A 452,567-nucleotide genomic window follows, 5' to 3' on the forward strand; every position below is an offset into this window, starting at 1 on the left:
GAGCCCACTTTGTTGGGTGACTGCGTACCTTTTGTATAATGGGTCAGCGACTTATATTCAGTGGCGAGCTTAACCGAATAGGGGAGGCGTAGCGAAAGCGAGTCTTAATAGGGCGTTTAGTCGCTGGGTATAGACCCGAAACCGGGCGATCTATCCATGGGCAGGTTGAAGGTTGGGTAACACTAACTGGAGGACCGAACCGACTACCGTTGAAAAGTTAGCGGATGACCTGTGGATCGGAGTGAAAGGCTAATCAAGCTCGGAGATAGCTGGTTCTCCTCGAAAGCTATTTAGGTAGCGCCTCGTGTATCACTGCTGGGGGTAGAGCACTGTTTCGGCTAGGGGGTCATCCCGACTTACCAAACCGATGCAAACTCCGAATACCAGCAAGTGCGAGCACGGGAGACACACGGCGGGTGCTAACGTCCGTCGTGAAAAGGGAAACAACCCAGACCGTCAGCTAAGGTCCCAAAGTCATGGTTAAGTGGGAAACGATGTGGGAAGGCTTAGACAGCTAGGAGGTTGGCTTAGAAGCAGCCACCCTTTAAAGAAAGCGTAATAGCTCACTAGTCGAGTCGGCCTGCGCGGAAGATGTAACGGGGCTCAAACCATGCACCGAAGCTACGGGTATCACTTAGGTGATGCGGTAGAGGAGCGTTCTGTAAGCCTGTGAAGGTGAGTTGAGAAGCTTGCTGGAGGTATCAGAAGTGCGAATGCTGACATGAGTAACGACAATGGGTGTGAAAAACACCCACGCCGAAAGACCAAGGTTTCCTGCGCAACGTTAATCGACGCAGGGTTAGTCGGTCCCTAAGGCGAGGCTGAAAAGCGTAGTCGATGGAAAACAGGTTAATATTCCTGTACTTCTAGTTATTGCGATGGGGGGACGGAGAAGGCTAGGCCAGCTTGGCGTTGGTTGTCCAAGTTTAAGGTTGTAGGCTGACTGCTTAGGTAAATCCGGGCGGTTAAGGCTGAGAACTGATGACGAGTGCTCATTAGAGCGCGAAGTGGTTGATGCCATGCTTCCAAGAAAAGCCTCTAAGCTTCAGATAACTAGGAACCGTACCCCAAACCGACACAGGTGGTTGGGTAGAGAATACCAAGGCGCTTGAGAGAACTCGGGTGAAGGAACTAGGCAAAATGGCACCGTAACTTCGGGAGAAGGTGCGCCGGTGAGGGTGAAGCATTTACTGCGTAAGCTCATGCCGGTCGAAGATACCAGGCCGCTGCGACTGTTTATTAAAAACACAGCACTCTGCAAACACGAAAGTGGACGTATAGGGTGTGACGCCTGCCCGGTGCCGGAAGGTTAATTGATGGGGTTAGCTAACGCGAAGCTCTTGATCGAAGCCCCGGTAAACGGCGGCCGTAACTATAACGGTCCTAAGGTAGCGAAATTCCTTGTCGGGTAAGTTCCGACCTGCACGAATGGCGTAACGATGGCGGCGCTGTCTCCACCCGAGACTCAGTGAAATTGAAATCGCTGTGAAGATGCAGTGTATCCGCGGCTAGACGGAAAGACCCCGTGAACCTTTACTATAGCTTTGCACTGGACTTTGAATTTGCTTGTGTAGGATAGGTGGGAGGCTTTGAAGCGTGGACGCCAGTTCGCGTGGAGCCAATCTTGAAATACCACCCTGGCAACTTTGAGGTTCTAACTCTGGTCCGTTATCCGGATCGAGGACAGTGTATGGTGGGTAGTTTGACTGGGGCGGTCTCCTCCTAAAGAGTAACGGAGGAGTACGAAGGTGCGCTCAGACCGGTCGGAAATCGGTCGTAGAGTATAAAGGCAAAAGCGCGCTTGACTGCGAGACAGACACGTCGAGCAGGTACGAAAGTAGGTCTTAGTGATCCGGTGGTTCTGTATGGAAGGGCCATCGCTCAACGGATAAAAGGTACTCCGGGGATAACAGGCTGATACCGCCCAAGAGTTCATATCGACGGCGGTGTTTGGCACCTCGATGTCGGCTCATCACATCCTGGGGCTGAAGCCGGTCCCAAGGGTATGGCTGTTCGCCATTTAAAGTGGTACGCGAGCTGGGTTTAGAACGTCGTGAGACAGTTCGGTCCCTATCTGCCGTGGACGTTTGAGATTTGAGAGGGGCTGCTCCTAGTACGAGAGGACCGGAGTGGACGAACCTCTGGTGTTCCGGTTGTCACGCCAGTGGCATCGCCGGGTAGCTATGTTCGGAATAGATAACCGCTGAAAGCATCTAAGCGGGAAACTAGCCTCAAGATGAGATCTCACTGGGATCTTGAATCCCCTAAAGGGCCGTCGAAGACTACGACGTTGATAGGTGGGGTGTGTAAGCGTTGTGAGGCGTTGAGCTAACCCATACTAATTGCCCGTGAGGCTTGACCATATAACACCCAAGCAATTTGCTTAAAAACGCAAATTGACGGTGTGAAGACGATACAAACCGAAAATTCGGCAAACACACAAATTATCCGCAACACCATCACATACCCAATTTGGAGCTGCGCTAACGCGACGCTCCACCCGAATTGCTTGACGACCATAGAGCGTTGGAACCACCTGATCCCATCCCGAACTCAGTAGTGAAACGACGCATCGCCGATGGTAGTGTGGGGTCTCCCCATGTGAGAGTAGGTCATCGTCAAGCTTAAATTCCAAACCCCCTACTCGTGAAAACGGGTAGGGGGTTTGTTTTTGCGCGCGGAAAAGTTAGGCGAGGGCACAGGCCTCTATAGGCGCCTCGTTTCCAGTAAGGAAATTTCGGCCGACTTGGCGGTCGCCCACAGAGCGGGCCCAGCCATTCAGCTCCGCTCTCTATGGAAGTCCGAATTCGATAGCAAGATTCAGCATGCCCCCCCGGTGGATCCCCTGATACCGTACGCTCAGCGACCAATGGTGAGCTATTCGATGAGTTCCAATCTCGACAAACAGACCCGCATCGCCCAGACGCTCAGCGACCCGCGTTGGCTCGCCGTGCAAGCGCGAGACAAAGCCGCCGACGGTCAGTTCGTCTACGCAGTAACGTCCACCGGCATCTACTGCCGTCCTTCCTGCTCGGCGCGTCACGCGTTACCCCAGAATGTGCAGTTCCATCTCGACTGCTCCTCAGCCGAAGCCGCTGGTTTCCGCGCTTGCCTGCGCTGCAAACCGAACCAGAGGTCGCTTGACGAAACGCAGCGCGCGTTGATTGAGCGCGCCTGCCACACGATCGAAAAAGCCGATACGCCGCCGACGCTAAACCAACTGGCGGGCGACGTTGGACTAAGCCCCTACCATTTTCACCGCCTGTTCAAATCGATTACCGGCGTCACGCCAAAAGCCTACGCCAATGCGCATAGAGCGAACCGGGTTCGTGATCAACTCAGTAAGAAAGGGTCTGTAACCGACGCTCTGTTCGAAGCAGGTTTCAATTCCAGCGGACGCTTCTACACCATCGCCAACCAACTCCTAGGCATGACTCCGAAAGCCTACAAATCGGGCGGTGCCGACGTGCGCATTCGCTATGCCGTTGGCGCCAGCTCGCTCGGTGCGTTGCTGGTGGCGCAAAGTGAGCGCGGCATTTGCGCGATTCTGTTTGATGACAACGCGCCCGCGCTCGAAGCTGACCTACGCCGCCGATTTCCCAATGCTCAGATCGAAGCTGCCGACGACGCATTCAGCCAAACCCTTGCCGAGGTCATCGCCTTCGTCGAAGCGCCGGGCCAGGGGCTGAGTTTGCCTCTGGATATACGCGGAACAGTGTTTCAGCAGCGCGTGTGGCAGGCGCTCCAAACAATTCCCGTCGGCAAAACCGCTAGCTATCGAGACGTCGCCGAAGTTATTGGAACGCCTCTGGCTGTTCGTGCCGTCGCCGGTGCCTGTGCAGCTAATTCTTTGGCTGTGGCGATTCCCTGTCACCGTGTCGTTCGCAACGATGGCGGCATTTCAGGCTATCGCTGGGGTATCGAGCGCAAGCAAAAATTGTTGGAGAAGGAGCGCGAATAAGCTGGGCGGGCGGTCAAAAACGGGTGTCAGGAATTCGTTTCTACCTATGTTTAGCGCAGCTAGTGGATTGATTTGGAAAGAAAAAAGTCAGCAATCATTCGTATCGATGGTGACTATTGGGACCTTTCACTTCTACGAAAAATCTCGGTGAGTACCATAGGCTCCGTACCCACTTACCAGCCCCTGCAAGGAGCCGAAAAATGAAAAGCCAAGTATTCGCCAGCCTGATCCTGGCCAGCCTCTCCGCCAGTGTATTTGCTCTGCCATCCGACCAACCTCAGTTCACGTTTGACGGTCAATTCGTTCACTCCTCGATGGTTGCTGAAGGCGGCGCTGACCGTTCCGCTGCAAACCGTGTAGCCGAAGGCGGTGCTGATCGTACTGGCGCAAACCGTGTAGCTGAAAGCGGTGCAGACCGTACCGGGGCAAACCGTGTAGCCGAAGGCGGTGCAGACCGTACCGGCGCAAACCGTGTAGCTGAAGGCGGTGCAGACCGTACCGGTGCAAACCGCGTAGCTGAAGGCGGTGCGGACCGTACCGGCGCAAACCGTGTAGCTGAAGGCGGTGCAGACCGTACCGGAGCAAACCGTGTAGCTGAAGGCGGTGCGGACCGTACTGGCGCAAACCGTGTAGCTGAAGGTGGCGCTGATCGTACCGGTGCCAACCGTGTGGTTTGACGGTTCGCGTTACCTCACCTGAAAAGCCCGGCAAACCACGCCGGGTTTTTTTATGGGCGGGTTATTAGTGCCTTTGGATGCATTCATTAAATAGCTGGAGAATTGGCAAGTTTCGCTGGCTATGCCGCAGCAACATGATCAGCTCGCGGTGAAACGTCAGGTCACCCAGTTCGATGATTCGTACCTTAGTGCCCAACTCGAGCCACAGCCCGGCCAGAGGAATCAGCGTAACGCCCAGGCCGCATTCGACCATCTTCACAATCCCGTCCAACTCATCCAGCTCTAGCGCCACCTGAACATCCAAACGCTGCTCACGTAAAAAGCGGCTCACTAACCGTCCTCCAAACGAGGTCCGGTCATAACGCACCAGCGGGTGCTCGCTCAGAATCTGCAACGGGTCGTCGCCATTCACGCTCTCCGGCACCACCAGCACAAACGGTTCCTGGCGAAGCAACTGGGTGTGCAGTTCTTTGGGCAGCGGGAAAGGCGGGCGAATCAAAATGGCCACATCCAGTTCGCCGGCATCCACCTGACTCAGTAAATTAAGCGAAACGCCCGGAACCAGCTTCGGTTCTACCCTCGGCGCAGCCTGCCTTAATCGCAGCAGTGCGCTAGGCAACAAGCCAGTCTGTACGCTGGCAATTGCACCGATTCGCAGCTCGCCGCTGCATTCCCCCGCACTGTCTACGGTGGCCATGCGGCTGAACAGCCCCAGCATTTCGCCAGCCATGGGCAGCGCACGTTTGCCGGCCGCGTTGAGCACGGCCTGCCGTCCGGTGCGATCAAACAACGACTGATTGAGGGCGCGCTCCAAGTTGCGTATTTGCGCGCTAACCGCCGACTGCGTGAGGCCGATGTGCATGCCCGCCGCCGCAAAGGTGCCGTACCGCGCTACGGCGAGAAACGTCTTAAGTTCGCGCAGCATTGGCTCGGCTCGTCTGTGGAATTGATCGAAATAATTTGTGCTCGGTGCAAAAAATACCGTCTTTCAATTCATAACTACAAGGCTAGACTCAAACCTGAGCAGTTATTCCCACGTTTTGTTGAGGCAATTCGCATGAGTCTTTCCCCCTTTCATTTGGCTATTCCGGTGTTCGATCTTCCCGCTGCGCGCCAGTTTTACGGTGAAACCTTCGGTTTGGCAGAAGGCCGCTCCAGCGAGAAGTGGGTCGATTTCAATTTCTTCGGCCACCAGTTGGTGATCCACGAGCACCCGAAAACCTCCTCCCAAGAACAAGTCATGACCAACGAAGTTGATGGTCACGACGTCCCCGTGCCGCATTTCGGCGTGGTGCTGGGTTGGCAGGAGTGGGAAGACTTGTCCAAGCGCCTGCAGGAAAAAGGCCTGATGTTCGTGATTGAGCCGCACATCCGCTTCCAGGGCCAGGTTGGCGAGCAAGCCACCATGTTCCTGTTCGACCCGTGCGGCAACGCGTTGGAGTTCAAGGCTTTTAAAGACATCGGCCAACTGTTCGCCAAATAGCCGGGCTTGCACCTTCGCGATATCCTTGGCGCCCTCAACTAAGCCAGGACCCGCTCCCCATGAAAGACCAACTCGTAGAACTGATCAGCAAAATAAGTTCGGGGTGCATGGGCGCCGAGGAAATCGACAAGATCGCGGACGAAGCGGCGCAAGCCTACGCCGATCCGGCTGCCTTTCTGACGGCTAATCCGGATATCAACTACGACGACACCTTCCCCATCCCGCTCGGCGAATGGGTAGTAGTGGGCAGCCTTCCGGAAACGGTGCTGTTTCAGGCAGACACCTATCCCGACCTGCTGCAACAGATCATCGACTCGTTTGGCAAAGAAGTGACGTTCAACATCAAGCCCAAACAACTGCAGAAAACCGAACCGCTCACGGCGATGAACCGTATTCAGGTGCAGCTCAGCGCCTTGAGTCCGGAAACCAAAGGGTATGTGTTGGTGGATTTCAGTCAGCCGCTGGACGACGAGATGCAAGCAGTGTTGGTGTACACCACCGATCTTGAGCGGGTTTTAGAATTGGCCGCAGCGGTAGGCATTGCTGCGGCAGGTTCCTACGAAGCGTTGCGAGTGGCGGTACACGTTTAAACGGTGTTGGCCTCATCGAGGTGAAGCCTCTCCCACAGGACGACGGTCGTGCGGGAGAGGGCTCCGTAACGTCAGCCTCGTCGACTTAGCTCACCAGCAGCCAGGCGCCAGCCCCAGCCGATACCGCGCCGGCAATCCGCACCAGCGGCGCGGCAGCGGATGGCAACACGCGAACCAAGCCATACCCGGCGGCATGCAACGCCGCAGTCGCCGCCACAAAGCCGGCCGCATAACCCCACGGGCTCGCCACTTCAGGCAGTTCCAGGCCATGCGCCACGCCATGGGCCAGTGCGAACAATGCCGTCAGCGCCATGGCCACGGCCACTGGAGGCCGCACGGCTACAGCCACCAGCAAGCCCAGCGCCAACACGGAAGCGGCAATACCAGTTTCCATAAACGGCAACTGCAGCCCTTCGAATCCCAACAGACCGCCCAGCAACATGGTGCCGACGAACGTTACCGGCAGCGCCCAGCGCGCCATGCCTTTCTGTTGTGCCGCCCATAGCCCCACAGCCAGCATGGCGAGCAAATGGTCGAGGCCGGTGATCGGGTGAGCGATGCCGGCGAGCAGGCCGCTGCTGTCGTGCCCAGGGTGGGCGAATGCCACGGCGGGGGACAGAAACAGCGCGAGGCTAAACAGGGCTTTACGCAGATTCATGTGAGCTCCTTTTTATAAAAACGGCGGACGTTTCAGGCTGCGGTGAGCAGACCCTGTTTTTCGATAAAGGCGATGATTTCGTCGAGGCCCTGGCCGACTTTCTGGTTGCTGAACACGAAGGGCTTGTCGCCGCGCATCTTCTTGGTGTCGCGCTCCATCACTTCGAGCGACGCGCCAACCATCGGCGCCAGGTCAACTTTGTTGATTACCAGCAAGTCGGATTTGCAGATGCCGGGGCCGCCCTTGCGCGGCAGCTTGTCGCCCGCCGAAACGTCGATGACGTACAAGGTCAGGTCGGACAATTCCGGGCTGAAGGTGGCCGACAGGTTGTCGCCGCCCGATTCGACGATGATCAGGTCCAGGCCAGGAAAGCGACGATTGAGCTGGTCGACAGCTTCCAGGTTGATGGAAGCATCTTCACGAATCGCGGTATGCGGGCAGCCGCCTGTTTCCACGCCGATGATGCGTTCTGGCGCCAGCGCTTCGTTTCGTACAAGAAACTGCGCATCTTCCTGGGTGTAGATGTCGTTGGTCACCACGGCCAGGTTGTAGCGTTCGCGCAGTGCCAGGCACAGGGCGAGGGTGAGCGCGGTTTTGCCGGAGCCTACCGGGCCACCGATGCCGACGCGTAGAGGTTGGCTGTTCATGTGTGTCTGTTCCTTTTGGCGATCAAGAGCGGAAGAGGCGGCTGTACTGGCGCTCGTGCGCCATGCTGGCCAACGCCAGGCCAAAGGCAGCGCTGCCTCGTTGTTCGGGTGAGCTGTGTTGCGCTTGAGCGTGGGCTTGCTGCAGCAAGGGCAGAAGCTGCGACGTCAGGCGCTGGGCGGCTTGTTGGCCTAGCGGCAAGGTTTTCATCAGCACCGCCAGTTGGTTTTCCAGCCAGCCCCAGAGCCAGGCGGCCAGCGCATCGTCGGCGCTGATCGCCCAGGCTCGTGCGGCCAATGCCCACATCACGGCCAGACCAGGCTCGGGTTGTTTGGCGAGAAAGCCACGGGCGTCGTCATCCAGTTCCGGCAAGCCTTCAAGCAGTTGCTTGAGCGAATAGCCCATTTGCCGACTTTCTTGCTGCAGCTCACGGGTTTCGCGACTGGCGCGGTGTTGCTCGGCCAGGGCGGCCAGCGCGGCCCAATCGCCTGCCAGCGCAGCGGTGCAATGGGCCAGCAATAGTGGGGCTTCGAAACGCGCAAGGTTGAGCAGCAGCTGGTCGGCGATCCAGCGCTGAGCGCTGTCCTGGTTGCACACCTGCGCGCGCTCCACCGCCATTTCCAGCCCCTGCGAATAGCTGTAACCGCCAATTGGCAACTGCGGGCTTGCCAGGCGCATTAACGCCCAGGCCGGACTCAGCGGGCCAATGTTCACGTGCGCACGCCAAATTGGTGCAGGCGCGGCGCGTAGCTGAATTCTTCGTCGCCGGCGTGAGAGTGGTGATGCCCGCCGCCGTAAGCGCCTTGCTCGGGTTGGTAAGGCGCGTCGATCAGCTCGACGGTGGCGCCCAACTGCTCGAGCATCGCTTGCAGCACGTAGTCCTCCGGCAAGCGCAGCCAGCCATCGCCCAGTTGCAACGCGACGTGGCGATTGCCCAAGTGGTACGCGGCGCGGGTCAGTTCGAAGGCATTGGCGCAGGTAACGTGCAGCAACCGCTCAGGGCTGGCGCTGACACGCACAACGCGCCCGTCTTGTGCCTGAAGAAACTCGCCATCGTGTAGCGCCGGCTGGCCACGCTCCAGGAACAAGCCGACGTCTTCGCCGGAGACCGCAAAGCAGCGCAGGCGACTTTTACTGCGTGCGGCAAAGCTCAAGTGCAGTTCGGCGTCCCAGCTCTGCTGTGGCTGGATACGGGAATGGATGACCAACATAACGGTGTACCGGCAGATTCAATAACGGGTGCAGAGCAAGTGCGGTGCCAAACCCGCCAACGCCCGCAGCGGGCGGGATGGGGTAAAAACTGGGGCAGTGGTCAGGTTTTATTTGGTGCGGGCGGTTCGCACGCGCACTGTTATGGTGCGGTGTGAGGCGTGTAGGAGCGGCGTTAACTACCGAGCCGCCGCAATCGCCACCGCCGCTGCGGCGGTGCGGGTTTCGACGCCGAGCTTTACGTAAACGTGTTCCAGGTGTTTGTTCACGGTGCGCGGGCTCAGACCGAGAATGTCGCCGATGTCGCGGTTGGTTTTGCCGCAGCTCACCCATTGCAGCACCTCCACTTCCCGTTCCGTCAGCTGAAAGCGCTGGGCCAGCGCTTCCTGGGTTTGCGCCTGGGTCGGCGCAGCGCGCAGGGCGGGTACGCTGCGGGCCGATTGCAAGCTGCGGGCGGTGCGCAGGTGGGCGGCGACGCGGGCGAGCACTTCGTCGGGGCGGATCGGTTTGGTCACGTAGTCGATGCCGCCGGCCGCGAAGCCTTCCACCACGTGTTCGCTGTCGCACAGGGCGGTCATAAATAGCACGGGGATGTCGGCCAGCTCGGCTTGCGCCTTGATCCGTCGACAGGTTTCGAAGCCGTCCAGCCCCGGCATCATCGCGTCCAGCAGCACCACATCCGGGCGACGGCGCTGCATGCGTTCCAGGGCGCTGGCGCCGTCGAGGGCGACCAGCACCATATAGCCGGCCATGTCCAACGCGTCGGATAACAACGCCAGGTTGTCTGGCGTGTCATCGACGATCAGCACAATGCCCTGGTCGGCAGGGGGAAGGGCGGCAGTGAGCGCGTTCATGGCGTCTCCTCGGCAGGCGCGTCGGTGGGGTGGGTGAGGTGTTGCAGGGCGTCTTTTACCCGGCGATTGAATTCGTTCAGCTGGAAGCGTTTTACCTGCGCACGCAGGCTCTGCGTGTAGGTCGCGCTCACCGGTTCGTGTTGGTCGAGCCAGTCGAGCTTTTCCAAAATGCCTTTGATATAGCCCAGCTCGCCCAGCTCGTAGAGTTCAGCCAAGGCGCCGGCCGACGGCGCTACCAATGCCTGCGCAGGCGCGGCGACCACGTTGGCGCGCTTCACCCAACGCAGGCCCAGGTACGTCTGAATTTTCTCCAGCAAGGCGGGCGTATGTACCGGCTTGGCGAGGTAATCGTTGCAGGCTGCGGCGACGCTTCGCTCGCGGTCGTCGGCAAAGGCGTTGGCGGAAATGACGATGATCGGCGCCAGGGACAGCGCGTTGCGCCGGATCAGCCGGCTGGTTTCCCAGCCATCCATGTGCGGCATCGACAGGTCCATCAGAATCAGATCCGGGTTTAACAACGCCACCTGACGAATCGCTTCCTGCCCGCTGGCGGCCTGGGCGATATCAAAACCCAGCGGCTCGAGCATGCCGGCAAGAATGCGGCGGTGCTCAATATGGTCGTCCACCAGCAGAATCAGCCGGCGTGGGCCCTGATAACCAATGATGTCGTGCTCAACGTGCACCACCGCCTGCGGCACGCGCACTTCGGAAAGAAACAGGCGCACCTGAAAACAGGTGCCTTGGTCTGGCACGCTGCGCACCGACAACTCGCCGCCCATCAACGAGGTGAGCATGCGCGTGATGGTCAGGCCCAGGCCCACGCCGTTGTCCTGGCGCATCAGGTCGCCGCGCTCGAACGGCTGGAAAATCCGCTCGATTTGCTCCGGCGCAATGCCGATGCCGGTGTCGACGATTTCAAACGTCGCCGTCTCGCGCATATAGCTCACGCGCAAACACACCTCGCCGCTGTCGGTGAAGCGCACGGCGTTGCCGAGCAGGTTGATCAGAATTTGCCGCACGCGCTTTTCGTCGCCGCGCACCACGGTCGGCATACGCCCTTGCTGCTCCAGGCGAAAGTGCAGGCCTTTCTCTTCGGCCTGCGGCGTGAACATGCGCTGAAGGTCGTGGATAAATTCGGGGAAAGGAATTTCGCTGAGTTCCAACTGCAACTTGCCCGCCTCAATTTTCGCCACGTCCAGCAGCCCATCGATCAGCGAGAGCAGGTGCGAGCCGCTGCGGTAAATGGTGGCCAGGGCATCGTGATGCTGGCCGGGCATGGCGCTGTCGCGTTGCAGAATCTGGGTGTAGCCAAGAATGCTATTGAGCGGCGTGCGCAGCTCGTGCGACAGCCCGGTCACGTAGCGGCTCTTCGCCGCATTCGCCGCTTCGGAGGCCTCTTTGGCTTTTTGCAGCGCCTCGTCGGTACGGCTGTGGGCTTCGATTTCCTGCATCAGCAGCACGGTTTGCCGGTCCGATTCTTCCTGCGCCACGCGCCGGCTTTCGCGGGTCAGCACCACCCACCAGGCGAGGATGCCGGCGAACACCGTGAGGGTGAGAAAGGCTTTGAGAAAGGCCAGGTACAACGTCTGTTGCACCTGCGGCGAGTGCGGCAGCAGGCTGTGGGACACCTGGCTGTAAATCATCAGCAGGGCGCCAAGCAGCAACGCCACCAGCACCAGCAGCAGCCCGAGGTACTGCGCCAGGCGGCTGTGCAGGCGCGGAATCGAAGCGCGGGGGAACAGCCAGCGCACAAAGTTATCCATTTGGTCGACCAGCCGCGCCTGCGGCTTGCAGGCGTCGCCGCAGCGGGCGTCGAGCGAACAGCACAGCGAGCAAATCGGCGTGCTGTAGGCCGGGCAGAACGCCATGTCCGGCGCTTCGAAAGCATTGCTGCACAACCCACAGTGCAACTGCGCGACCGGCCCGGCGGGGTAGAGCAGTTGCGGCGCGCTGCTGCGGGCGATGTAGAAGCGGCCCTTGGTCAGCCAGGCAATCAGCGGCGCGGTGACAAAAGCGGTGCCCAGCGCCACCACCGGCGACGCCGCTTCCAGCATGGCGCCGAACACACCGCCATGGGCCAGCACCGAGAGCAACGAGGCCACCAGCATGGCGCCGACGCCGACCGGGTTGATGTCGTACAAATGCGCGCGCTTGAACTCGATATGGCGCGGCGACAAGCCCAGCGGTTTATTGATGACCAGGTCGGCGACCACCGCACCAATCCAGGCGATGGCGACGTTGGCGTACAGCCCCAACACCTCTTCGATGGCCTCGAACACCCCGAGCTCCATCAACATCAAGGCGATCGCCACGTTAAACACCAACCACACCACGCGGCCCGGATGGCTGTGGGTGACGCGGGCGAAGAAATTCGACCACGCCAGCGAGCCGGCGTAGGCGTTGGTCAGGTTGATTTTTACCTGAGACACAATGACGAACAGCACCATCGCCGCCAGCGCCAACTGCGGCGAACCGAACACGTAGCCGAACGCCACCAGGTACATCTGCGTGGGCTCGGCGGCGCGCTCCATGGGAATTTCATGCTGCAACGCCAGGAAGGCCAGAAACGCCCCGGCGAGCATTTTCAGCGCGCCGGGAATAATCCATCCGGGCCCGGCCATCAGCAATGCGGCCCACCAACGTTTGCGGTTGGCGGCGGTTTTTTCTGGCAGAAAGCGCAGGTAATCGACCTGCTCACCAATCTGCGTAATCAGCGCCAAGGCCACGGTGCAGGCGGCGCCGAACGACAGGAGATTGAACGCGCCGCCTTCCCCTTCGCGGCCGGCAAAGCTGGTCCAGTCGCTCAGTGCTTCCGGATTTTTCCACGCCACAAACAGATACGGCAGCAGCAACAGCACAATCCACAGCGGCTGCGTCCACAGCTGCAAACGGCTGATCAGCGTCACCCCGTAAGCGGCCAGAGGAATCACCAGCACTGAGCAAATCACATAGGCCAGCGCTAACGGAATGTGGAAATACAGCTCCAGCGCCAAGGCCATGATCGCCGCTTCCAGGGCGAAAAACAGAAAGGTGAAGCTGGCGTAAATCAGCGAGGTGATGGTCGAGCCGATATAGCCGAAACCGGCGCCGCGGGTGAGCAAATCCATGTCCACGCCATAGCGCGCGGCGTAGTAGCTGATGGGCAAACCGGTGAGAAAAATCACCAGGCTCACCGCGAGAATTGCCCACAGCGTATTGGTGAATCCGTAGCTCAGCGCCAGCGCGCCGCCGATGGCTTCCAGGGCCAGAAACGACACCGCGCCAATCGCCGTATTGGCTATGCGCCACTCCGACCATTTGCGAAACGAGCGCGGGGTGAAGCGCAGCGCGTAGTCCTCCATGGTCTCGTCGGCGACCCAGCTGTTGTAGTCGCGGCGAATCTTGACGATGCGCTGGGTGCCGGTGGGTTGCACGTCGGGCTCCTGAAGCTCGGAAGGAAAAGGCCTGCGGGGTGCCGAGCAACTTCCATGCCCCGGCCCGTTTACGGCCTGCGCCCCCGTTAATACGCGCGCCTGCTGCGCCTGGGCTTTTGTCTGGCTGCGTGGCGTGCGACTAGCTTGCACCAGGCCGGGGCAGGCGGCTGTACGTCAGATGACGTATGCGCTTACGTCAACCTGCGTATACCGCCGCCACGCTGCTGCGCCCCATCCTTGCTGCAACCCCAAGCCGGTACCCGAAAGGCGAGCCGGGGAGGCCAACTACCAGAGGAGCAGCATCATGGATTCACGATTGACGAGCTTTCTTCCCCGTCGGCTGGCGCTCGGTGCGGCGGCACTGTCGCTGCTGGCGGCGAGCGTGTTCAGCCAGAGCGTGCTGGCGGATGCGGCCAATACCACGGGCCTGGCGGTTACCGACACCACGGTCACCGTCGGCCAGCTGCACTCGGCCACCGGCACCATGGCCATTTCCGAAACCGGCGCCATTCAGGCCGAACGCCTGGCCATCGACCAAATCAACGCCTCGGGCGGCATTCTCGGTCGGCAGATCAAAGTGATTCAGGAAGACGGCGCCTCCGACTGGCCGACCTTTGCCGAAAAAGCCAAGAAGCTGCTGGAGAGCGACAAGGTCGCCACGGTGTTTGGCTGCTGGACCTCAGCCTCGCGCAAAGCCGTTTTGCCAATCTTCGAGAAAGACAACGGCTTGCTCTACTACCCGACGTTTTACGAAGGCCTCGAGCAGTCCAAAAACGTGATTTACACCGGCCAGGAAGCCACCCAGCAAATTCTCGCCAGCCTCGACTGGATCGCCAAAGAGAAGGGCGCGAAAACCTTCTACCTGCTGGGCTCGGACTACATCTGGCCGCGCACCTCCATGAAAATCGCCCGCAAGCACATCGAAAACGTGCTCGGCGGCACCGTGGTTGGCGAAGAGTACTACCCGCTCGGCAACACCCAGTTCGGTTCGCTGACCAACAAAATCAAACTGAAAAAACCCGACGTGGTGTTCGCTGCCGTGGTCGGCGGTTCCAACGTGGCCTTCTACAAACAACTGAAAGCCGCCGGCATCACCAGTGACAAACAAACCCTGCTGACCCTGTCGGTTACCGAAGACGAAATGCTCGGCATCGGCGGCGAGAACATGAAGGGCTTCTACTCGTCGATGAAGTACTTCCAAACCCTGGATAACCCCAACAACAAGAAATTCGTTGAGGAATTCAAAGCCAAGTACGGCAAGGACTCGGTGATCGGCGACGTCACCCAGGCCGGCTACCTCGGCCCATGGTTGTGGAAAGCCGCGGTGGAAAAAGCCGGCAGCTTTGATGTGGACAAAGTAGTTGCCGCCTCGCCTGGCATCGAACTGACCACAGCGCCCGAAGGCTACGTGAAAGTGCACGACAACCATCACCTCTGGAGCAAGGCGCGCATCGCCCAGATTCAGGCTGACGGTACGTTCAAGGTGGTGCATGAGTCGGAGCTGATTGAGCCGAATCCGTTTCCTAAGGGTTATCAGTAGGGGCTGAAAGTCCCCCCTCACCCTAGCCCTCTCCCACGGGGGGAGAGGGGACCGACCTGCGTTGCGTTTATGACGGCGTAACACCTGTCCGCCCCCTCGCCCCTCCGGGGAGAGGGCTGGGGTGAGGGGCGGGGTTGCCCGGTCGCTTCGCGCTTTCATCCCACCACCCATCAGGAGTCCACTCATGGAATGGCTTACCGACTTCGGCGCAATCGCCGTCATGCAGGGGTTCAACGGCTTGTCGGTGTTCTGTGTCCTGCTGCTGATGGCACTCGGCCTGGCAATTATTTTCGGGCAAATGGGCGTGATCAACATGGCCCATGGGGAGTTCCTCACCGTTGGCGCTTACACCACGTACGTGATTTCCACGCTCACGTTGCACTATGTACCGGCCTTGCAGCCGTACTACTTTTTCTTCGCGATCATCGCCTCGTTCTTTATCGCCGGCGCCCTCGGGTGGCTGGTGGAGTGGGCGATGATCAGCAAGCTGTACCACCGGCCGCTGGACACGCTGCTGGCCACCTGGGGCCTTTCGCTGGTGATGCAGCAAGCCTTCCGCTCGATCTTCGGCGCCCGTGAAGTGGGCGCGGAAATGCCCGAGTGGATCATGGGCTCATGGAGCCCCACGGCAGCGGTGGATATTCCCAAGAACGGCCTGTTTGTCATGGCCCTCACCGCCGCGCTGACCGCCACCATCTTCCTCATGCTGTACCGCTCGCGTTGGGGTTTGCAGGTGCGCGCCACCATGCAGAACCGCGTCATGAGCCGTGCCGTGGGCATCAATACCAAGCGGGTCGACCGCATGACCTTTGCCCTCGGCTGCGGTGTAGCGGGGGTGGCTGGCGCTGCGTTCACCACCATCGGTTCCACCGGGCCGACGGCGGGTTCGCTGTACATCGTTGACACTTTTCTCACCGTGGTTTTCGGCGGCGCTGCCAGCCTGGTGGGCACCATCGCCTCGGCCTTCACCATCGCCCAGGCGCAATCGATCATGGAATTTTTCCTCTCGGGTTCGATGGCCAAGGTGCTGACGTTGTCGGCGGTGATTCTGATTTTGATGCTGCGCCCGCAAGGGCTGTTTTCAATCAAGGTCAGGAAGTGAGTTGGTTGGCGAAATGCACGAATACACGATAGGAAACCGCCCATGAAAAACGCATACGAAAGCCTGCTTGGTGGCAAGCAGGGGGCCATTGGCCTGTTGGTGCTGGCTACGCTGATATTGGTGGTTTTCCCGCTGCTGCTCGACACCTTCCGCCTGAACATGGTCGGCAAATACCTGACCTACGCCTTCGTCGCCGTTGGCCTGGTGTTGTGCTGGGGTTACGGCGGCATTTTGAGCCTGGGCCAGGGCATTTTCTTCGGCGTTGGCGGCTACTGCATGGCGATGTTTTTGAAGCTCGAAGCGTCCGATCCCGAGAGCACCAAAATTCAATCCACACCCGGCATTCCGGACTTTATGGATTGGAACCAGATCACCGAACTGCCGATGATGTGGCAGCCGTTTCACAGCTTCAGCTTTGCGCTGTTGGCGGTGGTGGCGGTGCCGACGTTGCTGGCGCTGATCATTGGCGTGGCAATGTTCAAACGACGCGTGGGCGATGTGTATTTCTCCATCGTTACCCAGGCGATTGCGGCGATTCTAACCATCCTGATCATCGGCCAGCAGGGGCTCACTGGCGGCGTCAACGGCATCACCGATTTGAAAACCCTGCTCGGTTGGGACATCCGCCCGGACAGCTCGAAAACCATCCTGTATTTCGTCAACGCGTTCCTGTTGTTGGGCTGCGTGTTGCTCGGGCGTTTCATCCTCACCTCCAAGCTCGGCCGCCTGCTCATGGCCATGCGCGACAAGGAAGAACGCGTGCGTTTTTCCGGCTACGACGTGGCCAGTTTCAAGATTTTCGTGTTTTGCGTGGCGGCGGCGTTTTCGGCCATTGGCGGGGCGATGTTTGCCTTGCAGGTCGGATTTATGTCGCCGAGCTTCGTGGGCATCGTGCCGTCGATTGAAATGGTGATTTTTGCCGCAGTGGGCGGGCGCATGTCGCTGCTGGGTGCGGTGTACGGCACCTTGCTGGTGAGCTTTGGCAAAACCTATTTCTCCGAGAGCTTCCCCGAGCTGTGGCTGTACCTGATGGGCGGGCTGTTTATCGTGGTGGTCATGTACTTCCCCAACGGCATCGCCGGGTTGTGGGAAAGCCACGGGCGCAAATGGCTGTCGCGTTTTGCCCTGGGCAAAACACTGTTCGGCGTGCCGCAGACCAAAGCCCGTGTGTTTGCCGTCAAGCCTGAACCAAAAACCGCACCGCGCGAACTGGAGACCACGCCATGAACAGCCCCGCCGGATTTCAAGCGGCCAAACCGGTATTGGCCATCGAGGGGCTGACGGTTTCGTTCGACGGTTTCAAGGCCGTGAACGACCTCAACCTGTACGTCGACCGCAATGAAGTGCACGTGGTTATCGGCCCCAACGGCGCCGGCAAAACCACGGTGCTGGACCTTATCTGCGGCAAGACCAAATCCACCGCCGGCAGCATCGAATTTGAAGGCCGCGAACTGACCAAAATGCGCGAGTACGACATCGTTCGCGCCGGCGTCGGCCGCAAGTTTCAAAACCCCTCGATCTACGAAAACCTCACCGTGTTCGAGAACCTGGAAATGTCGTACCCGGCCGGGCGCAAAGTGTTCGGCGCGCTGTTCTTCAAGCGCAGCGCCGAGGTGATTGCGCGGGTGGAGGAGGTGGCCGGTGAAATCTTCCTCAGCGACTTCCTCGACAAACAGGCCGACCTGCTTTCCCACGGCCAGAAGCAGTGGCTGGAGATCGGCATGTTGCTGATGCAAGACCCGGCGCTGCTGATGCTCGACGAACCGGTGGCCGGCATGAGCGTGAGCGAACGGGTGCAAACCGCCGACCTGCTCAATCGCATCAGCCAAGGGCGCTCGGTGCTGGTGATTGAGCACGACATGGAATTTGTGAAAAGCATCGCCCACCGCGTGACCGTGCTGCACCAGGGCAAGGTGCTGGCGGAAGGGAGCATGGAGGCGGTGCAGAGTAATCCGAAGGTGATTGAGGTTTATCTGGGGCATTGAGGGCGAACAGCCCCTCACCCGCCCTTCGGGCACCCTCTCCCGCAAGCGGGCGAGGGGATTGGACGCAGACCGCGTTTGAGCTCCCCTCTCCCGCTTGCGGGAGAGGGGCTGGGGGTGAGGGCCGGGTATTTCATCTATTGCGAACAAGAGGCACACCCTATGTTCACCATTTCCAACCTGGTGTCCGGCTACGGCCAAAGCCAAATCCTTCACGAGCTGAACCTTGATGTGGAGAAAAAAGAAATCGTCGCGGTCATGGGCCGCAACGGTATGGGCAAGACCACGCTGTTCAAAAGCCTGATGGGCGTGCTGCCGCAGTGGGGCGGGCAAATCTCGGTAGACGGGCACGACGTGTCGAAGCTGGAAACCCACCAGCGCGTCGAGCACGGCATCGCCTATGTGCCGCAAGGCCGAATGATTTTTTCCCACATGACCGTGCTGGAAAACATCCAGACCGGCCTGCCCGCATCAGCCAAAGGCAAGGTGCCGGACGACCTCTACGCGTTGTTCCCCGTGCTGCACGAAATGCGTTCGCGCAAAGGCGGCAACCTCTCCGGCGGCCAGCAACAACAACTGGCGATTGCCCGCGCCCTGGCCACCAACCCCAAGGTGCTGCTGCTCGACGAACCCACCGAAGGCATTCAGCCCTCGATCATCAAAGACATCGCCCACAAGCTCAAAGAAATCCGCAACCTGCGCGACCTGACCATCGTGGTGTCCGAGCAGGTGCTGAGTTTCACCATGGAAATCGCCGACCGTTTTCTGGTCATCGAAAAAGGCAAATTCGTAGTCGAGGAAACGCGCGATAACGTGGATGAAAAAACCATCAGCCGGTATCTGTCGGTGTGATTGCCTATTCCACGAATCGCGGCTGAAGCCGCTCCCACAGGTGCGCGTACAACTGTAGGAGCGGCTTTAGCCGCGATGTTTTTCGCACGTCCGAAAATCCGCTGTAGCCCCCGCCATTCAAGCCCCGCACGCATACGTCATCCAACGTATTTATCCATTTCCCCAGCCGAACAAGACTAGCTCCGTACCCCGGCGCTTCACCGCGCACCACCCTCACAAGGTCCAGGAGCTTCGTCATGACCGATACGCTGATCAAGGTTGACCTCAACCAGGCCGCCACCGAAAACGAGCAGATTCACAACCGCTGGCACCCGGACATTCCAATGGCCTGCTGGGTCAAGCCGGGCGACGATTTCATTCTGGAAACCTATGACTGGACCGCCGGCGCGATCAAGAACAATGACGACGCCAGCGACGTGCGCGATGTGGACCTGACCACCGTGCACTACCTCTCCGGCCCGGTGGGCGTGCACGGTGCCGAACCTGGCGATTTGCTGGTGGTGGACTTGCTCGACATCGGCGCCAAGCCGGATTCGCTGTGGGGCTTCAACGGCTTTTTCTCCAAGCAGAATGGCGGCGGTTTTCTCACCGACTACTTCCCCGAGGCGCAGAAGTCCATCTGGGATTTCAAAGGCATGTTCACCAGCTCGCGGCACATTCCGGGCGTTAACTTTGCCGGCCTGATTCACCCCGGCCTGATCGGCTGCCTGCCGGATCACAAAATGCTCGCCGACTGGAACAAGCGCGAGCAGGAGCTGATCGACACCAACCCCACCCGCGTGCCGCCGCTGGCCAACGCGCCGATGGCGCCCACCGCGCACATGGGCAAGATGAAAGGCGAGGCGCGCGACCTGGCCGCCCTGACCGGCGCGCGCACCGTGCCGCCGCGCGAGCACGGCGGTAACTGCGATATCAAAGACCTGTCGCGCGGCTCGAAGATTTTCTTCCCGGTGTATGTGGACGGCGCCGGGCTGTCGGTGGGCGATTTGCACTTCAGCCAGGGCGACGGCGAAATCACCTTTTGCGGCGCCATCGAAATGGCCGGCTGGGTGCACATGAAAGTCGAGCTGATCAAAGGCGGCATGGCTAAGTACGGCATCAAGAACCCAATCTTCAAACCCAGCCCCATCGTGCCGACGTACAACAATTACCTGATCTTCGAAGGCATCTCGGTAGACGACGCCGGCAAGCAGCATTACCTCGACGTTAACCTGGCCTACAAACAGGCCTGCCTGAACGCCATCAACTACCTGACCAAGTTCGGCTACTCACCGGCCCAGGGTTACTCGCTGCTGGGTTCGGCGCCGGTGCAGGGGCATATCAGCGGTGTGGTAGATATTCCGAACGCCTGCGCCACCTTGTGGCTGCCGACCGAGATTTTTGAATTCGACATCAACCCGAATGCCTCCGGCCCGACCAAGTACCTCGATGGCAGCATCGACTTACCCAAAGCGCCGGACAAATGAGTTTCGTCGCCTGGGCTGTGCCGGGGCCGGGCGGCGTTGGCATGGTCCAGGTGATGAAACCCTGATGTAGAGAACGTTGTTTTCAGGTCTGGCCAATCGCGGCTAAAGCCGCTCCTGCAGAGGGTGCGGTTTGTAGGAGCGGCTTTAGCCGCGATTGGCCCTCAAGGGATAACCCAATGCCCATCTACGAATACGACTGCGCCGACTGCGGCGACTTTACGATGCTGCGCCCTATGGCCGACCGCGATGAGCCGTGTCTGTGCCCGGCCTGCGGCGGCACCAGCAGACGGGTAATTCTTTCGGCGCCGTGCCTGTCGACCATGGCCGGCAGCCAGCGCCGCGCCCACGCGGCCAACGAGCGCAGCGCCCATGCGCCGCAAACACTCGATGAGTACAAGCAAGCGCGCAAACATCCGGCCGGTTGCGGCTGCTGCAGCGCCAATAAACCCTTGGCGCCGACCAAGGCCAATCCTCACGCCATGAAAGGCAAACCGGCCGGGCGGCCCTGGATGATCAGCCATTGAAGGACCATTTATCAGGTAGTGGCGGTTTGCCGCCCCTACACGGCTGGCGGCGGCGTAAATTCGCCACCCTCAGCCAGCAGCACGCCGTCGAAAGGCTCTAGAAAGGGGCCGTGGGTTAAGCTGGCAGCGGGTATGTGTCTTGCTAAGGTTAGGTAACGACTCATACCACCAATAAAAACAGCTGTTGGAACCCCTATGCCCAGAGCCTCCCACCATGCGCTGCGCGGCACCTTCCGTGCGTTGCTGTCATCCGAATTCTGCTACCACACCGCCTCGGTGTTCGACCCCATGTCCGCGCGCATTGCCGGCGACCTCGGTTTCGAAGTCGGCATTCTTGGCGGCTCGGTTGCCTCCTTGCAGGTACTGGCCGCGCCGGACTTCGCGCTGATTACCCTGAGCGAATTTGTCGAACAGGCCACCCGCATCGGTCGCGTCGCTAACCTGCCGGTGATCGCCGATGCTGACCACGGCTACGGCAACGCGCTGAACGTGATGCGTACCGTGAAGGAACTTGAGCGCGCCGGCGTCGCCGCGCTGACGCTGGAAGACACGCTGCTACCGGCGCAGTTCGGGCGCAAGTCCACCGACCTGATCCCCGTGGAAGAAGGCGTCGGCAAGATTCGCGCAGCGCTGGAAGCCCGTGTCGATGCCGCGCTGGCCATCATTGCCCGCACCAATGCCGGCGTGCTGTCGGTGGATGAAGTCATCAGCCGCACCCTGGCTTATCAGGCCGCCGGTGCAGATGGCATTTGCATGGTCGGCATCACCGACTTCGAACACTTGGAACGCATCGCCGAGCACCTGACCGTGCCGATCATGCTGGTGACTTACGGCAATCCGTCGTTGCGCGACGATGCGCGCTTGGCCAGCCTGGGCGTGCGCATCGTGGTTGACGGCCACGCCGCCTACTTTGCCGCCATCAAAGCCACCTACGATTGCCTGCGCGAGCAACGGCAAGTGGTGGCCAGCGACCTCAGCGCTTCGGAGCTTTCGCACAAATACACGCACCCGGAAGACTATTTGCTCTGGGCGAAGGAGTTTATGGAAGTGAAGGAATAATTCGACCGTTCATGCAGCTCCATGCCGCTTGAGCTTGTAAAAAAACACCCGCGCGCCCATATCTTTCTCTAACGCAAACGAGCGGGAGACAGATCATGGCCGGCGGTTGGGCAAGTGATGGAGCCGTACAAGAGCAGATCGACAGCAGCATCGAAGACGCCATCGCGCGTGCGCGCAGCAATCTGCCCAAGGGCGAAAGCCTCAAACACTGCGAAGAATGCGACGCCGCCATCCCCGAGGCGCGGCGCCAAGCCATTCCCGGCGTACGCCTGTGTGTCGCCTGCCAGGCGGAACACGACAAGGCAAACTTGGCCAGCGCCGGGTATAACCGTCGCGGTAGCAAAGACAGCCAGCTTCGCTAGAAAAAACTACTGCGCTCGGTTAAGCGGCGTTGAAGGACAATGAAAAAATGCTCATTGGCTCAATGCCAACTGCGCTTTTTTCATTGCCCTTCGCCTTGCTTTCCCTTCGCTCGCTACGTTTTTTGGTCTTCCCCCATATTGAGTGCGCTTGGGCGTTACGCTTAACCGAGCGCAGTAGTTTTTTACCGGAGTGACGATGGACTTTAAGGACTACTACAAAATTCTGGGCATCGAGCCCACTGCGGACGAAAAGGCGATCAAAGCCGCCTACCGCAAGCTCGCGCGCAAGTACCACCCGGATGTGAGCAAAGAAAAGGACGCCGAAGTCCACTTCAAGGAAGTGGCCGAGGCCTATGACGTGCTCAAGGATGCCGACAAGCGCGCCGAGTTTGATGACCTGCGCAAGTACGGCCAGCATGGCCGGCCGTTTGAGCACCCGCGCGGTCGGCAGCCGGGCGCCGGGGCGTTTACCGATGCCTACGGTGGCGATTATTCCGACTTTTTCGAGTCGATTTTCCGCCGCGGCGGTGGCGCCGAGCAGGCGCGCAACCGTGCTCGCAAAGGCCAGGATGTGGAAATGGAGCTGCCGGTGTTTCTTGAAGAAACCCTGACCGGCGAGGCCAAGAAAATTTCCTTCCAGCTCCCCGCCGCCATGGGCCAGCCGGCGCAGAGCAAAAGCCTCAACGTGAAGATTCCCTTCGGCGTCACCGACGGCGAGCGCATTCGCCTGAAAGGGCAGGGTGGGCCCGGCAGTGCCGGCGGGCAGCCGGGCGATCTGTACCTGAACGTGCGCTTCGCGCCCCATCCCTTGTTTGATCTTCAGGGCAGCGACCTGGTGCTCACCGTACCGTTGGCGCCATGGGAGGCCGCGCTTGGCACCAAGGTCGAGGCGCCGACGTTAAACGGCCGCATCACCCTGACCATTCCGGCCAACAGCCAGAGCGGCCAGCGCCTGCGCATTAAAGGCCGAGGCTTGGGCACCAAAGCCGGAGAGCGCGGCGATTTGTATGCGCAGCTCAAAGTCGTGATGCCCAAAACCACCAGCGACGATGCGCGCAAACTCTGGGAGAAACTGGCGCAGAAGGTCGACTTCGATCCCCGCAGCGAATGGAGCAAATGAGCATGAGCCACCCATTAGGCATGCAAGAACTTTGTCAGACCGTGGCGATTCCCACCTCACTGCTGATGGAAATCGTCGAGCACGGCATTGTCTATCCCGCTGGGCACGGCCCTGACACCTGGCAGTTCGACCAGCACGCGCTGATCACCTGCCGCCGCGCTGCACGGCTACAGCGCGAGTTGGAAATGGAATGGTCGGGCATCGCCCTGGCGTTGCAGCTGCTGGACGATCTGGAGCAGGTGCGCCGAGAAAATCGCCAACTGAAAAGCCAACTCGGCCGTTTTCTCAGCGAGTAGCGGCGCGGCTAGAACAGCGACCGCTCCGCCTTGAACATGAAGTAATCCTCGCAATAGCCGTTGTGCCCCGAATACGCCACGCACTGCGGCCCACTCAAGGTTGAACCGCTGTACGACAGGTTCAGATCAATGCCCGCCCATGGGCGCGACAGGTTCAGGGACCAATCATTGAACACCCGCACCAGCCCGCCATCGCCGTAACTCACCGCGTCGTCCAACGTGTGGTTGGCGTACTTCATCGACAGGTTCATGGCCAACGGCGGATTCAGCGCCAAGTCCATTAACAACGTGCTGTCGGCGCGCCCTGGGGCCTGGCTGAAAGCCGCGCCGAAGCGGCTGTCGAGGAGGGTCAGGCCGGCGTAATACTCGTTGCTGTCATTGGCGCTGAAGCCGGGATGGCTGTAGCGGATCAGGCCCATTTCATAGCCGAAGCGGTTGTTGAACGGGCGCTTGAAGCCGCTGTAGGAATCGAGCTCTAGCTGGCTGTCACGGGCGATGCCCATGCTCGGCGACCATTGGCCCAGGTACCAGCCGCTCTCGTGGGTCAGGTCGAGGCCGCCTTGGAAGGTGCCGTTCTGCGCCGGCTGCACCAAGCCCTGCGCCATGCTGCGGGTGGGCGTGGTGCCCAGTTGTAAATCGTAGGGGCCCAGTTCGCGTTCCATCACCTGGCCGTGGGCGGCGGCGCAGGCAAACAGTGTGGCGGCCAGCAATGTGGCTTTTAACGAAATCATCAATGTTCACTCCAGATGTTGAGTAAGGAGTGGCTTGCACGCTGGCAGGGGCGCTCAGCCTGTAACGACAGCGGTTGGCACGCTGGCGTTACCCGTGTTTTTGTCGCCTGCGGTGGGCTCTCTGTGGAGCTTTTTCTCGCGCGGAACCGCAGGCTAGAGCGGTCCGAGAGTACCGCCATGCGCCACAAATGGACCGCCATTCGTCGATGGACGCGGAAAAATCGACGGGCTGTCGAAAAGGCCACTACCCAGGCGCAAAGGCGCTGGCTAGACGCTACCAAGACGCTAGTAGGGGTTGTATCGGCCGAAACGCCCCGGCACGATGCTTGCCACCCTAACGATCTCGCCTTCTTCCTTTGTCGTCTGGAGCGGTCATGTTTTCCCAGATTCTCTCAACCCTGATGCCGGTGTTTTTGATCACCGGCTGCGGTGCGCTGTACGGCCATCTGCGCAAACCGGACATGCGCGGCCTTAACACCCTCAACATGGAATTGCTGGTGCCGTTGCTGGTATTCGCCGTGCTGGCCGACAGCAAGGCGGCGCTGCAGGACTACGCCAGTCTGGCGCTCGCCGGGGCGGGGATTGTGTTGGGCTCGGGGCTGGTGCTGTGGCCGTTTGCACGCTGGCTGAAGCTGGACCTGCGCACCTTTCTACCGCCGATGATGTTCAGCAACACCGGCAACATGGGCTTGCCACTGATGGCCCTGGCATTCGGCGAGAAAGCGCTGCCGGCGGCAGTGGTGCTGTTTATCGTGGAAATGCTGCTGCACTTCACCGTCGGCCTGCGCATGCTCGACCCCGCCACGCCGCTGTGGCGCCTGTATCGAATTCCCGTGGTGCTGGCGACTATTGCTGGTTTGGCCATCAACCTGAGCGGTCTGCACCTGCCGCACTGGCTGCTGGAATCGGCCACCATGCTGGGCACCACCAGCGTGCCGCTGATGCTCTTCGCCCTTGGCGTTCGCATGCTCGATGTCGACTTCAGCGCCTGGAAAATCGGCCTGCTCGGCGCGATTGCGTGCCCTGCGAGTGGCTTGATTCTCGCCTGGCCACTTATCCAACTGCTCGACCTGCAAGGCCTGCAACTGGCCTGCCTGTGGGTGTTCGCGGCGCTACCGCCAGCGGTACTCAACTACATGCTCGCCGAGCAATACCACCGCGACCCGCACAAAGTGGCGTCGATGGTATTGATCGGCAATCTGGGAAGTGCGGCGGTTATGCCCGTGGTGTTGGGCCTGCTGTTTTCCGCCGGCTATGGCGCGCCGGTGATGGCGCCGTAAATGCTTAGCGCTTAGGCAACATCACGGTAAACGTGGTGCCGTCTTCGTGGTTTGAACTCACGTTGACGGTGCCGCCGTGGGCGAGCACCACTTCGTTGACGATGAACAAGCCCAGACCCAGGCTGGTCTCGCCGGCGCGGTCGCTGGTGCTGCGTACGAGCGGGAAGAAGATCGTGGAGATGGCGCTCTCCAGAATGGGCTCGCCCTGGTTGTGCACCACCAGGGTCACGCTGTCGGTTTCACCGATCAGGCGCACGGTGATCGGCAGGTTGCTGGCACCGTGTTGCAGGGCGTTGCCGATCAGGTTTTGCAGCAGCTGTTCGATCCGGCCCTGATCCCATTCGCCCTCGGTTTCACCGCTTACTTCAAAACGCAGATCGCTCAGTGGCTGGCCGGCGCTGGCTTCGTCGATAGCCGCCTGGCAAAGCAGGCTCATGTTCACAGGCGAACGCACGATAGGCAGGCTGTTGCCCAGCCGGCTGCGCACGAATTCCAACAGGTCGTTAACCATGCCGCTCATGTGCCGGGTGCTGTTGCGGATGCGCTGCACATGGCTGCGGGCTTTTTCGTCCAGGCCCTGCTTGGCGGCCAGCAATTCGCTAGACATGCTCACCGCCTGCAACGGCGCGCGCAGGTCATGACCAAGAATGGCCAGGAAAATATCGCGGGAGTGATTGACCTGCTCGGCGTATGCCGCCGTGGATTCGGCCAGCGCTTCGTCGATCGCTTCGTTGAAACGGATCAGGTCGCGCATATGCACCAATTCCATCTGCACCAGGCTGTCGGTCCACAAACGGATAACACTGGCGCGCAGGTGGCGGAATTCGGACGTCATTTGCACCAAGTCAAAGCCAACCTGATGGCGCAGCTCGCCGTGGCTGGCGGCCGCTACGTCAAGGCTCGGGGTTTTGTCCGGCCCTTCGCCCATGGCTTTGGCCGCGCTTTCCATGCGCGTTTGCGCGGTGTTCATGTCGCGCGCGGCGGCCAGCAGAATGGCCTTGGCATGGTCCCGCAATTCGACCTTATTCATGCTGTCGGCAGCGGGACGAATGGTCATGGCAAAGGCCTCCCATTCATCGACGATGCGGTCAACGGTGGCGACGATAAACTCGGCAAGACGCATGGCTTGAACACCCCGGACAGCTACGACGATGACGCATATTAGCCGCTTTCGTTGCGCTTGCTAGCGGCGTTTTGCTGGCGTCGGTTTTCAGCGTTTTACTTCGACCAGACGGTCATTTTCCAGGCGCAAGATGATGACCACCGGCAGGCTCGGAAAGTTGGGTGAATCGTCTTCGGTATTGGCCATGGCGGGGATACTCAAGGTGACGGCGCCGCTGGTTTCGTCGCGACTGGCGGTAGCCTTGAGGTCATCAACCGAGCGGCGCATGTCGCCACCAATTTGCATCACATCGATCAGGCGGTAGTGCGGGTCGCCGGCCTCGTTGGCATCGGGCTCGAACACCGCCAGGTACTGGTTGTAGCTGTTGCCCATGGAAAAGCCTTCCACGGTGAACACGGCCAGCGTCAGGTAATTGTGGCTGCCCAGGTCAAGGTCTTGTGCCAGGGTCGCTTCGGGGTAGCCGGTGGCGAAACTGTCGCTGAGTGCAGCCACCAGATGTTCGACCTGGGTGGTCAGCGCTTTGGGTGGCGCTTCGGGTTTGGTTTCGGCTTCACCTTCGGCGTGGGCCAGAACGCAGAACATCGCCAGAACGGCTGGCAGCAGAGCGAGTTTCATACCTGAATATCCGCGAAGAGAGGGGTGGCGGATGGTAGAGCATCGCGGCTAAAGCCGCTCCCACAGGGTGCGCGATTTCTGTAGGAGCGGCTTTAGCCGCGAGATGTTGATCTGCTGCGTCTGATGTACCTACAGCGTCGTCGCCTTAAACGTATCGCACCCACTCACCTTGCCGCCTTCATACCCCGCCTTAAACCAACGCACCCGCTGCTGCGAGGTGCCATGGGTAAACGAGTCCGGCACCACGTGTCCGCGTGACTGCTGTTGCAAACGGTCATCGCCAATCGCGTTCGCCGCATTCAAGGCTTCCTCAAGGTCACCGGGTTCCAGCCAATTCAAGCGTTGCTGCGCATGAAACGCCCACACGCCCGCCAGACAGTCGGCTTGCAATTCCTGGCGGACCAGCAAGCCATTGGCGCCTTCCATTTTGGCGCCGCTCTGCCGCGCGCTGTCGACCTTGGCCGACACCCCCAACAGTGTTTGCACATGGTGGCCGACTTCGTGAGCGATCACGTAAGCCTGGGCGAAATCGCCGGCTGCGGAGAAGCGTTGAGCCATTTCTTTGAAGAAGTCGAGGTCCAGATACACCTGGCGGTCGCCTGGGCAGTAGAACGGCCCGGTGGCTGAATCGGCGAAGCCGCAGGCAGAGTTCACGCCGCCGCGAAACAGCACCAGGGTGGGGTCCTGATACTGCTTGCCGGCTTGTTGGAAGATGGCGCGCCAGGTGTCTTCGGTGTCGCCGAGTACCGAGCGCACGAACTCGGCTTGTTCATCATTGGCCGGCGGCGCGTGGCCTTCGGTTTGGGTCGGGGCGGTAGACACGCCGGCCTGGTTGGCCAGTTGCCCGAGGATTTGCATCGGATCTTGGCCGGTGACCAACCCAAACACCACGATGATCGCCACGGCGCCGAGGCTCAGGCCTTTGCCGCCGCCGATGCGCATACCGCCGCCGCCACCGCCGCTGTCGCGGGCATCCACTACGTTGTCGCTGCGTCGGCCTTTCTTCCAGAGCATGGTGTTTCTCCTTTGTGTGGCGCTTGAGTGTTGCCAGTTAAAGGTGCTCGCGCCAGGCCGACGGTCTGTTACATCACTTGCCGTCGTAGTGGGTCAGCACCTGCTCGGCGCCATTACTCTGCACACCGATCACATCATAGGCATCACGAACGTCGCCATGTTCCATCCCTGGTGAACCCATCGGCATACCGGGGGCTGCCGCGCCAATCAAATCGGCACGGGCGCGCAGTTTGAGAATGTCGCTGGCGGGCACGTGGCCTTCCACAAATTTGCCGTCGACGGCGCCGGTGTGGCAGCTGCCAAGGTTATGGGGAACGCCGAGTCGGGTTTTGACCGCGCTCATGTCGGTTTCCACATGGTCGGTGACTTTGAAGCCGTTGGTTTCCAAATGGCTGATCCAGGCTTTGCAGCAACCGCAATTGGCGTCGCGGTGAACATCGATAGCGATGGGCTCGGCGGCCTGCAGGGTGCCGGCGAACAAGAGAGAAGCGAGAGCAAAACGGCGCATGGCGGTGACTCCACAGGAAAAGGTGCCGTGCAGCATAGTCGCTGGCTGCGCTTGTCCTAAGTGGGCTGCTGTTTATAGATATGTCAGACCCAGCGGCATTGCGGCTGGGTATCGTCCTGGCGAACGACTATGCTGCGGCCTTCCCAAAAGTTGGAGCGTTCCGATGCTGTTTGCCCGCGTGTTTCTGCTGCTTCAGGCCTTGGTGTTGGGTGGGTTCGGCGTGGCGTATTTCGTGTACCCGCAAGAGATGGCCAACCTCACCGGCATGCTGCTGATGCAAACCGCCGCCGTCGTAGATGTGCGCGCTTACTACGGCGCGTTGCAACTGGGGCTTGGCGTATTTCTGTTGTCTGCCGCCTTTCGCCCTGCCTACTGGCGCCCGGCGCTGAGCATGCTGACGCTGCTGTTCGCCGCGCTCGCCCTGGGGCGCGTTGCCGGGTTGTACCTGGACGGCTTGATTGGCCAGACCTTCAACTTCTACGCGCTGGGTTACGAAGCGGTGTCGGCCGTGTTGGCGTATGTCGGGTTTCGGCGCTTGCCGGCGTAGCGGCAAGTCCGGTCATCCTGCGCAAGAGGACGCACAAACTTTCGTCATCGTACGAAAATTGCTGACACATCCAACATCTGGATCCCGAATCGTCGGACCGCCGCCTTCGCGGGGGGGACGGAGGTTTTTCTCAAGACCTCCGCAAGACGACGCACAAAACCCCGTCATCCTCGCGCAGGCGGGGATCCAGGCTCGTTCAGGAGATGAAGCTTGAGCGGCTGACCGCAGCCCTCTCCCCCAGCCCCTCTCCCGCGAGCGGGCGAGGGGAGCCTAACCGCGCGCGATCACGCCAACACCACATTCCCCACCGCCGGCAACGGCAACAACGGTGCATGCGGATCCTTGGCAATCGTCTCCCGCCAGCTCTCCATCCACTCGCCCGGCTCGTCTTCCCACACAGCAGCATGCAGCCGCGCCAGGGCCACCGGGTCACTCAGCAAAGCCATACGCGCCGCGCCGTCCAGCTGTTTCGGCCCGACCTCCAGCGCATGGCGCACCTGCTCCGTGCGCTGCCATTGCAGCGGCTCGGCCTGGCGATGGCGAGCGGTGGCTAGGGCGTAGGCGAGGGCGTTTTGTTTGGGGTCGACCACGGCGTGCACGAAGCCGTTGTGCAGCGCGTGCCAGTTGTTTTCGTGGTTGTACTCATCGGTAGCCACGAGCTCGCGCGGTGGCTGGTATTCCTCGGGAATCAGGAATAGTTGTTCGTCTTTGGCCTTCAACCCCAGGCCCACGCGGCTGGACAATACGGACAGCGGAATCGACAACATCAGCGACCCCACAATCGGCGCCAGCCACCACAGAAAGCTCGGGTTCAGCCACGCCACCAACGCCGTCCACACCGCACCGAGCGCGGTTTGCGGACCATGGCGCAGCGCCGCCTCGCGCCAGGTGGTGGAACCGTCGTCACGGCTTGGCGAATGCCAGACCGCCTCCCAACCGAGAAACGCGGCCAGCACAAAACGCGTGTGAAACAGCATGCGCACCGGCGCCAGCAGGATGGAAAAGAGCATCTCCAACAGCATCGACATGGTCACCCGCAGCCGACCGCCGTAGGCTTTGGCGCCCTTGGCCCAGACCAGCACCACGCTCAGCAGCTTGGGCAAGAACAGCAGCACCACGGTGGTGGAAAACAGTGCGATGGCTTTTTCCGGATGCCATTGCGGCCACAGCGGATACAGCTGGCGCGGCTCCATAAAGTACTGCGGTTCCATCAGCGTATTGGTCGCCAGCAGCGCGGTGGACAGCAGCAAGAAGAAGAACCACAACGGCGCCGACAGGTACGACATCACGCCGGTTAAAAACACCGCGCGGTGCACCGGGTGCATGCCCTTGACCATAAACAGGCGGAAGTTCATCAGGTTGCCGTGGCACCAGCGACGGTCACGCTTGAGCTCATCAAGCAGATTGGGCGGTAGCTCTTCGTAGCTGCCTGGCAGGTCGTAGGCGATCCATACACCCCAACCGGCACGGCGCATCAGCGCGGCTTCGACGAAGTCGTGGGACAGAATGGCCCCGGCAAACGCACCCTTGCCCGGCAGCGGCGCCAAGGCGCAGTGCTCAATAAAGGGCTTCATGCGGATGATCGCGTTATGGCCCCAGTAATGCGATTCACCGAGCTGCCAGAAGTGCAGGCCTGCGGTAAACAGCGGCCCGTACACGCGGGTGGCGAATTGCTGAATGCGCGCATACAAACTGTTCATGCCCGAGGCACGCGGGGCGGTCTGGATGATGCCGGCGTCTGGCGTGGCTTCCATCAAGCGCACCAGGCTGGTCAGGCATTCGCCGCTCATTACGCTGTCGGCATCGAGCACCACCATGTAGCGGTAGTCGCTGCCCCAGCGGCGGCAGAAGTCGTCGAGGTTGCCGCTTTTGCGTTTTACCCGACGGCGGCGACGGCGGTAGAAGATCCGTCCAAAACCTTGCGTCTCGCGGCACAGGTCGAGCCAGGCCTGTTGCTCGGCCACGGCGATGTCGGCGTCGTTACTGTCGCTGAGCACGAAGAAGTCGAAGTGCGCCAAATCGCCCGTAGCCGCTACCGACTCATAGGTGGCCCGCAGCCCGGCGAATACACGCGCAACATCCTCGTTGCAGATCGGCATGACGATGGCCGTGCGCGCCTCGGCAAGTATCGGTTCGTTGCCGGCGCTGGCACCGGAAATGCGGTACTTGTCGCGCCCGGTGAGCAATTCCAGAAAGCCCATGAGCGCGGTCCAGAACCCGGCCGACACCCAACAGAACAAAATGCCGAACAGCAGCAAAATGCTGCCCTGCAAGAAATACGGCAGCACCTGGGTGACCGTTTGCACAATGGTTTGCTGGCGCACTTCTTCCCATTCAAAAAACGCCCAGCCTTGGTACGGCATGATGCCTTTCATGTACCAGCCGGCGACCAGCGTTTGCCCCAGCATCAGCACCGACAGAATGTAACGACGAACAGAACCCACATGCCGCCAGCGCGCCGACGGCAGTTCACGCTTGGGCGCACGCGGCGGATTTTCGCGGCCGCGAAACGTTCGCCAGGCGCGCACCAGCACATTGGTGCGCCAGGGCTCGGGAATCACCCGCGTGCGTTTGATCGGCGGCGTAGCCTTCAGGCGCACGCGGCCCTCGGCATCGGCGTCGAGCATTTGCGCATCGGTGCTGAGCAAGGTCAGCCGCTGCGCCACGGAGGCATGCACGGCGGCTTCGTTATCCACCACAGGTTGTGCGGCGAGACGCTGGTGCACTTCCAGCAGCGAGCGGCTGTCGCTGAGCTCGGCGCGTTGCGCTTCGCTCAGCGGCAGATGCGCCAGGTACTCGCGCACGGTGGTGGCGGCTGGCTTATTCATCGGCGGGCAACTGGTTGCTCCAGGTTTCCGTCAGCACTTGCACGGCTGGCGGGGCGGGCGGCACGTCGTTCGCAGACGCGACCGGTGCGGGTGCGGCGGCGGGTGTCGCTGCGGTCGGTGCGGCGGCGGGGCCATCGCTGGTCGCAGCGGCGGCTACAGCTACCGGAGCGGGCGCAGGTGCTGCTGGTGCCGCTGGCGCCTGGTCTTCATCCACCGCAGCCGGCACCTCAACAGGCAGATCGCGCACCAAGGCCGCGCGCATTTCCACTGGCTTGTTTGGGTCGTTCACTTTGAAGCGCAGCGTCAGGCGCCAGCCCTTGGTTTCAGGGTTATAGCGCACGTTGTTTTCCATCAGCTTGGCGTTGTCATCCAGGCTGATCTGGCTGCGCACCGGCGCATCTTCCAGCAGGGCTTTGAGGGCTGGGCCTTCGAAGTCGACCAAAAAGGCGATGCTGCCATCGGGCTCACGAATCAGGTTCGACTGCTTCACATCCCCCGTGGAGCGCAGCGTTTGTTTAACCGAGGCCAGCTCCTGCGAGCCCAGCGCTTTTTCATCGTTGCTCCAGTGCAAGCGGTAGCTGAAATCAATCGGCTGGCCGGCCTCGGGCAGCGACTCGGGTTTCCAGAAGGCCACGATGTTGTCGTTGGTTTCATCGGCGGTGGGAATTTCCACCAGGTTGACGGTGCCCTTGCCCCAGTCACCCTGCGGCTCGATCCACGCGCTTGGGCGCTGGTCGTAGCGGTCGTCGAGGTCTTCGTAGTGGGAAAGGTCGCGACCGCGTTGCAGCAGGCCGAAGCCTTTCGGGTTTTCCACGGCAAAGCTGCTCACGCCCAAGTGCTTGGGATTATTCAGCGGGCGCCAGATCCATTCATCGTTGCCGGTGTGAATCGACAGGCCGTTGGAGTCGTGCAACTCGCGGCGGTAGTTCAGGGTTTTCGGCGGCTGGTTGGCGCCGAACAAGTACATGCTCGTCAGCGGCGCAACGCCCAACTGCGCCACGTTTTCGCGCAGGTACATACGGGTTTTCACATCCACCACCGAGTCGGTGCCCGGGCGCAGCACCAGGCGATAAGCGCCGGTAGCGCGCGGCGAATCCAGCAGGGCGTAAATCACCAACTGCTTCTCGCCGGCCTTGGGCCGCTCAATCCAGAACTCCGTGAAATGGGGGAATTCTTCGCCCGAGGGCAACGCCGTATCAATCGCCATGCCGCGCGCCGACAAACCATACGTCTGGTCTTTGCCGATCACGCGGAAATAGCTGGCACCGAGCAGGGTCATGATCTCGTCCTGCTTGTCGGCCTTGTTGATCGGGTACAGCACGCGAAAGCCGGCGTAACCCAATTGTTCGGTGGCCTTGGCGTCGAACTTGAGGTCGCCAAAATCGAACCGGCTGGGGTCGTACTTGATTTCGTTCACCGTGGTGGCGGTGACTTCGTTGATCTTCACCGGCGTATTGAAGTGCATGCCCTGGTGATAGAACGACAACTTGAACGGCGTCTTCAGGTCTTGCCACTCGGCTTTTTCGGGGCGGAAGCGGATCTTCTGGTAATCCGCGAACTTCATCTCACTGAACTCGGCCGGCAGGTTGCTCTTGGGCACCACATACTTTTGCGCGGCGAGGTCTTTGGCCTTCTGCGCCACATCGTCCAGGTTGAATGCCCAGAGCTGTCCGGCAGCCATTAACGACACGAGCGCCGCCATGGTGGTGAGGGAATGGCGCAGTCGTTTGCGCTTACCGGTTGCTGCGTTTGGGGTGCTGAAGGTCACTGAGGGCTCCTCGCCGAGATCCATGGTTGCCTACCTCGCCGTGGGCGTGACAGGCGGGAAGGCGAGACAAGGTTCCGACTGTGGTTTTTTTCAGATGGTTCCCGGGCGGCGCGTCAAGGACGGGCTTGTGCCGCGCCTGCGGCTTCGTTCGGGCAAAAGCGAAACGCCATGATGCGAGCAATGACGGGGCCTGAAGGCGGGATGGCGTTTTGCTTTTTGACGCGATGAATGGTCGCCCGCCAAGCGGTTGGGGAAAAAAGCTGAACACATCAGTTTTTCGCTCAGTCGTAACCCATAGACGCAGCCAACTGCGCCGCCGCCCATGCGCGGCCCGCTGATTACCGTGAGGCTTCTATGAGTACGACTCTGACTAGCGAAGGCCTGGAACATGAGCGCGACGATCTGTTCGCGCTGCACACCCTGCGTTTCAACATCAATGGCGAACAACGCCGGGTTCAGTTGCAGGCCTGGACCACGCTGTTGGACATGCTGCGTGAGCAACTGCAACTCACCGGCACCAAGAAGGGCTGCGACCACGGGCAATGTGGCGCGTGCACGGTGTTGCTCGATGGCAAGCGCATCAACAGCTGCCTGACGTTGGCGGTGATGCACGACGGCGCCGAGCTGACGACTATCGAAGGCGTGGCCAATGGCGAGGAGCTGCATCCGCTGCAGCGCGCGTTTATCAAGCACGACGCCTTTCAGTGCGGTTACTGCACGCCCGGGCAAATTTGCTCGGCGTTGGCGATGGCCGGAGAAAACCGCGCCCACAGCACCGACGAAATTCGCGAGCAAATGAGCGGCAATCTCTGCCGTTGCGGGGCCTACAACAACATTCTGGCGGCCATTGAAGAGGCGCTGCCGGCTTGTCGCGGCGGGCTGGAAGCCAGCGCGCCGGCGCTGGTCAAGAAGGGGGACGCGGCATGAGTCCCTTCGCCTATGCCCGGCCCACGGCGCTGGATGAAGCTCTGCGCTTGGCCGGGCCGCACGCGCGCTTCATTGCCGGTGGCACCAACCTGCTCGATTTGATGAAAGAGAACGTCGAGCGTCCGCAACGCTTGATCGATATCACCGGCCTGCCGCTGCACGAAGTCACCGATACGGTGGACGGCGGCTTGCTCATTGGCGCCTTGGTCAGCAACAGCGACCTCGCCTGGCACCCTCGCGTGGAGCGCGATTACCCGTTGCTGGCGCAGGCGATTCTGGCCGGCGCTTCACCGCAGCTGCGCAACATGGCCACCACCGGCGGCAACCTGCTGCAACGCACGCGCTGCCTGTATTTCTACGACACGGCCACGCCATGCAATAAGCGCGAGCCGGGTTCCGGTTGCAGCGCGCTCAAGGGCTTGAACCGTAATCACGCCATTCTTGGCGCCAGTGAACACTGCGTGGCGACCCATCCTTCGGACATGTGCGTGGCCCTCGCCGCCTTGCAGGCCAAGGTGCACGTAGCCGGGCCGCAAGGCGCGCGGGTGATTGCCTTTGCGGATTTTCATCGCCTGCCGGGCGATGAGCCGCAGCGCGACAACGTGCTGGCGCAGGACGAGCTGATTACCGCCATCGAACTGCCCGCGGCTGGTTTCGCCGCCCACAGCCATTACCTGAAAGTGCGCGACCGTGAGTCGTATGCCTTTGCCTTGGTATCGGTGGCGGCGGCGCTGGATATCGACGGCCATGTGATTCGGGAGGCGCGTATTGCCCTGGGTGGCGTGGCGCACAAACCGTGGCGCAACCCGGACGCCGAAGCGGCGCTGGTGGGCAAACCGGCGACCCCGGCGAACTTCCGTTTGGCTGCCGATTTGCTCCTCGACGGTGCCAATGGCCTGGGCCGCAATACCTTCAAAATTGAACTGGCGCGCCAGGCTGTGGTGCGTGCCCTCAACGATGCCGCGAAAGCAGGGGAGGCCGCATGAGCGCCACCGTCACCGCCCTTCACACGCCGCTGGAAGCGCCCATGGGCGTGCCGCTGGATCGCGTCGACGGCTACGCCAAAGTGACCGGCGAAGCGCGTTATGCAGCGGATTTCCACACGGCCGAGCTGACCTACGGCTGGGTCGTTTCCAGCCCCATCGCCCATGGCCGAATCGTCGATATCGATGCCCGCGCCGCCCTGGCATTGCCGGGCGTGTTGCTGGTGCTCAGCCACCTGAATCGGCCGGAGCTTGCTAGCTACGACGAGGCGTATATGGACGCCGACGCGGGCGATGGTTCACCGTTTCGTCCGTTCTATAACGACCGCATTCTCTACAGCGGCCAGCCGGTGGCGCTGGTGGTGGCGAAAACGCTGGAACAGGCGCGCATGGCTGCCGCCCAGGTGCACGTTGAATACCGCAGCGAGCCCCATCACACCGATCTGCGCGAGCAGTTGGGCAACAGTCACAAAGCCCCCGCCGAGTTGCCCGAACCGCGCGGCGATGTCGACGCGGCGCTGGCGCGCTCCACCGCCCGCGTCGACGTGGAATACGAGACGCCGATCGAGCACCACAACCCCATGGAGCCTCACGCCTCCACCGTGGTGGTGCAGCCCGATGGTGGCCTGCTGATTTACGACAAAACCCAGGGCACGCAAAACTGCCGCACCTTTGTCGAGCAAGTGTTCGGCCTGGAGCCGGGCAGCGTGCGGGTGGTAGCGCATTACGTGGGCGGCGCCTTTGGTTCCGGTCTGCGTCCGCAATACCAATTGACCTTGGCCGTGATGGCCGCGCTGAAGCTCAAGCGCTCAGTGCGCGTGGCACTCACTCGCCAGCAAATGTTCACCTTTGGCTACCGGCCGCGCACCATCCAGCGCCTGAGTCTGGGCGCCGATGCCAGCGGCAAGTTGCAAGCCATTCGCCATGAAGCCATCGCGCAAACCGCCAGTTTTGAGGACTTCACCGAGCACCTGGTCGAGTGGTCCGGCATGCTTTATCACTGCGATAACGTGGCGCTCGACTACCACTTGGTGCCGCTGAATGTGTACACGCCCTTAGACATGCGCGCGCCGGGCGCCGCCACGGGCGTGTTGGCATTGGAATGCGCTATCGACGAGTTGGCGTACGCCGCCAACGTCTGTCCGCTGAAGTTGCGTATCGAAAATTACAGCGACCGCAACCAGAACGAAGACAAACCCTACTCAAGCAAGGCCCTGCGTGAGTGCTACAGCGAAGGGGCCGAACGGTTTGGCTGGGCCAAACGCTCGCCCGAACCGCGCAGCATGCGCGACGGCAACGACCTGCTGGGCTGGGGCGTGGCCACTGGCGTCTGGGAAGCCATGCAACAGAAAGCCAGCGCTCGCGTGGTGCTCGACGTTTACGGACGGCTGCACGTCAGCAGCGCCGTGACCGACATCGGCACCGGCACCTACACCGCGCTCACGCAAATTGCAGCGGCGGCCATGGGACTGGACACCGATGACGTGGCGGTGCTGATCGGCGACTCCAGCCTGCCGACGTCGCCGCTGCAAGGCGGCTCGTTCACCATCTCCTCGGTCGGCAGCGCTGTGCAGCAAGCCTGTAGCGCCTTGCAAAAGGAACTGCTGGAAGCGGCGCAACAGCTCGATGATTCGCCGTTCGCCGAGGCCACTCGCGAGCAGGTTGAATTCGTTGACGGCGCATTGCGTCTGAAAGCAGACCCGAGCAAGCAGGTGGCCTTGGGCGAAATCGTTCGCGGCAGTGGCAGCGGGCATATCGAGGCCCATGTCGACGCTGAACCGGACCAAGAGAAACGCGACCCTTACGCCACCGCTACCCATTCGGCGGTGTTCGTGGAAGTGCGCGTCGATGAAGCACTGGGCAAAGTGCGCGTCAGCCGTGTGGTCAGCGCCATTGCCGCCGGGCGCGTGGTGAATCCGAAAACCGCCCGCAGCCAGATTCTCGGCGGCGTGGTGTGGGGCATCGGCATGGCCCTGCAGGAAGAGACGCAAATCGACCACAACCTGGGCCGCTACATGAACCACAACCTGGCCGAATACCACGTGCCGGTGCATGCCGACATGGGCGATATCGATGTGATTTTTGTCGACGAGCCCGACACCATCGTCAATGCCCTGGGCTCGAAAGGCGTCGGAGAGATTGGCCTGGTGGGCGTCGGCGCGGCGATCGCCAACGCCGTGTATCACGCCACCGGCAAACGCATTCGGGAGTTCCCGATTACGGTGGAGAAGGTGTTGTAGGCGCGGCGGGTTCCGGCGCGCTGAGGGTTTCGCGGTTGGCCAGGGTCGGGAACAGCTTGTACCAGGCGCCGGTAATCAACAGCGTGCCGACCCCGCCCATGACTACCGCGTTCACCGTGCCAAACCAGTGGGCGGTGAGGCCGGACTCGAACTCGCCGAGCTGATTGGACGCGCCGATAAACAAGCCATTCACCGCACTGACGCGGCCGCGCATGGCATCGGGTGTTTCCAGCTGCACGAAGGCGCCGCGAATGACCATGCTGATCATGTCGGCCGCGCCGAGAATCACCAGCACCAGCAGCGAGAACCACAACGAGGTCGACAATCCAAAGGCGATGGTCGCCACGCCAAACACGCCGACCGCAATAAACATCACGCGGCCCACCTTGCGCTTGATCGGAAAGCGCGCAATCCAGAACGCCATCAACAGCGCACCCACCGCTGGCGCCGAACGCAACATGCCCAGCCCCCACGGGCCGGTGAGCAGAATGTCCTTAGCAAACACCGGCAACAACGCCGTGGCACCGCCCAGCAGCACCGCGAACAGGTCCAGGGAAATGGCGCCGAAAATATCCGGGCGACTGCGAATAAAACGGATGCCCGCCAACAGCGAATGCACCGACGGCCGCTCTTGACTGAGCTTGGCCTGGTTCTTCGGCAAGCTCAGCATCAGCCCGCACGCCAACACATACAGGGCCGTGGTGGGCGCATACACCCAGATGCTGCCAAACGCATACAAGAAACCACCCAGCGCCGGGGCGACGATAGTGGCCGTTTGAATCGCCGACGAAGACGCCGCAATGGCCGCCGGAAACAACGCCGCCGGCACCAGGCTTGGCAACAACGCTTGGGTGGCCGGCATCTCAAAGGCACGGGTACTGCCGAGCAGGAAAGCCAACACAAAAATCATCTCGCGCGTGACATCGCCGCTGGTGCTGCCGAGCACCAAAGCCAAGGCAATCACCGCCTGACAACCCTGACAAAACGCCGCCACCTTGCGCCGGTCATAGCGGTCCGCCACGTGGCCGGTGTGCAACATAAACAGCACGCGCGGTAAGAACTCCACCAAGCCGACCCAGCCCAAGTCCATCACGCTGCCGGTGAGCTGATACATATGCCAACCGATCGCCACCGTCAGCATCTGAAAACCGCTGGCCGTGCACACGCGGGCGAGCCAGAACTTGAGAAACGGAACCTGATGACGCAGGAGCTGGGGCGTGGTGGTGGACATAGTTCATCTGGGGAGTTGGGGCGGGGAGGGCAGAGGCTAGCATGGCGGGGGGGCGCCACGGCTCGGAAGCGGCCAGTGATCGCCCGGTTTTTTTTGCATCGGTGAAGCAACAGCCCTCTCCCCCAGCCCCTCTCCCGCGAGCGGGCGAGGGGAGTTCAACATCGCCGTTTCCAGGAATCGCGGCTAAAGCCGCTCCCACAGATTCCACTGTCACTGTAGGAGCGGCCGGGCGGCGATCCGCTTTAGCCGCGATGCTGTTGATCTGCTGCTTTTGATCCACCGCTTTTGATCTACCCGCCCCATTCATCGCAGGCCGAGTGGAGTCGACGTGTAGGGGGTTGAGCGGCCGGGAGCCGCGAAAGGAACATCGGGCCATGGATGGCCCGTTGTGACGGCCCCCGGAGCGGCGGCGGAGCGAGGGAACCTGGAGCGCAGCGGAAGGCCAAGGTAGGGGCAAGCCTTTTGCCCCGATTTTCGGCGACTGGAAAAGCGGGTCGCGCGTAAGGCGCGAAACAAAACGTTCAGTACACGCGGTAATGAAATACCTCTGCACATCTACCGTGCGAGGCTTGAGACTCTGGATCCCGAATCGTCGGACCGCCGCGTTCGCGAGGATGACGGAGGTATGGCGAAGGATCTGCGTAAAGGTATTCGCCTAGCGGACGTTTCGGTGTCGTCTAAACGCCGGAAAACCTTCGCGCGACAATCCACCACATCAGCCCTCAACCCCCAAAAGCGTTAGGCTTTGACTCACATCAACACGCCATCAACCATGGCGTGTAGGGCCAAACCGCCCATCCCGTAACACGCCGCCCTAACAATAATTTCCTGAACCGATCGCAAATTTTCAGGGCTAACGAGAAGCCCCCACGAACGCGCGATAACTGATTTCTGACGAGGAATATCCATGTTTGGCTTAGAGGCGCTGGATCTGGCCCGAATGCAGTTCGCGTTCACCATTTCCTTTCACATCATCTTCCCCGCCATCACCATTGGCCTGGCCAGCTACCTGGCTGTGCTCGAAGGCCTGTGGCTGAAGACCCGCGACGAAACCTACCGCGACCTCTACCACTTCTGGTCGAAAATCTTCGCCGTTAACTTCGGTATGGGCGTGGTCTCGGGCCTGGTGATGGCCTATCAGTTCGGCACCAACTGGAGCGGTTTTTCCGATTTCGCCGGCGCCATCACCGGGCCGCTGCTCACCTACGAGGTGCTCACGGCGTTCTTCCTCGAAGCCGGTTTCCTCGGCGTGATGCTGTTTGGCTGGAACCGCGTAGGCCCTGGTTTGCACTTTTTCTCCACCGTGATGGTGGCCATCGGTACGTTGATTTCTACTTTCTGGATTCTCGCGTCCAACAGCTGGATGCACACCCCGCAAGGCTTCGACATTGTTGACGGACGCGTGGTGCCGCTGGACTGGTTCGCGGTGATTTTCAACCCGTCGTTCCCGTACCGCCTGATTCATATGTCCATCGCCGCCTTCCTGGCCACGGCGTTTTTTGTCGGCTCGTCGGCGGCCTGGCATTTGCTGCGCGGGCGCGGTAACCCGGCGATTCGCCGTATGTTGTCGATGGCCATGTGGATGGCGCTGATCGTGGCGCCGATTCAAATGGTGGTCGGCGATTTCCATGGCCTGAACACGCTTAAACACCAGCCGGCGAAAATCGCCGCCATCGAAGGCCACTGGGAAAACGTCGGCAACGAACCGACGCCGTTGATCCTGTTTGGCTGGCCCGACATGAAGGCGGAGAAAACCCGTTTCGCCGTCGAAATTCCGTACATGGGCAGCCTGATTCTGACCCACAGCCTGGACAAACAAGTGCCGGCGCTGAAGGAGTTCAAGGCTGAAGACCGGCCCAATTCCACCATCGTGTTCTGGACGTTCCGCATCATGGTCGCGCTCGGCTTGCTGATGTTGCTGACCGGCGTGTGGAGCCTTTGGTTGCGGTTTCGCGGTCGGCTGTATGAGTCCAAGCCGTTTCTGTACCTGGCCTTGTGGATGGGGCCGTCCGGCGTCATTGCCATTCTGGCCGGCTGGTTTACCACAGAGGTCGGCCGCCAGCCGTGGGTGGTGTACGGCCTGATGCGCACGGCCGATGCGTCGTCCAACCACAGCTTCGCGCAAATGAGCCTGACCCTGATTCTTTTCGTGGTGGTGTACTTCGCCCTGTTTGGCGCGGGGTTTGGCTACATGATGCGCCTGGTGCGCAAAGGCCCGATCACCGACGAAGGCCGCGAGCCACGCGAAGGCGGACCGGGGACCAAACGGACACCGGCGCGGCCGTTGTCGGCGCCGGGTGAAGGCCTGGAAACTGACCAGAACCTGGGCAGAGGTAACTGAGTATGGGCGGTATCGATCTTTCGTTGATCTGGGCGGTAATTATCGTCTTCGGCATCATGATGTACGTGGTCATGGACGGCTTCGACCTGGGCATCGGCATCCTCTTCCCGTTTGTGAAAGACGACGGCGAACGGGACATCATGATGAACACCGTGGCGCCGGTCTGGGACGGTAACGAGACCTGGCTGGTGCTGGGCGGCGCGGGTCTGTTCGGGGCCTTTCCGCTGGCGTATTCGGTGGTGCTCAGCGCCTTGTATTTGCCGCTGATTTTTATGCTGCTGGGCCTGATCTTTCGCGGCGTGGCGTTCGAGTTCCGCTTCAAAGCCAAAGAGCACAAGCGCCATCTGTGGGACAAAGCCTTTATCGGTGGCTCGCTGACCGCCACGTTCTTTCAGGGCGTGGCGCTGGGGGCGTATATCGACGGCTTGCCCGTGGTTAACCGCACCTATGCCGGCGGCTCGCTGGATTGGTTGGCGCCGTTCCCGTTGTTCTGCGGCGTGGCGTTGATTGCCGCCTACGCGCTGCTGGGCTGCACTTGGCTGATCATGAAAACCGAAGGCCGTTTGCAAAAGCAGATGCACGACATGGCGCGGCCCCTGGCATTCGTGCTGCTGGGCGTGACCGGCGTGGTCAGCTTGTGGACGCCATTGGCCCATAGCGAAATCGCCGAACGCTGGTTCAGCCTGCCAAACCTGTTCTATTTCCTGCCGGTTCCGGTGCTGGTGCTGGTGACCTTCGTCGCCCTGCTGCGCGCCGTGGAGCGCAACCGCAACTATGTGCCGTTCCTGCTGACGCTGGTGCTGATTTTCCTGGGCTACAGCGGTTTGGGCATCAGCTTATGGCCAAACATCATTCCGCCGTCGGTAAGCATCTGGCAGGCCGCGTCGCCGCCGTCGAGCCAGGGCTTCATTCTGGTCGGCGCGCTATTCATCATCCCGTTCATCCTGATGTACACCGCCTGGAGCTACTACGTATTCCGCGGCAAGGTGACACCGGATCAGGGCTATCACTAGGGGGCGCGGCGATGGAAACGAGCGACAAACAACCCTTCTGGAAACGCCTCGGCTGGCTGGTCCTCATCTGGACCGCCAGCGTGCTGGCCCTGGGCGTGGTGTCGTATTTGCTGCGCCTGTTTATGCAGGCCGCGGGCATGAGTACGCCGTAGGCCGAGGCGGGCGTTTAACAACGCACCCCTGTAGGAGAGGCTTCAGCCTCGAGCGTTTGATCTCCAGCGCCGCCCCGCCTCCTCGCCATCACTCGCATTTGAAATCAATTCTCAACAAAGGTATGTTGCGCTTCCCTCGTTTCAGCCGGACGCCGCCGTGCCTTCGCCTCTCGACCCTCACTCTGCGGATGATCCGTTCCAGCGCCATGCCGGCGAGCTGCTGCGTTTTTTCCAGCGGCAGTTGAAGTGCGCCGAGTTGGCGGCCGATTTGCGCCAGGAAGCGTGGTTGCGTTTCAGCCGCCGGGAACCGACGGAGGAAATCGGCAACTTGCGGGCGTTTTTGTACCGCATCGCGCGCAATCTGATCATTGACCACCACCGTCAGCAGGAAGCTCGCCCTACCCAAGAAGCCATGGACGATCAGCTGGAATCCGAGCTGCCCGGTCCCGAGCGCATCGCCAGCGGCGCGCAAGGTGTGAGCCGTTTGCAGAACGTGCTCGACGGTTTGCCCGAGCATTTGCGCCAGGCGCTGCTGTGGAATCGGCTCGACGGCCTGACCCAGCGTGAAATCGGCGAGCGCCTCGGTGTCTCGGAAAGCATGGCCGGACGCTATATCCTCAAGGCCCTCGAAACCTGTCAGCAGCACATGGACGCCGGCCAATGACGCACACCCAACCCGCGACCGACCTGCCCTTGGCGCAAGCGCGCGAATGGCAGGTGCTGCTGCATTCCGGGCGCGCGACGGCGGCGGACCATGCACGGCTTGATGCCTGGCGGGCGGCGTCGCCGCAGAACGCCGAGGCTATGCAGCAGGTGGAACGTCTGTGGTCGCTGCTCGGCGAAGTGTCGCGGCCGGCGCCGGCCGCGAACGTGGTCAAGGTGAAGCGGGCCCATCGCGCGGCGCGCTGGGGTTTGCCGCTGGCCGCAGCCGCCGCGTTGCTGCTGGCGGTGTGGCTGCCGCAAGGCACCTGGGTCGGCCTGTACGCCGATTACCACACCCAGCCCGGCGAGGTGCGCGAGGTGCGCTTGAGCGATGGGTCGGTGCTCACGCTCAACGGTGACACGGCGCTGGATTGGTCGGTCAGCGAAGGCCGCCGCGAGGTGAAGTTGTATCGCGGCGAAGCGGATTTTCAGGTCGCTCACGACGCCACCCAGCCGTTCTTCGTGCTCGCCGGCCCGGCGCAGATTCGCGTCACCGGCACCCGGTTCGACGTCCACTACAGCGGCGACCAGCAGGTTCAACTGGCCGTCAGTCAGGGCCAGGTGCACGTCAGCGACGGCAACCAACCCGCGCAGTTTGTGAACGCGCACCAGCAGATCGCCTGGCGCAACGGCGCACTGCAAACCCTCGAACCGCTGGACGAAGCACAACGTCTGGCCTGGCAGCGCGGGCGTCTGGTGTTCCGTTCGCAGCCGCTGGTGGAGGTGTTCGCCCAACTGCAACGGGTGCAGGGTGAGCGCGTGCTGTTTCTGGACGACGCGGCGCGGCGCCTGCAAGTGACCGGGGTATTTGCCAGCGCCGACCCGAACGCGCTGCTGCGTGCCATTGAAAGCACTCTACCGGTGCGCCTCACGCGTCTGCCGGGGCTGTTGCTGGTGTCTTCACGCGAGCCGGCGGCCCAGTAAATTCGCGGTCTGGAAGGCGGCGCGGAAAATAATCGAAAAAAATGTGCGGCGTCGGTTCAGAAAGCTTGCGCGCTTACGTCTTCTGTTTTTGCAAATGCGAAGTTCTCGCAAAAGAGAACGGAAGCAACAGACCCGGCAGAACAGGACATCACCATGGGCCGCAAGCCACCGCGCGTTTTTCACTCTTTCCTGGCCATTCCGTTGGCCTGCGCCAGCCTGGCGGCGTCGGCCGTCGAACTGAACGTGCCGGCGCAAAGCCTGGAAGCGGCGCTGACCGATTTCGCTGAACAGGCCAACGTGCGCCTACTCTACGACGCCGGCCTCACGCGCAGCCAGCAGGCGCCGGCGCTACAGGGTGATTACTCGGTGGCAGACGGTCTGCAGCGCTTGCTGCAAGGTTCTGGCCTGACTTACCGCATCGACGCCGACGGCACCGTGAACGTGCAGCCGATTCCGGCAGATACCGGCGCGGTCGAGCTGGACGTAACCAACGTCAACAGCGTGGCCGATGGCCGTCGCGACCTGCCGGAAACCTACGCCGGCGGCGACGTGGCCCGTGGCGCGCGCGTCGGTGTGCTGGGCAACCAAGACATGCAAGACGTGCCCTTCAGCGTGTCGAGTTACACCAGCCAACTGATCGAAAACCGCCAGGCCCAAAGCCTGGGCGAGGTGATGGACAGCGACCCGGCGGTGCGTCAGTCCTATGGCTTCGGCAACTTCTCGCAAGTGTTCGTGATCCGTGGCCTGCAGCTGTATTCCGACGACATCTCGCTGAACGGTTTGTATGGCGTGCTGCCGCGCCAGATCATCTCCACTGAAGCAGTGGAACGAGTCGAAGTGTTCAAGGGCTCGAACGCCTTTCTCAACGGCGTGTCGCCCGGCGGTAGCGGCGTGGGCGGCGGTATCAATATCGTCTCCAAGCACGCCGAAGACACGCCCACGCGCAGCGCCACGGTCGATTACAGCAGCAGCGACCGCGTCGGTGGCAGCTTCGATCTGGGCCAGCGTTTCGGCGAGGACAATAAATTCGGCGTGCGCGTGAACATGGCCAAACGCGATGGCGAAACGGCGGTAGACGACGAGCATCAGCACTTCAGCCTGGTGGCGTTTGGCCTGGACTACCGGGGCGAGCGCCTGCGTGTATCGACCGACTTTGGCTACCAGAAGCAGCGCGTCAACGAAGGCCGCTCGGTGGTTTACCTCACGCCCGCCTCGCTAAGCAAAACCCCGAGAGTGCCAGACGCCGACCACAACTACTCCCAGCCCTGGGCGTATTCGCAAATGGAAGACACCTTCGGCATGGCCACGGTCGAATTCGACCTCAACGACACCTGGACCCTCTACGGCGCCGCTGGCGGCAAGTACACCCGCGAGAACGGCGTGTACTCGTCGCTGTACGTCAGTAGCCTGGATGGCAGCGGACGAGTCGGGCGCCTCTACGCCCCGCGCGATGAAGAAAGCCGCAGCGCCCTTGGCGGTTTGCGCGGCACGTTCGACACCGGGCCGGTCAGCCATAAGCTCAATTTCGGCTTGAGCGGCAACTGGCGCGAATGGCGCAGCGCCAACGAGTCCACCGATCTCGGCAACCGCTTGCCGGGCAACCTGTACGACCCGTTTGACAGCCCCGTGCCACGCGCCACGATCAACGGCGATATCCATGACCCGCGCAAGACCGGATCCTCAATCGCCCGCAGCGCCGCCATTTCCGACACCTTGGGGTTCTTTGACGAGCGCGTGTTGTTCACCCTTGGCATTCGTCGTCAGCAGATCGTTACCAGCGCCTGGAGCGCCCGCACCGGTGTGCGCAGCTCGGACTACGACCAGAGCATCAACACGCCCGTATACGGTCTGGTGATCAAGCCCACGGAGTACCTGTCGTTCTACGCCAACCGCATCGAAGGACTGTCGCCGGGGCAGGTGAGCACGGCAGAGCGAAACCGTGGTGAGATGTTCCCGCCGTATCGTTCGAAGCAAATCGAAGCGGGCGTGAAACTTGACTGGCAAACCTTCGGCGCCAGTTTTGGCGTGTACCGCATCGAGCAGCCGCAGCTGGTTACCGTCAACAACGTCTCCAGCGTAGACGCCGAGCAGCGCAACCGCGGCATTGAAGTGAGCGTTTTCGGCGAACCGCTTCCGGGCTTACGCCTGTTGGCCGGCGGTACGTGGGTGGACACCGAACTGCGCGGCACGGTGGCCAGCGTCGGCACCCCGGCACGCACCGTGCGCGGCGTGAACGACGGCAATCGTGCCGTGGGCGTACCCAACTTCCAATACAACCTGAGCGCCGACTGGGATGTGCCGGGCGTGCAAGGCCTGGCCGTCAATGGCCTGTTGCTGCGCACCGGCGGGCAATACTACGACTCGGCCAACGACCTGAGCATTCCCGCCTGGACCCGCATCGACTTGGGGGCGCGTTATGCCTTCAAGCTGGATGAGCGCGATATCACCTTGCGCGCCGGGATGGAAAACGTCGCGAATAAGGATTATTGGGAGTCGGCCAATGGCGGGTACTTGACGCAGGGCGCGCCGAGGACGGTGAAGGTGTCGGCTACGGTGGATTTTTGAGGGGGGAGGGTGTTGAGGTTTGGCTCGGGTGCGGTGCTTGGCTGACGACTCTGGATTCCGAATCGTCGGACCGCCGCCTGCGCGGGAATGACGGGATACGGATTTACGAAAGTGTTTAAGTAAACACCGTCATTCCCGCGAAGGCGGGAATCCAGAATGCTGCGTCGAACTCGGTCCCGGCATTTGGAACCAACCTACGACCTACTTAACCCCCTTCAACACCACAAACTTCGGATTCGCCGCCACCTGCTCAACCCCTCGAAACAGCCGCTTCAACTTGGCGTGATACCCCAGGTGCCGGTTGCCCACAATCCACAACTCGCCCCCCGTCACCAACGCCGCGCGCGCCTGCTGAAACATGCGCCACGCGAGAAAATCACCGACCACTTGCTGCTGATGAAACGGCGGATTGCACAGCACGATATCCAGCGAATCCTCTTCCTGCTCGGCCAACCCATCATCGGCACGAATCGTCACCGCCCGCTCGCCCAGCGCCGCTTGCCAGTTCTCGGCCGCTGATTGCACGGCCATGTACGACTCATCCACCAGCGTCAGCTGGGCATCAGGGTTGGCCAGGGCGCAGGCGATGCCGAGCACGCCGTTGCCGCAGCCGAGGTCAGCGACGCGGGCGCTGCCGATGTTTTTTGGCAGGTGCGGAAGGAAGGCGCGGGTGCCGATGTCCAGGCCTTCGCGGCAGAACACGTTGGCGTGGTTGAGCAGCTCCAGGCGCGGCGAATCGAGCAGATAACGGCTGGGGTAGGGCGATGCGACCGGGGCTTTATGCGTCGGCGTCACCAGCAGCAGGCGAGCTTTTTTCACGGCCAGCGAGGCCTGCACCGGACCGACGTATTGCTCCAGCAAATCGCCAGCGCTGCGTGGCAAGTGCTTGACCATGCCGGCCGCCACCACCTGGGCGCCGGGGGCGAGTTGGCCGTGCAGGCGAATCAGCTGTTCTTCCAGCAGCGCCAGGGTTTTGGGGATGCGCATCAGCACCCAGTCGAACGGCCCTTGCACAGTTTGGCTGGCAGGCACGAACTGCACGCTGTCCGCCGCCAAGCCATTGCACGCCAGGTTATTGCGCAACGCCAGCGCACCCAGGTGCGAGTCGCCGCTGCTGATGATCTGCGCCTTGCCCGCCAGGCTCGCCGCCAATGCGCCAAAGCTGTCGTTGAGCAGCAGCACGCGCGCCTCGGGCGCCAGACCCTGTTCGGCCAGATGGTTGAGCAGGTATTCGTCCGCCGCGTCGAACGCCTGCAACGGGTCGTCGCGCTGGGGCGGCTGGCGGAACAGGTCGAGAGAAGCGAAGGGCGTGGTGAAAACAGGCATGGTGCGAACCGCTGAAGAGCAAGGGCGGCAATGATGGCGGATGTGCTCGATGCTGCAAAGTGGCGTAAGCCGGGCGCGCCGTTTGGCTGGCTAAAACCCCATGCTTTGCAGGTATTGCCGCGCCGCACTTTGCGCGACACTTGGGCTATCGGCTTTGAAAGGATGTGTGCGTATGACCGCTAGCGACGACAAGTTCACCCGCGAAACCTTGCTGGACGTGCGGCCCTGGTCGCCAACCCTGTTCAGCCTGCGCTGCACCCGCGACGCCGGCTTTCGCTTCCGCGCCGGGCAGTTCGCGCGCCTGGGCGTGCAGAAGGCCGACGGCAGCGTGGTGTGGCGTGCCTATTCAATGCTGTCGGCGCCCCATGACGAACACTTGGAATTCTTCTCCATCGTGGTGCCGGGCGGGGAATTCACCAGCGAGCTGAGCCGCTTGCAGGTTGGCGACGAATTGCTGGTGGAGCGTCAGGCGGTGGGCTATCTGACCCTGGACCGTTTCGTCGATGGCCGCGATTTGTGGCTGATCGGCACCGGCACCGGCTTGGCGCCGTTTTTGTCGATTTTGCAAGACTTCGAGGTGTGGCAGCGCTTCGAGCGCGTGGTGCTGGTGTACAGCGCCCGCAGCAGAAGCGAGTTGGCTTATCAGGACATGATTGCCGGCCTGATGCAGCGCGATTACCTGGCCGAATACGCCGACAAGTTTGTTTACGTGCCCATCGTTACCCGCGAAGCAGTGCCCGGCGCGCTGCATGGCCGCGTCACCGGATTGATCGCCAATGGCGAACTGGAAAAAGCGGCCGGGCTTGAACTGACGCCGGAGCATTCACGGGTGATGCTGTGCGGCAACCCGCAAATGATCGACGACTGCCGCGCCGTGCTGAAAACCCGCGACATGCAGCTGAGCCTGACCCGCCGGCCAGGCGCGGTGGCGGTGGAGAATTACTGGTAAAGGTCGCGTTCAATTGCGGGAGCGGCCGGACGGCGATCCGCTTTAGCCGCGGGTTTTTTAGCTCGCGTGCTGCTCCGAAAACTCGCCGATTACTTCGTCAAAAATCGCTAATGCCTGCGCCACCTGCTCGGGATTGACAATGCAAGGCGGCACCACGTGAATGCGGTTTTCGACGACAAAAGTCAGCAACCCCCGCGCCTGAAACGCGGCTTTCATCTGCGCCATCACCGGCGCCGCCAGCGGCGTTTTCTTCTGCCGGTCGCTGACCAGTTCCAACGCCCAGAACAAGCCAATGCCACGCGCTTCGCCAATCAACGCGTGCTTGGCCGCCAGTGCTTTAAGGCCAGGCCCGAGGTATTCCTGGCCAATCATGCGGGCGTTGTCGACGATGCCTTCTTCGGCCATCACATCCAGCGTGGCGACAATCGCCGCCATCGCCAGCGGGTGCCCGGAATAGGTCAGGCCACCGGGGAAAAAGCGGTTCTCGTAGAACTCGGCAATCGGCTGCGAAATCATCACGCCGCCAGCCGGCACGTAGCCTGAGTTCACGCCTTTGGCGAAGCAGATCAGGTCCGGCACTACGTCGAAATTGTCCAGCGCCAGCCAGGCGCCGGTGCGGCCGAAGCCGGCCATCACTTCGTCGAGAATCAGCACGATGCCGAACTCGTCCGCCAGCGCTCGCACGCCTTTCATGTAGCCCTTGGGCGGCACCAGAATGCCGGCGGTGCCAGGCACGCTTTCGAGCAAAATCGCCGCCACCGAGTTCGGCCCTTCGCATTCGATAATTCGGCGCAGGTGCTGCAACGCTCGCTCGCATTCCTGCTCTTCACTGCCGGCGTAAAACTCGGTGCGGTACAGGTACGGATTGAAAAAATGCACATGGCCTCGGGCGAATTCATTCGGCACGCGGCGCAAGTCGCCGGTGGCGGCAATCGCCGACCCGGTGCTGCCGTGGTAGGAGCGGTAGGCCGAGAGAATTTTGTCGCGCCCCGTGAACTGGCGCGCCATGCGCATGGCGTTTTCGTTGGCGTCGGCACCGGCGTTGGTGAAGAACACTTTGCTGAAGGTGCTCGGCGCGTGGGACAGGATGCGTTTGGCCGCTTCGCCGCGCATCAGGTTGGCGGTGGCGGGCGCGACCGTCACCAGCGAGCCGGCCTGTTCTTGAATGGCGGCGATCACTTTCGGGTGTTGGTGGCCAATGTTGGTGTTGACCAACTGGCTGCTGAAATCCAGGTACTGATTGCCGTCGTAATCCCACAGCGTGCAACCCTGACCGCCGGCGATCACCAACGGATTGAGGGCGCTCTGGATCGACCAGGAATGGAACACGAACTGGCGGTCGAGGGCGTGGACGTAGGCGTTGGAAATCTCGGTGCTCATGGCGGACCTCGCGAGCTGGACGGGGAATGGCGCCACCTTAGGAATAAACGCTGGCGGGGTCGTAGGGCCAGTTGGGGGGAAAGGGTGGGTCAGGGGATTTTTCGTTTGCAGGTTGCCCTCTCCCCTAGCCCCTCTCCCGCAAGCGGGCGAGGGGAACCTAACCGCGTACGCTGCTGGTCTCCCCTCGCCCGCTTGCGGGAGAGGGGCCGGGGGAGAGGGCCGAATCCACCGCAATTCCATCTGGCCCATCGCGCCGACGCATCTGCCCCTATCCAATCCAGCCAGCCCCGCTAGTCTTACCCCATCCCATTTCACCAGGAGCCTGCAATGGCCCACGCCTTCGAACTCAACCGCGCCCCCGCCGCCGAGGTGCTTGCTGCCGACCTCAATACCCCCGCCATCCGCGAGGCGCGAATCGACCTGGCGGCGTGCTTTCGCATGGCCGCCCACTTGGGCATGGGCGAGGGTATTTGCAACCACTTCTCGGTGGTGCTGCCCGGCCACCCGCAGCTGTTTCTGGTCAATCCCTATGGCTTGGCCTTTGCCGAGGTCACGGCGTCGTCGTTGCTGATTTGCGACTTCCAGGGGCGTGTGGTGCTGGGCGAGGGCAAACCCGAGGCCACGGCGTTTTTTATTCACGCCCAACTGCACCGTTTGAACCCGCGCGCCACGGCGGCCTTTCACACCCACATGCCCAACGCCACCGCGCTGTGCATGCTCGAAGGGGAACCGTTTGTGTGGGCCGGGCAAACCGCGTTGAAGTTCTACGAACGCCTGGCCGTCGATGAGCATTACAACGGCCTGGCGCTGGACAACGCCGAAGGCGAACGCATTGCCCGCGCGGCCGGCAATGCCGATGTGGTGATGCTGAAAAACCACGGCCCGCTGGTGCTGGGGCGGAGCATCGCCGAGGCCTGGGACGACCTCTATTACCTCGAACGCGCCGCCGAGGTGCAGCTCAAAGCCATGAGCAGCGGCCGCCCGCTAAAACCCGTGTCCCATGAAATTGCCAGCGCGGCGAGCAAGCAAATGCTGATCGGCAACGCCGAAAGTGCGCGGTTGCATTTGGATAGCGTGAAGCGGCAGTTGGCCAAGCGCGAGCCGGAGTACAGCGTTTGAATTGGGCGCGCGATGCTTGTTAAAGGCATCGCGGCTAAAGCCGCTCCTACAAGGTTGCGGTGAGGGTCTAGATAGCCACCAACCCGCGCACGCCATCCGCTTCCATGCTCTCGCCGCGTCCCTGCTGCACGATCTCGCCGCGTGACATCACCAGGTACTGGTCCGCCAGCTCCGCCGCGAAGTCGTAGAACTGCTCCACCAGCAAAATCGCCATGTCGCCACGGGCGGCGAGCTTTTTGATCACAGCGCCGATTTCCTTGATCACCGAGGGCTGAATGCCTTCGGTGGGCTCGTCGAGAATCAGCAGGCGCGGGTTGCTTGCCAGGGCGCGGCCAATCGCCAATTGCTGCTGCTGACCGCCAGACAAATCGCCGCCGCGGCGCTGCTTCATTTCCTTGAGTACCAGGAACAGCTCGTAGATAAACGCCGGCACTTCCTTGGCCTGCGAGCCGGGGAAGCGCGACAGGCCCATCAGCAGGTTTTCTTCCACCGTCAGCCGGCCGAAAATCTCCCGGCCCTGGGGCACGTACGCGATACCGGCGTGCACGCGCTGGTGCGGTTTGAACTGGGTGATGGGCTTGCCTTCCCACTGCACCGCGCCTTCCTTGGACGGGATCAAGCCCATCAGGCATTTGAGCAACGTGGTTTTGCCCACGCCATTGCGGCCCAGCAGGCAGGTGACTTCGCCAACTTTGGCCTCGAACGACAAGCCGCGAAGAATGTGGCTGCCGCCGTAGAACTGGTGGAGTTTTTCGACTTGAAGCATGTATGTGTCCTTGGTCTGGTGGGGCAAGGGCAACGGCCCCTCTCCCCCGGCCCCTCTCCCGCAGGCGGGCGAGGGGAGCAAAACAAAGCGCGATCAGTCCCCTCTGCCCACGAAGTGGGAGAGGGTTAGGGAGAGGGTTTTCCTACCGCCCCAAATAAACCTCAATCACCCGTTCATCCGCCTGCACATCGGCCAGCGACCCTTCGGCCAGCACGCTGCCTTGGTGCAGCACGGTGACGTGGTCGGCAACGGAGCCGACAAAGCCCATGTCGTGCTCCACCACCATCAGCGAGTGCTTGCGCGCCAGCGACTTGAATAGCTCGGCGGTGAATTCGGTTTCGGCGTCGGTCATGCCGGCCACCGGTTCGTCGAGCAGCAGCAGCTGTGGGTCTTGCATCAGCAACATGCCGATTTCCAGGAATTGTTTCTGCCCGTGGGACAGCAAACCGGCGGTGCGCTGCCGCGAGCTGTCGAGGCGAATGGTGGTCAGCACTTCATCAATGCGGTCGCGCTGCTCGCCGCTCAATTTGGCGCGCAGGCTGGCCCATACCGACTTGTCTGTTTTCAGCGCCAGCTCAAGGTTTTCAAACACACTCAGGGCTTCGAATACCGTGGGTTTCTGGAACTTGCGGCCAATGCCGGACTGGGCGATTTGCACTTCGCTCATTCGCGTGAGGTCGAGGGTTTCGCCGAAGTAGGCTTTGCCGTTATCGGGCCGGGTTTTGCCGGTGATCACGTCCATCATCGTGGTCTTGCCGGCGCCGTTCGGGCCGATGATGCAGCGCAACTCACCGACGCCGATGTACAGGCTGAGGTTGGTTAATGCCTTGAAACCGTCGAAGCTGACGTTGATGTCTTCCAGGGTCAGGATGGTGCCGTGGCGCACGTCCAGGCCCGGCCCGGCGGCACGGCCCAAACCCAGGGAGTCGCGGCTGGTGCCGGCGTCGCTGTTGGGGTTCTGGTTCGCCGGGTCGTAGGCCGGTTCGAGCATAAATTCGGGTACGGGCGTGGCGCGCATTTACTGTTCCCCCTTTTTACGCAGCAAGCCGATCACGCCCTTGGGCAGATACAGCGTCACCAGAATGAACAAGGCCCCCAGGGCAAACAGCCAATACTCGGGAAAGGCCACGGTGAACCAGCTCTTCATGCCGTTGACCAGCCCGGCGCCGAGCAGCGGACCGACGAGGCTGCCGCGTCCGCCAAGCGCCACCCACACGGCCGCTTCGATGGAGTTGGTCGGCGACATTTCACTGGGGTTGATGATGCCCACCAGTGGCACATACAGCGCCCCGGCGAGGCCGCACAGCACGGCGCTCAGCACCCAGATAAACAGCTTGTAACCGCGCGGGTCGTAGCCGCAGAACATCAGGCGGTTTTCCGCATCGCGCAGGGCAGTCAGCACCCGGCCGAACTTGCTTTTCGCCAGGCGCCAGCCCAGCAGCAGGCTGGCGGTGAGCAGCGCGACAATCGCCAGGAACAACACCGTACGGGTGCCTTGGGCGGTGATGTCGAAACCCAGAATGGTGCGGAAGTTGGTGAAGCCGTTGTTGCCGCCGAAACCGGTTTCGTTGCGGAAGAACAGCAGCATGCCGGCGAAGGTCAGGGCCTGGGTCATGATCGAGAAGTACACGCCCTTGATCCGCGAACGGAAGGCGAAAAAGCCGAACACCAAGGCCAACAAACCGGGCGCCAGCACCACCAGGCACATGGCCCAGAGGAAATGCTGAGTGCCGGTCCAGTACCACGGCAATTCAGTCCATGACAGAAACACCATGAATGCCGGCAGGCCGTCGCCCGCGCTTTCGCGCATCAGGTACATGCCCATGGCGTACCCGCCGAGGGCAAAGAACAGGCCGTGGCCCAGCGACAACAACCCGGCGTAACCCCACACCAGGTCAAGCGCCAGGGCGACGATGGCGTAGCAGAGAATCTTGCCCACCAGCGTCAGCGTGTAGGCCGACACTTGCAGTGGGTTGTCGGCTGGCAGCAGGTGCAGCAGCGGCAGAATCACCAGAATGGCGAGCACCACGGCGCCCACGGCGAGGGTCAGTTTGGGGCCGGCTTTCTGCGCCAGCGTGAGGCTTATTGGCTGGTTCAATCGATCACCCGACCTTTAAGTGCAAAGAGGCCCTGCGGACGTTTCTGAATAAACAGAATGATCAACGCGAGGATAAGGATTTTGCCCAGTACGGCGCCGATCTGCGGTTCCAGAATCTTGTTGGCGATGCCCAGGCCAAAGGCGGCCATGACACTGCCCGCCAGTTGCCCGACGCCGCCGAGCACCACCACCAGAAACGAGTCGATGATGTAGCTCTGGCCGAGGTCCGGGCCGACGTTGCCGATCTGGCTCAGCGCCACGCCACCGAGCCCGGCAATGCCGGAGCCAAGGCCGAAGGCGAGCATGTCTACGCGACCGGTCGGCACGCCGCAGCAGGCGGCCATGTTGCGGTTCTGGGTGACGGCGCGAACGTTGAGGCCCAGGCGGGTTTTGTTCAGCAGCAGCCAGGTGAGCAGCACCACAAACAGGGCGAAACCGATGATCACCATGCGGCTGTAAGGCAGCACCAAATTCGGCAACACCTGCACGCCGCCGGACAACCATGCCGGGTTGGCCACTTCCACGTTTTGCGCGCCAAACAGCACACGCACCAACTGGATGAGGATCAGGCTGATGCCCCAGGTTGCCAGCAAGGTTTCCAGCGGGCGGCCGTACAGATGGCGAATCACCGTGCGTTCGAGCGCCATGCCGATGGCGGCCGTGACAAAGAACGCCACCGGCAGCGCCACCAGCGGATACAAGGCCAGCGCATCGGGGGCGAAACGCTGAAACAGGATTTGCACCATGTAGGTGGAGTAGGCGCCGAGCATCAGCATTTCACCGTGGGCCATGTTGATCACGCCGAGCAAGCCAAAGGTAATCGCCAGGCCAAGGGCTGCGAGCAGCAGAATCGAGCCAAGCGACAAGCCGCTAAAGGCTTGGCCCAATAGCTCGCCGAACAGCAGTCGACGCTTCACTTGCGCCAGGCTGGTTTCAGCGGCGGTGCGCACGGCGGCGTCGGTTTCTACCGCCGGGTCGAGCAAGGTTTCCAGCCGCGTGCGCGCCAGCGGCTCGCCGGTGTCGCCCAGCAGGCGCACGGCGGCCAGGCGAATGGCCGGGTTGGGGTCGATCAGCTGCAAGTTCGCCAGCGCGAGTGAAAGGGCGCCGCGCACGGTGTCGTCGTCTTCGCTGGCAACCTGGGCATTGAGCAACGCCAACTGCGCGGGCTTCGCGCTTTTTTGCAGTTGCTGCGCGGCATTCAGGCGCACGGCCGGGTCTTTGTCGAGCAACTGGTGACTGGCTTGCGCGGTGCCGATCAAACCGCGCAGGCGGTTGTTGAGCGGGATTTTCTTCGGCGTCGAAGCCGGTTGCGCCTCGCCACCTTCAGCGGCTTGCCAGCCGGTGCCGGTTTGAATGAACGGGGCTTTATTGCTGTCGCTCGCCAAACGGCCTTGTTGAAGGGCTTCGATCAGCGGCAGGCGGTTGGCGTCTGGCTGCGCGGACCAGGTTTCCAGCAACGTGGCCTGTTTGGCGGCGTTGGCAGCGACAAAATCTGCTGCATCGCTGGCCTGCGCGACAGGCGCCAGCAGGGTGAGCAGCAGCATGAGAAAAAGTGGGGGGCGGAGCAGGGCAGTGAGCATGGAAGCGTCCTTGAGGGTGGTGCCGGACGAAGGGTGCAGGGTGCGTTAGCCGCAGCCCTCTCCCCCAGCCCCTCTCCCGCAAGCGGGCGAGGGGAGACAAGCCAGGCAGCGCAGGTTTCAAACCGTGCGCCGCTCAGGCCCCCCTCTGCCCACGCAGTGGGAGAGGGCTGGGGAGAGGGTTTTGTCTTTTCGAGCGGAACCGTCTTACTTCGACTTAACCGCGTAATCCGGCTTCTTGTCGTTCCCGGGGATGTACGGGCTCCACGGTTGGGCGCGTACCGGGCCTTCGGTTTGCCAGACCACGTTGAACTGCCCGTCTTCCTGAACCTCACCGATCATCACCGGCTTGTGCAGGTGATGGTTGGTTTTGTCCATGACCATGGTGTAGCCGTCAGGCGATACGAATTCCTGGCCCGCCATGGCTTCGCGCACTTTGTCGACGTCGGTGGTGCCGGCTTTGTTGACCGCCTGGGCCCACATGTTGATACCCACGTAGGTGGCTTCCATCGGGTCGTTGGTCACTGCGGTTTGGTAGTTCGGCAGGTTCTTTGCCTTGGCGTAGGCCTTCCAGCTGTCGACGAATTTCTTGTTGGTGGGGTTATCCACTGACTGGAAGTAGTTCCACGCAGCCAGTTGGCCCACCAGCGGTTTGGTGTCGATGCCGCGCAGTTCTTCCTCGCCCACCGAGAACGCCACCACCGGCGTTTCGGTCGCTTCGATGCCCTGGTTGCCCAGCTCTTTATAGAACGGCACGTTGGAGTCGCCATTAACGGTCGAGATCACTGCCGTCTTGCCGCCAGCGGAGAACTTCTTGATGTTGGCAACGATGGTTTGGTAGTCGCTGTGGCCGAACGGGGTGTAGACCTCTTCGATGTCTTTGTCGGCTACGCCTTTGCTGTGTAGGAAGGAACGCAGGATTTTGTTGGTGGTGCGCGGGTACACGTAGTCCGTGCCCAGTAGGAAGAAGCGCTTGGCTGCGCCGCCGTCTTCGCTCATCAAATACTCAACGGCTGGAATAGCCTGTTGGTTCGGCGCGGCGCCGGTGTAGAACACGTTCGGCGACATCTCTTCGCCTTCGTATTGCACCGGGTAGAACAGCAGGCCATTGAGTTCTTCGTACACCGGCAGCACCGATTTACGCGACACGGAGGTCCAGCAACCGAAGGTTACGGCGACTTTGTCTTGAGTCAGCAACTGGCGGGCTTTTTCAGCGAACAGCGGCCAGTTGGAAGCAGGGTCGACCACAACCGGCTCAAGCTTTTTGCCGAGCACACCACCTTTGGCGTTGATTTCATCGATGGCCATCAACGCCATATCTTTGAGCGACGTTTCCGAAATGGCCATGGTGCCGGACAGCGAATGCAGAATGCCGACCTTGATGGTTTCGGCAGCTTGCAGGGTGTAAGGGAACAGGCCGCTGAGCAGCAGGGTACTGGCAGCGAGGGTAGCTTTGAGGAACGGGCGGCGTTTCATCGGGGGAAGCTCCTGGGCGGTCCGTGCACATCACTGGTGGAAGGCAGATGGTTTTTATCAGTGGGTGCGCTTGTCTCTAAGGCACCAATCTCTAGCCACAGCGGGCAGTTGCGTGAATTCCGGCTGCGCGTCAAAGCAATGGCAGCATCCGTGCCAAATCGCGGAAACCGCGTGGCCATGCGCTTAACCGCCTGCTCTGCTTCCCCGTGCGCCTATTCAATGCTCCGTATTGGTGCATTTTTGCGCCCTTTTTCCTAGCGCGGGCGCGTTTGTGTTCTGTTTTGTCGCTTTCAGAACAGCAGAGGCACTATCCCGCTTGCGGTTGTGTATGGATATACAGTAGTCTGGATGCCTTCTCCAGGTCGGAACCTTCCCCGCTTCCGGCCCATTAGCAGCTCTTGTATGGAGCTGCTTTTTTTTGCCTGTCTGTTGACCATCACATCCTACGACGCCAGCGAACTGCATCGGTTTTCATCGCGTTATCCAGTTGTTCAAAAGAACTCTCCGAACTGCGCTTCGGACTCAGGCGATTTGTTTGCGCAACAACCCTGACTACCTTCTTGTTCCGACGACCAACGCGGATGCCGCTGGTTTCTTAATGATTTTTCAGTCAGGAGTTGTATATGGGTCACTCACAATCAATAGCGGAAATGCAGGCCAAAGAAGATGAGTACCGGGCGTATATAAACAAGATCGAAAACGAGCTTGAGGAAAAAGCAAAGAAACACGGCGATGAAATGCAGGCGAAGATCGAAAGTTTCTACAAAGACAACGACTACGATAAAACCGATTTTATCTCCGGCCGTAACTCGGACTTTATGCAGGCCTCTGATTGGTCGCTTGGTAATGTGAAGAAAATAATCGACGCCATTGCCAAAGCCGTATTGGGCGGGGAAGGCATAGTGCCGCCGGGCGTAGAAGTCAATAAAGCCGTTGACCTCGGTAAATCGGTTGCCAACTTAACCAGTCTGCAAACCTACGTGGCCGGCAAATGCTTTGAAGTGTTGGGCGGCATCGTCGAGAGCTTCGGCAGCGCTAGCTCGGTATCGTTTAACTCGTCTTACAAGAGCCAACCGCTCGGCAACGGCATGCATCTGTTCGCCACGGTGGTTTGCGACTCGTACAAGTCGACCGGCTTTTTCGAAAACCAGCAGATCTACCAGTACCTGTATATCTATGAAGTTAAATACTCGGTAGGTGAAGCGCAAACACAAGCGAAAATGGAGCTGACCAAACTTTACGAAGATCAGATCGCCACATTCACCGAGAAAGTTCATGGCTTCCTAGATCAGCTTGGGGCGGACAAGATTACCCCCGAGCAGTATCAGTCCAGTGTTGAAATTTACAGCGACTTAATTGCCAACAGCACCAAGGCGCTCGCCGGGTTGCGCGCGAAACTGATGCTGGCGGCCCGCTAATTTAGCCCACTCGCAGCCCTTAAACGGGCTGCTTTGTTATCTATGAGAGTTCGATATGAGCTATGAAATTGCGCTCTGGCGCGTGCCTGCGCCGGTTGTGAAAGAAGGTAAGTATTCAAGTGTTATTGAAGATCGCGGAGTCCTGAAAAAAGCCATTGCCGATAGCAACTCAAACTATCTGTTCAGCGAAGTGGGCCCTGGCGTGCAGCCGCTGGCCATTATTGGCACGCGTATGGAAATAGCCGCCTACCTGATCGGCAAGAAAGACAAAAAGGTCGTTAATAAGATCGCAGCCCTCCCTGACATTTACATGGGCATAACGCCTTACAAAAAGGGCGAACGTTTTCGTGGTTTGTTTCCCGCTCAAGACTTCGGCATTCAGCTGTTCGGCCAGTTAGCCAAATTCTTCCCCAATGTGGCTGATCTCAAGGTTCCAGCGTTTGTCGACGCCGCCGGACTGCCGGGCGAGGTAAAGGAGCTGTTGTCTGTGTTGGAGCGCTTCAATCGCGAGCAAGGCGAGTCGCAGGGTGACTTGGTGTACTTGAAGCTCAGCTATTTACCGGAAGACCAGATGAGCAAAATCGGCACGTCCGAAATTTCGTTCGCCGCGATCCTTAATCTGCTGGCAGTAGCCAACAAAAAGTAAGCGAACCCGGAGACCGCGATGATCATCGACTCCACCACCTACCGCTCACGACTGGGTTTCGACAGCCGGGTGCGCTTTTTGGTTATGCATTACACCGCATGCGATTTCGCGGCCTCCATCCAGGCGTTGACCGGGCCGAAGGTCAGTGCGCATTACCTTGTTCCGGACCTCGAAGACCCGACCTATCGCAACGCCGGCTTTAGGGAAATGCGCGGCTTCAATCTGGTGGAAGAATCAGAGCGTGCCTGGCATGCAGGCGTGAGCGCATGGCGTGGCCGCAACAACCTGAATGACAGCTCCATTGGTATCGAAATCGTAAACCAGGCTCACGAAGGTGCCGACGGCCTGCCCGTTTTTCCTTCCTATAGCCGCGCTCAGATCGACGCTATAAAGGCGATTGCGCTGGATATTTTGCAGCGCTACCCCAGCATCGAGCCGCGCAATGTGGTGGGGCATAGCGACATCGCGCCGCTACGCAAAATTGATCCGGGGCCCATGTTTCCCTGGCACGAGTTGTACCGGGCCGGCATCGGCGCCTGGTACGAGGACGCCACCAAAAATCGCTACGTCCAGGAATACACCATGGCGGGCGTCGAACCCCGCGAGTGCCTGAATCTACTTGCTCGTTTCGGTTACGACGTAAGCGTCGCCACCGATGCCGACGGTAAGCGCAAGTTGATTCGCGCCTTCCAGCTGCATTTCCGCCCCAGTAACTACGACGGTGTGCTGGACGTTGAAACGGCGGCAATCCTGGCTGCGTTAACCGAGCGCTATTGCTGAGAATTGCTATGTCCATAAGCGTGAAACAACTGCTGCAAATATTCCCCGCCAGCCCTTCGCGTGTCAGCCTGTTTGCAGAGCCGCTGAGTGCGGCCATGCTGGCGTATCACATCAATAATCCCGCGCGCGCGGCCGCCTTTGTTGCTCAAGTTGGCTATGAAAGCGCGCACTTCAATCACTTGGTTGAGAGCCTCGCCTTCGACGCATCACGTTTGGCAGTCGTGTGGCCGAACCGCTTTGCCGAGGGGCCGGGCAAACCCAATGCGCTGGCACTAAAACTCGGTGGGCATCCCGAGGCGATTGCCAATTCGGTGTATGCCAACCGGCTTGGCAATGGTCCGCCGGAGTCGGGGGATGGCTGGCGCTTTCGCGGACGGGGGCTGATTCAGCTGACCGGACGCAGTAATTACCAAGCAGCGGGCGTGGCGTTGGGTCTGGATTTGGAAAGCAAACCTGAATGGCTTGAGGAACCCGGCTACGCCTGTTTGTCGGCGGCCTGGTTCTGGACAGTGCATGGCTTGAATGAGCTTGCCGATGCCGGCGATTTCAAAACCATTACCTCGCGCATAAACGGAGGGTTGAACGGTTATGACGGCCGCGCCGCCTTGTGGGCAGCGGCGCGCCGGGCATTGGCGGAGTCGTCACAAGGTGAAGCGGTTGACCAGATTGTTAAGGTCGACAGCCAGGCGTGAAAGATCCTGGCTGGCGGCGCTGGTTTCGTGCGCGCCGGCTGAGGTTTGTTGAGCCAGGTCGCGGATGTTTACCAGGTTGCGGTCCACTTCTCGGGCCACTTGCGCCTGTTCTTCCGAGGCACTGGCGATCACCAGGTTGCGCTCGCTGATGTGGCTGATCGCCTGGGTGATTTCGGCCAGCGCAACGCCAGCGGCGCGCGCCAGTTCAAGGGTGCTGTTGGCGCGCTGAGAGCTGCTCTGCATGGCGCTCATGGCTTGATCTGTGCCTTGCTGAATGCCACTGATCATTTGCTCGATTTCCTGGGTCGACTGCTGGGTGCGGTGCGCCAGGGCACGCACTTCGTCGGCCACCACGGCAAAGCCGCGACCGGCATCACCCGCCCGCGCGGCCTCGATGGCCGCGTTCAGGGCCAGCAAGTTGGTTTGTTCGGCAATGGAGCGAATCACGTCGAGCACCTTACTGATGTCACGCACTTTGGTCGCCAGTTGTTCCACGTGTTCGGAGGTGGTGGATACATCGCCGGCCAGGTCGCTAATGGAGTTGACGGTTTTGTCCACCTGCTCCTGGCCGACGCGGGCGGTGCGATCGGACGCATTGGAGGCTTCCGAAGTGGCCACGGCATTGCGCGCCACTTCGTCCACGGCGGCGGTCATTTCGTTGACGGCGGTGGCGGCTTGTTCGATTTCGTTGTTCTGCTGGTGCAGACCGCGGCTCGAATCTTCGGTGACCGCGTTGAGTTCTTCGGCGGCGGAGGCGAGCTGGTCGGACGACTGGGCGATGTGGTGAATGGTGTCTTTCAAGCTCTGTTGCATGGCCCGTAATGAACCGAGTAGCAGGGCGGGCTCGTCGGTGCCATTAACCTGAATGGTGGTGGACAGGTTGCCCTTGGCCACGGTGGCTGCCACCTCCATGGCCTCGTTCAACGGCGTGACGATGCTGCGCGTGAGCAGCACCGCGAGAATGCCGGTCAGCGCGGCGGCCACCAACATAAAAGCCACCACCACCATCACCGCATGGTCGTAGTTGCGGGCCGACTGTTTCGCCTCCTCATCCGCGCCCACGCGGTTAATTTCCATGAGCTTTTCCAACTGCGCACCGAGGCCGTCGGAGTAGGTTTTGTACTCGCCGGCCAGAAAGGCTTTCATCTCGTCGACTTTGTCGGCGCTGGAAAGGGCGGCGAGCTTGCTGTTGGCTTGGTAGTAGCTCTCAAGCATGGCTTTGAAGGCTTGGTACTGGTCGCGCTCGGCGGTGCTGTTGATCAGGGGTTCATACGCGGCCTGGGCCTGGTGCAACTGCTGGGTCAGCTCTTGCTGGCGACTGATGACGGCCGGCAGTTGCGTGTCGCTGCGTTCAACCACAAAGCGAAAGGCGAGAATGCGCAGGCGCAACATTTTTTCATTGATAACGCCTAGCGCGGCGTAGCTGGGCATGCCGTTGTCGTTGAGATCGACGGTGGTGGCGCGGATGTCCTTCATTTTGCCCAGGGCAAAAAGTCCGAGGAGCACCACCAGCAGCGCCACCAGGGAAAAGCTGAAAATAGCCCTCGGCGCAATCTTCAAACGACGTAACAGCATGGCAAAACACCTCATTGTGTTAGGAGTCGGAGCGTCTGGCTGCTCCGTGTTACGGGCCTTATAGGGCTATATCGTCAAACACTGCGCGAACATGAGTTGGCAAACGTTTGCGTTTACACTGCGCCGCTTTACCCGCCGCGATAAACCGTTATGCACAGTTCCGCTCTAGCCGCTCTTCACACCCATTTGCTCACCGAATTGGCTGGCGACCTCAGCCATGCGCGCCGGTTGTTTCACGGCCGTGGCCTGCGGTGGCCGGGGCTGGAGGAGATCACGGTCGATTGGCTGCAAGGCGTGGTGTTGGTGTGGTTGTTCCGCCAGCCCAGTGATGACGAGCTGGCGGCGCTGACGGCAACCCTGTTGAACCTAACGCAAAGCCCCGAATGGCAACGTGCACAGGCGCACAGCCTGTTGCTGCAACATCGCTACAAGGAAGGCGACAACGCCCAGGGTGAACTTCAGCGTAGCCGCGCCGAATGGATTGTGGGTGGGCCGCATGAGCAATGGATCATCAGCGAAGATGGCCTGCGCTTTGAGCTGGACCTCGGCCAGAAGCAGAACACCGGTCTGTTTCTGGACATGCGCTACGGCCGGCGCTGGGTGCGTGCGCAGGCCGACGGCAAGCGCGTGCTCAATCTGTTTGCCTACACCTGCGGGTTCTCGGTGGCGGCGCTGGCCGGTGGCGCTCGCCAGGTGGTGAATCTGGATATGGCCAAAGGCGCGCTCAATCGTGGCCGCGACAACCATCGCCTGAACGGGCAAGACCTCAGCCGCGTGAGCTTTCTCGGTCACGAGCTGTTCAAGTCGTGGAGCGCGGTGAAGCGCCACGCGCCGTACGACATGATCATCATCGACCCCCCCACGTTCCAGAAAGGCAGCTTCGCCCTGACTCAGGACTACGGCAAAATTCTGCGCCGTTTGCCTGATCTGCTGAACACCGGCGGCGTGGTATTGGCCTGCGTGAACGACCCGCATATCGGTCCCGAGTTTTTGATCAACAGCATGGCCGAACACGCTCCGGCCCTGTGCTTTGAGCAGCGCCTGGATAACCCGCCAGAGTTCGCCGATGTGCACGAGCACGGCGGGCTCAAAGCCTTGGTGTTTCGCCAGGCACGCGACGGGCAAAATGCCCCCGCGTCCGACGCACAAAACCCATAAGCTGCCTCGCTTGCATTCCCGTAAAAGGAGCTTCGCATGTCTGACTTGTCCGCGTTTCCCATCACCGCTAAATGGCCGGCGCAGCACCCAGAGCGCATTCAGCTGTATTCGTTGCCCACGCCCAATGGCGTAAAGGTGTCGATTCTGCTGGAGGAAACCGGGCTGGCGTACGAGCCGCACAAGGTGCGCTTTGATCAAAACGATCAGCTGTCGGCGGCGTTTTTGTCGCTCAACCCGAACAATAAGATTCCGGCGATTCTCGACCCCAACGGCCCGGACGGTAAGCCGCTGATGTTGTTCGAGTCCGGTGCGATTCTGTTGTACCTGGCGGACAAGGCAGGCGCGTTTATCCCGAACAATGCGGCGGATCGTTACCAGACTATCCAGTGGCTGATGTGGCAAATGGGCGGCGTCGGGCCGATGTTTGGCCAGTTGGGTTTCTTCAACAAATTCGCCGGCAAAGACTACGAAGACAAACGCCCACGCGACCGCTATGTCGCTGAGAGCAAGCGCCTACTTGGCGTGCTCGACCAGCGTTTGCAAGGCCGAGACTGGATCATGGGCAGCGCGTACAGCATCGCTGATATCGCCACCTTTCCATGGGTGCGTAACCTAATCGGTTTCTACGAGGCAGGCGATCTGGTGGGCATTAATAATTTCCCCGAGGTCACCCGCGTGCTGAACACGTTCCTTGAGCGTCCGGCCGTCATCAAAGGCCTGACCATTCCTGAATGAAGCCGATTATCCGAGACGCCCGCGACGACGACATGCCCGCGGTGCAAGCCATCTATGCGCAGCACGTGCTCACCGGCATCGCCAGCTTTGAACTGCAAGCGCCCAGCCTGGAGGAAATGCACCGCCGTCGCGGTGACGTGCTGAGCAATGGTTTGCCGTATCTGGTGGCCGAGCTTGCGGGCGAGGTGGTCGGCTACGGCTACGCCACGCTGTACCGTCCGCGCCCGGCTTACGGCAACACGGTGGAAGATTCGGTGTACGTGAAAGACGGCATGGGAGGGCGCGGTATTGGCCAGGCGCTGCTGGGCGAGGTGATCGAGCGCTGCATCGCCGACGGCCGTCGGCAGATGGTGGCGGTGATTGGCAACAGCGAGAACCGCGGCTCCATCGCCCTGCATACGCGTATGGGGTTTCGTTTGGTGGGGGTGTTCGAGTCGGTGGGTTTCAAGCACGGCCGCTGGGTGGATACCGTGCTGATGCAGCGCCGTCTGGGCGACGGTGCCGACACGCTGCCCGACGCTTAAGCCGTCATCACTTGCTCATGCAACAGCGCGAGCAGTTCGCGTTGCAAGGCGGTCACCACGCCGCCGCCGCTGACCAGGGCCAATTCGCTGGGTGCCAGTGCCGGCATTTGTTCGCACACCTGATGTTCGGCGAGCACGGCGCTGGTGGGTAACACGGAAATGCCAAGGCCCGACGCCACGGCCGCCTGGATGCCGGTCAGGCTGTGGCTGGCGAATGCCAGGCGCCATGGCCGCTTGGCTTTGTCCAGGCTGCCGATAGCCCGTTGGCGGTAGAGGCAGCCTTGCGGAAATAGCGCCAGGGGCACCGGCTGATCGCTCAACTGCAAGCGCTGACTTTTTACCCACACCAGGTTCTCCGGCCAACTGGCCAGGCAGTCGCCACTGCCGGGCTCGCGTTTGATCAGGGCGATATCCAGCTCGCCATTCCCCAGTTTTTCTCGCAGGTCTGTGCTCATGCCGCTGACGGTTTCCAGCCGTGCTTCGGGGCGCGCCTGGGTAAAGCCGGCGAGCAGGGCGGTCATGCGCTGCGCATCGAAATCTTCCGGCACACCCAGGCGCAGCGGTAGCAGCGTGCCGTCGCTGGCCAAGGCTTCTTCGGCTTCCTGCGCCAGGCTGAGCAAGCGACGGGCGTAGTGCGCCAGCAGTTCGCCTTGTGCGGTGGGCGTGACCTGGTTACCGCTGCGGTCGCGCACCAGCAGGCAATGGCCGACGGTTTCTTCAAGCCGCCGAACCTGTTGGCTGACGGTCGATTGCGTGCGGTGCACCCGTTCACCGGCGCGCGTGAAGCTGCCTTCATCGACCACGCACACCAAGGTTTTCAGCAGTTCGAGGTCGAGCATAGGGCGCACCGGCTTAGTTGAATTGTCACTGAGATAAAGAGGTTAATTTAATTTAACACTATGCGACAGCGCCCCTATGCTGGCCGCTCATATCCTTCAGGAGCTGGCCCCATGTCCCTTGAACACACGCCTCGGCCGTTGTGGCTGACCTTTGATTGCTACGGCACGCTGATTCAGTGGGACGAAGGCCTGTTGGCCGCCGTTGGTAAGATGCTCAGCCAGCGGCCCGGCCACGCCATCGAGCCAGCGCGCTTTATCGAGGTGTACGACCGCCACGAGCACGCGCTGGAACAAACCCCGCCGCACCGCTCGTTTCGCCATGTGACCCGCGAAGGCCTGCGCCTGGCCATGGAGCAACTTGGGGTGCCGTCGAGCCCGGCCGATGGTGAGCTGCTGGCCGACAGTATTTCAGCCATGCCGCCGTTTGCCGAAGTGCCTGCGGCGCTCGCACGGTTGAAAGCGATGGGCTTCAAGTTGTGCATCGTTTCCAACACTGACGACGACATCATCGCCGGCAACGTCGCCCAGTTGGGCGGGCACATCGACCGGGTGATCACGGCCCAGCAAGCCGGCGCCTACAAGCCCGCGCCGCGTCTGTTCGAATACGCCCACGAGCAGTTGGGAGTAGGCCGCGAAGACGTGGTGCACATCTGCGCCAGTCCGCACCTGGATCACGCTGCCGCGCGCGACATGGGCTTTCGTTGCGTGTGGGTAGACCGGGGCACGGGCCGGCAATTGCTACCTGACTATCGCCCCGACGTGACGGTCTCGACCCTGGACCAAGTGCCGGCGTTATTCGCCGACTTAGGCTGGGCGCAGGGGTTAAACGGCGCGGCCGTTTCGATTAAAGCCTGAACCATTTGCCTGACCTCACACTCAAGTTTTATAGGCCCCACGTAGGATTCGCGGGGCCATAAAGCGCAATGCGTGAGGAAAAAAATAATGTTGAATTCAGATGCTTATGTGGCTGCCTTGGATGAATCTTCAACCGCCTCTGGCGTTTCGTGGGCGGCAGTATTTGCAGGCGCTGTTGCGGCTGCAGCACTGTCGCTGATCCTGCTGTTGCTGGGCTCCGGCCTTGGCTTTTCGGCTATTTCGCCGTGGGCCGACAAGGGCATCAGCGCAGAAGGGTTGGGCATTTCGGCGATTATCTGGCTGGCGTTCACCCAGTTAGTGGCGGCCGCTATGGGTGGTTACCTGGCGGGCCGTTTGCGTAAACGCTGGGCGACCCTGCACGACGACGAAGTGTATTTCCGCGATACCGCTCACGGCTTCCTGGCCTGGTCGGTGGCCACCTTGCTGACGGCGACGTTGGTGGTGGGTTCGGTCAGCACCTTGATCGGCGGCACCGCGCAAGTGGGCGCTACGCTGAGCAATAGCCCGGCCACCCAAGACATGGCCAACGCTGATAACAGCGACAGCTATTTCATTGATGTGCTGTTTCGCGACAGCCGCGGTGCACCCGTCACGCAAGACGCTGCTCACGATGTAGCCGCACGCATTTTCGCTCGTAACCTGGCCTCCGACGACGGCGCGTTGAACGCCGACGACCGTGCTTATCTGGCCCAGTTGGTTGCCCAGCGCACCGATCTCAGCCAAAGCGATGCCCAGGCCCGCGTAGACGCCGTTTACGGTCAGGCGCACCAAGCGGTGCAAGACCTGAAAGTAGCGGCCGACGCTGCCAAGAAAGCCGCGACCCACGCCACCCTGTGGATGTTCGTTGCCCTGTTGATCGGCGCCTTCGTGGCCAGCTTCGCTGCCATTTTCGGTGGCCGTAGCCGTGACGCGGTGGTGGTTGTCGACGACCGTCGCACCGCCACTACCCTCCGTTAATTAGCCGGTCACTACGTTTTCGAAAGGAGAACAATAATGCGCTCACTACTGCTGTGGTTCCTCGGTATCCCAATTCCAATCATCATTTTGATTGCTCTGCTGACATAGCAGAAACCCCGGGGGCGCTTATTGCGTCCCTTTTGCTAAAAGGAGAAACACCCCATGGCGACTCCTGTGATCCATTACAAAACCGCTGGTCATTTGGCGTGCGGTCGGGAAACCGGCCAACTCGCTGCGACCACGGAATTGGCGCGGGTGAAATGCCGTACCTGTCGAAACTCCGAGGCGTTCAAAAGCGCGCGCAAAGACACCCGCAATGCGGCGCGTCGAGCGGCACGCAAAGCCAAGGCCACCCATAGTTCTCTTGACTGGCGCGCAGGATGGCGCGAGCAGATTGGCGCGTTGCCGGGCCACAACCGACTACCCCGTGGTTTCGGCAGCCAGCCGTTTGTGTAAGTAGTAGCGGGTGGAAGAGGGGCCCGGCAGGCGACTGTCGGGCCTTTTTCGTTGTGCAGTAAGCTTCACGCCTTCATCGGGCCTGGAGCAAATCATGAGCGACGAACTGCAGATAGAAGACCTGACGCTCGGCGAGGGCAAAGCGGCTGTGAAGGGCGCGTTGATCACCACGCATTACCGCGGGTTTCTCGACGACGGCAGCGAATTCGATTCTTCGTTTGAACGTGGCAAGCCCTTTCAGTGCGTGATCGGTACTGGGCGCGTGATCAAAGGATGGGATCAAGGCTTGATGGGCATGCGCGTTGGCGGCAAGCGGATGTTGCGGGTGCCGGCGCACCTGGCCTATGCCGAGCGTGGCATGGGCTCACGGGTGCCGGCGAATGCCAATTTGCGCTTTGAAATCGAACTGCTGGAAGTGCTGACCCGCGACGACTGAGCGGCGCAAGCGGCCTTCTTAGCCCTATGTGTAACCCGCGCGCTTGAGCGGCGCGGCTATACTGCCGAGCTTTGTTGGCGAGGACGCTCTGGTGTTGGACGTTGTGAGTTTTGTTTTACTCGGTATGGCCATGGGCACCATGGGTGGTTTGTTTGGCATCGGCGGCGGGCTGGTGACCATTCCGATCCTGGGCGTGCTGTTCAACCTCGATCAGCAGCTGGCGCAAGGCACCGCGCTGTTGATGGTGCTGCCCAACGTGCTGCTGGCGCTGTGGCGCTACAACCAACGCAATCGCATCGTGCCGCGCAACGCGCTGATGCTGATCGTGCCGAGCTTCTTCCTCGCCTGGCTGACCTCGCTGTTTGCCGTGCGTCTCGACCCACAGGTAATGCGCATCGCGTTTGTCGGCTTTCTGTTGCTGCTGGTGCTGTTTAACCTCGGCCAGATGTTCTGGCAAAAGCCCACGGGCGAGCGCCAGCTACGCCATGAAAACCGGCTGTGGTTATTGGGCGCGTTGTCGGGCATGACCGGTGGCCTGTTCGGCGTGGGCGGCGGCGTGGTGGCAACGCCGGTACTCACCAGCCTGTTCGGCGCCACTCAGGTTGTCGCGCAGGGTTTGGCCCTCGCTTTGGCGGCACCTTCGACCGGCATCACTCTGGTGACCTACGCCCTGCACGACCATGTGAATTGGGCGATGGGCATTCCCTTGGCGGTCGGCGGCTTGCTCAGCATCAGTTGGGGCGTGCGTCTGGCCCATGCGCTGCCTGAGCGCGTGCTGCGTTCGCTGTTTTGTGTGTTTCTGGTGATCTGCGGCGCGCTGCTGCTTTTGAAGGTGTAGGCATGACCGAACGCGCTCCTGAACACGCCCAAGAGCAGGGCTGGCACCATTTGTTTCCGCTGGTCACTGTGATGATCTGGAGCGGCAACACGTTGGTGACCAAGCTGTCGTCCGGGCTGATTGCACCCCCCTCAATTACGTTTTATCGCTGGGCCTTGGCGTTCCTGTTGCTCTCGCTGTTTATGCTGCCCAGCGTGTGGCGCGCCCGCCGGCAGTTGCTCGGTTTGCTGCCCAAACTGTGGGTGCTCGGCCTGCTGGGCATGTTGGTGTATCAGGGCTTGGCGTATTTCGCGGCGGCCAGTACCAGCGCGACCAATATGGGCATTTTGATCGCCTTGTCGCCGTTGTTGTCCTCGCTGTTTTCCAGCGTGCTGACCGACGAGCGTTTGACCCAAGGGGCGTTGGCCGGTGGCGTGGTGTCGTTTGCCGGTGTGCTGTGGTTGATCAGCGGCGGGCAGCCACAGGCGTTGCTGCATTTCCAGCTCAGCCACGGCGATGCGCTGATGCTGGTGGCGGTAATGGCCAACGCCTTGTATGGCGTGTTGCTGCGGCGTTGGAATTTCGACCTCAGCCGTTGGCTGCAACTGTATGTGCAGATTGCCTGCGCGCTGGTGTTTCTCACGCCGTGGTTTTTGCTCAGCACGCCGTCGCCGTTAACGCGCGAGAATCTGCCGCTGGTGCTGTATGCCGGCACGCTGGCGTCCATCGGCGCGCCGTGGCTGTGGATCAAGGGCATTCAAAGCCTGGGGCCGGCGCGGGCCAGTCTGTATATGAACCTGATGCCCGTCACCGTTGCCGTAGCGGCCATGTGGCTGCTCGGCGAAACGCTCGGTTGGCACCATCTTGTGGGCGGTAGCCTGGCGCTGGCCGGCGTATGGATGGGCCAGCGCATGCGCAAACCATTGCGCCAGAGCGCCTGACGCACCGTTAGCGCAGGCGTTCGCTCTGCGCGTTTCTTTCCCTTTTAGTGTTTTTGCAGGCATGGGCTTTTCAGCGCGGTCGGCTGCGTGCTTTACTTGTACATACAAGTTCGTACGAGTTGTCTTTATCTTCCGCCTGCGGGCGTCAGGGAGCCTTTCATGAGCACATCGAGTCGTTATCGTGACACCGTGGTACGCGCCGCCCGTGGCACGCAACTCACTGCCAAAAGCTGGATGACCGAAGCGCCGCTGCGCATGTTGATGAACAACCTCGACCCGGAAGTAGCCGAGAACCCGAACGAGTTGGTGGTGTACGGCGGCATCGGGCGCGCCGCGCGCAACTGGGAATGCTACGACGCCATCGTCAAGGCGCTCACCGCCCTGGAAGACGACGAAACCTTGCTGGTGCAATCGGGCAAACCCGTTGGCGTGTTCAAAACCCACAGCAACGCGCCGCGCGTGCTGATCGCCAACTCCAACCTGGTGCCGCATTGGGCCACGTGGGAGCACTTCAACGAACTGGATGCCAAAGGTCTGGCCATGTACGGCCAGATGACGGCTGGCAGCTGGATCTACATCGGCAGCCAGGGCATCGTGCAAGGCACCTACGAAACCTTCGTAGAAGCCGGCCGCCAGCATTACAACGGCAACCTCACCGGCAAATGGGTCCTAACCGCGGGCCTTGGCGGCATGGGTGGCGCACAACCGTTGGCGGCGGGCATGGCCGGCGCCTGTTCGCTGAACATTGAATGCCAGCAAAGCCGCATCGATTTCCGCCTGAAAACCCGCTACGTCGACGAACAAGCCGACGACCTCGACGACGCCCTGGCGCGCATCGCCCGTTACACCGGCGAAGGCAAAGCGGTGTCCATCGCCCTGTGTGGCAACGCCGCCGACATTCTGCCGGAGCTGGTTCGCCGCGGCGTGCGCCCCGATATGGTCACCGACCAAACCAGCGCCCACGACCCCCTTAACGGCTACCTGCCCAGCGGCTGGACCTGGGACGACTACCGCGCCAAAGCGCAAACCCAGCCGGCCGAGGTGGTGAAAGCCGCCAAGCAATCGATGGCCGTGCATGTCGAAGCCATGTTGGCGTTTCAGAAAATGGGTGTGCCGACCTTCGACTACGGCAACAACATCCGCCAGATGGCCAAAGACGAAGGCGTGACCAACGCCTTCGATTTCCCCGGCTTCGTGCCAGCCTATATCCGCCCGCTGTTCTGCCGTGGCGTGGGTCCATTTCGCTGGGCGGCGCTGTCGGGCAATGCGCAAGACATTTACAAAACCGACGCCAAGGTCAAAGAGCTGATCGCCGACGACGCTCACCTCCACCGCTGGCTCGACATGGCCCGCGAGCGCATTGCGTTCCAGGGTTTGCCGGCGCGCATCTGCTGGGTGGGCTTGGGCCAGCGCGCCAAACTTGGCCTGGCGTTCAACGAAATGGTGCGCAGTGGCGAGCTGTCGGCGCCTATCGTCATCGGCCGCGACCACCTCGATTCCGGATCGGTGGCCAGCCCGAACCGTGAAACCGAAGCGATGCGCGATGGGTCGGATGCAGTGTCCGACTGGCCGCTGCTCAACGCCCTGCTGAACACCGCAAGCGGCGCCACCTGGGTGTCGCTGCACCACGGCGGCGGCGTGGGCATGGGCTTTTCCCAGCACTCGGGCATGGTTATTGTCTGCGACGGCACCGATGAAGCCGCAGCGCGTATCGCCCGTGTACTGCACAACGACCCGGCGACCGGCGTGATGCGCCACGCCGATGCCGGGTATCAGATCGCGATTGATTGTGCCGAGGAGCAGGGCTTGAACCTGCCGATGATCACGCGGTGACGCTGTGCTCCCCTCTCCCGCAGGCGGGAGAGGGGACCGAACGTGAACGCTTCATTGGCTCGGAGGCTCCATGCAGCACCTATGGTTCAACTGCCACGCCGCCACTCTGGCCGGGGGCACGTATTCGAACATCGAGAACGCCGCCATCGTTACGGCTGATGGGCTGATCCGGTGGATCGGCCCTTACGCCGAGCTGCCATCGGCCGACTACGCCCAGCGCCATGATTTGCAGGGCGCGTGGGTCACGCCCGGGCTGATCGACTGCCACACCCACGCGGTATTCGGCGGTAACCGCAGCGCCGAGTTCGAGCAGCGCTTGCAAGGTGTCAGTTACGCCGAAATCGCCGCGGCAGGCGGTGGCATCGCCAGTACCGTGCGTGCCACCCGGGCGGCCAGTGAAGATGAATTACTCGCCAGCGCCACCCAACGCGTCCGCGCGCTGCTGCGTGACGGCGTGACCACCCTTGAAATCAAGTCTGGCTACGGCCTGGATCTGGCCAACGAACGAAAAATGCTGCGGGTCATCCGGCGTCTGGGCGAAACGTTACCAGTGACGGTGCGCAGCACCTGCTTGGCGGCCCATGCCTTACCGCCGGAATTCGCCGGGCGCAGCGATGACTACATCGACCACGTTTGCACACGAATGCTGCCCGCGCTGGCAGCGGAAAATTTGGTCGATGCGGTCGACGCCTTTTGCGAGCACCTGGCTTTTTCCCCAGCCCAGGTGGAGCGAGTCTTTGTCGCCGCGCAGGCCTTGGGCTTGCCGGTGAAGTTGCACGCCGAGCAACTTTCTTCGCTGGCGGGCTCGAGCCTGGCGGCCCGGTACCAGGCGTTGTCGGCGGATCATCTGGAATTTATGACCGAGGCCGACGCCCAGGCGATGGCCGCCGCCGGCACCGTCGCAGTGCTACTGCCCGGCGCGTTTTATTTCCTGCGGGAAACCCAGTTACCGCCCATTTCGCTGTTGCGCGAACACGGCGTGACCATGGCCATCGCCAGCGACCTTAACCCCGGCACCTCGCCGGTGTTGTCGCTGCGGCTGATGCTGAATATGGCCTGCACCTTATTCCGCCTCACGCCCGAAGAAGCACTGGCCGGCGTCACGCTTAATGCGGCCAAGGCGCTGGGGTTGGGCGCCAGCCACGGCAGCCTGGAGGTGGGCAAGGTGGCAGATTTCGTCGCCTGGCAAATCGCCCAACCGGCCGAGTTGAGCTACTGGCTGGGCGGTGATTTGAGCAAGCGGGTGATCCGCCATGGCCGGGAGCTAAGTGATGTCTGACTTGATCGAACGCCCTTACGAATTTACCCAGGGCACGGTGCCGCTGCTGATCAGCATGCCCCACGCCGGTCTTCAGCTAACGCCCGCCGTGCAGGCCGGGCTGGTGCCGCAAGCGCAAGGTTTGCCGGACACCGACTGGCATATTCCGACGCTCTACGCGTTCGCGGCCGACTTGGGCGCCAGCACCTTGGCCGCGAATTACTCGCGCTATGTGGTGGACCTGAACCGACCCGCCGACGACCGCCCGCTGTATGCCAGCGCCACCACTGGCCTGTTCCCCGACACCCTGTTCGACGGCGAGCCGCTGTTTATCGAAGGCGGCGTGCCCTCGGCCCTGGAGCGCGAGCGTTATCTGCAGGAAATCTGGACGCCCTATCACCGCGCGCTGAACGACGAATTGGCGCGGCTCAAAGCGCAGTTTGGTTATGCGCTGTTGTTCGACGCACACTCGATTTGTTCGCGAGTACCGCGCCTGTTCGACGGCAAGTTGCCCGACTTCAACCTGGGTACCAACGACGGCGCCAGTTGTGCTGCCGAGCTGGCGGAGCAATTGGTGCAGGTGTGCGCGCGGTCGCCGCGCTACAGCCATGTGCTCAATGGGCGCTTCAAGGGCGGGCATATCACCCGCCACTACGGTCGCCCCGCTGAGCGCGTGCACGCGGTGCAGCTGGAAATTGGCCAATGCATTTATATGGATGAACAAGCGCCGTTCACCTTCCGGCCGGAACTGGCCGAGGACGCGCAAGTGGTACTGCGTGGATTGTTGCGAACGTTCCTGGCGTGGGCGCAGACGCATTACGCCGGCGAAGCCGACGCGCTCTGATCTTTACTCCCAATTGATCCGCGCCAACTTCCATTCCTTGTCTTCCAACCACCACTCCAGTTTCACGCTGTAGTGGTTGGCGTTGTCTGGAATCAAACCTTCAGCGCCGGTAACGGCCACCTGCGCCTCGGTGTATCCCTTGGTGGAGGAGGCGGGGTCGAGGCTGCTGGTTTTGCTGAGGGCAATCACCCGCACGTTGTTGTAGCGCAGAAACAGGCCGAGCATGGTGCGCTTGGCCCATTCGCGGTCGTACTGCTGCTGGGCGCGAAACTCGGGGTGCAGCTGTTCCATCACATCGCTGCTGCGCTTGGCTTCAAGGTTTTCTTGAAGCTGCTGCACGGCGGCCTCCAGCGCGGCCTTGGGATCACTGTTTGAGCAACCGGCAAGCACGATCAGCGCGATGGCGATAAACCACAGGCGGGCAAAGGGAATTATCCGGTCTGACATGCTCAACTCCGTTTTCATGGTTATGATGCCCGGCAGAGCTCAGGCGCCTTGCCGGGAAAATGTACCCGACCTTCAGGGATTGCGCGTGGCAGCGTCTTAATTAACAAGGGAGTGCAGCATGCAGACTTTGTATCCGGAGATTAAGCCTTACGCGCGCCATGAATTGGCCGTGCAGGCGCCGCACGTGCTGTATGTCGACGAAAGCGGCACGCCGGACGGTCTTCCCGTGGTGTTTCTGCATGGCGGCCCCGGCGCCGGTTGCGACGGCGCCAGTCGCCGTTATTTCGACCCCAACCAATACCGCATCATCACCTTCGACCAGCGCGGCTGCGGACGCTCCACCCCCCACGCCAGCCTGGAAAACAACACCACCTGGGACCTGGTTGCCGACCTGGAAGTGATTCGTCAGCACCTGGGCATCGACAGATGGGTGCTATTCGGCGGCTCGTGGGGCTCGACCTTGTCGCTGGCCTACGCGCAAACCCATCCGGAACGTGTGCACGCCCTGATTCTTCGCGGCATTTTCCTGTGCCGCCCCCAAGAGATCCGCTGGTTTTACCAAGAAGGTGCCAGCCGCCTGTTCCCCGATTATTGGCAAGACTACGTGGCGCCGATTCCGCCGGAAGAGCGCAACGACCTGGTGTCGGCGTTCCACAAACGCCTGAGCGGCAGCGACCAGATCGCGCAAATGCACGCCGCCAAAGCCTGGTCGACCTGGGAAGGCCGCACCGCCACGCTGCGCCCAAACACCCAAGTGGTGGAACGCTTCAGCGAGCCGCAGCGTGCGCTGTCGATTGCCCGTGTGGAATGCCACTACTTTATGCACAACGCGTTTCTTGAGCCGGACCAGCTGATTCGCGACATGCACAAGATCGCTCACCTGCCGGGCATCATCGTGCACGGGCGCTACGACATGATTTGCCCGCTCGACAACGCCTGGGAGCTGCACCAAGCCTGGCCCAACAGCGAGCTGCAGATCATCCGCGACGCCGGCCATGCCGCTGCCGAGCCGGGCATCACGGATGCACTGGTGCGCGCCGCCGAGCAAATCGCCCGCCGCCTGCTCAACCTGGCGCCCGACGAAGCATGAAGGGACTGATTCAACGCGTTAGCCAGGGGCGTGTAGACGTTGCCGGCGAAACCGTTGGCGCCATCGATAAGGGCCTGCTGGTGCTGGTCGGTGTGGAGCCGCAAGACAACAAAGCCAGCGCCGACAAACTGCTGCACAAATTGCTCAATTACCGCGTATTCAGCGATGCCGACGGCAAGATGAATGTGTCGCTGACTGACGTGGCGGGCGGGTTGCTGCTGGTCTCGCAATTCACCCTGGCCGCCAACACCAAAAGCGGCCTGCGCCCGAGCTTTTCCACTGCAGCGCCGCCACCGTTGGGCGCCGAGCTGTTCGACTATCTGGTTGAACAGGCGCGGATAAAACACCCGGTGGTGGCCACCGGGCGTTTTGGTGCGGACATGCAGGTGTCGCTGGTGAACGATGGGCCGGTGACGTTTTTACTGGAAACCTGATTAGCGGCTCAGGGCTTCGGCAACAAAGTCGAGACGATCCTGGCCGAAATGCATTTCCCCGTCCACGAAGAACGTCGGTGCCCCAAACGCGCCGCGCTTGATGGCGTCTTCGGTGATTTCCTTCAGGCGCTGCTTCACGTCTTCGTCACTCACCAGCCGCTCGAACTCCGCTGCATCTAGCCCCGCAGCGCTCAGCACCTGCGCGACCACGGCTGGATCGCCCATGTTCTTCTGCTCCACCCACATCGCCGTGAACACTGCGTTCACGTACGGATGGAAGTTCGCGCTGCCCAAATAACCGGCCGCGCCGCGCATCAGAACCAGGGTGTTGATCGGAAAGAACGGATTGAACGCCATCGGCACGCCGTAGCGATGGGCGAAGCGATGCAGGTCGGCAAAGGTGTATTTGGCCTTGGCCGGAATCGCGACCGGCGACTGGTTGCCCGTGGCCTTGAACACGCCGCCAAGCAGCATCGGTTTCCAGGTGATTTCCACGCCGGCATCGTCGGCAATTTTCGGCAGTTGGGTCCACGCCAGGTAGGTGGTGGGGCTGCCGAAGTCGAAGAAGAATTCCAGGGTTTTGCTCATGTTTTTAATCTCTTTTTGTTTTTGCTTTTTTCGCAGCAGACGCAGAACGAGATCGTCTGGGCTAAGGCCAGGCAAGGCGCCCCGGAGCGTTTAAGCGCAGCGTACTGCAGTACGTGAGCATTAAAAGCGAGGACGCAACGCAGCATGGCCGACGACCAGGTGATCGACCAGGCGTTAAAACGTTTCTAGCCAGGGGCGTAGATCAAGTTCATGGGTCCACGAGTCGCGTGGCTGCATATGAATCTGCCAGTACGAATCAGCAATATGGTCAGGATTCAAAATCCCGTCCTGCTCTTTCATGGCGTAGCGCTCAGGGAAGTTGTCGCGGATAAACGCCGTGTCGATGGCGCCGTCGATGATCGGGTGCGCCACATGAATGCCTAACGGCCCCAACTCGCGGGCCATGCTCTGGGCAGTGGCACGCAAGGCGAATTTGGCACTGGCAAACGCCGCAAAGCCCTTGCCGCCGCGTAGGGACGCCGTGGCGCCGGTGAAAATGATCGTGCCGCGAGCACGGGGCAGCATCACCCGAGCGGCTTCGCGACCGGTGAGAAAACCGGCGAGGGCGGCCATTTCCCAGACTTTGCGGTACACGCGCTCGGTGGTGTCAGTGATGGAAAAGTGCACGTTGGCGCCGATGTTGAACACCACAGCTTCCAGCGGACCGACCTCACGTTCGATGGTGGCGAACATCTCGACCACCTGGTCTTCGAGCCGCGCGTCGCAGCCGAAGGCGCGCGCTTGGCCGCCAGCGGCGGTGATCTCGGCCACCAGCGGTTCGAGTTTCTCGGCATTACGCCGGGCTACACAGGCCACATAACCCTCGCGGGCAAAGCGCTTGGCTATCGCGCCGCCGGTGGCATCGCCGGCTCCCACCACTAACACTGCTTTGCGTTCGCTCATTGTTGTTCTCTCGTCGGTTGCGTGAGTAAGTTCCTTTTTGGAACTGAGCTGAATAGTCAGTTCCTTTTTGGAACCTGTCAAGCTAGAGTAGCCAGCAGAACGTTTTGGAGAATCGTCATGCGCTGGGAAGAACTGGGCGATCAGCCCTGCTCGCTGTCACGCACGTTATCGGTGGTCGGCGACCGCTGGACCCTGCTGGTGCTGCGCGAATGTTTTATGGGCGTGCGCCGTTTCGACGACTTCGAGAAGCGCATGGGCATCACCCGACATGTGTTGGCAGAGCGCCTGAAGCGCCTGACCGAGCATGGCGTGCTGGTGAAAAGCGCCTACCAACAGCGGCCTGTGCGCGAGGAGTATAGGTTGACCGAGAAGGGCCACGACCTTTACCCGGCCGTGCTCGCGCTGGTGAACTGGGGCGACCGGCACATGAGCGGCGACATCGGCCAACCGATTCGCCACGTGCACAAACGCTGTGGCCACGAGGTGCGCGGCGTGCTGGTGTGTTCGGAATGCGGCGAACCGCTGCACGCGCGGGATATGAGCCTGCGCGAAGCGCCGGAGTTAGAAGGGAAGTTGTTGCCGGCGCACTGGCACCGCAAAGGCTGATAAGGCCTTGGAATAGCTTTTGGATTCATGGACGCTTTCGCGAGCAAGCTCGCTCCTACAGGGCCCGAGAGCGCCGCGTGGCCTAAAACAACCGCGCGATCAGCGCCGTCACCGCTGTTTCCACCCGCAGAATCCGCTCGCCCAGTTGCACGGGCTGCAAGCCCGCCTCGGCGAGCTTATCGACTTCGTAGGGAATCCAACCGCCTTCCGGGCCGATGGCCAGCGTCACCGGGCCGTCCACCGCGCGCGGGCACGCCGGGTATAGACCGGGATGCCCAACCAAACCCAGGGTGCCAGCACAGAGCTGCGCCAGGTGGTCTTCCACAAACGGTTTGAAGCGCTTTTCGATGCGCACTTCAGGTAGCACCGTATCGCGCGATTGCTCCAGCCCCAGAATCAATTGCTCGCGAATGGCCGCCGGTTCGAGAAACGGGGTCTGCCAGAAGCTTTTTTCGACGCGGTAACTGTTGAGCAGAATCAAGCGCGGCACGCCCATGCTGGCGACGGTTTGCAGCACGCGCCGCAGCATTTTCGGGCGGGGCAGGGCCAGCAGCAGGGTCAGCGGTAGTTTTGCCGGCGGCGGCTGGTCGAGGGTGATTTGCAGCTCGGCTTCAGCGCTTTCCAAACGCAGGATGTGCGCCTTGCCCATCAATCCGCCTATTTGGCCAACCCGCAGGCTGTCGCCCGATTCGGCGCGGTGCACCTCTTGCAGATGAGTCAGACGGCGGTCGCGCAGAATCACGCGGTCGGCGCCGACAAAGTCGGCCTCTTCCAGAAGCAGCAGGTTCACGGTTGGGTGGCGGGCGGTTGCGCGTCGTCGCTGGCCGCTTCTTCACGCGGGCGTTTGCGCACCATGGCGGCGAAGAACACGCCAATTTCAAACAGCATCCACATCGGTACCGCCAGCAGGGTTTGCGACAGCGGGTCCGGCGGCGTGAGGATCATGCCGACCACAAAGCAGCCGATGATCACGTACGGACGAATCTTGCGCAGGTACGCCACGTCGACCACGCCAATAATCACCAGCAGCACCACCGCCACCGGAATTTCGAACGCCACGCCAAAGGCGAACAGCAGCGTTAGCACGGAGTCGAGGTAGGTGTTGATGTCGGTCATGGGCGTAACGCCGACCGGCGCCGAGCCCAGCAGGAAGTGGTAAATCAGCGGCAGCACGAGGAAGTAGGCGAACGCCATGCCGCCGTAAAACAGCACCACGCTGGAGGTCAGTAGCGGCACGGCCACGCGTTTTTCATGCTTGTACAGGCCCGGGGCAATAAAGCCCCAGGCTTGGTAGAGAATCACCGGCATGCTGGCAAACAGCGCCACCACCATGGTCAGTTTCAGCGGCGCCAGGAATGCCGACGCCGGGTCGATGGCGATCATCGTGGCGCCTTCGGGCAAGAAACGGCGCAGCGGCTCGGAGGCCAGGGTGTAGATGTCGCGCGCAAAGTAAAACAGGCTGGCGAAAATCAGGAAGGTGGCCGCCACGCAGCGCAGCAAGCGCGAGCGCAGTTCGGTGAGGTGCGAGACCAGCGGCATTTGCTGGTCGTTTTCCGGGGTGTCTGCGCTCATGGGGCTCGCGGCGGTTGGGGGCTGACGGGCAGTTCCAGCTGGGTTTGCTGCTGCTCAGGCGGGCTCGGTTCAGGTGCTGGCTCGGGCGCCGGCGCAGGCGCTTCAGCGGCCGCGACGGCGGGCTGTGTCACGGGCGGCGCAACGGGCGTGGCCTCGGCAATCGGCGCGGCAGCCGGCACCTGCGGCGGGGCGATGGCGTTTCGGGCTTCCTGTTCCAACGCCAGAATGTGTTCGTTGTGCAGCTGCCGACGAATTTCATCGGCGCCGATTTCGCGTTCCACTTCCTGTTTGATCGCATTGAAGCTGCGTTTCAGGCGCCCGATCCACAGGCCTGCTGTGCGCGCGGCACCGGGCAGGCGTTCAGGGCCGAGCACCAGCAGGGCCACCAGGCCCACCAGCAGCAATTCGCCGAAGCTAATGCCAAACATGGGTCAGTCCTTGCGCGCTGGCTCTTCGACTTTCTGGGCGTGCGCGTCGATGGTGTGCGGTTGGTTCAGAGGCTCGTTTTGCGCTTGGGTCGGCTGCGCCGGAGCGGCCTGCTCGGTTGGCTTTTCATCGTCGTTCATGGCTTTGCGAAAGCCTTTGATGGCCTCGCCGACATCGCTACCCAGGCCTTTGAGCTTCTTGGTACCGAACACCAACACGACCACGATCAGAATGACGACCCAGTGTTTCCAGTCAAAAATACCCATGGAACGGTTCCTCTCGAGATGGTGGGTTACGCAGCGCGGGCTGCGAATAACGCGTTAAAACGGATGGATCAGGACGGCTCGCGCGCGGCTTTTTCCGCATGGCCCGACAAGCCGAAGCGCCGGTCCAGTTCGTCCAGTACCGCTTGTGGGTGCTGGCCCAGGGCGGCAAGCATCACCAGGCTGTGGAACCACAAATCGGCGGTTTCGTAGATGACGTCGCTGCAGTCGCCACTGACGGCGGCATCTTTAGCGGCAAGAATGGTTTCGACCGATTCTTCGCCGACTTTTTCCAGAATTTTGTTCAAACCCTTGTGATACAGGCTGGCCACGTACGAGCTGTCGGGCGCGGCGCCTTTGCGCTCTTCAAGCACCTGGGCAAGGCGGGCGAGGGTGTCGGTCATGCCTGCGTTATTCATGCCTGGGTTACTCATGGTTGTGTCCGCCGGCATAGATCGCGTGGGGGTCTTTGAGCACCGGGTCGACTGCCTTCCAGGCGCCGCTTTCGTAAACGCGGTAGAAGCAGCTTTCACGACCGGTGTGGCAGGCGATGCCGCCGAGTTGCTCGACCATCAGAATGATCACGTCTTCGTCGCAATCCAGGCGCATCTCATGCAGTTTTTGCACGTGGCCGGACTCTTCGCCTTTGCGCCAGAGTTTGCCACGCGAGCGCGACCAGTAAATGGCGCGCTGCTCGGCGGCGGTGAGGGTCAGGGCCTCGCGGTTCATCCAGGCCATCATCAGTACGCGCCCGGTTTTGTAGTCTTGGGCAATGGCCGGCACCAGGCCGTCACTGTTCCAGTTGATTTCATCTAGCCAATCGTTCATTGCAATTCCGTCGTTCGGGCGGGCACATCGTCGGGCGAGTTTGCCAGTTGAGACCGCTACTGGCTATCGGCGCAAAATCAGGTACAGCCCGCTCGCGGCCATCAGCCAGGCCGGCCAGGTGGTCGCTGCCGTGAGGCTCGCGGCTGCCAACGCCAGGGTAATGCCGCCGCCCAGCAGGGCGGTGCCCAGCAAGCGCAGCGTCCATTTATCGCCGCCGCCCGGCTGCTGTTGCAGGGGCGGGTTATACAGATGCGGCTGCGCCATGCGTTCAAGCAGCTCGCGGGTCATGTGCGCCAGGTGCGGCACTTGTTCCACTTGCGATTGCAGGTTCTGGAACAGGTTTTTCGGGCTTACGCGCTCGCGCATCCAGCGTTCGAGATACGGTTGGGCTGTGGCCCACAGGTCCAGGTCCGGATACAGCTGACGACCCAAGCCTTCAATGTTCAGCAAGGTTTTTTGCAGCAGCACCAGTTGCGGCTGAATCTCCATGTTGAAGCGCCGCGCCGTCTGGAACAGACGCATCAGCAGCAAGCCGAAGGAGATATCTTTCAGCGGTCGCTCGAAAATCGGTTCGCACACGGTGCGAATGGCCGCTTCGAAGTCGTTCACTTTGGTTTCTGCAGGCACCCAACCGGAGTCGATGTGCAACTGGGCGACCTTGCGGTAGTCACGCTTGAAAAAGGCCACGAGGTTGCGTGCCAGGTAATCCTGATCTTCCGGGGTCAGGCTACCGATGATGCCGCAGTCGATAGCGATGTACTGCGGGCTCCACGGCGTGCGGGTGCTGACAAAGATATTGCCGGGGTGCATGTCGGCGTGGAAAAAGCTGTCGCGAAATACCTGGGTGAAAAAGATTTCAACGCCGCGCTCGGCCAGCACTTTCAGGTCGGTGCGCTGGTCGGCGAGGGTGGCGAGGTCGGTGACCTGCACGCCGTAGATGCGCTCCATCACCAGCACTTGCGGGCGGCACCAGTCCCAATACACCTGCGGTACGTACAGCAGCGGCGAACCTTCGAAGTTACGGCGCAGTTGGCTGGCGTTGGCCGCCTCGCGCAGCAGGTCAAGTTCGTCGTAGATGGTTTTCTCGTAGTCGCTGACCACTTCAACCGGGTGCAGGCGGCGCGCTTCGCCAGACACGCGCTCGGCCAGTTTGGCCAGCAAAAACAGCCAGGCAATGTCGGCGCGGATCACCGGCTTCAAACCGGGGCGAACGACTTTCACCACCACTTCTTCACCACTGCGCAGTTGCGCAGCGTGCACCTGGGCCACCGAAGCGGAGGCCAGCGGCTGGGTGTCGAAGCGGGCGAAAACGTCACCGACCTTGGCGCCCAGTTGCGCTTCAATCAGCGCCACCGAATGCGCCGGGTCGAAGGGCGGCACCTGGTCTTGCAGGAACGCCAGCTCGTCGGCCATGTCCAGCGGCAGCAGGTCGCGCCGCGTGGAAAGCAGTTGGCCGAATTTAATAAAGATCGGCCCAAGATCCTGAAGCGCCAGGCGTACTCGTTCGCCGCGGCTCAGCGCCAGCTTGCGACGCGGCAGCCAGCGCCACGGCAGAAAATAGCTGACGCTGCGCAGCCACCACGGCAGCGGCAGCTCAAGAATCAGATCATCGAGACGGTAGCGAATAACCACGCGCTGGATGCGCAACAAACGGCGGACGGCAAGCAGCTTCATTCGGGTTCGCTAGGTTTGGAGTTGAGGGTGAGGGCCAGGCGCTCGACGCGGGCATCGAGGCGATCGAGGGCGAGCTTGAGGTCATCCAGTTCGGCAAAACGCGCTTGTGCTTCGTTCTCGCCGACCAGAGTGCGCGACTCTTCGCTGAGGTAATCCGCCACGTTCTGGCGCAGGCTGTCGAGGTTCTGACCGGTCCAACGCGCGCGGCTCTTTAAATGGCTGCTGAGCAATTGACTGCCTATCGGCCCGAGCCAGCGGCCGATTTCGTATTCCCAATCCAGTTCGAGGTCTTGCAGCACACCGGCCAGGTCGAGCAGCACGGCGCTGTCGCCATCCAACTCAACCTCGGGGCTGTGCAACACAGCGGTTTTGTCTTTGCTCACGCCCAAGCGCACCAGACTGCTGGCCGGTGCGCGCAGGCGGCAGGCGATGTCGCCTTCCCACTGCGAAGCCAGACGCAGACCGGCACCGTCGGCTAGCACGTACGCCTTCACGGCCGGCGCGCTGCATTCCACCGCAATCACTTTGCCGGCCAGGTGCGCGAGACGCGGCAAGGCGGTCGCGTCGAGGCGCAGCACGCGGTTGATGCCGGTTTCGGCCGCAGCCAGAAGCGCCTGGGTCAACATCAGGGTTTGATACCGCGGTGCAGGGCGACGATGCCGCCGGTCATGTTGTGGTACGTGGTGCGCTCGAAACCGGCCTCGATCATCATGGCTTTCAGGGTTTCTTGGTCCGGGTGCATGCGGATCGATTCGGCCAGGTAGCGGTAGCTTTCCGAATCGTTGGTGATCAGCTTGCCCATCAGCGGCAGCAGGCTGAACGAGTAGGCGTCGTAGGCCTTGGACAGCAGATTGCTGGTGGGCTTGGAGAATTCCAGAATCAGCAAGCGGCCGCTCGGTTTGAGCACGCGCAGCATGGAGCGGATCGCTTCATCTTTATGCGTTACGTTGCGCAGGCCAAAGGCGATGGTCACGCAGTCGAAGTGGTTGTCCGGGAAGGGCAGCTTTTCCGCGTCGGCCTGTACGAACTGCACATTGTTGGCCACGCCGCTGTCGAGCAGTTTGTCGCGGCCCACTTTGAGCATTGAGGCATTGATGTCGGCCAGGACCACTTCGCCGGTGGGGCCGACCAAGCGGGAAAACTGACGGGTCAGATCGCCCGTGCCGCCGGCGATATCCAACACTCGATTGCCCGTGCGCACGCCCGAAAGCTCAATGGTGAAGCGCTTCCAGAGACGGTGAACGCCCCCGGACATGAGGTCGTTCATCAGGTCATATTTGGCGGCTACAGAGTGGAAAACCTCGGCGACTTTGTCGGCCTTTTGGCTTTCCGGCACGCTTTGGTAGCCGAAGTGGGTAGTCGGTTCGGCATCACTGCCTTTGCGCGGATCGTTCATATGCGGTCACCGGAAGAAAGTGCCGGCCATTCTAATCGCGGTCACCGGCTTTGTCTTGGCAAGGCGTGCGGTGGCGGTGACGGGGCGACTGCCCTTGGCGTGGCGCTCGCGTTATAGTCGCGCGACTTTTGGTCGCATGAGTTATCAACTATGGCCCGCATTACCGTCGAACGTTCACACACTCTTGGCACGCAAGGCGCGCGCGCCAAAGCCGAGGCGCTGGCCGAGCGCCTGGCCGAAGAGTATTCGGTGCGTTATCAGTGGAAGGGCGACGTGTTGGAATTCAAACGCAGTGGCGCTGACGGCACCATTGAAGTGGGCGAAGACAATGTGCGCGTCGAGCTGAAATTGGGCCTGCTCTTATCAGCCATGAGCGGCACGATAAAACGCGAAATTGAAAAAGGCTTGGACGAGTCCCTTAGTTGAGCCCGCGCATACCTAGTATGTGAATTCTAATTTTCCCGGCTAATTTCGGTGCAGGCCTGCAAAGAGCAGGCGGTTTTTTCCTTCTCTCTTTGTGAGGTGCACCATGGCCAAAGTTGCAGCTAAAAAAGTTGTCGTAAAAAAAGACGAAGTCCAAGCGTCGCTGCTCACCGATGTTAAACATTACAGCCGGCAAATCTGGCTGGCCGGTTTGGGTGCCTACGCCAAGGTCGGCAAAGAAGGTGCGGGCTATATCAAAGGCCTGGTGAGCGAAGGCGAAGGCATCGAACGACAAGGCAAAAAACTGGTCACAACGCAGGTCGAAGCGGCGAATAGCCAGCTCGACTCGGTTAAACAATCAGTCAGCAGCAATGTCTCCAGCGTTAAAAGCAAAGTTGAAGTGCAGTTCGACAAAATCGAAAAACTTTTCGATCGTCGGGTCGCCAGCGCGTTAAATCGTGTAGGTATCCCTTCGCGCCAGGATGTTGATGCGCTCTCTGCTAAGCTGGACGTGCTGAATGCGTTGGTTGCACGTGTCGCTAAGACTCAATAAGGAGAGCGGGATGGTTGCTAAAAAGAAAGTCGAAAAACAAAGCAGCTCGTGGGTTGGCGAAGTTGAAAAATACTCGCGCCAAATCTGGCTGGCTGGGTTGGGCGCCTATTCGAAAATCAGCAAGGACGGCACCAAGCTGTTCGACACGCTGGTAACCGATGGCGAGAAAGCTGAAAAGTTGGCCAAGACCGAAGTCGAGAAGCAAGTTGGCGCCGTGAAAACGTCCGCTAAAACATCTGCCAAGTCGGCTAAATCCAAGGTCGATGAAGTTCGCGGCCTGGCGATTGGTAAATGGGGCGAGTTGGAAGAAGCCTTCGACAAACGTCTGAACAGTGCCATTTCGCGACTCGGCGTTCCGAGCCGCAACGAAGTGAAAGACCTGAACAGCAAAGTTGATGTGTTGACCAAACAGCTGGAAAAACTGACTGGCATTTCTGCCAAAACAGTGGCCGCTAAACCAGCACCGAAAGCCGCTGCCAAACCAGCCGCTAAACCGGCTGCCAAGGCCGCTGCGAAACCTGCAGCCAAGCCCGCAGCCAAGCCCGCGGCAAAAGCGGCCGCCAAACCGGCAGCCAAGCCAGCAGCAAAAGCCGCCGCTAAACCGGCTGCTAAAGCTGCCGCAAAACCAGCGGCCAAGCCTTTGGTTAAAGCCGCTGCTAAACCGGTTGCTAAACCAGCCGCCAAAGCCGCCGCCAAGCCGGCTGCTAAAGCCGCTGCCAAACCGGCTGCTAAACCGGCTGCTAAACCTGCAGCGAAAGCCGCAGCCAAGCCCGCTGCAAAACCAGCCGCCAAGCCAGCCGCGAAACCCGCTGCCGCTAAGCCGGCTGCCAAGCCTGCGGTAAAACCTGCACCGAAGCCGGCTGCTGCCAAGGCTGCTGCACCGAAGCCGGCGGCTGCTGCTGCCAAACCGGCGACACCCGCACCAACGCCAGCGCCAGCAGCTACCGCTGCAACCACGCCGGCTGCAACGCCAGCTGCACCGACGACGCCAAGCACGTCGTCCTGAGTGGACGCGCGGTAAATGAAAAACCCGGCCAGATGGCCGGGTTTTTTTATGGGTATTTACGGTTCACCCGATCGCGGTCGGCGCCACGTTTGCGAGGTGGCGACTCACGCTTGCAGGTAGCGCTGCGCCAATAGTTCAGCCGTGCCGCGCGAGTCTTCGCGCAGGTGCGGCGTCACCAGCATCATCACCTGAAACACCACCAACCGAAGCTCGCCGACGTTACCCAGAATGCGTTGGTAATCGAGGGAGAACAGCAGCGTCAGGGTGATTTGCTCGACCAGCAAACCCAACGCCTGAGTGTTGCTGGTGACATGCCCGTCGGCTTTCAAACCAGCCAGCAATGCCGCGAGGGTGCGCTTCAGCGAGTTGAGCCACAGGCGAATTCCGCGTGCCAGTTTCGGCAGGCGGCCGGCCAGATTGGAGAGGTCCTGGAAGAGGAAACGGTAATGCGCCAGGCGTTCGACGATCAGGTGCAGGAACAGCCAATAATCTTCCACGTTCAACCGCGCACCGGCCGGTGGGTCGAGCAGCGGCGCCATGTCGGTTTCGAAGCGTTCGAACAGCTCCATCACCAGCGGCTCTTTGCCGTGGAAGTGGTAATAAAGATTGCCCGGGCTGATTTCCAGCTCGTTGGCGATTTCCAGGGTGGAGACGTTGGGTTCGCCCTGGCTGTTGAATAACGTCAGGGCACATTCGAGGATTCGGTCGCGGGTTTTCATCCATTCTTCTTATGTCAGACGATCCATTGGCCGACGTTAACTGGCCAGACGCCGCCTGGCCAGTGTTGTTGCGGTTTACACCTCGTGCACGTAGGTGCCGGGTGCGGCTTGCATGGGTGGGTAGTTCTGGTTGCCGATGGCCAGCAGCGTTTCACGCTGTTCTCCAGAGCGCGCTTGAATCCACTCCATCCAGACCGGCCACCAACTGCCGGTGTGCTGCTTGGCGTCGTAATACCAGGCGCGCGGGTCGGAGGTGAGCTTGGCGTTCTCGAAGAAGTTGGCTTTCGGGTTGCCCGGCGGATTTAGGATGCTCTGGATGTGGCCGCTGTTGGACAAAATAAAGCGACGGTCGCCGCCCATGAGCAGGGTAGAGCGATACACCGCGTCCCACGGCGTGATGTGGTCGTTGATGCCGGCCACGCTAAAGCTGTCGACGTTTACTTTTTGCAGGTCGATAGGCGTGCCGCACACTTCCATGGCGCCGGGGCGGGTCAGTGGGTTGTGTTTGAAGAAGTCCAACAAGTCGCCATGAAACGCTGCCGGCAGACGGGTGTTGTCGTTGTTCCAGTAGAGAATGTCGAACGCCGGCGGCTGTTTGCCGAGCAGGTAGTTGTTGACCCAGTAATTCCAGATCAGGTCGTTGGGGCGCATCCAGGCGAACACGCGCGCCATGTCGCGACCGTCCAGCACACCGTTCTGGTAAGACCGGCGTTTGGCGGCTTCGAGGGTTTTCTCGTCGGCGAACAACATGGCCGGGCTCTCGATCTGGCTGTCGAGCAGACTCACCAGGTAGCTGGCGCTGCTGACCCGACGCAGTTGCCGTTTGGCCAATAGATGGCCTTGCATCGCCGCGATGGTCAGGCCGCCTGCGCAGGCGCCGATCAGATTGACGTCTTTGCTGCCGGTGATGGCGCGGGCCACATCGGTGGCCGCCTCCAGCGCTTGTACGTAACTCGACAAGCCCCATTCGCGGTGACGAGCATCGGGGTTGCGCCAGCTCACCATGAACACTTGCAGGCCGTTCTTCAGGCAGTACTGGACGAAGCTCTTTTCCGGGCTGAGGTCGAAGATATAAAACTTGTTGATTTGCGGCGGCACGATCACCAGCGGTTTGGCGAACTGCTTTTCGCTCATGGGTTTGTACTGGATCAGCTCCAGCATCTCGTTGCGAAACACCACGCTGCCGGGCGTGGTCGCCAGGTTGCGGCCCACTTCAAACGCCGTTTTGTTCACTTGCCGGGGCAAGCCGCTGTTGTGCAGCAGGTCGTCATAAAGGTGACGCACGCCTTTGAACAAGCTGGTGCCGCCGCTATTGAGCAGTTCTTTGATGGCCAGCGGATTGAGCACGCTGTTGGACGGCGACATGGCATCGCCGAGCAAGGTGGCGATAAACCTGGCGCGGGTGCGGTCGTCGGCAGGCAGGTCGCTTTCTTCGATCCAGCGGTGCAGCTGCTGCTGCCAGGCGAGGTACGCCTGCAAGCTGCGGCGGTAAAAGGGGTTGAGGTGCCACGTGGGGTCGGCAAAGCGCGCGTCGTTGGGGTTGGGTTTGTGCAGCGTATCGCCGATGAGCACGCGGCCTAATTGCCCGCCCAACGCCAGCGCGTGCTTGGCGCTGTAGACCGGCCGGCGCAGGCCTTGCAGCGCCACGGTGCGCATGGTGCTGAGCAGGTCGCGCCCGCGCAAACCCATGACGGCGTTTTGCGCATTCATTGCATTGGCCGGTGCAGTCGTCACCGGGGTGGTCACAGATTTGTCTCGCATGGGGCAACACTCCGTCGTCAAACCAGCAAGGGACTCAACGTCAATTGGTACAGAGCAAGGCTTGTACCAAGGCGCGCCGGAGGTGCATTCCAGACAACCGCGCAAAGAACAGCAGGTGGGGCGCCCAGCGCCCTATTGGGTCAGGCGTGCACTGCTCGAACTGATTCAGTGCGCACCGCTGGGCTGCTTGTTGTTATGGGTCAGTGATCGCGAGCCGGCGAAGGTGTCGGCTGTGGGTGCATCACCGCACGTTGGCGTTCCTCTTGTAAGAATTTCATGATGATTGGCGCGACCGCTTCTGCCCGGGTAATGAGGAAGAGGTGGCCGTCGTCGATCACATGCAGTTCCGAATTTGGAATTCTCCAGGCTAGCAGACGCATGTTGATCAGGGGGATCAACGGGTCGTCATCGCCCGCTAGCACCAGGGTCGGTTGGGTGATTTTGTGCAGCCAGTGCACGCTGGTCCAGCCCATGCCGGCGAACAACTGCCAGTAGTAACCAAGCTTGCCGGAAGAGCGCACTTTGCTGGCATGGGCCATGGCCAGGTTGGGGTCGCGACGGAAGGCGCCGCCGTAAATATCCGGGGCGATCTGCACGCCGTAAGAGGGCTGCACGTAGCGCCGAGGACTGGCCATGCGCCACAGCACTTTCGGTTTGCCCGGCACCATCACGGCGCCCGCTGAGGTGGCCGCGAGCACCAGCTTTTTACAGCGCTCGGGGTAGTCATGAGCGAACTGCTGGGCCAGCGCGCCGCCCCAGGACACGCCGATGGCGTTGACCTGGCCGATGTCCAGGTAGTCGAGCATGCGCGCCGCCAGTTTGGCCAAGCCGGGAAAGCGGTAAGGCCGATTGGGCGTCGACGAACCGCCTACGCCCGGTACGTCGAAGGCGATCACTTCGAGGTCGGGGTCCAGGGCGGCAACGAAGGGAAACACCAATTCGAGGTTGGCGCCGATGCCATTGAAGATTAGCAACGGCGTCAGGTGCGGCTTACCCGGTCGGACCGCCGTGCGAATGGTTTGCCCATCGAGGTCGATGGTGCGGAAAACAAATGGTAACGGCATGCGCTAGCCCTATGGGTGACCCTACGAAGCTCTGGCGGCGCCGTCCCGCGCGCCTGTCCAGAATAACGAAGCCGGCATCCGTGCTGGCTTCGTGTCCACTGCAGGCGCGTAACCCGTCAGCAGTGGGCGGCACATCCGGGTGCCGCGGGCAGTGTATGCAGTCAATCTGTTGGTAAAGCCGCTCAGCCGTTCGAGCATCGGCCGCACGTATTGCAATCAGCCGCTGGCCCTTACCGCTCGTGTACATAGGTGCCGGGCGATGCTTCGCCTGGCGTGTACTGTTTGTTGCCCAGCACCACGGGTGCCTTTTTCAATTTGCCCGAGCGATCGGCCAGCCATTTCTGCCAGTGCAGCCACCAGGAATCGGTGTGCTTGGTGGCGTCTTCTTGCCAGGCTTTGGGGCAGTCCGGCAGGTCGCCTTCGCTGGTGGAGAAGCGCGCTTTCGGGTTGCCCGGCGGGTTGAGAATGCTTTGGATATGGCCGCTGTTGGACAGCACGAATTCGATCTTGCCGCCAAACAGGCGCGCCGAGCGGTAGCAGGCTTCCCATGGCGTGATGTGGTCGTTGGTGCCGGCGAGACTGAAGATGTCGGCGGTGACTTTCTTCAGGTCGATGGGCGTGCCGCACACTTCCAGCGCGTCGGCGCGGGTCAGCGGGTTGGTTTTGAACAGTTCGATCAGGTCGCCGTGGAAGGCGGCCGGCAAACGCGTGGTGTCGTTGTTCCAATACAGAATGTCGAACACCGGCGGTTCGTTGCCGAGCAGGTAGTTGTTGACCCAGTAATTCCAGATCAGGTCGTTGGGGCGCATCCAGGCGAACACCTTGGCCATGTCGCTGCCTTCCAGCACGCCGGCTTGATACGAACGACGCTTGGCGGCTTCCAGGGTTTGCTCGTTAACGAACAGCGCCACCTGGGTGTCGAGTTTGGTATCGAGCACGCTGACCAACAGGGTCAGGGCATTCACCTTCTTCTCGCCAATGGCCTGATAGTGGCCGAGCAGGGCGGCAGTGGTAATGCCGCCGGAGCAGGCGCCGAGCATGTTGACGTCTTTGGCGCCGGTGATCGAAAGGATGACCTCGATGGCTTCTTTCAGCGCCTCGATATAGGTCGACAGGCCCCATTCACGCTGTGCCTTGGTCGGGTTGCGCCAACTGACGATAAACGTCTGCACGCCGTTGCGCAGGCAGAAGCGCGCCAGGCTTTTCTCCTGCGACAGGTCGAATACATAGAACTTGTTGATTTGCGGCGGCACCACCAGCAGCGGACGTTCGTGCACCTGCTCGGTGGTGGGTTTGTACTGAATCAGCTCCAGCAGGTTGTTGCGAAACACCACCGAGCCTTCGCTGAGGGCCAGGTTTTTGCCGACCTCGAAGGCGTCCATATTGACCTGGCTCGGCATGCCGCCGTTGTTGACCAAGTCTTTGGCCAGGTGGCCGAGGCCGTCGAGCAAGCTCTTGCCGCCGGTTTCGAAGAAGCGTTTGAGCGCGGCCGGGTTGGCCATGCTGTTGCTGGGCGCCATGGCTTCGGTGAGCAGATTGATCACGAAATGCCCCCGGCTGATGTCGGTCTCTGACAGGTTGCTGTGCTCGACCCAGCTGTGCAGTTCTTTGCGCCAGGCCAGGTAGCTTTGCAGGTAGCGCTTGTACAGAGGGTTTTGACTCCAGGCAGGATCGGCGAAACGTTTGTCGCCGGCATCGGCGTCCAGTTCGGAGCTGCCCAGCAGGACGTTTTTCAATTCGATGCCCAGGTGGGCGATGTGCTTGGCACTGTGCAGCGGTTGTTTGTAAGCCTGTGCGAGGATCATGCGGGCAGAAGCGAGAATGTCTTTGCCACGCAGGCCAATGACAGGATTGAGCCCTAGGGTGTTGTCCGAGGCCTGGCGTTGCAGGTCTTCATTATTTTTGTTGCTCATCAACGACGCTCCATTGTCCTGAGGCTGATACCGGCATGCTGCTGTGCACGGACACAGGGCGTTAGCGCCTAGTACTGCTCGGGTTACCGGGGGCGGAGCTAGCTCCGCTTCATTCATTGCATCTGACACAGTCAAATGCACGGAACCTGCCAGGTAATTGGTTACCCGAGTTTCAGCGTTTGCGCAAGCAGGCCAGTCACTTGGCCAAGCGCGTAGGGGAGTATGCCGAGGGGGTTTAGAAAGTTCGCCCTAACCTGTCGGAAAGGTCGAATTAGAGCATCAGCTTGACCACGGACACCGCCGGGTCACGCGACTTTCCAGCGCGCGCAAGCTCTTGAAGATAATCAGCCCAGAGTTCTTCCTGACGTTGCGCCAGCTGCTCCAGGTAGTCCCAGGTGAACAATCCGCTGTCATGCCCGTCGTCGAAGCACAACTTTAGTGCGTACTGACCAGCCGGTTCGATACGGCTTAAGCCGACGCCCAGTTTGCCAACTTGCAGAATCGGTTTGCCATGGCCCTGCACTTCGGCCGAGGGCGAATGCACGCGCAGAAATTCGGCGGGCAGGGTGTAGGTTTCGTGCTCGCCATATTTCAGCGTGAGGGTTTTTGAGGCTTTGTGCAGCTCGATGGCAGAGGGGATACGCATGGTGAAGGGTGCTCTGAACTAAGCCTGAACGACTGTAGGAGCCAGCAAGCTGGCTCCTACGAAAAGAAGAACGCGTTAGAGAATATAACGCGACAGATCTTCGTCTTGAGCCAGTTCGCCAAGGTGGCTGTTGACGTACTCGGCGTCGATGCTGATGACGTTGCCGTCCTGGCTGCTGGCCAGGTCGCCCGCGCTGAACGACACCTCTTCCAGCAAACGCTCCAACAAGGTGTGCAAGCGACGCGCACCGATGTTTTCCGTCTTCTCGTTAACCTGCCAGGCAATTTCGGCCAGACGTTTGATACCGTCCGGGGCGAAGTTGATGGTCAGGCCTTCGGTCAACAACAGCTCGCGGTATTGCTCAGTGAGCGAGGCGTGCGGCTCGGTGAGAATGCGCTCGAAGTCGTTCGGCGTCAGGGCCTTCAACTCCACGCGAATCGGCAAGCGGCCTTGCAGCTCTGGCACCAGATCGCTTGGCTTACTCAGGTGGAACGCGCCCGAGGCGATGAACAGGATGTGGTCGGTTTTGACCATGCCCAGCTTGGTGTTCACCGTGCAGCCCTCGATCAGCGGCAGCAAGTCGCGCTGCACGCCTTCGCGGGACACATCGGCGCCGCCTACATTGCCGCGCTTCGCCACTTTGTCGATCTCATCGATAAACACGATGCCGTGCTGCTCGACGGCTTCGAGTGCCTGCGCTTTGAGTTCTTCTTCGTTGACCAGGCGCGCCGCTTCTTCGTCGCGCACCAGCTTGAGGGCCTCTTTCACCTTGAGCTTGCGGGCTTTCTTTTTGCCCTTGCCCATATTGGAGAACAGGCTTTGCAGCTGGTTGGTCATCTCTTCCATGCCGGGCGGGGCCATGATTTCCACGCCGCCTGGCGCGTCGGCCACTTCGATCTCGATGTCTTTGTCGTCCAGTTGCCCCTCGCGCAAACGCTTGCGGAACAGCTGGCGGGTGTTGGAGTCGTGACTTGGCGTTTGGTCTTCATTGAAGCCAACGCGGGCCGGCGGCAACAAGGCGTCGAGGATGCGTTCCTCGGCGGCGTCTTCCGCGCGGTGACGGACTTTGACCATCTCCTGCTCGCGGAGCATTTTGATTGCCGCGTCCGCGAGGTCACGAATAATCGACTCCACGTCACGACCGACGTAGCCGACTTCGGTGAATTTGGTCGCTTCCACTTTCAGGAAGGGCGCGTTGGCCAGTTTGGCCAGGCGGCGGGCGATTTCGGTTTTGCCGACGCCGGTCGGGCCGATCATCAGAATATTCTTGGGCGTTACTTCAGCACGCAATTCGGCAGGCAGTTGCATGCGGCGCCAGCGGTTGCGCAGCGCGATGGCTACGGCACGCTTGGCTTCGTCCTGGCCGATGATGTGACGGCTCAGTTCGTGAACAATTTCGCGGGGCGTCATGGGCATGGAATGGTCGGGCCTCAGACAGCGAGGTCCAGCTCCTCGATAGTCAGATTGTGATTGGTGAACACGCAGATATCGCCGGCGATACCCAATGCAGTTTCGGCCACTTCGCGGGCACTGAGTTCACTGTGCATCAGCAGCGCGCGTGCGGCGGCCTGGGCGTAAGGCCCGCCGGAACCCATGGCAATCAGGCCGTCTTCGGGTTCAACGACGTCACCGTTGCCGGTGATGATCAACGAGGCGTCTTTGTTGGCGACGGCGAGCATGGCTTCAAGGCGGCTGAGGGAGCGGTCGGTGCGCCATTCTTTGGCCAATTCCACGGCTGCGCGAACCAGGTGACCCTGATGTTTTTCCAGTTGCCCTTCGAAGCGCTCGAACAGGGTGAAGGCGTCGGCGGTGGCGCCGGCGAAACCGGCAATTACCTGGCCGTGGTACAGGCGACGGACTTTTTTCGCATTGCCTTTCATCACGGTGTTGCCGAGAGAAACCTGGCCGTCGCCGCCCATAACGACTTTGCCGTGGCGACGAACTGAAACGATGGTGGTCAAGGGGAAAGTCTCCACGCTGGGGGCGAAAGTGCCCTAGTGGAAACTCATATGGGGGAGGGTGCCGGGCATTTCAACCGCTGCCGGGCAATGGGGTGGGATCAACGTTTTGTCAGCGTGTGTCAGTTGTTGGACCTTAAGAAACAGCGAGGCAGGCGCCTCGCTGTTTCAACCGAACGCTAGTGACTCTTCAGGTCAGTCGCGGGCCCAGGCCATCTGCCAGTGCGAACCGGTGCCCGGCTCGTACTGGGTTGCGCTGGTGCTCCACTGCACGCAGTAGCCGCTATACGGGAACGGCTTGCACACGTAAGTGTTGCCGTCGCGGCCCAACACTTTGGTGCCGGCCTTGTAGCTCTTCAAGCCATTGGGGAACACGTAGTCATGGGCGCTGGCGCTTGGCGCGTCGATAGTGAAACGGTGGGTTTTTTGCAGCGGCTCGCCTTGTTCCGGCTTCGCCACCACCACCAGGTCGTAGCTGCCGCCCGCCGGGTTATCCAAGGTGAACATCAGGTGTGGCGAGGTCACGCCCGCAGCGCTCTGTTGATACGCCACGCTTTCGCCAGCGGCGTTGAAAATGGTCGCGCTGACGGTGTACGCGCCGCCTTGGGTCAAGGCGTTGAAGTGCAGCTGCGCTTTGCCGCCTTCGACACGGTAGGTGTCTAGCAGACCATTGAGCTCCAAGCTGGCGACAGTGATGGGTGCGCCTTGGATTTTTTGAATCTCGACGCGCACCACATCGCTGTCGGCCTTGCTGTACACGCTGTTTTGCCCATAGTTCGGCACCACTTCGTTGCGCGTATTGAGCTCGCCCATCAGGTAGCCGGCGTTGGCTTTGGCCACTTTTTGCGCCAGCAGGAAGGGCCAGATATTGGCTTGGGCCTGATCGACCGTTTCGATGGTCAGCGAGGTTTGGCGGTCGGCTTGTTCGCCTTGGGCAGTGAATACGCGGGTTTTTACCGTGTCGCCTACTTGCAGGGCTTGCGGCTGCACGTTGCCGATATTTCTCCAGGCAGCGGCCGGTACGGTAACTGGCGGTGTGACTGTACCTGGAGCGCTGGCGCCGGTGCCGCTGATGTTGACGTCGATGACTTGGTAGAACGTGGCGGCGGTGTCGGCAATTTTCCACGTGGCCAAGATGACGTGGTAGCCAGTGTGGTCGTTCGGAATATTCACCGTATGGTCGCTGCTGTCGCCGTTTGCGGGGCGCGCACCGTAGGCGTCTTCATGCAGCAGCGGCGTCAGTTCGAATGAGTCACGCGTCAGCGGTTGGTTGGTATTCCAGTCTTTCTTGGTGATGTAGAACTGGTAGTACGACGTGGCGTGGCCAGCGGTGTAGTGCCATTTGAAGGTGTTCGGGCCGGGATTGATCGGGTTCTTTGCCCAGCGCGTGGCGGATTGCTCGTTCAACTGACCGAACGCCGCCATGCCAGCAGCGGCGATGGTTTCGTTGGCCGGGCCGCACTGAGTGAAGTCGCCGGCACAGTAAGCGCCGTTGAAGTGATGGTTGACCGAGGGGCCGTACTCCAGGCTTTGAGGTTCGTATGCCACGTTGCCGCAGTTGCTGTTCAGGTTGCCGGCCGAGGCGGTGCACAGAACGGCACGCGATTTAGGTTGTTCCACATAACCGTGGGCCGATACCTGCTGAGCCGTAAGCCCGGCCAGACTCATCGCAGCTAGAAGTGGCAGATGACGTAAAGGCGAAGAAAGGGATGACTTATGCATACGAAGCGACCTTTTTCATAGGAGAGGACGCTCGGGCGGATAGGGCGTTGGCGTAGCTTTTTCACGCTTGGCCCGAGCGGCATCGACTATGCCGCTCGGGGGTATGGCGCCTATGTAAGAAGCTGCCCAAGGGCAGTGGGGCAACTTTGCGGCGCGTAGTGGCTTAACGCCCTTGTCGCTGTTGCAGCAGCAAGTTGCTGAAGCCGCTGCCGGCCAGCTTCTTCTGCGCGGCCGTGAGTTGCTCACGGTTGCTAAACGGTCCCACCAGCACGCGGTACCAGGTTTCTTCGCGCACCATGCCCGACTCCACCTGAACGTCCTGCCCCAGCAGAATGATCTGCGCGCGCACTTTGTCGGCGTCGTCTTGCTTGCGGAATGAGCCGGCTTGCAAGAAGTACTGGGTAACCGCCGCTTTTACCGCAGTGGGCAGCGGCGGCGGGGTTTCGCCCTTGAGTGCCGCTTCTGCACGCGCGGCGTCGGCTTTGGCCAGCTCGGCTGGCGTGGCAGGCGGCGGCGTTTTTTCCGGCACAGCTTCCGGGGGCACGATGACTTCCGACTCGGGCAGCAAGGTATAGAAATCGTACTTGGGCTTGACCGGACCGCTGGGCGTCGGCGTGTTGGGGTTCGCCGGCGTTTTTGGCACCACGGTGGTTTTGGTGGATTTGTCGTCCGGCTTGTCGCGCTGAATTTCTTTGCGCCCGGGCTCAAGCTTCATCAGCAGCACGATAAACGCGCCAATGGCCAGGCCACAGGCTAACCAGATCCAGCCCGGCACAGGGCGTTTGGCCGGGGCTTGATAGCGGCTCGCGCCGCGCTTGGGTGCAGGTTTTTTCTTGGCCGCCAACTTACATGCGCTCCAGGGTTTCCAGGCCCAGCAGTTCCAGACCCTGTTTGAGGGTGCGGCCAGTCAGGGCGGCCAAACGCAGACGGCTTTGCTGAGTGGCCGGCTCTTCGGCAGCAAGAATCGGGCAGTGCTCGTAGAAGCTTGAGAACAAACCAGCCAGCTCGTAGAGGAAGGTGCACAAGGTATGCGGCGTGCCTTTCTCGGCGACGTTGGTCAGCACCTCACCGAACTGCGCGAGCTTGGCGGCAAGGTCTTGCTCTTGTGCGGCGTCCAGACGGATCTGGCCTTCCACTTGGTCGTAGCCCTTGCCCAGCTTGCGGAAAATGCTCGCCACGCGGGTGTAGGCGTACAGCAAGTACGGCGCCGTATTGCCTTCAAAGCTGAGCATCTGTTCGAAGTTGAAGCTGTAGTCGCTGGTGCGGTGTTTGCTCAGATCGGCATATTTCACCGAGCCAATGCCCACCACGCGGGCGATGGTGCGCAGCTCGTCTTCGCTCAGTTCCAGGTTCTTTTCTTTAACCAGCGCGTAGGCGCGCTCTTGCGCTTCGTCGAGCAGGTCGATCAGTTTGACCGTGCCGCCATCGCGAGTTTTGAACGGTTTGCCATCGGCGCCGTTCATGGTGCCGAAACCCATGTGCTCAAGCTGCATGCCGGGGTGCACGAAGCCTGCGCGGCGCGCCACTTCGAACACTTGCTGGAAATGCAGCGCCTGACGCTGATCGACGAAATAAAGCACGCGATCAGCCTTCAGCACCTGGCTGCGGTAGCGCATGGCGGCCAGGTCTGTGGTGGCATAGAGGTAACCACCGCCAGCCTTTTGCACGATGACCGGCAGCGGGTTGCCTTCGGCGTTTTTGAACTCGTCAAGGAACACGCACTGGGCGCCGTTGCTCTCGACCAACAGGCCGGCGCTTTTCAGGTCGGCAACCACGTTGGCCAAGTCGTCGTTATAGGCGCTCTCGCCTTTTACGTCGGCGGGCGTCAGCTTCACGTTCAAGCGGTCGTAGGCTTTCTGGCAGTGAGCCAGGGAAATGGCGTTGAAGCTGTGCCACAGGCGCATGCATTCCGGTTCGCCGGCTTGCAGCTGCACAACGAGCTCGCGGGCCCGATCGGCAAATTCAGGCGACTCATCAAAACGCTGTTTGGCTGCGCGATAGAAACCCTCCAGATCGGATAATTCGGTTTCGCTGGCCGCCGGGTTTTCCTGAAGGTAGGCCAGCAACATGCCGAACTGGGTGCCCCAGTCGCCCACGTGGTTTTGGCGAATGACGGTATCGCCAAGGAACTCCAGCACCCGCGACACGCCGTCGCCAATGATCGTGGAGCGCAGGTGACCGACGTGCATTTCTTTCGCCAGGTTGGGCGATGACAAGTCGACTACCACGCGCTGAGCCGGACTGCCTTTGCGTACGCCCAGTTTGGCGTCGGCCAGGGCGAGTTCAAGGCGTTCGGCGAGGGCTTGGGTGTCTTGGTAGAAATTCAGAAAGCCGGGGCCGGCGATTTCGACCTTGCGGATTTGTGCATCGGCGGGCAGGGCAGCAATGAGTTTTTCGGCCAGGTCGCGCGGCTTCATGGCAGCCGGCTTAGCCAACATCATGGCGATGTTGCTGGCGAAATCACCGTGGCTTTTGTCTTTGGTGTTCTCGACCTGAATCACTGGCGTCAGGCCTTCGGGCAGTACGCCATCGCTGACGAGACGGGTGAGGGCTTGCTGGATCAGCTGGCGAATGGTGTCTTTCATGGTCTGCTCGTGCGGCCATCGGGGCGCCAGGGCGCCGGGAAGCGGGTGGAAAATGGGCCATTATCCGTGGCGATGACGGCATTGCCAACCGCACTGGTCATCGGTGGGGCTGCGATGGGTACTGATGAGGTGTACGAAAAATGGCTCGAACCGCCGGTTTTGCTACCGCCTCGCTAAAACAGATCGATCGGATCAACGTCCAGCGACCAGCGCACGGCACGGCCGCTGGGCATTTTTTCCAGCGCCGTCAGCCAATAGCTGAGCAGCTTATGCAGCGGCGCGCGGGCGTTGGCTTGCAGCAGCAATTGCGCGCGGTAGCGGCCGGCGCGGCGTTCCATCGGAGCGGGCACGGGGCCCAGTAGTTCAATGCCGCTGAGGTTCAGTTCGCCCAGAAGATGCTCCGCTTCGGTGCAGGCCTCGTCGAGGAAGCCTTCGGCCTGGCCGGGCTTGTGTGCTTCGGCGCGCAGCAAGGCCAAATGACAGAACGGCGGCAGGCCCGCCGCGCGGCGCTCGCTCAGGGCTTGCTCGGCAAAGGCGAAATAGCCTTGCTCGGTGAGCTGCACCAGCAGCGGATGGTCGGCGAGGTGGGTTTGGATAATCACCTTGCCCGGCTCTTCAGCCCGGCCAGCGCGACCGGCCACCTGCACGATCAACTGCGCCATGCGCTCGCTGGCGCGGAAGTCGGCGGAAAACAGCCCGCCATCGGCATCCAGAATCGACACCAGCGTGACCCGCGGAAAGTGGTGACCCTTGGCCAGCATCTGGGTGCCGATGAGGATGCACGGCTCGCCTTTATTAATGGTGTTGAACAGGTTCTGCATGGCGTCTTTGCGCGATGTACTTTCGCGGTCGACGCGCAGCACGGGCACGTCGGGGAACAAGGTCGCGAGGCGATCTTCGGCACGCTCGGTGCCGGCGCCGACCGGGCGCAGGTCCACTTGCGCGCACTTCGGACAATTGCTGGGTTGACGCTCCACGTGGCCGCAATGGTGGCAACGCAATTCGCGCGAGCGTTGGTGCACGGTCATGCGCGCGTCGCAGCGAGGGCATTCCGACAACCAGCCGCAGTCGTGGCACAGCAATGTCGGGGCAAAACCGCGACGGTTGAGGAACACCAGCACCTGTTGGCCTGCCGCCAGGGTTTGGCCGATGGCTTGCTGCATTGGGCCGGAAATGCCGCTGTCCAGTGGCCGGCTTTTTATATCCAGGCGCAAGAACCTCGGTTGCTGGGCGCCGCCTGCGCGCTGGTTTAGACGCAGCAGGCCATAGCGGCCGGCATGGGCGTTCTGCAAGCTTTCGAGCGAGGGCGTGGCCGAGCCCAGCACTATGGGAATGTTTTCCTGACGTGCTCGCACCAGCGCCAGGTCGCGGGCGTGGTAGCGCAGGCCTTCCTGCTGTTTATAGGAGGCGTCGTGCTCTTCATCGATGATGATCAGGCCTGGATTTTTCATCGGCGTGAACAGCGCTGAGCGAGTGCCGATAATGATGTCCGCTTCGCCGTCGCGGGCCGCGAGCCAGGCGTCCAGGCGCTCGCGGTCGTTGACGGCCGAGTGCAGCAAGGCGATGCGCGCGTTGAAGCGACGCTCAAAGCGCGCCAGTGTCTGCGGGCCCAGGTTGATTTCGGGAATGAGCACCAGGGCCTGCTTGCCGGCTTCCAACGTTTCGCGGATCAACTGCAAATACACTTCGGTTTTGCCGCTGCCGGTTACGCCTGCCAGCAAAAATGCATTAAAGGTATCGAAGCCGCTGCGGATGGCCTCGGTGGCGGCCCGCTGTTCGGGGTTGAGCGGCAGTTCGGGCTGGGCCAGCCAGTTGCCATGGCGCTCGATGACGGCGTGGCGGCGGGCTTCAACGGTTACCAGACCTTTTTCGCGCAGCAGCTCCAGACTGTCTTTATTTAGCTGCAGCTGACTGAGCAATCGATGCGCTACGCCGTGAGGGTGCTGCGCGATGATTTTCAGAGCGTCGCGTTGGCGGGGCGCGCGGGCCAGGCGCGGGTCATCTTGTGACGCGCCTTCGGCGACCTGCCAAAAACGTTCCTGCCGCGCTTCAGCCGGTTCGCCTTGGCGCAGCAGCGTGGGCAGCGCCCAACTGAACGTATCGCCGAGGCTGTGCTGGTAATACTGGGCCGTCCACAGGCAGAGCTTGAAGAAAGCGGGCGGCACAGGGGACTGGGCGTCGATCAGGGCAATTGCGGGCTTGAGCTTGTCGGCGGGCACGTCGCTGTGGTCGCTGAGCTCGACCAAAATGCCGATTATTTCCCGTTTACCAAACGGCACGCGCAGGCGCATGCCTGGCTGCAGGTCGCTGGCTGACACGCCTTTGGGGGCCAGGTAGTCGAACAGGCGGCGCAGGGGAGAGGGCAGGGCGAGGCGCAAAATGACGGCGGGCACGCGGTTATGTCCTGAAAAACGAGGCGCGATCTTAGCATGCACGTGGCTGACGATCGGTCTTGCGTCAGCGCCGCACTCTGATAAGATGCGCGGCCTAATTCCGTGCGGTACTCGACAATAGTGTTGGGTGGCGGCGCGATAGACCTGAGGAATACACCATGAAAGCTGATATCCATCCAGTGTACGAAGCCGTAACCGCTACCTGCAGCTGCGGTAACGTGATCCAAACTCGCTCCACCCTCGCCAAGCCGCTCAGCCTGGACGTGTGCAACGAGTGCCACCCGTTCTACACCGGCAAGCAGAAAGTGCTGGACGTTGGCGGCCGTGTTGATCGCTTCAAGCAGCGTTTCGGTGTGTTCGGCTCCAAGGCCTAATTGGTCTTGTTGCTTCGGAGGGCCTGATGGGCTTTTCGATGCTGTTGAAAAAGGCGTCCCTTGTGGGCGCCTTTTTCGTTTCTGCGATTTATCTCTCACCTGTCGCCGCGTTTTGTTCAGCGCCTGATGGATTACCCATCGTGGCGGTGCAAAAAGTAGTCGATGGCGACACCCTTCGTTTGTCCGACGGACGCAGCGTGCGTCTTATCGGCATTAATGCGCCTGAAATTGCCCACAATCGCCGCTCCGCCGAGCCATTTGCCGAGCAGGCCAAGCGACGCCTTCAGGTGTTGGTCTCGGAAAATTCTGGACGCGTGGCTGTGCAGGTCGGACAGCAAGCGAAAGACCGTTACGGTCGCACGCTCGCCCATGTTTACAACGCCCGCGGGCAAAACATCGAAGCGCAGCTGCTAGCGGAAGGGCTGGGCTTGCAGGTCGCGATTGCGCCGAATGTGGCGTTACTCCCGTGCCAGCAAGCGGCAGAGCGTCAGGCCCGTTCCGCACGACTTGGGGTTTGGCAGCAATCGGTGATGCTTACCGCAGAGCAGCTCAGCGCCAGCGGCTTCGCCTTGATTCACGGCAAGGTCGTCAAGGTTGAGCAGAATCGAGGCGGAATCTGGTTGCAAATGGATGGCCCGCTGGTCGTCCATGTCGCCGAAGAAGCGCTCCCGACGTTCGAGCTAAAAACGCTACGCTCATTGCAGGGGCGACGGGTTGAAGTGCGAGGCTGGGTCATTGATCGTTCGCGCCGTGGTAATCAGCAGTCAGGCCAGGCGCGCTGGATGTTGTCCCTGACCCATCCGGGAATGTTGGAGGTTCTGCCATGAGAATGCGGTTGTTTGGCCTGCTGACGCTGCTCATGTTGCTGCAGGGCTGCGCCCAGAATCCGGCTACCGGCGAGAGTAATTTCGTGATGATGAGCGAACGCCAGGAGCTTGAGCTCGGCCAAAGCTATAGCCAGGAAATTGCTAAGCAATACCCGCGTTACCCCGACGAGAAATTGCAGGCTTACGTTCAGCAAGTGGGCGAGCGCGTAGCCAAGCACAGCCACCGCAGCAACCTGACGTACCACTTCACCGTGATCGATAGTCCAGACATCAATGCGTTCGCTTTGCCCGGTGGCTACATCTATATCCACCGCGGCTTGCTGGCGTACCTGAGTTCGGAGGCGGAACTGGCGGCGGTGCTCGGCCATGAGGTTGGTCATGTCACCGCGCGCCACAGCGTGCAGCAGCAAAGCCAGTCGCAAGCCTGGGGCATTCTCGGTCAGGCGGTGGCGATAGGCACAGGCGTGGGCGCGGCGGCAGATGTCACCAGCGCGTTGGGTTCGGCGTTCGTGCGCGGCTACGGGCGTGATATGGAGCTACAGGCCGACGGACTCGGCGCGCAATATCTTGCCCGCGCCGGCTATGACCCGCAGGCGATGATCGAGGTGGTTGAGGTGTTGAAAAGCCAGGACGACTACGCCCGCGACGAGGCCAGAAAAGCCGGGAAAGCGGAGCCAACGTCGAGCTACCACGGCGTGTTTGATACCCATCCCGGCAATGATCAGCGCCTACAACAAGTGGTCGGCCCGGCCCGCGCGTTGGCGACCGGCCAGCAAGAGGTGGGGCGCGACGTTTTCATGCAGCACCTCGATGGGCTGCCCTACGGCGATTCTGAGTCCACCGGCATTCGTCGCGGCCAGCAGTTCTACCATGCAGAACTGGATTTCACTTTCAGCGCGCCGCAGCGCTGGGAGTTGATCAATCGCCCCGATGCGGTAATTGCGACCACCCCCGAGCAGGACGCGTTTATTGCCGTGGTGTTGGAGAAGACAAAGCCGGGGCAAACGCCCCAACAGTTTATTCGTTCCAAGGTCTCGGGAAGCCTGGCGGATGAGCGCGATTTGCAGCAAGCCGGGTTGCAGGGCTACACCGCAATCATTCCGGGGCGGCCGGCCAAGCGGGTGGCGGTGCTCTACAAAGGTGACTCGGCGTATGTGTTTATCGCGAGCGTTAAAGCGCCGGCGTCGCTTGAAACCGAGGACGAAAATTTCCTGAAAGTGATCAATAGTTTTCGACCTCTGAGGGCGGACGAGCGTAAGCTAGCGCAACCTCTCCGGCTGCAACTGGTGCGTGCCACAAGCGCGCAAACCATGACCAAGCTAGCTCAGGGCAGTACGCTGCCCGGTGACGCCGAGTCCCGTCTGCGCCTACTCAATCGTCTATACCCAAGTGGCGAGCCCCGTCCTGGGGATTGGCTTAAAGTCGTACGTTAGAGCGCTTGACAGACGTGACTGATCAGTCTTGTTCGGGTTCGGCATCTTGCGTATCCTCGCTGCCTTGTCTGATTAACAGCATAAAAATGCGGAAATGCCACCATGTCTGATCTGAAAACTGCCGCTCTTGAGTATCACGCCCATCCACGTCCGGGAAAGCTTAGTGTCGAGCTGACCAAGCCCACTTCTACCGCACGTGACCTTTCTTTGGCGTACAGCCCGGGCGTAGCCGAGCCGGTACGGGAAATCGCCCGTGACCCTGAGCTGGCCTACAAGTACACCGGCAAAGGCAACCTGGTTGCAGTGATTTCCGATGGCACCGCCATCCTCGGTCTAGGCGACCTCGGCCCGCTGGCTTCCAAGCCAGTGATGGAAGGCAAGGGTGTGTTGTTCAAGCGTTTCGCCGGCATTGACGTGTTCGATATCGAAGTCGATTCGGAAAGCCCGCAAGCCTTTATCGATACCGTAAAGCGCATCTCCATCACCTTCGGCGGTATCAACCTCGAAGACATCAAAGCGCCTGAGTGCTTTGAAATCGAACGCGCGCTGATCGAGCAATGCGACATTCCGGTTTTCCACGATGACCAGCACGGCACCGCGATCGTAACGGCTGCCGGCATGCTCAATGCGCTGGAAATCGTTGGCAAAACCCTGTCGGATGCCAAGATTGTTTGCCTAGGCGCTGGCGCTGCGGCTATCTCGTGCATGAAGTTGCTGGTCAGCATGGGCGCCAAGATCGAAAACATCTTTATGGTTGACCGCAAAGGCGTGATTCACGCCGGCCGCGACGACCTCAACCAGTACAAAGCAGTGTTCGCTCACGAAACCCCGAAACGCTCGCTGTCGGACGCGTTGGATGGTGCCGATGTGTTCGTTGGCCTGTCGGGCGCCAATCTGCTGACTGCCGAAAACCTGAAACGCATGGCGGCTGACCCTATCGTGTTCGCCTGCTCCAACCCTGATCCTGAAATCTCGCCGGAACTGGCGCACGCCACCCGTGACGACGTGATCATGGCAACCGGTCGTTCGGATTACCCGAACCAGGTAAACAACGTGTTGGGCTTCCCCTTCATTTTCCGTGGCGCCCTCGACGTTCGTGCGACCCGTATTAATGAAGAGATGAAAATCGCTGCGGCAGTAGCCTTGCGCGAGTTGGCCAAGCTGCCGGTGCCCAAGGAAGTGTGTGACGCATACGGTGGTGTTGAGCTGTCGTTTGGTCGCCAGTACATCATTCCGAAGCCGATGGACGCGCGCTTGATCACGGTTGTAGCTGATGCTGTGGCCAAGGCTGCGATTGAAAGCGGCGTGGCAACGCTGCCATATCCGAAGCACTACCCGCTGACTTCGGTTGAAGACGTGTTCAACGGCTGACCATAGTCACGCAATAAAAAGCCCCGCCATGTGCGGGGCTTTTTATTAGCTGGCGATCAGCTTGGGCGCGGGGCCGATTTGGCCCCGAAACTGATGCGTTAGAACAGGTCAATGGGCGCAGCGTCATCGGCGGGCAATGGGCTGCCGGGTGCGCTGGTGCCGGGATCGAGCTCGTTCATGGGTGGCGGCGAATCTTCATTTTTAAACACTTCGAAGTAGGCGTTTGGCGTGCCCGGCGCCGCGGCACGGCCGCTAACCGGATCGATACGCAAGGTCAGCAAACCGGGTGGCTCAGGCAGGGTATGCGCCGGTTTGTCTTTGAGTGCCGCGCTCATGTAGTTCATCCAGATGGGCAGCGCAACGGTGCCGCCGAACTCGTGGCTGCCCAAACTTTCTGGCTGATCGAAGCCGGTCCAGACGGTGGTCATGTAGTCGGCATTGAAACCTGAGAACCAGCTGTCCTTCGACTCGTTGGTTGTACCGGTTTTGCCGGCGATGTCGCTACGACCCATAGACAGTGCGCGGCGCCCGGTGCCGCGCTTGATCACGTCCTGCAGCATGCTGGTCAGGATGTAAGTGGTGCGAGCGTCGACGATGCGTTCGGCAACAGCGGGGGCGGGGGCGTTGCTGGCCTGTGCTGGCAGGTTCTCTGCAACCGCTGCTGGGTCGATCACCGTTTCCGGTTGGTCTTCGTTTTCGCCGGGTGCGCTGGGCGGATTAGCCACGAAAAGGGCTTCGCCATTGCGGCTGTGGATGCTTTGAATCAGGTAAGGCTGAACCTTGTAACCGCCATTGGCGAACGTGCTCCATCCGCCGGCGATCTCCACTGGTGTCAGGTTGGCCGTACCCAAGGCGAGCGAGAGGTTGCGCGGCAAGTCCTGCTTGTTGAAGCCGAAACGACTGACGTAGTCGAGCGCGTATTCGATGCCAATGGCCTGCAGGAGGCGAATCGATACCAGGTTGCGCGACTTATAAAGTGCTTCGCGCAAGCGAATGGGACCGAGGAACGTATTGGTATCGTTTTTCGGGCGCCATACCTGGTCGAGGTATTCGTCCACAAACACAATCGGGGCGTCATTCACCAAGGTGGCGGCTGTATAACCCTTGTCCAGCGCGGCGCTATAAATGAAGGGCTTGAAGCTTGAGCCCGGCTGGCGCTTGGCTTGAGTCGCGCGGTTGTAATTGCTCTGTTCAAACGAGAAGCCGCCGACCAGTGCTCGGATGGCCCCATTCTTCGGATCAAGCGAAACCAGAGCGCCTTGCGCTGCTGGGATCTGGCTGAAGCCGAGGTTCCCATCTTCCTGGCGAAGCACGCGAATCAGGTCGCCAACTTGCACAACATCATCCGTTTTTTGCGGACGTGGGCCGAGGCTGTTGGTATTCAGGAAGGGGCGCGCCCATTTCATGCTTTCCCAGCTGACGGTTTCTTCCTGACCGCCGCGAGTAAGTACCAGGATTCCGCTTTTTTCAACTTGCGTGACGATTGCGGGCTCGATGCCGTTCTGTACTTTCTGCTTGGCCAGCTCGGTTTGCCACGCTTCACGGGTCATGCCAGGGAGGCGTGTTTCCGGGCCGCGGTAGCCATGACGCTGGTCGTAACTGACCAGACCGCTGCGAACTGCTTCGTTGGCAGCTTCCTGCAAGTTGCTAGGAACTGTCGTCGTGACGTGAAAGCCTTCGGTATAGGCTTCGCTGCCATAGCGTCCGACCATTTCCGCGCGCGCCATTTCGGCAATGTACGGCGCCTGAACTTCCGGGGTTGGCACGTGGTAACTGGCGTCGATGGGTTCAGCCAGGGCGGTCTCGTATTGGCCCTGATCGATCTTGCCAAGTTTGAACATGCGGCCCAGGATCCAGTCGCGGCGTTCTTTGCTGCGTTGTGGATTGACCAGCGGATTGAAGCGAGAAGGCGCTTTTGGCAAGCCAGCGATCATCGCCATCTGTCCTAGGCTCAAATCGTGCATAGGTTTTCCGTAGTAAACCTGTGCTGCTGCTTCGATGCCGTAGGCGCGGTTGCCGAGGTAAATCTTGTTGACGTAGAGCTCGAGAATTTCATCTTTGCTCAGCTCACGCTCAATCTGTAACGCCAACAGGATTTCATTGATCTTTCGGGAGAAGCTGCGCTCGTTGGTGAGGAAGAAGTTCTTCGCCACCTGCATAGTGATGGTGCTACCGCCTGACTGGATTTGGCCGCCGCTTTTTAATAATTGCGTGGCAGCGCGCATCAGGCTACTGAGGTCGACGCCATAATGATTGGCAAAGTTGTCGTCTTCGGCTGAAAGCAGCGCTTTGATGAAGTTGGGGGGGATGTCAGCGAAGCGGATGGGGGTGCGGCGCATCTCGCCAAATTCGGCGATAAGCTTGGCGTCACTACTGTAGACACGTAGCGGGATCTGCAGCTGGATACGGCGCAGCGAATCCACGGATGGCAAACCGGGGCTAAGGTACAGATAAGCGCCGGACAGACTGAGCAACAGTCCACAAAAAACGGCTACGCAGGACCACCAGAAGAACTTCAGCAGGCGCATCAAAATGTTTGGATTTCCAGATAAAAGAAAGAGTTAAGCGTAGGGCGATGTCGAAAGGGAAAAACTGTTCACATTATAAGCGCTTTTTTTGCCAGGTAGCCATTTGCGCTTATGTCAAGACTGTTATTTAATGTGAAAAAACATAAATAGTCCGTAAGTCGCGGATGCCAATAGGAAATCGGTCGTGCTAGGGCTCTTCAATAAGAAAGCGAATACGCTGCTGGGGATCGATATCAGTTCGACCTCCGTCAAGCTCCTCGAATTGAGTCGCTCAGGAAGCCGCTACAAAGTAGAGGCTTATGCTGTAGAGCCGCTCCCACCAAACGCAGTGGTCGAGAAAAACATTGCTGAACTGGAAGGCGTGGGCCAGGCATTGTCGCGCGTATTGGCCAAAGCCAAGACGGGCGTCAAAACCGTTGCCGTCGCGGTAGCCGGTTCCGCAGTTATTACCAAGACCATCGAAATGGAAGCTGGGCTTTCTGACGATGACTTGGAAAACCAGCTCAAAATCGAAGCTGACCAATACATCCCTTATCCGCTTGAAGAAGTTGCCATCGACTTCGAAGTGCAGGGACCTTCGGCGCGCAATTCTGATCGTGTAGACGTGCTGCTAGCCGCTTGCCGTAAAGAAAACGTGGAAGTTCGCGAAGCTGCGCTGGCGTTGTCTGGCATGACTGCAAAAGTAGTCGACGTTGAAGCCTATGCGCTCGAGCGCGCGTACGGCTTGCTGTCCGCTCAGCTAGGCAGCGGCCATGACGAGTTGACCGTAGCAATTGTCGATATCGGCGCCACCATGACGACGCTGAGCGTTTTGCATAATGGTCGGACCATTTACACCCGCGAACAGCTGTTCGGTGGCCGCCAGTTGACGGAAGAGATTCAGCGCCGTTATGGCCTCTCTGTCGAGGAAGCTGGGCTTGCCAAGAAGCAAGGCGGTCTTCCGGATGACTACGACAGTGAAGTGTTGCAGCCGTTCAAAGAGGCGGTAGTGCAACAAGTTTCCCGTTCGTTGCAATTTTTCTTCGCTGCTGGCCAGTACAACGATGTCGATTACATCCTGCTGGCAGGTGGTACCGCTTCAATCCCCGACTTGGATCGTTTGATCCAACAGAAGATCGGTACGCAAACATTGGTTGCCAACCCGTTTGCCGACATGGCGCTTAGTGGCAAGGTCAATGCAGGCGCTCTGGCTAGTGATGCGCCAGCCTTGATGATTGCCTGTGGTCTGGCGATGAGGAGTTTCGACTAATGGCGCGTATTAACTTACTGCCGTGGCGGGAACAGCTGCGCGAGGAGCGCAAACAGCGGTTTCTGGTGACGTTGGCAGGCGTATTGATTGTGGCCGGCGGTGCTGTATTTCTCGGCGACCAATACTTGAATGGCGCGATTGATCAGCAAAACGCGCGCAACGAATTCGTCAAAAAAGAAATCGCAGTGCTGGATGCTCGAATTAAAGAAATCAGCGAGCTGAAAACGCGTCGCCAGCAGTTGCTTGAACGGATGAAGATTATTCAGGATCTGCAGGGCAATCGGCCGATTATCGGACGAGTGTTTGATCAGTTGGCCAGAACCTTGCCTGATGGCGTGTACTTCACTTCGCTTTCAATGAAAGGCAAAACCATTGCTATTAATGGTGCTGCTGAATCCAACAACCGTGTTTCGAACCTGATGCGTAACCTAGACGGCTCGGAGTGGCTGGCTGCACCTAACTTGACCGCCGTGAAGGCAGTAACAGCTGGCGAACTGGATCAGGCGAACGTCTTTCAGTTGAGCGTTCAGCAAACTCAGCCTGCCGCTGATGAAGGAGTCAAGAAATGAGCCTGTCTGACTCGTTGGAAAGCCTGCGCAAGATCGATGTTTCAGATCTTGACTTGAATAATCTGGGCTCCTGGCCTGCTCCAGTAAAAGCGATTGCTTGTTTAATCCTCTTAGTCGCTGTGTTGGCGCTGGGTTACAACTTTCACCTAAAGGATCTTCAGGCAACGCTTGATATGCAGCGTGGCGAAGAAGTTACCTTGAAAGAGCAGTATTCGGCTAAAGCTTTTCAGGCTGCCAATCTTGAGGCCTATAAAGAACAGATGAAAGAAATGGAAGTTTCTTTTGGTGCTCTGCTCCGCCAACTTCCTAGTGATACGGAAGTGCCTGGTCTGCTTGAAGACATCACGCGCACAGGGTTGGGTAGCGGGCTTGAGTTCGAGCAGATCAATCTGCTTCCGGAATCTGCTCAGCAGTTTTATATCGAACTGCCTATTCAGATTTCCGTCGTTGGTGCGTACCACGATCTGGCTACCTTCGTCAGTGGCGTAGCGAGCCTGCCTCGCATCGTGACTTTGCACGATTTTGATATCGTGCCGGTTAGTTCGGAAAGCACGTCGAAGCTGCGGATGAATATCTTGGCTAAAACCTATCGCTACAACGATAAGGGAGCAGCCAAATAATGAAGGTATCTAAACTTATTCTCGGCACTCTTTTATTCGCCACCTTGGTAGGCTGCGACTCGAGCGGCGACTTCGCAGACTTGCAAGCTTATATGGACGAAGTTCGCGCTCGCCCGAAAGGCTCGATCGAGCCGCTCCCGAAGTTTCAGCCATACGAAGCGTTTACCTACAGTGCTGCTGCACTGCGTAGCCCTTTTCAGCCGCCGATTAAGATTGATCTGGTTAATCGTCAAAAGGGTTCAAAAGAAATCAAGCCTGACGACACGCGCATCAAACAATTCTTGGAAGGCTTCAATATTGAAGTCTTCCAGATGGTGGGCACGCTCTCAAACGAAGCCGGCATGTTTGCTCTGGTTAACGGCGCGGGCGGTGTGCACCGTGTGAGAGTGGGTGACTACTTGGGACGTAACAATGGACGCATCATTGCCATCAGCGAAGGAAAAATCGACGTAGTCGAGATTGTTCCTGATGGTGAAGGTGGCTGGCTAGAGCGGCCACGAAGCCTCTCTCTCAAAGAGCGCTCTTAAGGGTGGGGTGGAAGATGAAAAACAATTACCGGTCGGTACAACGGAACCTGAGTATGAAAAGCTCGCTGTCGCGCATCTGCATATCTGTTTTGGTCGCGGTTATGTCGCCAACTTTGTTGGCCGCTAACTTGAAGGCGCTCGACGTCGCTGCTTTGCCGGGCGATCGCGTTGAGCTCAAATTGGCATTTGACGAGCCGGTCGCTGCGCCTCGTGGTTACACCATCGAGCAGCCAGCGCGCATCGCACTGGATCTTCCAGGCGTAAGCAATCAGACGGGTTCGAAGAACCGCGAACTGGGTGTTGGCAACGCGCGTAGCGTGACCGTTGTGGAAGCTAAAGACCGTACGCGGCTGATTATTAACCTGGCCACATTGGTTCCTTACAGCACCCGCGCTGAAGGCAATAACCTGTTCGTAGTAGTGGGCGAGGGCGCATTGTCCAACGCTCCGGTGGCAAGCGCAGTGGCGCCTGTTGCACCCATCTCGGCTACTCCCGCGAAGAAAAACTTCGCACCGGTCAACAAAAGCATCGGCAACATTGACTTCCAGCGCGGCGAGCAGGGGGAAGGCAACGTCGTTATCCAGTTGTCCGACGCGTCGGTGAACCCAGATATTCAAGAGCAGGGCGGCAAGATCCGTCTGGCCTTTGCCAAAACCGATCTGCCCGAGTCGTTGCGCGTTCGTCTTGACGTGAAAGACTTCGCCACGCCTGTGCAGTTCGTAAGCGCGGTTGAAGAGGGTGATAAAGCAATCATCACCGTCGAGCCTACCGGCATGTACGACTACCTTGCTTACCAAGCTGATAACAAACTGACAATTAGTGTCAAACCGTTAAGCCAGCAAGATGCCGAAAAGCGTAAGCAGGATCGCTTCGCGTACAGCGGTGAGAAGCTGTCGCTTAATTTCCAAGACATTGATGTTCGCTCGGTTCTGCAACTGATCGCTGACTTCACCGACCTCAACCTGGTTGCGAGTGACACGGTGCAAGGCAACATCACCCTGCGTCTGCAAAACGTACCGTGGGATCAGGCGTTGGACCTGGTGTTGAAAACCAAAGGTCTGGACAAGCGCAAAATCGGCAACGTGTTGATGGTTGCTCCGGCGGACGAAATTGCTGCTCGTGAACGTCAAGAGCTGGAATCGCAGAAGCAAGTCGCCGAACTGGCTCCGCTGCGTAAAGACATCATTCAGCTGAACTACGCCAAAGCCTCGGACATCGCCAAGATCTACGAAGATGAGGGCGCCAAAGGCACGCTGAAAGACGATATGCGTGGCTCGGTAATTTTCGATGACCGTACCAACAGCCTGATCGTGACCCTGACCCAGGAACGCATCGACGAGCTGCGCCGTATCATTACCCAGCTCGATATCCCGGTTCGTCAGGTGATGATTGAAGCGCGTATCGTTGAAGCCAACGTCAACTACGACAAGAGCCTCGGCGTGCGTTGGGGCGGCACACAGTTGTTTGCTAATGGTCGTGGTTCGGTATACGGCAGCGATGAGAATGGCGATGAGGCCGGCGATAGCGGTGAAGATAGCAACGGTAACTTCCCGTTCGTTGACATGGGCGTTGCGAACCGTACCGCTGGTATCGGCATTGGCTTCGTAAGCGACAACCTAATCCTCGATCTCGAATTGTCGGCCATGGAAAAAACCGGTAACGGTGAAGTGGTTTCCCAGCCCAAGGTCGTAACTTCGGACAAAGAAACCGCGAAGATCCTCAAGGGCTCTGAGATCCCGTACCAGGAAGCTAGCTCCAGCGGCGCCACCAGCACCTCGTTTAAAGAAGCATCGTTGTCGCTGGAAGTAACCCCGCAGATCACGCCGGACAATCGCATCATCATTGAGGTGAAAGTCACCAAGGATGAGCCTGACTTCGCCAACGCCCTGAACGGTGTTCCGCCGATCAAGAAAAACGAAGTAAACGCCAAGGTGCTGGTCAGCGACGGTGAGACCATCGTGATCGGTGGTGTGTTCTCCAACACGCAGACCAAGTCGGTCGACAAGGTGCCGTTCCTGGGTGACCTGCCGTACCTCGGTCGCCTGTTCCGCCGCGACGTCGTCTCCGACAACAAGAACGAACTGCTGGTTTTCCTGACTCCGCGTATCATGAACAACTCGGCAATCGCTGTGAGTCGCTAAATCTGTGCGAAATTTGATTCTTGTAGGCCCGATGGGAGCAGGGAAAAGCACCATCGGGAGATTGCTGGCAAAAGAGTTAAGGCTGTCATTCAAAGACTCTGATAAGGAAATCGAGCAGCGAACTGGAGCCAATATTCCCTGGATCTTCGATGTTGAAGGGGAGGCTGGCTTCCGCGAGCGCGAGCAGGCCGTCATCGGTGAGCTCTGTGAGCTTGACGGTGTAGTGCTTGCAACCGGAGGTGGCGCTGTGCTGCGTCCGGAAAATCGCTCGGCGCTGCGTGCTGGTGGTCGCGTGGTCTATCTGCATACATCGGTTGATCAGCAGATAGACCGCACCTCGCGGGATCGTAATCGTCCTCTTCTTCGCACAGCGAATCCTGGCAAAGTGCTCGCCGATTTGATGCATATCCGTGATCCCCTATACCGGGAAATCGCGGATGTGATTATCGAAACGGACGAGCGCCCACCGCGTATGGTGGTGCAGGAAATTCTGGAGCGCCTCGAGGCGCTTCATCCCCGTTAAAGCGCGCCTCGATATGCGCTATCCTATGGCCCTTTTCTCGTGGGGGCTTCATGCAGACTCTTCAGGTTGAGCTGGGCGAACGTAGTTATCCCATCTATATCGGCGCGAACCTTCTGGTTCAGTCCGCCCTTTTTTCACCGCACATTGCCGGCAAGCAAGTTGCCATCGTCAGCAATGAAACCGTTGCTCCTCTTTATCTCGAGTCCCTCAAGCAAGCGTTAAGCGGCTTTGATGTGGCGACCGTTATTTTGCCGGACGGCGAGGCTTATAAAGGGTGGGAAACGCTGCAGCTGATTTTTGATGGCCTGCTGACCGCCCGACACGAACGCAGCACCACGGTTATTGCCTTGGGTGGCGGCGTTATCGGTGACATGGCGGGCTTCGCGGCGGCCTGTTACCAGCGTGGAGTAGACTTTATTCAGGTACCTACCACGTTGTTGTCCCAAGTCGACTCTTCGGTCGGCGGCAAGACGGGCATCAATCACCCGTTAGGCAAAAACATGGTCGGCGCGTTTTATCAGCCCAACGCCGTGCTCATCGATACCGCAACCCTCAACACATTGCCGCCGCGTGAGTTGTCCGCCGGTTTGGCCGAGGTGATCAAGTATGGGCTTATCTGTGATGAACCCTTCCTGAGCTGGCTCGAAGCAAATATGGACGCGCTGCGTCGCCTCGACCAAACCGCCCTGACGGAAGCCATCGCCCGCTCGTGTGCTGCGAAGGCCAAAGTCGTGGGTGCTGACGAGCGCGAGTCCGGCGTACGCGCCACGCTTAACCTTGGCCATACCTTTGGCCATGCCATCGAAACCCACATGGGTTATGGCGTCTGGCTGCACGGTGAAGCTGTTGCTGCCGGTACCGTGATGGCGCTGGAAATGTCCTGCCGGCTTGGCTGGATCAGCACGGCCGATCGCGACCGTGGTATCCGCGTGTTCGTGAAGGCGGGGCTGCCCGTTATTCCGCCGGAAGAAATGACCGCTGAGGACTTTCTCACCCATATGGCGGTCGATAAGAAAGTTCTTGGCGGTCGGTTGCGCCTTGTCCTGCTCCGCCAGATCGGCGAAGCCGTGGTGACAGGCGATTTCCCACGCGAGATTTTGGATGCCACCCTGGTTGCGGACTACCGCGCCATGGTGGAACACCTTGAAGACTAATTGAGAGCCACATGACCAGTCTGCACGCCGACGAGGCCTTTCTCGGCCACTACCAATTCAGTCACGATCCTTTTGCCGCGCGCGTTCCAGGCTTTAAGTTTTTTCCTGCGCAGCGCAAGCCGGTACTCGGCCAGTTGCATCACTTGGCGCGCTACAGCCAACTGCTGTTGGTGGTGAGTGGGCCGCAAGGCAGCGGCAAAACCTTGTTGCGTCAGGCGCTGGTGGCCAGCACCAACAAACAGGCTGTGCACAGCGTGGTGTTTTCTGCGCGCGGTGCGACCGACGCCGCTGGCGTGATGCGTCAAATTGCGCAAGGGCTGAACGTGCAGCAAGCGGACGCCCGTTCGCTGCTCTCGCAGGTCGCGCAGTTGTCGTTGACCGGCCAAGAGGTTTACCTGCTGATTGATGATGCCGAGTCGCTGGATGACGAGGCGTTGGACGCACTGTTGGCCCTGGCTGCGGGCAATGCCGAAGGCCGTCCTCACGTGTTTTTGTTCGGTGAGTCTGCCTTACTGCCGCGCCTGGAATTACTGGCTGATGGCGAGGAACGCTTCCACGCCATCGAGCTTGATCCGTACAGCGAAGAAGAAACCCGCGAGTACCTGGCTCAGCGTCTGGAAGGCGCGGGGCAGGGCGTCGAGTTGTTCACTGACGAGCAGGTGGCGGATATCCACCAGCAGTCGGCGGGCTGGCCGGGCGCAATTAACCAGGTGGCTCGGGAGACGCTTGTCGAATCGATGCTGGCCAATCGGGGCAATGCGCCCAAAGGCGGCATGGCATTCAAGCTGCCGAAAAAGCATCTGCTGGCTCTGGTGGTCGTCGCCATTGCTGTCGGCGCGGCGTGGATGATGCAGGGCCGCAGCAAGCAGGAGCCTGAGGCGCCAGCCTCTGCTCAGCTGCAGTTGGGCGGCACTACAGCGCCAACGACCGAAGGGGCGGCTCCGGCTGCGCCTGCGGACGGTAAAGGGCCTGCGATGGAATTTGCCGGGTCGAACCAGCCAATGCCGTTGCCGTTGGTTGGGCAAGCGCAGCCTGTTATTCGCGAGCCGCTCGCCCAGGCGTCGGGTTTGGGTGACAGCGACGACGACGGCGCTGTCGAGCCGCCGGCTAGCGCCGTTCCGCCGACCGTTACCAGCATGGCGCCGCCGCAAGGCGCCACAGCCAGCACTCCACCCGCTGCGCCGGTTATCGCGCCGTCTGCTCCGGTGGTTGCTCTGCCAGCGCCAACAGTCGCCACGGCTGCGAAGCCGCAAGCGCCTGCCTCGGCTGCCAAGCCTGCAGCGCCAGCCGCCGCAGCCGCAAAACCTGCTGCTACGCCGGTGAAACCGGTGGCTAAAGTCGAGAAGCCTGCGGCCCCGGCAGCTAGCGGTTCCGGCAGCGGCTGGTACGCCAGCCAGGCGGGCGGCAACTTTGCGCTGCAGGTGTTGGGTACCGGTTCCGAAAGCGCCGCGCAGGCGTTTGTTCGTCAGAACGGTGCCGAGTACCACTACTTCAAGAAAACCTTGAACGGCAAGCCGCTCTACGTCGTTACCTACGGCAGCTTCGCCAACCGCAGCGCTGCTCAGGCTGCCATCAAGAACCTGCCTGCCAAGGTGCAAGCCGGCAAGCCGTGGCCGCGTACCTTCTCCAGCATTCAGCAGGAAGCTCAGGCGCGCTGATCGATGCGCGTTTAGACAGCAATGACCGGGTGGTCTTTAGCACGACCGCCTGGTACTTTCTTATAAAAAGGCGACATAAGGTTTCGCGGTTTCGCCGCTCAACATTTGTTCGCTGATATTCGTCTGTGTACAATGACCCCCCTTTTGCCTGCGCAAAGCTGGCGCAACGACCTGCGCGCACGGTAAGTGTTTGAAATAGATCAAAGTTTGCCTGGTGAGAGTCCCTATGAAAGCAGGTCTATACCATCCTGATGAGTTCAAGGATAACTGCGGCTTCGGCCTGATCGCCCATATGCAGGGCGAGGCGAGTCATCACTTGCTGCAGACGGCTATCGAAGCCCTGACCTGTATGACGCACCGTGGCGGCATCAACGCCGACGGTAAGACAGGTGACGGCTGTGGCCTGCTGATCCAGAAGCCTGACGCCTTCCTGCGTGCCGTGGCCAACGAGCAATTCGCCGCCGAGCTGCCCGCGCAGTACGCCGTGGGTATGGTGTTCCTCAACCAGGACGCCGCCAAAGCCGACGTTGCGCGCGACAACATGAACCGCGAGATTCTTGCCGCCGGCTTGCAACTGATCGGTTGGCGCAAAGTGCCGATCGATACCAGCGTTCTCGGCCGTCTGGCCCTAGAGCGTCTGCCGCAAATCGAGCAGGTGTTTATCGGCGGTGAAGGCCTGAGCGACCAAGAGTTCGCGATCAAACTGTTCAGCGCCCGTCGCCGTTCTTCGGTGGCCAACGCCGCCGACACCGACCATTACATCTGCAGCTTCTCGGCCAAGACCATCATCTATAAAGGCTTGATGATGCCGGTCGACCTGCAGCAGTTTTATCCGGACCTCGGCGACGAGCGTCTGATGACCGCTATCTGCGTGTTCCACCAACGCTTCTCCACCAACACCCTGCCGAAATGGCCGTTGGCCCAGCCGTTCCGCCTGTTGGCACACAACGGTGAAATCAACACCATCACCGGCAACCGCAACTGGGCCCTGGCCCGTCGCACCAAGTTTGCCAACGATCAACTGCCGGACCTCGACGAACTGGGCCCGCTGGTTAACCGCGTCGGTTCCGACTCCTCGAGCATGGACAACATGCTGGAGCTGATGGTTACCGGTGGCATGGACCTGTTCCGTGGCATCCGCATGATCATTCCGCCAGCATGGCAGAACGTCGAAACCATGGACGCCGACCTGCGCGCCTTCTACGAATACAACTCCATGCACATGGAGCCGTGGGATGGTCCGGCTGGCGTGGTGCTGACCGACGGCCGCTACGCGGTGTGCCTGCTCGACCGTAACGGTCTGCGTCCGGCGCGTTGGGTCACTACCAACAACGGCTACATCACCATCGCCTCGGAAATCGGCGTGTGGGATTACAAGCCGGAAGATGTAATCGCCAAAGGTCGTGTCGGCCCGGGTCAGGTACTGGCCGTGGACACCGAAACCGGCCAGGTGCTGCATACCGACGACATCGACAGCCGCCTGAAATCGCGCCACCCGTATAAGCAGTGGCTGCGCAAAAGTGCCGTGCGTATTCAGGCAACCATGGACGACGACCATGGCGCCGCCAGCTATGGCAGCGACCAGCTCAAGCACTACATGAAAATGTTCCAGGTCACGTTCGAAGAGCGTGATCAGGTGCTGCGTCCGCTTGCCGAGCAGGGCCAGGAAGCCGTCGGCTCCATGGGCGATGACACGCCGATGGCCGTGCTGTCCCAGCGCGTGCGTCCGACCTACGACTACTTCCGCCAGCAGTTCGCGCAGGTCACCAACCCGCCGATCGACCCGCTGCGTGAAGCCATCGTGATGTCCCTGGAAATCTGCCTGGGCGCCGAGCGCAACATTTTCGAAGAGTCGCCGGCTCACGCCTCCCGCGTGATCCTCAGTTCGCCGGTCATTTCTCCGGCCAAGTGGCGTTCGCTGATGAACCTCGACACCCCCGGGTTCGAGCGTCACGTCATCGATCTCAACTACGACGAGAGCATGGGCCTGGAAGCGGCCGTGCGTAACGTTGCCGATCAGGCTGAAGAAGCCGTTCGTAGCGGCAAGTGCCTGTTGGTCCTCACCGACCGCAACATCGCGCCGGGCAAACTGCCGATCCACGCCTCGCTGGCAGTGGGCGCCGCGCATCACCGTTTGATCGAGAAAGGCCTGCGTTGCGACTGCAACATTCTGGTCGAAACCGCCACCGCTCGTGACCCGCACCATTTCGCGGTGCTGGTGGGCTTTGGTGCGTCGGCGGTGTATCCGTACCTGGCGTACGAAGTGCTGGCTGACTTGATCCGCACCGGCGAAGTGCTGGGCGATCTGTATGAAGTGTTCAAGAACTACCGCAAAGGCATCTCCAAAGGGCTGCTGAAAATTCTGTCGAAAATGGGCATTTCCACCGTGGCTTCGTACCGTGGTGCCCAGTTGTTCGAAGCGGTCGGTCTGTCGGAAGAAGTGGTCAGCCTCAGCTTCCGTGGCGTCGCCAGCCGTATCAAAGGCGCGCGTTTCGTCGATATCGAAGCCGAGCAGAAGTTGCTGGCTGCCGAAGCCTGGAACAACCGCAAAGCCATTCAACAGGGCGGTTTGCTCAAGTTCGTGTACGGCGGTGAATACCACGCCTACAACCCGGACGTGGTCAACACCCTGCAAGCTGCCGTGCAACAAGGCAGCTACGCCAAGTACAAGGAATACGCGACGCTGGTCGACACCCGTCCGGTGTCGATGATCCGCGACCTGCTGAAAGTCAAAGAAGCTGAAACGCCACTGGCGCTCGACCAGGTTGAGCCGCTGGAAGCGATCCTCAAGCGCTTCGACTCCGCCGGTATTTCCCTGGGCGCCTTGTCGCCCGAGGCGCACGAAGCCATCGCCGAAGCCATGAACCGCCTCGGTGCGCGTTCCAACTCCGGTGAAGGGGGTGAGGACCCGGCGCGTTACGGCACCGTGCGTAGCTCGAAAATCAAGCAAGTGGCCACCGGCCGTTTCGGCGTAACGCCGGAATACCTGGTGAACGCCGAAGTGCTGCAAATCAAAGTTGCCCAAGGCGCCAAGCCGGGCGAGGGCGGTCAGTTGCCAGGCGGCAAGGTCAACGGCCTGATCGCCAAGCTGCGGTATGCGGTTCCGGGTGTGACCCTGATTTCGCCGCCGCCGCACCACGACATCTATTCCATCGAAGACCTGTCGCAGCTGATTTTTGACCTTAAGCAGGTCAACCCGTCGGCATTGGTATCGGTGAAGCTCGTGGCTGAGGCTGGCGTGGGCACCATCGCTGCTGGCGTGGCCAAGGCGTATGCCGACCTGATCACCATTTCCGGTTATGACGGCGGCACCGGCGCTTCGCCGCTGACCTCCATCAAATACGCCGGTGCGCCGTGGGAGCTCGGCCTGGCCGAAACCCACCAGACCCTGCGCGGTAACGACCTGCGCGGCAAGGTTCGGGTGCAAACCGACGGCGGCCTGAAAACCGGGCTCGACGTGATCAAAGCCGCGATCCTCGGCGCTGAAAGCTTCGGCTTCGGCACCGCGCCAATGATCGCCCTGGGGTGCAAATACCTGCGTATCTGCCACCTGAACAACTGCGCCACCGGCGTCGCGACCCAGAACGACAAGCTGCGCAAAGACCACTTCATCGGCACCGTGGAAATGGTGATGAATTTCTTCACCTTCGTGGCCGAAGAAACCCGTGAGTGGCTGGCGAAAGTGGGCGTGGCAAGCCTTGAACAACTGATTGGTCGTACCGATCTGTTGGAAATGCTGCCGGGCGAAACCGACAAGCAGAAGTTCCTGGACCTCAGCCCGTTGCTGGGCAGCGACCATATTCCGGCCGACAAGCCGCAGTTCTGCCAGGTCGACCGCAACCCGCCTTTCGACGAAGGCAAGCTGGCCGAGCAAATGGTCGGCATGGCCAAGTCGGCTATCGACGGTTTGACCGGCGCCGAGTTCGAGCTGGATATCTGCAACTGCGACCGTTCCATTGGTGCCCGCGTGTCTGGCGAAATCGCCCGCGTGCATGGCAACCAAGGCATGGCCAAAGCGCCGATCACCTTCCGCTTCAAAGGCACGGCAGGCCAAAGCTTCGGCGTGTGGAACGCCGGTGGCCTGAACCTGTACTTGCAAGGCGATGCCAACGACTACGTGGGCAAAGGCATGACTGGCGGCAAGCTGGTTATCGTGCCGCCCGCCAACAGCGCGTTCAAAACCCAGGACGGCGCCATCGTGGGCAACACCTGCCTGTACGGCGCGACGGGCGGCAAGCTGTTTGCCGCCGGTACGGCCGGTGAGCGGTTCGCCGTGCGTAACTCCGGCGCGCACGCCGTGGTGGAAGGCACAGGCGATCACTGCTGCGAATACATGACGGGCGGTTTTGTCTGCGTGTTGGGCAAGACGGGCTACAACTTCGGCTCGGGCATGACCGGCGGTTTCGCCTACGTGCTCGACCTGGACAACACCTTCGTTGACCGCGTGAACCATGAGCTGGTGGAAATCCAGCGCATCAGCGGCGAGTCGATGGAGTCGTACCGTAGCCACTTGCAACGTGTGCTGGCCGAGTATGTGCAGGAAACTTCCAGCGAATGGGGTCGCAACCTCCTGGAAAACCTGGACGACTACCTGCGCAAGTTCTGGCTGGTCAAGCCCAAAGCCGCCAGCCTCGGGTCGCTGCTCTCCAGCACCCGTGCTAACCCACAATAATTTGCGCCTGCCGTAGTGTGATGAGGTTTTTACAATGACTGAACGTCTGAACAACGACTTCCAGTTCCTCGATGTCGGGCGCAAAGATCCGAAGAAGAAGCTCTTGCGCCAGCGCAAGAAGGAATTCGTCGAGATCTACGAGCCCTTCAAACCGGCCCACGCCGCTGACCAGTCGCATCGTTGCCTGGGCTGCGGTAACCCGTATTGCGAGTGGAAGTGCCCCGTGCACAACTTCATTCCGAACTGGCTGAAGCTGGTATCGGAAGGCAATATTCTGGCCGCCGCTGAACTGTCGCATCAAACCAACACCCTGCCGGAAGTGTGCGGCCGCGTGTGCCCGCAAGACCGTCTGTGCGAAGGGGCTTGCACCCTTAATGACGGTTTCGGCGCCGTGACCATTGGTTCGGTGGAGAAGTACATCACCGACACCGCGTTCGCCATGGGCTGGCGTCCGGACATGTCCAAAGTCGTACCGACCGGCAAACGCGTCGCCATTATCGGCGCCGGTCCTGCTGGCCTGGGCTGTGCCGACGTGCTGGTACGCAATGGTGTATCGCCGGTGGTATTCGACAAGAACCCGGAAATCGGTGGTCTGCTGACCTTCGGCATCCCCGAGTTCAAGTTGGAAAAAAGCGTACTGACCCGCCGTCGTGAAGTGTTCACCGGCATGGGTATCGAGTTCCGCCTGAACACCGAAGTGGGCAAAGACGTCACCGTTGACCAGCTGCTCGATGAATACGATGCCGTGTTCATGGGCATGGGTACTTACACCTACATGAAAGGCGGCTTTCCCGGTGAAGACCTGCCGGGTGTGCACGACGCGCTGGATTTTCTGATCGCCAACGTCAACCGCAACCTCGGTTTCGAGAAGGCGCCGGAAGACTTCATCAACATGAAGGGCAAGCGCATCGTCGTACTCGGCGGCGGCGACACGGCGATGGACTGCAACCGCACCTCCATTCGCCAAGGCGCCAAATCGGTTACCTGCGCTTACCGTCGTGACGAAGAGAACATGCCCGGCTCGCGCAAAGAGGTGAAGAACGCCAAGGAAGAAGGCGTGAAGTTCCTTTACAACCGCCAGCCAATCGCCATTGTCGGTGAAGACAAAGTTGAAGGCGTGAAGGTGGTTGAGACCCGTCTCGGCGAGCCGGACGCCCGTGGCCGTCGCAGCCCCGAGCCGATTCCAGGCTCCGAGGAAATCATCCCGGCGGAAGCCGTGCTGATCGCCTTCGGCTTCCGTCCAAGCCCGGCGCCGTGGTTCGAGCAGTTCAGCATTCAAACCGACAGTCAGGGCCGCGTGATCGCGCCGGAGCAGTCCAGGTTCAAACACCAGACCAGCAATCCGAAGATTTTCGCGGGTGGCGACATGGTGCGCGGTTCGGACTTGGTCGTGACGGCGATTTTCGAAGGTCGCCAGGCGGCGGAAGGGATCCTCGACTACCTCGAGGTTTAATCCCCGACTTCACCTCGTGTGGGAGCGGCTTTAGCCGCGATGCTCTAGAAATCCCAAGCATCGCGGCTGAAGCGGATCGCCGCCCGGTCGCTCCTACAGTTGGTTTCAGGCTTCACACCAGCGACAAATTGACTCCATAGACAAAAGGCACGGCACCCGCCGTGCCTTTTGCTGTGCGCTCTGCGAAAATGCCGGCACTTTTTTGCTGCCTACTTTTTCTCAGGAAATGACATGACCACCCTGAAGAACGACCGCTTCCTACGTGCCTTGTTGAAACAGCCTGTCGATGTCACCCCGGTGTGGATGATGCGCCAGGCCGGTCGTTACTTGCCGGAGTACCGCGCCAGCCGCGCCAAGGCGGGCGATTTCATGGGGTTGATGCAGAACCCGCAATTCGCCTGTGAAGTGACCCTGCAACCGCTCGACCGCTATCCACAACTGGATGCGGCCATTCTGTTCTCCGACATCCTCACCATTCCCGACGCCATGGGCCAAGGCCTGTACTTCGAAACCGGCGAAGGCCCGCGTTTCAAGAAGGTGATCAGCAGCCTGGCCGACGTCGAAGCCCTGCTAATTCCCGATCCGGAAAAAGACCTCGGCTATGTGATGGACGCTGTGCGCACCATTCGCGGCGCTCTCAATGGCCGCGTGCCGTTGATTGGTTTCTCTGGCAGCCCGTGGACGCTGGCGACCTACATGGTCGAAGGCGGCTCCTCCAAGGACTTCCGCAAATCCAAAGCCATGCTTTACGACAATCCGCGGGCCATGCACCTGCTGCTCGACAAGCTGGCCCAATCGGTGACTCTGTACCTCAACGGCCAGATCCGTGCCGGCGCGCAAGCAGTGCAGATTTTCGATACCTGGGGCGGCAACTTGTCGTCGGCGGCGTATCTGGAATTCTCGCTGGCGTATATGAAGAAGATCGTCGCCGGTCTGATCCGCGAGCACGAGGGCCGCAAGATTCCGGTGATTCTGTTCACCAAGAACGGCGGCCTGTGGCTGGAGTCGCTCGCCGACGCCGGTGCCGACACGCTGGGCCTGGATTGGACGTGCGACATCGGCGAAGCCCGCCGTCGCGTGGGTCAGCAGGTCTCGCTGCAAGGCAACATGGACCCCACCGTGCTCTACGCCCAGCCCGCGGCCATTCGCAACGAAGTGGCGCGCATTCTGGCCAGCTACGGCAAGGGCAGCGGCCACGTGTTCAACCTCGGTCACGGCATCACGCCGGAAGTGAACCCGGCCCATGCCGGTGCATTCCTGGAAGCGGTGCATGAGCTGTCGGCGCCGTATCACCAGTAAGGTGATGGGCTAAAGGAAAGAGGGCGCCAAATGGCGCCCTTCTTGTTGCTGGATGACTCGACGGCCTCCAAGCTCAACTCCCTGTGGGAGCGGCTTCAGCCGCGATGCTTTTAAGGGAGCGGCGCAAACGGCGAACCACCGTCCGCCGTTTGCAACTCAATCAAGTAATTACGAAAAATCTGCCCCAGCACCTGCGTGGCAATTTCCAACTGCTCGCGGGGCATTTGCGCGGCGACCTGGTCGGCCGTATCCAACGCATCTTCGGCGCCGTTCACCGCCGCCATCTTCAGCACGATGTAGGCCTGCACATTGTTGGCCGGCACGCCTTCGCCGCGAAAGAACATCATCCCCAGCCGATATTGGCTCTGGGCGTGCCCTTGCAGCGACGCTTGTTCGAACAGGGTCAACGCCTGGGGTAAGTCACGCGGCGTGCGTTGGCCGTCGTAGTAATACTCGCCAAGTTCGTATTGGGCTTCGGGGTCGCCGCTTTGCGCAGCTTGTTGGCAAGAGGCCAGGGCTTCTGCCTGGTCTTCGGGAAGGGTGTTGAGCGAACAGCGGCCAGCGGCCGGAATCAGCAAGGAGTTACCGCCCGCCGATGCAACCAGTGGCAGCAAAAGCAACAGGCAGCCCAGGGACAGGGTGCGGCCGATGCAATTCATAACAATCAACACGCCTCATCAAACAGTGCGGGCCAGGCCCGGCCGACGGAACGCGACGGCCCGCGCATTATGGAATAAGCCGGGCGCCCGTTACAAAGTGTTTACCGACTTTTGTGTCCTCTCTGTCACACCCTGGCGGCTGTGCAGGTGCAGCAGCAACCAGGCCAACAGCGGATACGCAACGCTAAGCAGCCCATGAAACAAATCGACCCGCAGAAGCGGCCCGAAGTTTCCCTGAGTGCCGACCACCAGTCCCGCGACGATAAACAGCGTCACCGCAACCGCCGCTGCTGGCAGCGCTTTACCGCCTTGCGTAACGCCCGCGTAAAGCAGCATCAGCAACGTGGCCAGGTTGAGTAAAAGTGTGTAGCTACCGAGCAATCCCCAGCGCTTGGCACCTTCGAACAAAACGCTGAGGCCGATGATCACCCAGCACCAACCCAACCGCTGCCAATGCCAGCCGCGCACCAGCATCAGCGCCGCAACGCCCAGGGCCGGTAAGGCGAGCAGGCTGCTCGCCTGGCTGAGTCTGGCGTGCAAGGGTTGCCAGCTTTCGTTCACGCCGAAATGCAGGACGCCCACTGCCGCTGTGACGCCGGTCACCAGCAAGGCCGCGATCACCGCCAGCCAGGTGGCGCGCAACGGTTTCTCGCCCCAGCGCCGGCTGCGCCAGATGCCCAGCACGCTGGCCAAACAGGCCAGGGCCAACAACGCATCGGACGCGGCGGTGCTGTATTGCATCAGCGCAGGGCCGCGAAGGCGCGCTCGGCGGCGTCGAGGGTAATTTGCAGCTCTTTGTCGCCATGGGCAATGGAAGTAAAGCCGGCTTCGAACGCGCTTGGCGCCAGGTACACGCCGCCTTCCAGCATCAGGTGGAAAAATTTCTTGAAGCGCTCGGAATCGCTGCCCATCACGTCCTCAAAGGTGACGATGTCGTCAGCGCCGCTGAAGTACAGGCCAAACATGCCACCCGCCTGCGTCGTTACGAACGGCACACCGGCCGCATCGGCGCGTTGTTGCAGACCATCGAGCATGCGGCTGGTGTAGGCGGTGAGTTCGTCGTGGAACCCCGGACGGCGAATCAGGTTCAGCGTGGTCAAACCGGCTGCCATCGCCAGCGGGTTACCCGACAAGGTGCCGGCTTGGTACACCGGGCCGAGCGGGGCGATCTGCTGCATGATTTCGCGCTTGCCGCCGAAGCAGCCCACCGGCATGCCGCCGCCGATGATTTTGCCGAACGTGGACAGATCCGGCGTTACGCCGTAATGCGCCTGGGCACCGCCGAGGGCGACACGAAAGCCGGTCATCACTTCGTCAAAAATCAGCACCACGCCATGTTTGTCGCACTGCTCGCGCAGGCCTTCAAGAAAGCCCGGCGCGGGCGGCACGCAGTTCATGTTGCCGGCCACAGGCTCGACGATGATGCACGCCACGTCTTTGCCCACTTCGCTGAGCATTTGCTCGACGGCGGCGATGTCGTTGAACGGTAGGGTCAGCGTGTGTTTGGCGAAGGCCGCCGGTACGCCCGCCGAACTGGGTACGCCTTGAGTCAGGGCGCCAGAGCCGGCTTTCACCAGCAGGCTGTCGGAGTGACCGTGGTAGCAGCCTTCGAATTTGATGATGCTGTCGCGGCCGGTAAAACCACGGGCCAGGCGGATGGCGCTCATGGTCGCTTCGGTGCCGGAGCTGACCATACGCACCATTTCCATCGACGGCACGATAGAGCACACCAGCTCGGCCATTTCGGTTTCCATGGCGGTCGGCGCGCCATAGGACAACCCATGTTCCAACTGCTTGCGTACCGCCTCCAGCACGTCCGGGTGGCTGTGGCCGAGAATCATCGGGCCCCACGAGCCCACGTAGTCAACGTACTGCTTGTTGTCTTCATCCATCACATAGGCGCCGGCCGCATGCTTGAAGAACAACGGCGTGCCGCCGACGCTGCGAAATGCGCGCACGGGCGAGTTAACGCCGCCGGGAATGTGTTTTTGCGCGCTGGCGAACAGGGCTTCGGAACGGGACTGGGTCATGGGCAGACTCCTTTAACTAAACAGTTGGCGGCGGCCAGGCAGACCTGCCGGCGCTCGGGGAATTCGGCGGTTAAGACTGAAACAGGGCGCTGAAGGCGCGGGCGCGGCGGTTCACTTCCTGAGCGCTGTCGGCGCTGAACAGGGCGTGAATGACGGCTAACAAACTGACCCCGCCCGCCACCAGAGGTGCGGCATTTTCCAGGTCGATGCCGCCAATGGCGCAGAGGGGCAACTGCACGCTGGCGCGCGCTTGCTGCACCAACTCGAGGGTGGCAGCCGGGGCGCCCGGCTTGGTCTGTGAGTTGAAGAAGCGGCCGAAAGCCACGTAACTGGCACCTTCGCGGGCAGCCTGCTGGGCCAGCTCAAGCTGCGCCAGGCAAGTACCGCCAATGATGGCTTTACGACCCAGCAGTGCGCGAGCGGCGGACAGCGAACCGTCGCCCTGGCCCAGGTGCACGCCAACGCCCAAACGGGCAGCCAGCTCGGCATCGTCATTAATTAGCAGACTGGCGCCATACCGCTCGCAGAGGTTTTTCAGCGCTTGGGCTTCGCGCAGGCGTCGGGCTTCGTCGCTGCTTTTGTCGCGGTATTGCAGCAGCGTGGCGCCACCGTCGAGGGCGGCTTCCACATATGGCAGCAGCTTGCCACCGGCCAGTAACTGGCTGTCGGTGATGGCGTACAGGCCGCGCAGCGTCACGAGTTGAAGTCCAGCGGCAAGCGGCGCGGCACGTACTGGCCACGGCCCAACTGCTCGGCATCGCGCAAGGTGCGCCAGGTATAGGCCAGCGCCGACTGCACCGCGCTGACCAGTTGTTCGCCTTGGGCAAGTCGACCGGCGAGGGTGCTGGCCAAGGTGCAGCCCGAGCCGTGATAACTGCCCGGTAGACGTTCACAGGTGAAGGTGTGCTGGCTGCCGTCACGGCTGTAAAGACGGTTGTGTATTTGCGCTTCGTCGCCATGGCCGCCGGTGATCAGCAGGTGCTGGCAGAACGGCAGAAGTTTGGCCGCGCATTCATCGGCCGTGCCTTCTGGCAGTTCGGCGAGAATGCGCGCTTCGGGCAGGTTGGGCGTGGCGATGGTGGCCACCGGCAGTAAGCGCTCGCGCATCGCGAAGCCCACTTCATCCTTGCCCAATGCGCCGCCGCCACCGGCTCGCAGCACGGGGTCGCAAACCAGGGGAACGCCGGGTAATTTCTGCATGATTTCCAGCACGGTTTCGACCATCTGCACCGAGCCGAGCATGCCCAGTTTGACGGCGGCGACCGGCATGTCGGCGATCACCGCATCGGCCTGGGCCAGCACCCATTCGCGGTCAAGCACGCGGAAGTCGCTGACGTTAACGGTGTCTTGCACGGTCAACGCGGTTACCGCCGGAGCGGCGTGGCAGCCTTGCGCAAGCAGGGCTTCGATATCGGCCTGAAGGCCGGCGCCGCCACTCGGGTCGTGACCGGAAAGGCAGAGAACAACGGGGCGGGAGGTATAGGTAGTCATGGTGCGCGAGCTTATCACTTTTCACCTTTTTTGCCCCAGGCGGGCGCTCTGTTCACAGGGTGAGTATTGAGATGACACAGGCAACGAATGGGGCACCACGCTTTTCCACTGAAACGGGTGGCCAGTATCGCTGATGGCACTCGCGATGCCTTGCTGGGGGCGGCTTTCAGCGTAAGGCGGCTATGCTAGAGTGACCCCCATTTTTGAATAAATCAGGTCGGCGGGTGACGTCAGTTACGGAGATGGGGCTCCGACGTCAACCGCCAGGCCTTTGCGGGGCAGCATGCGCTACGGTCTTCTACTTGTTCTGTGCTTACTGGCGAACCTGGCCCACGCGGTCGAATTCGACGAGTACACCACTCAGCTTGTGCTCGGTCAGGAAATGGACGTGTTCGAAGATGTGCGCGGCGACGCCACCATCAACGACATCACCTCGCCGGCACTGCAAGCCAACTTCCGCCGCCACGACAAACCGGTGCTCAACGCCGGTTACTCGCACTCGGTGTTCTGGCTGCGTATCGACCTCGCCTACCGCCCGCAAGCGCTGCTCGGCCAGCAACCCTGGCTGCTGGAATTGGCGTATCCGCCGCTCGATCATCTCGACCTGTATTTGCCCGATGGCCGCGGCGGCTTTCAGCTAGCCGAGCGCACCGGCGATGCATTGCCGTTCGACAGCCGGCAGATCAAGCAGAACAACTACCTGTTCGAAATCAACTTGCAGCCGTATCAGCCGCAACGCGTGTACCTGCGCATCCAAAGCCAGGGCTCGATCCAGGCGCCGCTGAACCTGTGGTCGCCCAAGGTGTACATGGAACAAATGCCCGGACGCATCTACCTGCTCGGCATCATCTATGGCGTGCTGCTTGGCATGCTGATTTACAACCTGTTCATCTTCCTCAGCGTGCGCGACCCGAGCTACCTCTACTACATCCTCTATATCGCCTCGTTCGGGCTGTACCAGGTGTCGGTCAACGGCGCCGGCATCGAATACTTCTGGCCCGACAACCCCTGGTGGGCCAACGCCTCCACGCCGTTCCTGATCGGCTCGGCGACGCTGTTCGGCTGTCAGTTCGCGCGCACCTTTTTGCATACCGCCGAGCACAGTCCGTGGGTGGACCGCACGTTGCTGGCGCTTATGGCCGTTGGCGCGCTGGTGATGGTGTTGGCGCTCACGGTCAGTTACAGCGTGTCGCTACGCTTGGCCACTTACTTGGCGCTGCTGTTCACGGTGGTGGTGTTTTCCGCTGGGCTTATCGCCTGGCGTCGCGGCATGCGCGTGGCGCGCTATTTCATTTTTGCCTGGACCACGTTCCTGATTGGCGGCGTGATTAACACCTTGATGGTGCTTGGCTATCTGCCCAACGTATTCCTCACCATGTACGCCAGCCAGATCGGCTCGGCGATTGAGGTCGGTTTGCTGTCGCTGGCCTTGGCCGACCGCATCAATTCCATGAAAGAAGAGCGTGCGCGAATTCTGTATGACTCGGGCCGCAAACTGGAAACCCTCAACCTTGAACTCGCCAACAGCAACCGCCTGAAAGACGAATTCCTGGCCACCGTCACCCATGAATTACGCACCCCCATGAACGGTGTGATCGGTTCACTGGAGCTGATGCAAACCGTGCCCATGGACGTCGAGCTGGAGCAGTACCAAAAAACCGCCAGCGCCTCGGCGCGCGACATGATGCGCATGGTCAGCGACATCCTCACCCTCACCGAACTACAGGCCGGCAAGCTGTACCCATGGCGCGAGCCGTTCAGCCTGCGCGGCCTGTTTGGCGGGCTGCGCAGCCAGTTCGCCCCACGTGCCGAAGAGAAAGGGCTGGGCTTCACCCTGGAAATGGACGAAAGCCTGCCCGACACCTTGGAAGGCGACGCCAGCAAGCTCAGCCAATGCATCGGTTACCTGCTCGACAACGCGATCAAATTCACCCCGGGCGGCGCCGTGACATTGCGCGTGGCGGCGGTGGAGCGGGGGCGCGAAGGGTTGGTGCTGAAGGTCGGCGTCATCGACAGCGGCATCGGGTTCAGCACGCCGAAAGACGGCTCGCTGTACCAACGCTTCCACCAGCTCGACGGTTCCATGACCCGCGAATACGGCGGCCTGGGCGTGGGCCTGGCGATTTGCCGCAAGCTGGTCGGCCTGATGGGCGGCGGTTTGAGCCACACCTCGGAAGTGGGCGAGGGCAGCCACTTCGAACTCACCGTGCCGTTGTTCCTTTCCAACAGCGGCAACCACCTGGCTAGCACGCCGTCTCGTGAGGCCGCGCGCCGCAGCGGCGGCCAGGCCCTGCGCCGGCCGGAGGAGTGCACGGTGTTGGTGGTGGAAGACAACGGCATCAACCAACTGGTGATGCGCGGCATGTTGCTGAAACTCGGCTACCGCGTGCGCTGCGCCGACAACGGCAGCGATGCCCTTGAGCTGCTGCGCCGAGAGCCGGTAGACGCCGTGTTGCTCGACTGCCAGATGCCAGTCATGGACGGCTTTGCCACCTGCCGTGCCTTGCGTGCGATGTCCAACTGCGCCGAGTTGCCAGTGCTGGCCATCACCGCCCACAGCCACAGCGGCGACCGCGAGCGCTGTTTGGCCGCCGGCATGAGCGACTACCTGGCCAAGCCGGTGAAGTTTGAACAGCTGCAAGCGTTGCTGCATGACTGGCTGCTAAGCCTGGAGCCGCCAGCGCCGGCGAGAATTTCTTAAGCGCGACTCTGATCCTGTGGGGGCGGCTTTAGCCGCGATTGGTGCCGACGCATCAAAAGCATCGCGGCTAATCGGAATGCCGCCCAGCCGCTCCTACAGCGCCACTCGTTGACCTCTTTCTTTTGGCCAGAATGCCCCTTCTTCCAAACTCTGAATCCTGATTCACTAGCGCCAAATGAATCAGGATTCAGACTATGGCTTACCGACACAGCGCCGCCCGCATCGACCGCGACCAAGAGCAACGCGAGCGCATTCTTGACTGCGCGTTGTTGCTGGTCGTGGAGGGTGGTTTTGCCGCATTGACCATGCAAAGCCTCGCCGAGCGCGTGGGCATCGCCACGGGCAGCCTGTACCGGCACTTTCGCGGTAAAGGCGAGCTGTCCGCCGAGGTATTTGCCCGGGCCAGCCAGCGAGAAGTCGACGCCATGGCCAGCGCGCTGCAACTGCCGGGCAGCGAACCCAAACGCCTGGCCGGCGCCCTTGAGCAATTCGCCGCCCGCGCCTGGCAAAGCCGTCAACTGGCATTCGCCCTGATCGCCGAACCCGTGGACCCGGAAGTGGATGAACGCCGCCTTGAGTTCCGCGAAGCGTACGCCGCCCAACTCAGCACCGTTATCGAACAGGGCGTGGCCACTGGCGCGTTTCGAACCTCGTCGGTGGCGGTCAGCGCTGCCTGCCTGGTGGGCGCTATCAGTGAAGCATTGGTCGGCCCGTTATCACCCCAAGCCCGCGCCGCTCGCGAAGCGGGCGAGCCTGCTCTGCAACTGGCGGACGTCAGCGCCGCCCTCGTTTCCTTTTGTCTACGCGCCCTTGCCGCCGAGGAGTCACTGCCATGAGCACTGCTGTTAATAGCTACGCCGCGTTTGCCGAAACCCACGAAGTGAGCAATCAGCCGCCGTCGCTCGACGGCGTCAACCTGTACCGTGCCGACCTGCCGCTGCAGGAGTGGACGCGTCACTTCGGCGGCGCCTGGGCGCACGACCGCATCGATGCCTACGGCGCCTTGGCCGGCGGCCCGCTGATGGCGGCAGGTTTTCTCGCCAACGAAAACAAACCGGTGTTCAAAAGCCACGACCGCTACGGCAACCGCATCGACCTGGTGGAGTTTCATCCCGCCTACCACGAGTTGATGAAGGCGGCGGTGGAACACGGCCTGCCATCATTGCCCTGGACCGACCCACGCGCCGGCGCCCACGTGGCCCGCGCCGCCATGACCTACATGCACAGCCAGGCCGAAGCCGGCACCGGCTGCCCGCTGACCATGACCTTCGCCAGCGTGCCGGCGCTGCGTATGCAGCCAGACGTCGCCGAGGTGTGGGTGCCGAAAGTGCTCGCCACCCAATACGACCCGCGCAACGTGCCGATGGCGCAGAAGGCCGGCGTTACCATCGGCATGGCGATGACGGAAAAACAAGGCGGCACCGATGTGCGCGCCAACACCACTCGCGCTTATCCGGTCGGCGTTCCCGGCCCCGGTCAGGCATACGAACTGGTCGGGCATAAATGGTTTTGCTCGGCGCCGATGTGCGATGCCTTCCTCACCCTGGCGCAAACCGACAAAGGCTTGAGCTGCTTCCTGCTGCCGCGCCATCGCCCGGATGGCACGCGCAACGAGTTCTACATCCAGCGCCTGAAGAACAAACTCGGCAACTGCTCCAACGCCTCCAGCGAAGTGGAATACCGCGGCGCGCTGGCGTGGATGCTGGGCGAAGAAGGGCGCGGCGTGCCGACCATTATCGAAATGGTGTCGATGACCCGCTTCGATTGCATGGTCGGCTCCAGCGCCTTGATGCGCCAGGCGCTGAGCCAGGCGGCCAACCACTGCGCGCACCGCACCGTGGGCGGCCGCGTCCTCAGCGAACAAGCCTTGATGCAAAACGTGCTGGCCGATTTGGCCCTGGAAAGCGAAGCCGCTATCGCCCTGAGCCTGCGCATGGCCAAAGCGCTGGATAACGCCCATGACGAAGGCGAAGACAAATTCGCCCGCCTGGTAACGGCCGTAGGCAAGTATTGGATCTGCAAACGCGCGCCGGCCATGATCAACGAAGCCGCCGAATGCATGGGCGGCGCCGGTTATGTGGAAGACAGCATTTTGCCGCGCCTGTACCGCGAAGCGCCGGTGAACTCGACCTGGGAAGGCTCCGGCAATGTGCAATGCCTGGACGTGCTGCGCGCCTTGTCGAAAGAGCCTGGCGTGCTCGACGTGTTGTTCAACGAGCTGGGTGACGGCCACGGCGATGCGCGCCTGAAAGCGCATATCGACGGGCTCAAGGCAGGCTTTCGCGACACTGCCGACATCCAATACCGCGCCCGCCAGCTGACCGAAGACGTTGCCGTTGGCTTGCAGGCCAAACTGTTGCTCGAAAGCGGCAATGCTGTGGTGTCCGACGCATTTATCGCCAGTCGCCTGGGCCAGGGCGGCCGCGCTTACGGCACCTTGCCGCGCGGTGCGGACGTGGAAGCGTTGGTCGCACGCAGCACGCCCCATGTTATGGAGTAATGCGACGTGATCGATGCGGGGCAGGCTTCAGTCTCGATTGCCTTTTCCAGGAATCGCGGCTTAAGCCTTCCCCGCAGTCATGCCTTTTGCGAACGATGCAGGCAAGATAGGCCGCATGCGAGTCCAGACAGGAAGGCCGATCGTGACCAGCAACACCGACAGTTTTGTAATCGCCCACACCCCCGAAGACGCCGTAGAACGCTTGGCCGAGTTGCACCAACGGGCCGTTGATGGCCTTAGCCAAGCGCTCAAGGCGTACCTCAAAGACCGGGTCAAACCGGACCCGAGCCAGCGTGGTCTGTTCCGCTACCCCGAACTGCGGCTGACCTACCTGTGCCAAGGCGAAGTGCCAACCACCGTGCGCGCCTACGCCAAAGTGCAGGTGCCTGGCACTTACAGCGTGACCGTCACCCACCCGGCGGCGTTTCGTAAGTACCTGCTCGAACAACTGCGCCCATTGATGAACGACTTCACCGTGCAGGTGGAAGTCGGCGTGAGCCAACAGGACATTCCGTATCCCTACGTGGTGGAAGGCGGCGATGAGCTGGCCGGTTCGGGCGTGACCGCAGCGGAATTGTCGCGCGTGTTCCCAAGCACCGATCTGTCAGCCGCCACCGACGGTATCGCCGACGGCCTGTACGACTGGCAAAACATCGACCCGTTGCCGCTGGCACTGTTTGATGCGGCGCGAGTGGACTTCTCGCTGCGCCGTCTGGTGCATTACACCGGCAGCGACTGGCGCCACGTGCAGCCCTGGATTTTGCTGACCAACTACCACCGCTACGTTGACCAATTCATTCGCCACGGCCTGGCGCAACTGCGTGATGACCCGCGCTTTGTACGAATGGTCTTGCCGGGCAACGTGATCATCGAGCGCGGTACGTCTGAAGAAGACGCGCAAGCGGTCGCCGATGCCGTGGTTTGGCACCGTTATCAGATGCCGGCGTATCACCTGATCGCTGCGGATGGCCATGGCGTGACGCTGGTAAACATCGGCGTTGGCCCTTCGAACGCAAAAAACATCACCGACCACCTGGCCGTACTGCGTCCGCACTGCTGGCTGATGATTGGTCACTGCGGCGGCTTGCGTCAGTCGCAAACCATTGGCGACTACGTGCTGGCCCACGCCTATATGCGCCGCGACGGCATTCTGGACCGCGTGGTGCCGCCGCACGTGCCGATTCCGGCCCTGGCCGAAGTGCAGCTGGCGTTGCAGGAAGCCGCGGCTGCCGTGACCGGCGAGAAAGGCGAAGCGCTGAAACGGCGCTTGCGCACCGGCACGGTATTGACCTACGACGACCGCAACTGGGAACTGCGCTGGGCTCAGGAACGGCCGCTGATCAACCTGGCTCGCGCCATTGCCGTGGACATGGAAAGCGGCACCATCGCCGCCCAGGGCTACCGGCTGCGGGTGCCGTACGGCACGTTGTTGTGCGTATCGGACAAACCGCTGCACAGCGAAATCAAACTGCCGGGCGCGGCGGGCGCGTTCTACGAGCGCGCGGTGAACCAACACCTGCACATCGGCATCGCCGCTCTCGACCTGATGCGCACCCAGCTCGACTCACTGCACTCACGCAAATTGCGCAGCTTCGACGAGCCGCCGTTTAGATAAGGCGGGAAATTTCGTCGTTAACCCTGTGGGTGGGGCTGGGCGGCGTTCCGATTAGCTGCGATGCTTTTGGAAAAAGAGCATCGCGGCTAAAGCCGCTCCCACAGGTTTCGATTGGGGGCAAAATCGGCCGCCCCGTTTAGAGGACAACACAGCAAACGCCGTCATTCCCGCGAAGGCGGGAATCCAGAATGTCAAAGGGAACCCACAACCTAAATACCGACCCTGTGGGAGCGGCTTTAGCCGCGATGCTGTTGAGATCACCGCCTCAAGGCGTCCGCGACCGAGGGCATGCTCAAGGAATCGCCCACGAATCCCCCGGCTGCGGCACCCGAAAGCTCTGCGGGTCCACCTCCTGTTCTTGCAACGCCGCCGCCAAATCCGCCGGCGGGGCGAACTGCCCTTCGTCGGTAAGCCGGAAGGTGCCGAAGTGAATGGCCATGCTGTTTTTGGCCTGCAATTGCCGATGCGCCTGCACGGCGTCGTCGGGGTTCATGTGATGGTCGCGCATAAACCAGCGTGGCGCGTAGGCGCCGATCGGCAACAGCGCGAAGCGCATCGGCCCGAAGCGTTCGTTGATCAGTTTGAATTCCGGTCCCAACCCCGTGTCGCCGGGGAACAGCAGCGGGCCGCTCGGCGCTTGCAGCACAAAGCCCAGCCACAGCGTGTGGTTGGTGTCGCTGCGGGTGCGTGACGACCAATGCTGCACCGGCACGCCATGCACGCTCAGGGTCGGGCTGATGGCCAACTCCTGCCACCAATCAATCTCTGCCACATCGGTAAAGCCGGTCTGCTTGATCAGCGCGCCGTTGCCCAGGCCCGTGACTACTTTGGCCGTCGGAAAGCGCAGCGCCAGTTTGCGCAGGCTTTCGAGGTCAAGGTGGTCGTAGTGATTGTGGCTGACGAGAATCAGGTCAATCGGCGGTAACTGCTCGATGCTCAGCCCTGGTTGCTGGAAGCGTTTCGGGCCAATAAACGTGAACGGGCTGACCCGCTCGGACCACACCGGGTCCGTGAGAATGTTCAGGCCCTGATGCTGCAACAGCACGGTGGCGTGGTTGATGTAAGTGGCTTGAAGCGCATCGCCCATCACCCGCTGCGCCAGGACGGGCGGTGTTTTTGCCGCCGGTTGGCTGACCCAGGCGTCGGTGCGCTCGCGGTTGAGCTGCCACTTGAGCAGGTCGCGCAGGCTTTTTTCCGGGGTGGGTTGAATGTTGCGGAAGCGCTCGCCATCGAAGTGGTCGCTGGCGGGGCCTTGGTAGGCGGAGTTGTTACAGCCGGCCAGGGTCAGCAGGCTCAGTAACCAGGTCGGGCGAAGGTTACGTGGCATCGACGAAACTCGCGGGGGAAGATGCAGGCAAACCTAGCACGGCCGCTTGGGTTTGCCTGCTCCCTTACATGTTTTGCAACTCAACGCAGCGCGTTATTTGCTGGCGTCGAGCACCACGCGATAACGCGCTTTGCCGGCGCGCAGGTGATCGATGGCGTCGTTCACTTTGCTCATGGGGAACATTTCCACCTGAGGCACGATTTGATGACGGGCGCAGAATTCCAACATTTTCGCCATGTTGGCCGGTGAGCCTACGGGCGAGCCGGAGATGGCTTTTTGCGCTGGAATCAAGCTGAACACATGGACGGGAATTGCGCTCGGCACGATGCCGACAAAGTGCAACCGGCCACGCCCACGCAAGGTGGCGAGCAGGCTGTTCCAGTCCAGATCAGCGCTGGCGGTAACGAGCAGGAAATCCAGAGTGCCGGCGATCGCTTTCATCGCCGCGCTGTCGGTAGACGCTACCGCTTTGTGCGCGCCCAGGCGCTGGGCTTCTTCCTGCTTGCTTGGCGAGGAGGTAAACGCCGTCACTTCGCAGCCCCACGCATTGAGAAATTTCAATGCCAGGTGACCGAGGCCGCCGATGCCGACCACGCCGACGCGGTCGGTGGGTTTGATGTCCAGATCCACCAGTGGGCTGAACACAGTCGAGCCGGCGCAGAACAGCGGGCCGGCCAGGCTTGGGTCGATGGCCTCAGGAATCGGAATGGCCCAGGCCCAATGGGCTCGCAGGCGATCCGCGAAGCCGCCGTTGCCGCCAATGATGGTGGGTTGCACGGTGCGACACAGCTGGTGCGAACCTTCCATGCACGAAGCGCAGTGCATGCAGCTGCCTTTGTTCCAGCCGATGCCCACACGCTGGCCGAGTTTAAGGCCGCGCACCTGGTCGCCCACGCGTACCACGGTGCCCACCACTTCGTGGCCGGGAATGAACGGATAGCGGGTGCGGCCCCATTCGTTGTCGATCATCGATTGGTCGGAGTGGCAGATGCCGCAAAACTCCACCGCCACTTCCACATCTTCGGCGGCCAGCGGGCCGGGATCGTACGCGTAGGATTGCAGCGGGGCTTTGGGCGCGGTAGCGGCCCAACCGGTGAACTTCTCGACCTCGGACGTGCTCATGCAAGGATTCCTTGTGGGTTAGACGGCGCAACGCAGCAGCATAACCATAGACGGCAAATGATGAAGCGAGATAAGCCCGGTTGATGGTGCGTGCATGGCCTCGCGTTACACTGTGCAGCCTGCTCGTTGCCCTGGATTGTTCATGTCGCGCCCACCTCGTCCCGCCCGCCCAGCTCCCCGCCGCGTCGCCAAAGCGCCGCCGGCCGAGCCGACGTTATTGCTGTTCAACAAGCCGTTCGACGTGCTGACCCAGTTCAACGATGAGCAAGGCCGCAGCACCCTCAAAGACTTTATTCCGGTGCCCGGCGTGTACCCGGCCGGGCGGCTGGACCGCGATAGTGAAGGGCTGCTGCTACTGACCAATGATGGGCAACTGCAAGCGCGCATCGCCGACCCCAAACACAAGCTGGCGAAAACCTATTGGGTGCAGGTGGAAGGCGAGCCGACCGAAGCGCAGCTGCAACAATTGCGTGATGGCGTGACCTTGAATGACGGACCGACCTTGCCGGCTGAAGCGCGGCAACTGGCCGAACCTGAACTATGGGAGCGCAATCCGCCGGTGCGGTTTCGCAAGAGCATTCCGACGTCGTGGCTGGAATTGGTAATCAGGGAAGGGCGCAACCGCCAGGTGCGGCGGATGACAGCGGCAGTGGGGTTGCCGACGTTGCGGCTGGTACGGGTGCGGATTGGGCCGTGGAGTATCGAGGGGCTGGGGTTGGGGGAGTGGAAGGCGGTTGAGGCGCGGCTTTGAGTCGTTGGTCGTAGGTTGGGCGGTGCGCGTGGCTCAGCGAGCGCGACCAACCCAACCTGTGCGGAAATTCTTGCTCGGCTCTAGAAGCCTTCCAGGCTTCCGATCACTACGGTCTTGATGATGAAGCCCAACACGCCCAGGCCCAGGGCGAGGAACAGGACCATGGTGCCGTAGCGGCCGGCTTTGGATTTCTTCGCCAGGTCCCACACGATAAAGGCCATAAACATCACCAGGCCGCCGACCAGGATGATCATCATCCACTCTTCAAACTTTTCCGGTTCCATTACAACCTCAGGTATTCGTCAGGCACATACGTACGGCCACACGCCTCAAGGGCGGGCCTTGGCGGGCGATTATACGTCAGCCTCCGGGCCTGTGGCCGCAGGTTGTCGGGGCACGCGTTTAGCTGCGCAGGTGTTGTAACGGCAGTTGCGTACTGGAAATCACCTGGTTGAGCACGAAGCTCGAGCGCACGCTGGTCACGCCTTCGATGCGGGTGAGCTGGCCCAGCAGGAATTTCTGATAGTGGTCCATATCCGGCACCACCACCTTGAGTTGGTAGTCCGCGTCCATGCCGGTCACCAGGCAGCATTCCAGCACTTCCGGGCATTGGGTGATCACCGCTTCGAAGTGCTCGAAACGCTCGGGCGTGTGACGGTCCATGCCGATGTTCACGTACGCCGTCAGGCTCAGCCCCAGCTTCTTGCGATCCAGCAGCGCCACTTGCCGAAGAATGTAACCGTCATCTTCCAATTGCTTGACCCGGCGCGAGCAGGGCGAGGGCGACAGGCCGATGCGTTCGGCCAACTCCTGATTGGAGATGCGCGCGTCGCGCTGTAATTCGGCCAGTATGTTCAGGTCGTAGCGGTCTAGGTTGTTCAAGATGGCGCTCCATTCGGTGATAATTGCGCGACATGGTGCTTTAGGAGATAAAGATTGCGCAAGCGGCATATTGATCAGCAATATTCGCAATCCTGTGTCGCACGGCCAGGCCTACACTTTCCCTCAAGTTAAATGACCCGGACGCAAGTCCAACTGGCCCGCTCAATCAGGCGCGCCAGAGCCGCCGATCCCACCGGGTCGCCTCGGCAACCGGGTCCGCACTGCCCAACCAGGCGGGCGAGACAGGCGGCGACACAATCGCCAGCAGAGGACAAACGGGCCCCCCTGAGGGCCCTTTTTTTTGGGGTGTGACTAAGCGATCGGCTGCGCGTCGGCCTGGCTGCGTTGGAAACCAATTTCCAATGCTCATGGGCTACAGCCCACTGCGCTTGTAAATTGATTTCCGCCTTGCCAGACCTAGCTCGCTCGATCTGGAGCGGCGGGGGGGGGGGCGGAAATCTTTTTTGGTTGTGCTTCCTGTTCTGCAACTCTGCTAGTGGCCGTTGTCGAAGTGGTTACCGATGGGCTACAACTGCGGGCCGTTCTGCAATACGGGTGGCAGGTGTGTCGCGGTCTTTTCCCTCTGGAGTAGAAGTCATGAAGTCGCAGCTGTGGCGCCTGGCAGGTGTAAGCGTCCTTTCCCTGGCGATGTGCGCCAATGCGCTCGCCGATGACGGGCCGGATGTGCGTTCGGTGATGGGCGGCAGTTCGCAGCGTGATCAGGGGCGCGGCAACAGCGGCGGTAATCAGGGCGGGCAGCCGCAAGCGCGTCCGCAGCAACAGCAGGGACCGCAGGGCGCTGCTCGAACATTGGGCGGCAGCAGTCCGTCGCAGCGTGATCGTGATGATCACGGCGGCAATGGCAACGGTCACAACGGCGGCTACAACGGCGGTGGTAACAATCAGGGCGGCTATAACGGTGGTGGTTATAACCAGGGCGGTTACAACGGCGGCGGGTACAACCAGGGCGGCGGTCAGAACCACAACGGCAATGGCTACAACGGTGGTTATAACGGCGGCCACAACGGCGGTGGGCGCGATGACGATGACCGCGGCCGTCCGAGCAATAACGAACCCCGCGGGCCGCAGGGGCCGGCACGGCAGCTGGGTTCCAAGTCGCCACCCCCGCCGGGCAATCAATGGCATGGCGGGCGGCCGGATGGCGGTTGGGGGCCGGGCCCGCGCTGGCAGCCGGGCTACCGGGTAAACACCATTCCCTCGGGCCGTTGGCGCGTGCCGCACGGCGGGGTCGACTATTACTACGCCGACGGCTACTGGTATCGCCCGTACGGCCCGAGCTACATCGTCGTCACGCCGCCGTACGGCGTTCGGGTGCGCACGTTGCCCTCGTATGCCGAGCAGCTGTGGATTGGCAGCGCGCTGTATTTCATCGCGGCCGGCACCTATTACCTGTACCAGGCCGACCGCCAGGAGTACGTGGTCACTAGCCCGCCTGCTCAGGTGACGAGCAACAACGGCTGGCAGGGTAATGGCTACGACGTGGTGGCCTATCCGGCGCGCGGGCAGAGCGAAGCGCAGCTCGCGCAAGACCGTTACGACTGCCATCGCTGGGCCGTGAATCAAAGCGGTTTTGATCCGTCGCAAGCCACTTATGCGCCGGCGCAAAACGTGGCGGATATTTACCGTCGTTCGTTGGCTGCCTGCATGGCCGGGCGCGGTTACAGCGTGAATTAAGCCGTTCAGCGCGCACAAAAAAGCCCCGCATTGGCGGGGCTTTTTTATTGGCCAACGGTTTTACAGGCGCTTGAGCAAACCTTCGAGCAAGACGGCTTGGTCTTCAGCCAAGTCGATGATGTGAAAGCCCGACCAGCAATGCTGGCCGTCGGCACCGGGGCGGCTCCACAGGCAGTCGGCGCCCAGGCGGACTTCGGTCAGGCCTTCGACTGGCGGGTAGGAAACGAGGCGGCATTCCAGCAGCGCATCGGCTTCTTGCGGGCAGTCACCGAACAGCATGAAGCCCTCGGCGGAGAGATCCACTACGCGGCCCAGATGGCGCTCGGTGTGAAGGTCGTACACTTCCAAATGCAGCTCTGCGGCGTGTCGGCTGTGCTGGCGACGATCGTCCATTACGGCTCCTTAACTGTTGTCGGCGCGACCGGTGAAGCGTTGCAACACCCGGTAGATGGCGGTCAGGGCGCGGTCCACCAGCGGGGCCTCGCGTTCGGTTTGGAGGATGCGAACCAGACCTTGTTCCATCTCATTGGCCAAAATCGTCAGCGGTTTAATGGCCACGCGCTGGCCGCTGTGGTCGACGAACATGTAGTTATGCGTGGTCGGGCTGAACCATGACAGCTTGAGGTTACGCACCTGCGCGCCGTCGATAAATTCAAACCAGGTACCAAACTCGATACGTCCCAACTCCTTGGCAATCAGTTGAGCCTGGTGCGACAGGCCCGAGGCTTGCGGGGCGGTGGTCGCTAATGCGGCGTCCTCGCCAAGCATGGCCCCGAGCGGACTTTCCGGCAGCACCGGATTGAGCTTGGCGGCCACTTGGGGCTGTTTGGCCTGCACCGCGTGCTGGCAGGCGACGATGTCTTGAAGTAAGCGGCGGATGCCGTCTTCGTGATAGCCGCCGAGAATCTCCAGGCCTTTGCGCAGGTCTTCCAGCAGTTGCACACGAATCGACTGCAAACGCTCCTGACCGGCTGCGTTCAGCGGCGTGCTACTCCATGCAAGCTGCTCGGCGACATCGCTGTAGCGTTGCCACTCGGGGCTGCGTTCGCCGTGGCGCAACAGCACGAATACCAGCGCGTCGGTCCAGGTCAGTTCGAGAAAGTTGCGAATCAGCGGCGGAGGCTGACGGTTGGCCAGCGCGCGGGCAATGATGTCGACCGCTTGCTGGCGCGCGCCGAGGAGTTTGTCGCGACCTTTGGCCGCTTCCACCGCACGCCGCTCACGTAAGGCCACCTTGTGTTGCAGGTTGGTGGTGAACTCGTTGAATTCTTCCAGCAGGCTGTCGAACAGTTTCAGCTCGCCGTCGAAGCCCTGAATGACGCGTTCGACTACCCAGTGAATTTTCGCCAACAGGCCACGGTCGTCTTCTTCGCCGCCATACAGCGCGCCGGCCTGAGCCATAGCGTTGAGCAGGCGCCGCGCTGGGTGATGGTGCTGGGTGAACAGCGCTTTATCCAGCAACGCCACCTTGAGGTACGGCGTGTGCAGGTGGGAGAGGGCGGTTTTGCAGTTGTCCGGCAGGTTTTCGTCATCAAGGATGAAGTCGAACAGCATGCCCACCAGGTCGATCACATCCGCTTCCTGGTCCGACAGTTTCTGCTGGCCAGGCTCGCTGCTGTGGGTTTCCAACTGCTGCTGCAAGTCGACTTTAAAATCTTCCACTTGCTGCGGGCGTTGCAAACGCTGGGAAAAATCCAGCGCCGATTGTTGCTGCAAACGGTTCAGTGCTTCGAGCAGATCGCTGGCCGCATAGGTGCGTGTTGCGCCGCTGGGGGCGAAGCTGGCGATGCTGCGCGTGCCGCCCAGAAGCGGGGCGTCGACGTTGTAATGGCGGCGCTCGCCAAGCAAGGCAGCCAGGCTGCTGAACAGCGCGGTTGGGTCGGTCGGCTCCGGGCCCGAGGCGTCGTACGGCACGCGCGGGGCTTCGGTGCTTGGTGCGGGGGCCGTGGGACTGCCAGTGGCGGGCGCTGAGCCGGCCGGTGCCGGTTGGGCGTTTCGCGCGGGCTCCGGATTTTGTGCGGGCGCTGCGCTGGCCGGCTCACGCGGCGCAGTGGGCGCGCGTCGGGCATCTGGGGTGCGTTGCGGCGCGTATTTGAGGTTGGGCAAAACACCGGCATCGATCAGGCGCTGGTTCATCGCTTCATACAGACGGTCGAGGCTCTGCATGACGTGGCGATCAAACAACATATAGAGGATGGTTTTGATTTGCGGCGGAAACGGCGTGGGCGCCAGCGCTTCGCGAAACGCCTGGGCAATCGCGCGCGGCCCGAATGGGTTGCTGTCTTCGCCCAGCTTCTGGCCGTTGTTCAACACCGCCAGCCGTTGCTCCAGTGCGAACAGCGGCTCGGCGCAGCGGGCTTTGACCCGGCTGACCATGTTGGTGACTTGCAGACTCTCTTCGTAATCTTCGTTTTGAACCAACGACAGATCTTCAGCACGCAGCCCTGTAGCGTTCGCCTCGGGTTCGAGCGTGCCTTCAAGAAAATTGGAAAAATTCTGCGCCACGCGCTGGTGATAGCTGCGCTCGATTTGCGGTCGCTGCCGACGAATTTCGCGCATGTTGTCGAAAAACAACGACTGCACTTTATTGTTCTCGGCTTTCTCGGCGCATTCAAACAACGTGTCATCAACCTGCCCGAATACACCGGTGAGGTGCTCGGCCAAACGATTCATCGCGAGCTTGCGGCAACCCTGCACCAGGTCCCCAAAACGCGGTTGAATTCCGCGGCTGGCAAGTGTTTGGTGGGGTCTTGGTGGTGGCGGTACGTCCTGCGTGCTCATGGACTGTCCTGTTCAAGCCAAGCGGCTTATGCATCCTGCGGCGATCATATCTCACGCAAACATAGAGTGGCGATCACGTCGCTGCAAATCATTGTCTTAAAAGCTATTTAGGGGGTTGACAGGGTCGCGGATATCCTTAAAATGCAGCGCCTCGATACGGCAAATGGCTAACGCCAAATGACGTAAAGAGATGGAAGCAAGTAGTTCCGCGATAGCTCAGTCGGTAGAGCAAATGACTGTTAATCATTGGGTCCCAGGTTCGAGTCCTGGTCGCGGAGCCAATCTTTCAACCGGGGTATAGCGCAGTCCGGTAGCGCGCCTGCTTTGGGAGCAGGATGTCAGGAGTTCGAATCCCCTTACCCCGACCATTTTTGGGTCGTTAGCTCAGTTGGTAGAGCAGTTGGCTTTTAACCAATTGGTCGTAGGTTCGAGTCCCACACGACCCACCATTTTTGGCTCTTGATGTTAAAGAGTTGAATCTTAGGCAAAGCGCTTAATGGCGTGGAGCCATCAAAAAAGGCGTCCTTCGGGACGCCTTTTTTGTTTGTGCTTTTTAAGCCGCCGCATTCGACGGCGCGCTTGGCAGGCGTGAGCTGAGCTTCGCCCACGCCTGCATCTCGTTGTCAGTGCAGCTTCAAACGCGGCTCCGTCCCACGTCCGATTCTGTCGCTGAGCATCAACATCATGGTGCGGAACACGCCATACAGCGCCATCTGGTGCATGCGATACAGCGACACGTAAAACATCCGCGCCAGCCAGCCTTCCAGCATCACGCTGCCGGTGAGGTTGCCCATCAGATTGCCCACCGCCGAAAAACTCGCCAAGGAAATCAGCGAGCCGTAGTCACGGTAGCGATAAGCCGGAAGCGCTTTGCCTTCAATACGCAGCTTCAACGATTTGGCCAATAGCGACGCCTGCTGATGCGCCGCCTGCGCGCGGGGCGGTACGTTGCGGCCGTCTTCGCCTTGCGGGCACGCCGCGCAATCGCCGAAGGCAAAAATATTGTCGTCACGTGTGGTTTGCAGAGTAGGGCGCACTTGCAACTGGTTGATGCGATTGCTCTCCAGCCCATCAAGGTCTTTCAAGAACTCCGGTGCACGAATCCCAGCGGCCCACACCTTCAAGCTGGCCGGAATCTCCTGGCCCTGCGCCGTTTTCAAACTATCGCGCGTCACCTCGCTGACCGCCGCGTTGGTCAGCACCGTGACGCCGAGTTTTTCCAAGGTTTTATGCACTGGCTGACCGATGCGCTCCGGCAGCGCGGGTAGTACGCGCGGCCCCGCCTCAATCACGGTGATGCGCATGTTTTCCGGCTTGATGCTGTCCAGGCCATACGCCGCCAACTCATGGGCTGCGTGGTGCAACTCGGCCGCCAGCTCCACGCCGGTGGCGCCGGCGCCGACGATGGCCACGCTAATTTGTCCGGCGCTGTCCGCCTGATTGGCGTGGGCGCGCATGTAGTGATTCAGCAGTTGCCGGTGGAAGCGTTCGGCCTGCACACGGGTGTCCAGGAACAGGCAATGTTCCGCCGCGCCTGGCGTGCCGAAGTCGTTGGTGGTGCTGCCGACCGCAATCACCAGCGAGTCGTAATCCAGCGTGCGCGCCGGTACGAGCTCTTCTCCGTGTTCATCAACGGTCGCGGCCAATTGAATTTTCTTCGCGGTGCGGTCCAGCCCCTGCATCCGTCCCAACTGAAACTCGAAGTGGTTCCACTTGGCTTGGGCGACGTAGTTGAGCTCATCTTCGGATGAATTCAACGAGCCGGCCGCGACTTCGTGCAGCAGCGGTTTCCAGATGTGAGTGAGGTTGGCGTCAACCAGCGTCACGCGCGCGATGTCGCGCTTACCCAAGGTTTTACCCAGGCGGGTGGCAAGCTCCAGGCCGCCGGCGCCGCCGCCGACAATAACAATGCGATGGGACATGGTGAGTTCTCACAAGGCTTTTAAGGATTCGGGTCGCAGCCGGCGAGGCGAGCGCAAGGCAGCTCATAGCACTAACCGGCTGAGTAAACGGCTGAGAAGGCCCAGGCCAATAACCGAGGCCAACACGATGAACAGCAAAAACCACGGACGGAACGGCCGGCGCTCGACTTGGTGATGCGGCGCGCTGAGGTGCTGGTCCACGCGTTGCTGGTCGTCTGGGCTGAGTCGGCTGGTCATGGCAGGCCTCGTTTGGGATAAATCCATTCTAGTCGTGGGATTTAATCTGGCTCAACGTAAAGCGTGTCCTGCAAACGAATAATCCCACCCTCCAGCACGCGGGCGGTAATTCCGCCGTGTCCACGCGCAGCCTGAAACGTGCCACGCCCAAGGCGTTGCTCAAGGCGGGCGCAGGGTTGGCACCAACCAGTGGTTTCCAGCAAGGCCTGCCCCAAGCGAAAGCGCCGATTCTTCAGGCTGAACAGATTGATGCCGCTCACCGCGATGTTGCGGCGCATGTCGGCCGGCGTGATCGCTTGCTCGGCGGGCCGACCTAACAGCGCGCTGATTACCGCCAAGTGCTCCCATTGAATCAGCGTCACTTGCCGGGCATTGCGCGGGCCGGGCCGGCTGTGGTCGCCGGTCAAGCCGGCTTCTCGCCGTGCTTCCACGGCATCCAATTCAAGCATCGGCTCGCGAGAAACCGGTCGCACACCAATCCAGCGAACCTCGCCGTGTTGCGGCACGTCGGCGATGAGTTCCAACAGCTGACTCATAGACTGATTCCAATATCCAACAGCACCGTGCGGCCAAGGTTGATGCGCAGAAAATCTGGCGCGCCGGGATGGGCGAACAACACCCGGGCGAAGTTTGGTCCTAACACAGACAGCGACCGCCAGCCCTGGTGCAGAAATTCGGTGGGAGGCGGGAAGGCACTGTTGAAGTTGGTAATTTCGCGCTTGAGGTTTACGTAGGCGAGCATGTCGAGAGTGCCCACATCGATACCGCGTTCGCGGTAGCTGGCGGTCTTTTTGCGCAGCGTCGGCGCCAACCGGTTATGCAGTTCGGCGGCGGTAATTTTTTTCGGCCGGGGCTCGTGCTCGACCAATTGGCTGAGGGAATAGGCGTTGCGACGTCGCTCCAACTCCTGCCGCCATTCATCGTTAAGGCGGCGGCCTTCGTCCAGCACGAAAAACACCTCGAAATGGGCGTCGTGAAACAGCACATCAGGCGGGTCTTTTTCAGCGGCGCTGAACTCTTCCAGGCGATGCGGCACATTCAGCGCCTGCAAAAAACGCCGGCATACCCAGCGCTCCCGTTCCCATTTCTGGGCGTTGGAAAGCAGGGCGTTGGCCTGTTCGGCCTGGTCGGTCAGTAGACGCAGGTAGTCGGAATCATCCATGCCCGCCAGTTTAGACGTCTGACAAGGCCGGTGTAGACTGCGATTTCGCCCAGCAGGAGTCCTCTATGTCGATTTGCCCCGTGCTGACCACTCGCCATACCGCATTACGCGGGCTGGGGAGCGTTCGCGCACTCGCAGAGGACGTGCCGTCGTGATCGCCGCCGAGTTGCTATCCACCACCACGTTGACGGTCGGCTGGTTGATTTACCTGCCCGTATTGGCATGGGCCGTATTTCGTTCTCCTTGGCTGGAGCTGTTCAGCGACACGCGCCGCCAGCACTTGCTGTTCGGCACCGTGCTGGGCTTGTTTGTGCTGTGGTTAGTCAGGCGCGATTTCGACGTGGGTGTGTCATTCCACTTTATTGGCATGACAGTCGTAACGCTGTTGCTCGACTGGCCGCTGGCAATCGTCGGCGGCCTGATCGCTCAGCTCGGTTTGCTCGCCATTGGCCGACAAGACCTCGCGGCCATGGGCGTTAACGGCGTGTTGCTGGTGCTGGTGCCGGTGCTGGTCACCGAGGTGTGTGCGCTGTGGGTAGAGCGCCGCCAATCGCAGAATCTATTCGTCTACATCTTCTGTTCCGGCTTTTTTCCGGCCGCGTTGGCCGCACTGCTTTGCGTGCTGTTGGGCCTGTGGGTGCTGTGGCTGGACGGGCGCTTTCCCATGCCGTTCTGGTTGGAAGACTTTATCGGCTACCTGTGGCTGGTGATGTTTCCGGAGGCGTTTATCAACGGCACGCTGGTCACTGCGCTGGTGGTGTTCAAACCCGAATGGCTCGAGACCTTCAATCGCGACCGCTACCTGCAAGCGCCGTGGAACGATGACGAGTGATTCGCCGTTTTTATAGCGCTGCGCTGCTTGATCTGAATCATTTTCGCGCCAGGCACACTTGTCACGCTTCAGCCGAGCCGCACCGGCACAAACCGAGGAGATCGCGAGATGAGTGCACACGCATGGGCCACAAAGCAGCTGCAGCGCAGCCTGGAAGACGCTTGCGCTCAAGGGCTTGAAACGAGCTTGGCGTTGAGGGCAATGCTCAGCGCGGTGATCGAGCAGAGCAAGCACCACCGCAGCCCTGCGGACCTGGCGCAGGAGCTGCAGTTTCTCGCCGATAACCTGGACGACGACCGCGACTACAGCTTTATGCGGCCCTGAAAACTCAGTGGCGCTGCGGGGGAGCGTCGAAATCGCTGGAGAACACATCGTCTTCCACCGGGTCGCCCGGAATCGCATGTTCCCCGGACGCCCAGGCGCCAAGGTCAATCAACTTGCAGCGTTCGCTGCAAAATGGGCGGGTGACATTCTTCGGCGTCCATTCGACGGGGGCGCCGCAGGTAGGGCATTTAACGACGGGAGCAGGGCTCATGGCTGGCCTCCATGAAGAGTGAGATAGAAGCGGTGCAAGCGTTCAACTTCGGCTTGCAGCCAGGGTAGATCGCGGTCATTGAGTAACACGTCGTCCGCATGTTTCAAGCGGTCCTCGCGCAAGGCCTGGGCCTTGAGAATCGCATGGACCTGCTCCTGCGAGGCGCTATCGCGCAGCATCGTGCGCTCCAGTTGCAGGCTTTCGGGGGCGTCGACCACCAGTACCCGGTGCGTCAGTTTGTACTGACCCGACTCGATCAACAGCGGCGAAACCAAGATGGCGTACGGCGACGTGGCGCTGGCAAGACTCGCCATAATTTCTTCGCCAATCAGCGGATGCAAGAGGGCTTCCAGCCAACGGCGTTCTTCCGGCGCTTGAAAGATAAGACCGCGTAAGGCCGTGCGGTCGAGCTCTCCACTGGCCTGCAACACCTGCGAGCCGAAGTGCTCGACGATGGCAGCCAAGGCCGGTTTGCCCGGCTCAACCACCCAGCGCGCGGCGTGGTCGGCATCGACGCATTGAACGCCTAAATCGGTGAAGTGCTGCGCGACGGCGCTCTTGCCACTGCCGATGCCGCCAGTGAGCCCAAGAATCCAAGGTGTAGTCATTTAAATCCGGCGATTTGCAGATAGGTGCCGGTTATTTGATCACCCCAGAGCAGCGCAATCCAGCCGGCAATCGCCAGGTAAGGGCCGAACGGAATGGGCGTGCTGGTTTCAGCATTGCGCAAACGCAGCATGATCACCCCCAACACCGCGCCCACTAGAGAGGACAACAGAATCGTCAGCGGCAACACCTGCCACCCGCCCCACGCCCCGAGCATGGCCAGCAACTTGAAGTCGCCATAGCCCATGCCTTCCTTGCCCGTCACCAGCTTGAACAGCCAATACACCGACCACAAACTCAAATAACCGGCGACTGCGCCGAACAATGCGTCTTGCGCAGTGGCGAACAAGCCAAACTGATTAACGATCAAGCCGACCCACAAAAGCGGCAACACCAATGCATCCGGCAGCAACTGGTGATCGGCATCAATCAGGCTCATCGCCAACAAACCCCACGTCAGCAACAACATCGCGCCGGCTTGCCAATTGAAACCGAAATGCCAAGCGACATAAGCCGAGAGCAGGCCGCAGGTGAGCTCGACCAATGGGTAGCGCTTGCTGATCGGGGCTTTGCAGGAAGAGCATTTGCCGCGCAGGGCGAGCCAACTGACGACTGGGATGTTTTCCCAGGCTTTGATTTCGTGGTTGCAGTGCGGGCAGCTGGAGTTAGGAAGTATCAGGTTAAATGTTTTGCCCGTCGGCTCTGCCGGCAGCTCCAGAATTTCCCGCGCTTGGTTTTGCCAGTCGCGTTTCATCATTACCGGTAGGCGGTAAATCACCACGTTGAGGAAGCTGCCGACCAGCAGGCCCAGACCGAGCGCAAAAAAAACAAAGGCCAGCGCGTGGCTGGCCAAAAGTTCGATGACTTGCATGGATTAGACGACAGAGCCCAGTTGGAAGATTGGCAGGTACATCGCGATTACCAGGCCGCCGATCAGCACGCCGAGAACGGACATGATCATCGGTTCCATCAGTGCGGTGAGGCCATCGACGGCGTTGTCTACTTCCGCTTCGTAGTAGCTGGCTACTTTGTCGAGCATCACATCGAGCGCCCCGGACTCTTCACCAATGGCCGTCATCTGGATTGCCATTGACGGGAAGACGCCGGTCGTACGCATCGAGAAGTTCAACTGCATACCGGACGTAACATCCTGCTTGACCTTCAGCACCGCATTGCGGAACACGATGTTGCCGGTGGCCCCGGCTACTGAGTCCAGCGCTTCAACCAGCGGAACGCCCGCCGCAAAGGTGGTCGACAGGGTACGAGCGAAACGAGCTACGGACGACTTGTAAGTGATGTCGCCGACAATAGGCGCTTTCAGCACCAGGCGGTCCAGCGCGTCACGCATCTTAGGCGAGCGTTTTTTGGTTTCGGTAAATGCGAAAACAGTCCCGACGATACCAATCAAATAAACGAACCACCATTCCTGAAGCCCCTCTGAAAGGCCTACAACGAAGCGCGTAAACGCTGGAAGTTCTGCACCAAAACCCGCGAATACCGAAGCAAATTGCGGCACCACTTTAATCAGCAAAATGGCCGATACCACCACCGCCACCACAACTACCGCGATTGGGTAGTTCATGGCCTTTTTAATCTTGGCTTTCAGCGCTTCGGTTTTTTCTTTATAGGTCGCAACACGATCCAAAAGGTTTTCCAGCGCACCGGCCTGTTCACCGGCATCGACCAGGTTGCAGAACAAATCGTCGAAATACAGCGGTCTGGTGCGAAGGGCAGCAGCAAAGCTGTTACCAGCGGCAACGTGCTGTTTGATCTCTTCAACCAGCTTGCGCATGTTCTGGTTTTCAAGGCCTTCGCTGATGATGTCGAACGACTGCAGCAGCGGCACGCCGGCTTTCATCATGGTCGCCATCTGACGGGCGAACAGGGCGATGTCCATCGGCTTGATCTTTTTGCCTTTTCCGCCGAACAGCGAAACGGCTTTTTTACGCACCTTCTGCGGGTTGATGCCCTGCTTACGCAGTTGCGCTTTGACCAAGGCAGGATTCTGGCCGGCCATCTCGCCCTTTATCTTGGAGCCCTTTTTATCCGTGCCTTCCCAAGTGAAAGTGGTGGTTTTTATCGCTTTAACGGCCATGAATTAGTCCTTAGTCACGCGATTCACTTCTTCGAGGCTGGTCACACCCTGCATGGCCTTCAGCAGGGCTGAGGTACGGAGGTCGTTGAAGCCATCTTTGCGCATTTGCACCGAGATATCGATGGAGTTGCCTTCCTCCATAATAATCCGTTGCAACGCAGGCGTGTTTTTAACCACTTCATAAATCCCGACACGGCCTTTGTAACCGTGGTTGCACAAATCGCAGCCAACCGGGCCGAAAATCTTGAAGGTACCGATCTTGTTTTCCGGGAAACCTTCTTCAATTAAAGCCTCGCGCGGAATCGGGACTTCTTTCTTGCACGAGTTACAGAGTTTGCGCGCCAATCGCTGGGCAATGATCAGGTTTACCGATGTAGCAATGTTGAACGACGGCACGCCCATGTTGCGCAAACGAGTGAGTGTTTCCGCAGCGCTGTTGGTGTGCAGCGTCGACATCACCATGTGACCGGTTTGGGCCGCTTTGATAGCGATGGACGCGGTATCCAAGTCCCGAATCTCGCCGACCATGATGATGTCAGGGTCTTGTCGAAGGAACGACTTCAGTGCTGCCGTGAAATCCATCCCTTGCTTGGGGTTCACGTTGACCTGGTTGATGCCCTCCAGGTTGATCTCGACCGGGTCTTCCGCCGTCGAGATGTTTACGTCGACGGTGTTAAGAATGTTCAAACCGGTATACAGCGAAACCGTTTTGCCCGAACCAGTCGGGCCCGTTACCAGGATCATGCCCTGCGGCTGTTTAAGAGCCGACATGTAAAGGTCTTTCTGCGACTCTTCATATCCCAGTGCATCAATACCCATCTGAGCGCTGGACGAGTCCAGAATCCGCATCACGATCTTCTCGCCCCATAGCGTAGGGCAGGTGCTGACGCGGAAGTCGATTGATTTGGACTTGGAGATCCGCATCTTGATCCGACCATCCTGCGGCTTGCGGCGCTCGGAAATGTCGAGGCTGGCCATTACCTTCAGTCGCGCAGAAATGCGTGGCGCCAGCTGAATAGGAGGGCGGGCGATTTCATGCAAAATGCCGTCGGTGCGAAAACGCACGCGATAGCTTTTTTCGTAAGGCTCAAAGTGCAGGTCGGACGAGCCCATCTTGATGGCGTCCAAGAGCATTTTATTGACGAAGCGAACCACAGGGGCGTCGTCAGCTTCCTGATTCTCCTCTTTGCCAGGGCCGTTCTCGTCAACGGCTTCGATGTCGAGGTCCAAGTCGCCCAAATCGTCCATCGCCGTAGTGGCGCTATCGAAGAACTTATCAATGGCATCGCCGAGCTTGTCGTCCTCAACCAGAATCGCTTCGGTATTGAGGCCGGTGCTGAACTGGACGTCTGTAATGGCCTGGTGATTGGTTGGGTCTGAAATGCCAAGGAATAACTTGTTGCCGCGACGCCACAGCGGCAGCACTCGGTGCTGACGAACGAGCTTTTCTGCAACCAGGTCTTTCGGCTGGCTTTCTTTATCGAGGCTGGTCAGGTCGAGAAACGCAACGCCGAACTGTTCTGCCGCCACTTCCGCCAGCTGCCGGCTCTTCACCAGCTTGTTCTGCACCAAGTAGGTTACAAGGGAGGTTTTATTGCGCTGAGCCTGGGTTTGCGCTTGGCGAGCGTTTTTCTCGTCAAGCAACTCTGCCACGACGAGTTGCTTAGCTAGGCCGGTCAGGTTCACGAGGTCATTCATGGTGTGCCGCTCACGGAAATCATCCTGCCTTATAGCCTAGTCGCCAGCGCGTGCCAAATGGCGGAATATCAACTGCCAAAAAGCGTCACTTTTGAGTTTTTTAGGCGTGTAGGACGGCGTGGAAGCAGACCGTTTTAAGCAGTGCTTGGTCTCAAAAGGGCGGTTCGAATAGAAAAACGAAAGCTGGCACGCAAACTGCTTTTGTACTCCGCAGACGTAGGGCGTTCCTTATCGCCATAGGTCAACTCAACTATCCAGGGGATACATATGAAAGCTCAAATGCAGAAGGGTTTTACCCTTATCGAATTGATGATCGTGGTTGCGATCATCGGTATTCTGGCTGCCATCGCTCTGCCGGCCTACCAGGACTACATGGGCCGTTCGCAGATGACTGAAGCCATGACTTTGGCTAGCGGTGCTAAGACTTCGGTTGCTGAATTTTACTCGAACAAAGGCTACCTGCCGACTAGCAACCAATCCGCAGGTCTCGCTGCGAAATCGCTGATTAAGGGCAAATATGTTGCGTCGGTTGAAGTTCTTGCGACCGCCCCAGGTGGCATCATCGAAGCTACGATGGCCGGCTCCGGGGTTGCATCGGGTGTGTCAGGTCTAACTTTGGTTTTGAGCCCGGTCACCAGTTCCGGCGCACTGAGCTGGAAGTGTAAAGGCAGCGGCTCCGCAAGCGCCACTCAGTCTAAGTACTATCCTAGCTCTTGCCGTAACGGCTAAGCTGTCTAGTGTGACAATTGCCCGCTTATGCGGGCAATTTATTTTTGTATGTTAATAAGTGTCCAAATGTTTAGACTCTCGTCGATAAGGCCTGTTTTTTTTCTGTTTTCTATTCTCGCACTCACGGTCTGGGTATATGCGCCTGGGCTGCGCGGTGGCTTTTTATTCGATGACTTCCCTAACTTGCAAGAATTAGGTACGTATGGTGGTGTTGTTGACTCAAACTCTCTGCGCGCTTATGTATTCGGTGGTTTTTCCGGTCCTACGGGTCGTCCGCTTTCGTTGTTGAGTTTTCTGCTCGATGACAATACTTGGCCAAGTCATGCTTATCACTTCAAGCTAACGAACCTGTGGATACATTTGTTAACAGGGCTAATGCTTTGCTGGGCTACCTTGTTATTGCAGCGTTTGTATGGTGTTGCCGATCGCCAAGCTGTTTGGGTGGCAGTTATAAGTAGCAGTATATGGTTGCTACACCCCTATTTTGTTTCAACCACCCTTTATGTGGTTCAGCGGATGGCGCAGCTGGCGGCGCTGTTCATGTTTGCGGGTATAGCAGGTTATTTATACGGGCGCTTATTGTTGGTTGCCCGGCCTCGCGCTGCTTATGCATGGATGACCTTGTCAATCGGCCTAGGTACCTTGCTGGCGACTCTGAGCAAAGAAAACGGCGCGCTCCTGCCTTTGCTGATAGTAGTGCTGGATTTTTGTCAGCCGACGTCTCTCAGACAGCTTCCCGCGAAACTGTGGCGAGCCGTGGTTATTTGGCTGCCCGCTCTGATGGTATTGCTGTTTTTATTTAAAACAATCGATTTTTCGCCTGATCTTTGGCCTTCTCGGGACTTCAATCAGCCAGAGCGGTTGCTCAGCGAAGCACGGATTCTCTGGGAGTATTTGTTTTACCTATTTGTTCCGCAAATTGAGGGGCGTGGTTTATTTCATGACGGTTATGAGATTTCGCGCGGTTGGTTTTCGCCGCCTTCCAGCTTTTTCTCCGTAATAGGGCTTTTGTTTTTGTTTTTGTCTGCATTGCTTCTGCGTAGGCGTCGGCCGTTCTTTAGTTTGGCAATCTTGTTTTTTTTAGCAAGTCATTTGATCGAATCTTCGGTAATAGGTCTTGAGCTGTATTTCGAGCATCGCAATTACGTTGCCGCCGGCTTCCTCTTCTTGCCTTTAGCTAATTTCTTTGTGCATTCTTTAAAAAACTTTAGACCGGCAGTTGCAAGGGTTCTAGGCGGCTCCCTTTTCGCGGTTTTAATCTTTATGACTTGGCAGCGAGCAAACCTGTGGGGCGACACTCAAAAGCTTGAACTTTATTGGGCTGTGTCAACTCCTGAGTCGCCCCGAGCACATAATGCAATTGCCGCGTACCTTGTTAATAACGGCCGTATCAAAGAGGCAAATGCTGAGCTTGAAAGGGCAATGATAGTTTTGCCTAAAAGTTCGTTGCTCACGATTAGACTACTTCTGCAAAAAGTCTATACGGATAGCGCGACAGCTGCAGACTTCTCTATAGCGGCAGCGAAAATAGCGAGTCAGTCTTTTGATGCTCAAGCATTAGTGGGTCTGCGGTTGCTAGTTGATTACGTTATTATGCCCCATAGTAAACATGAGTATATGGACTATGCCTTGTCGCTAATTGATGCGATGAACTCGAATGTTAATTATCAGCGCATACCGGTGTTTCAGCGCTCTGTTCCTTATCTTAAAGCGCGTATTTATCTAGCGCAGGGCGCATCAGCGAAGGCTTTTGCTCAGTATTCAAGAGCGATCAGTTTGTACGCCGATACCGAGTCGTCATTAATGATGGTTGCAGAACTTGCACGTGGCGGAAATCAACAGCTTGCCCTTCAGTTGCTGCCTCAAGCAAAAGATATCTATAGTAATCAGAAACGTAGTGACCTTCGCCGTACAGTTTCTGAGTATGATGAGGAGTTCTTGCGCTTAGAGGCCGATCTTCACGAAGATATCGCCAACAAAAAACTAGGCCTTGGTCAAGATGAGTGAACTTATTTCTCCGATCGAGAAACCTTCGATGAGTAAAGATAGCTTAGGGCTCAATCTGGTTAAGCAGCTCAGCATTGTGCTCCCAGCGAAGAACGAGGTTTTAGCTATCGGTTCAGTGGTCGTTAATTTGTGCGCTACCTACCCTGGCGTCGAAGTCATCGTGGTTGATGATGGGTCTACAGACGGCACTGGCGAAGCGGCCCACTCTGCTGGAGCACGTGTCGTCTCCCACCCCTACAGCAAAGGCAACGGCGCCGCCATCAAGTCCGGAGCCCGCGCCGCCACTGGCGAGTTCATTGTATTTATGGACGCCGACGGCCAGCACGACCCGAGCGATATTGCACGCTTATTAGCGCGACTCGAATCCGGTTACGACATGGTGGTGGGCGCTCGTCAGCAAGGTTCTCAAGCAAGCGTTGGCCGTGGTCTCGCTAATAAGTTCTATAACCGCTTGGCGACCTTCATGACGGGGCAGGTCGTTGAAGACCTTACTTCTGGCTTCCGTGCGGTACGAGCTAATAAATTTCGAGAGTTTCTTTATCTCTTGCCCAACGGGTTTTCTTATCCAACTACCAGCACCATGGCGTTCTTCCGCGCGGGTTATTCGGTCGCCTATGAGCCTATTCATGCGGCTAAAAGGGTTGGTAAAAGCCATTTGCGACCTTTAAAGGATGGGCTGCGTTTTCTTTTGATCATCTTCAAAATTGGTACGCTGTATTCGCCATTGAAGCTGTTTGCTCCGGTGGCAGGTTTGTTGTTTCTCGCTGCAACCACTTGGTACGGTTATACACTCACAACTTCCGGGCGTTTTACCAATATGAGTGCATTGCTCTATACAGGGTCGGTTATGGTCTTTCTGATGGGACTAATTTCCGAACAGATCACGGCGTTGATGTACAAGGATGACGGTAATAAATAACTGCGCTATCACTAGCGAACTCGATGGGCTTGCCGTTATTACGGTCACTTTCCACCCTGATTTGGCTCTGCTGGCACGCCAGATGGAGGCGTTACCTGAAAACGCCCAGTGGGTGGTTGTCGATAACGCCTCGCTGCCAGAGGAAGCATTGGCTTTAAAGGAGCTTGTTGCTTGCCGACAAAACGCTACGTTGTTGGAATTCGACAGTAATCGTGGCTTATCCGCAGCGCTGAATGCGGGCGCGGCGCTGGCGCGGGATGCTGATTTCCTTCTGTTGATGGATCAGGACAGCGAGCCCCACGATGGCGCCATCGAGTCTTTGCTTCACGCTCTTCTGCGTCTGGAACAACACGGCGTTGCGGTTGGTTGCGTGGGGCCTCGGCTAGTGGATGATACGACGGGGCTGCAACACGGCTTTCATTGTGTTGATGGCTGGCGCTGGGTTCGGCGTTACCCTGAAAGCGGCGACAGTCCGGTTGCATGTTCCAACCTGAACGGCAGTGGTACGTTAGTTCGACGATCTCTTTACGACGCGCTTGGTGGGCTGGATGAAGACTTTTTCATCGACCATGTCGATACCGATTGGGCGTTCCGCGTCTCGGCGTCGGGCTATGGACTATTCGGCATTCCGGAGGCGGCCTTCACTCACCGCATGGGAGATAGCAGTCTGAGGTTTTGGTTGTTCGGCTGGAGAGTCTGGCCGCAACGGTCGGCGCTTCGCCATTACTATCTCTTTCGCAACGCCTTGCGTTTGCTACGCCGTCCATACGTGCCGTCCGTTTGGAAAGGCTGGGCAGTGGTTAAGCTGCTACTGACGTTCGCAGTGCACATGGTCGTCGACCCGCAGCGCGTCGCTCAAGCACGAGCGATGTTCCGTGGGGTTAGAGACGGATTAGCTCCTGTCCCTAAAAGCTAAGGCCTGGTTGATGCACGGACATATCGGTTTACTGCTTAATTATCGCGATGCTGCGCGCAGCGTGAGCTGCATCGATTCGTTGCTGTTACAGGGCGTCGAGGTTGTGCTGGTTGTCGATAATTCAGCCGATCAAGGTGCTAGCGCGGCGTTGATCAGCCAGCACTTTGCCCAGGATCATCGAGTGGTAGTGGACATCCGTCCGAATAACCTCGGCTTTGCGGCTGGAGTGAATCGAGGTGTTGAGCGGTGCCGCGACTTACGCCCAAGCAGCCGTATTCTGTTGATCAACAACGACGCAGTATTGCTCGCGGGTGCTCTGGAAAAACTCAGTGCCGCGCTTGATTGCTCGCCGTCGAGCGTATTGGCGTTTGCCGATATAGATCAACACGGTCGTGTTAGCGGTCCCGCTTATTACCAGCGTTTGACCGGTTTGCTGACGATGCGGCCAACCCCGGGCAGCTTTATGCACGCCAGTGGTTGCTGCCTGTTGGTAGACAGTTCCCGTATGGAAGGCCCTCTGTTTGACGAAGACTTCTTTATGTATGGAGAGGATTGCGAGCTCGGCTGGCGGTTGTGCTTGCAGCCCCAGTCCATGGCGTATGTTAGAGAGACACTTGTCTACCATGAAGGCACCGCGAGCAGTGGTTTAGGCACCGTTTTCTATGAAGAGCGAATGGTCGCGGCGCACTGGATACTGGCCAGTAAACTGGCGAGCAGTCGGTGGGAAAAACCGCTTTTGTATGGTGCTCGCGCCTTAATGCTTGGAGCGCGAGGCACCTTGCGAGCGCTGCGTTTCCGATCTTTGGTGCCAATCAAGGCGTTATGGGCGGGCTGGAGAATTGCGTTTATAGAAGACCCCATGCTCGGTCGTGCGGCGATTCGGGGAGGACAGGAGCGCGCATAGTAGGAGGCGCGTTCGGCGTCGAGGTCGAAGCCGCTAATGCGCTAAATGATGATTAACGCCTCTGCCGAACTCGCTCCAGCAAAAGCCAGCGGCGAATACTTCGCAAGACTTGCGGTACGTAGTCGCCTGCTCAATTTGATTGATCGTGGAATAAGCAAAATTTTCGTAATCATCAATTTCAACTAATCGTCCCGATCGCGCTGGCGCCACCGCATCAACCACCCCCCCATTAGCAAAAGCCACTGTAGGCAGTCCATGCGCAGCCGCCTCAATCGCCACCATTCCAAATCCTTCCGGATCGCCGGCGATCTTGCGGATAGGAAACACATGCACAGTGGCTGATCGGTAAGCGTCGGAAAGCGGTTCGCCATCCGGCACCAGTCCAAGAAAGCGAATGTTGCCGCTCAGACCCAGCGCATCGGCTTCGCGCTGCAAGCTCTCTTTGCTCTGCACTGTGGCATGAAGCGAATCACTGGGAGTATCGCCAACTACCGCCAGCACCACGTCCGGGTGAGCAGCCGCGATTGTGGGAAGCGCGTGGCGGACAAATTCGAGCAATCCTTTGCGGGTGGTCAGGCGCCCGACCGAAAGCAGAATTGGACCGTCGCCCAGTTTGTATTTTTGTCTAAACGTACTGGGCTGGGTCGGTTCGCCGGGCAGTGTCACACCTGGAAAAACGATTCCGATGCGCTCGCTCCTCACGCCTGCTGCTTTCGCCAATTCAGCCGTCGGGTTGCTGTTGGCTATTACTCGGTCCAGCCGGCGAATCGCTGGCAGCCATAGCGAGCGATAAATCGCGTGGTCAACCGAAATGTCCAGCCCGTGGACATAAGCAGCTGCCTTGGCGCCGCTTAGCCGCGCGGCGACCAGAGCGATGGGCGCGGTGAGCCCACTGCCTGCGAGGATTACGTCGGGCTTCCAGCTCCTGGCTTTGCGCAGTGTTTGCCAGCCGGCTTGAATAAGAAATCGCCACAGCGGCCGCAACGGTGCAGGAGAAAACCCGACATTTGCGGGCTTCTGCGCTTGCGATTCCGCGGGCCCAACAACATGAACGTCGGCATATTTGGACAGCTCATCGGCCATATGCCAATTCAGACGCTCCATCCCTCCTACCAATGGCGGAAGGTTGCGGGTCACGATCAGGATCCGCTGACGGCGAGCATCAGGCGGCGACAATGTTTGGCCCTTCCGCAAGACGCCCGCGCGTGTCTACTAGCAATTTCGAGGCGACGCTCAACATCTCATAATCAAACAAATCATGATCCGTCGTCAGCACCACGGCGTCATACGCTGCCACGCTCGCTGCGGTCAGTTCCACTGATGCCAGGTCAAAACTGTACTCCCGCATTTTAGGAAAAGTCGGCACATGCGGATCCGAGTAGGCGATGTCTGCGCCTTTGTCTTGCAGCAATTTCATAATTTCCACGGCGGGCGACTCGCGGCTGTCGTCGATGTTCTTTTTGTAGGCGAGACCCAAGACCAGAATGCGGCTGCCTTTGATGGCCTTGCTGCGGTCGTTGAGGGCATCGGCGACTTTCTGGACGACCCACTGCGGCATGTAGTGGTTGATTTCGCCGGCCAGTTCGATGAAACGGGTGTTGATGCCGTATTCCTTGGCTTTCCACGTCAGGTAGAACGGGTCGATGGGGATGCAATGTCCGCCGAGGCCCGGGCCGGGTGTGTAGGGCACGAAGCCGAACGGTTTGGTCGCGGCGGCGCGGATGACTTCGTGGATGTTGATGCCCATTTTGTCGGCGACGATTTTCATCTCGTTCACCAAGCCGATGTTCACGGCGCGGTGGATGTTTTCCAGGAGTTTGCTCATCTCGGCCACTTTCGGGCTGCTGACCGGCACCATGGTTTTGATCGCTTGCTGGTAAAACTCGACGCCAACGCTCAGGCACGTTGCGGTCATGCCGCCGATGACTTTGGGGATGTCGTGGGTGCCGTAAACGGGATTGCCCGGGTCTTCGCGCTCGGGCGAAAAAACCAAGGCGCAGTTCACGCCAGGTTTGAAACCTTGGGCTTCCAACCGCGGCGCCAGTTGCTCGTCAGTGGTGCCCGGCCATGTGGTGCTTTCTAGGCTGAGCAATTGGCCGGCGCGGAAGTAGGGCAGCAGGCTTTCGACGGTGTTGATGACGAAACTCAGGTCTGGCTCGCGGTGAGCGTTAAGCGGCGTGGGTACGCAAATAATCAGGGCATCGGCTTCGCCAGTGCGGGAGAAATCGCTGGTGGCTTCCAGGCCCGCGTCGGTGGCGGCTTGAATCTGCTCGGGTTGGATGCGCTCGATGTAGCTGCGGCCGCTGTTGAGGCTGTCGACTTTGTGCTGATCGATGTCGAAGCCGATTACTTTTACGCCGACTTCGGCGAAACGCAGGGCCAACGGCAGGCCCACGTAGCCGAGGCCATAGATGCCGACTACGGCTTTGCCTGCTGCAATCTTTTCCCTAAGCAGTTCCAACTCGTTCATTTACTTGGCTCTTTTTGCCGCGTCAGCGTGGCGTTTGGTGCGTCGCAGCATGCCAGATAGGCTTGGGGCTCGACCACAATTCGAATTGGTTTTGTGCGGTAGGTGGCGCTTGGCTTTAAATACTCAACCGCATCGACAAATCCACCGCCTTAACGTCCTTGGTCAACGTGCCAATCGACACGTAATCCACCCCCGTCTCAGCAATCACCCGCAGCGTCGTCTCATTAATGCCGCCCGACGCTTCCAACTTCGCCTTGCCGGCGGTCATTGCCACCGCCGTGCGCATTTCATCGAGGCTCAGTTCGTCGAGCATGATGATGTCGGCGCCCGCATCCAGCGCTTCCTTTAGTTCTGCCAGGCTCTCTACTTCAACCTCGACCGGTTTGCCGGGGGCGATGCCGTGGGCGGCTTTGATGGCTTGGGCGATGCCGCCGCAGGCGGCGATGTGGTTTTCTTTTATCAAGAAAGCGTCGTACAGGCCGATGCGGTGGTTGTGGCAGCCGCCTTGGGTGACGGCGTATTTCTGTGCCAGGCGAAGGCCGGGCAGGGTTTTGCGGGTGTCGAGCAGTTTCACGCCGGTGCCTTCGACGAGGTCGGCGTAGTGGCGGCAGCGGGTGGCGACGGCGGAGAGGGTTTGCAGGAAGTTGAGGGCGCTGCGCTCGCCGGTGAGCAGGGCGCGTGCGGGGCCTTCGAGGTGAAATAAAGGTTGGTTAGGCTGCACCCGGTCACCGTCCTGAACTTGCCAGTGCACAGCGACGCGCGGATCTATTTGGGCGAATACGTTGTCAACCCATGCGCTGCCGGCTATGACGGCGGCGTCGCGGGTGATGATGGTGGCGTGAGCAAGGCGCTCGGCGGGGATCAGTTGGGCGGTGATGTCGCCGCTGCCGACGTCTTCACGAAGAGCACGGCGTACGTTGGCTTGAATTTCTGCGCCAAGTTCGGCGAGGGCAAGGTTCGGCATTGGGAGCTCCCGTTTCGGATGGGGGCAATTATAAGGAGGCGAAGGTCTCTGTGCAGCGCCATTTGTAGGGGCGGAACTGTGCGGAGTTTCGCGCGTTGGTCGTCCGTTAGTAGCCGTTTGGAATCAGATGCGGTACATGTGTGATGTAGGTCATATCTGGGCAAGAAGTCGGGTTTCATCTTGCTCCGGCTCTCTATAATCGCTTTTACTGCTTATTATTGACGCCATGCCCTTGACGTAAAACGGATGACGCTCAGTTGATCGTTATGCAGATGTGAGAGCCAGATGGCCGGTCTGCGGGAGAGTTGCAATGACTGATGCGAAAGTGGTGCACCTCAACAAGGTTGCCCCCGAGCACTCGCCAACATCACCGGCGGGGAGGCTGCCCGTGGCACTCATTCACGTGCGCGACAAAGCTGCCCAGCAGCTGAAACAAGCCTTGCAGGCGTTGTTCGACAACGCGGACGATACCCTCTTCGAGATGGCCGACCGCGCGACCAGTAACGCTGAGCAGAACGCCTTTTTCGAGGCCATGCGTGACCTGCGTCTGAAGCGCAAGGGCATTGAGCGCGGCTTCCTGCAGAAAGTCTTTGAAACCTTCGCCAACCTGAACCAGTACGAAATCGGCCGCGCGCCGCAGTTGGACGCCGTGTCGTTCGACACCTTGGCGTTGGTGCAAAACGATGAATTGGAAGAGACCGTAGCGCTGGATTCCATGGTCGCCAAGGTAATGAGCCGCGATGCGGTCGCCCTCGGCCACCTGACCACTCGCATCAACGCGATGGTCAGCAAGAAAATTGACGACAAAACCAACCCGCTCGGTCCGACCGTTCTCTGTGAATTCTTCCTGGAGGCCTGCAGCCGTCTGGGCGTTGAGATCAAGGTCAAACTGATCATTCTCAAGCTGTTTGAGAAATATGTACTGGCCGACCTCGACCAACTTTATTCCGACACCAACGAACAGCTGATTCAGGCCGGCGTATTGCCAGAGCTGAAGACGGCGCCGGTGCGTCGTAAAGCCGGCCCGGCCAGCAGTGGTATGCGTAGTGCTCCCGCCACCGGTGCGCCTGGCGAAGTCAGCCACGGTGGTGGTTACGCCGATGAAGGCGTTCAGGAAGTGTTTGGCGTGCTGCAAGAGCTGTTGTCGCAAGTGCGTGGCAGCGGTTTGCCGCGTCGCGAAATGCCCGCCGACGCCTTGCCGATTTCCAGTAATGACTTGATGCGCCTGCTTTCCCACATGCAGCAGCGCCCGGCGTTCACTACCGCCGTGCAAGACGACTTCGACCTGCGCAACCAGCTGGAACAACTGCTGGTGCGCGCCAGCGCCAAGAGCGGCAAGTCGCGCGTGGTCGGTGAGGTTGATGAAGATGTGATCAACCTGGTGTCGATGTTATTTGAGTTCATCCTCGACGACCGCACCCTGTCCGACTCGCTGAAAGCGCTGATTGGACGTCTGCAAATTCCGATGTTGAAGGTCGCGGTTCTGGATAAAACCTTCTTCAGCCGTGGCAGCCATCCGGCGCGTCGTCTGCTCAACGAAATTGCTGCCGCCGCCTTGGGCTGGGCAGAGCAGGACGACGCTCAGCGCGACAGCCTGTATCAGAAGATCGAAAGCATCGTGCAGCGCCTGCTTAACGATTTCGTTGACGATCCGGCGATTTTCTCCGAGCTGTTGGCCGATTTCCTCGCCTTTACCGGCGATGAGCGTCGCCGCAGCGAGTTGCTCGAACAACGCACCCGTGATGCCGAAGAGGGCAGCGCCAAGGCCGAACTGGCTCGTCGCGAAGTCGAACATGCGTTGAATGAACGTCTGCTCGGTAAAACCCTGCCCGAAGTAGTGGTGCGCTTGCTCCAGGAAGCCTGGAGCAAAGTGATGATGCTCACCTGCCTCAAGCACGGCGTGAACTCGCCTGAGTGGGACGCGGCCTTGAGCACCATGGACGACCTGGTGTGGAGCGTGGCCCCGCATGAAGATCCCGAGGCGCGTCTGCGTTTGCTGGAGCTGGTGCCCGGTCTGCTGAAAGCCCTGCGCGAAGGCATGGCCAGCGCGGCGTTCGACCCGTTCTCCACCAGCGAATTTTTCAGTCAGCTGGAAAACCTGCATGTACAGGCGTTCCAGCGCTTCAAGCGGCCGATGCCTGAGGCGGTTGAACCTGACGCCGATGCAGTCGCAGCAGATGGCGATGCGCCGCTGCTGGAGCTGCCGCCTGAAGACGAAGTCGAGGCTATTGCCGTGCCGGCGATGGTCGAAGTGGTTGAAGAAATCGTGCTGCTGGCGCCGGGTGAAAACCGCGTGCAAGAACCAGAAATGGTGCTGCCGGATGATGACGAAGGCCTGGCCCGTGTTGACAGCCTTGTGGTTGGTAGCTGGGTCGAATTTCAAGAAGACGAAGAGCACAAAGTGCGTTGCAAGTTGGCGGCGATCATCAAGCCAACCGGCAAATACATTTTCGTTAACCGCACGGGCATGAAAGTACTAGAGAAAACCCGCATGGGCCTCGCGGTCGAATTCCGCCGCAACGCGATTCGTCTGCTTGACGATGCGCTGTTGTTTGACCGTGCGCTGGAGTCGGTAATCGGCAACTTGCGCCGGTTGAAAAACGCCTAAGCGCAGCCTGCTTTTACAACGACGCCCGGCCTTTGCCGGGCGTCGTCGTTTTCAGGGTTGGCCGCGGCGGTGGGCTGCTCTAGAGTGGTCGGCAGTTTGCGGGCCGTTTGCAGCGGACCTGCCAAGGAGAATGTATGCAGTTGGACCCCACCACCGGCTGGTGCGACGGTATCCGCCATTGCCCGTCGCCCAATTTCAATGAGCGGCCCAATGGGGAAATTTCGCTGCTGGTGATTCACAACATCAGCCTGCCGCCGGGGCAATTCGGTACGGGAAAGGTTGTTGAGCTGTTTCAGAATTGCCTGTGTGCTGACGAGCATCCGTACTTTGCCGGGATCGCCGAGCTGCGCGTGTCGGCACATTTTCTGATTCAGCGCGACGGCAGCGTGATTCAATTCGTGTCGTGCCTGGACCGCGCTTGGCACGCCGGGCTGTCGTTGTTCGAGGGGCGCGACAACTGCAATGATTTTTCGATAGGCATTGAGCTGGAAGGCACCGACGACCAGCCGTTCACCGCTATTCAATATGCCGTGCTTGCGCAGTTGAGCGCGCAGCTGTGCGCGGCGTATCCGGCTATCAAGCCTGAGCGAATCTGCGGCCACAGCGATATCGCGCCGGGCCGTAAGACCGATCCGGGCGAGCATTTCGAGTGGCCGCGCTTTCTTGCCGGCCTGGCAGATCAAGGAAAGGCGGGCGAACGCCCGTCGTCAGAGGGAGGCGTGTCATGAGTTTTCTAGTGCTGCTCTTGGTGTTGTGGGTCGAGAAGTTCTCGTCCTGGCGCGCCAGAATCCAGCAAGACGGTGCCTGGCTGCGCTTGTTGGCGTGGGCTGAGCGGCAGGCCGCTTTTCGTCATAACCCGTGGCTGCAATTGGCGGTGCTGGTGCTTGCGCCGGTCGCAGCGTTGGCGCTGTTGCTCGCAGTGCTCGGCGTGCCGCTACATGGTTGGCTGACGTTGCCGGTGCATTTGTGGGTCCTGGTTTATAGCCTGGGGCGTGGCGATCCACTGGTGGCGCTGGGGCCGTTTCGCGACGCCTGGCGCCGTGAAGATGTAGAAGGCGCGTACCTGGTGGCGCAACGTGATTTGAACGTTGAAGCGCCGGACCCCGACAGCCTCCTGCAGCAAGCGCAGGGCTTTTTGCTGTGGCAGGGTTATCAGAGCTTTTTTGCGGTGATTTTCTGGTACGCGTTGCTCGGACCGTTGGCGGCAATCGCCTATCGCCTGTTGGCATTGACTGTCGAACACGCTGAAGACCCCGCCTTGCGCGCCCGCGCGGGGCAATGGCGTCATGCGTTCGACTGGTTGCCGGTGCGTCTGCTGGCTGGCAGTTTTGCGCTGGTGGGCAGCTTTGTAGCCGTGAGCCGCGTGCTGCTCCATGAGCTGCTGAACTGGAACATTTCTGCCGCCCAACTGGTCGCCAATAGCGGCCGTGCCGCTGAAGATTTTGGCGTGCCGACCTTGGGCGAAAGCGGCGTGTCGAGCCTCGACGGTTTGTGGCAATTGCTGGTTCGCGCCGGGGTGTTCTGGTACGCCGGTTTTGCCGTCTGGACATTATTGTTTTAACGCCGTTACGACACCGCCGGTCGGGCTGAAACGCCCGGACTGGCTGGCGTCCCGCCGTCATTGGGTGTGAAGTGCCATCACTCAGATCAATGGCCCTTCCTGGCGATGGACGCTCACTTAACCTTAAGTTACAAAGGTGCGTGCCGATATCGGGTATACAGAATGCCGCGCCCGGCAGTTTGTGACTTGTGTCACGCTCACTGCACGGTTAATGCGCACTGCGACGCTCACGGGTCGACAGGGACTTAAGCGATTGACCCCCGCTGCGTCCCCGTTCTGCCCTGTGACGATCCAATAACAATAATGTGATCAGGAGACGTCTTGTGAAGACCGTGCTGTATCCGGCCATCGCGCTGATGAATCGCCTCAGTTTTGGTATGAAATTCAGCTTGATCAGCGTCCTGTTCTTTCTGCCGATGCTGGTTACCAACTTCTATCTCGTGCGGGACTCGTATCACGAGTTCATCGGCACGCGCGCCGAGCTGCAAAGCCTCGACTTGATGAGCGCCAGCCTCAAGTTGCGCGGCGACCTTGAAAACCTCAATGACATGGTCGAGATCAACGCCGCCGTCGGCCAATCCGGCAAGGCGGGCGATCTCGAAGCGCGTATTGGCGCGCTGAGCAAACGCATCGAAGCCGACCTGCTCAAGCTCGAACCGGTGGTTACCGATGCCGACCAGATCGAGCTGTTCATCTCCAAGCGTGACGAACTGGAAAAAGCCCTGAAGGCTGCCGACGCCGAAACATCGTTGCAGAGCAAAGCGCCGATGATCGAGAAGCTGCAGGGCAACATGCAGGTACTGATCAAGATCATCGCCAACCAGGCCGGCCTCAGCCAAGACAACCAGACCACCGTGCGCCAGATGATTGAGCTGGTCACCAACGGCACCACCTCCGTCACTTCTGCTCTGAGCACCGGGCGCTCGCTGGGCGCAGCGTCGTTGGCTCAAGGCTTCCTGAACTCCTCCGCCAGCGGCAAGTTCGATGAATTGCTGTTGCTGCTGGAAAAACTCCACGCCGAATACGGCCTGACCATCAACGACGCGCTCGATGGCAGCCCGGCTGCACAAGAAGCGTTGAAAAGCCTGGCCGAAGCCAGCCGCGCCACATTGAAAGAAAGCAGCACGTTCTTCGAAGACCAAGTGGTCATGGCCGACTCGTTGGACGAGCCGTGGCAGGGGTTCTACGACAAAGTGTCGGCGTCGATGGAAAAAACCTATCAGCTGAACGACGCCGCCTTGGTGTTCCTCAAGCAACAACTGCAAAAACGTCTGGAGCGTAAGCAAACCCAGATGGTGCTGCTGGTGGTGGCGCTGTTGGTGGTGTTCATCCTCATTGGTTACCTCTACGGCGCGTTTTATGTGTCCACCCGCACCACGCTGAAAAGCCTCGGCAAGGTAATGGACCAAGTGGCGGCCGGCGACATGACCGTCAGCTTCCGTGCGCAGAGTCGTGACGAACTGGGCGAATTAGGTGAAGTGTTCAACGGCACCGTGCAGAAGATTCACCACCTCATTGAGCGCGTCGGCCACACGGTTACTGCTGTGGGCGTGCAGGCCGATCGGGTGGAAGACGTGTCTGCGCAAAGCAACCAGGCCGTCGCTGGGCAGCGTAGCCAGATCGAACAAGTGGCCACGGCGATGAACCAGATGTCCGCCACCGCGCAGGAAGTTGCCCGTAGCGCCGCCGCCGCCGTAGACAGCGCGCAGAGCGTCAACCACGAAACCGTCAGCGGTCGCGCGCTGGTGGAGTTGCAGGTTGGCAGCATCCAACGACTGGCTGACGAAATTGATCAGTCGGTAACCGTCATTAATCAACTGGCCAGCGACAGTGCCTCGATCAGCCAAGTGCTCGACGTGATCAAAGGCATCGCTGAACAAACCAACCTCTTGGCCCTGAACGCGGCCATCGAGGCAGCGCGTGCTGGCGAGCAGGGTCGTGGGTTTGCCGTAGTGGCCGACGAGGTCCGCAACCTGGCCAAGCGCACCCAGCAGTCCACTGAAGAAATCGAAAAGATGATTGCCAAGCTGCAAGGCGGCGTCGGTGCGGCGGTCAAAACCATGCACAGCAGTCACAGCATGGCCGACAACACCGTGGCCGAGTCCGGCAAGGTGCAGGTGGCGCTGGAAAATATCCTGGGTGCGGTGGGCATGATCGTCGACCAAAACCAGCAGATCGCGGCAGCGGCGGAGCAGCAAACAGCTGTGGCGCACGACATCGACCAGAACATCGTCGAAATCAACCTGGCCGGCGAGCGTACGGCTGAAGGCGCAAGCCAGACCGAGCAGGCGAGCCGTGAACTGTCGGGCGAAGTGGCCCATCTCAAGCAATTGATCAGCGCGTTCCGCGTCTGACCGGAGCTGTTGAATGACAAAGCCGCCTTATGGCGGCTTTGTTGTTTCTGCGCCGCGTTGGAAGGGGCTTACCAGCCGAATACAGCCCTGGCGTTATCGGTGGTGACGCGTGCGAAATCTTCCGTTGTCTCGCCGCGTATTTCGGCCAGGGCTGCACAGATGTCCGGCAGATGCGCGGGGCTGTTGCGTTGTTCGGGATGCATGGCAGGCGCCATGTCCGGGGCGTCGGTTTCCAGCACCACGGCCTCGGCGGGTAATTGCGCCACCACTTTGCGCAGGCGCAACGCCTGCGGCCAAGTGGGCGCGCCGCCCAGCCCTAATTTAAAGCCCAACTTGATGTACTCCCGCGCCTCCTCATAGCTGCCGGCGAACGCATGAATGATGCCCGGACGTTTCAGCTTGAAACGCTTGAGCGTGGCGATCACCTGCGCGTGGCTGCGACGCACATGCAGCAGCGGCGGCAGTTCGAACTCGGCTGCCAAACTTAGTTGGGCTTCGAACAACGCTTGTTGGCGCTCGCGGTTCAGTTCGGGCAGGTAATAGTCCAACCCGAACTCGCCAATGGCGCAGAGTTTTTCTGAGCCCGCCAGGCGCTCCAGCCACGTGCGTAGTTCGCTTACATGGTCGGAGTGATGCTGCTCCAAATAGACGGGATGCAGGCCGAGGGCCGCATAGAGGCCGTCGTTTTCCTGGGCCAAGTCCCATACACGCTGCCAGTTGCTCTGATAGACGCCGAGTACGACCAGGCGCTCAACTCCTTTATCCCGCGCATTGGCCAGGAGCTGGCTGCGATCGTGATCGAAGTCGGGGAAGTCGAGGTGGGTGTGGGTGTCTATTAGCTGCATGGGGGTAGGGTAAATGGATTTGCGCGGGCGTGCCAAAGGGTTGCGAGGAGCGGCGACGGAGGCGGAGCGGGTGATGTGGTTTAGGTTGAGAGACCGCCGATTTATGGGGCTCAAGTTTAGGCGTCAGGTACCGCTTGGGCATTACATCGTTGATTTCGTTTGCAGGGAGCTGAATTTGATTGTTGAGCTCGACGGCGGCCAGCATTCAGAACAAGTTGAATACGATAACCGTCGCAGCGACTGGCTGAATACGCGGGGTTATAGCGTGTTGCGCTTTTGGAATAATCAGGTATTTGGCGAGATGGACGCGGTTATGGAGGCGTTGCGGATTTGGGTAGAGCAGCAAGAGCGGCCCTCACCCCCAGCCCCTCTCCCGCGAGGCGGGAGAGGGGAGACCAGCCCGACCGAGGGGGTGCGGCATGCACCGATTGGAACCCCTCTCCCGCCCGCGGGAGAGGGGCAGGGGTGAGGGGCCGTTGAGGCAACATCACTAATTCAATGATGCTCCCGCGTAGCCCTGAACTTCACCTCAGGCCAGCGCTCTTCCATCAAGCTCAAATTCACCCGCGTCGGGGCCAGGTAGGTCAGGTGCCCGCCGCCGTCGATGGCCAGGTTTTCCACAGCCTTGATCTTGAATTCTTCAAGCTTCTTCTTATCGCTGCTGTCGATCCAGCGAGCAGACCAAACGGTGATCGGCTCGTATTGGCACTCGACCTTGTATTCCTCTTTCAGCCGACTGGCGACCACGTCGAACTGCAGCACGCCCACGGCGCCGAGGATGATGTCGTTGCTGCGTTCCGGGAAGAACACCTGGGTGGCGCCTTCTTCGGCGAGTTCTTGCAGGCCTTGGCGCAGTTGCTTGGATTTCAGCGGGTCCTTCAGGCGCACGCGGCGGAACAGTTCCGGGGCGAAGTGCGGGATGCCGGTGAAGCCGAGGTTTTCGCCTTCGGTGAAGGTGTCGCCGATCTGGATGGTGCCGTGGTTGTGCAAGCCGATGATGTCGCCGGCAAACGCTTCTTCCAGCTGCTCACGTTCGGAGGAGAAGAAGGTCAGGGCGTCGCCGATGCGCACCTCTTTGCCCAGGCGAACGTGGCGCATTTTCATGCCTTTGTCGTATTTGCCGGAGCAGATGCGCATAAAGGCGATGCGGTCGCGGTGTTTGGGGTCCATGTTCGCTTGAATCTTGAACACGAAGCCGCTGAATTTCTCTTCCTCTGGCTCCACGGTGCGCTCGTTGGCCACACGAGCCAGGGGCTGAGGCGCCCAGTCGACCACCGCGTCGAGCACATGGTCGACGCCGAAGTTGCCCAGCGCGGTGCCGAAAAACACCGGGGTCAGTTTGCCGTCGAGGAATTCTTGCTGATCGAATTCGTGGCAGGCGCCCTGAACCAATTCCAGCTGTTCGATAAAGCGCTCGTACTCGTCGCCCAAGTGCGCGCGGGCTTCGTCGGAGTCCAATTTCTCGATGATTTTGGTCTCGGTACGTTCGTGGCCGTGGCCCGGGGTGTAGACGATGATGTAGTCGTCGGCCAGGTGGTACACGCCTTTGAAGTCGCGGTAGCAGCCAATCGGCCAGGTCACCGGCGCGGCCTTGATTTTCAGCACGGCTTCAATTTCATCAAGCAGTTCGATGGGGTCGCGAATGTCGCGGTCCAGCTTGTTGATAAAGCTGACGATGGGCGTGTCGCGCAGCCGGCACACGTCCATCAGGGCGATGGTGCGCGGTTCAACGCCTTTACCGCCGTCGAGCACCATCAGGGCCGAGTCCACTGCCGTCAGGGTGCGGTAGGTGTCTTCCGAGAAGTCTTCGTGGCCGGGGGTGTCGAGCAGGTTGATCATGTGCTCGCGGTAGGGGAACTGCATCACCGAGGTGGTGATGGAGATGCCGCGCTGCTTCTCCATTTCCATCCAGTCAGACGTCGCATGGCGGTCGGATTTACGCGATTTCACCGTACCCGCCACGGCAATGGCTTTACCCATAAGCAGAAGCTTCTCGGTAATGGTGGTTTTACCGGCGTCGGGGTGGGAGATGATGGCGAACGTACGGCGTTTCGCGACTTCGGCGGCCTGAATGGACATGCGAGAACCTGGTCGTGGAGCTGGAAATTGGGCGCGAAGTATACAGGATGCCCCGCCTCGATGGGCGGCCGTGGCGTAAGCGCCGGTCGCTCCGTTGGGTCGATCCAAATGAACCCTGATGGTGATAGCCGGTCTGTCAAAAACGGACTGGATACTTCCCCTCAGCACCTGCGCTGGAAGCCAAGCGCCGCAACGGTTTGTGCAGCATTTCGGACGTTTTGTTTGGAATCCAAAACGGGCAATCGGTGAGGCGACAATCAGGTGCAAAACAGCGGCATTTTTTGATTGATCTTGCCCCCACATGCTCCTAAAGTTCGCGCCCGAACGTCCATGCTGGAAACGATCCATGCGGCTCAAGTACTGACGACGAGAGATCGGTTTCGATACTCGGCGACAAGCCTTGGGAAGTAGGCGAACCAAAGTGGGGAAACGGATTAGACGTTCGCGGCTTTGTCACAAAGCCACCCCTTACTACCTTTGTTTGTTTTGCCCATGGAGTCCCCCGCATGTCGATTAAGGTCGAAGACTACTACCCGCGCGAAACCTTCCAGAAAATGAAGGCGTTCGCCGATCAGCAAGAAACCCCGTTCGTGGTGATCGACACCAATATCATCAGCCAGGCTTACGATGATCTGCGCGCCGGTTTCGAGTTCGCCAAGGTCTATTACGCCGTCAAGGCCAACCCCGCTATCGAAATCATCGAGCTGCTGCGCGACAAAGGCTCGAACTTCGACATCGCCTCGATCTATGAGCTGGACAAAGTCATGTCCGCTGGCGTCGGCCCGGAGCGCATCAGCTACGGCAACACCATCAAGAAATCCCGCGACATCCGTTATTTCTATGACAAAGGTGTGCGCCTGTACGCCACCGACTCCGAAGCCGACCTGCGCAACATCGCCAAGGCCGCGCCGGGTTCGAAAGTGTATGTGCGCATCCTCACCGAAGGCTCGACCACCGCTGACTGGCCGCTGTCACGCAAGTTCGGCTGTCAGACCGATATGGCCATGGACCTGCTGATTCTGGCCCGTGACCTGGGCCTGGTGCCTTACGGCCTGTCGTTCCACGTCGGATCGCAGCAGCGCGACATCTCGGTGTGGGACGCGGCAATCGCCAAGGTAAAAGTGATTTTCGAGCGCCTGAAAGAAGAAGACGGCATCGAGCTGAAACTGATCAACATGGGTGGCGGCTTCCCGGCCAATTACATCACCCGCACCAACAGCCTGGAAACCTACGCCGAAGAGATCATTCGCTTCCTCAAGGAAGACTTCGGTGACGACCTTCCGGAAATCATCTTGGAACCGGGCCGTTCGCTGATCGCCAACGCTGGCATCCTGGTCAGCGAAGTCGTGCTGGTGGCGCGTAAATCGCGTACTGCTGTTGAGCGTTGGGTGTATGTGGACGTGGGCAAGTTCTCTGGTCTGATCGAAACCATGGACGAGTCCATCAAGTTCCCGATCTGGACCGAGAAGAAAGGCGAGATGGAAGAAGTGGTCATCGCCGGCCCGACCTGCGACAGCGCCGACATCATGTACGAGAACTACAAGTACGGCCTGCCGCTGAACTTGTCGATTGGTGATCGCCTGTACTGGCTCTCCACCGGTGCCTACACCACTAGCTACAGCGCAGTGGAATTCAACGGCTTCCCGCCGCTGAAAGCGTTCTACCTGTAAGCCTTAGCTGAACGAAAAAAGCCCCGCCATGTGCGGGGCTTTTATTGCGCTGAATTTGCCAACATCCAGCGCTGAATTTGCGAACAACCACCGTCGTCCTCGCGCACGCGGGGACCCAGTATCTGCCGCCGTGCGCGTTTTTTCTGAACCACCTTGGATTCCTGCCCGCGCAGGAATTACGAAAGCGTGAATCAGCAAATCGCCGCGTACGCCTCACGGTCGCCGTCATCCCCCAATTCGGCCGCACGCCGGAAGTAATCCGCCGCCAACGCGCGAATTCCCGGCTGCTCGGCCTGTTGCAGTGACTGCCTCGCCACTCGCAGAAAATTCAGATTTCCATGCTGCAGCGCCAACTCCAGCCAGGCCGCCGCCGCGCGCACGTCACCTTTTTCCGCCAGCACGGCGGCGTAGCTGAACTGGCCGCGAAAGTCGCCCGCTTCGGCGGAGCGGCGGTACCAGTCGTGGGCCAGCGCGACGTCGCGAATCACCACCTGACCTTCTTCGAAATAACGGCCGACCAGGTTCATGGACTTGGCGTGCCCTTGAGCGGCGGCGCGTTTGTACAGGGCGAATGCCTGCGGCGGGTCACGCAGCACGCCTCGGCCGGTGGCGAGCAGGTTGGCGAGGTTGTATTGGCCCCAGTCCAGCCCGGCGTCTGCCGCGCGGCGGTAGTGTTCGGCGGCATCGGTGAGATTCGCCTCTGCGCCCCAGCCATGCTCCAGACAGCGGCCGAGCATGTTGTCCGCCATGGCGTGGCCGTTGCGCGCAGCGATGCGGAACCAGGTTACGGCCAGCGCCGGGTCGCGCTGAATGCCGCGGCCTTCCAGCAGCAGTTGGCCGAGCATGGTTTGCGCATCCAGCGAGCCCTGCCTGGCGGCGGTTAATACGGCATTGGCGGCGCGGCCGGGATCACTCGCCAGCAGTGCCGCCAGGTCGTCGGTGTCGAGGTGTTCTTCGCGGCGCAGGAGGGCGGTCAATGGTTTACACCTCGGCCCAGCGGCGTAGCAGGTTGTGGTAGTTGCCGGTCAGTTGCAGCAGGGCAGGGTGGTCGGGCACGGCCTGGGTCAGTTGTTGAATGGCTTGGTCCATTTCAAACAGCAAGGCGCGCTGGCTGTCTTCGCGCACCAGGCTTTGCGTCCAGAAAAACGAGGCGAAGCGCGCGCCTCGAGTCACGGCTTCGACCTTGTGCAGGCTGGTGCCGGGGTACAGCACCATGTCGCCGGCCGGCAGCTTGATGCGCTGGTTGCCGTAGGTGTCCTGGATGATCAGCTCGCCGCCGTCGTACTCGTCCGGGTCGCTGAAAAAAACCGTGGCGGAAAGGTCGGTGCGTACCCGCTCCACGCTGTTTTTTACTTGGCGAATGGCGTTGTCGATGTGGAAGTCGAACGAGCCGCCGCCGGTGTAGCAGTTGAATAGCGGTGGAAAGACTTTGTGCGGCAAGGCGGCCGACATGAACAACGGGTTTTGCCACAAACGGGTGAGCATTTCGCTGCTGATTTCGCGGACCAACGGATGGTCGTCGGGCAGCTGCAAGTTATGTTTGGCCTTGGCCGATTGAAAGCCTGCCGTCACCTTGCCATCGGCCCATTCGGCCTGTTCCAACGCGCTGCGAATCTGCCGGACTTCATCGCTGCTGAAAACGCCCGGAATGTGCAAAAGCATGGCGGAACCGTTTGTATTTGAAAGTAAGTCGCAAATGATAATTCGCCGCCTGGCTCGCTGGCAACTGGATTAAACCCAAGCCCCACGCGGCCTTCAGCGTTTTTTCAAAATGTAAACATTATGTAAAGATTGTTACATGCGAATTATTACCAATTGCTAACCTTTAACTGTTGCTCTACATTCCGCGGCCTTTGCCATTCCTGGGGAGGGAAACCGCATGTCCGCCACGTCCACAGAATCGACTGTTTTTTCGCCACGTATGCTCGCCACTGCCGTCGGCATGGCCATGTCCGCTTCGCCCCTCGCGCATGCTGCCGAGCCGGTTGCATTGGAAGCCACTAGCGTGGTCGGTGAGCAAGATCAGGCCGAGAACTACAAGGTCGACGAATCGGCTTCGAAGAAGTACACCGCGCCGCTGCGTGAAACGCCGAAAAGCATCACCGTTATCAGCGAGCAAGTGATCAAGGACACCGGTTCCCTTTCCCTGGCCGACGCGCTGCGCACCACCTCCGGCATCACCTTCGGTGCGGGCGAGGGCGGTAACCCAGCGGGCGACCGCCCGATCATTCGCGGCTTCAACGCCGAGAGCGACATGTTTATCGACGGCCTGCGCGATGTCGCGTCGCAAACCCGTGAAGTGTTCAACATTGAGCAGGTTGAAGTGAGCAAGGGCCCAGGCTCGGCCTTCACCGGCGCCGGTTCCACCGGTGGCAGCCTCAACCTGATCAGCAAGACTGCCAAGCAGCAGGACTTTGCCGACGCCGGTTTCACCTTCGGCTCCGACCAGACCCGCCGCTATACCCTCGACGTTAACCGCGTGCTTACCGAGAACATCGCCGCGCGCATCAACCTGATGCAGCACGACGCCAATGTCGCTGGCCGCGCCGGGGTCGACGTCAGCCGCTGGGGCGTGGCGCCGACCGTGACCTTCGGCCTGAACACGCCGACCCGCGCCACCGTGTCGTACTACCACGTCGAAGGCGAAGACACGCCCGACCTCGGCAACCCGCTGCAAAGCACCGTCGGCGCTGATGGCGTGCGCACCCCGACTGGCAACAAAGACAAGTTCTACGGCTTCGCCTCGCGCGACTACCGCGACAGCACTACTGACACCGGCACCATCAAGCTCGAGCACGACCTGAACGAAAACGTCACCGTGTCGAACACCTCGCGCATCGTGCGCACCACGCTCGACTACATCGCCACCAACCCGGATGACTCGCGCAATAACGTGGCGCGCGGTTTCGTGCAGCGCTCGGCGAAAAGCCGCAACTCAACCTCCGAAGGGCTGATTAACCAGACTGACCTCAGCGCCCGTTTCAATACGGCGTTCATTGAGCACTCGCTGAATACGGGCGTCGAATTCAGCAAAGAAGGCGTGCATAACCGCAACTACTTTGTGTCCCAGCGTGTAGCTGGCAACACCTGTAATACCGCGATGCTCAACTCGAACGATTGCACCACCCTGGCCAACCCGAACTACAACGACACCTTTCACGGCACCATCGCCGACAGCGTTGCTTACACCGACACGGACAGCAAAACCCTATCGGCGTACGTGTTCGACACGTTGAAGTTCAACGAACAGTGGTCGATCAACGGCGGCGTTCGATACGACGACTACCAAACCAAATCCCAAGGCCTTACCGCGAGTACGGCCAATCTTGTGTCTGGCTCGTTCGACAACGAAAACAACTCGCACTTTTGGAACTACCAGTTGGGCGTGGTCTTCAATCCCTTGCCAAACGGCAGCATCTACGCGGCGTGGTCGACCTCCAGCAACCCAGTGGGTGAAACCAGTGGCGAAGGCGCTGATGCCATTGCTGTGGGCACGCAATCGCTTGAACCAGAGCGCAACCGTAATTACGAAGTAGGCACCAAGTGGGACTTTTTCGACGAGCGCCTGGGCGTGAACGCGGCCGTATTCCGGACTGAAAAAACCAACGCCCGCGTGAGTGACGAGGTCGGTCTGACCCAGAACATCGGTGAAACCCGCGTCGACGGTTTCGAAGTCGGCCTTAGCGGCAAGATCACCAGCAAATGGCAAGTGTTCGCCAACTACACCTATCTCGACGGTGAGCTGGTTGATGGCGGTGTGATCAACACTGCTGGCCGAGGCGCACCGCCGGTGTATGTGAAAGGCCTGTACGACGGCAACGACATCCCAAGCACCCCACAAAACAGCGCCAGCTTCTGGACCACCTACCAACTGCTGCCAAAGCTGTCCCTGGGCGCCGGCGCTTACTACGTGGATTCGCGCTTCGGTAACACCGCCAACACCGTGCAGGTGCCGGACTACTGGCGCTACGACGCCATGGCCAAGTACGTGGTGAACAAGAATCTGGACCTGCAACTTAACGTGCAGAACCTGACGGATGAGCGTTATTACGATCAGGTTTACTCGACGCACATGGCGCACGTGGCGGCAGGCCGGACCGCTTTGATCTCTACTAATTTCCACTTCTAACGGTCGCCGGGCGGGCTGATGGTGGCGCCGCTGCAAAGCGCCCCGCAGCTTTCCAGCGCTGCGTGCTGGAGTACGCAACTATCCAAACCTCCGTCACTTTCGCGCACCCGGGGGTCCAGAGTTTCGGGATTGGACGATTAGCTGTGCACGTCCAAAGATCCCGGATGCCGGATCGTCGCACCGCCACCTTTGCAGGGGCGACGACCCTCAGCCCGGCGCCAAACAAACCCTGAGCGATGCATCGCTCGGGGTTTTTGTTTGCTAGGTAAACGATCAGTAAAGGTTGCGCAGTTGCTATAAATTCTCAAATAGAATTCGCCGCTATTAACGGTTGGTCGCGCTGAAAAGCGCCGGTTCAGGTGAGGTTGTCGTGTTCAAGAACGTGTTGTTCCAGTTGCATTGGCTGTTCGGCATCACCGCCGGCTTGGTGCTTGCCCTCATGGGCATCACCGGGGCGCTGTATTCCTTTCAGGAAGAAATTTCCACGGCATTGAATCCGGACGTGCTGCAGATTCAGGTGCGCGAAAGTGGTGTGTTGCCGCCCGGCCAGTTGGTGGAAAAACTGGAAAGCGCGGCCGGCATGAGAATCGCCGGCATGCGCGTGTACACGCTGGAGAACAAAGCGTCGCAAGTGTTCTTTGCGCCCAAGCCGGGCGAGCGTCGCGGGCCGATGCGTTATTTCGACCCCTACACCGGCGAGCTGCGCGGTGAGCCTGCCGGCAAGGCGTTTTTCGACCTGATGTTCCAACTGCATCGCTTCCTGGCCATGGGCGAATTCGGCAAGCAAATCACCGGTGCCTGTACGTTGATGCTGCTGTTTTTTTGCCTGTCCGGCTTGTACCTGCGCTGGCCGCGCAATGCGCTGAGCTGGCGTACGTGGCTGACGTTCGACTGGGCCAAGAAAGGCCGCGCCTTTAATTGGGATCTGCACGCCGTGGCCGGCACCTGGTGTCTGGTGTTTTATCTGCTCGCGGCGGTAACCGGGCTGACCTGGTCGTACCAGTGGTTCAACAATGGCGCCACGGCGCTGCTCGGCGGCGCGCCGGCTGGCCAGCAGGGCGGCAAGCCGGGCGGTGGCCGTGGCGAGCGCAGGGGCCCGCCTCCGCAGGCTGCCGAACCGGTGCCGGTGAACTATGACGCACTGTGGTCGGCAGTAGTGGGCATAGCTGGCCCACAGCTCGCGATGTACAACCTGCGTCTGCCTCAAGCGCCCAAGCAGCCGGTCACTGCGCTGTACCTGCTGGATAATTCCCCGCACGAACGGGCGATGAACGAAATTCAGCTCGATGCCTCGACCGGCGCGGTGAGCAGCCAGAAGCGCTATGCCGATCAGCCTCTGGGCAACCAACTGCTGACCAGTATTTACAGCCTGCACGTGGGCAGTTATTTCGGCCTGACCGGCCGCATTCTCATGACCGCCGCCAGCGTGACCATGCCGCTGTTCTTTATCACGGGCTGGCTGCTCTACCTCGACCGCCGTCGTAAAAAACGCCAGGTGCTGGCGGCTAGAAAGGGTGTGAGTGCGGGTTCCGGCCAGGGCGATAACTGGCTGATCGGTTTCGCCAGCCAGAGCGGCTTCGCCGAGCAACTGGCCTGGCAAAGTGCCGGGCAACTGCAAGCCGCTGGCCACGCCGTGAACGTGCGACCGCTGGCTAGCCTGAGTTCCAATCACCTGCGCGAGGCGCGCCATGCGCTGTTCGTGGTCAGCACCTTTGGCGACGGCGAAGCGCCGGACAGCGCCCGCGGCTTCGAGCGCAAACTGCTGGGGCAAACTCTTGGCCTGAGCGAATTGAAATACGCCGTGTTGGCCCTGGGTGATCGCCAGTACGCGCACTTCTGCGGTTTCGCCCATCGGTTGCAGCAGTGGCTCAGCCACGAAGGTGGTGAGCAGCAATTCCCCACGGTCGAGGTCGACAACGGCGATGCCGCCGCGCTGCATCAGTGGCAACAGCAGCTTGCACAGTTGTCGGGCGGTTCGGTGGCGGCACCGTGGCAGTCGCCTACCTACGGCAACTGGACCCTCACTGCACGTGAACTGCTCAACCCAGGCAGCGCCGGCTCGCCGACTTTCTTGCTCAGCCTGACCCCGCCCGATAGCCAGTCGGCGTGGCAAGCCGGCGACTTGGTGGAAGTGATGCCGCGCAATAGCGCCGCCGCTGTCGAGGCCTTCCTCGCCGGGCTGGGCATCGCCGCGACCACGCACGTGCAGGTTGGCGGCTTGCAGGAAACGCTGGCCCAGGCCCTGGCCAACCGGCAACTGCCTGCGAGCCGTGGGCATCTGGTGGGCTTGCATGCCCAGGCATTGGTGGACGCCCTGGTGCCGATCACCGCGCGCGAATACTCGATTGCCTCGGTGGTGGAAGACGGCACGCTGCAACTGCTGGTGCGGGTTGAAACCCATATCGACGGCAGCTTCGGCCTTGGTTCGGGTTGGTTGTGCGTGCATGCCCAGGTGGGCGACAGCATCAGCCTGCGCCTGCGCCGCAACAGTGGCTTCCATCTATCGAGCGAGCCGCGCCCGCTCATTCTGCTGGGCAACGGCACCGGTTTGGCCGGGCTGCGCAGCTTGCTGAAAGCGCGCGTGGCTGAAGGTTTGACGCGCAATTGGCTGCTATTTGGTGAGCGCAATGAGGCTCACGACTTCTTCTGCCGCGACGAATTGCAGGGCTGGCTGGCGACGGGCGAGCTGGCGCGGTTGGACCTGGCGTTTTCGCGGGATCAAGCGGAAAAGGTCTACGTACAGCATCGCTTGCTGCACGCGGCCGACGCGCTTAAGGCCTGGGTGGAAGAGGGTGCGGCGATTTACGTCTGCGGCAGTTTGCTGGGCATGGCCGAAGGCGTGGACCAGGCGTTGCGCCAGGTATTGGGCGATGAGCGCGTGGTGCAGTTGACCGAAGAAGGGCGTTACCGGCGCGACGTTTATTGATCGGCTAAAAAAGCATCGCGGCTAAAGCGGATCGCCGCCCGGCCGTTCCCACAGGATCTTGAGTACCGGTAGGAGCGGCTTTAGCCGCGATTGCTTTACAACCCGTTAATCACCTCGGCGTGGTGACACGCGACTTGCCGCGCGTCGAGCAGGCGCAGTTGCGGCTCTTCCTTGATGCAGCGTTCGGTGGCGTGGGGGCAGCGTTTGTGGAAGGCGCAGCCGCTCGGTGGTTTCAGCGGGTTGGGCAGTTCGCCGACGATTTTGATTTTCGGCTTGTCCGGATCGGGGTGAATGGTCGGGGTGGCCGACAGCAGCGCCTGGGTGTAGGGGTGCAGAGGCTTGGCGTAAATCTTCTCTTTCGGACCCATTTCCGCCGGCCGGCCGAGGTACATCACCAGCACGTCATCGGCCACGTGCTGAACCACGGCAAGGTTGTGCGAGATGAACACATACGCGGTGTTGAACTCGGCTTGCAGGTCCATAAACAGGTTCAGCACCTGCGCCTGAATCGACACGTCCAGCGCCGAGGTTGGTTCATCCGCCACCAGCACTTTCGGGTTAAGCATCATGGCGCGGGCCAGTGCAATGCGTTGGCGTTGGCCGCCAGAGAACATGTGCGGATAGCGCTGGTAATGCTCCGGGCGCAAACCGACCTGCTGCATCATGGCTTGCACTTTTTCCCGGCGTTCGCTGCGCGACAGGTTGGTATTGATCAGCAGCGGCTCGGCCAACTGATCACCAATTTTCTGCCGTGGATTGAGCGAGGCGTATGGGCTTTGAAAGACCATCTGCACGTCGCGGCGCAGTTGTTTGCGTTCGGCCTTGCTGGCGCCGTTCACTTCTTGTCCGCCGATTTGCAGCGAGCCGGAAGACGGCTCTTCGATCAGCGTCAGCGCGCGGGCCAAGGTCGATTTACCGCACCCGGATTCGCCCACCACGGCCAAGGTTTTGCCCGCTTCCAGTTCGAACGACACCCCGTTCAAGGCGCGCACGGTGGCGTGCGGTTGGAACAACCCACGGGAGACGTCGTAGTGGCGAGTAAGGTCGCGAGCCGTCAGTACTACGCTCATCGTGCGGGCTCCTGATTCTCTGGGTGGCTGGGGGCGGTGTTCTGGTTACGCGGGAAGAAGCAGCGCACTTCACCAAGTTCGCTGGGGTCCAGGGCGGGGCGCAGGTCGCGGCATTTCTGTTGCACATACGGGCAGCGCGGGGATAGCAGGCAGCCCACCGGCCGGTCGTAACGGCCCGGCACGATACCGGGCAGTGTGGCCAGGCGTTTGGCGCCCTGGCTGTGTTCCGGAATCGCGGCCAGCAGCGCTTCGGTATACGGGTGTGCCGGGGCGTCGAACAAGGCCGGCACCTGGCCGACCTCCACCGCTTGCCCGGCGTACATCACGCACACGCGGTTAGCGGTTTCTGCCACTACCGCCAGGTCGTGGGTGATCAGCACCAGCGCCATGTCTTTGTCCCGTTGCAGGTCGAGCAACAGGTCCATGATTTGCGCCTGAATGGTCACGTCCAGCGCGGTGGTGGGTTCGTCGGCGATCAGCAGTTTCGGCTCGCCGGCGATCGCCATGGCAATCGCCACGCGCTGGCTCATGCCGCCCGAGAGCTGGTGCGGGTAGGCGTTCAAGCGGCTCGCGGCGCCCGGAATTTCCACCCGTTCGAGCAGTTCCAGGGCGCGTTGGCGTGCGGCTTTGCCAGACAGGCCGAGGTGCTGGCGAACCACTTCTTCAATTTGAAAACCCACGGTATAGCTGGGGTTCAGGGCGGTCATGGGATCCTGGAACACCATGGCCAGGTCTTTGCCGATGATCTTGCGCCGCTGGCGGCTTTTCAGCGTCAGCATGTCGTGGCCGTCGAAGTTCAGGGCGTCGGCCTTGATGATGCCGGGTGCGTCGATCAGGCCCATCAGCGCCATCATGGTCACCGATTTGCCGGAACCCGACTCGCCGACAATCGCCAGCACTTCGCCTTTTTCCACGCTCAGGTCGAGACCGTCGACCACCGGTACGGCGTTGGCGTCGCCGAAGCGCACGCTCAGGTTTTTGATATTCAGCAGGCTCATTACGGGCTCCTCAAATGGCGTTCTTGAGTTTCGGGTCGAGCGCATCGCGCAACCCATCGCCCATCAAGTTGATTGCCAGCACGCTGAGCAAAATGGTCAGGCCCGGCAGGCTCACCACCCACCACGCGCGTTCGATGTAGTCACGCGCCGAGGCCAGCATGGTGCCCCACTCAGGCGTTGGCGGTTGCACGCCCAAGCCGAGGAAGCCCAAGGCGGCGGCGTCGAGAATTGCCGAAGAAAAGCTCAAGGTGGCCTGCACAATCAGCGGCGCCATGCAGTTGGGCAGCACGGTGACAAACATCAGGCGGAACAGGCCGGCACCAGCTAGGCGCGCCGCCGTCACGTAGTCACGGTTCAGCTCGCCCATCACCGCCGCGCGGGTCAGGCGCACGTAGGAGGGCAGCGACACCACGGCAATGGCGATCACGGTATTGATCAGGCCAGGGCCGAGAATGGCGACAATCGCCACGGCCAACAGCAACGAGGGCAGGGCGAGCATTACGTCCATCACACGCATGATGGTCGGGCCGAGAATGCGCGGAAAGAAACCGCCTACCAGGCCGAGGAAAATGCCCGGAATCAGCGACATCAGTACCGAGGCCAAGCCGATCAGCAGCGACAGGCGGGCGCCGTGAATCAGCCGCGACAGCAGATCGCGCCCCAACTCATCGGTGCCCAGCAGGAATTGGCTATGGCCTTCAGCCGCCCAGGCCGGCGGCGTGAGCAGGAAGTCGCGGTATTGCTCACTCGGGTCGTGGGGCGCCACCCACGGCGCAAACAGCGCGCAAAACACAATTAGCAGCATAAACAGCAGGCCCGCCACCGCGCCTTTGTTGCGGGCGAAGTGTTGCCAGAATTCTTTCATCGGCGAGGGGTACAGGGTGCTCGGGTCGGCCAGTGCCGGCGCAGGAGACGGTGCGTTGGTGGTCATGTTCAGGCCTCCCTTAACGTTGATGGCGAATGCGTGGGTTGGCCAGGCCGTAGAGGATGTCCACCACGAAGTTGACCAGAATCACCAGGCAGGCGATCAGCAAAATGCCGTTCTGCACCACCGGGTAGTCACGCGCGCCAATCGACTCGATCAGCCACTTGCCGATGCCCGGCCAGGAGAAAATGGTTTCAGTCAGCACAGCACCGGCCAACAGCGCGCCGATTTGCAGGCCGAATACGGTGAGTACCGGAATCAAGGCATTGCGCAGGCCATGGACAAAAATCACTCGAGTCGGCGACAGGCCTTTGGCCCGCGCGGTGCGCACGTAGTCTTCGCGCAGCACTTCGAGCATGGCCGAGCGGGTCATGCGCGCGATCACTGCCAGGGGAATGGTGCCGAGCACGATGGCGGGCAGAATCAGGTGGCGCAGGGCGTCGAGAAAGGCGCCTTCTTCGTCGCTGAGCAGGGTGTCGATCAGCATGAAGCCGGTGACGGGTTCGATGTCGTAGAGCAGGTCGATACGCCCCGACACCGGCGTCCAGCCCAGCCACACCGAAAAGAACATGATCAGCAGCAGGCCCCACCAGAAAATCGGCATGGAATAACCCGCCAGCGAAATGCCCATCACCCCATGGTCAAACAGCGAGCCGCGCTTGAGCGCGGCGATCACCCCCGCTAACAACCCCAGCGTGCCGGCGAACAGCAAGGCCGCCAGCGACAACTCCAACGTGGCCGGGAACAGGGTGAGGAATTCGTGCCACACGCTTTCACGCGTGCGCAGCGACTCGCCCAGATTGCCCTGCGCCAGATCGCCGATGTAGTTCAGGTATTGCTCGTAGAGCGGCTTGTTCAGGCCCAGACGCTCCAAGGCTTCGGCATGCATCTGTGGGTCTACGCGGCGTTCACCCATCATCACTTCCACAGGGTCGCCGGGAATCAGGCGAATCAGGGAGAAGGTCAGCAAGGTGATGCCAAAGAACGTGGGGATCAGTAACCCCAATCGTCGGGCAATGAAAGTGAACATCGCGGGGCGGTACTCCTGGTCTGGTGCAACTCATCAGCCGGTTAGGCATACCTGGCAGCGCTATGGGTCAACGGCGCCGGGCGTTTTTTATGGCTTCGCGTGGGTGTGCGCGAGGCTGTTATGGGTCAGCGGGTGAACGGTGGTGCCCGTGACGGTTAGTGTTCGTGTTGACTCGTTTCGTCCCCTCGCCCGCTTGCGGGAGAGGGTTAGGGAGAGGGCGGACGTCTCGCGAGCTATTGAGCCCCACCTCTTGCGCAGGTTCAGTCTCCGCTCGAGCCCAGGCGAAAAGGGCGCGTATTTTTCTCGCATTCGCCGACCCGTGCAACACAGCATAGGCGCTGGCAGACGGCCGGCCTCGGTGTCGGCGCGCAGGCTTGTAGGCTCATTCTGCAAAAGCACGGCGCTGCACCTTGGCGAAGTTGTTCGAGCCCATGGGGCTTAGCACAAAGCCCTGCACGTCACTGCGCATCACGCTGAATTGTTTCGGATGGGCCAGCGAAATCCACGGTGCCTGCTGGTGAAAAATCCCAAGCGCCTGGCGGTACAGTTCGGCGCGCTGGGTTTGATCACTGTTCAGTCGGGCTTGGGTAACTAGCGCATCGAATTCAGCGTTGCACCAGCCGGCCTGGTTTTCGCCAGAACGGGCGGCGGCGCAGGAGAGGTTGGGCGTCAGGAAGTTGTCCGGGTCGCCGTTGTCGCCGGCCCAGCCCATGAATATGAGGTCGTGCTCGCCATTCTTGGCGCGCTTGAGCAACTCGCCCCATTCGTACACGCGGATGGTGGCTTTGATGCCGAGATGGGCCAGGTCGTTTTGCAGTAACTGCGCGCCGATACCGGGGTTGGGGTTGGTCGGGCCGCCGCCAGGGCGGGTCCAGATGGTCAGTGCAAAACCGTCGCCATGCCCGGCTTCCTTCATTAACTGCTTGGCCCGCTGCACGTCGTGCGGCCAGTCTTTGATCGTTGGGTCGCTGCCCCACAGCGTCGGCGGATAAGGCGCTACAGCCGGGGAGGCGCCGCCTTCGCCGAATTGCGCGCGCACATACACAGCTTTGTCGAACGCCAGGTTGATGGCCTGGCGCACACGCACATCGTCCAGCGGCGGGTGACGGGTGTTGATACCGACATAGGCGGTCAGCAATGAATCAAGCTCCAGCACCTTTAGCTCAGGCTCGGTGCGCAGAGCGGGAATGTCGGTAGGGCGGGGATACACGGCCACTTGGCAATCATTGGCCTTCAGCCGTTGCAGGCGCACGTTCGGGTCGGGGGTGATGGCGAAAATCAGCCGCGTCAGCACTGGCGCGCCGTCCCAATAGTCGGGGTTGCTGCGAAAGCGGATCTGCGCGTCTTTGCTGTAGCGCTCGAACACAAACGGGCCGGTGCCGATGGGCTGTTGGTTCAGCTGTTCGCCGTTGCCGCTGACGAGCAATTGCGCGGCGTATTCGGCGCTGTAAATGGAGGCAAAACCCATGGCCAGGTCGGCCAGAAAGGGCGCTTCGGCGTGGTTAAGGGTAAACACCACGGTGTGTGCATCCGCTGCTTCGATGCGTGCGATTAGCGCGGCCATGCCCATGGCTTCGGCATAGGGAAAGCCGCGGGTGGCCAGCTTGTGCCACGGATGCGTTGGGTCCAGCTGACGCTGAAAACTCCAGAGCACATCCTCGGCATTAAATTCTCGGGTCGGCGTAAACGCCTTGTTGCGGTGAAACTTCACCCCGGCTCGCAGGTGAAAGGTGTAGGTCAAACCGTCTTGGGAAATTTCCCAGCTTTCAGCCAGACCTGGGACCAGTTCAGTGCTGCCCGGTTTGAAATTGACCAAGCGATTGAACACGGTTTCTGACGATGCATCAGCCGTGGTCGCGGCCGTGTACTGCACGATGTCGAACCCTTCCGGGCTGGCTTCGGTGCAGACCACCAAGGTTTGTTCAGGCGCGGCAAAAACCGCAGGTGCAAAAAGACCGGCCGCTAACAGCAGCGCCCTGAAAAGATGGGTATTTTTCGGAGTCTTCAAACAAGCGCCTCTGCAATCGAGACCGTCTGGCGCGATGCCAGACGGTCGACGCGATAGCTATTTCTCTACGCTGACGCCGTAAAACGAGTTCAGCGCGAACGGGCTGATCTTGAAGTCCTTCACGCTTTTGCGCATCGGTTGGTAAACCGTGGAGTGGGCGATGGGGGTGATCGGCACCTGCGCTTTCAGCACCTGCTGAGCTTGCTTGTACAGCTCGGTGCGTTTGGCTTGATCGGTGGTGCGTTTGGCGGCCACGACCAGCTTGTCGTAGTCCTGGTCACACCATTTGGAGAAGTTGTTGCCTTCTACCGCGTCGCAGCTGTAGAGGGTGCCCATCCAGTTGTCGGGGTCACCATTGTCGCCACTCCAGCCGATCAACATGATGTCGTGCTCACCGCCTTTGGCGCGCTTCATGTACTCGCCCCATTCGTAGCTGACGATCTTGGCTTTGATGCCAACTTTGGCCCAGTCGGCCTGCAGCATTTCAGCCATCAGCTTGGCGTTGGGGTTGTACGGACGCTGTACCGGCATGGCCCACAGGGTGAACTCGGTGCCCTCGGCAATGCCGGCTTCTTTAAGCAGCGCCTTGGCTTTCTCTGGATCGAAGGCCGGGTCTTTGATGCTGTTGTCGTAAGACCATTGGGTCGGCGGCATGCCGTTGGTGGCGAGCTGGCCGGCGCTTTGGTACACGGCGTCGATGATGCCTTTTTTGTTCACCGCCATGTCCAACGCCTGACGCACTTTCAGCTGCTCGAACGGTTTGTGCGTGACGTTGTAAGCGATGTAGCCGAGGTTGAAGCCCGCTTGTTCTGGCAGCACCAGGTTCGGGTCTTTCTTCAACGATTCCAGGTCAGCCGGACGCGGGTTCAGGGTGATCTGGCACTCGTTGGCCTTGAGCTTTTGCATGCGTACCGAGGCGTCGGTAACGATGGAGAAGATCAGGTTGTCGATCTTCACGTCTTCCGGCTTCCAGTAATCCTTGTTGGCCGTGTAACGAATCTGCGCGTCTTTCTGATAACGCTTGAACACGAACGGCCCCGTGCCTACAGGCTTCTGGTTGATGTCCGAAGCCTTGCCGTCTTTGAGCAACTTGTCGGCGTATTCGGCGGAGAGGATGTCGGCGAAGCTCATGGCCAGGTTTTGAATGAACGCTGCATCGACCGCCGCGAGGGTGAACTTCACGGTTTTGGCGTCGATTTTCTCGACCTTGGTGATGTTGGTGTCCATGCCCATATCGGTGAAATACGGGAACTCGGTGGGGTAGGCCTTACGGAACGGATGATCTTTATTGAGCATGCGCTCGAAGGTGAACAGCACGTCGTCGGCGTTAAATTCGCGGGTCGGCTTGAAGTACTCGGTGGTGTGGAACTTCACGCCGTCGCGCAGGTGAAAGGTGTAGGTGAGGCCGTCTGCCGACACTTCCCAGCTGGTTGCCAGGCCGGGCTCAACAGCGGTGCCGCCGCGCTCGAATTGAGTCAGGCGGTTAAACATGGTTTCGGCCGCCGCATCGAACTCGGTGCCGGTGGTGTACTGCGCGGCATCGAAGCCAGCGGGGCTGCCTTCAGAACAAAACACCAGCGTGCTGGCGGCGTGGGCGAAAGGAGCGCTGGTCAGCAATCCGCTTGCAAGTAACAAAGGAAGGGCAACTTTCTTTTGCATGGTGGCCTCAGGTTGTTGTCGTTTTTTGCGAGTTCGGCCTTCAGATCGTGAACGACCGAGTGGCTGGAAAGTATGCAGGGCACATGCCCACTGCAAGCTGCATAGGTCAAAGAGTGTAGAAGCTGTGGCGGGATCGTCTTTGGATGTCGCGTTTTTATAAGTGTTAGGGAAAGTGACCGGGCGGTCGGGGGAGGGCGCGGCGCTGGCGGGTGGGGCGAGTGCTTCGAAAAGGAGCACTGGGGTGTGGCGAAGAGCATCGCGGCTAAAGCCGCTCCTACACCTGTAAGAGCGGGCGGCGATCCGCTTTAGCCGCGATTGGATCGTTCAGGCAACGCCGAACTTACTGCATCTGCACTTCAATCACGCCATCAGCCGCCATCGTCACTTCACTGGTGCCCGCTTCAATTTCCTGCGGTGCGGCAGATTTGCTCATGCTGGACATCGCCTCCATGCGCATTGGGCGGATTGGTTGGAAGCCGGCGCTGTTGAGGTTCAGGCTCACCAGTTTGTAGCTCTTGCCGCCCACGGCGGCGGTGGCGATGTCGGCGCGTGCTTTGAAGGCGGCAACGGCTTCTTTGAGCAATTCGTCTTCGCTCTTTTTGCGGGTGGCGTTGGAGATGGCGAAGTCCATGCTGGCGACTTTCAGGTCTTTCAGCAGGTCGGCGGTGAGGGTGGACAGGGCGGCGAAGTCGCTGCTTTCCAGGCGAATTTCGCCGCGCTCACGCCAGCCGGTGATTTTCTGGCCGTCGTTATCGTAGATCGGGTAGCTATTGCGGCTGCCGAGTTTCACCGTCACGCCTTTGGCTTGGCGGGCGCGTTCCACGGCGATGTTGAGGGTTTCGCTGGTGGCAGCGGCGAGCTTGGCCGGGTCGCTGTTTTGCGCTTCGGTGTAGAGCGTGACGTTCATCAGGTCGTGCGGCACGTCCTGGTTGACTTCGGCGCGCAGGGAAACCTGGTTGTAACGCGCCTCATCGGCATGGCTGGGCAGCGCCGTGAGGGTGGCGGCACTGAGGGCGATGGCAGCGGTAAGGCGGCTGAGCGAAGACATGCAAACTCCTTATGGGCACAGGGCAGGGTTACGCGGTTCAGACTGTAGCGGCAGGGGCGGGTTCCGTCACGGTGCCGCTCGCGCAGGAGCGACCTTTGTCGCGAATTCTGCGTCGAACGCTGGAAATCACGTTTGCAGGGTTCGCCAGCAAGCTGGCTCATACGGGTGCTGTATTGAATGGCGTTGCGACGGGTTGCCGCACTTGCCACGGTTTGTCGCACTGCTGGTTATACTCGCCCGTCGTTTGTGGCTCTCATCAGGAGCGCTCATGCTCGCCCCCGTGTTGTTGCTTTCCGCCAGCCGCCAGAATCTTTGGCGCTTGAGCCTGATCCGCGTGCTGGTGCTGGCCGCTCAGGCTACGTCAGTGGGCGTCGCCTACTTGCTCGATCTGTTGCCACTGCCGTGGCTGCCTCTGTGTTTGACCCTCGTCTGTTCGGCCGTGCTGTGTTGCCTCACCGCCTTACGGTTGCGTGGGCCATGGCCGGTGACCGAGCTTGAATATGCCGGGCAACTGGCGTGCGACCTGCTGATTCACAGCGTGCTGCTGTACTACTCCGGCGGTTCGACCAACCCCTTCGTTTCCTATTACCTGGTGCCGCTGACTATCGCCGCCGCCACCTTGCCGTGGCTGTATTCCATGGTGCTCAGCGGCCTGGCATTGAGCGGCTACACCGCGTTGCTGATTTGGTATCACCCGCTGCACCTGCATGGCGTGCAGCACGAGGCCATGTTGATCAGCCTGCATCTGTTTGGCATGTGGCTGAACTTCGCGCTGTCGGCGGCGTTTATTACCTTCTTCGTGGTGAAAATGGCCGGGGCGGTGCGGCGTCAGGTGCAGTTGCAGGCCGAGCGTCGTGAGGAAAGCATGCGCGACCAACAACTGCTCGCGGTGGCCACGCAAGCAGCCGGCGCCGCGCACGAGCTGGGCACGCCGCTGGCGACCATGAGTGTGTTGATCAAAGAGCTGCGCCGCGAGCATCCCGATCCGCTGCTGCAAGAAGACCTGGCCGTGCTGCAAGAGCAAGTGAGCCTGTGCAAAGACACCTTGCAGCAACTGGTACGCGCCGCCGAGGCCGACCGCCGCCTGACCGTGGAAGAGCAGTCAGTGGCCAGTTGGCTGGAAACCACGCTCAACCGCTGGCACCTGATGCGCCCCGAAGCCACCTACCGTTATCAGATTCTCGGCATCGGCGCGGTACCGCGTCTGGCGCCGCCGCCAGACCTCACCCAAGCCCTGCTCAACTTGCTGAACAACGCCGCCGACGCGTGCGCCGACAAGCTCGACATTCGCGTGGATTGGAACGTGCTGGAAATGTGCATCAGCATCCGCGACCACGGCGCCGGCGTGCCGCTGGCCATTGCCGAGCAGTTGGGTAAACCCTTTATCACCACCAAAGGCAAAGGCTTTGGCCTGGGTCTGTTCCTGAGCCAGGCCAGCGTCACGCGGGCTGGCGGTTCGGTGAAACTCTACAATCATGAAGATGGCGGCACGCTTACCGAGCTGCGCCTGCCTCGTCAGCCAAGCTGAACCGGAGAAGCCAATGAGCGAAGAAACCCCCATCGAAGGCGAAGAACAACCGCATCTGCTGCTGGTCGATGACGACGAAACCTTCACCCGCGTAATGGCCCGCGCCATGAGTCGCCGAGGCTTGCGCGTGTCGATTGCCGGCTCTGCCGAAGCCGGCCTGGCCTTGGCCGAGCAGGATATTCCCGACTACGCCGTGCTCGACCTGAAAATGGAAGGCGACTCCGGGCTGGTGCTGCTGCCCAAATTGCTCGCGCTGGACACCGAAATGCGCGTGGTGATTCTCACCGGCTATTCCAGCATCGCCACCGCCGTGGAAGCGATCAAACGCGGCGCCTGCAATTACCTATGCAAGCCCGCTGACGCCGATGATGTGCTGACGGCGCTGGTGTCCGAACATGCGGACCTGTCGACGCTGGTGCCGGAAAACCCGATGTCGGTGGACCGCCTGCAGTGGGAACACATCCAGCGTGTGTTGGGCGAACACGACGGCAATATCTCCGCCACCGCACGCGCGTTGGGCATGCACCGTCGGACGCTGCAGCGCAAATTGCAGAAGCGTCCGGTACGTCGCTGAACTGGCCGCGAGACAGGCTATCCAAGGGGGCTGGAAACTGTCTTAATCAGCGCCCCCTCATGCAGTAAAGCGTCTGGTTAGGCGCTTTTTTTCATCCCCGTCTTGAGTGCCATCCATGAGTAAGAACGCCGAATATTCAGCGGTCAATGATGCGCTGCCCAGCCACTTTTTCTCCCGCGTCTGGCACCTGGCCAGCGCCTACTGGCGCAGCGAAGAAAAAGGCATGGCCTGGTTGTTGTTGATTGCGGTCATCGCCATGTCGCTCGTGGGCGTGGCGATTTCGGTGTGGTTCAACAGCTGGTACCGCGACTTTTACAACGCCCTGCAAAACAAAGACCTTGAGGCGTTTACCCGACTGATTCTGTACTTCTGCGGCATCGCCGCGGTGGCGATTCTGATCGCGGTGTACAAGCTGTACCTCACGCAGATGCTGACCATCCGCTGGCGTCGCTGGCTCACGGAAAAACACTTTGCCGCCTGGTTGGCGCACAAGAACTACTACCGCCTCGAGCAAGCCGGCTACACGGATAACCCGGACCAACGTCTGGCCGAAGACCTCAATAGCTTTACCGACAGCACGCTGAGCCTTGGCCTTGGGCTGATTCGCAACGTGGTCAGTCTGGTGTCGTTCTCGGTGATTCTGTGGGGCGTGTCCGGCAGCTTGGAAATCTTCGGTATCGATGTGCCGGGCTATATGTTCTGGGCGGCGCTGCTGTATGCGCTGGTCGGCAGTTGGCTGGTGCACTTGGTGGCGCGGCGCTTGATCGTGCTCAACAACAACCAGCAGCGCTACGAAGCCGACCTGCGTTTTGGCTTGGTGCGTATTCGTGAAAACGCCGAGAGCATTGCCCTTTACAACGGCGAGCAAAACGAACAGCAGCGGCTGATGGGGCGTTTCACCAAAGTGTGGAGCAACTTTTGGGAGCTGATGAAGGTGCAGAAGCGCCTGACGTTTTTCAGTTCGGGCTACGGCCAGATCGCCATTATCTTTCCCATGATCGTCGCTGCGCCGCGCTATTTCGCCGGCAAGATTCAGCTTGGCGATCTTATGCAAATCAACTCGGCGTTCAGCAACGTGCAGGAAAGCATGAGCTGGTTTATCGACGCCTACGCCAGCCTCGCGGCATGGCGCGCCACCTGCGACCGGATTCTCAGCTTCCGTCAGGCGCTGGCCGAGGGCGAGCATCTGGACGCCAATCCGGCGATCACCCGCAGTCGCAATGTCGAGCAATTGAGCCTGAACCAGGTGCAGCTTAGCCTCGCCGATGGCCGCGTATTGCTGAACCCCACGTCGCTGAATATTGCACCGGGCGAACACGTGTTAATCAGCGGCGCCTCGGGCAGCGGCAAGAGCACCTTGCTGCGTGCGCTGAGCGGCTTGTGGCCATTCGGCAAGGGCGCCTTGAACGTGCCGGACAGCAGTCTGTTTCTGCCGCAAAAGCCTTATTTGCCGATTGGCAGTCTGCGTGCGGCGCTAAGTTATCCCCAGGCCGAGACCACCTATTCCACCGAACGCCTGCACGAGGTGTTGCAAGCCTGCAACCTGGCGCACCTCACTGGTCGCCTGGAAGAAGAAAATCACTGGGAGCGCGTGCTCTCGCCGGGCGAACAACAGCGCGTGGCCATTGCCCGTGCGTTGCTGGTGGAGCCGCGTTGGTTGTTCCTCGACGAAGCCACGTCGGCCATGGACGAGGCCAATGAGACGGCGGTGTACCGCCTGCTGACTGACAAGTTGCCCGGCAGCAGCCTGATCAGCATTGGCCACCGGGGCAGTCTCAAACAATTCCATGGGCGGCAGTTGCGCCTGGAAGACCAGGGGCTCGTGGAGGCTTAGTGGTTTGGTCGTGAGTGTTGGGCTTCGCCTTTGGCTGAGCCCAACCTACGGTTTTGGCGTGGCCGGTTCGTAGCTTTCGATAACTTCCTGCGCGGCACGGAAGGCGTCGATGGTGGCCGGCACGCCGGCGTACACGGCGCAGTGCAGCAGCGCTTCGCGAATTTCTTCGACCGAGCAGCCATTGTTCAGCGCGCCGCGCACATGGCCCTTCAGCTCTTGCGGGCATTTCAGGGCGGTAAGGGCGGCGAGGGTGATCAGGCTGCGGGTTTTTAGCGGCAAGCCTTCACGGCTCCAGACCGAACCCCAGGCGTGCTCGTTAACGAAGTCTTGCAGCGGCTGGGTGAAGTCGGTGGCGTTGTTCAAGGCGCGGTCGACAAAGGCATCGCCCATCACCTGACGGCGCATCTGCTCGCCGTTTTTAGGCTGTTCACTCATAGCGTTTCCTCAAGAGATCAGTCGAGACTCTGCACGCGTACCGTCGCCACGCCGCTGCGCACCATGCCCAGTTGTTCGGCGGCCGCGCGCGACACATCAATCAACCGCTTGCGGCTGTAAGGGCCACGGTCGTTAACGCGCAGAATCACAGATTTGTTGTTGTCCAGATTGGTCACTCGAACTTGAGTGCCGAAGGGCAGGGTGCGGTGGGCGGCGGTCAGTTGCGCCTGGTCGAAGCGCTCGCCGCTGGCGGTCTTTTTGCCATGGTGCTTGGCACCGTAATACGACGCCTCGCCGCGTTCATCGTAATGACCGTTGTAGGCCGGCGTGTTGTCGCTGGTGCTGCCGCGAAAGGAGGGAGTGGTACAGGCGCTCAACAGCGCGAGACAGCTTCCTGCGAATAACAGACGCCACATACCTGTGTCTCCGTTTGGGTTGGGAGCAAAACCTAAACCCTTTCCCTAGCCCTCTCCCGCAAGCGGGCAGAGGGCACTAGACCGAATCCGATCAGCGCCCCTCGCCCGCTTGCGGGTGAGGGGCGGGGGGAGAGGGCCGCGCAAACGCCGATCAGCCTTCCAGCTTCTGCTTCAACAGCTCGTTAACCTGCTGCGGGTTGGCTTTGCCTTTCGAGGCTTTCATCGCCTGGCCCACAAAGAAGCCGAACATCTTGCCGCGCTTGGCCTCATCGGCGGAGCGGTACTGTTCAACCTGCTCGGCGTTGGCCGCCAGCATTTCATCGAGCACGGCGGAAATGGCGCCGCTGTCGGTGACCTGCTTGAGACCCTTGGCTTCGATGATTTGATCCGCACTGCCTTCGCCGTTGGCCATGGCTTCAAAGACCATCTTGGCGATCTTGCCGGAGATGGTGTTGTCTTTTATGCGCAGCAGCATGCCGCCCAGTTGCTCGGCGCTCACCGGCGAGGCGTCGATTTCCACGCCTTGTTTGTTCAGCAGGCTGCCCAGCTCGACCATCACCCAGTTGGCCGCCAGCTTGGCGTCGCCGCTGATGCTGACCACGTGTTCGAAGTAGTCGGCTTGCTCGCGACTGGACGCCAGCACGCTGGCGTCGTAGGCCGACAAACCGAACTGTGCCTGGAAGCGCTCGCGTTTTTGCGGCGGCAACTCCGGCAGGGTGGCGCGGGTGGTGTCGAGGAAGGCGTTGTCGATAATTACCGGCAACAGGTCAGGGTCAGGGAAGTAACGGTAGTCGTTGGCTTCTTCCTTGCTGCGCATGGCGCGGGTTTCGTCTTTGTTCGGGTCGTACAGGCGAGTTTGCTGAATGACCTTGCCGCCGTCTTCGATCAGCTCGATCTGGCGCTGCACTTCGCTGTTGATCGCCTTCTCGATAAAGCGGAAGGAGTTGACGTTTTTAATCTCGCAGCGCGTGCCGAATTCGGCCTGGCCTTTGGGGCGTACCGACACGTTGCAGTCGCAACGCAGCGAACCTTCGGCCATGTTGCCGTCGCAAATGCCCAGGTAACGCACCAGCGCGTGAATGGCTTTCACGTACGCCACCGCCTCTTTGGCGCTGCGCATGTCCGGCTCGGAAACAATCTCCAGCAGCGGCGTGCCGGCGCGGTTGAGGTCGATGCCGCTCATGCCGCTGAAGTCTTCGTGCAGGCTTTTACCGGCGTCTTCTTCTAGGTGGGCGCGGGTGATGCCGACGCGTTTGACGGTGCCGTCTTCCAGGGTGATATCCAGGTGGCCTTTGCCGACGATGGGCAGCTCCATCTGGCTGATCTGGTAGCCCTTGGGCAGGTCGGGGTAGAAGTAGTTTTTGCGCGCGAACACGTTGTGTTGGCCGATTTCGGCGTCAATCGCCAGACCGAATTTCACTGCCATGCGCACCGCTTCTTCGTTGAGCACCGGCAGCACGCCGGGCATGCCCAGGTCGATCAGGCTGGCCTGGGTGTTCGGCGCTTGGCCAAAGGTGGTGGCGCTGCCGGAAAAAATCTTCGATTGGGTGGCGAGCTGAGTGTGAATCTCCAGCCCGATAACAACTTCCCATTGCATGGTGGTTCTCCTCAGAAGCCTGTCGGTGTGCGCGTGTGCCAGTCAGTGTTGAGCTGATACTGGTGAGCGACGTTGAGCAGGCGACCTTCCTGGAAGTAGGGCGCGAGCAGTTGTACGCCAACCGGCAAGCCATCGACGAAACCCGCCGGCATGGAAATGCCCGGCAAGCCCGCAAGGTTGGCGGTGATGGTGTAGACGTCTTCGAGGTAGGCAGCGACCGGGTCGTTGTTCTTCGCGCCAATTTTCCACGCCGGGTTGGGCGTGGTGGGGCCGAGGATTACGTCCACATCGTGGAAGGCCGCCATAAAGTCGTTCTTGATCAGGCGACGAATTTTTTGCGCTTGCAGGTAATAGGCGTCGTAGTACCCGGCGGACAACGCGTACGCGCCGACCATGATGCGCCGCTGCACTTCGGCACCGAAGCCTTCGGCGCGCGAGCGCTTGTAAAGGTCGGTGAGGTCTTTTGGATCTTCGCAGCGGTAGCCGAAGCGCACGCCGTCAAAACGCGAGAGGTTGGAGGAAGCCTCCGCCGGGGCGATGACGTAGTAAGCCGGAATCGCGTGTTGCATGTTGGGCAGACTGATTTCCTTGACCACCGCACCGAGCGCTTCCAGCTGTTTGACGCTGGCGTGAATCAGCTCGGCAATGCGCGGGTCCAGGCCTTCGCCAAAGTATTCCTTAGGCAGGCCGATGCGCAGGCCTTTGAGCGAGTCGTTGAGGGTGGCGCAATAATCCGGCACGGGCTCATCGACGCTGGTGGAGTCTTTCGCGTCGAAACCGGCCATGCCTTGGAGCAGCAGCGCGCAGTCTTCAGCGGTGCGGGCCAATGGGCCGCCTTGGTCGAGGCTCGAAGCGTAGGCAATCATGCCCCAGCGCGAAACACGCCCGTAGGTGGGCTTGAGGCCGGTGAGGTTGGTCAGTGCGGCGGGCTGGCGGATCGAGCCACCGGTGTCGGTGCCTGTCGCAGCTGGCAGCAGGCGCGCGGCGACGGCCGCCGCCGAACCACCGGACGAGCCGCCCGGCACGTGCTCAAGATTCCACGGGTTTTTCACCGCGCCGTAATGGCTCGACTCGTTGGCCGAGCCCATGGCGAATTCGTCCATGTTGGTTTTGCCCAGGCTCACGGCGCCAGCGGCGGCGAGCTTGGCGACCACAGTGGCGTCGTAGGGGGCGGTAAAGTTGTCGAGCATTTTCGAGCCGCAGCTGGTGCGAATGCCCTGGGTGCAGAACAAATCTTTATGGGCTAGCGGCGCGCCAAGCAGGGCGCCGGTTTCGCCGGCCGCGCGACGGGCGTCAGCGGCTTTGGCCTGCTGCAACGCGCTGTCTTGGGTCACGGTAATAAAGCTGTTGAGCTGTGGGTCCAGTGCGGCGATACGCGCCAGCAAACTGCGGGTCAGCTCTTCGCAGGAGAATTTCTTGGCTTCGAGGCCACGGGCAATCTCGGCCAGGGTCAGTTGGTGCATGTCCACGTCCTTACTCACTCGATAACCCTCACTCGATTACTTTCGGAACCAGATACAGGCCGTCTTGCACGGCCGGGGCGATGGCTTGGTAAGCGTCGCGCTGATTCTGTTCAGTGACGGTGTCTTCACGCAGGCGCTGGGTTGCTTCCAGCGGGTGGGCCAGCGGCTCGATGCCGGTGGTGTCGACTGCTTGCATGCGATCGATAAGGCCCAGAATGTTATTCAGTGTTTCGGTGGTGCGAGGGATATCGGCTTCGTTCAGACCCAGTCGGGCCAGATGAGCGATTTTCTCCACCTCGGAGCGTTCGAGCGCCATCGGGTGTTCTCCAATTAAATAGAACGGCCTGCGAGAGGCGAGTAGAAGTCCGTAGGGAATGTCGTACGGAACGGATAAGATCAGCGCGCGGTCATAAGCCGCTAACTGGGCGCTAATGCCGGGAAAAGGCGGCAATTTAACATATTGGCGCCTTGCCCAAAATCCCCGTCGTTGTTAGAGTTTGCCGCACTTTTTTACCCACGCGTTGCCTAGGGTCCCTATCCCATGTTTAAGAAACTGCGTGGCATGTTTTCCAGTGATCTTTCGATCGACCTGGGCACTGCCAATACCCTGATTTATGTTCGCGAACGCGGCATCGTGCTGAACGAGCCATCCGTGGTCGCCATCCGTACCCACGGCAACCAGAAGAGTGTCGTGGCAGTCGGAACCGAGGCCAAGCGCATGCTCGGCCGTACCCCCGGCAACATCGCAGCCATTCGCCCCATGAAAGACGGCGTGATCGCCGACTTCAGCGTCTGCGAAAAAATGCTGCAGTACTTCATCAATAAAGTGCACGAAAACAGCTTCCTGCAGCCCAGCCCTCGCGTGCTGATCTGCGTTCCGTGCAAATCCACCCAAGTTGAACGTCGCGCCATTCGCGAATCGGCCCTCGGTGCCGGTGCCCGTGAAGTGTTCCTGATCGAAGAACCCATGGCCGCTGCTATCGGTGCCGGCCTGCCGGTAGAAGAAGCGCGCGGTTCCATGGTGGTGGACATCGGTGGTGGTACCACTGAAATCGCCCTGATTTCCCTCAACGGTGTGGTGTATGCCGAATCCGTGCGTGTGGGCGGCGACCGTTTCGACGAAGCGATCATCACCTACGTGCGCCGTAACTACGGCAGCCTCATTGGTGAATCCACCGCCGAGCGCATCAAGCAGGAAATCGGTACCGCCTACGCGGGCGGCGAACTTCGCGAAGTGGATGTACGTGGCCGTAACCTGGCTGAAGGCGTACCGCGCAGCTTCACCCTGAACTCCAACGAAGTGCTCGAAGCGTTGCAAGAGTCGCTGGCCACCATCGTGCAAGCGGTGAAAAGCGCCCTCGAACAATCGCCGCCGGAACTGGCTTCCGACATCGCCGAGCGCGGTCTGGTGCTGACCGGTGGTGGCGCCTTGCTGCGTGACCTCGACAAGCTGCTGGCCCAAGAAACTGGCCTGCCGGTGATCGTTGCCGAAGACCCGCTGACCTGCGTAGCCCGTGGCGGCGGCAAGGCCCTCGAGATGATGGACCGTCACACCATGGATCTGCTTTCCAGCGAATGAGTCCCAGGCCTTGAGAAAACTACTGCGCTCGGGTACGCCGCGTTAAAAACAGCTTCACAATGCTCATTGGCTACAGCCAACTCCGCTTGTTCATCTGTTTTTGCCTCGCGTACCCTTCGCTCGCTACGTTTTCACCAGCCTGAACATTAAAAAAGCATGGCTGTTGGGCCCACTCCGGTGGGCTCATTGCATTTAAGTCGGTCACTGCCGTTACATTTCGCGCTTCAGAATCCACGCCCACCAGCCAGCGATGCGGACCGTATGAATATTCACTTCAGCGTCGGAGCAATCAGCCATTAAGCCGCTCTTTGCCAAAGGACCGTCATTGGGTGTGCGCCTGCTGGTGCTGGTTGTGCTGTCGGCCACGCTGATGGTGGTCGACGCCCGTTTCGAATCCCTCAAGCCCATGCGCAGCCAGCTCGGTCTGGTGCTGACGCCGTTCTATTGGCTGGCCGACTTCCCCGTGCGTATGTGGGATGGCGCCACCGCGCAGTTCACCAGCCGTAGCGAGCTGCTCGGCGAGAACGAAAAACTCAAAGCTGAAGCGCTGTTGATGCAGCGTCGCCTGCAAAAGCTGGCGGCGCTCACTGAGCAGAACGTGCGTTTGCGCGAATTGCTCAATTCCTCCTCGTTGGTGGATGAAAAAGTGTTGGTGGGCGAGCTGATCGGCGTAGACCCCAACCCCTTCACCCATCGCATCCTGATCGACAAAGGCGGCAAAGACGGCGTGTTCCTCGGCCAGCCGGTGCTCGACGCGCGTGGTCTGATGGGCCAGGTGGTTGAAGTAATGCCGTACACCTCGCGCGTGCTGCTGCTCACCGACATCACCCACAGCATTCCCGTGCAGGTGAACCGCAATGGCCTGCGCGCCATCGCCAGTGGCACCGGTAACCCGGAGCGCCTGGAACTGCGTCATGTCGCCGACACGGCAGATATTAAAGAAGGCGATTTGCTGGTCAGCTCCGGGCTGGGCCAGCGCTTTCCGGCGGGTTACCCAGTGGCGGTGGTGAAAGAGGTGGTGCACGACTCCGGCCAGCCCTTCGCCATTGTTCGCGCCGTGCCCACTGCCGCGCTCAACCGCAGCCGTTATGTGCTGCTGGTATTTACCGACACCCGCACCCCGGAACAGCGCGCCACCGATTCGGCCGAAGCGCAGGAAAAGGTTGATCGCCAGGCTGAACAGAAAGCCGCTGAGGCCCTGCAAAGTGAAGGTGCCGGCTCGGCGCCAGCGCCGTCACCGGCGCCCGCTGCCACGCCTGCACCCGCTGGCGCAGCTGCCCCAAGCCCGGCGCCGGCTGCTCCTGCCAAGCCTGCGGCAACGCCAGCAAAACCGGCGACTACGCCCGCCAAACCTGCCGCCACACCGGCCAAGCCCGCCACTCAGGGAGAGCGTCGATGATTGGTCTGCGTCCACGTAACGGTTGGGTCATCTGGTTCAGCCTGGGCCTGGCGCTGCTGCTTAGCGTGGCGCCGTTGCCAGACTTCATGGAAGTGGGTCGTCCGTTGTGGCCTGCCTTGATTCTCACCTACTGGGTGCTGGCCCTGCCGCACCGCGTGGGCATGACCACCGCCTGGTTGCTCGGGTTGGGCGTTGACGTGTTGTACGGCACGTTGCTCGGCCAGAACGCGCTGATCCTCACGCTCGTGACCTTCCTTGTGCTCAACCTGCATCAGCGCCTGCGCATGTTCCCCATGTGGCAACAGAGCCTGGTGCTGCTGGTGGTGTTTGGCTTGGCCCAACTGGTGCAGTTGTGGCTCAATGCGTTGACCGGCAACCGGCCGCCTACCTTGGCTTTTGTGCTGCCCGCGCTGGTCAGTGCGCTGCTCTGGCCGTGGGTGTCGGTGGCCTTGCGCGGTGTGCACCAGCGTTTGAACGTCAACTAAGCGGGGCAGGGCCTAGGCCTGCCTCTTTACTGCTCGACAGGGAGAGGTCTGCATGGCCACGCTTTACCTGGCCTCCGGGTCTCCACGCCGGCGCGAACTGCTGACGCAGATCGGCGTAGGCTTTTCCATCCTTGCCGCCCCCATCGACGAAAGCGTCCAGCCTGGCGAGTCGGCCGAGCACTATGTGCAGCGTCTGGCGCTGGCCAAGGCGGCTTCCGGCTTGGCGACATTGCCCGCCACCTCCGATGCCGTCGTGCTCGGTGCCGACACCGCTGTCGTCGTCGATGGCCGCATTCTCGGCAAGCCCGCCGACCAGGCCGATGCCCTGGCCATGCTGCAATTACTCTCCGGCCGCGAACACCAAGTGATGACCGCCGTTGCCCTGGCGAACGGCCAGCGCAGTGAAGTGCGGTTGGTCAGCAGCGACGTCAGTTTCCGTTCCATTTCCACCGCTGAAGCAACCACCTATTGGGCCAGCGGCGAGCCGCAGGACAAAGCGGGCGGCTACGCTATTCAAGGCTTGGCCGCCGTGTTTGTCAGCGGCATGCGTGGCAGCTATTCGGCCGTGGTCGGCCTGCCACTGTGTGAAACCGCCGCCTTACTCGCCGAATTCGGTATTCCCTGCTGGCAGGCCATGAGCGAGAGCCGTCATGAGTGAAGAAATTCTGATCAACATCACGCCCATGGAATCCCGTGTGGCGGTGGTGGAAAACGGTGTGTTGCAGGAAGTGCATGTCGAGCGCACACAGCGCCGCGGCATCGTCGGCAACATCTATAAAGGCAAAGTGGTGCGCGTGTTGCCTGGCATGCAGGCGGCCTTCGTCGACATCGGCCTGGAGCGCGCGGCGTTTATTCACGCCTCGGAAATTTCCACCCGCGAAGGTGCGGCCGTGGAAAGCATCAGCGCGCTGGTGCACGAAGGTCAGAGCCTCACCGTGCAGGTGACCAAAGACCCCATCGGCAGCAAAGGCGCGCGCCTGACCACGCAGCTGTCGATTCCGTCGCGCTACCTGGTGTACATGCCGCGCACCAGCCATGTCGGCATTTCGCTGCGTATCGAAGATGAAGTGGAGCGCGAACGCCTGAAGAAAGTGGTGGCCGACTGCATCGCCGCCGAAGGCATTGAAGAGGCCGGCGGTTTTATTTTGCGCACCGCGGCTGACGGTGCCGGTGCCGATGAAATCGTTGCCGACATCCGCTACCTGCGCCGCCTCTGGAGCCAGATCGCCACGCAAATGAAAACCGCGCCTACGCCTTCGGTGATTTACGAAGACCTCAGCCTGGCGCTGCGCACCCTGCGTGATCTGGTCAGTTTGCGCACTGAGAAATTGCGCGTCGATTCGCGGGAAACCTTCCAGAAGGTTACCCAGTTCGTTGACGAACTAATGCCCGAAGTGGCCGACCGTATCGAGCATTACCCCGGCGAGCGGCCGATCTTCGACCTGTACGGCGTTGAAGACGAGATTCAGAAAGCGCTGGAGCGCAAGGTGCCGTTGAAGTCGGGCGGCTACCTGATCATCGACCCAGCCGAGGCGATGAGCACCATTGATGTGAACACCGGCGCCTTTGTCGGCCATCGCACGTTGGAAGAGACCATCTTCAAAACCAACCTGGAAGCGGCCACCGCCATCGCCCGGCAACTGCGGCTGCGCAACCTGGGCGGCATCATCATCATCGACTTCATCGACATGGAAGACGAAGAACACCAGCGCCAGGTACTGCGCACGCTAGAAAAGCAGCTGGAACGCGACCACGCGAAAACCAACATCATCGGCATCACCGAGCTGGGCCTGGTACAGATGACCCGCAAGCGCACCCGGGAAAGCCTCGAACAGATTCTGTGCGAGCCGTGCGTCAGCTGTCAGGGGCGCGGCAAATTGAAAACCCCGGAAACCATCTGCTACGAAATCTTCCGCGAGATTCTGCGCGAGGCCCGTGCCTACCAGGCCGAAAGCTATCGCGTGCTGGCCAACCAGAAAGTGGTCGACCGCCTGTTGGACGAGGAATCGGGTAATGTGGCCGACCTCGAAAGCTTTATCGGCCGCACCATTAAATTCCAGGTCGAGAGCATGTATTCGCAGGAACAATACGACGTGGTTCTACTCTGACACCTCTCGCGACCTTAACCGGCGCTGCGTTTAGCCGCGGGCCGGCAGCCTCGACCCGGCCTAACAATAAAAGGAAAGCCGCCTGATCATGCAGCGCCTCGCCCGCCTGATTGCCACCCTGACGCGCTGGGGCCTGTACCTCTGCGCCACGGGCCTGATCGTGGCAGCGTTGTACGTGAGCATCGGCCGCATGCTGATGCCGCTGGTGGCCGACTACCGCCTGCAAGCCGAAGACCGTCTGCGCGAAGCCGTCGGCCTGCCGGTCACCATTGGCAGCCTGGAAGGCAGCTGGCGCGGTCTGGCGCCGCTGCTGGTGGCCCATGACGTGCAGGTGGGCGAGGGCGCCAGCGCGCTGCGCCTGGATCAGGTTCGTGTGGTTCCCGCGTTGTGGTCCAGCATTCAGGCTCAGCAAGTGCGCGTCGGCAGTCTGGAAGTCGATGGTTTGCAGTTGAGCGCCGTGCAGGACGCCGATGGCAAATGGTCTATGGAAGGCCTGCCGAAGCGGGAAAGCGCCCCGCCGTTAGACCCGGAACAGGCATTGCGCAGCCTCAAGCGGGTCGAGCAGCTGTCACTGTTCAACAGCCAGCTCACCCTGGAACCGCAAAACGCCGCGCCGCTGACGTTTACGTACATCAACCTCGACCTGATTACCGGTGCCAGCCGCCAGCGGCTGGATGGCCGCGTGACGCTGCCCGATGGCCAGCCGGTGAGTTTGAGCATCGACGCGCGGGTCAAGCCGAAAACCTGGCGTGAGGCCCAAGCCCAGGTGTACCTGAGCTTGCCGCAGAGCGACTGGGCGCGCTGGTTGCCGGCCGGTGTTACGCGCGACTGGCATGTGCAGCGTTTGCAGGCGGGCGGTGAGTTCTGGTTAACCTGGGCCGACGGCGCGGTGCAACAGGCCGTGGCCCGGTTGAACGCCCCCGAGGTGCGCGCCGCCTACGCCGAGCGTAAGGCCGTGCAGGTGGCTGACCTGGCAGTAATGGCGTACTTGACTCGCACAGAGCAGGGTTACAACGTGCTGCTCAATTCCCTGGCCGCCACCCTTGGCGAAACGCGCTGGGGCGAAGTGCAGGTGGGGCTGACCTACCTGCAAGCCGCCGAGAGTCAGCCGCAACGCTGGCAGGTTACAGCCGACCGCCTTGACCTCGCCCCTCTAGCGCCCGTCATCGAAGCGCTGGCGCCGCTGCCGGCGAAAGCCGCCGAGGTGCTCCAGGGCCTGAAGCCCCAGGGGGCGCTGCGTAATCTGCAACTGAGCATCACCCCGGCCGCGCCAAACCCGGACGAGCGCGTGCAGTTTGCCGCCAACCTGCAGCAGATCACCTTTAGCGCTTACGGCGGCGCGCCGGCCGCAGAGAACGTCACCGGCAGCATCAGCGGTGACCTCGGCCATGGCGAGCTGCGCATGGACACCGAGAATTTCGCCCTGCACCTGGATCACCTGTTCCCCAAACCCTGGCGGTACCAGAAAGCCAACGCGCGCCTGACCTGGACGCTGAACGCCGAAGCCTTCACCCTGATTGCCCCGTACATGAAATTGGTCGGCGACGAAGGCAAGTTGGCGGGCGACTTCTTGATTCGCCTGACCCTGGCGCCCGACACCGAAGACTACATGGACCTGCGCGTCGGGCTGCAGGAAGGCAACGCGAAATACGTCGAGAAATACCTGCCGACTTTGGTGCCCAGTTTCAGCCAGGATCTGGCCAAGTGGCTGACCACTGCCATTCACCAGGGCGCCATCGACGAAGGCTACTTCCAGTATCAGGGCTCGCTGAACAAAGGCGCCGAAGATACCGCCCACAGCATCAGCCTGTTTTTCAAAGTGCATGACACCGAGCTGGCGTTCCAGCCGGGTTGGCCGGTGCTGCAAAACATCACCGGCGATGTGCTGATCGAAGACACCGGCGTACGCGTTCGCGCCCCGAGCGGGCAGATGCTCAACAGCACGGTCAGCAACGTGAACGTTGACGTGCCGCATGTGGCCAAGGGGCAGCCGTCCCGTTTGTTGATCACGGGTGATGTCGCCAGCAGCATGGCCGATGCGCTGAAAATTCTGCAGGAAGCGCCCATCGGCACGGCCTCGATATTCGAAGGCTGGGGCGGTGAAGGCGACCTCAAGGCCAAGCTCAACCTCGACATCCCGCTGGGACAGGGGCCGACCACCCGCGCGATTGTCGACTTCAGTGCCGACGGCGCCACGCTGAATATGGCAACGCCGAAGCTGGCGCTGAGCCAGGTCAAAGGGGATTTCCGCTACGACACCGCCACCGGCCTGAGCGCGCCAGACATCCGCGCGCAAGTGTTTGGCCGGCCGGTTCGCGGCAAAGCCCTAGCGAGTAAAACAGTCGGCAAACCGTCGAGCCGCATCGAAGTGGCGGGGCAGTTGCCGGTGAAAACGCTTGTCGAGTGGTCGGGCATCACCCGGCCGCTGCCGGTCTCCGGTGAATTGCCGTTGCAACTGGCGGTGGTGCTGGACGGCGACAACAGCGTGTTGCAGGTGAACTCGACCCTTAAAGGCGTGGCCATCGACTTGCCGGCGCCGCTGGGCAAAGCCGCTGCCGATGAGCGCCCGAGCCAGTGGCGCATGAGTTTGCAGGGCGCCCAACGTTCCTACGCGCTGACCTACGCCAACCTCGCCAGCCTGGCCGCCAGCGCACCGGCCAGCGGCTTCAACGATGGCCGCGCCGAATTGCGCCTGGGCAGCGAGCCGGCTCGCGTTCCCGAGGCCAAGGGTTTGCAGGTTAACGGCGACATCAGCGAGCTCGACGCCACCGCTTGGCAAGACGTCGCCAAGCGGTACGCCGGCGACCAGGCCGCGAGCGCCAAGCAATTCTTCAACAGTGCCGACCTGCATATCGGCACCTTCCATGGCCTGGGCGCGGACATCGACAACCTCAACGTCAAGATGACCCGCCTCGCCAGTGGCTGGAACGTGGGCCTGAGCAGTGACCGGGTCAGCGGCGTGGTGGGCTTGCCTGACGCCGACGGTGCGCCGATCGATATTCAGCTCAAGCACCTGCGCTTCCCGCCCGCGCAACCGCCGCAGCCCGCCGACCCGGCCGCGCCCGAGGTGGAAGAGCCCGACTCGCTGGCAGACGTCGACCCTCGGCAGATTCCGGCACTGAACTTGAACATCGAGCGGGTATACCAAGGCGATGCGCTGCTCGGCGCGTGGTCGTTGAAAGCGCGGCCCAATGCCAACGGCGTGGTGTTCAGCGACGTCAACATGGGCCTTAAAGGCTTGCAGCTGGAAGGCGACGTGGGCTGGGAAGGCGCGCCGGGCGCGACCAGCAGTTGGTTCAAAGGGCGCATTGGCGGCGGCAACCTGTCGGATGTGCTGTTGGCCTGGAACTTCGCGCCCACCGCCACCAGCCAGGATTTCCACATGGACATCGACGGCCGCTGGCCGGGATCGCCCGCTTGGATCAGCCTCAAACGCTTCAGCGGCACGCTCGACCCCACGCTGCGCAAAGGCCAGTTCGTCGAAGCCCAAGGTTCGACGGCGGCGCTGCGGGTGTTTGGTCTGCTTAACTTCAACTCCATCGGCCGCCGCCTGCGCCTGGATTTCTCCGACTTGCTGGACAAAGGCCTGAGCTACGACCGGGTAAAAGGCCTGCTGGTCGCCACTAACGGCGTGTACGTGACCAAAGAGCCGATCACCCTCACCGGGCCGTCGAGCAACCTGGAAATGAACGGCACGCTGGACATGGCGAGCAACCAGGTGGATGCCAAACTGTTGGTGACCTTGCCGCTGACCAACAACCTGCCGCTGGCCGCGCTGATTGTCGGTGCGCCGGCCATTGGTGGCGCGCTGTTCGTGGCCGACAAGCTGCTGGGCAAACAAGTCGCCCGCTTCGCCAGCGTTCAGTACAGCGTGAAGGGCTCTTGGCAGGATCCGAAAATTGCCTTCGACAAGCCCTTCGAAAAACCTCGCTAACCTTAAGGGAGCGCCTATGTCCCTCGCGGTGATTCAAATGGTCAGCCAGGACGACGTGCTGGCCAACCTCGCCCAAGCCCGCCTGCTGTTGCAGCAAGCCGCCGAGCAGGGCGCGCAACTGGCGGTGCTGCCGGAAAACTTTGCCGCCATGGGCCGCAGCGACCTCGCCACACTGGGACGCGCCGAAGCCCTTGGCGAAGGGCCGATACTGCCGTGGTTGAAACAGACCGCCCGCGACCTCAAGTTATGGATAGTGGCGGGCACCATGCCTTTGCCGCCGCCGGATCAGCCGGACGCCAAGTCCCACGCGTGCTCGTTATTGATCAATGCGCACGGCGAGCAAGTCGCGCGATACGACAAGCTGCACCTGTTCGATGTGGACGTGGCTGACAGCCGTGGCCGTTACCGCGAGTCGGATGACTACGCGTTTGGCGGCAATGTGGTGGTCGCCGATACGCCCGTAGGACGCTTGGGCCTTACGGTGTGTTACGACCTGCGCTTCCCCGAGCTATATGGCGCCTTGCGTGAGGCGGGTGCCGAGCTGATTACCGCGCCCGCAGCGTTCACGGCAGTAACTGGCGCGGCGCATTGGCACGTGCTGCTCAGGGCGCGAGCGATAGAAACGCAGTGCTACATCCTGGCCGCCGCACAGGGCGGTCTGCACCCGAAGGGGCGCGAAACATTCGGCCATGCGGCAATCATCGACCCCTGGGGTCGGGTGCTTGCCGAGCAGGCCCAAGGTGCGGCTGTGTTGCTGGCCGACCGCGATGCGGTTGAGCAGGCAGACATCCGTCAACGTATGCCGGTGCACACGCACCGCCGTTTTGCTGTGTCGTCGCTGAAGGCGCCGACCTGAAGGCTCACTGAGCCTATGGAGTAACTATGAGCGACATGTTGCTGTCCGTGAGCGAGCACCTGCTGGGCCCTGGCGGTTTGAGCATCGAGCAGTTGCCGGGCGTGCTCGGCGAGCTGGCTGGGCCGGGTATCGACGCGGCTGACCTGTACTTTCACGGTCAGGTTTCGGAAACCTGGGTGCTGGAAGACGGCATCGTCAAGGAAGGCAGTTTCAACCTCGATCAAGGCGTTGGCGTGCGCGCCCAATCCGGCGAAAAAACCGGCTTCGCCTACAGCAACGCCATCACCCCCGTGGCGTTGAGCGAAGCGGCCCGCGCTGCCCGTTCGATTGCCCGGTCCGGCCAAAATGGTCGGGTGCAGGCGTTTGTCAGTCCCGAAGTGGCGCGTTTGTATGCGCCGGAAAACCCGCTGGAAGTGCTGACCCGTGCGGAAAAGGTCGAGCTGCTCAAGCGCGTCGACGTCGCCACGCGCGCGCTTGATCCGCGTATCAAACAAGTGACCGTGAGCCTTGCTGGCGTGTGGGAACGCATTCTGGTCGCTGCCGCCGATGGCAGCCTGGGCGCCGATATTCGTCCGCTGGTGCGCTTCAACGTCAGCGTCATCGTCGAGCAGAACGGCCGTCGCGAGCGCGGCGGGCAGGGCGGCGGTGGCCGCTCCGACTACCTATATTTCCTCACCGAGGACCGCGCCATGGGCTACGCCCGTGAAGCGTTGCGTCAGGCGCTGGTTAACCTCGAAGCCATTCCCGCACCGGCCGGCTCCATGCCGGTGGTGATGGGCGCGGGTTGGTCGGGCGTGTTGTTGCACGAAGCGGTTGGCCATGGCCTGGAAGGCGACTTCAACCGCAAAGGCAGCTCGGCCTACAGCGGCCGCATCGGCGAAAAAGTGGCCTCCAGTCTGTGCACCATCGTCGACGACGGCACCCTGTTCGGCCGCCGTGGCTCGTTGAGCATGGACGACGAAGGCACGCCGACCCAATGCACCACCCTGATCGAAAACGGCGTGTTGAAGGGCTATATGCAAGACAAGCTCAACGCCCGCCTGATGGGCGTGGCCGCCACCGGTAACGGCCGCCGCGAAAGCTACGCGCACCTGCCGATGCCGCGCATGACCAACACCTACATGCTGGCCGGCGAAAGCGACCCGGAAGAAATTATTCGCTCGGTGAAGAAGGGCATCTACTGCGCCAACCTCGGCGGCGGCCAGGTCGATATCACCAGCGGGAAGTTCGTGTTCTCCACCAGCGAGGCCTACTTGATCGAAGACGGCAAAATCACCGCCCCGGTCAAAGGCGCCACGCTAATCGGCAACGGCCCGGAAGCCATGAGCAAGGTATCGATGGTCGGCAACGACCTGGAACTGGACAGCGGCGTGGGCACCTGCGGCAAAGACGGGCAGTCGGTGCCGGTCGGCGTGGGGCAGCCGACGTTGAAGATTGATTTGATTACCGTGGGCGGGACTGGGGCGTAGGGCGTTAGAACCTTTGTGGGAGCGGCTTTAGCCGCGATGCTGTTGATTTAAGAGCATCGCGGCTAAAGCCGCTCCTACAGGAAAACCGCGGGACTAGCGCAAACCGCGTTTGGTTTCGTCCAGGTCGCGGATGTATTTGAATATTTTGCGCGTGGCGGCCGGGGCTTTGTTTTGTGCCGCTTCGTGTTGGGCCTGGCGGATCAGCTGACGCAGATGGGTGCGGTCGGCGTCCGGGTACTCGGCGACGAAGGCTTCGAGCACATCGTCGGTGCCGGTGGCCAAGCGATCACGCCAGCGTTCCAGATTGTGGAAGCGTTCGTTGTACTGCCGGGTCGAGGCATCGAGCTGGTCCAGCAGTACCAGAATTTCATCGACGTTCTGATCACGCATCAGCTTGCCGATGAATTGGATATGCCGTTTACGAGCGATGTTAGCCGTGTGTTTCGGCGCATCGGCCAGGGCGCGACGCAGGGCGTCGGTCAGTGGCAGTTTCTCGATCAGGGCGGGTTTGAGCGTGGTCAGGCGCTCGCCAAGGTCAACCAGCGCGTGCAGCTCGCGCTTTACTTGGCTTTTGCTCTTCTCTTCGGAGAAGTCGTCGGAATAGTCAGACATGGGGTCGATCCAGTTGGAAACGCCGCCATGATAACGAGTCGAAGGCCGCTTGTCCGGCCTGGCCAGGTGACTGGTCTCTGAACTGGAGTTGTAGGTTATGAGTGCAGCAGACGTAGTTGGGCCGCAGGCCCTGCCGCAATTGCAGGAGCAAGTGGCGCGGATTATCGCCGAGGCCAAAGCCCAGGGCGCCAGCGCCTGCGAAGTGGCGGTATCGGTGGAGCAGGGGTTGTCGACCTCGGTGCGCCAGGGCGAGGTGGAAACCGTCGAGTTCAACCGCGACCAGGGCTTTGGCATCACCTTGTATCTCGGTCAACGCAAAGGCTCGGCCAGCACCTCGGCGAGCGGCGATGCGGCCATTCGTGAAACCGTGGCGGCCGCACTGGCCATCGCCAAACATGCCTCTGAGGATGACTGTGCCGGCCTGGCCGACGCCGAGCTGATGGCGCGCGACTTGCCGGACCTCGACCTGTTTCACCCCTGGGACATCACTCCCGAACAAGCCATCGAGCGCGCCCTGGAATGTGAAGCGGCGGCGTTCGCCACCGATGCGCGCATTAAAAACGCCGACGGCACCAGCCTGAACACCCACCGCGGCTGCCGCGTCTACGGCAACAGCCACGGCTTTGTCGGCGGCTACGCCAGCACGCGGCAGAGCCTGAGCTGCGTGATGATTGCCGAAGCTGACGGCCTGATGCAGCGTGATTATTGGTATGACGTGAGCCGTCGCGGTGAAGACTTGGCTGACGCGGTCAGCATTGGCCGTCGTGCCGCCGAGCGCGCGGTTAGCCGCTTGGGCGCGCGCCCGGTGCCAACGTGCGAAGTGCCGGTGCTGTTTGCCGCCGAGCTGGCCACTGGATTGTTCGGGCATTTTCTGTCGGCGGTATCGGGCGGCAACCTGTACCGCAAGTCATCCTTTCTGGAAGGCAGCCTGGGGCAGGTGTTGTTTCCCGAATGGCTAAGCCTTGAAGAGCGCCCGCACATTCGCGGCGCCTTGGGCAGCGCCACGTTTGATGGGGACGGGCTGGCGACCTATGCCAAGTCGTTTGTCGAAAACGGTGAGCTGCGTTCCTACATTCTCGGCACGTACTCAGGGCGCAAACTGGGCATGCCGAGCACGGCCAACTCGGGCGGCGTGCATAACCTGTTCGTCAGCCATGGCGATGAAAACCAGCAAGCGCTGATCAAGCGCATGGGACGCGGCTTGTTGGTCACCGAACTCATGGGCCAAGGGCTGAACATGGTGACCGGCGATTATTCGCGCGGTGCCGGTGGCTACTGGGTGGAGAACGGGGAGATTCAGTTCCCGGTGCAGGAGGTGACCATTGCGGGCAACCTGCGCGACATGTTCAAGCAAATCGTCGCGGTGGGTAACGATCTGGAGCTGCGCAGCAACGTGCGCACCGGGTCGGTATTGATCGAGAAAATGACAGTGGCCGGTAGCTGATGCCGGCCGGCGCACGCCTGTCGTGCGCCGCGCTTGCTTAAGCGCTGGGCTTTATTCGCCTTCGTCGAAGCGGTTGTTGATCAGCTCCACCAAGGCCGCCAGCGCTTCGTCGCCTTGCTCGCCCTCGGTGCTCAGGTGAATGTCGGTGCCTTTGCCGGCGGCCAGCATCATGACGGCCATGATGCTCTTGCCGTCCACACAGCTTTCCGGGCTGCGGCCAATGCGAATCTGGCAGGGGAAACGTCCCGCCACGCCGACGAATTTGGCAGCGGCGCGTGCGTGCAGGCCGAGCTTGTTGATGATGGTGATTTCACAGGCAGGCATCGCTGCTTAAGTCCTTCTATAGAGTCCCGCGGTTCTAGAGATCGCGGTGACGAACCTGGATGTTTTTCAGGGTTTTCTTCAGTTCTTTTCCCAGCCGGTCCGCCAGGTATACCGAGCGATGATGACCGCCCGTGCAGCCGATGGCCACGGTGACGTACGAGCGGTTGCTGGCGGCAATGCGCGGCAGCCATTTGTGCAGGTAGGCGTAAATGTCGTCGTACATTTCCTGTACGTCCGGTTGTTCCTGCAAATAGTCCGACACCACCGAATCCAGGCCCGAATGCTCACGCAGTTCGGGTTTCCAGTACGGGTTGGGCAGGCAGCGCACGTCGAATACCAAGTCGGCATCGACCGGCATGCCACGCTTGAAGCCAAACGACTCGACCAAAAACGCAGTGCCCGGCTCCGGTTTGTTCAGCAGGCGCAGCTTGAGGGTGTCACGAAGTTGGTAGAGGTTGAGGTGCGTGGTGTCGACCTTGAGGTCGGCCAGGTCGGTGATCGGGCTCAGCAGCACACTTTCATCGCGGATGGCTTCGGCCAGCGAACGCTCGTCCGTGGTCAGCGGGTGGCGGCGGCGAGTTTCGGAGAAGCGCTTGAGCAGGGTTTCGTCGTCGGCGTCCAAGTACAGCACATCGCACTGAATGTGACGGGCGCGCACTTCGGCGAGCAGTTCGGGAAAGCGTTTGAGCTGGCTGGGCAGGTTGCGTGCATCGATGGACACGGCCACCAGCGGTTGAACCAGTTCGGTGTGCAGCAGGGAGCGTTCGGCCAACTCGGGCAAGAGCCCGGCGGGCAGGTTGTCGATGCAGTAGAAACCGTTGTCTTCAAGCACATCGAGCGCTGTGCTTTTACCTGAACCGGACCGGCCACTGACGATGATCAAACGCATGCACAGTCACCTGTTCGTCTAGCGGCCGTTTTGAACGTCGACGACGACCTGGTAAAGACTTTCGCTGGTTGGGGCGTGGCGCAATTGGTCACGAACCTCGCTGCGATCAAGCATGCTGGCGATCTGACGAAGCAATTCCAAGTGCTCATCGGTGGCCGCTTCGGGCACCAACAGCACAAACAGCAAGTCGACTGGCGCGCCGTCGATGGCGTCGAAATCGACTGCGGAATCGAGACGCAGCAGGGCGCTGATGGGAGCCGTGCAGCCCGGCAGGCGGCAATGCGGAATGGCGATGCCATTGCCAAAGCCGGTGGAGCCGAGTTTCTCGCGCGCCACCAGGCTTTCGAAAATGTCTTGGCCATCGAGGTCGGGCAACTCGCGTGCGACCAGGTTGGCGATTTGTTCGAGTACGCGCTTTTTGCTGCCTCCCGGCACGCCCACGAGGGAGCGGCCGGGGGTCAGGATATTTTCAAGTCGAATCATGGGTTGGGGTGGTGTCAGCGAGCTGTGGCGCCTTGCAGGCGACCCAGTTGCTTTTCCTTATGTTTGATAAGTTGGCGGTCGAGTTTGTCGGTGAGTAGATCGATGGCTGCGTACATGTCGTCATGTTCGGCGTTGGCGACCACTTCGCCCCCGGCGATGTGCAAAGTCGCTTCGATTTTCTGCTTGAGCTTCTCGACCTCCATGGTCACTTGCACGTTGGTGATCTTGTCGAAGTGGCGTTCCAGTCGACTGAGTTTCTCGTCGATGTAGTCGCGTAGGGCGTCGGTCACATCCAGCTGATGTCCACTGATGTTGACTTGCATACCGCTTTCTCCTTATTGCCGTGTGTAAGAGACAAGCTAACGGGCTTGTCGCCGGAACACTTTGGCCTTGGATCAGTGTAGCCGTCTTGCCAGCGCCAGGTTCGCAGGCGAACCGTGTCAGGCGTTTACATCAGTCGCTTACGTTCACTGGAAGGCGCTATCCCGAGGGATTCGCGGTATTTGGCGACTGTGCGACGGGCTACCTGAATGCCCTGTGCCTCCAGTAAACCAGCGATCTTGCTGTCACTCAACGGCTTTTTCGCATTTTCCGCCGCAACCAGTTTTTTGATGATTGCGCGTATCGCCGTTGACGAGCATTCGCCGCCTTCGGAGGTGCTGACGTGGCTGGAGAAGAAGTACTTCAGCTCATAAATGCCACGCGGGGTGTGCATGAATTTTTGCGTGGTAACGCGCGAGATCGTCGATTCATGCATGCCCACCGCTTCAGCAATGTCATGCAGAACCAGCGGCTTCATGGCTTCGTCGCCGTAGTCGAGAAAGCCCCGTTGGTGTTCGACGATCTGGCTGGCCACTTTCATCAATGTTTCGTTGCGGCTTTGCAGGCTCTTGATAAACCAACGCGCCTCTTGCAGCTGATTGCGCATAAAGGTGTTGTCAGCGCTGGAGTCGGCGCGACGAACGAAGCCGGCGTACTGCGGATTGACCCGCAGCTTGGGCATCGCTTCCTGATTGAGCTCCACCAGCCAGCGGTCGTTGTGCTTGCGCACGATCACGTCGGGCACCACGTACTCCGGCTCGCTCGCTTCAATTTGCGAACCCGGGCGCGGGTTGAGGCTTTGAATCAGTTCGATGACCTGACGCAGCTCGTCTTCCTTGAGCTTCATGCGGCGCATCAGTTGGCTGTAATCGCGGTTGCCGAGCAGGTCGAGGTAATCGCCTGCCAGGCGCTGCGCTTCGGCCAGCCACGGGGTTTTTGTTGGCAACTGACGCAGTTGCAGCAACAGGCATTCGCGCAGGTCGCGGGCGCCAATGCCGGACGGTTCGAATTGCTGGATGCGGTGCAGCACGGCTTCGACTTCGTCGAGCTCAATATCCAGCTCCGGATCGAACGCCTCCAGCACTTCTTCTAGGGTTTCTTCCAGATAACCCTGATCGTTGATGCAGTCGATCAGGGTGACGGCAACCAGGCGGTCCTTGTCGGACATCGGCGCCAGGTTGAGCTGCCAGAGCATATGGCTTTGAAGGCTTTCGCCAGCCGAGGTGCGGGTGGTGAAATCCCACTCGTCATCGTCGTTGGAGGGCAGGCTGCTGGCGCTGGTTTGGTAGATGTCTTCCCACGCCGTGTCGACGGGAAGCTCATTGGGAATGCGTTCGCCCCATTCGCCGTCTTCCAAGTTGTCGACGGTGGGCGCCGAGGTTTCTTGGTAGCTAGTGTCTTGGTAGGACTCTTCGTTGTTCGGTGCGGGCGGCGCACTTTCGGCACCATCGGCCAGCGGATCGCTGTTATCGAAGTCCTCGCCTTCTTCCTGGCGTTCGAGCATGGGATTGGACTCCAGCGCCTCCTGAATCTCTTGTTGAAGATCCAGCGTGGACAGTTGGAGTAAGCGGATGGCTTGTTGCAGCTGCGGTGTCATCGTCAGCTGCTGGCCCATTTTTAGGACGAGCGATGGTTTCATGGAGGGGGCTTAAGACCTTATTCGCCGGCGCATACGCGCTTCCACAACGAGGGCGCCGAAGCGCCACCAGGAAGCAAATTATATGCCTAAGTCTGAGGCGTTTGCCTAGTCCTCAATCGAAGTCTGTAGTGCGCATCTGATTGCGGCTACAGAACGCTCTTAGAGGCGGAATTCGTGACCCAGGTAAACCTCTTTCACCAACTGGTTGGCGAGGATGGTTTCAGCGTCGCCTTCGGCAATCAATTGGCCGTCGTTGACGATGTACGCGGTCTCGCAGATATCCAGGGTTTCACGCACGTTGTGGTCAGTAATCAACACGCCAATGCCTTTGGCTTTGAGGTGATGAATGATCTGCTTGATGTCGCCAACCGAAATCGGGTCTACGCCAGCGAAGGGCTCATCGAGCAGGATGAACTTCGGCGCGGTGGCCAGGGCCCGGGCGATTTCTACACGGCGGCGTTCACCACCGGACAAGCTCATGCCGAGGTTGTCGCGAATGTGGCTGATGTGAAATTCCTGCAACAGGCTTTCCAGTTCCTTGCGGCGGCTGGCGCTGTCGAGCTCTTTACGCGTTTCCAGAATGGCCATGATGTTATCGGCCACCGACAGCTTGCGGAAAATGGACGCTTCCTGCGGCAGGTAGCCGATGCCGGCACGTGCGCGGCCGTGCATGGGCAGGCTGGTGACGTCGTCCTGGTCGATCAGTACGCGGCCCTGATCGGCATTGACCAGGCCCACGATCATGTAGAAGCACGTGGTTTTGCCGGCGCCGTTAGGACCCAGCAAGCCAACGATCTGGCCGCTTTCGATCGACAGGCTGACATCACGAACCACCTGGCGGCCTTTGTAGGCTTTGGCCAGATGTTGGGCTTTGAGAGTCGCCATTACTGCGCCTGTTTGTCGGCTGGTTGAGCGCCAGCGGGTTTGTTCTTGGGCTGGATGACCATGTCGATGCGTGGGCGCGGTGTGGTCACGTTGGTGCCATTGGCGCGGCCGGCGTTGACGATCTGGCGCTGGGTGTCATAGACGATTTTCTCGCCTTCGAAGGTGTTGCCTTCCTGAATCACCTTGGCTTGGTCGATCAGCACGATGCGGTCTTTAGCGGCGAAGTATTGGATGGTCAGGCCATAGGCCTTGACGATCTCTTTGTCGACCGCTGGCTTTTGCTCGTAGTAGGCGGGGGTGCCCACGGCGGTGAACACTTCGATGTCACCCGTGGCGTTTTGCGTGATGGTCACTGTGTGGCCAGTGATCTTCATGCTGCCCTGGGTAATGACGACGTCGCCGCGGTATACGGCTACGCCTTGTTTGTCGTCGAGTTCAGCACTGTCGGCCTGCACGCGAATGGGTTGCTCGCGGTCCGTTGGCAATGCCCAGGCGCTGGAGCTGGCAATCGCCGCACCCAGACTCATGAGCAAGGACAGGGTGTGAAGGGAGAATTTATTAACGAACCTCATGCTGGCCTCTTACGTTGGACAGCAGGAGCACCCGGCTGTCTTTCAAATACGCTTTCATTCCGTTAGCCGTGGTCACTCCATTGGCGGCCTCGATTCTAACGGCTTGCTGGGTCTGCGCAAATTCCTTGTCCGGGAACACGGTCATGCGACTGCTGGTAATGATGGTGGGGCGATTTTTTTCATCGGTGCGGGCGATGCGCACATTGTCGATCAGCTCGACCTCGGTACCGCCTGGCGCCACTTCGCCACGCTCGCTTTGAACGTGCCACGGCTCGGCGGCGCCGCGATACAGCAGCAGGTCCGGCTTGGTTACCAGGCTCTTGTCGCTGTCTTTCAAGTGCTCGACTTTATCGCTGGTCATTTCGTAGTGCAGCTTGCCGTCGGCTTGGAATTCGACGCTTTTGGCGTTGATCACATAGAAGTCCACGGCGTTGTCGGTGCTGGCCTGTGGTTTCTGCTCCAGCAAACTTTCCGGGTTCAGATTCCAATAGCCGAGCGCCGCTACCAGCAGCGCCGCGAGGCCAAACGATAAGGTAAGAAGCAGTTTGCGCAGCATGATCGGCTCTATAAATAGGCGGCTTGCGCCGCTTCAAGGTTGCCCTGCGCCTGCAGGATGAGCTCGCAAAATTCGCGCGCCGCGCCTTCGCCGCCGCGGGCTTGGGTCACACCGTGGGCATGTTGGCGAACAAAATCATTGGCGTTGGCGACAGCCATGCCCAGGCCCACGCGGCGAATCGCCGGCAGGTCTGGCAAGTCGTCACCCAGGTAGGCGACGTCTTCGTACTGTAGGTCGAGTTCGGCGAGAAGCTCATCGAGCACCACCAGTTTGTCTTCGCGACCTTGGTACAAGTGCTGAATGCCGAGGTTCTGTGCACGACGCTCAACCACTGGGGTTGAGCGCCCGGTGATGATGGCCGTACGCACACCGGAGTTGATCAGCATTTTGATGCCCTGACCGTCCAGCGTGCTGAAGGTTTTGAATTCGCTGCCGTCGACCAGAAAGTACAGCTTGCCGTCAGTCAGCACGCCGTCGACGTCGAAAACAGCGAGTTTGATGGCCTTGCCGCGTTGCAATAGATCAGCACTCATTACATCACTCCAGCGCGCAGCAGGTCGCCCAGGTTGAAGGCGCCAACTGGGCGGTCTTGTTCGTCGACGACAATCAATGCGCCAATTTTGTGGTCTTCCATGATCTTCAAGGCTTCGGCAGCGAGCATCTCCGGCCGTGCTGTTTTTCCGTGTGCGGTCATCACGTCGTCGATGGTGGCCTGGCGGATATCCAGGTCGCGATCCAGCGTGCGGCGTAAATCGCCGTCGGTGAAAATCCCAGCCAGTGTGCCGTCGGCCTCGAGCACGGCGGTCATGCCCAGGCCTTTGCGGGTCATTTCCATCAACGCGTCGCGCAGCAACGTGCCGCGTTGCACTTTTGGCAACTGCTCGCCGGTGTGCATGACATTTTCCACTTTCAGCAGAAGACGTCGGCCAAGCGCGCCACCTGGGTGGGAAAAGGCGAAATCTTCAGCAGTAAAGCCACGCGCTTCCAACAAGGCGATGGCCAGGGCATCGCCCAGAACCAGTGAGGCGGTAGTGGAAGAGGTGGGCGCCAGATTCAGTGGGCAGGCTTCTTGTGCCACGCGTGCATCGAGGTTGACCTCGGCGGCTTTGGCCAGCGGCGAATCCGGGTTGCCGGTCATGCTGATCAAGGTGATGCCCAGGCGTTTGATCAGCGGCAGCAGGGTCACGATCTCGGCGGTTGAGCCCGAATTGGAAAGGGCCAACACCACGTCGTCACGGGTAATCATGCCCATGTCGCCATGGCTGGCTTCGGCCGGGTGTACGAAAAATGAGGTGGTGCCGGTGCTCGCGAGGGTCGCGGCGATCTTGTTGCCGATGTGGCCAGACTTGCCCATGCCGACCACAACTACGCGGCCTTTACTGGCCAGAATCAGTTCGCAGGCCTTGACGAAAGCCGCGTCAATACGGGGGAGCAGGCCTTCCACCGCTTCGATTTCAAGGCGCACGGTGCGCAGTGCCGATTGGATCAGGTCGTTGGTCTGGTTCATATCGTAAAGACAGTGGCCGCGGGAAAAGGCCGGGATTATAACGATAAAACCCCGTTCGGCTCATCCTCGAATGTGCGCGCATTGATGCGGCGATCACGGCGTCGCACTTCGCCCGTCACGCGCCGGGTTTGCGGTTAGCGGGTTTTTCCACCTTGGGCGCGGCTGGATGCCGGTGATATAGTTGCCGCCCTATCCGGCATGTTCACTCCCGTGGTGTCCCCACCGTGAGACATGGCGTCCGATAGGCGGCTGCACCAAGGAGTTCAGATGAGTGCCGATGACGCCTACGCGGTCGAGCTGAAGGGCGTGTCCTTCATGCGCGGTTCGCGCAGCATTTTCAAGAATGTCGATATTTCCATTCCTCGCGGCAAGGTCACCGGCATCATGGGGCCTTCCGGGAGTGGTAAAACCACCTTGCTTCGTTTAATGGGCGCCCAGCTGCGGCCCAGTAGCGGGCAAGTGTTGGTCAACGGCCAGAACTTGCCGGACCTGTCGCGCAGCGACCTCTTCGACATGCGCAAACAAATGGGTGTGCTGTTTCAAAGCGGCGCGTTGTTTACCGATCTCGATGTGTTCGAGAACGTGGCCTTTCCCCTGCGCGTGCACACCCAATTACCGGAAGACATGATTCGCGACATCGTCTTGATGAAGCTGCAAGCCGTTGGCCTGCGCGGCGCTATCGAGCTGATGCCCGATGAGCTGTCGGGCGGCATGAAACGCCGCGTTGCACTGGCCCGCGCCATCGCGCTGGACCCGCAAATTCTCATGTATGACGAACCCTTCGTTGGCCAGGACCCGATTGCCATGGGCATTTTGGTGCGCCTGATCCGCCTGCTTAACGATGCGCTGGGTATCACCAGCATCGTGGTGTCCCACGACCTCGCCGAAACCGCCAGCATCGCCGACTACCTGTATGTAGTGGGCGACACTCAGGTGCTCGGCCAAGGCACGCCAAAAGAATTGATGGAGTCGGATAACCCGCGCATCCGTCAATTTATGAAAGGCGTCGCCGATGGCCCCGTGCCGTTCCATTTCCCGGCTGCGGACTACCGCGACGACCTGTTGGGGACGCGTTGATGCGCAGAAAATCCATTGGCGAACGTATTCGCCTGCTTGGCCGTGCCGGCATCGACGTGGTCGGTTCGCTCGGCAGCTCCACCCTATTTCTGCTGCGTGCGCTGTTTGGTCGAGGCAATGTTGGCAACGGCTTTGGTCATTTATTGATCAAGCAGCTGTTCTCGGTTGGCGTGATGTCGCTGGTGATCATTGTCGTGTCGGGCTTGTTTATCGGCATGGTGCTGGCGCTGCAGGGCTTCAACATTTTGTCCAGCTACGGTTCCGAGCAGGCTGTGGGGCAGATGGTGGCGCTCACGCTGCTGCGCGAACTCGGGCCGGTAGTGACCGCCTTGCTGTTCGCCGGCCGCGCGGGCTCGGCCCTGACCGCCGAAATTGGCAACATGAAATCCACCGAGCAGCTGTCGAGCCTGGAAATGATCGGCGTCGACCCGCTCAAGTACATCATCGCGCCGCGCTTGTGGGCCGGGTTTATCTCCCTTCCGCTGCTGACCATGATCTTCTGCGTGGTCGGTATCTGGGGCGGCGCCATGGTTGCCGTGGACTGGCTGGGCGTGTTCGAAGGCTCGTTCTGGGCCAATATGCAGAACAGCGTTTCGTTCGAGAAGGATGTGCTCAACGGCCTGATCAAAAGTATCGTGTTTGCCTTTGTAGTGACCTGGATCGCCGTGTTCCAGGGTTATGACTGTGAACCCACATCTGAAGGGATCAGTCGCGCTACCACCAAAACAGTGGTTTACGCCTCGCTTGCCGTGCTGGGCCTGGACTTCATTTTGACCGCCTTGATGTTTGGAGACTTCTGATGCAAAACCGCACCCTGGAAATCGGTGTCGGCCTGTTCCTCTTGGCCGGTCTGTTGGCCTTGCTGCTCCTGGCATTGCGCGTGAGCGGCCTGACGGTCGGCGCCGGACAAGACACCTACAAGCTGTACGCCAATTTTGAAAACCTGGCCGGGCTCACCGTGCGCGCCAAGGTGACGATGGCGGGCGTCGGTATCGGCAAAGTCACCGCCATCGATCTGGATCGCGATACCTTCACCGGGCGCGTGACCATGGAATTGGAAAAGCGTGTGGATAACCTGCCGGAAGACTCCACCGCGTCTATCCTCACCGCCGGTTTGCTGGGCGAGAAGTACATCGGCATCAGCGTGGGCGGCGACGAAGCGCTGCTCAAGGATGGCGGAACCATTCACGACACCCAGTCGTCGTTAGTACTGGAAGACTTGATCGGTAAGTTCCTGATCAACTCGGTTAACAAAGAATCCAAGTGAGGAATACAGGCATGGTTAGCGCTCTGCGTCGCGGTTTGCTGGTGCTGTTGGCAATGGTTCCATTGGTTGCCATGGCCGGCCCAGCCCCTCAGGAAATCGTACAGAACACCACAAAGGAGCTGTTGAACGACCTCAAGGCCAACAAAGAGCAATACAAGGCCAACCCACAGAAGTTCTACGACTCGCTGAACCGCATCATTGGCCCGGTTGTGGATGCCGACGGCATTTCCCGCAGCATCATGACGGTCAAATATTCCCGCAACGCCACCTCGGCGCAGATGCAGCGTTTCCAGGAAAACTTCAAACGCAGCCTGATGGAGTTCTACGGCAACGCCTTGCTCGAATACAACAATCAGGACATTCGCGTACTGCCCAGCAGCGCCAAGCAGTCCGACCCGGATCGCACCAGCGTGAACATGGAAGTGCGCGACACCAAGGGCACCGTGTACCCGGTCAACTACACCATGACCAACGTGAACGGCGAGTGGATGCTGCGTAACGTGACCATCAACGGCATCAACATCGGCAAGCTGTTCCGCGATCAATTCGCTGACGCCATGCAGAAAAACGGCAACGACCTGGACAAAACCATCGACGGTTGGGCGCAAGTTGTAGCCAACGCCAAGAACACCGAAGAAGGGCAGAAGGCTGCGGGTCATGACGACTGATAGCGTTATTCGCCAGCAAGCGGACGGCGTGTTGCAACTGGTCGGCGTGCTCGATTTCCGTACCGGGGCGACGCTACGAAGCGAAGGCGAAAAGCTGATTCGCGCGACGCCGACTGCCACCGTGGTGGTTGACTGCGCGCAGGTCGAGCACTCGAGCAGCGTGGGCTTGTCGCTGCTGCTCGCCTACATGCGGGTCGCGCAGCAGGCAGGCAAGCAGCTGTCAGTGCGTGGCTTGCCGACCGACATGAAAAAAATTGCCGAGGTTTCCGGCCTGCTCGACATTTTGCCGTTGCAGGCCTAACGCCGTTGCGTTGCGCATTGCTGCGCCAGGTAGCAAAAAACCAAAGCCCTCTGTCAGTGTTCCGTTTTCCGGGGTTCGCAGGCGGGGGGCTTTTTTGTATCATGGCCGACCCGCGCGCGTAGGGCGCCGATCGAGGTTTAGCATGCAGGCCATAGAAGTAAAAAGCCTCCTTGAGGAAAAGCTGTCCGACACTGAGGTCAACGTGGAAGGCGAAGGCTGTAATTTCCAGTTGAATGTGATCAGTGATGAATTGGCGGGCATGAGCCCGGTCAAACGTCAGCAGCAAATCTATGCCCACCTCAACCCGTGGATCGCCGATGGCCGAATTCACGCGGTTACCATGAAATTCTTCAGCCGCGCCGCTTGGGCCGAGCGTTCCTAAGCCCACGGGCGACGAGACTCCTATGGATAAATTGATTATTACCGGCGGCGTTTGCCTGAATGGCGAAATCCGCATCTCCGGCGCGAAGAACTCCGCCTTGCCGATTCTGGCTGCCACCTTGCTGGCCGATGCGCCGGTTACCGTGTGCAACCTGCCGCACCTGCACGACATCACCACCATGATCGAGCTGTTCGGTCGCATGGGCATCGAGCCTGTGATCGACGAAAAGCTCAGCGTTGAAGTGGACGCACGCGCCATTAAAACGCTGGTTGCGCCGTACGAATTGGTGAAAACCATGCGTGCGTCGATTCTGGTACTCGGCCCGATGGTTGCGCGCTTCGGTGAAGCCGAAGTGGCCTTGCCTGGCGGTTGCGCCATCGGCTCGCGTCCGGTTGACCTGCACATCCGTGGCCTCGAAGCCATGGGCGCAATCATCGACGTTGAAGGCGGCTACATCAAAGCCAAGGCGCCTGAAGGCGGTTTGCGCGGCGCGCATTTCTTCTTCGATACCGTCAGCGTAACCGGCACCGAAAACATCATGATGGCCGCCACCCTGGCCAAAGGCCGCAGCGTGCTGGAAAACGCCGCGCGCGAGCCGGAAGTGGTCGACCTAGCCAACTGCCTGATCGCCATGGGCGCGAAAATCTCCGGTGCTGGCACCGACACCATCACCATCGATGGCGTTGAGCGTCTCGGCGGCGCGCGTTACAGCGTGATGCCTGACCGTATTGAAACCGGCACCTACCTGGTTGCCGCAGCGGCCACCGGCGGCAAGGTCAAGCTGAAAGACACCGATCCAACCATCCTCGAAGCGGTTCTGCTGAAGTTGCAGGAAGCGGGCGCCGAAATCACCACCGGCCCGGATTGGATTGAGCTGGACATGAAAGGCAAGCGTCCGAAGGCCGTGAACCTGCGCACCGCGCCGTACCCGGCATTCCCTACCGACATGCAGGCGCAGTTCATCGCCCTGAACGCCATTGCCGAAGGCACCGGCGCGGTGATCGAGACCGTGTTCGAAAACCGCTTTATGCACGTGTATGAAATGACCCGCATGGGCGCGCAAATTCAGGTTGAAGGCAACACCGCCATCGTCACCGGCACCCAAACGCTGAAAGGCGCGCCGGTGATGGCAACCGACCTGCGCGCATCCGCCAGCCTGGTGATTTCGGCACTGGTGGCCGATGGCGACACCCTGATCGACCGCATCTACCACATCGACCGTGGTTACGAGTGCATCGAAGAGAAGCTGCAGCTGTTGGGCGCGAAAATCCGTCGCGTGCCGGGCTAGTTGAGCCAAGGCCCCGTTCGGCAGTGCGCCGGGCGGGGCTGCACAACCGCTTGTAATCAGGTTTTAAGGACATTCCGCGCCATGTTGACCATCGCCTTATCCAAAGGCCGCATTCTTGACGACACCCTGCCATTGCTCGCCAAGGCGGGGATCGTGCCGACTGAAAACCCGGACAAGAGCCGCAAGCTGATTATTCCCACCACCCAGGACGACGTGCGTTTGCTGATCGTGCGGGCAACCGATGTGCCGACCTATGTCGAGCACGGTGCGGCGGACCTCGGCGTAGCCGGCAAAGACGTGTTGTTGGAATACGGCGGCCAGGGTTTGTACGAGCCGCTGGACCTGAAAATTGCCCGCTGCAAGTTGATGACCGCTGGCGCCGTTGGCGTGCCGGAACCCAAAGGCCGCCTGCGCGTAGCCACCAAATTCGTCAACGTGGCCAAGCGTTACTACGCCGAGCAGGGCCGTCAGGTTGAAGTGATCAAACTCTACGGCTCCATGGAGCTGGCGCCGCTGGTGGGCTTGGCCGACAAGATCATTGACGTGGTCGACACGGGCAACACCCTCAAAGCCAACGGTCTGGAAGCGCAGGAACTGATCGCCCACATCAGCTCGCGCCTGATCGTTAACAAAGCCTCGATGAAGATGCAGCACGCGCGCATCCAGCAACTCATCGATACGCTGCGCGACGCGGTTGAAGCCAACCACCGAAGCTAATACCTCTACGCGCGACTATCAGTCGCGCGCTGCTGTCCCTGTCTTAGCCGTCTTTTCTCGGGCGTCCACAGGGCTGGCTTGGTAGCCTAGCGACGCTCGAGAACCGGTTGATGTGGCATCCGTCATTCAACCGCTCTAAACGTCCATGCCTATCACGAGGTCCGTCATGACTGCTCCCATTGCTCTTCGTCGACTCAACGCCGCTGACCAGGACTTTTCCAAGCATCTGGATCATCTGCTGAGCTGGGAAAGCGTGTCGGATGACGGCGTTAACGAGCGCGTACTCGACATCATCAAAAACGTGCGCGAGCGTGGCGACGCAGCGCTGGTGGAATACACCCAGCGTTTCGACGGCCTCAGCGTCAACAGCATGGCCGACCTGATTCTGCCGCGTGAGCGCCTGGAACTGGCGCTGACCCGCATCACGCCAGCCCAGCGTGAAGCCCTCGAAGTGGCAGCCGAGCGCGTGCGCAGCTACCACGAAAAACAGAAACAGGATTCCTGGACCTACACCGAGGCCGACGGCACCGTGCTGGGCCAAAAGGTCACGCCGCTGGATCGCGCCGGCCTGTATGTGCCAGGCGGCAAGGCGTCGTATCCCTCGTCGGTGTTGATGAACGCCATTCCCGCCAAGGTCGCTGGTGTGCCGGAAGTGGTAATGGTGGTGCCGACGCCCCGTGGCGAAATCAATGAGATCGTGCTGGCCGCCGCGTGCATCGCCGGCGTTGATCGCGTGTTCACCATCGGCGGCGCGCAAGCTGTTGCGGCCCTGGCGTATGGCACTGAAAGCGTGCCGCCGGTGGATAAAATTGTCGGCCCGGGCAACATCTATGTCGCCACCGCCAAGCGCCATGTGTTCGGTAAAGTCGGCATCGACATGATCGCCGGCCCTTCGGAGATTCTCGTGGTGTGCGACGGCCAGACCGATCCGGACTGGATCGCCATGGACCTGTTCTCCCAAGCCGAGCACGACGAAGACGCGCAATCGATTCTGCTCAGCCCCGACGCCGACTTCCTCGACAAAGTGGCCGCCAGCATCGCCAAGTTGCTGCCGACCATGGAGCGCGAAGCGATTATCCGCACCTCGCTGGAAACCCGCGGCGCGCTGATTCAAGTGGCGGACATGCAGCAAGCGATCGACGTCGCCAACCGCATTGCGCCGGAGCACTTGGAGCTTTCGGTGGCCGACCCGGACGCCTGGCTGCCGCAGATTCGCCACGCCGGCGCGATCTTTATGGGCCGCTACACCGCAGAAGCGCTGGGCGATTACTGCGCAGGTCCCAACCACGTGCTGCCTACTTCCGGCACCGCGCGCTTCTCCTCGCCGCTGGGCGTGTACGACTTCCAGAAGCGTTCATCGATCATTCACTGCTCGGCAGATGGCGCTTCGGAACTCGGCAAAAGCGCCTCGGTGCTGGCCCGTGGCGAGTCGCTGACCGCCCACGCCCGCAGCGCCGAATACCGCATCAAAAACTAATGGTGCGGGCGTTTCGGCGCCCGCTTAGACCTGCCGCATTCGAGGAGAGAAGGGCAATGAGCAAATTCTGGAGCCCCTTCGTCAAAGACCTGGTGCCGTACGTGCCCGGCGAGCAGCCGAAGCTGAACAACCTGGTCAAGCTCAACACCAACGAAAACCCCTATGGCCCGTCGCCAAGAGCGATTGCGGCAATGCAAGCCGTGCTAAACGACGACCTGCGGTTGTATCCGGACCCTAACGGCGAGCGCTTAAAGAACGCTGTGGCCGAGTACTACGGCGTGCAGCGGGCGCAGGTGTTTGTCGGCAACGGTTCGGATGAAGTGTTGGCCCACGCGTTTCACGGTCTGTTCCAGCACGGCAAACCGTTGCTGTTCCCCGACATCAGCTACAGCTTCTACCCGGTTTACTGCGGTCTGTATGGCATCGAATTCGACGCTGTGCCGCTGGACGAGCAGTTCCAGATTCGCCCGCAGGATTACGCCAAAGCCAACGGCGGCATCATCTTCCCCAACCCGAACGCGCCCACCGGCTGCGTGTTGGCGCTGAATGCCATCGAGCACATTTTGCAAAGCAACCCGGACAGCGTGGTGCTGGTAGACGAAGCCTATATCGACTTCGGCGGCCAGACGGCGATTGCCCTGGTGGATCGTTACCCGAATTTGCTGGTATCGCAGACATTGTCCAAATCCCGCTCGCTGGCTGGCCTGCGTGTCGGGTTTGCAGTGGGGCATCCGGACCTGATCGAAGCGTTGGAGCGGATTAAAAACAGCTTTAACTCGTACCCGTTGGATCGCATGGCGATTGCCGGTGCGGCGGCGGCAGTTGAGGACAAGGCTTACTTCGAACAGACCTGTCAGGCCGTCATCGACAGCCGCGAAAAACTCGTGGCTGAAATGACCGAGCTTGGTTTTGATGTGCTGCCCTCGGGCGCCAACTTCATTTTTGCTCGCCACCCTGAGAAGGACGCGGCGACTCTCGCGGCTGGCCTGCGTGAGCAGAGCGTGATTGTTCGGCACTTCAACAAGCCACGGATTGACCAGTTCCTGCGGATTACCATCGGCAATCCGCAGCAGAACCAGGCGTTGGTGGAGGCGTTGAAGCGCTTGTGATGGTTGCTCGAACAAAAAAGCCCGGCCATGTGCCGGGCTTTTTTTTCACTTCTGGATTGCGAATCGTCGGCCCTCCGTCTTCGCGGGAATGACGGAGATGTACCCGCCACCCCCGTCATCCCCGCGCAGGCGGGAACCAGAATTTCGGATCACTCCTCCTGCTCGACGCTGACCAGCTTAGAAATTTAAGTCGGTTCGCCTTCGGTGAGCGGAGGATGCCGAACGTTGTCCTGCCTACTCCGTGTGCGCGCTGCCAATAAAACTCAACGAAGTGAACAACCCGCGCTCATCAATATCCGCATCGCCGCTTACCGGCACGCTGGTTTCGGCGGCGATGATATTCAGGCCCTCGTTGCGGACCAGCACCTGCGCTTCGCCGTTCTTGTCGGTGGTGGCGCTGGTGGTGGACGGTGCGCTGCGGTAGTCGCCGATCAATGCGATGCCGGCAACCGGCTTGCCGTCCAGCAGCACCTTCACCCGCAGCGGTTTGCCCGGCCCGACGCTGAGCGGGTCTTGCAGCGGCTTGATCACCAGCTTGAGCGCACTTAAGTCCGGCAGCACCGCGCCTTGCTTATAGATGGCCAGGCTGTATTTCCAGGTGTGCAACGCGTGAACCGCATTGGGTACTTTCGAGCGCCCCTCGTTGATCCATTTGTTGTCTGGCGTTTGCGACCAGGCGCCGTTATCCAGCGCCACGGCCAGGCTGGCCGGTGCGCTGGTTGGGTGGAGGCGGGCATGGTCGTCGAGGCGTTCGATGTTGACGTTGATGGGCTGGCCGTTGAGGTCGTAGGCCCAGGCGTCAGAGATTTTTCTGGCCTTGAAGGCGTCGTCTTCGGCGCCATGACCGTAGACCACTTCAATGTTGCCGCGCCGTTGCTCGGTCCATAGCCCGTGGGCTTGAACTTCCAATGTGAATAGGGCGGCGATCAATAGCAGATGAAGTTTTGGCATTGGGCTTCCTTGGCAGTGCGTGAGTTAGAGGGAGAGGGTCAGGCTGACGCTGACATTGCGCGGCTCGCCCGGCAGCACCCAAGTGCTGTTGTACGAGCGCTCGTAGTACGTGCGGTCGAATAGGTTGTTCAGGTTGAGGCCGACGGTGAGGTCTTCGCTGGCCCTGTAATGGGCCAGCAGGTCGACGGTGCTGTAGGCCGGCAACTCGAATGGCGTGCCGGCCTGGCCTGAGCGATCACCGACGTAATTGCCGGCAATGCCAAGGTCTGAGCCGCGCAGTTCGCCGTCTTGGAATTCGTAGACGGCCATCACGCTCGCGCTGTTGCGGGCGATGCCCAGCAGGTCGCTGCCCTCGGCAATGACGTTGTCTTGGGTGACCTCGGCATCGATATAGGCGTAGGCGCCGATGACCCGCACCGCGTCGGTCAGTTGCCCGCTGAACTGCAGGTCCAACCCTTGGCTTCGGGCTTTGCCGGCGGCAATGCTGTCGCCATTGCCATCGGTGGTCAGCACGTTTTCTTTGTCGATGTGGAACAACGCCACGGTCGCACCAAGGCGGCCGTCGAGCAGGTCCAGCTTGAGGCCGGCTTCGTAGCCGATGCCTTTTTCCGGTTTGTACACCTGGCCCTGGGTGCCGATGCTGTTCGGCTTGAATGAAGTGGAGGCGTTGACGAACACGCCGACTTGCGGGGTGAGTTGGTAGAGCGCGCCGATGCGCGGGGTGGCGACATCTTTATCCTGCACGTTATCGACGCCGGTGCTGCGGTTAAGCGCGTGCTGCTCAATGCGCTCCAGGCGAACGCCGACCAAGCCGCGCCAGCGTTCGGAGAACACGATCTGGTCTTGCAGATTGAGGGCGTAACTTTCGGTGTGTTCGAAGAAGTCGTTTTTGTTCGCCAGCGCGGGCTTGGGCTGACCGTACACCGGGTTGAACACGTCCAGGCCGTAGCCGAGCGACGTCAGGCTTTGCGGGTATTTTTGGCTGTTGCGGTAGTTTTCATACTCCAGCCCGGTGAGCGTCTGGTGTTCCCAGCCACCCAATTCAAATGTGCCGTGCAGTTCGGCCTGGGTGATGCTGTCGTTCCATTCGAAGTCGCGCTGGCGGTAGAAACGCGAGACCTGGCTGCCGATTAAACGCTGCGGTTCCGAACTGTCGCCCTTCAATGTGCCTTGGCTGTAGTGGGTGGCCAGGCGGGTTTTCCAGTTGTCGTTGAGGAACTGTTCGAGGCTGATTTGCAGCAATTGGTTGTCGTTGCGGACGTCGTCATCGTTGGGCTCGCCCAGAAAGGTGGAGCGTGACACCGCGCCCATCTCGCCATTGACGGCCGGAATGCCTCGGTCGAACACGGATTCGGTGCGGCTGAATTCGCTTTCAATCGTGAGGAAGGTGTCGGGACTGAGCTGCCATGAAAGCGTTGGGCTGACGAGCTTGCGCTGGCTGGTGACGTGGTCGCGAAAGCTGTGGTTGTCTTCCACGGCCAGGTTGACGCGAGACAGCACGGTGCCTTCATCGTTAAGCGGCGTGTTGACGTCCAGGCTGCTGCGGTAACGGTCCCACGAGCCGGCGCTGAGTTGCAGGGAATGGAACGCGTCGGCCTGCGGCTTTTTGCTGACGATATTAACCAGGCCGCCCGGATCGCCGCGCCCGTACAAACTGGCAGCGGGGCCTTTGAGCACTTCGATGCGTTCGAGGGTGGCGGTGTCTGGCGCGCTGTTGCTGCCACGGTTGTAAGCGAAACCGTTGCGGTACAGCTCGCCGGTGGTGAAGCCGCGCACGCTGTAGTTAAGGAACGTGAGGCCGCCGAAATTGTTCTGCCGCGACACACCGCCAGCGAAATCCAGCGCACGGTCGATTCGTGTGCTGTTGAGGTCGACGAGCACTTGAGCCGGAACTACAGCGATGCTCTGCGGGGTGTCGCGGATATCGGTATCGGTGCGCGTGGCGGTGGCCGAGCGCGTGGCGCGATAACCACGAACGGGACCCTCGGCGCGCTCGTCGGCGTATTCGGCCGAGATGCTGGTTTCTTCCAATTCGAGCGGTTCAGTCGCGGTAACGATGGGGGCGTTGAGCAAGCCGGCGGTGAGCAAAGCAAGAGGTGTGAGCGTGGGGGACTTCATGTCAGGCTTCCGTTTAAACATGCAATAATATAACATTTTAAACACGGAAAAACGGTCGCGTCATCTGTCCTATTCCGTATGAGGCCAAATCGCAGGCACAAAAAAGGCGCCTTCGCGGCGCCTTTTTTAAGGTCGATCCTTATTCCGATGCGTCGCTCGTGGCCGGGGGCGGGCGCAAACCAATCTCCGCTTTCAGCTCCATCGGTTTGCCATTGCGCATGATTTCGATGCTGGTTGTCTCACCCGGCTTGGCGCGCGCCACTTGGTTCATCGAACGGCGGCCGTCGCTGGCTGGCTCGCCATCGATGCTCAAAATAAGATCGCCCGGTTGTAAGCCCGCCTTTTGCGCCGGACCGTCACGGTAAATGCCCGCCACGATAATGCCGGGGCGGCCTTCCAAGCCGAACGACTCCGCCAGCTCCGGCGTCAGCGGCTGCACTTCAATGCCCAACCAGCCGCGAATTACCTGGCCGTGCTCGATGATGTTTTTCATCACGTCCAACGCAAGCTTGGTTGGAATGGCAAAGCCGATGCCCTGCGAGCCATTGGACTTCGACAAAATCGCCGTGTTGATGCCGACCAGATTGCCGTGCGCGTCCACCAGCGCACCGCCCGAGTTGCCCGGGTTGATCGCGGCGTCGGTCTGAATGAAATCTTCGTAGGTGTTCAAGCCGAGTTGATTACGGCCTGTGGCGCTGATGATGCCCATGGTCACGGTTTGGCCAACACCAAACGGGTTGCCAATGGCCAGCGCGACGTCGCCGATGGCGATGTTGTCGGAGCGGCCGAGGGTGATCGAGGGCAAATCCTTGAGGTCGATCTTGAGCACGGCGAGGTCCGTTTCCGGGTCGCTACCGATCACGCGTGCCAAGGTTTCGCGACCGTCTTTGAGCGCCACGACAATCTGGTCGGCGCCGGCGGTCACGTGGTTATTGGTGAGCAGATACCCTTCGGGGCTCATGATCACTGCCGAGCCCAGGCTCGATTCCATGCGCCGCTGTTTGGGCAGGTTGTTGCCGAAGAAACGGCGGAACTGCGGATCTTCAAACAGCGAGTTGGCCGGTTTGCTGACGATTTTAGTGGTGTACAGGTTGGCGACAGCGGGGGCGGCGATGGTGACCGCGTCGGCGTACGACACCGGTCCCTGTTGCGCCACGCCGTACTGCGGAGCTTGCCGCATATGCACATCCTGGCGCGGCAGACCTACCCATTGCGGGTAGTACTGAATAATCAGCAACGCGAGCAACACACCGACCACCAGCGGCCAGCCAAGATAACGCAGAGCCTTGAACATCGATAAATCCTGAGGGTTGCGAGGGCCATGGCAGGCCCTTAAGGTGGCGCCATTATAGAGGCCGTCGCGGCAATAAAAAGCAGCTTACATTTGTACGGGAGAGTAAATGTTATGGCGATTGCGCTTACCACCTTGCTGGAAGAAGCCGAGCGTTTTCTCGCTGCTGCGCGCATTGCCGACTACTGCCCCAACGGCTTGCAGGTGGAAGGGCGGCCGCAGGTGCGCCGTATCGTCAGCGGCGTGACGGCCAGCCAGGCGCTGCTCGACGCGGCGGTCGAAGCCGACGCCGATGTGGTGTTGGTGCATCACGGCTATTTCTGGAAAGGCGAAAATCCCTGCGTGGTCGGCATGAAGCAGCGGCGTCTGAAAACCCTGCTCAGCAACGACATCAGCCTGCTCGCCTACCACCTGCCGCTCGACCTGCATCCCCTGGTCGGCAACAACGTGCAACTCGCTCAGCAACTCGACATCACCGTCGAAGGCCCACTGGATCCTGATAACCCGAAAGTGGTCGGCCTGGTCGGCTCGCTTGATGAACCCATGAGCGCCCGCGACTTCGCCCGCCGCGTGCAGGATGTGCTCGGACGTGAGCCACTATTAATAGAAGGTTCGCAAATGATCCGCCGCATCGGTTGGTGCACCGGAGGCGGTCAGGGCTATATCGACCAGGCCATTGCCGCCGGCGTCGACCTCTACCTGACCGGTGAAGCCTCCGAGCAAACCGTGCACAGCGCGCGGGAAAACGACATCAGCTTTATTGCCGCAGGTCATCACGCCACCGAACGCTACGGCGTGCAGGCGCTCGGCGAATACCTGGCCAAACGCTTCGCCTTGGAACACCTGTTTATCGACTGCCCCAACCCCGTTTAGCGGGCATATGACTAGATCGTTTAGGTCTAAGTAGCTGCCTGATTAGAATAGAGTGCTGTGCTAAAGTGCCGGCCTCGTCCACGGCCCGTAGGCCGTCCAATTACGCTCTCTTCGTGAGAAAGCTGTGAGTAGCCATGCTCGATAAAATGACGCATCTGAAGCAGTTGGAGGCGGAAAGCATCCACATCATCCGCGAGGTCGCCGCCGAGTTCGATAACCCGGTGATGCTGTACTCCATCGGTAAAGATTCCGCGGTCATGCTGCACCTCGCCCGCAAAGCGTTTTTCCCGGGCAAGCTGCCGTTCCCGGTCATGCACGTGGATACACGCTGGAAATTCCAGGAGATGTATTCGTTCCGCGACAAGATGGTGGCCGATCTGGGGCTGGACCTGATCACCCACATCAACCCGGACGGCGTGGCACAGAACATCAACCCGTTCACCCACGGCAGCGCCAAGCACACCGACATCATGAAAACCGAGGGCCTTAAGCAGGCGCTCGACAAGCACGGCTTCGACGCCGCTTTTGGTGGCGCGCGCCGCGACGAAGAAAAGTCGCGCGCCAAAGAACGCGTGTATTCGTTCCGCGACAGCAAGCACCGCTGGGATCCCAAGAACCAGCGCCCCGAGCTGTGGAACGTGTACAACGGCAAGGTCAACAAAGGCGAGTCGATCCGCGTGTTCCCGCTCTCCAACTGGACCGAGTTGGACATCTGGCAGTACATCTACCTCGAAGGCATCCCGATTGTGCCGCTGTACTTCGCGGCCGAACGCGACGTGATCGAAATGAACGGCACGCTGATCATGATCGACGACGACCGCATCCTTGAGCACTTGTCGCCTGAACAGAAAGCCAGCATTCACAAGAAGATGGTGCGGTTCCGCACCCTCGGTTGCTACCCATTGACTGGCGCGGTGGAGTCCACCGCCACCAGCTTGACCGACATCATTCAGGAAATGCTCCTGACCAGAACCTCCGAGCGCCAGGGTCGTGTCATCGACCATGACCAGGCCGGTTCGATGGAAGACAAGAAACGTCAGGGGTACTTTTAATATGTCGCACCAATCCGATTTGATCAGCGAGGACATCCTCGCCTACCTGGCGCAGCACGAGCGCAAGGAAATGCTGCGCTTCCTCACCTGCGGCAACGTCGATGACGGCAAAAGCACCCTGATCGGGCGCCTGCTGCACGACTCGAAAATGATCTACGAAGACCACCTCGAGGCCATCACCCGCGACTCGAAGAAAGTCGGCACCACCGGTGAAGACATCGACCTGGCGCTGCTGGTAGACGGCCTGCAAGCCGAGCGTGAGCAAGGCATCACCATCGACGTGGCGTACCGCTATTTCTCCACCGCCAAGCGCAAATTCATCATCGCCGACACCCCGGGCCACGAGCAGTACACCCGCAACATGGCCACCGGTGCATCCACCTGTGACCTGGCGATCATTCTGGTTGACGCCCGCTACGGCGTGCAGACGCAAACCCGCCGCCACAGCTACATCGCCTCGCTGCTGGGTATCAAGCACATCGTCGTGGCCATCAACAAGATGGACCTCAAAGGGTTCGACGAAGGCGTGTTCGAATCGATCAAAGCCGACTACCTCGACTTCGCTGCCAAGGTGTCGCTGAAACCGACGTCGATTCACTTCGTGCCGATGTCCGCCTTGAAGGGCGACAACGTGGTCAACCACAGCGATCGCTCGCCCTGGTACACCGGGCAGACGCTGATGGAAATTCTCGAAACCGTCGAAATTTCTGCCGACCGCAACTTCACCGACATGCGTTTCCCGGTGCAGTACGTTAACCGTCCAAACCTGAACTTCCGTGGCTTCGCCGGCACCCTGGCCAGCGGCATCGTGCACAAAGGCGATGAGGTTGTGGTGCTGCCGTCGGGCAAGAGCAGCCGTGTGAAATCCATTGTCACCTTTGAAGGTGAACTGGAAAGCGCCGGCCCAGGCCAAGCCATCACGTTGACCATGGAAGATGAAATCGACATCTCCCGTGGCGACCTGCTGGTGCACGCCGACAGCAAGCCGCAAGTGACCGACAGCTTCGAAGCCATGCTGGTATGGATGGCTGAAGAGCCTATGTTGCCGGGCAAGAAATACGACATCAAACGTGCCACCAGCTACGTGCCTGGCTCTATCGCCAGCATCGTTCACAAGGTCGACGTAAACACGCTGGAAGAGGGCGCCGCGAGCGCGTTGCAGCTGAACGAGATCGCCAAGGTCAAGGTCAGCCTCGACGCCTCCATTGCTCTGGACGGCTACGACCGCAACCGCACCACTGGCTCGTTTATCGTGGTCGACCGCCTCACCAACGGCACCGTTGGCGCGGGCATGATCATCGCCGCGCCGGTTGGCGGTCAGGCAGGCGGCGTGCACGGCAAGCTCGCTCACGTAGCTACTGAAGAGCGCGCCGCGCGCTTCGGTCAGCAGCCGGCCACCGTGCTGTTCAGCGGCCTATCGGGCGCGGGCAAAAGCACACTGGCCTACGCCGTGGAGCGCAAGCTGTTCGACATGGGCCGTGCGGTTTACGTGCTCGACGGCCAGAACCTGCGCCACGACCTGAACAAAGGCCTGCCGCAAGACCGTGCCGGGCGTACCGAAAACTGGCGTCGTGCCGCGCACGTGGCGCGTCAGTTCAACGAAGCTGGCTTGATCACCCTGGCTGCGTTCGTGGCGCCGGATGCCGAAGGTCGTGAACAGGCCAAGGCCCTGATCGGCAATCAGCGTTTGCTCACCGTGTACGTTCAGGCGTCGCCGCAAGTCTGCGCCGAGCGCGACCCACAAGGGCTGTACGCAGCAGGCGGCGACAACATTCCGGGCGAATCCTTCCCATACGACATTCCGCTGAATGCCGACCTGGTGGTCGACACCCAGAGCGTGTCGGTGGAAGAGGGCGTGAAGTTGGTGCTGGATCTGCTGCGTAGTCGTGGGGCTATCTAAAAAGCATCACGGCTGAAGCCGCTCCCACAGGTCGCAATCCTCTGCGGGAGAGGCTTCAGCCTCGAGCTTTTGATCTTCCAAGCCTCAAACAAAAAGCCCCGCATCGGCGGGGCTTTTTGTTGCCTGCGAATTAACGCGGCGAGGTGTCGCTCACCGGCGGCTTCTTCAAGCCAAAGGTCGCGTCGAGCATGCCCGGCGCGTCGGCACTTTTCGGCGCGTAATCGCGGGGCACCTCGGAATCGCGCGGCGGGGTCAAACGCTCGCGGCTGCCCGGTTTTTCATCGTGCAAGGCGGCCAGCAAACGCTGACGGGTGAGTTCGTCCAAGGCCAGGCGGTTAGCACCTTCGGATAAGTGCTCCTGCACTTCCTGGTAACTCTGGGTGAGCTTTTTCACCAGGCTGGCGGTGGTGTTGAAATGGGTGACCACTTCGCTCTGGTAGCTATCGAAGCGCTCTTGAATTTCGTCCAGTTGCCGTTGGGTACGGCTCGGTGCGGCGCTGGGAACCAGGCGGGCCACCAGAAAACCGATGGTCACACCTGCGAGCAGGGCGAGTGCCGGGAGTAACCAGGCCAATAGGGTCTGTTCCACGAGTCCTTCCTCTATAAACGGCTTTGCTTTACGTTAACGGCTCACACCGGCGCTGTATAGCGCGGCGCGGTCCTGAAGGGGCGGGCGTCGCTTGCAGGCGTCCGCAGGTTGCTAATCACTGGATCTTATCCAACGAGATCTTTCCCAAGACGTGTCGACCCTATCTCGGGTCACGGAGTTCCGCCGTTGTCAGTTCGCGAAGTCTCTCTGTTTATCGAAGGGCCCACCGGGCAACTTGAAGCGCTTTACCTCGACCTGCCCGAAGCCCGTGGCCTGGCGCTGATCTGCCACCCCAATCCGGTGCAGGGCGGCACCATGCTTAACAAAGTGGTGTCGACCTTGCAGCGCACCGCCCGCGACGCCGGCTTTGCCACGTTGCGTTTCAACTATCGCGGCGTGGGTGCCAGCGAAGGCGTAAGCGAGATGGTCAGCGGCGAAGTGGATGACGCCGAAGCCGTGGCCAACTGGCTGCTCGCCGAACAACCGGACTTGCCACTCAACCTGTTTGGCTTCTCGTTCGGCGGCTTCGTCGCCGCCAGTTTGAGTGGCCGCCTCGAAGCACGTGGGGTGGACATCGAGCGCCTGTTTATGGTCGCCCCCGCCGTCAGCCGTCTGAACGAGCACACGCCGATCGCCCAGCGCGGCGCGCTTACGCTGATTCAGCCGGAGCAAGATGAAGTCATCGCGCCGGAAACGGTTTTCACCTGGTCGGCCCAGCTTCAGCGTCCCCACGAGCTGCTGAAAGTGGCAGAATGCGGGCACTTTTTTCACGGCAAACTCACGGATCTCAAAGACCTGCTGCTGCCGCGCCTGTCGAACTGACTGAATAAGCGATCGCCATGACCACTCGTATCCTCACCGGTATCACCACCACCGGCACTCCGCACTTGGGCAACTATGCCGGCGCCATCCGCCCGGCCATTGTCGCCAGCCGCGCCGCCGACGCCGACTCGTTCTACTTCCTGGCCGACTACCACGCCCTGATCAAATGTGACGAACCCCTGCGCATTCAGCGCTCGCGATTGGAAATTGCTGCCACTTGGTTGGCGGCTGGTCTGGATACCGACCGCGTGACTTTCTATCGCCAGTCCGACATCCCGGAAATCACCGAACTCACCTGGCTGCTGACCTGCGTAGCGGGCAAAGGCCTGCTCAACCGTGCCCACGCCTACAAAGCCTCGGTGGATAAAAACCTAGAGCAAGGCGAAGACCCGGATGCCGGCGTCACCATGGGGCTGTTCAGCTACCCGGTGCTGATGGCGGCGGACATTCTGATGTTCAACGCGCACCAGGTTCCGGTGGGTCGCGACCAGATTCAGCACGTGGAAATGGCCCGTGATATCGGCCAACGCTTCAACCATCTATTCGGCAAAGGCCGTGAGTTTTTCGTGATGCCGCAAGCGCTGATCGAAGAAAGCGTCGCCACCTTGCCCGGCCTTGATGGCCGCAAAATGTCGAAGAGCTACGACAACACCATTCCGCTGTTCAGCAGCCCTAAACAGTTGAAGGCGGCGGTTTCTTCCATCGTCACCGACTCCCGTGCACCGGGCGAAGCCAAAGACCCGGACAACTCGCACCTGTTCACCCTCTACCAAGCCTTCGCCACCGCCCAGCAGCAAGAAGAATTTCGCAGCGACCTGCTCGGCGGTCTGGCCTGGGGCGAAGCCAAGCAGCGCCTGTTCGAGCTGCTCGACAGCGAACTGGGCGAAGCGCGGGAGCGTTACAACACGCTGATTGAGCGGCCTGCTGATCTGGAAGACATCTTGCTGGCTGGCGCTGCCAAGGCTCGCAAAATTGCCACCCCGTTCCTCGGCGAGCTGCGCGAAGCGGTGGGGCTGCGTTCGTTCCGCAGCGACATGCAGAACGCTCAAACCAGCAAGAAGAAAGCCACGAAAGGCGCGCGCTTTGTCAGCTTCCGCGAAGACGACGGCAGCTTCCGCTTCCGCCTGTTGGCCGCTGATGGCGAGCAATTGTTGCTGTCCAAACACTTCGCCGACGGTAAGACCGCCGGCCAGGTGAGCAAGCGTCTCCAGGACGGCAGCCCGCTGGACGTGCGCGTCAACGGCAACGGCTTTGCGGTCTGGCTGGACGACGAAGCCGTCGGCGAAAGCCCGCAATTCGCCGATGCCGCTGCCTGTGAACAGGCCGTCGCCCAACTGCGCGAAGCACTGGCGCCACAGCCGGAATAACGCGCAAAGGCCGGCCGGCATGGTTGGCCGATTGCCAAGCAACGGGGTCGCCGCTAAAGTGACGACCCCGTTTTTGCGGTCTCGGGCGTTTCGACCCACCACGCGCGCCACTGCGCGTCGGCAAAACGCAGACCCTGGGTACTGTTTACTCGTTACCTGCCCATCACCTGCCTCGCGCTGCCCATCACTCGGCCCGGTCGCGAGCTAGTAAATAGTTGAGAGCATTACGCGATGACGCCCCTCGAGCGATACCAGGCGGACCTCAAACGTCCCGACTTCTTCCATGACGCCGCGCAAGAAACTGCGGTGCGCCATCTGCAACGCCTCTACGACGACCTGATCGCCGCCGGTGAAAACAAGCCCGGCTTGTTCGGCAAATTGCTAGGCAAAAAGAACCACGATCCGGTCAAGGGTTTGTACTTCTGGGGCGGCGTTGGCCGCGGCAAGACCTACCTGGTCGACACCTTCTTCGAAGCGCTGCCGTTTAAAGAAAAAACTCGTACGCACTTCCACCGTTTCATGAAGCGCGTGCACGAAGACCTGACCTCGTTGAGCGGTGAAAAAAACCCGCTGCAAGCCATCGCCAAGCGTTACGCCGCCGAGACGCGCGTTATTTGTTTCGACGAATTCTTCGTCTCGGACATTACCGACGCGATGATCCTGGCGACGCTGCTCGAAGAGCTGTTCAAAAACGGCGTCAGCCTGGTGGCCACCTCCAACATCGTGCCCGACGGCTTGTACAAAGACGGCCTGCAACGCGCGCGCTTCTTGCCGGCCATTGCGCTGCTCAAAGAACACACGGTCATCGTTAACGTCGACAGCGGCGTCGACTACCGTCTGCGCGCCCTTGAGCAAGCCGAGCTGTTTTACTGGCCGCTCAACGAAGGCGCGGAAATCAGCCTGAACAAAAGCTTCGTCAGCCTGGTGCCCGACTGCGTGAAGGCGCAGGAAAACGAAGTGTTGATGATCGAAAACCGTGGCATCACGGCGCGTAAGGTGTGCGACGACGTGGCCTGGTTTGAATTCCGCGAACTGTGCGACGGGCCGCGCAGCCAGAACGACTACATCGAGCTGGCAAAAATCTTCCACGCGATTCTGATCTCCAACGTGGAGCAGATGGGTGTAAACGAAGACGACCTGGCGCGCCGCTTTATCAACTTGGTGGACGAGTTCTACGACCGCAACGTGAAGCTGATCATCTCGGCGGCCGTCGAATTGAAAGACCTTTACACCGGTGGACGCTTGAACTTCGAATTCCAGCGCACCCTGAGCCGGTTGCTGGAAATGCAGTCCCACGAATTTCTGTCGCGGGCGCATAAGCCGTAAACGATTCGAGCGTAAAAAAGGCTGCCCAAGGGCAGCCTTTTTTGGGGGCTTTTCGTAGGAGCGAGCTTGCTCGCGGACCTGCAACCGCATTCGCGAGCAAGCTCGCTCCTACCGAGTTGGGCACGCCCCGAGGATAGATGCGTGTCTTACCTTTCACTCCGTCATTCCCGCCTGAATGACGGCGGCTGGAAACATTGCCCGCATCAGTTCTGCGCCACCTTCTGCTCATGCTCTTTCAGCAGTTCCTTGGCATGCGCTACTTCCAACGCTTCCATGGCATTGATGGGCTTGAGCGCGACCGCTTGCTTCAAGTGCTGAACTGCCTTGGCCTCTTCGTCATCGCCATACACGTAGGTAAGCGCGTTGGCATATTCGTAATGGCCGATGGGCAGATTGTCAGCCTGCTTAAACGACTGCGCGAAGTAGGTTTCCATTTTGTCGGCGCTGACGCCGTAGGTCATTTTCCCCACCATTTTCCCAACCTTGCGAATCACGCCGGCTTCGTAGCCGCCGTATAGCGCCAGAGCGAATGGTTGGTCAGGTTGCTTGGCCAGCAGCGCATCAAGCTCTTTCGGAATTTGGCTGGTGTAACCGCGCTTGAGCACGACCGGCACCGACAGCTCTTCACCGAGGCGCGCCTTGGCATACACGCGGCCGAACTGCGCAACCGTGTCGGCTTGCACCAACTCGCCGGCCTTGTCGGTGTAGTCGATGACTTCTTCAAGTAAGCGGTGCTTTTCTTCCTGATTCGGTACCAGGAACATCGCGTAGACCACTTGGGCAAACATCGCCGGCACCTGCCCGCCAACGCCCAAGGCCAGACCTTCTTTTTTGGCCTGGGCGAAGTCGCCTTTGAACACCAGCCGCCAGACGTTTTGTAGTTTTTGCGCGTAGACCTCGGCGTCTTCCGGCGTACCGGTAAAGCCGGCGTTGCCGGCTACGGTCATCTCCAGCGCTTTCGGGTAGCTGGTGGCCATCTTCATGACCCACTGCGCGTCGGGGAACGGATAGTTGTCGCCAAAGCCGCGGGTCAGCTGCGGCCAGGCCTGCCGCAGCTTGTCACCGGAATAGTCGAAGCCGCTCTGATCGTAGGGAAAGGGTTTCCATTGTTCGTCTGCCACAGCCACCAGGCTGCACAGCGTAAGCAGGGCAAAAATAAACGAGCGCATGACAAGTACCTGTTTTTGTTAGAGGTTCACAGGCCCGATCATAGGTCGCAGGGCAGGGCGACCAACCCCCATCCTAGGAATGGCTGTCCTTCTGCTGGAATTGGCGACGGTATTGGTTGGGCGACAATTCTGTGTGCTGACGGAACAACCGCGCGAAGAAGCTGGCATCGTCGTAGCCCACTTCGTAGCTGATGGTCTTGATGCTTTTGCGGGTGGCGCTGAGCAAACCCTTGGCTGTTTCGATCCGTAACCGTTGCAGGTAGTGCAGCGGCTTGTCGCCGGTGGCCGTCTGGAAGCGGCGCATAAAGTTGCGAATGCTCATGCCGTGCTGGCGCGCCACGTCTTCAAAGCGAAACTTCTCGGCGAAGTTTTCTTCCAGCCATTGCTGAATTTGCAGAATGGTCACGTCCTGATGCAGCTTCTGGCCGCCGAAGCCGATACGGCCTGGCGTGTAGTTGCGCTGCACCTCGTAAAGGATGTCGCGGGCGACAGCCTGGGCAACGCTGGCGCCGCAGAAGTGTTCAATCAGATACAGGTACAAATCGCAGGCCGAGGTGGTGCCGCCGGCACAGTACAAATTATCGCCATCCGAAAGATGCTTCTCCTGATTCAGCAGAACCTTGGGGAAGCGTTCGCTGAACTCACGGAAAAAACGCCAGTAGGTCGTAGCCTCTTTGCCGTCTAGCAAGCCGGACTGCGCCATCCAGAACACGCCCATGGCCTCGCCGCAGATCATGCTGCCAGCGGCGTGCTGCTTGCGCAGCCAGGACAGAATTTGCGGGTAGCGCTGGTGCAATGTGTCGAAGTCGCCCCAGTACGCCGGCAGGATGATGATGTCGGCTGGCTCCAGGCCGCCTTCGACCGGCAACACCACATCGCTGAAGCTGCGCGCAGGCTGGCCATCAGGGCTTACCAAATGGATTTCGAAAGCGGGCGTGAGGCCCAACCCCAACTGGCGGCCGTAGCGCAGGCTGGCCATGTGGAAGAAGTCTTTGGCTTGCATAAGCGTGGAGGCGAACACGCCTTCGATGGCCAAAATGGCGACGCGTTTGAGTGCGCTGGGCTGAGCGGTTGGCATGGATGCTTATTCTTATTAGGGGATAGTGGTCAGTGGCTGGCTGGATCGTCTTATTTTTTGTCGCATGTGTCCAGTGCGTCTGAACGTTTGACTGTCCTACAGTCGGCGCCATGCCAATCCCGGCTCCAGACGTATTCAGTGGGTAACAACAATGATTCCAAGAACCCTGTTCAGCTCGGACCACGAGCTGTTTCGTGACAGCGTGCGCAAGTTCCTCGAGCAGGAAGCCGTGCCGTATCACCATCAATGGGAGAAGGACGGACACATTGATCGCGCGTTGTGGAACAAGGCGGGCGAGGCCGGCATGCTCTGCTCGCACGTGCCGGAAGAGTACGGCGGCATGGCGGCGGACTTTCTCTATAGCGCCGTGGTGATTGAGGAGATTAGTCGCCTGGGCTTGAGCGGCATCGGGTTTTCGCTGCACTCGGACATCGTCGCGCCGTACATCCTGCATTACGGCTCCGAGCATCTGAAACTCAAATACCTGCCCAAGTTGGTATCGGGCGAAATGGTCACCGCCATTGCCATGACCGAGCCGGGTGCCGGATCCGATCTGCAAGGCGTGAAAACCACCGCCGTGCTCGATGGCGATGAGTACGTGCTCAACGGCTCGAAGACCTTCATCACCAACGGCTTTCTCGCCGATCTGGTAATCGTCGTGGCCAAAACCGATCCTAAAGCTGGCGCCAAGGGCACCAGTCTCTTCCTCGTTGAAGCGGGCACGCCGGGTTTTTCCAAGGGTAAGCGCTTGGAGAAGGTCGGCATGAAGGCGCAGGACACGTCCGAATTGTTCTTCCAGGACGTACGCATTCCCAAGGAAAACCTACTCGGCCAGGCCGGCATGGGCTTCGCCTACCTTATGCAAGAGTTGCCACAAGAACGCCTGACCGTGGCGCTGGGCGCATTGGCCAATGCCGAAGCTGCTTTGAAGTGGACGCTGGATTACACCCGCGAGCGCAAGGCGTTCGGCAAAGCGATCAGCGACTTTCAGAACACCCGCTTCAAGCTGGCGGAAATTGCGACAGAGGTGCAGGTGGGGCGCGTATTCGTCGACCGCTGCCTGGAGCAGCATCTGGAAGGCAAACTGGACGTGCCGACTGCGGCGATGTGCAAATACTGGACGACCGACCTGCAATGCAAAGTGCTGGATGAGTGCGTGCAGTTGCACGGCGGTTACGGATACATGTGGGAATACCCGGTGGCGCGCTCGTGGGCGGACGCGCGGGTACAGCGCATTTACGCCGGCACCAACGAGATCATGAAGGAGATTATTTCGCGGTCGTTGTGAATTCCTGATGGAACTGAAAAGCCCGGCTGAGTGCCGGGCTTTTTCGTTCTTGCCGGGAATTACGGCGCCGGGTTCGGCTGGGTTTTGTGGATGGCGTCGATTTGTTCCAGCAGCTCGGTACTGAGGGTAAGTTCCGCGCTGGCCAGGTTGCTGCGCAACTGCTCGTTGCTGGTCGCACCAATGATATTGCTGGTAACGAAGGGGCGAGCTGTCACGAATGCCAGCGCCATCTGCGCAGGATCCAGACCATTCTCACGCGCCAACGCGACGTAGCGCGAGCACGCTGCTTCGGCTTGGGGATTGGTGTAGCGCGTGAAGCGGCTGAACAAGCTGATGCGCGCATTGGCAGGACGGGCGCCGCCTTCGTATTTGCCCGAGAGCATGCCGAAGGCCATAGGCGAGTAAGCCAGCAGTCCGCATTGTTCTCTGATCGCCACTTCTGCCAGGCCGACTTCGAAGGTGCGGTTCAGCAGGTTGTAGGGGTTTTGGATCGACACCGCACGCGGCAGGCCCAGTTGCTCGGCAATCTGCAGAAACTTCATGGTGCCCCACGGCGTTTCATTCGACAGGCCGACGTGACGGATCTTGCCGGCCTTCACTTGCTCATCCAATGCTTCGAGGATTTCGGCGATGGGCGTGAAGTCTTCGTCTTTATGTTGATAGCCAAGCTGGCCGAAAAAGTTGGTGCTGCGCTCCGGCCAGTGCAGTTGGTAGAGATCGATGTAGTCGGTTTGCAAACGCTTCAGGCTGGCGTCAACGGCGGCCACAATGTGCGCACGGTTGTGTTTCAGCTGGCCGTCACGGATGTGAGAAATACCATTGCCGGGGCCGGCGATTTTGCTGGCGAGAATCCAGTCGCCACGGTTGCCGCGGGCTTTGAAGTAGTTGCCGATGATTTGTTCGGTGCGGCTGTACGTCTCTGCGCGCGGCGGGACGGGGTACATTTCCGCGGTGTCGATGAAGTTCACCCCGGCGGCGCGGGCGATGTCGATCTGCTCGAAAGCGTGCTCCTGCGTGTTCTGCTCGCCCCAGGTCATGGTGCCGAGACAGATAGCGCTGACGTTCAAATCGGTGCGGCCGAGCTTACGAAACTGCATGAATTTCTCCTCGTGCAAAAGTGACCATCAAATCAGGTTGATATTTTTCCTGCAATCGGCATAATTCCGCAGCTGTTTTCAGCAGGGGATGCCTAGCCTGCTTGAATCCGCCGTACGGACGTGATGACCCGAGCCCCCGATAGCGTCCGTCTCTGGCTGCCTTTGCTTGTCAAAGCGCGCACTATTCAGTAAGATCCGCCGTCTTATTTTCAGGGCGGCCCCTGAGGCTATTAAAGAATGAAAACTTTTACTGCTAAACCGGAAACTGTTAAGCGCGACTGGTTTGTCGTCGACGCTGCAGGTCAGACTCTGGGTCGTCTGGCCACAGAAATCGCTAGCCGTCTGCGTGGCAAGCACAAAGCCGAATACACCCCGCACGTTGATACTGGCGACTACATCGTCGTTATCAACGCTGAGCAAGTGCGTGTAACCGGTGCTAAGACCACTGACAAAATGTACTACTCTCACTCCGGTTTCCCGGGTGGCATCAAATCGATCAACTTCGAAAAGTTGATCGCCAAGGCGCCTGAGCGTGTGATCGAGACCGCGGTTAAAGGCATGCTGCCGAAGAACCCGCTGGGTCGCGACATGTACCGTAAGCTGAAAGTGTACAAGGGTGCTGTTCACCCACACACTGCTCAGCAGCCCCAAGAACTGAAGATTTAACGGAATAGTTCATTATGTCGGCGACTCAAAATTACGGCACTGGCCGTCGCAAGACTGCAACCGCTCGCGTTTTCCTGCGTGCAGGCACTGGCAAGATCTCCATCAACAACCGCACCCTGGAAAACTTCTTCGGTCGCGAAACTGCCCGCATGGTAGTTCGCCAGCCGCTGGAGCTGACTGAGACTGTTGAAAAATTCGACATCTACGTCACCGTTCTAGGTGGTGGTGTAAGCGGCCAAGCTGGCGCGATCCGTCACGGTATCACTCGTGCTCTGATGGACTATGATGAAGCTCTGCGTCCTGCTCTGCGCAAAGCTGGTTTCGTCACTCGTGACGCTCGTGAAGTTGAACGTAAGAAAGTCGGTCTGCGTAAAGCGCGTAAGCGTCCGCAGTACTCGAAGCGTTAATTCGCACTTCGTTCAAAGACGCCCAGTTTCCCAAAGGAACTGGGCGTTTTTTATGGGCGAGAGTATTAATTGCGACAACTTGCCGCACTGGTAAATGCCACGTCCGGCAAGGCTTTCAGCCATTTTGTATCCAGTAATTGCCTTGTCAGAAATGGGGCTTTTCTTTACCATTTGGCAAATTTTTTGCGCGGCTTGAATTTTACTTAGTAGATGCCTGAATAACAGGCCACAAAGCTGATGGGAGACGACTGAATGAGCAATGACGGCGTGAATGCAGGCCGGCGTCGCTTCCTTGTAGCAGCCACTTCGGTGGTTGGTGCTGCAGGAGCGGTGGGTGCTGCGGTCCCGTTCGTGGGGTCATGGTTCCCGAGTGCCAAGGCCAAGGCCGCTGGTGCTGCGGTGAAGGTGAATGTCAGCAAAGTCGAACCAGGTCAGCAGATGATTGCTGAGTGGCGCGGCCAGCCGGTCTTCATCGTTCGCCGTACAGATGAAATTCTGGGCAACCTGACCAAGATCCACGATCGGATGTCTGACCCGGAGTCGAAAGCTTCCGTGCAGCCCACTTATGTCGATCCGACTGTGCGTTCGATCCGCCCGGAAATTCTGGTGCTGGTCGGTATCTGCACCCACCTGGGTTGCTCGCCATCCTTCCGTCCTGAAGTCGCTCCGGCTGACCTTGGCGCTGAATGGGTCGGCGGTTATTTCTGCCCTTGCCACGGTTCGCGTTACGACCTCGCGGGTCGTGTCTATAAATCGCAACCAGCTCCGTTGAATCTGCCAGTGCCGCCTCACTCTTACGAGTCTGACGACGTCATTGTCATCGGTGTGGACCAGGAGAAAGCCTGATGAGCAAATTCATGGAGTGGGTAGATGCGCGCTTTCCCGCCACGAAAATGTGGGAAGACCATCTAAGCAAGTATTACGCACCGAAGAACTTCAACTTCTTCTACTTCTTTGGCTCGCTGGCCCTGTTGGTTCTGGTTAACCAGATTCTGACCGGCGTCTGGCTGACCATGAGCTACACCCCTTCCGCCGAAGAGGCTTTCGCCTCCGTCGAATACATCATGCGCGATGTGGAGTACGGCTGGATTATCCGTTTGATGCACTCCACCGGCGCTTCGGCGTTCTTCATTGTGGTTTATCTGCATATGTTCCGTGGCTTGCTCTACGGGTCGTATCAGAAGCCGCGTGAACTGGTATGGGTGTTCGGCATGTTGATCTACCTGGCGCTGATGGCTGAAGCGTTCATGGGCTATCTCCTGCCGTGGGGTCAGATGTCGTACTGGGGGGCCCAGGTAATCATCTCGTTGTTCGGTGCGATTCCGGTGATCGGCGATGACCTGACTCAGTGGATCCGTGGTGACTACCTGATCTCTGGTATCACCCTGAACCGCTTCTTTGCGCTGCACGTTATTGCCTTGCCAATCGTGATTCTGGGTCTGGTAGTGCTGCACATTCTGGCGCTGCACGAAGTGGGTTCGAACAACCCGCAAGGCGTCGACATCAAGAAATTCAAAGACGAAAACGGCGTACCGTTGGACGGCATTGCTTTCCACCCGTACTACACCGTGAAAGATATCGTCGGCGTGGTCGTGTTCCTGTTCATCTTCTGTTCGATCATCTTCTTCTTCCCAGAAATGGGCGGGTATTTCCTTGAGAAGCCGAATTTCGAAGTAGCGAACTCGTTCAAGACGCCAGAACACATTGCACCGGTTTGGTACTTCACACCGTTCTACGCAATTCTTCGTGCGGTGCCGGACAAACTCCTCGGCGTTATTGCGATGGGTGCTGCGATTGCTGTGCTGTTCGTACTGCCTTGGCTCGACCGTAGCCCGGTCAAGTCCATGCTCTACAAGGGCTGGATGAGCAAAGTCTGGCTGCTGGCTTTCTGCGTGTCCTTCATCATCCTCGGCGTACTGGGCGTTCTGCCGCCTACCGACGAGCGCACGCTGTTGGCGCGTATCTGCACCACGCTGTACTTCGCATACTTCATCCTCATGCCGTTCTACACCAAGCTTGAGAAGACCAAACCGGTTCCGGAAAGGGTGACTGGCTGATGAAAAAGCTATTTGCTGCACTAGTTTTCGCTGTACTGCCGGCCATCGCGTTCGCCAACACTGGCCATGGTCCAGAGTTGGATTCGGTTGATATCGACCTGACCGACAAAGCCGCCATGCAAGACGGCGCGCGTACCTTCGCCAACTACTGCATGGGCTGCCACAGCGCCAAGTTTCAGCGTTACGAGCGCGTTGCCGATGACCTCGGCATCCCGCATGACCTGATGCTTAGCAACCTGGTTTTCACCGGTGCAAAAATTGGCGACCTGATGAAAAACAGCATGTCGCCAGTTGATGCCAAGAAGTGGTTCGGTGCGGCTCCGCCCGACCTGACCCTGGTGGCTCGTGTTCGTGGCAACGATTGGCTCTACAGCTATCTGCGCAACTTCTACGAAGACCCGGCACGCCCTTGGGGTGTGAACAACAAGGTGTTCCCGAACGTGGGTATGCCTAACGTGCTGGTCGGTCTGCAAGGTCGCCAGGTTGTAGGTTGCAAGCAAGTACAAGTGGTTGAGGACGGTAAAAAGCAGTACGACCCACTCACCGGTACTCCGCTGACCCACGAAGCCTGTGACCAGCTCACCATCGTGCCGAAGACTGGCAAGTTGAACGAAGCTGAGTTCGACGAGAAGATCAAAAATCTTGTGACCTTCCTCGCCTACTCGGCAAACCCAGTGAAGCTTAAAAGCGAGCGCATCGGTACTTACGTGCTGCTGTACTTGGCCTTCTTCTTTGTGTTCGCGTATCTGCTGAAGCGTGAATACTGGAAGGATGTGCACTAAGTAACTGGTATTCTCCGCTGTCGACTTGCGCGCCCAATTGGGCGCGCACGTTTTTCTGCTTCAGATAACTTTAACAAGCGAGGAGGATCGCCATGGGCGTGACCAACCGGTTGGCCTGCTACTCCGACCCCGCCGATCACTATTCCCATCGCGTACGTATCGTGCTCGCCGAGAAAGGTGTTAGCGCGGAGATCATCAACGTCGAACCCGGGCGCACGCCGCCCAAGCTGGTAGAGGTCAATCCTTACGCCAGTCTTCCTACGTTGGTGGACCGTGATCTGGCGTTGTACGAGTCGACGGTCGTGATGGAATATCTTGACGAGCGTTACCCACATCCACCGCTCTTGCCGGTATACCCGGTGGCTCGCGCGAACAGCCGTTTGCTGATGCACCGCATTCAGCGTGACTGGTGCCTGTTGGTGGACCAGATTCTCGATCCGCGTAGCAAAGAGCCGGCGCGTGTTCAGGCTCGCAAAGAACTGCGCGAGAGCCTGACCGGCGTGTCGCCATTGTTCGCCGACAAGGCTTATTTCCTCAGTGACGAGTTGAGTTTGGTAGATTGTTGCCTCTTGCCGATCCTGTGGCGGTTGCCGATATTAGGCATCGAACTGCCCAAGCCGGCGAAACCGCTGCTCGATTACATGGAGCGCCAGTTCGCCCGTGAGGCCTTCCAAATCAGCCTGTCGGGTGTAGAGCGCGATATGCGCTGAAGCTGAAGGAGCTTTTGATGAACTCCAGTCGTCCGTATCTGATTCGCGCTTTATACGAGTGGATCGTTGATAACGATTGCACACCGCATCTGTTGGTAAACGCGGAATACCCGAACGTGCAAGTGCCGCAAGGTTTTGCCAATGACGGTCAGATTGTCTTGAATGTATCGCCTAGCGCCGTTCGCCATTTGCACATGGATAACGAGGCGGTGAGCTTCGAAGGGCGTTTCGGTGGCATCGCGCATACCTTGTTCATTCCGGCCTCTGCCGTGTTGGCAATTTACGCGCGGGAAAACGGCCAGGGCATGGTTTTCGATCTGGAGTCGCCGGTGGCTGACGAAGAGCCAGACGATGATCCGGATGACGACGGCCCATCAGGTTCCGAGCCACCGCGTCCAAGCGGCCGGCCGAGCTTGAAGGTGGTCAAGTAAGGCGTCGGCGGGTTTCGCGCAACATGAAACCCGACCCAATAAAAAAGGCGATCCGAAGATCGCCTTTTTTATTGCCTGCGAATCGACTTAGTCGACGTACTCGAACAGCTTCACGATCTTCTGAACGCCCGATACGCCTTGGACCAGGTTGGTCGCCAGTTGCGCTTGCTGACGGCTTACCACGCCAAGCATGTAAACGATGCCGTTCTCGGTGATCACCTTGATCTGCGAACTCGACACGCTGCTGTCGGCGAGCATTTCGGTTTTGATTTTGGTGGTTAGTAGCGCGTCATTGCTGCGCGCCAGCGCCGAGGAGGGCGCGGTCACTTGCAGTTCGTTGTAAACCTTGCGCACGCCTTGTACGGAGCGAGCAGCTTGCTCGGCAGAGGCTTTCAAGTCCGCACGTGGTGTTTGCCCTGCCAGCAGCACGATGCCGTTGTAGCTGGTAACAATGATGTGCGAGCCGTTGGCCAAATCAGGACTGGCCTGTTTGATTTTCTGCTCGACGTTCGACGGGATGAATTGGTCATCGATCTTGTTGCCGAACGAACGGCTGCCGCACCCGGAAAGCACCAGGGTGATGGCAAGGGCGGCAAGGATTAATGGCGAACGGGTCATTCTTCACTCCCAAACAGTTGGCTATCAATCAGGTCGCACAAGCAGTGGATGGCCAGCAAGTGGACTTCCTGAATGCGTGCGGTAACTTTCGATGGAACACGGATTTCCACGTCTTCTGGCAGCAGCAGCGAGGCCATGCCGCCGCCGTCGCGGCCGGTGAGGGCGACGACGATCATCTCGCGGTCGTGAGCGGCCTGGATGGCCTGGATGACGTTGGCGGAGTTGCCGCTGGTGGAGATGGCCAGCAGTACGTCTCCAGGCTGGCCTAGGGCGCGAATCTGCTTGGAAAACACTTCGTTGTAGCTGTAATCGTTGGCGATCGAAGTAATGGTCGAGCTGTCAGTAGTCAGCGCGATGGCCGGCAGGCTTGGGCGCTCGCGTTCGAAGCGGTTAAGCAGCTCGGACGAAAAGTGCTGCGCATCGCCGGCCGAGCCGCCGTTGCCACAGGTGAGAATTTTGCCTTCGTTGAGCAGGGCTTGGACCATGACCAGACTGCCGTGCTCGATGTAGGGAATCAGCACTTCCATGGCTTGCTGTTTGGTTTCGATACTGGCTTGAAACAGCTGGCGGATACGGGCTTGCATGTCCATCGGAATGACCTTCAGTGTGGCTGCTGATCAGGTGGGCCAGGGTAATGCTGGCGCCTGCCTGTTACAGGTAAAAATCGCTCGGCGCCGCAGTCGCTGCTGGCTGTGCCGAAACCAGGTTCGGTCTTGCACTAACTTGCTGCCGCACAGCGTACTGCCGGCAATCGATTGTGTTGGTTCAGGCTGATTCAGGTGTCAAACGCGTTGCGAATCCAATTCAGGCGGCTCGCCTGGGTGTCGGCCGTATTGATGGCTACGACATCGAAACGGCACGGATGTTTGGCCCAGCGAGGTTGCTGCTGAAGAAAGCTGCTGGCGGCGATTATCAGCTTCTGCTGCTTGCGGCCATCAACGCTCTCAACGGCGCCACCCCAGGCGCTATGCCGGCGGGCGCGAACTTCGACGAATACTACTGTATCGCCGTCCAGCATGACCAGATCGAGCTCGCCGCCCTTACAGCGCCAGTTCTTGCTTAGCAGCTTCAAGCCGTGCCGGCGCAGGTGCTCGAACGCCTCTGCTTCGCCTTCACGGCCTGCTGTTTGCGTGCTGGCAGCGATCAATCAGAAGCCGCTATCGGGCAGGCGCTGAACGGTGCCGTCGCGGAACTCGGCCCATGGCAACTGGCGCTCAACGCGTTGGCTGGCGGTGAGGCTCAGGCTGCCGGACAGGCCGTCGACGCGGCTTTGCGGCAATGCCTTGAGCTCGGTTAGGCGCGGTGCCAGGCGATACGCGTCCACGCCCATGGCGTACAGACGGCCGAGGCTGCCAGCGGCCTGGGGCCATTGGCCGCTGACTTGCTGGCGCAGTGGGTCATTGGCGTCGAGCAACCACGGCGTTTCGCAGAAGCGGATGCCGTTCAGATCCTGATACTGCGCCGGATTGCTGCCGCCGGTGAACAGGTGCGAGGTGGCGTACACCGGCACATCGCCAGCGTACTGGAAGGCCAGCGTCGGCTTGATCTGTTGGGCTTGCTGGGGCGTGGCGGCGAGGAAGATGAAGTCAATGTCCTGGCGGCGGGCAGGCTGCGCGGCAACCTGCGTGCCCAGCACGCTTTGCAAGCGTTTGGCGCGGGCTTCGCTCTGACGCAGCTGGAACAGGTCGGCAATTTGCTGAGCCAGTTCTACCGGTTGGTCGACGTGCTCAGCAGCGATCAGGCTGCCGCCCTTGGCTTGCCAGCTCTGGCGGAAAGCGTCCAGCACGCGGTCGCCCCATTCGCCACGCGGAACCAGGGCTACAGCGCGACGCATACCGTCATCCCATGCGCGGCGCGACACTTCGCGCGCTTCGTCTTCAGCAGCCAGGCCGAACTGGAACAACTGCGGTGGACCTTCGCGGCCGACGTCGCTGTAATTAAGCGCCAGGGTGGTGATCGGCAGTTGCTCGCGATCGCTCAGTTGCTTGACCAGATTCTTTTCCAGCGGGCCGACGACGAGCTGCACCCCCGCTGCCTGCGCCTGGCGGTAGAACTCGTCCATCGAGGCCAGGCGCGAGCTGTCGTACAGCTCAATGCTTGGCGGATTCTGGCCTGCTTGTTGGGCCTGGAAATGCGCGGCCATAAAGCCGTCACGGAGGGCGCGGGCCACCGAGGCCAACTGGCCGTCTTGCGGCAGAAGCAGAGCTATTTTGGTCAGCGGCTGGCTGGCCAGCTCTTTCAATTTGGTCAGCGGAGCAGGCAGATGCTCGGCTGCTGGATGCTGCGGATTCTGTTGGCGCCAGGCATCAATTGCCGCTTGCTGCTGTTGCAGCGTGCCAGCGGTTTTGACCACGTTCGCCAATTGCAGCCAGCCGGCGAGGTCAGCATCGCCACCGCCTTGCAGTTGATCGGCCGGCAAGGCGGACACCAGTGCCCAGATGCGCTCGTGATTGTCGACGGCTGGGTCGCCGCTCAACAAGGGGGCGATGAATACGCGCTCGCGGGCCGCAGCGAGCGTCTGACCATCGGCTTCCAGCGCTTGGGCGCGAACGAGTTGAGTGCGTACTTGCTGTTCAACCGGCAGCTCGGCCAGGCGTTGCATACCGGGTTGGTCCAGCGCTGCCAGGGCGTTTTTCGGTTTGCCACGGGCCAGTGCCAACTCGGCGCTCAAGGTGCCTGCGAACACTTGCTGCGCCGGTTTTAGCGTGGCGATTGGAACCTGATCGAGAATTTGCGCGGCGCGGCCAACGTCCTTCTGTTGATAGGCCTGATCGGCGGCGGCCAATCGCAGCGATGCCGCTTCTTCCGGCTTTGCTTCGGCCGCCTGCTGCAGCAATTGCTCAATGCTGGCCTGTGGCGTGCGTGGCAATTCGCCAAGGGTGGAGGACGGCGAGCTTGAGCAAGCGGCCAGGAGAGCGGCAAGGCTGATAGCGAGGAGCGGGCGCAGGCCGGCGGTCAGGCGGTTGATCATGTAGACGTTCCTGGTACTTGATCGAAGAGGGCGGATTGTACCCAAGGGGCACCCCAGGCGCGATGTCGATGCTGTGAATCGGGCTACAATGCGCGCTTTCCGAGATTTAAGAGGTGTGCGTTGTGACCACTCAGGGTGCTTTGAATTCCACCGCCGGTACCCTCTATGTGGTCGCCACACCCATCGGCAACCTAGACGATATCAGCGCTCGGGCGTTGAAGATTCTGCGCGACGTTGCGCTGATTGCCGCTGAAGACACGCGTCATTCCATGCGTCTGATGCAACATTTTGGCATTCCTACACCGCTGGCGGCCTGCCATGAGCACAACGAGCGTGATGAAGGCAGTCGTTTTCTATCGCGCCTGCAGGCGGGTGATGACGTAGCGCTGATTTCTGACGCGGGTACGCCGCTCATTTCCGATCCGGGCTACCACCTGGTGCGACAAGTGCGCGCCGCTGGCATAAAAGTGGTGCCGGTGCCGGGGCCTTGCGCGCTGATCGCTGCGCTGTCGGCGGCTGGGTTGCCGTCTGATCGATTTATCTTCGAGGGCTTCTTGCCCGCCAAAGCGGTCGGCCGCCGGGCGCGGTTGGAAGCTGTAAAAGAAGAGCCGCGCACATTGATTTTCTACGAAGCGCCGCACCGTATTCTCGAATGCCTGGAAGACATGGAACTGGTGTTTGGCGGCGAGCGCGTGGCGTTGTTGGCGCGTGAGTTGACCAAGACATTTGAGACATTGAATGGCCTGCCGCTTGCTGAGTTGCGCGCCTGGGTGGCGGGCGACAGCAACCAGCAGCGCGGTGAATGCGTGGTGTTGGTGGCCGGTTGGCAGGCGCCGGAAGGCGAGGAGGCGGTAAGCGCCGACACCCTGCGCGTGCTCGATTTACTGCTCAAGGAAATGCCACTCAAACGCGCGGCTGCCGTGGCGGCGGAGATCACTGGGGTGCGCAAGAACCTGCTCTATCAGGTGGCCCTGGAACGGCAATAAAGGATTTCGGCTTGTTCTAACAGGAGGCTGCCGCTACCCTAGGCGGCGGAGAGTCGATTGGACAGTCGCTGCCTCGTTTCGTTCACGCGAGCGGGGGGGAGGAAAGTCCGGGCTCCATAGGGCGGAGTGCCAGGTAACACCTGGGAGGCGCGAGCCTACGGAAAGTGCCACAGAAAATAACCGCCTAAGCACTTCGGTGCCGGTAAGGGTGAAAAGGTGCGGTAAGAGCGCACCGCGCGTCTGGTAACAGTTCGTGGCTAGGCAAACCCCACTCGGAGCAAGACCAAATAGGGTTCCATGGCGTGGCCCGCGTCGGAACCGGGTAGGTTGCTAAAGGCGTCCAGTGATGGCCGTCGTAGAGGAATGACTGTCCTCGACAGAACCCGGCTTACAGATCGACTCTCCACCTCCTTCCGCTGTTTCGTTTTACCTCCCGTCGCTGCATTTCTAAATCCGAAAAAATCTAACTCTTAAGAAGTTACTTTAACTTCGAAGCGCAGCTCATTGAGCAGGCTCGCGTACACCCCTCGAAACACCCCTGAAACCGCCTTTCATCGCCCCCAAAAGTTCGCTAAATCACCGTCCCATAAGGATTTTTCCCTTCAAGCGCGCCTTGACGGTGGGGTAGCTGCGTTCCTATAGTGTGCCGAAGTGGTACAAAGTGGTACGAAGTGGGTTTTTTAGGCATGGAAAGCTAGTAAAAAAGGGGAAGCGCTGTCGTGTTTCGCGGAGCTAACGCAATCAGTCTCGACGCCAAAGGGCGCCTCGCGATGCCAAGTCGGTATCGGGACGAGATCGTGTCGCGTTCGGCTGGCCAGCTCATCGTTACCATCGACGCCATTGACCCCTGCCTCTGTGTCTACCCGCTGCCTGAGTGGGAAATCATCGAAACCAAACTCCGTGAGCTGCCATCGCTGCGTGAAGAAAGTCGTCGCCTGCAGCGTTTGCTGATTGGTAACGCGGTGGATATCGAGCTCGACAGCGCCGGCCGCTTCCTGGTGCCGCCGCGTTTGCGCGAATACGCCAAGCTCGACAAGCACGCGATGCTGGTGGGGCAACTGAACAAATTCCAACTGTGGGACGAAAACGCCTGGAACGCGCTTGCTGATGCGGACCTGGCAGCCATTAAACAGCCGGGCGGTCTGCCGGACGAATTGCGTGATCTGATCCTGTGACAACCCCAACTAGCAGCGGCTTTCGCCACATCACCGTATTGCTCGACGAAGCCGTAGAAGCTCTCGCCGTGCGCGCGGACGGCTGCTATGTGGATGGCACGTTTGGCCGTGGCGGACACAGCCGGTTGATCTTGCAAAAGCTCGGGCCAGGTGGACGGCTCCTCGGATTTGATAAAGACCCTCTGGCGATTGCGACCGGAGAAGCGCTGGCGGCCGAAGACGGCCGCTTTGTCGTTGTGCAGCGCAGTTTTGCCGAGCTGGGCGAAGCCGTCGCTGAGCGCGGCGATGCGGGCAAAGTATCCGGCATTCTGCTCGACCTCGGCGTGTCGTCGCCGCAGCTGGACGACGCCGAGCGCGGCTTCAGTTTTATGAACGACGGCCCGCTCGACATGCGCATGGACCCCACCCGTGGCGTCAGCGCCGCGCAGTTCATTGCTACTGCGGCCGAAGAAGAAATTGCCCGCGTCTTTAAAGAGTATGGCGAAGAGCGTTTCGCCAAGCGCATGGCGCGCGCTGTGGTCCAGCGCCGCGAGGTGCAGCCGTTCGAGCGCACTGGCGATCTTGCCGAGGTATTAAAGGTAGCGAACCCAGCGTGGGAGAAGGGCAAGAACCCGGCGACTCGTGCTTTCCAGGGTTTGCGCATTCACGTGAATAACGAACTGGGCGATCTGGAGCGTGGCCTGCAAGCGGCCATGGACGTGCTCGAAGTGGGCGGTCGTCTGGTGGTGATCAGCTTCCACTCGCTGGAAGACCGCATCGTCAAATTGTTTATGCGCCGTCTGGAAAAAGGCGAGGCGGACAAACTCCCGCGCAACCTGCCCGTGCGCGTCGAGCGATTCGAACCGAAAATTCGCACCATCGGCAAGGCTCAGTTCCCATCCGACGCTGAGCAATCGGCCAACCCGCGCTCGCGCAGTGCGGTCATGCGTGTTGCGGAGAAGTTGCGTTGAGCCGCTCCTTCGCCAAGCCGCTCCCGGCCGGCAGCACTGTGCTGCTGCTTCTATTTATCGCGGTATTGGTTTCGGCCATCGCCGTGGCTTACAGCGCGCACTGGAATCGCCAGTTGCTCAACTCGCTGTATGGCGAACTCAGCGTGCGCGACAAAGCGCAAGCCGAGTGGGGCCGCCTGATTCTCGAACAAAGCACCTGGACCGCCCACAGCCGCATCGAAACCCTTGCCAGTGAACAGCTGAAAATGCGCATTCCTGAGCCAGCCGAAGTTCGGATGGTGGCGAAATGATGAAGCTTGAAGGCGCTCTCTATCCGTGGCGGTTCCGCGTGGTTCTGGGCCTGCTCGGAATCATGGTCGCTGCCATCTGCTGGCGCATCATCGACCTGCAAGTGCTCGACCACGCTTTCCTGCAAGGCCAGGGCGATGCCCGTAGCGTGCGTCACGTACCGATTCCTGCGCACCGCGGCCTGATCACCGACCGTAACGGCGAGCCATTGGCCGTGAGTACGCCGGTCACCACGCTGTGGGCCAACGGCAAAGAACTGCAAGCCGGCAAAGACCGCTGGCCAGCGCTGGCCGCCGCCCTGGGGCAAGAGCCAAAAGCCTTTGCCGCCCGGTTGGAGGACAACGCCGGACGCGAATTCATGTACCTGGTGCGGGGCCTGACCCCGGAGCAGGGCCAGTCCGTGCTCGACCTCAAAGTGCCAGGCGTCTACTCCATTGAGGAGTTTCGTCGTTTCTACCCGGCCGGCGAAGTGACAGCGCACGTAGTTGGCTTCACTGACATCGACGACCACGGCCGCGAAGGCGTGGAGCTGGCGTTTGACCAATGGCTGTCGGGCGTACCCGGCAAGCGTGAAGTATTGAAAGACCGTCGCGGCCGTCTGATCAAAGACGTGCAAGTGACCCGCAACGCCAAAGCCGGTAAGGCCCTGGCGCTGTCCATCGACCTGCGCCTGCAATACCTGGCCCACCGCGAGCTGCGCAACGTGGTTACCGAGTTCGGCGCCAAGGGCGCGAGCCTGGTAATGCTCGACGTGAAAACCGGCGAAGTGCTGGCCATGGTCAACCAGCCGACATACAACCCCAACAACCGCCGCAATCTGCAGCCGGCGATGATGCGCAACCGCGCCATGATCGACGTGTTCGAGCCGGGTTCCACCGTTAAACCGTTTTCCATGAGTGCGGCGCTGGAAAGCGGGCGCTGGAAGCCGACCGATACGGTTGACGTGTACCCCGGCACCCTGCAAATCGGCAAATACACCATCCGCGACGTTTCCAAGAACGAAGGCGTGCTCGACCTTACCGGCATCCTCATCAAGTCCAGTAACGTCGGCATCAGCAAAATCGCTTTCGATATCGGCGCCGAGCCGATTTACAACGTTATGCAGCAAGTTGGCCTCGGCCAGGACACCGGCCTGGGCTTCCCCGGCGAGCGCGTCGGTAACCTGCCAAATCACCGCATCTGGCCAAAAGCTGAAACCGCGACCCTGGCCTACGGCTACGGTCTGTCGGTGACCGCCGTGCAACTCGCCCATGCCTATGCGGTGCTCGCCAACAATGGCCGCAGCATTCCCATGACCATGACCCGTGTTGATGGCCGCACTCAAGATGGCGTGCAGGTCATCCCAGAAAACACCGCAAAAACCATTCAAGGCATGCTTCAGCAAGTGGTCGAAGCGCCAAGCGGCGTGTTCCGCGCCAAGGTGCCGGCTTACCACGTCGGCGGCAAATCCGGTACGGCGCGTAAGGCCACGGTCGGCACCAAGGGTTACACCCAGAACGCCTACCGCTCGCTGTTCGCCGGCTTCGCCCCGATCAGCAACCCGCGCATCGCCATGGTGGTCGTGGTTGACGAACCGAGCACCGGCGCCTACTTCGGCGGCCTGATCTCGGCCCCGGTATTCGGCAAGGTCATGGCCGGCGCCCTGCGCCTGATGAACATCGCCCCAGACAACCTGACCCCGGCTGACGTTGCGCCCGCCGTGGCGCTCTCTATTCCTCGGGAGTTAGCGCGCTAATGCCAATGCCACTGAACCAATTGCTGCCACAAGCCGAGAGCTCGGTGCTGATCCGCGAACTGACGCTGGACAGCCGCAAAGTGCGTCCCGGCGACTTGTTCCTGGCCGTGCCCGGCGGGCAGCAAGATGGCCGCGTGCACATCAGCGACGCCATTGCCCGTGGCGCTGCCGCCGTTGCCTATGAAGCCGAAGGCGCGCCTGTTATCGACGCCCAGGGCGCAGAACTGGTGGCCTTGAAGAATCTGGCCGGTCAGTTGTCCGCCATCGCCGGCCGCTTCTACGGCGAGCCGAGTCGTGGCCTGCATCTGGTGGGCGTAACCGGCACCAACGGTAAAACCAGCATCAGCCAATTGGTGGCCCAGGCCCTGGATCACTTTGGCGAGCGCTGCGGCATCGTCGGCACCTTGGGCACCGGTTTCCATAATGAACTGGAGCAAGGCCGCCACACCACGCCAGACCCCATCGGTGTGCAAGCGGTGTTGGCCAACCTGAAACAAGCTGGCGCTCGCGCCGTGGCGATGGAAGTGTCGTCGCACGGTCTGGACCAAGGCCGCGTCGCTGCCCTGACCTTTGACGTGGCGGTGTTCACCAACCTGTCGCGCGACCACCTGGACTATCACGGTTCCATGCAGGCCTACGGCGAAGCCAAAGCCAAGCTGTTCCGCTGGCCGACCCTGCGCTGCCGCGTGCTGAACCTGGACGACGCCTTCGGCCGCGAACTGGCCGCCCAACAGCATGAGTCGCGCCTGATCACCTACAGCCTCGAAGACCGCAACGCCTACCTGTATTGCAGCGAAGCGGTGTTCGACGACCACGGCGTGCGCGCCAAGCTGGTCACGCCCAAAGGCGAGGGCAGCCTGCGTTCGTCCCTGCTGGGCCGCTTCAACCTGAGCAACCTGCTCGGCGTAGTCGGCGCGCTGCTGGGCCTGGATTACCCGCTGGACGAAATTCTGAAAGTGCTGCCGAAACTGGAAGGCCCGGCCGGTCGCATGCAGCGCCTGGGCGGCGGCACCCAGCCGCTGGTGGTGGTCGACTACGCCCACACGCCAGACGCGCTGGATAAAGTACTGACCGCCCTGCGTCCCCACGCCACCGGCAAACTGCTGTGCCTGTTCGGCTGTGGCGGCGACCGTGATCGCGGCAAACGTCCGCTGATGGCCGAAGTGGTTGAGCGCCTTGCCGATGGCGTGATGGTGACCGACGACAACCCGCGCACCGAATCGCCCGAGCAGATTTTCGCCGACATCCGCGCCGGTCTCACCGCGCCGGAGAAAGCCCAGTTTGTATACGGTCGCGGCCAGGCCATCGCGCAACTGATTGCCAGTGCCGATGCCGCCGATGTGATCGTGCTGGCCGGAAAAGGCCACGAGGATTACCAAGAAATCAACGGCGAGCGCCAACCGTTCTCCGACCTGCACCAAGCCACCACGGCCCTGGCCGCCTGGGAGGCCGCTCATGCTTAAAGCCTTGCGGTTGAGCGAAGTGGTCAATGCCCTCAATGGCTGCCTGGTCGGCGCCGACGCGACGTTTAGTGCAGTGAGCACCGACAGCCGCGCGATCAAGCCGGGGCAGCTGTTTATCGCCCTGACTGGCCCGCGTTTCGACGGCCACAGCTATTTGCAGGAAGTCACGCAGAAAGGCGCGGTCGCTGCGCTGGTCGAGCGTGAAACCGTTGGCGTCAGCATTCCGCAATTGGTGGTAGCCGACACTCGCCAGGCGCTAGGCCAACTCGCCGCGCTCAATCGTCAGGCCTACACCGGCCCCCTGGCTGCCATCACCGGTTCCAGCGGTAAAACCACGGTCAAGGAAATGCTCGCCAGCATTCTGCGCGCCGGCATCGACGGCGCCGTTCTGGCCACCCGTGGCAATTTGAATAACGACCTTGGTGTGCCGTTGACCCTGCTTGAGCTGGGCGCGGAGCACAAAGGCGCGGTGATTGAGCTGGGCGCCAACCGGGTCGGCGAAATCGCTTACACCGTAGCGTTGGCCAAGCCGCACGTGGCGGTGCTGAACAACGCCGGCACCGCCCACATCGGCGAGTTCGGCGGCGCCGACAAAATTGTCGAAGCCAAAGGCGAAATCATCGACGGTCTGAGCGCCAGCGGCACCGCGGTGCTCAACCTCGACGACAAAGCCTTCGGCATCTGGCAAGCCCGTGCGGGCGAGCGCAAGGTGCTGACCTTCGCCCTGAGCAACAGCGCCGCCGACTTCTACGCCAGCGACCTCGGCCGCGATGCCCGTGGTTGCCCGTTGTTCACCCTGAATAGCGCGCAAGGCAGCGCCAAGGTGCAGATCAATCTGCTCGGCACCCACAACATCGCCAATGCCTTGGCGTCAGCAGCAGCCGCCGCTGCGCTTGGCGTGCCGTTGGTCAGTATCGTGGCGGGTCTTGAAAATGTGCAGCCGGTCAAAGGCCGCGCCGTAGCGCAGTTGGCGACTAATGGCGCCCGGGTGATCGATGACACCTACAACGCCAACCCGACTTCCATGTGTGCCGCCGTTGATATACTCGCGGCCTTTTCCGGCCGCACCGTTCTGGTTCTGGGCGATATCGGCGAGCTGGGCGAGTGGGCTGAGCAAGGCCACCGCGATGTCGGCGCTTACGCCGCCGGAAAAGTCGATGCTCTTTATGCCGTCGGCCCGAACATGGCCCACGCCGTGGCCGCTTTCGGCGCCAATGGCCGGCACTTTGCTGATCAGGCCAGCCTGATCGCCGCCGTCAGTGCCGAGCCAGGCAACACCACCATTCTAATTAAAGGATCGCGCAGCGCAGCGATGGAAAACGTCGTTGCCGCTTTGTGCACCGCTCAGGGGAGTCATTAAATGCTGCTGCTGTTGGCCGAGTATCTGCAACAGTTCTACAAGGGCTTCGCGGTCTTTCAATACCTGACCCTGCGCGGGATTCTGGGTGTATTGACCGCGTTGTCGCTGTCGCTGTGGCTGGGCCCCTGGATGATTCGCACCCTGCAGATTCGTCAAATCGGCCAAGCCGTGCGCAACGATGGTCCGCAGTCGCACCTGTCCAAATCCGGTACGCCGACCATGGGTGGCGCGCTGATTCTTTCCGCCATCGCCATCAGCACCTTGCTCTGGGCTGATCTGACCAACCGCTACGTGTGGGTGGTGCTGATCGTGACCCTGCTGTTCGGCGGCATCGGCTGGGTGGACGACTACCGCAAAGTCATCGAGAAAAACTCGAAAGGCCTGCCGAGCCGCTGGAAGTATTTCTGGCAGTCAGTGTTTGGCCTGGGCGCTGCCGTGTTCCTTTATATGACGGCCCCGAGCGCAGTCGAAACGACGTTGATCGTGCCGATGCTCAAAGATGTCAGCATCGCGCTGGGCGTCGGTTTCGTGGTGCTGACCTACTTCGTGATCGTCGGCTCCAGCAACGCAGTGAACCTGACTGACGGCCTCGACGGTTTGGCGATCATGCCCACCGTGATGGTCGGCGGCGCGCTGGGCATTTTTTGCTACCTGTCGGGCAACATCAAATTCGCTGACTACCTGCTGATTCCGTACGTACCGGGCGCGGGCGAGCTGATCGTGTTCTGTTCGGCGCTGGTGGGTGCGGGCCTGGGTTTCCTCTGGTTCAACACCTACCCGGCACAAGTCTTCATGGGCGACGTCGGCGCGCTGGCGCTCGGCGCTGCGCTGGGCACCATCGCCGTGATCGTGCGCCAGGAAATCGTGCTGTTCATCATGGGCGGCGTGTTCGTGATGGAAACCCTGTCGGTGGTGATTCAAGTGGCTTCGTTCAAGCTCACCGGCAAACGCGTGTTCCGCATGGCGCCGATCCATCACCACTTCGAACTCAAAGGCTGGCCTGAGCCGCGCGTGATCGTGCGTTTCTGGATCATCACCGTAATTCTGGTGCTGGTCGGCCTCGCCACCCTGAAACTGCGTTAAGGACAAGGACCCCAATGAGCCTCATCGCTACTGACCACTTCCGCATCGTTGTCGGCCTCGGCAAGAGCGGCATGTCCCTGGTGCGCTTCCTCGCGCGCCAAGGCATCCGCTTTGCCGTGGCCGACACCCGTGCGAACCCGCCGGAGCTGGCCGCCATTCGCGCCCAGTACCCGGAGGTGGAAGTGCGTTGTGGCGAACTGGACGTTGAGTTCCTCTGCCGCGCCGATGAGCTGTACGTGAGCCCGGGCCTGGCCTTGGCCACCCCGGCGCTGCAAGCGGCCGCCGCCCGTGGCGTGAAACTGCTGGGCGACATCGAGTTGTTCGCCCGCCACGCCAAGGCGCCGATTGTCGCCATCACCGGCTCCAACGCGAAAAGCACCGTCACCACTCTGGTGGGCGAGATGGCCGTGGCGGCTGGCAAGCGTGTGGCGGTCGGCGGCAACCTCGGCACCCCGGCGCTGGATCTGCTCAGCGACGACGTCGAGCTGTACGTGGTCGAGCTGTCGAGTTTCCAACTGGAAACCACCGACCAGTTGAACGCTGAAGTCGCCACCGTGCTGAACATCAGCGAAGACCACATGGACCGCTACAGCGGCCTGCCGGCCTATCACCTGGCCAAGCACCGGATTTTCCGCGGCGCTCGGCAAGTGGTGGTGAACCGCCAGGACGGTTTGTCCCGTCCGCTGATTGGCGAAAACACACCGTGCTGGACCTTTGGCTTGAACAAGCCCGACTTCAAAGGCTTCGGTCTGGTGGAAGAGCAGGGCGAGAAATTGTTGGCCTTCCAATTCGAAACGCTGATGCCGGCGCGCGAGTTGAAAGTGCGCGGCGCCCATAACCAAGCCAACGCCCTGGCGGCCTTGGCGCTCGGCCATGCCGTCGGCTTGCCGTTTGAACCGATGCTGCAAGCGCTACGCGAATTTACCGGCCTGGCGCATCGCTGCCAGTGGCTGCGTGAGCGTGACGGCGTGAGTTATTACGACGATTCGAAAGCCACTAACGTGGGCGCCGCGCTGGCGGCCATCGAAGGTTTGGGCGCGGACATCGCCGGCAAGCTGGTGCTCGTTGCCGGCGGCGATGGCAAAGGTGCGGACTTCTCCGCGCTGCGCGCGCCGGTCGCTGCCCATTGCCGCGCTGTGATTCTGCTCGGTCGCGACGCGCCGCTGTTGGCCGACGTGCTGGCCGATACCGGCGTGCCGCTGATTCGCGTCACCTCGCTGGATGAGTCGGTCACCAAGGCCGCCGAACTGGCTCAGAGCGGCGATGCCGTGTTGCTCTCGCCCGCGTGCGCAAGTCTGGACATGTTCAAGAATTTCGAAGAACGCGGGCGCCTGTTCGCCCAGGCCGTCGGGGGGCTCAACTGATGCTCGCTCGCTTGCTTAGCATTCTTCGCCCGTACCCGTCGCCGCTGTTCAGCCGTCGCGGTATCGACCTCGACTTCCCGCTGCTGGCCGGTTGCTTCGCGCTGCTGGGCCTGGGCTTGGTGATGATTACCTCGGCCTCCACCGAAGTCGCCGCCGTGCAGACCGGCAATCCGTTCTATCACATGATCCGCCACGTCATTTACATGGCCATCGGCCTCGGCGCTGCCGGCCTGATGCTGGTGATTCCGATGTCCACCTGGCAGCGCATGGGCGGCACCTTGTTGGTGGTGGCGTTCGGGTTGCTGGTGCTGGTGTTGGTGCCGGGCATCGGCCGCGAAGTGAACGGTTCGATGCGCTGGATCGGCTTCGGCGCATTCAACGTGCAGCCTTCGGAAATCGCCAAAGTGTTCGCGGTTATCTACCTGGCCGGCTACCTGGTGCGCCGCCAGGAAGAAGTGCGCGAGAGCTGGATGGGCTTTTTCAAACCCTTCATCGTGCTGTTGCCGATGGCTGGCTTGCTGCTGATGGAACCGGACTTCGGTGCCACCGTTGTACTGATGGGTGCTGCCGCCGCCATGCTGTTCCTGGGCGGTGTCGGCCTGTTCCGTTTCTCGCTGATGGTGGCCTTGGCAGTCGGCGCGGTATTCGTGCTGGTGCAGGCGCAACCGTATCGCATGGCGCGTCTGGTGACCTTTACCGACCCGTGGGCCGACCAGTTCGGCTCGGGCTATCAATTGACGCAGGCGCTGATCGCGTTTGGTCGCGGCCAATGGCTGGGCGTCGGCCTGGGCAACAGTGTGCAGAAGCAGTTCTACCTGCCGGAAGCACACACCGACTTCGTGTACTCCGTGCTCGCCGAAGAACTCGGCCTGTTCGGATCGCTGGCCACCGTGGCGCTGTTCGTGTTCGTCAGCGTGCGCGCCTTGTACATCGGCTTGTGGGCCGAGAAAGCAAAGCAGTTCTTCTCTGCGTACGTCGCCTTCGGTCTGGCCTTCCTGTGGATCGGCCAGTTCCTGATCAACATCGGCGTGAACGTCGGCCTGCTGCCAACCAAAGGGCTGACTCTGCCGTTCCTCAGCTACGGCGGCAGTTCGTTGGTGATTTGCTGCGCCTGCCTGGGGTTGCTGCTGCGTATCGAGTGGGAGCGCCGCACCATTCTTGGCAGCGAAGATGTCGATTTCGTCGAGAGCGATTTCGCCGAAGAGCCGGCTGCCAGCAAAGCGTCCAAGGAGGTGGTCCATGGCCGCTAATGTTCTGATCATGGCCGGCGGCACCGGCGGCCACGTGTTCCCGGCGCTGGCCTGTGCTCGCGAGTTTCAGGCGCGCGGTTATACCGTGCACTGGCTCGGCACGCCGCGTGGCATTGAAAACCAACTGGTGCCGGAAGTCGGTCTGGACCTGCACTTGATTAACGTCGCTGGCCTGCGCGGCAAAGGCTTCGTCAACCTGCTCAAGGCGCCGTTCAGCTTGCTGCGCTCGCTGTTTCAGGCGCGCCGCATCGTGCGCAAATTGAAACCGGTGTGCGTGTTGGGCATGGGCGGCTACGTCACGGGTCCAGGCGGCCTGGCGGCGAAAATGGCCGGTGTGCCGCTGATTATTCACGAGCAGAACGCCGTGGCCGGCACCGCCAATCGCAGCCTGGTGCGTTTCGCCACGCGCGTGTGCGAAGCCTTCCCGAATACCTTCAGCCAGTCGGCCAAGCGCCGCACCACCGGCAACCCGGTGCGTGAAGAACTGTTCCTGGAAACACCACGCGACACGCTGCAAGGCCGTCGTCCGCGTTTGCTGATTCTGGGCGGCAGCCTGGGCGCCGAGCCGTTGAACAAGTTGCTGCCCGAAGCCTTGCGCGAAGTGGCGGTAGAGATCCGTCCGGAAGTGGTGCACCAATCCGGCAAGAATCACGATGAAATCACCAAGGACCGTTACGACGCGGCCGGTGTCCAAGCGCACGTCGCGCCGTTCATTAAAGACATGGCCGGCGCGTATGCCTGGGCCGACCTGGTGGTGTGCCGCGCAGGCGCGCTGACCATCAGTGAACTGGCTGCTGCCGGTCTGCCGTCGATACTGGTGCCGTTGCCGCACGCCATCGACGATCACCAGACCCGCAACGCCGATTATCTGGCTCGTGAAGGCGCTGCCTTCCTGCTGCCACAAGCGACTACTGGCGCCGCCGAATTGGCCGAGCGCCTGACCGAGGTTTTGATGCATCCCGAACGCCTTATCTACATGGCCAGCACCGCGCGCCGCCTGTCCAAGCCCGACGCGACCCGCACTGTCGTCGACATCTGCCTGGAGGTGGCCCGTGGTTGAGAGCCAGAAAGCGTTTCCGCAGCCAGAAATGCGCCGTATCCGCCGCATCCACTTCGTCGGCATCGGCGGCGCGGGCATGTGCGGTATTGCCGAAGTGTTGTTGAACCTGGGCTACGACGTGTCCGGCTCCGACATCAAGGGCTCGGCCGTTACCGAGCGCCTGCAGAACTTCGGCGCCCAGGTGTTTATCGGCCACCGCGCCGAGAACGCTCAGCACGCTGACGTTCTGGTGGTGTCCAGCGCTATCAACACGGCCAACCCGGAAGTGGCCAACGCTCTTGAGCGCCGCATTCCCATCGTGCCGCGCGCCGAAATGCTCGCCGAGCTGATGCGCTATCGCCACGGCATTGCGGTTGCCGGCACCCATGGCAAAACCACGACCACCAGTTTGATTGCTTCGGTGTTTGCGGCCGCTGGCCTGGACCCGACGTTTGTAATTGGTGGCCGCTTGAACGCTGCCGGCACCAACGCCCAGCTTGGCACCAGCCGCTACCTGGTCGCCGAAGCGGACGAAAGCGACGCCAGCTTCCTGCACCTACAGCCGATGGTGGCCGTGGTCACCAACATCGACATGGACCACATGAGCACCTACGAAGGTGACTTCAACAAGTTGAAGAAAACCTTCGTCGAGTTCCTCCACAACCTGCCGTTCTACGGGCTGGCCGTGGTGTGCGTGGACGATCCGGTGGTGCGCGAAATTCTGCCCCAGGTTAAACGCCCGACCATGACTTATGGCCTGAGCGAAGACGCCGATGTGCGCGCCATCAACCTGCGTCAGAACGGCATGCAAACCTACTTCACCGTGCTGCGCGCCGGCCGTGAGCCGCTGGATGTGTCGGTGAACATGCCGGGCAACCACAACGTATTGAATGCCCTGGCGACCATCGCCATCGCCACCGACGAAGGCCTCTCAGACGAGGCCATCGTTCACGGCCTGTCGAAATTCCAGGGCGTGGGTCGCCGCTTTCAGGTGTACGGCGAACTGCCGGTCGAGGGCGGCAGCGTGATGCTGGTCGACGATTACGGCCACCACCCGCGTGAAGTGGCAGCGGTGATCAAGGCCGTACGCGGTGGCTGGCCGGAGCGTCGCTTGGTGATGGTGTACCAACCGCACCGTTACAGCCGCACCCGCGATCTGTACGACGACTTCGTGCAGGTGCTGGCCGACTCGAACGTGCTGCTGCTGATGGAAGTGTACCCAGCGGGCGAGGAGCCGATTCCTGGCGCCGATAGCCGTCAGCTGTGCCACAGCATCCGTCAGCGCGGCCAGTTGGATCCTATTTATATCGAGCGTGGCACTGAGCTGGCGCCGATCGTTAAACCGTTGCTGCGCGCTGGCGACATCCTCCTGTGCCAAGGCGCCGGGGATATCGGTGGCCTGGCGCCGCAGTTGTTGCAGAGCCCGTTGTTTGCCGGCGCGGTTGTCGCCGGTGGGAGTAAGAAATGAGTGGCCTGTTAGATCGCAACCTCGCCCCCGACGCCTTCGGCCGTGTCGCCGTGCTGTTCGGCGGCAAGAGCGCTGAGCGCCCGGTGTCGCTGAAGTCCGGCGCTGCCGTGCTGGAAGCGCTGCAAGCGGCGGGTGTCGACGCCTTCGGTATCGATGTGGGCGACGACTTCCTGCAGCGTCTGGTCAGCGAAAAAATCGACCGCGCGTTTATCGTGCTGCACGGTCGTGGCGGCGAAGACGGCAGCATGCAGGGCCTGTTGGAATGCGTTGGCATTCCGTACACCGGCAGCCGCGTGCTGGCCTCGGCCCTGGCGATGGACAAACTGCGCACCAAACAGGTGTGGCAGAGCCTCGGTTTGTCGACCCCGCGTCACGCGGTATTGGCCAGCGTGGATGACTGCCGGTCGGCGGCCACGGAACTGGGTTTCCCCCTCATCGTCAAACCGGCGCATGAAGGTTCCAGTATCGGTATGGCCAAAGTGAACAGCGTCGACGAGTTGATCCGCTCGTGGCGCGATGCCAGCGGCTACGACTCGCAGGTGTTGGTTGAACAGTGGATCAGCGGTCCGGAATTCACCGTTGCCGTATTGCGCGGCGAGGTGCTGCCACCGATTGGCCTTGGCACCCCCCACAGCTTCTACGACTACGACGCCAAGTACCTGGCCAATGACACCCAGTACCGCATTCCATGTGGGCTGGACGCCGCCAAAGAACAGGAACTCAAAGACCTCACCGCCCGCGCCTGCGATGCCGTTGGCATTCAGGGCTGGGCGCGTGCCGATGTGATGCAGGACAAAGACGGCAAATTCTGGCTGCTGGAAGTCAACACCGTTCCCGGTATGACTGACCACAGCTTGGTGCCAATGGCCGCTCGCGCAGCAGGGCTGGATTTCCAGCAACTGGTCGTGGCGATTCTTTCCGACAGCGTTGAGGCACGAGGTTAAGACCATGCACGGCGCAACCCTCCGTCATCAGCAACCTGTTCCCGGCCGTGGCGCTTTGCCGCGCAAGCCGGCGCAGCGGGGTGCCAGTCGGATGGTGGCCAAGGAGCCGTTGTCGGTTCGCGTACCGAAGCCAAGCTTCTCGGCGATCAAGCGTGTGCTCTGGCCGGTGATGTTGCTGGTGCTGGGCTTTGGCACTTACGAAGCGGCCCAGCGTTTGCTGCCGTACGCCGATCGCCCGATTGCGAAAATCAGCGTGCAGGGCGAGCTCAGCTACATCAGCCAGCAAGCGGTGCAGCAGCGTATTGCGCCCTTCGTGGCGGCGAGCTTCTTCACCGTTGACCTCGCCGGCATGCGCGCCGAACTGGAACAGATGCCGTGGATTGCCCACGCCGAAGTTCGCCGCGTATGGCCCGACACCGTGACCATTTCGCTGGAAGAACAACTGCCGGTGGCCCGCTGGGGCGACGAGGCGTTGCTGAACAACCAGGGTCAGGCGTTCACTCCGCGTGAGCTGGCCAATTACGAAAACCTGCCTCAGCTGGTGGGCCCGCAGCGCGCTCAGGAAGACGTGATGCAGCGCTACCAGATGCTCAGCCAGATGCTGCGCCCACTGGGGTTTTCGGTGGCGCGCCTGGAACTGCGTGAACGCGGCAGCTGGTTTATCACCACCGGGGTGAATAACACCGGACAAAGCATTGAGTTGTTGTTAGGTCGGGATCACCTAGTCGAGAAAATGCGCCGCTTCGTGTCCATCTACGACAAGAGCTTGAAAGACCAGATCGCGAATATTTCGCGCATCGACCTGCGTTACTCCAACGGCCTGGCCGTTGCGTGGCGTGAACCGATTGCGCCGGCGACGGACAAAACCGTCGCGCAGAAGTGAATTAGGAGAAGGCAGCAACATGGCAAACGTGCAGAGCGGCAAGATGATCGTCGGCCTCGATATCGGCACCTCCAAGGTGGTGGCGCTGGTAGGCGAAGTCACGGCTGATGGCCAGCTGGAAATCGTCGGGATCGGCACGCACCCATCGCGCGGCTTGAAAAAGGGCGTGGTGGTGAATATCGAATCCACCGTGCAATCGATTCAGCGCGCCATCGAAGAAGCGCAAATGATGGCCGGCTGCCGTATTCACTCGGCATTCGTCGGCGTGGCGGGCAACCACATCCGCAGCCTGAACTCCCACGGCATCGTCGCCATTCGCGACCGCGAAGTGAGCCAGGCCGACCTTGAGCGCGTACTCGATGCCGCTCAGGCCGTGGCCATTCCGGCTGATCAGCGCGTGCTGCACACCTTGCCGCAGGATTACGTGATCGATAACCAGGAAGGCGTTCGCGAGCCGCTGGGCATGTCGGGCGTGCGCCTGGAAGCCAAAGTGCACGTGGTGACCTGCGCGGTGAACGCGGCACAGAACATCGAAAAATGCGTGCGTCGCTGCGGCCTGGAAGTAGACGACATCATTCTTGAGCAGTTGGCCTCGGCCTACGCCGTGCTGACCGACGACGAGAAAGAACTGGGCGTTTGCCTGGTGGATATCGGCGGCGGCACTACTGATATCGCCATCTTTACCGAAGGCGCGATTCGCCACACGGCCGTGATCCCGATTGCGGGTGATCAGGTCACCAACGACATCGCCATGGCCCTGCGTACACCGACGCAATACGCCGAAGAAATCAAGATTCGCTACGCCTGCGCCCTGGCGAAACTGGCCGGCGCTGGCGAAACCATCAAAGTGCCGAGCGTGGGTGATCGTCCGCCGCGTGATTTGTCGCGACAGTCGCTGGCCGAAGTGGTCGAACCGCGTTACGACGAGCTGTTCACCCTGGTTCAGGCTGAACTGCGCCGCAGCGGTTATGAAGACCTGATTCCTGCCGGCATCGTGCTGACCGGCGGCACCTCGAAGATGGAAGGCGCGGTCGAACTGGCCGAAGAAATTTTCCACATGCCCGTTCGCCTGGGCATGCCGCAGGGCATCAAGGGCCTGGGCGATGTGGTGCACAACCCGATTTATTCGACCGGCGTGGGCTTGCTCATGTACGGGCTGCAAAAGCAGAACGACGGCATCTCGCTGTCCGGTGGCAGCAGCTACAACGACGAACCAAAGACACCTGTACTGGAGCGGCTGAAACGCTGGGTCCAGGGCAATTTTTGATGTTAAACCGCGTGTGCTGTAGGCGTTACAACTAGAAAAGCAAAGGAGAGGGGACCATGTTCGAGCTCGTAGACAATATCCCGCAAAGCGCTGTTATCAAGGTAATCGGCGTAGGTGGTGGTGGCGGCAACGCTGTTAACCACATGGCGAAAAACAACATCGAAGGCGTTGAGTTCATCTGCGCCAACACTGACGCCCAGGCATTGAAAAATGTCGGCGCGCGTACCGTGCTGCAACTCGGTACCGGTGTGACCAAGGGCCTGGGCGCTGGCGCCAACCCGGAAGTCGGCCGTCAAGCTGCAATGGAAGACCGCGAGCGTATCGCCGAAGTGCTGCAAGGCACCGACATGGTCTTCATCACCACTGGCATGGGCGGCGGTACCGGTACCGGTGCGGCACCGATCATTGCTGAAGTGGCTAAAGAGATGGGCATCCTCACCGTTGCGGTGGTGACCCGTCCGTTCCCGTTCGAAGGTCGCAAGCGCATGCTGATCGCCGAAGAGGGCATTCGTGCTCTGCAGGCCAGCGTCGACTCGCTGATCACCATTCCGAACGAAAAATTGCTGACCATCCTCGGTAAAGACGCGAGCCTGCTGTCGGCTTTCGCCAAGGCTGACGATGTACTGGCCGGTGCCGTTCGCGGTATCTCCGACATCATCAAGCGTCCGGGCATGATCAACGTCGACTTCGCCGACGTGAAAACCGTGATGAGCGAAATGGGCATGGCAATGATGGGCACTGGCTGCGCCAGCGGTCCGAACCGTGCACGTGAAGCCACCGAAGCGGCCATCCGCAACCCGTTGCTCGAAGACGTGAACCTGCAAGGCGCGCGCGGCATTCTGGTGAACATCACTGCCGGTCCTGACCTGTCTCTGGGTGAGTACTCCGACGTGGGTAACATCATCGAGCAGTTCGCTTCCGAGCACGCTACCGTCAAGGTCGGCACCGTAATCGACCCGGACATGCGCGACGAACTGCACGTGACCGTGGTGGCCACCGGCCTGGGCGCGAAAATCGAGAAGCCGGTCAAGGTAGTCGACAACACCGTGCAAGCTGCTGCCGTTCCATCGGCCGCCGCACCGCGTAACGAACAGCCTTCGGTTAACTACCGCGACCTGGATCGTCCAACCGTCATGCGCAACCAAGCCCACGCTGGCGCGGCTGCTGCAGCCAAGTTGAACGCTCAGGACGATCTGGATTACCTGGATATTCCAGCGTTCCTGCGTCGTCAGGCTGATTGATGAAATTTATCAGGAGTATTGGGGTGATTGGTGTTCAGCACGGGTCGGGTCTGGTATTATCCCCGGCCATTGTTGAAAACAATTCGCAACTAGTGTTATAGCGGCCAAGCCATGATCAGACAACGCACCCTGAAGAACATCATTCGCGCCACTGGCGTCGGCCTGCATTCCGGGGAAAAGGTTTACCTGACCCTCAAGCCGGCACCGGTCGATACCGGTATCGTGTTTCGCCGTACCGACTTGGACCCTGTCGTGGAAATTCGCGCCCGGGCCGAGAATGTCGGTGAAACCACCATGTCGACCACACTGGTCAATGGTGATGTGAAAGTGGACACCGTGGAGCACCTGCTTTCGGCCATGGCTGGCCTGGGCATCGATAACGCCTACGTCGAGCTCTCCGCGTCCGAAGTGCCGATCATGGATGGCAGTGCTGGTCCCTTCGTATTCCTGATTCAATCCGCAGGCCTGCAAGAGCAGGAATCGGCGAAGAAATTCATCCGCATCACTCGCGAAGTAACGGTTACAGAGGGCGACAAGCGCGCCACCTTCGTTCCTTTCGATGGTTTCAAGGTGAGTTTCGAGATCGACTTCGATCACCCGGTTTTCCGCAATCGCACCCAAAGCGCGAGCGTGGACTTCTCTAGCACCTCCTTCGTAAAAGAAGTGAGCCGTGCGCGCACCTTCGGTTTTATGAGTGACATCGAGTTCCTGCGTTCGCAGAATCTGGCACTCGGCGGCAGCGTAGAAAACGCCATCGTGGTAGACGAGTTTCGCGTACTGAACGAAGACGGCCTTCGGTACGAGGACGAATTCGTTAAGCACAAAATTCTCGACGCCATCGGCGATCTTTATCTGCTGGGTAACAGTTTGATTGGCGAGTTCCGCGGCTTCAAGTCGGGACATGCGCTGAACAACCGTCTGTTGCGCACCTTGATTGAGCAACGTGACGCTTGGGAAGTGGTGACTTTCGACGACGTGAAGAGCGCGCCGATTTCGTACATGCGACCAGTTGCGGCTGGTTGAGCAATACCCTCCTTAGCTGTTTTTAAAGCCACCCTCGGGTGGCTTTTTTTATGGGTGTAAATAAACGATCGGCTGCGCGTCGGCCGGGCTGCGTTAAAAATCGTTTTTGAATGCTCATTGGCTACAGCCAACTGCGCTTCAAAATCGATTTTTGCCTTGCGCGGCTCTAGCTCGCTCGATCTCGATTGTGGGATGCATAGTCTTGAACATCAAAAGTGTCAGGCTGAATTAGCCTTTCCCATGCCGCGCGAGTCGTTCGAGCGCCGCACGCAACCCCGGATCGCTAATCCCCTCTGCCACTTCCTGAATGCCTTCCGCCGTTTCCGTGGAAAGCTGCATGGTGTGACCGCGAAGTTTGGCGACGCCCACGCGCGGCTGCACTTTGAACAGAATGCGGTTGAGGTTGCGGAACGGTTCCAGCGCTTGCAGTTGGCGTTCCAAACGGCGCTGTTGGTAGCGCAGGCGGGTGGCCCAATGGCCGTCGGTGACGATCAATAACAGACAGCCTTCGCGCCACGAGGCGACGTGGCAATGCTCGCGCGCAGCGGGTTGCAATTGGCTTTCCACCAGACGCTGCAGGTGATCCAGGCGGTGCGCCTGATTGATCAGCGCCTGCAAAGGTTTGGCGTCGCGCAGGAGCGCAGTGTGACCTTTTGCGGGTAGGGGACGAAATGCCATGGCGAAGTGCCTGAAATAACCGGGGCCCAATGGTAGCAGAGCGAAGATTTGTCAGTAGAACCATAGGGGTTGATTGGCGGGCGTTTGCCCCCATATAGGGGCTTCGGGGAAAACGATAGTGCCGCTCACCGATACGTCACACTCGTTGTGCAAGCGGACCGTGTAGTCATTTCCGCAAGCTGCCGAGCGTGCTGGCACCGTGCAACAACGCTACTTTCCTCGCTAACGATTCCGGGTAGAATGCCCGCTTCGCAAGCAGCCATGAAGGCTGCGCGGGCGACTCACGGGGCCGCCCTCCATCCCTATGTGTGGAAGATCCTGCCGATATGTTTGCGCCTTTGTTAAAGAAACTCTTTGGAAGCAAGAACGAGCGCGAAGTTAAGCGCATGCAAAAGACGGTAATCGCCGTCAATTCGTTCGAAGAGCAGATGCTGACTCTGTCCGACGAGCAACTGCGCGGCAAAACCGAAGAGTTCAAGGCCCGTCTGGCCAAAGGCGAAACCCTCGACCAACTGCTCCCCGAAGCCTTCGCCGTCGCCCGTGAAGCGGGTAAGCGCGTGATGGGTATGCGGCACTTCGACGTACAGCTCATTGGTGGCGCCACCCTGCACGAAGGCAAGATCGCCGAGATGCGTACCGGTGAAGGTAAAACCCTCGTAGGTACGCTGGCCGTTTACCTCAACGCGCTGTCCGGTAAAGGCGTGCACGTGGTTACCGTGAACGACTACCTGGCTCGCCGCGACGCCAACTGGATGCGCCCGCTATACGAATTCCTCGGCCTCTCGGTCGGTATCGTCAGCCCGTTCCAGCCGCCGGAAGAAAAGCGCGCCGCGTACGCCGCCGACATCACTTACGGCACCAACAACGAATTCGGTTTTGACTACCTGCGCGACAACATGGCGTTCAGCGTGGAAGAGAAATTCCAGCGCGAACTCAACTTCGCTGTAATCGACGAAGTCGACTCGATCCTTATCGACGAAGCCCGTACCCCGCTGATCATCTCTGGCCAAGCCGAAGACAGCTCCAAGCTGTACATGCAGATCAACCTGCTGATTCCACGCCTCAAGCAACACATCGAGGAAGTGGAAGGCGTGGTGACTCAGGAAGGCCACTTCACCGTTGACGAGAAGACCCGTCAGGTCGAACTCAACGAAGCCGGTCACCAGTTCATCGAAGACATGCTCACCCACGCCGGCCTGCTGGCTGAAGGCGAGAGCCTGTACTCGGCGCATAACCTCGGTCTGCTGACCCACGTGTATGCCGGCCTGCGCGCCCACAAGCTGTTCCACCGCAACGTCGAATACATCGTGCAGAACGATCAGGTGTTGCTGGTCGACGAACACACCGGCCGCACCATGCCGGGTCGTCGTTTGTCCGAGGGCTTGCACCAGGCCATCGAAGCCAAGGAAGGTTTGCCGATCCAGGCTGAAAGCCAGACCCTGGCCTCCACCACCTTCCAGAACTACTTCCGCCTTTACAACAAGCTGTCCGGCATGACCGGTACGGCCGACACTGAAGCGTTCGAGTTCCATCAAATCTACGGTCTGCCGGTGGTTGTGATTCCGCCGAACAAGCCGCTGGCACGTAAGGACTACAACGACCTGGTCTATTTGACTCAGGAAGAAAAGTACGCCGCCATCGTTGCCGATATCAAAGAAAGCCAGGCCGTTGGCCGCCCGATTCTGGTGGGTACCGCGTCCATCGACAGCTCGGAATACGTGTCCCAGCTGCTGACCAAAGAAGGCATTGAGCACAAAGTCCTCAACGCCAAGTTCCACGAAAAAGAAGCGGAAATCATCGCCCAGGCCGGTCGCCCCGGCGCGCTGACCATCGCCACCAACATGGCCGGTCGTGGTACCGACATTCTGTTGGGCGGTAACTGGGAAGTGGAAGTCGCTGCCCTGGAAAACCCGACTGAAGAACAGATCGCGCAAATCAAGGCTGACTGGCACAAGCGTCACCAGTTGGTAATCGAGTCGGGTGGTCTGCACGTAATCGCTTCCGAGCGTCACGAGTCGCGCCGTATCGACAACCAGTTGCGCGGTCGTTCGGGCCGTCAGGGCGACCCGGGCTCCAGCCGTTTCTACCTGTCGCTGGAAGACAACCTGATGCGCATCTTCGCCTCTGATCGGGTGAAGAACTTCATGAAAGCGCTGGGCATGCAGTCCGGCGAAGCCATTGAACACCGCATGGTCAGTAACGCCATCGAAAAGGCCCAACGTAAAGTTGAAGGCCGCAACTTCGACATGCGTAAGCAACTGCTTGAGTTCGATGACGTGGCCAACGAGCAGCGCAAAGTGATCTACCACATGCGCAACAGCTTACTGGCCTCCTCGGACGTGGGCGACACCATCGCCGAGTTCCGCCAGGAAGTGCTGGATAACACCATCAATTCCCACATTCCGCCGCAATCGCTGCCAGAGCAGTGGGACATCGCCGGCCTGGAAGCGGCCCTGCTCAACGACTTCAGCATCAAACTGCCGATTCAGCAGTGGCTCGACGAAGACAGCAAGCTCTACGAAGAGCCGCTGCGCGCGAAGATTCTGGAAGCGCTGTTGGCTGCCTACAACGAGAAAGAAGACCAAGCCAGCGCCGAGGCGCTGCGCACCTTCGAGAAGCAAATTTTGCTGCGCGTGCTAGACGACCTGTGGAAAGACCACCTGTCCACCATGGACCACCTGCGTCACGGTATTCACCTGCGCGGTTACGCACAGAAGAACCCGAAGCAGGAGTACAAGCGCGAGTCCTTCACCCTGTTCCAGGAACTGTTGGATTCGATCAAGCGCGACACCATTCGCGTGCTGTCCCACGTTCAAGTGCGTCGCGAAGACCCGGCCGAAGAAGAGGCGCGCCTGCGCCAGGAAGCCGAGGCACTGGCTGCCCGCATGCAGTTCGAACACGCCGAAGCCTCGGCGCTCGACGAGCCCGAGCTAGAGCCAGTGGGCGAGGTTGCAGTGCCGACGTATTCGCCGGCGCGTAATGATCAGAAGATTGGTCGCAACGAGCTGTGTTATTGCGGCAGTGGCAAGAAGTACAAACACTGCCACGGTCAGATCAGCTAATAGCAGGTCCACGATCTTTTGGACGTCGGCCATGCTGCGTTGAAAGCGTCATTTAAATGCTCACGTACTGCAGTACGCTGCGCTTTAAATGACGCTTTCGCCTTGTCTGGCTCTAGCCAAAAGGATCTTGAGTTACGGCGGCAAACAGCCGCGTGAATCAATCGATCTCGAATGCAACATCAAGAGCCGTGTTTGCTCTAACGTTTCCACGCCGTGACCGGTCTACCGTTCGCGGCGTTTTTGCCTGAATCGATGCTGCGCCGTGGTGGCGCGGTTTACCGCTTTTTCTGCCAAGGAGCTCGCCCCATGCCTGTTGGTCTCGGTCCTCTGCCTACGCTGCATCCGGTTGCCGGTTTTGAATTGGGTATTTCGTCTGCCGGCATCAAGCGCGAGGGTCGCAAGGATGTGGTGGTGATGCGCTGTGCCGAAGGCTCCAGCGTGGCGGGCGTGTTTACGCTGAACGCGTTTTGCGCGGCGCCGGTGATTCTGGCGAAGAAGAATGTGGTGGGCCCGGTGCGTTATCTGCTGACCAACACCGGCAACGCCAACGCCGGCACTGGCGAGCCAGGCCTGCAAGCCGCTGCTCGCACCTGCGCCAAGTTGGCCGAGCTGACCGGCGTGCCGGAAACCGCAGTGCTGCCGTTTTCGACGGGCGTGATCGGCGAGCCGCTGCCGGTCGAGAAAATTGAAGGCGCACTGGCCGCTGCCTTGGCCGATCTTTCGGTTGATAACTGGGCCGCTGCCGCTGCAGGCATCATGACCACCGACACCCAGCCCAAAGGCGCCAGCCGCCAGTTTGTGCATGACGGCGTCACCGTGACCGTCACCGGCATCAGCAAGGGCGCCGGCATGATCAAGCCGAACATGGCGACCATGCTCGGCTATATCGCTACCGACGCGAACGTGTCCCAAGGTCTGCTGCAAGACCTGCTGCGCGACGCGGCGAATAAGTCGTTCAACCGCATCACCATCGACGGCGACACCTCCACCAACGACTGCTGCATCCTTGTGGCGACCGGCCAGGCGGCATTGCCTGAAGTGACCCACGCCAGCGGCGCCTTGTTCGCCGAGCTCAAGCAAGCGGTGCTGGATGTGTCGATGGAATTGGCGCAGGCCATCGTCCGTGACGGCGAAGGCGCCACCAAGTTTGTCACCGTGCAGGCCAACGGCGGCGCGACCCACCAGGAGTGCCTGGACGTCGCTTATGCCGTAGCGCATTCGCCGCTGATCAAAACCGCCTTGTTTGCATCCGACCCGAACTGGGGCCGCATCCTTGCCGCCGTTGGCCGCGCCGGTGTGGCGCAGCTGGATGTGAGCAAAATCGACGTGTTCCTCGGCGACGTATGCATCGCCAGCCGTGGCTGCCGCGCTGCCAGTTACACCGAAGAGCAGGGCGCTGCGGTGATGGCCCAGGAAGAAATCGGCATTCGTATCGAGCTTGGCCGCGGTACGTGCAGTGAAACGATCTGGACTACCGACTTGTCCCACGAGTACGTGCGGATCAACGCCGAATATCGCTCCTGATCGGTGCTGGCCGCCGCGTTCAGCGGCGGCCATTCCTGGGGCTTATCCGCCCATGAACAATCGGAATTTGCCCTCGGCCGACGCGCTGCCTATTGTCGCAGTTCAATAAATGGACGCTTAAACGGGTGACTCAAATGGCTTTGAATCTGGTAATCGGCGACAAGACATACTCGTCCTGGTCGCTGCGCGCGGCCCTGGCGCTGGAGCTCAGCGGCGCGCCTTACACTGAGCGGCTCCTTCGCCTGAATCAGCCCGACAGCCGCGAACGCATTCTCGAGCATTCGCCCACCGGCAAAGTGCCGTTGCTGAAAACGGACGAAGGCTCCATCTGGGATTCGCTGGCCATCAGCGAATACCTCGCCGAAACCTACCCCGAAGCCCACCTGTGGCCGCGCGGCGCGTTTGCCCGCGCCATCGCCCGCAGCGTTTGCGCAGAAATGCACAGCAGCTTCGTGCCGCTTCGTGTGGCCATGCCCATGGATCTGTCGCGCGACGAAGCGTTGCCCGAAGTGCCGGCCGACGTGCTTGCCGACATCGAACGCATCAGCGCCATCTGGGCGCATTGCCGCAGCGAGTTCGGCCAGGATGGACCGTTTTTGTTTGGTCACGTCAGCCTCGCCGATGCGTTTTTCGCTCCGGTGGCGGTGCGCTTTCGCGGCTACCGCGTGGCACTTTCGGCGCAGGCGGCGGCCTATGTTGAAACCATTTACCAGTGGCCGGCGTTTCAGCGCTGGCAACAAGCAGCACGAGAGGAACAGCCGGCGTGAAACGAGTGCATGTGGCAGCAGCGGTCATCAGAGGCCAAGACGGGCGCATTTTGCTGGCCCGTCGCGCTGACGATAAACATCAAGGTGGCCTGTGGGAGTTTCCCGGCGGCAAGGTCGAGGAGGGCGAGTCGGTACGCGCCGCGCTCGACCGCGAACTCGCTGAAGAATTGGGCATTCAGGTGACCGCGGCGCGCCCGCTGATTCAGGTGCGCCACGACTACGCAGACAAGCACGTGTTGCTGGATGTCTGGGAAGTCAGCGCGTTTAGCGGCGAGGCCCACGGGGCCGAAGGTCAGCCGTTAGCCTGGGTGAGCAATCGGGAGCTCAGCGACTACGAGTTTCCGGCCGCCAATCGCCCCATTGTCGCCGCTGCCCGTTTACCTGAGCACTACCTGATCACGCCCGACAATCTTGAGCCGAAGGCGCTGCTGCTCGGCCTCAAGGCGGCGTTGGAAAGTGGTATTCGACTGGTGCAATTGCGCGCACCGAATATGTACGACCCGCAATACCGCGACCTCGCCGTAGACGCGGTGGGCCTGTGCGCCGGCCGCGCGCAATTGATGCTCAAAGGCCCGCTGGAATGGCTCGGTGATTTCCCGGCCGCCGGCTGGCATTTGACCTCCACGCAGCTGCGCAAATTGGTGACTGGCGGCCGTCCGTTCCCCACAAACCGCTGGTTAGCGGCCTCCTGCCACAACGCTGAAGAGTTGGCGCTGGCGGGGGAAATGGGCGTGGATTTCGTCACGCTGTCACCGGTCCAAGCCACGCAAACTCATCCGGACGCGCAACCGCTTGGCTGGGACGCGGCGCAGGAAATGATTGCGGGCTTCAATCAGCCGGTGTTTTTGCTCGGCGGTGTTGGGGCTGGGGATACCGAAAAGGCGTGGCAGGTGGGCGCGCAAGGCGTGGCGGGGATTAGAGCGTTCTGGCCACATCCTGCTGACTGATCAGCTATATGTGGGAGCGGCTGGGCGGCATTCCGATTAGCCGCGATGCTTTTGTGGTTAAAAGCTCGCGGCTAAAGCCGCTCCTACAGACTGCTACATTCAGGGTGGCTCGGCGATGTGCATCCGCCGACAGATTCGGAATCCAGGCTGGTGCAGGGACACAAGCAGCGCGACAAGAACGGCCGTCGCGCCATGCATGACAGTCCTCACAGGCAGCACTCACTCCGGCTTCGCCGCCGCCTCCCACAGCACTTCATTAATCTGCATCCGCCGCCCAATCAATCGGGCCGCCACAAACAGCAAGTCCGACAGCCGATTCACATACGCCAATCCGACCCCCGCCAACGGTTCCATAGCATTCAGCTGCTGGCACCGCCGCTCGGCGCTGCGTGCCTGCGCCCGGCAAACATGGGCTTGGGCCACGAGCAATGAACCGCCCGGCAGAATGAAGTTCTCCAGCGGCCCCAGCTCTTCGTTCCACAGGTCGATAGCCGTTTCGAGGCGTTCCACTTCGGCCTGATTCAGCGCTTGGTATTGCGGCATCGCCAGCTCGCCACCGAGGTCGAACAGGCGGTGCTGGCACGGGCCGAGCACGTCGATCACTTCACTCAAACCTGGCCACATCACTTCATGCTCCGCCAGCCCGGCCAGCAACAAACCGAGTTGGCTGTTAAGGCTGTCGAGCTCGCCCATGGCTTCTACGCGCGGGTGATCTTTGGGTACGCGGCGGCCGTCGGCCAGGCCGGTTTCGCCGGCATCGCCGGTGCGGGTGTAGATTTTTGACAGGCGAAAGCCCATGGCTCAGCTCACTTCAGGGTTGTCGGAAGGCGTTGCCAGGGGCAAGCGCAGGGTAAAGCAGGTGCCTTGGTCCAGCGCGGACTGCACCTCCATCTGCCCTTTGTGGTTGTTGGTGATGATGAAGTACGAAACCGACAGGCCCAAGCCCGTGCCCTGGCCGACTTCCTTGGTGGTGAAGAACGGCTCGAAGATGCGTTTGCGCACCAGCTCCGGCATGCCGATGCCGTTGTCTTCCACCTGAATTTCCGCCCACGGCTCGACCAGTCGCGTACGCAAAATGATGCGGCCGGGCTCCAGCAGTGAGCCGGTTTTCGCTTCGCGCTGGTGGATGGCCTGTGCGGCGTTTTTCAGCAAATTCAGCAGCACCTGTTCCAGCTCGTTGGCGATGCCGGGCACCAGGCCCACGTTCGGGTCGAAGTCGCGCTCGATGTTCAGCCCTTTGAAGTCGAAGCCTTCAGTCAGGTCGAAGTCATTGCCGGCAATTTCCACCGCTTGGTCCAGCAATGCCGGCAACTGGCACGGCGCCAGTTGGCGGTTGCTCATGCGGCTGAAGCTGAGCATGTGCGAAACGATTTTGGCCGCACGCGAGCCGGCTTGCTGAATGCCATCGAGCAGCTGCGGCACTTCACGGCCGTGCAGGTAGCGGTTAACGGTTTCCAGCGGCACGCCAACGGCATCCGCCACTTCCTGATTGCGAGGTAATTCGCTGGAAAGTCGGCGGCGAATGTTCTGCACGTTGTGCAAAATCGCGCCCAGCGGGTTGTTGATTTCATGGGCCATGCCGGCCGCCAAGCCGCCGACTGAAAGCATCTTTTCCGACTGCACCATCATTTCTTCCAGCGACAAGCGCTGGCTGATGTCATCGATACGGATCACCACACCTCGGCCCGCGCCGCCCATTAGCGGGTAGAACGTGAGCGCGTAATGACACTTGGTGTCGCCGCGCGTCCAGGTCACACGCTCGATTTTCTCTACCGTGTGGCGTTCGGCTGTGCGCTTGAGTTGCGGCAGGTAAGGCTTGAGCGGCGGAAAGGCGAGAAACACCGGCTGGTTCAACGCTTCGTCCAGCCGCGTGCCGGAAAGTACGCTGGCTTCCTGGTTCCACTGGCTGACATACAACTGCTCATCCAGAGCGATCAGCGCTGAGGGCATGGAGTCGATGATGCTGTTGAGGTAGTTCTGAAAGCCGGTGAGTTTCTTCTCGATTTTGCTGCGAACCTGAACCTCCAGTTCCAACTTGCGATTGGAATGGCGGGTTTCTTCGGCCAGGCGCTGGGCTTGGTCGAAGGCCATTTGCGCGTCGTCCCGGGCGCGCTTGAGCTGCTGCTCGCGGGCTTCGATGCGCGAGAGCATCGTGTTGAACGCTTCGGCCAGGCTGCCGATTTCATCCTGATTGCCACGGGCGGCGCGCAGGGCGTAGTTCTCCTCGCGCGTTACTTGCCGGGAGAGTTCTTCCAGACGCCGAATCGGCCGCGTGACCAGGCGCCGTATCTGCCGCGCCACCAGCGACCACAGCAGCACGCTGCAGGCCAGAATCACGAGGCTGGCGGTTAACGTGCCGGTGTAGAAAGCGCCGGGCAATTCGCTGGATGCCACGAGTAACAGATGGCCGGGCGGCTTGCCTTCTTGCGGCAACTCGAACAATTGATTGGTGCGGAATTCGCCGTAGCGCCAGGTCGACAGCTGCTCGATTCGGCGCGGCAAATGCAATTTGTCGCCATGTTCCAACTGCGCCAGGCGGCGCCCGTCGCTGCCATAGAGTGCGGCAGCGCGCAGTGGGCTGTAGCTGTCCAGGCGCTGCAGCAAGTCTTCGGCGGTGGCGCGTGAGCTCAACGCCTCGTTGCTCAGGGCGGGGGTCGACAGCAGCCGGCCCAACGTCTCCAACGCCTGGGGCGCCATGTTTTCCTGGGAGATCCAATACGCCGCGCTGATAAACGCCAGGTTGGCGACCAGCAACACCGTGGTCAGCAACGCCAACAACGCCGCCAGTAATTTGCGGCCGACCGAGAGGTTTTCCAGGCGCTTGCGCAGGGTCATAAGCCAAGGGTGCCTTCAGAAAGAGAGGTACGCAGGGTAGCGCCTGGCCGGAGGCGGCTCAACGACTTCGGCGCTAGTCGATTGGCAGGCCCTTGTTGTGCAGTTCGCCCTGCAACCGCTCGAGCAACATCTGCAAATGCGGCGCCGGGCAGTTGTGGCGCTGCGCCACGGCGCACACATGGCCGAGCAGGTAGCTGATTTCGGTGCGGCGCTGCTGGGCGACGTCCTGGTGCATGGAAGAATAATTGGCCGCAGTGGCTGTGATCACGCGCTGCACTTCTTCGGCGAGATTTTCCGCCGCAGCCGGTTGGCCGCACAGATCGAGCAACTGGCTGAGTTCTGCGCAGAGCGTTGCCACTTCGGCAGGGTGTTCCAGCAAACCGCCGTTGCGGCAGTCGTGGAGCACGGTCAGCGGGTTGATGGCGCAGTTCAGCGCCAGCTTGCGCCACACGCGGCTAAGGATGTCGGGCGTCCATTCATGGGAAATTTCAGCGCTTTGCACATCGGCCAACCAGCTCGGCGGCGTGGGATTGAGCGGGTCGCCCAGCCAGGTGTGACCATGGCCGGCAAATACCACGCGGAAATCTCCGTCGCGAAAGGCGCCCTCGGTGCTGGACGCCAAGATGCAGCGCGCCCGCGGCAAGCGAGCGGCCACGGCGTTCTGGCTGCCCATGCCGTTTTGCAGCAGCACCACGTCGGCGTCGGCAGTCAGACGATGGGCCACGCTGGCAGCAGCGGCTTCGGCGTCATAGGCCTTGCAGGCGAGCAACAAGAGGCGGATCGGGCTGGTGTCGTCGACGCTCTGCGCCGGCACCGGGTACAGGCTGCTGAGCCCTTGTTCAACCAGCGTCAAGCCGCCTACCTGGCGGTAACTGGCCAGGCGTTCGCGATTGCGCAGCAGGAGGGTGACCGGCACGTTGGCTCGGGCGAGGCGGGCGGCCCACAAGGTGCCCAGGCTGCCTGCGCCGAGAACGTGCCAATGCATTTATTTGTACAGCGGCAAACGCAGCGCCGCGACACGGCCGCTGCCGTAGGCTTCGGGAAGCAAGCCGGCGGCGCGATCGATAAGTTCTTGTGGCTGGATGGGCAGTGCTTTGGCGTCCATGCCGACCAGGCTGATGCCGGCCTTGAGCGTGATAAACCCTTCGCTGGTCTTGAACGCTTTGAGGTTGAGGCCCTCGTGCAGGCGCTTGAAGCTGCTGGGCGAGCATTCCTGCAAATCTTCCAGCAGGGTCAGCAGGCCGAAGTGGTGGTCGTCCAGGCGCACCAGCACATCCAGCGGCCGAACCAGTTGTTGCAGGCGACGGGCAACGCCGTGCAGCAACTCGTTGTAGAAGGCTTCGCCGTACTGCTGGCGCAGGTTGGGCGCGTCTTGCAGGCCGATGAGCAGGTAGCACACGGCGCCGCCGCGCGATTCCACCTGACGGATGCTGTCCACCAGCATTTGCTGCAGGTAGCGCGGGTTGCCCAGCCCGGTCAGCGGGTCGACCAGGTTGCGTTCTTCGAGGCTGGAAATGTTCTGCGTGAGCATGCGATTTTCCTGCAACAGGCGCTGCAGGGTGTTGCACAAACGGTCGGCGGCGTACACGCGCGGCACCAACTGCTCGCTCATGGCCGACTTGCTGACGAAGTCGTCGACGCCCCGGTCAAAGGCCTCGCTCAATACGTTTTCGCCTTCTTTGCCGGTGAGCAACATCACGTACGTGTAGTGATCGGCCATTTCGTCGAGCTGGCGTACGCGGCCGGTGAGTTCAAGGCCGTCAATTTCCGGCATCAGCCAGTCGGCGAGCAGCACGCTGGCGGGACGTTCTTCCAACAGCGTCAAGGCCTCGAGCGCGCTGCTGGCGAAGCGCACATCGAGGTAACCGGCTTGGCTCAGGGCACGGCCGATCATGGCGCTGGAGAACTTGGCGTCGTCCACCACCAGGATGCTGAGATGGGGGTTGGGCATTGGCGAACTCGAGAGAAATAATAGAGGCGCCGGCTCATCGCCGGGCGGTGTTTGTATCGGCAGATATATAATGATCCGGCATTTTAACCGTCAAGCTTGGCGTGCACTGTCTGTAAGACTTATCGCGCCGTCTATCTGGAGATTTCCCATGCCCTCGTTCGACGTGGTGTCCGAACTGGACAAACACGAAGTAACCAACGCTGTCGACAACGCCATGAAAGAGCTGGAGCGTCGCTACGACTTGCGCGGCAAAGGCACGTTCGAATTCAAGGAACTGACCATCAACATCACCGCTGACGCCGAGTTTCAGCTGGAGCAGATGGTCGAGATTCTCAGACTCAGCCTAGTCAAGCGCAAGATTGATGTGCAGTGTCTCGAGCTCAAAGACGCTTACCCGTCGGGCAAGAGTGTGAAGCAGGAAGCGGTTCTGCGCGAGGGCATCGATAAAGAGCTGGCGAAGAAAATTGTCGCCCACATCAAAGAAGCCAAACTCAAAGTGCAGGCCGCCATCCAGGGCGAGCAAGTGCGCGTGACCGGCAAGAAGCGTGATGACCTGCAAGAGGCCATCGCGGCGCTGCGGGCTAAAGAGTTTGGGATGCCGCTGCAATTCAATAACTTCAGAGATTAGGCCTTCTTAAACGGTGGAGATTGGGCGGCATTCTGCTTAGCCGCGATGCTCTTTTGATTTAAAAGCATCGCGGCTGAAGCCGCTCCCACAGGAAAAGCGCCGGGAATTGTTGGGAACCATCGCGCCCCCTGCAGCGTCGCAAAAGACGCAGCCGCTGTTTTTTATGACTGGCATCTGGGCGGTCAGGCAGCGAAGGAGGCGCTATGGATTTCGATGCACAACTGGATCATTTGGTCGATGCCTCGCAGGCATGGCTACCCATCATCATGGCGTACAGCGGCCGCGTGCTGCTGGCGTTGGTGGTATTGGCGATTGGCTGGTGGCTGATCAATCGGGTCACCGGCAACCTCAGCGCGCTGATCGGCAAGCGCCTCGGCGACCCGGCCTTGCAGAGCTTCATTGGCACCCTGGCCAATATCATTCTCAAAGTGCTGCTGGTGATCAGCGCCGCATCGATGATCGGCGTGGAAACCACCTCGTTTATTGCCGCCATCGGTGCCGCCGGCCTGGCGATTGGCTTGGCGCTGCAAGGCAGCCTGGCCAATTTCGCCGGCGGTGTGCTGATTCTGCTGTTTCGCCCGTTTCGCATCGGTGACTGGATTGAAGCGCAGGGCGTGGCGGGCACGGTGGATAACATCCAGATCTTCCACACCGTATTGCGTACCGGCGACAACAAAACCGTCATCGTGCCCAACGGCAGCCTGTCCAACGGCATCATCACCAACTACAACCGCCAGGCCACGCGGCAAATCATTTATGACATCGGCATCAACTACGACGCCGACCTGCAAGCTGCCAAGCGCGTGCTGACCGAGATGGCCGAAGATGAACGCGTGCTCAAAGACCCGGCGCCCGCCGTGGTGGTGGCCGGGTTGGGCGATAGCTCAATCAAGATGTCGTTGCGCGTATGGGTGAAAACCGCCGACTACTGGAGCCTGACGTTTAAATACAACGAAGAGATTCGTGATCGGTTGCAGGCGGCCGGTATCGAGATTCCGTTCCCGCAGCGGGTGATTCGCATGGTTCAAGAGAACGCCTAGCGTTAGGCATCGATTTCCGGATCGTCGGCCATGCTGCGTTGCGTCCTCGCTTTTAATGCTCACGTACTGCAGTACGCTGCGCTTAAAAGCTCCGGGGCGCCTTGCCTGGCCTTAGCTCCGAAAATCTTAATCTGCGAAAAAGAAAAAGCCGGCAATTGCCGGCTTTTCTGGGCTAAACCTGTTCCGGTCTGGCCTTGTCCTCTGCGGTCGGCGGTGCTTCTTCCACTTCCGGCACTTTCTGGCTCGCCATGCGCTGCCACTGCCAGCAAATCAGAATCAACGTGGGAATGCCGAGCAGGGCGGTGATGAGGAAGAACTTGTGGTAGCCAACGTTCTCGACCATCACGCCCGAGTAGCCGCCGATCAAGCGCGGCAGCAGCAGCATGATCGAGCTGAGCAGGGCGTATTGGGTGGCGGAGAATTTGAGGTTGGTCAGGCTCGACAGGTAGGCCACAAACGCGGATGTGGCCAGGCCGGCACTGAAGTTGTCGGCGGAAATGGTCAGGATCAGCATGTCCAGATTCGCGCCCATGTCGCTAAGCGCCATAAACATCAGGTTGGTGGCGGCCGATAGCACGCCGCCAATCAGCAGAATCGGCATGATGCCGAAGCGCATGATCAGCACGCCTCCCGCCCCGGCGCCGAGCAGGGTCATCACCAGGCCGAACAGCTTGCTGACGCTGGCGATCTGCTCTTTGCTAAACCCTTGGTCGATGTAGAACACGTTGGCCATCACGCCCATCACCGTGTCGGACATCCGATACGTCGCGATCAGCCCCAGCAGCAGCAACGCCTGCCAGCGATAGCGCTGTACAAACTCGCTGATGGGTGTCAGCACGGGCGCCATCAGCAGCCGGCCAGGGGCCGACAGGCAGGCCAGGGCGATCAGCACGTACATCGTCCCGCGTGGCCAGGCGCCGCTGCTGAAGGCTTTGGCAGCGGCGGCCGCGGTGACCAAAATGATGATCAGCACAATCATCGACACGGCCTGGTGCACGAAGTCGAAGTTGGGAATCACCTTGCCGCGCGCCGCCACGATCAGCTGTTTACGCTGCTGGCTAAGCAGATCACGCACGGGGGCAATCAATCGGCGGCCGGCGGGCATCAGGCAAATGCCGAGGAAGATTGCGTACAGCGCAGCGCGGGGCCAGGCGCGGTCGAGCAGGCCCGTAATCATGGCCGGCAGCGAGATCAGCATCACCAGCAAAATCAGTACGGAGTAGAGCTGGTCTTTGAGCTTGAAGCGCGAGGTGGTGGTTTGCACCGGCACGTCCACATGGGGTTCGCGCATCCAAAGAGAGGTGAGCAAACCCGGCACCATCAGCATGGCAAACAGCAGATAGGTGCTGGCCCAGGCGCCAAATTCGTAGGCGGTGGTGGTGGAGCCGAACCATTCGGCGAAATACAGTGCGCCGGCGGTGGCGAGCAGGGCGGCGACGCGGTAGCCGAGCATGTAACTGGCGGCGAGGGCGGCCTGGCGGGAGTCGTCGGCAATTTCCAGGCGGTAGGCGTCAACGGCGATATCTTGAGTGGCGGAGGCAAACGCCACCAGTACGGCGATGGCGACCAGCCAGGTGAGGTTGGTGCGAGGGTCGCACAGCGCCATGCCGATCAGGCCCATGGCGATGACAATTTGCGAGAGCACCAGCCATGAGCGGCGCCGACCCAGGCGGCCGAGCAGCGGCAGACGCCATTGGTCGAGCAGCGGCGACCATATCCATTTAAAGGCGTAAGCGAGGCCGATGAGGCTGGCGAAACCGATGGTTTCACGCGACACGCCGGCTTCGCGCATCCACACCGACAAGGTGGAGAACACCAGCATGTACGGCAGGCCTGCGGCGAAACCGAGAAGCAAGAGGGCCAAACTGGCCGGCGAAGCGTAGGCGGCGAGTGCCGCGCGCCAGGTTTTACGGGGCATTGGGCTGTGATCTGCCTGGGTTTAGCAAAACGTGGAGTGCCCAGTTGGCCAGGCCAAACTGGATGGCAAAAACAGGGCGCACTCTAACCGCTGTGCTCCATTGGGCGCCACCCATGGCGCTTGATATCCACGCGCTGATTGACCATTCGCACTCCTTCGGCGCGCAACCGCGCCCGTTGTTCTTCGCCCGATACGGTGCCGACTGCCAGGCTCAATCGGCCACCGGCGGCGACCACGCGGTGCCAGGGCAGGGCGCTGCCCTCCGGCAACTGGCTCAAGGTGCGACCGACCCACCGCGCCGCGCGGCCCAGGCCTGCCAGTTCAGCCAGTTGCCCATAACTGACCACGTAGCCGCTGGGCACTTGCGCCAATGTCAGGTATAGCGCGGCGCGGCGTGCTTCAGCGTTTTCGCCTGCTACGTCGGCGGCAGCTGTCTTAGTGCTGTCTTGTTTGGCTGGCATGTTTTGACCTTACACATAGCGGCTCATGGCGAGCAGCTTAACCGAGCGTTTTGGCCCATCAAGCGTTCATACCATTACGGTGCCCGCCTGGGTGTAGAACGTGTGCGGCGGCGTGCGCTGGCGTGAGCCTTGCTTTAGATTGCGCGGAACTTGCAGGACAGCCACCGGTCACTCCTTGCAGTGTTTTTCGGGCCAGCGGCTTTTTATCTTGGATAATGCCCGCCCTTCACATTTACGGAGCGGTAAATCTCCCCATGCGGTTATCCAACAAGCTGTCTTACGCCCTGTCCTGCGCCGCGCTCACGCTGGCTGCAACCCCTGCAATGGCCGACACCGTATGGTTGAAAAACGGCGACCGCATCACCGGTACCATCAAGGTGTTCGACGGCGGCAAGCTGGTAGTTGAAACCAGCTATGGCGGCACCATTCCGGTTGATTGGAAACAGGTCAAAACCCTGGAAAGCGACCGCGAGCTGATGGTTAAGCAAGACGAATTCACTGGCGAGCGCGCCAAGTCGCTTCAAGCCGCCGAAGACGGCAAGGTCACGTTGATCAATGGCGAGGCGCCGAAGACCGTCGAGCTGGCCAGCATCGAGCAGATCATCAAACCCAAGCCGATCCTCGAAGACTTGGTCTGGAAGGGTAACGTCGACCTCGGGCTGGACTACAAACGCGCCGAGACCGACACCGACGACTACGACGTCGATTTCAAAACCACCGCCCGCCATGGCGCCTGGCGCCACAACGCCGAAGGTGGCTACAACCGTGAGTCGCAAGACGACGTCACCACCACCAACAACTGGAACGCCGAATACGCCCTCGACCGTTTCCTGGATGAACATTGGTTCTGGCAGGGCCGCTTGAGCTACAAGCGCGACCACATCGAAGACGTTTCCAGCCAGCGCACCATCGGTACCGGTCCTGGCTACCAGTTCTGGGACGACGAACTCGGCGCGTTCTCCCTGGCGACCTTGGTCAACCAGAATGACTACGAATACAGAGACGGCGGCAGCGACAACTTCTACTCGCTGGGCCTGAAGTGGGACTACAACCGCTACCTGGTCGGCAAGACCTTCGAAATGTTCAGCAACGGCGAACTCGGCAAACCCATCGGCGGCGACAGCGAGTACGAGCTCGAAGCTGAAGCAGGGCTGCGCTACAAAGTTACCGACTGGGCTTCGCTTAACGTGAAGGCCGAGAAGAACATCGTAAGCGGCGCCAAAGATGGCGAAGTGGACGAGACCCGGTATAGCGTCGGGTTCGGTGTGGGCTGGTAAAAAAAACCGCTCCGGGGCTGCTGCGCTTGCTCATGCGGCGTTGAGCTCAGGGTCGGGATGCTCATTGGCTGCAGCCAACTCCGCTCCGTCGTCCTGAGCTCGCCTTGTCTGACCTGCGCTCGCACGGCCGGGAGTCGGTTTTTGCGATCCTTGAAAAAGAACAATAAAAAGCCCCGCACTCGCGGGGCTTTTTGTTAGGTCGCAATCCTTTTGATCTTCGAACTCAGCCGCCCCTCAATCAAGATTGAGCATTCCGGGCGCCTGATGCACGCCGCATGGCCGACGCGCATCCAATCGACTGATTACAACCGCATGCCGCCGTCGAGCTCCAGAATCCGGCCGGTGTAGTACTCGTTTTCCAGAATGTAGGCCACCGAGTGGGCAATCTCTTTCGGCTGGCCCAGACGCTTGAGCGGAATGCCCGAGGTCATTCTTTCCAACGCTTCGGGTTTCATGCTGGCAACCATTTCGGTCTCGATAAAGCCCGGCGCCACGCCTGCAACACGAATGCCGTAGCGCGCCAGCTCTTTGGCCCACACCACGGTGTCTGCCGCAACGCCGGCCTTGGCGGCCGAGTAGTTGGCCTGGCCCATGTTGCCGGCGCGGGAGATGGAGGAGATGTTGACGATCGCGCCCTGGTTTTTCAGCTCGATCATTTTCGCCGCCACTTCACGGGTGCACAGGAACACGCCGGTCAGGTTGACGTCGATAACCGACTGCCACTGCGCCAGGCTCATTTTCGACAGCTCGCCGTCTTTCACTTTAATCGTCAGGCCGTCGCGCAAGATGCCGGCGTTGTTGACCAGGCCGTTGATGGCGCCGAAGTTGTCAGCGATCTGGCCCACGGTGTGGATCACTTGTTCTTCATTAGCCACATTGCAGATGTAGGCGCGGGCATCGCCACCGGCTGCTTTGCAGGCGGCAACGGCTTCATCGAGGCGTTCCTGATTGAGGTCTACCAGCGCCAGCTTGGCGCCGCGCGCGGCCAGGTATTCGCCCATGGCGCGGCCAAGGCCTTGACCACCGCCGGTAATCACGATGACTTTGTCTTTCAGTTCCATAACCACATCCCCAAAAAGTAGATTGAGCGCGCGCACCTTTTATAGGCGCCGCTGCCAACCGGATACGTTGTTCCCCGCTGATGCGCGCAACCGTTAAGCTGGGCACCTGTCCGTCTTCAATACGAATTCTCGACGAGGAGTCATAAGGTGAGCGTGAAAGTCGGCAAGCATGCCCGAGAATTGCTACTCAAGGAATACCGTGGGGCGCTCTCCACGTTGTCCAAAGCCATGCCCGGCTACCCGTTCGGATCAGTGGTGCCGTACTGCCTGGATGCCAGCGGCCACCCGCTGATTCTCATCAGCCGCATCGCTCAGCACACCCACAATTTGCAGGTGGAACCCAAGTGTTCGCTGTTGGTGGGCGAGCGCGGCGCCGAAGATATTCAAGCCGTCGGCCGTTTAACGGTGCTGGCGCAGGCGCGCAAAATTACCGATGAAGCGGCCACCGTCGCCGCTGCCGCACGTTACTACCGCTACTTTCCGGAATCGGAGGGTTATCACCAGGCCCACGATTTTGATTTTTGGGTGCTGGAGCCGGTGCGCTCGCGATATATCGGCGGCTTTGGCGCCATTCACTGGCTCGATGAAGTGACGCTGGCCAACCCGTTTGCCGGCGACATTGAGCTGAGCATGGTCGAACACATGAACAGCGACCACGCCAGCGCCATCGCCCATTACGTTGAGCTGGCCGGGTTGCCCAACCATGTGCCCGCTGAGTTGGCCGGCATCGACAGCGAAGGCTTTCACCTGCGCATCGGTCAGGGCCTTCATTGGCTGGCGTTTCCAACATCCTGTAACACTGCGCTGGAAGTGCGCCAGGCCTTGGTAGCGCTGGCGCGGGCCGAAACCTGGCCGGCTGCCGGGCAAGAATCTGCTTGAATTAAAAGCCACGCAGCACCACCTAAATCTTTCCGGTGATAAAACGCTCGCGGGTTAAGCGAATCGCCGCCCGGCCGTCCTACAGGAACCCCATTGATGCGTGCTTTTCTGTTTTTGTTTTTGCTGTTCCCGATTATCGAACTGGCGGTGCTGATCAAAGTCGGCAGCGCCATTGGCGTGCTGCCCACGCTGCTGTTGGTCATCGGCAGTGCGGTGCTGGGCAGCGTGTTGCTGCGGGTGGCCGGCGTGGCCACCGCATGGCGGGCCCGTGAGCGTCTGGCGCGCGGTGAATTGCCGGAACAGGAAATGCTCGAAGGCTTGCTGATTGCCGTCGGCGGTGGCCTGCTGCTGTTGCCGGGGTTTATCAGCGATATTTTCGGTCTGCTGTGTCTTATTCCGTTCACGCGCCGGCTGATGGTCGGCAAGCTTCGCCAGCGCGCGGCGGAGCAGGCGTTGCGTCAGCGTGCGTTCGCCGATGACCTCGCTGCGCGATCCGGCCAGTCTCGCCCAAACGTGATCGAAGGCGAGTTCGAGCACCGCGATCCGAAGTGAAAGCGGCGCGAGTGAGCGCTGCCCGCAGCGCTCATTGTCCGGCGCAAACCGTGTAAAAAATTTTCACCCCCGCCCTTGTAATCCCTTTCCCCGCCCCTATGTAGTGGTCACCGCAAGGTCTCTGTCGGTTTTACGACAGTCAGTCTTCCGCGTGGCCGCTTAGCGGCTCGCGACCGGCCACGCCGGATAGCAAACAACCAGCCGGTGGATAAACCGGCGGCTTTAAACCACCTTACTTGGGAGAGATCGACAATGAAGCTTCGTCCTCTGCATGACCGCGTCGTCATCCGTCGCAGCGAAGAAGAAACCAAAACCGCTGGTGGCATCGTTCTGCCGGGCTCGGCTGCGGAAAAACCGAACCGTGGCGAGATCCTCGCTGTCGGCGCCGGCCGCGTGCTGGACAACGGCGAAGTGCGCCCACTGGCCGTTAAAGTCGGCGACAAAGTGGTGTTTGGCCCGTACTCGGGCAGCAACACCATCAAGGTTGATGGCGAAGACCTGCTGGTCATGAGCGAGAACGAAATCCTGGCTGTTGTTGAAGGCTGATTTCCCGCTCCGTTGCTACCACTTGCGTTAACGAAACGAATTTGAGGAATAACGATCATGGCTGCAAAAGAAGTTAAGTTTGGCGACTCCGCTCGTAAAAAAATGCTGGCTGGCGTTAACGTCCTGGCCGACGCGGTAAAAGCCACCCTCGGCCCGAAAGGCCGTAACGTGATCATCGAGAAGAGCTACGGCGCTCCGACCATCACCAAAGACGGTGTGTCGGTTGCCAAAGAAATCGAGCTGAAAGACCGTTTCGAAAACATGGGCGCGCAGCTGGTTAAAGACGTTGCCTCCCGTGCCAACGACGACGCCGGTGACGGCACCACCACCGCCACCGTTCTGGCTCAGTCCATCGTCAACGAAGGCCTGAAAGCCGTCGCTGCCGGCATGAACCCGATGGACCTCAAGCGCGGCATCGACAAGGCGACCATCGCCATCGTTGCTCAGCTCAAGTCCCAGTCCAAGCCATGCGCAGACACCAAAGCCATCGCTCAGGTCGGCACCATCTCCGCCAACTCCGATAGCTCTATCGGCGACATCATTGCCCAGGCAATGGAAAAAGTCGGTAAAGAAGGGGTGATCACCGTTGAAGAAGGCTCGGGCCTGGAAAACGAACTGTCGGTTGTAGAAGGCATGCAGTTCGACCGTGGCTACCTGTCGCCGTACTTCATCAACAAGCCAGACACCATGGTTGCCGAGCTGGACAGCCCGCTGATCCTGCTGGTCGACAAAAAAATCTCCAACATCCGCGAAATGCTGCCGGTGCTGGAAGCTGTGGCCAAAGCTGGCCGTCCGCTGCTGATCGTGGCTGAAGACGTTGAAGGCGAAGCCCTGGCGACTCTGGTTGTGAACAACATGCGCGGCATCGTTAAAGTCGCTGCTGTTAAAGCACCAGGCTTCGGCGACCGTCGTAAGGCCATGCTGCAAGACATCGCCGTTCTGACTGGCGGTACCGTGATCTCAGAAGAAATCGGCCTGAGCCTGGAAAGCGCTACCCTGGAGCACCTGGGTAATGCCAAACGCGTCATCCTCAGCAAAGAAAACACCACCGTTATCGACGGTGCTGGCGTTCAAGCTGACATCGAAGCGCGCGTTGCTCAGATCCGCAAACAAGTTGAAGACACCTCGTCCGACTACGACCGTGAAAAACTGCAAGAGCGTCTGGCCAAACTGGCTGGCGGTGTTGCCGTGATCAAGGTTGGCGCCGGTTCCGAAGTGGAAATGAAAGAGAAGAAAGCCCGCGTTGAAGACGCCCTGCACGCTACCCGCGCAGCCGTTGAAGAAGGCGTGGTACCTGGCGGTGGCGTGGCACTGGTTCGCGCTCTGCAAGCTATCTCCGACCTGAAAGGCGACAACGCCGATCAGAACGTGGGTATCGCTCTGCTGCGTCGCGCTGTTGAAGCACCGCTGCGTCAGATCGTTTCCAACTCCGGCGACGAGCCGAGTGTTGTGGTCGACAAGGTCAAGCAGGGTTCCGGTAACTTCGGTTACAACGCTGCCACCGGCGAGTACGGCGACATGATCGAAATGGGTATCCTCGACCCGGCCAAAGTGACCCGTTCTGCTCTGCAGGCCGCGGCCTCGATCGCCAGCTTGATGATCACCACTGAAGCGATGATTGCTGAAATCGTGGAAGACAAGCCAGCTGCCGGCGGTATGCCGGATATGGGTGGCATGGGTGGTATGGGCGGCATGATGTAATAGCTGTTGCCGTAAAAAACCCCGCCTTGTGCGGGGTTTTTTTATGGCTGCTGCGAGCTCCGGGCCGTCGGTCATGCTGCGTTGCGTCCTCGCTTTTAATGCTCACGTACTGCAGTACGCTGCGCTTAGAAGCTGCGGGGCGCCTTGCCTGACCTTAGTCCCGAAACTCGCGATCGGCGTCGCTAAGGTTCGCCAGCAAGCTGGCTCCTACAAACAAAAACCGCGTCACACGCAGATGTCTTTGTAGGAGCGACCTTGGTCGCGAAGCTTTTGATTGTGCATGTCAGGTGTTCTGCCCAATCACCGCGTGCGGCAAATCCTCTTTTGCCGGCCTATACAACACCGCCCAATACGACCCCAAACAAATCAACCAACAAAACACCGCCGTCCACAGGTTGTGAGAGAAGAAGTGCGCGCCTTGCAGCATGCGGCTCACGGAGAAGACTGTGCCGAGTGCAAGGGCAAAGACGAAACCGGCGCGTGCCAGCCGTGGGCGGCGGTCGCGCCAGACGAAGTAAAGCGCGAATAACGTAAAGCCCGCGGCGGCGTGACCGCCTGGCCAGCAGCGGCCGGGTTTGTCGGTGGCGGGGCGGTGGCTGAGCAGCGGGCTGTAGGTTTCCTGACCGCCGAACTGGCTGAGACTCCAGGGGCACTGGACGGCGGTGACCGCTTTCATGGGGGTGACGAAGCTGGTGGACAGGCCCATGGCCAATACCAGGTAACCCAGTTGCCGGCGCATTGGTTTCAGGCGGGTAATAAAGAAGCTGCCGACGAAGCCGAGAATGGAGAGCACGGCGAAGGCAATCACGGCCTGTTTCGCGCGGTCGTGCAGGATGTCTTCGAGAAATGCGCTGTGTTTTCCCACAAACCCAACGCCCGGTGTGTACATCAGGTTGGCCAGGGCGAAGTCCAGTTTGGTGGGTTCGATCAATAGCAGTAACGCGGCGATGGCCAGCGGAATGCCGAGCGCCAGGCGCAGGTTCAGGCGGTGTGAAAAAGTAGTGAATGGAGTCGACGACATGCTGAGTCCAGGCGTAGCGGAAGTAGCGTGCATGCTGCTCCAGGCGCTGTCAGCATGGCGTTAAGTTGTCGTGAAAAAATCGTGAAAGCCGCTTCAATCATTAAATGTTGAGGTAATGTCGCGCCCCGTGACGTGCCTGCAACACCTGCCTCAAGGAACCGCCATGCGCATTCTGATTGTAGAAGACAACCGTGACATTCTCGCCAACCTTGCTGATTACCTGGGCATGAAAGGCTACAGCGTCGACTGCGCGCAGGACGGATTGTCGGGCCTGCACCTGGCCGCGACCGAGCACTACGACCTGATCGTGCTCGACATCATGATGCCCGGCATGGACGGCTACACGTTATGCAAACGCCTGCGTGAAGACGCGCGCCGCGACACGCCGGTGATCATGCTCACCGCCCGCGACCAACTCGATGACCGCCTGCAAGGCTTCCGCTCTGGCGCCGACGATTACCTGCTCAAGCCTTTCGCGCTGTCCGAGCTAGCGGCCCGCATCGAAGCCGTGCTGCGTCGCAGCCAGGGTGGCGGCCGGCGCATTCTGCAAGTGGCCGATCTGGTGTACGACCTCGACACCCTGCAAGTCAGCCGCGCCAGCAAAGCCCTCAAGCTCAACCCTATCGGCCTGAAATTGCTCGCCGCGCTGATGCAGAAAAGCCCGCATGTGCTGCGTCGCGAAGTGTTGGAAGAGGCGCTGTGGGGCGACGATTGCCCGGACAGCGACAGCCTGCGCAGCCACATTCACCAGTTGCGTCAGGTGATCGACAAACCCTTCCCACTACCCCTGCTGCAAACCGTGCACGGCGTGGGCTATCGCTTGGCGGAAGTCACCGATGGAGTTTAAGCAAAGCCTGTCACGCCGCATCGTTATTGCCTTTGTACTGATGACCACGCTGGTAGCAGCCGCCTTTGCCACGGGCATTTATATGGCCGTGCACATGCTTGAGGAAAAGCTGATTTCCGGCGTCCTCAGCGGCGACCTCGACCGCCTGTTGCACATGGACAACATGGATGAATGGCGCACCCATCCCGAGCCGGATCAACTGTTCTACTTTTCTGGCGGTCACGGTGATTTCGCTCTGCCGGACTACCTCGCCGGCATGGAGCCAGGCTTCCACGAAATCTTCCGCGGCGAGCTGTCGTACCACGCGTTTGTGCGGATCGTGGCGGGGCAGGAATATATTTTGCTGCAAGACCAAAGCGAGTTCGAAGAGCGCGAGCGCACGCTGTACACCACTGTCTGGATCGGCTTTGTGCTGTGCGTGGCGCTGGCCGTATTCCTTGGCCTATTTCTCGCCCGCAAAGTCATCGAACCGGTGGTGCGGCTATCGCGGCAAGTGCAGCACCCCGATCAATTGCTGTCGTTGGCACCGCCTCTGGCGCCCGACTACGCCGCCGATGAAGTCGGTCAATTGGCGGCGGCGTTCGACACCACCTTGGGCTTGTTGCGCCATGCCCTAACTCGCGAGCGGCTGTTCACCAGCGACGTCAGCCATGAGCTGCGTACGCCATTAATGGTGGTGGCCAGTTCGTGCGAATTGCTGCTGGAAAACCCGAACCTCGACGACCGTGCCCGGGCGCAGGTGCAGCGAATTTTCCGTGCCTGCGAAGACATGCGCGCCCTGGTGCAAACATTCTTCCTGTTGGCTCGCGCGCAGAACACCGACATCAACCAGATTCCCACCATGAGCGTGGAAAGCGTGGCCTATGAGCTGATCGAGCAATGGCGCGCGCCGATTGAAAGCAAAGGCATCGCCCTGCAGTACCGAAAAGAGCAGGTGGCGCACGGCGAGTTCAACGCCACGTTTCTGCGCACTGTAATGAGCAACCTGTTGCGCAACGCGCTGCATTACACCGACAGCGGGCACATCAACCTGACCTTGGTGGCCGACGGGTTTGAAGTAGAAGACAGCGGAGTGGGTATTCCTGAGGCTCAACGCGAAGCCGTGTTCCAGCCCTTCGTGCGCGGCGACAGTCAGCGCGGCGATGGTTTGGGGCTCGGCCTGTCGCTGGTGCAACGTATTTGTGCAAGCCAGGGTTGGGACGTCAGCCTGAGTGCAGCGCAACCGCGAGGCTGCTGTTTCAAGGTGGTATTAGTGCCCCGGCGCAGTTAAGCGGGTTGCCGTTGGATAGGCGTTATTTAGCCGATATTCGGTAGGGATTTTCGGAACTTGGCCTCCATTGTGCAGACAAAGGCTGTTACATTCGTCGTCGGTCAGGGCTTACAAGAACTCACCCGACCACGCCAGCGCCTTCCCAGGCCTCAAGGATATGGTCGCCCCATGGGCGGCAGCTTTCTATCTTCTGTACAGGACATCACGCATGACTCTAGCGCTGCACTCGCCGACTCCCGGTCTGTTCGAACAATGGTGGCAACAGCAGGGTGAGTGGGTTGAAGAACCCAATAGCAGGCGCGGCGGTACTAGCGGTGTTCAGCGAATTCACGACAGCGACGGCAGCTTGTTGTATTCAAAGCGCCAGGTCGGCCACATCTACCACAGCTTCTTCCATCCGTTCGGCCGCCCCACGGTGTTGCGTGAAGTAAAAGCGTTGACCTCGTTTGCCCGTTTGGGCATCAACGTGCCGAAAGTGGTGTATTGCGGTGCCGAGCGCGGTGCCGACAATGCCTGGCGCGCCTTGCTGATTACGGCCGACATGAAAGGCTTCATTGAAATAAACCACTGGCACGCTAACGGCGGGCGCGAGCGTCACGGTGAAGCGTTCCATGAGCGTGTCATGCAAGCGGTGGGCGCCATGATTGCGCGCATGAACAACGCGCGTTGGCAGCACAACTGCCTGTATTCCAAGCATGTGTTTATTCGTGTGGAAGGTGAGGGCGAGCAGGCCACGTTTGAGGTGGGCATGCTGGATTTGGAGAAGTCGCGCCGTCGCCTGACCCGTCAGCAAGCCGCTCGTCACGATCTGCGTCAATTACGCCGCCATTCGTCGTGGAGTTCAGCAGACTGGCAACAGGTTATCTATGGTCATTCCACGGCGTTTGGCAGCGCTATCAAAGGGTTGTGACATGAAGCTAGATATTGCACGAGGTATTTTCCTCATCGGCGCATTGGGTGTGGCCTCGCTGGCGGCGGCGGCCTGGCATGAACCGGGCCCGGAAGTTCTGCATTCGGCCTCGGCGGCCAAGCAGTGCTCGATGCCCGCGAAATTGAAGTCGGCCGTGGCTGTTCGGCCCGACCAAGATTTGCTGCTACTGATGTTCGGCCTCGCGCAGGGCGGCACGCGCTAAGCCCTAGCTTTCGTGGGAGCGGCTTTAGCCGCGATAGGCGTTAAGCAGATCAATGACAATGTCGCCCAGTCGCTCCCGCAAGGTTTGAACTGGGCCGGGCCTCGCCCCGCAGGTCGCGCTCCCAGGCGTGGTGGCTTATCATTAGCCACCTAACGACACCCGCCCGGTCTGCTTCCCATGTTCGCCATCATCGCCGCCACTTTCGGCATCACCATGCCGGTGTTTGCCATGCTGTTTCTCGGCGTTTTCCTCAAGCGCCTGGCCTTGATCGACGGTCACTTCATCAATACCGCCTCGGCGCTGGTGTTCAACGTCACCATGCCGGTCATGCTGTTTCTCGCCATCATTCACGCCGACCTCAGCACCGCGATGCAGCCTGCCGTGCTCGGCTACTTCGTGCTGGCGACCGTGGTGGGCTTTCTGGTGGCGTGGGGCTGGGCGATTTGGCGGGTGCCGGTGGCTGATCGCGGCGTGTATACCCAAGGCGCCTTTCGCGGCAACAACGGCATCATCGGCCTGGCCCTGGCCACCAGCCTTTATGGCGACTACGGCCTGTCGCTCGGCGGCATTCTGGCCGGCGTGGTAATCCTCTCCTACAACAGTCTTTCGGCCATCGTGCTGGCCATCTATAGCCCCAGCGCCAAGTCGGATGTGTGGAGCATCAGCAAAAGCATCATCTGCAACCCGTTGATCATCGGCGTGCTGTCGGCCATCCCGTTCGCGTATTGGAAAATTCCATTGCCGGTCTGGCTGACGACTTCCGGCGAATACCTGGCGCAACTGACGTTGCCGCTTGCGCTGATCTGCATCGGCGGCACCTTGTCGCTTGCCTCGTTGCGCAAGAGTGGGGCGCTGGCTGTCAGCGCCAGCCTGATGAAAATGGTCTGGCTGCCAATTATCTCCACCGCCGGTGCGTTCGCTTTTGGCTTTCGCGGCGCCGATCTGGGTGTGCTTTTTCTGTACTTCGCCAGCCCGACGGCGGCGGCCAGTTTTGTGATGGCCAAGGCGGCAAACGGCAACCATGAGCTGGCGGCGGCAATCATCGTGATCACCACGCTGGTGGCGGCAATTACGACGAACATCGGCATCGTTTTCCTGCAATGGGGCGGCTGGATGTAAGCCGCTGACCATGGCCGATGTGAGCCATTTGGTAACTCTTACAAATTGTGTCGCAAGGTCATTGTCAGGCCCTCACGCTAGCGATACCTTTGCCGCCTTTCGCACGCTAAAGGATTACGCATGCGCTCCCTGCTGTTGTTCTGCCTGGCCGCTTTCTGTGCCTGCGCCGTGGCTGAACCTTCTGCTGACTTGCAAACCCCGGTCGCCGGCTGGCGATACTCCGGGCTGCTTGAGCGTGCCGACGAGGCGCGTGTGGCGTACCCGACGCCGCCGATTGACCGTGGCGCCCAGCGCGGTCGCACCCTTATTCAAGGCACCCTGAAAAACCTGCAAGGCAGCCGCCAGCCCCATCGCCTGGTGGTCAACGGCAACCCGCTGCCGCTGTACACCGACGACGAAGGCCGCTTCGTGCGCCCCTACAACATGGGCGCCGGCTCGAACAGCGTGGAAGTGGTGAGTGGCGACGGCCAGTCGCTTAAACGCGTGCAGTTCTATGAAGCTAACCACAACAAGACCCCCGCGCAGGTGCGCATCGTGCTCGGTTGGGACGACCCCAAAGCCGAGCTCGATCTGCACGTGGTCACGCCCGATGGCCAGCACGCATTCTGGGCCGACCCGGTGATGAGCAATGGCGGCGGGTTGGACACCGACAGCGTCGACGGCCCCGGCCCCGAGATGTTCACCATGACCGCGCCGCTGCACGGCCGCTATCTGGTGTTCGTCAACTACTGGGGCAATCTCAACAATCAGGGTTACAACTTCGACGAAGGCAGTAATCAGAACGAAGTGATCACCGCCCAAATAAACCTGGTGTTCAACGAAAATACGCCGAACGAAAAACGCGAGACCTTTATCGTGCCGTTGCGCGGTATTGGCGATCTGCAATTGATCAAGTCATTCAACTATTGAGCTAGCGCCCGCACGCGGCGCCTGGCTACCAGCGACGCACGGACGAATTGGGGTTTCTTACATGAGCGATAACACCACCCAGAACGGGGAAACCGGTTCCACGGAAGGCAAAGCCGGGCGCAAGCGTCGCGTGCTCATCGCCCTGGCGGTTGCCGTGCCGCTGGTCGCTGGCGCCGGTGTGCTTGGCTGGTTGCAGCAGCACATGGCGCCGCCGCGCACGCTGGCCGACGCCAGTGAATTGCAGCTCGACCTGCAACACCCGCAGGTGCTGATCGAAAGCGAATCGCTGAGCCGTCTGCCCAAAGACCTGCTGGCCGTGCCGCTGCTGCGCGACACCCTCACCGAAGACTTGGTGTTCTATTACGAAGCCAACCCGGATCGCCTCGGCATCACCGGCAGCCTGCGTCGCATCATCTACGAACACGACCTGCAACTGCAGGACACCCTGCTCGAACAGTTGCTCGACCAGCCGGCCCAGGTCGCCCTATGGCGCGGCGCCGACGGCAAGTTGAAAAACTTCGTGGTGCTGATGGAACGTGGCGGTCTGGCGCGTTTGCTCGAGCCGCTGGCCCACGTGGCTACCGACGACACGCAACTGCGCAAAGTCGCTGAACTGCAAGTGGATGGCGACGCCGTGCCGTTGTACCGCCTGCGCTACAACGGCGAGCGCGCGCTGCTGTTTGCCAGCTATGGCGACAAGCTGGTGATGCTCTCCAACCCGAGCATGTTGCTCGAAGGCGACTACGACGGCGCCAACCTCGGCAAGGGCGCCACCGAAGCCGTGGAAGCCATGCTCAATGGCGACACCGTATTTACTGAAGCCTTCGGCCTGAAAGAGCGCGGCGAGCTCAAGCAGCGTATTTCCCTGGGCAGCGACTACGTGGCCATGGGCTACCAGCGTTTTATTCCAAGCTTCGCCGGTTTGCGTTTTGAAATGGACGGCGCTGGCTGGCACAGCTTCCTGGCGCTGAACGACAGCGGCGAAAAAACCAACCTCGACTTCAACCCCATCTGGCGCGCCATGCCCATGGGCGCCAGCGCGTGCGTGGCCTTGCCCGTCGCGCCGGCCGTGCACGAAAAAATGCTCGCCAAAGTCGGCGCCCAGCCGGATGTTGCCAAGCAACTGGCCGAGCACATGACCGGTGCCGCCGGCCTGTGCTGGTATCCGAATTCGCGCCTGCACAGCCCCTTGCTGGTCGGCCAACTCGACGACAAAGCCGGCACCAGCCTGGACGAGAATCTTGGCAAGCTGTTCGGCTCGGTAATCGGTGCCTGGGAAGCCAACGTAGAAGGCGGCATCTTCCCGCTGAGCGACGAAACCCGCGCAGACGGCACCCATGTCTGGCAGCGCGAAGTCAGCTCCAACTTCGGCCAATACCCCGCCAGCGAAGCCGAAGTGCCCGACGCCATGGCCGCCAGCGGTTTCTTCCGCGTGAGCATGGCGCGCCAAGGCTCCACGCTGCTGTTCTCCCTGGACGACAGCATCGTCAACAAAGGCCTCGACGCGCTGAACAAACGCTTCCCGCCGCTGGCTGACGTATTGCCCAAGGACGCCGTAGTGCCGGCCTACCTGGCGCCGTCCACGCTCTCGGCCTTGTTCGAACAGGAAACCCTCGACGCGCTGCCCAGCGACATCGAGCCGGTGTTCCGCAACGCTGCGCAAACCCTGTTGCTGCCCAAGCTCAAAGCCTTGGCCGGACACAACAACTACGCCCTGACCCTGCCGGCCGACGCCGCGCCGGACTCCAACTGGCAGTGGCTGCCATTGGAGTGGCGTTCGCTGTGAAATCGCGCGCTGCCATCACGCTGGTGCTGCTGGGAAGCCTGTTGCTGCCCACGCTCGCCTGCGCGACTGCATCGGCCATAACGCCGCTGGATGCCGAGCAGTCGCAGATTTTTCGCGCCTGGTTTGTGCGCATCGCACAAGAGCAACTGCGCCAGGGCCCGAGCCCGCGCTGGCATCAGCAAGACTGTGCCGGCCTGGTGCGCTTTGCCGCCAACGAAGCGCTGAAAGTGCACGACGCCAAGTGGCTGCGCGCCAACGGCCTGAGCAACCGCTACCTGCCGCCAGAACTGCAGGTGCAAAACGAACAACGCAGCCTGGCCCAGCAATGGCAGCAGGGCGGCGGCAAGGTTGGCCCGTACGTCAACGCGATCAAATTGATTCAGTACAACAGCCAATTTCTGGGCCGCGACCTTAACCAGGCGCGCCCGGGCGATCTGATTTTTTTCGACCAGGGCGATGAGCAACATCTGATGATTTGGATGGGCCGCGAAATCGCATACCACACAGGCACCACCACGCCGACCGATAACGGCATGCGTTCGGTCAGCGTGCAACAACTCATGAAATGGAAGGACACCCGATGGATACCCGACGATTCCAATCCGAACTTTATCGGCATCTATCGCCTGCAATTCCTCGCTCGATGAAACTGGCCCTAGCTCTGGTCGCCAGCGTGCTTGTGCCCCTGAGCAGCCTGCACGCCGAAGACACGGTAAACCCCAGCGGCTATTCGCCCGTGGGTGGCGAGTCGTTCTTCCTGCTGGCCGATGCCAGCTTCGCCACCGACGAAGTGGCCCAGGTGCGCCTTGAAGCGCCCGGTCGCGATTACCGTCGTTACACCATGGAACCCTACGGCGGCGTGGACATGCGCGTGTACCGCATCGACCAGCCGCTGGAATTTCTCAAGCGCCAGAAGAACCTGCACCGCGTCGTCGCGGAAGGGCAGTTCAAGGGTGAAGGGCTGTCCAACACGCTCTCGTACCTATGGGATAACTGGTACCGCAAATCCCGCCGCGTGATGCAGCGCGCGTTCTCGTATGAGTCGCGCAAAAACGTCACCGAAGAGGCGCCGGAACTGAAAATGGGCACGGCCATCGCCACGCCGACCCAGTACGAAAACACCCCGCAGTTCGCGCCCATGAAAGGCTTGCCGCTGGTGGCGCAATTCCGCTATCCGCTGTGGGATGCCAAAGCCATTCAGCCGCCAAAAGGCGTTGAGCTGGCCGGCTCGTCCAGTGACTTTGTGACGGTTAACCCAGGCAACGTGTACATCCCGCTGGGCAAGCTGAAACCGGGCTTGTACCTGGTCGAAGCGCTGGTAGGTAAATACCGCGCCACCACCATGGTGTTCGTCTCCAACACCGTGGCGGTGAGCAAAATTGCCGGCGACCAACTGCTGGTGTGGACCGCGCGCAAACACGAAGGCAGCGTGGTGCCCAAAGCCAAGGTGCTGTGGAGTGACGGCCTGGGCGTGATGAGCAGTGGTGAAACCGACGAGCAAGGCCTGCTGCGCCTGAAACACGCCAGCCCCGAGCGCTCTTATGTGCTGGGCGAAGACAGCGAAGGCGGCGTGTTCGTCTCGGAAAACTTCTACTACGACAGTGAGATCTACGACACCAAGCTGTACGCCTTCACGGACCGCCCGCTGTACCGTCCGGGCGACTGGGTGGAAGTAAAAATTCTCGGCCGCGAATTCAAAAACGCCCGTGATTCGGTAGCACCCACCAGCGCGCCGGTGAAGCTCACCGTGCTCGACGCCAACGGCACCGCCCTGCAAACCCTCGACCTGAGCATGGACAGCAAAGCCGGTAGCCAAGGCCGCTTCCAGTTGCCGAGCAACGCCGTGGCCGGTGGTTACGAACTGCGTTTCGGCTACCGCGACCAGCAATACAGCAGCGCCTTCCGCGTGGCTGACTACATCAAACCGCACTTCGAAATCGCCCTCGACCTGGCCAAGCCGGACTTCCGCACCGGCGAAGAAGTGAAGGGCAATCTGGTACTGGTTTACCCCGACGGCAAGCCGGTGAAAAACGCCAAAGTGCAACTGACATTGCGCGCCCAGCAACTGTCGATGATCGACAACGAATTGCAGTACCTCGGCCAATTCCCGGTTGAACTGGCGACCAGCGAAATCAGCACCGACAGCCAAGGTCGTGCCGAGCTGAAACTGCCGGCCGCCGACAAGCCCAGCCGTTACCTGCTCACCGTATTCGCCAGCGACGGCGCGGCGTACCGCGTGAAAACCAGCAAGGAAATCCTGATCGAACGTGGCGCCGCCCGTTACCGCCTCAGCGCCCCGCAGCGCTTCAGTGCGGCCAAGGAAAAAGTGCGCTTTAGCTACCGCAGTGAAACCGCTGCCGGGCAGAAAAAAGAAAGCCACAAACCGGCGCACTACGAATGGGTTCGCCTGGAAGACCAGAGCAAAGACGACGGCAGCCTGGCCGCCGACGTCGATGGTTTCGACCTGAGTTTCGAACGCCCTGGCAGCTACAGCATCACCATCAAAGACAAAGACGGCCTGATCCTCGGCGCCACCGGCCATTCGGTCAGCGGCGAAGGCGTGAAAGCGGTCGCTGGCACCATTGAAATCGTGCTGGATAAAACCGAATACAAAGCCGGCGAAGAAGCCCTGGCCTTGATCACCTTCCCCGAACCCGTGGGCGATGCCCTGCTGACCCTGGAGCGTGATTCGGTGGAAGCCACCGCCTTGCTGAGCAAAGGCGCCGACTGGCTCAAGCTGGAGAAACTCAGCGACACCCAGTACCGCGCGCGCATTCCGGTAACCGAGCAGTTCTCGCCAAACCTGACGTTCTCTGCGCTGTACACAAAAGGCGGCGATTACAGCTTCCAGAACGCCGGCATCAAAGTGGCTGCGCCGCAAATCGACATCGCCATCGCCGCCGATAAAGAGCAGTACCAACCGGGCGATCTGGTCACCATCGACCTCACCACCCAGTTCGCCGGCAAGCCGGCCGGTACGCGTCTGACCGTCAGCGTGGTGGACGAAATGATCTACGCCCTGCAACCGGAAATCGCGCCGAGCATCGATCAGTTCTTCTACCACCCGCGTCGCAACAACGTGCGCACCAGCGCCAGCCTGTCGTTTATCAGCTACGACGTGGCGCTGCCGGGCTCGCCCACCGCGCCGGGCAAAGCCAACCGCAGCGACCGCAGCGTAAAAGTGCTGGAGCGTCCGCGTCGTGAAGAAGTCGACACCGCCGCCTGGCAGCCTGACCTGGTCACCGACGAAAACGGCCACGCCAAGCTGACCTTCCGTATGCCCGACTCCCTGACCCGCTGGCGCATCACCGCGCGCGCCGTGAGTGACGCCGGCACCGTGGGCCAGAAGAAGCAGTTCATCCGTTCGGAAAAACCGCTGTACCTGAAATGGAGCGGGCCGACCCAGTTCCGCGCGGACGACCAACCGGCCATGGGCGTGTTCGTGTTCAACCAGGGCGAGCAAGCGACCAAAGCCGAATTGGTCAGCCACTTCAACGGCCAGGAAAAACGCACGCCGATTGACTTGGAAAAAGGCATCAACTACCTGCCGCTGCCAAAAGTGCCGGTCGCGGCGGGCGAGTGGAAAGCCGAGCTGTTGCTCGACGGCAAGCCGGTGGACGCCCTGAGCGTAACCCTGCGTACCGTTGGCAAAGGCTGGCAAGACCTGCAAACCCAGCGCGTGGCCGCCAACGCCGGGGCCAATGCGCTGCAACTGCCAAGCGATGCCCGTGACATCAGCGTGCGCCTGGACGACAGCGCCAAGGCCTTGTTCAACAGCAACCTCGACGACCTGCTGGAATACCCGTACGGCTGCGTTGAGCAAACCGCCAGCCGCTTGCTGCCGTTGAGCCTCGCCTATCCATTGCTGAGCAAGGCCGAACAGGGCAACGCCGAAGGCGGGCGCATTGAAAAACGCGTTACCGACCGCTTGCGTCTGATCATGCAGAACAGCCGCCTGCGACTGGTGCAAATGGCCGGGCCTGAAGCGTTGTTCACCTGGTGGGGCGAAGGCGCCGAGCCGGATGCCTTCCTTACCGCTTACGCCTACTACGCCGACTGGTACGCCAGCAAAGCGCTGGAGCTGAGCCTGCCTGCCGATCACTGGCAGCGCGTGATGGACATCTACGCCAAGCAAGCCGCCACCACGCCATTGCTGCAACGCGCGCTGATTCTGGCCTTTGCCAAAGACATGAACCTGCCCATCAATACCCTGGTGGAAGGCTTGATGACGGACCTGGCCAACCACGACGCGCAGGCCAAGGCCGACGCCGAAGTGGCGGCGAAAGTTGATGCCGCGACCCAAGCGAGCGGCAACGGCGAAGCCGAAGTGGCTGCCGATGCACCGCGCACCGACGTGGCCAGCGTGCAACCAGCCGATGCCGAGCCGACCCCGAGCGACGACGGCCTGACCAGTCTGGTTTTGGCGGCGCCTAACTCCAAGCTCGGTCTGGCCGTTGCCCGTGTGCTCACCGCCGAGCTGGCCAAGCAAAGCAAAGTGGCCGCGCCTGCTGCGTTCAGCGCGCAGCTGCCGGCCGCGCAAGAGGTGGTGTACGCCAGCGAGCATCCGTTCGTGGCCAGTCTCAAAGCCAAGCTGGCCGGCGTCGATCACGGGCAGGCCAAAGCGTTGCTGCAACGTCTGGCGCCTGAGCAGTCGACCCTGGAACGCGCCCTGGCGCTGACCTGGCTGCAAGCGGCCAGCCTGCAGAAAGCCGCTGCCAGCGAACTGAAACCGGGCGAAGGCTGGCAGGCGCAACAACGCGCCAGCGGCGAAACCCAGTGGGTGTGGGTCGGCAATGGCGTGCCGAGCAACCTGGAACTGCCCGCCTCGGTGACCGAGCCGGTTAACGTTGCCGTCAGCTACCGCAGCGCGCAGAGCAAACCGGGCGTGTTGCCGGTGACGCTCAGCCGCCGTCTGCTGCGTCTGGTGCCGGGCGATGCCGCGTTTGAATTCAGCGTGAAGGAAGTCGGCGAAGGCGAAGCCATCTCCGGCGACGACCTGTACCTGGACGAAGTGAGCCTTTCCAGCGAAGACGCCCGCGCCCTGCGCTACGGCTTGCTGGAAGTGCCGCTGCCGCCAGGCGCCGACGTGGAACGCACCACCTGGGGCATTCAAGTCAGCGGTCTGGACTCCGAAGAAGCCGCGCCGCTGGAAAAAGCCCGCTACGAAGATGGTCAGCTGCTGTACGCGGTGCCGGTCGACAGCCTGCAAGGCGGCATGACCGTGCGCCACTTGGTGCGCTTCTCGCAGAAAGGCGAATTCTCGCTGCCGCCAGCGCGCTACGTGCGCATGTACGCGCCGCAAGATCAGGCACTGGAAAGCGAACCGAGCTACGGCAGCCTGAAGGTCGAGTAAGCCGTGCGCCTTGGCTGGTTGTGCATCGTGTTGTTTCCCCTGCTCGCCAGAGCCGGGGACGCACCGCTGCAACTGGCCATTGGCGCCGCGCCGGACACGCAACTGCTGCACCTCAATCAGCAAGGCGTGACGAGTCGCGGCCCGTTGCCGGCCGACCTCAGCGCGCCACTGGGCAGCCTGTGGAAATTGTTCGTGTATGCCTATTTGGTCGACACGCACAAACCCGAAGTGGGCTACACCTGCAAAGGTCAGGACCGCGACGAGGTGTATTGCTGCAAAGCCGGTGAACGCATCGAACGCGATCAGGCGCTGACGCAAAGCTGCGGCCTGTATTTTTCCCCCGCCAATCTCAAACTCGATGCCGCCGATTGGCGCGCCTACTGGCAGCAACGCCAGGCGCCGTTGTGGCTGAGCGACATGGCGCAGTTGCAGCCTCAACAGCGCGTGCGCGTGACCGAACTGCTGCAACAACTCGGACGCTTGCCGGCGCAGGAGCAGGCGCGTCGGGTGCTGCTCGACGTGATGCTGCATGCCCCCGACGGCGCCGCCCTCGGCGCGCTGGGCAGTCGCTTACGGGTGAAAACCTGGAGCTGGCTGGCCGACCACGATGCCCAGGCGCGCCAAGGTGGTTTCGCCGGCTGGTTGGTAGACGGCACCCCCGTTTGGGCGGGTGGCGTGGGCACCAGTCAGCGCATTCTGAAAAACTACGCGCAAGCCTTGGGCGCTGCGCTGCCGACACCGCCACCGCTCGAGCAGGGCCGCTGCGTGCAAGTGCAATTGTTTGCCCGTTACCCGGTTCGGCAAGTGCGCAGCAAAGCCAGCGGTCAACTGGTGGGCGCCGGTGCCTTGCGCGGCGACTACGAGGTGCAGTTCGCCAACGGCAACCGCTTGCCCATCAGCAGCGAAGGCGAATTGTTTGTTGGCGCCGATGGCCAGCTCACCGCACGCCTCAGCCGCGAAGACTACGTGGCCCGCGTGCTCGACCGCGAAGCCAAGGCGCAACCGGCCGAAGCGGCGAAAGCGCTGGCCGTGACCATTCGCACCTATCTGCTGCAAACCGCCACCCGCAACGGCGAGTGCCTGAGCATCACCGACAGCAGCGCCAGCCAGCGCGTGGCACCACGCCCAGCCAGCGAAGGCGCCCGGCAAATTGCCGCCTGGACCACCGACCTGGTGTTAGCCGGCAGCCCGGTGAACTACCACAGCGACAAAGCCGGAACGGATCGTCTGTCCTGGCAAAACGCCGTGGAACAAGCCGGGCAGGGTCTGCGCTATGACGCCATTCTCGCCCGTGCCTTTCCCCGCGCCAGCCTCAGCCGATGGGACCAACCCACCGCCGCCTGCCAGGCGCTCGGCAACGGCGAAGACTGGCTGAAAAACCAACAACGCGGCTGGCGTGAGCGCCTGCAACGCGAGCCCGGTTATGTGGAAACCAGCGACTTCGCTGTGTGCCAACTGAGCGGCGGCAAACCCCATGTCGACCGTGAGCGCCAACGCATTTTTGTTCGAGGCTTCTACTCATTGCAGGACCGCCTCGACCTGACCCACGAATACTTGCACCTGGCCTTTGGCGCACACCCCAACGGCCAGGACGAAACCTACATCGAAGGCCTCGCCCGCCACCTACTTCTGGAATAGCCCCATGCGTGTACGCCTGACTGAAATTGCCCTGTTCCTCGCCTGCCTGCCGCTGGCGGCGCTCGCCACCGACGGGGTGCAAATCGACACGCCAGTTGGCGGCTGGCGCAAAGGCTCCGACGAGGGCGCGCACTTTATGCAGGAAGTGAATTACCCGGCTTCCTCAGTGAACAGCGCGGCCGACCAAGCCAACACCGCGCGCATTGCCGGGCAAATCACGGCCACCCCCAAAGACGCGAGCAAGCCGGCGCGCTTGATCGTCAACGGCATCAGCATGCCGCTCAAAGTGCAGGAAGACGGCAGCTTCGACCGCCCGTTCGTGTTCCCCTCCGGCAGCAACAGCGTGGAAGTGCGCAACGCCGAAGGCACCGCCAAACACCGCGTGCAGTTCTACAACCGCGGCAGCGGCGAGACAGCCGCCAAGCTGCGCGTGGTGCTGTCGTGGGACAGCGACAACACCGACCTCGACCTGCACGTGGTCACGCCTGATGGCGGGCACATTTGGTATGGCGATCGTTCAGCTGCCAATGGCGGCGCGCTCGATGTGGACGTGACCACCGGCTTCGGCCCGGAAATGTTCGCCTCGCCGACGCCGCTGAGCGGTGAATACCTGGTGTACGTGAACTACTTCGGCGGCGGTTCCAGCAGCGACGAAGAAGGCGTGGAAACCCCCGAGCAAATCCTCACCACCGCCCAGGTCACCGTCATAACTCAGGAAGGCACCGCCAACGAAAAGCAGGAATCGTTCATCGTGCCCATGCGCGCCACGGGCGAGCTGACCATGGTGAAGCGCTTCAGCTACCCGTGACGGTTTTGCCGCTGCGCCAGCAACGGCTCAATGCAGTTCCGGCGTAGCCCGCAACTGGCGCAACCGCTCGCTGAGCAGCAAACGCTGCGCCGTGTCTTCGCTTAACAACAGCGCGTGTTCCACGTCGTAACGCTCGGCCTGCGGGCAGTCGAGCTGGCGGTAGATGTCGGCCCGCGCCAAGTGGTCGACCAGATTGGGCGAGCCGAGCAACAACACCCGTTCCGCATCTTTCAACGCCGCCAGCGGCTCCTGCGCCTGCGTGTGCAAACCACGCAGGTTGCGCGACAGGCGTTGCAGCATCTGACGCGCAGTGCAGCTTTGCAGGTGAGTGGCATGCAGCTCCGCTTTCGGGCCGAGGGTGCGCAGCAGTAACTCGCGGCAGTCGCGCGTATACAGACGGCGCCCGCTGCTGGGGTCCAGCAGATGGTCAGCGCCAGGCACCCGCAGCAAAAAGTGACCGGGGAAGTTCACGCCTTGCAGAGGAATGTGCAGGCGCTCGGCCAGCTCCAGGGCAATCAGTGCCAGCGACAATGGTTGTCCACGCTTGCGCAGCAGCACCTGATCGAGCAGGGCGGAGCGGGGCAGTAAGGGGCTGCTGTCATCTTCGTGGAAATCCAGCTCGCCTAGGCGTCGCAACAACGGTTGCGCCAGTTCATGGGCGGGCAGATGGGGCAAGCCGCTGCTGACCTGATGAACCAAACCGGTGAATTCGCGCAGCACCTGTTGCGGCACCAGGCTGTCGTCGTGCTCAGCCGCAATCCACAGCGCGGCTTCGAACAGCGCAGGCGGTTCACGGTCCAGACAGGCAAGGCAGGCTTGGCGTGGGGTCATGGGCTTCTCCGGGTCGCCCTAGGGTTGTAGCGGTTAGCTAACACTTCGTCCAGCGCGGCGTTATGCCTGGCTTTGCGCAACGCGGCCTTGCTTATGCTCGCCTGGTCAGTTGGGTCGTATGCGGCCACCTATACTGCTCGGAACCACAACAATAAGGAGTCATCACATGTTCGCTTTAATGGAAGCGGCACGTGTCGAGGCCCTGCACTGTTTCAACGATGCGGCCACCGGGCTTCGGGCCGTTATCGTCATTCACAACAGCCGACTCGGCCCCGCGCTGGGCGGCTGCCGCTACCTCAGTTACCCCGACGAAAAAAGCGCCATCGACGATGCCGTGCGCCTGGCCCAGGGCATGAGCTACAAAGCCGCGCTCGCAGGCCTGAGCCAGGGCGGCGGCAAGGCGGTGATTTTGCGCCCGCCCGGTGTCGACAACCGCGCCGCCTTGTTCGAAGCGTTTGGCCGCGCCATCGACAGCCTCGGCGGCCAGTACATCACCGCCATCGACAGCGGCACCCTCAGCGCCGACATGGATTGCGTGGCGCAATACACCCGCCACGTCACCAGCACCACCAGCGCCGGCGACCCCTCGCCCCACACCGCCATGGGCGTGTTCGCCGGCATTCGCGCCACCGCCCAGGCGCGCTTGGGCAGCGACGATCTGGAAGGGCTACGGGTGGCCATTCAGGGCTTGGGCAACGTCGGCTTCGCCCTCGCCGAACAGCTGCACGCGGCCGGCGCCGAACTGTTGGTCAGCGACCTTGACCCCGGCCGCGTGCAACTGGCCGTCGAGCAGCTCAACGCCCGGCCGGTGGCCAACGAAGCGCTGCTTTGCACACCGTGCGACATCCTCGCGCCGTGCGGCCTGGGCGGCGTTTTGAATTCGGCCAGCGTGGCCAAGCTGCGCTGCTCGGCGGTGGCAGGCGCGGCCAACAACCAACTGCTCAGCGCCAACGCGGCGGATGAACTGGAAGCGCGCGGCATCCTCTACGCGCCGGATTACGTCATCAATTCCGGCGGGCTCATTTACGTTGCCCTCAAACACCGAGGCGAAGATCTGCCGGCCATTACTGCGCACCTCACCCAGATTGATCGGCGCTTAACTGAAATTTACGGCCACGCACAGGCAGACAAACGCTCGCCCGCGCGGGTGGCGGATGCGTTGGCGGAGAAGATTTTGTACGGGAGTCGCTAGACGGCCAGCGGCCGTCTAGGAAAGAGCAGGCGATGCGGTCGCCGCGTTAGAGATCGATCTCGCCTTCAGCCTTGCGCTTCCAGCTGTCGTTACCCGGCAGCAGCAAATTCAAGGCGATGGCGACGATGGCGCACAGGGCAATGCCTTTGAGGCCGACGTCATCCGGCCCGGTGCCGGTGCCGACCAGCACGCCGCCGATGCCGAACACCAGGGTCACCGACACAATCACCAGATTGCGCGCTTCGCTGAGGTCGACCTTATGGCGAATCAGCGTGTTCATGCCCACCGCTGCAATCGAGCCGAACAACAGGCACAAAATGCCGCCCATGACCGGTACCGGAATGCTTTGCAGTAACGCGCCGAACTTGCCGATAAAGGCCAGCACGATGGCAAAGACGGCCGCCCAGGTCATGATTTTCGGGTTGTAGTTTTTCGTCAGCATCACCGCGCCAGTGACTTCGGCGTAGGTGGTGTTGGGCGGGCCACCAAACAGGCCGGCCACGGAAGTGGCGATGCCGTCGCCGAGCAGGGTGCGGTGCAAGCCAGGTTTTTTCAGGTAGTCGCGGCCCGTCACGCTGCCCACGGCAATCACGCCGCCGATGTGTTCAATGGCCGGTGCCAGGGCGACCGGCACGATGAACAGAATCGCCTGCCAGTTGAATTCCGGCGCGGTGAATTTCGGCAGTTCCAGCCACGGTGCGGCTGCAATTTTAGCGGTGTCGACCACGCCGAAATAAAACGCCAGGGCAAAGCCCACCAGCACGCCGGAAATGATCGGCACCAAGCGGAAGATGCCTTTGCCGAACACGGCGACGATCAATGTCGTCAGCAGCGCCGGCATGGAGATCAGCATGGCGATTTTGTAGGGGATCAACTCGGTGCCATCGCCCGCTTTGCCCATGGCCATGTTGGCCGCGATAGGCGCCATGGCCAGGCCGATGGAAATTACCACCGGGCCGATGACGACGGGTGGCAGCAGACGGTCGATAAACCCGGTGCCTTTGATTTTTACCGCCAGGCCGAGAAAGGTATAAACGAAGCCCGCCGCGACAATGCCGCCCATGGTGGCCGCCAGGCCGAACTGGCCCTTGGCAAGAATGATCGGCGTGATAAAGGCAAAGCTCGACGCCAGGAAGACCGGCACCTGCCGGCCCGTGACGATCTGGAACAGGATGGTGCCCAGGCCTGCGGTGAACAACGCCACGTTAGGATCCAACCCGGTAATCAGCGGCATCAGCACCAAGGCGCCGAACGCCACGAACAGCATCTGCGCGCCCGACAGCACCGTGCGCCAGAGTGGATCGTTGAAGTCGTCTTGCATGGCTTAGGCGTCCTTTTGCTTGGTGCCGAAAATCTTGTCGCCGGCATCGCCCAGCCCGGGAATGATGTAGCCGTGTTCGTTGAGTTTTTCATCGATGGAGGCGGTGAAAATCATCACCTCGGGGTGCGCGTCTTGCACCGCCTTGATGCCTTCCGGCGCGGCCACCAGCACCATGGCGCGAATGTCTTTGCAGCCGGCTTTTTTCAGCAGGTCGATGGTGGCGACCATCGAGCCGCCGGTGGCCAGCATCGGGTCGATGATCAGCGCCAGGCGCTCATCAATTTCCGGCACCAGCTTTTCCAGGTAGGTGTGCGCTTGCAGCGTTTCTTCATTGCGCGCCACGCCCACGGCGCTGACCTTGGCGCCCGGAATCAAACTGAGCACGCCTTCGAGCATGCCAATGCCGGCACGCAGAATCGGCACGATGGTGATTTTCTTGCCCGCAATTTTTTCCACATGAACAGTGCCGCACCAGCCGTCGATGGCGTAGTTTTCCAGGGGCAGATCCTGGGTGGCTTCGTAGGTGAGCAGAGCGCCCACTTCCTGGGCCAGTTCGCGGAAGTTTTTTGTGCTGATATCGGCGCGACGCATCAGACCTAGCTTGTGGCGGATCAGTGGGTGGCGGATTTCGCGGATGGGCATGGGGTGGGCTCCGAACGTGCTGGCAAAAAATTGTGCCAAGAGTAAAGCATTCGATATGCCAAGTGGCGGCGTGACCGGGTGGTCGCCTACATTTCCTGTACCTGCGGACAGGAAATGTCGCCAACAGATACGCCGCGCATCATTGGCGACACGTGACCGATGGGGCTTGCCCCACGCCGAGGGGATGCGTACCTTTGCCGACTTTTATTTTGACGCCTTGATCAGGTTTTGATCAGCGCACCTAGACCCCGTGAGGAATAGCCCATGTCCGTCGATATCGCCCACATCCAGCAAGTGATGGCCGAGGCCGATTGCCTGTACAGCAACGCCGAGGTCGAAGTGGCCATCGACACCATGGCAGCCGCCATCAACAGCGAAATGGCCGAGAGCAATCCGGTGGTGTTTTGCGTCATGAACGGCGGCCTGATTTTCTCCGGCAAGCTGCTGCCCAAACTGAACTTCCCACTCGAACTTTCCTACCTGCACGCCACGCGTTACCGCAACGAAACCAGCGGTGGCGAGCTGTTCTGGAAAGCCAAACCCGAGATTTCCTTTATTGATCGCGAAGTGCTGATCATCGACGACATCCTCGACGAAGGTCACACCCTGGGCGCCATCATCGACTTCTGCCGTCACGCTGGCGCCAAGCACGTGCGCATCGCCGTGCTGGTCGACAAAACCCACGACCGTAAAGCGCGGCCGGATTTGAAGGCCGATTATGTGGGTATGCCGTGTGTGGATCGGTATGTGTTTGGTTATGGCATGGATTACAAGGGCTATTGGCGCAATGCCCCCGGGATCTACGCCGTCAAAGGCATGTAGAAAACCGATCGGCTGCGCGTCGGCCCTCCGGCGTTAAAAAGCCCTGCTGAAATGCTCATTGGCTACAGCCAACTCCGCTTTCAGCAGGGCTTTTTGCCTTGTAGGGCTCTATCTCGCTCGATCTCGATTTTTGGTGGGTTTGGGTTTTTTTCAAGATCAAGGGCATCGCGGCTGAAGCCGCTCCCACAGGTATCGCGCTGTCTGTGGGAGCGGCTGGGCGGCATCCCGATTAGCCGCGATGCTTTTTACAACCCTACGTCCAACAACACCGGCCGCTTGGCCAGCGCTTTTTCCATCACGCTTTCTACAAATTGCCGGTCACTGTCGGGCAACGCCAGGCGCGGCGGGCGGGTGAGGGCGGTGCCGCGTTGCATGATCTGTTCGCAAAGCTTGATGCATTGCACCAGGTCCGGACGGGCGTCCAGGTGCAGCAACGGCATAAACCATTCGTACAGTGGCATTGCCTCGGCGAAGCGGCCGGCTTTGGCGAGGCGGAACAGGGTTTCGCCTTCTTTGGGAAACGCGTTGGACATGCCCGATACCCAGCCCACGGCGCCCACGGCAATGCTTTCCAGCACCACGTCATCAAGCCCGGCGAACAGCACGAAGCGGTCGCCGACTTCGTTGCGCACGTCGATAAAGCGGCGGGTGTCACCGGAGGAGTCTTTGAAGCAGACGATGTTGTCGCAGTCGGCCAGGGAAATGAGGATGTCGGGCGTCACGTCGTTTTTGTAGATCGGCGGGTTGTTGTAGACCATCACCGGCAGGTCGATGCTGGCGGCCACGCTGCGAAAGTGCGCGGCGGTTTCGAAGGGTTTGGAGGAGTACACCAACGCGGGCATCAGCATGATGCCGTCGGCACCTACGCGTTGGACTTCTTTGGCGACCTTGCTGGCGTTCAGGCTGGTGAATTCCGCCACGCCGGAAATCACCGGCACGCGTCCGGCCGAGGCGTCTTTGGCCACTTCCACCAGGCTGATTTTCTCCTCGACGCTCAGCGAGGTGTTTTCCCCCACCGTGCCGCAAATCACCAAGCCCGATACGCCATCGCGCACCAGGCCGCTGATCACTGCATGGGTGGCGTCCAGGTCGACGGAAAAGTCAGAACGAAATTGGGTGGTGACGGCGGGAAATACCCCGCTCCAGTTAGGCTTGTTGCTCATGTGCGACTCCTGGGATGGCTGTAGGTAACGGACGGGAAAAGACAAAACAAACGCCCACGCGCCGACGCGGAAACGTTTCCCGGGCGGCATGCGGTCAAGGGCAGTTAGTGGACGAGGCTTTCGCGGTAACGCGTCGGCGACAAACCGGTGAGGGCTTTGAATTGGCGACTGAAGGCGCTGTGGTCGGTGTAGCCGCAGAGCAGGGCGATTTCGGTGATCGGCAAGTCGCCAGCCAGTAGCTGCGAGGCGGCGCCCAGGCGCGCTTTGTGAATCATCTGCCGCGGCGTGAGCTGGAAGATGCGCTTGCAGTGGCGCTCCAGTTGCGCCACCGACAACCCCGCCAGTTGCGTGAGGTCGCGCAAGCTGATGGGCTGGGCGTAGTGCTGGCGAATATGGGCGTCGACGCTGGCCAGTTTCTGGTACGCCGGATGGCTGGACTGCGGTGCTAGCAGGTCGTAGGAAATGCCCGCCATGCCAATGATCGCGCCGTGCACATCGCGCAATGCCAGCTTGTGCGTCAGGCACCAACCGGGCTCGCGACCGGGATACAGGTGCAGCTCCAACTGGTCGCTCAGCGGGTTGCCGGCGCTCATCACGTGCAGGTCTTGCTCGGTATATAGCGAGCCAAAACGCGTGGGGAATACCTCGGCCGCCGTCTTGCCCAACAGCTCGTTTTTGTCGCGCAGGCCGCAGCGCTGCGCCAGTGTCTGGTTGGCCAGCACGTAGCGCGCCTGCATGTCTTTTATGAAGAACACCACGCCGGGCATGGCATCGAGCAGCGGCGCAATTTGCGTCAGGCTGCCGAGCAGGTCGGGCAAGTCCCTTGGGGTGGGCAGCGCGGCGGGAAACATGGGCGGTGGTGGCTCCGTTCATGGTGGCGGCCCCTACTCTACGGCCGGCTGCGCGGCGCTGGGAAGCAGGCTTTCCACCCGCGCCGGCACAAAGGGCGCGCGCAAACCGGGCGCCGGCCAGCCGAGTAGAAATTCAGCGGCGCTGCCGCACACCCGTCCCTGGCACGCGCCCATGCCGCAGCGGGTGTGCAGCTTGGCCTGGCGCCAGTCGGCGAATCCGGCCACGGCGCCATAGGGCACGTCTTCGCAGCGGCAAAGCAGGGTCTCGGCCTGGGGCAGATGCTTCAAGGCCGGGTCGAGGGCGAAGCAGCGGTTGAGTTGATCGGCAAAGTGCTGCCAGTGCTGGCGCTGGGCAGTTAGCGCTTGGGCCTGGTCGAACAAGCCGGCCGCCGCATAGCCGGCAATGGCGCCTTCGACGCGTGCCAGTTCGTTGCCGCCAATGCCGGTGCATTCACCCGCTGCAAAATGCCCCGCGCGGCTGGTGCGCTGCTGCCCATCGACGACGATGGCTTGCTCGTTTACCTCGCAGCCCAAGGCGCTTGCCAGCTCGGTATTGGCGCGCAACCCAAAGCCACAGGCCAGGCGCGTGCAGGGAATTTCCCGCACACGGTGGCCTTGGCGAATGCGCACCGCTTCCAGACGTTCATCGCCCAGCGCTTCGAGCACCTGGCTATTCATTCGAAAACGCCAGTCGGCCAACTGCACGGCCTGGCGTAGCTTGCTCGGCCAGCGTGGCAGCTGCGCCGCAAAGGCGGCGACTCGACGCGCGGGTGCCTGTTCGGCGATGGCAGCTACCTGCGCACCCGCCGCTTTTGCACTGGCCGCGCTGGCCAACAACAACGGCCCGCTGCCGGCGATGACCACACGTTCACCGCGAACCGGAACGCCGCCTTTGATCAACGCCTGCAACGCCCCCGCGCCCGTGACGCCCGGCAGCGTCCAGCCGGGGAAGGGCAGCAGAATTTCTCGCGCGCCGGTGCAGAAAATCAGCTGCGCGTAGTTCACCCGCCAGCTGTGTAGCGCGTTTTCCAACAGCAACTGCTGGGTATCAGTCTGGGCAATGACGCGGGTACCGGTGAACAACTCAACGTTGCTGGCGACAGCTAGCTGCGCGCGCAGTGTTTGCGCAGGTTGAGGGGCAGGTGCATGAACGTCCGCGCGCCAGATTTGCCCGCCGGTAGCGGGGTTGTCATCGAGCAAGGCGATGCGTTGTCCGCTGCTGCTGGCGGCCACGGCGGCAGCCATGCCGGCCGGGCCAGCGCCGATGATCAGCAGGTCGAAATCGCAGGTCATGGCTGTGTCTCCACCTGCATGCCATCGGCACACAAGGTTTGGCAGGCCAGGCGGCGTTGGCCGTTGATGCTCACGCGGCATTCCTGGCACACGCCCATGCCGCAGAATGGCGCGCGACGTTTGCCGTTGATGGCCGTGCGGCTGGTTCCGTCGCCGGCCAGGTACAGCGCGGCGGCAACGCTGGTGCCGGCAGCTACACGCACTGCGCGGCCATCCACGCGCAGTTCGATGGCCGTGCTCATGCCGGTTGCTCCGCCTTGGTAAAGCGCAAGGGCGAGTAGGGCGCAGAGTCGATGGCGCTGGGTTGCTTGAGCACTTGGTTGACCAGCAACTGCGCGCTGCCCGGCGCGGTGGTCACGCCCAGGCCTTCATGGCCCAGCGCCAACCACAAGCCGGCTTGGCTCGGGTGCGGGCCGAGCAGCGGCAAGCTATCGGGTGTGGCGGCGCGAAAGCCGGTCCAGCTGCGGATGGCGTTCATGTTCGCCAGCTCCGGCAAGTAATCGAGGGCACGGGCCAACATGCGCGCGAGCACGTCGTGGTCCACGGCGGGGTCGAGGCTGTCGAACTGGCGCGACGAGCCGATCAGAATTTGCCCAGTGGGGCGCGGTTGCGCATTGAACGCCACCGAGGTGCCGCTGCTGCTGTGGGCGCTGCTGACGTAGCCCAATTCCACCAATTGATGACGAATGCGTGCAGGGTAACGGTCGGTGATCAACAAGTGACCTTTCTTCGGCCGAATCGGCAACTCCGGGCACAGGTCGCGCGCACTGCCCGAGGCCAGCACCACCGCCGAGGCGCTTAGCCATTCGCCGCTGTCCAGGCGCACACGGTTGCCGCTAACTTCGTTGACCGTGGCCTGGCGCTGGCGAATACGTTCGGGTTGTTGCGTGAGTAACCAGCGAACCACGTTAGGCGCGTAAACAATGCCGTCGCCGCTGACATGCAGCCCACCCACAAGGCCCGGCCGCAGCATCGGTTCCGCCTCACGAACGGCCTCGGCGCCGAGCATGCGGCAGCCCAAGCCTTCGGCTTCAAGCAGCGCGCGCTTTTGCTCGGCGACGGCCAGTTCTTCAGCGTTGGCTGCGAGCCACAACGTGCCGCAATTTCGGTAGGCGCAGCCCTCATCCAGCGCGGGCGCCCAGCGCCGCCACAGGCCCAGCGAGTATTGGCTGAGCGCCATTTCGGCGGGGTTGTCGTCCATCACCACCAAGTGGCCCATGCCGGCGGCCGTGGCGCCGCCGCGCAGGTCGTCGAGCAGCAGCACATCGAGGCCGTGCTGGGCGAAGGCGTGGGCGCAGGCCGCGCCGACGATACCGGCGCCAACGATGATGACGTCCGCATTCACAACACGATGCCCCAGACGAACGGGTCGTCGTCTTGCAGCAACAGCGTGGCCTCGGCGCTCAGGTGCGCGCGACCGCGAATGGTGGGAATCACCCGGCCGGGCTCGCCGTCGTTAAGCCAGGTGTAGCTGCCTTCGAACTGGCTGCCGATGACGCTGGCCTGACGCCAGATTTCGCCGGGCTTGAGCGTGCCGTCTGCCGCCAGGCACGCCAGTTTGGCGCTGGTGCCGGTGCCGCAGGGCGAGCGGTCGTAGGCGTTGCCGGGGCACAGCACGAAGTTGCGGCTGTCGGCTTGGTCGTCGTCGGCGAACAGCTCGATGTGGTCGATTACGCCGCCGTCTTCGCCAACAATCCCGTTGGCTTGCAGCGCCGCGCTGATGGCGACGGTGTAGGCGGTAAGGGCGCCGAGGTTGCTGCCGTCGATGCGTTGGCCGTGCTCGCTGATCAGGAAAAACCAGTTGCCGCCCCAGGCGATATCGCCGGTGACAGCGCCGTAGCCCGGCACCTCCAGCTGCACAGCCGAGCGAAAGCGGTATGCCGGCACGTTGCGCACGCTCACCGAGTGGTCGTCATGCAACGTGGCCTCCACGGTGCCCACCGGCGTTTCGATGCGGTGCGTGCCCGGTCCGATACGGCCCAGGTGCACCAGGGAAATCACCAGGCCGATGGTGCCGTGGCCGCACATGCCGAGGTAGCCGCTGTTGTTGAAGAAAATCACCCCGGCGCAGGCGGATGGATCGACCGGCGCACAGAGCAGGGCGCCGACCAATACGTCGCTGCCGCGTGGCTCCAGCACCGTGGCGGCGCGGTAGGCGTCGTAGCGGTCCGCCAACAGCGCACGGCGCTCGGCCATGCTGCCGGTGCCCAGGTCGGGAAAACCGTCGATCACCAGTCGCGTCGGCTCGCCGCCGGTGTGGCTGTCGATAATCTGGATGCGGCGCATGGGGCGTCTCCGAAACCGTAAGAAGGTTCTGCAAGACTGAGCGTTCATGGGCCAATCGGCTTGAGGGTTTTGCGCCGCGCGGATGACGAAATCGGCACAGAACGCTGCCACTTGGCTGTAGGAAAACGCGTGCTAAGGTGGCGCGCTGTTTTTTCCGAGGAGCTGACCGTGCTGCGTGTTTCTTTAATTGCCTTGTTTCTCTGTGCCGCATCGCTGGCCAACGCCGCGTTGCCTCACGAACAGTACCTGCCGCCCGACGACCAAAACCTGCGCCATGAAGCGCCAGAACAGCAGCAAGTGCTGCAAGTGACCGAATACTCGGTGGTGGTTGGCAGCCAGCGCGAGTCGAACCAGCAACCCATTCCCATCACCTCACCGGCCTGGCTGCTGCTCAAGACCAAAGCCGTGAGCAAGGGCGCCACGGTTACGCAGGTGCTGGTGCGCTTCGAGACGGAAGGCAAAAGCCTCAAGCGCCCGAGCCTGGACGACGCCAGCAAAACCCTAAACCTTAATTACCCGCTGGCGCAGTACTCCATGTTGCTCGACCTGCTGCGCAACGGCGGCGTGTATGTGCAGTTTCTGAGTTACCCCAACGGCCACGTCTGGGCTGATCTGCACAGCGCTGCCCAGCGTGTGCGTTGAGCCAGCGCCCCGGCGCGGAGTAAACTGCCGGCCCGGCGTTCCCCGTTAAGAGAAAAGACCCATGCGTAAAGACAAGAAACAGGTGATTGGCGAAGAGATTGGTGACGAGCCGATCAAGCTGTTCCTCGCGGTGGAACCGGCCGATGAGACGCCGCCGTCGCTGCACAAATTGGTCAAGGCCTACCGTGGTTTGCGCATCGACGACTTCGAGCGCTTTCTGACCTTCTTCGTGGAAGCCGGCTACGACCTCAACGCCAAAGATGCCAAGGGCAATGATTTCGTCGCCCTGATTCAGGACCAGCGCTTGGCCGAGCCGTACATCGAGGCGATCAAAGCGGCTCGCGGTTGAGTGGGTTGCTAATGCTGAAAAGCCCGTCCAGGTGACGGGCTTTTTTGTGGGCGTTACGGCGTGACGGGCAGGGTGCTGGTGCTGCGGCAGGTGTCGACCAAATAGGTTTCGAACTGCTGAACAATCGCCGGCCAGCCCTGGCGGCTGGCATGTTGCCGGGCATTGAGGCGCACGCGGCGCAGGGTTTCCGGGTCTTCGAGCAGCCAGCAGGCGCTGTCGATAAACGCCTCTTCATCACCGGGCATCGCCAGTGCGCCGTTGTGGCCGTGGCGAATGTGCTGGGCGGCTGCCGCCTGGTCATAGGCGACCACCGCCAGCCCAGACGCCAGTGCTTCGAGCAGCACATTGCCAAAGGTTTCCGACAGGCTGGGAAACAGGAACAGATCGCCGCTGGCGTAGTGCGCGGCGAGCGCTTGGTCGCGCTGCACGCCGCAGAACACGGCGTCGGGCAATTCCTTTTGCAAGCCTGCACGCTGCGGTCCGTCGCCGACCATGATCAACTTCAGGCGCTGCTCGGGGTAACGCGATTGCAGCGCTCGAAAACTGCGCACCAACAGCGCCAGGTTTTTCTCGGCGGCGATGCGTCCTACGTGCACGACAGCCAGGTCGCCGTCTTCAACGCCCCACGCGCGGCGCAGTTCGGCGCTGCGTTTGGCCGGGTGAAACAACTGACTGTCGACGCCACGGGCGAGCAAATGCACGCGCTCAAAACTACGCCGCTGCAACTCCAGGCTTTGGCTGGCGCTGGGCACTAACGTGAGCTGCGAGCGGTTGTGAAACCAGCGCAGGTAATTGGTTAAGGCACGGGTGAGCATGCCCAGGCCGTAGTGGCTGCTGTACTGCTGAAAGTTGGTGTGAAACCCGCTGATCACGGGAATTCGCAAGCGCCTGGCGGCGCGCAACGCCGAGAGCCCAAGCGGGCCTTCGGTGGCGATATACAGCACATCTGGTCGCCGCCGTTTCCAGCGCCGCAGCAGCTTATGCATCGACGCCTGGCCCCACTGCAAACCGGGGTAACCCGGCAACGGCCAGCCGCGCGTCAGCAGCAACTCGTCGGTGCTTTTTTGCCCGTCATCCACGCTTTGCCGAGGGCGCACCAACTGCAACTGATGGCCGCGCTCACGCAGCCCCGCACACAGGCGCCCGAGCGTATTGGCGACGCCGTTTATTTCCGGGGGAAAGGTTTCGCTGATCAGCGCGATATGGAGGGAGGATTGGGTCATGACGCCAGTCTCGGCTGGCGTCGTGTAAGCCGTATGACGTTAGCGTTGCACGGTTGTGACAGTGGCTGCCGAGCGCTCGCGCACCCAAAACAACGTAGCGCCAGCCACCGCTGCGGGCATCATCACCACGTTCACGCCGGGAATCAGCAGCGCCAAGTACACCGAACCGCCAAAACCCAAACTCTGCCAGCGCTTCTCGCGCAGCCAGGCGAGCATTTCGTTCCAGCCGAGTTTGTTGTTGTCGGCGGGGTAGTCGATGTATTGCACGCACATCATCCAAATGCCGAACAGCACCCACAGCGGCGCGGCGATGATGTTCAGGCCGGGAATAAAGGAGAGGATAAACAGGCCGATGGCGCGCGGCAGAAAGTAGCCCAACTTGCGCGCTTCGCGGCCCAGGGTGCGCGGCACCATGGCGACCAGTTCGCTCCAGCGAAAGGGCGGGAAATTGTCTTCGCCGCGCACCACTACTTCCACTTTTTCCGAGAGAAAGCCGTTGAACGGCGCGGCGATGATGTTGGCCAGGGTGGTGAAGGTGAAGAACACCATCAGTAGGATCAGCACGAAGAATATCGGCCACAGAATAAAGCTCAGAAAGCTCAGCCAGCCGTCCGGGTTGGGCATCAACGCATGGAGCCAGCCGTTGAATTGCTGGGTGGCGAAGACGATCAGGCCGACAAATAGAATCAGGTTGATGGCCAGCGGCAGCAACACGAACAGGCGCAGGCCGGGGCTTAGCACCAGCTTCAGGCCTTCGCGAAGGTATTGCGGGCCGGAGAGGACGGGAGCGGGCATGGCGTTTTCCTTGAATAAGACCGGCCGACCTTAGCGCCTTCGCTCAGGGATCGGAAGCGGTTGGCTGTAACGGTGTGTCTGAAGCGGGATAGCGTTCGGCTATGACACGCATAAGTATTCGACATTTCCTAGATAACAATCGGCTCCGTAACCTTGCCGCCATTGTCGTCCGCTAGCGGACACGGTTTACGGGACTGCCCCTCTTCACAGCCTTCCCCAAGTGCTCGGGTGGTCTCTTTTTATTTCCGGCGATGCCGGAGGAGGCGGTCCATGGCTGTTCGTCACGCTCGTGTGATTATTCTCGGCTCCGGCCCTGCCGGTTATTCGGCTGCGGTGTATGCCGCGCGCGCCAACCTCAAACCGCTGCTGATTACCGGCATGCAGGCCGGCGGCCAGTTGACCACCACCACCGAAGTGGATAACTGGCCCGGCGACGTGCATGGCCTCACGGGTCCCGCGCTGATGCAGCGTATGCAGGAACACGCCGAGCGCTTTGAAACCGAAATCGTCTTCGACCATATCAATGCCGTCGACCTGGCCGGCAAGCCCTTCACGCTCACCGGCGACAGCGCCACCTACACCTGCGATGCCTTGATTATCGCCACTGGCGCCAGCGCCCGTTACTTGGGCTTGCCGTCGGAGCAGACGTTTATGGGCCAAGGCGTGTCGGCCTGCGCCACCTGCGACGGCTTCTTCTACCGCAACCGCGAAGTGGCGGTTGTCGGCGGCGGCAATACTGCTGTGGAGGAAGCGCTGTACTTGGCCAACATCGCCAGCAAAGTGACGTTGGTGCACCGCCGCGAAACCTTCCGGGCAGAGAAAATTCTGATCGACAAACTGTATGCGCGGGTCGCTGAAGGGAAAATCGAGCTGAAGCTCAATGCTTCGGTAAACGAGGTGCTCGGCGACGACAAAGGCGTAACCGGCGTGCGTTTGCAGCACAACGATGGCGCTACATCGGACCTGAAGGTAGACGGCGTATTTATCGCCATTGGCCATACGCCCAACACTGCGTTGTTCGAAGGGCAGTTGGCGTTGAAAGACGGTTATCTGGTGGTTAATGGCGGGCGCGAAGGCAATGCCACGGCGACCAGCATTCCCGGCGTGTTTGCGGCAGGCGATGTGGCTGACCACGTTTATCGCCAGGCCATTACCTCTGCCGGGGCGGGTTGCATGGCTGCACTCGATGTAGAAAAGTATCTAGAGGCCTAGTCGGCTTCCGGAGCTTCGACCATGCAGCGTTGCGTCCTCGCTTTTAATGCTCACGTACTTGAGTACGCTGCGCTTAAAAGCTCCGGGGCGCCTTGCCTGGCCTTCGCTCCGAAACCCTCTACTGCGTAAGGCGACGATTTTTAGTGCTGAATTCAGGCTTCTTCGGCGCTATTTAGCTCGTTCAACGCTTCTGGATTTTTAAAAGCTTTCGCGAAAACATCTCTGTTCTTCGCCATGTAAATCCCGATTTCCTCAACCTGCTGTTCGCTCAGCGACGGCACGGCTTTTTGCAGCACCACGGCCAGGGATTCGGCCAGTTCGAGCATTTTGTCGTAACGATCGGCTTCGGCTTTATCCATGAACAAGCGCTCCGGATCGCGACTGCTGCGGTACACCACTTCGACGGCCATTCATCACCTCACCTTCTAGCAACGATTACTGTGTATTTATACAGGTTGGCGAGCATAAAGGACTCGCGCCCGGTTGAACAGTGGCACCGCGCAATCAGGGTTTGGGCAACGGCGAAAACTCGATTGGCACCCAGGCAAAGCCCGTGCCTTTTTTGCGCACGTGGCCGATGCCGGGGAAGGGCAGGTGGGCGCCGGCGACGAGGAATTTCTCTGCCGTGGCTTCGGCGAAGATGTGTTTGCGCGTGGCGATGGCTTGTTTGGCGTCGCTGTCGAAGTCGATGGCCACCTGCGGATGGGCGAATTGAATCGAGTGGCTGTGCACCACATCGCCCCATACCAGCAACTTGTGCCCTTTGGAGGTGAACATAAATCCGCTGTGGCCAGGGGTGTGGCCGTACAGGGCCATGTCTTTCACGCCCGGCATCAGCTCGCTGCCGTCGGTGAACAGCTTCAGCTTGCCGGCAGCTTTATAAGGCGCGGCGCTGGCGGCGATCATTTTCAGCCGTGCTTGTTTGTCGGCAGGTGCTTTGGCCAGCAATTCCGGGTTCAGCCAGTAGTCGGCTTCGGCTTTGTTGAGCATCAGCGTCGCGTTGGGAAACGCGCGTTCGCCTTTGGCGTCGAGCACGCCGCAGGCATGGTCGGGGTGCAGGTGGGTGAGTAGCAGGGTGTCGACTTGTTCCAGCGTATAGCCGGCCGTTTCGATGTCGCGTTGCACGTTGCCGAGGTTGTCGGTCAGGCACTTGCCGGCGCCGCTGTCGACCAACACCAAGTGCTCGCCGGTGTTGATCAGAAACGCATTCACGGCGGTTTGCACGCCGTTGGTGGCGTCGAGGAACTGCCGCGCTTGCGCGCTCTGGATGGTGTCCGCGCTGGCGCCCTTGAGCAGTTTGTTGTTGATCAGGTTGAAACCGTCATACAGCGCGGTAACTTCAAAATCGCCCAGCGCCAGCCGGTAATAGCCGGGCACTTGGCTGTTCTGTTTGGCCACCGGGGCGGCAATGGCGAGGCCGGGGTGCACGAGGCTGAACGCGCACATCAACACCAGCACAATCAGCAGCAGCGCCTGGTGCGTGCAGCACACTGGATTTTTCATCTTCAAGCTCCCTTGCGAAGTGGTCTCAACCACCATAGACGGACGTGGGCCGGACGCAGGTTATCGCTGGGAAATAACCGCCGTGTCCAGCCCTCTGCGCTGTCACAGACTGTTTCAGTCTGCTGGCCATGGCCTTTAACGTGCATATGAGCTTGTCATCTGCTGGCCATACCCTTGGCTGCACAGTTCTCAAGGAAGCGCGTGTTGAAAATCAAATGGGCGGAACACCTCAAGCAGTCCATGCACGGTCTGGCCGAGTCGCTGGGCGATTTGCTGGTGGAGAGTTTTCACTACCTGGCGCTGTTCGGCATTGGCGGCATCACGGCGTGGGCGGCGGTCACGGCGTTTTTGCAAATGATCGAAAAGGGCCACATCACGGTCGATGACATTCTGCTGCTGTTCATTTACTTGGAGCTGGGTGCCATGGTCGGCATCTACTTCAAGACGAACCACTCGTATCTAACACAAGGTCTAGAGCAGCCTACGAAGTTGTATGCCTGATTGAAGTGAATTTTTGATTTTGATCTGAGGTGGATAAATATGAAGTGGGCAGACAGTACTCGCAAACGTATGCATGACAACGCAAACTCTCTGGGAAATCTTCTAGTTGAAGGCTTTCACTATCTTGGGTTGTTTGCCATTGGTGCCGTAACGGCTTGGGCATCTATTATTACTTTTATGGGGATGGTTGATGAAAGAGATGCCAAAATAGACGATATTCTTTTGCTCTTCATTTATCTAGAGCTAGGCGCGATGGTAGGTATTTATTTTAAAACCAATCACCTCCCAATAAGGTTTTTACTTTATATAGCTATCACTGCGTTGACACGTTACTTGATAGGTGATGTCTCTCACCATAAATCACCGGATGTGGGGCTGCTTTATCTTTGTGGCGGGATATTTTTGTTATCTCTTTCGGTGTTAGCTGTTCGGTTCGCCTCTTATCGATTTCCATCCAGTAAAATTACAGATATGACAGGTGAAGGCGTTGGAGATGAATCTTTAGGAAAGGAGTGAGCGCGGCATATTTTTAAAAATAATCATTCCATTATTTAAGTGGCGATATTTTTGTGGATCTTCCTATTTGACTGCATAGATTTTTTCATTGGTTGGTTTTGTGAAGCATGTTTGAATTATGTCTTTATTTTTGTAATGCATTTCGTGAAATGATTCCTTAAAAAGTAGCGAAAGTATCTCTACGTATTTTGATGTTGTGGAAATATAAATTTTTGAGGTGGAGGATAATTTGGATTTATCAATATGTGGAAAATAACCTAGTGCGGTAACTTTTTGCATGCTGTCTACGTCTGCTGTATGCACTGATTTGCATAGGGTTACATAGTGGTTTTTTAATTTTACAAAAATCCCAGCGCCAGGCTCACTTTTGAATATTTCGCTATTTTTTGATAGGTCGATAACTTCATAAGTGCTTTTTGTTTCGAATATGCTCGGCGCGTGGAAGGATGCGTTGATTTTGAAAAAGTTTTCAAGCGTGCTTCTTAGTACCAACTCAGCAGCCTTGTAGAATCCATTTGCAAGAAGAAATAAAGCGCTTCCAAGCTCCGAAAGTATTTCTTCAAGGTAGGCCCAAAATTTTTCAGTCAGTTCTAAATTTTTTTCTGGTGAGTTGGTTGGCGGAAAAGGGAGTGCTGAATTCTTGTGTTTTAACTCGTGGAAAACTGTCAGAGCAGAGAAATATTTCGCATGTGCGGATTTAATTTTTTTCACAGCCTCTTCATCATCAAGAAGAGGTTGGAGGCGATATTCACCAATAAATTTGCGTACATGTTCGAAATCCTCTTGGATGGCACGTATCATTACTACTCTCCGCTAAGCTCTTGAATTACGTCATTCCATCCGAAAAAACCTTCATTTTTCTTATTGGCTATTTGCTTTCTTCTTGATTCGTCGCTGGACAGGATTGACAAGGCTTTCACTACTCTATCGATACCTTTTTCGTCCAAGCTTATAGTCTCGCAAACGATGTGACCGATAATTTCAAATTTTGATTTTTTGTGTGCCCTCAGAACCGTTACTCCCAGAATTGAGTTGGCAAAATCAGAAATTTCTTCATTGCTTTTAAAAAGTTGAGTATCCATAAATAGACTTGGGAGGATCCCAGTCAAAAAACTTGTTTTTGGTTGAGCCTTTTCTTTTGTTCGATTTGCTAATTGGAGCGTCGTAGGCTCGTTTGGAAGCTCGTCGATAAGTTTTGCAACAGATCGCAAATCTAGCTTGCTGTAGCTCTCCATCAACCATGAAAATTCTTCTATGAATCTTTTGGCTTTATTAATTTCACTTTTGGATAACATTTTTATTCCTCTATTCCCAGTCGAGTTAGAAGCTCTTTCGAGATTTGAGTAATGGCCAGACGTAATTCAGCATCCTGCATGTCGAGAATTAAGCTCTGGTTTCCCTGACCTCTAGCGATAGCAGTTCGTTTGGGTAGGTGCTTGGCGAAGCGTTTGCCTTTCCAAAAAGTGGCGCCGTCAACGAATTGTTTCGCTTCACGAAAAACAACAGTCTGTTCTTCGGCGATGGTGAGAACCACTCCTGCGCATTCGATGTTTAAATTGTAATTAGAGCTAACTCTAGTAATTACCGAGCGAAGAAGGTCTATGCCTGTTGCGGAAAGAGGTTCTGGTTTCACCGGTACTAAGTATGCATCAGATGCGATCAGTGCAGATGACATCCACGCAGATGGTGTTGGAGGTGTATCAATTATTACTATATCGTAAAGATCTTCATTTCGTAGGAAATCCACATAGTTTTTTAGCCGAAGTTCTCTACCTTGGCCTCCTGCCATTTCTAATCTGTAGAGTTCTAGCGCACCTGGCAGCAAATTTAGGTTCTTTTTGATTTCGACTGGTGAGATTTGATTTATCGTGACAACTTCTGAAATCGCGGCACCTTTTACTGCACCAACGACTGGTCGTGGGGTGTCGTCATATAAGTCAATGACTGTATGCTCATTTTGCTGTAAATGCCTTTTGTAGTCTTCGCCTGACATAATGCATTGAGTTGCATTGAATTGTGGGTCTAGGTCGATGATTAGCACACGTAGATCGTGTCTGCGAGCCAAGCAGTCAGCGACGTTGACCGCTAAAGTAGTCTTAGATACGCCGCCTTTCATATTTACAAAGCTAATGGATTTCAATCGACAGTCCTTTTGTCCAAGATAACAGCACCTAAATTTTTTGGATTATACATAGTCTTGCGGATGCCCTGAAGTGGCTGATGCTAGTCCTTGTTATTCCTCAGTTCGGCAAGACTGGATCACACAGCCAGCGGTGCGATTTCCCGCTTTTTTGGTGCTCATAAAATGTATGCGCGGAGCTACTTGGGAGAGCATACGGAGTCGCGTAAAGGATCGTAGCGTTGGAATTTCAGTTGTTCGAAGCGCCTTGGCGTCTGCGGCGACCCGAGCGGTATCGTGGTTTTCTATGGTCATGGTTCAGCTAAGGTCGTTGCTGCCATCGAGTCAAAAGCCACATTTTTGGGGGCGACGGTTGGTCAAGACCAACCACATGCCGGTGCGCTTTCTGATTTACGTGGCGATCACCGCGCTCACGCGTTTGCTGATTTCCGATGTGTCACATCATCAGAGACCGGACATGGGCGTGGTGTATGTGTCGGGCGCGATCTTACTGTTGGCCCTGGCGGTGTTGGTGGTGCGCTACGCGTCGTCGAACTTTCCGTCGGTGACGGCGAAGGGGGAAAGCAGAAGCGCCTCGTCCTCACGTTCGACTGAAGCCGAAGCCGCGGACACCGACTAAGCGCTGTGCTCTAACAGGCAGGTTGAGAAGTACCGGCGTTAAACCGCGGCGTGTTCGAGCTCGATGCGTTGTTGCAGCGAGCGGATCACGTTGCGCAGGCGCTTCTCGTCGTTACGTTGGTCCGGGCTGATCAGACGCTTGGCTACCACGGTCTGGCCTTCGGACAAGGTCAACATGATGCTGCCATCGAGCCGCTCGATGCTCAGGTTGACGCGGTATTGCGGGTGGAACGCTTCGGTCAGTAACTGAAAGGGATTGTGCATGGTCCATTACCTGTTTGCTAAATAGGGCTGAATAAAACTTGGCAGGGGCAGGTAGTTAAAACAGCCTGGTTTGCACACCAGTTAGGCAAGTCTTGTTATTCAAGTCTTGGTTGTTGACCGGTCACGCTCGTACAAAGTTCTAGTCTTCGGACAAGATGTTTTTAGCGCGCCGTGTTTCAGCGTAGACGGCCTTCGGCAAAGCTCAAACTTTCCCTTCGCAATTAATTCAATAGCACTTGCTGGCGCAGTAGTGGCACAGGATGCTGACTGCCCGGTTAAGGGGCAAGTGGTTGTTTGCGGTGCACTTTTCGCTTAAACGACCGTGTGAATTTGGGGGCGGAAAACGGCCTTCGGCGTGCGCAGAACTGCCAAGTCGAATAAATAACGACCTAAAGCCTTTCATTCCCGACCGCCTGTCGTGTTGCTTGCGAAGTTGGCCCCCGACTTGCGAAGGGGTTAAGCAAGTTACGAACAAACCGAGGTATGAGGCCATGGTTAATCCCTTTAAATATGTCAGCGACTCTTTTAAGGATGAGTTCCTGGTGCGTTTCAGCATTGGCGGCCCGGATGGCAGCGCAATGCTTTCGCTTTCCAACGATCAGGGTCGCGTGGCGCAGCGGATGTTGAGCAGCGATCAGTTGGCCGATATCGAAAAACTGGAGCAGGTGATCATCAGCATCCGCTTTGGTCTGGCCATCGATCAGGGACGCGGGTTGTCGTGCCTCGGCAAACTGAGCCCGGCGGCGAACGAAACTCTGGTGTGAACTGTGACGTGCGTGACACTGTGTCTTAATTGAAATATATTCGCATTTAAGAACGTGTCGCTCATTCAGGTGCTGCTGTGCCGGCTCACTCCGCCTTTTCCTCTTTTCTGACTGCGCTCTACCACGACCATCATCGGTGGCTGAACGGCTGGCTGCGTCAACGTACGGATTGCCCGCACAACGCCGCGGACCTGGCGCAAGACACTTTTATGCGCGTGCTGCTGCAACGCGAGAACAAAGAGCTGCGTGAGCCGCGCGCCTTTCTCGCCACCATCGCCCGTGGCTTGCTGGTGGACCATTACCGCCGCGCCAGCCTGGAACGCGCTTACCTCGACGCACTCGCCGTGTTGCCAGAGCCCGAAGTGCCGTCGCCGGAATCACGCGCACTGGTACTCGAAACCCTGATTGAAATCGACCGCCTGCTCGACGGGCTGAAACCGCGCGTGCGCGAAGCCTTTCTGCTGTCGCAACTCGATGGCCTGACCTATGCGCAAATCGCCGAGCGCATGGGGCTGTCGCTCAGTTCCATTCAGCAATACATGACCCTCGCGTTCAGCCACTGCTACAAGGCGCTGTATTCATGAGCGCGCCGTTGAATATGGCGGTGGTGGAGCAGGCCATTGCCTGGCGCGTGCGCTTGGCATCGGGCGCGTGTGCAGCTGATGAACTCAGCGCCTGCCAGCATTGGCGTGCGCAACACCCGGACAACGAATTGGCTTGGCAGCGCTTGGACGCCTTGAGCGGACGCTTCGCGGCTATCGGGCCAGGTGTCGGCCGCGCCACGTTGGACGGCGCGCGCCACGACCCGCAGCGGCGCCGCGCCCTGAAGGCGCTGGCGATCTTGGTCGCGGCCGGTGGCACCGGCGTGATCGCCCACCGCAACGACGCCATCCAGCCGTGGCTGGCCGACGTGCGCACTGGCATCGGCGAGCGGCGCAATATTGTTTTGCCTGACGGCGGCCGCCTGCACCTGAACGCCGGCACTGCGGTGGACATCCAGTACACCAGCGAGCAACGGCTGATCCGTCTGTACCAGGGCGAAATTTTCGTCGAAACCGCCGCCGACCCGCAGCGCCGTCTGTTCTGGGTGAATACCGCCCAAGGCCGTTTGCGTGCGCTGGGTACGCGCTTTCTGCTGCGTGAACGTGGCGAGCTGTGCGAGGTGGCGGTGTACGAGGGCTCGGTGGAGGTGCATCCCGGCGATGGCAGCAACGCCAGCGTCATCAATCAAGGCTGGCAAACGCGCTTCAGCAGTCACGCGGTGCAAACGCCGCAAGCGGTAGAAAGCGAGCGCAGCAGCTGGATGGACGGCGTGCTGGTCGCGCGGCACATGCGCCTGGCCGATTTCACCGCCGAGTTCAGCCGTCAGCGTCGCGGTGTTTTGCGCTGCGATCCGGCTGTGGCCGAGCTGCGTATTTCCGGTGTGTTCCCGCTGGATGACAGCGAGCGCGCCCTGCAAGCCGTGGCGCGAACCCTGCCGGTTCAGGCGCTGTATCGCACGCGCTGGTGGGTGACGTTAGCCGCTGTTTAGGCCGCTGGCGTACACACCTTGTTAAGAACAAGGCGCCATTCAGTCACGCGCTGATTGCAATTTCCTCGCCGATGTAAATAATTCCCAAAAAGTTTTGCAGGTTTTTCGGAGTTGCTCGGCCTCCCTTCCGCTAACCACTTTTTCTAGCCGAAGGATTCGTTCATGGCCGTTCTTTGCACTCCGCATCTCCTGGCTCGCGCGGTGCGCGTGGCACTGCTTAGCGTCAGCCTGCCTCTGGCGGCGCTGCCGATGGTCGTCAGCGCTGCGCCCGCCAACCAGAATTATCAGATTCCGGCGGGTTCGCTGGACAACGCCTTGAACGCGTTCGCCCGGCGTGCCGGTGTGCTGCTCAGCTTTGACCCGCAATTAACCGCGGGGCGCAGCAGCGCTGGGTTGAACGGCCAGTTCCCGGTGCAGCAAGGGTTTGCCCAATTGCTCGCCGGTTCAGGCTTGCGAGCGGTGCAGGCCAGCGATGGCAGTTTTCGTATTGAACAGGCGCCGGCCCTAAAGGAGGGACAGGTGGAATTGGGTGACGTCAACATCAACAGCAGCAGCCAGGTCGACTCTCCCGTCGGCCCGGTGGGCGGTTATGTGGCCAAACGCACCCGAGTCGGCACCAAAACCGACGCCTCGATTCTGGAAACGCCACAGTCCATTTCCGTGGTCAGCCGTGAACAAATGGAAGCCCGTGGCGTAACCACCGTCGAACAAGCGTTGCGCTACACCCCAAGCGTCAGCGTGCCCTACGGCTACGACCCGCGTTACGACTGGATGAGCCTGCGCGGCTTCGATTCCAAAAGCTCCACCTTCGTCAACGGCCTGCCTTTGTCGCGCGGCACTTACGGCATGATGCGCCCCGACACCTATTTGCTCGAGCGCGTCGAAGTGCTGCGCGGCCCGGCCTCGGTGCTGTACGGCCAAAGCGAGCCGGGCGGGGTGATCAACCTGGTGAGCAAACGCGCCCCCGATACGCCGCTGCACCAGGTCAGCGTGCGCGCCGGCAGTGATGAGCTGGGCGAACTCGCCGCCGACTTCGGTGGCCCGCTGGACGACCAAGGCACGTTGGCCTATCGCGTGACCATGCTCGGCAACGACATGAACAGCCAGGTCGACAAAACCGACAACAAGCGCCAAGCCTTCGCTCCGACCCTGACCTGGAAGCCGAACGACGACACCGAGCTGACGCTGCTGGCCACCTATCAAAAAGACGACGGCAACTTTGCCTTCAGTCGCGCCTTCGCTCCGGAGCTGATGCAGGCCTTCCGCCTGAAAGACAACCGCGACCCGGACTTCTATGAAGGCGACCCTAACTTCAATAAGTTCGAGCGCACCCATGCTTCGCTCGGCTACGAGCTGTCGCACCGCCTTAACGACGTGTGGTCGCTGCGCCAGAACGTGCGCTACGAAAACATGAATTACGACTACCGCTACCTGAACAACATTGGTGTGCGCTTCGACGGCCGCACGTTGACCCGCAGCGCGAACGTGAAAGATGAGCAGTTCAGCGCCTGGTCGATGGACAACCAGGCCGAAGCGAATTTCGACACCGGCCCGGTGAGCCACGACCTGTTGCTGGGCGTGGACTGGCGCCGGCTCGACAACCATGAAATCAGCCGCCTGGGCACCGGCCCGACGCTGGACCTGTACAACCCGCAATACGGCCTCGACGTGCCGCTGCCGGCCAAAGATTCCGACAACGACATCATGCGTCGGCAGACCGGCTTTTATGCCCAGGACCAGATCAAGTTCGACGAACACTGGAACCTGTTGCTTGGCGGGCGTTACGACATCGCCAAAGGCGACACCACCAGCAACCTCAACGGCAGCCGCGTGAGCCGCGATGACGAAGCCTTCACCGGCCGCGTCGGCCTGGTGTATGTCGCTGACAATGGCCTGGCGCCTTACGTCAGCTACAGCGAGTCGTTCAACCCGACCACCGCCACCGACCCGGTCACCAACCAGCCGTTCGAGCCGGAAACCGGCAAGCAATACGAAGCGGGCATCAAGTTCCAGCCCGAAGGGCAGCGCAGCTTTGTGAGCCTGGCGTTTTTCGATATCACCAAGCAAAACGTGGTCAGCACCAACCCCAACAACATCACCGAAGTGCGTCAGGTGGGCGAGGTGCGCAGCAAAGGGTTTGAGATCGAAGCGCTGGCCAGTTTGGCCGAAGGCCTGGACCTGACCGCCAACTACAGCCGCACCGACGCCCGCGTGCAAAAGAGCGTCAACGCCTGGGAAGAAGACACGCGCATGCCGTACGTGCCGCGTGAATCGGCCGGCGCCTGGCTGGATTACACCCAACCGAGCGGCCCTCTGGCCGGCCTTGGCGCAGGCTTTGGTGCGCGCTACACCGGCGAAACCTCGTACACCGGCCGCAACGCCCTGTACGGCTTGTACGGCCCGCGCATCATCAACGTGGAAACCGGCGGCTACACCCTGTTCGACGCCAGCCTGCACTACAAAATCGACGGCCTGAAACTGGCAGTGAATGCCAGCAACCTGGACGACAAGGAATATTACAGTTCGTGCACCGAGCAAGCCTGCTACTACGGCTACGGGCGCACAGTGACCGCGAGCGCGACCTATGACTGGTAATGCTTGGCTATGAAGGAGTCCCGTGAGTAACGCTATTTCGAGCAAAAGCGCCGCCGGCAACTGGAGAACGTCTCCGGTGCTGGGCACCGCGTCGCGCATCATCGCGGCCATCTTCGCCGGCTATGGCCTGGCCTATGCCAGCACCATGTTCCTGACGGTGTACCTGCCGTTGGTGCGCAGCGACCGCGTGGTGTTCGCCAGTTTGGCGAGTTTTATCGTCTACGCGGCGGCCATTATTTACACCTTCGCCGCCCGGTCCGCCTCGCGGGCCTGGTTGGTGTTGGTGGGGCTGAGTCTGGTGTTGGCGGCAGCGGCGTTGGTCGCGGGTGATTTCGGAGCACGGCGATGAGTTCGGCAGAGAGCACGGTAAAAAACAAAAGTTTGCGTCAGGCCATGGCCGGGCTGCACACCTGGGGCGGGTTGCTGCCGTCCTGGTTGCTGTTCGTCATCTTGTTCGGCGGCAGCATTGCCTGCTTCGACAAAGAGCTGGAAGTGTGGATGCGCCCGACGCTGCACCCGGTCGGCGAAACGTCGCTGACGCTGGATCAGGTCAGCGCCTGGGTGCAGAAACAAGCACCCAAACCCCCGCACGCCATCTGGATGCGTCCGCCCGACGAGCGCCAACCTTACTGGTACGCCGGCTACGAGCCGCAGAACGAGCTGGAGCCGTTTGTTAGCTTTACCCTCGATCCACAAACCGGCGAGGTGCTGCCGAAAACCCTCGGCGGCAACTTCTGGTTCACCCTGCACTACAACCTGTTTGGCGGCATGCTCGGCATGTACATCGTCGCCATTGCCGGCATGTTTATGCTGGTGGCGCTGATCAGCGGCATCATCATTCACCGGCGCATTTTCAAAGACTTCTTCACCTTGCGCCCCGACGCCAACGGCCAGCGCGCCTGGCTCGATGCGCACAACCTGTTCGGCGTGGTCGGCCTGCCGTTCCACCTGCTGATCGCGTATACCGGCCTGGCGATTTTCGTCACCTTTTATATGCCGGCAGGCTTGAAGGTGGGCTACAAGGGCGACATCGAAAAAATGTTCTCCGAAGTGCAGGGCCAGTTCGGCCGTGAAGAACTCAAGCGCAAAACCGACCACGCCGCCTCCATCGACAAGCTGGTGCTGGATGCCAAACGGCGTTGGGCTGCGAGCGGCGAAGGCGGCACCGAAACCGGCTGGATCAGCGTGCACCACCCAGGCGACAAAGCCGCTGTGGTCGACATTCGCCGCTACGACCGCTCCCGCGTGGTCGACTTCCAATGGATCATGTCGTACGACGCCACTACCGGCGCCTTCCTCCACGAACAGAAACCCTACAAACCCGGCTACACCGCCTACGCCTGGTTGACCAACGTGCACATGGCGCAGTTTGGTGGCGCCATCGTGCGTTGGCTGTACCTCGGTTTGGGCCTGATGGGCTGCGCCATGGTGGCCGGCGGCTTACAGGTGTGGCTGCGCAAGCGCGAAGCCAAAGGCGGCTGGGGCGTGGGCTTCGTGCGGGCCATGAACGGGGCGGTGCTAGGCGGGCTGCCGATTGCCAGCCTCGGTCTGCTGTATGGCAACCGGATGATTGCGAACACCGTCAACCTGCGCGACCACTGGGAGGCATACACCTTTATTGGCGTGTGGATCGCAGTCGCCCTATGGGCCATCGCGCGCCGCAACAGTGGCCGGGTAGGGCGCGACCTGTTTGCCGTCGCCGCCGTGTTGGCCTTGGGGCTGCCGGCGCTGGACGTACTCACCGGCCAACCGGGCGCCCTGAGCGCCGCCATCGCGCGCGGTGACTGGCGCGTGCCGGGCATCGACCTGGCGATTTTTGCCGTTGGCCTGCTGTGCGCGAAATTGGCCTGGTGGCCGCGCGTGGCCAAAGAAGCGCCGGTGAAGGTCCGCGCGAAACGGGAACGCCGTGAGCTGGCAGAGGAGAGCGTCTGATGTTGTTTCTTGCTTTCGGGCTTAACTATCTGGGCATGACTGCCCTGTGCCTGGCCATGTCGCGCCACCACAAAGCGCTGCTCAACAGTGCACCGTCCAACGCCCGCACCTACGGTTTACGCGCGGTCGGCGCGTTGTTGCTGGCGCTGGGCATGGCCTTGAACATCATCGAACTGACCGCCGACATGGGCATCATCACCGGGCTGTTGCAGCTGATGCTCGCCGGGCTGAGCGTCGGCTTGCTGATGGCCTGGCGCAGCGGTTGGGTGCTGCCGCTGAGTGGGATTTTGCCGCTGAGTGGGTTGATCGCGTTGTTGGCCTGAACAGCGGCTTTAAACCCACCCACCGTCATCCTCGCGAACGCGAGGACCCAGGCTTTGCCGGCCACCGAATATACCTGCAGAACTCTGAATTCCCGCCTGCGCGGGAATGACAGTTTTTTGTTCGGTTACGGTTTCAACGCCGCCCGATACTCCCCAGGCGTCGCCCCCAACGCACTGCGAAACCGATTACTGAAATGACTGGCACTGGCAAACCCACACGCCAGCGCCACATCCCCCAGCGGCAGAGCAGTGTCTTTCAACAAATGCTGAGCCCGCACCAGACGCCGCGCCAATAGATACCGGTGCGGCGGCACGCCAAAGCTTTCCCGGAACATGCGCGCAAAGTGGTATTCCGACAGCGCTGCCAGCGTGGCCAGTTGGCCCAGGCTGATGGGCTCGCTCAGGTGCGCTTCGATGTACTCGCCCAGCACGCGGCGCAACGCCGGCGCCAGTCCACCCTTGAGCCGCAGGTTTTGCCGTTGGCCCACCTGGTTAAGCAGGGCATGGCTGATCATTTCGTGGGCCAGGCTGCTGGTCAGCAAACGCTCGCCGGGCTCATTCCAGTTGAGCGACGTGAGCTGGTGGAAGCGCTGGGTTTGCAGCGGGTCGTCGACAAAAGTGCCTTCACGCAACTCCACTTCCCGAGGCTCGCGGTCCAGCAGGCTGATGGCGCTCAGGGCGAAGCGTTCGGGGCTGATATACAGGTGCGCCAGGCGGATGTCGCCGTTGATGACCCAGGAAGAGTCGTGGCCCACCGGCATAATGCACAGCTTGCCCGGCGCGCCTTTTTCGCCCGGTTTTTCACGGCGAAATGTGCCGGTGCCGCCGGCCAGATAACACGACAAGGTGTGATGACTCGGCCCCTCGTACTCGCGCGCGTCGTGGTGGTTGCTCCACATGGCGGCGCTCAAGCCGTCGCCCAATTCGGCGCAATGCTCCAGCTGCGCATTGGGGGAGCTGTTGAGCGCTTGGAACACCTGAATGTGGGCGAGTTGGGTCATGGCACGGGGCGCAGGCGGGTGGCAATGACGGCTATGGTAACGCCGACGCACGTGGCTGCCAGCCGTCGCCGGTAAATAAGCGCAAGTTTGTGCAAGCGGGCGCGAGGTGAGCTGAGCAGACTGCAGGCATTGCTCAGGAGCACTGCCATGAACCTCTCGTTGTACCTGCTTACCGTGCTGATCTGGGGCACCACCTGGATCGCCATCAAGCTGCAAGTCGGCAGCGTTGCCATCGCGCTGTCCATCGCCTATCGCTTCGGCCTGGCGGCGCTGGTGCTGTTTGCCGTGCTGCTGCTCAGCCGTCGCCTGCAACCGCTTAACCGCCGCGCGCAATGGCTGTGTCTGGCCCAGGGCTTGTGCCTGTTCTGCGTGAACTTCATGTGCTTCTACACCGCCAGTCAGTGGATTCCGAGCGGGCTGATTGCCGTGGTGTTTTCCACCGCCACGCTGTGGAACGCCATTAACGCGCGGGTGTTTTTCGGCCAGCGCATCGCCCTCAACGTCATGACCGGCGGGGCGCTCGGCCTGGCCGGGCTGGCGCTTCTGTTCTGGCCGGAAATGGCCGGCCATGAAGCCAGCCGCGAAACCCTGATCGGCCTGGCATTGGCGCTGTTCGGCACGCTGTGTTTTTCCGCCGGCAACATGCTCTCCAGCCTGCAACAAAAAGCCGGCTTCAAACCGCTGACCACCAATGCCTGGGGCATGCTCTATGGCGCGCTGATTCTGAGCGGCTATTGCCTGGTAACCGGCACGCCGTTGAGTTTTGACGCGAGCGCGCAGTACGTGTGGTCGCTGCTGTACCTGGCGATTCCGGGTTCGGTGATTGGCTTTACCGCGTACCTGACCCTGGTCGGGCGCATGGGGCCGGACCGGGCGGCGTATTGCACGGTGCTGTTTCCGGTGGTGGCGCTGAACATCTCGGCGTTTGTCGAGGGTTACCAATGGAGCGCGCCGGCATTGATGGGGCTGGTGCTGGTGATGGTGGGGAATGTGTTGGTGTTCAGGAAGGCGAAGCCGAAACCGCTGAGCAAGGCGGTCCTGGCGCCGTGACCGCCGTCGTAGGAGCTAGCTTGCTAGCGAAGCTCTTTAAAAGCTTCGCTAGCAAGCTAGCTCCTACAGCCGCCCTTTAGCGGGCAGGGCTAACCGGCCATTGACCCAATTCTGACCCACGGGTTTAATTCCCGCTCTTCCAACGGAGCACGCCCGTGTTAACCCATCTCGACTCCCAAGGCCGCGCCAATATGGTCGACGTCACCGACAAAGCGGTGACCTTCCGTGAAGCCGTGGCCGAAGCTTACGTGCGCATGCAGCCGCAGACGCTGCAATTGATTCAGTCTGGCGGCCACCCAAAAGGCGACGTGTTTGCCGTCGCGCGCATTGCCGGTATTCAAGCGGCGAAGAAAACCAGCGACCTCATTCCCTTGTGCCACCCGCTGATGCTCACTGGCGTCAAAGTCGAGCTGAACGCCGAGGGCGAAGACCGCGTGCGCATTCAGGCACGGTGCAAATTGTCCGGCCAGACTGGCGTGGAAATGGAAGCCCTGACTGCCGCCAGCGTTGCTGCACTGACGCTGTATGACATGTGCAAGGCCGTAGATCGCGGCATGGTGATCGAGTCGGTGCGCCTGCTGGAAAAGCTCGGCGGCAAGAGCGGCCATTTCAAGGCCGACGAGGTGCAGTGATGATCCGCGTGCAGTATTTCGCCCGTTACCGCGAGGCCGTCGGCATCGACGCCGAGCAAATCAACGACACCAGCGCGTTCGCTACCCTCGACGCCCTGCGCCTGCACCTGCTGGCCCGTGGCGGCGTATGGCAGGTGCTCGGCGAGCAGAACCTGATGTGCGCCCGCAACCAGGAACTCTGCAGCCTCGGCGAGCCCTTGGCAGACGGCGATGAAGTGGCCTTTTTCCCCACCGTGACCGGAGGCTGACATGGCCATTCGCGTACAAGCTGCCGCCTTCGACCCAGGCCTGGAACTCAACGCCATGCACGCCGCCAACGCCGGCGTGGGTGCGGTGGTGAGCTTTGTTGGCTACGTACGCGACTTCAACGACGGCCGTGATGTGTCGGGCATGTTCCTTGAACACTTTCCCGGCATGACCGAAAAGGCCCTCGGCAAAATCGCCGACGAAGCGGGCCAGCGCTGGCCGCTGCTGAAGGTTGAGGTGCTGCACCGCATCGGCCGACTGGAGCCGGGCGAGCCCATCGTATTTGTCGCCACCAGCAGCGCCCATCGCCAAGCCGCGTTTGATGCCTGCGCCTTCATCATGGACTACCTGAAAACCCGCGCGCCGTTCTGGAAACAGGAAGACACCCCCGAAGGGCCGCGTTGGGTTGAAGGCAAGTGCAGTGACAAGGATGCGGCGCAGCGGTGGGAAAAGTAGGGGTAAAAGCATCGCCCGCCCACGGTCTGTAGGAGCGGCTTTAGCCGCGATGCTTTTTTCACCATCCTCCCGCCCGCGACGGTCTGACGTTCGGGGGCTAGGCTCGCCCAGGCGTGTGTATTTTCCTGACAAATACTGGATCCCCGCGTGCGCGAGGATGACGGAGGTTTTGTTGGAATATTTCCGTCAATCATAAAAAAGCCCGTCACAGAGACGGGCTTTTTCGTAAAACCACCAGCGCTTTAATGCTTACGCGGCACCGGGGTCAGCAACTCGGTCGGCGGCGTCTCGCAGTTGATCTTGCGGCCCAGCAATTCTTCAATCGCCGGCAACTGGTACGAGTCGTCTTCCCCGGCAAAGCTGATCGACACGCCACTGGCGCCCGCGCGGCCGGTGCGGCCGATGCGGTGTACGTAGTCGTCCGGCATTTCCGGCAGGGTGAAGTTGATGACGTGGCTGATGCCGTCGATGTGAATGCCGCGACCGGCCACATCGGTGGCGACCATCACGCGAATCTTGCCTTCGCGGAAGCCTTCCAGGGTTTTGATGCGTTTGTGCTGCGGCACGTCGCCAGACATTTGCGCGGCGCTCACGCCGTCACGCAGCAGACGCTCTTCAATGCGGCGTACTTCGTCTTTGCGGTTGGCAAACACCATCACCCGCTCCCAGTTGTTCTGGGTGATGAGGTTGTACAGCAGCTTGTATTTGTCGCTGCCGGCGACGGCGTAGATGTGTTGCTCCACGGTGTCGCTGGCGACGTTTTCCGGCTCGATTTCAACAATGGCCGGGGTGGTGGTCCATTGCTTGGCGAGGTTCATCACGTCTTCGGTGAAGGTCGCGGAGAACAGCAGCGTCTGGCGTTCGTTCTTCGGCGGCGTCTGGCGAATGATCTGCCGAACCTGGGGAATAAAGCCCATGTCGAGCATGCGGTCGGCTTCGTCCAGCACCATCACTTCGACCATATCCAGGTGCACTTCACCGCGTTGGGCGAAGTCCAGCAGGCGGCCCGGCGTGGCCACCAGAATGTCGCAGTAACGCGATTCAAGCTGCTTGAGCTGCTTGTCGAAATCCATGCCACCGACAAACGACATCACGTTCAGGCCGGTGTACTTGGTCAGCGCCACGGCGTCTTTGGCGATTTGCACCACCAGTTCACGCGTCGGGGCGATGATCAGCGCACGCGGCTCGCCCATGTAGCGCTCTTTCGGCGCCGGGGTTTGCTGCAGCTGGGTGATGATCGAAATCAGAAACGCGGCGGTTTTGCCGGTGCCGGTTTGTGCGCGACCGATGGCGTCTTGGCCTTTGAGCGTGTAACCAAGCACTTCGGCCTGAATCGGCGTGCAGTACGGGAAGCCCAGGTCATGGATAGCGTGCATCAGCTCGGGCGACAGGGCGAAGTCGTGGAAGCGGGTTTTGCCGGCTTGCGGCTCTACGGCGAAGTCTTCCAGGGTCCAGGTGCTGACAACCGGCGCAGGACGGGCGCGGCGTGGTTTTTCAGTTGGCGTAGCGGGCGCGCTAGGCGCTGGAGCGGCATCGGTGCGCTCGGTTTTCGCTGCGCGTGGCGGCCGCGGCTGGCTGGTGTTGGCCTGGCGGGGGCTGTCTACGGCAGGAGAGGGCGCGGAAGAGGGGGCGGCAGGAACAGACGTCGGCTGCTCGCCTTCGCCTTTGCCAAACATTTTCTTGAGTGCTTTGAGCACGGGAATCTCTTCAATTGGTTAAGGAATGAACGCCCGCCAGTGTAAAGCAATAAGCCGGTGCGGCGAAATGTTGCACGCAACCGGCTAAATACCTGCTAGCGACAGACGCTCAGCCCATTCACCTCACGCCTCTGGCAGCGTTTGCAGCAACAGGCGCTGCACGTTGCCGCCCATGATTGCGGCCACGTCGTCGGCGCTGAAGCCAGCCTTGAGCAGGCCCTCGGTCAGTTGTGCCAGGCCGGTGCTGTCGAACGGGGCATGAATGGTGCCGTTGAAGTCCGAACCCAAGGCCACGTGCTCCACGCCTACTTTGTCTGCGGTGTAGCGAATGGCTTTGACGATGGCCGGCACGCTGGTTTCGCATACCGCCGTTTCCCAGAAACCGATGCCAATCACGCCGCCCGTGGCGGCAATTTTCTGAATGTGGGCGTCGCTAAGGTTGCGCGTGCCGGGGCAGGTGCCTTCGACGCCCGTGTGTGAGACCAGCACCGGGCGGGTGGCCATGGCCAGTACGTCATCGATCAATGGGCGCGAGGCGTGGGCCAGGTCGATAAGCATGCCTTTCTGCTCCAGGCGCGTAATCACCTGACGGCCCAGCGGGGTGAGGCCGCCTTTGTCCCACCCATGGGCTGACCCGCCCACTTCATTGTCGAAAAAGTGCGTGAGGCCGGCGATGCGGAAGTCGGCGTCGTACAGGCGGTCGACGTTTTCCAGTTTGCCTTCGATCACCTGCAAGCCCTCGGTGGCCATGATGCCGGCGACGCGGTGCGGGTCTTTTTTCCAGGCATCTATAAAGGAAGCGAGGCCGCTGCGGGTTCTGATCACCACCAACTTGCCTTCGCTGCCGGCCGCCGCTTCGTTGAGTTTCTGGCTTTGGTACAGCGCGCGCTGCAGCAGGCTTTTCCAAGTGGCGGTCGGCCAACGCTGGGCCATGACCAGCAAGGTGATGTCGTCGCTGTCGCTGCCGTTCTTTTCGTAATTAAGGTTGTGCGGGGTTTTAGTGACGGTGGAAAACACCTGCAAGGCCACGCCGCCTTCGATCAGGCGCGGCAGGTCGGAATGGCCGTAGCTCACGCGCTTGAGCAGGTCGCGCTGCCACAGCAACTCGTCGTTGTGCAGGTCGGCGATAAACAGGGTTTTGTGCAGGGTTTCGGCTTGTTCGTTGGCGGGGTAGGGCGCCGGGTTTTCCACGCTGTTGAGCGTGCGGTCCAGGTACGTTGGCAGGCTGAAGAAAACCCCCAAACCAATGACCAGCAGAACCAGTACCACAATCGATAATTTGCGCATGGGGTGCTTCCGAGCTTTGTAATTGTGGGCGCGACTCTAGCAAATCGCGCAGAAGGCGTGGGGCTGGCCCCTGTCCCCTAAACGCAGCGGCGCGGCACAAATTTAGCGGGCGACGGCAAACAGGCTCCCTCTCCCGCGAGCGGCAGAGGGTTGGGGTGAGGGCCAGCCGTTACGCGACCTTCGGCATTCGTCGGAAACCCAACCAGCGTCATAAGCCTGGAGTAGAATCCGCCGCCGTAGCGCCCCGAATCCGGTCGGCGCACGGTTAGCCAGGGCCTTTCGAAGTGGCCCTGAAGGTGAGGTTGTTGATGTCGCTGCAAACGCTGTTTTCCCTCGCGTTGTCCCATCCCGCTCAATCCATCAATGCGCTGGCCCTGTTCTTCGCCGTCGCCGGCAGCTGGCTGTTGATCGCCACCCACATTCGCCAGCGCCGTGCGGTGAGTGGTCTGGTAACCGAGGCGGACATTGCTGAAACCGCCGAACTCGCCGCGCTGGATATCTCTACCCAGCAGCTCAATCGTTTTTTCACCAGCTTTGGTTACGCGTGCTTGGGCGTTGCGCTGGCGGTGTCGTGGTTTAGCACCCAGGTTTGATTGAACCCCACGAACAAAAAAGGCGGCACCCGAATAACCGGGGCCGCCTTTTTTATTGCCTGCCTGAACCTACAACGGCAACCCAGCCTTGATGCGGTACTGATTGCGCACTGGCGTTGCGTATTGCACCACCAAGTAAGGCCGCTGCTCGGCAGGGCAGCTGTCCAGGCGCTTTTGCCACTCGGTTTGCGCCGCCGCCAATTCTTCGGCTGGAAACAACTCGGTGGCATCCGGCACCTGCAACGTCGGGTCGCGGTCTGCCCACTGCGCATACGCCAGGTAGTGCGCGGGGAACAGGCGGTAGCCGCTGAGAATCTGCCGGTCCATTTCCACCGCCAACTGCTTGGCGTCCTCGAAGCCTTCGGTTACCGGCGGCGCGAAGTTCAGATGCACGCGGCCTTTGTAGCCGGTGATGCCCAGGCCGATGCTCTTGTCGTCTTCCCCGGCCGCTTTTTCGTACGTGCCGGTGCTGGCGCGGATATACAGCTCGCGGGCCTTGGCTTGGTCGCACGGGTCGTATTCGTAGCTGATGGAAACCGGCACCAGGTTCAGCCCGCCAATCACTTGGGCAAACGGCTCGTCTTTGCGGCTCATGTGGAACATCTTGAGAATCGCCGAATCGGTACGGTCGTCGCCGTCTTTGGCGCGGCCTTCGGCTTGGGCGATCCAGATGGACTCACCGTCGTTGCGAATCGAATGATTGATGTACGCCGACAACAGCTGAAACGCCGCCAATTTCTCGCGGCGCCCGGTAAGCGAACGGTGCACGATAAAGCTCTTGTTCAAGCGCATCAGGTCGCTGACAAACGGCTTTTGCAGCAGATTGTCGCCAATGGCGATGCGCGGTGTCGGCAGGCCGGCGTGGTACACGGCGTAATTGACGAAAGCCGGGTCCATCACGATGTCGCGGTGGTTGGCCAGAAACAGGTACGCATTGCCGGCCTTCAGGTGTTCCAGGCCGCTGTACGTCACGCCGTCGGTGGCGTGCTCGATGCTGCGGTCCACATACACTTCAACCTTGTCTTGCAAGGTGGCCACCGAATTGATCGAGGCAAACTGCGAGCGCAGGCGGTGGGCGATCAGTGGCTTGAGCAGCCAGGAAAAGTGGCGAGACAAACGCGGAAAACGGAAGTGGGTAATGATCTGCAAAAACGCAGGGTCTGCCAGTAGGCGCGCCAAAACGGCAGGGACCTCGGCGTCAGCGTACGGTCGGATGGCATCGAATTCGCCCATCATGCTCTCTTGTTCTGCGGGTGGAATGGCACTGTGGGTGCGTGGTCAGCAATAGACCGGCGATTATACAGACAAGTCACAGCGCAGCTTGCGCCTTAATAATTAGGCGAAACGGCGGCGTCTGGAGTCTTATGGTTAACACCTCAACCTGAGAGGCTTTGCCCATGCTCGAAACCCAGTTCTACGATTGCCCGTACTGCGGCGAACCCGCCGAAGCGGTGCTTGATCTATCCGGCGGTGATCAGCAGTACATTGAAGATTGCCCGGTGTGCTGCCGGCCGATTGTGTTTGATCTGCGTACCGATGGTGATGACTGGGAGTTGGATGTTCGCGCGGAGAACGACTGATGCAACGCATATATGAGCCACAAGATTTACTCGAGGCCGAATTGCTCACGCGCATGTTGGCCAGCGAGGGCGTTGAAGCCCACGTCACCGGCGGCCACCTGCTCGGCGCCGCTGGTGAGCTGCCGGCGTTGGGTTTGCTCGGTTTGATGGTGGCCAATCAGCAGGCCGAGCACGCGCGCAGCTTGATCGCCGCGTACAATGCCGCGCTGCCGCTGCCGGGCGACGAACCGCCCGAAGACCCGCACGGCGTGCTGCTCTGTTGATCCCTTCTTTTATGTGAGCCCGTTGCCTGATGTGTGGACGCTACGCCCTGTTTCGCTGGACGCCCGCGCTGGCGGCAACCCCTGGTTTTCCTGCCGCGCAGCAGCCGGGCTGGAACATCGCTCCAGCCAGCCAGGTGTTGATGCTGCGTCAGGTGGAAGGCGAGCGCCACGCGGCACTGGCGCGCTGGGGGCTGACGCCGCCATGGCTCACTGACCTGTCAAAAACCCCCGCCCACGCTCGCGCCGAAACCCTGGTGGAACAACCGATGTTCCGCGACGCCTTTCGCCTGCGTCGCGCTCTGCTGCCGGCCAATGGTTTTTACGAATGGCGCGGCACGGTGCGCAAGCGGCCTTACTGGATTACCCGTGAAGAATCGCCGCTTTATTTCGCAGCGGTGTGGGAGGCGTTTCCGGTGGAGGGGCACACGTACCTGAGCGTGGCGGTGGTCACTCAACCGGCGAATGGCTTGCGCCGACCGCTGATTCTGGATGCCCGAGGCCAGGACGTCTGGCTGGCCGACGATGCGCCACTGCCGGCGCTGCAGGAATTGTTATGCCAGCCCAACCCGGTTTTGCGCGAGCGGGCGCTGGCGCACTTTGTGAACGACCCGAAACTCAATGCGCCGGAATGCCTGACACCGGCTTAAGGCTGCTCGGGGAACAGGTTTTTGTCGCTGAACTGCGCGAGCAAATGGTCGAACACCAGCCGCACCCGAGGCGACACCGGCCCCCGCTGCGGGCGGTAGATAAACAAATCCCACGGGCTCGGCGCCAGCGCATCCAGCACGCTGACCAGCGCCCCGCTGCGCAGATGCGGCACGGCTAGATAACTGGGTATTTGTGCATAGGCCAGGCCGGCCAACACCACTTCCAACTCTGCCTCAGGGTCGTCGCTGATAAACGCGGCCGGCTCGGGAAACAGCTGCTCGTTATTGGCAAACAGCCACGGCCACGGCCTGCCGCTGCGGCGGTCGATCAGCGCGCTCAGCGGTTGTTGTTGCAACTGCGAAAGGGTCAGCGGTTCGCCGCCAATGGCCAACAGCGCTGGGCTGGCGACCACATGCAGCGGCACTTTCGCCATAGGCCGGGCAATGTAACGACGGTCGCGGATCATCCCGACGCGAATGCCGATATCGATTTGCCCGGCCACGGCGTCGGTCATTTCGTCCTCCAGGCGCAATTCCACCTGCAACCCAGGATGCTCGCGCAGCAACGGCACCAAGAGTTGCACCAGAAAACGTCGGCCGATGGCGTGGGGCGCGGTAATGCCAACCCGGCCGCTAAGGGCGACCGCCTGGCTGCGGGTGTTGCGTTGAAACAACTCGTCCACGCTTTCCAGTGTTTGCTGCGCCTGCGCGGCCACCCGCTGGCCGAACGCGGTGATCTGCACCTGGCGCGTACTGCGGTGAAACAGAATTTCGCCGAACTGCTGCTCCAACTCCTGAATCGCCCGCGTCACGCTTTGCGGCGAAATGCTCAGGCGCGTGGCCGCCTCGCGAAAGCTGCCGGCCTCGGCGGCGGCGCAAAGAATTTTCAGCAGTTCCATGCGGTTGAGCATTGGCGGGCGCCTTGTTTGATTGTTCCAGAATTAGGAATAGCCAAATCCTATCTATTCCATTTCCAGTTGCAAGCCCGCTCTTCATACTCGCCCTCAACCGGTGCCAACTCCCTGGCCCGACACCCTTGAGGATTGCAGCATGAGCGCGAACATTTCTGGAAAAGTAGTGGTGATCACCGGCGCAAGCAGCGGTTTGGGTGAAGCGACAGCCCGTCATCTGTCGGCCCTCGGCGCCTCGGTGGTGCTCGGCGCGCGCCGCAAAGACCGGCTCGACACACTGGTCAGCGAGCTGACTGCTGCCGGCGGCAAGGCCGTGGCCTATACCACCGACGTCACCAACCGCGCCGAAGTCGAAGCGCTGCTGCAAGGCGCCGTCGACACCTTTGGCCGGGTAGACGTGCTGATCAACAACGCCGGTTTGATGTCCATCGCACCGATGAGCGAAGTGAAAGTGGACGAGTGGGACCGCATGATCGACATCAACATCAAAGGTCTGCTCTACGGCATCGCCGCCGCCCTGCCACGTTTTCAACAGCAGAACAGCGGCCACTTCATCAACGTCGCTTCGATCGCCGGCCACAAAGTGTTCAGCCCGGGCGGCACCGTATACAGCGGCACCAAATTCGCCGTGCGCGCCATCAGCGACGGCTTGCGCCATGAAGTGGGCGGGGCGATTCGCACCACCGTTATTTCACCTGGCGCCGTCGACACCGAGCTGAAACACGGCAGCTCGCACAAGGCCAGCAGCGACACCGTTAATGAGTTCTACAAAATGGCCATTCCGGCGGACTCGGTCGCGCGGGCAATCGCTTTCGCCATTGAGCAGCCGGCGGATGTGGATGTCAGCGATATTTTGCTGCGCCCCACTGTGCAGGACTTCTGACGATCGACTGCGCGTCGGCCGGCTCTGGCTCGCTCGATCTTGGGTGGTGTGAGGGCAGCGAAGATCAAAAGCATCGAGGCTGAAGCCTCTCCTACAGAGAACGGGTTCCGTTGGGAAAACGGAGTTCTTGTAAGAGAGGCTTTAGCCTCGATTTCCTGCAAACGATGAACATCAACCCTGGCTCGGTTCATCCTTGAAGGGCGCCTCGGGTGGTGTGGAGGCAGCGAAAGTCAAAAGCATCGAGGCTGAAGCCTCTCCTACAGGGAATGGGTTCCGTTGGGAAAACGGAGTTCTTGTAGGAGAGGCTTTAGCCTCGATTTCCTGCAAACGATGAACGTTGACCCTGGCTCGGTCAGTCCTTACGACGCTTGAGCTGGTCCATCAACTGCGTAGGCAAGTTGCGGATGGTCAGGGTGCCTTGTTCTTCGTTGTAGTCGATGTTCGAACCCAGCAAGTGCGCTTCGAAGCTGATGGACAACCCCTCGGCGCGGCCGGTGAAGCGGCGGAATTGGCTGAGGGTGCGTTTGTCGGCGGGAATCTCCGGCGACAAGCCGTAGTCTTTGTTGCGAATGTGGTCGTAGAACGCTTTCGGCCGTTCTTCGTCCAGCAGGCCCGACAATTCCTGCAGCGTCATCGGCTCGCCGATTTTGGCTTGGCTGGTGGCGTAGTCGACCAGGGTATCGGTCTTAGCGCGCGCCTGTTCTTCGGGCAGGTCTTCGCTTTCCACGAAGTCGCTGAACGCCTTGAGCAGCGTGCGGGTTTCGCTCGGCGAGTCGACGCCTTCCTGGCAGCCGATAAAGTCGCGGAAGTACTCCGACACTTTCTTGCCGTTCTTGCCTTTGATAAACGAGATGTACTGCTTGGACTGTTTGTTGTTCTGCCATTCCGACAGGTTGATGCGCGCCGCCAGGTGCAGTTGGCCGAGGTCCAGGTGCTTGGCGGGGGTCACATCCAACGCGGCGTTTACCGCCACGCCTTCACTGTGGTGGAGCAGGGCGATGGCCAGGTAATCGGTCATGCCTTGCTGATAGTGAGCAAACAACACGTGGCCGCCGGTGGAGAGGTTCGACTCCTCCATCAGCTTTTGCAGGTGCTCCACGGCCTGACGGCTGAAGGCGGTGAAATCCTGATTGCCCGCCTGGTACTCCTGCAACCAGCCACTGAACGGAAACGCCCCCGACTCCGCTTGGAAAAACCCCCACGCTTTGCCTTGCTTGGCGTTATAGCTTTCGTTGAGGTCGGCCAGCATGTTCTCGATGGCTTGCGACTCGGCCAACTCGCTGTCGCGGGCATGGAGCACGGCGGGCGTGCCGTCGGGTTTCTTTTCGATCAGGTGGACGATGCAGTGGCGAATGGGCATGGGATTACCTTTGAAGCGAATTCGGGTAGCAGCGCAGAAGCCGCCAGAATTGCTCTGGCCAGACCCGCGTGCACGTGGCGCGAAGTGTACCTGAGCTAGTGCGCCGAAGGGCACGGCGGCGAGCTTGTGGACGGTCATCCTGACTGGCTAAAGTAGCGGCTTTATTGCTGACCACGGACGGTGTCGATGCATTCTTCAAGCACTTTTGCGCCCCAGATGGAGAGCGCTGCAACCGCGCAAAACCTTGCTCACATCGAAGCGATGGTGGAGCGAGGCCTGTTTGCTCAGGCTCACAGCCTGGCGCAATCGCTGGGTGACTACCGCCAGTGGCGCGGCCCGGTTGCCATGGCGCTGGCGTCGCGGTTGGTCAACCAACTGAGCGTACCGCGTCTGGCCGATGTGCTGGCCTACCTTGGCTACAAACGCTATCCGCTGGCACCCGAGTCGCGGCTGCGCTATGCCCATTTTCTGCTGGCACGGCGAGGGCCGTATCGGGCCTGGCAGTTTATGCGCCAGCTCGCCGAGTGGTGGCCCGAACACGCCACGCACCGTGCCGAGTGGCTCGCGTTTCAATCACGGGTCTATGCCCAGCTTCGCGACTTCTCCCGCAGCGCCGAGTTGCACGCCCAGGTCCAAGCCTGTGCGGTGGACGATCCGTGGCTGGACGTACAGCGCAGCTATAGCCTAGAGCGCGAAGATCGTTTTCACGAAGCGCTGGAACTCTGCGAAGCGGCGTTGTTGCGCCATCCCGACCATCACCATGCGCTGTTGCAGGCGGCCGATTTGCAGTTTCAGCTGAACCAGGACGAACAGGCCCTGGCTCGCCTGCGGGCGGCTGCAGCGCGCATGGAAAGTTCGGCGATGTGCGGGCAACTGGCCGAACAATTGCTGGAGCGTCAGCACCTGGATGAAGCGTGGGAGTGGTTTGACCGCTCCCAGCAATGGGCGCTGTTGGCCGATAAAAACGGGGGGCACTGGTACGCCGGTCGGCGCTGCGACATCGCCTGTCTTCGCGGCGACTACGAAGCGGCTGCGGGCTACGCCGAAGCGGCCGGCGGCGGCTTCTATCAGGCGATACGCGAACGCCTGGCCGCGCCGCAGGGGCAGCGAAAGGTGCTGCCGGTCACGTTTATTCGTCAACACCACATGACCTGCGCGCCGGCCACGTTGACCGCGCTGTCGGGCTACTGGGGCCGCGCCGTGTCGCACCTCGACGTTGCAGAGGCTATTTGCTACGACGGCACCAGCCATTTAGCTGAGCGCACCTGGGCGCAGAACAACCAGTGGCTGACCGTGGAATTCACCGTCGACTGGCCGACCAGCGTGGCGCTAATTGACCGCGGCGTGCCCTTCACGCTCACCGTTCAGTACACCGGCAGCGGGCACCTTCAGGCCGTGGTGGGCTACGACGAACCGCGCGGCTCGCTGCTGATTCGTGATCCGGCGCAGTCACAATTCGCCGAGTACCTGGCCGAGCCGCTGTTTATCAATCAGGCCGTGGCGGGGCCGCGCGGCATGTTGATGCTGCCGATGGACGAAGCGGCGCGAATCGACGGCGTGCACCTGCCCGACCGCGAGCTATGGGACATCTATTACCGGTTCAACGCCGCCTTGCAAAACCACCAGCGTGCCGACGCGGTGGCGTGCGTCGACGAGCTGCTGGCCTCTGCCCCGGACCATCGCTTGACCTTGCAGGCCCAGCGCGCGCTGTACGGCTACGACGGTCGCGAGCAGCAAACCCTGGAGGCGGTGGAAAAGCTGCTGGAGCGTTTCCCCACCGACTCCAACCTGATTTTGTCGAAAACGTCGTCCCTGACAGTGCTACAGCCGCGCGATGTGCAACTGGCGTGGTTGCAATCACACGGCCAGGAACGCTGGAGCGATCCGCTGATTACGCTGCGCTACGCCGACTTGCTGAGCGCGGACGAGCGCATGAACGCGCAGGTGCAACTGCTGGTGGAGCGCGCGTTGCGCCAATCGCCTTTCGAGCCGCACGGCTGGCGAATACTGGCCGGTCAACGCTGGAGCGAAGGGCTGCGCGAGCAAGCGTGCGAGTTGTACCGCATTGCCAGTTGCCTAAACGGCACCCTGGAAAGCTTCGCCGGCGAATACTTCCGTGCCATGCGCTGCGTCGGGCGGGTGGATGAAGGCCTGCTGTTTCTACGTCAGCGTCAGGCGCGGCTGGGGCGACTGGACGCAGGCCCGAGCCTGACCCTCAGCGAGTTCCTCGAAGAACTGGAAATGAACCACGAAGCCCGCGCCGCCCTGGAGCAGGCGCAGCAATGGCGACCGCAAGACGCCGATGTGCTGCTGAGTCTGGCGAGCTTTTGCAGCCGCCACGGCGACCATGAGCAGGCGCTGGCCTGGCTGCAGCAGGCCGAACCCTACAGCCGCCGCAGCAGTTGGTTGCGCGCCTCGGTACTGTGCAGCCAGCGCAGCAATGGTGATCTCAACCAGGCACTGGTCTGGTGTCAGGAAGCGGCTGCACTGGAACCGCTGAATATGGTGTCGCACCGCATGCTGGTGCGCCTGTTGGTGCTTACGGAAGGCGATGAAGCGGCGGACGCTTATGTTCAAGGGCTGATAGCCGAGCACCCGCACCATTACGGCATCGCCGAATTACATGTGCAGCGCGCTCAGCGTATTTCCCTTTCTCACGCCGAGGCAGCGTTGCGGCGCTTGCTTGAGCACCACCCGCAAGACGCCTGGGCATTGCGCGAACTGGCTGTTGTGCTAACCCGCCAGGGCCGACCTGACGAGGCATTGACCCTGTGCGAGCTTGCGAAGCGCTTCAACTCCAACACGCCCGCGCTCTACCAAACCCTGGCCTATGTGCTGCTGCAACATGGCCAGCGCGAGCAAGCGCGCGACGCACTGCGCACCGCTCTGCGTCTGAGCGTCGACAGCGACTACGCCATCGGTGTGCTGCTCGACACCCGCGACAGCCGAGAAGAAGCCCAGCAAGACCTGGCGTTTATTCACAGTGAACTGGCGCGCCAGATTACCTTCGGTGCCGGCTGGATGGCTTACGCCGAGCAGGCGCAAGGCCTGATTGAGCCGGAACAACTACTCGAACAATTGAGCGACGCGTTGCACCACCGCTCCGATCTCTGGCAGCTGTGGGTGGTGTTGGCGCGCCAACATGGGCGCATGGGCCAGCCGGAAAAAGCCGGCAGCGTGTTGCAAAGTGCCATCGAGCGCTTCCCGTTCCTGCCCCGTTTGTCACTGGAAAAAGCCGACCTGCAAAAACAACAGGGTCAGCTCGAAGACAGCCTCGTCACCTTGCGTGAAAGTTTCCGCATCAGTCCCCATTGGACGGCCACCGTCAGCCTTTACGTGGATTGCCTGCTGGAGCTGGGCGGGCGGTTGCCGGAGGCCGAAACCCTGCTGCGCGATGTGCTCAAACGCGAGCCTGACGACAGCGAGCTGCGCGCCTACCTGGCCTATGTGCTGGGCGAGCAGGAAATTTATGTGTACGCCGCCGATGAGGCCGAACGCGTGTTACGCGACGAACCCGGCAACGGCTGGGCCTGGAACCAATTGCGCCGTTACTGCGAAGCGCTGAAGGAACCCCAGCGGCCACTGCAACTGGCGCAGGAGTTGGTTCAGCGGCGCAGTGCCGACGTTGACGCCTGGTTGGCCCTGGCGATTCTTGAAGCAGACGCTGAAGCCAAAGAGCGGGCGCTGCGTGAAGCGCTGCGCTACTCGCCGCGTCATCGCCAGGGCAACGAACGCCTGCTCAACCTGCTGCTGCAAGCCAAACGCTACGACGAGCTGCATGCGCTGCTCGCCGCACCGGTTTGGGGTGGTTCTGTGCCGGTGGAGTTGGCGGTTTTCGGCCCGCGCGCGCTGTATGAAGCGGAGCAGGTAGACACGGCAATTGCCGGTATGCGGCAGCTCGTCGAACTGCACCCAACGTACCGCGACGGCTGGGAAGAGTTAGCCAAGTGGTACGACGCTCAGGAGTGTTATGCCGACTACCTCACCGCGGCTCAGCAGTTAGTGCACATCGAACCCAAGTCGGCTGTCAGCTACGGCTACCTCGGGCACGCATTGTTGGTTAGCGGGCGTGACGAAGAGGCGCTGTCCATGTTTGAAAAGGCCTTCGCGCTGGACCCCGACTACGCATTCGCCGGCTACCGCGAAGTCGACCTGAAATTGAAATTGCGCTCGCCGGTCGAAGCGCTGGAAACGGTGCAGCGCTTGCTACAGTCCTGCCCGTCGCCGGAGGCGTGGACGCTGGGCCTGAAAGTGGCGCGGGCCGCCAACGATTTGCCGTTGAAGGAACGTGCGCTGCTGGCGCTGGCTACGGAGGGTGAGGCGCAAAACGCCTGGAAACAGGCGATGAGCGATTATCCCTGGAAAGACAAAGTGCTCGCCCGCCAGCTTGAGGTGGGCGTCGAACAGGGCACCTTGCACGAGGCGGCGTTCGATACCTGGTTCCGGGCGCAGGAACGCAAATGGGGGCTTGAACCGCTGGTCAAGGCGTTCAAAAAAGCCCTGCGCAACGACCCGAACCATGCGGCGAAAGCCGCCATGCTGACGCTGTTGGCCGACCGGCAGAACTGCAACCGCCAACTGAGCCTGGCGCTGGACGCTGCGCGTCCGGCCATTGCTACGGATGGTGCGCTGTGGGGCACGCTGACCTATGCGCTGATGCGCCACGGTCGCTACGAAACCATGTTCGCCTGGCTAAGCGATTGGCAGCGCGACGACGTGCCGGTGTGGGGCATCGACAACGTGGCCACGGCGCTGCGAATTCGCGGTCGCCACAAGAGCGCCCATGCCGTGTCGTTGCGTTCACACGAACGTGAGCCGGACGGCGTAGACGCCATGGTCTGGCTGGCATTTGATGCCGCAATTGCAGCAGAGCATGATGCGCTGGCCCATTGGCTACAGAGCATCGGCGACGCCACGCTGCGCCCGTACTTCAGCGCGGTGTGGCACCTGCTTAAAGGCTATGCCAAGGCCGTGGAGGGCAACGATAGCCAGTTGGCCGTCTGGTATTTTCGGGCCGGCAAGGCCCTGGCCAAGCGCGAGCGTCATCCGCCGTTCAAACACCTATTGCGGCTGCTGAGCAAACGCCTGGTCAATGGCGCGATGACGCCTTCCTGGCGGCGTCCGGCGCGCTATCTGCAGCTGCGCTTTTAAACGCTGTTGGCCGGCGCGTGTTCGGCAACGAGCGCCCTTCGCCGCTGCAAGGCCTGAAGGCGCTCGATCATGTAGCGCAAATGCATGTGCAGTTCATACAGCTCGTTGGAGTAAGACAGCGGCACTTCCACCCGCGCCAGTTCGTCTTCCAAATGCTCCAGGCGGATGATTTCGGCGCTGAGGTCGCTGGGCAGTTTGCCTTTGTAAAGCAACTGGTCGATTTCGCGCAGGTGTTTGTACCAGCGGTAAATGCGCGCGCGGATGCGCCATTGGTATATCGGGCCGATGGCTTTGAATAACGGGAACAGCAGCACCAGCAGCGGAATCGCCAAGATGATGTAACGGTCGGCCAAGGATGCGATGCGAAACGGCAAGTAGCGTTGCAGAATCGGCAGGCCTTTTTTGTAGTAATAGTCGGCCTCGTCCAACGTGCGCAGCGACAACGGCGGCGGCGCCGGATAGCTGCCCGCCGGGTCGAGCAGGCTGCCGTTTTTCAACACGGTTTTCGCCGCTTCAAGAATCAGCGCAGTGAGCGAGGGGTGGAAGTTTTCGCCGCTCACCAGCGTGGCCATAGGACCGAGGGTGACGATGTCGTGATCGGGCGTGTTTTGCGCCATGTCGAGCATGCCTTCGCCGACTTGCAGCTCGGTCAGGTACGGCAGCCGCGCCAGGTAAGCGGCCGTGCGACGCAGGCTTACCAGTTGCAACGTAGGGTCGGCCGCCAGCCGTTGGATCAGCGCGTTCTCTGCCGGACCGACGAAAAACGCGGCGTCCAGTTCACCGGCAATCAACGCATCCGCCGCCTTGCCGCCGCCCAGCGCCTGCCAGGTGCCGGGGTATTGCGCGGGTTCGATACGGTTGGCGGCAAACAGCGCGGCCGTTACCGCTTGCGTGCCGCTGTCTTGCGCACCGATGGCGACGCGTAGGGTCATCAAGTCGGCGAGGCGGTCGAAGCGGGCGTTCTTGCCCAGAAATAGCCACAGCGGCTCGCGGTACATCACCCCCAGGCCGCTGAGCTTGTTTCGCGCGTCTGTGGCAATGCTGACTTCCTGGCCGCTTTGCACCAGCGCCAGTTCAACTTCACCTTTGGCGAGCCTGTTGAGGTTGTCCTGCGAGCCTTGGCTTTGCACCAGCTCCAAGGTGAAGCCTTGCTTCTCCAACTCGGCTTTAAGTTTTTCTGCGAAGGCGTGATAACCGCCGCCCGCTGCGCCAGTGGCCATGCGCGCATGCATCGGCGGCGGCGGGGCGACGAAATAGAACAAGGCGCCAACCAGCGTTGCCACCACCGGCACAATCCACAGGTTGGTGAGCAGCATGATCTTGAGGTCTCGCAAAATCCTACGCATTGCACATCCTTAGCGGCGCTCGACAGTGGATAGAGCGTAACCGCGAAGGCGTGTTTTTGCTTGCTGAGATCCGCACATCAAGCGCTTCGCGAGCAAGCTCGTTCTGACGTAGGAGCGAGCTTGCTCGCGAAGCGTCGGACTTAATGCGCGATAGGAGTCGTGCGCCGGGAGCGCACAAGGTCCATGCCCGCCAACACCAGCAACAGGCCCACCGCATACCACGCGTCATTGCCTAGCGCGACCATCACCAACGTGCAGAGCATCGCGCTGAACGCCGCTATCCAACGCCACAGGCCTTTGAGCAGCACCCAGCCGGCCGCCATGCTGAACAGGTAAATGAGCACGAAGTTGCCGTTGGCGTAGCGAATTAGCTGGTCCACCGACACGTCCAGCAGTGCGGTCAAACTGGCGCATACCGCGCAGCTGATCACCACCAACAACAGCGCGCGAGCCGGCACGCCGTGTTGATTCCGTTGCGCCAGCCGACGCGGCAGCTTGCCCTCATCGGCCAGGCTCCAGATCAGCCGCGCAAACCCTTGCACATAGACATTCATCGAAGCGAAGCAGGCCAGGTAGCCAATCAGCGCACTCAGCCAGCGCGCCTTGGCGCCGAACAGTTGGTCCAACATGCGCGGCAAGGAAGCGGCGTCGGTGGTCACATCGCCATACGCATGGAAGCTCAGCACCGCCAGCGAACAGGCCCAATACACCAGGCCCGCGAGCAGCACGCCCAGCAGCAGGACCAGGGGGAAATCGCGGTGCGGGTGTCTGAATTCTTCGCCCATATGAGTGAACGCTTCGATGCCCACGAAGCACCAGAACATCACCCCCAAGGCAGCCGGCATCAGGTGCCACGAACCGTTCAACTCAGGCAGCAGCGGTTGATTGGCGTGGGGCAAATCGCCGGCCCACCAGATCAGTGCGACCGTGGCGATAATCGCGACCGCAATAACGCCCTGCACCACGCCCGAGGCTTTCGCCGGGCGTTGCCCGAGCAGCAACATCGCGCCCAGCGTTGCCAACTGAATCGCCAGCGCCTCGCCGCGGCCCATGTCGAACAGTGCCTGGAAAAACCCGGTGGAAATGTTCAGCGCCGCGGGTAAGCCGACCGGCAGCGCCGCGAGAAACAACAGGGCACTGACGCGCTCGGAACGCGGCCCGAAGGCGCGACCAATTAAATGCGGGGCGCCGCCCGCGTGGGGAAAGTTTCGCCCTAGTTGCGCAAAGGTAAAGGCCACCGGCAATACCAAGGCAATCAGCAGCACCCACGCCCATAGCGAGGCGCCACCTGCCGCAGTGGCGGCCAACGCCGGCACCACGAAAATGCCCGTGCCGAGCAGTGAAGTACTCAGCAGGCCGATGCCCTGCAACAGGCTTAGTTCTTGGTTCAAGCGACTCATGGGGTATGCTCTGCGGTCCGTCGTTGCCCATGGTAAGCCGCGCGTAATTTCAGCGGTTTAGACAGACTGTCGGCATTGCCCGGCAAACTGGCGGAAGTCGCCGTCAACCTGCTTTCAGCGAGAAATTCCGTGGACAAATTCGATCAGCAGATCGTTGCCTTACTGCGTGCCGACGCCCGCCTGGCCGTGAGCCGGATCGCCCGCGAAGTCAACCTGTCGCGCTCCGCCGTAAGCGAGCGGGTGCGCCACCTGGAACAAACCGGCGTCATCCAGGGCTACCACGCCCGCATCGGCGAACCGCAGAGCGCGATCAAAGCATTTCTGGAACTGTTCTACGAAGGCGGCCCGTGCGAAAGCTACGTCGACCGCCTGCGCGCGTTCAGCGAAGTACGTCGCTGCAACGGCATCAGCGGCGAGACCGACATGCTGGTTTACATCGAAGCTCCGTCGATGCAGCGGCTGGCGGAAGTGCGTGGGGAAATCGAAAAATTCCCCGGCATGCGCAAGGTGAAAACCCATGTGGTGGTTAAGGCGTGGGAGTTTTAATGCTCGACGCAAGGATGTGAACGTGTGTCGAAGGCAAGCACCGCCCTTCGACACACCCCATCGGCTTAGTCGTTCACCAGTATTTTCGGGTTGGAATTGCCCCACACCGTGTACAAGTCAGCGAGCAGCGCATCGTTGATGTCTTCGGTTTCCGCCTGGGAAATCTCGGCTGATCCTTGCTTGCCGAACAGCACCACTTCGTCGCCGCTTTTCACCGAGGGCACGTCTGTCACATCCACCATCACGGTATTCATCGATACCTTGCCCACCACCGGCACCCGCTGCCCATTGATCAATACGATGCCCTTGTTGGTAAACGCGCGGCGATAGCCGTCCGAATACCCCACGGTGACATTGGCCAGTTTCGAATCGCGTTTGAGCGTGAAGGTGCGGTCATACCCAACGGTATTGCCCGCCGCGTAGTGATTCACCGACGCCACCCGACTTTTGAATTGCATCACCCGCTTGTACTCGGTGTGCGAGGGCACCGTATCGCCAAACAACAGTCCGCCCGTGCGCACCATGTCCAACCGCGACTCGGGCACTTCCAGCGTGGCGAAGGAATTGGCGACATGCAGCGTGACCGCCTTGCGATCCAGCTTCGCCTCCTTGATGACCCAAGCCGCTTGCTCATTGAAAACGTTCAGCCCCTTGCGTACATCGGCGGCATCCTCCACCGCGAAGTGCGTCATGATCGCCTTCACCTGCACGTTGGGCAGTTGGGTAATGGCGAGCGCGTCGAGCCGCCCTTGTTCGCTGTTCAAATCAAGCCCATTGCGGCTCATGCCGCCGGCATTTAGCGTCAGATGAACCACAAATTTTTTTCCCGCCTTAGCCGCCAGCGCGTTGGCTTGTTGAACAAAGGCCAAGTTGCCCGCGAGCTCTTCCATGCCGTACGGCAATGCGGCTTCCACCTCGCTCAATGAGGCGGCACGAACCCGCACCAGTTGCCCTTTGAAACCGCTGGCGCGGACAACGCGTGCTTCTTCGTTGCTGGCGATACCCACGCAAGGCACGCCCATTTTGATTACCGAAGGCATTAGCAAACCGATGCCGTGGCCGTAGGCGTCCGCCTTGAGGATGGCGCAAATTTGCGAGCGGTCGGCGAGTGCCAATTGCAACGTACGAATGTTGCGCTCGAAGGCGGCCTTGTTGATTTCAACCCAGGCATTGCTGGTTTGTTCAGACACCTGCGCAACGCCGTCGATCATGGTCAAAGGCGGCGCAGCAAAGCCTGTGGTCTGGATAAGTGCAGTGCTCAACGCAACGGCGAGCAGGGTTCGAGAGAAAAGCATGTGACAAAGTCTCCAGCGCTGCACGCACGGACCATCAAAGCCGTCAGCCGCGCCCGCGCGTCATGGAAAACCGATTGGTGGCCGACGCCGGAACTATGTGCTTCGAGACTGGCGAGCGATGGAAGACGGCATGATTTGTTGTGTCGGAAACAAGCGGCAGCGGCTAATGACACTTCAGGATTTAAGGCCATGTTCTCGCCGGAATCGGCGAGCGGCTTTAGACGGTGTAGGTTGCAAATGGCGTTGATGTAGCTCACGTCCTGAAGTGCCTGAAAGGCCTTGTAGCAGCGAGCCATATCGCCAGAATCGGGCTCCAGCCGCCGTCATGTTCTTCTGCTTCCTCCATCGAAACCGCCAGGGCTAGGCCGTCTTCGCCAGCCAGGATGGTTATGTCCGATCAGCCCCACGTCGCCTCGTCCACGCCATCGCCTGATAGTGGCCTTGCCTGCCTGATGATGCTCGCCCGCTACCACCAAGTGGCTGCAAGCGCCGAGCAACTGAGCCATGAATTCGTTGAAAGCGGCCAGGTCTTTACACGGGCTCAGCTACTAGCGGCGGCAAACAAACTTGGCCTGAAAGCCAAGGCCGTGCGCAGCCAGGTCGAGCGCATCGCACTTCTACCATTGCCTGCCATTGCTCAGGATGTGAGCGGCCAATTCTTCGTACTCGGGCGGCTGGACGGCGACACCGTGCTGCTTCAAACGGCACACAGCCAAGCCCCGGAACGCATGAGCCTTAAAGCATTCGCCGCGTACTGGAGCGGCGACCTTATTCTGCTGCGCTCGCAAGCGGGCTCGGCCAAAGAGATGTCCAAGTTCGACTTCACGTGGTTTATTCCGGCCATCGTCAAATACCGCAAATTGCTCGGCGAAGTGCTGTTGGTGTCGTTTGTGTTGCAGATTTTCGCGCTGCTAACGCCGCTGTTTTTCCAAGTGGTGATGGACAAGGTGTTGGTCCATCGCGGCTTCAGCACGCTGGACGTGATCGCCATGGGCCTGCTGGCAATCATGGTGTTCGAAACCGCATTAAGCGGCCTGCGTACCTATGTGTTTGCCCACACTGCCAGTCGTATCGACGTGGAACTGGGGGCGCGTCTGTTTCGCCATCTGGTCACGCTGCCACTGGGCTATTTCCAGGCGCGGCGCGTGGGCGACTCGGTAGCCCGAGTACGCGAGCTGGAAACCATCCGCAGTTTTCTCACCAGCAACAGCATCACCCTGGTGCTTGATGTGCTGTTTTCCGTGGTGTTCATCGCCGTGATGTTTTTCTACAGCGGTTGGCTGACCTTGGTGGTCGTGGTGTCGCTGCCGTTGTACTTCCTGATCTCGCTGCTGATCACCCCGGTGTTGCGCGCGCGGCTTAACGAAAGCTTCAACCGTGGCGCCGAGAACCAGGCCTTTCTGGTGGAAACCATCAACGGCATCGACACCTTGAAGTCGATGGCCGTCGAGCCGCAAATCACCCGCAAGTGGGACAACCAGCTCGCCGCCTACGTAGCCGCCAGCTTCAAAACCCAAACCCTGTCCACCCTTGCCAACGAAAGCGTCGGGCTGGTCGGCAAGCTGGTGACCGTCGCCACCCTGTGGCTGGGCGCTCGCTTGGTAATTGAAGGCGCACTGAGCGTTGGCCAATTGATCGCCTTTAACATGCTCGCCGGACGGGTTGCCCAACCGATCATGCGGTTGGCGCAGCTATGGACCAGCTTTCAACAAACCGGCGTTTCCGTGCAGCGACTGGGCGACATCCTTAATAGCCAAACCGAAATCAGCCAAACAGCCCGCAGCAGCCTGCCGCCGCTCAAAGGGCAGGTCGAATTCGACCAAGTGCATTTTCGCTATCGAGCCGACGGTTCCGAGGTGCTACGCGGCGTCAGCCTGAGCCTCAAACCTGGCGAAGTGATCGGCGTAGTAGGGCGTTCCGGCTCCGGCAAAAGCACGCTCACGCGCCTACTCCAACGCCTGTACACACCTGAGCGCGGCCGGGTGCTGGTCGACGGCATGGACCTGGCACTTGCCGACGTCAGCTCGCTGCGTCGGCAAATCGGCGTGGTGCTGCAAGACAACCTGCTGTTCGCCCGCAGCATCCGCGAAAACATCGCGCTCACCGACCCCGGCATTCCCATCGAAGCCGTGATTACGGCAGCACAAATGGCCGGCGCCCATGACTTCATTCTCGAACTGCCCGAAGGCTACGACACATTGGTCGGCGAGCATGGCGCCTCGTTGTCGGGCGGCCAGCGCCAGCGCATCGCCATCGCCCGCGCACTGATCGGCAACCCGCGCATTCTGATTCTCGACGAAGCCACCAGCGCCCTCGACTACGAGTCCGAGCGCATCGTGCAACAGAACATGCGGCGCATCTGCCAGGGCCGCACCGTGATCATCATCGCCCACCGCCTGAGCGCCGTTCGCGACGCCCACCGCATCGTGGTGATGGACCGTGGGCAGATCGTCGAACAAGGCAGCCATGCCGAGCTGCTCGCCCAGCCCGACGGCCATTACGCCCGTCTCCACAACCTTCAGCAGGGCTGAGCCATGAGCGCCAAAACCGACTTGCTCGACCGCTATCGCCACGTATGGCGTCACGCCTGGAGCCAGCGCAAAGCCATGCAAAGCCCCGCATACGAGCGCGACGAAACGCAATTTATGCCCGCCGCCCTGGCCCTGCAGGAACAACCCGTACACCCCGCGCCACGTTACGCGCAGTGGCTGATCATGAGCTTCGCCGTGTTGGCACTGTTGTGGGCCTGCTTTGGCAAAATCGACGTGGTGGCCAGCGCCAGCGGCAAAATTGTTCCCAATGGCAAAACCAAAGTCATTCAGCCGAGCGAGGCGGCTGTAGTCAGTGCCATTCATGTTTACGACGGCCAAACCGTAACGGCCGGCGAACTGCTGGTGGAACTCGACAGCCAGATCACCGCCGCCGACGTGCAACGCACCCGCAGCGACCTCAGCGCCGCCAAGGTCGACCACGCCCGCGCCAGCGCCTTGCTCGACGCCATCGCCCACGACCGGGCCCCTGCCTCGATGGCAGACCAGTTGCAGGACGTGGAAGTGGGCCAGGCAGCCGCTGCGCAGCGATGGGTTGAAGGCCAATACCAGGAACTGCGCAGCAGCCTCGACCAGGTGAGCGCAGCCATCGACCAACAAACTGCAGGTATCCACGCCGCCCAAGCCAGCGTTGCGTCCTTGCGCGAAACCCTGCCCATCGCCCGACAGCTCGCCACCGACTATAGAAACCTGCGCGACAAAGGCATTCTCGGCAAACACGCCTGGCTGGAAAAAGAACACACCCGCCTTGGCCAGGAACGCGAACTGGTCGTTCAGCAAGCTCGCGTCACCGAACTGCAAGCCGCCAGGAAAGAAGCCCAACAACGCCGCGAAAGCGTACTGGCGCAAACCCGTCGCGCCATGCTCGACCTGCAACAGGAAGCCGCGCAGAAAATCGCCGCGTTAACCCAGGAACTGAAAAAAGCCCAACAACGCGACCGCCTCACCCACCTCACCGCACCGGTAGCCGGCACCGTGCAACAACTCGCCATCCACACCCACGGCGGCGTCGTCACCCAGGCCCAGCCGCTGATGATCATCGTGCCCAGCGACCAGCCCGTTGAAGTTGAAGCCATGGTCGAAAACAAAGACATCGGCTTCGTCACCCCAGGCCAGGACGTTGAAGTAAAAGTAGAAACCTTCAACTTCACCAAATACGGCGTCATACCCGGCACCGTCATCTCCCTCTCCAACGACGCCATCGACGACGAGAAACGCGGGTTGGTTTACAGCGCGCGTATCCAGCTCAAAGAAAAGACAATTCAGGTAGACGGCAGAACGGTGGTGCTATCGCCGGGCATGGCTGTTACGGCCGAGATTAAGACCAATAAGAGGCGGGTGATTGATTACTTCCTGAGTCCGTTGAAGGCGTATGCGAGTGAGAGTTTGAGGGAGCGGTAGAAATCGATATTCAAAACTGTTGGGTGGGCTATGGCATTGTTTGAGCCAATCAAGAAACGGCTAAATAACTCGCTTATGGTTGCGAGTGTAGCTGTCGGATTGATCCTAGGGGTACTCATAAATATGGGTGTTCCCATGACCTTTGAGCGAGCGAGTAGTTTCGAAGGGATACTAAAGGGTTATTTGTTGGGTCTGCTGTTGATTGGGACTTATATGCATGAGCAAAATAATCGCGCCATTGAGCTGATTGGCGCGGTTTTGATGGTGTTAGGAATAGTGAGCGGCAGCTGCATCTTAACAGCGTTTTGGTGAGGAGTTATTTTTCGCCGGGGTAAGTATGGTCAGGTTCTGTTCAAGCTGTATTTTGTTGGTGTTCATAGCTTTTATATCCGCACTTTGAGCAGTTGCAACCGCCGATAGATTAGGTTGGGCGATTGATTTGGCCGGCGGAGAGTCGGCGCTTGTACAGAGTATCTACGCTACGTTAAGCAAAAGCGAAAATATCTACCTGATGTCGCTAAAGCTTAGACCGAGCAAGCATGACTACGTAGAAATAAAACGTATGGGTGGCTGCGGAGGCTTTAAGACGGAGGGCGAATGTGAAACCGTTTTACTAGCTATGATAAATGCAGCCTCAATTAGTGGAGGGGATGCAAGCTCAATATATAAGACGCTGGAGATATTTTCTTCTGAATCAGATCTGGATTATTCGACTTGCCAAGCGAAGCTTGAGCTTGCTTACCTAATTACTGCTGTGCAGGAGATCTTGAGGAAGCCAGCAAACAAAGCGGAACTAGCAGCTTATGCGATTGAAAAAATTAAAAAGGAGGGCGGGATTCGGATTTCACTCAAAGTCGCAGCGTGCGAGCAATATTTTTTTGATAATCCACACATGGCGAAAGCGTACCTAGGCTATCTTGCCTTTTTGGTTGGTGTAGCGGAGGGGCCAACTTCACTGGGTTGGATTTATCTTGTAAATCGATACGGGTCGGCGAAACTTATAAAGTAACAAGGGCGGGTCACTTGTGAAGCAAGCGAATATTGAGCGTTTCAATAAATCGTCCGTTTTTTGCGGGTCGTGCAGAGCACCTCGCGGCCGCCTTCTGCCCGTATCTCGCTTTCAATGCAATTAGCTCATCGCTATTAGCTTTCGGGCGAACACTGGCTTGGAGTGCCGGATCGCTTTTGTCCATGTCGTATTGGCGCACTTATAGAGCGGTTTAAGGAAGCGCCTAATCCGCGAGTGACGAAGGCAGCTGGCTTCCTCGACTGATTTGGAGGACGGACAGCCTCGCGCTTGAAGTTCCCTGTTAATCGATTATTTGTTCATCAAAACCTTCTGGTCGCACTTTTTATGATCGCTTAAACGTGGTGCGCCCCTTATTTTCGATTCTTTTATTGTCGGCTTCCCAGAAAAAGGGCTTTGATGTCTTGGTTAATTATTTAAATTAAGTAGGAAGATTCATAAGGCCATAAATCGTTATTGCGCTCTGCAGGAGATTGAAGCAGCTTAATTTGTACTCAGGGGCGCGCAGGATTTGATATTGAGGCGGGTTTTTCATAAAGGCTTGCTGTCGGTTTTACGCAGGATATTTGGATGTTGCTACTGCTTCCCTAGGTTAAGATTATACCGTGCTTGGACGTCTTGTTTCGCTACTTTGCTGGCAGCTTAGGCGACAAGCGCTTAACTAAAACACTTGGGAGATTTAATGTTGCCAATGCTGAAATTCCCAGTTTTTTTAAAGATTTACGTATTAATGATCTGCTGCGTCATCACCGTGGGCATCGCTAGCGCCACTATAGCTTCTCAAACTAAAGCTGTTTCGAAGAGGTACTTTTCCTCGGATGATAATCCCGCAAAGAATTTTTTCCCTTTGCTCGACAATCTTCGATCGATAGAAACCGATCAAGGTTCAAAAGCAGAGCGAGACGTTGCTTTTGCTGTCGCCTCGAAGAAGCTGCAGCAGATAAATGTAATTGGCTTTTGTATTAGTGCGGTACTGCAGTTGCTGCTTGTTTTAATTTATACATTTTTATTGAAGAAGCTGATGATTCGGAATAACTCAAAATGAGCAGGAAGGAAGAAGTAATTAAAGGTATATTAGAGAGCGCGCAACAAAAAGCAGATTTTGAAATGGAGGTGATGTATGAGATTGATCGTAGATTATTTAATCTTAACTGGCGGAGATAGAGGTCTTCCCAGCGGGTGAGATGTGCATATTATTTGTGGCTTCCTATATGGCAACCAAGCCGCTCAGGTTTTTGTTGGTTGTCGCAAAATTTAAAATTAAAGGGAAAAGATATCATCGGTAATAGCGCTACGGCGCTGGTGATAATTAAGAGCGCTGACCGCCAACAGGCTGCTGTGGATGCTTACAAAGCGATTAAAACTGATCGTGCTTTGGATCTTGCGCAGGCGGTCGTGCGATTCCATCGATGGGGGGCCGTGGGCGCGTTGTCAAAGAAGTCATTTGGGACGCTTCGTAAGAATTCCAAGATTGATCGCGTTTTCGGTTCTAGGTCAGGTTGGTAATTAGCTTCATCTATCTCCTTTCTCCGTCAGCTTATTTCCCGTACGTATAAATTATTTATCTCGTGTAGGAAGGCTCTTAAGATGCAAAAATCATATTGAAATCTCCGCCCGAGAGGAGCAGTTTTATATGTATTGATCGACTAGGTTTCGGTGCCGGGATGAAGAGTCTAGGTAGACTTTTATTTATTATCGTTGTGTTGGTTACCTTTCTTCGTCGCATGGCTTCGAGGGGGGATTGTCAGTACACGATGGGCGATCAAAATAGTTGGGGACGATGCAGTATTAGCCGATTCTGAAAAAGTTGCTCCGATACACGTCGATTTTATGACCTCTCTGCGGATTCGGCAGGGTAGCGACATGCAGCTACGTATTCTTTCCGGGGGTCCGTGCTTGGATTTAACAGTGGCGTGTAGAGATCACAATCTAGCGATTGCGAATGTTATCGCTATATCGGGTCGGGATTTCAAGGCTGCTAAGGATCTCTTGCATGTTTACAGTTTTGAAGACTCAGGTGGTTGTCAAATAAAATGGGAAATCGCGCAGCTGGTATATCACACATCTTATTTGGCAGCTCATCCCGGACGCGCAGGTGGCAGATGACTTGTTGGAAAGGATAAAGGCAAATGGTGGAATTAATTATTCGATCGTAAGCGAGGAATGTCGAAGCGTTACCGAAGCGTACCCGTATTTGTAAAAGGTATATCTTTTATATCTTTTATATCTTTCTATTCTTATGAGTATGAGTGACTTCTCCCCGGAGTCAGGTTGGTTGTATTTGCTTTATAGATCTGGTTGCGCAACCAATACTCGCAGAGAATAGTACTAGATGGCTATAAACAGATCGGATCAGTCCAGCTCGGTTGTCTCGGGTAAAGGAGGCGGCGTATGAGATGGTTTATATTTCCTGGAAAGTTAGATGTTTCGGTTTTAATAATATTGTTTCTCTTGCTTAACGGTAGGGAAAAAGAGCTTTTAGTGTTTTTTGTTTCAAGTTTCGCGATTGTCAGGGTTTTTCTTGCCGCTTTTTTAGATGTTCAATTTTATAGCATTTCAACGAAAAGATTTTGCTTGGAGCTGTTACTGCTTCTGTTGTCGGCTTTTTTTCTTTGGATATATCGCGAACGCATAACGGACTTCCAGTTGATTTTTTGCATATATCTCGCTGTTTCTATTTGCCTTGAGGTTATTTTGGGGCTTTCAAAGGCGTTACTAACCAAGTTAAGGAAAGATTATGAGTAGCTTAGAGCGATTAGGCACTGCTGCGATCGAGGCATTTGAATTGCAGGATTCTATCGAATCAGTATATGAGGCCATGACTGACTACGCTGAAGATGGTAACGCTGAAAACACGGCTAAGTTGATCGCGGTTTTGAGTACGCAGCTAGCAGGACAATTGGTTGTCTATTACATCGATAAATTGATTCCAGAGAAAGGCGAGAAATTTCTGTGGGAAACGCTTAAGGGGCAGTTCGACAATCCACGGTCGATGGAGGATGAAAGGGGTAAAACTCGTTTTGTAAAATCATTTTTAGGGGCGATGATTGGCAAATATATCGAAAAGCAAGTAGAAGTCGCCGGTCACTCAGTATTCTTGCAAGATCATCTTTTTCAGCACATATTTCCTTACTACGACGCAGCGGTGGAAGGGGCTGGTAGTTTACTGGATTGGTGGGATCCACTTGGGGTCAACAATGCCGTCGATAACTTGCTCGCGCCGACGACCATCAAGTCCTATGACGATATCGCAAACTCTCAGTATCATGCCGAAAGACTATTAAATCAGGGCGTAATAACCGGGAAATTCTACAACGACTTCACCAAATGGTCCTCCAACGCTCTTTTGAACAACGCCAACAACCTCTTCGGCGCCCTAACTCCGACCTACAACTTCGACCTATCCGGCCTGGGTTCAACCCCCATCGGCGCCTTCTACGACTCCCGCTCCGAAATAAACGACACCGCCGCCTCCATCGCCAACAAAACCCTAACGCTTTTCGATAGCAACGGCCGCGGCCTCACAGCGGCCCAACTCCAAACCCGCGACGCCAATAAAGACGGCGAACTCTCAGGCAATGAGCTAAATGGCCTCACCTTGTGGGCGGACATAAACGAGAACGGGCAGATCGACGCGGACGAAATGAGAACCCTCGCCCAGCGCGGTGTGGGGAATATCCGTGCGGCGGATTATGAGTTTTTTACGCAGGGCAACAGTCAGTTCGGGGGAATCGCAACGCCGCCGCCTCGGCCATCTGAAACCGCGCAGGTGCCCGGCTATCTCGACGCAACTCGTGGTTCGGTTCCTGCCAGCAACTTCGCTGCATTGCGCAAGGCGGACGAATGGTTTTCGACGGTAGAGGGCCTGTTTTTCTGGAAGCCCGATCAGGTGAAGGTGAATTACAACAACCAGAACTATTTGATCGGTACCGATGGCGATGATTCGTTCAATGCGCAGTACTACGCGTCGAGCTATCGCTATATCAATATCAATTTGCTCACTCATTTTCTTGGCGGTGGCGGCAACGACAGCGTGGGCGGAAGTGCGCGTAACGATTCGATCTGGGGCGGTACGGGCAACGACAATTTGTGGGGCTACGGTGGGCACGACACGCTCTATGGCGAAGAGGGCAACGACCAACTTTCGGGTGATGAGGGTAACGATTATCTCGACGGCGGCAGCGGTGATGACTACCTGTTTGGCGGCACCGGCGCGGATATCGTGGTCGGCGGCTACGGCGCTGACTATCTGTACGGCGAGGCCGATAACGACTTGCTCTACGGCCAAGCGGGCGCGGACTTACTGGTTGGTGGAGCGGGTGACGACTTCCTGGATGGAGGCGCTGACGACGATCAGCTCTACGGCGACGCAGGCGCGGACACGCTATTCGGCGGTTATGGCGCAGACCAGCTGCAAGGCGGCGATGGCAATGATCTGTTGCTGGGCGAGGCTGGCAATGATCGGCTGTTCGGTCAGGTCGGCAACGATACCCTGTGGGGCGGCGCCGGCGACGATTTGCTGATGGGCTTCACCGCCAGCAATGAAGCCAAGCAGACGCTGTTCTTTGGTGAGACGGATAACGACACGCTGTATGGCGGCGCCGGGAATGACAGCCTGTACGGTGGGCTGGGGGACGATGTGCTGGATGGCGGCGCTGACGACGACTTTCTTGCCGGCGACGAGGGCCATGACCGCTTGTTTGGCGGGGCTGGCGCCGATGAGCTTCACGGCAATGCGGGCAACGACCTGTTAATGGGTGAGGCGGGTGACGATCGCTTGTTCGGCCACGTGGGTAACGATGTGCTCTGGGGCGGCGATGGCGATGACATCCTGGTGGGCTTTACCCCAACCAACGACGCCAAGCAGACCTTGCGTCCCGGCGAAACTGATGACGACATCATCTACGGCGGCAACGGCAACGATTACGCCCTTGGCGGCCTGGGCAACGACACACTGTATGGCGAGGCCGGCAACGACGATCTGGAAGGCGGGGCAGGCAATGATTTCCTGTATGGCGGTGAGGGCAACGATCGCCTGTTCGGTCAGGTGGGCAACGATGTGCTGTATGGCGGTGACGGCGACGACATTCTGATCGGTTTCACGGCGAGCAATGAAGCCAAGCAAACCCTGAGCTTCGGCGAAACCGATGATGATTTCCTGTACGGCGGGGCTGGCAATGACCGCTTGCTCGGCGGACTGGGCAACGATTACCTCGACGGCGGCGCGGGCGCAGACGAGATGGAAGGTGGTAAGGGCGATGACACCTATGTGGTGAACAGCGTTAACGATTCCATCCTCGAATTCAAAGGCGAAGGCTACGACCGGGTAATCAGCAGCACGACCTACCTGCTCAACGCGAATGTTGAAGAGCTGCGGTTGCTCGAAGGTTTCGATATTCATGGCACCGGCAACGCGCTGGACAACCTGTTGATCGGCAATAGCAGCGATAACATTCTTGATGGCGTAACCGGCGCGGACCGCATGATCGGTGGCGCAGGCAACGATACGTACTTTGTCGATAACGTTGGTGACCAAACCGTCGAGTTGACGAACGAAGGCATCGACACCGTGCAGGCCAGCATCAGCCACACCCTGGCAGACAATGTCGAAAACATCATTCTGCTGGACTTCTCCAAGGCCGAGCGCGGCAGCATCGATGGCCAACCCAGCCTGGTGTATGGCTTCCCCAAAGCCAACGAGCTCGACTATATGCAAGGCGACGCGGAGCCGACCTTCCGTGGCACCTGCGCCTTGACCTCGATTGCCAATCTGCTCAGCCAAGCGGACCGCCCCACCACTGAGGGCGACGTGTTGCGCGTGGCCATCGATAACAAATGGGCGGTGCAAGATCCCACGCTCTCGCCATTTCAGCGCGGCGGCTCCAACTATGTTCAGCAGCAGGCGATTCTCAATAGCTACGGCATCCGCAATGACTTGATCGTGGGCTACAACGAAGCCGGCACGGCCAATCTGTTGCGCAGCGGCCGCGGCGTGCTGCAAGCGGTAAACGCCGGTGCGCTGTGGGATGACCCGGCCTATGACGACAACGGCGCCATCAACCACATGGTCACGCTGACCGGCGTGGCGTACAGCGAAACCACGGGCCAATTGCTGGGCTTTTACATTGCCGACTCAGGCCGCGAAAAAGTTAGCGACATGACCCGCTTTGTCGGTGTGGAACAGTTTCGCCGGGCGGCCAACGTTGCCGGTGGCTACGCGATTTACACCCTTGAACCGCTGAAGTTGTGGGACGAAGACATCAACGCAACCGGCAACTCGCAGGACAATTTGCTGGTGGGTAATCGCGGCGACAACGTACTCAGCGGCGGCGCGGGCAATGACACCCTTGAGGGCCAGGCCGGTAACGACACGCTTGATGGCGGGCTGGGCGCAGACGCCATGAGCGGCGGCAGCGGCAATGACCGTTACATCGTCGATAACATCGGCGACCGCGTCACCGAATTGGCCGGCGAAGGCCTGGACCAGGTCGACAGCAGCATCACTTACACCCTTGGCGCCCATGTGGAAAATCTCACCCTCACCGGTAGCGCTGCCATCAACGGCACCGGTAATGCGCTGGCCAACACGCTGCGCGGCAATGCCGGCAACAACGTGCTGAACGGCGGTGCTGGCAATGACCTGATGGTTGGTGGGGCAGGCGATGACCGTTATATCGTCGACTCGGTAGATGACCGCGTAGTCGAGTTGGCAGGCGAAGGCATGGATCGGGTCGACACTTACGTCGACTTCACGCTTAGCGATAACGTTGAAAGCCTGACCTTGACCGGCACACGGGCAATCAATGGCACCGGCAATAATCAGCAGAACTGGATCAGCGGCAACGCGGCCGCCAACGTGCTTGACGGCAAAGGCGGCACCGACATTCTTACCGGCGGTGCGGGTGGCGATACGTATATCTTCGGACGTGGCTACGGGCACGACACCATTATCGAAAACGACAGCGATGTCAGCAGCCTTGACCGGGTGCAATTTTTGGACGAAATCAGCCTGGATCAGCTCTGGTTCAAGCGCTACGCCAACAGCCTGGATATCACCATTCTCGGCACTGGCGACAAGCTCACCATCCGCGATTGGTATGTCGACGAAAGCCGGCAGGTCGAGGAGTTTTCCACCGCTAATGGCGATGCGTTAACGGCCGCGAAGGTCAATCGCCTGGTGGAGGCCATGGCCGCTTTTGCACCACCGGGTTCCGCCAGCAGCAACCTGCCGCCTAACTACCAAGCGGCACTGGAACCGGTGCTGGCGTCAAGCTGGGGCTAACCACCTCGGCGGCAGCCACTGAGCGGCATTGCGATTGCCGTGTCGAGCAGGTGCCCTGTAAGAGCCAGCTTGCTGGCGAACCCTGGAAACGACATTCACCAATGAAGTTCGCAGGGTTCGCCAGCAAGCTGGCTCCTACGGCATCCGCGTTTTGCTTTACACCAACACGCTCTTCGGCGGCTCCCGGCGCAGGCGTTCGACCAGCGCTGGCAGTTCATCCATGTGTTTAATCAGGTGCTCGACGCCTAGCTCGCGCAGGGTTTCGCCGTGTTCCGGTGGAATATGGCTGGCGCCGAGAAAGCCGATCACGCGCATGCCGGCGGTCAGCGCGGCGGTGACGCCGGTGCTGCTGTCTTCCACTACCAGGCAGCGCTCGGGCGGTACGCCGTTGGTTTTCGCGGCGAACAGGTACACGTCTGGTGCGGGTTTGGGCCGGGGTACTTGTTCGGCGGCGAAGATGCCGCTGTCGACGCGTTCGGTAAGTTCGCAGCGATGTAGGGAACGAACGATGCCGTCGAGGTTGCTGTTGGAGGCCACGGCCAACGGCAGGTCGATGCTCAAGTAGGCGTCGCGCGCGCCGGGAATGGGTTGCGCCAGTTCGTGAATGCGCGAGGCGGTGCCGTGTTGCAGCTCGCGGATAAAACTGGCGGGCAATTCGATGCCGAAGTGCGCTTGCACGCGCGCCAGAATATCGCGCCCTTGCAGGCCGAACGTGCCATGCAGCACCACATCCAATTCGTGGCGCGGAACCAGGGTGGCCAAGGCATCGCGCAGTATGCGTTCGGCGACGATTTCGCTGTCGATCAGTACGCCATCGCAATCGCTGATCAACAAGTCGATGTAGCTGGCTGTGGTCATGGGAATCAAGCTCCATAGCGCTGCGACGACAGCGCGGTGTGATTTGCCAAGGGGGGCGCTTTGATTCAAGGTTGGCGCCTTGAAAACCGCGAGAATAAGACCGGGATGCGCATTCTGCACAGCTCTGACTGGCACCTTGGCCAGCATTTTATGGGCAAGACCCGCCAAGCCGAGCACCAGGCTTTTACCACATGGTTGATTGACCAATGTGCGGTGCATGCCGTGGATGCGCTGATTATTGCCGGCGATATCTTCGACACTGGCGCACCGCCCAGTTACGCCCGCGAGTTGTACAACGAATTTATCGTCGCCTTGCGCGCCACCGGCACGCAGTTGGTGGTGCTGGGTGGCAACCACGATTCGGTGGCCATGCTCGGCGAGAGCAAAAGCCTGCTGGCGCACCTTAATACCCGCGTTATCCCTGCCGTGTGCGAACCGCTTAGCGAGCAACTGCTGGTGCTTAACGACCGCGCCGGCAACCCCGCTGCGCTGTTGTGCGGCATTCCTTTTATTCGTCCTCGCGATGTGTTGCATAGCCAGGCCGGGCAGAGCGCGCAAGACAAACAGTTGTCGCTGCGAGAAGCCATTCACGAGCATTACCAGCAGCTGTTTACCCTGGCCGAAACGCGCCGCGATGAGCTGGGCGGTGCGCTTCCGATTATTGCCACGGGCCACCTCACCACCGTCGGCGCCAGCGCCAGCGAGTCGGTGCGCGAGATTTACGTCGGTGCCCTTGAAGCCTTCCCCACCAGTGCGTTTCCGCCGGCCGCGTATATCGCGCTGGGACATATTCATCGACCGCAGAAAGTCGGTGGGCTGGAACATATTCGCTACTGCGGGTCGCCCATTCCGTTGAGCTTCGACGAAGCCAAGCAGAGCAAAGAGGTGTTGCTGGTGGAGTTTGCCGGGCGCGAGTTGGCCAACATCCAGGCGCTGACGGTGCCGCGCTCGCAGGCGTTGGTGTCGGTGCGCGGTTCGCTGGTCGAGTTGCAGCAGGCGATCACCGAAGCGGCGCAGCAGGGTACGGCCGAGCGGCCGGTGTGGGTGGAAGTGTGCGTGAGTGGCGACGACTACCTGAGCGATCTGCAGCCCCGCATTCAGGCGATGACTGAAGGGTTGCCGGTGGAGGTGCTGCGCATCCGCCGTGAGCGCGGCAACGCCAGCGCCACCCTGCAAGGCAACGCCAAGGAAACGCTGGATGAGCTGAGCACCGACGATGTGTTCGCCCAGCGCCTCGCCAGCGAAACCGTCGAACCGGAACTGCACCAGCGTTTGCATGGTTTGTACCGGCAAGTGGTTAGCGAGTTACGCGAGGAGGAGGTATGAAACTCCTCAGCCTGCGCCTGAAGAATCTCAATTCCCTCAAAGGCGAATGGAAGATCGACTTCGCCGCCGAGCCATTCAAAGACAACGGCCTGTTCGCCATCACCGGGCCGACCGGCGCCGGTAAAACCACCTTGCTCGACGCCATCTGCCTGGCCCTGTATCACCGCACACCACGCATGAGCACCTTGTCGGCCAGCGCCAACGAGCTGATGACCCGCCATACCGCCGATTGCCTGGCTGAGGTGGAGTTCGAGGTGAAGGGCCAGCGTTATCGGGCCTTCTGGAGCCAACGCCGCGCGCGGGCCAAAAGCGACGGCGCATTGCAGGCGCCCAAGGTCGAGCTGGCCAAGGTAGATGCCAGCACCGGCGAGGGCGAAATTCTCAGCGACAAGATCAACGAAAAGTACCGGCTAACCGAAAGCCTGACGGGACTCGATTTCGAGCGGTTCACCAAGTCCATGTTGCTGGCGCAAGGCGGCTTTGCGGCGTTTCTCGAAGCCAACGCCAATCAGCGCGCCGAGCTGTTGGAAGAGCTGACCGGCACCGACATTTATGGGCAGATTTCCCAGCGCGTATTCGAGCGTACCCGTGAGGTGCGCGATGAGCTGGGCCACCTGCGCGCCCGTGCCGAGGGCGTCGAATTGCTCAGCGACGAGCAGCGGCAAGCGCTTGAGGAGGAGGGCGCGCAACTGGGCGGCAGCGAGGCCGCACTGCTCGCCGAACAACAGCAGGTTCAACAGCAGCGGCAGTGGCGCGAAGACCTCGCTAAAGCCGAGCGTCAGGCGCAGTTAGCGGCCACTCAAGCGCAACACGCCAGCGCCCAATTGGCCGAGGCAGAGCCGCAATTGCAGCGCCTTGCCGCCAGCGCCCCGGCGCTGAAGTTGCAGCCCAGCCATAGCGCCTGGCAGCGGGCGTTGCAGTGCGTGGCGCAGCGTACCCAGGAATTGGAAAGCACCGAGCAGGCGCAGCGCCAAGCCAGTCAACAGGTGCAGCACGACCTCTGGCAGGCCTGCCAACTGAGCCAGCAAATCACGGACGCTCGGCATACACAGGTCGCGCAGTTATCGGCCCAGTTGCAGACGCTTACCGAGCAGCTCGCGCAGCAACCGCATCATGCGCAATGGGGCGAACAGCTTGGCGTATGGCGCGCACAATTCGCCGCTGACGCTGAACTGGCCGCCACGATTGTGCAGCTTCAACAGCGCGACCAGGCGCTGGCACAAACCGCCGCCAGCGTGGCTCAGCAACTGCACGCAGTTACGGTGCAAGTGACGGAAGCCGAGCAGCATCTGCAGCGCACCGAGGCCGCAGAACAGGCGCAGCATCAGCAGCTACAAACGCTGCTGGCCGGCCAGACCGAACGTGAATTGCGCGACCACGGCCAACGCCTGATCGCGCAGGGTCACGGCTTGGAGCGCTTGCAGCAGATCGGCCTGCAACGCCAGCAACTGGCGCAACAGGCCAAGCAATTGGAAACCGCGCTGGCCGAGTTAACGCCGGAAAAAACCGCCAAAGAGCAAACCCTTCACGCGCTGCGTGAGCAGTACAAAGACGTGCAGCAACAGGTGCGTGACAAGGAAAAACTGCTGGAACAGGAGCAGCGCATTCAGGCGCTGGAAGCCTACCGGGCGCAGTTGCAAGCGCACGAGCCGTGCCCGTTGTGCGGCGCCTTGGAGCATCCGGCCGTGAGTGCGTATCAGCAGCTCGACAGCTCGGCGACGCAACGGGAATTGGAGACGAAAAAAACACAGTTGGACGTCTTGCGTGCTCAGGGTGAAGCCTTGGGCGCTGAGCTTGCAGCGCTGGTCGAGCGGGCGCAGCAGCAGACCCAGCAACAGCAAAACGTGGAGCGCGAGCGATTGGCGCAGGCCCAGCAATGGACCGAGCAATGCGCGGCGTTGAATGTGCAGCTGGAAGACACCGCCGGACTGAAGGCAGAGCAGGCGCGTCACCAGCACGAACTCGAACAGCTGCAACAGCGTCTCGCCGCAGTGGACGCGCTTAAAGCCGCCATCGAGGCGGCGCGCCTGGCCAGTCAACAAGCGCAGCTAAACCATCGCGACAGTACCCAGCAGGTCGCGCTGCTGCACAAAGACCAACAGGCCACCGGGCAGCAACAACACGAGCTCGACGCGCAATTGGCGCACGTCCAAGCGCAGCGCCATGAACAGCAAACACGCCTGGCCGCCGCGCTGACCGAACTCGGATACGCCCTGCCCGAAGACGGCGCCCAGTGGTTAGCCGAACGTGAGCAGGAATGGAGCCGCTATCAATCGCGCCAGCGCGCGTTGATTGAGGTGCAGGGACAACTGAGCGACGCCCACCATGCGTTGGACAACGCCACGCAGGTTAGCGCTCTGTGGCAGCAACGCTGGCAAGCACAAGGTCAGCAGGCATTGGCGCAACTGCCCGAGCAGGTGGATGCATTGCCGCGCTTGGCAGCTGTCGAGCAGGACTACCACGCTGCGCTGCAACACGTCAGTGCCTTGCTGGGGAAATATCAAACCTTGAGCGAGCTGCTGGAAGACGACCAGCGCACCCTGCAATCGCAGCAAAAGGCGTGGCACGAGGCGTTGGCAAACAGCCCATTTGCGGATGAGGCGGCTTACCAGGCGGCGCTATTGAGCGAGGCGCAGCAGGCGCAGTTGCACGCATTGAAAACCTCACTGGAAAAAGCCCTGACCGAAGCCCAGGCCCTGCATGCCGCCAGCAGCGAGACGCTGGCGCACTTGCACACCACGCCGCTGACCGAACTGGCGAGCGAGCAGTTGGATGCCCAGGCGCAACAGCTTAGCGAGCAGCTCAAACAGCTCAGCCAGCGCCAAGGCGAAATCCGCGCCCAACTGCACAGCGACACCACCCGCCGCGCCAGTCAGCAGGCCTTGTTTGCGGCAATTGAAGACAAGAGCGCCGAGCATGACCTCTGGCAGCACCTCAACGGCTTGATCGGCTCAGCGGACGGCGCCAAATACCGCAAGTTCGCCCAGGGCCTGACGCTCGACCATTTGGTGTACCTCGCCAACCAGCAACTGCAGCGTCTGCACGGCCGCTACCAACTGGCGCGTCGTGGCAGCGGCGAACTGGAACTTGAAGTGCTGGACACCTGGCAAGGCGACGTCGCCCGCGACTGCAAAACGCTGTCGGGCGGGGAGAGTTTTCTGGTCAGTCTGGCCTTGGCGTTGGCTCTGTCCGACCTGGTGAGCCACAAAACCAGCATCGACTCGTTATTCCTCGACGAAGGCTTCGGCACGCTCGACGGCGAGACGCTGGAAGTGGCCCTGGACGCGCTCGACGCGCTGAACGCCAGCGGCAAGATGATCGGCATCATCAGCCACGTCGAAGCGCTGAAAGAGCGGATTCCGGTGCAGTTGAAAGTGCACAAGAGCGTGGGGTTGGGGTATAGCGCGTTGGATCGGCGGTATGCGGTAACGCCGGGGTAATGCACGTACCTGTAGGAGCGGCTTCAGCCGCGAGCTGTTGATGTGGTCGCGGTGTAGGGCGCGGTTTGCAGGCCCGCCCCATCGCGGCTAAAGCCGCTCCTACAGGGGTGAGGTGGGGCTTTTATTCCACCGAACTCACCGCTGTAATCTGTTCTTCTGAATACGTGCCGCGATAGAACGCGGCCAGGGTGCCGTCGCGTTTCATCTCATCGAGTGTGGTTTGCCAGCGCTGGACGGTGCTGTCGGGTGTGGCGAGGGAAAAGGCGATGTACAGCTCGCGCATTTCCAGTTTGAGCACGCGGGTGATGGTGGCGGGCGGCAGGCCGACGGTGGCTAGGAAGGCGTCTTTCTCGACGTCGCTGGTGGCCCACATGGCTACGCGTTTGTGCAGCAACATGCTCAGGCACTGTTCCGGCAAGGTGGGCAGGGCCAGGTTGGCGAAGCCTTGTTGCACAAGCATGTCGGCGCTGCTGTCGCCGTTGTAGGCGCAGATGCCGGAGCTGGCGCGGGCGTCTTCCAGGCGTTCCAGCGGCTGGGCGTTTTCTTCAAGGGTGTACAAGCCGCGGGAGATGCGTTTGATCGGCCCCACCCACTTGAACAGGTTTTCGCGCTCGCGGGTGCGGGCCGTTTCGAATAGCGCGACGGGCTGGTCGCTCAGCGCGTAGTCGTAGCCTCGCTTCCAGGGATGCAGTTCGATTTCGGCGCTTTCTCCGGCGCGGCGCATCAACTCGCGCACCATCTCGGCCGTTGGCCCGGTGACGCGCCCGGATGCTTCTTGGTATTCGCCAGGTGGCGAATGTTCGGTGAGTACGCGCAGCTTGCCGCCGGTGTTATTCGGTTCGGCCGAAGCCATCAGGGGTAGGGTGAACAGCGCGGCCAGAAACAGGCGGCGGGTGGCAGCAACACGACGGGCATACACGGCCATGCGGTCGGTCTCCTCAGTCATGTTTTACCTGCTCTGGCCAGTCGATGGAACCGGAAGGCTATCAGAACTGTGCGGCTTCGACAGGGCAATTTAATGCCCCGAATCAGTTCGGTTTAGAGCGCTTGGTGGCCTGTTGGCGCTGCTCGCGCACCAGCTCGATAAAGTGCTGCGCACCCAGGCCCAACGGCTTGCTGTTTGACCACACCAGGTCGACCCACAACGACAGTTGAGAAATATTGCTCAGCTGCAATTCCACCAGGCTGCCGGCCTGCAATGTCGGGCGCACCAGCGACTCCGGCAAATAGCCCCAACCGAGCCCGGCTTGCATCATGCGCAAGGCGGCGGTGTGGCTGTCGGTGCGCCAGTGGTGATGAGCTTGCAGAAAGCGCGGTTGCAGCGGCTCCGGGTCGCGGCCCGCCACGACGATTTGCCGGTGTTCGGCCAGTTCATCGATTCGCAATTGGCTGCCGCTGGTGATAGCCGGATGGTGCGGGGCAATCACCGCCAGCAACGTTTCCTGGGTGGTTTCCTGGCAGCACTCGCGGCTGTCGAAGTTGGGATTCTCGAACACCAGCGCCAACTGCACGCGGCCTTCATGCAACAGCCGAATGGCGTCGGCTTCGGGCGCGGCCAGCACTTCCACATCGAGCGTGGGGTAGCGTTCGGCCAACTTGGCCAGTGGAGTCGCCCAGTCGGAGGCCAGCAGCTCCGGAGCGATGGCAAGGCTCAGGCAACTTTCCAGTCCGGTCGACAGCGTCAGGGCCTGCGCTTCCCACAGTTCGAACTGCTGCAGCATAAAACGCGCCTTGGCTTGCAGGGCCAGCGCCGCGGCGGTGGGTTGCGGCTCGCGGCCGGAGCGGTCGAACAGTTCCAAATTGAGGTCGGCTTCCAGATTGCTGATGGTCATGCTCACGGCCGACGGCACCCGCCCAATGCTGCGGGCGGCAGCGGAGAACGAGCCCTTGTCGAGCACGGCGAGAAACACTTGCACGGCATCTTTGCTGAGGCTCATCTATCAGTTTTCCTGAAACAAGCTGACTTAAGGTTTCAGTACATTAGAAATACAGTGGCCGCAAATTGGCAAGCGTGAGTACGCAGTGATGCAAGGCAAAAAACGCAAGGTGGTTCAGGCGATCAGCTACGAAGCGGTCGCGCTGTTGTTTATTACCCCGGCCATGGCCTGGGCGTTTGATGGTGGGTTAGCGGTAACCGGTGCCTTGGCGTTGGCGCTGTGTTTGGTGGCGATGGCCTGGAACATGGTGTTCAACAGCCTGTTCGAAGGCTGGGAAAAACGCCAACGCAAACCCCAACGCACCGTGGCGCGGCGCGTGCTGCATGCCGTTGCTTTCGAGTTGGGTTTGTTGCTGATGACGGTGCCGATGCTGGTGTGGGGGCTGAGCATCGGCTGGTGGCAAGCGCTGGCCACCGACTTCTCGCTGATGCTATTTTTTCTGCTCTACGCGTTTGTGTTCCAGTGGGGCTTCGACCTGCTGTTCGGCGTGCCGAGCGCGACGTTGGGGGCTGGGCACGAGGTGCAGGCGGGGTAGGGTTTTCGGGTGCTGTTGAGCTTCCTTTGTCAGGCCAACCTACGGGCCGCGCATCCCCGGGAGAAACGGGCGGCTGATCGGAATGCCACCCTGCCGCCCTCACGGCGTTAATGCTTCCGTACGGCTATTACCGCTCCCAAACCTCACGCAAGCCCCGTAGGAGCTAGCTTGCTAGCGAACCCCGCAGACACAGATCGGGAATTTCGTTTCCACGATTCGCCACCAAGGTGGCTCCTACAAAATCGCCTGCGGAGCGGCTTGAGCGGCGATGCATTTAGCGGATATCGCCAACGGTCGACACTTTCTTGATGTCCTTCAGAAAGTAGGCATACCACTGCAATTCATTGCGGCTGAATTTGCTCAGGTCGCGCTTGGCGATGCGTTTGCCGTTGGCATACGCGTCGGCATAGGAGGCTTGCTGGTATTTCATGGCATAGGCAGCGGCGATTTCGCCGGTGCGGTCTTTACCGGCTTCGCAATGGATGTACAACACCAAGGGCAGGCCGGATTGCTGGGGCGCCTGAAGCAGGCTCTGGATGTTTTCCAGCAGCACGTCGGTGTTGCTCAGCGTGGGTATTTTTTCCAGCTTTTTACGCACGCTTTTCGAGTAGTCGTTCGGCGAGGTCAAGCTGCCGTAAACCGGGTGATTGATCAGCCGTCCCAGCTTGCTGTTCTTTGCCCAAAACGATTTTTCAACCTTCAGATCGTCCGCTTCCTGCGGGTTGATGGTGTTCACCAGGCTGATATCGACCAGGTAAAACTGTTCGGGCAATGACTGGCCCGGCGCGGCTTGCTGCAACGCCATGCGCAGTTCGTTGTAGGTGAACTGTTTGTCTTTTACCGGCATGTTGCCGCGGAACAGGAAATTGCCGAAATCCGCGCGCTCGATCAGTGCGATCAGCCCCGGATTGAACGTACTCATTACCGCTGTTTCTTCAGCCTGCTGTTCGAGTACCTGGGCGTAAACGTCTCGCGAATCTTGTATGGCTGGAGCGCTGCAGGCGGTAAGCAGCAGACACAATGGAAGCAGTAAAACCAAGGCGCGGGCGGTGAACATGGTGGCTCCTGATGGTGGAATTCGTCAGGTAGCGATGTTCTATTAAGCGCATGGCGCGTGCTGTAGGCTGGCTCTGTGGGTGGGACGGCAATGGCGTCGCGCTAACGTTTACGGTTCCGATTGTTACCGTGGCGGCACGGCCAGAAAAAGCGCGTTATCGATACGGGGCCAGTTGTTAAGCCCAGCGCGCCTTACGCCACGCGCGGCGTTGGTTTTTGTCGAGGAAGGTCCAGGCCACAAAGCGGCTTTGTTTCTGCCCTTGGGCCATGTCCACCACACGAATATCGCCGGCGCCGAGTGCTTGCAATCGCGCCTGTAGCAAGGCGACGTTGCTGACTTTCGACACCAGGGTGCTGAAGCAAAACACCTGCGCGCCAACGGCCACGCTTTCTTCGGCCATGCGACTGATAAACGCCAGCTCGCCGCCTTCGTAGTGCAGTTCGTTGCTTTGGCCACCAAAGTTCAGTTCAGGCAGTGTGCGGCTGGGGTCGAGCTTGCCGAGGTTTTTCCACTTGCGCTGGCTGCCGCTGCGGGCTTCGTCCAGGGAGGCATGGAAAGGTGGGTTGCAGAGGGTGAAGTCGAAGCGTTCTTCGCTGCCGATCAGCCCTTCGAAGATATGCGTGGCATCTGCTTGCTGACGCAATTCGATAGCCGTAGCGGCGTGCGGGTTGGCGTTGAGGATGGCGGCGGCCGAGGCCAGCGACTGCGCATCGATGTCGGCACCGACGAAGCTCCAGCCGTATTCATGCTGACCTATGAGCGGATAGATGCAGTTGGCGCCGACGCCGATGTCCAGACCGCGCACGACCGCGCCGCGCGGGATGACGCCGTCATGGCTGGCGCCGAGCAGGTCGGCAAGGTAGTGCAAATAGTCGGCGCGGCCAGGCACGGGTGGGCACAGGTAGGCCGGCGGAATGTCCCAGCCGCGAACGCCGTAGAACTGCTGAAGCAGCGCGCGGTTGAAGGCTTTTACTGCCGCAGGATTGGCGAAGTCGATGCTTTGCTTGCCGTAGGGATTGATGATCAAAAAGGCGCCGAGCTCGGGGCTGGCTTTGATCATCTGGGCGAAGTCGTAGCGGCCTTGATGGCGGTTGCGTGGGTGCAGCACGGCTTTTTTCTCAGCCGGTGCCGGTTTTTTTGCGGACATTACGGATAACCCAGCACGCGCTTTATTTGCGGCAGATTGGCAGCGATCCACTGCTTGTCGATGGCGCCCCAGCTGCGTATTTCGTAGTGCCCGGCGTTGTTGCGCTCGCCGGCTTGCTGGGCAAAGTGGCAGTCGATGTCCAGATCGGCCAGGGCCACTAGCGTGTCTTGCGCGGTGCGCCGTGGCATGCCGGTAACACCGACCAACGCCGGCACACTGCTGGCGCTGCCGCTGTCGATCAACCAGGCCACGTACAGGCGGCGGTAGTAGCTGCTTTTGGTTTTGCTGACGTCCATGGCGCGCGGCCTCAATGTGAAACGGCCCTGATGATCAGGGCCGTGGAGTAGAGAGCTTAGAGGCTGGCGATGCGATCGCGCTGTTCATTGAACTTGGCCACGGCCTGTTCGGCCTCGGCCAGCTTGGCGCGCTCCTTGGCGATGACGTCGGCGGGTGCCTTGTCGACGAACGCGGCGTTGCCGAGTTTGCCGCCGACACGTTGCACTTCCTGGGTGAGACGTTGAATCTCTTTGTCCAGGCGCGCCAGTTCTGCGTCCTTGTCGATCAGCCCGGCCATGGGCACCAGCACCTGCATGTCGCCGACCAAGGCGGTGGCAGACATGGGGGCTTCAGCGCCAGTGGCCAGCACGGTAACGTTATCGAGCTTGGCCAGTTTGTTCAGCAGCGGTGCGTTGTCGTTGAGGCGACGCTGGTCTTCGCTGCTGACGTTTTGCAGGAACACGTCGATGCGTTTGGCCATGGAAATGTTCATCTCGCCGCGAATCTGGCGCAGGCCGAGCATCAGCGCTTTCACCCATTCGATATCGCCTTCGGCAGCGGCATCGATGCGTGTTTCGTTAGCCACTGGCCAGGCTTGCAGCATGATCGTGTCACCGCTGACGCCCGCCTGCGCTTTGATGCGCTGCCAGATTTCCTCGGTAATAAACGGCATGAACGGATGCGCCAGGCGCAGGATGACTTCGAGCACGCGCACCAGGGTGCGACGGGTGCCGCGCTGACGTTCAATCGGCGCGTTCTCGTCCCACAGAACCGGTTTAACCAGTTCCAGGTACCAGGCGCAGTACTCGTCCCACACGAATTCATAGAGGCTTTGTGCGGCCAGGTCGAAGCGGAAGTTGTCGAGCTGACGCGTCACTTCGGCTTCGGTGCGTTGCAGCTGGGAGATGATCCAGCGGTCTACCGACGACAATTCGACTTCTTCACCGTTAACGCCAGTGTCCTGGCCATCGGTGTTTTCGATCACGAAGTTCGCGGCGTTCCACAGCTTGTTGCAGAAGTTGCGGTAGCCCTCGACGCGGCCCATGTCGAACTTGATGTCGCGGCCGGTAGAGGCCAGCGAGCAGAAGGTAAAGCGCAGGGCGTCGGTGCCGTAGCTGGCGATGCCTTCGGGGAATTCAGCCTTGGTTTGCTTGGCGATTTTCTCGGCCATTTTCGGCTGCATCAGGCCGCTGGTGCGTTTTTCCAGCAGGGTGTCGAGGTCGATGCCGTCGACGATATCCAATGGGTCGAGCACGTTGCCCTTGGACTTGGACATTTTCTGGCCCTGGCCGTCGCGCACCAGGCCGTGCACGTACACGGTCTTGAACGGAATCTGCCCGGTCAGGTGGGTGGACAGCATGATCATCCGGGCAACCCAGAAGAAGATGATGTCGAAACCGGTCACCAGCACGTCGGTGGGGTGAAAGGTTTTCAGCGCTTCGGTCTGGTTGGGCCAGCCGAGGGTCGAGAAAGTCCACAGGCCGGAGCTGAACCACGTGTCGAGCACGTCTTCATCCTGGCGCAGGGCGATGTCGCCGAGGTTGTGCTTGGCGCGCACCTCTGCTTCGTCACGGCCTACATACACGTGGCCGGCTTCGTCGTACCAGGCCGGAATGCGGTGGCCCCACCAGAGCTGGCGGCTTATGCACCAGTCTTGAATGTCGCGCATCCAGCTGAAGTACATGTTTTCGTACTGCTTGGGCACGAATTGAATCTCGCCACTTTCCACCACGGCGATGGCTTTTTCGGCCAGGGGCTTGGTGGACACGTACCACTGATCTGTCAGCCACGGCTCGATCACGGTGCCCGAGCGGTCGCCCTTCGGCACCTTCAGTGCGTGGTCATCGACTTTTTCAAGCAAGCCCTGGGCGTCGAGGTCGGCAACCATTTGTTTGCGCGCGACGAAGCGGTCGAGGCCGGCGTATTGCTGCGGCAGGCTGGCTTCGAACTCGGCATTGACGCTGCCGTCGATGTTAAACACCTGGGCGCGGCCGAGCAGGGCGGCGTTTTTGTCCAGCACGTTAATCAGCGGCAGGTTATGGCGCTTGCCTACTTCGTAGTCGTTGAAGTCGTGCGCCGGGGTGATTTTCACGCAGCCGGTGCCGAATTCGGGGTCGCAGTATTCGTCGGCCACGATAGGGATGCGGCGGCCAACCAAAGGCAGCTCAACAAATTTGCCGATCAACGCTTGATAGCGCTCGTCGCTCGGGTGCACGGCCACGGCGCTGTCGCCCAGCAGGGTTTCCGGGCGGGTGGTGGCGACCACCAGGTAACCCAGACCATCGGCGGTTTTGGCGCCGTCGGCCAGCGGGTAACGCAGGTTCCAGAGGAAGCCCTTCTCGTCGTGGTTTTCCACTTCGAGGTCGGAGATGGCGGTGTGCAGCTTGGTGTCCCAGTTCACCAGGCGCTTGCCACGGTAGATCAGGCCGTCTTCATGCAGGCGTACGAAGGCTTCCTGCACGGCTTCGGACAGGTCGGGGTCCATGGTGAATTTTTCGCGGCTCCAGTCAACGGAGGAGCCAAGGCGCCGGATTTGTCGGCTGATATTGCCGCCGGACTGACCTTTCCATTCCCAGACTTTTTCCAGGAATTTTTCACGACCCAGGTCGTGACGGCTCAGGCCTTGGGCGCCGATCTGACGCTCTACCAGCATTTGCGTGGCAATACCGGCGTGGTCGGTGCCGGGCTGCCACAGGGTGTTGCGGCCTTGCATCCGACGGAAGCGAATCAGCGCATCCATGATCGCGTTATTGAAGCCGTGGCCCATGTGCAGGCTGCCGGTGACGTTCGGCGGCGGAATCATGATGGTGTAGGAGTCGCCGCTACCCTGCGGGGCGAAATAGTTCTTCGACTCCCAGGTTTCGTACCAGGAGGTTTCAATGGCGTGGGGCTGGTACGTCTTGTCCATGCGGATCGGGACCCTGTTTTGGCAGCTAATCGGAAAGCCGGGAAGTATAACGGGGATGGCTGCGATCGGGGAACGCGAGTGATGCGGGGTTGAGGTGGGCCACCGGTTTGCCGGGGTTATAAGCGGTCCGACGGGGAAACGGTTGCGGCTGCTTTGAAACCGCATCCCTCTGCGCGAGCCTGGATCCCCGCTTTCGCGGGGATGACGGTCGTTCGGGGCGGGTTATGGCGTGACTCGCCGTTAAGGCGGGCGAACCATTGAGCCGGCTCAAGTCTTACGCGGCGGCAACAGTCGGGTCAGGCGCGCTTCGAGGCGGCGTTTGAGTTCGGCTTCAATTTGCGGCACGAAGTCGTCGATGACGTCTTGAAGGATCAGTTGCGCGGCGGCGCGCAGTTCGGCGTCCAGGCGCAGCAGGTCGCTGGTGGTGTTGCTGGTCATTACGCTGCGCTGCACGGCTTGGGCTGTGTTCGCTGGCGCTGGGGCGGGTGGCGGTGGCGCCGTTACCGCAGCGGGCGAGGGGTCGGGCCGGGCGACCGCAGGCGGCGGCACGTGGGCGGGTGCGGCAGGAATGTTTGGGCGCGGCTGGGGCGATGGTTGAAGCGGGGGCTGCGAATTGACCGGTACTGGCGCCGTGGGGCCGGGCGCGACGATGTCGGAGAGCAGCGGAATCTGGCCCATTTCCACCGAGTCGGTGAGCAGCGGCAAATCCGCAAATTCGTCGGCAACGCCTGAAGCAGGGGGTTCCTTATGGCTCAGAAACTCACGAATCGACTCCAGATCGTCGAGCAGGTGGTTGGGCTTTTGCGGCGGTTTTGGTGTGTCCATGGGCAGGCTACAGTTCAACTCGCTTGGGGTCATAACCCTGCTGGCGGTAGGTGCGGAAGTTTTCCCGCGAGCTCGCCAATTGTTCGGGTTGCTGGTTAACGATTTCGATCACCCGGCTGAAACGTTGCACATGGGGTGACAGGCTGCTGTTGAGGTTGATGAGCAAGCCTTGGCTGGCGGCCGGCTCGTCGTCCAGGCCAATCACCACCGGCGCATCGGGCGCGTCGCGGTGCAGGCTGTGGGGTACGAATGTTTCGGCCTTGAAACGCCACAAAAGTTCGTCCACCTCGCTGCATTGCGCTTCATCGCTGGCGCGCATGAACACCGGCATACCGTGGCGCCAGGCCTTCATCGCCAACTGACACGCCGCGCGCAGGCGGTCGGCGGGGGCGGTTGAGGAGAGCACGTAGAATTCGATGCGGGGCATGGTGTATTCGGAATCTTCAATGAAACAGCGGTGGGGCCATCGCGGCTGAAGCCGCTCCTACAGGGCGTGCATTCTGTAGGAGCGGCTTTCGCCGCGATGCTTTACGGGTTTAAACCTTGATGCGATCCAACAGATATTGCGTCAGCAATGGCACCGGGCGGCCGGTGGCGCCTTTGTCTTTGCCGCCGCTGATCCACGCCGTGCCGGCGATGTCCAGGTGCGCCCAGTTGAGGTTTTTGGTGAAGCGCGACAGGAAGCAGGCCGCGGTGATGGTGCCGGCTTTCGGCCCGCCAATGTTGGCGATGTCGGCGAACGGGCTGTCGAGTTGCTCCTGGTATTCGTCGAACAACGGCAACTGCCAGGCGCGGTCGTCAGCGGTTTGGCCAGCGGCGAGCAGCTGTTGCACCAGTTCGTCGTTATTGCCGAGCAGGCCGGAGGTGTGGCTGCCCAGGGCGACGATGCAGGCGCCGGTCAGGGTGGCAATGTCGATGACCGCCTGTGGCTTGAAGCGCTCGGTGTAGGTCAGTGCGTCGCACAGCACCAGACGGCCTTCGGCGTCGGTGTTGAGAATTTCGACGGTCTGGCCGCTCATGGTGGTGACGATGTCGCCTGGGCGCGTGGCGCTGCCGCTGGGCATGTTTTCGGCGCAGGCCATCACGCCCACCAGGTTGATCGGCAGCTGCATTTCCAGCACAGCTTTAAAGGTGCCAAACACACTGGCGGCGCCGCCCATGTCGTACTTCATTTCGTCCATGCCGGCGGCGGGCTTGATGCTGATGCCGCCGGTGTCGAAGGTAATGCCTTTGCCAACCAGGGCAAACGGCTGCTCGCCTTTCTTGCCGCCGTTGTATTGCAGCACGATCAGGCGCGGCGGTTGCACGCTGCCCTGGGCCACGGCCAGGAACGAGCCCATGCCCAGGTCTTTGAGTTTTTTCTCATCCAGCACCTCGACCTTGAGCGACTTGTAGGCTTTACCCAAGGCTTTGGCTTGCTCGCCCAGGTAAGTGGGATGGCAGATGTTCGGCGGCAGGTTGCCCAGGTCGCGGGTAAAGGCCATGCCGGCGGCAATGGCTTGAGCCTGAAGGCTGGCGCGCTCGACGTCGGCGAGGCTGGCTTTTTCAGTGAGCAGGGTCATTTTGCCGAGAGGGCGGGGTTTGCTCTTCTGGCTTTTGAATTGTTCGAAGCTGTATTGGTTGTCGGCGAGGGTTTCGACCACCAGACGGGTTTTGCTGTAAGTGTCGCGACCTTTTACCTGCAAATCGTCCAGGGCCAGCACCGCGTCTTTGCCGCCCAGGCTTTTCAAGGAAGTGTGCACGGCGGTGACTACTTTGCGCAGTTGACGGTCAGAGAGTTCGCTCTCTTTACCAACGCCGACTAGCAACACGCGCTCGGCTTTGAGATTGGGCAGGCTTTGCAGCAGAAGGGTTTGGCCGACTTTGCCGGTCAGGTCGCCGCGCTTGAGTACGCTGCTGAGCGCGCCGTTGCTGGCGACATCGAGAATCTGAGCGGCGCCGCTGAGTGCGCGGTCTTCGCCGACGGCGACTACCAGGGTGGCGGTTTTCAGTGCGTCTGGACGTGCGTTCTTAACAACAAATTCCATGGCGAGGAGTCCCCAAGACAACCGGTAGGTATTACAGGATAATGCCGCGTTCTTACGGTGTGAAAACGGCGCGGCACGCAAAGGCCTTTTTGAAAAACGGGCTCGGACTGCGCAGCTGGCTCTAGTAAACTCCGCGTCCTTGTCGTTGTTCGGCAGGCGTGACCCACGTTGGTTTCGTCCGCACACCTGCAAATTTTTCGGTCGCCGGCCTTATTGGGCCGGCAACAGGCGGCTAGTTTGAGCTTAGCCGCCTGAGCCTGACAACCCTGGAGTGTCTGGTTTGATTGTCTTCCGTTATCTGTCTCGTGAAGTGCTGCTGACCCTCAGCGCGGTGAGTGCCGTGTTGTTGGTGATCATCATGAGTGGTCGCTTCATTAAGTACCTGGCGCAGGCTGCGCAGGGTGCGCTCGATCCGGGCGTGCTGTTTTTGATCATGGGCTTTCGCCTGCCGGGCTTTCTCGAGCTGATTCTGCCGCTGGGGTTGTTCCTGGGTATTTTGCTGGCGTACGGGCGTTTGTACCTGGACAGCGAAATGACCGTGCTGGCCGCCACCGGCATGAGCCAGCAGCGCCTGCTGGCTTATACCCTGGCGCCGGCCACGCTGGTGGCATTGATTGTGGCGTGGCTGAGCATGGGCTTGGCGCCACAAGGCGTGGCCCAGGTGGCGAAAATTCTCAACGAGCAAGACGCCCTGACCGAATTCGACACGCTGGTGCCCGGGCGCTTCCAGGCCATGCGCAGCGGCACGCGCGTGACTTACACCCAGGAAATGTCGGATGACCGCAGCCAGTTGGGCGGCATCTTTATTTCGGAAAAACGCCTGTCGAAAGAGGGCGATAAAGAGCGCGGTATCACCGTGCTGGTGGCCGATAAAGGCCGCCAGGAAATTCAGCCCGACGGCAGCCGCTACCTGATTCTGGAAAATGGCTACCGCTACGACGGCAACCCCGGCGCTGCCGACTACCGCGCCATCAAGTACGACACCTATGGCGTGTTGCTGGTGAAACCGGAAGTCAGCAGCGACATCAGCGAGCGTGAAGCGCTGACCACCCGCGAGCTGATCGGCAGTGACGAGCCACGCCATCAGGCCGAACTGCAATGGCGCATATCCATTCCCCTGCTGGTGTTTGTGGTCACATTGCTGGCGGTGCCGCTGTCGCGGGTGAACCCCCGCCAGGGCCGCTTCCTCAAATTGCTGCCGGCCATCCTTCTTTATATGGCGTACCTGTCGTTGCTGATCGCTGCTCGCGGCGCGTTGGACAAGGGCAAAATTCCCATGAGCCTCGGCTTGTGGTGGGTACACGGTTTGTTTTTGCTGATTGGTCTGACGCTGCAGTTCTGGGAGCCGATGCGCCTGAAGTTGGCGGGTCGCCGCATGGCGCGGGAGTTGGCGCATGGTTAAGTTGGATCGTTACATCGGCAAAGCCGTGTTTTTGGCGATTTTGTCGGTGCTGGGCATCATTGTTGGCTTGGCGTTGTTGTTCGCCTTTATCGACGAACTCGGCGACGTGCAAGGCAGCTACGGCCTGGACGACGCCGCGTGGTACGTGTTCCTGACCTCGCCCCGGCGGGTGTATGAAATGCTGCCGATGGCCGCGCTGATCGGTTGCCTGATTGGCCTGGGTAGCCTGGCCAGCAGCAGCGAACTGACCATTATGCGAGCGGCCGGTGTATCGGTCGGCCGTATTGTTTGGGCGGTGATGAAGCCGATGCTGGTGCTGATGTTGGCCGGCGTGCTGATCGGCGAATACCTCGCGCCCTGGAGCGAAAATATCGGCCAGGCCAGCCGCTCCATGGCCCAGGGCGGCGGCGAAGCGCAGAGCTCCAAGCGTGGCGTGTGGCACCGGCAGGGCAATGAGTTTGTGCATATCAACGCCGTGCAACCCAATGGCGTGCTGTATGGCGTGACGCGCTACGAATTCGACAAAGAGCGGCACCTGCAGTCGTCGAGCTTTGCCAAGAAAGCCCAGTACCAAGGCGATCACTGGCAGCTTGAAGACGTCGCCACCACCGTGTTCCACGAGCGCAACACCGAAGTGGTGCAAACCCCGACGGAGCGCTGGGACGTGCAGCTGACCCCGCAACTGCTCGGCACGGTGGTGCTGGAGCCGGAAGCGTTGTCGGTGACGGGCTTGTGGCGTTACATCCACTACCTGGCCGACCAGGGTCTGGCCAATGGTAAATACTGGCTGGCGTTCTGGACCAAAGTACTGCAACCGGTGGTGACCGCCGCGCTGGTGCTGATGGCCATCTCCTTCATCTTCGGCCCGCTGCGTTCGGTAACCCTTGGTCAGCGCGTGTTTACCGGCGTGCTGGTGGGCTTTGTGTTCCGCATCGCCCAGGATCTGCTCGGACCCTCGAGCCTGGTGTTCGGCTTCCCGCCGCTGCTGGCGGTGCTGATACCGAGCTTGATTTGTGCGGTGGCCGGGTTCTGGATGTTGAGGCGAGCGGGGTAAATCCCGCGCAACGAAAAGCCGGCTTAGTGCCGGCTTTTTTGCGGGCCAATGGAGCACCCGTGGAAGCGGGTTTAACCGCGATGCTTTAAGTCTTTTTCTTCTTCGGAATATGCACCAAGCGCGTTTCCGAATAGATGTCATGCCAGCTGCGTTTTTGCTTGTCCCACAGCACCCAGAAAAAACCCAGGCCCAGGAGCAGCCACGAAGCGATGGACACCATAAACCGCAACAACGCCTGCCACAGACTGATGGCGCTGCCATCGGCGTTCTGCACGCGCACGCCCCACACTTGCATGCCGAGCGTTTGGCCCGAGTGGGTCCAGAACTTGGCGAAGAAGGCGAAAATGGCCAGCAGCACCACCGTGGAAAATACCGGATCAACATCCAGCGCTCGGTTGTTGGCCAATTCCTGCAAACGCTCGCTGCCCAAGATCAGGCGCAGCACCACTTGCTGATAGAGCAGGCCGGTGACGATGGCGATGGCCACGCACAACAGAAAGTCATAAAACATCGCGGCAAGGCGGCGGGGCAGGGCAACAGGGGGAAACTCACCCTGGGGCTGGAGAAGACGTTTGGACATGCAAGGCTCGCGGTGAGTGAAAAGCGCGAGGCACTTTACTGCAAATGACTGGGATTGGAAAAACTGGGGATTTGGAGGGAGCTGATGATGAGGTCGAGATCGAGAACCCTGCAAACCTCGGCGAATGGCGTTTCCAGGATTCGCCAGCAAGCTGGCTCCTACAACAAAAAGCCCCGCACGAGGCGGGGCTTTTTTTCGCGTTCGGATTAACCGATCACTTGAACCTGGTCGGCTTGCAGGCCTTTCTGACCCTGTACCGAAACGAAGCTGACTTTCTGGCCTTCTTTCAGGCTCTTGAAGCCGTCGCCTTCGATAGCGCGGAAGTGCACGAACAGATCCGGACCGCTTTCTGGAGTGATGAAACCAAAACCTTTCTCGTCGTTAAACCACTTGACGGTACCGTTCTGACGATTCGACATAACTTATTTCCTTGGAACTTGAGTTGATGACAGCCTCGGGTTTTTATCGAGGGCTGGACTGGTTGCAGGGAGTAAGAAAAGCCGAGCGGGATGTAGCAAATCGAAGATCTACTGCACCAGGTCGCGATTCAACAGCGACCCATGCAAACACAGTGGGCGAAAAGATACGCCAACTTTGTGGCGAAAAACAACCCCCGAAATTAGGGCTTGCAGCGCCTGAATACGGTGCTTCCAGAGCTTTTTGGCATAGCTTCAAAACCGCTCGGAATACCAACTGAGTTTCTGTTGAAACACGCTTGTAAAGTCACCGTGCGGTAATTGACGAGTGGAAATTTCCGAGAATACAATTAGCTTGCTAACTAATTAATTCCTCGTGTTTCCGATGACCCTCGACGCCCTCCAGCTCAGCATAACCAGCGGCATGGTATCCACTGCGCGCCATTGGCGACGCATTTGCCAAGCCACGCTGGTCAACTACGGAATTTCCGAAGCCTGTGCCGTGCCACTGCTGATGATCGTGCGCCTGGGCGACGGCGTGCGGCAGGTGGCAGTGGCGCAAGCGGCGGGGTTGGAAAGTCCGTCACTGGTGCGCTTGTTGGATCAACTCTGCCGCTCGGGGCTTGTTTGTCGCTGCGAAGACCCGAACGATCGCCGCGCCAAAGCCCTAAGCCTGACACCGCGTGGTCGCGAGCTGGCCGAGTCGATTGAAAACGAGTTGGTGCGCCTGCGCCGCGAAGTGCTCAAAGACATTTCCGTGGCTGACCTCGAAGCGACCTTACGCGTGATGCGTGCCTTTGAAGACGTCGGCCGAAATCAAGGTGGGGCGCCGACATGACTGGCTTTTTCGCCGGCATGCCACCGGCGCGCGATTGGTTTTACGGGGTGCGCACCTTCGCCGCCTCGATGCTCGCGCTGTACATCGCCATGATCATGCAGATGCCACGTCCTTACTGGGCGATGGCCACGGTGTATATCGTCTCCAGCCCCTTTGTTGGCCCCACCAGTTCCAAGGCGCTGTACCGCGCGGTCGGCACTTTTGTCGGTGCGGCAGCGGCGGTGTTGTTCGTGCCGATGTTTGTGCAGGCGCCGTTGATGCTTTCAGTAGTGGTGGCGCTGTGGACCGGCACGCTGCTGTTTTTGTCGCTGCACCTGCGCACGGCGAATAGCTACGCGCTGATGCTCTCGGGCTACACGTTGCCGCTGATTGCTCTGCCGGTGGTGGATAACCCCAGCGCAGTGTTCGATATCGCGTCGTCGCGCACCCAGGAAATTTTCCTCGGCATCGTGTGCGCCGCCGTGGTGGGCGCAGTGTTTTGGCCGCGTCGCCTGGCACCGGTTTTTATGGACGCTGCCCGGGCCTGGTTCGCCGATGCCACACGCTATAGCGAGCACTTTCTTACCCGTGGCGCGTCGCCTGCCGAGGTGGGCAATCTGCGCGCCGCCATGGTCGCCAGCTTTAACTCACTGGAGCTGATGATCGGCCAACTTCCCCATGAAGGGTCGCAGCCGCAGACGGTGCGCAACAGCAAAGAATTGCGCGGGCGGATGATTCATTTACTGCCGGTAATCGACGGCCTGGATGACGCGCTGATCGCCATCGAGCGTCGCTCGCCCGATCTGGTCGCCATGCTCGCGCCACTTTTAGAAGAGACCCAGCAGTGGCTCCTGAGCACCACCGATAACGCCGACCCCGCCCGCTGGCGCGCGGTGCGCGATCAGCTTGAAGCGCTGCAACCCAGCGCCGAGGCATTGGATGAGCGCCGGCAGTTACTGCTATCCAACGCCTTGTACCGCCTGGGTGAATGGATCGACTTGTGGCAAGACTGCCGCAGCCTGCAGCACGCGTTGCTGCTGGATGACCAAACACCGTGGCGCGCGGTTTATCGCCACTGGCGCCTGGGCCGTCTTACGCCGTTTTTCGACCGAGGTCTGATGCTGTATTCGGTGTTTTCCACCATCTGCGCCATCATTGTCGCCTCGTTGTTGTGGATCGGGCTGGGCTGGACCGACGGCGGCAGCGCCGTCATTTTGGCCGCCGTGGCCTGCAGCTTTTTCGCCGCCATGGACGACCCGGCGCCGCAGATTTATCGGTTCTTTTTCTGGACCGCGATGTCGGTGCTATTCGCCAGCCTTTACCTGTTTCTGATCCTGCCGAACCTGCACGACTTCCCCATGCTGGTATTGGCGTTTGCGGTGCCATTTATTTGCGTGGGCACGCTTACTGTGCAGCCGCGCTTTTACCTGGGCATGTTGCTGACCATCGTTAACACCTCGTCGTTTATCAGCATCCAGGGCGCCTACGACGCCAACTTCATGACCTTTATCAACAGCAACCTCGCCGGGCCGGTGGGGCTGTTGTTTGCGTTTGTCTGGACCCTGGTGATGCGCCCGTTTGGCGTTGAGGTGGCGGCCAAACGTATGACCCGTTTCAGTTGGCGCGACATCGTCGCCCTTACCGAGCCGGCAACCCTGGCCGAGCATCGGCGCATGGGCGTACGCATGCTAGACCGTCTGATGCAGCATTTGCCGCGCCTGACCCAGACCGCCCAGGACACGGGCGGCGCGTTGCGTGATCTGCGCGTGGCGCTGTGTTTGCTCGATGTGCTGGCGTATTTGCCGCGCTTGCCGCCGTCGGCGCAGGGCCAGTTGCAGCAGGTGGTGGCGGATGTGGGTGAGTACTTTCGCGCCTGTCTGAAAGCGGGTGAACGCCTGCCGGCACCCGTGGGCCTGTTGATGACCATGGACCGGGCGCGAAGGGCGCTGAATGTTTCGGCCTGCGCCGACGCCGAGCAGGCGCGCTTGCACAGCTTGCTGGCCCTCAGCGGCTTGCGTCTGGCCTTGTTGCCGGGCGCGGAAGTGCTGGTTGAAGCGGGTCAGGAGCCCGAGCAACTTCCCTACGGTATCGATGGAGCCTCTTTGTGATCGGTGATCTGGATATCAGCGGCGTGTTTCTACCCACGCTGCTGGTGATGATGGCGTTTACCTATGTGTTGTACCTGCTGGTGCACGGGCTATTGAACCGCGCGCACTTCTATCGCCTGGTCTGGCACCGGGCCCTGTTTAACGTTGCTCTGTATGCCGTGCTGCTTGGCGCGGTGGATGCCATTTGCCGAAGCCTGATGCTATGAAAAAACCGATGTTGACCTTGGGCCGCGTGGTCCTGACGTTGTTGATGGTGACCCTAGCGGCCGTCGTGGTGTGGCGCATGGTGATGTATTACATGTTTGCGCCGTGGACGCGCGACGGGCATATCCGCGCCGACGTGATTCAGATCGCGCCCGATGTATCTGGCCTGATCGAGGGCGTGAACGTCCATGACAACCAGCCGGTCAAGCGCGGCGATGTGCTGTTCACCATCGATCAGGAGCGCTTCACCCTGGCGCTGCGTCAGGCCGAAGCGAGCGCCGCCGAGCGCAAGGAAGCGTTGGCCCAGGCACAGCGTGAAGCCAAGCGTAATCGCGGCTTGGGCAATTTGGTGGCGCGCGAACAACTGGAAGAAAGCCAGTCCCGCGAGAGTCGCGCGCAGTCCGCTGTGGCGGCCGCGCAGGTGGCGGTGGATGCGGCGAAGCTCAACCTCGAGCGCTCGGTGATTCGCAGCCCGGTCGACGGCTACCTCAACGACCGCGCACCCCGCGCCCATGAATTCGTCACGGCGGGCCGGCCGGTGCTATCGGTGGTCGACAGCGAGTCGTTCCATATCGACGGTTATTTCGAAGAAACCAAACTGCAGCACATTCGCGTTGGGCAAGCCGTGGACATTCGCGTGCTCGGTGACAACACCCGCCTGCGCGGCCATGTGCAGAGCGTGGCGGCTGCCGTGGAAGACCGTGATCGCAGCAGCGGCACCAACTTGCTGCCGAGCGTGAACCCGGCGTTCAGTTGGGTGCAACTGGCCCAACGGATTCCCGTGCGCATCGCCCTGGACGAAGTACCGGCGGACTTCCGCATGATTGCCGGGCGCACGGCGACGGTGTCGATCATCGAGGGCAGCGACAAGGCGGAGCCCCAGCAATGAAGCGTTATGCAGTGATGGGCTTCGCGCTGGTGCTGTCTGCCTGCCAGGCGGTCGGCCCGGATTATCAATTGCCAAAAGACGCGGCCCTTGAGCGCGGCGATTTGCAGGGGCAATTGGCAACCGGCAACAGCGACGTCGTGTCGGCGCCGGTGCCGGCCGATTGGTGGCGGCTCTACCAGGATCAGCGTCTGGACCAGTTGGTGCAGCAGGCGTTGGCCTCTAACACCGACTTGCGCGTGGCGGCCGCCAACCTGGCGCGCGCCCGCACGCAGGTTGAAGAGGCGCAGGCCGAAGGTGGCTTCAGCGGTAGCGCGCGGTTTGGCGCGGAGCGTTTGCAAGAGTCCGGCGAGGCTTTCTTGCTGGAGGAGAAAGTGCCGGTGGCGAACATCGGCAGTGGCTCGATCAACACCTCCTACCAATTCGATTTGTGGGGCACCTTGCAGCGTGGCATCGAGTCCGCTCAGGCCAATGCCGATGCAGCGCAGGCCGCCGCAGATACGGCGCGCATTACCCTGGTGGCCGAAGTGGTGCGCGCCTACACTCAGGTATGTGCCGCCAATGAAGAGCGCCATATCGCCCAGCAGTCGTTGGACCTGCAAGAAAAAGGCGTGACCCTGGTGCAACGCCTGCGCGATGCCGGGCGAGGGGATGAAACCCAGGTGACGCGCACGCAAACCCAGTTCAAATCGCTGCGCGCCGAAATGCCGCGCTACGACGCGGCTCAGCAGGCGGGACTGTTCACGTTGTCGATGCTGTTGGCCAAGCCGGTTAGTGAACTGCCTGCCGGCGTAAGTGAGTGCGCCGAGCTGCCGCATATCGCTCAACTGGTGCCGGTGGGCGATGGCGCGGAGCTGCTTAAACGGCGTCCGGACATCCGCCAGGCCGAGCGCAATCTGGCTGCCGCCACGGCGAAGATCGGCGTGGTGACCGGGCAGCTTTATCCAAACATCAGCATTGGCGCGACGGTCGGCACGGTGGGCATTCTTGAGCACCTGGGCGAGCCGGCGACTAATCGTTGGGGCTTCGGTCCGCTCATCAGCTGGACCATTCCCACCAACGGCGCTCGAGCCCGCATTCGCGAAGCCGAAGCGGCAACGCAGGCGGCGCTGGCGCATTTCGACGGTGTGGTGCTCAACGCCGTACGCGAAACGCAGACGGGGCTGGTGCAATACAGCGCCATGCTCGACCGTCGCGACGCCCTGGCTGACGCCGAGCATTCGGCGCAGCAGGCGGCGGACCAGACGCACCAATTCTTCCAGGCCGGCCGCGCTTCGTTTCTGGCCGACCTGCAAGCCACCAAAACCTACACCGACATGCGCGCGCAGTTGGCTGCGGCCAATACGCAGGTGGCGATGGCGCAGATCAATTTGTTTTTGGCGCTGGGCGGGGGTTGGCAACAAGCAACGCCCTAAAAGCATCGCGGCTGAAGCCGCTCCCACAGGAACGCGTGGTCTGTAGGAGCGGCTTCAGCCGCGATGCTCTTAGCTAAATCGCAGGCATAAAAAAAGGCCTTGCTTAGCAAGGCCTTTTTAATGTGCTTGGTGCCCCGGGGGAGACTCGAACTCCCACTCCTTTCGAAAACGGATTTTGAATCCGCCGCGTCTACCAATTCCGCCACCAGGGCACATAGGGCGCGCAGTATAGGGAGAGGTTTGCGTGTGGTCAACGGGGTCGCGTGGTGAATTTCGCGTATTTCCGTTAAACTTCGCGCCCCTGAAAAATGACCTCCCACCATGCGTGTTGCCGATTTTAATTTCGAGCTGCCAGACGCCCTGATTGCGCGTCATCCCTTGGCCGAGCGCCAGGGCAGCCGCCTGCTTTGCCTCGACGGCCCGACCGGTGCATTGGCGCACCGTCAGTTTTCCGATCTGTTGGAATACCTGCGTCCGGGTGACTTGATGGTGTTCAACAACACCCGCGTTATCCCCGCGCGCTTGTTTGGCCAGAAGGCATCTGGCGGCAAGCTGGAAGTGCTGGTGGAACGCGTGCTGGACAACCGCCGCGTGCTCGCCCATGTGCGCTCGAGCAAATCCCCGAAGCCGGGCTCGACCATTCTTATCGATGGCGGCGCTGAAGCGCAGATGCTCGGGCGCCACGATGCGTTGTTCGAGCTGGGCTTCAACGAAGACGTATTGCCACTGCTCGAGCGCGTCGGCCATATGCCGTTGCCTCCTTATATAGATCGCCCCGACGACAGCGCCGACCGCGAGCGTTATCAAACCGTGTACGCCGAGCGTGCCGGTGCCGTGGCGGCGCCCACCGCCGGGCTGCATTTCGACCAACCGCTGCTGGAGGCGATTCGCGCGAAGGGCGTGGGGACAGCGTTCGTTACGTTGCACGTTGGCGCTGGCACCTTCCAGCCGGTGCGCGTGGAAAAGATCGAAGACCACCACATGCATAACGAGTGGCTGGAAGTGACCGAAGAAGTTGTCGATGCCGTTGCCGCCTGCCGCGCACGCGGCGGTCGGGTGATTGCAGTGGGCACCACCAGTGTTCGCTCGCTGGAAAGCGCGGCGCGCGATGGTCAGCTCAAACCCTTCAGTGGCGACACCGACATTTTTATTTATCCGGGTCGACCGTTCCATGTGGTCGACGCGTTGGTAACCAATTTCCATCTGCCCGAATCGACATTGCTGATGTTGGTTTCCGCATTTGCCGGCTACCCGCAAACCATGGCGGCCTACGCCACGGCCATTGCCGAGGGTTACCGATTCTTCAGTTACGGTGATGCCATGTTCATTACCCGCAACCCCGCCGCGCGCGGACCCGAGGAGCACGCATGAGCCGCACCTGCCGCATGACGTTCGAACTGCTGGCCACCGATGGCAAAGCCCGTCGCGGTCGCCTGACCTTCCCGCGCGGTGTCGTCGAAACGCCGGCGTTCATGCCCGTGGGCACCTACGGCACTGTGAAGGGCATGCTGCCGCGCGACATCGAAGCCATCGGCGCGCAGATGATCCTCGGCAACACTTTCCATCTGTGGTTGCGCCCGGGCATGGAGGTGATCAAGCAGCACGGTGACCTGCATGACTTTATGCAGTGGAAAGGACCGATCCTCACTGACTCCGGCGGCTTTCAGGTGTTCAGCCTGGGCGCCATGCGCAAGATCAAGGAAGAGGGCGTGACCTTCGCCTCGCCGGTCAATGGCAGCAAAGTGTTCATGGGTCCGGAAGAATCGATGCAAGTGCAGCGCGATCTCGGCTCCGACGTGGTGATGATTTTTGACGAATGCACGCCGTACCCGGCTGATCTCGACGTGGCGCGTACCTCCATGGAGCTGTCGTTGCGCTGGGCCAAGCGTTCGAAGATTGCCCATGGCGACAACACCGCCGCACTGTTCGGCATCGTTCAGGGCGGCATGCACCGTGACTTGCGCATGCGCTCGCTGGAAGGGCTCAGCGAAATCGGCTTCGATGGCTTGGCCATTGGCGGCTTGTCAGTCGGTGAGCCTAAGGAAGAGATGATTCGCGTGCTGGACTACCTGCCAGGGCAGATGCCAGCGGACAAACCGCGTTACCTGATGGGCGTTGGCAAACCTGAAGACCTGGTCGAAGGTGTGCGCCGTGGTGTGGATATGTTCGACTGCGTGATGCCCACGCGTAACGCGCGTAATGGTCATCTGTTCGTTGATACCGGCGTTCTGAAAATCCGCAATTCGGCTCATAAGCAAGACAACAGCACGCTCGATCCGACCTGCGATTGCTACACCTGCCAGAACTTCTCCCGAGCCTATTTGCACCACTTGGATAAGTGCGACGAAATGCTCGGTAGCATGTTGAATACCATCCACAATTTGCGTCATTACCAGCGCCTTATGGCTGGTTTGCGCGAGGCTATTCAACAGGGTACATTGGCCGCCTTCGTCGATTCCTTCTATGCCCGGCGCGGCCTCACCACACCGCCGCTGGACTGATCGTTTACCTTATAAAAGAATCTTTAACAGGAGTTTTACATGGGCTTTTTCATTTCCGACGCGCTCGCTGAAACGGCGCCAGCCGCTGCTGCTGGCCCGATGGGCGGCGACAGCATGTCGATCATTTTCCTGGTCGGCTTCATGGTCATTTTCTACCTCATGATCTGGCGTCCACAGGCCAAGCGCGCGAAAGAGCAGAAGAACCTGCTGAGCAATTTGCAGAAGGGCGACGAAGTGGTCACCTCCGGTGGCATCGCCGGCAAGATCACCAAAGTGACTGACGATTTCGTGGTCATCGAAGTATCCGACACCGTTGAACTGAAAATTCAGAAAGGCGCCATTGGTGCCACGCTGCCCAAGGGCACGCTGAAAGCCATCTAAACTCCACCATTTTTACCATTCGACGGGGCGCTAAAGGCGCCCCGCGTCATAAGCGGGCGGCGTCATGCTGAACAAATACCCTCTGTGGAAATACCTGCTGATCGTCGCGGTTCTGGTGATCGGCTTCATTTATTCTGCGCCGAACCTGTACCCGGATGACCCGGCCGTACAGATCAGCGGTGCCAGCACCGCATTGCAGGTCGGCCAGGCTGACCTGGACCGCGCGAGCAAGGCGCTGACCGACGCAGGTATCGAGGTCAAAGCGGCCACCTTGGCTGCGCAGGGGAAGGGCGGTCTGATCCGTCTGGTTAAGAAAGAACAGCAACTGCCGGCCAAAGACGTCATTCGCAAAACGATGGGCGACGACTACGTGGTGGCGCTGAACCTGGCCCAAACCACGCCGACCTGGCTGCGCAACCTGGGCGCCAGCCCGATGAAGCTGGGTCTGGACTTGTCCGGTGGCGTGCACTTCCTGTTGGAAGTGGACATGGACAAAGCGCTGGACGCGCGCCGCAAAGTGTACGAAGGCGATGTGAAGAGCTTGCTGCGCAAAGAGCGCGTGAAATACCGCAGCTTGCCCGAGCAAGATGGTGCCATTCAGTTGGGCTTCAGTGACGATGAGTCGCTGAGCAAAGCGAAAACACTGATCCGCAAAGATTTCATAGATTTCCAGGTGACCGAGGTCGAGCGCAATGGCATGCAAGTGCTGCGTCTGGAAATGACCCCGGCCAAGCTGGCTGAAATTCGCGAATACTCGATCAAGCAGAACTTGACCACGGTTCGTAACCGCGTTAACGAACTGGGCGTGGCCGAGCCGCTGGTCCAGCGCCAGGGTGCCAACCGCATCGTGGTTGAACTGCCGGGCGTGCAAGACACCGCCGAAGCCAAACGTATTCTCGGTAAAACCGCCAACCTGGAGTTCCGTCTGGCGGCTGGCCCTGATGCGACCAAGGCGACCACCGAGTCGTTTGAGTTCCGCGAGCCGGGTCGTCCAGCTGTGCCATTGGAGCGTGGCTTGATCATTACCGGTGATCAGGTTACCGACGCCTCGGCCAGCTTCGATGAGAACGGCCGTCCGCAAGTGAACATCCGTCTCGACGGCCATGGCGGCGAATTGATGAGCCGCGCCACGCGCAGCAACGTCGGTCGCAGCATGGCGGTGATCTTTATCGAGCAGAAGCCGACCACGCGCTACACCAAGCAAATGGTCAACGGTGTCGAGCAAGACGTAGCGGTTCAGACGTTTAAAGAAGAGAAGAAAATCATCAGCCTGGCGACCATTCAGTCGCCATTGGGCAGCCAGTTCCGTATCACCGGCCTGGAAGGCAAGGGCGAGTCGTCTGAACTGGCTCTGCTGTTGCGTGCTGGTGGTCTGGCGGCGCCGATGTACTTCGCTGAAGAACGCACCATCGGCCCAAGCCTGGGTGCGGACAACATCACCAAAGGTATCGATGCGTCCCTGTGGGGCATGCTGCTGGTGTCGCTGTTCATCATCTGCATCTACCGCTTCTTTGGTGTGCTGGCCACTGTGGCATTGGCGTTCAACATGGTCATGCTGCTGGCGCTAATGTCGCTGCTGGGCGCCACGCTGACCCTGCCAGGTATCGCCGGTATTGTGCTGACCATGGGTATGGCGGTGGACGCCAACGTGCTGATTTTCTCGCGGATACGTGAAGAGATTGCCAATGGCATGTCGGTACAGCGCGCGATTCACGAAGGTTTTGACCGCGCCTACGCCGCGATCCTCGACGCCAACCTGACCACGTTGTTGGTCGGCGGCATCCTGTTCGCCATGGGTACCGGGCCTATCAAAGGCTTCGCCGTGACCATGTCGCTGGGTATCGTCACTTCGATGTTCACCGCCATCATGGTTACCCGCGGCATGGTTAACCTGATTTTCGGTGGTCGTGACTTCAAGAAGTTGTGGATTTAAGGGGCCGCTATGAAACGTACGATTAAGTTTATGGCCGTGCGCAACATCGCGTTCGGCTTCACCTTGGTGCTCACCGCTATTGCGCTGTTCAGCCTGTTCACCAAAGGTCTCAACTACGGCCTGGACTTCACCGGCGGTACTTTGATCGAGCTGACTTACGAGCGCGACGCGAACCTGCTGCAAGTGCGTGAAGAACTGCAAAAAGCCGGCTTCAACGATGCGGTTGTGCAGAGCTTCGGCGCTGCGAACGAATTGCTGGTGCGCATGCCGGGGGATGATCCGCAATTGGGCACGCGCGTCGCCGATGCGCTGCGTGCGGTAGACGGCGACAACCCGGCGACCGTGAAGCGCGTTGAATTCGTCGGCCCGCAGGTCGGTGAAGAGCTGCGCGATCAGGGCGGTTTGGGCATGTTGCTGGCCTTGGGCGGCATCATGCTGTACCTGGCTTTCCGCTTTCAGTGGAAGTTTGGTTTGGGAGCAATCGCCTCGCTGATCCACGACGTAATCGTGGCCATGGGTGTGATTTCCTACTTCCAGATCACGTTCGACCTGACTGTACTCGCGGCGGTACTGGCGATCATCGGTTACTCGCTCAACGACACCATCGTGGTATTCGACCGTGTGAGGGAGAACTTCCGTGTGCTGCGTAAAGCCACGCTGGTCGAGAACATCGATATTTCCACCACGCAAACCTTGCTGCGCACCATGGCGACGTCGATTTCGACCTTGTTGGCTATCGGCGCGCTGCTGGTCTGGGGTGGCGATAACCTTTACGGTTTCTCGATTACATTGTTTATCGGCGTGTTGGCGGGTACATACTCCTCGATCTACATCGCCAACGTGGTGCTGATCTGGCTCAAGCTGAGTGTTGAAGACCTGATTCCGCCAGTGTCTTCAGAAGAGGTAGACGAACGCCCATAAGGCGCTTTGTCGACCAGGCCGCGATGGTGCTGAGCAGCCCATCGCGGTTTTTTTTTCGTCGGCAATTTTGAACTGGCTGTAGGAAAAGGACTCCAAGGCTAGGAGAAAGGCGCTACGGCGTCTCGGTGTGAACCAGGAGGTTAACGTGAACAAGTCGATGCTAGTTGGTGCGGTGCTGGGTGCGGTAGGTGTTACCGCCGGAGGTGCTGTTGCAACTTACAGTTTGGTGGGTGGCGGTCCTGAATACGCGCAAGTGCTCGCGGTGGAACCGATCAACGAAACCATCAAGACTCCGCGGCAAGTTTGCAAAGATGTAACCGTCACTCGGCAAAAGCCGGTCAAGGATCAACATCAAATCGTAGGTAGCGTGCTGGGTGCTGTGGCAGGTGGTCTGCTTGGTAACCAGGTCGGCGGCGGCAACGGCAAGAAAATTGCCACCGTTGCTGGTGCTGTCGGCGGCGGTTATGCCGGCAACAAGGTGCAGGAAAACATGCAAGCCAATGACACCTACACCACCACCGAAACCAAGTGCAACACGGTCACCGACACCAGCGACAAGCTGGTCGGCTACAACGTGAAGTACCAGTTGAAAGACAAAGTGGGTCAGGTGCGGATGGATCGCGATCCAGGCAGCCAGATTCCGGTAGACGAGAAAACCGGTCAGCTGATTTTGGGTCAGAATCAGCCGGTCCAGCAGTAAGAAAAAAGCGTCCTTCGGGGCGCTTTTTTTCGCCAATAAAAAAACCGGCGCATGGCCGGTTTTTTTATTGCCCTTAGGCTTAGCGTTTTTGCTGAGCCGACAGGTGCGGCTGAATCGCCGTCAACACTGCCTTGAAGCATTTGGTGTTGCCGGCTACCACGTGGCCCTTCTCCAGGAATTCGTGGCCCCCGGTAAAGTCGCTGACCAAGCCGCCCGCTTCCTGAATCAGCAGCGCGCCTGCAGCCATGTCCCATTCCGACAGACCTGCTTCCCAAAACGCATCGAAACGGCCCGCAGCCACGTAAGCCAGGTCCAGGCTGGCAGCGCCGGCGCGGCGAATGCCGGCGGTTTGGCCGACCAGGCTGCGGAACATGCCGAGGTAGTTATCGAGGCCGTCCATTTGATCGTCACGGAACGGGAAGCCGGTGCCGAGCAGGGCGCCTTCGAGGCTGGTGCGACCGCTAACACGCAGACGACGGCCGTTCAGCTGAGCGCCACGACCACGGCTGGCGGTGAATTCTTCTTGGCGGACTGGGTCGAGCACGACGGCGTGTTCCAGGCGGCCACGGTATTTGCAGGCAATGCTGACCGCAAAGTGCGGGATGCCGCGCAGGAAGTTGGTGGTGCCGTCGAGTGGATCGATGATCCAAAGATAGTCTTCGCCGTCGCCACTGCCTGGGTGTAGGCCGGTTTCTTCGCCGAGGATGGCGTGGGTTGGGTAGGCTTTGCGCAGCGCGGTGATGATGCTGGTTTCAGCGGCGCGGTCCACTTCGGACACGTAGTCCTTGGCGTCTTTTTCGTCGACCTTAATGGTGTCCAGGCGCTCGATGGAGCGGAAGATCAGTTCACTGGCGCTGCGGGCGGCGCGCAGCGCGATATTCAGCATAGGCTGCATGGAGGGTCACCTGGGTCGTTAAAGAAAGCCGAGCATTCTAACAGAAAACCATAGATGAAGAAGGCCCACCTGGCGTGCGCATGGTGTTTGCCGGGGTGCTTCTGTAAGATTTGCCTCCCTTTGTTGTCCGTGTGAGCGCTTTCGTTGCTGGAAAATATCCGCGTCGTTTTGGTCAATACCAGTCATCCGGGCAATATCGGCGGCGCCGCGCGGGCGATGAAAAACATGGGCTTGTCGCGTCTGGTGTTGGTCGATCCGCAAGACTTTCCCAGCCATGAAGCCAGTGCGCGTGCGTCCGGCGCCGATGGCATTCTCGAGACCGCGCAAGTCGTCGCCACGCTCGAAGAGGCGTTGGTCGGCTGCACGCTTGTGCTGGGCACCAGTGCCCGCGATCGTCGTATGCCATGGCCGATGCTGGACCCGCGCGAATGTGGCGTGCACGCCGTGGAGCGCGCCGCCGAGGGTGGTGAAGTGGCCCTCGTTTTTGGTCGCGAATATGCCGGGCTTACCAATGAAGAGCTGCAGCGCTGTCATTACCACGTTCACATTCCGTCGGATCCGGATTTCAGCTCGCTCAATCTCGCTGCCGCCGTGCAAGTGCTCGCTTATGAGGTGCGCATGGCGTGGCTTGCGAGTCAGGGGCAAAGCAAGCGCGCGGAAAAAACCGAAGTGGCGTCGCCGCGCAGCGAGCAGTTGTCGACCATGGACGAGTTGGAGCGGTTTTACGGCCATCTGGAAGCGACGCTGGTGCAGATCGGTTTTCTCGACCCGGAAAACCCCCGGCATTTGATGTCGCGTTTGCGTCGGCTGTTTGCCCGAAGCGCGGTGAGTCAGTCGGAAATGAACATTCTGCGGGGCATTTTGACCGAGACTCAAAAGGCCGCTCGCGGGGAGCCTCATAAGCGGAGAAGTGACGATGTTTGAGCGCGTACGAGAAGACATTCAAAGCGTATTCCACCGAGATCCGGCGGCGCGTAACGCTTTCGAAGTTCTGACGTGCTACCCGGGGCTGCACGCCATCTGGTTGCATCGCCTGTCCGGGTGGTTGTGGTTGGCCGGCTGGAAATGGCTGGCGCGCATGGTGTCGAACTTCGGTCGCTGGCTGACCGGCATCGAAATTCACCCGGGCGCCAAAATCGGCAAGCGCTTCTTTATTGACCACGGCATGGGCATCGTCATCGGCGAAACCGCCGAGATTGGCGACGACGTTACCCTTTATCAAGGCGTGACCCTGGGCGGCACCAGTTGGAACAAAGGCAAGCGTCACCCAACATTGGAAAACGGTGTGGTAGTGGGAGCGGGCGCCAAGGTGCTCGGGCCGTTCACGGTTGGCGCGAACGCCAAGGTTGGCTCCAATGCGGTGGTAACCAAGCCGGTGCCGGCCGGTGCGACGGTTGTCGGCATTCCGGGGCGCATCATCGTCAAGGCTGATGACGAAGCAGAAGCCAAGCGCCAGGCCATCGCCGAAAAGCTGGGGTTCGACGCTTATGGCGTCAGTCCTGACATGCCGGACCCTGTGGCCAAAGCCATCGGCCAGATGCTGGATCACCTCCAGGCTGTAGACGGTCGCCTGGAAGGCATGTGCTCCGCGCTCAAGGCGCTGGGCAGCGATTATTGCGCGAAAGATCTGCCGACATTGCGTGACGAGGACTTCAACGACGTTTGCAAAGGTCTGGACGACAAGCCCGCCGCCTGATGGGCGCCGCTATGCGTTTTTTTGCTATGATTCGCGCCCTTCATTTTGTGCAATCCCGAGTGTTTTAATCGGTCTTATAGTTGACCTAAATACTCGGGAATAGCATACTTACGGCATATTCAGTGATCTTGCGGTACAAGCCATGCGACTGACTACCAAAGGCCGTTACGCCGTGACCGCCATGCTCGATCTGGCGCTTCATGCCCAGCATGGTCCGGTTTCTCTGGCGGATATTTCCGAGCGCCAGGGCATTTCCCTGTCTTACCTCGAGCAACTATTCGCCAAATTGCGTCGCGGAAATCTGGTTTCCAGTGTGCGCGGTCCCGGTGGCGGCTATCAGTTGTCGCGCGATATGGGCGGCATTCAGGTTGTGCAGGTGATCGATGCGGTCAACGAGTCGGTCGATGCCACTCGCTGCCAAGGTTTGAGCGGTTGCCACGATGGCGACACCTGTCTGACCCACCATTTGTGGTCCGACCTGAGCCAGCAAATTCACGAATTTCTTAGTGGTATCAGCTTGGCCGACCTTGTCACCCGTCACGAGGTGCAAGACATCGCCAGGCGCCAGGATCAGCGTCACTGCTCAGGCAGAACGCCACGCATGGATAAAATTGAAGCGTCCGCCATCGATTGAGTAGGGCGCCAGGCTGACCGGCCTACACCTGATTAGGAGACATCAATGAAATTGCCGATTTATCTCGATTACTCCGCGACTACACCGATTGATCCTCGTGTGGCGCAGAAAATGAGCGAATGCCTGTTGGTCGACGGTAACTTCGGTAACCCGGCCTCGCGCTCCCACGTGTTTGGCTGGAAAGCTGAAGAAGCCGTGGAGAACGGTCGCCGTCAGGTGGCTGAGTTGGTGAATGCCGACCCGCGCGAAATCGTCTGGACCTCCGGTGCCACCGAGTCGGACAACCTGGCAATCAAAGGTGTTGCGCACTTCTATAAGAGCAAGGGCAAACACATCATCACCTCGAAGATCGAGCACAAAGCCGTGCTCGATACCACGCGCCAACTTGAGCGCGAAGGCTTCGAAGTGACCTATCTCGACCCGCAGGAAGATGGCCTGATCACTCCGGCTATGATCGAAGCGGTGCTGCGTGAAGACACCATTCTGGTGTCGATCATGCACGTCAACAACGAGATCGGCGTTATCAACGACATCGCGGCCATTGGTGAGCTGACTCGCTCGCGCGGCGTGTTGTTCCACGTCGATGCGGCTCAGTCCACCGGCAAAGTCGATATCGATCTGAGCAAGCTGAAAGTCGATTTGATGTCCTTCTCGGCGCACAAAACTTACGGCCCTAAAGGCATCGGCGCGCTGTACGTCAGCCGTAAGCCACGTGTGCGTCTGGAAGCTCAGACCCATGGCGGCGGTCACGAGCGTGGCATGCGTTCGGGCACCTTGGCCACTCACCAGATTGTTGGCATGGGCGAAGCGTTCCGTATCGCCAAAGAAGAAATGGCTCAGGAAAATCAGCGCATTGCCGCTCTGAGCGAGCGTTTCTTCAAGCAGGTCGACGGTCTGGAAGAACTGTATGTGAACGGCAGCAGCACCGCTCGCGTGCCGCACAACCTGAACCTGAGCTTCAACTATGTGGAAGGCGAGTCGCTGATCATGGCTCTTAAAGACCTGGCGGTTTCGTCTGGTTCGGCCTGCACCTCAGCCTCCCTTGAGCCTTCGTATGTGCTGCGCGCCCTGGGCCGCAACGACGAACTGGCACATAGCTCGATCCGTTTCACCTTCGGTCGTTTCACCACCGAAGAAGAAGTCGATTACGCCGCAGCTAAAGTGCGCGAGGCAGTTACCAAGCTGCGCGAACTGTCGCCGCTGTGGGACATGTTTAAAGAAGGTGTCGATATTTCCAAAGTGGAATGGGCGGCACATTAATTAGCTGCCAATAAGAGCGGCACCTGCTCCTGATGAGAGAGAAATGAATCATGGCTTATAGCGAAAAGGTCATTGACCACTACGAGAACCCGCGCAACGTCGGCAAGATGGACGCGGAAGATCCTGATGTCGGCACCGGCATGGTCGGCGCGCCGGCGTGCGGCGACGTGATGCGTCTGCAAATCAAGGTAAACGATCAGGGCGTTATTGAAGACGCCAAGTTCAAAACCTACGGCTGTGGTTCGGCTATCGCCTCCAGCTCCCTCGCCACCGAGTGGATGAAGGGCAAAACCCTGGATGAAGCCGAAACCATCAAGAACACCCAGTTGGCTGAAGAGCTTGCTCTGCCACCGGTGAAGATCCACTGCTCGGTACTCGCCGAAGACGCCATCAAGGCGGCCGTTCGTGACTACAAGCAGAAGAAAGGCCTGCTCTAACCAGCAGTCGTTTGCGACTAAGGAGTTCTCATGGCTATCAGCATGACCGAAGCGGCGGCCCAACACGTACGCCGCTCCCTCGACGGGCGTGGCAAAGGTGACGGTATTCGCCTGGGTGTTCGCACCACCGGCTGCTCGGGCCTGGCCTACGTCCTGGAGTTTGTCGACGAAGCACAAGGCGAAGACCAGGTGTTCGAAAGTCACGGCGTGAAAGTGATCATCGACCCGAAAAGCCTGGTGTACCTCGACGGTACTGAACTGGACTTCGTCAAAGAAGGTTTGAACGAAGGCTTCAAGTTCAATAACCCCAACGTGCGCGGCGAATGTGGCTGCGGCGAGAGCTTCAACATCTGAGGCTGGCTGTGGGCACCCCTTGTCACTTTGCATTGTTTGACCTGCAACCGAGCTTCCGTCTGGATCTTGAGCAGCTGGCTACGCGATATCGCGAGTTGGCGCGTGGCGTGCACCCCGACCGTTTTGCCGACGCCTCTGAGCGCGAGCAACGGTTGGCGCTGGAGCATTCGGCGAGTCTCAATGAGGCCTACCAGACGCTGAAAAACGCGCCAAAACGGGCGCGTTATCTGCTGGTGTTGCGTGGTCACGAGCTGCCGCTGGAAGTCACCGTGCAGGATCCCGAGTTCCTCATGCAGCAGATGCAATGGCGCGAGGAGCTTGAAGACCTGCAAGACAGCGCCGACCTGGCCGGTGTCGCCACATTCAAACGTCGTTTGAAGGCTGCTCAGGATGAGCTCAACGACCGTTTTGCCGCCTGTTGGGATGAGACTGCGCGCATCGACGAGGCCGAGCGCCTGGTTCGCCGCATGCAGTTCCTCGACAAGCTCAGCTACGAAGTGCGCCAGTTGGAAGAGCGCCTCGACGATTAATTCCGCGCCGCCCAGGCGGCGCGCCTGATGCGCAGACAAGCATGGCATTACTGCAGATCGCTGAACCCGGGCAGAGCCCGCAACCGCATCAACGGCGTTTGGCCGTTGGTATCGACCTGGGCACCACCAACTCGCTGGTAGCGGCGTTGCGCAGTGGCGTTTCGGCGCCAATCGCCGACGCCGATGGCGAGGTCATCCTGCCGTCCGCCGTGCGTTATCACAGCGATCACGTTGAGGTCGGGCGTGCTGCCAGGGCGGCCGCCGCGAGTGACCCGTTCAACACCGTGCTGTCGGTTAAACGCTTGATGGGTCGCGGCCTTGCAGATGTGAAGCAACTCGGTGAGCAGTTGCCTTACCGCTTTGTGGGCGGCGAATCGCACATGCCCTTTATCGAAACGGTGCAGGGCGCCAAAAGCCCGGTGGAAGTGTCTGCCGAGATTCTTAAAGTGCTGCGAGTGCGTGCCGAAGCTGCCTTAGGTGGCGACTTGGTTGGCGCGGTGATCACCGTTCCGGCTTACTTCGACGATGCGCAGCGCCAAGCCACCAAAGACGCCGCCCGCCTGGCTGGCCTCAACGTGTTGCGCCTGCTTAACGAGCCGACCGCCGCAGCCGTGGCCTATGGGCTCGATCAAAAAGCTGAAGGCGTAGTCGCCATTTATGACTTGGGCGGCGGCACCTTCGATATTTCCATTCTGCGCCTGACTGGCGGCGTGTTCGAAGTGCTCGCCACAGGCGGCGATACCGCGCTTGGCGGCGACGATTTCGATCATGCCATTGCGGGCTGGATTGTCGAGCAGGCGGGTATTTCCACCGACATCGCTCCCGGTGAGCAGCGCGGTTTGTTGCAGGCGGCCTGTGCCACCAAAGAAGCGCTGACCGACGCCGATTCTGTGGGCGTCAGCTTCGGCGACTGGAGCGGTGAGCTGTCGCGCGCCCATTTCGATAGCCTTATCGAGCCCATGTTGCAGCGCAGCCTCAAAGCCTGCCGCCGCGCCGTGCGTGACGCAAACATCGAAGTGGATGAAGTCAAAGCTGTGGTTATGGTCGGCGGCTCGACTCGCGTGCCGCGTGTGCGCACGGTGGTGGGCGAGCTGTTTGGCCGCACGCCGCTGACCGATATCGACCCGGATCAAGTGGTGGCCATTGGCGCCGCGATTCAGGCCGACACCTTGGCGGGCAACAAGCGCAATGGCGAAGAGCTGCTTTTGCTAGACGTCATTCCGCTGTCCCTGGGGTTGGAAACCATGGGTGGCTTGATGGAAAAAGTCATTCCGCGCAACACCACGATTCCGGTTGCCCGCGCGCAAGACTTCACCACCTATAAAGACGGCCAGACGGCCATGATGATTCACGTGCTGCAAGGCGAGCGCGAGCTGATCAGCGACTGCCGCTCCCTGGCACGTTTTGAGCTGCGCGGCATTCCGGCCATGGTGGCGGGCGCGGCGAAAATTCGCGTGACCTTTCAGGTCGATGCCGATGGCCTGCTCAGTGTTGCCGCGCGCGAACTGGCGTCGGGCGTTGAGGCCAGCATTCAGGTGAAACCGTCCTACGGGCTCACCGACGGCGAAATCGCCCGCATGCTTCAGGACTCGTTCCAGAACGCCGGCGATGACAAGGTCGCCCGCGTGTTGCGTGAGCAGCAGGTCGATGCGCAGCGCTTGATCGAGGCCGTTCAGGCCGCGCTGGAAGCGGACGGCGAGCGTTTGCTCGACGCCGAAGAGCGCATGGTGATCGACCTGCAGATGCAGGAGTTGAGTGAATTGATGAAAGGCTCGGATGGTTACGCCATCGAGCAGCAGACCAAGCGCCTGTCGCAGGTCACCGACGCCTTTGCTGCCCGCCGTCTGGACTCGACGGTGAAAGCCGCGCTGGCAGGGCGCAATCTGAATGAAATCGAGGACAACTGATGCCGCAGGTTATTTTTCTGCCCCACCCGAAATTTTGTCCTGAAGGCATGGTTGTCGAGGCTGAGCCGGGCACTTCCATTCTGGACTTGGCGCACGAGCACCATATTGAAATGGAAAGCGCCTGCGGCGGCGTTTGCGCCTGCACCACCTGCCATTGCATCGTGCGCGAAGGGTTCGATTCGTTGGACGAGGCGGATGAGCTGGAAGAAGACTTCCTTGATCGCGCCTGGGGGCTTGAGGCTCAGTCGCGTCTGGCCTGTCAGGCTATCGTCGGCACCGAAGACATCACTGTCGAAATCCCGAAATACTCGCTCAACCACGCCGCCGAAGCGCCGCATTGATTCAAGGAAGTGTCATGAGTCTGAAGTGGACTGATGTTCTGGAAATCGCCATTCAACTGGCCGACAGCAAGCCCGATGTGGATCCGCGCTACGTGAATTTCGTCGACCTGCAACGCTGGGTCGCTGCTTTGCCTGAGTTCAGCGACGATCCGCAACGCGGTGGTGAGAAAGTACTGGAGGCCATTCAGGCTGCGTGGATCGAAGAAGCAGACTGAATTTACCCTCGGTTTGGCGCGCCACAGCTGGGCGCCGGCCCTACGCATTTGACAGGAACCCGCGTATAATTCGCGGGTTTAATTTTTGGCTTAACTCATAGTTTCTGGAGCTTCACATGGCTGTTCAACGCACTTTCTCCATCATCAAGCCCGACGCCGTTGCTAAAAACGTAATCGGCGAAATCGTTACCCGTTTCGAAAAAGCCGGCCTGCGCGTCGTTGCTTCGAAAATGAAACAACTGTCCAAAGCTGAAGCTGAAGGCTTCTACGCTGAGCACAGCGCCCGTGGTTTCTTCGGCGAGCTGGTTGCTTTCATGATCTCCGGTCCGGTTGTTGTTCAGGTTCTGGAAGGCGAAGACGCCATTGCTAAAAACCGCGAACTGATGGGCGCTACCAACCCTAAAGAAGCTGCTGCCGGCACAATCCGCGCTGACTTCGCCGACTCGATCGACGCTAACGCCGTTCACGGTTCGGACTCCGAAGCCGCTGCTGCTCGCGAAATTTCGTACTTCTTCGCTGCAACCGAAGTAACTGCACGTACTCGCTAATCTGCGAACGGGCGAGGGTGAAGACATGACTGAAGCTACCGGCAAAATCAATCTCCTGGGTCTGACCCAGCCTGAGATGGAACAATTCTTCGACTCTATCGGGGAGAAGCGTTTTCGTGCCGGTCAGGTGATGAAGTGGATTCACCACTTTGGCGTCGATAACTTCGCCGCCATGACCAATGTCGGCAAGGTCTTGCGCGAAAAGCTCGAGGCCCGTGCCGAGATTCGTGGTCCGGAGGTGGTGAGTGAAGACATCTCCACCGACGGAACCCGCAAATGGGTCGTGCGTGTGGCCTCTGGCAGCTGTGTCGAGACCGTCTACATTCCCCAAGGCAGTCGCGGCACCCTCTGCGTTTCATCGCAGGCCGGTTGTGCGCTGGACTGCAGTTTCTGCTCCACCGGTAAACAAGGTTTCAATAGCGATCTGACGGCGGCCGAAATCATCGGCCAGGTGTGGATCGCCAACAAATCGTTCGGCAGTGTGCCGGCGAAGATTGATCGCGCCATCACCAACGTGGTGATGATGGGCATGGGCGAACCGCTGTTGAACTTCGACAACGTAGTCGCCGCCATGCACCTGATGATGGACGACCTCGGCTACGGCATTTCCAAGCGCAAGGTGACGTTGTCCACCTCGGGCGTGGTGCCGATGATCGACAAGCTCGGCGAAGTTATCGATGTGTCCCTGGCCCTGTCGCTGCATGCGCCCAACGATGCGCTGCGCAACACACTCGTGCCAATCAACAAGAAGTATCCTCTGGCGATGTTGCTCGCTGCCTGCAAACGCTACGTCGCCCGGCTCGGCGAGAAGCGTGTATTGACCATCGAATACACCTTGCTCAAAGACGTCAACGACCGCAGCGAGCACGCTGAAGAAATGATCGAGCTGCTCAAGGACATTCCTTGCAAGATCAATTTGATCCCGTTCAACCCTTTCCCCCATTCCGGTTACGAGCGGCCGAGTAACAACAGTATTCGCCGCTTCCAAGACCTGCTGTATAAAGCAGGGCACAACGTCACCGTGCGCACCACGCGCGGCGAAGACATTGATGCCGCTTGCGGGCAACTGGTTGGTCAGGTCATGGATCGCACCCGCCGTAGCGAGCGCTACATTGCTGTGCGCCAACTGAGCAACGAGGCTGACGCGCCACGTACCGCTGCAAACCGAACCTAAGGTAGGACACCTATGACATTGCGCACTGCGCTGCTGCTTCTGTTCACTGGCTTACTGTTTGGCTGTGTCTCGACGGGTCAGGTCGACCCGATGAAAACCGACAAAGGGCGTGACGAAGCGCGTGATGCGTATATTCAACTGGGCATCGGCTACCTCAATCAGGGCAACACCGAGCAGGCCAAGGTGCCGTTGAAAAAGGCCCTCGAACTTGACCCAAGCAATGCCGACGCCAACGGCGCGCTCGCCATCCTGTTCCAAACCGAAATGGAGCCGGAACTGGCCGATGAGCATTTTCGTAAAGCCATTTCCAGCCGCCCAGATCCCCGTTTTCTGAATAACTACGGTGCATTCCTGTATGAGCAAGGCCGCTACCAGGAAGCCAAAGAACGTTACCTCGAAGCGGTGAAAGACAACATGTACCCGGAGCGCTCGCGGGTTTTCCAGAACCTCGGTCTGGTGTCGTTGAAACTCAACGACCGCGCCGAGGCCAAACAATACTTCGAGCGCTCGATTCGCCTGAACAAACGTCAGGCGCGCCCGCATTTGGAGTTGGCCAAGCTGGCCTATGAAGACAAGGAATACGTGCCCGCGCGCAAGTATTACGACGCCTTCAGCAAGATCACCGAACAAAATGCTGAAAGCCTGCTGCTTGGCGCTCGACTGGCCAAGATTTTCGATGACCGTGACAAAGCGGCGACGCTTGGCCTGCAGCTCAAACGTCTCTATCCCGGTACGCCGGAATACAAGCAATACATGTCGGAGCAATGATGAAAGCGGTGCATCCAGAAGCTCTAGCGGTCCCTCGCAGTAACCCCGGCGAGACGCTGCGTAAAGCCCGCGAAAACCGAAACTGGTCGCTGGCCGACGTGGCCGGTCAGCTCAATCTGACCACCCAACGCCTTACCCAATTGGAAGCCGGACAGTTCGATCAACTGCCGGGCCACACCTTCGCGCGCGGCTATGTGCGTGCCTACGCAAAACTGCTGGGCATGGATCAAACACTGATCGTCCAGGAGTTCGACCAATACACCGGCACCGATGCCACCGGCAGCAGCGTGCATGGCCTCGGGCGCATCGAAGAGCCCATGCGCCTTTCGCAAAACCTGCTGCGTATCGTCTGTCTGTTGCTGTTGTTGGCAATGGTGGCGGGTGGTTTCTTCTGGTGGCAGGACCAGTCAGCGGGGCGCACCACCGAAACAGGCGGCATCAGCCTGGGCCATGTTGAAGTCGATGGCGCCGATGGCAAAACTGAAATTCACCCGTTGGACGAGCCGGAAGATCAGGCGGTGGTCGACGCCGAAGGCGCCGAAGAAGCCGTGCCGGCGGAAGTGTCGCCTGAAGTGGCGATGCAGCCGGAAGCACCTGTCGCTCAAGCCCCGGTTACAACGCCCCCAGTCACAACCGCGCCAGGCGCAACGGCTCCGTCCGTAGCGAGCCCTGCACCGGCCGCTCCCGCTTCCGCGCCGTCACCTACACAAGCGCCCGCCGCCCCGGCTGCGCCTGCAGGCCAGACACCTCAGGCCCCGCCCGCTGCGCCGGTAGTGGCCGCTGCTGGTGAAGGCGTTGTGGCGTTGGATTTCAGCGCGAACTGCTGGATTCAGCTCACCGATGGCAACGGCAAGGTTGTGGTCAGCGGTTTGAAACGCGCCGGCGAAAAGCTCGAAGTCTCTGGCAAAGCGCCGCTTGAACTGCGCCTGGGTTATGCCCGCGGCGCGCAAGTGCGCTTCAACGGTCAGACCGTTGACGTAGCGCCGTTCACCAGTGGCGAAACCGCCCGTATCAAGTTGGGACAATAAGCATGCACGCCGAATCGCCAATCATCCGTCGCGTCTCGCGCAAGATCTGGGTCGGTTCCGTACCGGTTGGCGGTGACGCGCCGATTGCCGTACAGAGCATGACCAACACCGATACTTGCGACGTGGCCGCCACGGTCGATCAAATCCGTCGTTTGGAAGAAGCCGGCGCCGACATCGTGCGCGTCTCCGTGCCGGACATGGACGCCGCCGAAGCCTTCGGCAAAATCAAATTGCAGAGCAATGTGCCGCTGGTGGCCGACATTCACTTCGACTACAAGATTGCCCTGCGCGTGGCTGAGTTGGGTGTCGACTGCCTGCGTATCAACCCAGGCAATATCGGCCGCGAAGACCGCGTTAAAGCCGTGGTCGAAGCCGCGCGAGATCGTGGCATTCCAATCCGCATCGGCGTGAACGCCGGCTCGCTGGAAAAAGACCTGCAAAAGAAATACGGCGAACCGACCCCTGAAGCGCTGGTGGAGTCGGCCCTGCGCCACGTCGAACATCTCGACCGCCTGAATTTCCCCGACTTCAAAGTCAGCGTCAAAGCGTCTGACGTATTCATGGCCGTGGCGGCATATCGCCTGCTGGCCAAGCAAATCGAGCAACCGCTGCACCTGGGCATCACCGAGGCTGGCGGCTTGCGTTCGGGCACGGTGAAGTCGGCTGTGGGCCTGGGCATGCTGCTTGCCGACGGAATTGGCGATACCATCCGCATCTCGCTGGCGGCAGACCCTGTGGAAGAGGTGAAGGTCGGTTACGACATCCTCAAATCCCTGCGGTTACGCTCGCGTGGCATCAACTTTATTGCGTGTCCAAGCTGCTCTCGCCAGAACTTCGACGTGGTGAAAACCATGAACGAGCTGGAAGGGCGCCTGGAAGACTTGCTGGTTCCGCTGGACGTGGCCGTAATCGGCTGTATCGTCAACGGTCCTGGCGAGGCCAAGGAAGCCCATATCGGCCTGACTGGCGGTACGCCGAATAACCTGGTGTATATCGACGGCAAGCCCGCTTCAAAGCTGACTAACGAAAATCTGGTGGATCAGCTTGAACAGATGATTCGCCAGAAAGCGGCCGAAAAGGTCGAAGCCGACGCAGCGCTTATTGCCCGCGGCTAATAAGACGATTCTAAGGATTCTGTGTGAGTAAGTCCCTGCAAGCCATTCGTGGCATGAACGACATCCTTCCGGAGCAAACCCCGCTCTGGCGCTACTTCGAAAACAGCGTCGCGGGACTGCTCGACGGCTACGGCTATCGCCAAATCCGCATGCCCATCGTCGAGGCGACCGAGCTGTTCAAACGCTCCATCGGCGAAGTAACCGACATCGTCGAAAAAGAGATGTACACCTTCGACGACCGCAACGGCGATTCCCTGACCCTGCGCCCCGAAGGCACCGCCAGCTGCGTTCGTGCCGTGCTTGAACACGGTATTTCTGGCGGTGGCCAGGTGCAGAAACTCTGGTACATCGGTCCGATGTTTCGCCATGAGCGTCCGCAAAAAGGACGCTATCGCCAGTTTCATCAAATCGGCGTGGAGGTGTTCAACCTCGACGGTCCGGACATCGACGCGGAACTGATCATCCTGACCTGGCGTTTGTGGGGCCTGCTGGGCATCCGCGAAGCGGTGAAGCTCGAGCTCAACAGCCTGGGTACCAGCGAAGCGCGCGCCACTTACCGTGATGCGCTGGTGAACTACCTGTCGGCGCGTGCCGATCAGCTCGATGAAGACAGCAAGCGTCGGCTGCACAGCAATCCGTTGCGCGTGCTCGACAGCAAAGTGCCGGAAACCCAGGCGCTGCTGGTTGATGCACCGAAACTTGCCGACTACCTCGACGACGCCTCGCGCCTGCACTTCGAAGGCTTGAAGACGCGTCTGGATGCCGCCGACATTCCGTATGTGCTCAACAGCAAGCTGGTGCGTGGTCTGGATTACTACAGCAAAACCGTTTTCGAATGGGTCACCGACAAACTCGGGGCGCAGGGCACCGTGTGTGCCGGCGGTCGCTACGACGGCCTGGTCGAGCAAATGGGCGGCAAGCCCACTGCCGGCGTGGGTTTCGCCATGGGTATCGAGCGCTTGATTCTGCTGCTTGAAACCCTGGAAAAAGTACCGGAAGAAATTGCACGGCAAGTCGACGTGTACTTCTGTGCATTTGGCGACGCGGCTGAGCTGGCCGGGCTGCAATTGGCCGAGCGTTTGCGTGATCAGGTTCCGGGCCTGCGCCTGGTGGTTAACGCCGGTGCCGGCAGTTTTAAAAGTCAGCTCAAGAAAGCCGACAAGAGCGGGGCGTTGTTCGCCGTGGTGCTGGGCGAAGACGAACTGGCTCAGCAAGTGGTAGGTTTCAAACCGCTCCGAGGTCAGGGCGAACAAGAAAATATTGCCTGGGATGCTCTGGCCGAGCACCTGGTAACCCGCTTGCAACAGGCGTGACAGCGGGTTCAAAACACAACCGGTGTGAACACCAGGTTTGAGCATTCAGCAGGTTTAAGGAGCATTGGCGTGTCGAGTACCGAAGACGAACAACTGGCGGACATCAAGGATTGGTGGAACCGCAACGGCAAACCTCTGCTGACCGGCGGCGTGCTCGCCCTGGCAGTCGTGGCGGGCTGGAATTACTGGCACAAGTACCAGACCAGCCAGGCGCAAAACGCCTCGATGCTTTATCAGCAGCTGCTGGAAACTACCTTTGATCCAGCTGGCAAGCCCGATGTCGCCAAAGTGGCCGAGCTGTCCAATAAGCTCAAAAGCGATTACGCAGGTACCTATTACGCCCAGTACGCCAGTCTGTTCGCCGCAAAAATTGCGGTGGATGCCGGCAAGCTGGACGATGCGGCAGCAGAGTTGAAAGCTGTGGTCGACAAGCCTGTTGATTCCACTCTTCAGGAACTCGCACGTCAGCGTCTGGCCCGTGTTCTTGCTGCTCAGAACAAAGCTGACGAAGGGCTCAAGCTGCTTGATGGCGATGCGGAAAAAGCGTTCGTTGCCAGCCGCGAAGAGCTTAAAGGCGACCTGCTGGTCAAAGTTGGCCGTGCCGACGATGCCCGTGGCGCTTACGAAAAGGCCAAGGCGGCCCTGTCCGATGAAGCGGCAGTGGGTGGCTTGCAAATGAAGCTCGACGATCTGGCCAAAGGGGATGCGTGAAGTGATGCGCTGGAAATATGCCGCACTGCTGGCCCTGGCCGTTCTTGCCACGGGTTGCAGCAGCACTAGCAAGAAAGAACTGCCACCAGCCGAGCTGCCTGACTTCACCGAAGAAGTTGAGCTGAAAAAAGAATGGAGCCGCTCGATTGGCGATGGCCAGGGCGACACCTTCAACATGCTGGTTCCCGCCATTGATGGCGACACCATCTTCGCCGCTGACGTAAACGGCGAAGTCATGGCCATTAACCGTTTCTCCGGCGACAAGCTGTGGGAAACCGACCTCGACCTGCCGGTATCGGGTGCCGTTGGCGCCGGTAGCGGTTTGGTACTGGTCGGCACCCTGAAAGGCGAAGTGGTTGCCCTGGACGGTGCGACCGGTGAAGAAAAATGGCGCGCCAAGGTCACCAGCGAAGTGCTGGCACCGCCGGCTACTAACGGTGATGTGGTCGTGGTGCAAACCCAGGACGACCGCATCATTGGCCTGGAAGCCAGCAGCGGCGCTCAGCGCTGGATCTACGAAAGCACCCCAGCTGTGCTGACGCTGCGGGGCACCGGCGCCCCTGTCGTCAACGACCGTTTGGCCTTCGCCGGCCTGTCCACCGGTAAGGTTATCGCTCTCGACACCCAGCGCGGCTTGCCGGCATGGGAACAGCGCGTTGCCGTACCACAAGGTCGCTCCGAGCTGGACCGCGTGGTCGATATCGATGGCGGCTTGCTGCTCTCGGGCAACACCCTGTACGCAGTGACCTACAACGGTCGCGTCGCTGGTCTGGATGCGAGCAATGGCCGCATCATCTGGCAGCGCGAAGCGTCGAGTAACGTCGGTCTGGCCGAGAGCATCGGTAGCGTTTACCTCTGCCTGGCCAATGGCACGGTGGAAAGCGTCGATGAGCGTTCCGCTTCGGCGCTGTGGAGCAACGAATCCTTGGCGCGCCGCGAGTTGTCGGCGCCGGAAGTGTTCTCCAGCTACATTGCCTTTGGTGACTTCGAAGGCTACTTGCACTTGGTCAGCCAAGTAGACGGTCGTTTTGTCGGGCGTACGCGCATCGACAGCGACGGTCTGCGTGCTCGGCCATTGGTGGTCGCCGACTGGCTGTATGCCTTCGGTAACAGCGGTGAGTTGGTTGCGCTGACCATCAAGTAGGCGTGGCTCAGCGGGCGGCTCCCACTAGGGAGCAACCCGTTGGCTAACCTACGCTTCATGAGTCCGGCCGCTGCCGTTCGACGGTAGCGGCCTTTGTGTTTTCTGCAATTGAGTGGAGGGGCCGCATGGTTCCCGTAATCGCCCTGGTGGGCCGTCCTAACGTCGGCAAGTCCACCTTATTTAACCGCCTGACCAGAAGTCGCGACGCCATCGTCGGCGACCTGGCTGGTCTGACCCGTGATCGCCAGTACGGTGAAGCCAAATGGCAAGGGCGAACCTACATCCTGATCGACACCGGCGGTATCTCCGGTGACGAGCACGGCATGGACGAAAAAATGGCCGAGCAGTCGCTGCTGGCCATTGAAGAAGCTGACGTGGTGCTGTTCCTCGTGGACTCGCGCGCAGGCTTCACCGCCGCCGACCAGATGATTGGCGAGCACCTGCGCAAGCGCAACAAGACCTCCTACGTGGTCGCCAATAAAGTCGACAACATCGACCCCGACCTCGCGCGCGCCGAGTTCGCCCCGCTGGGCATGGGCGATGCGATTCCAATCGCCGGCGCCCATGGCCGCGGTATTGCGCAGATGATGGAAATTGCCCTGGGCAGCTTTCCTAAAGATGACGCCGAAGAGCCGGAAGAGGGCGAAGAGGAAGTGGTTGCCGAAGGTCAGGAAGCCAAGCGCATTCCGGGCCCGAGCGAAAAAGACGGCATCAAGATCGCCATCATCGGCCGACCTAACGTCGGCAAGTCGACGCTGGTAAACCGCATGCTCGGCGAAGACCGGGTAATCGTCTACGACCAGCCCGGCACCACCCGCGACAGCATCTACATTCCCTTCGAGCGTAACGAAGAGAAGTACACCCTGATCGACACGGCGGGCGTTCGTAAACGCGGCAAAATTCACGAAGAAGTCGAAAAGTTTTCCGTCGTTAAAACCCTGCAAGCGATCAAAGACGCCAACGTCGTGATTTTTGTAATGGACGCCCGCGAAGGCGTGGTGGACCACGACCTGAACCTGCTGGGTTTCGCCTTGGAATCGGGCCGTGCTCTGGTGATCGCACTGAACAAGTGGGATGGCATGGAGCCGAGCGAGCGCGACTACGTTAAAACCGAGTTGCAGCGTCGCCTGTTCTTCGTCGACTTCGCCGACATCCACTTCATTTCCGCGCTGCACGGCACGGGCGTGGGCAACCTGTACCAGTCGGTGCAGAACGCCTTCAAATCGGCGGTTACGCGCTGGCCCACCAGCCGCCTGACGCAGATTCTGGAAGATGCCGTCAGCGAGCACGCACCACCTATGGTCGGCAGCCGTCGCATTAAATTGCGCTACGCCCACTTGGGCGGCGCCAACCCGCCACTGATCGTGATTCACGGCAACCAAGTGGAAGCGGTGCCGAAGTCTTACGTGCGCTACCTCGAAAACACCTATCGCCGTGTGTTGAAGCTGGTCGGTACGCCGATTCGCATCGAATTCAAAGGCGGCGAGAACCCTTACGAGGGTAAGAAAAACACCCTGACGGATCGCCAGGTAAACAAGAAGCGGCGCCTTATGTCGCACCACAAGAAGGCCGATAAGAAGCGCCGCGACAAGAAGTGATGGGCTCGGCATCGATCGGCTACGCGTCGGCGTTGCTGCGTTAAAAATGGATGTTGAATGCTCATTGGCTACAGCCAGCTGCGCTTCAAAATCCATTTTTGCCTTGCGCTGCTCCAGCTCGCTCGATCTGGACCTGTGGCGCTGCAGGTCGGTAGATCAAAACATCGCGGCTGAAGCCGCTCCTACAAACAGCGCGCCACTCTGAGGTTTCTGTAGGAAGTCGTAGGTTGGGTTGAGCCGAAGGCGAAGCCCAACAAGAACCCAGCGGCGTCGGATGGTTATAGCGGTAGACGAAAGGGCACCTTCGGGTGCCCTTTTTCGTGTCCGACCGATCCGTTATCCTCGCCCGTCATGGCGGCAGTAGAGCCATCAATGCTCATACCAGGAAGACGTGATGATCACCAGCAAGTTGCCCAACATCGGCACCACCATTTTCACTCGTATGTCTCAGTTGGCTAGCGAGGTCGGTGCGCTGAATCTGTCCCAGGGCTTCCCGGACTTTGATGGTCCGCAGGCGCTTCTCGATGCAGTCGCCCGCCATGTTCACAGTGGGCATAACCAGTACGCGCCGATGACGGGCCTGCCGGCGTTGCGCGAGCAGGTGGCGGCAAAGATCGCGGCTTGCTACGGACGCAACGTCAGTGCCGAAAGCGAAATCACGATTACCCCCGGCGCGACCCAGGCAATTTTTTGTGCGATTCAGGCGCTGATTCGCCCGGGCGATGAGGTGATTGTTTTCGACCCGAGCTACGACAGCTATGAGCCGTCGGTTGATCTGGCCGGTGGGCGCTGCGTCCATATCCCGCTCAGCCAACCGGACTTCGGCATCGACTGGCAGCGTCTGGCCGATGCCATTTCCCCGCGCACCCGTTTGATCATCCTCAACAGCCCGCACAACCCGAGCGGCGCGCTGATTACCCGGGCCGATCTGGATCAACTGGCTGAGCTGATTCGAGGCCGTGATATCTACCTGATCAGTGACGAGGTGTATGAACACTTGGTATTCGACGGACGCTCCCACGATAGCGTGCTGGCTCATGACGAGCTGTACGAGCGCGCGTTTGTGGTCAGCTCCTTCGGCAAGAGCTACCACGTCACCGGCTGGAAAACCGGCTATGTGGTGGCCCCTCCAACATTAAGCGCTGAGCTGCGCAAAGTGCATCAGTACGTCAGCTTCTGTGGCGTCACCCCGATGCAGTGGGGGTTGGCCGATTTTATGGCGGCCAACCCGCATCACGTGAGTGAGTTGCCGGCGTTCTACCAAGCCAAGCGCGATTTATTTTGCGATCGCCTGCAATCCTCGAAATTTCGTTTCACTCGCGCGGCCGGCACCTTCTTCCAACTGGCCGACTACTCGGCCATCCGCGACGATCTGGATGACGTCGCCATGGCTGAATGGCTCACCCGCGAGCACCGTGTTGCGGTCATTCCTATTTCAGTGTTCTACCAAGAACCGCCGCAAGGCTTGCGGCTTGTACGGTTCTGCTTTGCCAAACGTGAAGAAACCCTTATTCAAGCCGCGGAGCAGCTATGTCGGATTTAACCCGCGGACGCGACATCACCAGTCTCCCTGACCTCAAGCTGGCGCTGGTGCAAACCACGCTGGCCTGGCACGACCCGGCGGCTAACTTTGACCACTTCGAGGCGTTGCTCGAGCAAGCCCGAGGCGCGCATTTGGTGGTGTTACCGGAAATGTTCACCACCGGTTTTTCCATGGACTCCGCCACGTTGGCCGAGCAGGAGGAGGGCGCCACGTACGCATGGCTTCGCGAGCAGGCCAAACGCCTGAATGCGGTGATCACCGGCAGCGTGATCATTCAGGCCGCCGACGGCAGCCACCGCAATCGCCTGTTATGGGCGCGCCCGGACGGCGAAATTCTGCACTACGACAAACGCCATCTGTTCCGTATGGCCGGCGAGCACAAGCACTACAGCCCGGGCGAGCGCCAAGTGCAGATGGAGTTGCACGGTTGGCGGATACGACCGCTGATTTGCTACGACTTGCGTTTTCCCGTGTGGAGCCGCGACCCCCATAACACCGACCTGCTGCTCTACACCGCGAACTGGCCAGCTGCGCGCCGTCTGCATTGGAATCGGCTGCTACCGGCGCGTGCGATTGAAAACCTTTGCTTCGTCGCCGCCGTGAACCGTATCGGCAACGACGGTAAAGGCCATCCCTACAGCGGCGACAGCCAAGTGCTCGACTTTCAGGGCGAGCCACTGCTGGAGGCGAACGCCGGCGACGGCGTGTTCAGTGTTGTGCTCAAAGCGGCTGACCTGGCCGCTTATCGCACGCGCTTCCCGGCGCATCTGGATGCTGACGCCTTCACGCTTTAACCCGTCGACTAGCAGCGGCGTTAGAAGCGAAGCAGGCCGGCCTGGGGCAGGATTTCATTCTTCTCCATCAGCATCCCGCCTTCAGTGTTCAACTCTGAAAGCCGGCCTGTGATGCTCAGTGATTCAAGCCCGTGGATGATTGAGTCACGCCGGTTGTGCACGATGTCGGCGGTTATGCTGACTTGCAGGCCATCAAGGATCGACTCCTGGTCGTTAGTCGCTTTTTTGCCGGCATCGATAACAAGGTTGCCGCCGCTGCCGATTATCGATTCCGTGCGGTTGTAAAAATCGCCAGCGGAGGTCAGCGTAAGGTCTTCCCCAGTCATCAGAATTGCGCCGTGCTCGTTGATAAACGACTGACCACTGCTCATGGTCAGATTGCCCGTGCTGAAGATCGTGCCGGTGTTGGTCAAGTTGCCCTTGGCCGTGACCGATGTTGTTCCGCCCGAGTCAATCTGCGCCGCCGTTGTCACGCTGGTACCTGCGTTTAACTCGATGTTGCCTGAAGTGGCTATGGTCGAATGGGATTCGCTGTGCAGGCTGCTTTTGGAATCAATGCGGATATCACCAAGCGAAGCAAGGCGCGCTCCGCTGTCGAGTTGGAACGTGTAGGCGGCTAGGTCTATCTGTCCGGTAGCCGTTACATCGCTGGCATTCACCAAATAAAGATCGGATTTCATCAACACATCACCGAAGGCCGAAACGGGGTTGTGCAGGTAGATACTCTCATCTGATGAAAGTTGAATGTTGCCGCCGGCGAACAGGCCAGGCACTTGGGCAAAGGACTGAGGCGGCTGGACGTCGCCACTCGCTTTCACGATCTCGATGTCGCCACTGGCCTGTATGACGATGTCGCCACTCACGTGCATCGCTCCGGCATGGCGCACGCCAGGGCCTTCTTCGGTGCTGATCAATGCGATGTGGCCGCCGTACATGGCGCCGGCGGCGGAGCCATCAATTGCAATCTCCGGCCGGCCTTGATCGGCCCTGGCACCTTTGCTGATGCTGCGGTTGAGCACATCGTATTGGTTAGAGCCGGCAATGAGCTGGACGTCTGCAGTGGCGTGCGGCGCGCCGATGCTTCCATTTAAAACAATGGCGCGGGCGATCACGTCGAAATAGCTGAGGCCGCTCGTGTCGACGCCAGCAGCATTGATCACCACCCTGTTGCCATTGGCGGGGACGCTCAGCTTAAGCCCATCGGCGCCGTTCGGGATTGCCGTAGTGGCCGCGAAGCCTCGGACGTTGAGGGTGGTTACGCCGTTGAGCGTCAGGCCATTGGGGTTGGCAATAATGAGGTCGGCGCGGGCGCCGAACACCTCAAGAATGCCTTCGATGTGGCTGGGCTGCGTGCCCGTTACTTCGCCGAGAATCAGGGTAGCGTTCGTGCTCAGGTTTGGGTTGGCGGGCAGTGCGCCGGCCAACTGACTTTGTCCGTGCTCCGTGCTGTTGTTGAAAACCACACCCGGTTTCTTAACGTCAAACTGCTCGAATCGATTGTGGGAAATGCCGTGGCTGTTGGGCGCCACAATGTTAATGACTGGCACGCCCGATGCGGAAACCGTGGAGGCAGGGAGATCCGCGCGGCCGGTGATCACGATTTCGGCCGGGGCGAGGCTTGAAAAACACGCCGTGGCTAAGGCGAGTAACGAAGAAAGCGGCGGGGTGCGGCCTGGAAGTAACCGCGACGATTGGTGATGCTTTACGTTGTTTGAGGGTTTCATAGCGCTGTTCTCTATCCTGATTAATTGAGACACAGGCTAGCCACCTAGGATTTTGCTTATGCAGCACGGCTCGCTGCGAGCCGTAGGTAGTCTCTTTATTACGCCAGGTTTTGGTGTAAGAAAACTCTGCTTGGATGTCTAGCACAACGAAAAAGGGCAGCCCATGGGCTGCCCTTTTTTCATCACGTCTACATCATTCTGCCAGAGCCACTTCTGGTGTTTCCGGTGGCTTGGGCAGCGACGACAGCAGCGCCATGATCAGCGCCGCCAGGTAGGGCAACGACTGCACCAGCAGCATCGCCACCCAAAACTTCACGTCGTTGCTTGGGAAGCCTTGAACGATCCCGATGCCCACCGCAGCGCCCCAAAGCAGCAGCATGATGAAGACTTCCTCACGCGCTTCGGCCATGGCCACCATAAAGCCGTGGCTGGAGCGCATCTTCGGCGTGCGGAAGAACGGGATGCTGGTGGTGAAGAAGCCGTACAGCACCGCCTTGGCGATGGTGTGCGACAACGCCAAACCAGCCAGCGCCGCGCAGAACGCATCCTTCAAGTTAACGCCAACCGCGCGCTGATAGAGGAACACGATCTTGCCGAATTTGAAGAAGAACAGCGCCAGTGGCGGAATAGCGAAAATCAGCAACGGCGGGTCGACCCGCTGCGGCACGATGATCATCGCCGCCGACCACAACAGGGCGCCTGCGGTGAAGAAGATGTTCAAACCGTCGGCAACCCAAGGCAGCCAGCCGGCCACGAAGTGATAACGCTGACCGCGTTTGAGCTCGGTTTCTTTACCGCGGAACAGTTGGCGAGCGTGGCCTTTCATAATCTGAATGGCGCCATAGGCCCAACGGAAACGCTGCTTCTTGTAGTCGATAAAGGTATCGGGCATCAGGCCCTTGCCGAAGCTGTCGTACGCATACGCAGCGGAATAACCTTTTTCGAAGACGCGCAGGCCCAGCTCGGCGTCTTCGCAGATGGTCCAGTCGGCCCACTTCAGTTCGTCCATCACGGTGCGACGAATCATGGTCATGGTGCCGTGCTGGATGATCGCGTCGCGGTCGTTGCGGGTCACCATGCCGATGTGGAAGAAGCCTTTGTACTCGGCGTAGCAGAGCTTTTTGAAGGCGCTGCCGTCCTGGTCGCGGTAGTCCTGCGGCGATTGCACCACGGCGATTTTCGGATCGGCAAAGTGCGGCACCATGTGCTTGAGCCAGTTCGGGTCGACGCAGTAATCCGAGTCGATAACCGCCACCACTTCAGCATCCGGCGCGGTGTGCGGCAGGATGTAGTTCAGTGCGCCGCCTTTGAAGCCATGCAGCGGTGCCACGTGGAAGAAGCGGAAGCGTGGGCCCAGCTCTTCACAGTAGGCCTGCACCGGTTCCCATACCGCCGGGTCTTTGGTGTTGTTGTCGATGATCAACACTTCAAAGTCGGGGTAATCGAGGGCGGCCAAGGCGTCGAGGGTTTGTTTCACCATCTCTGGCGGCTCGTTGTAGCACGGCACGTGAATCGAGACCTTCGGCCGGTATGTGCTGTCGCCGCTCACGGGAATAAACGGACGGCGGCGCTTGTGCACCCACACCGCCTCGGCCAGCTCGTGCGCTTCGGTAAGCAGCACGATAAACACGCCGATGGCACCGACGCCCAGCAACAGGCCGACCGTGAGGCTGAACCAGGTGCTGTATTGCTGGCTGTAGTCGTAGCCGATCCACACCAGTACCGAACCACCGGCGAACGCCACAAAAGTTAGGAAGGTGCGACCGCGTTGGCGCAGGGCGCTGCCGTCGATCAACAGCAGGGCCAATGCCAGCATGGCCAGAACCACCGAACCGATGGCCAATACGCGCCACTGCGGAATGGCGACAACCGGGCCTTCAAACGCGAACTTCTGTTGGCGCGCAGCGTTGAACACGCCCCAGTACGCGCCTACGGAACCTTCGTCGCTGGCCTTCCACGGTTGGTCGAAGGCTTCGATCACGAAGTAGTTGTAGCCTTTGGCGTTCAGCGTGTTGACCAGGGTGCGCAGGTAAATGGCCTGGTCCGCCTGGGTGGCGTCCGCACCGCCGCGCATACGGCCGTTGCTCGGCCAGCCGACTTCCGACAGCAGCAATGGTTTTTTCGGGAAGATCCGTTTCAGGTCGCGCGCGCGGTCGAGCACGAACTGCGTGGAGTCTTCCATGGGAATGAATTCCCAGTACGGCAGGATGTGCGCAGCCACCAAGTCGGTATGGTTAGCCAACTGGGGGTATTTCTCCCAGATGTGCCACTGCTCGGAGGTCGTCACCGGCACTTTCACCTGCGCGCGAACGCGGTCGATGAAGCTCATCAGTTGCTTGGGGGTTACTTCGCGGCGGAACAGAGCCTCGTTACCCACCACCACGCGAACGACGCTGCGTGAGGAGTTGGCGATTTCGATACCCCGGGCAATTTCGCGCTCGTTGCGCTCCTCGTCCGGGCTGATCCAGATGCCCAGGGTGACGCGCAAACCGAACTCTTCGGCGAGCTTGGGAATGTCGCCCAAGGTGCCGTCCACCGAATAGGTGCGCACGTTGTCGGTGTGCTTGCTGAGAAGACTGAGGTCTTCACGCATTTGCTCGTCGGTGGGGTATTGATCCTTCTGCGGGTTCTGGTCGAGCCGGAACGGCGAGAAGGAAAAACCGGAGATTTGTTCAGGCCAATCCGGCGCACTGACCGGACGGTTATACAGTGCCCAGATACCGGTGAAGAGCGCGGCGATTGCCACGAATACCACCAGGTTGAGTCCAAATTTACGCGATGACATAGACGTTTCAGGTTCCAAAGGGTGGAACGGAGAGGTGCCGGCGAGCGCCGGTCGGCGCGCATCCTACTCCGGCGATAAATGGCTGTATAGCTCAGCTCATTTACCCGGTTTTATCGCCCGCAAACCTTGGTCAGCGCCGCCTGTCATTAGTTCGCCATCAGCCAGACCGCGCGGGATCCATCGGTGTGCAGTACCGGTGGCAGTTAAGCATAAGCAGGTATCGCTGCGCACGCGCCAGGCCATACTCAAACGTGCGCGAGGGCACGTGCTGAATCAGGCGTTTCACCGTCGGTACTTGGGCCTGGCGAGTGCGCTCCCTATAATGCGCGCCGATTTGCCGGCTGCTCGCGCTGAGCGCATGCCGTTATAGAGGTGCTGTGATGAGTACAGATGAACAACGCTTTGGCGGCATTGCCCGCTTATATGGTCGCGACGGCTTGGCGCGCCTGGGGGCCGCTCATGTGGCCGTGGTCGGCATCGGTGGCGTTGGCTCATGGACGGCCGAAGCGCTGGCGCGCAGTGGCGTTGGCGAAATTTCGCTGTTCGACCTGGACGACGTCTGCGTCAGCAACACCAACCGGCAAATCCATGCGCTGCAAGGCGCTATCGGCCAGTCCAAGGTCGAGGTTATGGCTGAGCGCATTCGCGCCATTAACCCCGCTTGCGTGGTGCACGCGGTCAGCGACTTCGTCACGCGCGAGACCATGGCCCAATACATCACCGTGCAACTGGACTGCGTGATCGACTGCATCGACAGCGTCAACGCCAAGGCCGCGCTCATTGCCTGGTGCAAGCGCCGCAAGATTCAAATCATCACCACCGGAGGCGCGGGCGGGCAGATTGACCCGTTGTTGATTCAGGTTGGCGATCTAAACAAAACCGTCAACGACCCGCTGGCCTCCAGCGTGCGTTCGGCGCTGCGTCGTGATTATGGTTTTTCCCGCACGCAAGGCCGTCATTACAGCGTTCCGTGCGTGTATTCGCGCGAGCAGCTTCGTTATCCCAAGCCCGACGGCAGCATCTGCCTGGAGAAGAAGTTTGTCGGCGATGGTGTGAAGCTCGACTGCGCCGGCGGTTTTGGCGCGGTGATGATGGTGACCGCAACCTTTGGCATGGTAGCGGCGGCCAAGGCGGTGGATAAGTTGGTGGCCGGGGTTCGTCGGCCTTCGGAGCGGATGCCGGGCTGAGCGCAATGCTGACAGTTGAAAGGGCGGTGGGGGTTGCGTTCGGTGTGGCGGCCAATCGCGGCTGAAGCCGCTCCTACACATTAGGTGCGCTGGGATGTCAGGTCTGGAATCTGGCCTATGTGTATCCACAAACTTACCGAGTTGTGACGTGCTTTTCACAGCGCCTCAGGCACACTGCAAGCGCCTCCGGTTCGCCGGTTTTCTTGCGGATTTCTTCATGTCCTATCCCTCGTTCAAGGCGCGTCGCCTGCCTGTCGCATTGCTGTTGTCCACTGTGCTGCTGGGCGCCTGCGCCAGTAAGCCCAACGATTTGCGTAATCCCCACGAAGCGATTGCCGTCTTTGCGGACAAGTCTTATCAAGCGCCGATTCACGGCTCGGTCCAGGGCTGGGAGGCGCAGTTCACCGTGGCCGAGCAAGCCGTTGATGTCACCTGGCTCGCCCCGGTTCAAGCCTCTACGCCCGCTCCTTTAGTGGTGTTTCTGCCCGGCCTGGGTGAAGGTGCCGGCGCGGGGCTGCAATGGCGTAAGACTTGGGCGGAAGCGGGCTACGCCGTGGTGTCGATTCAGGCGCCGCAGGTGGGGCGCGGCATTTATTCCAGCAGCGAGGCGCAGGCCGGCACCTTTCGCGGTATCGCTCAGCGCGCCTATGCGGACCCCGCGTTGAAAGCACGCCTCAACGCCGTTGCGCAGGTACTCAATCAATTACGCGTACGCGGTCAGGGTGGTGACGCCCAGGTAGCGGGTGTCGACTGGAATACGCTGGCCATCGCCGGTTACGACCTGGGCGCGCAAAGCGCTGCCGCGTTGGCCGGTGACAACATGCTCCCCGGTTGGCAGCCCAAAGCGGTGCTGTTGTTCAGCCCCTACGTGGGCCCCGGCCTCGCTGCCGCACGCATCGATGTGCCGCTGCTAAGCGTCACCGGTCCTCACGACGAAGACCCGTTCAGTTGGGTGGAATCGCCGGAGCGGCGCGAGGCGATTTGGCGGGGCAACCCCAACCCGGGTAGCTACCAGTTGATCGCCAAAAACGCCCAGCATCCGTTGTTCAGCGGTTCGTTGGACGAGTTGCCTGGGCCAGACGATGGGGAGCAAAAACGCCCACCCCGTGACCCTGACCTGGGCGCCGGCGCTGGTGGACGCGATGGCACCAGCGGCCCGCCCGGCGCCGATGGTGGCGAAACGCCGAAGCGTCGTCCGCGACCCGACACCATGGGCCACGGGCAAGACAGTCAGAACTGGTTTGATGCCCACCAAGTGGCCAATGTGCAAGCGGTGAGCACGGCCTTACTCGACGCCACGTTGCGTCGTTCCGCCGACGCCAAAACATGGCTGGGCACTGAGGCCGCCAAGGCCATTGGCCCGGCCGCGTCTATCGAGGCGCGTTAGCGGTCAGTTCTGCCATGCGCGTGAGCACGGCCTGCAAGCCGTTGCTACGCGAGGGCGAGAGGTGGCGGGCCAGGCCGAGCTGGGTAAACCAGTCGGCCAGGTCGAGCTGTTTCAGCTCCTCTGCCTGCAGGCCGTTAACCCGCACCAGTAACAACGCCAGCAGCCCACGAATCAGACGGGCATCGCTGCTGGCGCGAAATTGCCAGCCGCCGCCATGCTGCTCGCCCACCAACCACACCTGACTCTCGCAGCCGCTGACGCGGGTGAGCTCGCTGCGTTCCTCGTCGGCCAGTGGCGCCAGCTGTTCGCCCCACGCCATCAGCAGGCGGGCTCGTTGTTCCCAGCTCATGGGTTGGCTGAAGGCCGCCAAGGCGGCGTGGGCAGCGCTCGGGAGGTTCATTGCAAAATCTCCAGGGCCTGGTCCAGCGCGGCGAAAAAGCGCTGCAAATCACTGCTGTCGTTGTACAGGGCCAACGATGCGCGGATCGCGCCCGGCAACCCCAGGCCGCGCAGCAAGGGCATTGCACAATGGTGCCCGGCGCGCACGGCGATGCCTTGTTCAGTGAGCAAGTGCGCCAGGTCGGCGCTGTGCACGTCTTCCACTATAAAGCTGGCCAGTGCGATGTCCGGCTCGCCTAACAGGCGCACGCCGGCGCGGGCTTTGAGGCCGGCCACCAACTCTTGATGCAGGGCCGTTTCGTGGGCGAGCACCGCGTGCGCGTCGAGGCTGGCGAGGTAGTCCAGCGTCGCGCCAAGGGCAATAACGGAGGACACCGCCGGCGTGCCGGCTTCGAACCCGAGCGGGGCCGGGCGGAACTTGGCGGTGTAGTAGTCGGTTTGCAGCAGCATTTCGCCGCCGAACTGCCACGGCAGCACGCGTTCCAGGACGGCGGCGCGGCCGTAGAGCATGCCCACGCCGTCCGGGCCGTAGAGTTTGTGGCTTGAGCACACGTAGAAGTCGCAGCCCAGTTGCTGCACGTCGTGACGACCGTGAACCACGCCCTGGGCGCCATCAATCACGGTGATGGCGCCATGGGCTTTTGCCAGGGCCAGCAACTCATTCACCGGTTGCCAGGTGCCGAGTACGTTGGACAGTTGGCTCACCGCCAACAAGCGCGTGCGCGGGCCGATCAATTGCTGGGCAGCCGCCAGATCGATGCGCCCTTCAGCGGTGATCGGCAACACAATCAACGCCATGTCGCGACGCTGCGCCAGTTGTTGCCAAGGCAGCAGGTTGGCGTGGTGCTCCAGGGCGCTAATGACTATTTCATCGCCGGAGTGGAAGTGCTCTTCGAGCCCATAAGCCAACAGATTCAGCGCTTCGGTGGCGCCGCGCGTGAAGACGATTTCCTCGTTGCTGGCGGCATTCAACCAACGCGCCGCTGTGCCCCGGGTTGCTTCAAACGCGCGCGTGGCTCGTTCGCCCGGCAAATGCTGGGCACGGTGCACGTTGGCCGCACCCGCGATGTAGTAGCCGAGCAGCGCATCGATCACGGCTTGCGGTTTCTGTGAAGTGGCGGCGCTGTCGAGGTAGGTCTGGCCTTCGGCTGCGAGGGCAGCGAGGGCGGGGAAGTCAGAGCGCCAGGGAGAATGGATGAGCATCTGAGACCCTGGGTCGATTTACGGAAGGGGGGACCGGCACTGCGCTTCGGCCGCGAGGCTTTTACTTAAAAGCTCGCGGCTGAAGCCGCTCCTACAGGAGTCGTCCGGCGTCTGTTGGATCAGTTGTGCGCGTGCAGGGCTTCGTTGAGTTCGATCGCGGTTTTGTGCGATTTGGCTTCGACGGCGCCGGTCTGCGAATTGCGACGGAACAGCAAGTCTGGCTGGCCGGCCAGATCACGAGCCTTGAGCACTTTTACCAGTTGGTTCTGATCGTCGAGCAGCGCAACTTTGGTGCCGGCCGTAATGTACAGGCCCGACTCCACGGTGTTGCGATCGCCCAACGGAATGCCGATGCCGGCGTTTGCGCCGATCAGGCAGCCTTCGCCCACGCTGATCACGATGTTGCCGCCGCCAGATAACGTGCCCATGGTCGAGCAGCCGCCGCCCAGGTCCGACCCTTTGCCCACGAATACGCCCGCCGATACGCGGCCTTCGATCATGCCCGGGCCTGCGGTGCCGGCGTTGAAGTTGATAAAGCCTTCGTGCATTACCGTGGTGCCTTCACCCACATAAGCGCCGAGGCGAATACGCGAGCTGTCCGCAAGACGCACGCCAGCAGGCACGACGTAGTCGGTCATTTTCGGGAATTTATCCACCGAGAACACTTCCAGCAGTTCGCCTTTGAGGCGCGCTTCCAGTTGGCGCTCGGCCAGTTCGCTCAGATCGACCGCACCTTGGCTGGTCCAGGCGACGTTTGGCAGCAGCGGGAAAATGCCGGCCAGGCTCAGGCCATGCGGCTTGACCAAACGGTGGGAGAGTAGGTGAAGCTTCAGGTACGCCTCAGGGGTAGAAGTGAGCGCAGCGTCTTCGGCCAGCAGGGTGGCCACCAGCGGGCGCTGGCTTTCGGCCAGGCGGGTGAGCAGGGCGGCTTGCGCGGCATCGACATTTTTCAACAGGTCGGCCAGTTCACCAGCCTGATTACTGGTGAACGCGATAGCTTGGTTGCCGCCGCTGTAGCCGAGCTTGGCGCTGACTTTGGCGACCAGTTCTTCGGACGGGTTGAGCAGCGGCAGGGCGTAGAACACTTCCAACCAGTTGCCTTCGCGGTTTTGAGTGCCGACGCCGAAGGCCAGGCTGAACAGGGAATTGGACATGGTGTTTCCTCTTGCTGAATTAGGTCGACGCGCCGGTTGGCGGCGGCTGTCACGGTGTTATTGCGCGTGCCTGGTCATGGCCAGGCCACGGGTTATTCGCGGTGCAAATGCCCTACTTGAAAGCGGCCGAATAGCTATCGGGCTGGAAACCGAGCAGGGTTTTGCTGCCCAGCTCGAGCACCGGACGTTTGATCATGGAAGGCTGCGCCACCATCAGTTCAATCGCCTTGGTTTGGTCGAGGTCGCTCTTGTCAGCGTCGCTCAATTTGCGAAATGTGGTGCCGGCGCGGTTAAGCACCTTTTCCCAACCATGTTCGCTGCACCATTGCTGCAAATGCTCACGGTCGATGCCCACGGCTTTGTAGTCGTGAAAGGCGTACTCGACCTTGTGCTCGTCCAGCCAGGTGCGGGCTTTTTTCATCGTGTCACAGGGTTTGATGCCGTAGAGGGTGATGCTCATGCGTTTGCCTTGTTCTGAAGGAAGGCGCGAATCCGCGTGGCGGCTTCCACGCATTCGGCCAGCGGGGCGACCAAGGCCATGCGCACGCGGCCGGCGCCGGGGTTGAAGCCGTCGACCTCGCGAGACAGATACGAGCCGGGCACCACCGTGACGTGCTCCTGAGCGAACAGTTCACGGGTGAAGTCGGCGTCGTCCATCGGCGTTTTCGCCCACAGATAAAAGCCGCCGTCCGGGCGCTGCACGTCCATCACCGGCTGCAGTATGTCCAGCACGGCGTCGTATTTTTCCCGGTACAGGTCGCGGTTAGCGCGCACATGGGCTTCGTCGTTCCAGGCGGCCACGCTGGCCAGCTGGGTTTGTACGGGCATGGCGCAGCCGTGGTAGGTACGGTACAGCAGGAATGATTTCAGGATTGCGGCATCGCCGGCGACGAACCCGGAGCGCAAGCCGGGCAGGTTGGAGCGCTTGGACAAACTGTGGAACACCACGCAGCGGGCGAAGTCACTGCGACCCATAGCGGCGCAGGCGCTGAGCAGGCCGGCCGGTGGATTGGCTTCGTCGAAATACAACTCGCTGTAGCACTCGTCGGCGGCTATGACGAAGTCGTATTGATCGGCCAAGTTGATCAGCTTTTGCAGCGTTTGCTGTGGAATCAGCGCGCCGGTCGGGTTGCCGGGCGAGCACAGGAACAGAATCTGGCAGCGCTGCCAGACGTCGGCCGATACCGCGTCGAAGTCCGGGTTGAAGCCGTTCTCTTCCAGGCACGGCAGATAGTGCGGCTTCGCACCGGCCAGCAGGGCTGCGCCTTCGTAGATTTGGTAGAACGGGTTGGGGCTGACTACCAGACCGTCATCGCTGCGCTGCACCACGGTTTGCGTGAAGGCGAACAGCGCTTCGCGCGTGCCGTTGACCGGGAGCACGTGGTGCGCGGCGTCGAGCCAGCCCGCCGGCACGTTGAAACGCTGCTCGCACCAGCGTGCAATCGCTTCGCGCAGCGCGGGAATGCCCAGCGTCGTTGGGTACACCGCCAACTGGTCGAGGTTGTCGCTCAACGCCTTGGCGACGAACTCGGGCGAGCGGTGTTTGGGCTCGCCAATCGACAAGGCAATGGCGCGCTTATCGGCCGGCGGCTGAGCACTGGCCAGCAGGGCGCGGAGCTTTTCAAACGGGTAGGGCTGCAGGTTGTTCAGGGCGTCATTCATGTGCGGCGTGTCGTTCTATTCAAATACTGATTCGGGAGAGCTCGACCCGATTGCCGTCGGCATCGGAGAGCTGTTCGATGATCGCGTCCTGCAAACGGGCACACAGGTCGGGATCGGAAAGCGGCTGGTTGCGCGCATCGGTGACAAAAAACACGTCTTCCACGCGCTCGCCCAAGGTGGCGATCTTGGCGTTCTGCAACGACAGGTCGAAGTCGAGGAATATCTTGCCAATGCGGGCCAACAAGCCTGGGCGGTCCGGTGACGTCAGCTCCAACACGGTGACCGGGCGACCGGCGTCGTTGGAAATGATCACCTGCGGCGCGAAGGCGAAGTGCTTGAGCTGACGCGGCACACGGCGTTGGATGATGGTCGGGTAGTCGTCCGGATGGCTTAAGGCGGTGACCAGCCCTTCGCGAATTTCCTTGATGCGCGCCGGGTTGTCGCCAATCGAGCCGCCATCGGCATCCAGCACCACGTAGGTGTCGAGGGTGAACTGGCTGGTAGACGTGATAACGCGGGCGTCATGGATGTTCAGGTTGAGCTGGTCCATGGCCGCCACGGTTACGGCGAAGAAGTCGTGCTGGTCGGGCGCATAGATGAAGATTTGCGTGCCGCCTTCGAATTCGCGCTGAGTCGTTTCCTTGATCAGCACCAACGGGTCGTGCGCGGAGCTGTGTTGCAGGATGGCGTCGGTGTGCCAGGCCACGTCGCCTGCAGTGTGGCGCAGGAAATAGTCATCGCCCAATTGCGACCACAGCTGCTCGGCGTCGTCGGGGTCGGTGCCGCTGCGCACCAAAATGTCGAGCGCGGCGTTTTGGGTCTGGCGAATCTGTTCTTCGCGGTCGACCGGATGCTCCAGGCCCCGGCGCAAGGCGCGCTTGGTTTCGCTGAAGAGCTGGCGCAGCAGACTGGCGCGCCACGAATTCCATAGCGTCGGGTTGGTGGCATTGATGTCGGCGACAGTCAGCACGTACAGGTAATCGAGGTGCACCTGATCACCCACCAATTGGGCGAAGTCGTGAATCACCTGCGGGTCGGACAAGTCTTTGCGCTGGGCCGTGGTAGACATCACCAGGTGGTTTTGCACCAGCCAGACGATCAGGCGGCTGTCCCAGGCGGGCAACTGATGCCGTTCGCAGAAGGCCTGGGCGTCTACCGCGCCAAGCTCGGAATGGTCGCCGCCGCGACCTTTGCCGATGTCGTGGTAAAGGCCGGCCAGGTAAATAAGCTCCGGCTTGGGCAGCGTGCCCATCAGCTTGCTGGCCAGCGGAAATTTCTCCGAAATGGGCGTGTACTGCAGCTTGCGCAGGTGCTTGATCAAATTCAGCGTGTGCGCATCGACGGTGTAGATGTGGAACAGGTCGTGCTGCATTTGCCCAACGATGTCGCCGAACTCTGGCAAGTAAAGGCCGAGAATGCCGTAGCGGTTCATCCGTCGCAGGTTGCGATGAATGCCGATCTCGCACTTGAACAGTTCGATAAACAGGCTGGTGTTGCGGATGTCTTTGCGGAACTCGTCGTCAATCAGGTGCCGGTGTTCACGCAGCAGGCGCACGGTGTCGGCACGCACGCCTTTGATTTCCGGGTTCTGCGCCATCAGCACAAACACTTCGAGAATCGCGAACGGGGTGCGCTTGAAGACGTTGGACGACGTGACTTCGATGTAGCCGTCGCGCAGCTGGAAGCGGCTGTTGATCGGCAGTACCTGGCGACCCTCTTCGCTGCGCAGAATCACCTCTTCGAAGTGCTGCACCACCAACTCGCTGAGCTCGGAGATGCTCATCACCACGCGGTAGTAGTTCTGCATAAAGTGTTCGATGGCCAGTTTGCCGTTGCTGTCTTCAAAGCCTAGCAGCGTGGCAATTGAACGCTGATGGTCGAACAGCAGGCGGTCTTCGGCGCGGCCGGCGAGCATGTGCAGGGCGTAGCGCACTTTCCAGAGAAACTCCTGGGAGGAAGCGAGCAGGGAATATTCGCTTTCCAACAAGAAGCCCTGGCCGACCATGGCGTGCAGGTTGAGCGTGCCGAAGTGGCGACGGGCTACCCATAGAATGGTCTGAATATCGCGAAGGCCACCGGGCGAGCCTTTGACATTTGGCTCCAGGTTGTACTCGGTGTCGTTGTACTTGGCGTGGCGAGCGGTTTGCTCGGCCCGCTTGGCCAGGAAAAACTCTTTGCTGGGCCACATTTTGCTGGTGCTGGTGACCTCGATCATGCGCTGACGCAAGCGCTCCGGGCCAGCAATGGTGCGGCTTTCCATCAGATTGGTGACGACCGTGAGGTCTGCCTGCGCTTCGGAGGCGCATTCGTCCACCGAGCGCACGCTTTGGCCCACTTCCAGGCCGATGTCCCAGAGCAGCGTGAGAAAGCGCTCGATGGAGTCGCGGAAAATTTCGTGATCAGCACTGTCGAGCAACAGCAGCAGGTCGATGTCGGAATACGGGTGCAGTTCGCCACGGCCGTAGCCGCCGACGGCCAGCAGGGCGATATCGGCGTCTTCGCTCCAATCGAACTGCGCCCAGGCTTCGCGCAAGATCTGGTCGATGCACCACGCGCGGTCTTCAACCAAACGCCGGATGTCGCGGCCTTCTTTGAAGCGCAGGTCTAGCACCTCATGGGCGCGGCGGATGGCCTTCTTGAATGCCGCGATGGGGCTGGCTTTAAGCGCCAGTTCCGCCTGGAACTGGCCGCGGTCGAACAACTCGGGATCCACCTGCGGCATTCAGCAGCTTTCCTTTCTATCTATAGGGTGCGGGTGTCAGAGCAACGAGCCTTCAGGCCGACGTGCGGGCAATGGTGTCGTCCGAGCGCAGGGTGAAGATTTCGTAGCCGGTGGGCGTCACCAAAATGGTGTGTTCCCACTGCGCCGAGAGCTTGCGGTCCTTGGTGATCGCGGTCCAGCCGTCGCCCAGCAGGCGGGTTTCGGCACGGCCCTGGTTGATCATCGGTTCGATGGTGAAGGTCATGCCTTCTTTCAATTCCATGCCAGTGCCCGCGCGGCCGTAGTGCAGCACTTGCGGCTCTTCGTGGAACACCTTGCCGATGCCGTGACCGCAGTATTCGCGCACCACGGAGAAACCGTTTTTCTCGGCGTGCTTCTGAATGACCTCGCCGATATCGCCCAGGCGCGCGCCGGGCTTAACCAACTCGATGCCTTTGTACATGCATTCCTGGGTGATCTTGGACAGGCGCACCGCCCATTCCGGGACGTTGCCCACATGGAACATCTTGCTGGTGTCACCGTGGTAGCCATCTTTGATCACGGTGATGTCGATGTTCAGCACGTCGCCATCTTTGAGCGGCTTCTCGTTTGGGATGCCGTGGCAGACCACGTGATTGATCGAGGTGCAGATGGACTTGGGGTAGCCCTTGTAGTTCAGCGGGGCGGGAATGGCCTGTTGAACGTTGACGATGTAGTCGTGGCAGATGCGGTCGAGCTCGTCGGTGGTGACACCGGGCTTGACGTATTCGCCGATCATTTCCAGCACTTCACTGGCCAGACGGCCGGCGATGCGCATTTTTTCAATTTCTTCGGGCGTCTTGATAGTGACGGTCATACACACTCTCTCAGCGCCCGTTGGCGCCTGGCAAAAATACGGAAACCGCGATTCTAGCATTGGGGGAGGGCTGTCTAGCCACTTTTGGGGAACCCTACCGGCGTTGGCGGCTTTCCTTATAGTAAGCGGGCGCTGGCGCTGGGGCTGAAGCGGTTGCGGTATTTTGGGCAACTTTTCGGGTTCCGTTCCAGCGCCTCCTGTGCTATAAAGTGCGCCGCTTTCAGGGCAGCAGTCCGAAAGCCTAAACCCCACACACGTATCGACACGATGGCCTGGGTGCCTTTCAGTTAATTGCTCGCAGTTAATTGCTGAAGGTTGGTCATTGGGATGCGTGGAGGCCTAACCCGACTTATCAAGGAACTATCATGTCCCAAGTCAATATGCGCGATATGCTGAAGGCCGGTGTGCACTTCGGCCACCAGACCCGTTACTGGAACCCGAAAATGGGCAAGTACATTTTCGGCGCGCGCAACAAGATCCACATCATCAACCTCGAAAAAACCCTGCCGATGTTCAACGACGCGCTGTCGTTCGTTGAGAAGCTAGCTTCGGGCAAAAACAAAATTCTGTTCGTCGGCACCAAGCGTTCCGCTGGCAAGATCGTTGCTGAAGAAGCAGCACGTTGCGGTTCGCCGTACGTCGATCACCGCTGGTTGGGCGGCATGCTGACCAACTACAAAACCATCCGTCAGTCGATCAAGCGTCTGCGTGATCTGGAAGTTCAGTCGCAAGACGGCACTTTCACCAAGCTGACCAAGAAAGAAGCGCTGATGCGCACTCGCGATCTGGAAAAACTGGATCGCAGCCTGGGTGGTATCAAGGACATGGGCGGCCTGCCTGATGCCCTGTTCGTAATCGACGTTGATCACGAGCGCATCGCTATCACCGAAGCTAACAAACTCGGTATCCCGGTTATCGGCGTAGTCGATACCAATAGCAGCCCGGAAGGTGTTGATTTCATCATCCCAGGTAACGATGACGCCATCCGCGCCATCCAGCTGTACATGGGTGCAATGGCCGACGCAGTAGTACGTGGCCGCAGCAACGCCAACGGCGGCACCGACGAATTCGTCGAAGCCCCGGCCGCTGCTGAACAAGCTGAAGGCTGAGTAGACCGCGTCTAGCGTCTCTCGGTTAGCAAAAAGGGGGCTAGGCCCCCTTTTTGCCACCTTAGAATTGATCATCATCCGGCTCGCCGGGTGGGACTTATCCAAGAGGATTTCGAAATGGCAGAGATTACTGCAGCGCTGGTTAAAGAACTGCGTGAGCGTACTGGCGAAGGCATGATGGATTGCAAAAAGGCCTTGACCAAGGCTGGCGGCGACATCGAGAAAGCCATCGACGATATGCGTGCTTCGGGCGCCATCAAGGCTGCCAAGAAAGCCGGTAACGTGGCTGCCGAAGGCGCCATCGCGGTTAAAGTTGCGGCTGACAACAAGCGCGCCGTGATCATGGAAGTGAACTCGCAGACCGACTTCCTGGCTCTGCAAGACGACTTCAAGAAATTCGTTGCTGACAGCATCGACCAGGCTCTGGCCGAAAACCTGACCACCGTTGAGCCGCTGATCGCTGCTCGCGAAACTGCCCGCGTTGAGCTGGTGGCCAAGGTTGGTGAGAACGTCAACATTCGCCGTCTGACCGCTGTTGAAGGCGACGTGCTGGGTGCTTACGTTCACGGCAACAAAATCGGCGTGATCGTTTCGCTCAAAGGCGGTACTCCGGAACTGGCTCGCGACATCGCAATGCACGTTGCTGCCAGCAACCCTGAGTTCCTGCTGCCGTCGGAAGTTTCCGCTGAAGCCATCGAGCGTGAAAAGGGCGTTTTCATGTCCCTCAACGAAGACAAGATCAAAGGCAAACCAGCCGAGATCGTTGAGAAGATGGTTGCCGGCCGTATCTCCAAGTTCCTGGCTGAAGCCAGCCTGGTAGAACAAGCTTTCGTTAAAGATCCAGAAGTCACCGTTGGTGCTCTGGCCAAGAAAGCCGGCGCTGAAATCGTTTCCTTCGTACGTTACGGCGTAGGCGAAGGCATCGAGAAAGTTGAATCGAACTTCGCTGACGAAGTAGCCGCTCAACTGGCTGCCAGCAAGCAGTAAGACGGGTTTTAATCTGTCGCCCCGAAGAGGCTGCCCGCTCACGCGCGCAGCCTCTTTGTCGAAGTGGGGCCGACAATTGCATGTGTAAGCGGTATTGGTGCACTGTGCTGCACCAATTGCCATGGGCGCTGTCCAAGCGCTCGATCAATGCGGGCATATAGCCTGTTCAGAACTCAAACGCCGCAGGAGAGACACGCATGGCTCAGCAGGTGAGTGGTCGCCAACCTCGCTACAAACGCATTCTGCTCAAACTTAGCGGCGAAGCCTTGATGGGATCGGAAGACTTCGGTATCGACCCCAAGGTGCTCGACCGTATGGCCCTCGAAATCGGCCAACTGGTCGGTATCGGTGTGCAGGTAGGCTTGGTGATTGGTGGCGGTAACCTGTTCCGCGGCGCGGCATTGAGCGCTGCCGGTATGGATCGCGTCACCGGCGACCATATGGGCATGCTGGCCACGGTGATGAACGCCCTGGCCATGCGCGATGCGCTGGAGCGCTCGAATATCCCCGCTATCGTAATGTCGGCGATTTCCATGGTCGGCGTTACCGACCATTACGACCGCCGCAAAGGCATCCGTCATTTGAATTCCGGCGACGTAGTGATTTTCGCTGCGGGCACCGGTAACCCGTTTTTCACCACCGACTCCGCAGCGTGCCTGCGCGCCATCGAAATCGATGCCGACGTGGTGTTGAAAGCGACCAAGGTGGACGGCGTTTATACCGCCGATCCATTCAAAGACCCGAACGCAGAGAAGTTCGACAAGTTGACCTACGACGAAGTGCTGGATCGCAAGCTCGGCGTGATGGACCTGACGGCCATCTGTCTGTGCCGCGATCACAAGATGCCGCTTCGGGTCTTCAATATGAACAAGCCCGGCGCACTGCTTAACGTGGTAGTGGGCGGCGCGGAAGGAACCCTGATCGAGGAAGGCGAGCAATGATCAACGAAATCAAGAAAGATGCCCAAGAACGCATGCAGAAAAGCCTGGAATCGCTTGTCCACGCTTTCAGTCGCATCCGCACCGGCCAAGCGCACCCAAGCGTGCTCGGCGGCGTGATGGTGCCTTATTATGGCGCCGATACCCCGTTGAACCAGGTCGCCAACGTCACCGTTAAAGACTCCCGTACCCTGCAAATCGTCGCCTTCGAGCGCAACATGCTCTCGGCTGTCGACAAAGCTATCCAAAGCTCGGGTTTGGGTCTTAACCCGACCAACCTTGGCGAGCTGCTGCTGGTGACCATGCCGGCGTTGACCGAAGAAACGCGTCGCGGCTTCACCAAGCAGGCTCGTGACGCTGCGGAAGATGGTCGTGTGGCCGTGCGTAATATCCGTCGTGATGCGCTGAGCCAGCTGAAAGATTTGGTGAAAGAGAAAGAAATCAGCGAAGACGAAGAACGCCGTGCGGCTGACGACATTCAAAAGCTGACGGACAAATTCGTCGCTGAGATCGAAGTGGCCGTGAAGCAGAAAGAAGCGGATTTGATGGCCGTTTGACGGTCGGTTTCGTCATGGAAAAGACCGTAAAGGCCGGCTCGCCGGGCGTGCCACGACATGTGGCGATCATCATGGATGGCAATAACCGCTGGGCCAAGAAGCGCCTGTTACCTGGCGTTGCCGGGCACAAGGCTGGCGTCGATGCGGTGCGTGCAGTCATCGAAGTGTGCGCCGAAGAAGGCGTTGAAGTGCTCACCCTGTTTGCCTTTTCCAGTGAGAACTGGGATCGGCCGGCGGACGAAGTGGGCGCTTTGATGGAGTTGTTTCTATCGGCCTTGCGCCGCGAGGCCAGACGGCTGAATGCCAACGGCATCAGTTTGCGCATCATCGGCGACCGCTCGCGCTTCCATCCTGAACTGCAAAGCGCGATGCGCGAAGCAGAGGCGTTGACTGCCGGCAATGATCGGTTTGTTCTGCAAGTCGCGGCCAACTATGGCGGCCAGTGGGACATCGCTCAGGCCGCTCAGCAACTGGCGCATCAGGTGCAGGCTGGCCATCTTCGTCCCGAAGACATCACCCCGCGTCTGCTACAGGGTTTGCTGGCTACCGGCGATCAGCCGCTGCCCGACCTGTGCATTCGCACCGGGGGGGAGCACCGCATCAGCAACTTCTTGCTCTGGCAACTTGCCTATTCCGAGTTGTATTTCTCCGACCTGTTCTGGCCGGACTTCAAACACGACGCCATGCGCAAAGCGCTGGCCGATTACGCTACCCGCCAGCGTCGCTTTGGTAAAACCAGCGAGCAGGTGGCAGCTGAGGCTCGCGCACAATGTTGAAGCAACGCATCATCACCGCCCTGATCTTGGCGCCCATCGCTCTGGGTGGGTTTTTCTTGCTGAGTGGCGCGGCGTTCGCGTTGTTCATCGGTGCGGTGGTTACGCTCGGTGCCTGGGAATGGGCGCGTCTGGCTGGCTTCAATGCGCAGGCCGCCCGTGTGGGTTACGCGGCGGTTGTGGCGGTGTTGCTGTTCGGGCTTTATCACGTTCCTGCTCTGTCGCCGCTGTTGCTGTTGCTGGGCATTGTCTGGTGGGTGGCGGCGACGTTTCTGGTTATCAACTTCCCGGAAAGCAGCCGCCACTGGACGTCTACGCCCATCAAGCTGGTGATTGGCTTGTTGATTCTGCTGCCGGCCTGGCAAGGTCTGGTGCTGATCAAGCAATGGCCGTTGGCCAACTGGTTGATCTTTGCGGTGATGGTGCTGGTGTGGGGCGCTGACATTGGTGCGTATTTTTCCGGTCGCGCCTTTGGCAAACGCAAGCTGGCGCCCAAAGTCAGCCCCGGCAAAAGCTGGGAAGGCGTATTCGGCGGCTTGCTGACCTGTCTGCTGATCGCTGTCGGCGTGGGCGTTTACCGCGGCTGGAGCGCCGGTGAGTTCGCTCTGGGCTTGGCCGGTGTGGCGTTGGTGGTGATGGTGTCGGTGGTGGGCGATCTCACCGAAAGCATGTTCAAACGCCAGGCCGGTCTTAAAGACAGCAGCAACTTGCTGCCCGGCCATGGCGGTGTGCTCGACCGCATCGACAGCCTGACCGCCGCCATCCCGATGTTTGCCGTATTGCTCTGGGGCACTGGCTGGGGTTCGCTGTGACTCAACCGCAGCAGATCACCGTGCTGGGAGCCACCGGCTCCATCGGCCTGAGCACGCTCGACGTCATTGCTCGTCACCCGCAGCGTTATCAAGTGTTTGCCCTGAGCGGTTTCTCCCGTCTGGCTGAGCTTGAAGCGTTGTGCCTGCTCCATCGCCCGCGCTACGCCGTGGTCGCCGATCCAGTCGCCGCCAACGGCTTGCGCTCGGCGCTGCAGGCTGCGGGGCTGGCGACCCAGGTGCTGGAAGGGGAGGGCGGGCTTTGCGAAGTGGCGGCGCACCCTGAGGTTGACGCAGTCATGGCGGCTATCGTCGGTGCGGCGGGCCTGAAGCCTACCCTGGCGGCAGTCGAGGCGGGCAAGAAGGTATTGCTCGCCAATAAAGAAGCGTTGGTAATGTCCGGTGCGCTGTTTATGCAAGCGGTGCGCAAAAGCGGCGCCGTGTTGCTCCCGATCGACAGCGAGCACAACGCGATCTTCCAATGCCTGCCCACTGATTACGCGCGCGGTCTCAATAACGTAGGCGTGCGCCGAATTCTATTGACCGCTTCGGGTGGTCCGTTCCGTCAGACGCCGTTGGGTGATCTTCAGCACGTGACCCCTGAGCAAGCCTGCGCCCACCCGAACTGGTCCATGGGCCGGAAAATTTCCGTCGACTCCGCCAGCATGATGAACAAAGGCCTCGAGCTGATTGAAGCGTGCTGGCTGTTCGACGCACCGCCCTCGAAGGTCGAGGTGGTGATCCACCCGCAAAGCGTTATTCACTCGCTGGTCGATTATGTCGATGGCTCGGTGTTGGCGCAGTTGGGCAACCCGGATATGCGCACACCCATCAGCCACGCCTTGGCCTGGCCTGAACGGATCGACTCCGGCGTGTTGCCGTTGGATCTGTTCGCCATCGCCCGTCTGGATTTCCTGCCGCCCGACGAGCAGCGCTTCCCTTGTTTGCGCCTGGCGCGCCAGGCTGCCGAAGCCGGCGGAACGGCGCCCGCTGTATTGAACGCGGCAAACGAAGTGGCGGTGGCGGCGTTCCTTGAACGGCGCATTTGTTTCCCAGAGATCGCGAGTATGATTGACGCGGTCTTGAATGCTCAGCCGGCGGTGCCGGTAGACAGTCTCGATGCCGTACTGGCGGCCGACGCCAGCGCGCGCGTACAGGCAGAGCATTGGTTGAGTCACCACGGGCGCTAAACCCGGAGGATGTAAATGAACATGCTGTATATGGTTTGCGGCCTGCTGGTCGCCCTGGGCGTGCTGGTCACCTTCCACGAGTTCGGCCATTTCTGGGTCGCTCGCCGCTGTGGTGTGAAGGTGCTGCGTTTCTCCGTAGGTTTCGGCACGCCGCTGGTGCGCTGGCATGACCGTCACGGCACCGAATTCGTTGTGGCTGCCATCCCGCTGGGCGGCTACGTGAAAATGCTCGATGAGCGCGAGACCGACGCGGTCATCGCGCCTGAAGATCTTCCCTTCACTTTCAATCGCAAGCCAGTGTTGCAGCGCATCGCCATTGTTTCTGCCGGGCCGATCGCCAACTTCCTGCTGGCCATCTTCTTCTTCTGGATTCTGGCCATGATGGGCAGCCAGCAGGTTCGCCCCGTGATCGGTGCCGTCGAGCCGCAGAGCCTGGCGGCTCAGGCGGGTCTGAAAAGCGGTCAGGAAATTCTGGCGGTTGATGGCGAACGCACCAGCGGCTGGAGTGCGATTGGTCTGCAATTGGTTCGCCGATTGGGCGAGACCGGGCAGATTTCCGTTCAGGTGCGTGAGCCGGGTTCGACCACCGAGACGGCTTATCAGGTTCAGTTGCAAGACTGGCTAAAAGGCGCGGATGAGCCGGACCCGATTTCATCTCTGGGCATTCGCCCATGGCGCCCCGTGCTTGAGCCGGTATTGGCCACCCTTGATCCCGATGGCCCGGCGCAAGCTGCCGGCCTGAAAGTCGGTGACCGGCTCCTGAGCCTTGATGGCGCGGCGTTGAGCGACTGGCAGCAATTGGTCGACGGTGTTCGTCCGCGTGCCGGTCAGCGCGTTGTGCTGGCTATTCAGCGCGACGGCCAATCGCTGGAAGTGCCCGTTACACTGGCGTCCAAAGGCAACGACAAGGCCCAGTCGGGCTATCTCGGTGCAGGTGTGCAGGGCGGTGAATGGCCGGCCGATATGCTGCGCGAAGTCAGCTTTGGTCCACTGGAATCTGTGTCCCAGGCGCTTAATCGCACCTGGACGATGAGCCTCTTGACCCTTGATTCGCTGAAGAAAATGCTCTTTGGCCAGCTCTCGGTAAAAAACTTGAGCGGGCCGATAACCATTGCTAAAGTGGCGGGCGCTTCGGCCCAGTCCGGCCTAGGGGATTTTCTGAATTTCCTGGCTTACCTGAGCATTAGTCTGGGGGTTCTCAATCTGTTGCCGATTCCCGTGCTTGATGGGGGGCACCTGCTTTTCTATCTGATTGAATGGGTGCGTGGTCGTCCAGTGTCAGAGCGAGTGCAGGGGTGGGGGATGCAGATCGGCATCAGTCTGGTGGTTGGCGTGATGCTGCTGGCGCTCGTTAACGACTTGAGCCGGTTCTAAGTTTCAGCGAAACACCGTTCACCGAATTACAAAAAGTGCCGCAATTGCGGCAGATTTTTTATCGTCAGTTGGAATAAGAAAGGACTTCATGAAACGTCTGCTGCTGCTACCTGTGGTGCTCTTCGCACTGATGATCGCCGAAGTTCACGCCGAGTCCTTCACCATCTCCGATATCCGCGTCAACGGCCTGCAGCGGGTTTCCGCCGGCAGCGTGTTCGGCGCCTTGCCCCTAAACGTAGGTGAAACCGCTGACGACCGCCAACTGGTCGAAGCAACCCGCTCGCTGTTTAAAACCGGTTTCTTCCAAGACATTCAACTGGGTCGTGACGGCAATGTGCTGGTCATCACCGTGGTTGAGCGCCCGTCGATTTCCAGCATCGAAATCGAAGGTAACAAGGCCATCACCAGTGAAGACCTGCTTAAAGGCCTGAACCAGTCCGGTCTGTCCGAAGGCGAAATCTTCCAGCGCGCCACCCTCGAAGGCGTGCGTAACGAACTGCAGCGTCAGTACGTGGCTCAGGGCCGCTACTCGGCCGAGATTGAAGCGGAAGTTATTCCCCAGCCGCGCAACCGCGTCGCGCTGAAGATCAACATCAACGAAGGCACCGTGGCGGCCATCCAGCACATCAACGTGGTGGGCAATACCGTATTCCCGGATGAAGACCTGGTTGATCTGTTCGAACTGAAAACCACCAACTGGCTGTCGTTCTTCAAGAACGACGACAAGTACGCCCGTGAAAAACTCTCCGGTGACTTGGAGCGTCTGCGTTCCTACTACCTGGACCGCGGCTACATCAATATGGATATCTCCTCCACCCAGGTATCCATCACCCCGGACAAGAAGCACGTCTACATCACCGTCAACGTTGATGAAGGCCAGAAGTACAGCGTTCGTGAAGTGAAGCTCAGCGGTGACCTCAAAGTGCCTGAGGACGAAGTCAAAGCGCTGTTGCTGGTGAAGAAAGGTCAGGTGTTCTCGCGCAAGCTGATGACCACCACCTCCGAGCTGATCACCCGCCGCCTGGGTAACGAGGGTTACACCTTCGCCAACGTCAACGGCGTACCCGAAGCTCACGATGACGACCACACCGTATCGATCACCTTTGCCGTTAACCCTGGCAAGCGCGCTTACGTAAACCGCATCAACTTCCGCGGCAACACCAAGTCCGAAGACGAAGTGCTGCGCCGTGAAATGCGTCAGATGGAAGGTGGCTGGGCGTCGACCTACCTGATCGACCAGTCGAAAACCCGTCTGGAGCGTCTGGGCTTCTTTAAAGAAGTAAACGTCGAAACCCCGCAAGTGCCGGGTACTGACGACCAGGTTGACGTGAACTACAGCGTGGAAGAACAAGCGTCCGGCTCGATTACCGCCAGCGTTGGTTTCGCTCAGAACGCCGGTTTGATCCTCGGTGGTTCGATCAGCCAGAACAACTTCCTCGGCACCGGCAACAAGGTCAGCATCGGTCTGACCCGTAGCGAATACCAAACCCGCTACAACTTCGGCTTCGTGGACCCCTACTGGACCGTCGACGGCGTGAGCCTGGGTTACAACGCCTTCTATCGCACTACTGACTACGACGAGCTCGATACCGATGTATCCAGCTATGCGGTAGACAGTTACGGCGGCGGCGTAAGCATCGGTTACCCGATCAGCGAAACCTCGCGTCTGACCTTTGGTTTGACTGTGCAGGAAGACGAGATCAAAACCGGCGACTACACCGTTGACGAAATCATCAACTTCCTCGAGCAGGAAGGGGACAGTTTCCTCAACTTCAAAGGCTCCGTCGGCTGGTCCGAGTCCACCCTGAACCGTGGCGTCTTGGCCAACCGTGGTCACTCGCAAAGCCTGGTTCTGGAAAGCACCATTCCAGGCAGCGACTTGTCCTTCTTCAAGTTGGACTACCGCGCACAGATCTTCGCGCCGCTGACCACCAACACCACCATGCGTTTCCATACCGAACTCGGTTATGGCGACGGCTACGGCTCCACCTCCGGCCTGCCGTTCTACGAGAACTACTACGCCGGTGGTTTCAACTCGGTTCGCGGTTTCGAAGACAGCAGTCTCGGCCCGCGCAGTACGCCGAGCTTCGTGGCTGGCGGCGGTCGCGACAAATACGGTCGCTACACCGACCCGGACCAAGATCCGCTGCCATTCGGCGGTAACGTGTTGATCCAGGGTGGCGCGGAATACCTGTTCCCGCTTCCTTTCGTGAAAGACCAGCGTTCCCTGCGTACCTCGTTGTTCTGGGATGTGGGTAATGTGTTCGACACCAACTGCAGCTCCACGCAGAAAAATCGTGGTGACAGCGGTTGCGATCTCGACCTGAGCAGTCTGGCCAGCTCCGTGGGTGTTGGCGTGACCTGGATTACTGCGCTGGGTCCGCTCAGCTTCAGCTTGGCCATGCCAATCAAGAAGCCGGACGATGCAGATACACAAGTGTTCCAGTTCTCTCTCGGTCAGACTTTCTAATTACCTGATCACACAACAGTTTTGCAGGAGTACATCGTGCGCAAGTTGATTCAGTTGGTGTTGTTAAGTGCTGCCGTTCTGGCAGGTCCGGCTTTCGCCGACATGAAAATTGCGGTGCTGAACTATCAGCAGGCGCTGCTGGAATCGGACGCGGCGAAGAAGTACGCCGTTGATGCCGAGAAGAAGTTCGGCCCGCAGCTGACCAAGCTCAAGTCTTTGGAAACCAGCGCCAAAAGCATTCAGGATCGTCTGGTTAAAGAAGGCGAGAAAATGCAGCAAGGCGAGCGCGAGCGTCTGGAGCTTGAATTCAAGCAAAAGGCCCGCGACTTCCAGTTCCAGTCCAAAGAGCTGAACGAAGCCAAAGCCGCTGCTGACCGTGAAATGCTGAAAAAGCTGAAGCCAACTCTGGATAAGGCTGTTGAAGACGTCATTAAAAATGGCGCCTTTGATCTGGTGCTGGAGCGCGGTGCGGTGATCGATGTCAAACCTCAGTACGACATCACCCGCCAAGTCATCGAGCGCATGAACCAGTCGCGTTAATCATGACAGCTTTGGTTTTCTCCCTCGGCCAACTGGCCGAGCGCCTCGGCGCTACGTTGCGTGGCGCCGAGGACACTCGCATCACCGGCCTGGCTACCTTGCATGAGGCAGGCCCGGACCAGCTGAGTTTTCTCGCCAACCCCCAATACCGCAAATACCTCGCCGACACCAAAGCCGGCGCGGTGCTGCTGACGGCTGCCGATGCCGAAGGGTTTGCTGGCGCGGCGCTGATCGTAGCCAACCCGTACCTGGCGTATGCCGAACTCTCCCATCTGTTTGATCGTAAGCCGCGCGCGGCTGCCGGTGTGCATGCCACAGCGGTAGTGGCTGACGATGCGGTAATCGACCCGAGCGCCAGCGTGGGTGCCTACGCGGTAATCGAGAGCGGCGCGCAGATTGGGGCCGGCGTTACCGTTGGCGCTCAGTGCTTTATCGGTGCGCGCACGGTGATCGGCGAGGGCGGTTGGCTTGCTCCCCGAGTGACGCTGTATCACGACGTGCACATTGGTAAGCGCGTGGTCATTCAGTCGGGCGCTGTTATCGGCGGCGAAGGCTTTGGCTTCGCCAATGAGAAAGGCGTGTGGCAGAAAATCGCGCAAATTGGCGGCGTCACGCTGGGCGACGATGTGGAAGTTGGCTCCAACACCACCATCGACCGCGGCGCGCTGGCCGACACCATTATTGGTAACGGCGTGAAGCTGGATAACCAGATCATGATCGCCCACAACGTTCAGGTCGGTGACCACACCGCCATGGCGGCCTGCGTGGGCATTTCCGGCAGCACCAAAATCGGTAAGCACTGTATGCTTGCCGGCGGCGTTGGGTTGGTCGGGCATATCGAAATTTGTGATGGCGTGTTCGTCACCGGTATGACCATGGTTACCCGTTCCATTACCGAACCCGGTTCGTATTCTTCCGGCACCGCCATGCAAACGGCTGCGGACTGGCGCAAAAGCGCTGCCCGTTTCCGCAACCTGGATGACATGGCCCGTCGCCTGCAGCAGCTAGAAAAGCGTCTGGCCGCCGTGACCCCGGCCGACGATGCTTCATCTGATGCGTGACTGACAGCATTCGTCAGTCCCCTTCCTCTCTTACAGGCTTTTCCGAACATGATGGACATTAACCAGATCCGCGAATACTTGCCGCACCGCTACCCGTTCCTGCTGGTAGACCGTGTGGTCGACTTGGATGTGGCAGACACCAAGACCATTCGCGCCTACAAGAATGTCAGCATCAACGAGCCTTTCTTCAACGGCCACTTCCCTGAGCACCCGATCATGCCGGGCGTGCTGATCATTGAAGCCATGGCCCAAGCCGCCGGCATCCTTGGTTTCAAAATGCTCGATGTGAAACCTGCCGATGGCACGCTTTACTACTTCGTAGGCTCCGATAAGCTGCGTTTTCGTCAGCCCGTGACCCCGGGCGACCAGCTGATTCTTGAAGCCCGTTTCATCAGCAGCAAGCGCAGCATCTGGAAATTTGAATGCCGTGCCAGCGTTGATGGCAAAGAAGTCTGCTCGGCAGAAATCATCTGTGCGGAACGCAAACTATGAGTTTGATTGACCCTCGAGCGATCATCGATTCGACAGCCATACTGGCCGACGACGTCGAAGTCGGTCCTTGGTCGATTGTGGGTCCTGGTGTGGAGATCGGTGCGGGCACGGTGATCGGGCCCCACGTGATTCTCAAAGGGCCGACGCGTATTGGTAAGCACAACCGCATTTACCAGTTTTCGTCCGTGGGCGAAGACACGCCGGACCTCAAGTACAAAGGTGAAGACACGCGCCTGGTGATTGGCGATCACAACGTGATCCGCGAAGGCGTGACCATTCACCGTGGCACCATTCAGGACCGCGCTGAAACCACCATTGGCGACCACAACCTGATCATGGCCTATGCCCACGTCGGCCACGACAGCGTCATCGGCAACCACTGCATTCTGGTCAATAACACCGCACTGGCCGGTCATGTGCATGTGGACGACTGGGCGATTCTGTCTGGCTTTACCCTGGTTCATCAGTTCTGCCATATCGGCGCCCACAGCTTTTCCGGCATGGGCACGGCGATTGGCAAAGATGTGCCGGCCTACGTCACCGTATTCGGCAACCCGGCTGAAGCGCGCAGCATGAACTTTGAAGGCATGCGCCGTCGTGGCTTCAGCGAAGAAGCGATTCAGGCCCTGCGCCGCGCTTATAAAGTGGTGTATCGCCAGGGGCTGACGGTCGACAAGGCGCTCGCCGACCTCGCCGATTCGGCTGCCCAGCACCCGGAAGTCGCCGTGTTTGTCGACTCCATCAAAGCCTCCTCTCGCGGCATCACTCGCTGATCATGGCGGGTTCTGTGCGCATCGCCATCGTTGCCGGTGAGGCTTCGGGCGATATTCTCGGTGCTGGCCTGATGCAGGCCCTCAAGGCGCAACATCCACAAGTCGAGTTCATCGGTGTTGGCGGTCCGCGCATGCAGGCCCAGGGCCTGAGCTCGTATTTCCCGATGGAACGTTTGTCGGTCATGGGCCTGGTGGAAGTGCTGGGTCGCCTGCCGGAATTGCTGTCGCGGCGTAAACGTCTGGTGCAAACCTTTATTGCAGCTAAACCCGATGTGTTCATCGGCATCGACGCGCCGGATTTCAACCTCGACCTCGAACTCAAACTGCGCCGTGCCGGCATCAAGACCGTGCATTACGTCAGCCCGTCTGTGTGGGCATGGCGGCAAAAGCGCGTGCTAAAAATTCGCGAAGCTTGCGACCTGATGCTGACGCTGTTCCCATTCGAGGCGAAGTTTTACGACGAGCACCAAGTGCCGGTCCGCTTCGTCGGCCACACCTTGGCCGATGCCATTCCGTTGGAAGCCGACCGAGCCGGTGCGCGCGCTGAGTTGAATCTTCCAGATGACGCGCCGGTCGTGGCGCTGATGCCGGGCAGTCGCGGTGGGGAAGTGTCGCGCCTTGGCGGCCTGTTCCTCGATGCGGCTGTGCGGTTGCGCGCCCTGCGCCCCGGCGTGCGCTTTGTGTTGCCGTGCGCCAGTCCTGAACGACGCACGCAAATCGAAGCGCAACTGGCCGGCCACGATATTCCCGTGACCCTGCTCGACGGCCAGTCCCACACCGCCTTGGCGGCCTGCGATGCGGTGCTGATTGCCTCTGGCACCGCGACCCTGGAAGCGCTGCTGTACAAGCGGCCGATGGTGGTGGCGTACCGCGTGGCGCCGATGACCTACCGCATCCTCAAGCGCATGCTGAAAAGCCCGTACGTGTCGCTGCCCAACCTCTTGGCCGGGCGTCTACTCGTGCCCGAATTGCTGCAAGACGACGCCACTCCAGACGCCTTGGCCAATACCCTGGCGCCACTGTTGAGCGGCGGCGAAGCGCAAACCGAAGGCTTCGATCAGATTCACCGCACCTTGCGCCGCGACGCCTCCACCGAGGCTGCCAAAGCGGTGCTGGAATTGGCGGGGGTGCGCTGATGCAGATGGGCCTGGATTTCACCTTGGTAGAAGAACTGGTGGCCGGTGTCGATGAAGTCGGTCGCGGGCCGCTGTGCGGCGCGGTGGTGACGGCGGCGGTGATCCTCGACCCGACGCGGCCGATTCTCGGGCTCAACGATTCAAAGAAGCTCACCGAAGCCAAGCGCGAACTGCTCTTCGATGAGATCAAGGAAAAAGCCTTGGCCTGGTGCATCGCCCGCGCTGAAGTGGAAGAAATCGACGAGCTGAATATTTTGCACGCCACCATGTTGGCGATGCAGCGCGCCGTCGAAGGCCTGAGCGTGACACCGCGTCTGGCGCTGATCGACGGCAACCGTTGCCCGAAACTGAAGGTGCCCAGCGCCCCGGTGATTCAGGGCGACGCTCAGGTGCCGGCCATCGCTGCCGCGTCCATTCTGGCCAAGGTCAGCCGCGACCGGGAAATGCAGGCGCTCGACCTGATCTACCCCGGCTACGGCATGGCCACGCACAAAGGCTACCCCACGCCGGTGCACCTTGAAGCCTTGCAGCGCTTAGGCCCCACGCCGATTCACCGGCGCTCGTTCGCGCCTGTGCGTGTGCTGGTTGAAGCGGCTGCGCTGATCAAGGTTTAACAACCGCAAGCTGATGTTTGCGCCAAGGCCCGGTACAATCCGGGCCTTTGTCGTTTTTGCGCTTTATAGGATCAGCATGCCGGCCACTTTTGTTCACCTGCGTTTGCATACCGAGTTTTCCCTGGTCGATGGTCTGGTACGGGTCAAGCCGTTGGTCAAGGCTGCCGCCAGCGCCGGTATGCCGGCCGTGGCGGTGACCGACCAGCGCAACCTGTGCTCGCTGGTGAAGTTCTACAAAGCCGCCATGGGCGCCGGCATCAAGCCGATTTGCGGCGCCGACCTGATGCTCGCCAGCAAAGACGAAGACGGCCCGCTGAGCCGCATGACCTTGCTGGTGATGAACGCCAAGGGTTACCGCAACCTCACCGAATTGATCTCGCGCGGCTTCACCGAAGGCCAGCGCAATGGCGAAGTGATCATCGAGCGCGAGTGGGTGAAAGAAGCCTCGGAAGGACTGATCGCCTTGTCCGGGGCGAAAGAGGGCGAGATAGGCCTCAGTTTGCTCGCCGGCAATCTTCAGGAAGCCGAAGCCAGCCTG

Annotated in this window: 410 protein-coding genes, 4 tRNA genes, 2 rRNA genes, 1 other RNA gene and 5 pseudogenes (2 of these 422 running past the window's edge); 254 read left to right on the forward strand and 168 right to left on the reverse strand. The window is 60.3% G+C overall.

The features are described from left to right. The 4 genes from ACZZ0Q_RS03095 to ACZZ0Q_RS03110 all read left to right on the forward strand — a co-directional run. Positions 1-2,363, forward strand: a 23S ribosomal RNA gene (locus ACZZ0Q_RS03095) (it extends 527 nt beyond the left edge of the window). Positions 2,364-2,508: 145 nt separating this feature from the next. Further along, positions 2,509-2,624: ribosomal RNA gene (rrf, locus tag ACZZ0Q_RS03100) — 5S ribosomal RNA — on the forward strand. 260 nt (positions 2,625-2,884) lie between these two features. Continuing rightward, the gene (gene ada, locus ACZZ0Q_RS03105; RefSeq protein WP_463540118.1) at positions 2,885-3,961 is read left to right on the forward strand and encodes a bifunctional DNA-binding transcriptional regulator/O6-methylguanine-DNA methyltransferase Ada; all 1,077 of its coding nucleotides are present in this window, start codon (positions 2,885-2,887) and stop codon (positions 3,959-3,961) included. A 200-nt stretch (positions 3,962-4,161) separates the two neighbouring features. Further along, entirely contained in the window at positions 4,162-4,638 is a 477-nt protein-coding gene (locus ACZZ0Q_RS03110) for a phage infection protein (protein ID WP_463540117.1), read from the forward strand. A gap of 64 nt (positions 4,639-4,702) precedes the next feature. On the opposite strand, the gene ACZZ0Q_RS03115 is transcribed toward ACZZ0Q_RS03110, so the two are convergent. Further along, positions 4,703-5,563 (reverse strand): LysR family transcriptional regulator, encoded by an 861-nt coding sequence (locus ACZZ0Q_RS03115; RefSeq protein WP_463540116.1) that lies wholly within the window; start codon positions 5,561-5,563, stop codon positions 4,703-4,705. A 132-nt stretch (positions 5,564-5,695) separates the two neighbouring features. Here ACZZ0Q_RS03115 and ACZZ0Q_RS03120 point away from each other — a divergent pair, with 132 nt between their 5' ends. After that, complete coding sequence (locus ACZZ0Q_RS03120; protein WP_122494686.1) at positions 5,696-6,121, forward strand: VOC family protein; 426 nt, start codon at positions 5,696-5,698, stop codon at positions 6,119-6,121. Between the two features lie 59 nt (positions 6,122-6,180). Next, positions 6,181-6,711: a hypothetical protein gene (locus ACZZ0Q_RS03125; protein ID WP_463540115.1), complete on the forward strand. Its 531-nt coding sequence runs from the start codon at positions 6,181-6,183 to the stop codon at positions 6,709-6,711. 85 nt (positions 6,712-6,796) lie between these two features. Here the strand turns inward: ACZZ0Q_RS03125 and ACZZ0Q_RS03130 are convergent, their stop codons facing one another. The 6 genes from ACZZ0Q_RS03130 to ACZZ0Q_RS03155 all read right to left on the reverse strand — a co-directional run bounded on the left by ACZZ0Q_RS03130 (position 6,797) and on the right by ACZZ0Q_RS03155 (position 13,490). Beyond that, positions 6,797-7,369, reverse strand: coding sequence for a HupE/UreJ family protein (locus ACZZ0Q_RS03130; RefSeq protein WP_463540114.1), 573 nt, complete (start codon positions 7,367-7,369; stop codon positions 6,797-6,799). Between the two features lie 32 nt (positions 7,370-7,401). Beyond that, the gene (gene ureG / locus ACZZ0Q_RS03135; protein ID WP_108098371.1) at positions 7,402-8,016 is read right to left on the reverse strand and encodes an urease accessory protein UreG; all 615 of its coding nucleotides are present in this window, start codon (positions 8,014-8,016) and stop codon (positions 7,402-7,404) included. Positions 8,017-8,038: 22 nt separating this feature from the next. Further along, a complete protein-coding gene (locus tag ACZZ0Q_RS03140; protein ID WP_463542247.1) occupies positions 8,039-8,713 on the reverse strand; it encodes an urease accessory protein UreF in 675 nt (224 codons plus the stop codon). An 11-nt stretch (positions 8,714-8,724) separates the two neighbouring features. Further along, positions 8,725-9,225 (reverse strand): urease accessory protein UreE, encoded by a 501-nt coding sequence (ureE, locus tag ACZZ0Q_RS03145; RefSeq protein WP_463540113.1) that lies wholly within the window; start codon positions 9,223-9,225, stop codon positions 8,725-8,727. Between the two features lie 177 nt (positions 9,226-9,402). Continuing rightward, positions 9,403-10,077 carry a response regulator gene (locus ACZZ0Q_RS03150; protein WP_463540112.1) on the reverse strand — a complete coding sequence of 225 codons (675 nt, stop codon included), beginning with the start codon at positions 10,075-10,077 and terminating at the stop codon, positions 9,403-9,405. After that, entirely contained in the window at positions 10,074-13,490 is a 3,417-nt protein-coding gene (locus ACZZ0Q_RS03155; protein ID WP_463540111.1) for an ATP-binding protein, read from the reverse strand. Before ACZZ0Q_RS03155 ends, ACZZ0Q_RS03150 begins: the two co-directional genes overlap by 4 nt. Positions 13,491-13,794: 304 nt before the next feature. Here ACZZ0Q_RS03155 and urtA (ACZZ0Q_RS03160) point away from each other — a divergent pair, with 304 nt between their 5' ends. The 11 genes from urtA (ACZZ0Q_RS03160) to ACZZ0Q_RS03210 all read left to right on the forward strand — a co-directional run bounded on the left by urtA (ACZZ0Q_RS03160) (position 13,795) and on the right by ACZZ0Q_RS03210 (position 23,793). Next, positions 13,795-15,030 (forward strand): urea ABC transporter substrate-binding protein, encoded by a 1,236-nt coding sequence (gene urtA / locus ACZZ0Q_RS03160; RefSeq protein ID WP_122452222.1) that lies wholly within the window; start codon positions 13,795-13,797, stop codon positions 15,028-15,030. Positions 15,031-15,214: 184 nt separating this feature from the next. Continuing rightward, positions 15,215-16,132, forward strand: coding sequence for an urea ABC transporter permease subunit UrtB (gene urtB / locus ACZZ0Q_RS03165; protein ID WP_162998709.1), 918 nt, complete (start codon positions 15,215-15,217; stop codon positions 16,130-16,132). Positions 16,133-16,174: 42 nt separating this feature from the next. Next, on the forward strand, positions 16,175-17,359 hold the full coding sequence (urtC, locus tag ACZZ0Q_RS03170; RefSeq protein WP_463540110.1) for an urea ABC transporter permease subunit UrtC: 1,185 nt from the start codon (positions 16,175-16,177) through the stop codon (positions 17,357-17,359). Beyond that, on the forward strand, positions 17,356-18,117 hold the full coding sequence (urtD, locus tag ACZZ0Q_RS03175; RefSeq protein WP_122494671.1) for an urea ABC transporter ATP-binding protein UrtD: 762 nt from the start codon (positions 17,356-17,358) through the stop codon (positions 18,115-18,117). The genes urtC (ACZZ0Q_RS03170) and urtD (ACZZ0Q_RS03175) overlap by 4 nt, the downstream gene beginning before the upstream one ends. Positions 18,118-18,276: 159 nt before the next feature. Beyond that, positions 18,277-18,966 carry an urea ABC transporter ATP-binding subunit UrtE gene (gene urtE / locus ACZZ0Q_RS03180; RefSeq protein WP_463540109.1) on the forward strand — a complete coding sequence of 230 codons (690 nt, stop codon included), beginning with the start codon at positions 18,277-18,279 and terminating at the stop codon, positions 18,964-18,966. A 236-nt stretch (positions 18,967-19,202) separates the two neighbouring features. Next, positions 19,203-20,432, forward strand: a complete 1,230-nt coding sequence (gene fmdA, locus ACZZ0Q_RS03185) for a formamidase (RefSeq protein WP_108098363.1) — start codon at positions 19,203-19,205, stop codon at positions 20,430-20,432. 176 nt (positions 20,433-20,608) lie between these two features. After that, positions 20,609-20,956 carry an FmdB family zinc ribbon protein gene (locus ACZZ0Q_RS03190; protein WP_463540108.1) on the forward strand — a complete coding sequence of 116 codons (348 nt, stop codon included), beginning with the start codon at positions 20,609-20,611 and terminating at the stop codon, positions 20,954-20,956. 195 nt (positions 20,957-21,151) lie between these two features. Then, entirely contained in the window at positions 21,152-22,015 is an 864-nt protein-coding gene (locus ACZZ0Q_RS03195; RefSeq protein WP_463540107.1) for an isocitrate lyase/PEP mutase family protein, read from the forward strand. A 95-nt stretch (positions 22,016-22,110) separates the two neighbouring features. Beyond that, positions 22,111-22,377 carry a DksA/TraR family C4-type zinc finger protein gene (locus tag ACZZ0Q_RS03200; protein WP_463540106.1) on the forward strand — a complete coding sequence of 89 codons (267 nt, stop codon included), beginning with the start codon at positions 22,111-22,113 and terminating at the stop codon, positions 22,375-22,377. Between the two features lie 196 nt (positions 22,378-22,573). After that, the gene (locus tag ACZZ0Q_RS03205) at positions 22,574-23,497 is read left to right on the forward strand and encodes a DnaJ C-terminal domain-containing protein (RefSeq protein WP_463540105.1); all 924 of its coding nucleotides are present in this window, start codon (positions 22,574-22,576) and stop codon (positions 23,495-23,497) included. Between the two features lie 2 nt (positions 23,498-23,499). Further along, a complete protein-coding gene (locus ACZZ0Q_RS03210; RefSeq protein WP_463540104.1) occupies positions 23,500-23,793 on the forward strand; it encodes a chaperone modulator CbpM in 294 nt (97 codons plus the stop codon). An 8-nt stretch (positions 23,794-23,801) separates the two neighbouring features. Here the strand turns inward: ACZZ0Q_RS03210 and ACZZ0Q_RS03215 are convergent, their stop codons facing one another. Further along, complete coding sequence (locus tag ACZZ0Q_RS03215) at positions 23,802-24,524, reverse strand: TorF family putative porin (protein WP_463540103.1); 723 nt, start codon at positions 24,522-24,524, stop codon at positions 23,802-23,804. Between the two features lie 374 nt (positions 24,525-24,898). On the opposite strand from ACZZ0Q_RS03215, the gene ACZZ0Q_RS03220 reads away from it, so the two are divergent. Then, positions 24,899-25,804 carry an AEC family transporter gene (locus ACZZ0Q_RS03220; protein WP_122494659.1) on the forward strand — a complete coding sequence of 302 codons (906 nt, stop codon included), beginning with the start codon at positions 24,899-24,901 and terminating at the stop codon, positions 25,802-25,804. A gap of 4 nt (positions 25,805-25,808) precedes the next feature. Here ACZZ0Q_RS03220 and ACZZ0Q_RS03225 read toward each other — a convergent pair whose 3' ends face one another. The 4 genes from ACZZ0Q_RS03225 to ACZZ0Q_RS03240 form a co-directional block, all read right to left on the reverse strand. Beyond that, complete coding sequence (locus ACZZ0Q_RS03225) at positions 25,809-26,927, reverse strand: sensor histidine kinase (protein ID WP_463540102.1); 1,119 nt, start codon at positions 26,925-26,927, stop codon at positions 25,809-25,811. 87 nt (positions 26,928-27,014) lie between these two features. After that, on the reverse strand, positions 27,015-27,542 hold the full coding sequence (locus ACZZ0Q_RS03230) for a hypothetical protein (protein WP_463540101.1): 528 nt from the start codon (positions 27,540-27,542) through the stop codon (positions 27,015-27,017). 129 nt (positions 27,543-27,671) lie between these two features. Then, a complete protein-coding gene (ypfJ, locus tag ACZZ0Q_RS03235; RefSeq protein WP_463540100.1) occupies positions 27,672-28,556 on the reverse strand; it encodes a KPN_02809 family neutral zinc metallopeptidase in 885 nt (294 codons plus the stop codon). A 73-nt stretch (positions 28,557-28,629) separates the two neighbouring features. Next, complete coding sequence (locus ACZZ0Q_RS03240; protein ID WP_463540099.1) at positions 28,630-29,064, reverse strand: DUF411 domain-containing protein; 435 nt, start codon at positions 29,062-29,064, stop codon at positions 28,630-28,632. 163 nt (positions 29,065-29,227) lie between these two features. Between ACZZ0Q_RS03240 and ACZZ0Q_RS03245 the strand changes: the two genes are divergently transcribed. Then, positions 29,228-29,611 carry a DUF4345 domain-containing protein gene (locus ACZZ0Q_RS03245; RefSeq protein WP_463540098.1) on the forward strand — a complete coding sequence of 128 codons (384 nt, stop codon included), beginning with the start codon at positions 29,228-29,230 and terminating at the stop codon, positions 29,609-29,611. Between the two features lie 284 nt (positions 29,612-29,895). Here ACZZ0Q_RS03245 and mdoH read toward each other — a convergent pair whose 3' ends face one another. Together mdoH and ACZZ0Q_RS03255 are read right to left on the reverse strand one after the other, a co-directional pair. Beyond that, positions 29,896-32,439, reverse strand: a complete 2,544-nt coding sequence (gene mdoH, locus ACZZ0Q_RS03250; RefSeq protein ID WP_463540097.1) for a glucans biosynthesis glucosyltransferase MdoH — start codon at positions 32,437-32,439, stop codon at positions 29,896-29,898. Continuing rightward, positions 32,432-34,207 carry a glucan biosynthesis protein G gene (locus ACZZ0Q_RS03255; RefSeq protein WP_463540096.1) on the reverse strand — a complete coding sequence of 592 codons (1,776 nt, stop codon included), beginning with the start codon at positions 34,205-34,207 and terminating at the stop codon, positions 32,432-32,434. The genes mdoH and ACZZ0Q_RS03255 overlap by 8 nt, the downstream gene beginning before the upstream one ends. A 354-nt stretch (positions 34,208-34,561) precedes the next feature. Here ACZZ0Q_RS03255 and ACZZ0Q_RS03260 point away from each other — a divergent pair, with 354 nt between their 5' ends. The 3 genes from ACZZ0Q_RS03260 to ACZZ0Q_RS03270 are packed head-to-tail and all read left to right on the forward strand — an operon-like array spanning position 34,562 to position 38,357. Beyond that, positions 34,562-35,134 (forward strand): (2Fe-2S)-binding protein, encoded by a 573-nt coding sequence (locus tag ACZZ0Q_RS03260; RefSeq protein WP_463540095.1) that lies wholly within the window; start codon positions 34,562-34,564, stop codon positions 35,132-35,134. Beyond that, a complete protein-coding gene (locus ACZZ0Q_RS03265; RefSeq protein WP_463540094.1) occupies positions 35,131-36,120 on the forward strand; it encodes an FAD binding domain-containing protein in 990 nt (329 codons plus the stop codon). Before ACZZ0Q_RS03260 ends, ACZZ0Q_RS03265 begins: the two co-directional genes overlap by 4 nt. Further along, positions 36,117-38,357, forward strand: a complete 2,241-nt coding sequence (locus ACZZ0Q_RS03270; RefSeq protein ID WP_463540093.1) for a xanthine dehydrogenase family protein molybdopterin-binding subunit — start codon at positions 36,117-36,119, stop codon at positions 38,355-38,357. Before ACZZ0Q_RS03265 ends, ACZZ0Q_RS03270 begins: the two co-directional genes overlap by 4 nt. On the opposite strand, the gene ACZZ0Q_RS03275 is transcribed toward ACZZ0Q_RS03270, so the two are convergent. Further along, positions 38,335-39,588 carry an MFS transporter gene (locus tag ACZZ0Q_RS03275; protein WP_463540092.1) on the reverse strand — a complete coding sequence of 418 codons (1,254 nt, stop codon included), beginning with the start codon at positions 39,586-39,588 and terminating at the stop codon, positions 38,335-38,337. The genes ACZZ0Q_RS03270 and ACZZ0Q_RS03275 overlap by 23 nt on opposite strands. A 907-nt stretch (positions 39,589-40,495) precedes the next feature. On the opposite strand from ACZZ0Q_RS03275, the gene ACZZ0Q_RS03280 reads away from it, so the two are divergent. The 6 genes from ACZZ0Q_RS03280 (at position 40,496) to ACZZ0Q_RS03305 (ending at position 47,285) form a co-directional block, all read left to right on the forward strand. Continuing rightward, positions 40,496-41,929, forward strand: a complete 1,434-nt coding sequence (locus ACZZ0Q_RS03280) for a cytochrome ubiquinol oxidase subunit I (RefSeq protein WP_122494630.1) — start codon at positions 40,496-40,498, stop codon at positions 41,927-41,929. Between the two features lie 2 nt (positions 41,930-41,931). After that, a complete protein-coding gene (cydB, locus tag ACZZ0Q_RS03285) occupies positions 41,932-42,942 on the forward strand; it encodes a cytochrome d ubiquinol oxidase subunit II (RefSeq protein WP_122494628.1) in 1,011 nt (336 codons plus the stop codon). 11 nt (positions 42,943-42,953) lie between these two features. Beyond that, the gene (locus ACZZ0Q_RS03290; RefSeq protein ID WP_463383824.1) at positions 42,954-43,094 is read left to right on the forward strand and encodes a DUF2474 domain-containing protein; all 141 of its coding nucleotides are present in this window, start codon (positions 42,954-42,956) and stop codon (positions 43,092-43,094) included. Between the two features lie 157 nt (positions 43,095-43,251). Beyond that, the gene (locus ACZZ0Q_RS03295) at positions 43,252-43,758 is read left to right on the forward strand and encodes an RNA polymerase sigma factor (protein ID WP_463540091.1); all 507 of its coding nucleotides are present in this window, start codon (positions 43,252-43,254) and stop codon (positions 43,756-43,758) included. Continuing rightward, on the forward strand, positions 43,755-44,720 hold the full coding sequence (locus tag ACZZ0Q_RS03300) for a FecR family protein (RefSeq protein WP_463540090.1): 966 nt from the start codon (positions 43,755-43,757) through the stop codon (positions 44,718-44,720). Before ACZZ0Q_RS03295 ends, ACZZ0Q_RS03300 begins: the two co-directional genes overlap by 4 nt. Positions 44,721-44,873: 153 nt before the next feature. Further along, the gene (locus ACZZ0Q_RS03305; RefSeq protein ID WP_463540089.1) at positions 44,874-47,285 is read left to right on the forward strand and encodes a TonB-dependent siderophore receptor; all 2,412 of its coding nucleotides are present in this window, start codon (positions 44,874-44,876) and stop codon (positions 47,283-47,285) included. A gap of 201 nt (positions 47,286-47,486) precedes the next feature. On the opposite strand, the gene ACZZ0Q_RS03310 is transcribed toward ACZZ0Q_RS03305, so the two are convergent. Further along, positions 47,487-48,611 carry a methyltransferase gene (locus tag ACZZ0Q_RS03310; RefSeq protein WP_463560275.1) on the reverse strand — a complete coding sequence of 375 codons (1,125 nt, stop codon included), beginning with the start codon at positions 48,609-48,611 and terminating at the stop codon, positions 47,487-47,489. 172 nt (positions 48,612-48,783) lie between these two features. Between ACZZ0Q_RS03310 and ACZZ0Q_RS03315 the strand changes: the two genes are divergently transcribed. Then, complete coding sequence (locus tag ACZZ0Q_RS03315; protein ID WP_463540087.1) at positions 48,784-49,560, forward strand: ferredoxin--NADP reductase; 777 nt, start codon at positions 48,784-48,786, stop codon at positions 49,558-49,560. A gap of 57 nt (positions 49,561-49,617) precedes the next feature. Here ACZZ0Q_RS03315 and ACZZ0Q_RS03320 read toward each other — a convergent pair whose 3' ends face one another. Next, positions 49,618-50,940, reverse strand: coding sequence for an aminotransferase class III-fold pyridoxal phosphate-dependent enzyme (locus tag ACZZ0Q_RS03320; RefSeq protein WP_463540086.1), 1,323 nt, complete (start codon positions 50,938-50,940; stop codon positions 49,618-49,620). 327 nt (positions 50,941-51,267) lie between these two features. On the opposite strand from ACZZ0Q_RS03320, the gene ACZZ0Q_RS03325 reads away from it, so the two are divergent. Then, positions 51,268-52,059, forward strand: a complete 792-nt coding sequence (locus ACZZ0Q_RS03325; protein ID WP_463540085.1) for an aldolase — start codon at positions 51,268-51,270, stop codon at positions 52,057-52,059. A 67-nt stretch (positions 52,060-52,126) separates the two neighbouring features. Here ACZZ0Q_RS03325 and urtE (ACZZ0Q_RS03330) read toward each other — a convergent pair whose 3' ends face one another. The 5 genes from urtE (ACZZ0Q_RS03330) to urtA (ACZZ0Q_RS03350) form a co-directional block, all read right to left on the reverse strand. Continuing rightward, positions 52,127-52,825 carry an urea ABC transporter ATP-binding subunit UrtE gene (urtE, locus tag ACZZ0Q_RS03330; RefSeq protein WP_463540084.1) on the reverse strand — a complete coding sequence of 233 codons (699 nt, stop codon included), beginning with the start codon at positions 52,823-52,825 and terminating at the stop codon, positions 52,127-52,129. A gap of 142 nt (positions 52,826-52,967) precedes the next feature. Beyond that, positions 52,968-53,843: an urea ABC transporter ATP-binding protein UrtD gene (gene urtD, locus ACZZ0Q_RS03335; RefSeq protein WP_463540083.1), complete on the reverse strand. Its 876-nt coding sequence runs from the start codon at positions 53,841-53,843 to the stop codon at positions 52,968-52,970. Further along, a complete protein-coding gene (urtC, locus tag ACZZ0Q_RS03340; protein WP_463550555.1) occupies positions 53,844-54,923 on the reverse strand; it encodes an urea ABC transporter permease subunit UrtC in 1,080 nt (359 codons plus the stop codon). Next, positions 54,920-56,503 carry an urea ABC transporter permease subunit UrtB gene (gene urtB / locus ACZZ0Q_RS03345; RefSeq protein ID WP_463560277.1) on the reverse strand — a complete coding sequence of 528 codons (1,584 nt, stop codon included), beginning with the start codon at positions 56,501-56,503 and terminating at the stop codon, positions 54,920-54,922. Before urtB (ACZZ0Q_RS03345) ends, urtC (ACZZ0Q_RS03340) begins: the two co-directional genes overlap by 4 nt. Positions 56,504-56,707: 204 nt before the next feature. Then, positions 56,708-57,976: an urea ABC transporter substrate-binding protein gene (gene urtA / locus ACZZ0Q_RS03350; protein WP_463540082.1), complete on the reverse strand. Its 1,269-nt coding sequence runs from the start codon at positions 57,974-57,976 to the stop codon at positions 56,708-56,710. 623 nt (positions 57,977-58,599) lie between these two features. On the opposite strand from urtA (ACZZ0Q_RS03350), the gene ACZZ0Q_RS03355 reads away from it, so the two are divergent. The 4 genes from ACZZ0Q_RS03355 to ACZZ0Q_RS03370 are packed head-to-tail and all read left to right on the forward strand — an operon-like array spanning position 58,600 to position 61,512. After that, positions 58,600-59,394, forward strand: coding sequence for a hypothetical protein (locus ACZZ0Q_RS03355; protein WP_463540081.1), 795 nt, complete (start codon positions 58,600-58,602; stop codon positions 59,392-59,394). Between the two features lie 55 nt (positions 59,395-59,449). Next, complete coding sequence (locus tag ACZZ0Q_RS03360; RefSeq protein ID WP_463540080.1) at positions 59,450-60,040, forward strand: hypothetical protein; 591 nt, start codon at positions 59,450-59,452, stop codon at positions 60,038-60,040. Between the two features lie 18 nt (positions 60,041-60,058). Beyond that, complete coding sequence (locus ACZZ0Q_RS03365; RefSeq protein ID WP_463540079.1) at positions 60,059-60,820, forward strand: N-acetylmuramoyl-L-alanine amidase; 762 nt, start codon at positions 60,059-60,061, stop codon at positions 60,818-60,820. Between the two features lie 8 nt (positions 60,821-60,828). Further along, complete coding sequence (locus ACZZ0Q_RS03370) at positions 60,829-61,512, forward strand: glycoside hydrolase family 19 protein (RefSeq protein ID WP_463540078.1); 684 nt, start codon at positions 60,829-60,831, stop codon at positions 61,510-61,512. Here ACZZ0Q_RS03370 and ACZZ0Q_RS03375 read toward each other — a convergent pair. Then, positions 61,462-62,325 carry a methyl-accepting chemotaxis protein gene (locus ACZZ0Q_RS03375; protein WP_463542246.1) on the reverse strand — a complete coding sequence of 288 codons (864 nt, stop codon included), beginning with the start codon at positions 62,323-62,325 and terminating at the stop codon, positions 61,462-61,464. The genes ACZZ0Q_RS03370 and ACZZ0Q_RS03375 overlap by 51 nt on opposite strands. Beyond that, positions 62,317-63,102, reverse strand: a pseudogene (locus ACZZ0Q_RS03380) (MCP four helix bundle domain-containing protein); the annotation flags it as partial. The pseudogene ACZZ0Q_RS03380 and the gene ACZZ0Q_RS03375, both read right to left, overlap by 9 nt. Positions 63,103-63,237: 135 nt before the next feature. Between ACZZ0Q_RS03380 and ACZZ0Q_RS03385 the strand changes: the two are divergent. From ACZZ0Q_RS03385 to ACZZ0Q_RS03395, 3 genes are read left to right on the forward strand one after another with little or no spacing between them, the layout of a single operon-like run. Then, the gene (locus tag ACZZ0Q_RS03385) at positions 63,238-64,245 is read left to right on the forward strand and encodes a class I SAM-dependent methyltransferase (RefSeq protein WP_463560279.1); all 1,008 of its coding nucleotides are present in this window, start codon (positions 63,238-63,240) and stop codon (positions 64,243-64,245) included. Positions 64,246-64,281: 36 nt separating this feature from the next. Further along, positions 64,282-64,980 carry a glutathione S-transferase N-terminal domain-containing protein gene (locus ACZZ0Q_RS03390; protein WP_463540077.1) on the forward strand — a complete coding sequence of 233 codons (699 nt, stop codon included), beginning with the start codon at positions 64,282-64,284 and terminating at the stop codon, positions 64,978-64,980. Then, positions 64,977-65,504: an N-acetyltransferase family protein gene (locus ACZZ0Q_RS03395; protein WP_463540076.1), complete on the forward strand. Its 528-nt coding sequence runs from the start codon at positions 64,977-64,979 to the stop codon at positions 65,502-65,504. The genes ACZZ0Q_RS03390 and ACZZ0Q_RS03395 overlap by 4 nt, the downstream gene beginning before the upstream one ends. Here the strand turns inward: ACZZ0Q_RS03395 and ACZZ0Q_RS03400 are convergent. Further along, the gene (locus ACZZ0Q_RS03400) at positions 65,501-66,343 is read right to left on the reverse strand and encodes a LysR family transcriptional regulator (protein ID WP_463540075.1); all 843 of its coding nucleotides are present in this window, start codon (positions 66,341-66,343) and stop codon (positions 65,501-65,503) included. The genes ACZZ0Q_RS03395 and ACZZ0Q_RS03400 overlap by 4 nt on opposite strands. Before the next feature lie 111 nt (positions 66,344-66,454). Between ACZZ0Q_RS03400 and ACZZ0Q_RS03405 the strand changes: the two genes are divergently transcribed. The 9 genes from ACZZ0Q_RS03405 to hutG all read left to right on the forward strand — a co-directional run bounded on the left by ACZZ0Q_RS03405 (position 66,455) and on the right by hutG (position 74,761). Further along, positions 66,455-67,198, forward strand: a complete 744-nt coding sequence (locus tag ACZZ0Q_RS03405) for a haloacid dehalogenase type II (RefSeq protein ID WP_463540074.1) — start codon at positions 66,455-66,457, stop codon at positions 67,196-67,198. An 87-nt stretch (positions 67,199-67,285) separates the two neighbouring features. Then, entirely contained in the window at positions 67,286-68,176 is an 891-nt protein-coding gene (locus ACZZ0Q_RS03410; protein WP_463540073.1) for a hypothetical protein, read from the forward strand. A 162-nt stretch (positions 68,177-68,338) separates the two neighbouring features. After that, positions 68,339-68,632: a hypothetical protein gene (locus ACZZ0Q_RS03415; RefSeq protein WP_122452279.1), complete on the forward strand. Its 294-nt coding sequence runs from the start codon at positions 68,339-68,341 to the stop codon at positions 68,630-68,632. A 94-nt stretch (positions 68,633-68,726) separates the two neighbouring features. Beyond that, on the forward strand, positions 68,727-69,068 hold the full coding sequence (locus ACZZ0Q_RS03420; protein WP_122494584.1) for an FKBP-type peptidyl-prolyl cis-trans isomerase: 342 nt from the start codon (positions 68,727-68,729) through the stop codon (positions 69,066-69,068). 91 nt (positions 69,069-69,159) lie between these two features. Further along, positions 69,160-69,906, forward strand: coding sequence for a sulfite exporter TauE/SafE family protein (locus ACZZ0Q_RS03425; protein WP_463540072.1), 747 nt, complete (start codon positions 69,160-69,162; stop codon positions 69,904-69,906). 2 nt (positions 69,907-69,908) lie between these two features. Continuing rightward, complete coding sequence (locus ACZZ0Q_RS03430) at positions 69,909-70,826, forward strand: DMT family transporter (protein ID WP_463560281.1); 918 nt, start codon at positions 69,909-69,911, stop codon at positions 70,824-70,826. A 159-nt stretch (positions 70,827-70,985) separates the two neighbouring features. Next, a complete protein-coding gene (gene hutU / locus ACZZ0Q_RS03435) occupies positions 70,986-72,659 on the forward strand; it encodes a urocanate hydratase (RefSeq protein WP_463540070.1) in 1,674 nt (557 codons plus the stop codon). Positions 72,660-72,729: 70 nt separating this feature from the next. Further along, the gene (gene hutI / locus ACZZ0Q_RS03440; protein WP_463540069.1) at positions 72,730-73,938 is read left to right on the forward strand and encodes an imidazolonepropionase; all 1,209 of its coding nucleotides are present in this window, start codon (positions 72,730-72,732) and stop codon (positions 73,936-73,938) included. Further along, the gene (gene hutG, locus ACZZ0Q_RS03445) at positions 73,931-74,761 is read left to right on the forward strand and encodes an N-formylglutamate deformylase (protein ID WP_463540068.1); all 831 of its coding nucleotides are present in this window, start codon (positions 73,931-73,933) and stop codon (positions 74,759-74,761) included. Before hutI ends, hutG begins: the two co-directional genes overlap by 8 nt. A gap of 3 nt (positions 74,762-74,764) precedes the next feature. On the opposite strand, the gene ACZZ0Q_RS03450 is transcribed toward hutG, so the two are convergent. Next, positions 74,765-75,208, reverse strand: a complete 444-nt coding sequence (locus ACZZ0Q_RS03450) for a hypothetical protein (RefSeq protein ID WP_463540067.1) — start codon at positions 75,206-75,208, stop codon at positions 74,765-74,767. A gap of 118 nt (positions 75,209-75,326) precedes the next feature. Between ACZZ0Q_RS03450 and pip the strand changes: the two genes are divergently transcribed. Continuing rightward, positions 75,327-76,298 (forward strand): prolyl aminopeptidase, encoded by a 972-nt coding sequence (gene pip, locus ACZZ0Q_RS03455; RefSeq protein ID WP_463540066.1) that lies wholly within the window; start codon positions 75,327-75,329, stop codon positions 76,296-76,298. Continuing rightward, entirely contained in the window at positions 76,295-76,732 is a 438-nt protein-coding gene (gene dtd / locus ACZZ0Q_RS03460) for a D-aminoacyl-tRNA deacylase (protein WP_463540065.1), read from the forward strand. Before pip ends, dtd begins: the two co-directional genes overlap by 4 nt. Here dtd and ACZZ0Q_RS03465 read toward each other — a convergent pair whose 3' ends face one another. Then, entirely contained in the window at positions 76,733-77,320 is a 588-nt protein-coding gene (locus tag ACZZ0Q_RS03465) for a DsbA family protein (RefSeq protein ID WP_463540064.1), read from the reverse strand. A 174-nt stretch (positions 77,321-77,494) separates the two neighbouring features. Next, entirely contained in the window at positions 77,495-78,223 is a 729-nt protein-coding gene (locus ACZZ0Q_RS03470) for an SDR family oxidoreductase (protein ID WP_463540063.1), read from the reverse strand. 117 nt (positions 78,224-78,340) lie between these two features. Here ACZZ0Q_RS03470 and ACZZ0Q_RS03475 point away from each other — a divergent pair, with 117 nt between their 5' ends. After that, positions 78,341-78,829, forward strand: coding sequence for a winged helix-turn-helix transcriptional regulator (locus ACZZ0Q_RS03475; RefSeq protein ID WP_463540062.1), 489 nt, complete (start codon positions 78,341-78,343; stop codon positions 78,827-78,829). A gap of 82 nt (positions 78,830-78,911) precedes the next feature. Here the strand turns inward: ACZZ0Q_RS03475 and ACZZ0Q_RS03480 are convergent, their stop codons facing one another. From ACZZ0Q_RS03480 to ubiE, 9 genes are all read right to left on the reverse strand, one after another. Continuing rightward, positions 78,912-79,619 (reverse strand): 16S rRNA (uracil(1498)-N(3))-methyltransferase, encoded by a 708-nt coding sequence (locus ACZZ0Q_RS03480; protein ID WP_463540061.1) that lies wholly within the window; start codon positions 79,617-79,619, stop codon positions 78,912-78,914. Further along, positions 79,616-80,401: a twin-arginine translocase subunit TatC gene (tatC, locus tag ACZZ0Q_RS03485; RefSeq protein WP_463540060.1), complete on the reverse strand. Its 786-nt coding sequence runs from the start codon at positions 80,399-80,401 to the stop codon at positions 79,616-79,618. Before tatC ends, ACZZ0Q_RS03480 begins: the two co-directional genes overlap by 4 nt. Further along, complete coding sequence (gene tatB / locus ACZZ0Q_RS03490; RefSeq protein WP_463383797.1) at positions 80,398-80,829, reverse strand: Sec-independent protein translocase protein TatB; 432 nt, start codon at positions 80,827-80,829, stop codon at positions 80,398-80,400. The genes tatC and tatB overlap by 4 nt, the downstream gene beginning before the upstream one ends. A gap of 3 nt (positions 80,830-80,832) precedes the next feature. Beyond that, entirely contained in the window at positions 80,833-81,093 is a 261-nt protein-coding gene (locus ACZZ0Q_RS03495; RefSeq protein WP_463540059.1) for a twin-arginine translocase TatA/TatE family subunit, read from the reverse strand. A 68-nt stretch (positions 81,094-81,161) separates the two neighbouring features. Next, positions 81,162-81,494 carry a phosphoribosyl-ATP diphosphatase gene (locus ACZZ0Q_RS03500; protein WP_463542245.1) on the reverse strand — a complete coding sequence of 111 codons (333 nt, stop codon included), beginning with the start codon at positions 81,492-81,494 and terminating at the stop codon, positions 81,162-81,164. 22 nt (positions 81,495-81,516) lie between these two features. Then, positions 81,517-81,918 carry a phosphoribosyl-AMP cyclohydrolase gene (gene hisI, locus ACZZ0Q_RS03505; protein ID WP_463540058.1) on the reverse strand — a complete coding sequence of 134 codons (402 nt, stop codon included), beginning with the start codon at positions 81,916-81,918 and terminating at the stop codon, positions 81,517-81,519. 63 nt (positions 81,919-81,981) lie between these two features. Beyond that, complete coding sequence (gene ubiB / locus ACZZ0Q_RS03510; protein ID WP_463540057.1) at positions 81,982-83,592, reverse strand: ubiquinone biosynthesis regulatory protein kinase UbiB; 1,611 nt, start codon at positions 83,590-83,592, stop codon at positions 81,982-81,984. Then, positions 83,589-84,218, reverse strand: coding sequence for a ubiquinone biosynthesis accessory factor UbiJ (locus tag ACZZ0Q_RS03515; protein ID WP_463540056.1), 630 nt, complete (start codon positions 84,216-84,218; stop codon positions 83,589-83,591). The genes ubiB and ACZZ0Q_RS03515 overlap by 4 nt, the downstream gene beginning before the upstream one ends. Beyond that, positions 84,218-84,988 carry a bifunctional demethylmenaquinone methyltransferase/2-methoxy-6-polyprenyl-1,4-benzoquinol methylase UbiE gene (gene ubiE / locus ACZZ0Q_RS03520; protein WP_463540055.1) on the reverse strand — a complete coding sequence of 257 codons (771 nt, stop codon included), beginning with the start codon at positions 84,986-84,988 and terminating at the stop codon, positions 84,218-84,220. The genes ACZZ0Q_RS03515 and ubiE overlap by 1 nt, the downstream gene beginning before the upstream one ends. Before the next feature lie 150 nt (positions 84,989-85,138). On the opposite strand from ubiE, the gene ACZZ0Q_RS03525 reads away from it, so the two are divergent. From ACZZ0Q_RS03525 to ACZZ0Q_RS03535, 3 genes are all read left to right on the forward strand, one after another. After that, the gene (locus ACZZ0Q_RS03525) at positions 85,139-85,414 is read left to right on the forward strand and encodes a polyhydroxyalkanoic acid system family protein (RefSeq protein ID WP_122494545.1); all 276 of its coding nucleotides are present in this window, start codon (positions 85,139-85,141) and stop codon (positions 85,412-85,414) included. A gap of 103 nt (positions 85,415-85,517) precedes the next feature. Further along, positions 85,518-85,964 (forward strand): phasin family protein, encoded by a 447-nt coding sequence (locus ACZZ0Q_RS03530; protein WP_463540054.1) that lies wholly within the window; start codon positions 85,518-85,520, stop codon positions 85,962-85,964. A 10-nt stretch (positions 85,965-85,974) separates the two neighbouring features. Next, positions 85,975-86,970: a phasin family protein gene (locus tag ACZZ0Q_RS03535; RefSeq protein WP_463540053.1), complete on the forward strand. Its 996-nt coding sequence runs from the start codon at positions 85,975-85,977 to the stop codon at positions 86,968-86,970. A 104-nt stretch (positions 86,971-87,074) separates the two neighbouring features. On the opposite strand, the gene ACZZ0Q_RS03540 is transcribed toward ACZZ0Q_RS03535, so the two are convergent. The 11 genes from ACZZ0Q_RS03540 to ACZZ0Q_RS03590 form a co-directional block, all read right to left on the reverse strand. Further along, positions 87,075-87,689 carry a TetR/AcrR family transcriptional regulator gene (locus ACZZ0Q_RS03540; RefSeq protein WP_463540052.1) on the reverse strand — a complete coding sequence of 205 codons (615 nt, stop codon included), beginning with the start codon at positions 87,687-87,689 and terminating at the stop codon, positions 87,075-87,077. Positions 87,690-87,764: 75 nt separating this feature from the next. After that, positions 87,765-89,450: a class II poly(R)-hydroxyalkanoic acid synthase gene (gene phaC, locus ACZZ0Q_RS03545; protein WP_463540051.1), complete on the reverse strand. Its 1,686-nt coding sequence runs from the start codon at positions 89,448-89,450 to the stop codon at positions 87,765-87,767. 200 nt (positions 89,451-89,650) lie between these two features. Further along, entirely contained in the window at positions 89,651-90,514 is an 864-nt protein-coding gene (gene phaZ, locus ACZZ0Q_RS03550) for a poly(3-hydroxyalkanoate) depolymerase (protein WP_122494535.1), read from the reverse strand. A gap of 230 nt (positions 90,515-90,744) precedes the next feature. Continuing rightward, entirely contained in the window at positions 90,745-92,427 is a 1,683-nt protein-coding gene (gene phaC / locus ACZZ0Q_RS03555) for a class II poly(R)-hydroxyalkanoic acid synthase (RefSeq protein WP_122494533.1), read from the reverse strand. A gap of 271 nt (positions 92,428-92,698) precedes the next feature. Further along, complete coding sequence (locus ACZZ0Q_RS03560; protein WP_463540050.1) at positions 92,699-93,073, reverse strand: gamma-butyrobetaine hydroxylase family protein; 375 nt, start codon at positions 93,071-93,073, stop codon at positions 92,699-92,701. Between the two features lie 75 nt (positions 93,074-93,148). Beyond that, positions 93,149-94,489, reverse strand: a complete 1,341-nt coding sequence (gene hslU / locus ACZZ0Q_RS03565) for an ATP-dependent protease ATPase subunit HslU (RefSeq protein WP_463560283.1) — start codon at positions 94,487-94,489, stop codon at positions 93,149-93,151. A gap of 14 nt (positions 94,490-94,503) precedes the next feature. Then, a complete protein-coding gene (gene hslV, locus ACZZ0Q_RS03570; protein WP_122494527.1) occupies positions 94,504-95,034 on the reverse strand; it encodes an ATP-dependent protease subunit HslV in 531 nt (176 codons plus the stop codon). Between the two features lie 192 nt (positions 95,035-95,226). Beyond that, positions 95,227-96,753, reverse strand: a complete 1,527-nt coding sequence (gbpA, locus tag ACZZ0Q_RS03575; protein WP_463540049.1) for an N-acetylglucosamine-binding protein GbpA — start codon at positions 96,751-96,753, stop codon at positions 95,227-95,229. A gap of 163 nt (positions 96,754-96,916) precedes the next feature. Continuing rightward, positions 96,917-97,597, reverse strand: coding sequence for an SPOR domain-containing protein (locus tag ACZZ0Q_RS03580; protein ID WP_463560284.1), 681 nt, complete (start codon positions 97,595-97,597; stop codon positions 96,917-96,919). Between the two features lies 1 nt (position 97,598). Continuing rightward, on the reverse strand, positions 97,599-99,338 hold the full coding sequence (gene argS, locus ACZZ0Q_RS03585) for an arginine--tRNA ligase (protein ID WP_463540048.1): 1,740 nt from the start codon (positions 99,336-99,338) through the stop codon (positions 97,599-97,601). 173 nt (positions 99,339-99,511) lie between these two features. Beyond that, entirely contained in the window at positions 99,512-101,731 is a 2,220-nt protein-coding gene (locus ACZZ0Q_RS03590) for a primosomal protein N' (protein WP_463540047.1), read from the reverse strand. A gap of 158 nt (positions 101,732-101,889) precedes the next feature. On the opposite strand from ACZZ0Q_RS03590, the gene rpmE reads away from it, so the two are divergent. The 4 genes from rpmE (at position 101,890) to ACZZ0Q_RS03610 (ending at position 105,736) form a co-directional block, all read left to right on the forward strand. After that, positions 101,890-102,105 (forward strand): 50S ribosomal protein L31, encoded by a 216-nt coding sequence (rpmE, locus tag ACZZ0Q_RS03595; RefSeq protein WP_108096257.1) that lies wholly within the window; start codon positions 101,890-101,892, stop codon positions 102,103-102,105. Positions 102,106-102,131: 26 nt separating this feature from the next. Then, positions 102,132-102,932, forward strand: coding sequence for a thermonuclease family protein (locus ACZZ0Q_RS03600; protein ID WP_463540046.1), 801 nt, complete (start codon positions 102,132-102,134; stop codon positions 102,930-102,932). Positions 102,933-102,934: 2 nt separating this feature from the next. Then, positions 102,935-104,365, forward strand: a complete 1,431-nt coding sequence (locus ACZZ0Q_RS03605; protein WP_463542244.1) for a M48 family metalloprotease — start codon at positions 102,935-102,937, stop codon at positions 104,363-104,365. Between the two features lie 102 nt (positions 104,366-104,467). Next, positions 104,468-105,736: a malic enzyme-like NAD(P)-binding protein gene (locus ACZZ0Q_RS03610; protein WP_122494513.1), complete on the forward strand. Its 1,269-nt coding sequence runs from the start codon at positions 104,468-104,470 to the stop codon at positions 105,734-105,736. 98 nt (positions 105,737-105,834) lie between these two features. Here the strand turns inward: ACZZ0Q_RS03610 and ACZZ0Q_RS03615 are convergent, their stop codons facing one another. Next, positions 105,835-108,264 carry a penicillin-binding protein 1A gene (locus tag ACZZ0Q_RS03615; RefSeq protein ID WP_463540045.1) on the reverse strand — a complete coding sequence of 810 codons (2,430 nt, stop codon included), beginning with the start codon at positions 108,262-108,264 and terminating at the stop codon, positions 105,835-105,837. A gap of 184 nt (positions 108,265-108,448) precedes the next feature. On the opposite strand from ACZZ0Q_RS03615, the gene ACZZ0Q_RS03620 reads away from it, so the two are divergent. The 11 genes from ACZZ0Q_RS03620 to hemE all read left to right on the forward strand — a co-directional run bounded on the left by ACZZ0Q_RS03620 (position 108,449) and on the right by hemE (position 124,129). Then, positions 108,449-109,513, forward strand: coding sequence for a pilus assembly protein PilM (locus ACZZ0Q_RS03620; RefSeq protein WP_122494509.1), 1,065 nt, complete (start codon positions 108,449-108,451; stop codon positions 109,511-109,513). Continuing rightward, the gene (locus tag ACZZ0Q_RS03625) at positions 109,513-110,082 is read left to right on the forward strand and encodes a PilN domain-containing protein (protein WP_463383783.1); all 570 of its coding nucleotides are present in this window, start codon (positions 109,513-109,515) and stop codon (positions 110,080-110,082) included. Before ACZZ0Q_RS03620 ends, ACZZ0Q_RS03625 begins: the two co-directional genes overlap by 1 nt. Further along, on the forward strand, positions 110,079-110,702 hold the full coding sequence (gene pilO, locus ACZZ0Q_RS03630) for a type 4a pilus biogenesis protein PilO (protein ID WP_463383782.1): 624 nt from the start codon (positions 110,079-110,081) through the stop codon (positions 110,700-110,702). The genes ACZZ0Q_RS03625 and pilO overlap by 4 nt, the downstream gene beginning before the upstream one ends. Next, entirely contained in the window at positions 110,702-111,229 is a 528-nt protein-coding gene (gene pilP / locus ACZZ0Q_RS03635) for a type 4a pilus biogenesis lipoprotein PilP (RefSeq protein ID WP_463540044.1), read from the forward strand. Before pilO ends, pilP begins: the two co-directional genes overlap by 1 nt. Positions 111,230-111,282: 53 nt before the next feature. Next, on the forward strand, positions 111,283-113,370 hold the full coding sequence (gene pilQ / locus ACZZ0Q_RS03640; protein ID WP_463540043.1) for a type IV pilus secretin PilQ: 2,088 nt from the start codon (positions 111,283-111,285) through the stop codon (positions 113,368-113,370). 4 nt (positions 113,371-113,374) lie between these two features. After that, positions 113,375-113,893 carry a shikimate kinase AroK gene (aroK, locus tag ACZZ0Q_RS03645; protein WP_122494498.1) on the forward strand — a complete coding sequence of 173 codons (519 nt, stop codon included), beginning with the start codon at positions 113,375-113,377 and terminating at the stop codon, positions 113,891-113,893. A 50-nt stretch (positions 113,894-113,943) separates the two neighbouring features. Continuing rightward, positions 113,944-115,047: a 3-dehydroquinate synthase gene (gene aroB / locus ACZZ0Q_RS03650; protein WP_463560286.1), complete on the forward strand. Its 1,104-nt coding sequence runs from the start codon at positions 113,944-113,946 to the stop codon at positions 115,045-115,047. Positions 115,048-115,058: 11 nt separating this feature from the next. After that, entirely contained in the window at positions 115,059-116,705 is a 1,647-nt protein-coding gene (locus ACZZ0Q_RS03655) for an AAA family ATPase (protein WP_463540042.1), read from the forward strand. Positions 116,706-116,931: 226 nt separating this feature from the next. Continuing rightward, positions 116,932-121,377: a glutamate synthase large subunit gene (gene gltB, locus ACZZ0Q_RS03660; RefSeq protein ID WP_463560288.1), complete on the forward strand. Its 4,446-nt coding sequence runs from the start codon at positions 116,932-116,934 to the stop codon at positions 121,375-121,377. Between the two features lie 34 nt (positions 121,378-121,411). Further along, positions 121,412-122,830, forward strand: coding sequence for an FAD-dependent oxidoreductase (locus ACZZ0Q_RS03665; protein ID WP_463560290.1), 1,419 nt, complete (start codon positions 121,412-121,414; stop codon positions 122,828-122,830). A gap of 231 nt (positions 122,831-123,061) precedes the next feature. Continuing rightward, a complete protein-coding gene (gene hemE, locus ACZZ0Q_RS03670; RefSeq protein WP_463540041.1) occupies positions 123,062-124,129 on the forward strand; it encodes a uroporphyrinogen decarboxylase in 1,068 nt (355 codons plus the stop codon). Between the two features lie 110 nt (positions 124,130-124,239). Here hemE and ACZZ0Q_RS03675 read toward each other — a convergent pair whose 3' ends face one another. From ACZZ0Q_RS03675 to ACZZ0Q_RS03695, 5 genes are all read right to left on the reverse strand, one after another. After that, positions 124,240-124,788, reverse strand: a complete 549-nt coding sequence (locus ACZZ0Q_RS03675) for a tetratricopeptide repeat protein (RefSeq protein ID WP_122494486.1) — start codon at positions 124,786-124,788, stop codon at positions 124,240-124,242. 90 nt (positions 124,789-124,878) lie between these two features. Beyond that, positions 124,879-125,529: a DUF6962 family protein gene (locus ACZZ0Q_RS03680; protein WP_463540040.1), complete on the reverse strand. Its 651-nt coding sequence runs from the start codon at positions 125,527-125,529 to the stop codon at positions 124,879-124,881. Next, on the reverse strand, positions 125,529-126,818 hold the full coding sequence (hemL, locus tag ACZZ0Q_RS03685) for a glutamate-1-semialdehyde 2,1-aminomutase (RefSeq protein WP_463540039.1): 1,290 nt from the start codon (positions 126,816-126,818) through the stop codon (positions 125,529-125,531). The genes ACZZ0Q_RS03680 and hemL overlap by 1 nt, the downstream gene beginning before the upstream one ends. 70 nt (positions 126,819-126,888) lie before the next feature. Next, positions 126,889-127,515 carry a thiamine phosphate synthase gene (thiE, locus tag ACZZ0Q_RS03690; RefSeq protein WP_463540038.1) on the reverse strand — a complete coding sequence of 209 codons (627 nt, stop codon included), beginning with the start codon at positions 127,513-127,515 and terminating at the stop codon, positions 126,889-126,891. Continuing rightward, positions 127,512-128,309: a hydroxymethylpyrimidine/phosphomethylpyrimidine kinase gene (locus ACZZ0Q_RS03695; protein ID WP_463540037.1), complete on the reverse strand. Its 798-nt coding sequence runs from the start codon at positions 128,307-128,309 to the stop codon at positions 127,512-127,514. Before ACZZ0Q_RS03695 ends, thiE begins: the two co-directional genes overlap by 4 nt. Before the next feature lie 283 nt (positions 128,310-128,592). Here ACZZ0Q_RS03695 and ACZZ0Q_RS03700 point away from each other — a divergent pair, with 283 nt between their 5' ends. The 4 genes from ACZZ0Q_RS03700 to amn all read left to right on the forward strand — a co-directional run bounded on the left by ACZZ0Q_RS03700 (position 128,593) and on the right by amn (position 135,125). After that, a complete protein-coding gene (locus tag ACZZ0Q_RS03700; protein WP_463540036.1) occupies positions 128,593-131,010 on the forward strand; it encodes a hybrid sensor histidine kinase/response regulator in 2,418 nt (805 codons plus the stop codon). Positions 131,011-131,204: 194 nt separating this feature from the next. After that, on the forward strand, positions 131,205-131,846 hold the full coding sequence (locus tag ACZZ0Q_RS03705) for a TetR/AcrR family transcriptional regulator (RefSeq protein ID WP_463540035.1): 642 nt from the start codon (positions 131,205-131,207) through the stop codon (positions 131,844-131,846). After that, on the forward strand, positions 131,843-133,510 hold the full coding sequence (locus ACZZ0Q_RS03710) for an acyl-CoA dehydrogenase family protein (RefSeq protein ID WP_463540034.1): 1,668 nt from the start codon (positions 131,843-131,845) through the stop codon (positions 133,508-133,510). The genes ACZZ0Q_RS03705 and ACZZ0Q_RS03710 overlap by 4 nt, the downstream gene beginning before the upstream one ends. Before the next feature lie 142 nt (positions 133,511-133,652). Further along, a complete protein-coding gene (gene amn / locus ACZZ0Q_RS03715; protein ID WP_241000574.1) occupies positions 133,653-135,125 on the forward strand; it encodes an AMP nucleosidase in 1,473 nt (490 codons plus the stop codon). 292 nt (positions 135,126-135,417) lie between these two features. Here amn and ACZZ0Q_RS03720 read toward each other — a convergent pair whose 3' ends face one another. Continuing rightward, positions 135,418-136,452 carry an MBL fold metallo-hydrolase gene (locus ACZZ0Q_RS03720; RefSeq protein WP_463560291.1) on the reverse strand — a complete coding sequence of 345 codons (1,035 nt, stop codon included), beginning with the start codon at positions 136,450-136,452 and terminating at the stop codon, positions 135,418-135,420. Positions 136,453-136,545: 93 nt separating this feature from the next. Further along, positions 136,546-137,574 carry an NADPH-dependent aldehyde reductase Ahr gene (gene ahr, locus ACZZ0Q_RS03725; RefSeq protein WP_463560293.1) on the reverse strand — a complete coding sequence of 343 codons (1,029 nt, stop codon included), beginning with the start codon at positions 137,572-137,574 and terminating at the stop codon, positions 136,546-136,548. Positions 137,575-137,716: 142 nt separating this feature from the next. On the opposite strand from ahr, the gene ACZZ0Q_RS03730 reads away from it, so the two are divergent. Then, complete coding sequence (locus tag ACZZ0Q_RS03730; protein ID WP_463540033.1) at positions 137,717-138,325, forward strand: pseudouridine synthase; 609 nt, start codon at positions 137,717-137,719, stop codon at positions 138,323-138,325. A gap of 80 nt (positions 138,326-138,405) precedes the next feature. Here the strand turns inward: ACZZ0Q_RS03730 and ACZZ0Q_RS03735 are convergent, their stop codons facing one another. Both ACZZ0Q_RS03735 and ACZZ0Q_RS03740 read right to left on the reverse strand, forming a co-directional pair. Continuing rightward, entirely contained in the window at positions 138,406-138,609 is a 204-nt protein-coding gene (locus tag ACZZ0Q_RS03735; protein ID WP_463540032.1) for a DUF2788 domain-containing protein, read from the reverse strand. Positions 138,610-138,727: 118 nt separating this feature from the next. Continuing rightward, positions 138,728-139,207 carry an Lrp/AsnC family transcriptional regulator gene (locus tag ACZZ0Q_RS03740; RefSeq protein ID WP_122494463.1) on the reverse strand — a complete coding sequence of 160 codons (480 nt, stop codon included), beginning with the start codon at positions 139,205-139,207 and terminating at the stop codon, positions 138,728-138,730. Between the two features lie 597 nt (positions 139,208-139,804). On the opposite strand from ACZZ0Q_RS03740, the gene ACZZ0Q_RS03745 reads away from it, so the two are divergent. Further along, positions 139,805-140,902: a DUF6515 family protein gene (locus tag ACZZ0Q_RS03745; RefSeq protein ID WP_463540031.1), complete on the forward strand. Its 1,098-nt coding sequence runs from the start codon at positions 139,805-139,807 to the stop codon at positions 140,900-140,902. Between the two features lie 60 nt (positions 140,903-140,962). Here the strand turns inward: ACZZ0Q_RS03745 and ACZZ0Q_RS03750 are convergent, their stop codons facing one another. Together ACZZ0Q_RS03750 and ACZZ0Q_RS03755 are read right to left on the reverse strand one after the other, a co-directional pair. Beyond that, entirely contained in the window at positions 140,963-141,295 is a 333-nt protein-coding gene (locus ACZZ0Q_RS03750) for a PilZ domain-containing protein (RefSeq protein ID WP_122452344.1), read from the reverse strand. A 9-nt stretch (positions 141,296-141,304) separates the two neighbouring features. Beyond that, positions 141,305-143,683 (reverse strand): DUF1631 domain-containing protein, encoded by a 2,379-nt coding sequence (locus ACZZ0Q_RS03755; RefSeq protein WP_463540030.1) that lies wholly within the window; start codon positions 143,681-143,683, stop codon positions 141,305-141,307. Positions 143,684-143,888: 205 nt separating this feature from the next. Here ACZZ0Q_RS03755 and ACZZ0Q_RS03760 point away from each other — a divergent pair. The 3 genes from ACZZ0Q_RS03760 (at position 143,889) to ACZZ0Q_RS03770 (ending at position 144,132) form a co-directional block, all read left to right on the forward strand. Continuing rightward, positions 143,889-143,964, forward strand: a tRNA-Asn gene (locus tag ACZZ0Q_RS03760). A gap of 10 nt (positions 143,965-143,974) precedes the next feature. After that, positions 143,975-144,051, forward strand: a tRNA-Pro gene (locus tag ACZZ0Q_RS03765). 5 nt (positions 144,052-144,056) lie between these two features. Then, positions 144,057-144,132, forward strand: a tRNA-Lys gene (locus ACZZ0Q_RS03770). A gap of 174 nt (positions 144,133-144,306) precedes the next feature. Here ACZZ0Q_RS03770 and ACZZ0Q_RS03775 read toward each other — a convergent pair. The 4 genes from ACZZ0Q_RS03775 to ACZZ0Q_RS03790 form a co-directional block, all read right to left on the reverse strand. Then, positions 144,307-145,605 (reverse strand): NAD(P)/FAD-dependent oxidoreductase, encoded by a 1,299-nt coding sequence (locus ACZZ0Q_RS03775; RefSeq protein ID WP_463540029.1) that lies wholly within the window; start codon positions 145,603-145,605, stop codon positions 144,307-144,309. Positions 145,606-145,668: 63 nt separating this feature from the next. Next, positions 145,669-145,842 (reverse strand): DUF3094 family protein, encoded by a 174-nt coding sequence (locus ACZZ0Q_RS03780; protein WP_463540028.1) that lies wholly within the window; start codon positions 145,840-145,842, stop codon positions 145,669-145,671. A 41-nt stretch (positions 145,843-145,883) separates the two neighbouring features. Beyond that, positions 145,884-146,378, reverse strand: a complete 495-nt coding sequence (locus tag ACZZ0Q_RS03785; RefSeq protein ID WP_463540027.1) for an MOSC domain-containing protein — start codon at positions 146,376-146,378, stop codon at positions 145,884-145,886. Then, positions 146,375-147,004, reverse strand: coding sequence for a DUF1780 domain-containing protein (locus ACZZ0Q_RS03790; protein WP_463560295.1), 630 nt, complete (start codon positions 147,002-147,004; stop codon positions 146,375-146,377). The genes ACZZ0Q_RS03785 and ACZZ0Q_RS03790 overlap by 4 nt, the downstream gene beginning before the upstream one ends. A 151-nt stretch (positions 147,005-147,155) precedes the next feature. Between ACZZ0Q_RS03790 and ACZZ0Q_RS03795 the strand changes: the two genes are divergently transcribed. Both ACZZ0Q_RS03795 and ACZZ0Q_RS03800 read left to right on the forward strand, forming a co-directional pair. Next, a complete protein-coding gene (locus tag ACZZ0Q_RS03795) occupies positions 147,156-147,836 on the forward strand; it encodes an energy-coupling factor ABC transporter permease (protein WP_463560298.1) in 681 nt (226 codons plus the stop codon). Positions 147,837-147,944: 108 nt separating this feature from the next. Further along, the gene (locus ACZZ0Q_RS03800; RefSeq protein WP_463540026.1) at positions 147,945-148,160 is read left to right on the forward strand and encodes a hypothetical protein; all 216 of its coding nucleotides are present in this window, start codon (positions 147,945-147,947) and stop codon (positions 148,158-148,160) included. Between the two features lie 4 nt (positions 148,161-148,164). On the opposite strand, the gene yacG is transcribed toward ACZZ0Q_RS03800, so the two are convergent. From yacG to pilB, 5 genes are read right to left on the reverse strand one after another with little or no spacing between them, the layout of a single operon-like run. Next, complete coding sequence (gene yacG / locus ACZZ0Q_RS03805) at positions 148,165-148,371, reverse strand: DNA gyrase inhibitor YacG (RefSeq protein ID WP_463560300.1); 207 nt, start codon at positions 148,369-148,371, stop codon at positions 148,165-148,167. Then, a complete protein-coding gene (gene coaE / locus ACZZ0Q_RS03810) occupies positions 148,368-148,979 on the reverse strand; it encodes a dephospho-CoA kinase (protein WP_463540025.1) in 612 nt (203 codons plus the stop codon). The genes yacG and coaE overlap by 4 nt, the downstream gene beginning before the upstream one ends. Beyond that, complete coding sequence (locus ACZZ0Q_RS03815) at positions 148,976-149,848, reverse strand: prepilin peptidase (RefSeq protein WP_463560302.1); 873 nt, start codon at positions 149,846-149,848, stop codon at positions 148,976-148,978. Before ACZZ0Q_RS03815 ends, coaE begins: the two co-directional genes overlap by 4 nt. Before the next feature lie 3 nt (positions 149,849-149,851). Beyond that, positions 149,852-151,072, reverse strand: coding sequence for a type II secretion system F family protein (locus tag ACZZ0Q_RS03820; RefSeq protein ID WP_463540024.1), 1,221 nt, complete (start codon positions 151,070-151,072; stop codon positions 149,852-149,854). A gap of 3 nt (positions 151,073-151,075) precedes the next feature. Further along, a complete protein-coding gene (pilB, locus tag ACZZ0Q_RS03825) occupies positions 151,076-152,770 on the reverse strand; it encodes a type IV-A pilus assembly ATPase PilB (protein WP_463560304.1) in 1,695 nt (564 codons plus the stop codon). 267 nt (positions 152,771-153,037) lie between these two features. Here pilB and ACZZ0Q_RS03830 point away from each other — a divergent pair, with 267 nt between their 5' ends. From ACZZ0Q_RS03830 to ACZZ0Q_RS03850, 5 genes are all read left to right on the forward strand, one after another. Next, complete coding sequence (locus ACZZ0Q_RS03830) at positions 153,038-153,499, forward strand: pilin (RefSeq protein ID WP_463540023.1); 462 nt, start codon at positions 153,038-153,040, stop codon at positions 153,497-153,499. A 66-nt stretch (positions 153,500-153,565) separates the two neighbouring features. Beyond that, positions 153,566-155,506: a tetratricopeptide repeat protein gene (locus ACZZ0Q_RS03835; protein WP_463560305.1), complete on the forward strand. Its 1,941-nt coding sequence runs from the start codon at positions 153,566-153,568 to the stop codon at positions 155,504-155,506. Beyond that, positions 155,499-156,425 (forward strand): glycosyltransferase family 2 protein, encoded by a 927-nt coding sequence (locus ACZZ0Q_RS03840; protein ID WP_463540020.1) that lies wholly within the window; start codon positions 155,499-155,501, stop codon positions 156,423-156,425. The genes ACZZ0Q_RS03835 and ACZZ0Q_RS03840 overlap by 8 nt, the downstream gene beginning before the upstream one ends. Then, a complete protein-coding gene (locus ACZZ0Q_RS03845) occupies positions 156,409-157,341 on the forward strand; it encodes a glycosyltransferase (protein WP_463540019.1) in 933 nt (310 codons plus the stop codon). The genes ACZZ0Q_RS03840 and ACZZ0Q_RS03845 overlap by 17 nt, the downstream gene beginning before the upstream one ends. Before the next feature lie 10 nt (positions 157,342-157,351). Continuing rightward, the gene (locus ACZZ0Q_RS03850) at positions 157,352-158,245 is read left to right on the forward strand and encodes a glycosyltransferase (protein ID WP_463540018.1); all 894 of its coding nucleotides are present in this window, start codon (positions 157,352-157,354) and stop codon (positions 158,243-158,245) included. A 33-nt stretch (positions 158,246-158,278) separates the two neighbouring features. Here ACZZ0Q_RS03850 and ACZZ0Q_RS03855 read toward each other — a convergent pair whose 3' ends face one another. The 3 genes from ACZZ0Q_RS03855 to nadC all read right to left on the reverse strand — a co-directional run bounded on the left by ACZZ0Q_RS03855 (position 158,279) and on the right by nadC (position 161,679). Next, complete coding sequence (locus ACZZ0Q_RS03855; RefSeq protein ID WP_463560307.1) at positions 158,279-159,382, reverse strand: glycosyltransferase family 4 protein; 1,104 nt, start codon at positions 159,380-159,382, stop codon at positions 158,279-158,281. Positions 159,383-159,407: 25 nt separating this feature from the next. Beyond that, the gene (locus ACZZ0Q_RS03860) at positions 159,408-160,715 is read right to left on the reverse strand and encodes a nucleotide sugar dehydrogenase (RefSeq protein WP_463540016.1); all 1,308 of its coding nucleotides are present in this window, start codon (positions 160,713-160,715) and stop codon (positions 159,408-159,410) included. A 115-nt stretch (positions 160,716-160,830) separates the two neighbouring features. Beyond that, positions 160,831-161,679 (reverse strand): carboxylating nicotinate-nucleotide diphosphorylase, encoded by an 849-nt coding sequence (nadC, locus tag ACZZ0Q_RS03865; protein ID WP_463540015.1) that lies wholly within the window; start codon positions 161,677-161,679, stop codon positions 160,831-160,833. Positions 161,680-161,989: 310 nt separating this feature from the next. On the opposite strand from nadC, the gene ACZZ0Q_RS03870 reads away from it, so the two are divergent. The 5 genes and pseudogenes from ACZZ0Q_RS03870 (at position 161,990) to ACZZ0Q_RS03890 (ending at position 168,202) form a co-directional block, all read left to right on the forward strand. Then, on the forward strand, positions 161,990-164,287 hold the full coding sequence (locus ACZZ0Q_RS03870; RefSeq protein WP_463540014.1) for a DUF1631 domain-containing protein: 2,298 nt from the start codon (positions 161,990-161,992) through the stop codon (positions 164,285-164,287). 134 nt (positions 164,288-164,421) lie between these two features. Next, a complete protein-coding gene (gene ampD / locus ACZZ0Q_RS03875; RefSeq protein WP_463540013.1) occupies positions 164,422-165,015 on the forward strand; it encodes a 1,6-anhydro-N-acetylmuramyl-L-alanine amidase AmpD in 594 nt (197 codons plus the stop codon). Continuing rightward, positions 165,012-165,848, forward strand: a complete 837-nt coding sequence (ampE, locus tag ACZZ0Q_RS03880) for a regulatory signaling modulator protein AmpE (protein WP_463540012.1) — start codon at positions 165,012-165,014, stop codon at positions 165,846-165,848. The genes ampD and ampE overlap by 4 nt, the downstream gene beginning before the upstream one ends. A 1,292-nt stretch (positions 165,849-167,140) precedes the next feature. Next, positions 167,141-167,344, forward strand: a pseudogene (locus ACZZ0Q_RS03885) (HAMP domain-containing protein); the annotation flags it as partial. Positions 167,345-167,497: 153 nt separating this feature from the next. Then, the gene (locus tag ACZZ0Q_RS03890) at positions 167,498-168,202 is read left to right on the forward strand and encodes a methyl-accepting chemotaxis protein (RefSeq protein WP_463560999.1); all 705 of its coding nucleotides are present in this window, start codon (positions 167,498-167,500) and stop codon (positions 168,200-168,202) included. A 68-nt stretch (positions 168,203-168,270) separates the two neighbouring features. Here the strand turns inward: ACZZ0Q_RS03890 and ACZZ0Q_RS03895 are convergent, their stop codons facing one another. Continuing rightward, positions 168,271-169,047: a TatD family hydrolase gene (locus ACZZ0Q_RS03895; protein WP_463540011.1), complete on the reverse strand. Its 777-nt coding sequence runs from the start codon at positions 169,045-169,047 to the stop codon at positions 168,271-168,273. A gap of 13 nt (positions 169,048-169,060) precedes the next feature. Between ACZZ0Q_RS03895 and ACZZ0Q_RS03900 the strand changes: the two genes are divergently transcribed. Beyond that, positions 169,061-169,516 (forward strand): endonuclease domain-containing protein, encoded by a 456-nt coding sequence (locus tag ACZZ0Q_RS03900; protein WP_463560308.1) that lies wholly within the window; start codon positions 169,061-169,063, stop codon positions 169,514-169,516. A gap of 26 nt (positions 169,517-169,542) precedes the next feature. On the opposite strand, the gene ACZZ0Q_RS03905 is transcribed toward ACZZ0Q_RS03900, so the two are convergent. Continuing rightward, complete coding sequence (locus ACZZ0Q_RS03905; protein WP_463540009.1) at positions 169,543-171,126, reverse strand: peptide chain release factor 3; 1,584 nt, start codon at positions 171,124-171,126, stop codon at positions 169,543-169,545. Positions 171,127-171,632: 506 nt separating this feature from the next. Here ACZZ0Q_RS03905 and ACZZ0Q_RS03910 point away from each other — a divergent pair. Continuing rightward, positions 171,633-172,796, forward strand: a complete 1,164-nt coding sequence (locus tag ACZZ0Q_RS03910; RefSeq protein ID WP_122494413.1) for a type III PLP-dependent enzyme — start codon at positions 171,633-171,635, stop codon at positions 172,794-172,796. 191 nt (positions 172,797-172,987) lie between these two features. On the opposite strand, the gene ACZZ0Q_RS03915 is transcribed toward ACZZ0Q_RS03910, so the two are convergent. Together ACZZ0Q_RS03915 and ACZZ0Q_RS03920 are read right to left on the reverse strand one after the other, a co-directional pair. Further along, positions 172,988-173,773, reverse strand: a complete 786-nt coding sequence (locus ACZZ0Q_RS03915; protein WP_463540008.1) for a tetratricopeptide repeat protein — start codon at positions 173,771-173,773, stop codon at positions 172,988-172,990. 4 nt (positions 173,774-173,777) lie between these two features. Further along, on the reverse strand, positions 173,778-174,458 hold the full coding sequence (locus tag ACZZ0Q_RS03920) for a Fe2+-dependent dioxygenase (protein WP_463560310.1): 681 nt from the start codon (positions 174,456-174,458) through the stop codon (positions 173,778-173,780). Positions 174,459-174,675: 217 nt separating this feature from the next. On the opposite strand from ACZZ0Q_RS03920, the gene ACZZ0Q_RS03925 reads away from it, so the two are divergent. Continuing rightward, complete coding sequence (locus ACZZ0Q_RS03925; protein WP_463540007.1) at positions 174,676-176,925, forward strand: TonB-dependent receptor; 2,250 nt, start codon at positions 174,676-174,678, stop codon at positions 176,923-176,925. Between the two features lie 370 nt (positions 176,926-177,295). Next, entirely contained in the window at positions 177,296-179,851 is a 2,556-nt protein-coding gene (locus ACZZ0Q_RS03930) for a PepSY domain-containing protein (protein WP_463540006.1), read from the forward strand. A 95-nt stretch (positions 179,852-179,946) separates the two neighbouring features. Here ACZZ0Q_RS03930 and ACZZ0Q_RS03935 read toward each other — a convergent pair whose 3' ends face one another. The 7 genes from ACZZ0Q_RS03935 to ACZZ0Q_RS03965 form a co-directional block, all read right to left on the reverse strand. Continuing rightward, complete coding sequence (locus tag ACZZ0Q_RS03935; protein WP_463540005.1) at positions 179,947-180,921, reverse strand: peptide ABC transporter ATP-binding protein; 975 nt, start codon at positions 180,919-180,921, stop codon at positions 179,947-179,949. Next, on the reverse strand, positions 180,918-181,919 hold the full coding sequence (locus ACZZ0Q_RS03940) for an ABC transporter ATP-binding protein (protein ID WP_463540004.1): 1,002 nt from the start codon (positions 181,917-181,919) through the stop codon (positions 180,918-180,920). The genes ACZZ0Q_RS03935 and ACZZ0Q_RS03940 overlap by 4 nt, the downstream gene beginning before the upstream one ends. 10 nt (positions 181,920-181,929) lie before the next feature. Then, positions 181,930-182,850, reverse strand: coding sequence for an ABC transporter permease subunit (locus ACZZ0Q_RS03945; RefSeq protein WP_463540003.1), 921 nt, complete (start codon positions 182,848-182,850; stop codon positions 181,930-181,932). Between the two features lie 13 nt (positions 182,851-182,863). After that, positions 182,864-183,874: an ABC transporter permease subunit gene (locus tag ACZZ0Q_RS03950; protein ID WP_122452379.1), complete on the reverse strand. Its 1,011-nt coding sequence runs from the start codon at positions 183,872-183,874 to the stop codon at positions 182,864-182,866. Between the two features lie 382 nt (positions 183,875-184,256). Beyond that, positions 184,257-185,882, reverse strand: a complete 1,626-nt coding sequence (locus ACZZ0Q_RS03955) for an ABC transporter substrate-binding protein (protein WP_463540002.1) — start codon at positions 185,880-185,882, stop codon at positions 184,257-184,259. A 57-nt stretch (positions 185,883-185,939) separates the two neighbouring features. Beyond that, positions 185,940-187,541 (reverse strand): ABC transporter substrate-binding protein, encoded by a 1,602-nt coding sequence (locus ACZZ0Q_RS03960; RefSeq protein ID WP_463540001.1) that lies wholly within the window; start codon positions 187,539-187,541, stop codon positions 185,940-185,942. Between the two features lie 340 nt (positions 187,542-187,881). Continuing rightward, entirely contained in the window at positions 187,882-188,589 is a 708-nt protein-coding gene (locus ACZZ0Q_RS03965; RefSeq protein ID WP_463540000.1) for an SIMPL domain-containing protein, read from the reverse strand. Positions 188,590-188,857: 268 nt separating this feature from the next. Here ACZZ0Q_RS03965 and ACZZ0Q_RS03970 point away from each other — a divergent pair, with 268 nt between their 5' ends. The 3 genes from ACZZ0Q_RS03970 to ACZZ0Q_RS03980 all read left to right on the forward strand — a co-directional run bounded on the left by ACZZ0Q_RS03970 (position 188,858) and on the right by ACZZ0Q_RS03980 (position 192,525). Then, on the forward strand, positions 188,858-190,117 hold the full coding sequence (locus tag ACZZ0Q_RS03970; protein WP_122494391.1) for an ATP-binding protein: 1,260 nt from the start codon (positions 188,858-188,860) through the stop codon (positions 190,115-190,117). A gap of 13 nt (positions 190,118-190,130) precedes the next feature. Beyond that, complete coding sequence (locus ACZZ0Q_RS03975) at positions 190,131-190,691, forward strand: response regulator transcription factor (RefSeq protein WP_122494389.1); 561 nt, start codon at positions 190,131-190,133, stop codon at positions 190,689-190,691. 115 nt (positions 190,692-190,806) lie between these two features. Continuing rightward, positions 190,807-192,525 (forward strand): ABC transporter ATP-binding protein/permease, encoded by a 1,719-nt coding sequence (locus ACZZ0Q_RS03980; RefSeq protein ID WP_463539999.1) that lies wholly within the window; start codon positions 190,807-190,809, stop codon positions 192,523-192,525. Positions 192,526-192,570: 45 nt separating this feature from the next. On the opposite strand, the gene ACZZ0Q_RS03985 is transcribed toward ACZZ0Q_RS03980, so the two are convergent. The 5 genes from ACZZ0Q_RS03985 to gatC all read right to left on the reverse strand — a co-directional run bounded on the left by ACZZ0Q_RS03985 (position 192,571) and on the right by gatC (position 196,752). Next, positions 192,571-192,960: a carboxymuconolactone decarboxylase family protein gene (locus ACZZ0Q_RS03985; protein WP_463539998.1), complete on the reverse strand. Its 390-nt coding sequence runs from the start codon at positions 192,958-192,960 to the stop codon at positions 192,571-192,573. 17 nt (positions 192,961-192,977) lie between these two features. Further along, complete coding sequence (locus tag ACZZ0Q_RS03990; protein ID WP_463539997.1) at positions 192,978-193,376, reverse strand: septal ring lytic transglycosylase RlpA family protein; 399 nt, start codon at positions 193,374-193,376, stop codon at positions 192,978-192,980. 151 nt (positions 193,377-193,527) lie between these two features. Next, positions 193,528-194,973: an Asp-tRNA(Asn)/Glu-tRNA(Gln) amidotransferase subunit GatB gene (gene gatB / locus ACZZ0Q_RS03995; protein ID WP_463539996.1), complete on the reverse strand. Its 1,446-nt coding sequence runs from the start codon at positions 194,971-194,973 to the stop codon at positions 193,528-193,530. Positions 194,974-194,984: 11 nt separating this feature from the next. Beyond that, on the reverse strand, positions 194,985-196,436 hold the full coding sequence (gene gatA / locus ACZZ0Q_RS04000; protein ID WP_463539995.1) for an Asp-tRNA(Asn)/Glu-tRNA(Gln) amidotransferase subunit GatA: 1,452 nt from the start codon (positions 196,434-196,436) through the stop codon (positions 194,985-194,987). A gap of 28 nt (positions 196,437-196,464) precedes the next feature. Continuing rightward, on the reverse strand, positions 196,465-196,752 hold the full coding sequence (gene gatC, locus ACZZ0Q_RS04005; protein ID WP_463539994.1) for an Asp-tRNA(Asn)/Glu-tRNA(Gln) amidotransferase subunit GatC: 288 nt from the start codon (positions 196,750-196,752) through the stop codon (positions 196,465-196,467). Between the two features lie 225 nt (positions 196,753-196,977). Here gatC and mreB point away from each other — a divergent pair, with 225 nt between their 5' ends. The 8 genes from mreB (at position 196,978) to tldD (ending at position 208,266) form a co-directional block, all read left to right on the forward strand. After that, a complete protein-coding gene (mreB, locus tag ACZZ0Q_RS04010) occupies positions 196,978-198,015 on the forward strand; it encodes a rod shape-determining protein MreB (protein WP_108096189.1) in 1,038 nt (345 codons plus the stop codon). A gap of 343 nt (positions 198,016-198,358) precedes the next feature. Further along, positions 198,359-199,414, forward strand: coding sequence for a rod shape-determining protein MreC (mreC, locus tag ACZZ0Q_RS04015; RefSeq protein ID WP_463542243.1), 1,056 nt, complete (start codon positions 198,359-198,361; stop codon positions 199,412-199,414). Then, entirely contained in the window at positions 199,411-199,899 is a 489-nt protein-coding gene (gene mreD / locus ACZZ0Q_RS04020) for a rod shape-determining protein MreD (protein ID WP_122494374.1), read from the forward strand. The genes mreC and mreD overlap by 4 nt, the downstream gene beginning before the upstream one ends. A gap of 52 nt (positions 199,900-199,951) precedes the next feature. Beyond that, positions 199,952-200,557, forward strand: a complete 606-nt coding sequence (locus ACZZ0Q_RS04025) for a Maf family protein (protein ID WP_463539993.1) — start codon at positions 199,952-199,954, stop codon at positions 200,555-200,557. Then, the gene (gene rng, locus ACZZ0Q_RS04030) at positions 200,550-202,007 is read left to right on the forward strand and encodes a ribonuclease G (protein WP_122494371.1); all 1,458 of its coding nucleotides are present in this window, start codon (positions 200,550-200,552) and stop codon (positions 202,005-202,007) included. The genes ACZZ0Q_RS04025 and rng overlap by 8 nt, the downstream gene beginning before the upstream one ends. Before the next feature lie 88 nt (positions 202,008-202,095). Next, entirely contained in the window at positions 202,096-205,941 is a 3,846-nt protein-coding gene (locus ACZZ0Q_RS04035; RefSeq protein WP_463560312.1) for a YhdP family protein, read from the forward strand. 16 nt (positions 205,942-205,957) lie between these two features. Continuing rightward, positions 205,958-206,797, forward strand: a complete 840-nt coding sequence (locus ACZZ0Q_RS04040) for a carbon-nitrogen hydrolase family protein (protein ID WP_463539992.1) — start codon at positions 205,958-205,960, stop codon at positions 206,795-206,797. 26 nt (positions 206,798-206,823) lie between these two features. Beyond that, complete coding sequence (gene tldD, locus ACZZ0Q_RS04045) at positions 206,824-208,266, forward strand: metalloprotease TldD (protein WP_463539991.1); 1,443 nt, start codon at positions 206,824-206,826, stop codon at positions 208,264-208,266. 93 nt (positions 208,267-208,359) lie between these two features. Here tldD and yjgA read toward each other — a convergent pair whose 3' ends face one another. After that, the gene (gene yjgA, locus ACZZ0Q_RS04050) at positions 208,360-208,878 is read right to left on the reverse strand and encodes a ribosome biogenesis factor YjgA (RefSeq protein ID WP_463539990.1); all 519 of its coding nucleotides are present in this window, start codon (positions 208,876-208,878) and stop codon (positions 208,360-208,362) included. 97 nt (positions 208,879-208,975) lie between these two features. Here yjgA and pmbA point away from each other — a divergent pair, with 97 nt between their 5' ends. Further along, positions 208,976-210,322: a metalloprotease PmbA gene (gene pmbA / locus ACZZ0Q_RS04055; RefSeq protein WP_463539989.1), complete on the forward strand. Its 1,347-nt coding sequence runs from the start codon at positions 208,976-208,978 to the stop codon at positions 210,320-210,322. Between the two features lie 51 nt (positions 210,323-210,373). On the opposite strand, the gene ACZZ0Q_RS04060 is transcribed toward pmbA, so the two are convergent. The 10 genes from ACZZ0Q_RS04060 to ACZZ0Q_RS04105 form a co-directional block, all read right to left on the reverse strand. After that, complete coding sequence (locus tag ACZZ0Q_RS04060) at positions 210,374-210,646, reverse strand: HPr family phosphocarrier protein (protein WP_463539988.1); 273 nt, start codon at positions 210,644-210,646, stop codon at positions 210,374-210,376. Between the two features lie 34 nt (positions 210,647-210,680). After that, a complete protein-coding gene (rapZ, locus tag ACZZ0Q_RS04065) occupies positions 210,681-211,535 on the reverse strand; it encodes an RNase adapter RapZ (protein ID WP_122494354.1) in 855 nt (284 codons plus the stop codon). Positions 211,536-211,553: 18 nt separating this feature from the next. Next, positions 211,554-212,018, reverse strand: a complete 465-nt coding sequence (ptsN, locus tag ACZZ0Q_RS04070) for a PTS IIA-like nitrogen regulatory protein PtsN (RefSeq protein ID WP_463560314.1) — start codon at positions 212,016-212,018, stop codon at positions 211,554-211,556. Between the two features lie 14 nt (positions 212,019-212,032). Then, the gene (gene hpf / locus ACZZ0Q_RS04075; RefSeq protein ID WP_108096173.1) at positions 212,033-212,341 is read right to left on the reverse strand and encodes a ribosome hibernation-promoting factor, HPF/YfiA family; all 309 of its coding nucleotides are present in this window, start codon (positions 212,339-212,341) and stop codon (positions 212,033-212,035) included. Between the two features lie 125 nt (positions 212,342-212,466). Then, complete coding sequence (locus tag ACZZ0Q_RS04080) at positions 212,467-213,978, reverse strand: RNA polymerase factor sigma-54 (RefSeq protein ID WP_463539987.1); 1,512 nt, start codon at positions 213,976-213,978, stop codon at positions 212,467-212,469. Positions 213,979-214,137: 159 nt separating this feature from the next. Continuing rightward, entirely contained in the window at positions 214,138-214,863 is a 726-nt protein-coding gene (gene lptB, locus ACZZ0Q_RS04085; protein WP_122494348.1) for an LPS export ABC transporter ATP-binding protein, read from the reverse strand. Beyond that, positions 214,863-215,435: a lipopolysaccharide transport periplasmic protein LptA gene (gene lptA, locus ACZZ0Q_RS04090; RefSeq protein WP_463560316.1), complete on the reverse strand. Its 573-nt coding sequence runs from the start codon at positions 215,433-215,435 to the stop codon at positions 214,863-214,865. The genes lptB and lptA overlap by 1 nt, the downstream gene beginning before the upstream one ends. Next, positions 215,422-215,991 (reverse strand): LPS export ABC transporter periplasmic protein LptC, encoded by a 570-nt coding sequence (gene lptC / locus ACZZ0Q_RS04095; protein ID WP_122494344.1) that lies wholly within the window; start codon positions 215,989-215,991, stop codon positions 215,422-215,424. The genes lptA and lptC overlap by 14 nt, the downstream gene beginning before the upstream one ends. An 8-nt stretch (positions 215,992-215,999) precedes the next feature. Next, the gene (locus ACZZ0Q_RS04100) at positions 216,000-216,524 is read right to left on the reverse strand and encodes a KdsC family phosphatase (protein WP_463539986.1); all 525 of its coding nucleotides are present in this window, start codon (positions 216,522-216,524) and stop codon (positions 216,000-216,002) included. Beyond that, positions 216,524-217,498: a KpsF/GutQ family sugar-phosphate isomerase gene (locus tag ACZZ0Q_RS04105; protein ID WP_122494339.1), complete on the reverse strand. Its 975-nt coding sequence runs from the start codon at positions 217,496-217,498 to the stop codon at positions 216,524-216,526. The genes ACZZ0Q_RS04100 and ACZZ0Q_RS04105 overlap by 1 nt, the downstream gene beginning before the upstream one ends. A 267-nt stretch (positions 217,499-217,765) precedes the next feature. Here ACZZ0Q_RS04105 and ACZZ0Q_RS04110 point away from each other — a divergent pair, with 267 nt between their 5' ends. The 10 genes from ACZZ0Q_RS04110 (at position 217,766) to hisC (ending at position 225,784) form a co-directional block, all read left to right on the forward strand. After that, positions 217,766-218,575: an ATP-binding cassette domain-containing protein gene (locus ACZZ0Q_RS04110; protein ID WP_463539985.1), complete on the forward strand. Its 810-nt coding sequence runs from the start codon at positions 217,766-217,768 to the stop codon at positions 218,573-218,575. Further along, positions 218,575-219,375, forward strand: a complete 801-nt coding sequence (mlaE, locus tag ACZZ0Q_RS04115) for a lipid asymmetry maintenance ABC transporter permease subunit MlaE (RefSeq protein WP_122494335.1) — start codon at positions 218,575-218,577, stop codon at positions 219,373-219,375. Before ACZZ0Q_RS04110 ends, mlaE begins: the two co-directional genes overlap by 1 nt. Beyond that, positions 219,375-219,842, forward strand: a complete 468-nt coding sequence (mlaD, locus tag ACZZ0Q_RS04120; protein WP_122494334.1) for an outer membrane lipid asymmetry maintenance protein MlaD — start codon at positions 219,375-219,377, stop codon at positions 219,840-219,842. The genes mlaE and mlaD overlap by 1 nt, the downstream gene beginning before the upstream one ends. A gap of 11 nt (positions 219,843-219,853) precedes the next feature. Further along, on the forward strand, positions 219,854-220,510 hold the full coding sequence (locus tag ACZZ0Q_RS04125) for an MlaC/ttg2D family ABC transporter substrate-binding protein (protein ID WP_463539984.1): 657 nt from the start codon (positions 219,854-219,856) through the stop codon (positions 220,508-220,510). Beyond that, positions 220,500-220,811: an STAS domain-containing protein gene (locus ACZZ0Q_RS04130; protein WP_122494330.1), complete on the forward strand. Its 312-nt coding sequence runs from the start codon at positions 220,500-220,502 to the stop codon at positions 220,809-220,811. The genes ACZZ0Q_RS04125 and ACZZ0Q_RS04130 overlap by 11 nt, the downstream gene beginning before the upstream one ends. Before the next feature lie 142 nt (positions 220,812-220,953). Further along, the gene (locus tag ACZZ0Q_RS04135) at positions 220,954-221,193 is read left to right on the forward strand and encodes a BolA family protein (RefSeq protein ID WP_122452416.1); all 240 of its coding nucleotides are present in this window, start codon (positions 220,954-220,956) and stop codon (positions 221,191-221,193) included. A gap of 22 nt (positions 221,194-221,215) precedes the next feature. Continuing rightward, the gene (gene murA, locus ACZZ0Q_RS04140) at positions 221,216-222,481 is read left to right on the forward strand and encodes a UDP-N-acetylglucosamine 1-carboxyvinyltransferase (protein WP_122452417.1); all 1,266 of its coding nucleotides are present in this window, start codon (positions 221,216-221,218) and stop codon (positions 222,479-222,481) included. A gap of 81 nt (positions 222,482-222,562) precedes the next feature. Beyond that, complete coding sequence (hisG, locus tag ACZZ0Q_RS04145) at positions 222,563-223,198, forward strand: ATP phosphoribosyltransferase (protein ID WP_122494326.1); 636 nt, start codon at positions 222,563-222,565, stop codon at positions 223,196-223,198. 166 nt (positions 223,199-223,364) lie between these two features. After that, the gene (gene hisD / locus ACZZ0Q_RS04150; protein WP_122494324.1) at positions 223,365-224,675 is read left to right on the forward strand and encodes a histidinol dehydrogenase; all 1,311 of its coding nucleotides are present in this window, start codon (positions 223,365-223,367) and stop codon (positions 224,673-224,675) included. 56 nt (positions 224,676-224,731) lie between these two features. Next, positions 224,732-225,784, forward strand: coding sequence for a histidinol-phosphate transaminase (gene hisC / locus ACZZ0Q_RS04155; protein ID WP_463539983.1), 1,053 nt, complete (start codon positions 224,732-224,734; stop codon positions 225,782-225,784). Positions 225,785-226,018: 234 nt separating this feature from the next. Here the strand turns inward: hisC and ACZZ0Q_RS04160 are convergent, their stop codons facing one another. The 3 genes from ACZZ0Q_RS04160 to algW all read right to left on the reverse strand — a co-directional run bounded on the left by ACZZ0Q_RS04160 (position 226,019) and on the right by algW (position 230,147). Continuing rightward, positions 226,019-226,735 carry a DUF4198 domain-containing protein gene (locus tag ACZZ0Q_RS04160; protein WP_463539982.1) on the reverse strand — a complete coding sequence of 239 codons (717 nt, stop codon included), beginning with the start codon at positions 226,733-226,735 and terminating at the stop codon, positions 226,019-226,021. Positions 226,736-226,759: 24 nt separating this feature from the next. Then, positions 226,760-228,853, reverse strand: a complete 2,094-nt coding sequence (locus ACZZ0Q_RS04165; protein ID WP_463539981.1) for a TonB-dependent siderophore receptor — start codon at positions 228,851-228,853, stop codon at positions 226,760-226,762. Positions 228,854-228,992: 139 nt separating this feature from the next. Continuing rightward, positions 228,993-230,147 carry a Do family serine endopeptidase AlgW gene (gene algW / locus ACZZ0Q_RS04170; RefSeq protein ID WP_122494316.1) on the reverse strand — a complete coding sequence of 385 codons (1,155 nt, stop codon included), beginning with the start codon at positions 230,145-230,147 and terminating at the stop codon, positions 228,993-228,995. A 111-nt stretch (positions 230,148-230,258) separates the two neighbouring features. Between algW and ACZZ0Q_RS04175 the strand changes: the two genes are divergently transcribed. From ACZZ0Q_RS04175 to cysN, 3 genes are all read left to right on the forward strand, one after another. After that, a complete protein-coding gene (locus ACZZ0Q_RS04175) occupies positions 230,259-231,017 on the forward strand; it encodes a Nif3-like dinuclear metal center hexameric protein (RefSeq protein ID WP_463539980.1) in 759 nt (252 codons plus the stop codon). A gap of 134 nt (positions 231,018-231,151) precedes the next feature. Continuing rightward, positions 231,152-232,069 carry a sulfate adenylyltransferase subunit CysD gene (cysD, locus tag ACZZ0Q_RS04180; RefSeq protein ID WP_122494313.1) on the forward strand — a complete coding sequence of 306 codons (918 nt, stop codon included), beginning with the start codon at positions 231,152-231,154 and terminating at the stop codon, positions 232,067-232,069. 1 nt (position 232,070) lies between these two features. Further along, positions 232,071-233,969 carry a sulfate adenylyltransferase subunit CysN gene (gene cysN / locus ACZZ0Q_RS04185; protein WP_122494311.1) on the forward strand — a complete coding sequence of 633 codons (1,899 nt, stop codon included), beginning with the start codon at positions 232,071-232,073 and terminating at the stop codon, positions 233,967-233,969. Between the two features lie 130 nt (positions 233,970-234,099). Here cysN and ACZZ0Q_RS04190 read toward each other — a convergent pair whose 3' ends face one another. Continuing rightward, positions 234,100-234,558, reverse strand: a complete 459-nt coding sequence (locus ACZZ0Q_RS04190; protein WP_122494309.1) for a ZapG family protein — start codon at positions 234,556-234,558, stop codon at positions 234,100-234,102. 186 nt (positions 234,559-234,744) lie between these two features. Between ACZZ0Q_RS04190 and ACZZ0Q_RS04195 the strand changes: the two genes are divergently transcribed. From ACZZ0Q_RS04195 to zapE, 3 genes are all read left to right on the forward strand, one after another. Continuing rightward, positions 234,745-235,380, forward strand: a complete 636-nt coding sequence (locus ACZZ0Q_RS04195) for an alpha/beta hydrolase (protein WP_463539979.1) — start codon at positions 234,745-234,747, stop codon at positions 235,378-235,380. 17 nt (positions 235,381-235,397) lie between these two features. Next, complete coding sequence (locus ACZZ0Q_RS04200) at positions 235,398-236,747, forward strand: tryptophan--tRNA ligase (RefSeq protein WP_463539978.1); 1,350 nt, start codon at positions 235,398-235,400, stop codon at positions 236,745-236,747. Between the two features lie 231 nt (positions 236,748-236,978). Further along, entirely contained in the window at positions 236,979-238,073 is a 1,095-nt protein-coding gene (gene zapE, locus ACZZ0Q_RS04205) for a cell division protein ZapE (protein ID WP_463383711.1), read from the forward strand. Between the two features lie 203 nt (positions 238,074-238,276). On the opposite strand, the gene ACZZ0Q_RS04210 is transcribed toward zapE, so the two are convergent. Both ACZZ0Q_RS04210 and ACZZ0Q_RS04215 read right to left on the reverse strand, forming a co-directional pair. Further along, positions 238,277-239,242: a hypothetical protein gene (locus tag ACZZ0Q_RS04210; RefSeq protein WP_463539977.1), complete on the reverse strand. Its 966-nt coding sequence runs from the start codon at positions 239,240-239,242 to the stop codon at positions 238,277-238,279. A gap of 73 nt (positions 239,243-239,315) precedes the next feature. Continuing rightward, on the reverse strand, positions 239,316-240,221 hold the full coding sequence (locus tag ACZZ0Q_RS04215) for a GlxA family transcriptional regulator (RefSeq protein ID WP_463542242.1): 906 nt from the start codon (positions 240,219-240,221) through the stop codon (positions 239,316-239,318). A gap of 250 nt (positions 240,222-240,471) precedes the next feature. Between ACZZ0Q_RS04215 and ACZZ0Q_RS04220 the strand changes: the two genes are divergently transcribed. Further along, on the forward strand, positions 240,472-241,608 hold the full coding sequence (locus ACZZ0Q_RS04220) for an acyl-CoA dehydrogenase family protein (protein WP_463539976.1): 1,137 nt from the start codon (positions 240,472-240,474) through the stop codon (positions 241,606-241,608). A gap of 59 nt (positions 241,609-241,667) precedes the next feature. Here the strand turns inward: ACZZ0Q_RS04220 and ACZZ0Q_RS04225 are convergent, their stop codons facing one another. Next, on the reverse strand, positions 241,668-242,705 hold the full coding sequence (locus tag ACZZ0Q_RS04225) for an NADP(H)-dependent aldo-keto reductase (RefSeq protein ID WP_463539975.1): 1,038 nt from the start codon (positions 242,703-242,705) through the stop codon (positions 241,668-241,670). Between the two features lie 237 nt (positions 242,706-242,942). Here ACZZ0Q_RS04225 and rplM point away from each other — a divergent pair, with 237 nt between their 5' ends. The 7 genes from rplM to ACZZ0Q_RS04260 all read left to right on the forward strand — a co-directional run bounded on the left by rplM (position 242,943) and on the right by ACZZ0Q_RS04260 (position 247,758). Then, the gene (gene rplM / locus ACZZ0Q_RS04230; protein WP_110616662.1) at positions 242,943-243,371 is read left to right on the forward strand and encodes a 50S ribosomal protein L13; all 429 of its coding nucleotides are present in this window, start codon (positions 242,943-242,945) and stop codon (positions 243,369-243,371) included. A 14-nt stretch (positions 243,372-243,385) separates the two neighbouring features. After that, complete coding sequence (gene rpsI, locus ACZZ0Q_RS04235) at positions 243,386-243,778, forward strand: 30S ribosomal protein S9 (RefSeq protein WP_122452435.1); 393 nt, start codon at positions 243,386-243,388, stop codon at positions 243,776-243,778. A 252-nt stretch (positions 243,779-244,030) separates the two neighbouring features. Continuing rightward, positions 244,031-244,624, forward strand: coding sequence for a ubiquinol-cytochrome c reductase iron-sulfur subunit (petA, locus tag ACZZ0Q_RS04240; RefSeq protein ID WP_122494293.1), 594 nt, complete (start codon positions 244,031-244,033; stop codon positions 244,622-244,624). Beyond that, positions 244,624-245,835: a cytochrome b gene (locus ACZZ0Q_RS04245; RefSeq protein ID WP_463539974.1), complete on the forward strand. Its 1,212-nt coding sequence runs from the start codon at positions 244,624-244,626 to the stop codon at positions 245,833-245,835. The genes petA and ACZZ0Q_RS04245 overlap by 1 nt, the downstream gene beginning before the upstream one ends. Continuing rightward, positions 245,835-246,617 carry a cytochrome c1 gene (locus tag ACZZ0Q_RS04250; protein WP_122494290.1) on the forward strand — a complete coding sequence of 261 codons (783 nt, stop codon included), beginning with the start codon at positions 245,835-245,837 and terminating at the stop codon, positions 246,615-246,617. The genes ACZZ0Q_RS04245 and ACZZ0Q_RS04250 overlap by 1 nt, the downstream gene beginning before the upstream one ends. A 92-nt stretch (positions 246,618-246,709) precedes the next feature. Continuing rightward, complete coding sequence (locus ACZZ0Q_RS04255; RefSeq protein WP_463539973.1) at positions 246,710-247,327, forward strand: glutathione S-transferase N-terminal domain-containing protein; 618 nt, start codon at positions 246,710-246,712, stop codon at positions 247,325-247,327. 17 nt (positions 247,328-247,344) lie between these two features. After that, positions 247,345-247,758 carry a ClpXP protease specificity-enhancing factor gene (locus ACZZ0Q_RS04260; RefSeq protein ID WP_122494287.1) on the forward strand — a complete coding sequence of 138 codons (414 nt, stop codon included), beginning with the start codon at positions 247,345-247,347 and terminating at the stop codon, positions 247,756-247,758. Positions 247,759-247,845: 87 nt separating this feature from the next. On the opposite strand, the gene ACZZ0Q_RS04265 is transcribed toward ACZZ0Q_RS04260, so the two are convergent. The 4 genes from ACZZ0Q_RS04265 to ACZZ0Q_RS04280 form a co-directional block, all read right to left on the reverse strand. Further along, positions 247,846-248,376: a BON domain-containing protein gene (locus ACZZ0Q_RS04265; protein ID WP_122494286.1), complete on the reverse strand. Its 531-nt coding sequence runs from the start codon at positions 248,374-248,376 to the stop codon at positions 247,846-247,848. Then, a complete protein-coding gene (locus ACZZ0Q_RS04270) occupies positions 248,373-248,966 on the reverse strand; it encodes a phosphoheptose isomerase (protein ID WP_122452443.1) in 594 nt (197 codons plus the stop codon). The genes ACZZ0Q_RS04265 and ACZZ0Q_RS04270 overlap by 4 nt, the downstream gene beginning before the upstream one ends. A gap of 185 nt (positions 248,967-249,151) precedes the next feature. Next, positions 249,152-249,523, reverse strand: a complete 372-nt coding sequence (locus ACZZ0Q_RS04275) for a YraN family protein (RefSeq protein WP_122494284.1) — start codon at positions 249,521-249,523, stop codon at positions 249,152-249,154. Continuing rightward, positions 249,524-251,335 (reverse strand): penicillin-binding protein activator, encoded by a 1,812-nt coding sequence (locus tag ACZZ0Q_RS04280; protein WP_463542241.1) that lies wholly within the window; start codon positions 251,333-251,335, stop codon positions 249,524-249,526. It abuts the gene before it with no gap. Positions 251,336-251,469: 134 nt separating this feature from the next. Between ACZZ0Q_RS04280 and rsmI the strand changes: the two genes are divergently transcribed. The 18 genes from rsmI (at position 251,470) to lpxC (ending at position 270,866) form a co-directional block, all read left to right on the forward strand. Then, a complete protein-coding gene (gene rsmI / locus ACZZ0Q_RS04285) occupies positions 251,470-252,333 on the forward strand; it encodes a 16S rRNA (cytidine(1402)-2'-O)-methyltransferase (protein ID WP_122494282.1) in 864 nt (287 codons plus the stop codon). A gap of 49 nt (positions 252,334-252,382) precedes the next feature. Then, an RNA gene (gene rnpB, locus ACZZ0Q_RS04290) (RNase P RNA component class A) lies at positions 252,383-252,740 on the forward strand. A 312-nt stretch (positions 252,741-253,052) separates the two neighbouring features. Continuing rightward, the gene (gene mraZ, locus ACZZ0Q_RS04295) at positions 253,053-253,508 is read left to right on the forward strand and encodes a division/cell wall cluster transcriptional repressor MraZ (protein WP_122452446.1); all 456 of its coding nucleotides are present in this window, start codon (positions 253,053-253,055) and stop codon (positions 253,506-253,508) included. Next, entirely contained in the window at positions 253,505-254,458 is a 954-nt protein-coding gene (gene rsmH / locus ACZZ0Q_RS04300) for a 16S rRNA (cytosine(1402)-N(4))-methyltransferase RsmH (protein WP_463539972.1), read from the forward strand. The genes mraZ and rsmH overlap by 4 nt, the downstream gene beginning before the upstream one ends. Beyond that, entirely contained in the window at positions 254,455-254,748 is a 294-nt protein-coding gene (ftsL, locus tag ACZZ0Q_RS04305) for a cell division protein FtsL (RefSeq protein ID WP_122494278.1), read from the forward strand. Before rsmH ends, ftsL begins: the two co-directional genes overlap by 4 nt. After that, on the forward strand, positions 254,745-256,481 hold the full coding sequence (locus ACZZ0Q_RS04310; protein ID WP_463560319.1) for a peptidoglycan D,D-transpeptidase FtsI family protein: 1,737 nt from the start codon (positions 254,745-254,747) through the stop codon (positions 256,479-256,481). Before ftsL ends, ACZZ0Q_RS04310 begins: the two co-directional genes overlap by 4 nt. Further along, positions 256,481-257,944, forward strand: coding sequence for a UDP-N-acetylmuramoyl-L-alanyl-D-glutamate--2,6-diaminopimelate ligase (locus ACZZ0Q_RS04315; protein ID WP_463539971.1), 1,464 nt, complete (start codon positions 256,481-256,483; stop codon positions 257,942-257,944). Before ACZZ0Q_RS04310 ends, ACZZ0Q_RS04315 begins: the two co-directional genes overlap by 1 nt. Next, the gene (locus ACZZ0Q_RS04320; protein WP_463539970.1) at positions 257,937-259,304 is read left to right on the forward strand and encodes a UDP-N-acetylmuramoyl-tripeptide--D-alanyl-D-alanine ligase; all 1,368 of its coding nucleotides are present in this window, start codon (positions 257,937-257,939) and stop codon (positions 259,302-259,304) included. The genes ACZZ0Q_RS04315 and ACZZ0Q_RS04320 overlap by 8 nt, the downstream gene beginning before the upstream one ends. Next, positions 259,305-260,387, forward strand: a complete 1,083-nt coding sequence (mraY, locus tag ACZZ0Q_RS04325) for a phospho-N-acetylmuramoyl-pentapeptide-transferase (protein ID WP_122494271.1) — start codon at positions 259,305-259,307, stop codon at positions 260,385-260,387. It begins immediately after the preceding gene. 14 nt (positions 260,388-260,401) lie between these two features. Further along, positions 260,402-261,751 (forward strand): UDP-N-acetylmuramoyl-L-alanine--D-glutamate ligase, encoded by a 1,350-nt coding sequence (gene murD / locus ACZZ0Q_RS04330; protein ID WP_463539969.1) that lies wholly within the window; start codon positions 260,402-260,404, stop codon positions 261,749-261,751. Positions 261,752-261,762: 11 nt separating this feature from the next. Beyond that, positions 261,763-263,001, forward strand: a complete 1,239-nt coding sequence (ftsW, locus tag ACZZ0Q_RS04335; RefSeq protein WP_463542240.1) for a putative lipid II flippase FtsW — start codon at positions 261,763-261,765, stop codon at positions 262,999-263,001. Next, the gene (gene murG / locus ACZZ0Q_RS04340) at positions 262,991-264,061 is read left to right on the forward strand and encodes an undecaprenyldiphospho-muramoylpentapeptide beta-N-acetylglucosaminyltransferase (protein WP_463539968.1); all 1,071 of its coding nucleotides are present in this window, start codon (positions 262,991-262,993) and stop codon (positions 264,059-264,061) included. The genes ftsW and murG overlap by 11 nt, the downstream gene beginning before the upstream one ends. A 28-nt stretch (positions 264,062-264,089) precedes the next feature. Beyond that, positions 264,090-265,508: a UDP-N-acetylmuramate--L-alanine ligase gene (gene murC, locus ACZZ0Q_RS04345; RefSeq protein ID WP_463542239.1), complete on the forward strand. Its 1,419-nt coding sequence runs from the start codon at positions 264,090-264,092 to the stop codon at positions 265,506-265,508. Then, a complete protein-coding gene (locus tag ACZZ0Q_RS04350; RefSeq protein ID WP_463539967.1) occupies positions 265,505-266,452 on the forward strand; it encodes a D-alanine--D-alanine ligase in 948 nt (315 codons plus the stop codon). The genes murC and ACZZ0Q_RS04350 overlap by 4 nt, the downstream gene beginning before the upstream one ends. Positions 266,453-266,456: 4 nt before the next feature. After that, on the forward strand, positions 266,457-267,335 hold the full coding sequence (locus ACZZ0Q_RS04355; protein WP_122494259.1) for a cell division protein FtsQ/DivIB: 879 nt from the start codon (positions 266,457-266,459) through the stop codon (positions 267,333-267,335). Between the two features lie 19 nt (positions 267,336-267,354). After that, a complete protein-coding gene (gene ftsA / locus ACZZ0Q_RS04360) occupies positions 267,355-268,602 on the forward strand; it encodes a cell division protein FtsA (protein ID WP_122494257.1) in 1,248 nt (415 codons plus the stop codon). Between the two features lie 56 nt (positions 268,603-268,658). Continuing rightward, positions 268,659-269,843, forward strand: coding sequence for a cell division protein FtsZ (gene ftsZ / locus ACZZ0Q_RS04365; RefSeq protein ID WP_463539966.1), 1,185 nt, complete (start codon positions 268,659-268,661; stop codon positions 269,841-269,843). A 111-nt stretch (positions 269,844-269,954) separates the two neighbouring features. Beyond that, positions 269,955-270,866 (forward strand): UDP-3-O-acyl-N-acetylglucosamine deacetylase, encoded by a 912-nt coding sequence (gene lpxC / locus ACZZ0Q_RS04370; protein WP_122452460.1) that lies wholly within the window; start codon positions 269,955-269,957, stop codon positions 270,864-270,866. A gap of 228 nt (positions 270,867-271,094) precedes the next feature. On the opposite strand, the gene ACZZ0Q_RS04375 is transcribed toward lpxC, so the two are convergent. Then, positions 271,095-271,544 (reverse strand): DciA family protein, encoded by a 450-nt coding sequence (locus ACZZ0Q_RS04375; protein ID WP_122452461.1) that lies wholly within the window; start codon positions 271,542-271,544, stop codon positions 271,095-271,097. A 326-nt stretch (positions 271,545-271,870) separates the two neighbouring features. Here ACZZ0Q_RS04375 and secA point away from each other — a divergent pair, with 326 nt between their 5' ends. From secA to ACZZ0Q_RS04395, 4 genes are all read left to right on the forward strand, one after another. Continuing rightward, a complete protein-coding gene (gene secA, locus ACZZ0Q_RS04380; protein WP_463539965.1) occupies positions 271,871-274,606 on the forward strand; it encodes a preprotein translocase subunit SecA in 2,736 nt (911 codons plus the stop codon). A 306-nt stretch (positions 274,607-274,912) separates the two neighbouring features. Beyond that, entirely contained in the window at positions 274,913-276,130 is a 1,218-nt protein-coding gene (gene argJ, locus ACZZ0Q_RS04385; RefSeq protein WP_463539964.1) for a bifunctional glutamate N-acetyltransferase/amino-acid acetyltransferase ArgJ, read from the forward strand. Positions 276,131-276,264: 134 nt separating this feature from the next. Next, on the forward strand, positions 276,265-276,897 hold the full coding sequence (locus ACZZ0Q_RS04390) for a glutathione S-transferase family protein (RefSeq protein WP_463539963.1): 633 nt from the start codon (positions 276,265-276,267) through the stop codon (positions 276,895-276,897). Beyond that, positions 276,894-277,844 (forward strand): Nudix family hydrolase, encoded by a 951-nt coding sequence (locus tag ACZZ0Q_RS04395; RefSeq protein ID WP_463539962.1) that lies wholly within the window; start codon positions 276,894-276,896, stop codon positions 277,842-277,844. Before ACZZ0Q_RS04390 ends, ACZZ0Q_RS04395 begins: the two co-directional genes overlap by 4 nt. Before the next feature lie 219 nt (positions 277,845-278,063). Here the strand turns inward: ACZZ0Q_RS04395 and ACZZ0Q_RS04400 are convergent, their stop codons facing one another. From ACZZ0Q_RS04400 to ACZZ0Q_RS04415, 4 genes and pseudogenes are all read right to left on the reverse strand, one after another. Next, complete coding sequence (locus ACZZ0Q_RS04400; protein ID WP_463539961.1) at positions 278,064-278,642, reverse strand: cob(I)yrinic acid a,c-diamide adenosyltransferase; 579 nt, start codon at positions 278,640-278,642, stop codon at positions 278,064-278,066. Between the two features lie 3 nt (positions 278,643-278,645). Then, positions 278,646-280,679, reverse strand: a complete 2,034-nt coding sequence (locus ACZZ0Q_RS04405) for a sensor histidine kinase (protein WP_463539960.1) — start codon at positions 280,677-280,679, stop codon at positions 278,646-278,648. 73 nt (positions 280,680-280,752) lie between these two features. Beyond that, complete coding sequence (locus tag ACZZ0Q_RS04410; RefSeq protein WP_463539959.1) at positions 280,753-281,664, reverse strand: putative 2-dehydropantoate 2-reductase; 912 nt, start codon at positions 281,662-281,664, stop codon at positions 280,753-280,755. Beyond that, positions 281,665-282,672 (reverse strand): annotated as a pseudogene (locus ACZZ0Q_RS04415) (GGDEF domain-containing response regulator); the annotation flags it as partial. 106 nt (positions 282,673-282,778) lie between these two features. Here ACZZ0Q_RS04415 and ACZZ0Q_RS04420 point away from each other — a divergent pair. Then, positions 282,779-283,258 carry a YajQ family cyclic di-GMP-binding protein gene (locus ACZZ0Q_RS04420; RefSeq protein WP_463539958.1) on the forward strand — a complete coding sequence of 160 codons (480 nt, stop codon included), beginning with the start codon at positions 282,779-282,781 and terminating at the stop codon, positions 283,256-283,258. 203 nt (positions 283,259-283,461) lie between these two features. After that, a complete protein-coding gene (locus ACZZ0Q_RS04425) occupies positions 283,462-284,298 on the forward strand; it encodes a mechanosensitive ion channel domain-containing protein (protein WP_122452471.1) in 837 nt (278 codons plus the stop codon). A gap of 172 nt (positions 284,299-284,470) precedes the next feature. On the opposite strand, the gene ACZZ0Q_RS04430 is transcribed toward ACZZ0Q_RS04425, so the two are convergent. Beyond that, positions 284,471-286,216, reverse strand: a complete 1,746-nt coding sequence (locus tag ACZZ0Q_RS04430; RefSeq protein ID WP_463539957.1) for an AmpG family muropeptide MFS transporter — start codon at positions 286,214-286,216, stop codon at positions 284,471-284,473. A gap of 83 nt (positions 286,217-286,299) precedes the next feature. Beyond that, positions 286,300-286,677 carry an MGMT family protein gene (locus ACZZ0Q_RS04435; protein ID WP_463539956.1) on the reverse strand — a complete coding sequence of 126 codons (378 nt, stop codon included), beginning with the start codon at positions 286,675-286,677 and terminating at the stop codon, positions 286,300-286,302. Between the two features lie 254 nt (positions 286,678-286,931). Between ACZZ0Q_RS04435 and ACZZ0Q_RS04440 the strand changes: the two genes are divergently transcribed. Then, a complete protein-coding gene (locus ACZZ0Q_RS04440; protein ID WP_463539955.1) occupies positions 286,932-287,954 on the forward strand; it encodes a DUF481 domain-containing protein in 1,023 nt (340 codons plus the stop codon). 302 nt (positions 287,955-288,256) lie between these two features. Here the strand turns inward: ACZZ0Q_RS04440 and ACZZ0Q_RS04445 are convergent, their stop codons facing one another. Continuing rightward, complete coding sequence (locus tag ACZZ0Q_RS04445; RefSeq protein ID WP_463539954.1) at positions 288,257-289,015, reverse strand: SDR family oxidoreductase; 759 nt, start codon at positions 289,013-289,015, stop codon at positions 288,257-288,259. Between the two features lie 147 nt (positions 289,016-289,162). Here ACZZ0Q_RS04445 and ACZZ0Q_RS04450 point away from each other — a divergent pair, with 147 nt between their 5' ends. The 4 genes from ACZZ0Q_RS04450 to groL all read left to right on the forward strand — a co-directional run bounded on the left by ACZZ0Q_RS04450 (position 289,163) and on the right by groL (position 292,693). Further along, positions 289,163-289,894 (forward strand): HugZ family pyridoxamine 5'-phosphate oxidase, encoded by a 732-nt coding sequence (locus ACZZ0Q_RS04450; protein WP_463539953.1) that lies wholly within the window; start codon positions 289,163-289,165, stop codon positions 289,892-289,894. 96 nt (positions 289,895-289,990) lie between these two features. Continuing rightward, positions 289,991-290,446, forward strand: a complete 456-nt coding sequence (locus ACZZ0Q_RS04455; RefSeq protein WP_463539952.1) for an FxsA family protein — start codon at positions 289,991-289,993, stop codon at positions 290,444-290,446. A 252-nt stretch (positions 290,447-290,698) separates the two neighbouring features. Further along, positions 290,699-290,992, forward strand: a complete 294-nt coding sequence (locus tag ACZZ0Q_RS04460) for a co-chaperone GroES (protein ID WP_108098537.1) — start codon at positions 290,699-290,701, stop codon at positions 290,990-290,992. A 57-nt stretch (positions 290,993-291,049) separates the two neighbouring features. Continuing rightward, a complete protein-coding gene (groL, locus tag ACZZ0Q_RS04465; protein WP_122452478.1) occupies positions 291,050-292,693 on the forward strand; it encodes a chaperonin GroEL in 1,644 nt (547 codons plus the stop codon). 283 nt (positions 292,694-292,976) lie between these two features. Here groL and ACZZ0Q_RS04470 read toward each other — a convergent pair whose 3' ends face one another. After that, entirely contained in the window at positions 292,977-293,714 is a 738-nt protein-coding gene (locus ACZZ0Q_RS04470; RefSeq protein ID WP_463539951.1) for a phosphatase PAP2 family protein, read from the reverse strand. A gap of 163 nt (positions 293,715-293,877) precedes the next feature. Between ACZZ0Q_RS04470 and ACZZ0Q_RS04475 the strand changes: the two genes are divergently transcribed. From ACZZ0Q_RS04475 to ACZZ0Q_RS04525, 11 genes are all read left to right on the forward strand, one after another. Then, complete coding sequence (locus ACZZ0Q_RS04475) at positions 293,878-294,561, forward strand: response regulator transcription factor (protein WP_463539950.1); 684 nt, start codon at positions 293,878-293,880, stop codon at positions 294,559-294,561. Then, complete coding sequence (locus ACZZ0Q_RS04480) at positions 294,551-295,831, forward strand: sensor histidine kinase (RefSeq protein WP_463539949.1); 1,281 nt, start codon at positions 294,551-294,553, stop codon at positions 295,829-295,831. Before ACZZ0Q_RS04475 ends, ACZZ0Q_RS04480 begins: the two co-directional genes overlap by 11 nt. A gap of 208 nt (positions 295,832-296,039) precedes the next feature. Beyond that, the gene (locus ACZZ0Q_RS04485; protein ID WP_463539948.1) at positions 296,040-296,741 is read left to right on the forward strand and encodes a lipopolysaccharide kinase InaA family protein; all 702 of its coding nucleotides are present in this window, start codon (positions 296,040-296,042) and stop codon (positions 296,739-296,741) included. Between the two features lies 1 nt (position 296,742). Next, the gene (locus ACZZ0Q_RS04490; RefSeq protein ID WP_122494218.1) at positions 296,743-296,964 is read left to right on the forward strand and encodes a hypothetical protein; all 222 of its coding nucleotides are present in this window, start codon (positions 296,743-296,745) and stop codon (positions 296,962-296,964) included. 177 nt (positions 296,965-297,141) lie between these two features. Continuing rightward, positions 297,142-298,083 (forward strand): AEC family transporter, encoded by a 942-nt coding sequence (locus tag ACZZ0Q_RS04495; RefSeq protein WP_122494216.1) that lies wholly within the window; start codon positions 297,142-297,144, stop codon positions 298,081-298,083. A 120-nt stretch (positions 298,084-298,203) separates the two neighbouring features. Continuing rightward, positions 298,204-298,992, forward strand: coding sequence for a YfaP family protein (locus tag ACZZ0Q_RS04500; protein WP_463539947.1), 789 nt, complete (start codon positions 298,204-298,206; stop codon positions 298,990-298,992). 61 nt (positions 298,993-299,053) lie between these two features. Then, a complete protein-coding gene (locus ACZZ0Q_RS04505) occupies positions 299,054-300,778 on the forward strand; it encodes a DUF2138 domain-containing protein (protein WP_463539946.1) in 1,725 nt (574 codons plus the stop codon). Positions 300,779-300,804: 26 nt separating this feature from the next. Next, positions 300,805-301,425, forward strand: a complete 621-nt coding sequence (locus ACZZ0Q_RS04510) for a DUF1175 family protein (RefSeq protein WP_241000584.1) — start codon at positions 300,805-300,807, stop codon at positions 301,423-301,425. Continuing rightward, positions 301,422-306,131 (forward strand): alpha-2-macroglobulin family protein, encoded by a 4,710-nt coding sequence (locus ACZZ0Q_RS04515; RefSeq protein WP_463560321.1) that lies wholly within the window; start codon positions 301,422-301,424, stop codon positions 306,129-306,131. Before ACZZ0Q_RS04510 ends, ACZZ0Q_RS04515 begins: the two co-directional genes overlap by 4 nt. Before the next feature lie 3 nt (positions 306,132-306,134). Then, entirely contained in the window at positions 306,135-307,769 is a 1,635-nt protein-coding gene (locus tag ACZZ0Q_RS04520; protein ID WP_463560323.1) for a DUF2300 domain-containing protein, read from the forward strand. A gap of 4 nt (positions 307,770-307,773) precedes the next feature. Further along, on the forward strand, positions 307,774-308,577 hold the full coding sequence (locus ACZZ0Q_RS04525; RefSeq protein ID WP_463539945.1) for a YfaP family protein: 804 nt from the start codon (positions 307,774-307,776) through the stop codon (positions 308,575-308,577). A 27-nt stretch (positions 308,578-308,604) separates the two neighbouring features. Here ACZZ0Q_RS04525 and ACZZ0Q_RS04530 read toward each other — a convergent pair whose 3' ends face one another. Further along, entirely contained in the window at positions 308,605-309,408 is an 804-nt protein-coding gene (locus ACZZ0Q_RS04530; RefSeq protein WP_463539944.1) for a SirB1 family protein, read from the reverse strand. 166 nt (positions 309,409-309,574) lie between these two features. Between ACZZ0Q_RS04530 and ACZZ0Q_RS04535 the strand changes: the two genes are divergently transcribed. After that, positions 309,575-310,600 carry a Glu/Leu/Phe/Val dehydrogenase family protein gene (locus ACZZ0Q_RS04535; RefSeq protein ID WP_463539943.1) on the forward strand — a complete coding sequence of 342 codons (1,026 nt, stop codon included), beginning with the start codon at positions 309,575-309,577 and terminating at the stop codon, positions 310,598-310,600. Between the two features lie 46 nt (positions 310,601-310,646). On the opposite strand, the gene ACZZ0Q_RS04540 is transcribed toward ACZZ0Q_RS04535, so the two are convergent. Together ACZZ0Q_RS04540 and upp are read right to left on the reverse strand one after the other, a co-directional pair. Further along, positions 310,647-311,921, reverse strand: coding sequence for a uracil-xanthine permease family protein (locus tag ACZZ0Q_RS04540; protein WP_463539942.1), 1,275 nt, complete (start codon positions 311,919-311,921; stop codon positions 310,647-310,649). Positions 311,922-311,924: 3 nt separating this feature from the next. Next, positions 311,925-312,563 carry a uracil phosphoribosyltransferase gene (gene upp, locus ACZZ0Q_RS04545; RefSeq protein ID WP_122452495.1) on the reverse strand — a complete coding sequence of 213 codons (639 nt, stop codon included), beginning with the start codon at positions 312,561-312,563 and terminating at the stop codon, positions 311,925-311,927. A 264-nt stretch (positions 312,564-312,827) separates the two neighbouring features. Here upp and ACZZ0Q_RS04550 point away from each other — a divergent pair, with 264 nt between their 5' ends. After that, positions 312,828-313,385 carry a hypoxanthine-guanine phosphoribosyltransferase gene (locus ACZZ0Q_RS04550; RefSeq protein ID WP_463539941.1) on the forward strand — a complete coding sequence of 186 codons (558 nt, stop codon included), beginning with the start codon at positions 312,828-312,830 and terminating at the stop codon, positions 313,383-313,385. A 245-nt stretch (positions 313,386-313,630) separates the two neighbouring features. Here the strand turns inward: ACZZ0Q_RS04550 and ACZZ0Q_RS04555 are convergent, their stop codons facing one another. From ACZZ0Q_RS04555 to ACZZ0Q_RS04580, 6 genes are all read right to left on the reverse strand, one after another. Continuing rightward, a complete protein-coding gene (locus ACZZ0Q_RS04555) occupies positions 313,631-314,548 on the reverse strand; it encodes a dihydrodipicolinate synthase family protein (protein WP_463539940.1) in 918 nt (305 codons plus the stop codon). A 104-nt stretch (positions 314,549-314,652) separates the two neighbouring features. Continuing rightward, positions 314,653-315,399, reverse strand: a complete 747-nt coding sequence (locus ACZZ0Q_RS04560; RefSeq protein WP_463539939.1) for a PAS domain-containing protein — start codon at positions 315,397-315,399, stop codon at positions 314,653-314,655. Between the two features lie 33 nt (positions 315,400-315,432). Beyond that, positions 315,433-316,692 carry an FAD-dependent oxidoreductase gene (locus ACZZ0Q_RS04565; protein ID WP_463539938.1) on the reverse strand — a complete coding sequence of 420 codons (1,260 nt, stop codon included), beginning with the start codon at positions 316,690-316,692 and terminating at the stop codon, positions 315,433-315,435. After that, positions 316,689-316,934, reverse strand: a complete 246-nt coding sequence (locus ACZZ0Q_RS04570; RefSeq protein ID WP_463539937.1) for a (2Fe-2S)-binding protein — start codon at positions 316,932-316,934, stop codon at positions 316,689-316,691. The genes ACZZ0Q_RS04565 and ACZZ0Q_RS04570 overlap by 4 nt, the downstream gene beginning before the upstream one ends. Beyond that, positions 316,931-318,037: an NAD(P)/FAD-dependent oxidoreductase gene (locus tag ACZZ0Q_RS04575; protein WP_463539936.1), complete on the reverse strand. Its 1,107-nt coding sequence runs from the start codon at positions 318,035-318,037 to the stop codon at positions 316,931-316,933. The genes ACZZ0Q_RS04570 and ACZZ0Q_RS04575 overlap by 4 nt, the downstream gene beginning before the upstream one ends. Further along, positions 318,034-318,978 carry a 4-hydroxyproline epimerase gene (locus ACZZ0Q_RS04580; RefSeq protein WP_463539935.1) on the reverse strand — a complete coding sequence of 315 codons (945 nt, stop codon included), beginning with the start codon at positions 318,976-318,978 and terminating at the stop codon, positions 318,034-318,036. Before ACZZ0Q_RS04580 ends, ACZZ0Q_RS04575 begins: the two co-directional genes overlap by 4 nt. Before the next feature lie 171 nt (positions 318,979-319,149). Between ACZZ0Q_RS04580 and ACZZ0Q_RS04585 the strand changes: the two genes are divergently transcribed. Both ACZZ0Q_RS04585 and ACZZ0Q_RS04590 read left to right on the forward strand, forming a co-directional pair. Next, positions 319,150-319,620, forward strand: a complete 471-nt coding sequence (locus ACZZ0Q_RS04585) for a hypothetical protein (protein WP_463542238.1) — start codon at positions 319,150-319,152, stop codon at positions 319,618-319,620. Positions 319,621-319,681: 61 nt separating this feature from the next. Then, on the forward strand, positions 319,682-319,969 hold the full coding sequence (locus tag ACZZ0Q_RS04590) for a PA4642 family protein (protein WP_463539934.1): 288 nt from the start codon (positions 319,682-319,684) through the stop codon (positions 319,967-319,969). 53 nt (positions 319,970-320,022) lie between these two features. On the opposite strand, the gene ACZZ0Q_RS04595 is transcribed toward ACZZ0Q_RS04590, so the two are convergent. Together ACZZ0Q_RS04595 and cysZ are read right to left on the reverse strand one after the other, a co-directional pair. Next, positions 320,023-321,192, reverse strand: coding sequence for a glycosyltransferase family 4 protein (locus ACZZ0Q_RS04595; protein WP_463539933.1), 1,170 nt, complete (start codon positions 321,190-321,192; stop codon positions 320,023-320,025). Between the two features lie 39 nt (positions 321,193-321,231). Continuing rightward, positions 321,232-321,987: a sulfate transporter CysZ gene (gene cysZ / locus ACZZ0Q_RS04600; protein ID WP_463539932.1), complete on the reverse strand. Its 756-nt coding sequence runs from the start codon at positions 321,985-321,987 to the stop codon at positions 321,232-321,234. A gap of 270 nt (positions 321,988-322,257) precedes the next feature. On the opposite strand from cysZ, the gene trxB reads away from it, so the two are divergent. Then, positions 322,258-323,199, forward strand: coding sequence for a thioredoxin-disulfide reductase (gene trxB / locus ACZZ0Q_RS04605; protein ID WP_463539931.1), 942 nt, complete (start codon positions 322,258-322,260; stop codon positions 323,197-323,199). A 152-nt stretch (positions 323,200-323,351) separates the two neighbouring features. On the opposite strand, the gene ACZZ0Q_RS04610 is transcribed toward trxB, so the two are convergent. After that, positions 323,352-323,609: a YebG family protein gene (locus ACZZ0Q_RS04610; protein WP_463383671.1), complete on the reverse strand. Its 258-nt coding sequence runs from the start codon at positions 323,607-323,609 to the stop codon at positions 323,352-323,354. A gap of 94 nt (positions 323,610-323,703) precedes the next feature. Next, positions 323,704-324,645 (reverse strand): MBL fold metallo-hydrolase, encoded by a 942-nt coding sequence (locus ACZZ0Q_RS04615; protein ID WP_463542237.1) that lies wholly within the window; start codon positions 324,643-324,645, stop codon positions 323,704-323,706. A 261-nt stretch (positions 324,646-324,906) separates the two neighbouring features. On the opposite strand from ACZZ0Q_RS04615, the gene ACZZ0Q_RS04620 reads away from it, so the two are divergent. Together ACZZ0Q_RS04620 and ACZZ0Q_RS04625 are read left to right on the forward strand one after the other, a co-directional pair. After that, a complete protein-coding gene (locus ACZZ0Q_RS04620) occupies positions 324,907-325,203 on the forward strand; it encodes a phosphate-starvation-inducible PsiE family protein (RefSeq protein ID WP_463539930.1) in 297 nt (98 codons plus the stop codon). Between the two features lie 33 nt (positions 325,204-325,236). Then, positions 325,237-325,719: a phosphate-starvation-inducible protein PsiE gene (locus tag ACZZ0Q_RS04625; protein WP_463542236.1), complete on the forward strand. Its 483-nt coding sequence runs from the start codon at positions 325,237-325,239 to the stop codon at positions 325,717-325,719. A gap of 63 nt (positions 325,720-325,782) precedes the next feature. Here ACZZ0Q_RS04625 and ACZZ0Q_RS04630 read toward each other — a convergent pair whose 3' ends face one another. From ACZZ0Q_RS04630 to ACZZ0Q_RS04640, 3 genes are read right to left on the reverse strand one after another with little or no spacing between them, the layout of a single operon-like run. Continuing rightward, positions 325,783-326,520 (reverse strand): hypothetical protein, encoded by a 738-nt coding sequence (locus ACZZ0Q_RS04630; protein ID WP_463539929.1) that lies wholly within the window; start codon positions 326,518-326,520, stop codon positions 325,783-325,785. Positions 326,521-326,522: 2 nt separating this feature from the next. Beyond that, the gene (locus ACZZ0Q_RS04635; protein WP_463539928.1) at positions 326,523-327,014 is read right to left on the reverse strand and encodes a hypothetical protein; all 492 of its coding nucleotides are present in this window, start codon (positions 327,012-327,014) and stop codon (positions 326,523-326,525) included. Between the two features lie 2 nt (positions 327,015-327,016). Next, on the reverse strand, positions 327,017-327,859 hold the full coding sequence (locus tag ACZZ0Q_RS04640; RefSeq protein WP_463539927.1) for a ParA family protein: 843 nt from the start codon (positions 327,857-327,859) through the stop codon (positions 327,017-327,019). Between the two features lie 358 nt (positions 327,860-328,217). On the opposite strand from ACZZ0Q_RS04640, the pseudogene ACZZ0Q_RS04645 reads away from it, so the two are divergent. Continuing rightward, positions 328,218-328,478 (forward strand): annotated as a pseudogene (locus ACZZ0Q_RS04645) (phosphate-starvation-inducible PsiE family protein); the annotation flags it as partial. 41 nt (positions 328,479-328,519) lie between these two features. On the opposite strand, the pseudogene ACZZ0Q_RS04650 reads toward ACZZ0Q_RS04645, so the two are convergent. Next, positions 328,520-328,741, reverse strand: a pseudogene (locus tag ACZZ0Q_RS04650) (DUF3509 domain-containing protein); the annotation flags it as partial. Positions 328,742-329,232: 491 nt separating this feature from the next. Here ACZZ0Q_RS04650 and ACZZ0Q_RS04655 point away from each other — a divergent pair. From ACZZ0Q_RS04655 to ACZZ0Q_RS04685, 7 genes are all read left to right on the forward strand, one after another. Continuing rightward, positions 329,233-329,505: a DUF3509 domain-containing protein gene (locus ACZZ0Q_RS04655; protein ID WP_463539926.1), complete on the forward strand. Its 273-nt coding sequence runs from the start codon at positions 329,233-329,235 to the stop codon at positions 329,503-329,505. A 77-nt stretch (positions 329,506-329,582) separates the two neighbouring features. After that, positions 329,583-330,089 carry a sigma-70 family RNA polymerase sigma factor gene (locus tag ACZZ0Q_RS04660; protein WP_463539925.1) on the forward strand — a complete coding sequence of 169 codons (507 nt, stop codon included), beginning with the start codon at positions 329,583-329,585 and terminating at the stop codon, positions 330,087-330,089. Beyond that, positions 330,086-331,036, forward strand: coding sequence for a FecR domain-containing protein (locus ACZZ0Q_RS04665; protein WP_463539924.1), 951 nt, complete (start codon positions 330,086-330,088; stop codon positions 331,034-331,036). Before ACZZ0Q_RS04660 ends, ACZZ0Q_RS04665 begins: the two co-directional genes overlap by 4 nt. A 162-nt stretch (positions 331,037-331,198) precedes the next feature. Next, complete coding sequence (locus tag ACZZ0Q_RS04670) at positions 331,199-333,631, forward strand: TonB-dependent siderophore receptor (RefSeq protein ID WP_463539923.1); 2,433 nt, start codon at positions 331,199-331,201, stop codon at positions 333,629-333,631. 76 nt (positions 333,632-333,707) lie between these two features. Then, positions 333,708-333,980 carry a DUF3649 domain-containing protein gene (locus ACZZ0Q_RS04675; RefSeq protein ID WP_463542235.1) on the forward strand — a complete coding sequence of 91 codons (273 nt, stop codon included), beginning with the start codon at positions 333,708-333,710 and terminating at the stop codon, positions 333,978-333,980. Beyond that, positions 333,977-335,563 (forward strand): PepSY-associated TM helix domain-containing protein, encoded by a 1,587-nt coding sequence (locus ACZZ0Q_RS04680; protein ID WP_463560325.1) that lies wholly within the window; start codon positions 333,977-333,979, stop codon positions 335,561-335,563. The genes ACZZ0Q_RS04675 and ACZZ0Q_RS04680 overlap by 4 nt, the downstream gene beginning before the upstream one ends. Continuing rightward, positions 335,563-335,886: a DUF3325 domain-containing protein gene (locus ACZZ0Q_RS04685; protein ID WP_463383666.1), complete on the forward strand. Its 324-nt coding sequence runs from the start codon at positions 335,563-335,565 to the stop codon at positions 335,884-335,886. The genes ACZZ0Q_RS04680 and ACZZ0Q_RS04685 overlap by 1 nt, the downstream gene beginning before the upstream one ends. 125 nt (positions 335,887-336,011) lie before the next feature. Here the strand turns inward: ACZZ0Q_RS04685 and ACZZ0Q_RS04690 are convergent, their stop codons facing one another. Beyond that, positions 336,012-336,887 (reverse strand): helix-turn-helix domain-containing protein, encoded by an 876-nt coding sequence (locus ACZZ0Q_RS04690; protein ID WP_463539922.1) that lies wholly within the window; start codon positions 336,885-336,887, stop codon positions 336,012-336,014. Positions 336,888-337,034: 147 nt separating this feature from the next. Between ACZZ0Q_RS04690 and ACZZ0Q_RS04695 the strand changes: the two genes are divergently transcribed. The 4 genes from ACZZ0Q_RS04695 (at position 337,035) to moaE (ending at position 339,271) form a co-directional block, all read left to right on the forward strand. Further along, positions 337,035-337,937, forward strand: coding sequence for a DMT family transporter (locus ACZZ0Q_RS04695; RefSeq protein ID WP_463539921.1), 903 nt, complete (start codon positions 337,035-337,037; stop codon positions 337,935-337,937). A 155-nt stretch (positions 337,938-338,092) separates the two neighbouring features. Further along, a complete protein-coding gene (moaC, locus tag ACZZ0Q_RS04700) occupies positions 338,093-338,569 on the forward strand; it encodes a cyclic pyranopterin monophosphate synthase MoaC (protein ID WP_463539919.1) in 477 nt (158 codons plus the stop codon). Next, positions 338,569-338,817 carry a MoaD/ThiS family protein gene (locus tag ACZZ0Q_RS04705; RefSeq protein WP_463539918.1) on the forward strand — a complete coding sequence of 83 codons (249 nt, stop codon included), beginning with the start codon at positions 338,569-338,571 and terminating at the stop codon, positions 338,815-338,817. The genes moaC and ACZZ0Q_RS04705 overlap by 1 nt, the downstream gene beginning before the upstream one ends. A 1-nt stretch (position 338,818) precedes the next feature. Beyond that, a complete protein-coding gene (gene moaE, locus ACZZ0Q_RS04710) occupies positions 338,819-339,271 on the forward strand; it encodes a molybdopterin synthase catalytic subunit MoaE (RefSeq protein ID WP_122452522.1) in 453 nt (150 codons plus the stop codon). 242 nt (positions 339,272-339,513) lie between these two features. Here moaE and rhlB read toward each other — a convergent pair whose 3' ends face one another. Together rhlB and ACZZ0Q_RS04720 are read right to left on the reverse strand one after the other, a co-directional pair. After that, positions 339,514-340,968 (reverse strand): ATP-dependent RNA helicase RhlB, encoded by a 1,455-nt coding sequence (gene rhlB, locus ACZZ0Q_RS04715; RefSeq protein WP_463539917.1) that lies wholly within the window; start codon positions 340,966-340,968, stop codon positions 339,514-339,516. Between the two features lie 123 nt (positions 340,969-341,091). Further along, complete coding sequence (locus ACZZ0Q_RS04720; RefSeq protein ID WP_463560327.1) at positions 341,092-342,255, reverse strand: dipeptidase; 1,164 nt, start codon at positions 342,253-342,255, stop codon at positions 341,092-341,094. A 308-nt stretch (positions 342,256-342,563) separates the two neighbouring features. Between ACZZ0Q_RS04720 and ACZZ0Q_RS04725 the strand changes: the two genes are divergently transcribed. Continuing rightward, positions 342,564-342,848, forward strand: a complete 285-nt coding sequence (locus tag ACZZ0Q_RS04725) for a hypothetical protein (RefSeq protein WP_463383661.1) — start codon at positions 342,564-342,566, stop codon at positions 342,846-342,848. A gap of 69 nt (positions 342,849-342,917) precedes the next feature. Here ACZZ0Q_RS04725 and ACZZ0Q_RS04730 read toward each other — a convergent pair whose 3' ends face one another. Then, positions 342,918-344,081: a 1-acyl-sn-glycerol-3-phosphate acyltransferase gene (locus ACZZ0Q_RS04730; RefSeq protein WP_463539916.1), complete on the reverse strand. Its 1,164-nt coding sequence runs from the start codon at positions 344,079-344,081 to the stop codon at positions 342,918-342,920. 164 nt (positions 344,082-344,245) lie between these two features. Between ACZZ0Q_RS04730 and ACZZ0Q_RS04735 the strand changes: the two genes are divergently transcribed. From ACZZ0Q_RS04735 to ACZZ0Q_RS04745, 3 genes are read left to right on the forward strand one after another with little or no spacing between them, the layout of a single operon-like run. Next, a complete protein-coding gene (locus ACZZ0Q_RS04735) occupies positions 344,246-344,428 on the forward strand; it encodes a CPXCG motif-containing cysteine-rich protein (protein WP_463539915.1) in 183 nt (60 codons plus the stop codon). Beyond that, positions 344,428-344,691 carry a putative signal transducing protein gene (locus tag ACZZ0Q_RS04740; protein ID WP_122494153.1) on the forward strand — a complete coding sequence of 88 codons (264 nt, stop codon included), beginning with the start codon at positions 344,428-344,430 and terminating at the stop codon, positions 344,689-344,691. The genes ACZZ0Q_RS04735 and ACZZ0Q_RS04740 overlap by 1 nt, the downstream gene beginning before the upstream one ends. A 29-nt stretch (positions 344,692-344,720) precedes the next feature. Continuing rightward, entirely contained in the window at positions 344,721-345,338 is a 618-nt protein-coding gene (locus tag ACZZ0Q_RS04745) for an SOS response-associated peptidase (RefSeq protein WP_463560329.1), read from the forward strand. Here ACZZ0Q_RS04745 and ACZZ0Q_RS04750 read toward each other — a convergent pair. Beyond that, entirely contained in the window at positions 345,335-346,249 is a 915-nt protein-coding gene (locus ACZZ0Q_RS04750; RefSeq protein WP_463539914.1) for a LysR family transcriptional regulator, read from the reverse strand. The genes ACZZ0Q_RS04745 and ACZZ0Q_RS04750 overlap by 4 nt on opposite strands. 139 nt (positions 346,250-346,388) lie before the next feature. On the opposite strand from ACZZ0Q_RS04750, the gene ACZZ0Q_RS04755 reads away from it, so the two are divergent. Continuing rightward, positions 346,389-347,132, forward strand: a complete 744-nt coding sequence (locus tag ACZZ0Q_RS04755) for an SDR family oxidoreductase (RefSeq protein WP_463539913.1) — start codon at positions 346,389-346,391, stop codon at positions 347,130-347,132. 352 nt (positions 347,133-347,484) lie between these two features. Here the strand turns inward: ACZZ0Q_RS04755 and yejK are convergent, their stop codons facing one another. Next, a complete protein-coding gene (gene yejK / locus ACZZ0Q_RS04760; RefSeq protein WP_122452532.1) occupies positions 347,485-348,492 on the reverse strand; it encodes a nucleoid-associated protein YejK in 1,008 nt (335 codons plus the stop codon). A gap of 186 nt (positions 348,493-348,678) precedes the next feature. On the opposite strand from yejK, the gene ACZZ0Q_RS04765 reads away from it, so the two are divergent. Further along, positions 348,679-353,643, forward strand: coding sequence for a tetratricopeptide repeat protein (locus ACZZ0Q_RS04765; protein ID WP_463539912.1), 4,965 nt, complete (start codon positions 348,679-348,681; stop codon positions 353,641-353,643). Here ACZZ0Q_RS04765 and ACZZ0Q_RS04770 read toward each other — a convergent pair. Both ACZZ0Q_RS04770 and yjeH read right to left on the reverse strand, forming a co-directional pair. Beyond that, complete coding sequence (locus tag ACZZ0Q_RS04770; protein WP_463539911.1) at positions 353,640-354,989, reverse strand: TAXI family TRAP transporter solute-binding subunit; 1,350 nt, start codon at positions 354,987-354,989, stop codon at positions 353,640-353,642. The two genes, ACZZ0Q_RS04765 and ACZZ0Q_RS04770, sit on opposite strands and share 4 nt — an antisense overlap. Before the next feature lie 140 nt (positions 354,990-355,129). Beyond that, on the reverse strand, positions 355,130-356,389 hold the full coding sequence (gene yjeH, locus ACZZ0Q_RS04775) for an L-methionine/branched-chain amino acid transporter (RefSeq protein WP_463560331.1): 1,260 nt from the start codon (positions 356,387-356,389) through the stop codon (positions 355,130-355,132). Positions 356,390-356,518: 129 nt separating this feature from the next. Here yjeH and ACZZ0Q_RS04780 point away from each other — a divergent pair, with 129 nt between their 5' ends. Next, on the forward strand, positions 356,519-356,935 hold the full coding sequence (locus ACZZ0Q_RS04780) for an Lrp/AsnC family transcriptional regulator (RefSeq protein ID WP_463539910.1): 417 nt from the start codon (positions 356,519-356,521) through the stop codon (positions 356,933-356,935). A gap of 65 nt (positions 356,936-357,000) precedes the next feature. On the opposite strand, the gene alr is transcribed toward ACZZ0Q_RS04780, so the two are convergent. Beyond that, on the reverse strand, positions 357,001-358,230 hold the full coding sequence (gene alr / locus ACZZ0Q_RS04785; protein WP_463560333.1) for an alanine racemase: 1,230 nt from the start codon (positions 358,228-358,230) through the stop codon (positions 357,001-357,003). Positions 358,231-358,619: 389 nt separating this feature from the next. Between alr and ACZZ0Q_RS04790 the strand changes: the two genes are divergently transcribed. The 5 genes from ACZZ0Q_RS04790 to ACZZ0Q_RS04810 all read left to right on the forward strand — a co-directional run bounded on the left by ACZZ0Q_RS04790 (position 358,620) and on the right by ACZZ0Q_RS04810 (position 370,489). Next, positions 358,620-360,761 (forward strand): type I secretion system permease/ATPase, encoded by a 2,142-nt coding sequence (locus tag ACZZ0Q_RS04790; protein ID WP_463539909.1) that lies wholly within the window; start codon positions 358,620-358,622, stop codon positions 360,759-360,761. Positions 360,762-360,764: 3 nt separating this feature from the next. Next, positions 360,765-362,180, forward strand: coding sequence for an HlyD family type I secretion periplasmic adaptor subunit (locus tag ACZZ0Q_RS04795; RefSeq protein WP_463539908.1), 1,416 nt, complete (start codon positions 360,765-360,767; stop codon positions 362,178-362,180). A 511-nt stretch (positions 362,181-362,691) separates the two neighbouring features. Next, positions 362,692-363,189 carry a hypothetical protein gene (locus ACZZ0Q_RS04800; RefSeq protein WP_463560335.1) on the forward strand — a complete coding sequence of 166 codons (498 nt, stop codon included), beginning with the start codon at positions 362,692-362,694 and terminating at the stop codon, positions 363,187-363,189. 700 nt (positions 363,190-363,889) lie between these two features. Continuing rightward, positions 363,890-364,252, forward strand: coding sequence for a hypothetical protein (locus tag ACZZ0Q_RS04805; RefSeq protein WP_463560336.1), 363 nt, complete (start codon positions 363,890-363,892; stop codon positions 364,250-364,252). Positions 364,253-366,553: 2,301 nt separating this feature from the next. Next, positions 366,554-370,489 carry a calcium-binding protein gene (locus ACZZ0Q_RS04810; protein WP_463539906.1) on the forward strand — a complete coding sequence of 1,312 codons (3,936 nt, stop codon included), beginning with the start codon at positions 366,554-366,556 and terminating at the stop codon, positions 370,487-370,489. A gap of 156 nt (positions 370,490-370,645) precedes the next feature. Here ACZZ0Q_RS04810 and ACZZ0Q_RS04815 read toward each other — a convergent pair whose 3' ends face one another. Then, positions 370,646-371,347, reverse strand: coding sequence for an HAD family hydrolase (locus tag ACZZ0Q_RS04815; protein ID WP_463539905.1), 702 nt, complete (start codon positions 371,345-371,347; stop codon positions 370,646-370,648). 105 nt (positions 371,348-371,452) lie between these two features. Between ACZZ0Q_RS04815 and sbcD the strand changes: the two genes are divergently transcribed. Both sbcD and ACZZ0Q_RS04825 read left to right on the forward strand, forming a co-directional pair. Further along, positions 371,453-372,673, forward strand: coding sequence for an exonuclease subunit SbcD (gene sbcD, locus ACZZ0Q_RS04820; protein WP_463539904.1), 1,221 nt, complete (start codon positions 371,453-371,455; stop codon positions 372,671-372,673). Beyond that, complete coding sequence (locus ACZZ0Q_RS04825; protein ID WP_463539903.1) at positions 372,670-376,113, forward strand: AAA family ATPase; 3,444 nt, start codon at positions 372,670-372,672, stop codon at positions 376,111-376,113. Before sbcD ends, ACZZ0Q_RS04825 begins: the two co-directional genes overlap by 4 nt. Positions 376,114-376,234: 121 nt before the next feature. Here the strand turns inward: ACZZ0Q_RS04825 and ACZZ0Q_RS04830 are convergent, their stop codons facing one another. Together ACZZ0Q_RS04830 and ACZZ0Q_RS04835 are read right to left on the reverse strand one after the other, a co-directional pair. Then, positions 376,235-377,059, reverse strand: a complete 825-nt coding sequence (locus tag ACZZ0Q_RS04830; protein ID WP_463539902.1) for a substrate-binding periplasmic protein — start codon at positions 377,057-377,059, stop codon at positions 376,235-376,237. An 82-nt stretch (positions 377,060-377,141) separates the two neighbouring features. Continuing rightward, complete coding sequence (locus ACZZ0Q_RS04835) at positions 377,142-378,050, reverse strand: LysR family transcriptional regulator (protein WP_463539901.1); 909 nt, start codon at positions 378,048-378,050, stop codon at positions 377,142-377,144. Positions 378,051-378,138: 88 nt separating this feature from the next. Between ACZZ0Q_RS04835 and ACZZ0Q_RS04840 the strand changes: the two genes are divergently transcribed. Next, a complete protein-coding gene (locus ACZZ0Q_RS04840; RefSeq protein WP_463539900.1) occupies positions 378,139-378,585 on the forward strand; it encodes a PACE efflux transporter in 447 nt (148 codons plus the stop codon). A 274-nt stretch (positions 378,586-378,859) separates the two neighbouring features. Here ACZZ0Q_RS04840 and ACZZ0Q_RS04845 read toward each other — a convergent pair whose 3' ends face one another. From ACZZ0Q_RS04845 to ACZZ0Q_RS04875, 7 genes are all read right to left on the reverse strand, one after another. Then, positions 378,860-379,642, reverse strand: a complete 783-nt coding sequence (locus ACZZ0Q_RS04845) for a tyrosine-protein phosphatase (protein WP_463539899.1) — start codon at positions 379,640-379,642, stop codon at positions 378,860-378,862. A gap of 175 nt (positions 379,643-379,817) precedes the next feature. Next, the gene (gene rlmF / locus ACZZ0Q_RS04850; RefSeq protein ID WP_463560337.1) at positions 379,818-380,789 is read right to left on the reverse strand and encodes a 23S rRNA (adenine(1618)-N(6))-methyltransferase RlmF; all 972 of its coding nucleotides are present in this window, start codon (positions 380,787-380,789) and stop codon (positions 379,818-379,820) included. Next, the gene (locus tag ACZZ0Q_RS04855) at positions 380,789-381,085 is read right to left on the reverse strand and encodes a winged helix-turn-helix domain-containing protein (protein ID WP_463539898.1); all 297 of its coding nucleotides are present in this window, start codon (positions 381,083-381,085) and stop codon (positions 380,789-380,791) included. Before ACZZ0Q_RS04855 ends, rlmF begins: the two co-directional genes overlap by 1 nt. A 56-nt stretch (positions 381,086-381,141) precedes the next feature. Next, positions 381,142-383,973 carry a valine--tRNA ligase gene (locus ACZZ0Q_RS04860; protein WP_463539897.1) on the reverse strand — a complete coding sequence of 944 codons (2,832 nt, stop codon included), beginning with the start codon at positions 383,971-383,973 and terminating at the stop codon, positions 381,142-381,144. Positions 383,974-384,240: 267 nt separating this feature from the next. Beyond that, positions 384,241-384,798, reverse strand: coding sequence for a DNA polymerase III subunit chi (locus tag ACZZ0Q_RS04865; RefSeq protein WP_463560338.1), 558 nt, complete (start codon positions 384,796-384,798; stop codon positions 384,241-384,243). Positions 384,799-384,805: 7 nt separating this feature from the next. Next, on the reverse strand, positions 384,806-385,225 hold the full coding sequence (locus tag ACZZ0Q_RS04870; RefSeq protein WP_122452551.1) for a DNA polymerase III subunit chi: 420 nt from the start codon (positions 385,223-385,225) through the stop codon (positions 384,806-384,808). A 109-nt stretch (positions 385,226-385,334) separates the two neighbouring features. Next, positions 385,335-386,825, reverse strand: coding sequence for a leucyl aminopeptidase (locus ACZZ0Q_RS04875; RefSeq protein ID WP_463539894.1), 1,491 nt, complete (start codon positions 386,823-386,825; stop codon positions 385,335-385,337). A 280-nt stretch (positions 386,826-387,105) separates the two neighbouring features. On the opposite strand from ACZZ0Q_RS04875, the gene lptF reads away from it, so the two are divergent. Both lptF and lptG read left to right on the forward strand, forming a co-directional pair. After that, complete coding sequence (gene lptF / locus ACZZ0Q_RS04880; protein ID WP_463383642.1) at positions 387,106-388,227, forward strand: LPS export ABC transporter permease LptF; 1,122 nt, start codon at positions 387,106-387,108, stop codon at positions 388,225-388,227. After that, a complete protein-coding gene (gene lptG, locus ACZZ0Q_RS04885; protein WP_463539893.1) occupies positions 388,220-389,281 on the forward strand; it encodes an LPS export ABC transporter permease LptG in 1,062 nt (353 codons plus the stop codon). The genes lptF and lptG overlap by 8 nt, the downstream gene beginning before the upstream one ends. A gap of 85 nt (positions 389,282-389,366) precedes the next feature. Here lptG and ACZZ0Q_RS04890 read toward each other — a convergent pair whose 3' ends face one another. After that, positions 389,367-389,861 (reverse strand): RDD family protein, encoded by a 495-nt coding sequence (locus ACZZ0Q_RS04890; RefSeq protein WP_463560339.1) that lies wholly within the window; start codon positions 389,859-389,861, stop codon positions 389,367-389,369. A gap of 206 nt (positions 389,862-390,067) precedes the next feature. Further along, positions 390,068-390,280, reverse strand: a complete 213-nt coding sequence (locus ACZZ0Q_RS04895; RefSeq protein WP_122452556.1) for a cold-shock protein — start codon at positions 390,278-390,280, stop codon at positions 390,068-390,070. A 382-nt stretch (positions 390,281-390,662) separates the two neighbouring features. Here ACZZ0Q_RS04895 and ACZZ0Q_RS04900 point away from each other — a divergent pair, with 382 nt between their 5' ends. From ACZZ0Q_RS04900 to ACZZ0Q_RS04920, 5 genes are read left to right on the forward strand one after another with little or no spacing between them, the layout of a single operon-like run. Beyond that, positions 390,663-391,115: a MarR family winged helix-turn-helix transcriptional regulator gene (locus ACZZ0Q_RS04900; RefSeq protein WP_463539892.1), complete on the forward strand. Its 453-nt coding sequence runs from the start codon at positions 390,663-390,665 to the stop codon at positions 391,113-391,115. Further along, positions 391,112-393,202: an FUSC family protein gene (locus ACZZ0Q_RS04905; RefSeq protein ID WP_463539891.1), complete on the forward strand. Its 2,091-nt coding sequence runs from the start codon at positions 391,112-391,114 to the stop codon at positions 393,200-393,202. The genes ACZZ0Q_RS04900 and ACZZ0Q_RS04905 overlap by 4 nt, the downstream gene beginning before the upstream one ends. Then, on the forward strand, positions 393,199-393,408 hold the full coding sequence (locus tag ACZZ0Q_RS04910; protein ID WP_122494117.1) for a DUF1656 domain-containing protein: 210 nt from the start codon (positions 393,199-393,201) through the stop codon (positions 393,406-393,408). The genes ACZZ0Q_RS04905 and ACZZ0Q_RS04910 overlap by 4 nt, the downstream gene beginning before the upstream one ends. Continuing rightward, positions 393,405-394,295, forward strand: a complete 891-nt coding sequence (locus ACZZ0Q_RS04915; protein ID WP_463539890.1) for an efflux RND transporter periplasmic adaptor subunit — start codon at positions 393,405-393,407, stop codon at positions 394,293-394,295. The genes ACZZ0Q_RS04910 and ACZZ0Q_RS04915 overlap by 4 nt, the downstream gene beginning before the upstream one ends. After that, positions 394,292-395,707: an efflux transporter outer membrane subunit gene (locus tag ACZZ0Q_RS04920; protein ID WP_463560340.1), complete on the forward strand. Its 1,416-nt coding sequence runs from the start codon at positions 394,292-394,294 to the stop codon at positions 395,705-395,707. The genes ACZZ0Q_RS04915 and ACZZ0Q_RS04920 overlap by 4 nt, the downstream gene beginning before the upstream one ends. A 127-nt stretch (positions 395,708-395,834) precedes the next feature. Here ACZZ0Q_RS04920 and ACZZ0Q_RS04925 read toward each other — a convergent pair. Further along, positions 395,835-395,919, reverse strand: a tRNA-Leu gene (locus ACZZ0Q_RS04925). 109 nt (positions 395,920-396,028) lie between these two features. Here ACZZ0Q_RS04925 and queA point away from each other — a divergent pair. From queA to ACZZ0Q_RS04955, 6 genes are all read left to right on the forward strand, one after another. Beyond that, the gene (gene queA, locus ACZZ0Q_RS04930) at positions 396,029-397,078 is read left to right on the forward strand and encodes a tRNA preQ1(34) S-adenosylmethionine ribosyltransferase-isomerase QueA (RefSeq protein WP_463539888.1); all 1,050 of its coding nucleotides are present in this window, start codon (positions 396,029-396,031) and stop codon (positions 397,076-397,078) included. Positions 397,079-397,092: 14 nt separating this feature from the next. After that, entirely contained in the window at positions 397,093-398,208 is a 1,116-nt protein-coding gene (gene tgt, locus ACZZ0Q_RS04935; protein WP_463542233.1) for a tRNA guanosine(34) transglycosylase Tgt, read from the forward strand. 39 nt (positions 398,209-398,247) lie between these two features. Further along, positions 398,248-398,589, forward strand: a complete 342-nt coding sequence (yajC, locus tag ACZZ0Q_RS04940) for a preprotein translocase subunit YajC (protein WP_463539887.1) — start codon at positions 398,248-398,250, stop codon at positions 398,587-398,589. A 64-nt stretch (positions 398,590-398,653) separates the two neighbouring features. Continuing rightward, on the forward strand, positions 398,654-400,522 hold the full coding sequence (secD, locus tag ACZZ0Q_RS04945; protein WP_122494112.1) for a protein translocase subunit SecD: 1,869 nt from the start codon (positions 398,654-398,656) through the stop codon (positions 400,520-400,522). Between the two features lie 9 nt (positions 400,523-400,531). Continuing rightward, positions 400,532-401,443, forward strand: a complete 912-nt coding sequence (gene secF / locus ACZZ0Q_RS04950) for a protein translocase subunit SecF (protein ID WP_463539886.1) — start codon at positions 400,532-400,534, stop codon at positions 401,441-401,443. Positions 401,444-401,588: 145 nt separating this feature from the next. Then, positions 401,589-402,143, forward strand: a complete 555-nt coding sequence (locus tag ACZZ0Q_RS04955) for a glycine zipper 2TM domain-containing protein (RefSeq protein ID WP_463539884.1) — start codon at positions 401,589-401,591, stop codon at positions 402,141-402,143. A 79-nt stretch (positions 402,144-402,222) separates the two neighbouring features. Here ACZZ0Q_RS04955 and suhB read toward each other — a convergent pair whose 3' ends face one another. Then, complete coding sequence (gene suhB / locus ACZZ0Q_RS04960) at positions 402,223-403,038, reverse strand: type III secretion system regulator SuhB (protein WP_463539883.1); 816 nt, start codon at positions 403,036-403,038, stop codon at positions 402,223-402,225. Between the two features lie 144 nt (positions 403,039-403,182). Between suhB and trmJ the strand changes: the two genes are divergently transcribed. From trmJ to ACZZ0Q_RS05065, 21 genes are all read left to right on the forward strand, one after another. Further along, on the forward strand, positions 403,183-403,962 hold the full coding sequence (trmJ, locus tag ACZZ0Q_RS04965) for a tRNA (cytosine(32)/uridine(32)-2'-O)-methyltransferase TrmJ (RefSeq protein ID WP_463539882.1): 780 nt from the start codon (positions 403,183-403,185) through the stop codon (positions 403,960-403,962). Continuing rightward, a complete protein-coding gene (gene cysE / locus ACZZ0Q_RS04970) occupies positions 403,955-404,734 on the forward strand; it encodes a serine O-acetyltransferase (protein WP_122494107.1) in 780 nt (259 codons plus the stop codon). The genes trmJ and cysE overlap by 8 nt, the downstream gene beginning before the upstream one ends. 142 nt (positions 404,735-404,876) lie before the next feature. Further along, positions 404,877-405,368, forward strand: a complete 492-nt coding sequence (gene iscR, locus ACZZ0Q_RS04975; protein ID WP_122452570.1) for a Fe-S cluster assembly transcriptional regulator IscR — start codon at positions 404,877-404,879, stop codon at positions 405,366-405,368. A 45-nt stretch (positions 405,369-405,413) separates the two neighbouring features. Next, positions 405,414-406,628 carry an IscS subfamily cysteine desulfurase gene (locus tag ACZZ0Q_RS04980; protein ID WP_122452571.1) on the forward strand — a complete coding sequence of 405 codons (1,215 nt, stop codon included), beginning with the start codon at positions 405,414-405,416 and terminating at the stop codon, positions 406,626-406,628. Between the two features lie 50 nt (positions 406,629-406,678). After that, a complete protein-coding gene (gene iscU / locus ACZZ0Q_RS04985) occupies positions 406,679-407,065 on the forward strand; it encodes a Fe-S cluster assembly scaffold IscU (RefSeq protein ID WP_108095972.1) in 387 nt (128 codons plus the stop codon). 30 nt (positions 407,066-407,095) lie between these two features. Continuing rightward, positions 407,096-407,419, forward strand: a complete 324-nt coding sequence (iscA, locus tag ACZZ0Q_RS04990) for an iron-sulfur cluster assembly protein IscA (protein WP_122494105.1) — start codon at positions 407,096-407,098, stop codon at positions 407,417-407,419. A gap of 8 nt (positions 407,420-407,427) precedes the next feature. After that, positions 407,428-407,949 carry a co-chaperone HscB gene (hscB, locus tag ACZZ0Q_RS04995; protein WP_463539881.1) on the forward strand — a complete coding sequence of 174 codons (522 nt, stop codon included), beginning with the start codon at positions 407,428-407,430 and terminating at the stop codon, positions 407,947-407,949. A 41-nt stretch (positions 407,950-407,990) separates the two neighbouring features. Then, positions 407,991-409,856, forward strand: coding sequence for a Fe-S protein assembly chaperone HscA (gene hscA / locus ACZZ0Q_RS05000; RefSeq protein ID WP_463539880.1), 1,866 nt, complete (start codon positions 407,991-407,993; stop codon positions 409,854-409,856). Then, positions 409,856-410,197: an ISC system 2Fe-2S type ferredoxin gene (gene fdx, locus ACZZ0Q_RS05005; RefSeq protein ID WP_463539879.1), complete on the forward strand. Its 342-nt coding sequence runs from the start codon at positions 409,856-409,858 to the stop codon at positions 410,195-410,197. Before hscA ends, fdx begins: the two co-directional genes overlap by 1 nt. A gap of 14 nt (positions 410,198-410,211) precedes the next feature. Then, positions 410,212-410,412 carry a Fe-S cluster assembly protein IscX gene (gene iscX, locus ACZZ0Q_RS05010; RefSeq protein ID WP_463539878.1) on the forward strand — a complete coding sequence of 67 codons (201 nt, stop codon included), beginning with the start codon at positions 410,212-410,214 and terminating at the stop codon, positions 410,410-410,412. A 116-nt stretch (positions 410,413-410,528) separates the two neighbouring features. After that, positions 410,529-410,960, forward strand: a complete 432-nt coding sequence (gene ndk, locus ACZZ0Q_RS05015; protein ID WP_108095966.1) for a nucleoside-diphosphate kinase — start codon at positions 410,529-410,531, stop codon at positions 410,958-410,960. Positions 410,961-410,985: 25 nt separating this feature from the next. Beyond that, positions 410,986-412,134, forward strand: coding sequence for a dual-specificity RNA methyltransferase RlmN (gene rlmN, locus ACZZ0Q_RS05020; protein ID WP_463539877.1), 1,149 nt, complete (start codon positions 410,986-410,988; stop codon positions 412,132-412,134). Positions 412,135-412,146: 12 nt separating this feature from the next. Next, on the forward strand, positions 412,147-412,902 hold the full coding sequence (pilW, locus tag ACZZ0Q_RS05025; RefSeq protein ID WP_463539876.1) for a type IV pilus biogenesis/stability protein PilW: 756 nt from the start codon (positions 412,147-412,149) through the stop codon (positions 412,900-412,902). Beyond that, positions 412,902-413,930 (forward strand): helix-turn-helix domain-containing protein, encoded by a 1,029-nt coding sequence (locus tag ACZZ0Q_RS05030; RefSeq protein ID WP_463539875.1) that lies wholly within the window; start codon positions 412,902-412,904, stop codon positions 413,928-413,930. The genes pilW and ACZZ0Q_RS05030 overlap by 1 nt, the downstream gene beginning before the upstream one ends. 2 nt (positions 413,931-413,932) lie before the next feature. After that, positions 413,933-415,045: a flavodoxin-dependent (E)-4-hydroxy-3-methylbut-2-enyl-diphosphate synthase gene (ispG, locus tag ACZZ0Q_RS05035; RefSeq protein WP_463383629.1), complete on the forward strand. Its 1,113-nt coding sequence runs from the start codon at positions 413,933-413,935 to the stop codon at positions 415,043-415,045. Positions 415,046-415,068: 23 nt separating this feature from the next. Further along, positions 415,069-416,358: a histidine--tRNA ligase gene (gene hisS / locus ACZZ0Q_RS05040; RefSeq protein ID WP_463539874.1), complete on the forward strand. Its 1,290-nt coding sequence runs from the start codon at positions 415,069-415,071 to the stop codon at positions 416,356-416,358. A 69-nt stretch (positions 416,359-416,427) separates the two neighbouring features. Next, positions 416,428-417,069 (forward strand): YfgM family protein, encoded by a 642-nt coding sequence (locus ACZZ0Q_RS05045; protein ID WP_463539873.1) that lies wholly within the window; start codon positions 416,428-416,430, stop codon positions 417,067-417,069. Next, a complete protein-coding gene (gene bamB / locus ACZZ0Q_RS05050; RefSeq protein ID WP_122494096.1) occupies positions 417,062-418,213 on the forward strand; it encodes an outer membrane protein assembly factor BamB in 1,152 nt (383 codons plus the stop codon). Before ACZZ0Q_RS05045 ends, bamB begins: the two co-directional genes overlap by 8 nt. A gap of 125 nt (positions 418,214-418,338) precedes the next feature. Continuing rightward, a complete protein-coding gene (gene der / locus ACZZ0Q_RS05055; protein WP_122494095.1) occupies positions 418,339-419,811 on the forward strand; it encodes a ribosome biogenesis GTPase Der in 1,473 nt (490 codons plus the stop codon). A 394-nt stretch (positions 419,812-420,205) separates the two neighbouring features. Next, positions 420,206-421,354, forward strand: a complete 1,149-nt coding sequence (locus ACZZ0Q_RS05060; RefSeq protein ID WP_463539872.1) for a pyridoxal phosphate-dependent aminotransferase — start codon at positions 420,206-420,208, stop codon at positions 421,352-421,354. Further along, positions 421,342-422,148, forward strand: a complete 807-nt coding sequence (locus ACZZ0Q_RS05065) for an amidohydrolase (protein ID WP_463539871.1) — start codon at positions 421,342-421,344, stop codon at positions 422,146-422,148. The genes ACZZ0Q_RS05060 and ACZZ0Q_RS05065 overlap by 13 nt, the downstream gene beginning before the upstream one ends. Positions 422,149-422,168: 20 nt before the next feature. Here ACZZ0Q_RS05065 and ACZZ0Q_RS05070 read toward each other — a convergent pair whose 3' ends face one another. Then, the gene (locus ACZZ0Q_RS05070) at positions 422,169-423,872 is read right to left on the reverse strand and encodes a filamentous hemagglutinin N-terminal domain-containing protein (protein ID WP_463539870.1); all 1,704 of its coding nucleotides are present in this window, start codon (positions 423,870-423,872) and stop codon (positions 422,169-422,171) included. A 193-nt stretch (positions 423,873-424,065) separates the two neighbouring features. Beyond that, a complete protein-coding gene (locus tag ACZZ0Q_RS05075; RefSeq protein ID WP_122494091.1) occupies positions 424,066-426,657 on the reverse strand; it encodes a glycosyltransferase in 2,592 nt (863 codons plus the stop codon). Positions 426,658-427,037: 380 nt separating this feature from the next. Between ACZZ0Q_RS05075 and tcdA the strand changes: the two genes are divergently transcribed. Together tcdA and ACZZ0Q_RS05085 are read left to right on the forward strand one after the other, a co-directional pair. Further along, positions 427,038-427,844: a tRNA cyclic N6-threonylcarbamoyladenosine(37) synthase TcdA gene (gene tcdA, locus ACZZ0Q_RS05080; protein WP_463539869.1), complete on the forward strand. Its 807-nt coding sequence runs from the start codon at positions 427,038-427,040 to the stop codon at positions 427,842-427,844. 217 nt (positions 427,845-428,061) lie between these two features. Then, positions 428,062-429,231 carry an alpha/beta hydrolase gene (locus ACZZ0Q_RS05085; RefSeq protein ID WP_463539868.1) on the forward strand — a complete coding sequence of 390 codons (1,170 nt, stop codon included), beginning with the start codon at positions 428,062-428,064 and terminating at the stop codon, positions 429,229-429,231. Here ACZZ0Q_RS05085 and ACZZ0Q_RS05090 read toward each other — a convergent pair. The 7 genes from ACZZ0Q_RS05090 to map all read right to left on the reverse strand — a co-directional run bounded on the left by ACZZ0Q_RS05090 (position 429,215) and on the right by map (position 437,206). Then, the gene (locus tag ACZZ0Q_RS05090; protein WP_463539867.1) at positions 429,215-429,631 is read right to left on the reverse strand and encodes a SufE family protein; all 417 of its coding nucleotides are present in this window, start codon (positions 429,629-429,631) and stop codon (positions 429,215-429,217) included. The genes ACZZ0Q_RS05085 and ACZZ0Q_RS05090 overlap by 17 nt on opposite strands. Continuing rightward, positions 429,628-430,833: an aminotransferase class V-fold PLP-dependent enzyme gene (locus ACZZ0Q_RS05095; RefSeq protein ID WP_463539866.1), complete on the reverse strand. Its 1,206-nt coding sequence runs from the start codon at positions 430,831-430,833 to the stop codon at positions 429,628-429,630. The genes ACZZ0Q_RS05090 and ACZZ0Q_RS05095 overlap by 4 nt, the downstream gene beginning before the upstream one ends. Before the next feature lie 119 nt (positions 430,834-430,952). Beyond that, positions 430,953-431,987, reverse strand: coding sequence for a 2,3,4,5-tetrahydropyridine-2,6-dicarboxylate N-succinyltransferase (gene dapD / locus ACZZ0Q_RS05100; protein ID WP_463539865.1), 1,035 nt, complete (start codon positions 431,985-431,987; stop codon positions 430,953-430,955). A gap of 112 nt (positions 431,988-432,099) precedes the next feature. Next, positions 432,100-432,447 (reverse strand): ArsC family reductase, encoded by a 348-nt coding sequence (locus ACZZ0Q_RS05105; protein WP_463539864.1) that lies wholly within the window; start codon positions 432,445-432,447, stop codon positions 432,100-432,102. Then, a complete protein-coding gene (gene dapC, locus ACZZ0Q_RS05110) occupies positions 432,444-433,649 on the reverse strand; it encodes a succinyldiaminopimelate transaminase (protein ID WP_463539863.1) in 1,206 nt (401 codons plus the stop codon). The genes ACZZ0Q_RS05105 and dapC overlap by 4 nt, the downstream gene beginning before the upstream one ends. 19 nt (positions 433,650-433,668) lie before the next feature. Beyond that, positions 433,669-436,371, reverse strand: a complete 2,703-nt coding sequence (locus ACZZ0Q_RS05115; protein ID WP_463539862.1) for a [protein-PII] uridylyltransferase — start codon at positions 436,369-436,371, stop codon at positions 433,669-433,671. 52 nt (positions 436,372-436,423) lie between these two features. Continuing rightward, positions 436,424-437,206, reverse strand: a complete 783-nt coding sequence (map, locus tag ACZZ0Q_RS05120; RefSeq protein ID WP_122494082.1) for a type I methionyl aminopeptidase — start codon at positions 437,204-437,206, stop codon at positions 436,424-436,426. Between the two features lie 365 nt (positions 437,207-437,571). Here map and rpsB point away from each other — a divergent pair, with 365 nt between their 5' ends. The 16 genes from rpsB to dnaE all read left to right on the forward strand — a co-directional run. Then, the gene (rpsB, locus tag ACZZ0Q_RS05125; RefSeq protein WP_122494081.1) at positions 437,572-438,315 is read left to right on the forward strand and encodes a 30S ribosomal protein S2; all 744 of its coding nucleotides are present in this window, start codon (positions 437,572-437,574) and stop codon (positions 438,313-438,315) included. A 117-nt stretch (positions 438,316-438,432) separates the two neighbouring features. Beyond that, entirely contained in the window at positions 438,433-439,302 is an 870-nt protein-coding gene (gene tsf / locus ACZZ0Q_RS05130; RefSeq protein WP_122452597.1) for a translation elongation factor Ts, read from the forward strand. A 197-nt stretch (positions 439,303-439,499) separates the two neighbouring features. Beyond that, positions 439,500-440,243 carry a UMP kinase gene (pyrH, locus tag ACZZ0Q_RS05135; protein ID WP_122452598.1) on the forward strand — a complete coding sequence of 248 codons (744 nt, stop codon included), beginning with the start codon at positions 439,500-439,502 and terminating at the stop codon, positions 440,241-440,243. Beyond that, positions 440,240-440,797 (forward strand): ribosome recycling factor, encoded by a 558-nt coding sequence (gene frr / locus ACZZ0Q_RS05140; RefSeq protein ID WP_122494080.1) that lies wholly within the window; start codon positions 440,240-440,242, stop codon positions 440,795-440,797. The genes pyrH and frr overlap by 4 nt, the downstream gene beginning before the upstream one ends. A gap of 14 nt (positions 440,798-440,811) precedes the next feature. Beyond that, the gene (gene uppS, locus ACZZ0Q_RS05145; RefSeq protein WP_122494751.1) at positions 440,812-441,573 is read left to right on the forward strand and encodes a polyprenyl diphosphate synthase; all 762 of its coding nucleotides are present in this window, start codon (positions 440,812-440,814) and stop codon (positions 441,571-441,573) included. Then, a complete protein-coding gene (locus ACZZ0Q_RS05150; protein ID WP_463539861.1) occupies positions 441,567-442,382 on the forward strand; it encodes a phosphatidate cytidylyltransferase in 816 nt (271 codons plus the stop codon). Before uppS ends, ACZZ0Q_RS05150 begins: the two co-directional genes overlap by 7 nt. After that, complete coding sequence (gene ispC / locus ACZZ0Q_RS05155) at positions 442,379-443,569, forward strand: 1-deoxy-D-xylulose-5-phosphate reductoisomerase (RefSeq protein WP_463560341.1); 1,191 nt, start codon at positions 442,379-442,381, stop codon at positions 443,567-443,569. Before ACZZ0Q_RS05150 ends, ispC begins: the two co-directional genes overlap by 4 nt. Before the next feature lie 15 nt (positions 443,570-443,584). Further along, positions 443,585-444,943: a sigma E protease regulator RseP gene (rseP, locus tag ACZZ0Q_RS05160; RefSeq protein WP_463539860.1), complete on the forward strand. Its 1,359-nt coding sequence runs from the start codon at positions 443,585-443,587 to the stop codon at positions 444,941-444,943. An 88-nt stretch (positions 444,944-445,031) separates the two neighbouring features. Continuing rightward, positions 445,032-447,413, forward strand: coding sequence for an outer membrane protein assembly factor BamA (bamA, locus tag ACZZ0Q_RS05165; RefSeq protein WP_463539859.1), 2,382 nt, complete (start codon positions 445,032-445,034; stop codon positions 447,411-447,413). Between the two features lie 36 nt (positions 447,414-447,449). Continuing rightward, entirely contained in the window at positions 447,450-447,953 is a 504-nt protein-coding gene (locus ACZZ0Q_RS05170) for an OmpH/Skp family outer membrane protein (protein ID WP_122494075.1), read from the forward strand. Positions 447,954-447,955: 2 nt separating this feature from the next. Then, the gene (lpxD, locus tag ACZZ0Q_RS05175) at positions 447,956-449,014 is read left to right on the forward strand and encodes a UDP-3-O-(3-hydroxymyristoyl)glucosamine N-acyltransferase (RefSeq protein ID WP_463539858.1); all 1,059 of its coding nucleotides are present in this window, start codon (positions 447,956-447,958) and stop codon (positions 449,012-449,014) included. 48 nt (positions 449,015-449,062) lie between these two features. Continuing rightward, on the forward strand, positions 449,063-449,506 hold the full coding sequence (gene fabZ / locus ACZZ0Q_RS05180) for a 3-hydroxyacyl-ACP dehydratase FabZ (RefSeq protein WP_122452607.1): 444 nt from the start codon (positions 449,063-449,065) through the stop codon (positions 449,504-449,506). After that, positions 449,503-450,279, forward strand: a complete 777-nt coding sequence (gene lpxA, locus ACZZ0Q_RS05185) for an acyl-ACP--UDP-N-acetylglucosamine O-acyltransferase (protein WP_122452608.1) — start codon at positions 449,503-449,505, stop codon at positions 450,277-450,279. The genes fabZ and lpxA overlap by 4 nt, the downstream gene beginning before the upstream one ends. Positions 450,280-450,281: 2 nt before the next feature. Further along, positions 450,282-451,415: a lipid-A-disaccharide synthase gene (lpxB, locus tag ACZZ0Q_RS05190; protein WP_463539857.1), complete on the forward strand. Its 1,134-nt coding sequence runs from the start codon at positions 450,282-450,284 to the stop codon at positions 451,413-451,415. Beyond that, the gene (gene rnhB, locus ACZZ0Q_RS05195) at positions 451,415-452,029 is read left to right on the forward strand and encodes a ribonuclease HII (protein ID WP_463539856.1); all 615 of its coding nucleotides are present in this window, start codon (positions 451,415-451,417) and stop codon (positions 452,027-452,029) included. The genes lpxB and rnhB overlap by 1 nt, the downstream gene beginning before the upstream one ends. 76 nt (positions 452,030-452,105) lie before the next feature. Then, on the forward strand, positions 452,106-452,567 hold the 5' end (the start) of the coding sequence (gene dnaE / locus ACZZ0Q_RS05200; protein ID WP_463539855.1) for a DNA polymerase III subunit alpha. Its footprint extends 3,060 nt past the window's final position; 462 of the gene's 3,522 nt are visible here — the first part of the coding sequence; its start codon is at positions 452,106-452,108; the stop codon falls past the right edge of the window.

The organism is Pseudomonas sp. AC070 (genome assembly GCF_979258635.1).

What these genes read in the sequence shown, in the direction of transcription:
- upp (WP_122452495.1), bottom strand. Translation starts at nt 312,563, where the DNA reads ATGCCCATCCGCGAAATCCGCCACCCACTGATCCGCCACAAGCTAGGT.
- ACZZ0Q_RS03220 (WP_122494659.1), top strand. Translation starts at nt 24,899, where the DNA reads ATGTTTTCCCAGATTCTCTCAACCCTGATGCCGGTGTTTTTGATCACC.
- bamA (WP_463539859.1), top strand. Translation starts at nt 445,032, where the DNA reads ATGAAACGTCTGCTGCTGCTACCTGTGGTGCTCTTCGCACTGATGATC.
- yjeH (WP_463560331.1), bottom strand. Translation starts at nt 356,389, where the DNA reads ATGAGTCGCTTGAACCAAGAACTAAGCCTGTTGCAGGGCATCGGCCTG.
- ACZZ0Q_RS04900 (WP_463539892.1), top strand. Translation starts at nt 390,663, where the DNA reads ATGACCCTCGACGCCCTCCAGCTCAGCATAACCAGCGGCATGGTATCC.
- ACZZ0Q_RS04480 (WP_463539949.1), top strand. Translation starts at nt 294,551, where the DNA reads ATGGAGTTTAAGCAAAGCCTGTCACGCCGCATCGTTATTGCCTTTGTA.
- ACZZ0Q_RS03605 (WP_463542244.1), top strand. Translation starts at nt 102,935, where the DNA reads ATGCGGTTGTTTGGCCTGCTGACGCTGCTCATGTTGCTGCAGGGCTGC.
- ACZZ0Q_RS05085 (WP_463539868.1), top strand. Translation starts at nt 428,062, where the DNA reads ATGTCCTATCCCTCGTTCAAGGCGCGTCGCCTGCCTGTCGCATTGCTG.
- ACZZ0Q_RS03110 (WP_463540117.1), top strand. Translation starts at nt 4,162, where the DNA reads ATGAAAAGCCAAGTATTCGCCAGCCTGATCCTGGCCAGCCTCTCCGCC.
- ACZZ0Q_RS04535 (WP_463539943.1), top strand. Translation starts at nt 309,575, where the DNA reads ATGTTCGCTTTAATGGAAGCGGCACGTGTCGAGGCCCTGCACTGTTTC.
- ACZZ0Q_RS03515 (WP_463540056.1), bottom strand. Translation starts at nt 84,218, where the DNA reads ATGTTGACCCAGGCGCTTCTGGCTGCGGCCGAAACCGGCATCAACCGC.
- ACZZ0Q_RS03745 (WP_463540031.1), top strand. Translation starts at nt 139,805, where the DNA reads ATGAAGTCGCAGCTGTGGCGCCTGGCAGGTGTAAGCGTCCTTTCCCTG.
- ACZZ0Q_RS04690 (WP_463539922.1), bottom strand. Translation starts at nt 336,887, where the DNA reads ATGACCCAACTCGCCCACATTCAGGTGTTCCAAGCGCTCAACAGCTCC.
- fmdA (WP_108098363.1), top strand. Translation starts at nt 19,203, where the DNA reads ATGACCGATACGCTGATCAAGGTTGACCTCAACCAGGCCGCCACCGAA.
- ACZZ0Q_RS04105 (WP_122494339.1), bottom strand. Translation starts at nt 217,498, where the DNA reads ATGAACCAGACCAACGACCTGATCCAATCGGCACTGCGCACCGTGCGC.
- ACZZ0Q_RS03925 (WP_463540007.1), top strand. Translation starts at nt 174,676, where the DNA reads ATGTCCGCCACGTCCACAGAATCGACTGTTTTTTCGCCACGTATGCTC.
- ACZZ0Q_RS04515 (WP_463560321.1), top strand. Translation starts at nt 301,422, where the DNA reads ATGAAACTGGCCCTAGCTCTGGTCGCCAGCGTGCTTGTGCCCCTGAGC.
- ACZZ0Q_RS03735 (WP_463540032.1), bottom strand. Translation starts at nt 138,609, where the DNA reads ATGGAACCGGAAAAGTTTGAAGAGTGGATGATGATCATCCTGGTCGGC.
- ACZZ0Q_RS04420 (WP_463539958.1), top strand. Translation starts at nt 282,779, where the DNA reads ATGCCCTCGTTCGACGTGGTGTCCGAACTGGACAAACACGAAGTAACC.
- aroB (WP_463560286.1), top strand. Translation starts at nt 113,944, where the DNA reads ATGCAGACTCTTCAGGTTGAGCTGGGCGAACGTAGTTATCCCATCTAT.
- ACZZ0Q_RS04435 (WP_463539956.1), bottom strand. Translation starts at nt 286,677, where the DNA reads ATGCCAGCCAAACAAGACAGCACTAAGACAGCTGCCGCCGACGTAGCA.
- ACZZ0Q_RS03980 (WP_463539999.1), top strand. Translation starts at nt 190,807, where the DNA reads ATGAGTAAGAACGCCGAATATTCAGCGGTCAATGATGCGCTGCCCAGC.
- ACZZ0Q_RS05070 (WP_463539870.1), bottom strand. Translation starts at nt 423,872, where the DNA reads ATGAAACCCTCAAACAACGTAAAGCATCACCAATCGTCGCGGTTACTT.
- ACZZ0Q_RS03920 (WP_463560310.1), bottom strand. Translation starts at nt 174,458, where the DNA reads ATGCTTTTGCACATTCCGGGCGTTTTCAGCAGCGATGAAGTCCGGCAG.
- ACZZ0Q_RS04175 (WP_463539980.1), top strand. Translation starts at nt 230,259, where the DNA reads ATGGCGATTGCGCTTACCACCTTGCTGGAAGAAGCCGAGCGTTTTCTC.
- ACZZ0Q_RS03525 (WP_122494545.1), top strand. Translation starts at nt 85,139, where the DNA reads ATGGCCCGCATTACCGTCGAACGTTCACACACTCTTGGCACGCAAGGC.
- ACZZ0Q_RS03305 (WP_463540089.1), top strand. Translation starts at nt 44,874, where the DNA reads ATGGGCCGCAAGCCACCGCGCGTTTTTCACTCTTTCCTGGCCATTCCG.
- ACZZ0Q_RS03560 (WP_463540050.1), bottom strand. Translation starts at nt 93,073, where the DNA reads ATGCGTATCCCCTCTGCCATCGAGCTGCACAAAGCCTCAAAAACCCTC.
- ACZZ0Q_RS04610 (WP_463383671.1), bottom strand. Translation starts at nt 323,609, where the DNA reads ATGGCCGTCGAAGTGGTGTACCGCAGCAGTCGCGATCCGGAGCGCTTG.
- ACZZ0Q_RS03705 (WP_463540035.1), top strand. Translation starts at nt 131,205, where the DNA reads ATGGCTTACCGACACAGCGCCGCCCGCATCGACCGCGACCAAGAGCAA.
- ACZZ0Q_RS03970 (WP_122494391.1), top strand. Translation starts at nt 188,858, where the DNA reads ATGCTCGCCCCCGTGTTGTTGCTTTCCGCCAGCCGCCAGAATCTTTGG.
- ACZZ0Q_RS04135 (WP_122452416.1), top strand. Translation starts at nt 220,954, where the DNA reads ATGCAGGCCATAGAAGTAAAAAGCCTCCTTGAGGAAAAGCTGTCCGAC.
- ACZZ0Q_RS03535 (WP_463540053.1), top strand. Translation starts at nt 85,975, where the DNA reads ATGGTTGCTAAAAAGAAAGTCGAAAAACAAAGCAGCTCGTGGGTTGGC.
- ACZZ0Q_RS03470 (WP_463540063.1), bottom strand. Translation starts at nt 78,223, where the DNA reads ATGAGCGAACGCAAAGCAGTGTTAGTGGTGGGAGCCGGCGATGCCACC.
- ACZZ0Q_RS03720 (WP_463560291.1), bottom strand. Translation starts at nt 136,452, where the DNA reads ATGCCACGTAACCTTCGCCCGACCTGGTTACTGAGCCTGCTGACCCTG.
- yacG (WP_463560300.1), bottom strand. Translation starts at nt 148,371, where the DNA reads ATGAGCCCTGCTCCCGTCGTTAAATGCCCTACCTGCGGCGCCCCCGTC.
- ACZZ0Q_RS03820 (WP_463540024.1), bottom strand. Translation starts at nt 151,072, where the DNA reads ATGGCCGTTAAAGCGATAAAAACCACCACTTTCACTTGGGAAGGCACG.
- ACZZ0Q_RS04250 (WP_122494290.1), top strand. Translation starts at nt 245,835, where the DNA reads ATGAAAAAGCTATTTGCTGCACTAGTTTTCGCTGTACTGCCGGCCATC.
- zapE (WP_463383711.1), top strand. Translation starts at nt 236,979, where the DNA reads ATGACGCCCCTCGAGCGATACCAGGCGGACCTCAAACGTCCCGACTTC.
- ACZZ0Q_RS04260 (WP_122494287.1), top strand. Translation starts at nt 247,345, where the DNA reads ATGAACTCCAGTCGTCCGTATCTGATTCGCGCTTTATACGAGTGGATC.
- petA (WP_122494293.1), top strand. Translation starts at nt 244,031, where the DNA reads ATGAGCAATGACGGCGTGAATGCAGGCCGGCGTCGCTTCCTTGTAGCA.
- iscX (WP_463539878.1), top strand. Translation starts at nt 410,212, where the DNA reads ATGAGTCTGAAGTGGACTGATGTTCTGGAAATCGCCATTCAACTGGCC.
- ACZZ0Q_RS05060 (WP_463539872.1), top strand. Translation starts at nt 420,206, where the DNA reads ATGATCACCAGCAAGTTGCCCAACATCGGCACCACCATTTTCACTCGT.
- urtA (WP_463540082.1), bottom strand. Translation starts at nt 57,976, where the DNA reads ATGAAACGCCGCCCGTTCCTCAAAGCTACCCTCGCTGCCAGTACCCTG.
- ACZZ0Q_RS03355 (WP_463540081.1), top strand. Translation starts at nt 58,600, where the DNA reads ATGGGTCACTCACAATCAATAGCGGAAATGCAGGCCAAAGAAGATGAG.
- ACZZ0Q_RS04565 (WP_463539938.1), bottom strand. Translation starts at nt 316,692, where the DNA reads ATGACCTGCGATTTCGACCTGCTGATCATCGGCGCTGGCCCGGCCGGC.
- ACZZ0Q_RS03200 (WP_463540106.1), top strand. Translation starts at nt 22,111, where the DNA reads ATGGCCGGCGGTTGGGCAAGTGATGGAGCCGTACAAGAGCAGATCGAC.
- murC (WP_463542239.1), top strand. Translation starts at nt 264,090, where the DNA reads ATGCGCCGTATCCGCCGCATCCACTTCGTCGGCATCGGCGGCGCGGGC.
- ACZZ0Q_RS05065 (WP_463539871.1), top strand. Translation starts at nt 421,342, where the DNA reads ATGTCGGATTTAACCCGCGGACGCGACATCACCAGTCTCCCTGACCTC.
- ACZZ0Q_RS04705 (WP_463539918.1), top strand. Translation starts at nt 338,569, where the DNA reads ATGATCCGCGTGCAGTATTTCGCCCGTTACCGCGAGGCCGTCGGCATC.
- secF (WP_463539886.1), top strand. Translation starts at nt 400,532, where the DNA reads ATGAAACGTACGATTAAGTTTATGGCCGTGCGCAACATCGCGTTCGGC.
- ACZZ0Q_RS04200 (WP_463539978.1), top strand. Translation starts at nt 235,398, where the DNA reads ATGACCACTCGTATCCTCACCGGTATCACCACCACCGGCACTCCGCAC.
- ACZZ0Q_RS03530 (WP_463540054.1), top strand. Translation starts at nt 85,518, where the DNA reads ATGGCCAAAGTTGCAGCTAAAAAAGTTGTCGTAAAAAAAGACGAAGTC.
- ACZZ0Q_RS04765 (WP_463539912.1), top strand. Translation starts at nt 348,679, where the DNA reads ATGCATTCTTCAAGCACTTTTGCGCCCCAGATGGAGAGCGCTGCAACC.
- ACZZ0Q_RS03450 (WP_463540067.1), bottom strand. Translation starts at nt 75,208, where the DNA reads ATGTCAGACCGGATAATTCCCTTTGCCCGCCTGTGGTTTATCGCCATC.
- ACZZ0Q_RS03675 (WP_122494486.1), bottom strand. Translation starts at nt 124,788, where the DNA reads ATGAATTGCATCGGCCGCACCCTGTCCCTGGGCTGCCTGTTGCTTTTG.
- lptC (WP_122494344.1), bottom strand. Translation starts at nt 215,991, where the DNA reads ATGCTGCGCAAACTGCTTCTTACCTTATCGTTTGGCCTCGCGGCGCTG.
- ACZZ0Q_RS04475 (WP_463539950.1), top strand. Translation starts at nt 293,878, where the DNA reads ATGCGCATTCTGATTGTAGAAGACAACCGTGACATTCTCGCCAACCTT.
- ndk (WP_108095966.1), top strand. Translation starts at nt 410,529, where the DNA reads ATGGCTGTTCAACGCACTTTCTCCATCATCAAGCCCGACGCCGTTGCT.
- ACZZ0Q_RS04720 (WP_463560327.1), bottom strand. Translation starts at nt 342,255, where the DNA reads ATGCGCAAATTATCGATTGTGGTACTGGTTCTGCTGGTCATTGGTTTG.
- ACZZ0Q_RS03975 (WP_122494389.1), top strand. Translation starts at nt 190,131, where the DNA reads ATGAGCGAAGAAACCCCCATCGAAGGCGAAGAACAACCGCATCTGCTG.
- ACZZ0Q_RS03210 (WP_463540104.1), top strand. Translation starts at nt 23,500, where the DNA reads ATGAGCCACCCATTAGGCATGCAAGAACTTTGTCAGACCGTGGCGATT.
- ACZZ0Q_RS03895 (WP_463540011.1), bottom strand. Translation starts at nt 169,047, where the DNA reads ATGCAGCTAATAGACACCCACACCCACCTCGACTTCCCCGACTTCGAT.
- ACZZ0Q_RS03225 (WP_463540102.1), bottom strand. Translation starts at nt 26,927, where the DNA reads ATGCGTCTTGCCGAGTTTATCGTCGCCACCGTTGACCGCATCGTCGAT.
- dapD (WP_463539865.1), bottom strand. Translation starts at nt 431,987, where the DNA reads ATGTCCAATTCCCTGTTCAGCCTGGCCTTCGGCGTCGGCACTCAAAAC.
- pilB (WP_463560304.1), bottom strand. Translation starts at nt 152,770, where the DNA reads ATGAATGACCTCGTGAACCTGACCGGCCTAGCTAAGCAACTCGTCGTG.
- ACZZ0Q_RS04895 (WP_122452556.1), bottom strand. Translation starts at nt 390,280, where the DNA reads ATGTCGAATCGTCAGAACGGTACCGTCAAGTGGTTTAACGACGAGAAA.
- ACZZ0Q_RS04225 (WP_463539975.1), bottom strand. Translation starts at nt 242,705, where the DNA reads ATGCAGTTTCGTAAGCTCGGCCGCACCGATTTGAACGTCAGCGCTATC.
- hutI (WP_463540069.1), top strand. Translation starts at nt 72,730, where the DNA reads ATGCAGCACCTATGGTTCAACTGCCACGCCGCCACTCTGGCCGGGGGC.
- gltB (WP_463560288.1), top strand. Translation starts at nt 116,932, where the DNA reads ATGAAAGCAGGTCTATACCATCCTGATGAGTTCAAGGATAACTGCGGC.
- ACZZ0Q_RS03275 (WP_463540092.1), bottom strand. Translation starts at nt 39,588, where the DNA reads ATGTCCACCACCACGCCCCAGCTCCTGCGTCATCAGGTTCCGTTTCTC.
- ACZZ0Q_RS04405 (WP_463539960.1), bottom strand. Translation starts at nt 280,679, where the DNA reads ATGACCCTGCGCAAGCGCCTGGAAAACCTCTCGGTCGGCCGCAAATTA.
- urtA (WP_122452222.1), top strand. Translation starts at nt 13,795, where the DNA reads ATGGATTCACGATTGACGAGCTTTCTTCCCCGTCGGCTGGCGCTCGGT.
- ACZZ0Q_RS04130 (WP_122494330.1), top strand. Translation starts at nt 220,500, where the DNA reads ATGACGACTGATAGCGTTATTCGCCAGCAAGCGGACGGCGTGTTGCAA.
- ACZZ0Q_RS03495 (WP_463540059.1), bottom strand. Translation starts at nt 81,093, where the DNA reads ATGGGTATTTTTGACTGGAAACACTGGGTCGTCATTCTGATCGTGGTC.
- coaE (WP_463540025.1), bottom strand. Translation starts at nt 148,979, where the DNA reads ATGACTACACCTTGGATTCTTGGGCTCACTGGCGGCATCGGCAGTGGC.
- hisG (WP_122494326.1), top strand. Translation starts at nt 222,563, where the DNA reads ATGTTGACCATCGCCTTATCCAAAGGCCGCATTCTTGACGACACCCTG.
- mreB (WP_108096189.1), top strand. Translation starts at nt 196,978, where the DNA reads ATGTTTAAGAAACTGCGTGGCATGTTTTCCAGTGATCTTTCGATCGAC.
- ACZZ0Q_RS03190 (WP_463540108.1), top strand. Translation starts at nt 20,609, where the DNA reads ATGCCCATCTACGAATACGACTGCGCCGACTGCGGCGACTTTACGATG.
- ACZZ0Q_RS04635 (WP_463539928.1), bottom strand. Translation starts at nt 327,014, where the DNA reads ATGTTATCCAAAAGTGAAATTAATAAAGCCAAAAGATTCATAGAAGAA.
- hisI (WP_463540058.1), bottom strand. Translation starts at nt 81,918, where the DNA reads ATGAACGATTGGCTAGATGAAATCAACTGGAACAGTGACGGCCTGGTG.
- murA (WP_122452417.1), top strand. Translation starts at nt 221,216, where the DNA reads ATGGATAAATTGATTATTACCGGCGGCGTTTGCCTGAATGGCGAAATC.
- pip (WP_463540066.1), top strand. Translation starts at nt 75,327, where the DNA reads ATGCAGACTTTGTATCCGGAGATTAAGCCTTACGCGCGCCATGAATTG.
- ACZZ0Q_RS04320 (WP_463539970.1), top strand. Translation starts at nt 257,937, where the DNA reads ATGCTTAAAGCCTTGCGGTTGAGCGAAGTGGTCAATGCCCTCAATGGC.
- ACZZ0Q_RS04560 (WP_463539939.1), bottom strand. Translation starts at nt 315,399, where the DNA reads ATGTTTCCCGCCGCGCTGCCCACCCCAAGGGACTTGCCCGACCTGCTC.
- ACZZ0Q_RS03830 (WP_463540023.1), top strand. Translation starts at nt 153,038, where the DNA reads ATGAAAGCTCAAATGCAGAAGGGTTTTACCCTTATCGAATTGATGATC.
- hscA (WP_463539880.1), top strand. Translation starts at nt 407,991, where the DNA reads ATGGCATTACTGCAGATCGCTGAACCCGGGCAGAGCCCGCAACCGCAT.
- ACZZ0Q_RS04425 (WP_122452471.1), top strand. Translation starts at nt 283,462, where the DNA reads ATGGATTTCGATGCACAACTGGATCATTTGGTCGATGCCTCGCAGGCA.
- ACZZ0Q_RS03625 (WP_463383783.1), top strand. Translation starts at nt 109,513, where the DNA reads ATGGCGCGTATTAACTTACTGCCGTGGCGGGAACAGCTGCGCGAGGAG.
- ACZZ0Q_RS03750 (WP_122452344.1), bottom strand. Translation starts at nt 141,295, where the DNA reads ATGGACGATCGTCGCCAGCACAGCCGACACGCCGCAGAGCTGCATTTG.
- ACZZ0Q_RS04570 (WP_463539937.1), bottom strand. Translation starts at nt 316,934, where the DNA reads ATGAGCACGGCCATCGAACTGCGCGTGGATGGCCGCGCAGTGCGTGTA.
- ACZZ0Q_RS04795 (WP_463539908.1), top strand. Translation starts at nt 360,765, where the DNA reads ATGAGCGCCAAAACCGACTTGCTCGACCGCTATCGCCACGTATGGCGT.
- ACZZ0Q_RS04555 (WP_463539940.1), bottom strand. Translation starts at nt 314,548, where the DNA reads ATGAGCAACAAGCCTAACTGGAGCGGGGTATTTCCCGCCGTCACCACC.
- ACZZ0Q_RS03385 (WP_463560279.1), top strand. Translation starts at nt 63,238, where the DNA reads ATGCACAGTTCCGCTCTAGCCGCTCTTCACACCCATTTGCTCACCGAA.
- tsf (WP_122452597.1), top strand. Translation starts at nt 438,433, where the DNA reads ATGGCAGAGATTACTGCAGCGCTGGTTAAAGAACTGCGTGAGCGTACT.
- ACZZ0Q_RS03215 (WP_463540103.1), bottom strand. Translation starts at nt 24,524, where the DNA reads ATGATTTCGTTAAAAGCCACATTGCTGGCCGCCACACTGTTTGCCTGC.
- ACZZ0Q_RS04530 (WP_463539944.1), bottom strand. Translation starts at nt 309,408, where the DNA reads ATGACCCCACGCCAAGCCTGCCTTGCCTGTCTGGACCGTGAACCGCCT.
- ACZZ0Q_RS04315 (WP_463539971.1), top strand. Translation starts at nt 256,481, where the DNA reads ATGCCAATGCCACTGAACCAATTGCTGCCACAAGCCGAGAGCTCGGTG.
- ACZZ0Q_RS03910 (WP_122494413.1), top strand. Translation starts at nt 171,633, where the DNA reads ATGTCGATTAAGGTCGAAGACTACTACCCGCGCGAAACCTTCCAGAAA.
- ACZZ0Q_RS04220 (WP_463539976.1), top strand. Translation starts at nt 240,472, where the DNA reads ATGATTCCAAGAACCCTGTTCAGCTCGGACCACGAGCTGTTTCGTGAC.
- ACZZ0Q_RS03420 (WP_122494584.1), top strand. Translation starts at nt 68,727, where the DNA reads ATGAGCGACGAACTGCAGATAGAAGACCTGACGCTCGGCGAGGGCAAA.
- hemL (WP_463540039.1), bottom strand. Translation starts at nt 126,818, where the DNA reads ATGACCCAGTCCCGTTCCGAAGCCCTGTTCGCCAGCGCGCAAAAACAC.
- cysE (WP_122494107.1), top strand. Translation starts at nt 403,955, where the DNA reads ATGTTTGAGCGCGTACGAGAAGACATTCAAAGCGTATTCCACCGAGAT.
- ACZZ0Q_RS04595 (WP_463539933.1), bottom strand. Translation starts at nt 321,192, where the DNA reads ATGACCCAATCCTCCCTCCATATCGCGCTGATCAGCGAAACCTTTCCC.
- map (WP_122494082.1), bottom strand. Translation starts at nt 437,206, where the DNA reads ATGACCGTCACTATCAAGACGCCCGAAGAAATTGAAAAAATGCGCATC.
- ACZZ0Q_RS04830 (WP_463539902.1), bottom strand. Translation starts at nt 377,059, where the DNA reads ATGACTGAGGAGACCGACCGCATGGCCGTGTATGCCCGTCGTGTTGCT.
- ACZZ0Q_RS03405 (WP_463540074.1), top strand. Translation starts at nt 66,455, where the DNA reads ATGTCCCTTGAACACACGCCTCGGCCGTTGTGGCTGACCTTTGATTGC.
- cydB (WP_122494628.1), top strand. Translation starts at nt 41,932, where the DNA reads ATGGGCGGTATCGATCTTTCGTTGATCTGGGCGGTAATTATCGTCTTC.
- tcdA (WP_463539869.1), top strand. Translation starts at nt 427,038, where the DNA reads ATGAGTACAGATGAACAACGCTTTGGCGGCATTGCCCGCTTATATGGT.
- ACZZ0Q_RS04815 (WP_463539905.1), bottom strand. Translation starts at nt 371,347, where the DNA reads ATGACCACAGCCAGCTACATCGACTTGTTGATCAGCGATTGCGATGGC.
- ACZZ0Q_RS04060 (WP_463539988.1), bottom strand. Translation starts at nt 210,646, where the DNA reads ATGCCTGCCTGTGAAATCACCATCATCAACAAGCTCGGCCTGCACGCA.
- fabZ (WP_122452607.1), top strand. Translation starts at nt 449,063, where the DNA reads ATGATGGACATTAACCAGATCCGCGAATACTTGCCGCACCGCTACCCG.
- rapZ (WP_122494354.1), bottom strand. Translation starts at nt 211,535, where the DNA reads ATGCGTTTGATCATCGTCAGTGGCCGGTCCGGTTCAGGTAAAAGCACA.
- ACZZ0Q_RS04210 (WP_463539977.1), bottom strand. Translation starts at nt 239,242, where the DNA reads ATGCGCTCGTTTATTTTTGCCCTGCTTACGCTGTGCAGCCTGGTGGCT.
- ACZZ0Q_RS04980 (WP_122452571.1), top strand. Translation starts at nt 405,414, where the DNA reads ATGAAATTGCCGATTTATCTCGATTACTCCGCGACTACACCGATTGAT.
- ACZZ0Q_RS04490 (WP_122494218.1), top strand. Translation starts at nt 296,743, where the DNA reads ATGAAGCTAGATATTGCACGAGGTATTTTCCTCATCGGCGCATTGGGT.
- ACZZ0Q_RS04350 (WP_463539967.1), top strand. Translation starts at nt 265,505, where the DNA reads ATGAGTGGCCTGTTAGATCGCAACCTCGCCCCCGACGCCTTCGGCCGT.
- phaC (WP_122494533.1), bottom strand. Translation starts at nt 92,427, where the DNA reads ATGAGCAACAAAAATAATGAAGACCTGCAACGCCAGGCCTCGGACAAC.
- ACZZ0Q_RS04695 (WP_463539921.1), top strand. Translation starts at nt 337,035, where the DNA reads ATGAACCTCTCGTTGTACCTGCTTACCGTGCTGATCTGGGGCACCACC.
- ACZZ0Q_RS03665 (WP_463560290.1), top strand. Translation starts at nt 121,412, where the DNA reads ATGACTGAACGTCTGAACAACGACTTCCAGTTCCTCGATGTCGGGCGC.
- ACZZ0Q_RS04670 (WP_463539923.1), top strand. Translation starts at nt 331,199, where the DNA reads ATGGCCGTTCTTTGCACTCCGCATCTCCTGGCTCGCGCGGTGCGCGTG.
- ureG (WP_108098371.1), bottom strand. Translation starts at nt 8,016, where the DNA reads ATGAACAGCCAACCTCTACGCGTCGGCATCGGTGGCCCGGTAGGCTCC.
- ACZZ0Q_RS04505 (WP_463539946.1), top strand. Translation starts at nt 299,054, where the DNA reads ATGAGCGATAACACCACCCAGAACGGGGAAACCGGTTCCACGGAAGGC.
- ACZZ0Q_RS04630 (WP_463539929.1), bottom strand. Translation starts at nt 326,520, where the DNA reads ATGATACGTGCCATCCAAGAGGATTTCGAACATGTACGCAAATTTATT.
- groL (WP_122452478.1), top strand. Translation starts at nt 291,050, where the DNA reads ATGGCTGCAAAAGAAGTTAAGTTTGGCGACTCCGCTCGTAAAAAAATG.
- ACZZ0Q_RS05030 (WP_463539875.1), top strand. Translation starts at nt 412,902, where the DNA reads ATGAAAGCGGTGCATCCAGAAGCTCTAGCGGTCCCTCGCAGTAACCCC.
- ACZZ0Q_RS04215 (WP_463542242.1), bottom strand. Translation starts at nt 240,221, where the DNA reads ATGGCCAGCCTGCGCTACGGCCGCCAGTTGGGGTTGGGCCTCACGCCC.
- mdoH (WP_463540097.1), bottom strand. Translation starts at nt 32,439, where the DNA reads ATGAATAAGCCAGCCGCCACCACCGTGCGCGAGTACCTGGCGCATCTG.
- ACZZ0Q_RS03205 (WP_463540105.1), top strand. Translation starts at nt 22,574, where the DNA reads ATGGACTTTAAGGACTACTACAAAATTCTGGGCATCGAGCCCACTGCG.
- ACZZ0Q_RS03120 (WP_122494686.1), top strand. Translation starts at nt 5,696, where the DNA reads ATGAGTCTTTCCCCCTTTCATTTGGCTATTCCGGTGTTCGATCTTCCC.
- ACZZ0Q_RS05095 (WP_463539866.1), bottom strand. Translation starts at nt 430,833, where the DNA reads ATGCTCATCCATTCTCCCTGGCGCTCTGACTTCCCCGCCCTCGCTGCC.
- ACZZ0Q_RS03945 (WP_463540003.1), bottom strand. Translation starts at nt 182,850, where the DNA reads ATGACCACCAACGCACCGTCTCCTGCGCCGGCACTGGCCGACCCGAGC.
- ahr (WP_463560293.1), bottom strand. Translation starts at nt 137,574, where the DNA reads ATGAGCACGTCCGAGGTCGAGAAGTTCACCGGTTGGGCCGCTACCGCG.
- ACZZ0Q_RS03115 (WP_463540116.1), bottom strand. Translation starts at nt 5,563, where the DNA reads ATGCTGCGCGAACTTAAGACGTTTCTCGCCGTAGCGCGGTACGGCACC.
- fdx (WP_463539879.1), top strand. Translation starts at nt 409,856, where the DNA reads ATGCCGCAGGTTATTTTTCTGCCCCACCCGAAATTTTGTCCTGAAGGC.
- ACZZ0Q_RS04845 (WP_463539899.1), bottom strand. Translation starts at nt 379,642, where the DNA reads ATGTTCACCGCCCGCGCCTTGGTTTTACTGCTTCCATTGTGTCTGCTG.
- ACZZ0Q_RS03360 (WP_463540080.1), top strand. Translation starts at nt 59,450, where the DNA reads ATGAGCTATGAAATTGCGCTCTGGCGCGTGCCTGCGCCGGTTGTGAAA.
- urtD (WP_122494671.1), top strand. Translation starts at nt 17,356, where the DNA reads ATGAACAGCCCCGCCGGATTTCAAGCGGCCAAACCGGTATTGGCCATC.
- ACZZ0Q_RS04430 (WP_463539957.1), bottom strand. Translation starts at nt 286,216, where the DNA reads ATGCCCCGTAAAACCTGGCGCGCGGCACTCGCCGCCTACGCTTCGCCG.
- ACZZ0Q_RS04825 (WP_463539903.1), top strand. Translation starts at nt 372,670, where the DNA reads ATGAAACTCCTCAGCCTGCGCCTGAAGAATCTCAATTCCCTCAAAGGC.
- ACZZ0Q_RS03755 (WP_463540030.1), bottom strand. Translation starts at nt 143,683, where the DNA reads ATGAGCACGCAGGACGTACCGCCACCACCAAGACCCCACCAAACACTT.
- suhB (WP_463539883.1), bottom strand. Translation starts at nt 403,038, where the DNA reads ATGCAGCCTATGCTGAATATCGCGCTGCGCGCCGCCCGCAGCGCCAGT.
- ACZZ0Q_RS03475 (WP_463540062.1), top strand. Translation starts at nt 78,341, where the DNA reads ATGCGCTGGGAAGAACTGGGCGATCAGCCCTGCTCGCTGTCACGCACG.
- ACZZ0Q_RS04590 (WP_463539934.1), top strand. Translation starts at nt 319,682, where the DNA reads ATGCGTAAAGACAAGAAACAGGTGATTGGCGAAGAGATTGGTGACGAG.
- ACZZ0Q_RS03375 (WP_463542246.1), bottom strand. Translation starts at nt 62,325, where the DNA reads ATGCAACAGAGCTTGAAAGACACCATTCACCACATCGCCCAGTCGTCC.
- tatB (WP_463383797.1), bottom strand. Translation starts at nt 80,829, where the DNA reads ATGTTTGGCATTAGCTTCGGCGAATTGCTGCTGGTGGGCCTGGTGGCC.
- hemE (WP_463540041.1), top strand. Translation starts at nt 123,062, where the DNA reads ATGACCACCCTGAAGAACGACCGCTTCCTACGTGCCTTGTTGAAACAG.
- dtd (WP_463540065.1), top strand. Translation starts at nt 76,295, where the DNA reads ATGAAGGGACTGATTCAACGCGTTAGCCAGGGGCGTGTAGACGTTGCC.
- ACZZ0Q_RS04740 (WP_122494153.1), top strand. Translation starts at nt 344,428, where the DNA reads ATGCAACGCATATATGAGCCACAAGATTTACTCGAGGCCGAATTGCTC.
- hutU (WP_463540070.1), top strand. Translation starts at nt 70,986, where the DNA reads ATGAGCACATCGAGTCGTTATCGTGACACCGTGGTACGCGCCGCCCGT.
- ACZZ0Q_RS05075 (WP_122494091.1), bottom strand. Translation starts at nt 426,657, where the DNA reads ATGTCATCGCGTAAATTTGGACTCAACCTGGTGGTATTCGTGGCAATC.
- rlmF (WP_463560337.1), bottom strand. Translation starts at nt 380,789, where the DNA reads ATGTCCGCAAAAAAACCGGCACCGGCTGAGAAAAAAGCCGTGCTGCAC.
- ACZZ0Q_RS03465 (WP_463540064.1), bottom strand. Translation starts at nt 77,320, where the DNA reads ATGAGCAAAACCCTGGAATTCTTCTTCGACTTCGGCAGCCCCACCACC.
- ACZZ0Q_RS03315 (WP_463540087.1), top strand. Translation starts at nt 48,784, where the DNA reads ATGACCGCTAGCGACGACAAGTTCACCCGCGAAACCTTGCTGGACGTG.
- ACZZ0Q_RS04455 (WP_463539952.1), top strand. Translation starts at nt 289,991, where the DNA reads ATGCGTGCTTTTCTGTTTTTGTTTTTGCTGTTCCCGATTATCGAACTG.
- ACZZ0Q_RS04865 (WP_463560338.1), bottom strand. Translation starts at nt 384,798, where the DNA reads ATGGACACACCAAAACCGCCGCAAAAGCCCAACCACCTGCTCGACGAT.
- ACZZ0Q_RS03850 (WP_463540018.1), top strand. Translation starts at nt 157,352, where the DNA reads ATGCACGGACATATCGGTTTACTGCTTAATTATCGCGATGCTGCGCGC.
- ACZZ0Q_RS04855 (WP_463539898.1), bottom strand. Translation starts at nt 381,085, where the DNA reads ATGGACGTCAGCAAAACCAAAAGCAGCTACTACCGCCGCCTGTACGTG.
- ACZZ0Q_RS04525 (WP_463539945.1), top strand. Translation starts at nt 307,774, where the DNA reads ATGCGTGTACGCCTGACTGAAATTGCCCTGTTCCTCGCCTGCCTGCCG.
- ACZZ0Q_RS03280 (WP_122494630.1), top strand. Translation starts at nt 40,496, where the DNA reads ATGTTTGGCTTAGAGGCGCTGGATCTGGCCCGAATGCAGTTCGCGTTC.
- frr (WP_122494080.1), top strand. Translation starts at nt 440,240, where the DNA reads ATGATCAACGAAATCAAGAAAGATGCCCAAGAACGCATGCAGAAAAGC.
- ACZZ0Q_RS04390 (WP_463539963.1), top strand. Translation starts at nt 276,265, where the DNA reads ATGGCTTTGAATCTGGTAATCGGCGACAAGACATACTCGTCCTGGTCG.
- ACZZ0Q_RS04500 (WP_463539947.1), top strand. Translation starts at nt 298,204, where the DNA reads ATGCGCTCCCTGCTGTTGTTCTGCCTGGCCGCTTTCTGTGCCTGCGCC.
- ACZZ0Q_RS04770 (WP_463539911.1), bottom strand. Translation starts at nt 354,989, where the DNA reads ATGCGTAGGATTTTGCGAGACCTCAAGATCATGCTGCTCACCAACCTG.
- rlmN (WP_463539877.1), top strand. Translation starts at nt 410,986, where the DNA reads ATGACTGAAGCTACCGGCAAAATCAATCTCCTGGGTCTGACCCAGCCT.
- ACZZ0Q_RS05115 (WP_463539862.1), bottom strand. Translation starts at nt 436,371, where the DNA reads ATGCCGCAGGTGGATCCCGAGTTGTTCGACCGCGGCCAGTTCCAGGCG.
- ACZZ0Q_RS04920 (WP_463560340.1), top strand. Translation starts at nt 394,292, where the DNA reads ATGAAGCGTTATGCAGTGATGGGCTTCGCGCTGGTGCTGTCTGCCTGC.
- ACZZ0Q_RS04035 (WP_463560312.1), top strand. Translation starts at nt 202,096, where the DNA reads ATGCAGCGCCTCGCCCGCCTGATTGCCACCCTGACGCGCTGGGGCCTG.
- rnhB (WP_463539856.1), top strand. Translation starts at nt 451,415, where the DNA reads ATGCAGATGGGCCTGGATTTCACCTTGGTAGAAGAACTGGTGGCCGGT.
- ACZZ0Q_RS03370 (WP_463540078.1), top strand. Translation starts at nt 60,829, where the DNA reads ATGTCCATAAGCGTGAAACAACTGCTGCAAATATTCCCCGCCAGCCCT.
- ACZZ0Q_RS03900 (WP_463560308.1), top strand. Translation starts at nt 169,061, where the DNA reads ATGGATTTGCGCGGGCGTGCCAAAGGGTTGCGAGGAGCGGCGACGGAG.
- ACZZ0Q_RS04805 (WP_463560336.1), top strand. Translation starts at nt 363,890, where the DNA reads ATGTTGCCAATGCTGAAATTCCCAGTTTTTTTAAAGATTTACGTATTA.
- rseP (WP_463539860.1), top strand. Translation starts at nt 443,585, where the DNA reads ATGAACATGCTGTATATGGTTTGCGGCCTGCTGGTCGCCCTGGGCGTG.
- ACZZ0Q_RS04470 (WP_463539951.1), bottom strand. Translation starts at nt 293,714, where the DNA reads ATGTCGTCGACTCCATTCACTACTTTTTCACACCGCCTGAACCTGCGC.
- mreD (WP_122494374.1), top strand. Translation starts at nt 199,411, where the DNA reads ATGATTGGTCTGCGTCCACGTAACGGTTGGGTCATCTGGTTCAGCCTG.
- lpxB (WP_463539857.1), top strand. Translation starts at nt 450,282, where the DNA reads ATGGCGGGTTCTGTGCGCATCGCCATCGTTGCCGGTGAGGCTTCGGGC.
- ACZZ0Q_RS04550 (WP_463539941.1), top strand. Translation starts at nt 312,828, where the DNA reads ATGTCCGTCGATATCGCCCACATCCAGCAAGTGATGGCCGAGGCCGAT.
- ada (WP_463540118.1), top strand. Translation starts at nt 2,885, where the DNA reads ATGAGTTCCAATCTCGACAAACAGACCCGCATCGCCCAGACGCTCAGC.
- lpxD (WP_463539858.1), top strand. Translation starts at nt 447,956, where the DNA reads ATGACAGCTTTGGTTTTCTCCCTCGGCCAACTGGCCGAGCGCCTCGGC.
- ACZZ0Q_RS04580 (WP_463539935.1), bottom strand. Translation starts at nt 318,978, where the DNA reads ATGCGCCGCATCCAGATTATCGACAGCCACACCGGCGGCGAGCCGACG.
- cysD (WP_122494313.1), top strand. Translation starts at nt 231,152, where the DNA reads ATGCTCGATAAAATGACGCATCTGAAGCAGTTGGAGGCGGAAAGCATC.
- ACZZ0Q_RS04755 (WP_463539913.1), top strand. Translation starts at nt 346,389, where the DNA reads ATGAGCGCGAACATTTCTGGAAAAGTAGTGGTGATCACCGGCGCAAGC.
- secD (WP_122494112.1), top strand. Translation starts at nt 398,654, where the DNA reads ATGCTGAACAAATACCCTCTGTGGAAATACCTGCTGATCGTCGCGGTT.
- ACZZ0Q_RS03615 (WP_463540045.1), bottom strand. Translation starts at nt 108,264, where the DNA reads ATGCGCCTGCTGAAGTTCTTCTGGTGGTCCTGCGTAGCCGTTTTTTGT.
- tgt (WP_463542233.1), top strand. Translation starts at nt 397,093, where the DNA reads ATGACGTTCGAACTGCTGGCCACCGATGGCAAAGCCCGTCGCGGTCGC.
- ptsN (WP_463560314.1), bottom strand. Translation starts at nt 212,018, where the DNA reads ATGATTCGACTTGAAAATATCCTGACCCCCGGCCGCTCCCTCGTGGGC.
- lptB (WP_122494348.1), bottom strand. Translation starts at nt 214,863, where the DNA reads ATGGCGACTCTCAAAGCCCAACATCTGGCCAAAGCCTACAAAGGCCGC.
- ACZZ0Q_RS04495 (WP_122494216.1), top strand. Translation starts at nt 297,142, where the DNA reads ATGTTCGCCATCATCGCCGCCACTTTCGGCATCACCATGCCGGTGTTT.
- ACZZ0Q_RS04615 (WP_463542237.1), bottom strand. Translation starts at nt 324,645, where the DNA reads ATGTGCGCGTTCAGCCTCGTGCACCCCGGCCTCGCCATTGCCGCCCCG.
- tatC (WP_463540060.1), bottom strand. Translation starts at nt 80,401, where the DNA reads ATGAGCGCAGACACCCCGGAAAACGACCAGCAAATGCCGCTGGTCTCG.
- ACZZ0Q_RS04440 (WP_463539955.1), top strand. Translation starts at nt 286,932, where the DNA reads ATGCGGTTATCCAACAAGCTGTCTTACGCCCTGTCCTGCGCCGCGCTC.
- ACZZ0Q_RS04890 (WP_463560339.1), bottom strand. Translation starts at nt 389,861, where the DNA reads ATGTCCAAACGTCTTCTCCAGCCCCAGGGTGAGTTTCCCCCTGTTGCC.
- ACZZ0Q_RS03600 (WP_463540046.1), top strand. Translation starts at nt 102,132, where the DNA reads ATGGGCTTTTCGATGCTGTTGAAAAAGGCGTCCCTTGTGGGCGCCTTT.
- ACZZ0Q_RS03260 (WP_463540095.1), top strand. Translation starts at nt 34,562, where the DNA reads ATGAGTACGACTCTGACTAGCGAAGGCCTGGAACATGAGCGCGACGAT.
- hutG (WP_463540068.1), top strand. Translation starts at nt 73,931, where the DNA reads ATGTCTGACTTGATCGAACGCCCTTACGAATTTACCCAGGGCACGGTG.
- ACZZ0Q_RS03500 (WP_463542245.1), bottom strand. Translation starts at nt 81,494, where the DNA reads ATGACCGACACCCTCGCCCGCCTTGCCCAGGTGCTTGAAGAGCGCAAA.
- iscA (WP_122494105.1), top strand. Translation starts at nt 407,096, where the DNA reads ATGGCTATCAGCATGACCGAAGCGGCGGCCCAACACGTACGCCGCTCC.
- urtC (WP_463540110.1), top strand. Translation starts at nt 16,175, where the DNA reads ATGAAAAACGCATACGAAAGCCTGCTTGGTGGCAAGCAGGGGGCCATT.
- ACZZ0Q_RS04110 (WP_463539985.1), top strand. Translation starts at nt 217,766, where the DNA reads ATGAGTGCCGATGACGCCTACGCGGTCGAGCTGAAGGGCGTGTCCTTC.
- lptG (WP_463539893.1), top strand. Translation starts at nt 388,220, where the DNA reads ATGGTTAAGTTGGATCGTTACATCGGCAAAGCCGTGTTTTTGGCGATT.
- ACZZ0Q_RS04125 (WP_463539984.1), top strand. Translation starts at nt 219,854, where the DNA reads ATGGTTAGCGCTCTGCGTCGCGGTTTGCTGGTGCTGTTGGCAATGGTT.
- ACZZ0Q_RS04460 (WP_108098537.1), top strand. Translation starts at nt 290,699, where the DNA reads ATGAAGCTTCGTCCTCTGCATGACCGCGTCGTCATCCGTCGCAGCGAA.
- ACZZ0Q_RS03240 (WP_463540099.1), bottom strand. Translation starts at nt 29,064, where the DNA reads ATGCGCCGTTTTGCTCTCGCTTCTCTCTTGTTCGCCGGCACCCTGCAG.
- ACZZ0Q_RS03430 (WP_463560281.1), top strand. Translation starts at nt 69,909, where the DNA reads ATGACCGAACGCGCTCCTGAACACGCCCAAGAGCAGGGCTGGCACCAT.
- tldD (WP_463539991.1), top strand. Translation starts at nt 206,824, where the DNA reads ATGAGCGACATGTTGCTGTCCGTGAGCGAGCACCTGCTGGGCCCTGGC.
- rpsI (WP_122452435.1), top strand. Translation starts at nt 243,386, where the DNA reads ATGTCGGCGACTCAAAATTACGGCACTGGCCGTCGCAAGACTGCAACC.
- ACZZ0Q_RS04725 (WP_463383661.1), top strand. Translation starts at nt 342,564, where the DNA reads ATGTCGCTGCAAACGCTGTTTTCCCTCGCGTTGTCCCATCCCGCTCAA.
- ureE (WP_463540113.1), bottom strand. Translation starts at nt 9,225, where the DNA reads ATGTTGGTCATCCATTCCCGTATCCAGCCACAGCAGAGCTGGGACGCC.
- ACZZ0Q_RS03950 (WP_122452379.1), bottom strand. Translation starts at nt 183,874, where the DNA reads ATGTTCACTTTCATTGCCCGACGATTGGGGTTACTGATCCCCACGTTC.
- ACZZ0Q_RS04870 (WP_122452551.1), bottom strand. Translation starts at nt 385,225, where the DNA reads ATGCCCCGCATCGAATTCTACGTGCTCTCCTCAACCGCCCCCGCCGAC.
- ACZZ0Q_RS04355 (WP_122494259.1), top strand. Translation starts at nt 266,457, where the DNA reads ATGCACGGCGCAACCCTCCGTCATCAGCAACCTGTTCCCGGCCGTGGC.
- ACZZ0Q_RS04840 (WP_463539900.1), top strand. Translation starts at nt 378,139, where the DNA reads ATGCAAGGCAAAAAACGCAAGGTGGTTCAGGCGATCAGCTACGAAGCG.
- ACZZ0Q_RS03290 (WP_463383824.1), top strand. Translation starts at nt 42,954, where the DNA reads ATGGAAACGAGCGACAAACAACCCTTCTGGAAACGCCTCGGCTGGCTG.
- ACZZ0Q_RS03695 (WP_463540037.1), bottom strand. Translation starts at nt 128,309, where the DNA reads ATGACTACCTATACCTCCCGCCCCGTTGTTCTCTGCCTTTCCGGTCAC.
- mlaD (WP_122494334.1), top strand. Translation starts at nt 219,375, where the DNA reads ATGCAAAACCGCACCCTGGAAATCGGTGTCGGCCTGTTCCTCTTGGCC.
- ACZZ0Q_RS04750 (WP_463539914.1), bottom strand. Translation starts at nt 346,249, where the DNA reads ATGCTCAACCGCATGGAACTGCTGAAAATTCTTTGCGCCGCCGCCGAG.
- argS (WP_463540048.1), bottom strand. Translation starts at nt 99,338, where the DNA reads ATGAAAGACACCATTCGCCAGCTGATCCAGCAAGCCCTCACCCGTCTC.
- ACZZ0Q_RS03300 (WP_463540090.1), top strand. Translation starts at nt 43,755, where the DNA reads ATGACGCACACCCAACCCGCGACCGACCTGCCCTTGGCGCAAGCGCGC.
- urtB (WP_463560277.1), bottom strand. Translation starts at nt 56,503, where the DNA reads ATGCTCACTGCCCTGCTCCGCCCCCCACTTTTTCTCATGCTGCTGCTC.
- ubiE (WP_463540055.1), bottom strand. Translation starts at nt 84,988, where the DNA reads ATGAACGATCCGCGCAAAGGCAGTGATGCCGAACCGACTACCCACTTC.
- yajC (WP_463539887.1), top strand. Translation starts at nt 398,248, where the DNA reads ATGGGCTTTTTCATTTCCGACGCGCTCGCTGAAACGGCGCCAGCCGCT.
- ACZZ0Q_RS03890 (WP_463560999.1), top strand. Translation starts at nt 167,498, where the DNA reads ATGTCCGCCACCGCGCAGGAAGTTGCCCGTAGCGCCGCCGCCGCCGTA.
- ACZZ0Q_RS03310 (WP_463560275.1), bottom strand. Translation starts at nt 48,611, where the DNA reads ATGCCTGTTTTCACCACGCCCTTCGCTTCTCTCGACCTGTTCCGCCAG.
- ACZZ0Q_RS04160 (WP_463539982.1), bottom strand. Translation starts at nt 226,735, where the DNA reads ATGCCAAAACTTCATCTGCTATTGATCGCCGCCCTATTCACATTGGAA.
- ACZZ0Q_RS04080 (WP_463539987.1), bottom strand. Translation starts at nt 213,978, where the DNA reads ATGAAACCATCGCTCGTCCTAAAAATGGGCCAGCAGCTGACGATGACA.
- ACZZ0Q_RS04245 (WP_463539974.1), top strand. Translation starts at nt 244,624, where the DNA reads ATGAGCAAATTCATGGAGTGGGTAGATGCGCGCTTTCCCGCCACGAAA.
- pilO (WP_463383782.1), top strand. Translation starts at nt 110,079, where the DNA reads ATGAGCCTGTCTGACTCGTTGGAAAGCCTGCGCAAGATCGATGTTTCA.
- ACZZ0Q_RS03985 (WP_463539998.1), bottom strand. Translation starts at nt 192,960, where the DNA reads ATGAGTGAACAGCCTAAAAACGGCGAGCAGATGCGCCGTCAGGTGATG.
- pyrH (WP_122452598.1), top strand. Translation starts at nt 439,500, where the DNA reads ATGGCTCAGCAGGTGAGTGGTCGCCAACCTCGCTACAAACGCATTCTG.
- ACZZ0Q_RS04655 (WP_463539926.1), top strand. Translation starts at nt 329,233, where the DNA reads ATGGTTAATCCCTTTAAATATGTCAGCGACTCTTTTAAGGATGAGTTC.
- ACZZ0Q_RS03940 (WP_463540004.1), bottom strand. Translation starts at nt 181,919, where the DNA reads ATGAGCCTGCTGAATATCAAAAACCTGAGCGTGCGCTTCGGCGACGCC.
- nadC (WP_463540015.1), bottom strand. Translation starts at nt 161,679, where the DNA reads ATGCCGAACCTTGCCCTCGCCGAACTTGGCGCAGAAATTCAAGCCAAC.
- hpf (WP_108096173.1), bottom strand. Translation starts at nt 212,341, where the DNA reads ATGCAAGTCAACATCAGTGGACATCAGCTGGATGTGACCGACGCCCTA.
- ACZZ0Q_RS03700 (WP_463540036.1), top strand. Translation starts at nt 128,593, where the DNA reads ATGCGCTACGGTCTTCTACTTGTTCTGTGCTTACTGGCGAACCTGGCC.
- ACZZ0Q_RS04665 (WP_463539924.1), top strand. Translation starts at nt 330,086, where the DNA reads ATGAGCGCGCCGTTGAATATGGCGGTGGTGGAGCAGGCCATTGCCTGG.
- bamB (WP_122494096.1), top strand. Translation starts at nt 417,062, where the DNA reads ATGCGTGAAGTGATGCGCTGGAAATATGCCGCACTGCTGGCCCTGGCC.
- ACZZ0Q_RS04400 (WP_463539961.1), bottom strand. Translation starts at nt 278,642, where the DNA reads ATGGGCTTTCGCCTGTCAAAAATCTACACCCGCACCGGCGATGCCGGC.
- gatA (WP_463539995.1), bottom strand. Translation starts at nt 196,436, where the DNA reads ATGCACCAACTGACCCTGGCCGAGATTGCCCGTGGCCTCGAAGCCAAG.
- alr (WP_463560333.1), bottom strand. Translation starts at nt 358,230, where the DNA reads ATGCTTTTCTCTCGAACCCTGCTCGCCGTTGCGTTGAGCACTGCACTT.
- ACZZ0Q_RS03835 (WP_463560305.1), top strand. Translation starts at nt 153,566, where the DNA reads ATGTTTAGACTCTCGTCGATAAGGCCTGTTTTTTTTCTGTTTTCTATT.
- yjgA (WP_463539990.1), bottom strand. Translation starts at nt 208,878, where the DNA reads ATGTCTGACTATTCCGACGACTTCTCCGAAGAGAAGAGCAAAAGCCAA.
- ACZZ0Q_RS03680 (WP_463540040.1), bottom strand. Translation starts at nt 125,529, where the DNA reads ATGCAATACAGCACCGCCGCGTCCGATGCGTTGTTGGCCCTGGCCTGT.
- ACZZ0Q_RS03905 (WP_463540009.1), bottom strand. Translation starts at nt 171,126, where the DNA reads ATGTCCATTCAGGCCGCCGAAGTCGCGAAACGCCGTACGTTCGCCATC.
- ACZZ0Q_RS04375 (WP_122452461.1), bottom strand. Translation starts at nt 271,544, where the DNA reads ATGGCATTTCGTCCCCTACCCGCAAAAGGTCACACTGCGCTCCTGCGC.
- urtB (WP_162998709.1), top strand. Translation starts at nt 15,215, where the DNA reads ATGGAATGGCTTACCGACTTCGGCGCAATCGCCGTCATGCAGGGGTTC.
- gatB (WP_463539996.1), bottom strand. Translation starts at nt 194,973, where the DNA reads ATGCAATGGGAAGTTGTTATCGGGCTGGAGATTCACACTCAGCTCGCC.
- ACZZ0Q_RS03870 (WP_463540014.1), top strand. Translation starts at nt 161,990, where the DNA reads ATGACTGATGCGAAAGTGGTGCACCTCAACAAGGTTGCCCCCGAGCAC.
- ACZZ0Q_RS04800 (WP_463560335.1), top strand. Translation starts at nt 362,692, where the DNA reads ATGTCGCTAAAGCTTAGACCGAGCAAGCATGACTACGTAGAAATAAAA.
- lpxC (WP_122452460.1), top strand. Translation starts at nt 269,955, where the DNA reads ATGATCAGACAACGCACCCTGAAGAACATCATTCGCGCCACTGGCGTC.
- ACZZ0Q_RS03245 (WP_463540098.1), top strand. Translation starts at nt 29,228, where the DNA reads ATGCTGTTTGCCCGCGTGTTTCTGCTGCTTCAGGCCTTGGTGTTGGGT.
- dapC (WP_463539863.1), bottom strand. Translation starts at nt 433,649, where the DNA reads ATGAATGACGCCCTGAACAACCTGCAGCCCTACCCGTTTGAAAAGCTC.
- moaE (WP_122452522.1), top strand. Translation starts at nt 338,819, where the DNA reads ATGGCCATTCGCGTACAAGCTGCCGCCTTCGACCCAGGCCTGGAACTC.
- mlaE (WP_122494335.1), top strand. Translation starts at nt 218,575, where the DNA reads ATGCGCAGAAAATCCATTGGCGAACGTATTCGCCTGCTTGGCCGTGCC.
- ACZZ0Q_RS04040 (WP_463539992.1), top strand. Translation starts at nt 205,958, where the DNA reads ATGTCCCTCGCGGTGATTCAAATGGTCAGCCAGGACGACGTGCTGGCC.
- ACZZ0Q_RS03325 (WP_463540085.1), top strand. Translation starts at nt 51,268, where the DNA reads ATGGCCCACGCCTTCGAACTCAACCGCGCCCCCGCCGCCGAGGTGCTT.
- ACZZ0Q_RS03935 (WP_463540005.1), bottom strand. Translation starts at nt 180,921, where the DNA reads ATGAGCGTAGTACTGACGGCTCGCGACCTTACTCGCCACTACGACGTC.
- urtE (WP_463540109.1), top strand. Translation starts at nt 18,277, where the DNA reads ATGTTCACCATTTCCAACCTGGTGTCCGGCTACGGCCAAAGCCAAATC.
- der (WP_122494095.1), top strand. Translation starts at nt 418,339, where the DNA reads ATGGTTCCCGTAATCGCCCTGGTGGGCCGTCCTAACGTCGGCAAGTCC.
- urtE (WP_463540084.1), bottom strand. Translation starts at nt 52,825, where the DNA reads ATGCTTCAAGTCGAAAAACTCCACCAGTTCTACGGCGGCAGCCACATT.
- secA (WP_463539965.1), top strand. Translation starts at nt 271,871, where the DNA reads ATGTTTGCGCCTTTGTTAAAGAAACTCTTTGGAAGCAAGAACGAGCGC.
- ACZZ0Q_RS04445 (WP_463539954.1), bottom strand. Translation starts at nt 289,015, where the DNA reads ATGGAACTGAAAGACAAAGTCATCGTGATTACCGGCGGTGGTCAAGGC.
- ACZZ0Q_RS03965 (WP_463540000.1), bottom strand. Translation starts at nt 188,589, where the DNA reads ATGTCTTCGCTCAGCCGCCTTACCGCTGCCATCGCCCTCAGTGCCGCC.
- ACZZ0Q_RS04905 (WP_463539891.1), top strand. Translation starts at nt 391,112, where the DNA reads ATGACTGGCTTTTTCGCCGGCATGCCACCGGCGCGCGATTGGTTTTAC.
- argJ (WP_463539964.1), top strand. Translation starts at nt 274,913, where the DNA reads ATGCCTGTTGGTCTCGGTCCTCTGCCTACGCTGCATCCGGTTGCCGGT.
- ypfJ (WP_463540100.1), bottom strand. Translation starts at nt 28,556, where the DNA reads ATGCTCTGGAAGAAAGGCCGACGCAGCGACAACGTAGTGGATGCCCGC.
- hslU (WP_463560283.1), bottom strand. Translation starts at nt 94,489, where the DNA reads ATGCCCATGACGCCCCGCGAAATTGTTCACGAACTGAGCCGTCACATC.
- sbcD (WP_463539904.1), top strand. Translation starts at nt 371,453, where the DNA reads ATGCGCATTCTGCACAGCTCTGACTGGCACCTTGGCCAGCATTTTATG.
- ACZZ0Q_RS03990 (WP_463539997.1), bottom strand. Translation starts at nt 193,376, where the DNA reads ATGTGGCGTCTGTTATTCGCAGGAAGCTGTCTCGCGCTGTTGAGCGCC.
- yejK (WP_122452532.1), bottom strand. Translation starts at nt 348,492, where the DNA reads ATGCCCATTCGCCACTGCATCGTCCACCTGATCGAAAAGAAACCCGAC.
- ACZZ0Q_RS03400 (WP_463540075.1), bottom strand. Translation starts at nt 66,343, where the DNA reads ATGCTCGACCTCGAACTGCTGAAAACCTTGGTGTGCGTGGTCGATGAA.
- ACZZ0Q_RS03230 (WP_463540101.1), bottom strand. Translation starts at nt 27,542, where the DNA reads ATGAAACTCGCTCTGCTGCCAGCCGTTCTGGCGATGTTCTGCGTTCTG.
- ACZZ0Q_RS03395 (WP_463540076.1), top strand. Translation starts at nt 64,977, where the DNA reads ATGAAGCCGATTATCCGAGACGCCCGCGACGACGACATGCCCGCGGTG.
- murD (WP_463539969.1), top strand. Translation starts at nt 260,402, where the DNA reads ATGAGCCTCATCGCTACTGACCACTTCCGCATCGTTGTCGGCCTCGGC.
- ACZZ0Q_RS03815 (WP_463560302.1), bottom strand. Translation starts at nt 149,848, where the DNA reads ATGCAAGTCATCGAACTTTTGGCCAGCCACGCGCTGGCCTTTGTTTTT.
- ACZZ0Q_RS04745 (WP_463560329.1), top strand. Translation starts at nt 344,721, where the DNA reads ATGTGTGGACGCTACGCCCTGTTTCGCTGGACGCCCGCGCTGGCGGCA.
- ACZZ0Q_RS03125 (WP_463540115.1), top strand. Translation starts at nt 6,181, where the DNA reads ATGAAAGACCAACTCGTAGAACTGATCAGCAAAATAAGTTCGGGGTGC.
- ACZZ0Q_RS05150 (WP_463539861.1), top strand. Translation starts at nt 441,567, where the DNA reads ATGTTGAAGCAACGCATCATCACCGCCCTGATCTTGGCGCCCATCGCT.
- cysN (WP_122494311.1), top strand. Translation starts at nt 232,071, where the DNA reads ATGTCGCACCAATCCGATTTGATCAGCGAGGACATCCTCGCCTACCTG.
- ACZZ0Q_RS03655 (WP_463540042.1), top strand. Translation starts at nt 115,059, where the DNA reads ATGACCAGTCTGCACGCCGACGAGGCCTTTCTCGGCCACTACCAATTC.
- cysZ (WP_463539932.1), bottom strand. Translation starts at nt 321,987, where the DNA reads ATGCCCGCTCCCGTCCTCTCCGGCCCGCAATACCTTCGCGAAGGCCTG.
- ACZZ0Q_RS04100 (WP_463539986.1), bottom strand. Translation starts at nt 216,524, where the DNA reads ATGAGTGCTGATCTATTGCAACGCGGCAAGGCCATCAAACTCGCTGTT.
- ACZZ0Q_RS04165 (WP_463539981.1), bottom strand. Translation starts at nt 228,853, where the DNA reads ATGAAGTCCCCCACGCTCACACCTCTTGCTTTGCTCACCGCCGGCTTG.
- rpsB (WP_122494081.1), top strand. Translation starts at nt 437,572, where the DNA reads ATGTCCCAAGTCAATATGCGCGATATGCTGAAGGCCGGTGTGCACTTC.
- pilQ (WP_463540043.1), top strand. Translation starts at nt 111,283, where the DNA reads ATGAAAAGCTCGCTGTCGCGCATCTGCATATCTGTTTTGGTCGCGGTT.
- mraY (WP_122494271.1), top strand. Translation starts at nt 259,305, where the DNA reads ATGCTGCTGCTGTTGGCCGAGTATCTGCAACAGTTCTACAAGGGCTTC.
- ACZZ0Q_RS03410 (WP_463540073.1), top strand. Translation starts at nt 67,286, where the DNA reads ATGTTGAATTCAGATGCTTATGTGGCTGCCTTGGATGAATCTTCAACC.
- ftsA (WP_122494257.1), top strand. Translation starts at nt 267,355, where the DNA reads ATGGCAAACGTGCAGAGCGGCAAGATGATCGTCGGCCTCGATATCGGC.
- ACZZ0Q_RS04310 (WP_463560319.1), top strand. Translation starts at nt 254,745, where the DNA reads ATGATGAAGCTTGAAGGCGCTCTCTATCCGTGGCGGTTCCGCGTGGTT.
- ACZZ0Q_RS05105 (WP_463539864.1), bottom strand. Translation starts at nt 432,447, where the DNA reads ATGAGCATCACCCTCTACGGCATCAAACCCTGTGACACGATGAAAAAA.
- ACZZ0Q_RS04875 (WP_463539894.1), bottom strand. Translation starts at nt 386,825, where the DNA reads ATGGAATTTGTTGTTAAGAACGCACGTCCAGACGCACTGAAAACCGCC.
- ACZZ0Q_RS03130 (WP_463540114.1), bottom strand. Translation starts at nt 7,369, where the DNA reads ATGAATCTGCGTAAAGCCCTGTTTAGCCTCGCGCTGTTTCTGTCCCCC.
- queA (WP_463539888.1), top strand. Translation starts at nt 396,029, where the DNA reads ATGCGTGTTGCCGATTTTAATTTCGAGCTGCCAGACGCCCTGATTGCG.
- ACZZ0Q_RS03860 (WP_463540016.1), bottom strand. Translation starts at nt 160,715, where the DNA reads ATGAACGAGTTGGAACTGCTTAGGGAAAAGATTGCAGCAGGCAAAGCC.
- ACZZ0Q_RS03780 (WP_463540028.1), bottom strand. Translation starts at nt 145,842, where the DNA reads ATGACCAGCCGACTCAGCCCAGACGACCAGCAACGCGTGGACCAGCAC.
- ACZZ0Q_RS04685 (WP_463383666.1), top strand. Translation starts at nt 335,563, where the DNA reads ATGTTGTTTCTTGCTTTCGGGCTTAACTATCTGGGCATGACTGCCCTG.
- ampE (WP_463540012.1), top strand. Translation starts at nt 165,012, where the DNA reads ATGAGTTTTCTAGTGCTGCTCTTGGTGTTGTGGGTCGAGAAGTTCTCG.
- phaZ (WP_122494535.1), bottom strand. Translation starts at nt 90,514, where the DNA reads ATGCCGTTACCATTTGTTTTCCGCACCATCGACCTCGATGGGCAAACC.
- ACZZ0Q_RS03845 (WP_463540019.1), top strand. Translation starts at nt 156,409, where the DNA reads ATGACGGTAATAAATAACTGCGCTATCACTAGCGAACTCGATGGGCTT.
- ACZZ0Q_RS03265 (WP_463540094.1), top strand. Translation starts at nt 35,131, where the DNA reads ATGAGTCCCTTCGCCTATGCCCGGCCCACGGCGCTGGATGAAGCTCTG.
- lptA (WP_463560316.1), bottom strand. Translation starts at nt 215,435, where the DNA reads ATGAGGTTCGTTAATAAATTCTCCCTTCACACCCTGTCCTTGCTCATG.
- ampD (WP_463540013.1), top strand. Translation starts at nt 164,422, where the DNA reads ATGCAGTTGGACCCCACCACCGGCTGGTGCGACGGTATCCGCCATTGC.
- pilP (WP_463540044.1), top strand. Translation starts at nt 110,702, where the DNA reads ATGAAGGTATCTAAACTTATTCTCGGCACTCTTTTATTCGCCACCTTG.
- pilW (WP_463539876.1), top strand. Translation starts at nt 412,147, where the DNA reads ATGACATTGCGCACTGCGCTGCTGCTTCTGTTCACTGGCTTACTGTTT.
- ACZZ0Q_RS03540 (WP_463540052.1), bottom strand. Translation starts at nt 87,689, where the DNA reads ATGAAAACCCGCGACCGAATCCTCGAATGTGCCCTGACGTTATTCAAC.
- ACZZ0Q_RS03415 (WP_122452279.1), top strand. Translation starts at nt 68,339, where the DNA reads ATGGCGACTCCTGTGATCCATTACAAAACCGCTGGTCATTTGGCGTGC.
- ACZZ0Q_RS03775 (WP_463540029.1), bottom strand. Translation starts at nt 145,605, where the DNA reads ATGTCCCATCGCATTGTTATTGTCGGCGGCGGCGCCGGCGGCCTGGAG.
- ACZZ0Q_RS03390 (WP_463540077.1), top strand. Translation starts at nt 64,282, where the DNA reads ATGTCTGACTTGTCCGCGTTTCCCATCACCGCTAAATGGCCGGCGCAG.
- ACZZ0Q_RS04265 (WP_122494286.1), bottom strand. Translation starts at nt 248,376, where the DNA reads ATGACCCGTTCGCCATTAATCCTTGCCGCCCTTGCCATCACCCTGGTG.
- pmbA (WP_463539989.1), top strand. Translation starts at nt 208,976, where the DNA reads ATGAGTGCAGCAGACGTAGTTGGGCCGCAGGCCCTGCCGCAATTGCAG.
- rpmE (WP_108096257.1), top strand. Translation starts at nt 101,890, where the DNA reads ATGAAAGCTGATATCCATCCAGTGTACGAAGCCGTAACCGCTACCTGC.
- ACZZ0Q_RS04735 (WP_463539915.1), top strand. Translation starts at nt 344,246, where the DNA reads ATGCTCGAAACCCAGTTCTACGATTGCCCGTACTGCGGCGAACCCGCC.
- ACZZ0Q_RS03960 (WP_463540001.1), bottom strand. Translation starts at nt 187,541, where the DNA reads ATGCAAAAGAAAGTTGCCCTTCCTTTGTTACTTGCAAGCGGATTGCTG.
- ubiB (WP_463540057.1), bottom strand. Translation starts at nt 83,592, where the DNA reads ATGAAGCTGCTTGCCGTCCGCCGTTTGTTGCGCATCCAGCGCGTGGTT.
- ACZZ0Q_RS04255 (WP_463539973.1), top strand. Translation starts at nt 246,710, where the DNA reads ATGGGCGTGACCAACCGGTTGGCCTGCTACTCCGACCCCGCCGATCAC.
- ACZZ0Q_RS03365 (WP_463540079.1), top strand. Translation starts at nt 60,059, where the DNA reads ATGATCATCGACTCCACCACCTACCGCTCACGACTGGGTTTCGACAGC.
- murG (WP_463539968.1), top strand. Translation starts at nt 262,991, where the DNA reads ATGGCCGCTAATGTTCTGATCATGGCCGGCGGCACCGGCGGCCACGTG.
- ACZZ0Q_RS04860 (WP_463539897.1), bottom strand. Translation starts at nt 383,973, where the DNA reads ATGGACAAGACGTACCAGCCCCACGCCATTGAAACCTCCTGGTACGAA.
- ACZZ0Q_RS03840 (WP_463540020.1), top strand. Translation starts at nt 155,499, where the DNA reads ATGAGTGAACTTATTTCTCCGATCGAGAAACCTTCGATGAGTAAAGAT.
- ACZZ0Q_RS03730 (WP_463540033.1), top strand. Translation starts at nt 137,717, where the DNA reads ATGTCGCGCCCACCTCGTCCCGCCCGCCCAGCTCCCCGCCGCGTCGCC.
- ACZZ0Q_RS04410 (WP_463539959.1), bottom strand. Translation starts at nt 281,664, where the DNA reads ATGCATTGGCACGTTCTCGGCGCAGGCAGCCTGGGCACCTTGTGGGCC.
- hisD (WP_122494324.1), top strand. Translation starts at nt 223,365, where the DNA reads ATGACTGCTCCCATTGCTCTTCGTCGACTCAACGCCGCTGACCAGGAC.
- ACZZ0Q_RS03785 (WP_463540027.1), bottom strand. Translation starts at nt 146,378, where the DNA reads ATGAGTCAGCTGTTGGAACTCATCGCCGACGTGCCGCAACACGGCGAG.
- hisC (WP_463539983.1), top strand. Translation starts at nt 224,732, where the DNA reads ATGAGCAAATTCTGGAGCCCCTTCGTCAAAGACCTGGTGCCGTACGTG.
- ispG (WP_463383629.1), top strand. Translation starts at nt 413,933, where the DNA reads ATGCACGCCGAATCGCCAATCATCCGTCGCGTCTCGCGCAAGATCTGG.
- phaC (WP_463540051.1), bottom strand. Translation starts at nt 89,450, where the DNA reads ATGCGAGACAAATCTGTGACCACCCCGGTGACGACTGCACCGGCCAAT.
- urtD (WP_463540083.1), bottom strand. Translation starts at nt 53,843, where the DNA reads ATGCGCGCCACGCCCGTACCCGAATTTATGCTCGAACCGGCCTACGAC.
- gbpA (WP_463540049.1), bottom strand. Translation starts at nt 96,753, where the DNA reads ATGCATAAGTCATCCCTTTCTTCGCCTTTACGTCATCTGCCACTTCTA.
- ACZZ0Q_RS04835 (WP_463539901.1), bottom strand. Translation starts at nt 378,050, where the DNA reads ATGAGCCTCAGCAAAGATGCCGTGCAAGTGTTTCTCGCCGTGCTCGAC.
- ACZZ0Q_RS03320 (WP_463540086.1), bottom strand. Translation starts at nt 50,940, where the DNA reads ATGAGCACCGAGATTTCCAACGCCTACGTCCACGCCCTCGACCGCCAG.
- iscR (WP_122452570.1), top strand. Translation starts at nt 404,877, where the DNA reads ATGCGACTGACTACCAAAGGCCGTTACGCCGTGACCGCCATGCTCGAT.
- ACZZ0Q_RS03610 (WP_122494513.1), top strand. Translation starts at nt 104,468, where the DNA reads ATGTCTGATCTGAAAACTGCCGCTCTTGAGTATCACGCCCATCCACGT.
- ACZZ0Q_RS04680 (WP_463560325.1), top strand. Translation starts at nt 333,977, where the DNA reads ATGAGTTCGGCAGAGAGCACGGTAAAAAACAAAAGTTTGCGTCAGGCC.
- ftsZ (WP_463539966.1), top strand. Translation starts at nt 268,659, where the DNA reads ATGTTCGAGCTCGTAGACAATATCCCGCAAAGCGCTGTTATCAAGGTA.
- gatC (WP_463539994.1), bottom strand. Translation starts at nt 196,752, where the DNA reads ATGGCGCTCGAACGCTCCGAGGTGGAGAAAATCGCTCATCTGGCCCGA.
- ACZZ0Q_RS04485 (WP_463539948.1), top strand. Translation starts at nt 296,040, where the DNA reads ATGACTCTAGCGCTGCACTCGCCGACTCCCGGTCTGTTCGAACAATGG.
- ACZZ0Q_RS04915 (WP_463539890.1), top strand. Translation starts at nt 393,405, where the DNA reads ATGAAAAAACCGATGTTGACCTTGGGCCGCGTGGTCCTGACGTTGTTG.
- ACZZ0Q_RS04540 (WP_463539942.1), bottom strand. Translation starts at nt 311,921, where the DNA reads ATGCAAGACGACTTCAACGATCCACTCTGGCGCACGGTGCTGTCGGGC.
- trxB (WP_463539931.1), top strand. Translation starts at nt 322,258, where the DNA reads ATGGCTGTTCGTCACGCTCGTGTGATTATTCTCGGCTCCGGCCCTGCC.
- uppS (WP_122494751.1), top strand. Translation starts at nt 440,812, where the DNA reads ATGGAAAAGACCGTAAAGGCCGGCTCGCCGGGCGTGCCACGACATGTG.
- ACZZ0Q_RS03150 (WP_463540112.1), bottom strand. Translation starts at nt 10,077, where the DNA reads ATGAACGCGCTCACTGCCGCCCTTCCCCCTGCCGACCAGGGCATTGTG.
- ACZZ0Q_RS04790 (WP_463539909.1), top strand. Translation starts at nt 358,620, where the DNA reads ATGTCCGATCAGCCCCACGTCGCCTCGTCCACGCCATCGCCTGATAGT.
- ACZZ0Q_RS04025 (WP_463539993.1), top strand. Translation starts at nt 199,952, where the DNA reads ATGGCCACGCTTTACCTGGCCTCCGGGTCTCCACGCCGGCGCGAACTG.
- ACZZ0Q_RS03710 (WP_463540034.1), top strand. Translation starts at nt 131,843, where the DNA reads ATGAGCACTGCTGTTAATAGCTACGCCGCGTTTGCCGAAACCCACGAA.
- algW (WP_122494316.1), bottom strand. Translation starts at nt 230,147, where the DNA reads ATGTTCAAGGCTCTGCGTTATCTTGGCTGGCCGCTGGTGGTCGGTGTG.
- lpxA (WP_122452608.1), top strand. Translation starts at nt 449,503, where the DNA reads ATGAGTTTGATTGACCCTCGAGCGATCATCGATTCGACAGCCATACTG.
- iscU (WP_108095972.1), top strand. Translation starts at nt 406,679, where the DNA reads ATGGCTTATAGCGAAAAGGTCATTGACCACTACGAGAACCCGCGCAAC.
- ACZZ0Q_RS05090 (WP_463539867.1), bottom strand. Translation starts at nt 429,631, where the DNA reads ATGAACCTCCCGAGCGCTGCCCACGCCGCCTTGGCGGCCTTCAGCCAA.
- ACZZ0Q_RS03195 (WP_463540107.1), top strand. Translation starts at nt 21,152, where the DNA reads ATGCCCAGAGCCTCCCACCATGCGCTGCGCGGCACCTTCCGTGCGTTG.
- rplM (WP_110616662.1), top strand. Translation starts at nt 242,943, where the DNA reads ATGAAAACTTTTACTGCTAAACCGGAAACTGTTAAGCGCGACTGGTTT.
- rng (WP_122494371.1), top strand. Translation starts at nt 200,550, where the DNA reads ATGAGTGAAGAAATTCTGATCAACATCACGCCCATGGAATCCCGTGTG.
- ACZZ0Q_RS03790 (WP_463560295.1), bottom strand. Translation starts at nt 147,004, where the DNA reads ATGGATGATTCCGACTACCTGCGTCTACTGACCGACCAGGCCGAACAG.
- ACZZ0Q_RS04270 (WP_122452443.1), bottom strand. Translation starts at nt 248,966, where the DNA reads ATGGACATGCAAGCCCGTATCCGCCAGCTGTTTCAAGCCAGTATCGAA.
- ACZZ0Q_RS03800 (WP_463540026.1), top strand. Translation starts at nt 147,945, where the DNA reads ATGAGTGCACACGCATGGGCCACAAAGCAGCTGCAGCGCAGCCTGGAA.
- ACZZ0Q_RS03270 (WP_463540093.1), top strand. Translation starts at nt 36,117, where the DNA reads ATGAGCGCCACCGTCACCGCCCTTCACACGCCGCTGGAAGCGCCCATG.
- ACZZ0Q_RS04730 (WP_463539916.1), bottom strand. Translation starts at nt 344,081, where the DNA reads ATGGGCGAATTCGATGCCATCCGACCGTACGCTGACGCCGAGGTCCCT.